428 protein-coding genes (2 of these 428 running past the window's edge) are annotated in these 457,386 nt (G+C 57.1%); 233 read left to right on the forward strand and 195 right to left on the reverse strand.

The window, feature by feature from the left end; all coding sequences use genetic code 11:
- A protein-coding gene (locus tag BMZ67_RS10385; RefSeq protein WP_245749949.1) for an EAL domain-containing protein crosses the window boundary here: on the reverse strand, positions 1-530 show its beginning. It extends 2,047 nt beyond the left edge of the window; the window shows 530 of its 2,577 coding nt (coding positions 1-530); it begins with the start codon at positions 528-530; its stop codon lies beyond the left edge, outside the window.
- Between the two features lie 454 nt (positions 531-984).
- On the opposite strand from BMZ67_RS10385, the gene BMZ67_RS10390 reads away from it, so the two are divergent.
- Together BMZ67_RS10390 and BMZ67_RS10395 are read left to right on the forward strand one after the other, a co-directional pair.
- On the forward strand, positions 985-2,247 hold the full coding sequence (locus BMZ67_RS10390; protein WP_092022320.1) for a GGDEF domain-containing protein: 1,263 nt from the start codon (positions 985-987) through the stop codon (positions 2,245-2,247).
- A gap of 13 nt (positions 2,248-2,260) precedes the next feature.
- Entirely contained in the window at positions 2,261-3,220 is a 960-nt protein-coding gene (locus tag BMZ67_RS10395; protein WP_092022323.1) for an MBL fold metallo-hydrolase, read from the forward strand.
- 9 nt (positions 3,221-3,229) lie between these two features.
- Here BMZ67_RS10395 and BMZ67_RS10400 read toward each other — a convergent pair whose 3' ends face one another.
- Positions 3,230-3,409, reverse strand: a complete 180-nt coding sequence (locus tag BMZ67_RS10400; protein ID WP_092022325.1) for a DUF2897 family protein — start codon at positions 3,407-3,409, stop codon at positions 3,230-3,232.
- Positions 3,410-3,515: 106 nt separating this feature from the next.
- Here BMZ67_RS10400 and BMZ67_RS10405 point away from each other — a divergent pair, with 106 nt between their 5' ends.
- Positions 3,516-4,184 (forward strand): DNA-3-methyladenine glycosylase I, encoded by a 669-nt coding sequence (locus tag BMZ67_RS10405; protein WP_092022327.1) that lies wholly within the window; start codon positions 3,516-3,518, stop codon positions 4,182-4,184.
- Positions 4,185-4,263: 79 nt separating this feature from the next.
- Here the strand turns inward: BMZ67_RS10405 and BMZ67_RS10410 are convergent, their stop codons facing one another.
- Positions 4,264-6,777: a CoA transferase gene (locus tag BMZ67_RS10410; protein ID WP_092022329.1), complete on the reverse strand. Its 2,514-nt coding sequence runs from the start codon at positions 6,775-6,777 to the stop codon at positions 4,264-4,266.
- Between the two features lie 341 nt (positions 6,778-7,118).
- On the opposite strand from BMZ67_RS10410, the gene BMZ67_RS10415 reads away from it, so the two are divergent.
- The 5 genes from BMZ67_RS10415 (at position 7,119) to BMZ67_RS10435 (ending at position 13,000) form a co-directional block, all read left to right on the forward strand.
- Entirely contained in the window at positions 7,119-7,571 is a 453-nt protein-coding gene (locus tag BMZ67_RS10415) for a universal stress protein (RefSeq protein WP_092022332.1), read from the forward strand.
- Between the two features lies 1 nt (position 7,572).
- Positions 7,573-9,189 (forward strand): BCCT family transporter, encoded by a 1,617-nt coding sequence (locus BMZ67_RS10420; protein ID WP_175481897.1) that lies wholly within the window; start codon positions 7,573-7,575, stop codon positions 9,187-9,189.
- Between the two features lie 28 nt (positions 9,190-9,217).
- A complete protein-coding gene (locus BMZ67_RS10425) occupies positions 9,218-10,375 on the forward strand; it encodes an iron-containing alcohol dehydrogenase (RefSeq protein WP_092022334.1) in 1,158 nt (385 codons plus the stop codon).
- Positions 10,376-10,451: 76 nt separating this feature from the next.
- Positions 10,452-11,948 carry a CoA-acylating methylmalonate-semialdehyde dehydrogenase gene (locus BMZ67_RS10430; protein WP_092022336.1) on the forward strand — a complete coding sequence of 499 codons (1,497 nt, stop codon included), beginning with the start codon at positions 10,452-10,454 and terminating at the stop codon, positions 11,946-11,948.
- A 158-nt stretch (positions 11,949-12,106) separates the two neighbouring features.
- Entirely contained in the window at positions 12,107-13,000 is an 894-nt protein-coding gene (locus BMZ67_RS10435) for a LysR substrate-binding domain-containing protein (RefSeq protein WP_092022338.1), read from the forward strand.
- Between the two features lie 42 nt (positions 13,001-13,042).
- Here BMZ67_RS10435 and BMZ67_RS10440 read toward each other — a convergent pair whose 3' ends face one another.
- A complete protein-coding gene (locus tag BMZ67_RS10440) occupies positions 13,043-13,843 on the reverse strand; it encodes an alpha/beta fold hydrolase (protein WP_092022340.1) in 801 nt (266 codons plus the stop codon).
- Positions 13,844-13,999: 156 nt separating this feature from the next.
- Between BMZ67_RS10440 and BMZ67_RS10445 the strand changes: the two genes are divergently transcribed.
- The 4 genes from BMZ67_RS10445 to BMZ67_RS10460 are packed head-to-tail and all read left to right on the forward strand — an operon-like array spanning position 14,000 to position 17,787.
- A complete protein-coding gene (locus BMZ67_RS10445) occupies positions 14,000-14,206 on the forward strand; it encodes a ParD-like family protein (protein ID WP_092023236.1) in 207 nt (68 codons plus the stop codon).
- On the forward strand, positions 14,199-14,993 hold the full coding sequence (map, locus tag BMZ67_RS10450; protein WP_092022341.1) for a type I methionyl aminopeptidase: 795 nt from the start codon (positions 14,199-14,201) through the stop codon (positions 14,991-14,993). The genes BMZ67_RS10445 and map overlap by 8 nt, the downstream gene beginning before the upstream one ends.
- A gap of 27 nt (positions 14,994-15,020) precedes the next feature.
- Positions 15,021-16,820, forward strand: coding sequence for an ABCB family ABC transporter ATP-binding protein/permease (locus tag BMZ67_RS10455; RefSeq protein ID WP_092022343.1), 1,800 nt, complete (start codon positions 15,021-15,023; stop codon positions 16,818-16,820).
- A gap of 58 nt (positions 16,821-16,878) precedes the next feature.
- Positions 16,879-17,787, forward strand: a complete 909-nt coding sequence (locus BMZ67_RS10460) for a cation diffusion facilitator family transporter (RefSeq protein ID WP_092022345.1) — start codon at positions 16,879-16,881, stop codon at positions 17,785-17,787.
- A 10-nt stretch (positions 17,788-17,797) separates the two neighbouring features.
- On the opposite strand, the gene BMZ67_RS10465 is transcribed toward BMZ67_RS10460, so the two are convergent.
- The gene (locus tag BMZ67_RS10465; RefSeq protein WP_092022347.1) at positions 17,798-19,765 is read right to left on the reverse strand and encodes an AarF/UbiB family protein; all 1,968 of its coding nucleotides are present in this window, start codon (positions 19,763-19,765) and stop codon (positions 17,798-17,800) included.
- A gap of 268 nt (positions 19,766-20,033) precedes the next feature.
- Here BMZ67_RS10465 and efpL point away from each other — a divergent pair, with 268 nt between their 5' ends.
- Entirely contained in the window at positions 20,034-20,600 is a 567-nt protein-coding gene (gene efpL, locus BMZ67_RS10470; protein WP_092022349.1) for an elongation factor P-like protein EfpL, read from the forward strand.
- A 50-nt stretch (positions 20,601-20,650) separates the two neighbouring features.
- Here efpL and BMZ67_RS10475 read toward each other — a convergent pair whose 3' ends face one another.
- Both BMZ67_RS10475 and BMZ67_RS10480 read right to left on the reverse strand, forming a co-directional pair.
- Positions 20,651-21,430 carry a crotonase/enoyl-CoA hydratase family protein gene (locus tag BMZ67_RS10475; protein ID WP_092022351.1) on the reverse strand — a complete coding sequence of 260 codons (780 nt, stop codon included), beginning with the start codon at positions 21,428-21,430 and terminating at the stop codon, positions 20,651-20,653.
- Positions 21,430-23,232, reverse strand: coding sequence for an acyl-CoA dehydrogenase (locus BMZ67_RS10480; RefSeq protein WP_092022353.1), 1,803 nt, complete (start codon positions 23,230-23,232; stop codon positions 21,430-21,432). The genes BMZ67_RS10475 and BMZ67_RS10480 overlap by 1 nt, the downstream gene beginning before the upstream one ends.
- 145 nt (positions 23,233-23,377) lie before the next feature.
- Between BMZ67_RS10480 and BMZ67_RS10485 the strand changes: the two genes are divergently transcribed.
- Positions 23,378-24,367, forward strand: coding sequence for a GlxA family transcriptional regulator (locus BMZ67_RS10485; RefSeq protein WP_092022355.1), 990 nt, complete (start codon positions 23,378-23,380; stop codon positions 24,365-24,367).
- Between the two features lie 22 nt (positions 24,368-24,389).
- On the opposite strand, the gene BMZ67_RS10490 is transcribed toward BMZ67_RS10485, so the two are convergent.
- Together BMZ67_RS10490 and BMZ67_RS10495 are read right to left on the reverse strand one after the other, a co-directional pair.
- Positions 24,390-24,722: a branched-chain amino acid transporter permease gene (locus tag BMZ67_RS10490; protein WP_092022357.1), complete on the reverse strand. Its 333-nt coding sequence runs from the start codon at positions 24,720-24,722 to the stop codon at positions 24,390-24,392.
- Positions 24,715-25,422: an AzlC family ABC transporter permease gene (locus tag BMZ67_RS10495; RefSeq protein ID WP_092022359.1), complete on the reverse strand. Its 708-nt coding sequence runs from the start codon at positions 25,420-25,422 to the stop codon at positions 24,715-24,717. Before BMZ67_RS10495 ends, BMZ67_RS10490 begins: the two co-directional genes overlap by 8 nt.
- Before the next feature lie 175 nt (positions 25,423-25,597).
- Between BMZ67_RS10495 and BMZ67_RS10500 the strand changes: the two genes are divergently transcribed.
- The gene (locus BMZ67_RS10500) at positions 25,598-26,488 is read left to right on the forward strand and encodes a DMT family transporter (protein ID WP_092022361.1); all 891 of its coding nucleotides are present in this window, start codon (positions 25,598-25,600) and stop codon (positions 26,486-26,488) included.
- A gap of 126 nt (positions 26,489-26,614) precedes the next feature.
- Positions 26,615-28,633, forward strand: coding sequence for a protein-L-isoaspartate(D-aspartate) O-methyltransferase (locus tag BMZ67_RS10505; RefSeq protein WP_092022363.1), 2,019 nt, complete (start codon positions 26,615-26,617; stop codon positions 28,631-28,633).
- 23 nt (positions 28,634-28,656) lie between these two features.
- Here BMZ67_RS10505 and BMZ67_RS10510 read toward each other — a convergent pair whose 3' ends face one another.
- The 4 genes from BMZ67_RS10510 to BMZ67_RS10525 form a co-directional block, all read right to left on the reverse strand.
- Entirely contained in the window at positions 28,657-30,294 is a 1,638-nt protein-coding gene (locus BMZ67_RS10510; protein WP_092022365.1) for a methyl-accepting chemotaxis protein, read from the reverse strand.
- 103 nt (positions 30,295-30,397) lie between these two features.
- Positions 30,398-31,204, reverse strand: a complete 807-nt coding sequence (locus tag BMZ67_RS10515) for an ABC transporter permease (RefSeq protein ID WP_092022367.1) — start codon at positions 31,202-31,204, stop codon at positions 30,398-30,400.
- Complete coding sequence (locus tag BMZ67_RS10520; protein WP_092022369.1) at positions 31,201-31,812, reverse strand: ABC transporter ATP-binding protein; 612 nt, start codon at positions 31,810-31,812, stop codon at positions 31,201-31,203. The genes BMZ67_RS10515 and BMZ67_RS10520 overlap by 4 nt, the downstream gene beginning before the upstream one ends.
- A 2-nt stretch (positions 31,813-31,814) precedes the next feature.
- On the reverse strand, positions 31,815-32,267 hold the full coding sequence (locus BMZ67_RS10525) for an Lrp/AsnC family transcriptional regulator (protein ID WP_092022371.1): 453 nt from the start codon (positions 32,265-32,267) through the stop codon (positions 31,815-31,817).
- A gap of 267 nt (positions 32,268-32,534) precedes the next feature.
- Between BMZ67_RS10525 and putA the strand changes: the two genes are divergently transcribed.
- The 6 genes from putA (at position 32,535) to BMZ67_RS10555 (ending at position 39,609) form a co-directional block, all read left to right on the forward strand.
- A complete protein-coding gene (gene putA, locus BMZ67_RS10530; protein WP_092022373.1) occupies positions 32,535-36,158 on the forward strand; it encodes a bifunctional proline dehydrogenase/L-glutamate gamma-semialdehyde dehydrogenase PutA in 3,624 nt (1,207 codons plus the stop codon).
- A 144-nt stretch (positions 36,159-36,302) separates the two neighbouring features.
- Positions 36,303-36,908, forward strand: a complete 606-nt coding sequence (gene pnuC, locus BMZ67_RS10535) for a nicotinamide riboside transporter PnuC (RefSeq protein ID WP_092022375.1) — start codon at positions 36,303-36,305, stop codon at positions 36,906-36,908.
- A complete protein-coding gene (locus tag BMZ67_RS10540; protein ID WP_092022376.1) occupies positions 36,908-37,921 on the forward strand; it encodes an AAA family ATPase in 1,014 nt (337 codons plus the stop codon). Before pnuC ends, BMZ67_RS10540 begins: the two co-directional genes overlap by 1 nt.
- A 63-nt stretch (positions 37,922-37,984) precedes the next feature.
- Complete coding sequence (locus tag BMZ67_RS10545) at positions 37,985-38,737, forward strand: hypothetical protein (protein ID WP_139214359.1); 753 nt, start codon at positions 37,985-37,987, stop codon at positions 38,735-38,737.
- 3 nt (positions 38,738-38,740) lie between these two features.
- Positions 38,741-39,211, forward strand: coding sequence for a hypothetical protein (locus tag BMZ67_RS10550; RefSeq protein ID WP_092022380.1), 471 nt, complete (start codon positions 38,741-38,743; stop codon positions 39,209-39,211).
- A gap of 92 nt (positions 39,212-39,303) precedes the next feature.
- The gene (locus tag BMZ67_RS10555; RefSeq protein ID WP_245749950.1) at positions 39,304-39,609 is read left to right on the forward strand and encodes a hypothetical protein; all 306 of its coding nucleotides are present in this window, start codon (positions 39,304-39,306) and stop codon (positions 39,607-39,609) included.
- Between the two features lie 6 nt (positions 39,610-39,615).
- Here BMZ67_RS10555 and BMZ67_RS18730 read toward each other — a convergent pair whose 3' ends face one another.
- On the reverse strand, positions 39,616-40,683 hold the full coding sequence (locus tag BMZ67_RS18730) for a DUF6231 family protein (RefSeq protein ID WP_245749951.1): 1,068 nt from the start codon (positions 40,681-40,683) through the stop codon (positions 39,616-39,618).
- A 126-nt stretch (positions 40,684-40,809) separates the two neighbouring features.
- On the opposite strand from BMZ67_RS18730, the gene dgt reads away from it, so the two are divergent.
- A complete protein-coding gene (gene dgt / locus BMZ67_RS10565; RefSeq protein ID WP_092022382.1) occupies positions 40,810-42,339 on the forward strand; it encodes a dGTPase in 1,530 nt (509 codons plus the stop codon).
- A gap of 41 nt (positions 42,340-42,380) precedes the next feature.
- Here dgt and BMZ67_RS10570 read toward each other — a convergent pair whose 3' ends face one another.
- Positions 42,381-42,947 (reverse strand): cytochrome P460 family protein, encoded by a 567-nt coding sequence (locus BMZ67_RS10570; protein WP_092022384.1) that lies wholly within the window; start codon positions 42,945-42,947, stop codon positions 42,381-42,383.
- A gap of 104 nt (positions 42,948-43,051) precedes the next feature.
- Here BMZ67_RS10570 and BMZ67_RS10575 point away from each other — a divergent pair, with 104 nt between their 5' ends.
- Positions 43,052-43,891 carry an AraC family transcriptional regulator gene (locus tag BMZ67_RS10575; protein ID WP_092022386.1) on the forward strand — a complete coding sequence of 280 codons (840 nt, stop codon included), beginning with the start codon at positions 43,052-43,054 and terminating at the stop codon, positions 43,889-43,891.
- 262 nt (positions 43,892-44,153) lie between these two features.
- Here BMZ67_RS10575 and BMZ67_RS10580 read toward each other — a convergent pair whose 3' ends face one another.
- Positions 44,154-44,846 (reverse strand): tRNA/rRNA methyltransferase, encoded by a 693-nt coding sequence (locus tag BMZ67_RS10580; RefSeq protein WP_092022388.1) that lies wholly within the window; start codon positions 44,844-44,846, stop codon positions 44,154-44,156.
- Positions 44,847-44,926: 80 nt separating this feature from the next.
- Positions 44,927-45,628: a lytic transglycosylase domain-containing protein gene (locus tag BMZ67_RS10585; protein WP_092022390.1), complete on the reverse strand. Its 702-nt coding sequence runs from the start codon at positions 45,626-45,628 to the stop codon at positions 44,927-44,929.
- A gap of 189 nt (positions 45,629-45,817) precedes the next feature.
- On the opposite strand from BMZ67_RS10585, the gene BMZ67_RS10590 reads away from it, so the two are divergent.
- The 5 genes from BMZ67_RS10590 (at position 45,818) to egtD (ending at position 50,914) form a co-directional block, all read left to right on the forward strand.
- Positions 45,818-46,063 carry a hypothetical protein gene (locus BMZ67_RS10590; protein WP_092022392.1) on the forward strand — a complete coding sequence of 82 codons (246 nt, stop codon included), beginning with the start codon at positions 45,818-45,820 and terminating at the stop codon, positions 46,061-46,063.
- Positions 46,064-46,382: 319 nt separating this feature from the next.
- Positions 46,383-47,597, forward strand: coding sequence for a hypothetical protein (locus BMZ67_RS10595; protein WP_139214360.1), 1,215 nt, complete (start codon positions 46,383-46,385; stop codon positions 47,595-47,597).
- Positions 47,598-47,699: 102 nt separating this feature from the next.
- Positions 47,700-48,530 (forward strand): substrate-binding periplasmic protein, encoded by an 831-nt coding sequence (locus tag BMZ67_RS10600; protein ID WP_175481898.1) that lies wholly within the window; start codon positions 47,700-47,702, stop codon positions 48,528-48,530.
- A gap of 95 nt (positions 48,531-48,625) precedes the next feature.
- Entirely contained in the window at positions 48,626-49,906 is a 1,281-nt protein-coding gene (egtB, locus tag BMZ67_RS10605; protein ID WP_092022398.1) for an ergothioneine biosynthesis protein EgtB, read from the forward strand.
- Between the two features lie 9 nt (positions 49,907-49,915).
- Entirely contained in the window at positions 49,916-50,914 is a 999-nt protein-coding gene (gene egtD / locus BMZ67_RS10610) for an L-histidine N(alpha)-methyltransferase (RefSeq protein WP_092022400.1), read from the forward strand.
- Here egtD and BMZ67_RS10615 read toward each other — a convergent pair.
- Entirely contained in the window at positions 50,886-51,821 is a 936-nt protein-coding gene (locus BMZ67_RS10615; RefSeq protein ID WP_092022402.1) for a LysR substrate-binding domain-containing protein, read from the reverse strand. The two genes, egtD and BMZ67_RS10615, sit on opposite strands and share 29 nt — an antisense overlap.
- 169 nt (positions 51,822-51,990) lie before the next feature.
- Between BMZ67_RS10615 and tmpA the strand changes: the two genes are divergently transcribed.
- The 3 genes from tmpA (at position 51,991) to mtgA (ending at position 54,536) form a co-directional block, all read left to right on the forward strand.
- Positions 51,991-53,160: a 2-trimethylaminoethylphosphonate dioxygenase gene (gene tmpA, locus BMZ67_RS10620; RefSeq protein ID WP_092022404.1), complete on the forward strand. Its 1,170-nt coding sequence runs from the start codon at positions 51,991-51,993 to the stop codon at positions 53,158-53,160.
- Positions 53,157-53,747 (forward strand): HD domain-containing protein, encoded by a 591-nt coding sequence (locus BMZ67_RS10625; RefSeq protein ID WP_092022406.1) that lies wholly within the window; start codon positions 53,157-53,159, stop codon positions 53,745-53,747. Before tmpA ends, BMZ67_RS10625 begins: the two co-directional genes overlap by 4 nt.
- 93 nt (positions 53,748-53,840) lie before the next feature.
- On the forward strand, positions 53,841-54,536 hold the full coding sequence (mtgA, locus tag BMZ67_RS10630) for a monofunctional biosynthetic peptidoglycan transglycosylase (RefSeq protein WP_092022408.1): 696 nt from the start codon (positions 53,841-53,843) through the stop codon (positions 54,534-54,536).
- A gap of 12 nt (positions 54,537-54,548) precedes the next feature.
- Here mtgA and BMZ67_RS10635 read toward each other — a convergent pair whose 3' ends face one another.
- Positions 54,549-55,607 (reverse strand): AraC family transcriptional regulator, encoded by a 1,059-nt coding sequence (locus tag BMZ67_RS10635; RefSeq protein ID WP_092022410.1) that lies wholly within the window; start codon positions 55,605-55,607, stop codon positions 54,549-54,551.
- Positions 55,608-55,921: 314 nt separating this feature from the next.
- Between BMZ67_RS10635 and BMZ67_RS10640 the strand changes: the two genes are divergently transcribed.
- The 4 genes from BMZ67_RS10640 to BMZ67_RS10655 all read left to right on the forward strand — a co-directional run bounded on the left by BMZ67_RS10640 (position 55,922) and on the right by BMZ67_RS10655 (position 60,505).
- On the forward strand, positions 55,922-58,834 hold the full coding sequence (locus BMZ67_RS10640; RefSeq protein ID WP_175481899.1) for a ricin-type beta-trefoil lectin domain protein: 2,913 nt from the start codon (positions 55,922-55,924) through the stop codon (positions 58,832-58,834).
- Positions 58,835-59,030: 196 nt separating this feature from the next.
- Positions 59,031-59,618 carry an NUDIX hydrolase gene (locus BMZ67_RS10645; protein WP_092022412.1) on the forward strand — a complete coding sequence of 196 codons (588 nt, stop codon included), beginning with the start codon at positions 59,031-59,033 and terminating at the stop codon, positions 59,616-59,618.
- A 62-nt stretch (positions 59,619-59,680) separates the two neighbouring features.
- The gene (locus BMZ67_RS10650) at positions 59,681-60,160 is read left to right on the forward strand and encodes a hypothetical protein (protein ID WP_139214361.1); all 480 of its coding nucleotides are present in this window, start codon (positions 59,681-59,683) and stop codon (positions 60,158-60,160) included.
- A gap of 117 nt (positions 60,161-60,277) precedes the next feature.
- Positions 60,278-60,505, forward strand: coding sequence for a hypothetical protein (locus tag BMZ67_RS10655; RefSeq protein WP_092022416.1), 228 nt, complete (start codon positions 60,278-60,280; stop codon positions 60,503-60,505).
- Here BMZ67_RS10655 and nfsA read toward each other — a convergent pair.
- The 7 genes from nfsA to BMZ67_RS10690 all read right to left on the reverse strand — a co-directional run bounded on the left by nfsA (position 60,492) and on the right by BMZ67_RS10690 (position 68,140).
- Positions 60,492-61,229 (reverse strand): oxygen-insensitive NADPH nitroreductase, encoded by a 738-nt coding sequence (nfsA, locus tag BMZ67_RS10660; RefSeq protein ID WP_092022418.1) that lies wholly within the window; start codon positions 61,227-61,229, stop codon positions 60,492-60,494. The genes BMZ67_RS10655 and nfsA overlap by 14 nt on opposite strands.
- A 97-nt stretch (positions 61,230-61,326) precedes the next feature.
- Positions 61,327-62,163 carry a class I SAM-dependent methyltransferase gene (locus tag BMZ67_RS10665; protein ID WP_092022420.1) on the reverse strand — a complete coding sequence of 279 codons (837 nt, stop codon included), beginning with the start codon at positions 62,161-62,163 and terminating at the stop codon, positions 61,327-61,329.
- Positions 62,164-62,297: 134 nt separating this feature from the next.
- The gene (cynS, locus tag BMZ67_RS10670; RefSeq protein WP_092022422.1) at positions 62,298-62,747 is read right to left on the reverse strand and encodes a cyanase; all 450 of its coding nucleotides are present in this window, start codon (positions 62,745-62,747) and stop codon (positions 62,298-62,300) included.
- A 19-nt stretch (positions 62,748-62,766) separates the two neighbouring features.
- Entirely contained in the window at positions 62,767-64,488 is a 1,722-nt protein-coding gene (locus BMZ67_RS10675; RefSeq protein WP_092022424.1) for a bifunctional protein-serine/threonine kinase/phosphatase, read from the reverse strand.
- A gap of 58 nt (positions 64,489-64,546) precedes the next feature.
- Positions 64,547-65,395 carry a formate/nitrite transporter family protein gene (locus BMZ67_RS10680; RefSeq protein ID WP_092022426.1) on the reverse strand — a complete coding sequence of 283 codons (849 nt, stop codon included), beginning with the start codon at positions 65,393-65,395 and terminating at the stop codon, positions 64,547-64,549.
- Positions 65,396-65,744: 349 nt separating this feature from the next.
- Positions 65,745-67,076: a dicarboxylate/amino acid:cation symporter gene (locus BMZ67_RS10685; protein ID WP_092022428.1), complete on the reverse strand. Its 1,332-nt coding sequence runs from the start codon at positions 67,074-67,076 to the stop codon at positions 65,745-65,747.
- Between the two features lie 149 nt (positions 67,077-67,225).
- A complete protein-coding gene (locus tag BMZ67_RS10690; protein ID WP_092022430.1) occupies positions 67,226-68,140 on the reverse strand; it encodes a sterol desaturase family protein in 915 nt (304 codons plus the stop codon).
- Between the two features lie 85 nt (positions 68,141-68,225).
- On the opposite strand from BMZ67_RS10690, the gene BMZ67_RS10695 reads away from it, so the two are divergent.
- A complete protein-coding gene (locus BMZ67_RS10695) occupies positions 68,226-69,134 on the forward strand; it encodes a LysR substrate-binding domain-containing protein (RefSeq protein ID WP_092022432.1) in 909 nt (302 codons plus the stop codon).
- A gap of 45 nt (positions 69,135-69,179) precedes the next feature.
- Here the strand turns inward: BMZ67_RS10695 and BMZ67_RS10700 are convergent, their stop codons facing one another.
- Entirely contained in the window at positions 69,180-71,198 is a 2,019-nt protein-coding gene (locus tag BMZ67_RS10700; protein ID WP_092022434.1) for an NADPH-dependent 2,4-dienoyl-CoA reductase, read from the reverse strand.
- A 148-nt stretch (positions 71,199-71,346) separates the two neighbouring features.
- Here BMZ67_RS10700 and BMZ67_RS10705 point away from each other — a divergent pair, with 148 nt between their 5' ends.
- Both BMZ67_RS10705 and BMZ67_RS10710 read left to right on the forward strand, forming a co-directional pair.
- A complete protein-coding gene (locus BMZ67_RS10705; protein WP_092022436.1) occupies positions 71,347-71,943 on the forward strand; it encodes a TetR/AcrR family transcriptional regulator in 597 nt (198 codons plus the stop codon).
- A gap of 35 nt (positions 71,944-71,978) precedes the next feature.
- Positions 71,979-72,542 carry a PadR family transcriptional regulator gene (locus tag BMZ67_RS10710; RefSeq protein WP_092022438.1) on the forward strand — a complete coding sequence of 188 codons (564 nt, stop codon included), beginning with the start codon at positions 71,979-71,981 and terminating at the stop codon, positions 72,540-72,542.
- Between the two features lie 34 nt (positions 72,543-72,576).
- On the opposite strand, the gene BMZ67_RS10715 is transcribed toward BMZ67_RS10710, so the two are convergent.
- The gene (locus tag BMZ67_RS10715; protein WP_092022440.1) at positions 72,577-73,539 is read right to left on the reverse strand and encodes an NAD(P)H-dependent flavin oxidoreductase; all 963 of its coding nucleotides are present in this window, start codon (positions 73,537-73,539) and stop codon (positions 72,577-72,579) included.
- Between the two features lie 32 nt (positions 73,540-73,571).
- The gene (locus BMZ67_RS10720; RefSeq protein WP_092022442.1) at positions 73,572-74,012 is read right to left on the reverse strand and encodes a nuclear transport factor 2 family protein; all 441 of its coding nucleotides are present in this window, start codon (positions 74,010-74,012) and stop codon (positions 73,572-73,574) included.
- A 270-nt stretch (positions 74,013-74,282) separates the two neighbouring features.
- Here BMZ67_RS10720 and rarD point away from each other — a divergent pair, with 270 nt between their 5' ends.
- A complete protein-coding gene (gene rarD, locus BMZ67_RS10725) occupies positions 74,283-75,212 on the forward strand; it encodes an EamA family transporter RarD (RefSeq protein ID WP_217642498.1) in 930 nt (309 codons plus the stop codon).
- Between the two features lie 34 nt (positions 75,213-75,246).
- Here the strand turns inward: rarD and BMZ67_RS10730 are convergent, their stop codons facing one another.
- The 4 genes from BMZ67_RS10730 to BMZ67_RS10745 all read right to left on the reverse strand — a co-directional run bounded on the left by BMZ67_RS10730 (position 75,247) and on the right by BMZ67_RS10745 (position 79,445).
- Complete coding sequence (locus BMZ67_RS10730) at positions 75,247-76,041, reverse strand: amino acid ABC transporter ATP-binding protein (protein ID WP_092022446.1); 795 nt, start codon at positions 76,039-76,041, stop codon at positions 75,247-75,249.
- 15 nt (positions 76,042-76,056) lie between these two features.
- On the reverse strand, positions 76,057-77,142 hold the full coding sequence (locus tag BMZ67_RS10735; RefSeq protein ID WP_092022448.1) for an amino acid ABC transporter permease: 1,086 nt from the start codon (positions 77,140-77,142) through the stop codon (positions 76,057-76,059).
- Positions 77,142-78,329 (reverse strand): amino acid ABC transporter permease, encoded by a 1,188-nt coding sequence (locus tag BMZ67_RS10740; protein ID WP_092022450.1) that lies wholly within the window; start codon positions 78,327-78,329, stop codon positions 77,142-77,144. Before BMZ67_RS10740 ends, BMZ67_RS10735 begins: the two co-directional genes overlap by 1 nt.
- Positions 78,330-78,419: 90 nt before the next feature.
- The gene (locus BMZ67_RS10745; RefSeq protein ID WP_092022452.1) at positions 78,420-79,445 is read right to left on the reverse strand and encodes an amino acid ABC transporter substrate-binding protein; all 1,026 of its coding nucleotides are present in this window, start codon (positions 79,443-79,445) and stop codon (positions 78,420-78,422) included.
- 329 nt (positions 79,446-79,774) lie between these two features.
- On the opposite strand from BMZ67_RS10745, the gene BMZ67_RS10750 reads away from it, so the two are divergent.
- Positions 79,775-80,014: a TIGR02647 family protein gene (locus BMZ67_RS10750; protein WP_092022454.1), complete on the forward strand. Its 240-nt coding sequence runs from the start codon at positions 79,775-79,777 to the stop codon at positions 80,012-80,014.
- A 4-nt stretch (positions 80,015-80,018) separates the two neighbouring features.
- Here the strand turns inward: BMZ67_RS10750 and BMZ67_RS10755 are convergent, their stop codons facing one another.
- Positions 80,019-80,972: a LysR family transcriptional regulator gene (locus tag BMZ67_RS10755; protein ID WP_092022456.1), complete on the reverse strand. Its 954-nt coding sequence runs from the start codon at positions 80,970-80,972 to the stop codon at positions 80,019-80,021.
- Between the two features lie 125 nt (positions 80,973-81,097).
- Between BMZ67_RS10755 and BMZ67_RS10760 the strand changes: the two genes are divergently transcribed.
- From BMZ67_RS10760 to BMZ67_RS10775, 4 genes are all read left to right on the forward strand, one after another.
- On the forward strand, positions 81,098-82,513 hold the full coding sequence (locus tag BMZ67_RS10760) for an acetyl-CoA carboxylase biotin carboxylase subunit (RefSeq protein WP_092022458.1): 1,416 nt from the start codon (positions 81,098-81,100) through the stop codon (positions 82,511-82,513).
- A 19-nt stretch (positions 82,514-82,532) separates the two neighbouring features.
- Positions 82,533-84,338 carry a sodium-extruding oxaloacetate decarboxylase subunit alpha gene (gene oadA, locus BMZ67_RS10765; RefSeq protein WP_092022460.1) on the forward strand — a complete coding sequence of 602 codons (1,806 nt, stop codon included), beginning with the start codon at positions 82,533-82,535 and terminating at the stop codon, positions 84,336-84,338.
- 91 nt (positions 84,339-84,429) lie between these two features.
- Positions 84,430-85,104, forward strand: coding sequence for a carbonic anhydrase (locus BMZ67_RS10770; RefSeq protein ID WP_092022462.1), 675 nt, complete (start codon positions 84,430-84,432; stop codon positions 85,102-85,104).
- A 64-nt stretch (positions 85,105-85,168) separates the two neighbouring features.
- Positions 85,169-86,137, forward strand: a complete 969-nt coding sequence (locus BMZ67_RS10775) for an alpha/beta fold hydrolase (RefSeq protein WP_175481900.1) — start codon at positions 85,169-85,171, stop codon at positions 86,135-86,137.
- Positions 86,138-86,167: 30 nt separating this feature from the next.
- Here BMZ67_RS10775 and BMZ67_RS10780 read toward each other — a convergent pair whose 3' ends face one another.
- Positions 86,168-86,929 carry an FCD domain-containing protein gene (locus BMZ67_RS10780; protein WP_092022466.1) on the reverse strand — a complete coding sequence of 254 codons (762 nt, stop codon included), beginning with the start codon at positions 86,927-86,929 and terminating at the stop codon, positions 86,168-86,170.
- Between the two features lie 318 nt (positions 86,930-87,247).
- Here BMZ67_RS10780 and BMZ67_RS10785 point away from each other — a divergent pair, with 318 nt between their 5' ends.
- From BMZ67_RS10785 to BMZ67_RS10810, 6 genes are all read left to right on the forward strand, one after another.
- Positions 87,248-88,030, forward strand: a complete 783-nt coding sequence (locus BMZ67_RS10785; protein ID WP_092022468.1) for a (Fe-S)-binding protein — start codon at positions 87,248-87,250, stop codon at positions 88,028-88,030.
- Positions 88,027-89,466, forward strand: coding sequence for a LutB/LldF family L-lactate oxidation iron-sulfur protein (locus BMZ67_RS10790; protein WP_092022470.1), 1,440 nt, complete (start codon positions 88,027-88,029; stop codon positions 89,464-89,466). Before BMZ67_RS10785 ends, BMZ67_RS10790 begins: the two co-directional genes overlap by 4 nt.
- Positions 89,463-90,125, forward strand: a complete 663-nt coding sequence (locus BMZ67_RS10795; protein ID WP_092022474.1) for a LutC/YkgG family protein — start codon at positions 89,463-89,465, stop codon at positions 90,123-90,125. Before BMZ67_RS10790 ends, BMZ67_RS10795 begins: the two co-directional genes overlap by 4 nt.
- Before the next feature lie 74 nt (positions 90,126-90,199).
- On the forward strand, positions 90,200-91,894 hold the full coding sequence (locus tag BMZ67_RS10800; RefSeq protein WP_092022476.1) for an L-lactate permease: 1,695 nt from the start codon (positions 90,200-90,202) through the stop codon (positions 91,892-91,894).
- 145 nt (positions 91,895-92,039) lie between these two features.
- On the forward strand, positions 92,040-92,774 hold the full coding sequence (locus BMZ67_RS10805; RefSeq protein ID WP_092022478.1) for a substrate-binding periplasmic protein: 735 nt from the start codon (positions 92,040-92,042) through the stop codon (positions 92,772-92,774).
- 8 nt (positions 92,775-92,782) lie between these two features.
- Complete coding sequence (locus BMZ67_RS10810) at positions 92,783-93,676, forward strand: DMT family transporter (RefSeq protein WP_245749952.1); 894 nt, start codon at positions 92,783-92,785, stop codon at positions 93,674-93,676.
- Between the two features lie 89 nt (positions 93,677-93,765).
- Here the strand turns inward: BMZ67_RS10810 and BMZ67_RS10815 are convergent, their stop codons facing one another.
- Together BMZ67_RS10815 and BMZ67_RS10820 are read right to left on the reverse strand one after the other, a co-directional pair.
- Entirely contained in the window at positions 93,766-94,275 is a 510-nt protein-coding gene (locus BMZ67_RS10815) for a DUF2244 domain-containing protein (protein ID WP_092022480.1), read from the reverse strand.
- Between the two features lie 23 nt (positions 94,276-94,298).
- Complete coding sequence (locus BMZ67_RS10820) at positions 94,299-95,339, reverse strand: NAD-dependent epimerase/dehydratase family protein (RefSeq protein ID WP_092022482.1); 1,041 nt, start codon at positions 95,337-95,339, stop codon at positions 94,299-94,301.
- 103 nt (positions 95,340-95,442) lie between these two features.
- Between BMZ67_RS10820 and BMZ67_RS10825 the strand changes: the two genes are divergently transcribed.
- On the forward strand, positions 95,443-95,826 hold the full coding sequence (locus BMZ67_RS10825; protein WP_092022484.1) for a MerR family transcriptional regulator: 384 nt from the start codon (positions 95,443-95,445) through the stop codon (positions 95,824-95,826).
- 20 nt (positions 95,827-95,846) lie between these two features.
- Here the strand turns inward: BMZ67_RS10825 and BMZ67_RS10830 are convergent, their stop codons facing one another.
- From BMZ67_RS10830 to BMZ67_RS10845, 4 genes are all read right to left on the reverse strand, one after another.
- A complete protein-coding gene (locus tag BMZ67_RS10830) occupies positions 95,847-96,908 on the reverse strand; it encodes a PA0069 family radical SAM protein (RefSeq protein ID WP_092022486.1) in 1,062 nt (353 codons plus the stop codon).
- A 67-nt stretch (positions 96,909-96,975) separates the two neighbouring features.
- A complete protein-coding gene (locus BMZ67_RS10835; protein WP_092022488.1) occupies positions 96,976-98,337 on the reverse strand; it encodes an MBL fold metallo-hydrolase RNA specificity domain-containing protein in 1,362 nt (453 codons plus the stop codon).
- 126 nt (positions 98,338-98,463) lie between these two features.
- Positions 98,464-99,198, reverse strand: coding sequence for an LrgB family protein (locus BMZ67_RS10840; protein ID WP_092022490.1), 735 nt, complete (start codon positions 99,196-99,198; stop codon positions 98,464-98,466).
- Positions 99,191-99,553 carry a CidA/LrgA family protein gene (locus BMZ67_RS10845; RefSeq protein ID WP_092022492.1) on the reverse strand — a complete coding sequence of 121 codons (363 nt, stop codon included), beginning with the start codon at positions 99,551-99,553 and terminating at the stop codon, positions 99,191-99,193. Before BMZ67_RS10845 ends, BMZ67_RS10840 begins: the two co-directional genes overlap by 8 nt.
- A 784-nt stretch (positions 99,554-100,337) precedes the next feature.
- Between BMZ67_RS10845 and BMZ67_RS10850 the strand changes: the two genes are divergently transcribed.
- The 4 genes from BMZ67_RS10850 to BMZ67_RS10865 are packed head-to-tail and all read left to right on the forward strand — an operon-like array spanning position 100,338 to position 102,725.
- Entirely contained in the window at positions 100,338-101,309 is a 972-nt protein-coding gene (locus tag BMZ67_RS10850) for a hypothetical protein (protein WP_139214363.1), read from the forward strand.
- Positions 101,310-101,323: 14 nt separating this feature from the next.
- Positions 101,324-101,851, forward strand: coding sequence for a GTP-binding protein (locus BMZ67_RS10855; RefSeq protein WP_092022496.1), 528 nt, complete (start codon positions 101,324-101,326; stop codon positions 101,849-101,851).
- 25 nt (positions 101,852-101,876) lie between these two features.
- Positions 101,877-102,266, forward strand: a complete 390-nt coding sequence (locus BMZ67_RS10860; RefSeq protein WP_092022497.1) for a roadblock/LC7 domain-containing protein — start codon at positions 101,877-101,879, stop codon at positions 102,264-102,266.
- Between the two features lie 51 nt (positions 102,267-102,317).
- Positions 102,318-102,725 (forward strand): hypothetical protein, encoded by a 408-nt coding sequence (locus tag BMZ67_RS10865; protein WP_092022499.1) that lies wholly within the window; start codon positions 102,318-102,320, stop codon positions 102,723-102,725.
- Between the two features lie 90 nt (positions 102,726-102,815).
- Here BMZ67_RS10865 and BMZ67_RS10870 read toward each other — a convergent pair whose 3' ends face one another.
- From BMZ67_RS10870 to BMZ67_RS10905, 8 genes are all read right to left on the reverse strand, one after another.
- Positions 102,816-104,420 (reverse strand): metallophosphoesterase family protein, encoded by a 1,605-nt coding sequence (locus BMZ67_RS10870; RefSeq protein WP_092022501.1) that lies wholly within the window; start codon positions 104,418-104,420, stop codon positions 102,816-102,818.
- Positions 104,421-104,492: 72 nt separating this feature from the next.
- On the reverse strand, positions 104,493-105,332 hold the full coding sequence (locus BMZ67_RS10875; RefSeq protein WP_092022503.1) for an iron-sulfur cluster-binding protein: 840 nt from the start codon (positions 105,330-105,332) through the stop codon (positions 104,493-104,495).
- Positions 105,325-106,317: a 4Fe-4S dicluster domain-containing protein gene (locus tag BMZ67_RS10880; protein ID WP_092022505.1), complete on the reverse strand. Its 993-nt coding sequence runs from the start codon at positions 106,315-106,317 to the stop codon at positions 105,325-105,327. Before BMZ67_RS10880 ends, BMZ67_RS10875 begins: the two co-directional genes overlap by 8 nt.
- The gene (gene fdhF, locus BMZ67_RS10885; protein WP_245749953.1) at positions 106,317-108,437 is read right to left on the reverse strand and encodes a formate dehydrogenase subunit alpha; all 2,121 of its coding nucleotides are present in this window, start codon (positions 108,435-108,437) and stop codon (positions 106,317-106,319) included. Before fdhF ends, BMZ67_RS10880 begins: the two co-directional genes overlap by 1 nt.
- 91 nt (positions 108,438-108,528) lie before the next feature.
- A complete protein-coding gene (locus tag BMZ67_RS10890) occupies positions 108,529-110,199 on the reverse strand; it encodes an alkaline phosphatase D family protein (protein WP_092022509.1) in 1,671 nt (556 codons plus the stop codon).
- Between the two features lie 143 nt (positions 110,200-110,342).
- On the reverse strand, positions 110,343-110,522 hold the full coding sequence (locus BMZ67_RS10895; protein ID WP_092022511.1) for a hypothetical protein: 180 nt from the start codon (positions 110,520-110,522) through the stop codon (positions 110,343-110,345).
- A gap of 29 nt (positions 110,523-110,551) precedes the next feature.
- On the reverse strand, positions 110,552-111,319 hold the full coding sequence (locus BMZ67_RS10900) for an ATP-grasp domain-containing protein (RefSeq protein ID WP_092022513.1): 768 nt from the start codon (positions 111,317-111,319) through the stop codon (positions 110,552-110,554).
- 37 nt (positions 111,320-111,356) lie between these two features.
- A complete protein-coding gene (locus BMZ67_RS10905; protein ID WP_092022515.1) occupies positions 111,357-112,496 on the reverse strand; it encodes a helix-turn-helix domain-containing protein in 1,140 nt (379 codons plus the stop codon).
- A gap of 163 nt (positions 112,497-112,659) precedes the next feature.
- Here BMZ67_RS10905 and BMZ67_RS10910 point away from each other — a divergent pair, with 163 nt between their 5' ends.
- Positions 112,660-115,152: a penicillin acylase family protein gene (locus BMZ67_RS10910; RefSeq protein ID WP_092022517.1), complete on the forward strand. Its 2,493-nt coding sequence runs from the start codon at positions 112,660-112,662 to the stop codon at positions 115,150-115,152.
- A 51-nt stretch (positions 115,153-115,203) separates the two neighbouring features.
- Here BMZ67_RS10910 and BMZ67_RS10915 read toward each other — a convergent pair whose 3' ends face one another.
- Positions 115,204-115,485, reverse strand: coding sequence for a YebG family protein (locus BMZ67_RS10915; RefSeq protein WP_092022519.1), 282 nt, complete (start codon positions 115,483-115,485; stop codon positions 115,204-115,206).
- Between the two features lie 196 nt (positions 115,486-115,681).
- On the opposite strand from BMZ67_RS10915, the gene BMZ67_RS10920 reads away from it, so the two are divergent.
- Positions 115,682-116,140, forward strand: coding sequence for a DUF1499 domain-containing protein (locus BMZ67_RS10920; protein WP_092022521.1), 459 nt, complete (start codon positions 115,682-115,684; stop codon positions 116,138-116,140).
- A gap of 2 nt (positions 116,141-116,142) precedes the next feature.
- On the opposite strand, the gene BMZ67_RS10925 is transcribed toward BMZ67_RS10920, so the two are convergent.
- Positions 116,143-117,150, reverse strand: coding sequence for an MBL fold metallo-hydrolase (locus BMZ67_RS10925; RefSeq protein ID WP_092022523.1), 1,008 nt, complete (start codon positions 117,148-117,150; stop codon positions 116,143-116,145).
- A 105-nt stretch (positions 117,151-117,255) separates the two neighbouring features.
- Between BMZ67_RS10925 and rrtA the strand changes: the two genes are divergently transcribed.
- Together rrtA and BMZ67_RS10935 are read left to right on the forward strand one after the other, a co-directional pair.
- On the forward strand, positions 117,256-117,828 hold the full coding sequence (rrtA, locus tag BMZ67_RS10930; protein WP_175481901.1) for a rhombosortase: 573 nt from the start codon (positions 117,256-117,258) through the stop codon (positions 117,826-117,828).
- A gap of 112 nt (positions 117,829-117,940) precedes the next feature.
- The gene (locus tag BMZ67_RS10935; RefSeq protein ID WP_092022527.1) at positions 117,941-118,636 is read left to right on the forward strand and encodes a hypothetical protein; all 696 of its coding nucleotides are present in this window, start codon (positions 117,941-117,943) and stop codon (positions 118,634-118,636) included.
- A gap of 580 nt (positions 118,637-119,216) precedes the next feature.
- Here the strand turns inward: BMZ67_RS10935 and BMZ67_RS18845 are convergent.
- Complete coding sequence (locus tag BMZ67_RS18845; protein WP_425434238.1) at positions 119,217-119,537, reverse strand: DUF6316 family protein; 321 nt, start codon at positions 119,535-119,537, stop codon at positions 119,217-119,219.
- A 262-nt stretch (positions 119,538-119,799) separates the two neighbouring features.
- Here BMZ67_RS18845 and BMZ67_RS10940 point away from each other — a divergent pair, with 262 nt between their 5' ends.
- Positions 119,800-121,356 (forward strand): hypothetical protein, encoded by a 1,557-nt coding sequence (locus BMZ67_RS10940; RefSeq protein WP_092022529.1) that lies wholly within the window; start codon positions 119,800-119,802, stop codon positions 121,354-121,356.
- Positions 121,357-121,374: 18 nt separating this feature from the next.
- Here the strand turns inward: BMZ67_RS10940 and BMZ67_RS10945 are convergent, their stop codons facing one another.
- The gene (locus tag BMZ67_RS10945; RefSeq protein WP_092022531.1) at positions 121,375-122,013 is read right to left on the reverse strand and encodes a TetR family transcriptional regulator; all 639 of its coding nucleotides are present in this window, start codon (positions 122,011-122,013) and stop codon (positions 121,375-121,377) included.
- A 72-nt stretch (positions 122,014-122,085) separates the two neighbouring features.
- Between BMZ67_RS10945 and BMZ67_RS10950 the strand changes: the two genes are divergently transcribed.
- The 4 genes from BMZ67_RS10950 to BMZ67_RS10965 all read left to right on the forward strand — a co-directional run bounded on the left by BMZ67_RS10950 (position 122,086) and on the right by BMZ67_RS10965 (position 129,739).
- On the forward strand, positions 122,086-123,342 hold the full coding sequence (locus BMZ67_RS10950) for an efflux RND transporter periplasmic adaptor subunit (protein WP_281246607.1): 1,257 nt from the start codon (positions 122,086-122,088) through the stop codon (positions 123,340-123,342).
- Positions 123,343-123,346: 4 nt separating this feature from the next.
- Complete coding sequence (locus BMZ67_RS10955) at positions 123,347-126,517, forward strand: efflux RND transporter permease subunit (protein ID WP_092022535.1); 3,171 nt, start codon at positions 123,347-123,349, stop codon at positions 126,515-126,517.
- A complete protein-coding gene (locus BMZ67_RS10960; protein ID WP_092022537.1) occupies positions 126,514-127,977 on the forward strand; it encodes an efflux transporter outer membrane subunit in 1,464 nt (487 codons plus the stop codon). The genes BMZ67_RS10955 and BMZ67_RS10960 overlap by 4 nt, the downstream gene beginning before the upstream one ends.
- Before the next feature lie 124 nt (positions 127,978-128,101).
- The gene (locus tag BMZ67_RS10965) at positions 128,102-129,739 is read left to right on the forward strand and encodes an FMN-binding glutamate synthase family protein (RefSeq protein WP_092022539.1); all 1,638 of its coding nucleotides are present in this window, start codon (positions 128,102-128,104) and stop codon (positions 129,737-129,739) included.
- Between the two features lie 50 nt (positions 129,740-129,789).
- Here BMZ67_RS10965 and BMZ67_RS10970 read toward each other — a convergent pair whose 3' ends face one another.
- Entirely contained in the window at positions 129,790-130,092 is a 303-nt protein-coding gene (locus tag BMZ67_RS10970; RefSeq protein WP_092022541.1) for a hypothetical protein, read from the reverse strand.
- 304 nt (positions 130,093-130,396) lie between these two features.
- Between BMZ67_RS10970 and BMZ67_RS10975 the strand changes: the two genes are divergently transcribed.
- From BMZ67_RS10975 to BMZ67_RS10995, 5 genes are all read left to right on the forward strand, one after another.
- Positions 130,397-130,987, forward strand: coding sequence for a CAP domain-containing protein (locus tag BMZ67_RS10975; protein ID WP_175481902.1), 591 nt, complete (start codon positions 130,397-130,399; stop codon positions 130,985-130,987).
- Between the two features lie 230 nt (positions 130,988-131,217).
- Positions 131,218-131,505, forward strand: a complete 288-nt coding sequence (locus tag BMZ67_RS10980) for a hypothetical protein (RefSeq protein WP_139214364.1) — start codon at positions 131,218-131,220, stop codon at positions 131,503-131,505.
- A 116-nt stretch (positions 131,506-131,621) separates the two neighbouring features.
- Entirely contained in the window at positions 131,622-132,206 is a 585-nt protein-coding gene (locus tag BMZ67_RS10985; RefSeq protein WP_092023242.1) for a DJ-1/PfpI family protein, read from the forward strand.
- An 81-nt stretch (positions 132,207-132,287) separates the two neighbouring features.
- On the forward strand, positions 132,288-132,602 hold the full coding sequence (locus BMZ67_RS10990) for a ribbon-helix-helix domain-containing protein (RefSeq protein ID WP_092023244.1): 315 nt from the start codon (positions 132,288-132,290) through the stop codon (positions 132,600-132,602).
- Positions 132,603-132,787: 185 nt separating this feature from the next.
- A complete protein-coding gene (locus BMZ67_RS10995) occupies positions 132,788-133,513 on the forward strand; it encodes a hypothetical protein (RefSeq protein ID WP_092022547.1) in 726 nt (241 codons plus the stop codon).
- Positions 133,514-133,534: 21 nt separating this feature from the next.
- Here the strand turns inward: BMZ67_RS10995 and BMZ67_RS11000 are convergent, their stop codons facing one another.
- On the reverse strand, positions 133,535-134,458 hold the full coding sequence (locus BMZ67_RS11000) for a hypothetical protein (protein ID WP_092022549.1): 924 nt from the start codon (positions 134,456-134,458) through the stop codon (positions 133,535-133,537).
- Between the two features lie 185 nt (positions 134,459-134,643).
- Here BMZ67_RS11000 and BMZ67_RS11005 point away from each other — a divergent pair, with 185 nt between their 5' ends.
- Complete coding sequence (locus BMZ67_RS11005) at positions 134,644-135,165, forward strand: shikimate kinase (protein ID WP_092022551.1); 522 nt, start codon at positions 134,644-134,646, stop codon at positions 135,163-135,165.
- Between the two features lie 75 nt (positions 135,166-135,240).
- Here BMZ67_RS11005 and BMZ67_RS11010 read toward each other — a convergent pair whose 3' ends face one another.
- The 3 genes from BMZ67_RS11010 to BMZ67_RS11020 form a co-directional block, all read right to left on the reverse strand.
- Complete coding sequence (locus tag BMZ67_RS11010) at positions 135,241-135,696, reverse strand: aminoacyl-tRNA deacylase (protein ID WP_092022553.1); 456 nt, start codon at positions 135,694-135,696, stop codon at positions 135,241-135,243.
- A gap of 157 nt (positions 135,697-135,853) precedes the next feature.
- A complete protein-coding gene (locus BMZ67_RS11015; RefSeq protein ID WP_092022555.1) occupies positions 135,854-137,236 on the reverse strand; it encodes an alkaline phosphatase family protein in 1,383 nt (460 codons plus the stop codon).
- A gap of 179 nt (positions 137,237-137,415) precedes the next feature.
- Positions 137,416-139,434 (reverse strand): alkaline phosphatase family protein, encoded by a 2,019-nt coding sequence (locus BMZ67_RS11020; protein WP_092022557.1) that lies wholly within the window; start codon positions 139,432-139,434, stop codon positions 137,416-137,418.
- Between the two features lie 287 nt (positions 139,435-139,721).
- On the opposite strand from BMZ67_RS11020, the gene BMZ67_RS11025 reads away from it, so the two are divergent.
- Positions 139,722-140,120 (forward strand): globin, encoded by a 399-nt coding sequence (locus BMZ67_RS11025; protein WP_092022559.1) that lies wholly within the window; start codon positions 139,722-139,724, stop codon positions 140,118-140,120.
- Between the two features lie 62 nt (positions 140,121-140,182).
- Positions 140,183-140,923, forward strand: coding sequence for a translation initiation factor eIF-2B alpha/beta/delta subunit family protein (locus tag BMZ67_RS11030; protein ID WP_092022560.1), 741 nt, complete (start codon positions 140,183-140,185; stop codon positions 140,921-140,923).
- On the opposite strand, the gene BMZ67_RS11035 is transcribed toward BMZ67_RS11030, so the two are convergent.
- The gene (locus BMZ67_RS11035) at positions 140,920-141,693 is read right to left on the reverse strand and encodes a helix-turn-helix domain-containing protein (protein WP_092022562.1); all 774 of its coding nucleotides are present in this window, start codon (positions 141,691-141,693) and stop codon (positions 140,920-140,922) included. The two genes, BMZ67_RS11030 and BMZ67_RS11035, sit on opposite strands and share 4 nt — an antisense overlap.
- Before the next feature lie 183 nt (positions 141,694-141,876).
- On the opposite strand from BMZ67_RS11035, the gene BMZ67_RS11040 reads away from it, so the two are divergent.
- Together BMZ67_RS11040 and BMZ67_RS11045 are read left to right on the forward strand one after the other, a co-directional pair.
- Complete coding sequence (locus BMZ67_RS11040) at positions 141,877-142,146, forward strand: YiaA/YiaB family inner membrane protein (protein ID WP_092022565.1); 270 nt, start codon at positions 141,877-141,879, stop codon at positions 142,144-142,146.
- Positions 142,147-142,151: 5 nt separating this feature from the next.
- Positions 142,152-142,853: a PspA/IM30 family protein gene (locus tag BMZ67_RS11045; protein ID WP_092022567.1), complete on the forward strand. Its 702-nt coding sequence runs from the start codon at positions 142,152-142,154 to the stop codon at positions 142,851-142,853.
- Positions 142,854-142,898: 45 nt separating this feature from the next.
- Here the strand turns inward: BMZ67_RS11045 and BMZ67_RS11050 are convergent, their stop codons facing one another.
- The 3 genes from BMZ67_RS11050 to BMZ67_RS11060 all read right to left on the reverse strand — a co-directional run bounded on the left by BMZ67_RS11050 (position 142,899) and on the right by BMZ67_RS11060 (position 144,482).
- Positions 142,899-143,309 carry a DUF4399 domain-containing protein gene (locus tag BMZ67_RS11050; RefSeq protein WP_245749968.1) on the reverse strand — a complete coding sequence of 137 codons (411 nt, stop codon included), beginning with the start codon at positions 143,307-143,309 and terminating at the stop codon, positions 142,899-142,901.
- A 114-nt stretch (positions 143,310-143,423) separates the two neighbouring features.
- Complete coding sequence (locus tag BMZ67_RS11055; protein ID WP_092022571.1) at positions 143,424-144,125, reverse strand: pseudouridine synthase; 702 nt, start codon at positions 144,123-144,125, stop codon at positions 143,424-143,426.
- Between the two features lie 78 nt (positions 144,126-144,203).
- A complete protein-coding gene (locus BMZ67_RS11060) occupies positions 144,204-144,482 on the reverse strand; it encodes a peptidylprolyl isomerase (protein WP_091811588.1) in 279 nt (92 codons plus the stop codon).
- A gap of 208 nt (positions 144,483-144,690) precedes the next feature.
- On the opposite strand from BMZ67_RS11060, the gene BMZ67_RS11065 reads away from it, so the two are divergent.
- From BMZ67_RS11065 to lpoB, 3 genes are read left to right on the forward strand one after another with little or no spacing between them, the layout of a single operon-like run.
- Complete coding sequence (locus BMZ67_RS11065; RefSeq protein ID WP_245749954.1) at positions 144,691-146,217, forward strand: COG3014 family protein; 1,527 nt, start codon at positions 144,691-144,693, stop codon at positions 146,215-146,217.
- A gap of 19 nt (positions 146,218-146,236) precedes the next feature.
- A complete protein-coding gene (locus tag BMZ67_RS11070) occupies positions 146,237-146,635 on the forward strand; it encodes a YcfL family putative periplasmic lipoprotein (protein WP_092022573.1) in 399 nt (132 codons plus the stop codon).
- A gap of 12 nt (positions 146,636-146,647) precedes the next feature.
- Positions 146,648-147,247 (forward strand): penicillin-binding protein activator LpoB, encoded by a 600-nt coding sequence (gene lpoB, locus BMZ67_RS11075; RefSeq protein ID WP_092022575.1) that lies wholly within the window; start codon positions 146,648-146,650, stop codon positions 147,245-147,247.
- Here lpoB and BMZ67_RS11080 read toward each other — a convergent pair whose 3' ends face one another.
- Positions 147,248-149,230, reverse strand: coding sequence for a Clp1/GlmU family protein (locus BMZ67_RS11080; protein ID WP_092022577.1), 1,983 nt, complete (start codon positions 149,228-149,230; stop codon positions 147,248-147,250).
- Between the two features lie 180 nt (positions 149,231-149,410).
- Here BMZ67_RS11080 and BMZ67_RS11085 point away from each other — a divergent pair, with 180 nt between their 5' ends.
- On the forward strand, positions 149,411-150,193 hold the full coding sequence (locus tag BMZ67_RS11085; RefSeq protein ID WP_092022579.1) for a crotonase/enoyl-CoA hydratase family protein: 783 nt from the start codon (positions 149,411-149,413) through the stop codon (positions 150,191-150,193).
- A 115-nt stretch (positions 150,194-150,308) separates the two neighbouring features.
- Positions 150,309-150,857: a DUF1415 domain-containing protein gene (locus BMZ67_RS11090; protein WP_092022581.1), complete on the forward strand. Its 549-nt coding sequence runs from the start codon at positions 150,309-150,311 to the stop codon at positions 150,855-150,857.
- Between the two features lie 10 nt (positions 150,858-150,867).
- Here the strand turns inward: BMZ67_RS11090 and BMZ67_RS18605 are convergent, their stop codons facing one another.
- Complete coding sequence (locus BMZ67_RS18605) at positions 150,868-152,955, reverse strand: tellurite resistance TerB family protein (protein ID WP_092022583.1); 2,088 nt, start codon at positions 152,953-152,955, stop codon at positions 150,868-150,870.
- 234 nt (positions 152,956-153,189) lie between these two features.
- Between BMZ67_RS18605 and BMZ67_RS11100 the strand changes: the two genes are divergently transcribed.
- Complete coding sequence (locus BMZ67_RS11100; protein ID WP_092022585.1) at positions 153,190-153,972, forward strand: SGNH/GDSL hydrolase family protein; 783 nt, start codon at positions 153,190-153,192, stop codon at positions 153,970-153,972.
- A 105-nt stretch (positions 153,973-154,077) separates the two neighbouring features.
- Positions 154,078-155,112: a hypothetical protein gene (locus BMZ67_RS11105; protein WP_092022587.1), complete on the forward strand. Its 1,035-nt coding sequence runs from the start codon at positions 154,078-154,080 to the stop codon at positions 155,110-155,112.
- A gap of 26 nt (positions 155,113-155,138) precedes the next feature.
- On the opposite strand, the gene BMZ67_RS11110 is transcribed toward BMZ67_RS11105, so the two are convergent.
- The gene (locus BMZ67_RS11110) at positions 155,139-156,170 is read right to left on the reverse strand and encodes a lipase secretion chaperone (RefSeq protein WP_092022589.1); all 1,032 of its coding nucleotides are present in this window, start codon (positions 156,168-156,170) and stop codon (positions 155,139-155,141) included.
- 56 nt (positions 156,171-156,226) lie between these two features.
- Positions 156,227-157,189 (reverse strand): esterase/lipase family protein, encoded by a 963-nt coding sequence (locus tag BMZ67_RS11115; RefSeq protein ID WP_092022591.1) that lies wholly within the window; start codon positions 157,187-157,189, stop codon positions 156,227-156,229.
- 275 nt (positions 157,190-157,464) lie between these two features.
- Here BMZ67_RS11115 and BMZ67_RS11120 point away from each other — a divergent pair, with 275 nt between their 5' ends.
- Positions 157,465-158,268: a helix-turn-helix domain-containing protein gene (locus BMZ67_RS11120; protein ID WP_139214365.1), complete on the forward strand. Its 804-nt coding sequence runs from the start codon at positions 157,465-157,467 to the stop codon at positions 158,266-158,268.
- A 275-nt stretch (positions 158,269-158,543) separates the two neighbouring features.
- Here BMZ67_RS11120 and BMZ67_RS11125 read toward each other — a convergent pair whose 3' ends face one another.
- Positions 158,544-160,169 (reverse strand): GGDEF domain-containing protein, encoded by a 1,626-nt coding sequence (locus BMZ67_RS11125; RefSeq protein WP_175481903.1) that lies wholly within the window; start codon positions 160,167-160,169, stop codon positions 158,544-158,546.
- Between the two features lie 293 nt (positions 160,170-160,462).
- Here BMZ67_RS11125 and BMZ67_RS11130 point away from each other — a divergent pair, with 293 nt between their 5' ends.
- Positions 160,463-161,263, forward strand: coding sequence for a substrate-binding periplasmic protein (locus BMZ67_RS11130; RefSeq protein WP_175481904.1), 801 nt, complete (start codon positions 160,463-160,465; stop codon positions 161,261-161,263).
- An 8-nt stretch (positions 161,264-161,271) separates the two neighbouring features.
- On the opposite strand, the gene BMZ67_RS18610 is transcribed toward BMZ67_RS11130, so the two are convergent.
- The 5 genes from BMZ67_RS18610 to BMZ67_RS11150 all read right to left on the reverse strand — a co-directional run bounded on the left by BMZ67_RS18610 (position 161,272) and on the right by BMZ67_RS11150 (position 166,812).
- Complete coding sequence (locus BMZ67_RS18610; protein ID WP_175481905.1) at positions 161,272-161,442, reverse strand: hypothetical protein; 171 nt, start codon at positions 161,440-161,442, stop codon at positions 161,272-161,274.
- A 167-nt stretch (positions 161,443-161,609) separates the two neighbouring features.
- The gene (locus BMZ67_RS11135) at positions 161,610-162,440 is read right to left on the reverse strand and encodes a metal-dependent hydrolase (RefSeq protein ID WP_092022600.1); all 831 of its coding nucleotides are present in this window, start codon (positions 162,438-162,440) and stop codon (positions 161,610-161,612) included.
- Positions 162,441-162,559: 119 nt separating this feature from the next.
- Positions 162,560-163,549, reverse strand: a complete 990-nt coding sequence (locus BMZ67_RS11140) for a VanZ family protein (RefSeq protein ID WP_245749955.1) — start codon at positions 163,547-163,549, stop codon at positions 162,560-162,562.
- Between the two features lie 39 nt (positions 163,550-163,588).
- Positions 163,589-165,148, reverse strand: a complete 1,560-nt coding sequence (locus BMZ67_RS11145; protein WP_092022602.1) for a phospholipase D family protein — start codon at positions 165,146-165,148, stop codon at positions 163,589-163,591.
- A gap of 119 nt (positions 165,149-165,267) precedes the next feature.
- Positions 165,268-166,812: a L,D-transpeptidase family protein gene (locus BMZ67_RS11150; RefSeq protein ID WP_175481906.1), complete on the reverse strand. Its 1,545-nt coding sequence runs from the start codon at positions 166,810-166,812 to the stop codon at positions 165,268-165,270.
- A gap of 206 nt (positions 166,813-167,018) precedes the next feature.
- On the opposite strand from BMZ67_RS11150, the gene BMZ67_RS11155 reads away from it, so the two are divergent.
- Positions 167,019-167,750, forward strand: a complete 732-nt coding sequence (locus BMZ67_RS11155) for a murein L,D-transpeptidase catalytic domain family protein (protein WP_217642489.1) — start codon at positions 167,019-167,021, stop codon at positions 167,748-167,750.
- A 20-nt stretch (positions 167,751-167,770) separates the two neighbouring features.
- Here the strand turns inward: BMZ67_RS11155 and rnk are convergent, their stop codons facing one another.
- The 20 genes from rnk to BMZ67_RS11250 form a co-directional block, all read right to left on the reverse strand.
- The gene (gene rnk, locus BMZ67_RS11160) at positions 167,771-168,184 is read right to left on the reverse strand and encodes a nucleoside diphosphate kinase regulator (protein ID WP_092022605.1); all 414 of its coding nucleotides are present in this window, start codon (positions 168,182-168,184) and stop codon (positions 167,771-167,773) included.
- Between the two features lie 423 nt (positions 168,185-168,607).
- Positions 168,608-169,009: a VOC family protein gene (locus BMZ67_RS11165; RefSeq protein WP_092022607.1), complete on the reverse strand. Its 402-nt coding sequence runs from the start codon at positions 169,007-169,009 to the stop codon at positions 168,608-168,610.
- A gap of 30 nt (positions 169,010-169,039) precedes the next feature.
- Positions 169,040-169,468, reverse strand: coding sequence for an MAPEG family protein (locus BMZ67_RS11170; protein ID WP_092022609.1), 429 nt, complete (start codon positions 169,466-169,468; stop codon positions 169,040-169,042).
- A gap of 84 nt (positions 169,469-169,552) precedes the next feature.
- On the reverse strand, positions 169,553-170,113 hold the full coding sequence (locus BMZ67_RS11175; RefSeq protein ID WP_217642490.1) for a riboflavin biosynthesis intermediates N-glycosidase: 561 nt from the start codon (positions 170,111-170,113) through the stop codon (positions 169,553-169,555).
- 3 nt (positions 170,114-170,116) lie between these two features.
- Positions 170,117-170,515 carry a GFA family protein gene (locus BMZ67_RS11180; RefSeq protein ID WP_217642491.1) on the reverse strand — a complete coding sequence of 133 codons (399 nt, stop codon included), beginning with the start codon at positions 170,513-170,515 and terminating at the stop codon, positions 170,117-170,119.
- A gap of 75 nt (positions 170,516-170,590) precedes the next feature.
- Positions 170,591-170,947, reverse strand: a complete 357-nt coding sequence (locus BMZ67_RS11185; protein WP_092022611.1) for a DUF7716 domain-containing protein — start codon at positions 170,945-170,947, stop codon at positions 170,591-170,593.
- 226 nt (positions 170,948-171,173) lie between these two features.
- Positions 171,174-171,446, reverse strand: coding sequence for a hypothetical protein (locus BMZ67_RS11190; RefSeq protein WP_092022613.1), 273 nt, complete (start codon positions 171,444-171,446; stop codon positions 171,174-171,176).
- 76 nt (positions 171,447-171,522) lie between these two features.
- Positions 171,523-171,792 (reverse strand): barstar family protein, encoded by a 270-nt coding sequence (locus BMZ67_RS11195; RefSeq protein WP_092022615.1) that lies wholly within the window; start codon positions 171,790-171,792, stop codon positions 171,523-171,525.
- A gap of 80 nt (positions 171,793-171,872) precedes the next feature.
- Positions 171,873-172,232, reverse strand: a complete 360-nt coding sequence (locus BMZ67_RS11200; protein WP_092022617.1) for a hypothetical protein — start codon at positions 172,230-172,232, stop codon at positions 171,873-171,875.
- Positions 172,233-172,482: 250 nt separating this feature from the next.
- Positions 172,483-172,887 (reverse strand): VOC family protein, encoded by a 405-nt coding sequence (locus BMZ67_RS11205; RefSeq protein ID WP_092022619.1) that lies wholly within the window; start codon positions 172,885-172,887, stop codon positions 172,483-172,485.
- Between the two features lie 40 nt (positions 172,888-172,927).
- Positions 172,928-173,317: a VOC family protein gene (locus BMZ67_RS11210; RefSeq protein WP_092022621.1), complete on the reverse strand. Its 390-nt coding sequence runs from the start codon at positions 173,315-173,317 to the stop codon at positions 172,928-172,930.
- 147 nt (positions 173,318-173,464) lie between these two features.
- A complete protein-coding gene (locus BMZ67_RS11215; RefSeq protein ID WP_092022623.1) occupies positions 173,465-173,767 on the reverse strand; it encodes a type II toxin-antitoxin system RelE/ParE family toxin in 303 nt (100 codons plus the stop codon).
- Positions 173,755-174,012 (reverse strand): type II toxin-antitoxin system Phd/YefM family antitoxin, encoded by a 258-nt coding sequence (locus BMZ67_RS11220; RefSeq protein ID WP_092022625.1) that lies wholly within the window; start codon positions 174,010-174,012, stop codon positions 173,755-173,757. Before BMZ67_RS11220 ends, BMZ67_RS11215 begins: the two co-directional genes overlap by 13 nt.
- A gap of 683 nt (positions 174,013-174,695) precedes the next feature.
- Positions 174,696-175,202, reverse strand: coding sequence for a hypothetical protein (locus tag BMZ67_RS18530; protein ID WP_139214367.1), 507 nt, complete (start codon positions 175,200-175,202; stop codon positions 174,696-174,698).
- A gap of 78 nt (positions 175,203-175,280) precedes the next feature.
- Positions 175,281-175,679 (reverse strand): hypothetical protein, encoded by a 399-nt coding sequence (locus BMZ67_RS11225; RefSeq protein ID WP_092022627.1) that lies wholly within the window; start codon positions 175,677-175,679, stop codon positions 175,281-175,283.
- A 77-nt stretch (positions 175,680-175,756) separates the two neighbouring features.
- Positions 175,757-177,769, reverse strand: a complete 2,013-nt coding sequence (locus tag BMZ67_RS11230; RefSeq protein ID WP_092022629.1) for an ATP-binding protein — start codon at positions 177,767-177,769, stop codon at positions 175,757-175,759.
- Positions 177,770-177,959: 190 nt separating this feature from the next.
- Positions 177,960-178,418: a hypothetical protein gene (locus tag BMZ67_RS11235; RefSeq protein WP_092022631.1), complete on the reverse strand. Its 459-nt coding sequence runs from the start codon at positions 178,416-178,418 to the stop codon at positions 177,960-177,962.
- 425 nt (positions 178,419-178,843) lie between these two features.
- Positions 178,844-180,250, reverse strand: a complete 1,407-nt coding sequence (locus BMZ67_RS11240) for a sodium-dependent transporter (RefSeq protein ID WP_092022633.1) — start codon at positions 180,248-180,250, stop codon at positions 178,844-178,846.
- A gap of 139 nt (positions 180,251-180,389) precedes the next feature.
- Positions 180,390-181,490, reverse strand: coding sequence for a Glu/Leu/Phe/Val family dehydrogenase (locus BMZ67_RS11245; protein ID WP_092022635.1), 1,101 nt, complete (start codon positions 181,488-181,490; stop codon positions 180,390-180,392).
- A gap of 134 nt (positions 181,491-181,624) precedes the next feature.
- Positions 181,625-185,104: an indolepyruvate ferredoxin oxidoreductase family protein gene (locus BMZ67_RS11250; protein WP_425434240.1), complete on the reverse strand. Its 3,480-nt coding sequence runs from the start codon at positions 185,102-185,104 to the stop codon at positions 181,625-181,627.
- Between the two features lie 751 nt (positions 185,105-185,855).
- On the opposite strand from BMZ67_RS11250, the gene BMZ67_RS11255 reads away from it, so the two are divergent.
- The 6 genes from BMZ67_RS11255 (at position 185,856) to BMZ67_RS11280 (ending at position 189,564) form a co-directional block, all read left to right on the forward strand.
- A complete protein-coding gene (locus BMZ67_RS11255; protein WP_092022639.1) occupies positions 185,856-186,668 on the forward strand; it encodes a TSUP family transporter in 813 nt (270 codons plus the stop codon).
- Positions 186,669-186,822: 154 nt separating this feature from the next.
- The gene (locus BMZ67_RS11260) at positions 186,823-187,362 is read left to right on the forward strand and encodes a hypothetical protein (protein WP_092022641.1); all 540 of its coding nucleotides are present in this window, start codon (positions 186,823-186,825) and stop codon (positions 187,360-187,362) included.
- 145 nt (positions 187,363-187,507) lie between these two features.
- A complete protein-coding gene (locus tag BMZ67_RS11265) occupies positions 187,508-188,188 on the forward strand; it encodes an NAD(P)H-binding protein (RefSeq protein ID WP_092022643.1) in 681 nt (226 codons plus the stop codon).
- A 48-nt stretch (positions 188,189-188,236) separates the two neighbouring features.
- Positions 188,237-188,950 carry an AzlC family ABC transporter permease gene (locus tag BMZ67_RS11270; RefSeq protein WP_092022645.1) on the forward strand — a complete coding sequence of 238 codons (714 nt, stop codon included), beginning with the start codon at positions 188,237-188,239 and terminating at the stop codon, positions 188,948-188,950.
- Positions 188,947-189,258, forward strand: a complete 312-nt coding sequence (locus BMZ67_RS11275; protein WP_092022647.1) for an AzlD family protein — start codon at positions 188,947-188,949, stop codon at positions 189,256-189,258. Before BMZ67_RS11270 ends, BMZ67_RS11275 begins: the two co-directional genes overlap by 4 nt.
- A gap of 90 nt (positions 189,259-189,348) precedes the next feature.
- Complete coding sequence (locus BMZ67_RS11280; RefSeq protein WP_092022648.1) at positions 189,349-189,564, forward strand: dodecin; 216 nt, start codon at positions 189,349-189,351, stop codon at positions 189,562-189,564.
- A gap of 2 nt (positions 189,565-189,566) precedes the next feature.
- On the opposite strand, the gene thpR is transcribed toward BMZ67_RS11280, so the two are convergent.
- Together thpR and BMZ67_RS11290 are read right to left on the reverse strand one after the other, a co-directional pair.
- Positions 189,567-190,109 (reverse strand): RNA 2',3'-cyclic phosphodiesterase, encoded by a 543-nt coding sequence (thpR, locus tag BMZ67_RS11285; protein ID WP_092022649.1) that lies wholly within the window; start codon positions 190,107-190,109, stop codon positions 189,567-189,569.
- A complete protein-coding gene (locus tag BMZ67_RS11290; RefSeq protein ID WP_092022650.1) occupies positions 190,109-190,789 on the reverse strand; it encodes a hypothetical protein in 681 nt (226 codons plus the stop codon). Before BMZ67_RS11290 ends, thpR begins: the two co-directional genes overlap by 1 nt.
- A gap of 167 nt (positions 190,790-190,956) precedes the next feature.
- Between BMZ67_RS11290 and BMZ67_RS11295 the strand changes: the two genes are divergently transcribed.
- Positions 190,957-191,820 (forward strand): CHAD domain-containing protein, encoded by an 864-nt coding sequence (locus BMZ67_RS11295; RefSeq protein WP_092022652.1) that lies wholly within the window; start codon positions 190,957-190,959, stop codon positions 191,818-191,820.
- On the opposite strand, the gene BMZ67_RS11300 is transcribed toward BMZ67_RS11295, so the two are convergent.
- On the reverse strand, positions 191,817-192,959 hold the full coding sequence (locus tag BMZ67_RS11300) for a GNAT family N-acetyltransferase (RefSeq protein ID WP_175481907.1): 1,143 nt from the start codon (positions 192,957-192,959) through the stop codon (positions 191,817-191,819). The genes BMZ67_RS11295 and BMZ67_RS11300 overlap by 4 nt on opposite strands.
- A gap of 230 nt (positions 192,960-193,189) precedes the next feature.
- On the opposite strand from BMZ67_RS11300, the gene BMZ67_RS11305 reads away from it, so the two are divergent.
- From BMZ67_RS11305 to BMZ67_RS11320, 4 genes are all read left to right on the forward strand, one after another.
- Entirely contained in the window at positions 193,190-194,056 is an 867-nt protein-coding gene (locus tag BMZ67_RS11305) for an MBL fold metallo-hydrolase (RefSeq protein ID WP_092023258.1), read from the forward strand.
- A 9-nt stretch (positions 194,057-194,065) separates the two neighbouring features.
- Complete coding sequence (locus tag BMZ67_RS11310; RefSeq protein WP_092022654.1) at positions 194,066-194,482, forward strand: protein tyrosine phosphatase family protein; 417 nt, start codon at positions 194,066-194,068, stop codon at positions 194,480-194,482.
- A 65-nt stretch (positions 194,483-194,547) separates the two neighbouring features.
- Positions 194,548-195,810, forward strand: coding sequence for an NAD(P)/FAD-dependent oxidoreductase (locus tag BMZ67_RS11315; RefSeq protein ID WP_092022656.1), 1,263 nt, complete (start codon positions 194,548-194,550; stop codon positions 195,808-195,810).
- Positions 195,811-195,829: 19 nt separating this feature from the next.
- Complete coding sequence (locus BMZ67_RS11320) at positions 195,830-197,587, forward strand: SulP family inorganic anion transporter (RefSeq protein ID WP_092022658.1); 1,758 nt, start codon at positions 195,830-195,832, stop codon at positions 197,585-197,587.
- Between the two features lie 16 nt (positions 197,588-197,603).
- Here BMZ67_RS11320 and BMZ67_RS11325 read toward each other — a convergent pair whose 3' ends face one another.
- The gene (locus tag BMZ67_RS11325) at positions 197,604-197,954 is read right to left on the reverse strand and encodes a Spy/CpxP family protein refolding chaperone (RefSeq protein ID WP_092022660.1); all 351 of its coding nucleotides are present in this window, start codon (positions 197,952-197,954) and stop codon (positions 197,604-197,606) included.
- Between the two features lie 162 nt (positions 197,955-198,116).
- Here BMZ67_RS11325 and BMZ67_RS11330 point away from each other — a divergent pair, with 162 nt between their 5' ends.
- Together BMZ67_RS11330 and BMZ67_RS11335 are read left to right on the forward strand one after the other, a co-directional pair.
- Positions 198,117-198,803, forward strand: coding sequence for a response regulator transcription factor (locus BMZ67_RS11330; RefSeq protein WP_092023260.1), 687 nt, complete (start codon positions 198,117-198,119; stop codon positions 198,801-198,803).
- On the forward strand, positions 198,800-200,164 hold the full coding sequence (locus BMZ67_RS11335; protein WP_092022662.1) for a sensor histidine kinase: 1,365 nt from the start codon (positions 198,800-198,802) through the stop codon (positions 200,162-200,164). The genes BMZ67_RS11330 and BMZ67_RS11335 overlap by 4 nt, the downstream gene beginning before the upstream one ends.
- On the opposite strand, the gene BMZ67_RS11340 is transcribed toward BMZ67_RS11335, so the two are convergent.
- Entirely contained in the window at positions 200,123-200,359 is a 237-nt protein-coding gene (locus tag BMZ67_RS11340) for a hypothetical protein (RefSeq protein WP_092022664.1), read from the reverse strand. The genes BMZ67_RS11335 and BMZ67_RS11340 overlap by 42 nt on opposite strands.
- A gap of 26 nt (positions 200,360-200,385) precedes the next feature.
- Here BMZ67_RS11340 and BMZ67_RS11345 point away from each other — a divergent pair, with 26 nt between their 5' ends.
- The 4 genes from BMZ67_RS11345 (at position 200,386) to BMZ67_RS11360 (ending at position 203,307) form a co-directional block, all read left to right on the forward strand.
- Positions 200,386-200,991, forward strand: a complete 606-nt coding sequence (locus tag BMZ67_RS11345; protein ID WP_092022667.1) for a YigZ family protein — start codon at positions 200,386-200,388, stop codon at positions 200,989-200,991.
- A gap of 34 nt (positions 200,992-201,025) precedes the next feature.
- A complete protein-coding gene (locus BMZ67_RS11350; RefSeq protein WP_092022669.1) occupies positions 201,026-201,553 on the forward strand; it encodes a DUF4136 domain-containing protein in 528 nt (175 codons plus the stop codon).
- A 25-nt stretch (positions 201,554-201,578) separates the two neighbouring features.
- Positions 201,579-201,950: a translation initiation factor Sui1 gene (locus BMZ67_RS11355; protein WP_425434241.1), complete on the forward strand. Its 372-nt coding sequence runs from the start codon at positions 201,579-201,581 to the stop codon at positions 201,948-201,950.
- 100 nt (positions 201,951-202,050) lie between these two features.
- The gene (locus BMZ67_RS11360) at positions 202,051-203,307 is read left to right on the forward strand and encodes a D-amino acid dehydrogenase (protein ID WP_092022673.1); all 1,257 of its coding nucleotides are present in this window, start codon (positions 202,051-202,053) and stop codon (positions 203,305-203,307) included.
- Between the two features lie 5 nt (positions 203,308-203,312).
- Here the strand turns inward: BMZ67_RS11360 and BMZ67_RS11365 are convergent, their stop codons facing one another.
- The 3 genes from BMZ67_RS11365 to ppnP all read right to left on the reverse strand — a co-directional run bounded on the left by BMZ67_RS11365 (position 203,313) and on the right by ppnP (position 206,124).
- Positions 203,313-203,801, reverse strand: coding sequence for a DUF4442 domain-containing protein (locus tag BMZ67_RS11365; protein ID WP_092022675.1), 489 nt, complete (start codon positions 203,799-203,801; stop codon positions 203,313-203,315).
- 205 nt (positions 203,802-204,006) lie between these two features.
- A complete protein-coding gene (locus BMZ67_RS11370; protein ID WP_092022677.1) occupies positions 204,007-205,653 on the reverse strand; it encodes a fatty acid--CoA ligase in 1,647 nt (548 codons plus the stop codon).
- A 189-nt stretch (positions 205,654-205,842) separates the two neighbouring features.
- Positions 205,843-206,124 (reverse strand): pyrimidine/purine nucleoside phosphorylase, encoded by a 282-nt coding sequence (ppnP, locus tag BMZ67_RS11375; RefSeq protein WP_092022679.1) that lies wholly within the window; start codon positions 206,122-206,124, stop codon positions 205,843-205,845.
- Between the two features lie 69 nt (positions 206,125-206,193).
- Here ppnP and BMZ67_RS11380 point away from each other — a divergent pair, with 69 nt between their 5' ends.
- Entirely contained in the window at positions 206,194-206,739 is a 546-nt protein-coding gene (locus BMZ67_RS11380; protein ID WP_092022681.1) for a DUF4112 domain-containing protein, read from the forward strand.
- A 40-nt stretch (positions 206,740-206,779) separates the two neighbouring features.
- Here the strand turns inward: BMZ67_RS11380 and BMZ67_RS11385 are convergent, their stop codons facing one another.
- The 6 genes from BMZ67_RS11385 to BMZ67_RS11410 all read right to left on the reverse strand — a co-directional run bounded on the left by BMZ67_RS11385 (position 206,780) and on the right by BMZ67_RS11410 (position 212,612).
- On the reverse strand, positions 206,780-207,112 hold the full coding sequence (locus BMZ67_RS11385) for a Na+/H+ antiporter subunit G (RefSeq protein ID WP_092022683.1): 333 nt from the start codon (positions 207,110-207,112) through the stop codon (positions 206,780-206,782).
- A 65-nt stretch (positions 207,113-207,177) separates the two neighbouring features.
- A complete protein-coding gene (locus BMZ67_RS11390) occupies positions 207,178-207,447 on the reverse strand; it encodes a K+/H+ antiporter subunit F (RefSeq protein ID WP_092022685.1) in 270 nt (89 codons plus the stop codon).
- Positions 207,444-207,932: a Na+/H+ antiporter subunit E gene (locus BMZ67_RS11395; protein ID WP_092022687.1), complete on the reverse strand. Its 489-nt coding sequence runs from the start codon at positions 207,930-207,932 to the stop codon at positions 207,444-207,446. Before BMZ67_RS11395 ends, BMZ67_RS11390 begins: the two co-directional genes overlap by 4 nt.
- Positions 207,932-209,449 carry a monovalent cation/H+ antiporter subunit D gene (locus BMZ67_RS11400; RefSeq protein WP_092022689.1) on the reverse strand — a complete coding sequence of 506 codons (1,518 nt, stop codon included), beginning with the start codon at positions 209,447-209,449 and terminating at the stop codon, positions 207,932-207,934. The genes BMZ67_RS11395 and BMZ67_RS11400 overlap by 1 nt, the downstream gene beginning before the upstream one ends.
- Entirely contained in the window at positions 209,446-209,811 is a 366-nt protein-coding gene (locus tag BMZ67_RS11405) for a Na+/H+ antiporter subunit C (protein WP_092022691.1), read from the reverse strand. Before BMZ67_RS11405 ends, BMZ67_RS11400 begins: the two co-directional genes overlap by 4 nt.
- The gene (locus tag BMZ67_RS11410; protein ID WP_092022693.1) at positions 209,811-212,612 is read right to left on the reverse strand and encodes a monovalent cation/H+ antiporter subunit A; all 2,802 of its coding nucleotides are present in this window, start codon (positions 212,610-212,612) and stop codon (positions 209,811-209,813) included. Before BMZ67_RS11410 ends, BMZ67_RS11405 begins: the two co-directional genes overlap by 1 nt.
- A gap of 552 nt (positions 212,613-213,164) precedes the next feature.
- Between BMZ67_RS11410 and BMZ67_RS11415 the strand changes: the two genes are divergently transcribed.
- The gene (locus tag BMZ67_RS11415) at positions 213,165-213,488 is read left to right on the forward strand and encodes an EF-hand domain-containing protein (protein ID WP_175481908.1); all 324 of its coding nucleotides are present in this window, start codon (positions 213,165-213,167) and stop codon (positions 213,486-213,488) included.
- Between the two features lie 89 nt (positions 213,489-213,577).
- Here BMZ67_RS11415 and BMZ67_RS11420 read toward each other — a convergent pair whose 3' ends face one another.
- Positions 213,578-214,387, reverse strand: a complete 810-nt coding sequence (locus tag BMZ67_RS11420; protein ID WP_092022697.1) for a crotonase/enoyl-CoA hydratase family protein — start codon at positions 214,385-214,387, stop codon at positions 213,578-213,580.
- A 68-nt stretch (positions 214,388-214,455) separates the two neighbouring features.
- Positions 214,456-214,623: a hypothetical protein gene (locus tag BMZ67_RS18615; RefSeq protein ID WP_175481909.1), complete on the reverse strand. Its 168-nt coding sequence runs from the start codon at positions 214,621-214,623 to the stop codon at positions 214,456-214,458.
- A 428-nt stretch (positions 214,624-215,051) separates the two neighbouring features.
- Between BMZ67_RS18615 and BMZ67_RS11425 the strand changes: the two genes are divergently transcribed.
- The 3 genes from BMZ67_RS11425 (at position 215,052) to BMZ67_RS11435 (ending at position 219,368) form a co-directional block, all read left to right on the forward strand.
- On the forward strand, positions 215,052-215,294 hold the full coding sequence (locus tag BMZ67_RS11425; protein WP_092022699.1) for a hypothetical protein: 243 nt from the start codon (positions 215,052-215,054) through the stop codon (positions 215,292-215,294).
- 157 nt (positions 215,295-215,451) lie between these two features.
- The gene (locus BMZ67_RS11430; protein ID WP_092022701.1) at positions 215,452-217,479 is read left to right on the forward strand and encodes a PhoX family protein; all 2,028 of its coding nucleotides are present in this window, start codon (positions 215,452-215,454) and stop codon (positions 217,477-217,479) included.
- 236 nt (positions 217,480-217,715) lie between these two features.
- Positions 217,716-219,368 (forward strand): methyl-accepting chemotaxis protein, encoded by a 1,653-nt coding sequence (locus BMZ67_RS11435; protein WP_245749956.1) that lies wholly within the window; start codon positions 217,716-217,718, stop codon positions 219,366-219,368.
- On the opposite strand, the gene BMZ67_RS11440 is transcribed toward BMZ67_RS11435, so the two are convergent.
- Positions 219,357-220,238 carry a LysR family transcriptional regulator ArgP gene (locus tag BMZ67_RS11440; protein WP_092022703.1) on the reverse strand — a complete coding sequence of 294 codons (882 nt, stop codon included), beginning with the start codon at positions 220,236-220,238 and terminating at the stop codon, positions 219,357-219,359. The two genes, BMZ67_RS11435 and BMZ67_RS11440, sit on opposite strands and share 12 nt — an antisense overlap.
- A 103-nt stretch (positions 220,239-220,341) precedes the next feature.
- On the opposite strand from BMZ67_RS11440, the gene BMZ67_RS11445 reads away from it, so the two are divergent.
- The 4 genes from BMZ67_RS11445 to BMZ67_RS11460 all read left to right on the forward strand — a co-directional run bounded on the left by BMZ67_RS11445 (position 220,342) and on the right by BMZ67_RS11460 (position 224,657).
- Complete coding sequence (locus BMZ67_RS11445; RefSeq protein WP_092022705.1) at positions 220,342-220,965, forward strand: LysE/ArgO family amino acid transporter; 624 nt, start codon at positions 220,342-220,344, stop codon at positions 220,963-220,965.
- A 343-nt stretch (positions 220,966-221,308) separates the two neighbouring features.
- Complete coding sequence (locus BMZ67_RS11450) at positions 221,309-221,671, forward strand: DUF4870 family protein (protein ID WP_092022707.1); 363 nt, start codon at positions 221,309-221,311, stop codon at positions 221,669-221,671.
- A gap of 476 nt (positions 221,672-222,147) precedes the next feature.
- Entirely contained in the window at positions 222,148-223,215 is a 1,068-nt protein-coding gene (locus BMZ67_RS11455) for an OmpA family protein (protein ID WP_092022709.1), read from the forward strand.
- A gap of 26 nt (positions 223,216-223,241) precedes the next feature.
- Positions 223,242-224,657 carry a thrombospondin type 3 repeat-containing protein gene (locus BMZ67_RS11460; protein WP_217642492.1) on the forward strand — a complete coding sequence of 472 codons (1,416 nt, stop codon included), beginning with the start codon at positions 223,242-223,244 and terminating at the stop codon, positions 224,655-224,657.
- Between the two features lie 96 nt (positions 224,658-224,753).
- Here BMZ67_RS11460 and BMZ67_RS11465 read toward each other — a convergent pair whose 3' ends face one another.
- The 5 genes from BMZ67_RS11465 to BMZ67_RS11485 form a co-directional block, all read right to left on the reverse strand.
- Positions 224,754-225,074 carry a DUF6316 family protein gene (locus tag BMZ67_RS11465; protein ID WP_092022713.1) on the reverse strand — a complete coding sequence of 107 codons (321 nt, stop codon included), beginning with the start codon at positions 225,072-225,074 and terminating at the stop codon, positions 224,754-224,756.
- A gap of 410 nt (positions 225,075-225,484) precedes the next feature.
- A complete protein-coding gene (locus BMZ67_RS11470) occupies positions 225,485-226,600 on the reverse strand; it encodes a DUF1513 domain-containing protein (protein ID WP_092022715.1) in 1,116 nt (371 codons plus the stop codon).
- Positions 226,601-226,602: 2 nt separating this feature from the next.
- Positions 226,603-227,640, reverse strand: coding sequence for an imelysin family protein (locus BMZ67_RS11475; protein WP_092022717.1), 1,038 nt, complete (start codon positions 227,638-227,640; stop codon positions 226,603-226,605).
- 15 nt (positions 227,641-227,655) lie between these two features.
- Positions 227,656-229,056, reverse strand: a complete 1,401-nt coding sequence (locus BMZ67_RS11480; protein ID WP_092022719.1) for a di-heme oxidoreductase family protein — start codon at positions 229,054-229,056, stop codon at positions 227,656-227,658.
- Positions 229,057-229,153: 97 nt separating this feature from the next.
- The gene (locus tag BMZ67_RS11485; RefSeq protein ID WP_092022721.1) at positions 229,154-230,482 is read right to left on the reverse strand and encodes an imelysin family protein; all 1,329 of its coding nucleotides are present in this window, start codon (positions 230,480-230,482) and stop codon (positions 229,154-229,156) included.
- Positions 230,483-230,655: 173 nt separating this feature from the next.
- Between BMZ67_RS11485 and BMZ67_RS11490 the strand changes: the two genes are divergently transcribed.
- From BMZ67_RS11490 to BMZ67_RS11510, 5 genes are read left to right on the forward strand one after another with little or no spacing between them, the layout of a single operon-like run.
- Positions 230,656-231,495 carry a 23S rRNA (adenine(2030)-N(6))-methyltransferase RlmJ gene (locus BMZ67_RS11490; RefSeq protein WP_092022723.1) on the forward strand — a complete coding sequence of 280 codons (840 nt, stop codon included), beginning with the start codon at positions 230,656-230,658 and terminating at the stop codon, positions 231,493-231,495.
- A gap of 54 nt (positions 231,496-231,549) precedes the next feature.
- Complete coding sequence (locus BMZ67_RS11495; protein ID WP_092022725.1) at positions 231,550-232,806, forward strand: hypothetical protein; 1,257 nt, start codon at positions 231,550-231,552, stop codon at positions 232,804-232,806.
- Between the two features lie 39 nt (positions 232,807-232,845).
- Complete coding sequence (locus tag BMZ67_RS11500; protein ID WP_092022727.1) at positions 232,846-233,652, forward strand: mechanosensitive ion channel family protein; 807 nt, start codon at positions 232,846-232,848, stop codon at positions 233,650-233,652.
- 34 nt (positions 233,653-233,686) lie between these two features.
- A complete protein-coding gene (locus BMZ67_RS11505; RefSeq protein ID WP_092022729.1) occupies positions 233,687-234,589 on the forward strand; it encodes a DMT family transporter in 903 nt (300 codons plus the stop codon).
- A complete protein-coding gene (locus BMZ67_RS11510) occupies positions 234,583-234,891 on the forward strand; it encodes a GIY-YIG nuclease family protein (protein ID WP_281246613.1) in 309 nt (102 codons plus the stop codon). Before BMZ67_RS11505 ends, BMZ67_RS11510 begins: the two co-directional genes overlap by 7 nt.
- A 24-nt stretch (positions 234,892-234,915) precedes the next feature.
- On the opposite strand, the gene BMZ67_RS11515 is transcribed toward BMZ67_RS11510, so the two are convergent.
- Positions 234,916-235,809: an alpha/beta hydrolase gene (locus BMZ67_RS11515; protein ID WP_092022733.1), complete on the reverse strand. Its 894-nt coding sequence runs from the start codon at positions 235,807-235,809 to the stop codon at positions 234,916-234,918.
- Positions 235,810-236,023: 214 nt separating this feature from the next.
- Between BMZ67_RS11515 and BMZ67_RS11520 the strand changes: the two genes are divergently transcribed.
- Both BMZ67_RS11520 and BMZ67_RS11525 read left to right on the forward strand, forming a co-directional pair.
- Positions 236,024-237,046 (forward strand): alpha/beta hydrolase, encoded by a 1,023-nt coding sequence (locus tag BMZ67_RS11520; protein ID WP_092022735.1) that lies wholly within the window; start codon positions 236,024-236,026, stop codon positions 237,044-237,046.
- Between the two features lie 160 nt (positions 237,047-237,206).
- Positions 237,207-237,863 carry a YiaD family glycine zipper/OmpA-like lipoprotein gene (locus BMZ67_RS11525; RefSeq protein ID WP_092023264.1) on the forward strand — a complete coding sequence of 219 codons (657 nt, stop codon included), beginning with the start codon at positions 237,207-237,209 and terminating at the stop codon, positions 237,861-237,863.
- Positions 237,864-237,975: 112 nt separating this feature from the next.
- On the opposite strand, the gene serA is transcribed toward BMZ67_RS11525, so the two are convergent.
- A complete protein-coding gene (gene serA, locus BMZ67_RS11530) occupies positions 237,976-239,205 on the reverse strand; it encodes a phosphoglycerate dehydrogenase (protein WP_092022737.1) in 1,230 nt (409 codons plus the stop codon).
- 192 nt (positions 239,206-239,397) lie between these two features.
- On the opposite strand from serA, the gene BMZ67_RS11535 reads away from it, so the two are divergent.
- Both BMZ67_RS11535 and BMZ67_RS11540 read left to right on the forward strand, forming a co-directional pair.
- The gene (locus BMZ67_RS11535; protein ID WP_092022739.1) at positions 239,398-240,789 is read left to right on the forward strand and encodes an FAD-binding oxidoreductase; all 1,392 of its coding nucleotides are present in this window, start codon (positions 239,398-239,400) and stop codon (positions 240,787-240,789) included.
- Positions 240,789-241,472, forward strand: coding sequence for an SIR2 family NAD-dependent protein deacylase (locus tag BMZ67_RS11540; RefSeq protein WP_092022741.1), 684 nt, complete (start codon positions 240,789-240,791; stop codon positions 241,470-241,472). Before BMZ67_RS11535 ends, BMZ67_RS11540 begins: the two co-directional genes overlap by 1 nt.
- A gap of 334 nt (positions 241,473-241,806) precedes the next feature.
- Here the strand turns inward: BMZ67_RS11540 and BMZ67_RS11545 are convergent, their stop codons facing one another.
- The 5 genes from BMZ67_RS11545 to BMZ67_RS11565 form a co-directional block, all read right to left on the reverse strand.
- Positions 241,807-243,117, reverse strand: coding sequence for an ABC1 kinase family protein (locus tag BMZ67_RS11545; protein WP_092022743.1), 1,311 nt, complete (start codon positions 243,115-243,117; stop codon positions 241,807-241,809).
- 59 nt (positions 243,118-243,176) lie between these two features.
- A complete protein-coding gene (locus tag BMZ67_RS11550; RefSeq protein WP_092022745.1) occupies positions 243,177-243,839 on the reverse strand; it encodes a fumarylacetoacetate hydrolase family protein in 663 nt (220 codons plus the stop codon).
- Between the two features lie 17 nt (positions 243,840-243,856).
- Positions 243,857-244,399, reverse strand: coding sequence for an adenine phosphoribosyltransferase (locus BMZ67_RS11555; RefSeq protein WP_092022746.1), 543 nt, complete (start codon positions 244,397-244,399; stop codon positions 243,857-243,859).
- Between the two features lie 22 nt (positions 244,400-244,421).
- Positions 244,422-245,720, reverse strand: coding sequence for an NCS2 family permease (locus BMZ67_RS11560; protein WP_092022748.1), 1,299 nt, complete (start codon positions 245,718-245,720; stop codon positions 244,422-244,424).
- A 167-nt stretch (positions 245,721-245,887) separates the two neighbouring features.
- Positions 245,888-246,502 (reverse strand): trimeric intracellular cation channel family protein, encoded by a 615-nt coding sequence (locus tag BMZ67_RS11565; protein WP_092022750.1) that lies wholly within the window; start codon positions 246,500-246,502, stop codon positions 245,888-245,890.
- Between the two features lie 277 nt (positions 246,503-246,779).
- Between BMZ67_RS11565 and BMZ67_RS11570 the strand changes: the two genes are divergently transcribed.
- The 4 genes from BMZ67_RS11570 (at position 246,780) to BMZ67_RS11590 (ending at position 250,216) form a co-directional block, all read left to right on the forward strand.
- Complete coding sequence (locus BMZ67_RS11570) at positions 246,780-247,760, forward strand: NADPH:quinone oxidoreductase family protein (RefSeq protein WP_092022752.1); 981 nt, start codon at positions 246,780-246,782, stop codon at positions 247,758-247,760.
- A 147-nt stretch (positions 247,761-247,907) separates the two neighbouring features.
- Complete coding sequence (locus BMZ67_RS11575; RefSeq protein ID WP_092022753.1) at positions 247,908-248,705, forward strand: alpha/beta fold hydrolase; 798 nt, start codon at positions 247,908-247,910, stop codon at positions 248,703-248,705.
- 227 nt (positions 248,706-248,932) lie between these two features.
- Positions 248,933-249,670: an HD domain-containing protein gene (locus tag BMZ67_RS11585; protein ID WP_217642493.1), complete on the forward strand. Its 738-nt coding sequence runs from the start codon at positions 248,933-248,935 to the stop codon at positions 249,668-249,670.
- 24 nt (positions 249,671-249,694) lie between these two features.
- Positions 249,695-250,216, forward strand: a complete 522-nt coding sequence (locus BMZ67_RS11590) for a GNAT family N-acetyltransferase (RefSeq protein WP_092022759.1) — start codon at positions 249,695-249,697, stop codon at positions 250,214-250,216.
- A 56-nt stretch (positions 250,217-250,272) separates the two neighbouring features.
- Here BMZ67_RS11590 and BMZ67_RS11595 read toward each other — a convergent pair whose 3' ends face one another.
- The 8 genes from BMZ67_RS11595 to BMZ67_RS11630 form a co-directional block, all read right to left on the reverse strand.
- Complete coding sequence (locus BMZ67_RS11595) at positions 250,273-252,102, reverse strand: long-chain-acyl-CoA synthetase (protein ID WP_092022761.1); 1,830 nt, start codon at positions 252,100-252,102, stop codon at positions 250,273-250,275.
- 72 nt (positions 252,103-252,174) lie between these two features.
- Positions 252,175-253,002 (reverse strand): SDR family oxidoreductase, encoded by an 828-nt coding sequence (locus BMZ67_RS11600; protein ID WP_092022763.1) that lies wholly within the window; start codon positions 253,000-253,002, stop codon positions 252,175-252,177.
- Positions 253,003-253,014: 12 nt separating this feature from the next.
- Positions 253,015-254,982, reverse strand: coding sequence for an acetyl/propionyl/methylcrotonyl-CoA carboxylase subunit alpha (locus BMZ67_RS11605; RefSeq protein ID WP_092022765.1), 1,968 nt, complete (start codon positions 254,980-254,982; stop codon positions 253,015-253,017).
- 9 nt (positions 254,983-254,991) lie between these two features.
- On the reverse strand, positions 254,992-255,825 hold the full coding sequence (locus BMZ67_RS11610; RefSeq protein WP_092022767.1) for an enoyl-CoA hydratase/isomerase family protein: 834 nt from the start codon (positions 255,823-255,825) through the stop codon (positions 254,992-254,994).
- Positions 255,826-255,849: 24 nt separating this feature from the next.
- The gene (gene atuD, locus BMZ67_RS11615) at positions 255,850-257,007 is read right to left on the reverse strand and encodes a citronellyl-CoA dehydrogenase (protein ID WP_092022769.1); all 1,158 of its coding nucleotides are present in this window, start codon (positions 257,005-257,007) and stop codon (positions 255,850-255,852) included.
- 49 nt (positions 257,008-257,056) lie between these two features.
- A complete protein-coding gene (locus BMZ67_RS11620) occupies positions 257,057-258,673 on the reverse strand; it encodes an acyl-CoA carboxylase subunit beta (protein WP_092022771.1) in 1,617 nt (538 codons plus the stop codon).
- An 11-nt stretch (positions 258,674-258,684) separates the two neighbouring features.
- The gene (locus BMZ67_RS11625; protein ID WP_092022773.1) at positions 258,685-259,551 is read right to left on the reverse strand and encodes an SDR family oxidoreductase; all 867 of its coding nucleotides are present in this window, start codon (positions 259,549-259,551) and stop codon (positions 258,685-258,687) included.
- Complete coding sequence (locus BMZ67_RS11630; protein WP_092022775.1) at positions 259,548-261,365, reverse strand: acyclic terpene utilization AtuA family protein; 1,818 nt, start codon at positions 261,363-261,365, stop codon at positions 259,548-259,550. The genes BMZ67_RS11625 and BMZ67_RS11630 overlap by 4 nt, the downstream gene beginning before the upstream one ends.
- 151 nt (positions 261,366-261,516) lie before the next feature.
- Here BMZ67_RS11630 and BMZ67_RS11635 point away from each other — a divergent pair, with 151 nt between their 5' ends.
- The 10 genes from BMZ67_RS11635 to BMZ67_RS11680 all read left to right on the forward strand — a co-directional run bounded on the left by BMZ67_RS11635 (position 261,517) and on the right by BMZ67_RS11680 (position 275,537).
- Positions 261,517-262,131 (forward strand): TetR/AcrR family transcriptional regulator, encoded by a 615-nt coding sequence (locus BMZ67_RS11635; RefSeq protein WP_092022777.1) that lies wholly within the window; start codon positions 261,517-261,519, stop codon positions 262,129-262,131.
- 279 nt (positions 262,132-262,410) lie between these two features.
- Positions 262,411-263,475 carry a hypothetical protein gene (locus BMZ67_RS11640; protein ID WP_092022779.1) on the forward strand — a complete coding sequence of 355 codons (1,065 nt, stop codon included), beginning with the start codon at positions 262,411-262,413 and terminating at the stop codon, positions 263,473-263,475.
- A gap of 61 nt (positions 263,476-263,536) precedes the next feature.
- Positions 263,537-264,547, forward strand: a complete 1,011-nt coding sequence (locus tag BMZ67_RS11645; RefSeq protein WP_092022781.1) for a putative solute-binding protein — start codon at positions 263,537-263,539, stop codon at positions 264,545-264,547.
- Between the two features lie 29 nt (positions 264,548-264,576).
- Positions 264,577-266,628 carry a TRAP transporter large permease subunit gene (locus tag BMZ67_RS11650; protein ID WP_092022783.1) on the forward strand — a complete coding sequence of 684 codons (2,052 nt, stop codon included), beginning with the start codon at positions 264,577-264,579 and terminating at the stop codon, positions 266,626-266,628.
- A gap of 205 nt (positions 266,629-266,833) precedes the next feature.
- The gene (locus tag BMZ67_RS11655) at positions 266,834-269,488 is read left to right on the forward strand and encodes a S8 family serine peptidase (RefSeq protein ID WP_092022785.1); all 2,655 of its coding nucleotides are present in this window, start codon (positions 266,834-266,836) and stop codon (positions 269,486-269,488) included.
- Positions 269,485-269,988: a protease complex subunit PrcB family protein gene (locus BMZ67_RS11660; protein WP_092022787.1), complete on the forward strand. Its 504-nt coding sequence runs from the start codon at positions 269,485-269,487 to the stop codon at positions 269,986-269,988. The genes BMZ67_RS11655 and BMZ67_RS11660 overlap by 4 nt, the downstream gene beginning before the upstream one ends.
- 117 nt (positions 269,989-270,105) lie before the next feature.
- Entirely contained in the window at positions 270,106-272,001 is a 1,896-nt protein-coding gene (gene parE / locus BMZ67_RS11665; RefSeq protein ID WP_092022789.1) for a DNA topoisomerase IV subunit B, read from the forward strand.
- A gap of 122 nt (positions 272,002-272,123) precedes the next feature.
- Complete coding sequence (locus BMZ67_RS11670) at positions 272,124-273,899, forward strand: SLC13 family permease (RefSeq protein WP_092022791.1); 1,776 nt, start codon at positions 272,124-272,126, stop codon at positions 273,897-273,899.
- Between the two features lie 418 nt (positions 273,900-274,317).
- Positions 274,318-274,872, forward strand: coding sequence for a cytochrome b (locus BMZ67_RS11675; protein WP_092022793.1), 555 nt, complete (start codon positions 274,318-274,320; stop codon positions 274,870-274,872).
- 80 nt (positions 274,873-274,952) lie between these two features.
- Complete coding sequence (locus tag BMZ67_RS11680; RefSeq protein ID WP_092022795.1) at positions 274,953-275,537, forward strand: YceI family protein; 585 nt, start codon at positions 274,953-274,955, stop codon at positions 275,535-275,537.
- A gap of 198 nt (positions 275,538-275,735) precedes the next feature.
- Here the strand turns inward: BMZ67_RS11680 and BMZ67_RS11685 are convergent, their stop codons facing one another.
- Positions 275,736-275,939, reverse strand: a complete 204-nt coding sequence (locus BMZ67_RS11685; protein ID WP_245749957.1) for a hypothetical protein — start codon at positions 275,937-275,939, stop codon at positions 275,736-275,738.
- A 337-nt stretch (positions 275,940-276,276) separates the two neighbouring features.
- On the opposite strand from BMZ67_RS11685, the gene parC reads away from it, so the two are divergent.
- A complete protein-coding gene (gene parC / locus BMZ67_RS11690; protein ID WP_092022800.1) occupies positions 276,277-278,589 on the forward strand; it encodes a DNA topoisomerase IV subunit A in 2,313 nt (770 codons plus the stop codon).
- Complete coding sequence (gene serB / locus BMZ67_RS11695) at positions 278,582-279,790, forward strand: phosphoserine phosphatase SerB (RefSeq protein ID WP_092022802.1); 1,209 nt, start codon at positions 278,582-278,584, stop codon at positions 279,788-279,790. Before parC ends, serB begins: the two co-directional genes overlap by 8 nt.
- Before the next feature lie 98 nt (positions 279,791-279,888).
- On the opposite strand, the gene BMZ67_RS11700 is transcribed toward serB, so the two are convergent.
- The 3 genes from BMZ67_RS11700 to epmB all read right to left on the reverse strand — a co-directional run bounded on the left by BMZ67_RS11700 (position 279,889) and on the right by epmB (position 285,224).
- Entirely contained in the window at positions 279,889-281,982 is a 2,094-nt protein-coding gene (locus BMZ67_RS11700) for an EAL domain-containing response regulator (RefSeq protein WP_092022804.1), read from the reverse strand.
- A 189-nt stretch (positions 281,983-282,171) separates the two neighbouring features.
- Entirely contained in the window at positions 282,172-283,977 is a 1,806-nt protein-coding gene (locus BMZ67_RS11705) for a GTPase (RefSeq protein ID WP_092022806.1), read from the reverse strand.
- Between the two features lie 203 nt (positions 283,978-284,180).
- Positions 284,181-285,224 (reverse strand): EF-P beta-lysylation protein EpmB, encoded by a 1,044-nt coding sequence (epmB, locus tag BMZ67_RS11710; RefSeq protein ID WP_092022808.1) that lies wholly within the window; start codon positions 285,222-285,224, stop codon positions 284,181-284,183.
- A gap of 45 nt (positions 285,225-285,269) precedes the next feature.
- Between epmB and efp the strand changes: the two genes are divergently transcribed.
- A complete protein-coding gene (efp, locus tag BMZ67_RS11715) occupies positions 285,270-285,845 on the forward strand; it encodes an elongation factor P (protein WP_092022810.1) in 576 nt (191 codons plus the stop codon).
- A gap of 13 nt (positions 285,846-285,858) precedes the next feature.
- Positions 285,859-286,836, forward strand: a complete 978-nt coding sequence (gene epmA / locus BMZ67_RS11720; protein ID WP_092022812.1) for an EF-P lysine aminoacylase EpmA — start codon at positions 285,859-285,861, stop codon at positions 286,834-286,836.
- Here the strand turns inward: epmA and asd are convergent, their stop codons facing one another.
- On the reverse strand, positions 286,837-287,694 hold the full coding sequence (gene asd / locus BMZ67_RS11725; RefSeq protein WP_092022814.1) for an archaetidylserine decarboxylase: 858 nt from the start codon (positions 287,692-287,694) through the stop codon (positions 286,837-286,839).
- A 149-nt stretch (positions 287,695-287,843) separates the two neighbouring features.
- Here asd and motA point away from each other — a divergent pair, with 149 nt between their 5' ends.
- Together motA and motB are read left to right on the forward strand one after the other, a co-directional pair.
- Positions 287,844-288,695: a flagellar motor stator protein MotA gene (motA, locus tag BMZ67_RS11730; protein ID WP_092022816.1), complete on the forward strand. Its 852-nt coding sequence runs from the start codon at positions 287,844-287,846 to the stop codon at positions 288,693-288,695.
- Between the two features lie 50 nt (positions 288,696-288,745).
- Entirely contained in the window at positions 288,746-289,711 is a 966-nt protein-coding gene (gene motB, locus BMZ67_RS11735) for a flagellar motor protein MotB (protein WP_092022818.1), read from the forward strand.
- 3 nt (positions 289,712-289,714) lie between these two features.
- Here the strand turns inward: motB and rsgA are convergent, their stop codons facing one another.
- Complete coding sequence (gene rsgA, locus BMZ67_RS11740; RefSeq protein ID WP_092022820.1) at positions 289,715-290,770, reverse strand: small ribosomal subunit biogenesis GTPase RsgA; 1,056 nt, start codon at positions 290,768-290,770, stop codon at positions 289,715-289,717.
- A 123-nt stretch (positions 290,771-290,893) separates the two neighbouring features.
- Between rsgA and orn the strand changes: the two genes are divergently transcribed.
- Positions 290,894-291,442: an oligoribonuclease gene (orn, locus tag BMZ67_RS11745; protein ID WP_092022822.1), complete on the forward strand. Its 549-nt coding sequence runs from the start codon at positions 290,894-290,896 to the stop codon at positions 291,440-291,442.
- Here orn and queG read toward each other — a convergent pair.
- On the reverse strand, positions 291,433-292,518 hold the full coding sequence (gene queG, locus BMZ67_RS11750; RefSeq protein WP_092022824.1) for a tRNA epoxyqueuosine(34) reductase QueG: 1,086 nt from the start codon (positions 292,516-292,518) through the stop codon (positions 291,433-291,435). The genes orn and queG overlap by 10 nt on opposite strands.
- 126 nt (positions 292,519-292,644) lie before the next feature.
- On the opposite strand from queG, the gene BMZ67_RS11755 reads away from it, so the two are divergent.
- The 11 genes from BMZ67_RS11755 (at position 292,645) to BMZ67_RS11805 (ending at position 305,783) form a co-directional block, all read left to right on the forward strand.
- On the forward strand, positions 292,645-294,237 hold the full coding sequence (locus tag BMZ67_RS11755) for an NAD(P)H-hydrate dehydratase (protein WP_175481910.1): 1,593 nt from the start codon (positions 292,645-292,647) through the stop codon (positions 294,235-294,237).
- Complete coding sequence (gene tsaE, locus BMZ67_RS11760; protein WP_092022826.1) at positions 294,218-294,721, forward strand: tRNA (adenosine(37)-N6)-threonylcarbamoyltransferase complex ATPase subunit type 1 TsaE; 504 nt, start codon at positions 294,218-294,220, stop codon at positions 294,719-294,721. The genes BMZ67_RS11755 and tsaE overlap by 20 nt, the downstream gene beginning before the upstream one ends.
- A 32-nt stretch (positions 294,722-294,753) precedes the next feature.
- On the forward strand, positions 294,754-296,121 hold the full coding sequence (locus tag BMZ67_RS11765) for an N-acetylmuramoyl-L-alanine amidase (RefSeq protein WP_092022828.1): 1,368 nt from the start codon (positions 294,754-294,756) through the stop codon (positions 296,119-296,121).
- 78 nt (positions 296,122-296,199) lie between these two features.
- Positions 296,200-298,095, forward strand: coding sequence for a DNA mismatch repair endonuclease MutL (gene mutL, locus BMZ67_RS11770; RefSeq protein WP_092022830.1), 1,896 nt, complete (start codon positions 296,200-296,202; stop codon positions 298,093-298,095).
- The gene (miaA, locus tag BMZ67_RS11775; RefSeq protein WP_092022832.1) at positions 298,095-299,132 is read left to right on the forward strand and encodes a tRNA (adenosine(37)-N6)-dimethylallyltransferase MiaA; all 1,038 of its coding nucleotides are present in this window, start codon (positions 298,095-298,097) and stop codon (positions 299,130-299,132) included. Before mutL ends, miaA begins: the two co-directional genes overlap by 1 nt.
- Positions 299,133-299,175: 43 nt before the next feature.
- Positions 299,176-299,427 carry an RNA chaperone Hfq gene (gene hfq, locus BMZ67_RS11780; RefSeq protein WP_092022834.1) on the forward strand — a complete coding sequence of 84 codons (252 nt, stop codon included), beginning with the start codon at positions 299,176-299,178 and terminating at the stop codon, positions 299,425-299,427.
- 125 nt (positions 299,428-299,552) lie between these two features.
- Positions 299,553-300,863 carry a ribosome rescue GTPase HflX gene (hflX, locus tag BMZ67_RS11785; protein WP_092022836.1) on the forward strand — a complete coding sequence of 437 codons (1,311 nt, stop codon included), beginning with the start codon at positions 299,553-299,555 and terminating at the stop codon, positions 300,861-300,863.
- A 76-nt stretch (positions 300,864-300,939) separates the two neighbouring features.
- Positions 300,940-302,139 (forward strand): FtsH protease activity modulator HflK, encoded by a 1,200-nt coding sequence (hflK, locus tag BMZ67_RS11790; RefSeq protein ID WP_092022838.1) that lies wholly within the window; start codon positions 300,940-300,942, stop codon positions 302,137-302,139.
- A 2-nt stretch (positions 302,140-302,141) separates the two neighbouring features.
- Positions 302,142-303,017 (forward strand): protease modulator HflC, encoded by an 876-nt coding sequence (hflC, locus tag BMZ67_RS11795; RefSeq protein ID WP_092022840.1) that lies wholly within the window; start codon positions 302,142-302,144, stop codon positions 303,015-303,017.
- 207 nt (positions 303,018-303,224) lie between these two features.
- Positions 303,225-304,406 carry an ATP phosphoribosyltransferase regulatory subunit gene (locus BMZ67_RS11800; RefSeq protein ID WP_092022842.1) on the forward strand — a complete coding sequence of 394 codons (1,182 nt, stop codon included), beginning with the start codon at positions 303,225-303,227 and terminating at the stop codon, positions 304,404-304,406.
- Between the two features lie 81 nt (positions 304,407-304,487).
- Positions 304,488-305,783 carry an adenylosuccinate synthase gene (locus BMZ67_RS11805; protein ID WP_092022844.1) on the forward strand — a complete coding sequence of 432 codons (1,296 nt, stop codon included), beginning with the start codon at positions 304,488-304,490 and terminating at the stop codon, positions 305,781-305,783.
- Between the two features lie 61 nt (positions 305,784-305,844).
- On the opposite strand, the gene cmoB is transcribed toward BMZ67_RS11805, so the two are convergent.
- The 5 genes from cmoB to BMZ67_RS11830 are packed head-to-tail and all read right to left on the reverse strand — an operon-like array spanning position 305,845 to position 309,434.
- Complete coding sequence (cmoB, locus tag BMZ67_RS11810) at positions 305,845-306,834, reverse strand: tRNA 5-methoxyuridine(34)/uridine 5-oxyacetic acid(34) synthase CmoB (protein WP_092022846.1); 990 nt, start codon at positions 306,832-306,834, stop codon at positions 305,845-305,847.
- Entirely contained in the window at positions 306,831-307,595 is a 765-nt protein-coding gene (cmoA, locus tag BMZ67_RS11815; RefSeq protein ID WP_092022848.1) for a carboxy-S-adenosyl-L-methionine synthase CmoA, read from the reverse strand. Before cmoA ends, cmoB begins: the two co-directional genes overlap by 4 nt.
- Positions 307,592-307,969 (reverse strand): PA3694 family proteiin, encoded by a 378-nt coding sequence (locus tag BMZ67_RS11820; RefSeq protein ID WP_092022850.1) that lies wholly within the window; start codon positions 307,967-307,969, stop codon positions 307,592-307,594. The genes cmoA and BMZ67_RS11820 overlap by 4 nt, the downstream gene beginning before the upstream one ends.
- A 33-nt stretch (positions 307,970-308,002) precedes the next feature.
- Complete coding sequence (locus tag BMZ67_RS11825) at positions 308,003-309,001, reverse strand: serine/threonine protein kinase (RefSeq protein ID WP_092022852.1); 999 nt, start codon at positions 308,999-309,001, stop codon at positions 308,003-308,005.
- 10 nt (positions 309,002-309,011) lie between these two features.
- A complete protein-coding gene (locus BMZ67_RS11830; RefSeq protein WP_092022854.1) occupies positions 309,012-309,434 on the reverse strand; it encodes a hypothetical protein in 423 nt (140 codons plus the stop codon).
- A gap of 150 nt (positions 309,435-309,584) precedes the next feature.
- Between BMZ67_RS11830 and BMZ67_RS11835 the strand changes: the two genes are divergently transcribed.
- Positions 309,585-310,727: an NAD(P)/FAD-dependent oxidoreductase gene (locus BMZ67_RS11835; protein WP_175481911.1), complete on the forward strand. Its 1,143-nt coding sequence runs from the start codon at positions 309,585-309,587 to the stop codon at positions 310,725-310,727.
- On the opposite strand, the gene BMZ67_RS18735 is transcribed toward BMZ67_RS11835, so the two are convergent.
- A complete protein-coding gene (locus BMZ67_RS18735) occupies positions 310,720-311,199 on the reverse strand; it encodes a ComF family protein (protein WP_245749958.1) in 480 nt (159 codons plus the stop codon). The genes BMZ67_RS11835 and BMZ67_RS18735 overlap by 8 nt on opposite strands.
- Before the next feature lie 135 nt (positions 311,200-311,334).
- Here BMZ67_RS18735 and BMZ67_RS18740 point away from each other — a divergent pair, with 135 nt between their 5' ends.
- The 10 genes from BMZ67_RS18740 (at position 311,335) to BMZ67_RS11885 (ending at position 321,069) form a co-directional block, all read left to right on the forward strand.
- Positions 311,335-311,475: a hypothetical protein gene (locus BMZ67_RS18740; RefSeq protein WP_245749959.1), complete on the forward strand. Its 141-nt coding sequence runs from the start codon at positions 311,335-311,337 to the stop codon at positions 311,473-311,475.
- A gap of 74 nt (positions 311,476-311,549) precedes the next feature.
- The gene (bioB, locus tag BMZ67_RS11845; protein ID WP_092022858.1) at positions 311,550-312,608 is read left to right on the forward strand and encodes a biotin synthase BioB; all 1,059 of its coding nucleotides are present in this window, start codon (positions 311,550-311,552) and stop codon (positions 312,606-312,608) included.
- Positions 312,609-312,620: 12 nt separating this feature from the next.
- The gene (bioF, locus tag BMZ67_RS11850; RefSeq protein ID WP_092022860.1) at positions 312,621-313,781 is read left to right on the forward strand and encodes an 8-amino-7-oxononanoate synthase; all 1,161 of its coding nucleotides are present in this window, start codon (positions 312,621-312,623) and stop codon (positions 313,779-313,781) included.
- Positions 313,782-313,785: 4 nt separating this feature from the next.
- On the forward strand, positions 313,786-314,529 hold the full coding sequence (locus tag BMZ67_RS11855; protein WP_092022862.1) for an alpha/beta fold hydrolase: 744 nt from the start codon (positions 313,786-313,788) through the stop codon (positions 314,527-314,529).
- On the forward strand, positions 314,529-315,317 hold the full coding sequence (gene bioC / locus BMZ67_RS11860) for a malonyl-ACP O-methyltransferase BioC (protein WP_092022864.1): 789 nt from the start codon (positions 314,529-314,531) through the stop codon (positions 315,315-315,317). The genes BMZ67_RS11855 and bioC overlap by 1 nt, the downstream gene beginning before the upstream one ends.
- Positions 315,318-315,363: 46 nt before the next feature.
- Positions 315,364-316,062, forward strand: a complete 699-nt coding sequence (gene bioD, locus BMZ67_RS11865; protein WP_092022866.1) for a dethiobiotin synthase — start codon at positions 315,364-315,366, stop codon at positions 316,060-316,062.
- Positions 316,063-316,134: 72 nt separating this feature from the next.
- Positions 316,135-316,380: a flagellar basal body rod C-terminal domain-containing protein gene (locus BMZ67_RS11870; RefSeq protein ID WP_092022868.1), complete on the forward strand. Its 246-nt coding sequence runs from the start codon at positions 316,135-316,137 to the stop codon at positions 316,378-316,380.
- Between the two features lie 78 nt (positions 316,381-316,458).
- On the forward strand, positions 316,459-317,013 hold the full coding sequence (locus BMZ67_RS11875; RefSeq protein WP_092022870.1) for a putative metalloprotease CJM1_0395 family protein: 555 nt from the start codon (positions 316,459-316,461) through the stop codon (positions 317,011-317,013).
- A gap of 228 nt (positions 317,014-317,241) precedes the next feature.
- Positions 317,242-319,041, forward strand: a complete 1,800-nt coding sequence (locus tag BMZ67_RS11880) for an acyl-CoA dehydrogenase C-terminal domain-containing protein (protein WP_092022872.1) — start codon at positions 317,242-317,244, stop codon at positions 319,039-319,041.
- Positions 319,042-319,278: 237 nt separating this feature from the next.
- Entirely contained in the window at positions 319,279-321,069 is a 1,791-nt protein-coding gene (locus BMZ67_RS11885; RefSeq protein WP_092022874.1) for an acyl-CoA dehydrogenase C-terminal domain-containing protein, read from the forward strand.
- Positions 321,070-321,184: 115 nt separating this feature from the next.
- Here BMZ67_RS11885 and BMZ67_RS11890 read toward each other — a convergent pair whose 3' ends face one another.
- The 5 genes from BMZ67_RS11890 to leuS all read right to left on the reverse strand — a co-directional run bounded on the left by BMZ67_RS11890 (position 321,185) and on the right by leuS (position 326,586).
- Complete coding sequence (locus tag BMZ67_RS11890) at positions 321,185-321,820, reverse strand: endonuclease (protein WP_092022876.1); 636 nt, start codon at positions 321,818-321,820, stop codon at positions 321,185-321,187.
- 231 nt (positions 321,821-322,051) lie between these two features.
- Entirely contained in the window at positions 322,052-322,315 is a 264-nt protein-coding gene (locus BMZ67_RS11895) for a hypothetical protein (RefSeq protein WP_092022878.1), read from the reverse strand.
- Between the two features lie 85 nt (positions 322,316-322,400).
- A complete protein-coding gene (gene holA / locus BMZ67_RS11900; protein WP_092022880.1) occupies positions 322,401-323,405 on the reverse strand; it encodes a DNA polymerase III subunit delta in 1,005 nt (334 codons plus the stop codon).
- Positions 323,402-323,971, reverse strand: a complete 570-nt coding sequence (locus BMZ67_RS11905; RefSeq protein ID WP_092022882.1) for an LPS-assembly lipoprotein LptE — start codon at positions 323,969-323,971, stop codon at positions 323,402-323,404. Before BMZ67_RS11905 ends, holA begins: the two co-directional genes overlap by 4 nt.
- 29 nt (positions 323,972-324,000) lie before the next feature.
- Positions 324,001-326,586 carry a leucine--tRNA ligase gene (gene leuS / locus BMZ67_RS11910; RefSeq protein ID WP_092023269.1) on the reverse strand — a complete coding sequence of 862 codons (2,586 nt, stop codon included), beginning with the start codon at positions 326,584-326,586 and terminating at the stop codon, positions 324,001-324,003.
- Between the two features lie 214 nt (positions 326,587-326,800).
- On the opposite strand from leuS, the gene BMZ67_RS11915 reads away from it, so the two are divergent.
- Positions 326,801-327,352 (forward strand): zinc ribbon-containing protein, encoded by a 552-nt coding sequence (locus BMZ67_RS11915; protein ID WP_092022884.1) that lies wholly within the window; start codon positions 326,801-326,803, stop codon positions 327,350-327,352.
- A gap of 33 nt (positions 327,353-327,385) precedes the next feature.
- On the opposite strand, the gene lnt is transcribed toward BMZ67_RS11915, so the two are convergent.
- From lnt to miaB, 5 genes are read right to left on the reverse strand one after another with little or no spacing between them, the layout of a single operon-like run.
- Positions 327,386-328,924 carry an apolipoprotein N-acyltransferase gene (gene lnt, locus BMZ67_RS11920; RefSeq protein WP_092022886.1) on the reverse strand — a complete coding sequence of 513 codons (1,539 nt, stop codon included), beginning with the start codon at positions 328,922-328,924 and terminating at the stop codon, positions 327,386-327,388.
- On the reverse strand, positions 328,914-329,759 hold the full coding sequence (locus BMZ67_RS11925) for a CorC family transporter (protein ID WP_092022888.1): 846 nt from the start codon (positions 329,757-329,759) through the stop codon (positions 328,914-328,916). Before BMZ67_RS11925 ends, lnt begins: the two co-directional genes overlap by 11 nt.
- Positions 329,756-330,244, reverse strand: a complete 489-nt coding sequence (gene ybeY / locus BMZ67_RS11930; protein ID WP_092022890.1) for an rRNA maturation RNase YbeY — start codon at positions 330,242-330,244, stop codon at positions 329,756-329,758. The genes BMZ67_RS11925 and ybeY overlap by 4 nt, the downstream gene beginning before the upstream one ends.
- Entirely contained in the window at positions 330,241-331,224 is a 984-nt protein-coding gene (locus BMZ67_RS11935) for a PhoH family protein (RefSeq protein WP_092022892.1), read from the reverse strand. The genes ybeY and BMZ67_RS11935 overlap by 4 nt, the downstream gene beginning before the upstream one ends.
- 31 nt (positions 331,225-331,255) lie before the next feature.
- Positions 331,256-332,602, reverse strand: a complete 1,347-nt coding sequence (miaB, locus tag BMZ67_RS11940) for a tRNA (N6-isopentenyl adenosine(37)-C2)-methylthiotransferase MiaB (protein ID WP_092022894.1) — start codon at positions 332,600-332,602, stop codon at positions 331,256-331,258.
- A gap of 208 nt (positions 332,603-332,810) precedes the next feature.
- On the opposite strand from miaB, the gene trmH reads away from it, so the two are divergent.
- On the forward strand, positions 332,811-333,521 hold the full coding sequence (trmH, locus tag BMZ67_RS11945; protein WP_092022896.1) for a tRNA (guanosine(18)-2'-O)-methyltransferase TrmH: 711 nt from the start codon (positions 332,811-332,813) through the stop codon (positions 333,519-333,521).
- Between the two features lie 8 nt (positions 333,522-333,529).
- Here trmH and BMZ67_RS11950 read toward each other — a convergent pair whose 3' ends face one another.
- From BMZ67_RS11950 to BMZ67_RS11965, 4 genes are all read right to left on the reverse strand, one after another.
- Complete coding sequence (locus BMZ67_RS11950) at positions 333,530-334,540, reverse strand: nucleoid-associated protein (protein ID WP_092022898.1); 1,011 nt, start codon at positions 334,538-334,540, stop codon at positions 333,530-333,532.
- 115 nt (positions 334,541-334,655) lie between these two features.
- Entirely contained in the window at positions 334,656-336,314 is a 1,659-nt protein-coding gene (cysN, locus tag BMZ67_RS11955; RefSeq protein WP_092022901.1) for a sulfate adenylyltransferase subunit CysN, read from the reverse strand.
- 12 nt (positions 336,315-336,326) lie between these two features.
- Positions 336,327-337,235, reverse strand: a complete 909-nt coding sequence (cysD, locus tag BMZ67_RS11960; protein ID WP_092022903.1) for a sulfate adenylyltransferase subunit CysD — start codon at positions 337,233-337,235, stop codon at positions 336,327-336,329.
- A 141-nt stretch (positions 337,236-337,376) separates the two neighbouring features.
- Positions 337,377-337,823: a PilZ domain-containing protein gene (locus BMZ67_RS11965; RefSeq protein ID WP_245749960.1), complete on the reverse strand. Its 447-nt coding sequence runs from the start codon at positions 337,821-337,823 to the stop codon at positions 337,377-337,379.
- Positions 337,824-338,102: 279 nt separating this feature from the next.
- Here BMZ67_RS11965 and rimO point away from each other — a divergent pair, with 279 nt between their 5' ends.
- Positions 338,103-339,512, forward strand: a complete 1,410-nt coding sequence (gene rimO / locus BMZ67_RS11970; RefSeq protein WP_092023272.1) for a 30S ribosomal protein S12 methylthiotransferase RimO — start codon at positions 338,103-338,105, stop codon at positions 339,510-339,512.
- Between the two features lie 318 nt (positions 339,513-339,830).
- Here the strand turns inward: rimO and gatB are convergent, their stop codons facing one another.
- The 3 genes from gatB to gatC are packed head-to-tail and all read right to left on the reverse strand — an operon-like array spanning position 339,831 to position 343,065.
- Positions 339,831-341,279: an Asp-tRNA(Asn)/Glu-tRNA(Gln) amidotransferase subunit GatB gene (gene gatB, locus BMZ67_RS11975; protein ID WP_092022905.1), complete on the reverse strand. Its 1,449-nt coding sequence runs from the start codon at positions 341,277-341,279 to the stop codon at positions 339,831-339,833.
- 25 nt (positions 341,280-341,304) lie between these two features.
- On the reverse strand, positions 341,305-342,750 hold the full coding sequence (gene gatA, locus BMZ67_RS11980) for an Asp-tRNA(Asn)/Glu-tRNA(Gln) amidotransferase subunit GatA (RefSeq protein WP_092022907.1): 1,446 nt from the start codon (positions 342,748-342,750) through the stop codon (positions 341,305-341,307).
- Positions 342,751-342,777: 27 nt separating this feature from the next.
- On the reverse strand, positions 342,778-343,065 hold the full coding sequence (gatC, locus tag BMZ67_RS11985) for an Asp-tRNA(Asn)/Glu-tRNA(Gln) amidotransferase subunit GatC (protein WP_092022909.1): 288 nt from the start codon (positions 343,063-343,065) through the stop codon (positions 342,778-342,780).
- A gap of 265 nt (positions 343,066-343,330) precedes the next feature.
- On the opposite strand from gatC, the gene BMZ67_RS11990 reads away from it, so the two are divergent.
- The 7 genes from BMZ67_RS11990 (at position 343,331) to BMZ67_RS12020 (ending at position 352,872) form a co-directional block, all read left to right on the forward strand.
- Entirely contained in the window at positions 343,331-344,371 is a 1,041-nt protein-coding gene (locus tag BMZ67_RS11990; protein WP_092023274.1) for a rod shape-determining protein, read from the forward strand.
- A gap of 186 nt (positions 344,372-344,557) precedes the next feature.
- Entirely contained in the window at positions 344,558-345,397 is an 840-nt protein-coding gene (gene mreC, locus BMZ67_RS11995; protein WP_245749969.1) for a rod shape-determining protein MreC, read from the forward strand.
- Positions 345,397-345,873, forward strand: coding sequence for a rod shape-determining protein MreD (mreD, locus tag BMZ67_RS12000; RefSeq protein WP_092022912.1), 477 nt, complete (start codon positions 345,397-345,399; stop codon positions 345,871-345,873). The genes mreC and mreD overlap by 1 nt, the downstream gene beginning before the upstream one ends.
- Before the next feature lie 9 nt (positions 345,874-345,882).
- Positions 345,883-346,488 carry a Maf family protein gene (locus BMZ67_RS12005; protein ID WP_092022913.1) on the forward strand — a complete coding sequence of 202 codons (606 nt, stop codon included), beginning with the start codon at positions 345,883-345,885 and terminating at the stop codon, positions 346,486-346,488.
- 54 nt (positions 346,489-346,542) lie between these two features.
- Positions 346,543-348,021, forward strand: coding sequence for a ribonuclease G (gene rng, locus BMZ67_RS12010; protein WP_092022915.1), 1,479 nt, complete (start codon positions 346,543-346,545; stop codon positions 348,019-348,021).
- Positions 348,022-348,050: 29 nt separating this feature from the next.
- Positions 348,051-351,992, forward strand: a complete 3,942-nt coding sequence (locus BMZ67_RS12015; protein WP_092022917.1) for a YhdP family protein — start codon at positions 348,051-348,053, stop codon at positions 351,990-351,992.
- A 34-nt stretch (positions 351,993-352,026) separates the two neighbouring features.
- Positions 352,027-352,872: a carbon-nitrogen hydrolase family protein gene (locus BMZ67_RS12020; protein WP_092022919.1), complete on the forward strand. Its 846-nt coding sequence runs from the start codon at positions 352,027-352,029 to the stop codon at positions 352,870-352,872.
- 32 nt (positions 352,873-352,904) lie between these two features.
- On the opposite strand, the gene yjgA is transcribed toward BMZ67_RS12020, so the two are convergent.
- From yjgA to BMZ67_RS12080, 12 genes are all read right to left on the reverse strand, one after another.
- Positions 352,905-353,459 (reverse strand): ribosome biogenesis factor YjgA, encoded by a 555-nt coding sequence (gene yjgA / locus BMZ67_RS12025; protein ID WP_092022921.1) that lies wholly within the window; start codon positions 353,457-353,459, stop codon positions 352,905-352,907.
- A 22-nt stretch (positions 353,460-353,481) separates the two neighbouring features.
- Positions 353,482-354,843: a magnesium transporter gene (gene mgtE / locus BMZ67_RS12030; protein ID WP_092022924.1), complete on the reverse strand. Its 1,362-nt coding sequence runs from the start codon at positions 354,841-354,843 to the stop codon at positions 353,482-353,484.
- 119 nt (positions 354,844-354,962) lie between these two features.
- Positions 354,963-355,232 (reverse strand): HPr family phosphocarrier protein, encoded by a 270-nt coding sequence (locus tag BMZ67_RS12035; RefSeq protein ID WP_092022926.1) that lies wholly within the window; start codon positions 355,230-355,232, stop codon positions 354,963-354,965.
- Between the two features lie 6 nt (positions 355,233-355,238).
- Positions 355,239-356,117 carry an RNase adapter RapZ gene (rapZ, locus tag BMZ67_RS12040; RefSeq protein ID WP_092022928.1) on the reverse strand — a complete coding sequence of 293 codons (879 nt, stop codon included), beginning with the start codon at positions 356,115-356,117 and terminating at the stop codon, positions 355,239-355,241.
- A 27-nt stretch (positions 356,118-356,144) separates the two neighbouring features.
- Positions 356,145-356,612 carry a PTS IIA-like nitrogen regulatory protein PtsN gene (ptsN, locus tag BMZ67_RS12045; RefSeq protein ID WP_092022930.1) on the reverse strand — a complete coding sequence of 156 codons (468 nt, stop codon included), beginning with the start codon at positions 356,610-356,612 and terminating at the stop codon, positions 356,145-356,147.
- 86 nt (positions 356,613-356,698) lie between these two features.
- A complete protein-coding gene (gene hpf, locus BMZ67_RS12050) occupies positions 356,699-357,007 on the reverse strand; it encodes a ribosome hibernation promoting factor (RefSeq protein ID WP_092022932.1) in 309 nt (102 codons plus the stop codon).
- 126 nt (positions 357,008-357,133) lie between these two features.
- The gene (locus tag BMZ67_RS12055; RefSeq protein ID WP_092023276.1) at positions 357,134-358,642 is read right to left on the reverse strand and encodes an RNA polymerase factor sigma-54; all 1,509 of its coding nucleotides are present in this window, start codon (positions 358,640-358,642) and stop codon (positions 357,134-357,136) included.
- Positions 358,643-358,847: 205 nt separating this feature from the next.
- Entirely contained in the window at positions 358,848-359,573 is a 726-nt protein-coding gene (lptB, locus tag BMZ67_RS12060) for an LPS export ABC transporter ATP-binding protein (protein WP_092022934.1), read from the reverse strand.
- A gap of 12 nt (positions 359,574-359,585) precedes the next feature.
- On the reverse strand, positions 359,586-360,149 hold the full coding sequence (gene lptA / locus BMZ67_RS12065; RefSeq protein WP_175481913.1) for a lipopolysaccharide transport periplasmic protein LptA: 564 nt from the start codon (positions 360,147-360,149) through the stop codon (positions 359,586-359,588).
- Positions 360,121-360,723, reverse strand: coding sequence for an LPS export ABC transporter periplasmic protein LptC (lptC, locus tag BMZ67_RS12070; protein ID WP_092022936.1), 603 nt, complete (start codon positions 360,721-360,723; stop codon positions 360,121-360,123). Before lptC ends, lptA begins: the two co-directional genes overlap by 29 nt.
- Positions 360,723-361,277 (reverse strand): KdsC family phosphatase, encoded by a 555-nt coding sequence (locus BMZ67_RS12075; RefSeq protein WP_092022938.1) that lies wholly within the window; start codon positions 361,275-361,277, stop codon positions 360,723-360,725. The genes lptC and BMZ67_RS12075 overlap by 1 nt, the downstream gene beginning before the upstream one ends.
- Entirely contained in the window at positions 361,277-362,245 is a 969-nt protein-coding gene (locus BMZ67_RS12080; protein WP_092022940.1) for a KpsF/GutQ family sugar-phosphate isomerase, read from the reverse strand. The genes BMZ67_RS12075 and BMZ67_RS12080 overlap by 1 nt, the downstream gene beginning before the upstream one ends.
- Positions 362,246-362,476: 231 nt before the next feature.
- Here BMZ67_RS12080 and BMZ67_RS12085 point away from each other — a divergent pair, with 231 nt between their 5' ends.
- The 11 genes from BMZ67_RS12085 (at position 362,477) to BMZ67_RS12135 (ending at position 371,004) form a co-directional block, all read left to right on the forward strand.
- Positions 362,477-363,292 carry an ABC transporter ATP-binding protein gene (locus BMZ67_RS12085; RefSeq protein ID WP_092023277.1) on the forward strand — a complete coding sequence of 272 codons (816 nt, stop codon included), beginning with the start codon at positions 362,477-362,479 and terminating at the stop codon, positions 363,290-363,292.
- The gene (gene mlaE / locus BMZ67_RS12090; RefSeq protein ID WP_092022942.1) at positions 363,285-364,067 is read left to right on the forward strand and encodes a lipid asymmetry maintenance ABC transporter permease subunit MlaE; all 783 of its coding nucleotides are present in this window, start codon (positions 363,285-363,287) and stop codon (positions 364,065-364,067) included. The genes BMZ67_RS12085 and mlaE overlap by 8 nt, the downstream gene beginning before the upstream one ends.
- Before the next feature lie 9 nt (positions 364,068-364,076).
- Positions 364,077-364,526: an outer membrane lipid asymmetry maintenance protein MlaD gene (mlaD, locus tag BMZ67_RS12095; RefSeq protein ID WP_092022944.1), complete on the forward strand. Its 450-nt coding sequence runs from the start codon at positions 364,077-364,079 to the stop codon at positions 364,524-364,526.
- Between the two features lie 63 nt (positions 364,527-364,589).
- Positions 364,590-365,243 carry an MlaC/ttg2D family ABC transporter substrate-binding protein gene (locus BMZ67_RS12100; protein WP_092022946.1) on the forward strand — a complete coding sequence of 218 codons (654 nt, stop codon included), beginning with the start codon at positions 364,590-364,592 and terminating at the stop codon, positions 365,241-365,243.
- Positions 365,243-365,563: an STAS domain-containing protein gene (locus tag BMZ67_RS18850; protein ID WP_092022948.1), complete on the forward strand. Its 321-nt coding sequence runs from the start codon at positions 365,243-365,245 to the stop codon at positions 365,561-365,563. The genes BMZ67_RS12100 and BMZ67_RS18850 overlap by 1 nt, the downstream gene beginning before the upstream one ends.
- Positions 365,564-365,647: 84 nt before the next feature.
- Positions 365,648-365,890, forward strand: a complete 243-nt coding sequence (locus BMZ67_RS12110; protein WP_092022950.1) for a BolA family protein — start codon at positions 365,648-365,650, stop codon at positions 365,888-365,890.
- Positions 365,891-365,920: 30 nt separating this feature from the next.
- Positions 365,921-367,183 carry a UDP-N-acetylglucosamine 1-carboxyvinyltransferase gene (gene murA / locus BMZ67_RS12115; RefSeq protein ID WP_092022952.1) on the forward strand — a complete coding sequence of 421 codons (1,263 nt, stop codon included), beginning with the start codon at positions 365,921-365,923 and terminating at the stop codon, positions 367,181-367,183.
- A gap of 20 nt (positions 367,184-367,203) precedes the next feature.
- A complete protein-coding gene (hisG, locus tag BMZ67_RS12120) occupies positions 367,204-367,857 on the forward strand; it encodes an ATP phosphoribosyltransferase (RefSeq protein ID WP_092022954.1) in 654 nt (217 codons plus the stop codon).
- Positions 367,858-367,885: 28 nt separating this feature from the next.
- Entirely contained in the window at positions 367,886-369,202 is a 1,317-nt protein-coding gene (gene hisD / locus BMZ67_RS12125; RefSeq protein ID WP_092022956.1) for a histidinol dehydrogenase, read from the forward strand.
- Complete coding sequence (hisC, locus tag BMZ67_RS12130) at positions 369,202-370,257, forward strand: histidinol-phosphate transaminase (protein ID WP_092022958.1); 1,056 nt, start codon at positions 369,202-369,204, stop codon at positions 370,255-370,257. The genes hisD and hisC overlap by 1 nt, the downstream gene beginning before the upstream one ends.
- A gap of 3 nt (positions 370,258-370,260) precedes the next feature.
- Complete coding sequence (locus BMZ67_RS12135) at positions 370,261-371,004, forward strand: Nif3-like dinuclear metal center hexameric protein (RefSeq protein ID WP_092022960.1); 744 nt, start codon at positions 370,261-370,263, stop codon at positions 371,002-371,004.
- A gap of 38 nt (positions 371,005-371,042) precedes the next feature.
- Here BMZ67_RS12135 and BMZ67_RS12140 read toward each other — a convergent pair whose 3' ends face one another.
- On the reverse strand, positions 371,043-371,480 hold the full coding sequence (locus BMZ67_RS12140) for a Z-ring associated ZapG family protein (protein ID WP_092022962.1): 438 nt from the start codon (positions 371,478-371,480) through the stop codon (positions 371,043-371,045).
- 265 nt (positions 371,481-371,745) lie between these two features.
- Here BMZ67_RS12140 and zapE point away from each other — a divergent pair, with 265 nt between their 5' ends.
- From zapE to BMZ67_RS12170, 5 genes are all read left to right on the forward strand, one after another.
- Entirely contained in the window at positions 371,746-372,843 is a 1,098-nt protein-coding gene (gene zapE / locus BMZ67_RS12145) for a cell division protein ZapE (protein ID WP_092023279.1), read from the forward strand.
- A gap of 89 nt (positions 372,844-372,932) precedes the next feature.
- Positions 372,933-374,117, forward strand: coding sequence for a thiolase family protein (locus BMZ67_RS12150; protein ID WP_092022964.1), 1,185 nt, complete (start codon positions 372,933-372,935; stop codon positions 374,115-374,117).
- Between the two features lie 296 nt (positions 374,118-374,413).
- A complete protein-coding gene (locus tag BMZ67_RS12155) occupies positions 374,414-376,321 on the forward strand; it encodes a DUF1302 domain-containing protein (protein WP_092022966.1) in 1,908 nt (635 codons plus the stop codon).
- A gap of 31 nt (positions 376,322-376,352) precedes the next feature.
- Positions 376,353-377,714 (forward strand): DUF1329 domain-containing protein, encoded by a 1,362-nt coding sequence (locus tag BMZ67_RS12160; RefSeq protein ID WP_092022968.1) that lies wholly within the window; start codon positions 376,353-376,355, stop codon positions 377,712-377,714.
- 598 nt (positions 377,715-378,312) lie between these two features.
- A complete protein-coding gene (locus BMZ67_RS12170; protein ID WP_139214369.1) occupies positions 378,313-380,778 on the forward strand; it encodes a LuxR C-terminal-related transcriptional regulator in 2,466 nt (821 codons plus the stop codon).
- 34 nt (positions 380,779-380,812) lie between these two features.
- Here BMZ67_RS12170 and BMZ67_RS12175 read toward each other — a convergent pair whose 3' ends face one another.
- The 12 genes from BMZ67_RS12175 to pilB all read right to left on the reverse strand — a co-directional run bounded on the left by BMZ67_RS12175 (position 380,813) and on the right by pilB (position 394,753).
- Positions 380,813-381,748 (reverse strand): acyltransferase, encoded by a 936-nt coding sequence (locus BMZ67_RS12175; RefSeq protein ID WP_092022974.1) that lies wholly within the window; start codon positions 381,746-381,748, stop codon positions 380,813-380,815.
- 37 nt (positions 381,749-381,785) lie between these two features.
- Positions 381,786-382,721 carry a glucosaminidase domain-containing protein gene (locus tag BMZ67_RS12180; RefSeq protein ID WP_092022976.1) on the reverse strand — a complete coding sequence of 312 codons (936 nt, stop codon included), beginning with the start codon at positions 382,719-382,721 and terminating at the stop codon, positions 381,786-381,788.
- 104 nt (positions 382,722-382,825) lie between these two features.
- Positions 382,826-385,021, reverse strand: a complete 2,196-nt coding sequence (locus BMZ67_RS12185) for a hypothetical protein (RefSeq protein WP_092022978.1) — start codon at positions 385,019-385,021, stop codon at positions 382,826-382,828.
- Between the two features lie 133 nt (positions 385,022-385,154).
- A complete protein-coding gene (locus BMZ67_RS12190) occupies positions 385,155-385,712 on the reverse strand; it encodes a YfaZ family outer membrane protein (RefSeq protein WP_092022980.1) in 558 nt (185 codons plus the stop codon).
- A gap of 150 nt (positions 385,713-385,862) precedes the next feature.
- On the reverse strand, positions 385,863-386,054 hold the full coding sequence (gene yacG / locus BMZ67_RS12195; protein ID WP_092022982.1) for a DNA gyrase inhibitor YacG: 192 nt from the start codon (positions 386,052-386,054) through the stop codon (positions 385,863-385,865).
- On the reverse strand, positions 386,055-388,373 hold the full coding sequence (locus tag BMZ67_RS12200; protein ID WP_092023281.1) for a response regulator: 2,319 nt from the start codon (positions 388,371-388,373) through the stop codon (positions 386,055-386,057).
- Between the two features lie 94 nt (positions 388,374-388,467).
- Positions 388,468-389,244, reverse strand: a complete 777-nt coding sequence (gene tsaA, locus BMZ67_RS12205; RefSeq protein WP_092022984.1) for a tRNA (N6-threonylcarbamoyladenosine(37)-N6)-methyltransferase TrmO — start codon at positions 389,242-389,244, stop codon at positions 388,468-388,470.
- Complete coding sequence (locus BMZ67_RS12210) at positions 389,241-390,314, reverse strand: hypothetical protein (protein ID WP_342713447.1); 1,074 nt, start codon at positions 390,312-390,314, stop codon at positions 389,241-389,243. Before BMZ67_RS12210 ends, tsaA begins: the two co-directional genes overlap by 4 nt.
- A complete protein-coding gene (gene coaE, locus BMZ67_RS12215) occupies positions 390,301-390,909 on the reverse strand; it encodes a dephospho-CoA kinase (RefSeq protein ID WP_092022986.1) in 609 nt (202 codons plus the stop codon). Before coaE ends, BMZ67_RS12210 begins: the two co-directional genes overlap by 14 nt.
- Positions 390,910-390,937: 28 nt before the next feature.
- The gene (locus tag BMZ67_RS12220; protein WP_092022988.1) at positions 390,938-391,813 is read right to left on the reverse strand and encodes a prepilin peptidase; all 876 of its coding nucleotides are present in this window, start codon (positions 391,811-391,813) and stop codon (positions 390,938-390,940) included.
- A gap of 4 nt (positions 391,814-391,817) precedes the next feature.
- Entirely contained in the window at positions 391,818-393,038 is a 1,221-nt protein-coding gene (locus tag BMZ67_RS12225; RefSeq protein ID WP_092022990.1) for a type II secretion system F family protein, read from the reverse strand.
- 2 nt (positions 393,039-393,040) lie between these two features.
- Positions 393,041-394,753, reverse strand: coding sequence for a type IV-A pilus assembly ATPase PilB (pilB, locus tag BMZ67_RS12230; RefSeq protein ID WP_092022992.1), 1,713 nt, complete (start codon positions 394,751-394,753; stop codon positions 393,041-393,043).
- Between the two features lie 335 nt (positions 394,754-395,088).
- On the opposite strand from pilB, the gene BMZ67_RS12235 reads away from it, so the two are divergent.
- The 29 genes from BMZ67_RS12235 to sbcB all read left to right on the forward strand — a co-directional run bounded on the left by BMZ67_RS12235 (position 395,089) and on the right by sbcB (position 427,716).
- A complete protein-coding gene (locus BMZ67_RS12235) occupies positions 395,089-395,562 on the forward strand; it encodes a pilin (protein ID WP_092022994.1) in 474 nt (157 codons plus the stop codon).
- Between the two features lie 43 nt (positions 395,563-395,605).
- Complete coding sequence (locus tag BMZ67_RS12240; RefSeq protein WP_092022996.1) at positions 395,606-397,045, forward strand: O-antigen ligase family protein; 1,440 nt, start codon at positions 395,606-395,608, stop codon at positions 397,043-397,045.
- Between the two features lie 33 nt (positions 397,046-397,078).
- Entirely contained in the window at positions 397,079-398,236 is a 1,158-nt protein-coding gene (locus tag BMZ67_RS12245) for a serine hydrolase domain-containing protein (RefSeq protein ID WP_139214370.1), read from the forward strand.
- Positions 398,237-398,831: 595 nt separating this feature from the next.
- Positions 398,832-400,016: a capsule assembly Wzi family protein gene (locus BMZ67_RS12250; protein ID WP_245749962.1), complete on the forward strand. Its 1,185-nt coding sequence runs from the start codon at positions 398,832-398,834 to the stop codon at positions 400,014-400,016.
- Positions 400,017-400,044: 28 nt separating this feature from the next.
- Positions 400,045-402,543, forward strand: a complete 2,499-nt coding sequence (locus BMZ67_RS12255) for an SLBB domain-containing protein (protein ID WP_425434242.1) — start codon at positions 400,045-400,047, stop codon at positions 402,541-402,543.
- A gap of 3 nt (positions 402,544-402,546) precedes the next feature.
- Positions 402,547-403,500 carry a Wzz/FepE/Etk N-terminal domain-containing protein gene (locus tag BMZ67_RS12260; RefSeq protein WP_092023003.1) on the forward strand — a complete coding sequence of 318 codons (954 nt, stop codon included), beginning with the start codon at positions 402,547-402,549 and terminating at the stop codon, positions 403,498-403,500.
- Positions 403,501-403,575: 75 nt separating this feature from the next.
- Positions 403,576-404,055 (forward strand): transcription/translation regulatory transformer protein RfaH, encoded by a 480-nt coding sequence (gene rfaH, locus BMZ67_RS12265; RefSeq protein ID WP_092023005.1) that lies wholly within the window; start codon positions 403,576-403,578, stop codon positions 404,053-404,055.
- Positions 404,056-404,279: 224 nt separating this feature from the next.
- Positions 404,280-405,047 (forward strand): Wzz/FepE/Etk N-terminal domain-containing protein, encoded by a 768-nt coding sequence (locus tag BMZ67_RS12270; RefSeq protein ID WP_092023007.1) that lies wholly within the window; start codon positions 404,280-404,282, stop codon positions 405,045-405,047.
- Between the two features lie 52 nt (positions 405,048-405,099).
- Positions 405,100-406,173 (forward strand): dTDP-glucose 4,6-dehydratase, encoded by a 1,074-nt coding sequence (gene rfbB / locus BMZ67_RS12275; RefSeq protein ID WP_092023009.1) that lies wholly within the window; start codon positions 405,100-405,102, stop codon positions 406,171-406,173.
- The gene (gene rfbA / locus BMZ67_RS12280; protein WP_092023011.1) at positions 406,170-407,045 is read left to right on the forward strand and encodes a glucose-1-phosphate thymidylyltransferase RfbA; all 876 of its coding nucleotides are present in this window, start codon (positions 406,170-406,172) and stop codon (positions 407,043-407,045) included. The genes rfbB and rfbA overlap by 4 nt, the downstream gene beginning before the upstream one ends.
- Positions 407,042-407,446, forward strand: coding sequence for a sugar 3,4-ketoisomerase (locus BMZ67_RS12285; RefSeq protein ID WP_092023013.1), 405 nt, complete (start codon positions 407,042-407,044; stop codon positions 407,444-407,446). The genes rfbA and BMZ67_RS12285 overlap by 4 nt, the downstream gene beginning before the upstream one ends.
- Positions 407,443-407,964: a GNAT family N-acetyltransferase gene (locus BMZ67_RS12290; protein WP_092023015.1), complete on the forward strand. Its 522-nt coding sequence runs from the start codon at positions 407,443-407,445 to the stop codon at positions 407,962-407,964. The genes BMZ67_RS12285 and BMZ67_RS12290 overlap by 4 nt, the downstream gene beginning before the upstream one ends.
- Positions 407,961-409,064, forward strand: coding sequence for a DegT/DnrJ/EryC1/StrS family aminotransferase (locus tag BMZ67_RS12295; RefSeq protein ID WP_092023017.1), 1,104 nt, complete (start codon positions 407,961-407,963; stop codon positions 409,062-409,064). The genes BMZ67_RS12290 and BMZ67_RS12295 overlap by 4 nt, the downstream gene beginning before the upstream one ends.
- Positions 409,065-409,178: 114 nt before the next feature.
- Positions 409,179-410,126 (forward strand): Gfo/Idh/MocA family protein, encoded by a 948-nt coding sequence (locus BMZ67_RS12300; RefSeq protein ID WP_281246610.1) that lies wholly within the window; start codon positions 409,179-409,181, stop codon positions 410,124-410,126.
- An 11-nt stretch (positions 410,127-410,137) separates the two neighbouring features.
- Positions 410,138-410,713: a UDP-2-acetamido-3-amino-2,3-dideoxy-D-glucuronate N-acetyltransferase gene (gene wbpD / locus BMZ67_RS12305; protein ID WP_092023021.1), complete on the forward strand. Its 576-nt coding sequence runs from the start codon at positions 410,138-410,140 to the stop codon at positions 410,711-410,713.
- A gap of 38 nt (positions 410,714-410,751) precedes the next feature.
- Entirely contained in the window at positions 410,752-411,834 is a 1,083-nt protein-coding gene (locus tag BMZ67_RS12310; RefSeq protein ID WP_217642505.1) for a DegT/DnrJ/EryC1/StrS family aminotransferase, read from the forward strand.
- Complete coding sequence (locus tag BMZ67_RS12315) at positions 411,831-413,684, forward strand: acyltransferase family protein (protein ID WP_092023025.1); 1,854 nt, start codon at positions 411,831-411,833, stop codon at positions 413,682-413,684. The genes BMZ67_RS12310 and BMZ67_RS12315 overlap by 4 nt, the downstream gene beginning before the upstream one ends.
- 51 nt (positions 413,685-413,735) lie before the next feature.
- Entirely contained in the window at positions 413,736-415,022 is a 1,287-nt protein-coding gene (locus BMZ67_RS12320) for a lipopolysaccharide biosynthesis protein (RefSeq protein ID WP_139214371.1), read from the forward strand.
- Positions 415,019-416,323, forward strand: coding sequence for a hypothetical protein (locus tag BMZ67_RS12325; RefSeq protein WP_139214372.1), 1,305 nt, complete (start codon positions 415,019-415,021; stop codon positions 416,321-416,323). Before BMZ67_RS12320 ends, BMZ67_RS12325 begins: the two co-directional genes overlap by 4 nt.
- Entirely contained in the window at positions 416,320-417,420 is a 1,101-nt protein-coding gene (gene wecB, locus BMZ67_RS12330; protein ID WP_281246611.1) for a non-hydrolyzing UDP-N-acetylglucosamine 2-epimerase, read from the forward strand. Before BMZ67_RS12325 ends, wecB begins: the two co-directional genes overlap by 4 nt.
- Before the next feature lie 9 nt (positions 417,421-417,429).
- Positions 417,430-418,551, forward strand: coding sequence for a glycosyltransferase family 4 protein (locus BMZ67_RS12335; RefSeq protein WP_092023031.1), 1,122 nt, complete (start codon positions 417,430-417,432; stop codon positions 418,549-418,551).
- Positions 418,548-419,345: a glycosyltransferase gene (locus BMZ67_RS12340; protein ID WP_092023033.1), complete on the forward strand. Its 798-nt coding sequence runs from the start codon at positions 418,548-418,550 to the stop codon at positions 419,343-419,345. Before BMZ67_RS12335 ends, BMZ67_RS12340 begins: the two co-directional genes overlap by 4 nt.
- 139 nt (positions 419,346-419,484) lie before the next feature.
- The gene (locus BMZ67_RS12345) at positions 419,485-420,435 is read left to right on the forward strand and encodes an NAD-dependent epimerase/dehydratase family protein (protein ID WP_092023035.1); all 951 of its coding nucleotides are present in this window, start codon (positions 419,485-419,487) and stop codon (positions 420,433-420,435) included.
- Position 420,436: 1 nt separating this feature from the next.
- On the forward strand, positions 420,437-420,994 hold the full coding sequence (locus BMZ67_RS12350; RefSeq protein ID WP_092023037.1) for a sugar transferase: 558 nt from the start codon (positions 420,437-420,439) through the stop codon (positions 420,992-420,994).
- A 14-nt stretch (positions 420,995-421,008) separates the two neighbouring features.
- Positions 421,009-422,946, forward strand: coding sequence for a nucleoside-diphosphate sugar epimerase/dehydratase (locus BMZ67_RS12355; protein WP_175481915.1), 1,938 nt, complete (start codon positions 421,009-421,011; stop codon positions 422,944-422,946).
- Between the two features lie 83 nt (positions 422,947-423,029).
- A complete protein-coding gene (gene tviB / locus BMZ67_RS12360) occupies positions 423,030-424,292 on the forward strand; it encodes a Vi polysaccharide biosynthesis UDP-N-acetylglucosamine C-6 dehydrogenase TviB (RefSeq protein WP_092023041.1) in 1,263 nt (420 codons plus the stop codon).
- 183 nt (positions 424,293-424,475) lie between these two features.
- Positions 424,476-424,844, forward strand: coding sequence for a histone-like nucleoid-structuring protein, MvaT/MvaU family (locus tag BMZ67_RS12365; RefSeq protein ID WP_092023042.1), 369 nt, complete (start codon positions 424,476-424,478; stop codon positions 424,842-424,844).
- Between the two features lie 472 nt (positions 424,845-425,316).
- Entirely contained in the window at positions 425,317-426,222 is a 906-nt protein-coding gene (locus tag BMZ67_RS12370) for a hypothetical protein (RefSeq protein WP_245749963.1), read from the forward strand.
- A 48-nt stretch (positions 426,223-426,270) separates the two neighbouring features.
- Positions 426,271-427,716, forward strand: a complete 1,446-nt coding sequence (gene sbcB / locus BMZ67_RS12375; protein WP_092023044.1) for an exodeoxyribonuclease I — start codon at positions 426,271-426,273, stop codon at positions 427,714-427,716.
- A 38-nt stretch (positions 427,717-427,754) separates the two neighbouring features.
- Here the strand turns inward: sbcB and BMZ67_RS12380 are convergent, their stop codons facing one another.
- Both BMZ67_RS12380 and BMZ67_RS12385 read right to left on the reverse strand, forming a co-directional pair.
- Positions 427,755-429,755 carry a tetratricopeptide repeat protein gene (locus tag BMZ67_RS12380; RefSeq protein WP_092023046.1) on the reverse strand — a complete coding sequence of 667 codons (2,001 nt, stop codon included), beginning with the start codon at positions 429,753-429,755 and terminating at the stop codon, positions 427,755-427,757.
- Between the two features lie 166 nt (positions 429,756-429,921).
- Positions 429,922-431,433, reverse strand: coding sequence for a flagellin N-terminal helical domain-containing protein (locus BMZ67_RS12385; protein WP_092023048.1), 1,512 nt, complete (start codon positions 431,431-431,433; stop codon positions 429,922-429,924).
- Between the two features lie 370 nt (positions 431,434-431,803).
- Here BMZ67_RS12385 and BMZ67_RS12390 point away from each other — a divergent pair, with 370 nt between their 5' ends.
- The 6 genes from BMZ67_RS12390 to BMZ67_RS12415 all read left to right on the forward strand — a co-directional run bounded on the left by BMZ67_RS12390 (position 431,804) and on the right by BMZ67_RS12415 (position 437,680).
- A complete protein-coding gene (locus tag BMZ67_RS12390) occupies positions 431,804-432,625 on the forward strand; it encodes a flagellin domain-containing protein (protein WP_092023050.1) in 822 nt (273 codons plus the stop codon).
- Between the two features lie 75 nt (positions 432,626-432,700).
- Positions 432,701-433,111, forward strand: coding sequence for a flagellar protein FlaG (locus BMZ67_RS12395; protein WP_092023052.1), 411 nt, complete (start codon positions 432,701-432,703; stop codon positions 433,109-433,111).
- Positions 433,112-433,311: 200 nt separating this feature from the next.
- Positions 433,312-434,715 carry a flagellar filament capping protein FliD gene (gene fliD, locus BMZ67_RS12400; RefSeq protein ID WP_092023054.1) on the forward strand — a complete coding sequence of 468 codons (1,404 nt, stop codon included), beginning with the start codon at positions 433,312-433,314 and terminating at the stop codon, positions 434,713-434,715.
- A 27-nt stretch (positions 434,716-434,742) separates the two neighbouring features.
- Entirely contained in the window at positions 434,743-435,144 is a 402-nt protein-coding gene (gene fliS, locus BMZ67_RS12405) for a flagellar export chaperone FliS (RefSeq protein WP_092023055.1), read from the forward strand.
- A 147-nt stretch (positions 435,145-435,291) separates the two neighbouring features.
- Complete coding sequence (locus BMZ67_RS12410; protein WP_092023057.1) at positions 435,292-436,503, forward strand: argininosuccinate synthase; 1,212 nt, start codon at positions 435,292-435,294, stop codon at positions 436,501-436,503.
- Between the two features lie 187 nt (positions 436,504-436,690).
- A complete protein-coding gene (locus BMZ67_RS12415; protein WP_092023059.1) occupies positions 436,691-437,680 on the forward strand; it encodes a CobW family GTP-binding protein in 990 nt (329 codons plus the stop codon).
- A gap of 530 nt (positions 437,681-438,210) precedes the next feature.
- On the opposite strand, the gene BMZ67_RS12420 is transcribed toward BMZ67_RS12415, so the two are convergent.
- On the reverse strand, positions 438,211-439,182 hold the full coding sequence (locus tag BMZ67_RS12420) for a response regulator (protein WP_092023061.1): 972 nt from the start codon (positions 439,180-439,182) through the stop codon (positions 438,211-438,213).
- 258 nt (positions 439,183-439,440) lie between these two features.
- Between BMZ67_RS12420 and BMZ67_RS12425 the strand changes: the two genes are divergently transcribed.
- Both BMZ67_RS12425 and BMZ67_RS12430 read left to right on the forward strand, forming a co-directional pair.
- Complete coding sequence (locus tag BMZ67_RS12425; RefSeq protein ID WP_092023289.1) at positions 439,441-439,923, forward strand: YajQ family cyclic di-GMP-binding protein; 483 nt, start codon at positions 439,441-439,443, stop codon at positions 439,921-439,923.
- The gene (locus BMZ67_RS12430; RefSeq protein WP_425434239.1) at positions 439,920-441,347 is read left to right on the forward strand and encodes an AmpG family muropeptide MFS transporter; all 1,428 of its coding nucleotides are present in this window, start codon (positions 439,920-439,922) and stop codon (positions 441,345-441,347) included. Before BMZ67_RS12425 ends, BMZ67_RS12430 begins: the two co-directional genes overlap by 4 nt.
- Positions 441,348-441,365: 18 nt before the next feature.
- On the opposite strand, the gene BMZ67_RS12435 is transcribed toward BMZ67_RS12430, so the two are convergent.
- On the reverse strand, positions 441,366-441,674 hold the full coding sequence (locus BMZ67_RS12435) for an MGMT family protein (protein ID WP_092023063.1): 309 nt from the start codon (positions 441,672-441,674) through the stop codon (positions 441,366-441,368).
- A 70-nt stretch (positions 441,675-441,744) separates the two neighbouring features.
- Positions 441,745-442,506, reverse strand: coding sequence for an SDR family oxidoreductase (locus BMZ67_RS12440; protein ID WP_092023066.1), 762 nt, complete (start codon positions 442,504-442,506; stop codon positions 441,745-441,747).
- A gap of 154 nt (positions 442,507-442,660) precedes the next feature.
- Between BMZ67_RS12440 and BMZ67_RS12445 the strand changes: the two genes are divergently transcribed.
- The 6 genes from BMZ67_RS12445 (at position 442,661) to gspD (ending at position 449,149) form a co-directional block, all read left to right on the forward strand.
- A complete protein-coding gene (locus BMZ67_RS12445) occupies positions 442,661-443,155 on the forward strand; it encodes an FxsA family protein (protein WP_092023068.1) in 495 nt (164 codons plus the stop codon).
- 164 nt (positions 443,156-443,319) lie between these two features.
- Positions 443,320-443,607, forward strand: a complete 288-nt coding sequence (groES, locus tag BMZ67_RS12450) for a co-chaperone GroES (RefSeq protein ID WP_092023070.1) — start codon at positions 443,320-443,322, stop codon at positions 443,605-443,607.
- A 69-nt stretch (positions 443,608-443,676) separates the two neighbouring features.
- Positions 443,677-445,329, forward strand: coding sequence for a chaperonin GroEL (gene groL / locus BMZ67_RS12455; RefSeq protein ID WP_092023072.1), 1,653 nt, complete (start codon positions 443,677-443,679; stop codon positions 445,327-445,329).
- Between the two features lie 153 nt (positions 445,330-445,482).
- Positions 445,483-446,271: a type II secretion system protein N gene (gene gspN, locus BMZ67_RS12460; protein WP_092023074.1), complete on the forward strand. Its 789-nt coding sequence runs from the start codon at positions 445,483-445,485 to the stop codon at positions 446,269-446,271.
- The gene (locus BMZ67_RS12465) at positions 446,271-447,122 is read left to right on the forward strand and encodes a type II secretion system protein N (RefSeq protein ID WP_092023076.1); all 852 of its coding nucleotides are present in this window, start codon (positions 446,271-446,273) and stop codon (positions 447,120-447,122) included. The genes gspN and BMZ67_RS12465 overlap by 1 nt, the downstream gene beginning before the upstream one ends.
- A gap of 80 nt (positions 447,123-447,202) precedes the next feature.
- Complete coding sequence (gene gspD / locus BMZ67_RS12470; RefSeq protein WP_092023078.1) at positions 447,203-449,149, forward strand: type II secretion system secretin GspD; 1,947 nt, start codon at positions 447,203-447,205, stop codon at positions 449,147-449,149.
- 84 nt (positions 449,150-449,233) lie between these two features.
- On the opposite strand, the gene BMZ67_RS12475 is transcribed toward gspD, so the two are convergent.
- The 6 genes from BMZ67_RS12475 to purE form a co-directional block, all read right to left on the reverse strand.
- Positions 449,234-451,225 carry a M48 family metallopeptidase gene (locus BMZ67_RS12475; protein WP_092023080.1) on the reverse strand — a complete coding sequence of 664 codons (1,992 nt, stop codon included), beginning with the start codon at positions 451,223-451,225 and terminating at the stop codon, positions 449,234-449,236.
- Positions 451,226-451,237: 12 nt separating this feature from the next.
- Positions 451,238-451,825 carry a LemA family protein gene (locus BMZ67_RS12480; RefSeq protein WP_092023082.1) on the reverse strand — a complete coding sequence of 196 codons (588 nt, stop codon included), beginning with the start codon at positions 451,823-451,825 and terminating at the stop codon, positions 451,238-451,240.
- A 22-nt stretch (positions 451,826-451,847) separates the two neighbouring features.
- The gene (locus BMZ67_RS12485; protein ID WP_092023084.1) at positions 451,848-453,908 is read right to left on the reverse strand and encodes a putative bifunctional diguanylate cyclase/phosphodiesterase; all 2,061 of its coding nucleotides are present in this window, start codon (positions 453,906-453,908) and stop codon (positions 451,848-451,850) included.
- 284 nt (positions 453,909-454,192) lie between these two features.
- Entirely contained in the window at positions 454,193-454,771 is a 579-nt protein-coding gene (gene sodB / locus BMZ67_RS12490) for a superoxide dismutase [Fe] (RefSeq protein WP_092023086.1), read from the reverse strand.
- Positions 454,772-454,951: 180 nt separating this feature from the next.
- On the reverse strand, positions 454,952-456,067 hold the full coding sequence (locus BMZ67_RS12495; RefSeq protein ID WP_092023088.1) for a 5-(carboxyamino)imidazole ribonucleotide synthase: 1,116 nt from the start codon (positions 456,065-456,067) through the stop codon (positions 454,952-454,954).
- A 64-nt stretch (positions 456,068-456,131) separates the two neighbouring features.
- Entirely contained in the window at positions 456,132-456,623 is a 492-nt protein-coding gene (purE, locus tag BMZ67_RS12500; RefSeq protein ID WP_092023090.1) for a 5-(carboxyamino)imidazole ribonucleotide mutase, read from the reverse strand.
- A 221-nt stretch (positions 456,624-456,844) separates the two neighbouring features.
- Between purE and BMZ67_RS12505 the strand changes: the two genes are divergently transcribed.
- Positions 456,845-457,386, forward strand: partial view of a coiled-coil domain-containing protein gene (locus BMZ67_RS12505; protein WP_092023092.1) — the 5' portion only. Its footprint extends 397 nt past the window's final position; only the first 542 of its 939 coding nucleotides appear in the window; it begins with the start codon at positions 456,845-456,847; its stop codon lies beyond the right edge, outside the window.

The raw sequence follows: 457,386 nt of genomic DNA on the forward strand, positions 1-457,386 counted from the left end.
TCGGTGGATGCGGCTGCGAAAAAGGCGTTTTCCCGCCAGATCTGTAACGGCAGAATCATTGAGCCTGCTGTCACGGCCCGGATGTAGAGGGTTTTCTCCTGCCCCGGTTGCAGATTGAAGCGCATCAGCATATTGGGATGATCAACTTCCCTTGGGTAGAAGGGGCGGGTGTCCCCGGTCTGGAACTCATGAACCTGCTCATTGCCCGAGAAAACAAAGAAGGAGACGTCATCCAATTGGGAGTAGCCAAGCTCCGTTACCAGGTTAACGAATCTGGCGGTGTCATTGCGGATGGAGAAGCGCAGCCAATAGGCCGAAGTCGTAATACCCATGGCAGCATTGCCGCTGGGCTCAAATTGCCACTGGTCTTCCGGTAACGCCTGAACCTGAGCGAGTGTGGCCGTTGCCCCGGTGTCTTCCCAATATTGGAACGGGCTGTTGATGGGGGATTCGTCGACAATCGTAATCACTTCCGCCTGGGCGGCAGCCCAGCCAAAGGCGATGATCAGCGCAAACAGCAGTCGAAGCATATGGGGCAGCATCCTGATCAGCCAATCGCCCTTACTGTCCTGAGCATTGAAATGTGCAGTGACAAAGCTGGACTGCCCGCAGGTACTTACGAGAGGGTTGTTGATGGCGCATGGGGCTCCTGTTTGTTGTTATGGGTTGTCGCCATGGTCACACTATCCTATCGCCAATGATCATCCGAGTTGAATACTTTTCCTGTAGAAAAATGTGTATGGTCACACTTCCGGTTTCACCCCGCGTTTCAGGGGGGCTTTGGTGTGGCCCCATATCATCAGCCGGTGATTCCGGCAGGGCCATCGGACCTTGGTGTAAGGCCATCCTGGTAGGTGCTCCACGGGTTTCGCCGCGACCGGCACTGGCTTCGTCAAGCGCCAAGGTAGTATGCTTCCCGGTTCATCAACAATAATAATGAGCTCTGGGCTTGTCGCATGAGGTTCTTGGCTTCGGTTCGTGACTATGGATGACATTAACCTGCGTTCTTTGCAGCATCCGGAACTGTCTCAGGCGGCGGTTGCCTCCATTCGCCGGACTCTGGACCGGCCCAACCTGTTCCTGAAAATACCGGCCAACCTGAAGGCAACGTACCAGGCGTTCCAGCACCGGGACCTCTCCCGTTATATCCGGCACGGGGCTCCGCCGCTGTTCGTGCTCGTTGTTGGTTTGATTGCCCTCAATACCTATTTTTACCGTGACTTGCTCCAGGGCGATAACCTGAGGTTGTGGTTATCGGGGTCGTTATTTGTCATTGCCTGCACCGTCGCGGGTATCGCTGCGGTGTGGAGTCGCTGGGGCCGTCGCCACTACTCAGCGGTGGTTACCGTGCTGTCGACGCTGGTGATAACCAAACTGGCGTTGTTCCCGAGTGCTTTCAGTGACGCTACGTTGCGTGTATTTGAAGCCTATTCCTGCGTGCTTGCGGTCATCGTTGTTGTGCTGGCACTGCGGCTCCCGTTCCGCCATATCATCATCGTCGCGCTGGCATCGACGAGCCTGGTCTTTCTGCTGGATCAAATGGTTCCCAGCTACCAGCTGAACCTGGTGAACTTCCTTTACTACTACGTGTTTATCTCGGTGGTGTGCCTGTTCATTGCGTGGCAAATGGATGAGCGCGAAAAAACGGAGTTTTTTCAATGGCTGCTGATTGGCTACAACATGCGGTTGAACGCGGAGCTTCAGGAAAAACTCAAGAACCAGGCCAACCGGGATTCGCTGACCCAGATTCCCAATCGCCGGGCGTTCGAGGAGACGCTGGAGAAAGAGTGGGAGCGCCTTCACCGCCAGCAGCAACCGTTGTCGTTGCTGTTCATGGATATCGATTACTTCAAACCGTTTAACGACACCTGTGGCCACGATGCCGGTGACAAGTGTCTGAAGCAGGTGGCCTTGAGTATCCAGGCCAGTTTGAATCGTCCGCCGGACATGGTCGCCCGTATTGGTGGCGAGGAGTTTGTGGTGCTGCTGCCCGACACGGATGCGGAAGGCGGCGGGGTGATTGCCTCACGGATTCAGAGTCAGCTTGAGCAACTGGCCATTCCACACCCGGCATCGGATGTGAGCCGGCTGGTCACACTGAGTATCGGTGTTGCGACGATCGTCCCGGACAGCGAGACCAAACCCAAATCCTTGCTGAAGGCCGCCGATGCCGCGTTGTATGACGCCAAGGCGGCAGGCAGGAATCGAGTCATGCACGCAGGCGGTTCTTCGCCGGCCGCGCAATAACAGGAGTTCTCACATGGTGTTTCAGATGTATCAGGACGTTGGCTTTGATATCACCCGGATTGATACCGGCATGATGCGGGAGGGCCTCGCCGCCTGTTATCTGCTCAAAGGTGGAGATAGCTACGCAGTAATTGAAACCGGGACCCATAATACCGTTCCGAGAATCCTGGCGTTGCTGGAAGCACAGGGCATAGCGCTGGCGCAGGTTAAATACGTGATCCCGACCCATGTCCATCTCGACCATGCCGGTGGTGTTGGCGGCCTGATGCAGGTGCTCCCTGAGGCGACGTTGCTGGTGCACCCGCGGGGCGCCCGTCATATGATCGACCCGTCAAAGCTGAAGGCTGGAGCGATGGCGGTGTATGGGGAACAAGCGTTCACCGACATCTACGGTGATGTTATCCCGGTGGATGAGCATCGGGTCCGGAGCATGGAAGATGGCGCAGAAGCCATGGTTGGGGATCGCAAGCTGGTGTTTATCGACACCCCTGGTCACGCCCGTCACCATTTCTGCATCTACGACCCCACCTCAAACGGGATCTTTACCGGGGATACCTTTGGTTTGAGCTACCCGTCGCTGGATAGCGAAAAAGGCCCGTTTATCTTTCCGACCACCACGCCCGTCCAGTTCGACCCGGACGCACTGAAGGACTCCATTCGCCGGTTGCTGGCTCTTAATCCAGCGCACATGTACCTCACCCACTATGGGCGTGTGGACAACCCGGAGCCGCTGGGACAGCAATTGCTGGATATGGTGGATGACTTTGTGGCGCTGGCTGAACAGTGCGCGGAAACTTCCACGGACGAGGAGCTGGAGGCCCGCTTGATGGATGCGGTCGGAACCTACCTGACCCAGCGCCTGGAGGCTCATGAGTGCCCGTTGTCGGCAGCGCAGGTGCAGGAGGCTTTGGGGCTGGATATCCGGCTCAACAGCCAGGGCTTGGCGGTGTGGCTTCGGTCGCGGGGTAAATAAGTCCGGACGTCAGGATTTCCAGTCGTCTTCTTCCTGCTCGCGGGTGTTCAGCTCATCCTGCCGCTGGCGGATCTTCTTCAGCTTATCGTCAGACAGACGCATGCTGTTAGCCGAGTCCCTGAGCAGGAACAGGCTGCCGAGGATCATGCCAAGGGCAGCAAGCAGGATAATCCAACCTATCATGGGCATGGGTGTCAGCTCCCTGGTTAACCGGTTTTGCTCTATAGTGAACCAGCTGGGCGCCGCTGAATAGCTCGCGTTGCTTCAGCGTCCATTGTCAGCTGGAACCTATCTCATGTCGTTTTCCCGAATTTACGATATTGCTGCGGCCCGAAAGGGTGGTCCATCCGTGTTGAGCGATCTGCTGCCAGAGGTGGCTGGTCCCGGTGAACTGGCGGCGCGCGGCGATGACCGTTACCTGTCGGAGGTGACCCGCTGTGTGTTCAAGGCCGGGTTTGTCTGGCGGGTCATTGATAACAAGTGGCCAGGTTTTGAAGCGGCCTTTGAAGGGTTCGTGCCGGTTTACTGGCAACAAGTCGGCCCGGAGGTGCTGGAAGCGCTGGCCAATGACGAGCGGATTGTCCGTAACCTGCAGAAAATTCGCACTGTTCCCGACAATGCGCGGATGATTGTGGACGCTGCGCGGGAGCATGGCAGTTTCGGCGCATTCCTGGAACAGTGGCCATCAGACGACCAGGCCGGGCTGCTGCTGTGGCTAAAGCGGAACGGCGCACGGCTGGGGGGCAATACGGCTCAGTATTTCCTGCGGATGGTGGGCTGGGATGGCTTCGTTCTGTCTCAGGATGTGGTGGCCGGCTTGCGCCGGGAAGAAAAGCTGGACGCCTCGCCGGGCAGTAAGAAAGCCCTGATCGAAGCACAGCAGGCCTTTAACGACTGGCACCGGGAAACCGGTTTGCCCTACAGCCACCTGTCGCGAATTCTGGCTTACTCGGTGGGTGATTAAAAAAAAGCCCGGCCTGGGAGAGGAAACAAGCCGGGGAAGGGGTAACAGGGGCCGAAGCCCCTGTGTCGGTGGAACAGGTTTAGCTGGGCAGGAACTCTTTGCCCCAGCCAAGACCGGCGATCTTCCGCTCGATCATGGAGTCGATCTCTGCCGGGGTGTAGCCCACGTCCGCCAGCACTTCCCGGGTGGAATGACCAAACCGTTCGGTGGGGCGGAACGCCCGGACCTGTGCTTCGCTCGGGCGGATCGAGTAGTGATCCACCTGGGTGATGCAGTGGCCGCTGGGGTGGTCGCGGTAGACCGAGAAGGCAAAGCTGCCCTGGTCTGTTCCCGGTGTGCCATCGGCGTCACGGCTGTAGGTTTCACGCAGGTTTTCGATCGCCATCGGCACCGCCGCGGCAATGTCGGCGTCCTGGAGTGTCTTGGCCCAGTATGCTGCCGGGGCTTTGCTCAGGGCCTGGGTCAGGAACTCGCGGATGTCACCGGCCGCGGAAATACCCGCCAGTCCTTCCACCTGTTCCAGCTTGGCCAGTTCGCCACGGTTGGAGTCGATGAAGATCCAGCCTTCTGCCGTCGGGTAGAAGTGAGACAGTTCGTGGTTGCCCAGTGCTTCGCGGCCTGACGGCTCGTTGAACGGAGCGCGTCCGGCGTAATCGAAGGCAAACGGGGCCTGGGCCAGGTTGGTCACTGCTGACAGTGACGTCCGGGCACGGGAGACCACACCGGTTTTCTGCTTGCGGTACAGCGCGACCGCCATGCCCAGACCTGCCGCGAATCCACAGTTGACGTCCAGGGTGCCGAGGTGAGCATGTTCCTCTGGGGTGGCCGGCCCACCGAAGCGGCTCATGATGCCACTGTTGGCCTGAATGATGTCGTCATAACCGATGTAATCGGTCTTGGGTCCACGGCGCGGCCCGCCGAGGCAGTCCAGGCGACAGAACAGTACACCCGGGTGAACCGCCTGCAGCGACTCATGGTCCAGCCCCAGAGGCTTCATCTGCCGTTCCGGTGCGTTAATGACCACCATATCCACTGAGCGAACCAGACGGTTGAACGCTTCCCGGCCTTCGTCGGTGGTGATGTCCACCAGGGCGCTTTGCTTGCTGACGCCGGTCTGGAAGGTGAACAGGGTTCCGATCAACGGGTCGTACAGCGGGGTCACCGGGTCCAGCTTGATGACTTCCGCGCCAAAGCGGCTGAGGAAGGCTGTGGAGTGCGGACCCGCAATAACGTTGGTGAGGTCCAGAATGCGTACGCCGTCCAGCCAGCCCTTGCCGCTGACCGGCTGAATGTTGGTGCCAGTCGGTCGGGTCACGGTTTCTTCAGCGGCCACTTCGGTGAGCTCCGCCAGCGCTTCTGCGAAGTTGACGTTTTTGCGGGGACGCGGGGTCAGCATGTCGTCGGCCAGGTCTTCCAGCCAGGCAATGGGGCCGCCCTGTTTCATCAGACCATACTCAGGGTCGTCCACTTCAACAATCAGACCCGCGGCGTTGGTGTGTTCGTCATTGACCCACTCCTGGGTGGTGCGGTGTGGCGCGCCTGGAATCTGGCCTTCGCCGAACAGCTTGCCCCACTCGTCGGAGGTGCGGGTGAGGAAGGCCTGTTTCATTTTCGCGGAGATGATGTCGGCCCATTTCTTTGGCAACGGGTAAACACCGATCGAGGTTTCACCTTCCCATTCGGCAATTGGCATGTGCAGGTCTTTAACGTCCGGCAGTCCTTCCGCCATCAGCTCGTCGTAGATACCCAGCAGCTTCAGCGCCCGTTTGGCGTGGTTGCGGTGGGATGGGCACACGCAGTAGAACATGCGGCCATCGGCACACTCATAGGTGCGATAGAACGGGTCCAGGTACTCCTGGAGGTCGTCGTAGCTCAGGTCCATGGTGATGTTGTTGGCCTTGCGGTGCTCGATTTCCTCTTCCCGCATGGTCTTGTAGCGCTCCGGCAACCCTTCGATGACATAGGAGTTGTAGGACAGCCCCTCCATCAGGGCGGCGGCAACCGGTACTTCGATGCTGTCGCCACGGCCGGTTTTCTCACGCTCAAACAGGCTCAGTACCACTGAGCTGGCGGCCAGTGATACCGCGTAGGAGGAACCCAGGGGCAGCGGTGAGAAGCTGGGGTTTACGCCCATCAGTACCCGGTTGAAGCCCATGTCGGTAAAGGCGCCACAGGTTGCGGCGACAACGGCTTCGGTGGCTTTCCATTCTTTGCGCAGGTCATCGTTGCTGGCAAACCCAGGCACCGACAGGGTAATCAGCTCAGGGCGGGCAGCCCGCAGGCTTTCAAAATCAACTCCCAGTGCTTTCATAACTCCGGGGCGGAAGCTCTCGATGACTACATCGGCTTTGTCGATCAGTGCCTGGGCCTGAGCCAGGCCGGACTCTTCCTTGAGATCCAGGCGGAGACAGCTTTTATTGCGATTGAGTACAGCGTTGGCCGGATGGTCCCACTGAGGGCCTTCCGGTGGGTCAATGTGTACGACGGTCGCACCGAAATCCGCCAGTACCATGGCGACGGCCGGGCCGGCAATCTGTTGTCCGAAATCGACGACGCGTACACCTGCTAACGGAAGTTGGGTCTTGTTGTTCATAGCTGTTTGTCCTTCCTGTTTCTGGTTCCAACGCTGGCTGTACCGAGCCTCTGTTGGGGGTGTGTCTTGGTGATGTCGAGTGCCAGGACTCGATTGCAGCCATGGTAGGACCAGGAAAGGCAGGCGAACCAGCAATAAAAAATGACCCTAAGACCTCATTTTTTTTATGGCTGGTGAGGGGGGATGGAGCCATAAAAAAACTTTGGTCTAAGGGGCGCTTTTTATTGATTCAAATTCCAACTTATTTCTGTTGTAAATAGTGTCACTTCGATTCTGGCAGCCAAGCAGGCTGGTCAGCTCTCTGGATAGAGCCCATAACAACAAAATGACGAGGACGAAGTATGAGCAACAACTACAACAATATCGTGGTGCCGGTAGACCTCGCCCACGAGAGTTCGTGGCGACAGGCTCTGCCGATAGCCATCGATTTAACCTTGCAACATCAAGCTACTCTTCATCTGGTAACGGTGGTTCCGGATGCCGATGTTCCAGCCATCGCGGTTCACCTGCCAAAGGGCATTGACCAGCGAATCCGGGACAAAGGCCGGGACGACCTGGAAACCCTTCTGGAACGAGAAGTGCCAAAGTCGGTGACGGCTGCGATTGCCGTCGGCCAGGGCCGGATCGACAAACAGATCCTGCGTCTTGCCCGTGAGGCGAAAGCCGACCTTATTGTCATGGCCTCACACCGTCCCAGAGCGACCGATTACCTGATCAGCGCCAATGCTGCCTATGTTACGCGCCATGCCAAGTGTTCCGTGATGGTTGTGCGTGAAAACCCGGGGGAAGAGTGAAATGGATAACAAGAAACTGATGCAACGAGAGTCCGGCCTGCTGGTCGGCACCAACCCTGTCATGTCGGTGGGCGCAGGCCTGCTGGTGCTGGCATTCGTACTGTTTACCGTGATTGATCCCGAATACGCCAACGGTGTCTATTCGGCCATCAAGAATTTCATTTCGGCCGACCTGGCCTGGTACTACATCGGGTTCATGAGCTTTGTGCTGTTCCTGGTGGTATGGCTGGTGTTCAGCCGTTACGGCGATATTCGCCTCGGCAAGGACACCGACCGCCCGGAATTCAGTAACTTTTCCTGGTTCTCCATGCTGTTTGGCGCCGGTATTGGAATCGGCATCCTGTTCTGGAGCATCGCGGAGCCGATCTACCATTTCCAGAGCAACCCGTTGATTGCTGAAAATCAGCAAATGACGGTGGAAGCGGCCCAGGTTGCCATGCGCATCTCCATATTCCACTGGGGGCTGCACGGCTGGGCGTTGTTCGGACTGGCCGGGCTGATCCTCGGTTATTTCTCTTACCGTAAGGGCTTGCCGCTGTCGATTCGCTCCAGCCTCTACCCGATTTTCGGCGAGCGCATCTATGGACCGATCGGTCATATCGCGGACTTGCTGGCGGTGTTTGGTACGGTCTTTGGTATCGCTACTTCACTGGGGCTCGGTGCCCAGCAAATGAATGCCGGCCTCAACTACCTGATGGGGGTGGAGGTGTCCACCAGCACTCAGATTATCTTGATCGCCATTATTTCCGTGATCTCCACCGTGTCGGTGATGACCGGTCTGCACAAAGGGATTCGTCTGCTCAGCGAGCTGAACATGCGTCTGACCATGTTGATTCTCGGCCTGTTCATTGTGGTGGGTCCTACCGCCTATGTCCTGGGCGCCCTGGTCACGAATCTGGGGGACTACCTGGTGCACGCGGTCGAGCTGGGCTTCTGGGTAGATCCTGACCCTGAAGGGCAGTGGCAGGGCTGGTGGACTATCTTCTATTGGGGGTGGTGGATTGCCTGGGCACCATTCTGCGGCATCTTCATTGCCCGCATTTCCAAAGGACGCACCATCCGTGAGTTTGTACTCGGTGTGCTGGTGGCCCCGACCCTGCTGGCGGCTATCTGGATCACGGTCTTCGGTAACGCAGCAATGTACCTGGAACTGTTCGGCAACGGCGGCGTCGTCGAGGCTGTTAATAAGGACACCACTATGGCCCTGTTCGCCACCATCGAACTGCTGACTGACAGCGAGCTGATGATCATCGCCATGGCCGGTATCTGCACCATCATGCTGGTGACCTACTTTGTGACCTCCGCAGACTCCGCCACCCTCGTGATCTGCACCCTGATTTCCATGGGTAATGAGCACCCGCTGCCCCGTTACCGGGTGTTCTGGGGCGCAGCGATTGGTGCTGTGGCGGCCGTGTTGCTGCTGGCTGGAGGCCTGAAAGCGCTGCAAACCGCCTCGGTGGTCGCGGCCCTGCCGTTCTCCTTCATCCTGATGATGGCGATCTATGGACTGTTCAAGTCACTGCGGGAGGAAGTGTTGCCCGAAAAGGCCCGCGGGTTTTCACGACTGACGTCCAGAACTGCTGGGGTGAAGGCCGAAGCGGTCACCGGAAATCTTTAAGATCAAACGACTACATTGAGGAGTGACCATGTCTACCCAAGTGATTCTTCCGCGTGTCATGCAGATTGGTGAGGGGGCTTCCAACCAGGTGCCCGCCATCCTTGCGAGTCTGGGCTGCAGCCGTCCGCTCATCATCACCGACAAGATGATGGTAGAGCTGGGCTACGCTGGCACGATCCAACGCACCCTGGCTGAGCAGGACCTGGTAGCCGACGTCTTCGACGACACCGTACCGGAGCCCACCGTCGCGTCAATCCAGGCGGGCGTGGATAAGGTTCGGACCGGCAATTACGACTGCATCATCGCCCTGGGCGGAGGCAGCCCAATCGACAGTGCCAAGGCCATCGGCATTCTTGGCAAGTTCGGGGGCGAGATGCGGGATTACAAATTCCCCCGTCTCGTCGACCAGGTTGGCCTGCCGATCATCGCCATACCCACCACGGCGGGTACCGGCTCGGAAGTCACCCGGTTCACCATCATCACGGACGAAACCAACGACGAAAAAATGTTGTGTGTAGGTATCGGCTTTATGCCGGTGGCAGCCCTGGTGGACTACAACCTGACGTTGAGTCTGCCCAAGCGGATCACCGCAGATACCGGCATTGATGCGCTGACCCATGCTATTGAAGCCTACGTCAGTCGTAAGGCCAGCCCCTACAGCGACAGTCAGGCGCTGTCGGCCATGCGGTTGATTGGCCCTAACCTGCGCCGGGCCTACCACGACGGTGCAGACAAGGAAGCCCGGGAAGCGATGATGCTGGGTTCAACCCTGGCCGGGATCGCGTTTTCCAACGCCTCGGTGGCCCTGGTGCACGGCATGAGCCGGCCCATCGGTGCGGCCTTCCATGTGCCTCACGGGTTGTCCAACGCCATGCTGTTGCCGGCCGTGACTGAGTTCTCCATACCGGCAGCGGCGGATCGCTATGCCGATTGTGCCCGGGCCATTGGCGTGGCTGCGCAGGGTGACAGCACCGAGGAGGCCAACCGCAAGTTGCTCGAAGAGCTGAGCGCGTTGAACGACGAGCTGGAGGTGCCAACCCCGGAGCAATTCGGGATCGACCGCAGCGAGTTCTTTGAACTGATGCAGACCATGGCGGAGCAGGCCTTGCAGTCCGGTTCGCCGGGCAACAACCCGCGAGTGCCCAGCACCGACGAAATTATCGAGATCTACCAGAAACTCTGGTAGGCCGGACCCAAACAGCGATTACCTAACAACAAACTGCCGTCCCTGACGTGCAATCCTGACATTGAGGAACTTGAACATGACTACAGTAGGGCACCTGATCAACGGTCAGATCATCACTGAAGGCGAACGCCGCCAACCTGTTTACAACCCGTCTACCGGCGACAGCTCGCGGGAAGTGATCCTGGCCTCCAAGGCAACGGTGGAAGAAGCCATCGCAGCCGCCCAGGCGGCCTACCCGGAATGGCGTGCAACACCGCCGATCAAGCGGGCTCGCATTATGTTCCGCTTCAAGGAACTGCTGGAGCAGAACGCCGACCGCATCTGCGACATGATCGGTGAGGAACACGGCAAGATCCGCCACGATGCCATGGGGGAACTCCAGCGTGGAATCGAGAACGTTGAATACGCCTGCGGTGCCCCCGAGTTGCTGAAAGGCGAGCACAGCCGCAACGTCGGCCCCAACATCGACGCCTGGAGCGAGTTCCAGCCGCTGGGCGTGGTGGCGGGTATTACGCCATTCAACTTCCCCGCCATGGTGCCGCTGTGGATGTACCCGATGGCGCTGGTCTGCGGGAACTGCTTCGTGCTGAAGCCGTCCGAGCGCGACCCGAGCTCTACCTTGTTCATCGCCCAGCTGTTGCAGGAAGCCGGGTTGCCGAATGGGGTGATGAACGTGGTCAACGGCGACAAGGAAGCCGTGGACACCCTGCTCGAAGACCCGCGAATCCAGGCGGTCAGCTTCGTTGGCTCCACGCCCATCGCGGAGTACATCTACAGCACCGCGAGCGCCCACGGCAAGCGTTGCCAGGCCCTTGGTGGTGCCAAGAACCACGCCATCGTGATGCCGGACGCGGATATGGACAATGCGGTCAACCAGCTGCTGGGTGCGGCCTTCGGCTCGTCTGGTGAGCGTTGTATGGCCCTGTCCGTTGCGGTTGCCGTCGGTAACGCTGCCGGTGACGCCCTGGTCGCCAAGATGAGCGAAGCCATGCAGACCCTGAAAGTGGGCGCTTACAGCGAAGCCAGCAACGACTTTGGTCCGGTGATCACCCGTCAGCACCAGGAAAAGGTGGTGGGCTACATCAACAGTGCGGAAGAGCAGGGCGCCACCATTGTGGTGGATGGCCGCGACCCGCAGGTGGCTGGCTATGAAAACGGTTTCTTCGTTGGTGGCACCCTGATCGATAACGTGACCCCGGATATGGTCAGCTATCGTGAGGAGATCTTCGGCCCAGTGCTTCAGGTCATCCGGGTCAACTCCATGGAAGAGGCAATGACGCTGATCAACGATCATGAGTACGGCAACGGGACCTGTATCTTCACCCGTGATGGCGAAGCGGCCCGTTATTTCACCGACCACATCCAGGTCGGCATGGTCGGGATCAACGTACCGCTGCCGGTGCCGGTGGCTTACCACAGTTTCGGTGGCTGGAAGCGTTCGCTGTTTGGTGACCTGCACGCCTATGGCCCGGATTCAGTGCGGTTCTACACCCGCCGCAAGGCCATTACCCAGCGCTGGCCGTCAGCCGGTGTCCGGGAAGGTGTCGAGTTCTCGATGCCCACCATGAAGTAACCCGGGCTATTCCCCTCAGACCAGACCAACAGTAAGGTCTTTTGGCGACACCCTTGTGGTGTCGCCCTTTTTTGTGCCATACCCCAAAAGCAGTCTGGCGTTGTGCTTTGAGTTCAATGAAAATTGGATATAGACGAATAACAACAGAGCACGTCAGCATGAAGAAAAAACTCCCCCCACTGAATTGGCTGAGGTCGTTTGAAGCTACGGCGCGACACCTGAACTTTACCCAGGCCGCCGGCGAGCTGAACCTGACCCAGGCTGCCATCAGCCAGCAGGTGAAGGGGCTGGAAACCCAGCTGGGAACGATGTTGTTCAAGCGCCTGCCGCGGGGGCTTGAGCTAACGGATGCCGGCAAGGCGTATCTGCCTGTCGTTCACGAATGCATCCGTCGACTGGCGACCGCAACCGACGAGATCTTCGGTCAGGGCAAGGCACGCTTACTGACTGTGTGCAGCAATCTGGTGTTCTTCACCAACTGGCTGGCGCCCCGCCTGCATCGCTTCCGTGAACGCTATCCGGAGATTGGAATCCGTTTTACCAGCAATATCTGGCAGGAAGAGGACGGTAAGGAAGCTGATATGGAAATCCGCTACGGCAAGGGCACTTGGCCCGGGCTGGAGGCGGATCGGCTGAGCTGGGATGAGCTGTTTCCGGTTTGCAGCCCGGTTTTGGCGGGTGGAGTGGCTCCGCCCGAGACGCCGGAAGCACTCTCCGACTATACCCTTCTTCATGTTATTGGCTATGAGGAAGGGTGGGGATACTGGCTGGATCAGGCCGGATTTTCCCATGTTAAGGCCTGCCAGGAAATGCAGTTTGATACCCTGATTTCAGCCCTGGAGGTCGCGCGCCAGGGTGGAGGCATCGCGCTGGGCCGAACGTCGCTGGTGCGGGAAATGATTGGAAAAGGCGAGTTGATCGCCCCGTTTGATTTTCCAGTGGCGACGTCGGAGGCCTTTCACCTGGTCAGGCCTGCGTTCAAGTACATTCACCCTCATGCCGAGACCTTTCGATCCTGGATCATTGAGGAGGCCGAGCGGGATCGGCCATAACATCTTGCCCGGCCAACCGGCCGGGCTTCCTTGCTTGAGCGGTCAGCTCAGTTCGGGGTGAAGGCGGTTCAGGAAGGCCGTGAGGGCCTGGTTGACCGGTTCGGGGTGTGACAGGTTGGCAGCATGGCCAGCGCCTGGGATAACCGCCAGTGTGGCATCGGGAATCCTGTCAGCCATCACCTGTGCCCGCTCCATTGGAATCGCAATGTCGGCGTCGCCGTGGATGATGAGGGTTGGCTGGGTAACGGCCGGCAGGCGTTCGGTCAGGTCGTCACGGCTCGCCAGGGTCTGGAAGTTGTTGCCGATATTAGCGGGCGACATGGTTTTCCATTTCGCCTTCCAGTACTCACTGTCCGCGTAGTCGTTACCGAGAATGATCTGGGCAATGGTCTCACCAACGACCGGGGTCAGGCCTTGCGTCATGAAGGTGCCGATCAGTTCCTGGTACATCGGGATTTTTTCTTCCAGCTCTGCACCTGCCTGGCTGTCCAGCATGACCAGTGCACGGACCCTGTCTGGGTGGGTAAGGGCGCAACGCAAAGACAGAAACCCGCCCTGAGACATCCCTACAAGCACGGCATTTGTGATCCCCAGATGGGTGAGCAGGGCTGCGAGGTCGTCTGCGGAGTCGTAGTAGCTGAAGGGTTCTGGGTTAGCGACAGCGGTCTGGCCGTGCCCGCGTTCGTCCCAGGTGATGCAGCGGAATCGATCACGCAGGGCTGCCACCTGAGGGGCAAACATGTCGTGGTCCATCAGCAGTCCGTGTGAAAACACCACAACCGGGCCGTTGCCACCGGTATCTTCGTAGTACAAGCGTTGACCATTCACATCGGCAAAAGCCATAACACATCCTTTTTATTGTTGGGTTTTGTAGCTCCCTATCTTTATTCAGGGCTTCAAACTATTCAAGCGGTTAGAGCAACTTTGTCGCTACCTCGGTTGCGAGGTGGGCAAACGGAATATATGATTCGTATATATTTCGATTATGGAGCATATATTTTGGGGATCGTGAAAATATCAGACACCCTGCACGAGGAAATCCGCAAGGCCAGCTCGGTGATGTCCCGGTCGATCAATGCCCAGGCAGAGTTCTGGATGAAGGTCGGTATGCTGGCGGAGCTCAATCCGACTCTGTCCTTCAATGAGATCATTCGCCAGCAGCTGAAGAAAGAATGCCTGTCCATGGAGGACATGCTGGATGACTAAGGTGGTGATCAAATCGTCGAAGGAGCAAGCCCTGATGAGGCAGGCGGGTTACCTGCTTACCCGGGTGTTTGACATGCTGGATGATCTGGTGCGTCCGGGCATCAGCACCATGGCCATTAACGATGCGGTTGAAACCTTTATTGTGAAGGAGCTGCGGTCCCGGCCAGCGAGTAAGGGGCAGTATGGTTATCGCTATGTGCTGAACGTATCCATCAACGAGGAGGTGTGCCATGGCATGCCCAACGTTCGGCGCAGGCTGACCAACAGTGATATCGTCAACCTGGACATCACCCTGGAAAAAGATGGCTTCATTTCCGATTCCAGCAAGATGTATGTACTCCCCGGGGCACCAGTGAAGGCCCGGCGTTTGGTGAAGGCTACCTACGACGCCATGTGGCAGGGCATTCAGATGGTCAGGCCCGGCGCCCGGCTGGGCGATGTTGGTCATGCCATTCAGTCGTTTGCAGAAGCCGCAGGGTACAGCGTGGTGCGGGAATACTGTGGTCATGGCATCGGCCGACAGATGCATGAAGCGCCCCAGGTGCTGCACTATGGTCGCCCTCAAACCGGGTTGGTCCTGAAACCCGGTATGGTGTTTACCATTGAGCCGATGATCAATCAGGGTGGCCCCCAGGTGAGGACCCTGAAGGATGGCTGGACTGTGGTGACCCGAGACCGGTCCTTGTCCGCCCAATGGGAGCATACCGTTCTGGTGACCGACGACGGTTACGAAGTGCTGACTCTGAGATCTGATGAAACACACCGGGTACCGCCCGCTAAGCTCTGACAGAGCTGTCCAACAAAGGTTTTTTCCATGCGCAGTATGACCAGCGATATAACCCCCGGTCCCATTAACTGGTCGGTGCTGAAGACCCTGTTCCCGTACCTGCTGGAATTCCGTCTTCGAATCGCGTTGGCGGTGGTGTGCCTGGTGTTGGCCAAGCTGGCGAGCGTCGGGTTACCGTTCATCCTCAAATACATTGTCGATGACCTGGATGCCGGCGGAGCGTCCCAGCTGCTGACCTTGCCGCTCGGGCTGCTGCTGGCCTATGGCGTGGTCCGGTTTTCCAATGTGTTGTTCGGGGAGTTACGCGACACCCTGTTCGGGCGGGTGACTGAGCGTGCCATGCGCAGGGTGGGGCTGGCGGTGTTTCGCCACCTGCATGCGCTGGATCTGGATTTCCACCTCAACCGCCGCACCGGGGGCTTGTCGCGGGATATCGAACGGGGCACCAATGGCATCAGCTTTCTGCTGCGTTTTATGGTGTTCAACATTCTCCCGACTCTGCTGGAAATCGGCCTGGTGATCGGGTTGTTGCTGTGGAACTACGACGTCTGGTTTGCGCTGATTGTGGCCGCGTCGGTGGTGGCCTACGTGGGGTTTTCCGTCGTTGCCACGGAATGGCGGTTGGCGTTTATCCGGGAAGCCAATCAGGCGGAGTCGTCCAGCAGCACCCGTGCCATCGATAGCCTGCTGAACTACGAGACGGTGAAGTATTTTACCAACGAACAGTTTGAGGCTGACAATTACGACACCAACCTTGCCGAGTGGGAGCAGGCCCGGCGTAAGAACCGGCTGTCGCTGTTTGCCCTCAACGGCGGCCAGTCCTTAATCATTGCGGCCGCCATGACCGCCGCGATGGTACTGGCCGCGGTCAGGGTCACTGATGGCTCCATGACCCTGGGTGATTTCGTACTGATCAACGCGTTCATGATGCAGGTGTTCATGCCGCTGAACTTTCTCGGCTTCGTATACCGGGAGATGAAAGGGGCGATGACCAACATCGAAAACATGTTTGCGTTGATGGCGGCAAAACCGAAGGTGGCCGACAGTGAGACCGCGGGCGAACTGCGGGTACCAGAAGGGGAGATCGTTTTCCGGGATGTGTGTTTTGGCTACAGCGCCAGCCGTGACATTGTCCGGGGTGTCAGCTTCAGAGTGCCGGCGAGGCAGAAGGTCGCCCTGGTTGGTAGCAGTGGCGCCGGAAAATCGACCCTGTTCAAACTGCTGTTCCGCTTCTACGACGTCAGCAGTGGCGACATTACCATTGATGGCCAGTCTGTCCGTTCGGTGACCCAGTCTTCGTTACGCCGTCACATCGGTGTGGTGCCCCAGGATACTGTGCTGTTCAACACCAGCATCTTCGAAAATGTCCGGTATGGTCGCATTGAAGCCAGCGATGACGAGGTTTGGGAAGCGATCCGCCTGGCCTATCTGACGGACTTTATTGCTGAACTGCCGGACAAGGAACACACCTTGGTCGGGGAGCGGGGGCTGAAGCTCTCCGGTGGGGAAAAACAGCGTGTCTCGATTGCCCGGGCGCTGCTCAAGCAGCCGCCCATTATGGTCTTTGACGAGGCGACGTCGTCCCTGGACAGCCACTCGGAAAAGGTCATCCTCCAGGCCATCCGCGATATTTCCCATCAGCAGACCACCCTGGTGATCGCCCATCGCCTGTCTACCATCATGGATGCGGACCGGATCATCGTCCTGGAAAACGGCCGCGTGGCCGAGCAAGGCAGTCATGGCGAACTCCTTGCCCGGCGTGGGCTTTATGCACACCTTTGGGATGTCCAGCAGCATGAGCAGGGTGACCATTCGCCGGCCCCTTGACCCTGTATCAGCTACAGGGTTTGTAATGGCGCTTTCCAACAGTCAAGGAGTCTGAGATATGCACAGCCATCACGGTCATGGCCACAGCCACGGAGATCATTTCACCAGCTACAACAGGACCTTTGCCCTGGCGGTGATACTGAATGTGATCTTTGTGGTGATTGAAGCAGTGTACGGCGTGATGGCTGGGTCGCTGGCGCTGCTGGCCGATGCCGGTCACAACCTCAGCGATGTGCTGGGTTTGCTACTGGCCTGGGCTGCGAGCTGGCTGGCCACCCGTAAGGCCACCGATCGCAATACCTACGGCCTGAAGAAAACCACCATCCTGGCGGCGCTGTTCAATGCATTGTTCCTGATTGCTGCGGTCGGCGGTATCGCCTGGGAAGCCATTCGGCGGTTCTCCGAGCCCTCAGACGTGGCCGGAATGACGGTGATTGTTGTGGCCGGTATTGGTGTGCTGATCAACGGGGCGACCATGCTGCTGTTCATGAAGGGACAAAAGGGCGATCTCAATATTCGCGGGGCGTTTCTGCATATGGCCGCAGATGCCGGAGTCTCGGTCGGGGTGGTAATTGCGGGGCTGGTGATTATGACCACCGGAATCAGCTGGATAGACCCGATGGTGAGCCTGGTGATCGCGGCCGTCATTTTTATCGGCACCTGGCAGCTGCTCAAGGATTCGGTCAACCTGGCGGTGGATGCGGTGCCCAGGGATATCGAGCCGGATCAGGTGTACGGCCATCTGATGGCCTTGCCCGGAGTGGAGTCGGCCCATCACCTTCATATCTGGGCGTTGAGCACCACAGAGAATGCGTTGACGGTGCACCTGGTCAAGCCTGACCCCCACGGCGACGACGAGTTATTGCAGCAGGTTTCCCATACCCTGGCCCACGACTTCAACATTCAGCATGTCACCATCCAGTGGGAGCGGGGCAATGGCCATTGCCCCAATGTGGCCCTCTGCTGAAGACCGGGCGCTATGCCAGGTATTCAAGCTGGTGTCCCCGAAGCCGTTCAATGCCGCGGCTGAGCCGGGTCATGCCAAGGTTGATGGGGAACAGCACGACGCTTTTGAGGGTATCCCGCAGCATGATGGTGCGGGGTACCCCGTCGTAAATATTCATATAGGCGCCTGCCATGGCGACGAAGGACCGCGACAGATGCAGGTAGTCGCTGCGGATGACAATGCCCAGCTGGTAGGTGTTGGACATCAGCTGCATACTGGTCTGCATTCGCCGGTGCAGGCCCGGAAGCCCTTCCCGCCACAGGGTCAGCAGGACATCGTCGGTCAGCGGGGAAACGTCCCTGCGACTCAGCGTGTCCTGCAACCGTTCCACAATCTGGTCCCGGCGTAGCCGGTTCGCATCCGGCTGGGTGCTCATGTCGATGAGGATGTCCGCCAGTTGTTCCGGGTCGGCCACCAGCACATTGATCAGGTAATCGCGGACCAGCCCCCATTTGCCTTGCATGTCGACAGCATTACCCCAGTCGATCAGGTACAACTCGGCTTCAGGAGACACCATGATGTTGCCGGGGTGAAGGTCGCCGTGGAGTTCGTTGTAGATGAAGATGTGTTCCAGCAGGGTGAACAGGAAGTTTTCTCCCAGGGTGCGCTGGAACTGGCGTCGCTCCCGGCCCTGGAACTGACGGATGGCCTCTTTGATGGAGACCGCATCATCCACATACTCCATCTCCAGGATACGGCTGGTAGCGAGGTACACGTCTGGCACATGCCATACCCTGGCCTGGCTGGCTCGCTTGGCGAAGCGGCGCTGGATGGCGGCTTCATCCTCGAAGTTCAGCTCCTGTTCGAAACCACGGGTGAACTCCTTGACCTGATCCGACAAGGCGTGAAGGAACGGCAGCAGTTTGGAATGGGGCGCCCAGAACTGACTGCTGACCAGCATCAGCTCGATGGCCAGGTTGCCCATCTGGAACTCTCGCTCCAGGTTGTGGCGGGCCACTTTGACGACGACCGGTTGCAGACGCTCCAGGCCATCTTCGTCAATGACGGGTTTCTTGGCCAGATAGACCGATCCGATGGAACCCGAGCGCAGGGGCTTATCGACCGCGAACTGGAAGTAGATATCGGTCGGAAGTTTGCCAAAGCAGTCCAGGAACGCCTCATTGACTTCATCCGGCGTCATGGGGTCGACATCCTGTTGGAAAACTTCCAGCTCCCGGGCAATCTCCTCCGGCAGGAAATCGGCATTGGCGGCAGCCACCTGGGCCATCTTGATGAACAACGGCCCAAACTCGCGGACCATTCGGGCGACAATCTGAGCCTGCGCTGAGAAGTCTTTCGGGTCGGTTTGCAGGAACGGCTTGATGTAACGGATCGCCTTGATCTGCCGGCGCAGAATAACCAGGTCGCGACGAAGCACGCTGACCTTGCGGCCCATATCGGTCAACCCTTCCTGGTTGGCCTGGCGGATGTCCTTGAGGCGGTTCACCAGCTCCACGATCAGCGGTTCGTAGGTTCTCAAGACCAAGCGGATGATATCGAGATTGAGCTCGATCAGGCCTTTAAGTTCTGGCGCCGCCAACAGTTCGTGGAAGAACCCCCAGAATTCGTTGACGATGCTTTCCGGAACTTCGATGGGGCTGCGGGTGACCACCTGACCCACCACAAAGCGGATCAGGTTTTCGGTGGTCTCTTCGTTGGGAATCAGTTTGTATTTTCGCAGCACCTGAGTCAGAGCGCGGGACTGCTCATTGAGCGGGTGTTCGTAGAGCGACGTGAACAGCTGGTCCAGAGAGTGCCCAAGCGCCTCCTGGGTGATGTGTTCATTGTTTGCCAGCAGTTTGGCGACCGGCCAGAATGCCTGGGGAATCCTGACGGTTTTGGTGGTGAAATTACCGACCCCGCGGATCATGCTGCCCGTTCGGTTTTTGAGGGCTGGGAGACTGATCTGAATGATTTTATCGTGGTCCTGGTCGGCCATGTCTGCGCTTATCGGGGTAGAAAACGGAAGCGGCTACTATGCCAGATGAAGGTCAACTATATGCCAGATAAAGTTCAAATAGCGACGTTTTTCGGGCCTAAATGCCCGGTGTCAGTTGGCAGAAACGAGTTTGTTGCTATCGCTTGTCGCCGGTCTTCGTGGTATATCAGCGGTCTTTCTTTTTTTGGAACCGGGGGCCATTCCCTTCAGGATGTCTTCAGGGGCTTTCTGGGGGAAGGGTGTGAGAACCAGTCTGGAGCGTTGAGAAATGCCAAAAGCAAGCGAAATCAAGAAGAATTCTGCGGTTGAATACGATGGTCGGGTGTACTTCGTGAAGGATATCGAACGTTCTGTGCCTCAGGGCCGGGCCGGCGGTAGCCTCTACCGTATGCGTATGTATGACGTGGTAACCAACAACAAGATCGACCAGACCTTCAAGGATTCGGACATGCTGAACCTGGCCGACCTGGTTCGTCGTCCGGCCACCTTCTCCTACTCCGACGGGGAAGAGTATGTATTCATGGACAGCGAGGACTACACACAGTATTCGCTGAACAAGGCAGCCATCGAGGATGAGCTGCTGTTCATCACCGAAGACATGCAGGACCTGAAGGTTGTTGTGGTGAGTGATGCTCCGGTGGCGTTGGATTTGCCTACCACCGTTGAACTCGAGATCACCGAAACCGATCCTTCCATCAAAGGTGGCTCTGCCACCGCCAGAACCAAGCCGGCAACCTTGTCGACCGGTCTGGTGGTCCAGGTTCCGGAACATATTTCCACTGGTGACCGTATCAAGGTCAACGTGGAAGATCGCAAGTTCCTCAGCCGCGCCTGATCGGAACCTGGGACGGCAGGGCCTGAACCTGCCGTCCTCCCTTCATCCTCTCAGCGTCCCTGGAAGACTGCGTCCCGCCGTTCCAGAAACGACTGTATTCCCTCTTTGACATCTTCACTGGCCATGACCGGTTGCAGATCCGGGAACAGGCGCTGCTTGGCGACCTCCTGGCCCTGGCTCACGGCTGTCTTGGATGACGTCAGACTGCCCCGGACGCCCAGCGGTGCCGCCTTGGCAATTTTCTCGGCGATGCCCAAGGCGACTTTGAACTGCTCACCAGGCTCGACCAGCTCCTGGATCAGTCCCCATTGGTAGGACTGCTCTGCGGTCCACTCGTCGCCGGTGAGCAGGTAACGCTGGGCGTTGCCCCAGCCAATTTCCCGGGGCAGGCGGATCGTGGCGCCACCACAGGCAAAGATGCCCCGTTTGACCTCCAGTTGCGCGAAGCGCGTGCCCTTGGCTGCCACCCGAATGTCGGTGTTGAGCATCATCTCAACACCGCAGGTGTAACAGATGCCCTGGGCGGCGAAGACCACCGGCTTGCTAAGCCCTTCGCCGACAATATGGAACGGGTCGAGTTCGCCTTCGCCGGGCTCAATGCCGGTGCCATTGGCGAACACCCCGGCCCAGTCGTCCAGCTGGAGGCCGCTGGTGAAGTGATCACCTTCAGCGTACAGCAGGCCTACCCGCAGTTCCGGGTCATGTTCGAGCTGGTAATAGGCTTTGGCAATATCGTGGTACATCGCCCGGTTCATGGCGTTCATCTTGTCCGGGCGGTTCAGGCCAATCAGCAGGATGTGCCCGCGTTTTTCCAACGTAATCAGAGACATTAGAACCACTCCGCTTTCATGTTGAGGCAGGTGTCGTCCTGGTTGCGCAGCAGGACCAGGTCCTGGGCCACCGTTGGCAGTTCCCAGTGGAAGAAGTATTGCGCTGCCTGCAGTTTGCCGGTGTAGAAGTTGCGCTCTTCGTCGGTGTTGGCAGACGCCAGCTTGAGGTTGGCGGCATTGGCCTGGCGCAGCCACATCCAGGCGACGATGATGTTGCCGAACAGGTGCAGGTAGCAGGAGGCATTGGCCAGAACCTTGTCCGGGTCGCCGTTCATCAGGGTCTTGCCGAGGTCCTGAGTGACCCTCACGGCCTGCTGGAGGGTTTCGCTCAGGGACAGGGCCCAGGCCTGGCAGCGATCGCTGATGGCATCTTTGAGGTCGACCTGCATTTCCTGCAACAGGATCTGCAAACCATGGCTTTGGTCTTGCCAGAGCTTGCGGCCAAGCAGGTCCATCGCCTGGATGCCGTTGGTGCCCTCATGGATCGGGTTCAGGCGGTTGTCGCGCCAGCACTGTTCCACCGGGTACTCACGGGTATAACCGGCGCCACCGTATACCTGGATGGCCAGGTCGTTGGCCTTGGGACCGTACTCTGATGGCCAGGCCTTGATCACCGGGGTCAGCAGGTCCAGCAGCTTGCCGGCTTCCTGACGTTTCTGTTCCTCGGGGTGAGTGTGCAGGTCATCCAACAGTCGTGCCCCATAAAGGCACAGGGTGAGGCCACCTTCACTGTAGGCTTTCTGTGCCAGCAACATGCGTCGTACATCGGCGTGCTCGATGATCGGCACCTGGGGGCTTTCCGGGTTTTTCTCAGAGGGCTTGCGGCCCTGCAGGCGATCCCGTGCGTATTCCAGGCTGTGCATGTAGCCGCGATAGCCAATCACCGCGGCGCCGGTGCCCACACCCAGTCGGGCCTCATTCATCATCTGGAACATGTACTTCAGCCCCTGATGGGGCTTGCCCACCAGATAACCGTAACAGGGTGCATCGTCGCCGAAACTGAGCGCTGTAGAGGTGGTGCCCCGATAGCCCAGTTTGTGAATCAGGCCGGCGAGGCTGACACCGTTGCGCTCACCAGGGTTGCCCTCGGCATCTACCCGGAACTTGGGCACGATGAACAGAGAGATTCCTTTAACGCCGGCGGGTGCCCCTTTGATCTTGGCCAGCACCATATGAACGATGTTCTCGGTGATGGACTGTTCGCCGCCAGAAATGAAAATCTTGGCGCCCTTGATCAGGTAATGGCCTTCGTCGGTCGGGGAGGCGGACGTGCGGATATCCGCCAGGCTGGAACCTGCGTGGGGTTCGGTCAGTGCCATGGTTCCGCTGAACCGGCCGGACAGCATGTGGGGCAGGTAGGTACTGCGTTGTTCATCGCTGCCGAAGACCCGGACCAGGTTGGCGGCGGCTGTGGTCAGGAAGGGGTAGCCCGCTGTGCTTGGGTTGGCTGCCGTGAAGAAACCGTTGCAGGCGGTCATGATCGAGTCCGGCAACTGCATACCGCCCAGCTCGTAGTCGTGGCGACCGGCGATAAAGCCTGCTTCGGCGTAAGCGTCGAACGCCTGTTTTACTTCCGGGATCATCTGGACCTCGCCGTCGACGAAGCGGGGTTCGTTCTTGTCGGCGATGCTGTTGTGATTGGCGAAGGTCTCCCGGGCCATCTTGTCGGCGGTTTCGATCACCGCATCGAAGGTGTCGCGATTATGTTCACTGAAACGCTCCCGTTGGAGCAGGGCCTCGGTATCCAGCACGTCATACAGTTGGAAGGCCAGGTCGCGGCGGTCGATCAGGGTGTCGGTCATGGGGCGATCTCTTCGTTGATCCGGGTTGGTTTAGCTTTATAGGCTCTCATAATTCTAGCCTCTCGTAACATTGGCATATATGACATAATCTTGGTCAATATCGCCATTTTGTGTGGTTGCACACAGTCAGGCTGCAGGAGTTGCTATGCAGGTGGTCACGGTTATCGGTTTTGACGGCGCCCTCGCCAGCGCCATTACTGGCGTGATCGACCTGTTCCGTCTGGCCGGCGTAACCTGGGCCAGGATTCATGGTGAGTCGCCTACACCATACTTTCAGACCCGTCTGCTGACCCGTGATGGCGAACCCTGCCGGTGCATCAATGGTCTCCGTTTGGTGGCGGATGGCGCCTGGCAGGACCTTGACCCCGGTACTCTTGATGACCTGGTGATCGTTCCGACCATTGGCGCCCCCATCGACCAGGTGCTGCGGAACAATCCGGACCTGATTACCTGGTTGTCGGCGTTTGTCCAGGCCGACTCGGGCCAGGTTCGGGTGGCCAGCAATTGCACGGGCGCCTTTTTGCTGGCTGAAGCCGGGCTGCTGGATGGGCGTCAGGCGACGACTCACTGGGGCTTCAGCAACCAGTTCCGCCAGCGCTTTCCTGAGGTCAGTCTGCACCCGGAACAAATGGTGACGGTGGACGGTTTTGTGGCCTGTTCCGGCGGTGGGGTGGCGTGGTGGGACCTGGGTGTTTACCTGGTGGAGCGCTTTGTCGGCGCCGAGGTGGCGCGGGAGCTGGCCAAGGCCTTCGTCATCGACGTCGGGCGTAACAGTCAGGCGCCCTACAGTGTGCTGCAAACCAAACGCTACCACACCGATGCCTCCATTCTCCGGCTTCAGGACTGGCTGGACCAACACTATCGGGACCCGGTCACGTTGGCGGCTCTGGCCGAGCAGGCCGGGCTGACGGAGCGCTCGTTGCTACGACGTTTCAAACTGGCAACGGGGGATTCGCCCACGGCCTACCTGCAGTTGCTGAGGGTCGAGGAAGCGCGGCGGCGGCTGGAATCTTCCGGCGCCAGTCTGGAAACCATTACCCGGGAAGTGGGCTACGAGGATGTGAGTTCCTTCAGCCGTCTGTTCCGTAAACACACGGGCCTTGCGCCCGGGGCTTACCGGGCACGGTTCAGTTAACTGAAGGCGCACTGAGAACGGGCTAGAGCCATCCGGTCTGCTGGATGACCATATAAGCCGCGGTGCCGGCCGCGATGGACAACAGGGCATTTCTCCGCCACAGGTGGATGACCACCACCAGCGCCCCCGGTACCAGCGCATCCAACCCCAGGGTGGGCGTGGACCAGTCGGCGGAGCGTTGCAGGAAGATGGTGGCCAGCAGGGCCATCACCGCCGCCGGCAAGTAGCGTCCCAAATGCTTGACCAGGGGGTGTTCGGTATGGCGTTCAAAAAACAGGAACGGAATCACCCGGGTGGCGAAGGTCGCCAGAGTGGTTACGGCAATGAATGCGGCGATGTAGTAGGTGTCAGCCATGGTTGCTCGGTGCCTCCGCCAGTTCATTTTGTCGTGCCCGGTAGTACTGAACCAGCAGCGCCAGGGTGACGATAACAATGGCACCGATCAGCTGATGGGCATGGGGCAAAAGCATCATGGCCGCGGCAGCGGCCAGGGCACCAATCCAGACCGGAACGCTGTCACCCAGTGCCTTGAGCTGCTCAATGGTCAATACAATAAACAGTGCGACCAGCGCGAACTCAATGCCGGTACTGTCAAACGCCACAGTCTCGCCCAGAAGTGCACCAATACCGCAGCCGATGACCCAGTAGAATTGATTGAGCGCGCTAATGCGGAAATCCAGCTGCTGTTCGTGCTGGCGGTCTCTGCCACGGGGGCGGCTGGTCAGCAGCGAGTAGGTTTCATCGGTCAGTCCGAAGATCAGGTAAGCCTTTCGCCACCCGGCACCGCGGAACTGTCCGAGCAACGACAGGCCATAGAACAGGTGTCGGGCATTCAGCACGAACATCGCCACAAACACTTCCAGCAACCCGGCGTTCGCCGCCAGCAGGCTGACGGCGAGAATCTGACCGGCACCGGCGTAGACAAAAACACCCATCAGTGGGGCAATCCACCAGGCGTAGTCCAGTTGGGTGCTAAACAGTACCCCGAATGCCATACCCAGGGGGATATAGCCGAACAGGATCGGCAGAGTGAGTCGAAAGGCGAGTTGTTGCATGGCTACCCCAAAAGACGAGTAAGCGCGCGAGAATAGCCAATCCTGACAGGCTTTTAAAGGCCGCTGCAAAGGCTCGGACCAAGGTCTAATCTGTACGGTATGAATAGCCCTTAACTGTACCTGTTTTCTGGTCTGGCAACCGTTTAGGGTCGGTGCTTTGTCTTCCGGGTGACCCATGCGCTCCATCCTCCACAGCTTTCTGATCCCCGCCCTGTTTGTCTGGCTCTGGAGCACTGGCTTCATTGGTGCCAAGTACGGTTTGCCCTATGCCGAACCGTTTACCCTGCTGCTGATTCGCATGCTGTTAACCCTCGCGTTGTTAGCCGGGCTGGCCTGGTGGTTGCGAGTCAGGTGGCCGGAGTGGCGAAGTGTCGGCCACCTGGCGGTGACCGGGGTGCTGGTGCATGGCTGCTATCTGGGTGGGGTCTACTACGCCATCCAGGGGGGTATGCCGTCCGGGGTGGTTTCCCTGATTGTTGGCCTGCAGCCTCTGCTCACCGGCGTGGCCGCCGTTGTGGTGTTGAGGGAAGGCATCGCCGCCCGGCAGTGGCTCGGGTTGCTGCTGGGGCTGGTCGGGGTCGCCCTGGTGATTGCCGAGAAACTGGGTGGCCCGACATCGGCAGCCGGGTCGTTTCCGCTCTGGACCCTGGCCTGGGCAGCCCTGGCGCTGGTGGGTATTTCGCTGGGAACGGTGTACCAGAAACGGTTCGGCACCCATGTGGAGTTGGTGCCGGGCACCATCATCCAGTATGGCGCCGCGGCGGCGCTGTTCGCGGTTGGCGCATTTGGCTGGGAGACCCGGGCGGTGGAGTGGCATCTGCAACTTCAGCTGTCGATGGCGTGGCTGGTTCTTGGGGTTTCGATCGGCGCTATCCTGCTTTTGATGTGGTTGATCCGTCGGGGCGCTGCCAACCAGGTGGCCAGCCTGTTCTACCTGGTGCCGCCGGTCACCGCACTGCAGGCTTACTGGGCGTTTGATGAGCGTCTGGGGTTGCTGGCCATGGCGGGTGGCGCACTTTCAATTACTGGTGTTGCGTTGGTGGTGGTGCCCAGAAAATCCGGCTAACCAACCCTCCTGGAACCCATCGGGCGTTGCGTGAAAGTCGGTGAATCGGGGTCTATGATTGTGTTCATGCTGTTGGCGTTTTCAGCATGAACTGTCCACTTTTCTGTCTGGAAAGGGGTATCGATCATGGGACAAGCCAGCAAAACCACTCCCTCCGACTTGGCCGCCTGCCGGCAAGCCATGGTCGCCAGTCAGGTAGAGCTTCGAGGCATCGTCACGCCATCGGTACTCCAGGCTATGCGGGAGGTGAGGCGCGAGGCCTTCCTGCCCCGGGAACTGGCGGAGTTTGCCTACCACGATACCGCTCTGCTGGTCGGTCCGAACCAGCTGATGCCCCAGCCCTACATTGTTGCCCTGATGGCCGATGCATTGGCCCTGACAGGCACCGAAAAGGTGCTCGATGTTGGCGCGGGGTCGGGGTACCTGGCAGCGGTTCTCGGTCATCTCGCCCAGCAGGTGTTCAGTATCGAGCGTATTCCGGAACTCTGTGACAAGGCTCGGGAAGAAATGGCTGCCGAAGGTATCAGTAACGTTCACGTCCTGCTCGGCGACGCCAGCCAGGGGTGCCCGGGCGAGGCGCCTTTTGATGCGATTGTGGTCACGGCTGGTGGTCTGAAACCTCCCGATGCATTGCTCCATCAGCTGAAGATCGGCGGGCGCATGGTCATTCCTCTGGGGTCAGATGCCCGGATTCAGGAGCTGGTGTGTATTACCCGGGAATCGGAGGGCGAGTACCGGTACGATGATCTGGCCGACATCAATTTCCTGCCGCTGAAGGCGTCGTTTGGTTGGCAGGCAGAGGAGCTGAGTGCCAGTACGCCTTTTGGTCAGTGGGTTATGCTGGACCGCGAGACCACGCTGTCCCAACGCATCGCCGCAGTGGCCCAGGGCTTTGATAACGAGGAAAATCTGCCACTGGCAGGTTTGCTTGAACGGATTGGCGACTCAAGAATCGTGCTGCTGGGGGAAGCCAGTCATGGCACCTCAGAGTTCTACCTGATTCGAGAGCGTATTACCCGGGCGCTGATTGAGCAGAAAGGGTTTTCGTTCATTGCTATTGAAGGCGACTGGCCCGATGCGGCCCGGGTTGACCATTATGTTCGCCACGCAGAATACCCCGCCTCTGAGTGGATCGCGTTTGCCCGTTTCCCGACCTGGATGTGGCGAAACGAAGAGGTTCGCGGGTTTGTGGATTGGTTGCGAGCCTACAACGCGCCGCTTCCAGCTGAACGCCGGGTGGCCTTTCATGGCCTGGACCTATACAGCCTGTATAACTCGATACAGGCGATTCTCCGGTACCTCGATGATGTCGACCCTAAAGTCGCGGCCATTGCCCGTGAGCGTTATGGTTGCCTGACGCCCTACCAGACTGATCCGGGCGCGTATGCCCGGGCGGCCCTGAATCCTGATTATGAATCCTGCGAGCAACCGGTGCTGGACATGCTGCGGGACCTTCAGGCCAAACACCGCCTCTACGCTGAACACAATGGGGAGCGGTTCCTCAATACGGTGCAGAATGCCCGGCTGGTTGCCAATGCCGAAGAGTATTACCGAACCATGTTCTATGGTTCACGGAGTGCCTGGAACATGCGGGATACTCATATGTTTGAGACCCTTGAGAACCTGCTCGATCATCACGGTGAGAACAGTCGAGCGGTGGTATGGGCACACAACTCCCACATCGGCGATTCCGAGGCGACGGATATGGCGCTGCGGGGTGAGTTCAACATAGGGCGGCTTTGCCGGGCACGCTATGGTCAACAGGTCTATAGCATTGGCTTTGGAACCCACAGTGGCACGGTCGCGGCAGCTTCAGACTGGGGGCGGCCAATGGAGATCAAACAGGTGCGGCCAGCCCTGGATGGCAGCATAGAATCACTGTGCCACCAGTCTGGAGTGTCGCGGTTCATGTTGCCACTGCGTCAGGGGGACGCGGTGTTGCTGAACGGATTGAATACCCGGCATCTGGAACGTGCGATCGGGGTGATCTATCGCCCGGAAACCGAGCGGCAGAGTCACTATTTCGAGACCCGGTTACCTGGTCAGTTTGATGAATACGTCTGGCTGGATCAGACTCGGGCGGTGACGCCCCTGGCAACCGGGTCGCTCAGGGGCATGCCGGACACTTACCCTTTCGGGGTATAGCCACAAGGAACGGGCGTCTGCGGTTACGCTGACACCTTGAACTCGGCCATCATTGATTGAAGCTCTGCCGCCAGTCGCGCGAGGTCATGGCTGCCTTGTGCGGTATGGTCTGCACCTGTCCGTGTCTGTTCGGCCATTTCCACAATCTGGGTCAGGTTGGCACTGACCTGATCGCTGGCAACGGATTGCTCCTCTGCAGCGCTGGCGATTTGCGTTCCCATGCTGGTGATGTGCTCAATGGCGGCGCCAATCCGCTCCAGAATGTCGGCCACTTCTATGACCTGGTCCCGGCTTTGTTCAACTTCCTGCTGACCGCCTTCCATGGCTACCACGGCTTTTTCACTCTGCGACTGCAGTGCTTTAACCATGGCTTCGATTTCTTCGGTGGAGTCCTGGGTACGACGGGCCAACGAGCGGACCTCATCGGCAACCACAGCAAAGCCCCGACCCTGCTCACCGGCCCTGGCAGCCTCAATGGCGGCGTTCAGCGCCAGCAGGTTGGTCTGTTCGGCAATTTCATTGATCACCTGGATTACCCGGCCAATGGATTGGCTCTGGTCGGCAAGGCTGCGAATGGCCTCGACAATGTTGGCAACCTCGGAAGACAGTGTTTCCAGGCGGCGGCGGTTGTCCTGCCCCTTCTGGCGGCCTTCTTCAGAGAGCTCGTCGGCGTTGTTGGCGGCAGACTGGGCTTCGTTGGCGCTACGGGCTACGTCCTGGCTGGCCGCACTCATCTGATTCATGGCGGTGGCGACCTGGTCGGTCTGCTCGGCCTGGCTGGCGATGGACTGCTGGGTCTGGTTGCTGACCGCAGACATTTCTTCGGCAGCCGAGGCTACTTCGGCTGTGGCTCCCGACAGCCGCTGAACCAGCCCTTCCATTTTCTGTAGCATGGTATTGAGCGAGGACGAGGTGGCGGAAATCTCATCGGTACCGGTTACTGTCAGACGGAGTGACAGGTCTGAGTTGTCGGCGATACGAAGAATCATTTGCTGGAGGTACTGAATGGGGCTGGAAATGGAGCGGCCTATCAACAAACCCAGGGCCAGCATCACCAGCAGCAGGACCATAGCGCCAACAAACAGAATCACGACGGTTCGATCATGGAGCGCCAAGCTGGCATCGCGAATGTTCGCGGCCTCGTCGAGCTGCAGTTGCATCAAGGCGTCGATCTTCCCGGTCACCGGGTCAATGGCTTGGTACAGCGGTCCGATCAGGCTGCTCAGGCGGCCCGAGGCACTGCCGTTGATTCCAGACAGGGTCTGTACAGCGGTTTCAATTGCTTGATTGGCTCGCGTCAGGGCGCGCTCGCTCTCAGACGCCAACTTCTCTTCGTCCTCCGTCAGCTGGGTGGCCAGGTAACGGGTCCATTCCCCCTGGATGGTGTCCTCGGCTGCGCGGATGGCTTGGGTGGCCTCGGTAGAGGAGATCAATCCGGCATTGGCCTTGTTGACGGCGTCGATGACGTTGACGGCGTAACTGTCGGAAATCGATTTCAGTTGCTGGAGCGGCACTACCCGGTCGTCGTACAGAGAGAGAACACTCTTCTCGATGGTGCTGAATGCACTCCAGCTATAGAGGGTAATGGCGATGACAGTGATGACAGGAATGGCATAGGACAACAGCAAACGGGTTCTAATCTTGGTTTTGTTCAGCACCATGGTTTTCCTGTTTCGTTATTGGTAGGGGGCGGGGGAGGGCGCCGGTACTTCAGCGGTACGTGACCGCTCCATACATGAAGTATCGGCGCAACAGGTTAAAACTTTACTGTTCCTTTTCCTCACGGAAGCGATCGAGGCGCAAGCGGTGCCGCTCGTCAAACAGCTGCTTGAGTGTCAGGCGTGAGGCGACCAGGATGCCGGTCGTGGTGCCGCCAGCAATCAGCAGGATGATCAGTATCTGATAACTGACCGCATTGACCGGGTCGGCGCCGGCCAGCAGTTGACCGGTCATCATGCCGGGCAGGCTGACAATACCGCTGGCGGCCATCATGTTGATGACCGGGATCAGCCCCTGGCGGATGCCATCCCGGCGAATAGTGCTCGCTGCGTCCTGCCAGCGTTCGCCAAGAGCCAGCCGCTCCTCAAGGATAGCCCTTTGTTGGTGTGCCCCTTCCAGAATGCGACTGATGGTCAGGGCGATGGCAGTCATGGTATTGCCCAGCATCATGCCCAGGAAGGGAATGGCAAAACGCGGGTGATACCACGGATCGTGGTCGATCATGACCAGCAACGCGAGCAGGGTCAGTGAGAACGAACCTGCCGCCATGGCAAACAGCCCGTTGCGCCATTCGGCCAGCGTGTGGCGGCGGTAGTGCTGCCTGGCCATGACCTCCCGGCCTGCGGCCAGCAGCATCACCAGTGACACCAGCAGAACCCAGTAGGGGGTGACGTTCTCAAACAGTGCCTTGAGCACAAGGCCAATCAGCGCAAGCTGCAGACTCATTCGTGCCATGCCAACCAGCAGGCCGTTGGCGCTTCGTTTACTCAGGGGGCGTACGAAGCCGGCGGTGGCGACGACGATCAGGGCCGCCAAGCCCAGGTCGAGCAGGCTGAGTTCGGGAGCATTCATGCATGCTCCCCCGTGTCGATGACCTGGCCACCGCGGATCTGCCAGAGCCGGTCAGCCATCCGCGTGCGTTGCGCCGGGTCGTGGCTGGTCATGACCAACAGGCCCGGCGTTTTTTTGCACCAGTCGTTCAGCAACGTTTCCATCTGGCCGGTTCGCTCCGGGTCCAGGTTGGCGCTGGGTTCATCCAGCAACAGGACAGCTGGCTTACGGTCAAGTGCCCTGAGCAGGGCGAGGCGCTGCCGCTCTCCGCTCGACAGGTATTGCGGGTCCTTTTTCAGAATACCTCGGTCCAGCCCGAGCGCTTCAAGCGGTGCATCGGAGGGGTGGGTAAAGTGGTCTTCAACCAAGGGTTGCCACCAGTGGCTTGCCGAAGGCACGAGCATCACCCGCTGACGCCACTCCGGCCCAGGGATGGCTGAGGCAGGCTTGCCATTCAGACTGATGGCGCCCTGCCAGGGCACCAGGTCAGCCAGAATACGCAGGAAATAGCTTTTGCCGGACCCGGAGGGGCCGCTGAGCAGCACCCGTTCACCGCTGGCGGCGGCCAGGTGTTTGGAGCTGATGATGTCCGTTTGAACTGTGTTCAGCTCAAGCATGGGTGATTGCATGGTCAGAGCCCCCGCTCCTTGACGTTCTCCATCACCACAAAGGTGCTGGTTTGAAGCACCTGGGGCAGGGCTGAGATTTGTTCGCCCAGCACCTGCCGGTACTCCTCCATGTTGCGGGTGCGCACTTTCAGCAGATAGTCAAAGTTACCGGCGATCATGTGGCATTGCTCCACTGCCGCAATCTGCTTAACTGCATTATTAAAGGCCTCCAGCGTTTTGCTGCTGGTGTCGTGGAGGGTGACCTGGGCAAAGGCAATGTGGTCCAGTCCAAACCGGGCCTGGTCCACCAGGGCGGTGTAGCCGGTAATGAAGCCCTGATCCTCAAGCCGGCGCATACGAACCTGGCACGGTGTCTTGGAGAGGCCTACCCGCGAGGCGAGTTCTGTCACGGTAACCCGGGCATTCTTTTGCAGCTCGCGGATGATCGCGCGGTCGATTCGGTCCAGTTCAGTCATTGTGGGTGTCTCCTGCCATGCCTGTTAACCGGTTTGACGGTGTGTGGTGTGGCCAGCGCCATGTGCTTGTATATGCAGCTTTTTTTGATCGCGCTCAGGGCGCTAAAAGTCTTTTTGTCTAAAAAACGAGTTCTAAAAGTATAATCGAATAAAGTGATCGGTTAAAAAGGTTAAAAGTTACATAGAATGGTTGTTTAATGGGTAAATAGGCTTTGGCTGTCTCGATAGAATGCTTGCCTGAGAAAAACTCCGCAAGAGGTTACGCCTATGAATCCGCAGCAATCAGCGACTCACGACCTGATCGACATTCGTCAATCCATTCGGAACCACTACCTGGCAGACGAACATTCGGTGATCCACAAGCTGATTGCTGATGCCGGGTTGTCACAGGAGGTTCGTGACGCCATCTCTGCCCGTGCTGCGGATCTGGTGCGTAATGTTCGCGGCAGTGCCAAGCCGACCATCATGGAAAAGTTCCTGGCTGAGTACGGCCTGACCACCAAAGAAGGTGTGGCTTTGATGTGTCTGGCAGAGGCCCTGCTAAGGGTTCCTGACAGCATGACTATTCAGGAACTGATTGAAGATAAGATTACTTCCGGGAACTGGGGGGCTCACGTTGGCAAGGCGTCCTCGTCCCTGATCAACTCCACCACGCTGGCGCTGCTGATGACCAGCAACCTGCTCAAGGACTCCGAGCGTCAAACGGTGGGAGATACCCTTCGTAAACTGCTCAAGCGTCTGGGAGAGCCGGTCGTTCGTACCGTAGCCGGTCAGGCCATGAAAGAAATGGGCCGCCAGTTCGTCTTGGGGCGCGACATTGACGAAGCCCAGTCCCGGGCCAAGAGCTATGTTGAGCGCGGTTACACCTACTCCTACGACATGCTGGGCGAAGCGGCCCGCACCGACACGGATGCCCGGCGTTATCACAAGGCCTATGCCGATGCGATTGAGCGCATCTGCCCCGCCTGTGTTGGCGACGTCCGGAAAAATCCCGGTATTTCGGTGAAACTTTCTGCTCTCCACTCCCGCTATGAGTATGGCCACAAGGACGAAGTGATGGCGGTACTGGTGCCGCGGACCCTGGAGTTGGCCAAGCTCGCCCGTGCGGCCAATATGGGCTTCAACATTGATGCCGAGGAAGCGGACCGGCTGGACCTGTCGCTTGATGTGATTGAAGCGGTGCTGGCCTCCCCCGAACTGGCAGGTTGGGATGGCTTTGGTATCGTGGTGCAGGCCTTTGGCAAGCGCGCGTCATACACCCTCGACTGGCTGTATGCGCTGGCCGAAAAACTGGACCGTCGTATCATGGTGCGTCTGGTAAAAGGTGCCTACTGGGATGCCGAGATCAAGCGCGCCCAGACCATGGGCCTGACAGACTTCCCGGTGTTTACCCGTAAAGCGTGCAGCGATGTTTCTTATCTGTCTTGCGCCACTAAGCTTCTGGCAATGACGGACCGGATTTACCCGCAGTTCGCCACCCACAATGCCCATTCCGTTTCGGCCATCCTGGAACTGGCCAAGGGCCGTGACTGCTATGAGTTCCAGCGCCTCCACGGCATGGGTGAGTCCCTCCATGACCAGGTTATCCGGGAAAGTGGCGTTCCCTGCCGGATCTACGCTCCGGTTGGTGCCCACCAGGACCTGCTGGCGTACCTGGTTCGGCGCTTGCTGGAAAACGGGGCCAACAGCTCCTTCGTGAACCAGATTGTCGATACCCGCATTACGCCGGAACAGATTGCGGCGGACCCGGTGTCCACCGTACTGGCCATGGGCAACGATATTTCGAGCAAGGCAATTGTGCGCCCGGCGGACCTGTTTGGTTCGGAGCGCCGCAATTCCAAAGGGTGGGATATCACCGATCCGGTCACGGTTGCGGAATTGGATGCCGGACGGGGTGCCTTCCTGAACCACCGTTGGAAAGGCGGCCCGGTCATTGCCGGGGATGTGACCGGCGCCGAGATTCAGGTTATCCGCAACCCGGCGGTACCGAACGATGTTGTTGGCGAGGTCACCCAGTCAGCCGAGGTTGATATCGAAGTGGCGATTACCGAGGCCCAGGAGGGTTTCCAAGTCTGGTCCGGTATGCACCCGGAAGACCGTGCGGCCTGTATCCGCAAGGTCGGCCTGTTGTTCGAAGAGCACGCCAGTGAGCTGTTCGCCCTGGCGACCCGGGAAGCGGGTAAGTCACTGCTGGATGCGATTGCCGAGATCCGCGAGGCGGTGGATTTTGCCGAGTTCTACGCCAACGAAGGGTTGCGTTACAAGGATAGCGGTGAGGCCCGTGGTGTGATCTGCTGTATCTCGCCGTGGAACTTCCCCCTGGCCATTTTTGCCGGTCAGGTGCTGGCCAGCCTGGCGGCCGGTAATGCCGTCATCGCCAAGCCGGCGGAGCAAACCGTACTGATTGCCGCCCGTGCGGTGGAACTGATGCACGAAGCCGGTATCCCGAAGGCGGCGGTTCAGCTGTTGCCGGGTTCCGGCGCGACGGTTGGTACCGCGCTGACCTCCGATGCCCGTATCGCGGGCGTATGTTTTACCGGTTCGACGGCGACCGCGCAGCGTATCAGCCGGGTCATGGCGAACACCATGGCGCCCGATGCCCCGCTGGTCGCGGAAACCGGTGGCCTCAACGCCATGATCGTGGACTCAACCGCACTGCCCGAGCAGGTGGTGCGGGATGTGCTGGCGTCCTCGTTCCAGAGCGCCGGTCAGCGCTGTTCGGCACTGCGCATGCTGTACGTCCAGAAGGACATTGCCGACCACCTGCTGGAAATGCTGTACGGCGCCATGGATGAGTTGGTGCTGGGTAACCCGTGGGCGCTGTCCACCGATGTGGGGCCGGTTATTGATCAGGTCGCCAAGGCGCGTATCGACGCCCACTGTGAGGCGTTTGAGCGCAAGGGCCGGTTGATGAAGAAGCTGCCGGTACCGGAGCAGGGGCTGTTTGTATCGCCGACAGTGATCAAGGTGAATGGGATTGAGGAGCTGGAAGAAGAAATCTTCGGGCCGGTGCTGCATGTAGCAACCTTCGAAGCCCGTGACATCGACAAGGTCGTGGATGCGGTCAACGCCAAAGGCTATGGCCTGACCTTCGGTATCCACAGCCGGGTTGACCGTCGGGTTGAGCGGATTACCAGCCGTATGAAGGTGGGCAACATCTACGTTAACCGCAACCAGATTGGCGCGATCGTTGGGTCGCAACCGTTTGGTGGCGAGGGCCTGTCCGGCACCGGACCGAAAGCCGGTGGGCCACACTATGTACGTCGTTTCCTGAAGGCTCCGGTGGCTGTCGGGTCTGCACAGGCAACCGGTAAGGCAGTTACCGCGGACAGCCTGCAACGGCTGATTGGCCAGGTAGCGGCGATGAATGCGCCCCAGTCCGGGGAACGGGAAGCACTGCTGAAGCCGATCTTTGGTGTAGTTCCAGCCCCGCTGGATGCGAATCCCGAAGACATGCCGGGACCCACGGGAGAGCTGAACCGGTTGACCTGCCATGCCCGTGGCGTGGTTCTTTGTCTCGGCCCTGACCGCGAATCGGCGTTGATTCAGGTGGCTACCGCTCTGTCTCAGGGTAACAAAGTGGTTGTGGTCGCGTCGGATGTTGAGAAAACCGTCGCCGAAGCGGCAGCGGCTGGCTTGCCGGTGGTTGCGGTGAATGGTCAGCTGGAGCCTGAAGCGTTGGCGACCGTGACCGGGTTTGAAGCGGTTGTCAGTGTCGCCTCCCAGGCGCTGCTGAGGGATTACCGGGTGGCGCTGGCCAAACGCGACGGCGCGCTGTTGCCGTTGATCACGGAGCAGACGTTGGCACAGCGGTTCGTGCTGGAGCGCCATCTGTGCGTCGATACGACTGCGGCCGGTGGTAACGCCAGCCTGATTGCTGCGTCCGAATAAACGACGCACCGTAACGCCCATAGGGAGCCAGGAACGCCCGGTCAGGAAACTGCCCGGGCGTTTTTTATTTCCCCGATAACCCTTGATCGCCATCGTAAGCTCTTGTTTACTATCGGGCTTTACAGGTCGGTAAACGGGGTCGAAATGGACTTTCTGGTGCAAATGGTGGGCTCGCGTCCCATCGAGATGGTCGCAGTGGCGTGTGGTTTACTCAACGTATTGCTGATTATCCGTCGTTCGATGTGGAACTACCCGTTCGGGTTCCTGATGGTGGTGCTCTACGCCAAGATCTTCTACGACTACCAGCTCTACAGTGACGCCCTGCTGCAAGTGTACTTCTTCTTTATCCAGATCTATGGGGTCTGGTGTTGGTTGCAGGGACAGGGGGATGATGGCCGGATTCGTGTGCGCTATTTACCCCGGCAACACTACGCGGCTTACCTGCTGCTGACCCTGGCTGGGTGGCTGGCGCTATCCAGCCTGATGAGCCATTTTACCGACGCTGCCTACCCCTACTGGGATGGCGCCATTGCCGCTCTGAGTGTGCTGGCCCAGTTCCTGATGTCCCGTCGTCATGTTGAGAGCTGGTATCTGTGGATCACCGTGGACGTCTTGGCCATTGGCCTGTTCGCTGCCCGTGACCTGACACCTACCGCAGCTCTGTACGGGGTGTTCCTGGTGTTGGCTGTGCTGGGCATGGTGCAGTGGCAACGGGCCAGCCGCCGGGCGGCGGTTGCTGAGGTCGCGTGATGACCGCTGTACCTCGGCGCCGTGGTTTCCTGTTAGGCAAGTTCATGCCGTTCCATGCCGGCCACCTGTACCTCTGTGACGTTGCTGCGGGACTGGTGGATGAGCTGACGGTGATGGTCTGCACCCGTGACTGCGAACCCATTCCCGGCCGGCTTCGGTTCCGTTGGGTCAGCGACAGCGTCAAGCCAAACGTTCGGGTAGTGCACCTGCACCGGGACATTCCCCAGGAACCCAAGGATCACCCCGAGTTCTGGCCGATCTGGCGCAGAACCGTTCGGGAGCTGCACCCCGAGCCAATCGACCTGGTGTTCGGCTCCGAGGAGTACGTGCACCGGTTGGCTTCCGAGCTGGAGGCGGCACCTTTGGTGCTGGATATCGACCGTATCACCGTGCCGATCTCGGCCACCCGCATTCGCCAGAATCCGGCCGCTAACTGGACCTACCTGCCGCCTGCGGTCAGACCCTACTACCAGCTCAGGGTTTGCCTGCTGGGGCCGGAAAGTGTTGGCAAGTCAACCTTGAGTGAGTTATTGGCCGGTGAATTCCAGTCGTTGCATATCCCCGAATATGGCCGGCTCTACGACGCCATGTTCAAACAGGGGGCCGGCTGGGCGGCGGAGGACTTTGTCCAATTGGCACAGGGGCATGTGACCCTGCGGGAAGAAATTGTCCGCAGGGCCGGCCCGGTCGTGTTTGAGGACACCGACCTGCTGCAGACTCTGGTATGGGCGGAGTACCTGCTGGGCGAGATACCGGAAGGGCTTCGCCAGCTGCTGGAGGGCTGGGAGCCGGCGGAGTATTACCTCCTGCTGCGGCCGGATGTGTCGTGGCACGATGATGGCACTCGCTACAGCGGCGACGACCGTGTGCGGCAATGGTTCTTCGAGCGCCTGCAACACTGGCTGGATTCACTGGCGCTGCCCTACCGGATCGTCGAGGGGGCTGTATGGGATGACCGGGCCGCCATGGCTCGGGAAGCGGTGGCCGCCTTGCTGGAAGATTCCCGGAAATAGCCGGATTGGACGGGCTATCGCTACCATGCCGTTGGCTATAAGTTATTGATGATAGGTCTAAATATGTCTATGCAGTCGCAATACTCAAAGCTGGGAAAGGGTGCCCGATGGCACCTGAAGCTGGACCCCCAGGGGCGGCCTTACTTTGCTGGCAGGCGTCAGATGACCCGGGTGATCTGGGGCTTGATCGGTCTGGTGACGTTGTCTTCTCCGCTTGTTATGGCGTTCGTGCTGGATGGTGGTGAACAGATATTTTACGCCATCGTGAGCGTGTGCCTGTCTTTGTTCTGTCTGGTTTTTTTGGGGGTACGCCAGCACCTGGTGTTTGATAAGGAGCAGGGCGTGTTGCGGGAGATGCGAAGCTGGTGGGGGCTGCGGGCCCGGGAGCACCAGCGGGTGCCGCTCGGTGAGACCCGTGTGGTGGTCGCCCCCATTGCTGCCCTTTCCGAAGGCTGCCAGCTGGAGCTGCTGGAGCACCGGTACACCATTGGCAGTGCCGCCGAAACCCGTCAGTTGGCCGCCCTGCTCAGGGACGGCTATGGCGTGCAGGCGATGGACCGGGTGGCCGCCTGGCCGGAAACGCGGCCCCTGGCTGATGACAGCCAGCAGGAGTCTGAGGTATCCAGTCAGCCGAGCCAGCCCAAGCAGCCTGAGCAAGAAAAGCAACAAAAGAGGCCGCAGGCGTCCGCTACTGCCAGTATCTCAGCGGATATGCGCTACCAGTCATTGTGGGATCAGGCGGTGCTGCTGAAACTGGCCATTCCATTGCCGGTGTTGGCATTGATCGGGTTTGTACTTGCCTGGGTGAGGAGCTAGAACATGGCGTTTGGGCATTGGAAATCGACTTCCCCGGTTCGAGCCACACTTTCGTTTGGTCGCTGGGCCTGGGTGATGGGCTTGCCGTTGCTGGTGGTCGTGGTGCCATTGGTGCTGTTTGGCGGGCTGGAACTGCAGTTTCCGCTCATCATGGGATGGGCGATGGCGGGAACCCTGGCATGGCACGCCTTTTTTTGTCGCCACCGACTGGTGGTTGACTGGGACAAGGGAACCCTGTGCCACAGCATTCGCAGCATCTACACGATTGCACGGATGGAGGTGCCACTGGCGCGCCTGGCAGGTTTCTGCGTCACCAACTCGGTGACGGAGGTTCGCGGCTATGACCTGATGGTCGTGCTGACGGATGGTCAGCGTATTTGCCTGTTCAAGCGCGGTGGTCTGCGCGAAATGGAGGAGCGGGGGCAGCAGTTGGCCGAGTTCTGCCGGGTAAGTTATGCGCGGGAGTGCAGATGATTCGGCAGTTATTCAGCTGCGTCCTTGCTATAATCGCCGGCCGTTTTGGTTGGCCGTGAGGCCATCTCCGATCACATGTGAGGTATCGACCCTTGAAAAAAGCCGTTTTCAGTGCCGCCCTGTCCGTTTTTGCCCTGACCGGTTGCCAGACCTCCGGTTACGTGTCGTCTGCCGCAACGGATGGCAATGGCGTTACCTGTGACAAGATTTACAATGCGTTCGATGCGTACCAGTCTGACAAGCAGTCGGCCAAGGCGCTGGCGGACCTGACCCAGCTGGTTAACCCCACGGCTGGTTCTATGGCCCAGCAGGGCATGAGTTCCGCTGATGGCTACTATGAGCAGATTAAAGCCAGCGCTAACATCGCCCTGGCTGTGCGAGGCTGTCAGCCGCTTTAATCGACATTACCACCATGCCTTGCCCCACATCTCGGGGTTGGCCCAGTGGTCCGGATTGTTCCAGCTGCGCTTGTGGTTGTAACTGTCCAGGTTGTAGGTATACAACGTGTAAGGACCACTGGCGGTTTGCAGCTGGGCATGGCGGCGGAACCCCAGGCTGGTGAAATCCGTCAGTGTCCAGCCGGCGCTGTCGCTGACCAGCACCGCAATCTGGTGGCTGCCATAGTTGCGTAGCTGCCCCATCAACAGAATTCCTTCCTCTCTCGACAGTTGCTCCAGGGTGTCCGACACCAGCGCCAGATCCGGAACGACGGACAACGGAAACGCGGCGTTGGGCGCTGTGCTATCCAGGGCGGTCAGGTGGACATCCGCAACGCTTTGCTGCCAACGCTGGCAGAGGCTTTCGGCGGTGTGACCGCAACTGAGCATAACCTTTGGCTGGCAAGCCCCAATGATCTGGGCCAGAACCTCATCCGTGGCGTCGGGATTGTAAAGAGGTACGTCAAGGAGCGAGTCGAAGGGGAGGTCACAGGGATCGGTTATGGGGCTGCCGTATTCGACCGGCTGTGGTGGTTGAAGCTCGGGGGGCGGCAAGTCATTGAGGATATCCGGTGCATGCTCGGGGACTGCCCGGGCCTGGGTCGCCACGAGCTGTCCCGCCTTAAATGTCAGCTCCAGAACGTCTTTGCCAGTGCCCGCCACCAGGGTACCGGTGTAGTCCAGCGCCAGGTTCACGTCGCTGTAGTGCCAGTAGCTGGCGTTGAGTTTCTCCGGCCTGACACCGTTCAGTAGCGGCAGCGGGGCTTTTTCGCCCAGCAGTTGATCCAGTGGGTCAGTGCTGTCAGCCCGGAGTCTTGCTGGCTTTGGGGGAATATAGCCAACGACCAGGCAGTCAACGAACAAGCGTTTGTCTTCCACTTTTAAGTACAGTTCGTAGCCTGATCCGTTCGACGTTTCCACATCTTCAGGCTCGATCCCGTAGTCCCAGGGGGAAAACACCCCGGGGTGGCTTTCCAGGAGCTCGTAGGCGGTGCCCTCGAAAGAGAGGTGCCGGTTACAGATTTGGTCGGTCATTGTTCAGCCTGATGATGGTCGAACGTTGATTATAGACGGTTGCAGGTCGTGGGGCTCCGGCTGTTTCTCCCCGGGGGGAGTGGTAAGCTGTCCGGCTGCTGCCCATTGCCGACAGGAACTTGCCCGATGTCCGGAACCGATACCCTGGATTTTGCGTCCCGATTCTCCCTTGAACGCCCCTATAATCGTGCCCGGAGTAACGGCTCGGCAGATTACAGTCTGAAGGCCGGTGGCGTTGCGGTGCTTGAGGATCAGCTTGAGAGTGACCGGGGGCGCATCATCAATTCTGCAGCGGTTCGCCGCCTGCAGCAGAAAACCCAGGTGTTTCCCCTGGAGCACAACGCGGCGGTTCGCAGCCGGCTGACCCACTCCCTTGAGGTGCAGCAAACCGGGCGTTTTATCGTTCGCACTATTTTCCGAAAACTGGGGGCGCGGGCCGAGGCGTATGGCCTCAAGGGACTGGAGCGGGCCATGGAGTCCCTGGTGGAGATGGCCTGCCTGATGCACGACATTGGCAATCCACCCTTCGGGCACTTTGGCGAGGCGGCGATCTCTCGCTGGTTCCAGCGCCATGCCCATGAACTGGGCCCGTTCTCCGACGTGGCGGGGCCTGCCGAACTGAGGGATGCACTGCTCCGTGAGCTGGGTAGCTTCGAAGGCAATGCCCAGGCCATTCGCCTGATCAGCCGCCTGCAAAAGTTGAACCTCACCTTTGTGCAGTCTGCGGCTGTGTTCAAGTACACGCGGGTTGCGACCGAGCCCCGGCCTGGGGACGGCTCGGCCTTCAACTATCTGCAGAAAAAGCCTGGCTATTACTATTCGGAGCGAACGTTTGTCGGGCAGATGCAGCAGGCCCTGGGTATGGCGCCCGGCTGCCGTCACCCGCTGGCGTACATCATGGAGGCCGCTGATGATATCTCCTATTGCCTGGCAGACCTGGAAGACGGCGTCGATAAGGGACTGATGTCATTCCCGGTACTGGCAGATGCGCTCAAGTCAGCCTATGCCCAGGCGAGGCCCAATGATGCGGACGCCCCGCACTTTCGGAACTTTGGCGAAGCCAGGTCTTTTGCCCAGCTGGTGGATGAGGTGCTTGAGCGCGCCAACCGGGAAACCATCAATAAAGATCACGAGTTTTTTGTCTGGCTGCGGGTCAAGCTTATCCACCCCCTGGTCAATCATGCCGCCGAGGCTTTCATTGAGCATATAAGCGAGGTGTTCCATGGTCGCCTGAACCGGGCCTTGCTGGAGGACGGTTCACCTTGCCACAGTGTGATCGAGACGTTCAAAACCGTGGCGGTGGAGAAGGTGTTCTCGGTTCCCGAGGTGGAAACTCTGGAGTTGCAGGGCTACCGCATCATCACCGGGTTGCTGGAGCACTACCGGCCCCTGCTGGACCTGGACCTGGATGCCTTCGACCGGCTTCGGGGTGGCAGCAGCAAAGGGCTGTTGATTGAAAGCCGGTTGTTCAAGCGCCTGCCTGCGAAACACGTCAAAGCCTATGAGTCCATGCGCTCCGAGCAGCCGGACAATGCCAGTGCCGAGTTGTGGGAGTGTTACTGTCGCTGCCGGCTGTTGCAGGACATGGTCAGCGGTATGACCGACCAGTTCGCCCTGGATGAATTCCGTACCTTGTCTGCCCTGGGACCGCTGTAAGGCTAAGCACGCCCCACCGCATAGTCGGTGGGGCCAGTGCACTACTTCAGGGTAGGGTAGCCTTCCACAAAGACCCAGTCAGTCTCCTGTGCAGGGATATGGCAGCCCTGGCAGGTCTGCTCAAAACTTTCCGATACGTTGAGCATGGGGTTGTCTGGCTTGATCAGCGCCCAGCCCCAGCCATTCGCCCAGTGAGGGCTGTCGAACCGGCTCTGGGTGTCCTTGACCATGACAAACCAGATCTGGGTGTCGCCTGCCCACAAGGCGGGGCCGGTGGTTTTGGTGCCGGATTCGATGTTGCGGATTTCCTTGATCAGAACCGTCCCGTCGGCAAATTCGCCGCTCTCACGGTAGGCCTGTGCGGCTTCGGGTTGCGTGTATACATCGTGAAAGCCTGCGCCCGGTGCTTCGGCATCATTGACCACCCATGAACCGAGGTGAACCCAGCTCTGGCGGGCATCCATGGGCAGGGTGATGTTCCCCTCAGTGTCTACGTAATCCCGGAAGGTTGTATCCGCCGGTTCAGCCGCGTGGGCCAGCGTGCTCCAGCAGGCCAATACCAGCGGCACGAGGGCCAGGGATGTTCCCAGCGATTTGGTAACGGTCATGGTTTGACTCCTTTCCTTTGGTGAGTGTCGATCATTGACATCTTAGGATGTTGAAAAGACTATTGGAGTCCTGAAGTATTTAAAATAAGTCCTGGAGTATTGTTTTGGATCGACTGGCTGCTTTGCTAACCAATTTCCACCTGTCCGCCAGTGTCTTTAATGCCGGGACCCTTGGGGCGGCATCACGTCACCCCAGGGAGGAAGGGGTGGGCTACCTCCATGTGTTAACGCAGGGGGCGATTTACCTTCGGGTTCAGGGCGCGAACGAGCAGCGTTTTGACAAGCCTGTGCTGATCCTGATGACTGAGCAGCAGGATCATGACCTGGGGCCTGGAATCGGGGGAGCGGAAACCCTGTGTGGCTCCTTCCGTTTTGGCACGGGCAACGGTGGGCCGATCTATCAGGCGCTGCCAGGATTGCTGGCCATCCCCCTGGACGAGTTAGGGACTCTGGCGGGGTTGCTGGAATTGATGTTGCAGGAAGCCCGCAACGACCAGTGTGGCCGCCAGGCTGCTCTGGACCGGTTGTGCGAGGTGCTGGTGATTCGGTTGCTGCGTCACCTGATGGACTCGGGAACCATGGACAGTGGGCTACTGGCTGGTTTGGCACATCCCAAGCTGGCCAAGGCTTTAACCGCAATGCATCGGGAACCTGCCGTGGACTGGACGCTGTCGGGGCTGGCCGAGATCGCCGGCATGTCCAGGGCCCGCTTTGCGGTGGTGTTTCGCGAAACTTTGGGGCTAACCCCGGCGGTATGCCTGGCCCAATGGCGGGTCAGCCTGGCCCAGGCGTTGCTGCGGGATGGGCTGCCGCTGGGCATGGTGGCCAACAAGGTTGGCTATGGCAGCGGCTCGGCGCTGGCAAAGGCGTTCAGGCGTCACCTCGGTTGTTCTCCGGTACGGGGAACGCGGATGGCGGTTCAGGGGGAACCGACACCTTCCTAGTGTCCCGTCTGGCTAATTCCTTAACCTACTGCTTGCCTCTGAGGACACTGACCAAGGCGCCAGTCTGCAGGTGTGGTGGTTCCACATCAAGGACTGGCAACACAGGCTCAGAGTCCTCAGAGGCAAGCCCTTCGGGAGTTTCTGAAAAGCCGAATGGCGTCGTTCTGCTGTCTCGATTTGGAACCACCAAATCTTCATCAGCACGCCTAGCTCTTCGGCTTTTCAGAAGCTCAGTAGGTTAAGGAATTAGCCAGACGGGACACTAGCGTTTCTTGCGTTCCAGCACCTGTTCGATATTGCCTGCCAGGGTATGCAGCAGCCCCAGTTCCCGGTTGGGCAGCCTGGGCAGTTTCTGTAGCAGCAGTTGGGCCAGTTTACCGTCCAGCGGGGTGTCGAGCTGAGGGAGCAGCGAGGTCAGCCGGGTTTGCAGGCTTCGCCAGTTACCGCTGTCTGCTTCGGGAGACGTAGCGGTTTCCCTGGGCATATCGGCCAGTTCCCAGGCATAGACCATGACCGCCTGGGCCAGGTTCAGCGACGGGTAAGTGGTTTTCAGGGGGAGACCGGTCAGCAGGTCACACTGTGCCAGTTCGTCATTGGATAACCCACGGTCTTCGCGGCCAAACACCAGGGCGACGGTGCCGGTGGATGAGGTTTTCCCCGCCAGGGTCTGTTTCAGGTCGCCTGGCAGCAGCCACTCATCTTGACGGTGACGGGGCTTGGCAGAGGTGCCGATCATCAGCTCGGTATGAGCACGGACACTGGCCAGGTCCGGGAAACAGCGGACCCCGTCAAGGATGTCTTCACTGCCATGGGCCAACCAGCGGGCCTGGGGCTCAAGATGGCGCTCATTGCCCACTAGCCACAAATCCGCAAACCCCATGGTTTTCAGTGCCCGGGCAGCTGCTCCAACGTTCTCGGGGACTTTGGGCTCAACCAGCACAAAGACAAGTCGCATAATCAGCCTCGTTTCCAGTGGGCGGCTATTTTTGCACAGATTGGCTGAAAAGGCAGGGCACTCGGCGAGGGTGGCCGTTGTTAGCGTTCGCCGTAGCGGCGGTGCAGAATGCCGACCCGTTCCACATAGGCCTGGGTCTCAGCGTAGGGGGGGATGCCGTCAAAGCGGTCGACTGCCCCCGGGCCGGCATTGTAGGCAGCGGTGGCCAGGGTGACGTCATTGTCGAAGCGGTCCAGCATACGGGCCAGGTAGAGTACCCCGCCGCGTATGTTCTCAGCGGCATCAAGGGCATTCGAGACATCCAGTTCCCGGGCGGTACCCGGCATCAGTTGCATCAGCCCCTGGGCGCCCTTGGGGGACACTGCCTGAGAATTGAAGGCCGACTCGGCATGGATGACAGCCCGTACCAGCGCCGGGTCGACGTCATACTCCCTGGCTGCGGTCTGGATCTCCGACTGGTAAGGCGAGCGGAACAGTGGAGTGGTCAGCCAGTTGACGGTTGAGGCTGGGTTGCAGGCAAAGCAATGGAAACGGATGACGTCATAGCTGGAGTCGGTGGGACGGTTGCTGCTGTAGGCGACAACGCCATGATTATCCTCATAGCGGTAGACGGTGTCATTGCCAGTGGATGCCCGAACCTGAGGGTCGCCGGTGACGTTGGTGAACTCAACGGAACCGTCCGGGTGCACAATGCGACGAATGCTGTCGGCCTGCGTCGAAGTCGCGACCGCCGTCATCAGAATGGTGAGCAAGGTGAAAAGGGGCGTCCGTCCGAGAGTCATGCCGTATCCGTGGATTCCGTGGGTCCGATAAACCAGTCGTTATTTCGATTGCGAACTCGATCCTAAGTATATCGGCTCAGTGCCCGGAGAGTAGGGGCAAATTGCGTCGAATTGTCACGAAACTTGATTTTTGCCAGCTACACTTAAGCTGTAGCTCCTTAGGGAGTCATCCCATACGGAGGGATCATTATGCGTTATCTGATAGCTATGGCTTTAGCGCTGTTCCTTACCTCGCCCCTGCTGGCCTCCAGGTGCCCATCCCTGGTTCATCAGATTGATGAACAGCTGGCTGCCAATGACTACGACAACACCGTCCGCGAACAGGTGAGCGCCCTGCGCGACCAGGGGCAGAGCCTGCACGACCAGGGCAAACACGGCGATTCGGTTAAGGTTCTGGAACAGGCGATGGAGATACTGAACAACGCCTCGAAGTAAGGACTTGCTGACTGGTGAGGGACCACCAGTTCTTACCCCGGAATCTGGAGCCATCACTGAAAAAGTGTTGGGGAATCGGGTGGTTAGGTATTTCTGCCTACTGGCTGTTTCGGTTTTCCGTTATATCTTTATTCCGCTCGCAGCGCCGGTCTACAGCGCTGCTCATTGGCACGCAGGGATGCTGTGACATCGTCTGAAGGATTCAGTCGCTTTCTACTGTCCTACCGGATAACCCATCCCTGCCTGCCGTCGTGTTCCTGAGGTTGGTTTTCTGCTGCCTGTGGCCAGAGTAGCGGGACTTTGGGGAGGCGTTGTCGTCATGGAAACAGAGAAGGACACAGTAATGCTGTATGTGACATTGAAGGAAAATGGATTTAAGCCGGTTGTTTTGGGGGGGCTTGGGGCTCCGGTGAAATGGCTCGGGGTCGTTCTGGTTGCTTCCTCCCTGGCTGCCTGTGGTGGTGGCGATGGTGGTGATCCGGCTCCGGGTGGCGATGCCGGCGCCAATGCCACAGGTCTGACGGTTCGCAGCCTTGACCCTGTAACACTGGATTCAGAGGAAACCGCGGTGTTGATGGCGCCGGGGTCACTTTTCTATCAGACGGTTGGCATGACCCAGGGGGTACTGGCGACGTTCGATCCTCTGGCGGGTTATGAGCAGGCTGGGGTGGACACCTCTTGCGATATCCGCGGTCAGATTCGCGTGGTGGGCAGCGACCTCGAGGATGTGAGCTCCCCGTATACCGGTGCCCTGTTCAACACTGTTACCACTGATGACCAGGACTGTCTGGCCGGGGATACCGAAGGCGGACCGATGAATCTACAGGTTCATACTGACGGTGTGCGGACTATTGGCCGCCCGCAAACCGGTGTTGGTGCTGTTGGTGATGAAAACACCTTTATCGCCTTTGAGCAGTCCGGTGCATCGCCTTCCGACCCTTACGGCGTCGTTATGTCCATGGATGGTGAGCGTCTGTTCGGTTGGGCGCGGCTGTGGACCGGGCATGTGACCCTGGAAAGGGGCGCCGGTGAGTACAGCAGCATGGGAGATGGTGGAGGCATGTCTCAACTGTATCAGCTCAGTCAGGTTGCTACAGGCGAGGGGGTTGAGGCAATGCGTTACAACCTGCAGATTGGTCGTCCTGATGTGCTCATGGACTACGGCTATCAGGTTGCCGAAGGTGATGAGCCCTACAACGCCCGCAGCGAAACCTATGTCGGAACCTATGGCTGGGAGTGGGATACTTTCGGCGGGCAGCCCGCGCCAGCTACGTGTCCGGGCGGGCGGGTCGACGTCAGTGCCGACCTATACGTACAGGCCTTGCCTGAGGGCCAGGATGGCATCCTGGTAACCAGCGATGAAGTGATGCTCGGCACAGTGGTGATGAAGGACGCTTCAGGCAATACGGCCGTTGTCAGCTATGATGGCACAGCCGACGTCGTTACCGTTGCCCTTAATGGCGAGCTAGGCAAGTCCTTTAGCTACGAAGACATCAACAACCTGTTTATTGAGCGGTGTGTTGTGGCCCAGTAGGCGGTTAGTTGAAACACCCCTGTCACAGCATTGCCAACCCCCGAGAGAACAGCAATACTTTCACACATTGTTTCCGGGGGTATTCAGGGCTGATTGATGGTGATGCCAACCAGATGGGCCGGGGCGGTGTTTTCCCTGGCCCTGACCGCGATCGTTATGACCTGCTCCCTCCCGGTTGTTGCAGACACCTGGATTGTTGCCATTCCGGCCGAGGGTTACCCCCCTTACATAATCACCCCGGGCACGCCTGGTGTCGGTGAGCTGGAACAGGCGCCCACCGGTATTGTTATTGAAGTCCTCAAAATTGCTGCCGCCCGCGAGAACATTGATCTCGTCTTCCGCGAATTGCCCGAGCTTCGTGCCCAGAAAATGCTGGATGAGGGCGAGGTGGATGTCCGAATGGAATCGCCACACTGGGTCGAGCATCCGGAAAACTATCTCTGGAGTGACATGGTTACGTCGGTCAACGATGTATTCGTTTTTGCCGCCGGTGCCGAGAATTATTTTGAAACCGATGAGGACATCCTGGGTGCCGAAATTGTGACGCACCTAGGGTACCGCTATCCAACCCTGGAGCCGCTGTTTGATCGTGGTGACCTGATTCGTAACGACCGCCAGACCGAGGGGTTCATGCTGACCGCCATCGTTCACGGTCGCTATGTCGGGTTTGAAACGGCAAAACGGGCTGCTGTCATGGACAGGCTGGTGGCGCAGTGGCTAATGCAGCGGGAGCCCCGATACCAGGGCCAGTTCCGTTTTTCGAACCGCTTGGTGGCCTCGGCTCCTGTCCAGTTCATGGTGGCTCGAAAGCCCGGACATGCGGAACTGGTTAGCCGGATCAACCGGCAGATTGAAAGGCTTCGGAGTCGCGGAGTGGTGGAAGACATCACCCATCAGATGATTAGCCTGCCAGCGACCGTTCCCACCCCCTGACGTGCAAATTCTGGCTGGTAATTTTCAGCCTGCTGCCGATTTTTGTTCTATCTTAAACGGACGACCCCGCAATCAGGACCACCAGGTGGCCCGTTATGGATGAACACGCTGCAGAGATTCGCAGCCATTACTACGATGTGCGCCAGCACAGCGAACGCCTGTGCGATGGCCTGGTAACCGAAGACCTTTGCCTGCAGGGCATGCCGGATACCAGTCCGCTCAAATGGCACCTGGCCCATACCACCTGGTTTTTTGAAACCTTTGTGCTCAAACCCTTTGATGAGGCTTATCTCCCCTTCAATGAGTGTTTTGAGGTCTTGTTCAATTCCTATTACAACGCGGTGGGGCAACAGTTCCCACGCCCATTGAGGCATATGCTGTCACGGCCTACGGTGGCGGAGGTGTTGGCATATCGCCATGGGGTAGACCACGCCATGGCGGCCCTGCTGGAACAGTGTCCTGGTGATGCCAGGGACGAGATCTACCGGCGTGTGATCCTGGGTCTCAACCACGAACAGCAGCACCAGGAGCTGATGCTCACGGACCTCAAGTACTGCCTGTCACTGAACCCGTTGTTTCCAGTCTATAACCCGCAACCCCTGCCTGAGTCCCACTCCACGCCACTGACGTTCAGTGAGTTTGAGGGCGGGGAGTTCCTGCAGGGCATCAGTGGAACCGAGGCTGATGCTGCGCGCCTGCCGGGATTCAGTTACGACAATGAGGGGCCTCGCCATCGGACCTGGTTAAGCCCCTTTGCCCTGGCTGACCGGCCAGTGAGCAACGGGGAGTTCATTGAATTCATTGAAGCGGGCGGCTACCAGGCTCCGGAGTGGTGGCATTCCGATGGCTGGGCGGTGGTGCAAACCGAGCAATGGCGAATGCCACTGTACTGGCGCCAGGACAATGGTCGCTATTTTTCTTTCACCCTGCACGGAAACCAGGAGGTCGACGCTGCGGCACCGGTCTGCCATGTCAGCCTGTATGAGGCCATGGCGTTTGCCGCCTGGAAAGGGATGCGCCTGTGCCGCGAAGGCGAGTGGGAATTGGTGGCTACGCAACGCCCCCCGACCGGCCAGTGTTGGCAGCAGGGGTGTCAGCATCCGGTCAGTCGTGACCCTGGTAAGGGGCATGGCCCGGACCAGCTTTACGGTGGCGTCTGGGAGTGGACCCAGAGTGCATACAGCGCTTATCCCGGCTACCGTCCCCAGGCAGGTGCGCTGGGGGAGTACAACGGCAAGTTCATGTTGAATCAGATGGTGCTGCGGGGTGGCTCGGTGGCGACGCCGCCCGGGCATGTTCGCGCCACTTATCGCAACTTTTTTTACCCCAAAGACCGTTGGCAGTTCAGTGGAATACGGTTGGCCAAAGACCTGTAAGGAGGCAGTGTGCAACCCCAACTCTGTGAACAAACCGACTCGCCTTTAGCGTCGGAGCAACGACTGCAGTTTCACAACGTCAAACCTGAGCTGGTGGATCAACGGCGGGAAATACTTCAGGGGCTGACCGCCGACTGCAAGTATGTGTCCCCCAAATACTTCTATGATGAGGCTGGCTGCCGGTTGTTCGACCGGATCACCGAGCTTGAGGAGTACTACGTAACCCGGGCGGAGCGCAGCATCCTTCAAGGTGCCGGTCAGGATATCTGTGGGTATCTGTCGGATAAGACCATGCTGATTGAGCCCGGCAGTGGCAGCTGTGAAAAAATCCGGATGTTGCTCGCTCACTACCTGCCAGCGAGCTACGCGCCGATCGAAATCTCAGAGTACTACCTGGAACGGGCAGCTCGTCAGCTCAGATCCGAGTTCCCGGATCTGACGGTACATGCGGTCTGTGCCGATTTCACCAGTCTGGACCGGATGCCGGATTCGGTTCCGCCAGCCCCGAAAGCGGCCTTTTTCCCGGGCTCCACCATTGGCAACTTTGAGCCCAAAGATGCCATCGGGCTACTGGCGAATCTTCGCCGGATGCTGGGTGTGGGGGGCAAGCTGCTCATCGGGGTGGACCTGCTCAAGGACCCTGACCAGCTGCACGCCGCTTACAACGACCAGCTTGGGGTGACGGCGCAATTCAACCTGAACCTGCTGACACATATTGGCCGAATCCTGAAGCGCCCCTTCAATACTGGGTATTTCCGCCATAAGGCCTTCTTTAACCGCGCCCTCAGCCGGATCGAAATGCACCTGGAATGCCAGCAAGCCCATTCCCTGGAGGTGGATGGTCACACCCTGCGCTTTGCCAAAGGGGAAACCATTCACACCGAGAATTCCTACAAATACTCAGTGGCCAGCTTCGAGGCGCTTGCCAGCAAGGCCGGGTTCCGGCGCCAGCAGACCTGGACTGACGAAGGGCGTAACTTCAGCTTTCACTGCCTGGTTGCATCGTAGCCGGCGCAGGCCGGAAAGGGCCCAGTTCGGCCCGCAGCCACTGGCAGAATGCGGTTACCCTGGGGCTGGCGGGTTCGCTGTCTGGCAGCACCAGGTAATGGCCGCCAGCGGCGGGCAGGGTGGCCGGGTGGATCTGAACCAGCCGACCTCGGCGGAGGTCGGGCGCGGCTACCAGTGAACGCACCAGCAGCACGCCCAGCCCCGAACAGGCGGCTTCAATAGCCAGGGAGGAGGTGTCGGTTTCCAGTATGGGAGCCGGTACTGCCTGCCGGATCCCGGCCGCCGTAAACCAGTTTTGCCAGTTTTCCTGGTATCCCTGTATCGCAATTCGCGGAAGCTCCAGCAGTTGTGATGCGTCGTCCAAAGGTGGTAGCTGGGCCAGAAAGTCACGGCTGGCCACCACCTGCCAGCATTCCTGAGTCAGTTGCTCCACGTGCCTGCCCGCCCAGTTGCCGTAGCCATTGGCAATCTCCAGGTCGGCTTCGTCTGGCTGTCCCTGCAGGGGCCAGGTGGCGGCCATCAACCGGACGCGAAAGCCCGGATACCGGCGGTAGAAGTCGGGCAACCGGGGAATCAGCCAGTGTTGGGCGAAGCTGTTGGCAACCTTAACCCGGATCAGGCTTTGTGTGTCGGTGCCAAATAGCTCGCTGGTGCCACCGCGCAGACGGTCAAATGCCGCCGTCAATACCGGCAGGTAGGCTTGTCCGGCCTGGCTCAGGGTCAGCTTGCGGCCCTGACGGTAGAACAACGGCGTATCAAAGTGCCCTTCCAGGGATTTGATCTGCTGGCTCACTGCTGCCTGGGTCACTCCAAGGGCTTGTGCGGCTTTGGTTAGGCTGCCAAGGCGGGCAGCCAGTTCAAAGGCCCGCAGGGCGTTCAGTGGCGGAAGCTGTTGGCTTTTATTCATAAGAAAATCTAACTTAATGAAAGTTAAAAACTTAATTTACCGTCGAAAATGACTGTTTATCAATAAAAAATAAAAGAAAAATTGTTGGTTTCTTGAAATGTTCATCCGGCTGTCACATGGCCTGGCTAGGGTTCGAGTCAGGTACTTTTTGAAAGCGGATGTGAGCCCCATGAGTGTTGAAAACCAGATTGAGACCTTTCGATTTACCCCCGAGGAACTCCAGATTGACTGGCAGGATGGCCAGACCAGCCGGTTGCACTGTGTCTGGCTGAGGGATCACTGTCAGATGCCGTCCAGCCGTAATGCCCAGAATGGTCAGCGTCTGATGAACGTCACCGACTTTCCGGATGATTTGCGAATTGAAGGTGTGACGCAGCAAGCCAACGGCGACCTTGTGGTGGCCTTCGCGCCGGAGGGGCATGAGTCGGTATTCTCCCAGGCCTGGCTTCTTAACAATTGCTATTGCCTGAACGCGACGTTCGACGACCGCAGTGAGGCGGCAAAGACTCTGTGGGATGCGGAGAGCTTTTCATCCCTCTCATTCACTGACTATCAGCACTATTGCCAGGATGAGCGGGCGAAGCGGGATTGCCTGCAGCAAGTCAGGGATCACGGGTTTGCCCTGCTGAGCGGTGTGCCCTGTGACGAAGGGCAGATCCTTGAGGTCATCAGGACCTTTGGTTTTTGCCGCGAGACCAACTACGGCCCGCTGTTTGATGTTCGCACGGTGGTGGACCCCAACAACCTGGCCTTCAGCAACCTGGGGCTTGGCTGCCATGCCGACAACCCCTACCGCGACCCGGTACCGACGGTGCAGTTGTTGCACTGCCTGGCCAGTTCCACAGAAGGAGGTGACTCAATTTTGGTGGATGGCTTCAAGGCGGCGTCCATACTCCGTCAGGAAGCACCGGAGCACTTTGAGCAATTATGCCGGCAGTACCTCAATTACCGGTTCTCGGATGCCACCACGGAACTGCGATCCCGGGTACCGATGATTGAGGTGGATGATCGCGGTTATGTCACCAAGGTGCGGTACAACAACCGTTCCATCGACACGGTACGGCTGGCACCGGAGTCCGTAGCGGCTTTCTACCAGGCCTATCGCCATTACGCCGGGATACTGGAGCGGCCGGAACTGAAGCTGACCTTCAAGTTGCGGCCAGGCGACCTGGTGGTGTTTGACAACACCCGGGTAATGCATGCCCGAACGGCCTTCTCGGCCGGTGGTCAGCGGCACCTGCAGGGCGCTTATGCCGACCTGGATGGCCTTTACAGCACGCTTGCGGTTCTGGAGCGGGCCCGGAATACCAATGAGCTGGTGCAAGGAGCCCTGGCATGACGGTACAACTCAAGGAGGCGCCCAGCCTCCCGACACACAACACCATCGTGGACTTTATTGAGGGTATCTTCCAGCGGCGGGGTTCCGACGCCTACCTGGGAGAATCGGTCACCATGGCCGAGCACATGCTTCAGGCGGCCTGGTGCGCAGAGCAGGACGGGGGGACGCCGGAAATGATCGCCGCGGCCCTGCTTCACGACCTGGGGCATTTCACCAGCGAAATCCCGGAAGACCGCTTGATGAAGGGTACCGACAATTTCCATCAGGAAGCGGGCGCCCGCTTCCTTGAACGCTTCTTTCCCGACGAAGTGGTGGAGCCCATTCGACAGCACGTAGCGGCCAAGCGGTACCTTTGTGCTGTGGACCCGGACTATTTTGGCAAGTTGTCCGATGCGTCGGTGTATACCCTCGAGCTTCAGGGAGGCCCCATGTCCGCCGACGAAGTGGCGGCCTTTGAGCGCAATCCCCACCTTGATAGTTGCATCCGGGTGCGGTTGTGGGACGATCAGGGCAAGGACCCCGACATGCCACATCCCGGATTCAAGCGCTATCGGCCGTTGTTGGAATCGCTCATTGTGGCCCGTTGAGGTGATAGCCAGCTGACGACTTTGTAATCCCTGTCCGGCCACCTTCCGTTACAATGATCAGCCCAATGGGTAAGCGGCGAAACGGTGTGGCCGATGGCCAGAAAGTCGAAACTGAGAAAACCCCTGCGCCTGCTGGCGTGGTTCACGACCGCCGTGGTGGTATTGGTGGCGGCGGTGCTGTTGTTGTTTCGCTACGTTAACCCCCCAACGTCGGCGTTTATGCTGGCTTATGCCCTGGATAACCCGAGGCATTCGCTGCAGCAACAGTGGGTGCCACTGGAGCAGATTTCCCCATGGATGCCTTTGGCGGTGATCGCCAGTGAAGATCAGCGTTTTCCCCACCACTGGGGAGTGGATTTTGTGGCCATTCGGCAGGCGCTGGCGGACTACCAGACCGGAGACGGGCTCCGGGGCGCCAGCACCATTACCCAGCAAACCGCCAAAAACCTGTTCCTGTGGAATGGCCGAAGCTTTGTCCGCAAGGGGCTGGAAGCCGTACTCGCCCTGAGCATGGATGCGATGTGGCCGAAGCGCAGGGTGGTGGAGGTATACCTGAACATCGCCGAGTTTGGTCCTGGCATTTATGGCGTTGAGGCGGCCAGCAACGTGTATTTCGGGATTTCCGCCAGGCAATTGTCGCCCCGGCAGGCGGCCCAGTTGGCGGCTGTTTTGCCAAACCCCAAGGTATTAAGTGCCGCTCGCCCGTCGAGTTACGTGCTGGAACGAGTGGACTGGATTCAACGCCAGATGCGTCAGCTCAGCGGGTTGGAATACCTGACCCGGCTGTGACACCACTTGCACTCAAAGGGGGCTTTCCTGCATGTGAGGGGCACCCGGCTTTGCCTGTATGGCGTAGTCATGGGGTGCCATGCCGCTCCAGCGTTTGAAGGACCGGCTGAATGAAGCCGGGCTTGAGAAACCGAGCTGGTGAGCGATCTCCCCAATGGCGAGCCGTTTTGCGGTCAGCATCCTCCGGGCCTGCTTGTAGCGCAGGTCATCGCAGATTTCCTGATAGGAAGTCTGTTCTTGTTTCAACTTCCTTTTCAGCGAACTCGGGCTGACTCCTAGTTCATGGGCCAGCGCTTCGAGGGTTGGCCAGGTGCTGGTGCTCTGTTGGTGGTTCAGGGTTTCGCAGACCCGGCTGCGGAACGGTTTTTGGCTCCTGCGGTGATCGCGAATGGCCTCCAGCAGCTTGAGCATATGACCGTACAGCCCGCTGTTCGGAGTGTGGCCCGGGATCTCCAGTAATTCGGTCGAAAACACCATCTGGTTTCGCGGTTTGCCAAATGCGACTTCGCAATCGAAGACCTTCTCGTACTGTTCTTTTGCTGCCGCCGGACCATGACAGAACTCAATTCGCCGTGGTCGCAGCCGGGCGCGTTCTTTCTGGCGCACAATCTGGCGCCCCAGTTGGACCACCGAAGCCAGGTGGAACTCGATGTGGTGGCGTGCTCCGGGGTGGTCCACCGGGTAGGTAAGAGAGTAGGTGCTCTCGTCAGGCCCGATATCCAGCCGGGTTTCCAGGGCTTCGTTAAGCAGGTGGAGGTAGTCGGCGCCCAGCTGAAGCGCGCGATGCAGGGTGGGGCAGCTCATCAGCAGGTGGGAAAAGAGGCCGTAGACCGACAAGTGGCACTGATTGCCAGCCTGTAACCCGAAAGTGGGTGCCGCGCACAGATCCGCCGTTTGCTGCCAGAAATCCAGTATGCCTGTCAGCGGCAGTGTCTGTTCTGCCAGGTCATTCCCATCGAGTTCCGGAGTCAGGGCGTCCAGTGCGTGAGTGCTGATCGGGTGTGACAGGGCATGCTGGCGGGCAATGCCGATGTACAGCGCTGAAGCTTCCCGGTCCTGTATCACAGCCATGTTCTCCCCTTGGACAGCGAACGATGCAGGGTGTGCGGTTGGTGTCTCGTACAGTCTGGATTAGTTGTAATGTGACAGGTTGTCAAGTTGGTGCGCGACGAATGTGAAGCCTTTCAAGGTTGGCGACGCCTGTCCCCGGGCTGGGCTGATAGGTGAAGCATTTGATCCCATTTGGTACGTCGGCTGGTTGGTGCTGGTGCTACCATCGCCGCGAATCTTCCTCTGATCCGGTGTCGCCGTCAGGCGGGACAAGGGAGCGGACGGATGCCCTGTACAGGCACCCGGAAAATAACAATAACGGGAGAGCACCATTCATGAAACCGTCAGTGATTGCGGCGTTTGCCACGGCTTTGGCCGCGTCGTTTGTCTGCCATGCCCAGGCCGCCGATGAGAACGAAGCTGTGTATTCGTTGGCCCAGGGTTGCTACGCGATCCAATCGCCCCACAACAACCAGTACATGCGCCGGTACCAGACCAGCGGCACCATCAATGATGGCTGGAGTTTTGATTTCAGGGCCTCCAGCCCGGAAAGTGCGGCGCGTTTCTATCTCAAACCCTCGGTCATGGGCAGCTACCTGTTGCGGGACACCGGTGGCCGCTACCTGGATACCCGTTTTCCGGCTGACATCACCGCCGGGACGGTGACCGGCAAGCACGCGGACTGGAAGGTGGATGCGCGTCAGGTCGGTAACGAATACCTGTATCGCTTTACCAGTCATTCCCTGGACCGCTGGCTACGCCACAACTGGAATAGCCAGGGCATCTACTTTATCGACCTGTTCAACCCATTCTTTTTGAACAGTGAGGAGTGGTTCCGGCTGGTGCCCCAGACTGGCTGTACCCCGGTACCTGAAGTTGACGTCAACGTTACGGGGGACTTCAATGCCCTCAAGGGTATTGCCGATTTGCCGGTGCGGGGCTCCATTGATCCACACACCCATATCACCTCCTATGAGTTCATGGGGGGCACCATGATGGCCGGGGAGCCTTTCAACCGCTATGGGGTGACCAAGGCGCTGGCGGACAGCTCTGACATCCATGGTTCCTGGGGCTCTTTGGATGTGATCGGGAACCTCATGGGGTTCAACGACCTGAACTTCCGTTACGACACCCGTGGCTGGCCTGACTTCCCGTTCTGGCCCAATCACCAGAGCCTGTCCCACATGGGTTATTACTACCGCTGGATGGAGCGTGCCTACAAAGGTGGCCAACGGATGATGGTGACCCATCTGGTGGAAAACGAAGTGCTCTGTAACATCCAGTCCACGCTGCTGCCCCAGAGTTGGCGACCGACCAACAGCTGTAACACGATGGACAGCGTCGACTTGCAGATTCTGCGCCTGCATGAACTGCAGGACTACATTGATGCCCAGGAAGGTGGCCCTGGCAAGGGCTTTTTCCGCCTGGTGAGGTCACCGGAAGAGGCCCGGAGCGTGATTGCCGATGGCAAGATGGCGGTGCTGATGGGCATTGAGGTATCGGAACTGTTCAACTGTGGTATCAAGGATGCGGCCTGCTCTCAGGCCTACGTCGAACAGCAGTTGCAGAAATATCACGACCTCGGCGTCCGGGCGATTTACCCCATCCACCGGTTCGACAATCAGTTTGGCGGAGCCCGCATAGAGAGTGGTTTGATCAACGTGGGTAACAACATGTCCACGGGCCGCTACTTCTCCACTGAGGCCTGCGACGACGATACCCAGGGCCAGATGATGAGCAATGACCTCGGGCTGTTCGGCCTGGAAGTATTGCTCGGGGTCAGTGGCAGCACCAACTACGATGAGACGGTAGATCAGTGCAATACCCGCAGCTTGACCGAGCTGGGTGTCTATCTGGTCAACCGGATGATGGACCTGGGAATGATTGTGGAACTGGACCATATGTCCCAGGCAACCCACAACGCGGTGCTGGATATTGCTGAAGCCCGCGGCTATTCCGGGCTGATCACCGGCCACAGCCATATGCATGCCGGCACCAACGACAACGTCCACCCCGACAAGGTGCGGCTGGCCCAGCTGGGGGGAATCCTGGCGCCGTATAACTGGGATGCCTATAGCATCTCGGGCAGTATCTCCCGTTACCTGGACGTGGTGGAACAGACGCCGTACCTCAACGGTGTACCGTTCTCGACCGACATGAGTGGGATTGGTCACCAGCCGGGGCCCCGCAGCGATGCGGCCATTAACCCGCTGGAGTATCCTTTCACAACCGAGTTCGGGTTGACGGTGGAGCGGCAGCAGTCGGGTAACCGGACCTTTGACCTCAACGTGGACGGGGTGGCCCACTACGGTATGGTGGCGGACCATATTCAGGATATCCGCGAGCGGGCACCTGGTCGCATCTACGAGGCGGTCATGAATTCGGCGGAAGCCTACCTGCAGATGTGGGAACGGGCCGACGCCAACAGCGATGACCACTATATGAACCCGTTGCCGCCGTTTGTCCGGGTTTATAACCGGGGAACCGGGACCTGCCTGGACGTCCCGGGTAACGACGACGGGGTAAACCAGGGGGCCTGGGTGGGTCACTACGACTGTCAGGTGATGTCCCAGGACCAGCGTTGGCTGTACGACCCCGCCTCCGGCACGTTGGCCAACCAGGTGCATGGTGCGAGTTACTGCTTGGACAACAACGGGACGCCCTGGAATAACGGGTATCCCAACCTGCAGGCCTGTGACAACAGCGCAGAGCAGACCTGGACCTATCAGAACCAGCGGGTGAAAAGTGTTGGCAGTGACGGTCATTCCCTGGATGCTTACAGCAGTGGCTGGGTCGGCTTCTGGGAATCCCACGGCGGCGGTAACCAGCAGTGGGAATTCCGCCTGGACGATGGTGGCAGTCGCTGGACCGAGTACCGCAGTGTTCGCTCAGGCAAGTGCCTGAGCGTTGCCAGCCAGGGCCAGCTTGAGGGCTCGGAGCTGACGCTGGCGGCCTGCGACGCCAGCGATGGCCAGCGCTGGATGTGGAACCCCAGCGCCGGCACCCTGGCAACGGCCCTCGACAGCAGCCGTTGTGTGGCGATTCCCGGAGGTAACTATGGCAACCTGACCCGGCTCCGGCTGGAGGCCTGTAATGGCACCGACCGGCAGCGGTTTGAACGTCACAGTGATCAGTCCTTCCGGGCGGTCGCCTCCAATGGCTATGCCATTGATGCGGCCGGTGATGACGTGATTCTCTACTGGAACCATGGCGGTACCAACCAGCGCTGGATTCCAACCTTGCAGTAAACCCGCACACCGGATGCCGCCGGCCGGTCTGGCCAGCAGCATCCGGCCCTTCGCTAGCCCTGCCTGACGGGCAGCCCGTCAACCCAACGCTTACACCTCCCGGCCGTGACAAAACGCTTGTTGTTGACAGCTAACTGTGGCGAACTTGTTTCAATACCTGCCTGCTGTGGGTTCTTGAACGGATTGGGAGACGCTTTTGAAACCTGTCTGGCTGACGACATTACGCCCCCGGAAGCTGCCATTCCGGCGGCGTTTGAGCCGAGCGTCGGTCGCGTTGATCTACCGGCACGTGGACGGCGGAGAAACTGAGCTGCTGTTTATCCAGCGCGCACGGCGCGAAGGTGATCCATGGTCTGGCGATATGGCCTTCCCCGGTGGACGGATGCAGGCCGACGATGCCTCTGCCAGTGCGGCTGCCCAGCGAGAAACCCGTGAAGAGATCGGGCTGGACCTGACTCGCCATGGCCATTTCCGCGGACGTCTGTCCGACCTTCTGACCCGCCGTCACAGTCAATGGCGACCGATGGTGGTAACGCCTTATGTCTTTGAATGGTGTGGCACGGATGACTCCATCACCAACCATGAAGTCCAGCGGGTGGTATGGATTCCGGTGTCTTTCCTGTCGGCGGTGGAGAACCAGTCGGTCCGCCTCTGGCGCAGCCCCTTGGGGGCGCTCCGCATGCCGTGTTGCCGCTACCGGGAGTATTGCATTTGGGGACTGAGCTACAGCATGTTGCAGGAGTTTTTGACGAGCGGGCTGATACCTATGGCTTCCCGGGCCTGATTTCTGGCAGGCAGCCATGAGCGGGCTATGCTGTGGTATGCGTTGGCCAATATGTCATGCTCATGGAACCGAGACCTGCCGCTTTGCTTGCGTTGATGCTTCTATCCCAGACCGTGGTGGCCAGGGAGGGGGACCTCTATTTGTTTCACAATGTCTACACCAAGCACCTGAGTGACTCGGGTTACTACCAAAGCGGTGAGGGCAATCGTGATTATGAGGAAGACAACAACGCCACCGGCCTGCGCTATAAATACAGCGACCACCTGTCGCTGGGGCTGGGCTATGCCCCGGACAACTCCTACAACGAATCGTCCCTGATTGTGGCGACCGAGTATGTCTGGCCGATTTCGCCTCACCTGGAGCTTGGTGGCATGGTGGCCGCTGCCTCGGGTTACGAACGGGTACGCCACAACGTGAACGGCTGGGCCCTGCAGGTCGGGCCCCTGGCACGGGTACAGAAGGACTGGTTCGCCCTGAGTGCGATACTCATCAATATGGACATTCTGGTGGCAAATGTGGAATTCCGGCTCTGGCAGTTCTGAGAGCACCTGCCCGAGCCCATTCCTCCAATCATAATTCATCATTTTTTATCCCGAGGCTGGCCATAAAACGAACCCACACTGAGGTCTGTTCATCAACAGAAGGGTGTGGGAGGCGATATGGAAACCGTTTACCGGGAGATAGATCCCAATTCGAAGGTCGTTGCGATCAACGAGCGCAATGGCTACCCGTCAGAGCAGGAACAGCAGCTCAGGAAACAGCTTCGACGGCTGATGCTGGAGCGGGATCTGGCCATTGTGGAAAAGGAGCGGGCAGTGTCTGAGCTGGTCGCCCTGAAGAGCCTGATCGGCAGCCTCAGGGCGCGGGTTTCGCTTACTTCATCTTGAAGCCTTTACCCTTGAGGAAGTCTTTCATGTGTGGCCGCAGCTTGGAGGTGAACAGCGGTTTCAGTTGTTGCGACCAGTTGGTGTCCTTGTTACCGGCGGTGCGTTCCAGATAGTACTGGCGCATGGTGTCATCAAACTCTGCCACCAGCGTCGCATCCTGCTCGTCCTGGTAGTAGTCCTCCTTGAGAACCGAGGCCAGGGGGAGGCGGGGCTTTACTTCGGGCTGCTGGTCGGGGTAGCCAAGGCACATGCCAAAGGCGGGGTAGACATGATCAGGCAGGCGCAACAGCGCACTGACTTCCGCCGGGTTGTTGCGGATGCCCCCGATGTAACACAGCCCCAGCCCTTCGGACTCCGCGGCAATGGCAACGTTCTGGGCCACCAGTGCGGTATCGATACTGGCCACCAGCAGCTGCTCGGTCATGCCCAGCACAACCTCAGCGCCGGCGCGTTCCGCCGCTTCCGTGGAGCGTTTCATATCGGCGCAGAACACCAGGAAGTCGGAACAGTCAGCCACGTAGCCCTGGCCGCCGGCCAGCTCGGCAAGCTTGCGCCGGTTTTCGGGGTTAACCACGTGGATGATGGTGTAGGCCTGCACATGGTTGGAGGTGGCGGCGCTTTGGCCTGCGCGAATCAGGGTTTCAAAAAGTTCGCGCGGAATTTTCTGGTCGGTGAACTTGCGGATGGAGCGGTGTGAGAGCAGGAGCTCAATGGTTGAGTTCATAAGGCCTCGCTGACGGTTTGCTATTGTGCCTGATTGTGCCTGTTTGCAAACGCCAACACGACTGCCCGTTAGTCTACCTGATGCAAGGCCAGGCCGCTCAGATCGCCAGTTTTCCCAGCCCCCGGCTGGCATCCCGCTTTGTACTGACGACCAGGTGGGCCGTTACCGGGAACGTCAGGGAACCATCGGCAGCCACGAATTCCGCCAGTGATTCTTCCGCCGAGGCGATGACGGCTTCCGTGGTGGCGTCACTCAGGTCAACGCCGGCAAAGGGAAACCAGCCTTTGATATCGGCCAGCACCAGGTCCCGCACGCTGGAAAATTGAGCGGGCTCCTGCCGGGTAACCAGTTCGGTGTCGGGAATGGCGGCAGCGGCAAAGGTGCGGTTCAGTTGCTCACGCCCACCCATGGCAAAGGGAACCCGCAGCAGCTCAGCGATGGCCGGGTCGGCGGTGTCTGCGTAGACCTGGACCAGTGCCTTGTAGACTGGAAGGGCTTCGAGGTCCGCAAACACGGTGATGACAAGATGCCGTCCGGGCTTGAGTACCCGCTGCATTTCCACCAGCGCACCGAGTGGGTCGGGAAACAGCATCAGGCCAAACTGGCAAACCACGGCATCAAAGTGGTTGTCGTCAAAAGGCAGTGTTTCGGCAGCGCCCTGCAGCCATTCGACCGATGAGTCCTTGCTGCGGGCAACCGCCAGCATGCCGGGGTTCAGATCAAGGCCGGTGACATTGCCGCCAGGCGACACCATGGGGACCGCCCCGAGGGCAGCGGCGCCGGTACCGCAGGCGACATCGAGAACGTCATCGCCCGGTCTTAAATGGGCGTAGTCAAGGGTATGCTTCACCCAGGGTGCAAACAGCGTGGGCCTGAGCCGACGGTCATACTCCCGGGCGGTACCTTCGAGCTCTTCGAGTGTATGTTGGGTCATTGCAGGGTCCTCCTGGCTGGCTATGGGCTCCAGAAGTTATTCAGAGGCTCCTTCTAAGTGTAGGCGTTATTCGGGTCTGGGACAGTCGGTTCCTGTGAAGGCCCGGGTGGCCGTTCAGCACCCGGGCCGCGGGCTCAATAGCTCTTGTAGGGAAGGAACTTGCCGGACAGCACTACATTGACCCGGTCCCCCTTCGGGTCTTCTTCACGCTGAATGTCCATGGAGAAGTCGATGGCGCTCATGATGCCGTCTCCGAACTCTTCATGGATCAGTTCTTTGATGGTGGTACCGAACACATTGACCACTTCATACCAGCGGTAAATCAATGGATCGGTGGGAATGGCCGTTGACAATGAGCCCTTGTAAGGGGAAATCTGAAGCCAGGCAACGGCTTCATCCGGCAGGTCGAACAGGTTGCCGATCACTTCCGCCTGCTGCTTGTTGAAGGTCATTTGCCCGAGGCAGGCGGCCGTTGTCCACTCCTTGGAGAGGCCGATTTCATTGGCGACGTCCTTCCACTGGATGCCCTTGGCAACCTTGGCGGCGACGATCATTTGAGTGACATCTTCACGGGTGTTGATCATGGCAGTTTCCTCTGTGGTTTCACTGGTTGAGTAGCAGGATGACAAGACCGGCCAGGATGGCGGAAATACCCTGCCAGACGGCGACGGGGTTGCGTTCAATCAACGGTGGTCGGGTCTTGTTGAGGTAGGCCTTGTTGGGGTGCCGGAGGTCATAGGTGAACTCCGACAACTCCTGATAGCGTTTCTCGGGGTTGGGGTGAACCGCCTTGCGCAGGGTTTCGTCTACCCAGGCGGGAATGGCCCGCTCGTCATTCAGCACGGAGCGGTAGTTGAGCCGGAGCAGCGAAGCGGCTGTTGTTGTTCGGGCAACATCGGCGTCGTACGGGAACTTGCCGGACAGCAGGTGATAGGCGAGGACACCGAGCGAGTAAAGGTCGGAACGGGTGGTGCCCAGCTCTCCCATAAAGTACTCCGGCGCCATGTAGAGGGCCGTGCCCAGAAGTTCTGCGGTATCCGCAGAGGTGGATGCCTCGACAATGCCAGCGACCCGCGCGGACCCGAAATCGATGATCTTCACGGTTCCATGGGCGTCGATCATCAGGTTGTTGGGGCGGATGTCCTGATGGAGTACTTCCATGCGGTGTAACGCATTCAGGCCGTGGGCTACCTGTTCGATAATCCCTCGAACGGTCTCCAGGTCCGGTTGCGGGTTATCTGCCAGCCACTGGGCAAGAGTCTGGCCCTCAATGTATTCCATCACGGTGTAGAGGTAATGCCGCTGGCGGGTGGGGGGTGAGGCCTTCTGGACGTGGCGGCTGTTTACCCGGCGTGCGACCCATTCCTCCATCAACAGGCGCTCCAGGTAATCTTCATCCCCCTGAAGGTCAATGGACGGTGTTTTGATCACCACCTGATTGCCAGAGAGTTCATCAACGGCAAGGTAAACGTGGCTTCGATGGCTGGCGTGGAGTTCTCGGACGATGGTGTAGCCGTCGAGACTGGCCTGGGCTTCCAGCAGCGGAGGGATGGGCAGTTGTTCGATCTGGTCGTGCAGAACCGGCGAACTCTCCGTGGGAACTTCATCCACCCGGACAATCTGTACGCTCAGGTTGTCATCACTGCCCCGTTGAAGGGCCAGTTCGGTTATGCGCTTTGCGGCGGTATCCAGGTTGTCCCGGTGATGCTGGATGGCCCTGATCAGGTCGTTGGCATCGCAGTACTCGTGGATGCCGTCCGTTGTCAGGACAAAGTAATCGCCGGCTTGCAGGGGCAGGGAACGGTAATCGAGTTCCACCTCGGGCGCGGCTCCCAGAGCCCGGCTCAGGTAACTCCGTTCGCTGGATACCCAGGTTCGGTGATCTGTGGTCAGCTGTTCAAGCCCCCGGTTGCGCAAGCGATAGATCCGGGTATCGCCGGCATGAAACAGGTGCGCATACGTCGATTTCAGGACCAGTGCGCTCAGGGTGCACACGTAGCCTTTGTCTCTCTCGTAGCAGTAGGGGCTGTTCCTGCCCTGGGCGTAGAGCCACGAATTGGTTGCCGAAACAACCCGCTCCACGGCGGTCCTTACCGACCAGGCGTCGGAGGTGCAGTAGTAATCGTTCAGGAACGATGACACCGTAGTGTCGCTGGCAATATGGCTGACGTCACTGGTACTGATGCCATCGGCCATCGCGAAGGCGATGCCTTTAAGACCGAGCTGGGGCTCACGTGGGGAGTACCAGCCCAGAAAGTCCTGATTGATGGGCTTGACGCCCTTGTCGGAACAGTGCCCGACAGAAACCTGTAGTCGGCTGCGCATGGAGAGTTTCCGGACCCCGGCCAGTAAAGACCGGGGCCATGCTGGTCAACAATGGTGGTCAGGCGGCGGCTGGTTTCACCGGAGCAGTCGCGGGGGTGGCAATCTTGCGTTTGGCACCGGTGCGAATGTGGGTGGTGTACAACGTCAGGCCGGTAAAGGCGAGGCCGCCGACGAGGTTACCCAGAGCCGTGGGGATTTCATTCCAGATGAAGTAATCCATGATCGAGAAGTTGCCGCCCATCATCATCGCTGAGGGGAACAGGAACATGTTCACTACTGAGTGCTCAAAGCCCATGAAGAAGAACAGCATGATGGGCATCCACATAGCGATGACCTTGCCACTCACGTTGGTGGAAATCATGGCGCCGACCACACCCATGGAGACCATCCAGTTACACAGCATGCCGCGGATGAAAATGGTTGCCCAGCCAGCGGCGCCGTATTCGGCATAGCCCAGGGTTCGGGCCTCACCAACGCCGGCCAGCTTTGAACCGACCGCACCTGGGTCAGTGTTAAAGCCGTAGGTGAATACGAAGGCCATCATGAAGGCGACGGTGAGGGCACCGGCGAAGTTGCCGAGGAACACCAGTCCCCAGTTGCGGAGTATCGCTTTGGGGGTTACTCCGGGACGTTTGTCGAGCAGCGCCAGCGGCGTCAGCATGAAGACCCCGGTGAGCAGGTCGAAGCCCATCAGGTACAGCATGCAGAAACCGACTGGAAACAGGATGGCTCCAATCAGGAAAACCCCGGTCTGGACGGCAACGGTGACGGCAAATGCCGCCGCCAGCGCGAGGATAGCCCCGGCCATGAAGGCGCGGATCAGGGTATCGCGGGTAGACATGTGAATCTTGGATTCACCGGCGTCTACCATTTTGGTGACGAATTCGGAGGGAACCAGGTAGGACATCCTTCTTTTCCTCTTTCAGGGATTAGGTCGTTCCGCAGACACAAAAACGGCGCCATTTCCTCACCCGTATAACCGGGTCAGGAAAAGGCGCCGTTGCCTTGTCTTCATTTGGTCATCTGCTTGTCCGGTGCCAGGAACGAGGCCTGTCAGCCGGTACATCAGACCCTATGCAGTTGCCGTGCCTAAAGTGGAGGTTTCATTTTTATTCTTTCTATTCAATGAGATGGTGCTTCATTGTCTGATTTCTTCAGACCGGGGCAGGTGCTGATGGCGATGGCGAAGGGCACGGCACGCCCGAAAAACGTGCGCGCTGTGCACTGTCCTTGCACGAATTACGCGGAGGGTGACGTCATTCCTGGTCAGGCAGGCGCTGGCCGGACCAATTCTCCATCAGCCGACAGGTCACCAGATCTCCGGTGACGTTGATGGCAGTTCGGCACATGTCCAGGATTCGGTCGACCCCCATGATCAGCGCAATGCCGCTAGGCGGAATACCTACGGTTTGCAGCACCATGGCCAGTATGACAATGCCCACGCCCGGTGTGGCGGGAGAACCGATAGACGCGCCGACCGCCATGGCGACCACCAGGGCCATGCTGCCGAGGCTCAGGTCAATGCCGTAGACCTGGGCCAGGAAGATGGTTGCCACCGCCTGATACAGCGCCGTGCCGGTCATGTTGATGGTGGCCCCCAGAGGGATTACGAACTGGGACACGGACGGGCGGATGCCCAGTTTATCCTCGGCCGTGCGGATGGAGAGTGGCATTACGGCGGCAGAACTGGAGGTGGAGAAGGCCAGCAGCAGGACATCGCGAGTCTTGCTCAGGAAGGTGAGGGGACCGTCGCCGCCGAGCGCCTTCAGGATCACCAGATAGACCCCCAGCATCATCAGCAGACCGAGCAAGACTGTCGCCACGTAGGACGCCATGCCGAGCATGGCCTGGAACCCGATCGTGGTGGTGAGTTGGGCCATCAGCCCAAACACGGCATAGGGGGCCAGGCGCATGGCCCAGCGCACCACAGTCATACAGATCTGCTGGAGTGAATCCAGCAGGTCCAGCATGGGGCGGGATTTGCCCGGGTCCATGCTCACCAGAGCGACGCCAACAATGCTGGAGAAAATAACCACCTGAAGCATCTGACCTTCGACCATGGCATCCAGCGGGTTACCCGGCAACAGGCCCAGCAGCGCTTCGGAAAGGCTGGCGGCCCCCAGCAAGCCAGTGGTGGCAGTTTCCGCATCTGTTGCTGCGGGGATGGCCAGCCCGCTCAGCATTTCGCCGGGCTTGATGACACTGCCAATCCACAGGCCAAGGCTGGCGGCAATGGCGGTGGTGATCATAAAGAAGGTGACCACCCGAACACCAAGGCGGCGCAGTTGGTTGAGGTCTTCACTGGCCGCCAGCCCCCGCACCACGGAGGCAATCACCAGGGGAATAACAATCATCTGGATGGTGGCCAGGAAAAGCTGACCGGGAAAGGCCAGCCAGTTGCCGATGAGGGTGCCGGTTTCCGGTTCAACCAGCCCCACCGAAGGCCCCAGCAGTGTCCCAACAATAAGTCCCAGGGCCATGCCCACAAGAACTTTGAGCCAGAGCCGTCCCTGGACCAACCCGGACAGATAGATGCTCAGGTGACGTAACGGGCGCGCATAGCGGGTGCTGTTTTCCGTGGTGGGCATGCCGACAGGCTTCCTTGCGATTGGTGAATGAAGGCTTCACAAAGTTTAGCGTATTGTGCCCTGTCTGAGCGCCGGATTCGCTGAGCTGGATCAGTTATGGCGGGAGGTGAGCCTGACATGGGCCCCTGGTGAACAGGGACCCATGCGGGTTAGTCGGTGACGGCTTGCGTCTGGGGCTTGGGCGAGCGATTCGCGGAAGGCGGCAGGTACTTGCTGATATCAAGGTTGAAGTAACGGTACAGCACACTGTTGTGTTCCTGTTCCGACTGACGCCACCCGTACGCTTTCGGACGTTCTGTTTCGATCGCCAGCGTCCCGAAAATCAGCCAGTCATAGAGCGCGAGGCTGCCACAGACATTCTTGGCGGAGTTGCGTCCACGGGAGTGGTGCTGGTGGTGCTGGGTCGGGAACGTGATGATGTGCGCCAACGCCCACATGGTCTTACGGACCCAGGCCCAGCGGTGGTTGTGGAAATACAGGTCGTAGTTCCAGTTGACGTGGGTATGGGCAGCCCACAGGCCCTTTATTGCGGTACCGACAACGAATACATCCACCAGCCCCAGGTACAGGCAAACCAACTGGAACCAGTAGTTGGGCATGATGAACCACCACAGCCAGCCATTGGTAAAGGTCTGGACGACGCTGAGCTGGGCCCGGTCATCGTCGCCGCTCATGTGATGGGGGCGGTGGGAGAGCTTGAATACCGCCTGTACCATCTGGGCCCAACGATGCTGGGGGCGTTTGCAGTGGGCAAAGTAGTGGCCGGCGCCGTGCAGCAGTTCCTCCAGGCAGAAGAAAACCACCAGCGTTGGCCAGAAGTAGTCGCTGTCCAGCCAGGCCAGGGAGTTCGCGCTACCGGGCGCCAGCTGAGTCAGCCCCAGGCCGATCACCAGTAATAGCAACGGACGTTGTACGGCGACCATAACGGCAATTGTCAGGCCCGCCATTTTCCAGTCGTTGGCGGTACGGGCACCGTTGCGGCTGCGGCCGCTGAGCCACTCTAGGGTTGCGGTAACCAGGACAAAGCCAAGGATAGATAAGCTGATGAGATCATTGACGGTCATTATTGTTCTCCTGAGATCCTGTCATGGACAGAGTCAATAATCGGGCATTATTCTGTCTAATAAATATTGAATAAGAACAATATCCATGAAGCTGAATTTAAGATCCGTTGACCTGAACCTCCTGCCAGTCTTCGCTGCCGTGGTAGAGCACCGGCAGCTGTCACGAGCTGCCGAACACCTGGGGATGAGTCAACCCGCAGTCAGCGCCGCACTGCAACGATTGCGGCTGACGGTTGGTGATGCCCTGTTTGTGCGCAGTCGTAGCGGTTTGCAGCCCACGCCCCGGGCGGATGCCTTGTACCAGCAGGTTCGGCAGGGACTGGAGGTGTTGACGGAAGCTCTGGACCCGGAGCCGGTTTTTGATCCGGCTACCGCCCAACGCAATTTCCGCATTGTTGCGGTGGATTACCTGGAGACACTGGTGCTGGGAAAACTGGTGTCCGCTATTCAGGTGGAAAGTCAGAGTCTCGGGGTGAAGGTGCTGCCGCAACAGGCGGGCTGGCAGAAATGGCTGCTGGATGCAGAGGCTGATTTTGCGTTCGATACCCAACCACCGGACGATGCCCGCCTGCTGGTGGAGGCGGTGGGAGAGGAAGCGCTGGTGGTGGTAGCGCGGCAGGGGCACCCGCTGATCAAGGGGAGCTTGTCGCTGGACCAGTTCCTGATGGCGGGGCACGTCGTGTTACCAGAACGAGAGCGCCGGACACTGCCTTTAGACCAGATCCTGGGCATGCCCGGGTGGCGAAGAAACATTGGTGCCCAGGTTGGCAATTTCACCAGTCTGGTTTCAGTGGCCAGTACCAGTGACCTGATTGCTACCATTCCCTTGCGGCTGGCCGATCGGTTGGCCCCGATGTTCCAGCTTCAGGTGCTACCATTTCCGGTCCCGGTTGACCCGGTGCCGGTGTACCTGATCTGGCCATCGGCGATGGACCAGGACCCGGCCCACCGCTGGCTCAAGCAGAAACTTCTGGATTGTTTGCCGTACGGCTAACAGGGGCCGTCAGGCCACAGGCTTGTGGCCTGACGGATTGCGGGGTTACAGGCTGGCTGCAAGCTCCGCGCCCTGGCGGATCGCTCGCTTGGCATCGAGTTCCGCTGCGAGGTCGGCGCCGCCGATCAGGTGGAAGTTTTCCGCTTCTTCCCGATAGAGCTCTTTCAGCGATTCCTGACCAGCACAGATGATGACGTTATCCACGTCCAGGACTCGGACTTTTTCGCCCTGCTTGATGTGCAGGCCGTCGTCGTCGATCTTCTCGTAGCTACAGCCCTTGAGCATTTCAACATTGCGCGCCTTGAGGGTGGCCCGGTGTACCCAGCCAGAGGTTTTGCCAAGGTCCTTGCCCAGGGAGGTTGGCTTGCGCTGGAGCAGGGTGATCTGCCGTGCCGGTGCCTCGACTTCGGGCTCCACCAGGCCGCCAGGGCTGTCACCAGCGATGTCCACACCCCATTCCTTCATCCACTCGGGCAGCGGTTGTTCGCCGTCGCGGGGATGTTCGGCAAGGTATTCGGACACGTCGAAGCCAATGCCGCCAGCACCGATAACGGCAACCTTCTGGCCAACGTCCGCTTTGCCGCGAAGCACGTCCACGTAGGACAGTACTTTCGGGTGGTCGATGCCGGGAATGCCCGGGGCGCGTGGCGTAACGCCGGTGGCGACGACAATCTCGTCAAAGCCGGCGGCTTCCAGGTCGGCCACTTCAACCCGGGTGTTCAGCTTCAGTTTGACGCCGGTGCTCTCGATCCGTTTGCTGAAGTAGCGGATGGTGTGGTGGAACTCTTCCTTGCCTGGAATCACCTTGGCCATGTTGAACTGGCCGCCAACCTCGCCGGCCTGGTCGAACAGGGTGACGTCGTGCCCGCGCTCTGCGGCCACGGTCGCGCAGGACAGCCCGGCGGGACCAGCACCAATGACCGCAACTCGTTTGGGTTTTGCGGTTTTCACATAGACCAGCTCGGTTTCGTGACAGGCGCGGGGGTTCACCAGACAGGATGCCCGCTTGAGCTGGAAGGTATGGTCAAGGCAGGCCTGGTTGCAGGCGATGCAGGTGTTGATCTCGTCGGCCTTGCCGATGATGGTCTTGTTGACGAAGTCCGGGTCGGCCAGCAGGGGCCGCGCCATGGACACCGCATCGGCCTGGCCGGAACGGAGGATGTCTTCGGCCACCTCCGGATCGTTGATCCGGTTGGAGGCGACAACTGGCACCGAGACCACCTCTTTGACCTGACGGGTGGCTTCAGCAAAGGCCGCGCGAGGAACGGACGTAACGATGGTTGGAACCCGGGCCTCGTGCCAGCCGATGCCTGAGTTGATCAGGCTGACGCCAGCAGCTTCCAGCTCCTTCGCCAGAGCCAGTACTTCCTCCCGGGTGGCACCGTCCGGAACCAGGTCGATGACCGACATCCGGAACATGATGATGAAGTCATCGCCACAACGCTTGCGGGTTTCCCGCACGATTTCTACCGGGAAGCGGCGGCGGTTTTCAGCGCTGCCGCCGTACTTGTCCTTGCGCTTGTTGGTGCACGGGGCGGTGAACTGGTTAATCAGGTAACCCTCGGAGCCCATGATCTCAACGCCGTCGTAGCCGGCTTTCTTGGCCAGTTCGGCGGTGCGGGCAAAATCCCGGACGGTCTGCTCAACCTCTTTGGTGCTCATCGCCTTGGGCTTGAACGGGTTGATCGGCGCCTTGATGGCGGAGGCGGAACGGGACAGCGGGTGGTAGCTGTAACGGCCGGCATGGAGGATTTGCAGGGCAATCTTGCCGCCTTCCTTGTGGACCGCCTTGGTGACCTTGCGGTGGTTGAGGATATCAAAGCGGCTGTTGAACAGGCCGGCGAACGGATAGAACCAGCCGGCCTTGTTGGGGTTGAATCCGCCGGTCACGATCAGGCCAACGCCGCCACGTGCGCGTTCGGCAAAATAGGCTGCCAGCTTCGGGAACTGCCAGAAGCGGTCTTCCAGGCCCGTGTGCATGGAGCCCATGATGACCCGGTTCTTCAGTTGGGTGTGCCCCAGATCCAGGGGTGACAGCAGATTTTGGTAGCGTTCGGTCGACATCGTTGCTCTCTCGATAGACGGTATTCTGAATAATCTGGACGCTGTCAAGATAGAGGTGTATTTTGACAGTGTCAAGATTATTTCGGAGACTGGCCTGAACCGCCCGGTCGTCTGTTTTACCTCTATTTTTCAGTCAGGAATATGCACCATGACCAATGCTTCCCGTTACCACCATGGTGATCTGCGCAGCGCTCTGCTTCAGGCCGCGAGCGAGCAGTTGAAGGAGCAGGGTATTGATGGGTTGTCCCTGCGCAAGCTGGCTGAAAAAGCGGGGGTGTCACGCACCGCTCCGTATCATCATTTCAAGGACAAGAATGCCCTCCTGTGTGCGTTGGCAGCCGAGGGGTTTGAAAGTCTGGACGAGCTGATCAGCCAGCGCTTCGAGGGCGAAACCCTGAGGGATCAGATGCTGTTCTTTGTCCGGGATTACCTGCGGTTTGCGGTGGATCATCCGGAGCGTTACGAGCTGATGTTTGGGCGAACTCTCTGGAAAGCGGGAACCCCAACGCCGGAGCTGAAATCCGTGGCCTACCGCAGCTTTCGTCACTATACCGACAAGCTGGCAGCACTGACGGCCGGGCAATTGCCCGCTGGAAACGACCCCCTGCGCCTAGCCCAGGCCAGCTGGGCGACGGTGCATGGTCTGTGCCGGCTGCTGATCGACGGCATCTACGTGAATCAGGAGGACATGGATGCGGTGAGTGAGCAATCGGTTGCGCTGATCCTGTCGGCATTGGGGCGTTAGTTGACAGCGCGCCCACCCCCGATAGAATTCCAGCCATGTCCATTCAACATGCCTTATTGACCTCCCTTCTGGAAAAACCTTCGACCGGTTATGACCTGGCCAGCCGCTTTGACCGTTCCATCGGCTACTTCTGGCAGGCAACGCACCAACAGATCTACCGGGAACTGCGCCGGATGGCTGCTTCTGGCTGGGTCGTGGCTGAAGAAGAAGGCGGCGAAGGCCGACGTAAGCGCAAGACCTACCAGGTTCTAGCCGCCGGGATCGATGAATTAAAACGTTGGGGTAGTGAACCTTGCCGTTCTACGGAAGGCCACCGGGAGCTATTGGTCAAGCTGCGGGCTGAAGCCGTTTTGGGGCCTTTGGGTGCCCTTGAAGAGCTGCAGCGCTTGATGGCTGAGCACGAAGAGAAGCTGGCGACGTTTCTTCAGATTGAGCAGCGTGACTTTTCCGGTTCGGCTCTGTCGGTTGCCCAACAGCTCCAGTACCAGGTGTTGCGTATGGGGATTGTGTCTGAAGAAAGCTGGCTAGGCTGGGCTAGAGGTACGCTTCCGGTATTGGAAGCCGCCCGGGAAGGCGGCGGCTCCCATTCCGGGAAATGACGGCAGATTGGCCGTCTTCCTGAGCCGGTAGGCCTTACACGGCTAGTCCCAGGCGCTTTCTGGCGTCGTCGTATTCCACTTTCAGTCTTTTCACCAGGTCTTCGGCACTTTCCACGCTTTTCACGGCGCCGATGCCCTGGCCGGCTCCCCAGATGTCGCGCCAGGCCTTGGCGCCCCTATCAGAACCAAAATTCATTTTTGACGGATCGGACTCGGGCAGGTCATCGGGGTCCAGGCCGCTATTGACGATGCTCTGTCTCAGGTAGTTTCCATGGACACCGGTGAACAGGTTCGAATACACAATATCCTCGGCGCCACTATCGACAATCATGTCTTTGTAGGCTGCGTCAGCGTTGGCTTCCCGAGTGGCGATAAACGCTGAACCGATGTAGGCCAGGTCTGCACCGGCGGCCTGGGCGGCCAGGATGGCATTGCCATTTCCGATCGCTCCGGACAGCAGCAGTGGGCCGTCGAACCATTCACGGATCTCGTGGATCAGCGGAAATGGGGACTGGGTGCCGGCATGTCCACCGGCCCCGGCTGCCACGGCGATCAGGCCGTCGGCGCCTTTTTCAATGGCCTTGCGTGCAAAGCGGTTATTGATGATGTCGTGCAATACGATGCCGCCGTAGCTGTGTACCGCCTCGTTGACATCTTCCCTGGCGCCGAGGGATGTGATGACGATGGGCACCTTGTACTTCACACACAGCTCCAGGTCATGTTCCAGCCGATCATTCGACTTGTGCACGATCTGGTTGACGGCAAAAGGCGCGGCCGGTTTGTCTGGATGCTGGGCATTGTACTCGGCCAGCTCTGAGGTGATCCTCTGTAGCCATTCCTCCAGCACGGGCGCCGGGCGGGCATTAAGGGCGGGGAAAGAGCCCACCACGCCGGCCTTGCACTGGGCAATGACCAGATCAGGGTTGGAAATGATAAACAGGGGCGATCCGACCACGGGCAGGGATAGGCGGTCTTTCAGGATATCGGGGAGGGACATGGTAGCTCCTTGGTTAACCGGATTGTTGTTGACTACTGGGCCGCTTCGCCCTTGAGCATGGCGAGGTATGGCGCCACACGCTTGCCCATTTCACCGGCGAGGGCCTGGAGACCACTCAGCGGGCGAATCATTACTTCGAAGTCAACGATCTTTCCGGCTTCGTCAAACCGGATCATGTCGATGCCTTTGACGCTTTTATCTCCCACCTTGGCGCTGAATTCCAGCACCACACTGTTGCCATCCTCGCTGGCAAAACGGCGGTGATAGGTGAACTCTTCAAACACCGTGTTCACGGTTTTAAGGACCAGCTTTATCGCATCGCGGCCAGGGTAGGGGGTATGCGCTGCAGGTGAGCGGAAGACCACGTCGTCTGACAGCAGTTGGTCGAGTTTTTCCATGGCATTCTGTTCCAGCAGTTCATGCCAGGTGGAAAGTGTCTGTTGGGCCTCTTGGGACAGAGTGGCGATTGTCATTGTTTTCTCCCTTGGTCGTGTGAGGGGCTACGCTTCGTTGTATGCAAATTTTTGCGATGCCTAAAGCTATCAGTGGATTTATCAATGTGCAACTAGTTTCATATTGTGGTGTCGGGCGCGATTGAGCGATGTCCTGCTACAGGGACGGCAGCCCCTGTACCTGTGCTGTAGATTCAGTCGGTTTCTGTACCTGTTGGGAAGCGCTGACAGCGCTTAGAGTGGGAGTTCGGAGACAGGCACCAGCGGAGGCGTGGCAATGCCATGACCACAATGACTGAAACCAGCAAAGGCGTTGCCTACGGGCTGGCCGCGTATACCATGTGGGGAAGTTTTCCCCTGTTTTTTGCTCTGTTTGATGGGGTGCCTGCTTACGAAGTACTGACTCACCGAATTCTCTGGAGCTGCGTCTTCCTGGCGGCTGTTATCTCGGTATTGCGACGCTGGGCGCCTGTGCGGGAAGCCCTCGCCCGCCGCAGTGGGCTTTGGCCTGTTCTGGGGTGTGCGGTTCTTATCGCCGCCAACTGGGGCATCTATATCTATGCCGTTGAGACCCGGCAGGTATTGCAAGCCAGTTTGGGGTATTTCCTGACACCGTTAGTGAATGTTGCCTTGGGGTTGGTGGTGCTGAGGGAGCGAATGGAGCGACTGCAGGGTGTCGCTGTGATGTTGGCTGGGGCCGGAATCCTGATTCAGTTGGTTGCACTGGGCAGCCTCCCGTGGATCACGCTGATGCTGGCGCTCACCTTTGGCACCTACGGCTTGCTTCGCAAACAGGTATCGCTGGATGGGTTGTCAGGGTTATTTGTGGAGACTCTGTTGTTATTCCCGGTGGGGCTGCTGACGTTCTCATGGCTCTCAATGGAGGGGCGTTCGCACTTTTGGGGGGCTGGATCGACCACGGCTCTGCTGCTGTCCAGCGGTGTTGTCACCGCGTTGCCGCTACTGGCTTTTGCTGGTGCAGCAAGGCGCCTTAAACTGTCCACGGTTGGCTTCCTGATGTACATCAACCCAACCCTGCAATTCCTGATCGCCTTGCTGATTTTTCAGGAGCCGCTAAATACCGCGCAGCTCATCAGCTTCACGGTGATCTGGTTTGCCCTTGGTCTTTACAGCTGGTCGTCCTGGCGGAATCGCCCCAGTGTTGTGGCGCGGCGGCGTGCTGGGGCGCCTGGCCTGGAAAAGCGCCGGTTGAGCGTGTGAGCCTCGGATAATGGACCGGGGGCTCAGTTCGCAGTCAGTGGTGCAGGATCTGCTTGAGGAAGGTCTGCGTGCGTTCCTCCTGCGGGTTGGTGAAGAACTGTTCCGGAGGCGCCGATTCGATGATTTCACCGCCATCCATGAAAATGACCCGGTCTGCCACGGTCTTGGCGAAGCCCATTTCATGGGTGACGCAAAGCATGGTCATGCCGCTTTCTGCCAGCTCCACCATGACATCCAGTACTTCCTTGATCATTTCCGGGTCAAGCGCGGAGGTCGGTTCATCGAACAGCATGATCTTGGGTTTCATGCACAGGGAGCGGGCAATCGCCACCCGCTGCTGCTGGCCGCCAGACAACTGGCCCGGGTACTTCTTGGCCTGGTCAGGAATCTTAACCCGCTCGAGGTATTCCATGGCTGTGGCTTCGGCTTCCTTGCGGGGAATCTTGCGAACCCAGATCGGTGCCAGGCAGCAGTTTTCCAGCACGGTCAGGTGGGGGAACAAATTGAAGTGCTGGAACACCATGCCCACTTCCCGGCGGACATTGTCGATCTGGCGGATGTCGTCGGTCAGCTCGGCGCCATCGACGACAATGCGACCCTGCTGATGTTCCTCCAGCCGGTTGATGCAGCGGATAAACGTCGATTTCCCGGAGCCGGAAGGCCCGCAGATAACGATGCGTTCGCCATGGGCGACGTCCAGGTTGATGTCTTTGAGGACGTGGAAGCCCCCGTACCATTTGTGCACGCCTTCAACGTGGATGATGGTGGTGTCGGCCTTGGCCGAACTGAGGGTGGAGCGAGCCGTATTTGTGGGTGTCTGGTCGGTCATGGTTGCTATCCGTTGTCAGGTTCGGTGGCCGGTGTCGAGTTTGCGTTCCAGGTTCTGGCTGTAGCGGGACATGCCGAAACAGAACACCCAGAAGCAGAAGGCGACAAACACGTAGCCTTCGATTGCGACGTTCTGCCAGGCGGGGTCAGTTACCGTGGACTGGACCGCGCCGAGCACATCAAACAGGCCGATGATCAGTACCAGCGTGGTGTCCTTGAACAGGGCAATAAAGGTGTTAACGATGCCGGGGATGACCAGCTTCAGGGCCTGGGGCAGGATAATCAGCCCCATTTTCTTCCAGTAACCCAGGCCGAGGGCGCTGGCGGCTTCGTACTGTCCCCGGGGGATGGCCTGCAAGCCTCCGCGAACGACCTCCGCCATATAGGCCGACTGCCAAAGTGTGATGCCGATCAGTGCCCGGAGCAGTTTCTCGAAGTTCATGCCCTCGGGCAGGAACAACGGCAGCATGACCGAAGCCATGAACAGCACGGTGATCAGCGGTACGGCCCGCCACACCTCGATGAAGACCACGCAGAAGCCGCGAATGACCGGCATGTGCGAACGTCGGCCAAGGGCGAGCAGGATGCCGATGGGAAGGGCCGCAAATATCCCGACATAAGCCAGGATCAGCGTCAGCATCAGGCCGCCCCAGCGGTGGCTGGGGACAGACTCCAGGCCAAAGCTGCCACCGGGAATCAGGATGTAACCCAGGATCGGCAGGCCGGTCATACCGAAGATGCCGAGCCATCGCCGGGCCGGAAAACCCTCGATGAACTGGGGTATGAACGACAGCGCCAGCAGCCCGAACATCAGGTTGATGCGCCATTGCTGATCTTCCGGGTAAAACCCGTAGATGAAAAAGTTCAGCCGTTGGTTGATGAACAGCCAACAGGCGCCTTCACCGACGCAGTCGCTTGGGGACTCGCCACTGAAGGTGGCGTCGAGGAACACCCAGTTCAGTAGCGGCGCGGCGCTGGTGACCAGCAGGTAGCCGACGGCAAGGGTCAGCAGTGAGTTGTACCAGGTATTGAACAGGTTATTGCGCATCCACTGTATGGGCGCAACAGGGGCTTTGGGCGGTGATACGGTGGGTTGGTTCATCATCGCTCCTTAAGCGCCACAGCGCGGTTGTACAGGTTCATGACGAAGGAAATCAGCAGGCTGATGGTGAGGTAGACGGCCATGGTCATGGCAACCACTTCGACCGCCTGCCCGGTTTGGTTGAGGGTTGTACCCATGAACACGGACACCAGGTCCGGGTAGCCAATGGCGGTAGCCAGGGATGAGTTCTTCACCAGGTTGAGATACTGGCTGGTCAGGGGTGGGATGATGACCCGCATGGCCTGTGGTATGACGACCAGGCGAAGGGTGAGCCCCTGACGAAGGCCGAGTGCCCGGGCGGCTTCGGTTTGTCCCTTGCTGACCGAGAGGATGCCAGATCGCACGATCTCAGCGATGAACGAGGCGGTGTACAGCGACAGTGCGACCCACAGTGCGGCAAGTTCGGGAATGATGGTGATACCGCCGCGGAAGTTGAAGCCCCGAAGTTCCGGCACGGTCCAGTCCAGAGGCGCGCCGGTGGCCAGGAAAGCCAGCACCGGCAGGGTTACCAGGATGGCCAGGCTGACCTTGCCGGTTGGGAAGATTTGCCCGGTTGCCTGCTGGCGTCGTTTGGCCCAGATCCGGAGCGCGATAACGCTGGCGATGGCGATTGCCAGGGCAAGTTCAACCCAGCCAAAGCCTGGGAGGGCGATCGGGTCCGGCAGGTAGAACCCGCGATTGTTGAGAAAGAACAGGCCGCCAAGCTCCACGCTCTGCCGTGGTGAGGGGAGGTTGCGCAGGACCGCGAAGTACCAGAAGAAAATCTGAAGCAGCAGCGGGATATTGCGGATGATTTCTATGTACGCCAGGGAGAGCTTGGCAATCAGCCAGTTGCTCGACAGGCGGGCAACGCCGATCATAAATCCCAGCAGGGTTGCCGCAACAATCCCCAGGCCGGACACCAGCAGCGTGTTGAGCAAACCGACCCAGAACGTGCGGCCATAGCTGTCGGTGGCTTCATAGGGAATCAGGCTCATGATGATGCCAAAACCGGCGGACTGCTCAAGGAAACCAAAGCCCGTACTGATACCGCGGGCCTCCATGTTGGCAAGGGTGTTGTCCACCAGGGTCCAGCCACCCCACATCACGCCAGCGATGGCGACCAGCTGGAAAACAAGGGATCGAACCCGTGGGTCGTTCCACGGCTTTGCTCGGGCAGGAGTAATCTGGGAAGTCGTTTCACTCATACGGGGCACCGGAACACATACTCGGACATGGGTTGGGTTCAGGGTGGACGCTGGCGGTCATACTGGCGCCAGCGTCCTGGGCTTCCGCAGTTAGCGAACGGGCGGCGCGTACATGATGCCGCCTTCCGTCCACAGCGCGTTCAGTCCTCGCTCCAGATCCAGAGGCGTGCCGGGGCCGACGTTACGGTTATACATCTCACCGTAATTGCCCACTTCCTTGATGATGTTGTAGCCAAAGTCTGCCGACAGGCCGAGCTTCTCGCCCATATCACCATCGGTGCCCAGCAGGCGTTGGATGGAGGGGTTGTCTGAAGACTTCATCTCATCGACGTTGGCAGAGGTGATGCCAAGTTCCTCAGCGTTCACCTGGGTAAACAGTGTCCACTTCACGATGTTGAACCATTGGTCGTCACCCTGGCGGACCACGGGGCCTAGTGGCTCTTTGGAAATGATGGTGGGGAGGATGACCGCGCTGTTCGGGTCGGTCAGTTTGGAGCGCAGGGCTGCCAGCTGGGAGCGGTCGGAGGTCAGAACGTCGCAGCGACCGGCGGCAAAGCCCTGAACGGTTTGTTCAGAGGTGTCGAACACCAGGGCGTTGAATTCCATGCCATGGGTGCGGAAATAGTCCGCCATATTGAGCTCGGTGGTGGTGCCTGCCTGGATGCAGGCTGTGGCGCCATCCAGCTCGGTGGCATCGCTCACCCCCAGCTCACGACTGACCAGGAAACCCTGCCCATCGTAGTAATTCACGCCGGCAAAGTTCAGGCCCAGGGAGGCATCTCGGGTCAGGGTCCAGGTAGTGTTGCGGGACAGCATGTCGATTTCGCCCGACTGCAGTGCGGTGAAGCGCTCCTTGGCAGTCAGCGGTGTGAACTGGGCTTTGCTGGCATCGCCGAAGATGGCGGCTGCAACGGCCCGGCAGGTGTCTACATCGATGCCGGTCCAGTTGCCTTTGTCATCGGGTTGGGAAAAGCCGGGAAGGCCGCTGGTCACGCCGCACTGCAGGTGACCTTTTTCCCTGATGTTCTCCAGGGTGGTGTTTGCCATGGCGTTGCCTGCCATCACGACGCCCAGAAGGGTTGCGGTTCCTGCGGCAAGTGAAAATATTTTTTTCATTATGAGACATCTCCGATTTTTCGAATGAGTGCAAAGCCAATGGTCATCAGCAAATGCTGAGCCAATGGTGCTGAGTTGCTGGTTTTATTGTTTTACTCTTTCGTTTAGGCGGCTCGTTGCCACCGCCGGGTCGTCACTGGAGCACTGGAGCGGTGCATCTAATGCCAGTCTGGCACCAGAGTGCTTCTTGTCGGACCTGCTATCAGGGTAGAAGAGAATTTCTGTTTTCTCCTTAAATTTGAATATTTATTAGTCAACTAGGGGGCTTGCAGCGGGGGCGGGTTCGTACAACACTGGGGGGTACGCCAATATCATTGCGAGGTAGTGCCATGCCGTTTACTTCCGATCAGATTGCCGAACTCAAACTGCTGTCCCAGTTCAACTCCTGTTCGTCCCAGGAAGGTATTAAAGTCCACCAACACACCGCGACCCCCGAAGTAGTGGCGGCTGCTGAACGACTGTTTCAAAAGGGGTTGATTACCCAGCACGATGGCGGCTACCTCACCAGCCGCGGCTGTGAGGCGGTCGAACAGACTGAGCAGCTGCTGGGTATGCTTGCGGACGGTTAAGCTGTCATTGCAGTTGCGAGCGGCGCAGGAACTGCTGCTCGAACTGGCGAATATTCTGCTGGATGTAGTCGATAAACGCTTTCATGGCTGGGGTGGGGTGCTTGGCCTGAGGGTAGACCACACACCAGCTACGGCGTAGCGGAAAGCCCGGAAGGTCTAAGGTGTGGAGGTTGCCAAGCGCCAGTTCCGGCAGGATGCTTAATTTGGGGAGCACCGCCACCCCCAGCCCAGCCATGATGGCGTGTTTGACCGCGTCATTTGAGCCCAGCTCCATGCTGGGCTTAACCTTCAGCCGGTGCTGCTGGCAGTGGAGTTCCAGTGCCAGTCGACTGCCGGAGCCGGGCTCACGCATCAGCAGGTGGCTGTCGAGAAATTCCTGCGGGCTCGGGTTTGGGTGATCCAGCAGCGGGTGCCCTTTGGGGACCACCGGGATCAGCTCGTTGTCCAGAAAGGGGATGGACGTCAGCGGCCGCTCGGTCGGCACCATACCCATGATCACCAGGTCGTCCCGGTTCTCATTCAGTCGCTGGATGGCGGTCGCCCGATTCACCACGGTGACGCTGACGTGGACCTGCGGGTTCAGGTTAAGAAAGGCCCTGAGCAGGTACGGAACCACGTATTGCGCGGTGTTTACCGCCACTAGCCGCAGCTCTCCCGCGACCTTGCCTTGCAGTGCTGCCAGGCTGGTCTGCAGGCGGCGCACTTCTCCAAAAATGGTTCGGGCGCTCCGGGCCAGTTCCTCCCCGGCCGCGGTGCAATACAAGCGGCGGCCAACGTATTCGAACAGGGGCAGAGCAAGAGCCTGTTCAAGCTGTCGTATCTGGCTGCTGACGGCAGGCTGGGTCAACCCCAGGCGTTCGCCGGCGCGGCTGTAACTTTTCAGTTCATGGACCGAGAGAAACACCTGTAATTGACGGAATGTCAGGCGGCTGGCGAGTTGTTGGGCGCTGAATGGCATGGTGGCGAACGCTTTTTCGGTATATGTATAAGCGATACCTTATACATAAAAAAAATAATATCAATTTTAGTTATGGTGGTGCTTTGTCTACTCTGGATGTGGGGCGAATTGACGAGGAATCACCCATGCTGAAAAAAATTCTGATTGCCAACCGCGGTGAAATCGCGGTGCGAATTGTACGGGCCTGTGCCGAGATGGGCATACGCTCGGTGGCGATCTATACCGAGCCGGATCGCTATGGCCTCCATGTTAAACGGGCTGATGAGGCCTATTCGCTTGGGGAAGACCCGCTGGCGGGCTATCTGGACCCGGCAAGGATCGTCAACCTGGCGGTGGAAACCGGCTGTGACGGGATTCACCCGGGATATGGTTTCCTGTCCGAGAATGCAGAATTTGCCCGCCTGTGTGAGCAGAAGGGCGTGACCTTCATCGGGCCGAAGGCGGACGTGATCTACAAGATGGGTGACAAGACCCAGGCCCGGGACAGTATGCGGGCCGCAGGTGTGCCGATTACTCCCGGTTCCGAAGGCAACCTGGCCAACCTGGATGAGGCCCTCAAGCTGGCTAATGAAATCGGTTACCCGGTGATGGTGAAGGCCACCTCGGGTGGCGGCGGCCGGGGTATCCGGCGCTGCGATACGCCTGAGGAATTGAAAGCTCAGTACCCTCGGGTGATTTCCGAAGCAACAAAGGCCTTTGGGTCGGCGGAAGTCTTCATGGAGAAGTGCATCGTTAACCCCCGTCACATCGAAGTGCAGGTGCTGGCAGACAGCGAGGGCAATGCGATTCATCTGTTTGAGCGTGACTGCTCCATACAGCGCCGTAACCAGAAGTTGATCGAAATTGCACCGAGCCCCCAGCTGACCCCGGAGCAGCGCCAGTACATCGGTAATCTGGCGGTAACCGCAGCCAAGGCTGTGGGCTACGAGAACGCCGGTACGGTCGAGTTCCTGCTGTCCGGAAATGAAGTGTATTTCATGGAGATGAATACCCGGGTTCAGGTGGAACACACCATTACTGAAGCCATTACGGGTGTGGATATTGTCAGGGAACAGCTGCGAATCGCCTCTGGATTGCCCCTCAGCTACCGCCAGGAAGATATTCAGTTTCGTGGCTATGCGATCCAGATGCGGATCAACGCGGAAGATCCCAAGAACGACTTCCTGCCCAGTTTCGGTCGGATTACCCATTATTACGCCCCAGGTGGCCCAGGCGTGCGGGTGGATACCGCCATCTATACCGGGTATGAAATTCCGCCCTATTTCGATTCCATGTGCCTGAAGCTGGTGGTGTGGGCGCTGACCTGGGAAGAAGCCATTGCCCGCAGCGAACGTGCCCTGGATGACATGCGCCTGCATGGTATTCGCACCACGGCGAGCTACTACCAGCAGATTTTTAAACACCCGGATTTCCGGCGTGGCGTGTTCGACACCAGTTTTGTGCCGTCCCACCCGGAGTTGCTGGACTATTCCATCAAGCGCCAGCCAAGTGAAGTTGCATTAGCGATTGCCGCAGCCATTGCCGCTCACGCGGGATGGTAATCCGCAGGAGGAAAACAGAATGAGCCAAGCCAAGAAAATTGAAGTTACCGACGTCATCCTGCGTGATGCGCACCAGTCCCTGATCGCTACCCGCATGCGCACTGAAGATATGTTGCCGATCTGCGATAAGCTGGATCAGGTGGGCTACTGGTCCCTGGAAGTCTGGGGCGGTGCCACCTTTGATGCCTGTGTCCGCTTCCTGAAGGAAGATCCGTGGGAGCGCCTGCGCCAGCTTCGCAAGGCCCTGCCCAACACACGGCTGCAAATGCTGCTGCGGGGGCAGAATCTGCTGGGCTACCGTCATTACGCGGATGATGTGGTGGAAGCCTTTGTCCAGAAGGCGGCCGATAACGGTATCGACGTATTCCGTGTATTTGATGCCCTGAATGACCTGCGCAATCTCGAAACCGCCATGAAGGCCGTGAAGAAAGCGGGCAAGCACGCGCAGGGAACCATCTGTTATACAACCAGCCCTGTTCATACCCCGGCGCTGTTCGTAAAGCAGGCCAAGGAGCTGAAGGCCATGGGGGCGGACTCCATTGCCATCAAGGATATGGCGGGCCTGCTGACGCCCTATGCCACCTACGAACTGGTCAAGGCGATCAAGGCCGAGGTAGACCTGCCGCTGGTGGTGCACAGCCACTCCACCTCCGGGCTGGCTTCTCTTTGTCAGATGAAAGCCATCGAGGCGGGTGCGGACCGCGTGGATACCGCAATTTCGTCCTTTGCGTCCGGAACCAGTCACCCGGCGACTGAGTCGTTGGTGGCGGCCCTGAGCGGAACCCCCTACGACACCGAGCTGGACCTTGAGTTGCTGAGTGAAATTGCGGACTACTTCCGAGAGGTTCGCAAAAAGTACCACCAGTTCGAGAGCGAGTTTACCCGTGAGGACGTATCGGTACAGATCAACCAGGTGCCTGGTGGCATGATGTCCAACCTGGCGAACCAGTTGAAGGAGCAGAACGCCCTGGACCGGATTCGCGAGGTATTCGCCGAGATTCCGCGGGTTCGGGAAGATCTTGGGTATCCGCCGCTGGTAACGCCGACCTCCCAGATCGTTGGAACCCAGGCGGTCTACAATGTGCTCGCGGGGCAGCGCTACAAAACCATCACCAATGAAGTGAAACGCTATCTGCAGGGCGGGTACGGTCAGCCGCCGGCAGCGGTGAACGCTGAGCTGCAGAAAAAGGCGATTGGTAATGAGTCGGTGCACGAAGGTCGCCCCGCCGACCAGCTCAGCCCGGAGCTGAACAAGTTGCGGGAGGACATTGGTAGCATAGCGAAGAGTGAGGAAGATGTGCTGACATACGCCATGTTCCCGGACCTTGGCCGCGAGTTCCTGCAACAACGGGCAGATGGTACTCTCAAGCCGGAAGAACTGTTGCCACCTGAGCAGGGCGGCAAAGGTCGTATGGGTGCCGGCGTTGCCACCGAATTCCGCATCGATGTGCACGGTGAGACCTACGAAGTGGCAGTGACCGGGGTCGGGGATTCCGGCGCGGGCAAGCGCAAGCTCTACCTGTCGCTGGACGGCATGCCGGAAGAAGTGGTTTTCGAATCGCTGAATGAGTACGTTGCTGAGGGCAGCAGCGGTCGCAAGCGCGCGACCGAGCCAGGGCATGTTACTACCGCAATGCCAGGCAATGTGGTGGATGTCCTGGTCAAGGAAGGGGATACCGTAACTGCTGGTCAGGCGGTGCTGGTCACCGAAGCCATGAAAATGGAAACCGAAGTACACGCGAACGTTGCGGGTACGGTTCAGGCGGTACATGTGGCAAAAGGTGACCGGGTGACCCCTGGTGAAGTTCTGATCGAGATCGCTTGACGAGATTCTGCTGCAAGCCCGCTTCCTGATGGGCGGGCTTTGTAGTGGCCTTATTGTGAGCGGCTGGATATGACTGGAATGAGGAAGAAGCGTGGATCATATCGTTCGTGGAGTACTGGATTTTCGGGAAAATGTTTATCCCGAGCGGAAGGACCTGTTTGGCACCCTGATCGAGGATGGCCAGCACCCTGAAGTCCTGTTTTTTACCTGTTCGGACTCAAGGATTGATCCCAATCTGTTGACCGGATCAAGCCCCGGTGACCTGTTTATCTGCCGCAATGCCGGCAACATTATCCCCCCCCACAGCAATGAAACCGGGGGTATGACTGCGTCTATCGAATACGCAGTGGCCGTGCTCAAGGTTCGCCATATCATTGTCTGTGGCCATACCGATTGTGGCGCTATCAAAGGGGCTATGGATATTCCGGCGCTAAAAGGGCTTCCACATGTTAAAGAATGGCTGGGACACTGTCGGTCGGCCATGGAAATTGTTCGTGAACGCCACGGTATTTCGGTGGATAGTTGTCTGGATGCCAAGTACCTGAACGAAGCCATCGAGGAAAACGTGCTGCAGCAGGTACAGCACCTGAGAACGCATCCGGCGGTTGCTGCGAAGCTGGCAACCCAGAAAATTGACATCCATGGCTGGGTATACGACATCAAGAACGGCAATGTTCGTTGCTGTGGCAGCAACAGTGTCGGATTTACCGATTTTAATGACTATTACGCAGACGTTATTGCCCGGGTCGCTGATAATCCTGCCTGATCGTATGGCAAGGTAGGGCTTTGGGCTCTGCCATGGAGATGGTGGTTCAGGGATGAAGCGGTTAGTGCTATTAAGTCTGTGGCTTGTCGCCATTCTGGCAGGCTGTGCCTCTGAGCGGGTCGATAGAAACGTATACAGTGACGCTATGACCGATACGGCTGTTCCACAACTGTTGGTGAGGAATGGCCGCACCCTGGCCTGGATGGAGCGGGGCGCGCCGGACGGTTTTCCTGTGTTCTATGCCCATGGCAATCCGGGCTCCCGGCTGGAGTTGCTGTTTCTGGACCGTAAGGCAGCTGACTATGGCCTTAGGCTGATTGCCCTGGACCGTCCCGGGTTTGGTCAGTCGGATTTCGCCAGTGAGTATGGGCTGCTGGACTATGCCGCGGATGTGGAATACCTGGCCGATCATCTGGGTATCTCGCGTTTCGGATTGCTGGGATGGTCCAGCGGTGGTCCTCCTGTGTTGGCTGCTGCCTACCAGATGCCTGAACGGGTCGCCTTTGCGGTGTCTGCGTCCGGCTACACCAACTTTGGCGAATACCCGCAAGCCGAATCCCTGATGAAGAATTACAACCTCCGGGGGCCCGAGTTGTCCGAGCACCGGCCGGTGCTGTTCAGTCATGCGGTTAAACTGGCTGGCTGGGTGGACAGAACGCTGCCCAATTTTTATATGAAAATGGCGGAGTCAGAAATGCCTGCGCCTGATCGAGACATACTGCAAGACCGTCAGATTGCTGAGCTGTTTATGCGGAATCAGCAGGAGAGTGTTACCCAAGGGGTGGACGGGGTTATCCAGGATCTGGAAGTGCAGTGGGCACCTTGGCCGTTCCTGCTGGCGGATATTGATGTTCCGGTGTACCTGTTCCAGGGGCAGAAAGACACCTTCGTGCCGTGGCTGTTTGCCACCCATCTGCAGCAGTCTATTGCCGGGGCTGAGCTTACGCTGATGGAGGATCAGGGGCACCTGTACGTTTTGTCACCGGTTTTTCAGGATCAGATATTCAGCAAAATCCTTCGTCACGTAGATTGATCCCTCCTTCTTCCTTCTCCCTCCAAAAAGTCAGTTGGACGACTGAACTCTCCGCATCGCCCTTTCTACCCGGGTTTCCTGCTTCGACAGTTCAAGCAGTCCTTCCTCAACGTAGGCCAGGTGGTGGTGTGAGCACTGGCGGGCCAGTTCGGCATCCCCGGACAGGATCGCGTCGAGCAGCGCCTGGTGCTGCTCCAGCAATTGGCTGCGGGAATTGTCCCGTTCAAACAGGTGAGTCAGGTTCTCGACGATGTTCTTTTCGAGCAGGGTAAACAGGCCCCGCATGGTGTGTAACAGGACGACGTTGTGAGCGGCCTCGGCAATGGCCAGGTGGAAGGCTGCATCGGCTTCGGCTTCCTGTGCCGGGTCGTTGTTGAGGTAGGTGGCTTTAAGCGTATCGAATTTCTGTTGCAGGCGAGCCTTGTCGGCAGGGGTCGAACGCAGGGCAGCGTAGTAGGCGGACAGTCCTTCCAGTGAATGCCGGAATTCAAGGAGGTCATGATGAAACTCCTCGTGGCTGCCCAGTAACGCCAGAAGGGGGTCGCTGAATGAGCTTCCGATGGTGTTGCTGACAAAGGTGCCACCACCCTGGCGACTGGTCAGCAATCCCTTGGCCGCCAGCTTCTGGATGGCCTCCCGGATCGACGGGCGGGATACGCCAAAGTTGCTGGCCAGCTCGCGCTCCGGGGGCAGTTTCTGACCCGGCTTGAAACTACCTTCCAAAATCATGCTCTCCATGCGCTGCATGATGACGTCGGAAAGTCGTGGGGTTTCAACGCGGTTGTATGTCATGCCGGTTCCTGTCTGCAGGCTGTCTGATCAATAGCGATAGCATACCAAAGCTTCTCGTGTTCTTGGGTTTTGCGGGAGGGTTGATCGTTTTAAATTAATTGGTCTTACCAATTAATTTTTTGCTCTTCTTACCCGCATAAAGCGCCTTTTGTTTCCTGAGTTTATCTAAATAACCTGATTAAAAGAGTTTAAGGCTGAGATTAGACCAATGGTTTAGAGCCTTGGTTGTAAATTGACAAGCCGGGGCAAGGGTCATTAGGATGCCTAACCAGTTAAGTGTAAATTGGTAAGACCAATTATAAAAAGCCAGGTGAGCCTATGACCGATCCCATCAAGCTTTACCCAGCCAAGCCTGAGAAGGTGTACTTCTTCGCGACCTGTCTGGTCGACCTGTTCTACCCCGATGCCGGAATGGCGGGCATCCAGTTGCTGGAGCGGGAGGGGATCGAAGTGCTGTTCCCACAGGGTCAGACCTGCTGTGGCCAGCCGGCGTTCAGCTCCGGGTTCAATGATCAGGCCAGGGATGTGGTGATTCCCCAGCTGGAACTGTTCCCCGGTGACTATCCCATTGTTGTGCCGGCCGGCTCCTGTGGCGGCATGATGCGAAAACACTATCCCGAGCTGTTTGCAGGCACGCCCTGGCAGGACAAAGCAGAAAATCTGGCAGCCAGAACATGGGAACTGACGGATTTCCTGCTGAACGTTTGCCACATTCGCCTGGAGGATCAGGGTGAACCGGTGAAAGTGGCCATGCATACATCGTGTTCGGCCCGTCGCGAAATGGGTGTTGCGGAGGTGGGCCCCCGGTTGTTGGGGCAGCTTGGCCAGGTCGAGCTGGTTGAACAGGCCCGCCCGGCAGAGTGTTGCGGGTTTGGTGGCACCTTCGCGGTGCGCCATCCGGAAATTTCCGAGGCCATGGTCGCTGACAAGACCGAGGCACTGGTTGCGGCCGGCGCGGAAACGGTCGTTGCGACGGATTGCGGATGCATGATGAACATCGCGGGGTATGCGGAGAAAAACCGTCGCCCGCTGAAGGGGCAGCATATTGTCAGTTTCCTGTGGGAGCGTACCTGCGGGCATGGCGGGGAGGGCAAGGCATGAGTTTGGCTCCCCACAGCCAGGAGGTGCGGCACTTTCACCCGAGGGTTCGTTCGGCCCTGGATAACCCCCAGATCCGCAGCAACTTCCGTAACGCAATGGACGGCTTGATGAGCAAGCGTCAGAACGCGTTCAACGGCTGGGATCTGGAAAGTTTGCGGGATCTGGGGGCAGCGGTGCGTCTGCGTGCGTTGTCACGGCTGCCGGAGTTGCTGGAGCAGCTGGAAGACAACTGCAGCCGCCAGGGAATCCGGGTGCACTGGGCCGAGACCGGCGAACAGGCCTGTGAAATCATCCGTGATATCTGTAAGGCTCGCGATGCCAGAACCGTCATCAAAGGCAAATCCATGGTGTCAGAGGAGATGGAACTGAACCATTTCCTGGAAGCTGAAGGCATTGAGGCGCTTGAATCGGATCTCGGCGAATACATTGTGCAGCTGGCCAAGGAAACGCCGTCGCACATCATCATGCCGGCGATTCACAAGAACACCGCCGAAATCTCGGAGTTGATGCACGACCGCACCGGGACCGAACGCTCCCATGACGTGGCCTACCTGACCGCGGCTGCCCGCCAGCAACTGCGGGAAAAATTCATGAAGGCCGACGTGGGCATCTCCGGGGTCAACTTTGCAGTAGCCCAGACCGGAACCTTGTGCCTGGTGGAGAACGAAGGCAATGGCCGCCTGACAACGACGGTTCCTCCCTGCCACATCGCCGTGACAGGCATAGAGAAAGTGGTCGAGCACCTGGAAGACGTGACACCACTGCTCGCATTGCTTACCCGCTCGGCGACCGGCCAGCATGTCACCACCTACGTCAACATGATTTCAGGTCCCCGTAAGGCCGACGAGTTTGATGGTCCTGAAGAGGTCCACCTGGTCTTGGTGGACTCGGGCCGCTCGTCGATCTATCAGGACCAGGAACTGATGGACACCTTGCGGTGTATTCGCTGTGGTGCCTGCATGAACCATTGCCCGGTGTATACCCGGGTGGGTGGCCACGCCTATGGCACAACCTACCCGGGGCCGATCGGGAAGATCCTGATGCCCCACCTGATGGGGCTGGAAAACACCCAAGACCTGCCTTCAGCCTCTACGCTGTGCGGCGCCTGTGGCGAAGTGTGTCCGGTTCGTATCCCGATTCCCAAACTGTTGCAACGACTGCGTAAGGAGTCTGTTGATGGCGATAGCCTGAGGCCCTCTGTGGTTCGCGGCCATGGTGTCAAGCGCAACTGGAAGGAGCGCCTGGCCTGGAACGGTTTCCGCTGGCTGTTTCGAAATCCTCGCCGGTACCGTCTGTTCGGGTCGCTGCTAACCCGTTTCCGCTGGTTTACACCATCCCAGGTTGGCCCCTGGACCCGCTACCGGACTTCGCCAAAGCCCGCTGCGAAAACGCTGCATCAGATGATGAATGAGAGAACCCGGGGAGGTGCCCGATGACTGCCGCCAGAACTGCCATCCTGCAGCGCCTTCGGGCTGGTCGGGGTAATCAGCCGCTAAGCCCTCCGGCCAGCGACTTCTCCGTGGTCAGGGATCGTGACTGGACCACGGCTGAAAAGCTTGAGCGTTTCGAAACCATGATTACGTCGGTGAACGGAGAAGTTCACCGGGTTGCCGAGGACCGGTGGGTTGATCACCTCTGGGCGCTGATGGCGGCAAAGGGGCTGACCAACCTGTTGGCGTCACCGGAAACCTCTGTCGGCCGCGAGGCCTGGACACGTCAGCGGGAGTCTGGCCCCAGGTTGCGTGCCTATGACTCACCCATTGACGACTGGAAACCGGAACTGTTTAACAACGTGGATGCGGCCCTGACCGGTTGCCGCGGAGCCATCGCTGAAACCGGGTCGCTGATTCTCTGGCCTACGGTGCAGGAGCCGCGGCTGATGAGTCTGGTGCCGCCGGTCCATTTTGTTGTGCTTGGGGCTGACCAGATCTACGCCACCTTCTACCAGGCGCTGGCCGAGCAGGGGTGGGCGGATCTGGGGATGCCCGCCAATGCGCTGCTGATTTCCGGTCCTTCAAAGACCGCCGATATCGAACAGACGCTGGCCTATGGCGTTCATGGCCCACGGGAGCTTGTTGTCCTGATTCTTGAATAACGCCGATCAATGCCGCCGTAAGCGCGGATAGCTACCAAAACTACAACGACAATAATCCAATACGGAGCTGTTCTATGTCCGAATCTCTGCTCTCTTTCCTGGCCTTTGCGCCTCTGTTGCTGGCGGGTGTCCTGCTGGTTGGTCTCAACTTGTCGGCTCGCGTCGCTATGCCGCTTGTATTCCTGACAACGGCCGCCATTGGTCTGTTCGCGTGGGATATGAGCATCACCCGAATTGCGGCTTCATCAATCCAAGGGCTGATCCTTACGGCGGCCATCCTCTGGATCATCTTTGGTGCGATTCTGCTGCTGAATACATTGAAGCATTCGGGAGCCATTGCCTCCATCCGCCATGGCTTTTCCAACATTACACCTGACCGAAGGATACAGGCGGTGATTGTTGCCTGGTTGTTCGGCTGCTTCATTGAAGGGGCGTCGGGTTTTGGAACGCCAGCGGCTGTGGCTGCACCGTTGTTGGTAGCGTTGGGCTTCCCGGCCATGGGCGCGGTGATGATCGGGATGATGATCCAATCCACCCCGGTGTCGTTTGGTGCTGTGGGAACACCGATTGTGGTCGGAGTCACCGGTGGTCTGGACAAGGCGCTGATTGGCAGTCAAATGGCCGCCCAGGGCTCCAGCTGGGAAGTCTTCCTGCAGCTAATTACCTCTGAAGTGGCGATCATTCATGCCACCATTGGTTTGCTGATGCCGTTGTTTATGTGTGTGATGCTGACCCGTTTCTTTGGTCGCAACCGCTCCTGGAGAGAGGGGCTGGAAGTTGCGCCTTTTGCGGTCTTTGCGGGGCTGTGCTTTGTGTTGCCCTATGCTGCTGCCGGTGTATTCCTGGGGCCGGAGTTCCCGTCAATGATCGGTGCCCTGGTGGGGCTGGCGATTGTCGTGCCCGCTGCCCGGGCGGGCTTCCTGATGCCCAAGAAAGTCTGGGATTTTGCGCCGGCCAGCGAATGGCCTTCTGAGTGGTTGGGTAAACTGGAGATTCGTATTGACGAGGCGAGCACCCGGCCATTGATGTCTGGCATTCGCGCTTGGCTTCCGTACGTATTGCTGGCCGCCTTGCTCGTGGTGTCGAGGGTGTTTCCCGAGGTAAAAGCAGTGTTTACCAGCTTCCTCAGCTTCGGCTGGAGCAATATCCTGGGAGAGCAGGGCATCTCGGGTACGATTCAGCCGCTTTATCTGCCCGGCGGCATTATGGTGCTGGTGGTGGCGGCAACCTTTTTCTTCCATCGTATGGCGGCAACGGAACTGAAGGCTGCGGTGAGCGAGTCTTCCAGGACCTTGCTGGGGGCCGGCTTTGTGCTGGTCTTCACTATCCCCATGGTGCGGATTCTCATCAACTCCGGTGTTAACGGAGCCGATTTGCCGTCGATGCCGGTTGCCATGGCGCAGTGGGTAGCGGATTCCATGGGGCGGATTTACCCGATGTTTGCGCCTATGGTCGGAGGCCTCGGTGCCTTCATTGCCGGGTCCAACACGGTGTCCAACCTGATGTTGTCCCAGTTCCAGTTCAGTGTTGGCGGGCTTCTCGGGGTTTCTGGTGCGCTGCTGGTCGCCTTGCAGGCGGTTGGGGCTGCGGCAGGGAACATGATTGCAGTGCACAATGTGGTGGCTGCATCGGCAACCGTTGGCCTGTTGGGGCGTGAGGGGCAGACACTGCGGATGACGGTGATACCCACCTTGTACTACCTGTTCTGCGCGGGTGTAATCGGTCTGGTTGCCATCTACTTGCTGGGCGTGACTGATCCTTTGCAGTAGGCTTTTCCGGCGGTTCGACTCGGGCCGAATTGGAAGTTGGGGATGGCTATGGTAGTTTCGACCTTTGCGGAGGTCGAAGGCCTACTGCAGCCTTCCCCGGTGCGGCTCTGAGGAGCGCGCCCGATTCCTGCCTGGAGATGTACGATTGCTGTCACAAGTCAGTGCCCGATTGCGGCCGGTTCTGGGCGTTGTTCTCTTTATGGCAGGGTTGAATGCCCAAGCTGACATTCGCCTTGCCGTTCCTGAAATTACCACCTTGCTGGACGCCAGTGGCGATGGCGTTTACCAGCAGATCTTCAATAAGGCGATGGAGTCGCTGGATTACCAGGTGAGCCAGGATTTCTATCCTTACAAACGCGCACTCTACCAGTTCAAAGCCGGTCGGGCGGACTGTATCTTTTCGTTTACCGAAGTCCTCCGTAAGACCCTTGGCGACGGGCAGATCATCGCCAGTTATCCCCTGGGTAGCTTCGGGTACTTTCTGTTCTCTCCGGCCGGGCAACCCCCGGTATCGTCTAATGAAGAGCTGGCGGGATTACGGGTTGGTGCGGTCATCGGCCATGAAGGCTACTATGCTGAAGCGCTGGAGTACTCAGGGGAAGTGTTGCAGGTGCATTCCGATGAGCAGGCGATTGAAATGCTGCGGCAGGGGCGGATTGATGTTGCGATTGCGGCGCTACCCGATATCCAGCCTTATATGGATGATTTGACCTATTCCGCTGAGTTTCCATTGTTCCTTGGGTACGACCGCATTACCTGCTACGACACCCCGGAGAACCGTGCGTTTCTGGATGGCCTGTCCGCCGAGCTGATGAAGCTCAAGGCTGATGGCACCTACCAAAGGCTGGCAGGCGATCATTACATGGACTTTGACTTCTGAGGGCTACCTTGGCACTACGGCTGGCCTATCTTGGCCTGATACTTACGCCTTTGTTCTGGGCCGGTAACGCGGTTGTTGCCCGGGCGGTGGCTGGGGAAATGCCTCCGTTGTCCATGTCTTTCTACCGCTGGCTGCTGGCGCTGATACTGGTGGCGCCCATCGGGTTGCCTGCTGTTTGGCGGCAGCGGGAAATCGTCAGGCAACACTGGTTGATCATCAGCGTCCTCGCTGCTTTCAGTGTCGGGGCGTTCAATTCCCTGCTGTACTTTGCGGCGTTGACGACGACAGCCACCAATATTGCCCTGATCAATACCACCATACCGGTCATGGTTGCCCTGTTAGCCTGGCTATTACTGGGTGAGCGAACTCGCCCACTCCAGGCCATGGGCATTACTCTGGCGATTGTGGGCATTGTTACGGTAGTGGCGCGGGGGCGTTGGCAGACCCTGATGCAGCTGGACTGGCATCCGGGGGATCTGATTATGGTCCTGGCGGTGTTTTGCTGGGGATTGTTCTCGGTGTTGTTGCGCCGCCATGCGGTGCCATTGACCGCGCTGGCGTTCCTTACCGTTCAGATTGCCTTTGGCCTGGTGGCGATACTGCCGTTCTATCTGGTTGACCTGGTGTTCTTCTCCGGGGGCTTTACGGTCACCTCCACTAACCTGTTGGCCCTGGGGTTCTTTGCGGTGTTTCCGGGAATTCTGGCCTATGGCTTCTGGAACCACGCGGTACATGAGGTCGGGCCGGCGAAATCCGCCCTGTTCATGTACCTGGTGCCAATCTTTGCGGCGGTGATGGCAACCCTGTTCCTCGATGAACGGCTGGCGTGGTTCCACGTCGTGGGTGGTGTTCTTATCCTGTTCGGATTGCTGTTAGCGACTCGGTCAGGGCAGAGGCGCTGACCTTGCCGCTTGGCACTCCCACCCTACTTGTTCACGAGTCAGGGCGGCCCTGGTTATCAACTTCTCCGTGCAGAGCTGCCGTGTATCTCCTATAGCCAGAGGGCGGGCGCAGTGGGGGCCGGGGTGTCGATAGCGAGGCCGCAGCTGCGTAAAATGCTGATGAGGGCTTGGGCATCCTCGGTGTTGAGGAAGTTCGCCAGGGCCACTTCTTGCTCCCGGAACACCAGAAACATCCTGGGTGCAGCCACTGGAGTGTGTGGCTGGCGAAGGCATACACGGGTGTAGGGGCGAGGCAGCTTCCATTCCGCCTGTTTGTGGTAGAGGCCTTTCTCCAGCTGGAGCTGATGGGGGGTGATGGTCAGAACCTCCTGACGCCGGCAGGCCCTGGCGGTGAGGTACAGCGCCGTTGCCAGGGCGGCCAGTTCAAGGCCAGCGAAGGGTAGCACCAGCCAGGCTCCTGCGAGGGACATCAGGCCGGCAATGGTCAGCGACAGACTACACAGGGCCAGCCAGATGCGAACATTGGCTCGCCAGCTCAGGGAATGGTTGGGGGTTAGCAATAACCGCGTTCCCCCGGAGTATTGCAGTCGCTGAACCATAACGGAGGTCCTCCGTGTTCAGGTTAGCACCTTTGGTGATACCAGCGCGCATTGCGCAGCACCACCTGTTCAATGGCGGGCATGGAAATACTGTGTTGGGCCATGAATGCCATGGAAACCCCGGTGTCGAATCGGGCCGGCTGGATGAAGTGGAGGGATTCCGGTGCCGTGTTCAGTTTGGTTGCGAGCCCCGGGATTTTCAGCAGCAGCGCCAGTAGTTTCTTCGGAATGTGTCTTGCGGGTGCCTGCCTGTCCAGCGGCTTGGCGAGCAGGGCAAGCAGCCCTTTGAGGTTCGGGGTGGCCGGGTCCAGAGCCAGCAAGCGTGGTGGTGGGTTTTGAGCCTCAATGGCTGCGGAGATCAACCGCACGAGGGTGTCGACCGACACCAGTGGCAGCCAATCTTTCGCCGTGCCGGGCACCATGGCCAGTCGGCCGTGATTGAGGTTGTCGATCAGTTGGAACAGCGGTTGCGCGGGATCCAGTTCTCCGCGCTCGACACTGCCGGTCAGCGTGGCGGGCTGGATCTCAACCCAATCCATGGCATGCTTGTCGGCGTAGACTCGGGTTTTAAGGGCACCTTCCAGTTTACTGGCTTCATAACTTCCTGCCCGCTGATACACCGTGTTCCAATCTGTCTGGTCCAAGGCGTTCAGGTTGATCCCGAGACGCGCCAGGTGGTCGGTATTTTCGAGCATGAAACCGGATACATACACCAGGCGGCACTGGAGTTGGCGAGCCAACTGGGCAACCGCAAGACTGCCGTTGACGTTGGTGCGCTGGGCGGTCTCTGGCGCCATTCCCCAGGCGAACCGGGCCCCAAGGTGAACGATGGCGCGAATACCCTGTGGCATTGGTTGCTTCAAACCAAGCCCTGGTTGGTCGAGGTCCCCCGATATGACGGAGATCAGGTCTCCTTGTCCGTCCAGGGCGGTAACCTGCTGACGCAGGGAGGTGAGTTTTTCCGGGTTACGCATGAGCGCGACCACCGGTACCTGGTTGGCGGTCAGGTGGGCACAGAGGTGGCGGCCGATAAAGCCGGTTGCGCCTGTTATCAGAATGGTCATGGGTAGGCATCCTTGAAAGTGGGTTGCCCATCAACGTTAAAGTGTAGAGTATGCTTTAAGGTCAACCCCCCTGATGTAAAGGGATGGAACACAGGAGCGATCCATGCGCATTGCCGAGCTGGAAAAACGTACTGGTGTCAGTCGCCATACCCTTCGTTATTACGAGAAAGAAGGGTTGTTACAGGAAGTGGGGCGGTGCAGCAATAACTACCGGGACTACCCGGAACTCGCAGTCAGCCGTGTCGGTATGGTCCGTCAGCTGAAGGACCTTGGATTTTCCCTGAGTGAAATTCGTGAGGTCATGAGTGCCTTGCGTGGCAACCGAATGGATTGTGCTCAAGGCGCTTTGTTGATGGCCGAGAAGCGGGCCGATGTTGAACGCCGGATCAACGAACTGCAGGCTGTCAGCCAGTTGTTGGCGGTGGAGCAGGAACGCCTGGAAGTCAGTGCCAGAGCCTCCTGCGGTGGCCCGTCCGGGGTAAACTAGCCAGCGCTTGCGTATGGCGGTTACAGCAGGCTGAGTTGATGTCCTCCCGGCCTCTGGAAGCGATCGATGCGCAGCGGCTCCATGCCGTCGTTTAAGAACCCCTCGGCCCTGGCCTTACGTTTGAATCGCTGACGAATCAGATCGGCGTAGGGGCCGGTGCCGGTCATCCGTTCGCCAAACCTTGATTGGTAACTTTGCCCTCCCCGCAAATCGCGGATTCGGTTCATGACATGGTCAGCCCTTTGGGGGTAATGCCGCTTCAGCCAGTCCTGGAACAACTCGTCCAACTCCAGCGGGAGTCTGAGCAGAATCCAGCTGGCCCTGGTGGCGCCAGCACTGCGCGCTGCCGTGAGAATGGACTCAATCTCCTGGTCGTTAATGAAGGGTATAACCGGGCCCATGATAATGCCGGTGGGGACACCGGCCTCAGAGAGTTCCCTGATCACTCTGAGCCGGGTGGCGGGTGCTGAAGTCCTGGGCTCCATGCTCCGCTTCAGGGCGTTATCCAGGGTCGTCAGGCTTACCCGGACAGAACAGAGGCCCTGTGCGGCCAGCTCCGACAGAAGGTCCAGGTCCCTCAGGATCAGCGCACTTTTGGTTATGATTGATACTGGGTGACGGTATTCCGTCAGAACCTCAAGAATCTCGCGGGTGATGCGCCTTTGCTTCTCGACGGGCTGGTAGGCGTCTGTGTTGACGCCAAGGGCAATGGGGGTAGGGTGATAGCCGGACTTGTCCAGTTCCCGCCGCAATTGTTCCGCGGCATTTGGCTTGGCAATCAGCCGGGTTTCAAAATCCAGCCCCGGCGACATGTCCCAGTACGCATGGCTTGGTCGCGCAAAGCAGTAGACGCAGCCGTGCTCACAGCCCCGGTAGGGGTTGATGGACTGCTCAAACGGAACGTCCGGCGAGCGGTTGCGGCTGATGATGGTTTTGACCTGTTCATCCACAACCTCTGTGGCGATGGAGTCCGGGCAGTGGTCGTCACTGGGGTCGTGGTGCCAGCCATCATCCGGCTGGCGATCAGTGACAATTGTTCGAAACCGGTTGTGGGGGTTGAGGTCGGTGCCGCGGGTTTTCATGAGTAACCTCAATACTGTTTATATATACAGTATTTAGGTTACTCGCGCTTATGATTCGTTGCAATCCCTAGATTGAAACCGTTTCGAAAAGGTCTGGAACACAGGCGTCCCAGCCGAACCGGTCACGTATGCGCTTGCGCATGATGTCGCTGGCCAGGGGTTCTCCGTGGGTGACGAAGACCCGGTCCGGACTCAGGCTACCTTGCCCCAGCCAATCAAGAATCTCCTCATAATCGCCATGGGCCGACAGCGAGTCGAGATTGAAGATTTCTGCTTTGACCGGCCAATGCTCACCGTGGATCTTGACGGATTCTGCGCCGTTTACGAGCGCATCGCCACGTGTTCCTGGCGCCTGAAACCCGGCAAATACAACGCTGTTGCGAGGGTTCGGTAGGAGTGCCTTGAGATGGTGCAGAACCCGGCCGCCGGAGGCCATGCCACTGGCGGAAATGATAACGCTGGGAAAGCGCTTGCCGTTGAGCTCAATGGACTCTTCGACGGATTTGATGAACTGGGTGTTGTGGTCGATCAGTGCACAGTCGCTGCTGGATAGCCGGTGTTCCTTATGGTGATTGCAGAAGATCTCCGTCGCTTTAATGGCCATCGGACTGTTCAGGTAGACCGGCAAGCGGGGAATGCGGTGCTCCTGCATCAGTTTATGAATCAGGTACAGCAGCATCTGGGCCCGCCCTACGGCAAAGGCGGGGATCAGCACAATACCACCCCGGGCGGACGTGGTGGTGATGATGTCTGTGAGGATCTGCTCAGGATCGCTGGTGTCGTGCAAACGATCACCGTAGGTTGATTCGCAGATCAGTACATCGGCTTTGGCCAGCGGTTCCGGTGCCCGCATGATGGGGTCGTTCTGGCGTCCGACATCACCACTGAACACGACGGTGCGGTTGCTGTCGGCGTGATGCACATGTACACAGGCAGAGCCGAGGATATGCCCTGCCGGCGTCAGGTTAACGGTAACCCCTTTCACTGGCTCAAAGGCCTCGTGGTAGTGTACCGACTCGAAATGCTTCAGGGCTGCCCAGGCATCTTTCTCGGTAAACAACGGTTCCGGGTTTTCATGTCGGGAAAAGCGCTTGCGGCGGGCGTACTTGGCGTCTTCTTCCTGCAGATAGCCGGCATCGGGAAGGAGCACCCGGCACAGGTCGTGGGTTGCCTTGGCGCAGTAGACCTTGCCGCGGAACCCCTGTTTCACCAGCGCCGGAAGATAGCCGGAGTGGTCAATGTGGGCGTGGGTCAGGATCACCGCGTCCAACGCCGCTGGGTCGACCGGGAAAGGGGCCCAGTTACGTCGGCGCAGGGTTTTTACACCTTGATAGAGGCCGCAATCCACCAGCAGCTTGTGCTTGCCTTCGGTGAGCAGGTATCGCGAGCCGGTGACTGTGCCAGTACCGCCAAGAAACTGAAGTTCCATCTGTTTGCTTCCTCGAGCCTGATGATGCCCTGTTACGCAGAATACCCTTACTATGGACCAGAAAAGCTATTTTGGCTTTGATCTATAGCACTTTGAGTGTGATCTGGCGGCAATCGGCATCGGCGACTACAGTACATTCAGGGTGTCGAGAGCAAACGGCAGCAGCAGGGCAGTAAACACGCCGGTCAACCCCATACCAAGGGATGAAAAGGCGCCCGCGGTAGCGCTGATTTCAAAGGCGCGCACGGTACCGATGGCGTGGCCATTAATGCCCAGCGTCAGTCCAATCAGTCGGTCGTCGGAGATGTTCAGCCAGCGGGACAGCCAGTCCACAAACAGGGACGCTACTACGCCGGTGACCAGCAGGCTCCCCATGAGTAGTGACACGGACCCACCAATCTGCTGGTTAATGCCAATGGCAATCGGGGCCGTGACCGATTTGGGGGCGAGAGAGGCAAGCACCTCGGTGGATGCGCCGAGCGCCCAGGCAATCACCAGTGCGTAGAGCACCGCAACGGTCGCGGCCAGAGGAACGGTGGCGAGAATCGGACGCCACATGGCTCGGATGTGATGGAACTGCTGGTAGAGCGGGACACCCAGTGCCACGGTCGCTGGCCCCAGAAGGAACGATAGCCAGTTGGCACCGGTACGGTACTCCTCAAAGCTGATGGATAGCAGCGACAGCATGATGGCAAGCAGCACCGCAGCGATCAGGACCGGCGGACACCAGACTGGCTGCTTCAGCTTGCGGAAGAGGCTAACACCGACAAAATAGGCAATCAGCGTCATCAATACCGAGAGCGCCGGCGTGCTCAGCAGCTGCGGGGCCAGTTGTTGGAAGCGTGCGATCAGGTCAGTCATGACTTGCCTCCTGATCGGGCCTTACCTGAACGCGAAGGATCAGCAGGGTGGTGAGTACGCTCAGGAAGGTGCCCGCCAGCAGCGCAAGGGTGATCGCCAACCACTGGCCGTCAAAATGGCCGCCCAGGAAAAAGACGCCGACCACGCCAGGCATGATCAACAGGATCAGGATGGCTATAAGTTTCTGGCTGGCCAGTGCGAGATCCTCGCTGATGCCTCCGGAAACCATCGCCCAGAAGGTCAGCAACAGCATGCCGATAATGCCGCCGCTGATGGGTAGGAGGAATAGCAGGCGCATCGCCTCGCCGAGGATCAGAAACAACAGAAGCGTTAAAAAGCCTCTCAGCAGGGGCATGGTGACAGCCTTATCTTTCTGGGTGAGGGAATTCTGTGAACGATTTCACGACATTATGAGGGTAACGGGGTCATGAAACCATGAGTAGTAGCATCATCTTGTTGGGGGTTGAGCAGGTGATGGAACTGTAACGGGATAAGGCAGGAGCGTAGCGACGATGCCATGCGTCAAGCATGCATCTACTTAAGTACTATAGATTTTTTGGCTATTTCTGTTTTTTGGGATCTGAATTCGGATTTTGCAATATTTGTCAAGTTGGTACGATGGTCTTAAAACTAAGGGCGTACTTTGGCAAATCAAAAGGTTATAGATAAAAGTAACAGTTCATAGTTTTCGTTCTAAAAATTAAAACAATCTCCATACAAATTAATACCACCGATTTCTTGTCAGGTTGACGCTTGCCACCTAGCCTTAAGCAATGAATTGTCGGACGTGTCTGTTTTGAAAAGGGCGTCCGGTATGACCGAGTTTCATAGGCGGCCTTCGTGCGAAGGGAAGTTTCCAGTATATCGAACGACGACCGACTGGTTGTGTAACTCACTATCTCAAACGGCTCTAGCGGCGTTTGGTAAGGGAGAAGTGGCATGAAATCAATTGCTGCCCAGCAGTCAGTGGCTAGTCGAAAATCGCCTCCAAAACACCTGACCCCCGACTCGGTACTCAGGTATCTCTCTGATGTAGCCCACGCTCTTATGTTGACGGCGTAACCCCGGAGTTGCTCTGGACACCCTGTCACCAATGTAGGGTGATAGGCCCTATTTTTCTGTTTGTTGGGAGTGAGGGTTTGAAATACCTTTCCAGTATTGGTCTTTCCGCCAAAGATGAGACCGTGCTCAAGTCATTGATCGACCTGCTTGGAGCGCGAACATCAGAAGAGTGGATATACAGGGACGATGTGATGGTCGACGCCCTGTTGCTGGACTTTGATAATTCGGAGGCCGTGGCTGCCTGGAATACCAAGCCAGAGTCAGTGCGACGGAATACGATTGCATACTCCAGTGAGATTCCCGGCATCTCCTTTGCCCGAAGGCTTGCCAAACCGTTGCGTGCGGCAGACCTGATTGCCGTTCTGAAAGATATCGAAGAGAACCCGGGTAAAGCCGACAAGGCTCCAGCTTCATCGACGCCGCCCCCTTCGACACAGGCACCTTCAGAAATCAGTACGCTTGCGGAATGCGTAGCCCGCCACTCTGAGGGGCTGCTGCGCCTGACGTTTGGCGACCGTGAAGTGGTGTTGGACCGGCAGCGCAGATGCTTCAGTACCTCCGAATCCGGAGAGTCACTTGCCGCGTTGCTGGCGCACCCGTTCCAGGAGTTTCAGGTTACCCGTGGGGCTGATGTGAACCTTCCCCCCGATGGCTCAATCAAGTGGTTAGACCAGAAAGCTCTGTTGTGGCTGGTTGGTCAAAGCGGCTCCCATGGCCGGTTGATTGATGGCCTGGAGCAAGGCGGCCTGTTCCGGATTACCCGCTGGCCTGGGTTTGGGCTGGTGAGACCTTCCCAGACAGTACTCACCCTGTGTTCCATGCTGACCCGAAAGAATGCCATGAGCATTGAAGAGATCCGGTCTGTCTCAGGTGTTCCGGAGTTCGACATTATCGCCTTTATCAACGCCGCTTCTCTGACCGGAATACTGGTTGCGCAGAGTGGGGATGCGGCCAAACCCGATAAACCAGCTGCTAAACCGGAACTCCCTACAGAACGAAAGGGGTTGTTTGCAAAAATTCGTTCCCGGTTGGCCAATACACGAGCATAAGGGTTTAGCTGTCGATGTCTGAAATCAAAGTAATCATTACTGGTACGCCCGGAGCAGGAAAAACGACTGCGATTGCCGCGATCAGTGAAGTGCCGCCGGTCCGTACCGATACGGCCACCACAGATGAGCTTGCGGACGTAAAAAGTGAAACCACGGTTGCTATGGACTTCGGCGAGCTCACCCTGGAAGACGGCCAGAAGGTATTCCTCTATGGAACACCGGGGCAACAGCGTTTCGAGTTCATGTGGAAGATTCTGGTCCAGGGCGGCCTGGGGCTGATTGTGCTGGTGGATTGCACCCGCGCCGACCCGATTGCCGACATGGGGATGTACTTGGATAACTTCGCCGATTTTGTTGCTGAAACCGGGGCGGTGATTGGTTTGGTCAAGAGAGATGTGAACGACACGCCAGCCGTAGACGATTTCTATCAGGCGCTGAGCCAGCGAGGGCTTATGTTCCCGGTACTTGAAGTGGATGTGCGTGAGCAGGGAGATGTTTCGCTGATGATTGAAGCTCTGGTTTCCCTGCTTGAATTTGCGTAACTGATTATCAGGATTAGCCAACACTATGAGTCAGGTAAGAATCAGCGAAAGTGGTGCCCAATTTTGCCAGAGCGTGTTCGACGACATGATGAGTCAGTGCGATGCGGTCTATGGCGTATTGATTTCAACCGTGGATGGCCATGACGTGGTCAGGAGCTTCAAGCAGGACATGCCAGCGCCCAAGCTTGCAGCCATGATGAGTTCCGTTCTGGCCCTTGGGGAAACCATCGCGGTGGAAGCAGACCAGCAACAGTGTCGTTATGTGATCGTTGAGAACAGCAACGGCTACATTCTAACGCTGCGTCTGAAAGAAAAGCTGGTGTTAAGTGTGATTGCCCGAGCAAATGCCAATCTCGGCATGCTGCATAGTATTAGTCGTAGTGCTGTGGAAAAGCTCGACGAAAAACTCCGGTAACGGCGAGCTAAACCCTGAAACCCCACCCAGAGATAGAGAGACCATAAAGCAATGGCATCATTAAACGAGATTTGTCAAGGTATTGTATCGGAAGTAAACGATGGCCTGGGCGCTGCTGTAGTAGACCTGGAGTCTGGTTTGCTGCTTTCCGTAGCACACAACGTTCCCTACTTCACCCAGAGTTACCTGGACGCGGTCGCGGCTGCGGCTGTTGACATGTTCCGTGGTAAAACCGTAGGTACGGTTGAGAAGCTGATTGCGTCTCAGCGCGGTGCCGAAGTGAAGCAGCTGGTTCAGGAAGTGCAGATGACCACTGAAAAAACCTTCCACTTCATGTCCATCGTTCCAGGCAAGCCCAACGCACTGATGGTGCTGATTACTGGCAAGAAGGCGAACCTTGGCATGGGATGGGCTGCCCTCCGTGGCGCGCTGCCTAAAGTGGCTCCGCTTTGCCCCTGATCTAGTCCGATTCAAGGGTGGAGGAATTGTTCCCACCCTTGTTTCTCTTGCTCCTTTCCGCAAGTCCTGCCGCAACACCTTCTTTACCTGTTATTTACCCTGCAATAACCTTGAAGCCAGCTGAGGCGGGAATTGATACCGGTTCAGGTCGTCGATCGTGGACTGAATATCGTAATCAATATTGTAGAAGCTGAAGGTTTGGTTCTCGGGGTCAAACAGCGCAAACTCTGCGCCGGTTTTTCCGCCCCTGGGCTGCCCGACTGAGCCCGGGCAAATGAGTGCATGAGAGATACCATCAAGGCTGAATTCGTGCCCGGTGCTGTGCCCATCTGATTTGCCCTTGCGGTAGTAAACCCCGGTAAGATGAGTATGTCCGTGCATGCAATAGCGGATACCGCGTTGGCTCAGGTTATCGAGGTTGTCCTCGTAGGTCATGCGATAGACATAACCGTTAAAGAACGACTTATCCTGAGGCGCGCCATGAATGGCCAGCCAGTCATCCCCTCGGGCTGATAGTGGCAATTCCGATAGCCAGGCCTTCTGCAGGTCCGAGAGCCTGGGAATGGTCCAGTCGATGGCCCATCGGGACATGGCAGAAAAGCCCTCGCGGGCACCGCCCGTGGCTGCAGCGTGGTCGTGATTGCCCTTGATCACCTGCAAGGGGGAGCTGCGCAAAAGGTCGATGCATTCCCCCGGGTGGGGACCATAGCCAACAATATCTCCAAGTACGATGCCATAGCTCACCGAATGATGCTTCAGTGCTTCCATAACCGCTTCCAGAGCAGGCAGGTTGGCATGTATGTCAGCCAGGATAGCTATCTTGCCATGGCCCGGGTTGAACAGTTGGCCGATGGGGAGGTCATTGAGGGCCCCGGGTCTGACACTGCCGAATTCGGTTGACCGGTCGCTTGAGCCCAGTCCAAGGCTGATCGCAGCGATGCGTTCTTTCTGGTTGTCATTGGCGATGTAGAGATCCCGCAGGTGTTCCTGAATCACTGTGGCCCAGTGGCGGTCTTTGAAACTGGCCAGGGCTGCGGCCCGTATGGCTTCTCCCATCGACTGGAATACCCCAATATCCAGGCTTTCATACTGCCGAACCCACACGCCCAGCGAGCTGGACAGCGCGGAAAAATCGTCCCAGTTGTAGGCGTCGTCATCCAGGTAATAGAGGCTGTTATCGGTGTCCAGCCCAAAATTGGAAAGGCCGGCATCCAGCATTTTCTCGAAACGTTCGGCGACTGCCATGTAAAGACGGAAGTAGTCATTGAAAATACTGGGTAACTGGGAGGGGTCACCATGAATCATGTGTTGGTGAAGGGGGGTGAGCAAGGGAGTGGCGTTGCCAATCCAGATATGCTCCTGATAGTGAACCAGTATCCAGGTCTTGCTGGGGTGATGGACCCCGTAGTTTCGCTCGCTTTCCAGCGCCCGGCGGGCCCACTCTTCGGAGTTCTTCTGGTTCAGGTGCAGGTTGGAATGGATCTTCAGCACCAGGTTATCGGACAGGAAAATGCTGGTGCCGGGGCGGCCGGTAAACGACTCTCCATGAACCAGGTCCTTCTTTTCACCGGTGAGGGCCTCATAGACCCGGCTGAGGGGAATGGATTGCTCCGGGTCCAGGGTGCCAATGCTTTGCAAGTTGTCGAGGCTGAGCTTGTGAGCGATGTGCTCAAGTTGCAAAGTACGGTCTGGCATAGGTGGACACCTTAAAGTGGGTTGCTCTGGGTTCCCATTGAACCAAAGTGTGGGCGAAGGTTTTAGCGTCTTTTAGCAGGATAGCAAAGGGGGCGTTTGTGTAGTAACGGGCTGTTGCATAAGCAGTTCGAGTTCTGGCCAGCCAAATGTGGGCCCACTTTGGCAGACATACCTGTGGCTGAGGTAGCAGTGACCACAGGTGCCTGTGGCGCAGTGCATTCTACGCTCCAGGGATAGCCAGATTGAGGATGGCGGGATGCCCCGTTCGATCAGGCGCTGGCTCAGGGCGGTCATCATGGCTTCTGGACCACACATGAATGTGGCTCCGGGCTCGTGTCCCCAGTGCGCCAGAACATCCGGCAGCGCGTCCAGTGGTGTCCGTCGTGCCGTCTGCCCCGGGCTTTGTTCGATCACCTCAAACAGCGCAAGTTTGTGCTGCCAACGGTCGCGTTCGCGCCCCAGCACCCGTGCTTCGGGGCTGCGGGCTCCGTAGATCAGGGCAACGGGACCAAGGTTCATTTCGAGCAAACGCTCGGCCTGGCTGACCAGAGGTGCCAGACCACAGCCGCCCGCGATAAGCAGAACCGGGGTTTGGTCTGATCCAGGTCTGGGCCAACCCCGTCCGAATGGCCCCCTGGCGCCTAAGATCGCTCCGGGCTCGAGCCGGAACAGGGCACTGGTGACTGAACCCATTCGCCGAACCAGCGCCCACCAGTGTTGGTTCTGGTCAGGAAGCTGGGTGAACGTGAGGGGGATTTCTCCAGCACCGGGGACAGACAACATGAAGAACTGGCCTGGCTCCGGGGGCGGCCACTGTTGCTGGTCCAGCAGACGGAACTGGAAGTGACGGGCCGCTTCGCCGTCATCGTAGTAGTCCACCAATTCGGCGACCATTGGGGTGAGGCTAGTCATGTTGGCTGATCCGTTTCATGACCGAGTGGATACCAATGACGCCGGGGCAGGTGGCTTCACAGCGTCCGCAGCCGACACAGCCGTAGCGGCCGAAGTCCTTGCGGAAATCGTCACTGAACTTGTGGTACCAGAACCGGTATACCCGTGCGCCAGCGTCGTCACTGGGGTTGTGTTGGCTGGCTTCGCGCTGGAAGCCATCGTACAGGCAGGAGTCCCAGAAGCGGCGGCGGGTAATCGTCTGATCGGCTGATTGGTCCTGAACCCCATAACAGGAGCAGGTCGGACACAGGCTGGTACAACCGGAACAACTCAGGCACTGAACGCCCATCTGCTGCCACGTTGATGCGTTGACGGTGCCAGCGTTCAGTGCTTGTACTCCGTCCCGGATATGCTGGTCGTCGGGAAACTGGCGTTCACAATCCGCCAGTTGCGCCTGGCGCTGTTGTTTCATGGCTTCAGGCGCTGTCGTGAGGTTCAGGCCCTGCAGGCTTTTACGCCCCTGCTCGCTGGTGACCGTCAGTAGCCAACCATTTCCAACCGGATGCAACACCAGGTCCGATGTACCCGGGCGGGCTGCGGGGCCTGCATCCACCGTAGGGCAGAAGCCATGTTCACAAGGCACCGTGCATTCCAGTCCCACCAACAGGGCCTGCTGGCGCCGGGCCTGGTAGTGCGGGTCGCTGGCAAAGAACTGATCCTGATAGGCAATGGCGACCAGGTCGCAGCTGCTGACGCCAATCAGGGCGAACGGTGCTGGCTTGGGTAGGGTTTCCCGAAAGTAACGGCCGTCGAACTCAAAGATGTGTTCCTGCTCGGCAAAGAAAAAGCCTTTGGCGGACTGGACTGAGCGACCGGCCTCAAGCGGCGGCGGGTTGCTGGCGTCGGCTTGGCACCACTCCTTGGCGCCGGAGCGTTGCCAGACTTGCCGGGTGCGCCCCAGGTGGCGGGTCAGCTCAGCCAGTTCTGCCAGTCGATAGTGGATCATCAGGAGTTCTCCCGGGCACTTGGGGGTGCTGCACTGGCCCGAATCGATTGAATGGTACGCGGTGCCTGCCCTTCCGGCAGGGGCGTAATCCGGACGGCACACACTTTAAGTTCGGGCATTTTTGATACCGGGTCCATGGCCCGGTTTGTGAGCTGGTTCGATGGCGCTTCACTAAAGTGATACGGCATGCTCACCAACCCCGGTGGCAGATCATCGGTAATGATGGCCCGGGTTTCGAGGTAGCCACGGCGAGAGCGTATGCCGATGGCACTGTGATTCTTGAGCCTCAGGTTGCGGGCATCCTCGGGGCTTATGAACAGAATTCCATCAGGAGTTTCCCGTTCGAGCAGCGGCGACTTCCGGCTCATTGAGCCGCAGCCATAATGGAAATGCAGCCGGTTGGTGGTGAGTTGCAGGGGGTAGTCAGCATCTGCCGGTTCGTCGATGTCGACATGATGTACGGGGATGAGCCGGGCCCGGCCAATCGGGAATTCTGTCTGGTGAAGTGTGGGGGTACCCTCGGGCGCTGCATCATCACAGGGCCATTGCAGGCCATGCTGGCGGGCAAGCTTTTCATAGCTCATGCCGCTGTAGCTGGGGGTCATCCCCGCCATTTCGTCAAAGACGGCCTGACTGTTGGTCCAGTCAAGGCTGCTGCTGCCCAGTTGCCGGGCAATTGCGCCGAGCCATTGCCAGTCACCCAGGGCTTCACCAACAGGTGGGATGGCTTGATGAATTCGTTGAACCCGGCGCTCGCAGTTGGTGAAGGTACCGTTCTTTTCCGCGAATGATGCCGCCGGTAGCACGACATGGGCGTGGCGGGCGGTTTCGGTCATGGTCAGCTCGGCGACAACCAGAAGGTCCAACGCTTTAAGTGAAGCCAAAACCTCGTTCTGGTCTGGGTCGGTCACCACCGGATCCTCGCCAAACAGGATCAGCCCCTTGAACTCGCCTCGCAGCGCGGCCTGAGTCATCCCCATGGACGTAAGCCCGGTGTGGTCGGGGAGTGGGCATTGCCAGTAATCACTGACGTGTTGCCGGACAGCCGGGTCTGCTACGTCCTGATAGCCGGGGTAGACGTTGGGCAGGCACCCCATATCGCAGGCTCCCTGGACATTGTTCTGTCCTCGCAGCGGATTGATGCCGGTGCCGGGCCGTCCAATCTGGCCGCAACTGAGGGCCAGGTTGGACAGTGCCATAACATTGAAGGTGCCACTGACAAACTGGGTAATGCCCATGCCATAGAGAATCATGGCGCTGTTTGCCTGGCCGTATGTCCGGGCCATCGCCTCGATCTGTTCGGCCGGTACGCCAATGGCATCTGCCAGTTGGGTTGGGCTGGTGTCCCTGACCGATTTGCGAAGCGCATCGGCCCCTTCGCAGCGGCTATCGAGAAAGTCCTGGTTTTGCCAGCCATGGCGGAAAATTTCATGGAGCAGGGCGTTGACCAGCAGGATGTTCGTTCCCGGTTTTACCTGCAAATGCAGATCGGCCAGCTTGGCGAGCCGGGTACGGCGTGGGTCAACCACGATGAGGGTGGCCCCCCGGAGCTTGGCTTCAATGATGTGTCCACCGAGAATCGCGTGGTTCTCGGTGGCATCGGCTCCCCATACAACAAGGACCTCCGCTGAGTCGATGTCCGCCGCGCTGTTGGTCATGGCACCTGAGCCCAGAGTCTGTTTCAGGCCGGCAACCGTGGGGCTGTGGCAAATCCGTGCGCAGTGGTCAATGTTGTTGGTTCCCAGCACCGCACGGGCAAACTTCTGGGCGGCGTAGTTGTCCTCGTTGCTGGCTCGGGCACTGCTGATGACGCCGACCGCGGTTGGGCCGAGTTGACTGAGAATGTCGAGCAACCCATAGCGGATGACTTCCAGGGCTTCGTCCCAGCTGGCCGGGCGGAAGCCGTCATCGGTTCGTATCAGCGGTTGCCGGATGCGATCCCCTGGCTCAATAGCAAAGGGGGTGCTCCAGCCTTTGGCGCAGAGCTTGCCCCGGCTAATCGGGTGATCGCCCTGGGGCGAGACGGCGGCGACTCTATTCTGGTCATCCACCAGAAGATGCATGCCGCACCCGACACCGCAGAATGGACAAATGGTCTGGACTGCCTGTTTGCCCGGCACCGTCGCCTCCCTCGTCTATTACCCTGACTCTTTCTTTATTGTGGGCGATGGTTGCCGGTTTTGCAGACGTATTCAGAATATTTGTTGATGCCTATCGCTGCTTGCCGGGTTTGTGAAGCCAGATCACTTTCTGGGTCATGCTGTCACGCCCCGGCTTAGCCCAGAACAGGTTCGCGGACAAACTTAATTCGCCATCCCGGACATCCGCATTGATCAGCGCGAAATTGTTTTCGCCAGCAAAACGGTACAACTGCTCAAAACGGCCCCCTTCGTAGCCGTCGATGTTTGCGGATTTCTGCATGGCCGCGACCGCCAGACCGGGTGCGGGAGCTCGGGAGATGGCGCTGGATGTCAGGTTGAACAGGCGGGCACCCGGAAAGCGGTTGTCTTGGCGGATGCGAAAGGCGCTGGCGCAGTGCACGTCACCGCTCAGGATGGTAATGGGCATGCCACTCTCGTGGGACCGCTTCAGGAGCAAGTCGAGCACTATTCGGCGCTCGGCGTGGTTACTGCTGTGTCCCCACTCGTCCATGAAGTCGTCCTTCTGACTGCCAAAATCGGCGGTATCCACGAACTTTTCGTTCCAGTGCACCATGGGTACAGGAGATACAACGAACAGGGCCTTCTTTTTCTTGGTTGCCGCAGCGTTGATCCAGCGCCGGAAGCGCGCCATTTGATCCCTGCCCAGCAGCTTATGGTCGCTGTCAGCGGGCTCACAGTCGTGGTGGCCCCGTACATCAAGCACAAAGAAGGCAAACTCACCATGGTTCATGGTGTAGTCCCACTGGCACTGGGGCAGGTCGCTCAGGTTATTCCCGGGGCCAGGGTTGTGGCAGTGCTGATACTCTTCATAAACCGCAGCAGCGGCTTCAAACATCAGCATCACCAGTTCATAGTTGACCTCATCATCATCGTCCTGCAGCCAATGGCGCAGCTTGAGCTTGCGCTCCTTCTCCGTCAGGGAGCCCCAACCGTCCATGATTTCATGGTCGTCCCAAATCATGTACTGGGGGTAGCGGCGATACACCGACAGCACGTTCTCGAAGTTCCAGTAGATCCGGTAATAGGTGCGGTAGAGCTGGGTGAAGTAGGCCACCAGGGCGGGCTTGTCGAGACTGCCGTCAGCGTGGCGGTGGTTCTGGATCAGCGCATTCTTGTTCAACGCCAGCCACTGCCAGACGTCCTGAATCCGGGACTTGTCGTTGGTATCGCAATACACCTGGTCGCCCCCGCCGATGACGAAATCGGCTTTGCGATCGTCCAGCGCATCCAGGAAGTGGCTCCAGGCGCCATCATGGCTGGGGCTGACGCTGAACGGGTCGTGGCAGGAGTAAAAACCAAAGCACAGGCTGGCGGGGGTCTTGGCCAGAGTCCTGAACCAGTAGTCATGATTACCGCCCAACTCCACCCGACGGCTGATTTCTGGGCGGTCGTTATCGGCGACCAGGTAATAGTAGTAACGGGTGTTTGCCAGGAGTCCATCAATTTCAAAGGTGTGAGTCAGGTCAGAGGATGGACTGAAGGTATGGCTGGCATGAAGGATGTCGGGATGCTGCGTGGTCAGCTGCGCGATGGACTTGTTGGACAGGGTATAGCTGTCATGGTCCAGGGGCCGGTGGCTGACCAGCAAGTGCCAGAGGCCGTCGCGATAAACCCGGGTCCAGAGGCGGGCGGTAGTTGCGGTGGTGTGGCCGACGATTGCGGCCGATGACAGTTTTGATTTCAGCGATTCGTAGTTGCTGGGATCCTGCAGTCCATGCATTAGGGGACTCCTATCGTTCCATGATTTGAATGACGACCAAGAGACTAGTTGGCCGTTCAGTATTTCTCAATGCTAACTTTTTCGGTTTGTCAGTCATTGATCCAGTCTGCCTGTCCTTGGCGACTGCTTATTTTTCAGACAGGTTAGTGGGCCTTTACTTTCTGTTTTCCACAGCGGGCACAGCGGTAGACGGTGACCAGCTTGCCCTGTTTTACGTCAAACTGCTTCTCCTTGCACACCTCCCATTTGTGGAAGTCGTGCTGGCACAAGCCCTTGCGGGGAGCCTTCTTGGCGGGCTTCTTGAACGGCAGGATGGTGGCCATGGTTGGACTCCTGAAAAGGGGCGTGAAGCTCAGGGCTGGCTCTGTTGGTGCAGGTAATCGAGGATAGCGTCCCGCAGCACATCGCTTTTATCCAGCCCCTGATTGCCAAACAGACGGTTGAATTCGAGCACATAGGGATGGTTTCCCACCATGGCAATGTCAAATCCGGCATGGTTGACGTCCAGGTCTCTGGCCAAGCGTAACGCCAGTTCAAGGGCTGCCTCTGGTACCGGGCTGGTGTCGATCCGGCCGCCCCGGGCAACGTTGTTGTAGAAACCCTGGTCGGACTGATGCCGCCAGTAGGCGGTTACGACCTGGTCGCCCACGATGACCACGCGGATATCCCGGTCGATCGGCAGGTATTCCTGCGCATACAGCACGTCGGCTTCGTCACAGTAGCGTTGCCAGTCCTGGCGGTCATTGATCAGCCAGACTCCTTCTCCCATGCTGGCTTTTGGGCGCTTGGCCACAAACGGCAACACCATGGTGTCCCAGATCATTTCCCGTTCCTGATGGCCATTGGCCTCAATGAGGGTCCAGGGCGTGTGCTCAGGGGCAACGGTCTGGAAGGCTCGGGTCATCTCAATCTTGTCGTGGCCAATGCGATAGCTGGCCACGCTCGGGAAAACCCGGCACTTAAGGCCATGCACCAGCGCGTTCAGCTGCCAGTACTCAGGGTACAGCACCCAATCTGCCTGTTTTAGCTCCTCCTTGTGGTTCAGGAACTGTTCTGGCTTCAGGGTTTTGGTGTCGGGAAACCCCAGGGTACGAAAGATATCGAAGGAGATCAGGTTCATGGATTAACAACGGGCGGGCAGTTTGGAAGTCCTTATTTTAGGCGGTGGAGGGTGGCTGGCAAGCAGTTTGTCGCTTGCGGAACTCGGTGGGGGTGCAGCCGGTAATGCGTCGGAATGCGGTATTGAATGTGGATTTGGAGTTAAAACCGACGTCGTAGCAGATCTGTGTGACTGAGATTGTTGACTGGGTCAGGGCCTCGCAGGCCGCATCGATACGGAAGCCATTAAGCCAATCGTAAAAATTGCCGCCTGAACACTGGTTGATAGCGGCCGAAGCCTGGTGCGTGGTGATGCCGCACTGTTGGGCGAGTTTGCCCAGGGTCAGGTCGTTGAGCCGGAACAGGCCGTCTTTCATAGCGTCGGTCAGCAGACCGAAATGGGCGGCCGCTTCGGGCTCAACAGCTGCCTGGCTGGGCGTGTCATTGCTGGCGGCGGCTGGTTTGATTTCCGGCGTCGTGGCTCGTGGAATATGCGCCGGCAAATGGGCAAATGTCAGCAGCAGGTAGGCAAGGTAGGCGGTTGTCGGGGCGAGAAAGTAGATCTCCGAAATCTGCCAATCGATCAGGTAGTAAATAATGGTGCGAATAATAAGTGATGTGGCGATGATGAGCTGAATCAGCTGCAGCCGGTTTACCCAGTCTTGCACCGCCGGTTTGCGGCTACTGATGCCGAGCCGTTGCTGGCGCCACCAATAGAACAGACTGAGCACAATCAGCACTGAAAGATAGGGGGTGCCATACAGCGCGGCCGGCTGCCAGAGGGATTCCGATATCCGCCCCTGCATGAGCCAGTAGACCTGCTCCTCTGAGGGCAATAGCCAGAAAGGGACCGCCAGGGCGGCGACAAGGATCATTGGCAGGGCATGCAGCCAGCGGGCGCGCCAGTTGGCCAGCACATTGTCGCCTTGAAGGGCGCGGATGTAGCCGAAAAGACAGAACGGAAGCATAACCACGGGCGCATCGGCGATTTTGAGGAAGAATGGCCACCGGTGCATCAGTTCGGTCTGGAGGTACAGGTACTCCATAGACTGAAGCACAATCAGGCTCAGCATGGCGATCAGGTAGGCCATTGGCAGACGGTCCTGTTGCCGGTTAACCAGCCAGCTCAGGCTGGCAAACAACAGGATCACCCCGATGGACAGACACACCAATGCAGCTGCTGCCGATACGTAATTCATCTCTACCTCACGTATGGATGGATCGAACTGTACGTTCAATCAATTGTTTTTATTAGATAAATATTTTGTCTTTCGAATCCATCGAAGCAGACGAATCTTAGGTTCAAATTGCTTTTAATAGGCCCTCGCCACCCATACAACGATAACTAGGTGAGGAACATCTATGCGATTGAGTGCAATTGGCGCAGTGCTTGGCAGTGCGCTTTTACTAGGCTGTAATGGCGGCTCTGAAAATGCAAGCGGTCCGCAACCGCTCGGGCCCTATGATGCCACAATCCGGTACACCGGTTTCGGCGTTCCCCATATTACCGCCAGTGATTACGGTAGCCTCGGTTATGGGATGGGCTATGCGCACGCCCGTAACAACCTTTGCACTTTATCGGAGCAACTGGTCAAGCTGAACTCCGAAAAGTCCCGTTATTTTGGTCCTGGAGCCAATCACGCCAACATCCTGACGGACGTTGGCTATAAAGCGCTGGACTACCCGGCTCAGGCTGCGGAGTTGTATGCCGGTCTAACGGACACTTCGAAGCAATTGCTCACGGGCTTCGCGGCAGGATTCAACCGGTCGCTTGATGAACGGTCGGGGCCAGCCGACTATCCCTCACCGTGCCGTAATGCCGAATGGGTTGAGCCTATTACGGCCCTTGACCTGTTAGCCTACCAGCTCGATCTTGCTGGGCTGGCCAGCAGCCGTAACTTCCTGCCGGCAATTGCCGCTGCCCAGCCCCCAAGTGCTGCCATTGCCGCCCTGGGCGCAGAGCTGGATTCCGCCCAGGTATTTACCTCTGAGGGTATCGGCAGTAACGGATGGGCATTGGGCCGCGACCGGGTTGAAGGTGCCAACAGCATGCTCCTGGCGAACCCTCACTTCCCTTGGGACGGTGAGCTGCGCTTCTTCCAGAATCACCTGACCATACCGGGTGAGCTAGATATCACTGGAGTGAGCATGATTGGCCTGCCAGCGGTGGTGATTGGTTTTAACGATCATCTCGGGTGGACTCACACAGTATCCCAGTCCAAGCGTTTCACGCTCTATCAGCTGAAGCTGGACCCCAATGACCCGATGCGTTACGAGTTCGATGGCGCCTTCCGGGACATCACCAGTAAAACGGTGACCATCGACGTCAAGCAACCGGATGGCAGTCTGGCGCAGCACAGCCAGCCGGTTTACTTCAGCCACTTTGGCCCGATGGTCAATTTGTCTTCGCTGTCGCCGGCCTTGGGGTGGAGCGGCTCAAGCGCGATTACCTACCGGGATGCAAATGCTGGAAACACCCGTATGCTGGAGCAGTGGGTCGCTATGGGCAGAGCGCGCTCAAGAAGCGAGTTCTTCCAGGCCTTTGAAGACCACCAGGGCATTCCATGGGTTAACACCCTGATGATCGACCGGGAAGGGACCGCCAGCTACATTGATGGCACCCAGGTTCCACAGCTCACCCCTTATGCCGAGGGGTACTGGAAGATAGCCTCTGCAGCACCGCAGTTGGCACCGATCTGGCAGGATGGGGCTGGCAGCGTGTTGTTGCCCGGCGATTCGTTCCTGTACGAGTGGCGTGACAGTGGCGATACCCTGGCCCCCGGCCTGGTGCCATTCAGCAAGGCGCCCAAGCAGACCCGTACCGATTACGTCTTCAATGCCAACAGCAGTCACTGGTTAAGCAACCTTGACGCTCCGCTGGAGGGGTACAGTCTCCTTTACGGCCCGGAAGGCACGGTTCGTAGCACCCGTACCCGCTACAATGCCCAGCTGATCAGCGACGTCAGTGGCAATGGCCTGGCGGGCTTGGATGGCCGTTATTCCATGGCGGAACTGATGACGGTGCTTACTCATAACGGCTCGCTGTTCTCCGGTGACTGGCAGACCCAGCTGACCCAGCGTTGCGTCAATTACCCGAGCGTTCAGCTGGATGGGGCATCCTATGACTTGACGGCAGCCTGCCAGGCGCTGATCAACTGGGACGGCCGCTACGACACAGATAGCCAGGGCGCGCACCTGATGCGGGAGTTCCTGGGGGCGTTCCGCGTAGCAAGCCACCGCTCGCTCAGTGATGACCTGTTTGCAACCGCCTTCGATCCGGCGCAACCGGCAACAACCCCGGCGGGACTGGCGCCGATCAATACTGCCGATCCCCAGAATGACCCGGTACTTGTCGCCCTGGCCCGGGCCGCGAAGCAGTTCTCTGATGCGGGTATCGCTCTCGATGCGCCCCTGGGCAGCCTTCAGTACGTGCTCAAGGCGGAGGGGCTGACAGGCATTCCGGTCAGTGGTGGCTATTCGTTCGAAGGGGTCTTCAATATGGCGGAAACCAAGGTGCCGTCGCGCAGTACCTCCGATCTGGCCAATGCGTTGACGGGTTCCCCTCAGGCCGGCAGCCTGCTGACCGCGTTGGATGAAGATGGCAACGGCAGTGATGAACTGGCGTACCGGATAAACTACGGCACCAGTATTGTGATGGCGCTGAAGTACACCGACCAGGGACCTTCAGCCCAGATGTTCCTCACTTACGGTCAGGACCATGATCCGGAAGGAGAGCACTTTACCGACCAAGCAGAAAAATACAGTAACCTCGAATGGCGACCGGTTTTGTTTGATAGCGAGAGTGTCAAAGCCGAAACCGTTGAAACCGTTACGCTAAGCGCAGAGCGGCTCTGACGAGGTAACAGTTGGCGATAGTTGGCCCCGCTGTGCGGGGCCCTTTTTGTATCAGGGGGCCTGTTCGTCCGGCTGATTGAGCACTGACGGTTTTTTCAGGGCTCTGGCGAACAGGTCCTTTTCTTCGGCAATCACCAGGGCCGCCTTTTCGGCCATCTCCTCACTCATGCCATCCACCCGGGTTTGCAGGAACTGGGTGATTTCCTCTGCCAGTTCAAGGATCTTGTCCCGGGCATCGGCGTCCGCCTTGGATGAAAACAGTAGGGTATCAGGGTGTTTCAGTGCCATCTCCAGCCCATCCCTTTCAGAGTAGTACAGCGCTTGTACGGCCATGATTGCGTCTCCATAGGGTTCCCGGCAGCCTGGGCTGAGGGAACAACGTTTAACTTCTGGCCGCAGTGTATATTAATATTGCTGTATATAAAAACAGTATTTTGGTGTTGCGGCTTACCTTGGCCTATAGTGGCCTGAAGCCACAATGGTGCCGGGACAAAACCGGTGCTGATATCGAACGATGGGACTCCACGCTATGGCCGACTACTCAATACCAAACGCCTGGGCATTCACTGCGGGGCTGAGTGTCACTCTGCTGCTGTCAGCCTGCAGCAGCCAACCACCGGCACACCTCGGCGTTGGTGCCAACGGCATGCTGGCCCCGTGTCCGCCAAGTCCCAATTGTGTCTCCAGTCAGGCCGATGAAGATGATGCTGAGCACCTGATAGCACCGTTGAACGCAGGCCCTGATGCCTGGGAATCGCTGCCTTTGGTTTTGTCGTCCGACGCTCAGTTGCGGGTTGTGGTGCAGAGCGAGACCTACATTCATGCCGAAGCCACCTCATTCCTGTTTCGGTTTGTCGATGACCTGGAGTTTCTCTACCAGCCTGACCAGGGGCTGGTGCAGGTCCGCTCTGGGTCAAGAACCGGTTACTCGGATTTCGGGGTTAACCGGACGCGTCTGGAAGCCATCCGGCAACAGCTGGCGGAGTAGTCTCAGTTGCCATAATTGGCAGGAAAAACCAGGGTTTCCCCGTGCTGCATGACCCGGAACAGCCCTTCCTCCACGGACTGGTCGGCGAGGGCGCGGCGCAGGCGGTGTGGGGGCTCATCCATGGGTTCGTCGGTCAGTACAAAGGTGCCCCAATGCATTGCCACAGACTGGCGGGCGCCAATGTCCCGGTGGATATGGACGGCTTCTTCCGGCGCAATATGAACCGGTGACATGAACCAGCGGGGGTCGTAGGCGCCGATGGGCAGAAGGGCGAGGTGGATAGGGCTGAACACCTCGCCGATCTGACGAAAAATGTTGCCATACCCGGTATCTCCGGCGAAATAGAACCGGTACCCAGCGATCTCCAGCAGCCACCCGCACCATAAGCTGGTGTTCCCATCGGTGGCGGTACGTCCGCTGAAATGTTGGGCGGGCAGGCAGAACGCCTCGGTGTGCTCATCAAGGTGCTCCGACTGCCACCAGTCGAGTTCCACCAGATTGCGGATGCCGCGTCGCTCGAACCATCGCCTCAATCCCTTGGGAATAAGAAACTGGACCTTGTCGCCAAAACGCCGGTGGAGTTGGCGCACGGTCTTTTCGTCGAGGTGGTCATAGTGATTATGGGAGATCAGCACCCGGTCAATGGTCGGCATCTCGTGTACTTCCAGTGCCGGAGGGGTATAGCGCTTTGGGCCCAGAAATGGGAAGGGGCTGGCTCGCTCTGACAGCACGGGGTCGGTGAGAATGTTCTGGCCCCGGTACTGGAACAGGAAAGACGAGTGCCCCAGCCAGGTCAGCTGAACATCTTCTGGCGGATGGCCCAGGGCGTGGGCGTCCGGGCGGAGCAGATGGTACTGCTTGCCTTTTGGGAATCGGCGCCCTGGGGACATTTGCCAGCGAAGAAAGTCCCCGAGCCCATGGGTGGGAACTCGTTCCAGATTGTGGAAGCGTTTGCCGGTGGTGTGTGACTGGTTGGCGAGTTCGGCAAGACGCACTCGATCGACTGTCATAGCGGGGTCCTGTGTGGGTCCTTCGAGACGGCTTTATGGAAAAGTCTGACCATATACCCGGATCAGTCTATGATGACATCCTGTCAAAGAACACAGGAAATCCCAGTGTCTCCATTGCTTTACCGTTCGTCTGCACCGCTTTTGCTATCCGCGTTAATGCTGGCTTGCTGGCTTTATCCGGTGGGTTCGCTGTTCCAGTACCAGCCGGGGTTGATCGGGCAGGGGGAGTACTGGCGGCTGTTGACTGGGCATTGGGTGCACATTGATCGATGGCATCTGATGGTCAACCTGGTGGGAGTCTGGTTGGTCTGGTGGTGGACCGGGAAGGCATTCGGACCTTGGCAGTGGTGGCTGACAACACTGGTTTGTTCGTTAGCTGTCAGTGTTGGCTTATATTTTTTTGACCCCACGGTGGCTTGGTACCGGGGATTCTCGGGTGTCCTATTTGGCTTGTTCGCTGCCGGAACCGTGGTTTTGTTCCCTGATCACCCCGTGCTGGCTCTGGCCGGCTTGGTTGGCGGAGCTGCGAAGCTGACCCTGGATGCGCTGGGGTGGGAAGCCTTGGGGGTTGGTCTGGTGTCAGATTTCCGGGTGATTCACCAGGCTCACCTGTATGGCTTTGTGTCGGGCCTTCTGCTCGGCGCCGGCTTCCTGCTAACCCACAGGGGCGGTAGCTGACCTCCGTGAACGGTCATGGCAAAGGTGCCCGCGAAGTTGTTACGGTTCGGCCAATTCCTGCCGGAACTACTGTTGACATAGTTGCTCTATCCAACAATTAAGGAGAGCAACAATGACTACAGCCAACGCACTCTGGGGGTTCCCGATTGACGACGGGCTGCACGTAGATGCCAGGGAAACGGCAGAGCGGATCCGCTCAGATGATGGCGGGGCTACCCGTAAGCTTAGTGAGGAAGCGGCTCACCTGGTGATTCGCCTCACCCATCATGGCCTGCAAAGCTACTACCACCGTCCGACCGAGATCGTGCCGTTGACCTCTGGCCTGAAAAAAACTGCGGACACCGGCATCAAGGCCATCATGGGGGCGATTCAGCTGGTCATCAAACAGTTCTTCAGCAAGCGCAGTGAAGAGGAGCTGAAGGAGTTGAGCCAGTATCTGGAGCAGATGTTGTGGGTGCATCCTGAGCGGTCCGAACCTCACCTGGTGTTTCACGTCCATGCGGAACTACACGAGAGAGCCCTGGACCTGATTGCACAGGTGCGAAGCGATACCAACACCAGCCTGTATATTGACGGCGTGATTGATGCGCTTTGTGAAATCGTTGACCTGAGCATCGTCAACTACTACCACGAACCAACCAACCGTGTAGCCATGGGGCGGGTCAGCAAGAAGACGGCCGACCTCGGCATCAGTACTGCGGAAAAGGGCATTCGCAAGCTGATTGATAAGCTGCTGCGGGACCTGCGCCATGCCCAGCTGGTGGAGCTTTCCTATCACCTGGAAAGCCTGATCCACACCAAAGACTGAATGCTGAAAAAGCACCTTCGGCAGGCTTGGTTAACCACTCTGCCGAAGGTTGGCCTGCTAGTGTCCCGTCTGGCTAATTCCTTAACCTACTGAGCTTCTGAAAAGCCGAAGAGCTAGGCGTGCTGGTGAAGATTTGGTGGTTCCAAATCGAGACAGCAGAACGACGCCATTCGGCTTTTCAGAAACTCCCGAAGGGCTTGCCTCTGAGGACTCTGAGCCTGTGTTGCCAGTCCTTGATGTGGAACCACCACACCTTCAGACTGGCGCCTTGGTCAGTGTCCTCAGAGGCAAGCAGTAGGTTAAGGAATTAGCCAGACGGGACACTAGAGAGAACCCGGTAGTTCAAGTTCACCCATAGCCGCTGCTGTACTTTGATACCGCTCCAGAGGCGGTGGTGAGAAGTACCTTTTTCCCATGCCGGCTCCGGCTTGTACCGGATGGCGGGGGTCCTGGATTTCAACGACGGCCAGGTAGGCCCACAAGCCGCCTACAAAAAGCACGGTAGACAGGATCACCCGACAGCGTTGATGGCGGCAGGGCGATTTGCTGGTGGGACGCCTGGCTTTTGGGAGCCCAGGCTTCATCGTGCAACTGGCCTTGGGGTGGAACAGTCCCGAAGTAAGGTTAATTCGGCACACAACCCGCAATCGGGCGTGTTGCAGTTATCCAACCGGTGGACGGTGGACGCCGGCATGAAAGGAATGATGGCTGGCAGTTCAGTACGGTTCCACAATTCCACATGTTGATAAAGTCCTGATATGGCTTCGTCCCGGCTGCCAAAAGGACCAAGTTGGGGCACTTCCCTTGTGCGCACAAACCACTGGCTTTCCTCCACCAGCAACCGCTCATCGATGTCAAATAACTCGGCTGTTCGACTCGCGAGGCTTGTCATTACGCTCATACTACGTTCCCCTGAAACGTCTTTCTTAATCGTTGTTATAAACAAAAGGCCTTATTCCTTTTGCTTATTACGACACGATAGGGGAGAAGGCTTCGTTCCATCCGGTTTTTGTCATTATGGGCCTGTGTGACGCCCGCCTGTGCAGGTGACTGAACGCTTTAGTGACGCAGGTAGCGGTTATCGCGGCCATAGCGTTTCTGTCTGGCAACCCTCATCGTTGGGTACAGTCTCGTCGTCGAATAACTACAACTAACGGTGTCCAATGACTCATCTTGCCCGTCTTGGCTGGCTCGTCCTCAGCTTTACCTTTACGACTTCCCTGCTGGCGGCTCCTACTGAAACCGTTCAGTGGGGGTGGCGCCCCCCGGTGGAGTTGGCCGGTGAGGGTGAGCCGGAGGCTGCAGTTCGACAGCTTCGGCATTACATCCAGTTGCAGCGTTTGGTCATGGAACGCACGGACTACCATGATCAAACCCGCGCGTTTGTCGACGACCTCTGGGAGTCACTGGAAAGCTTTGATCTTGAGGGCTTCTATCAGTTGCTACCTGAGCAGCAGGCCCCGTGGCGGGCGTTGACGGTTTACGGGGAAGTCGGCCCGGATCAGTATCACATTGGACCTGAGCCCAGGCTCAGACCCGGATCGGATCAGCCCGGGTTAGGCGATTTTCGTGCCGAGGTTCGGGCACGGGAAATCGACGCCGAGGACGCCACTCATTACCTGCTGGATGCCAATGTGGGGATCGGGCTAGGTAATGTGGGTTGGCCATCGGTGGTGCGCGCTGCCGAGGAGGCCTTACGGATGGTTGGCGGGCAGGAGACCGGGCAGGTTACGCCCCGGCTGACCGACCTTGAAGGAACTTTGGCGAGGGATTCGGGGGGAGAGCTGGAGGTCTACCGGCGGCAGGCAAGGGGCTTGAACCCGGCGCTGTCGGAGGCCGAACTCGATTTGCTGGCGCCGGTGTGGGCATCCTATCCACAGATGTGGCAACTGGTGTCGGGCTTGGGAACCCTGGATGATTTGCTGATTGTCGATGAGGGTGAGCCTGGCTATCGTCAGGTTCATGGGGTGTTTACCCTGCACCCGCAACGCCTGGCGAACGCCTATCCCGATCTTGCCCGTTACCTGGAGCGGCTGGACTCTTTGGTGAAGGCTGAACTCAATCTCTATGACGAGTATGGCCGGCTTATAAGAGTGGGCGTTGACAGCGAGCGCTTGCAAGGAACGCTGAGCATGGTGGTCCGGGATGGTCAGGTTGTGCCGGTGCGTTATGAGAAGCCGGTAGCCGAGGCCCCCCGGTTTGATCCCCGCGAGCCACGCCAACTGCGTGCCCATGTTGATGCCCGGCTGGACGTTCTCGGTATCATTGCTGAGGTCGAAGGCATGTCCTTTGAGATTGCCTACGAGCCAACGGCACAGGGCGCCCGCTTTGTGGCTCAAGGGCGTTCCGTTCCGCGGGTGGGGGTTGGCGGCAGAGCCCTGGGGGTGCTGCCTGCATCAATCATTGATGTGGTTTTGCCCAAGCGCATTGACCAGCTGATGAGGGACTTCCTCACGGTAGCCTGTGAGGGCAACAGCCAGCAGGGGATTACCGGCATTGTGGAAGTTGGGGGAGGCGCTGGCGAGCCAGGTCAGCTGCAGCTGGCGGCTGCCTTTGAGGGATTGGATAACTTTTTTGTTCGTATCGGCATGGGCATCATCAACAACCGCGTGATACCGGGTGAGCGGGTGTCAGAAGACCTGAAAAACCTCGTGAATGACGCCCACCAGGCATTTTCCAGCGACCTGGACCAGTTCGAGCGGCTGCTGGTCCAGCGCTAGGCTGAATCAGGTTCTGGGTTACGAGGGAAGGGTGTTGCCAAAACACTGCTTCAGGCAGCTGAAATAGGCATCGATCACCCGTTCGGCCTCGCCCTCGAAATCAAATTCTTCGGGCAATAGCAGCCAGAGGTAAATCAGCCCCGTCAGCTGTACATGCAGGTGCAGTATGGAGCGGTCGATGTCCAGGGATTCCGGTAGCTGGCCGCGCCGCACGGCATTGTCCAGAACTCTGCGCATCCGCCCGGAGGAATCCAGGAAGCCTTTCCGGTGTCGCTCTATGAGGGGTTCATTTTCCTCAGTCATTTCGCATTTGAGAAAAACGATCTCAAACACGCGCTGGCGCTTGGGGTCGTTGGCAATTTCTCGGACCAGGTACAGAAGAAACTCCCTCATCTTACCCAGGGGATCTTCCTCATCCGGAGATTCAAGAGCCTTATGGAGTGACTCCAGGGGCAGGTCAAGGCGCTCCAGCATGGCTACAAACACGTCGTGCTTGTTCTTGAAGTGCCAATAGACCGCACCCCGGGTCAGGCCGGCCTCCGCCGCGATGTCGTTCAGTGACGTTTCGGACACCCCTTTATGGTGGAACACCACTTCTGCAGCATCCAATAACTGCTCACGGGTTTTCTGGGCATCCTCTTTGGTGCGCCGGGCCATGCCTTGCTCCTGAAATCAATTCAATTAACGTGCGAAACTCTACTTACTATACATACATCCATGAATGTATGTATGATCGTGATTACACTCATACGACATTGCTGGGCCCCCACAGCCCGTCAGTGGGACATCACTCATACCGAGGAACAACTGATGCGTCATCTCGCTCTATCCCTGTCGCTGGTCGCGGTGCTTTTCGTGGCCGGTTGCGGTCAGGCGGACTCGCCTGCCAATACTGCCCCGGTTGCACCCGAAGTGGGTTATATCACGGTTAAGGCACAACCGTTTACCCTGGTAAACGAGCTGCCCGGACGGACCACCCCGTTTCAGGTGGCGGAAGTACGGCCCCAAGTGACCGGTATTCTGGTCGAACGCCTGTTCCAGGAAGGGGAGGCGGTTGAAGTTGGTCAGCCGCTGTACCAGATTGACGACCGTCTTTATAAGGCCGCCCTGGCCAGCGCCCGCGCTGAGCTGGCATCGGCACGGGCAGCCCTGGAAACCGCTCGCCTGAAGGCTGAGCGCTATGAGCGCCTGATCAACACCGGTGCCATCAGCCAGCAGGACCTGGATCAGGCCCGGGCCCAGCTGAATGAGTCGCTGGCCATGGTCGACGCCGGCCAGGCCGCGGTGCAAACCGCAAACATCAACCTCGACTACACCACCATCAAGGCCCCCATTGCTGGTCGCATCGGCCGTTCTTCGGTTACGGCAGGTGCCCTGGTCACGGCTAACCAGGCGTCCGCCCTGGTGACCATTCGCCAGCTGGATCCCATCTACGTAGACGTTACCCAGTCCTATAACGCCCTTCAGGAACTCCGCAGTGCGATGTCGTCCGGTCAGCTTCAGACCGTGGGTGAAGACCAGGCTGCAGTGACTCTGGTGTATCAGGGTGGAACCACTTATGAGCAGTCCGGAACACTTCAGTTCTCCGAGTTCGCGGTGGACGAAACCACCGGGTCGGTGACCCTCCGGGCCTTGTTCCCGAATCCGGATGATGCGTTGTTGCCGGGCATGTTTGTTCGCGCCCGTCTGCCCCAGGCCGAGCGTGAAGAAGCGATCCTGGTTCCCCAGAAAGGCATTTCCCGGGAGCCGGATGGCCAGGCGACAGCCTTGGTGATCAGCGAAGAAGGCACCGTTGAGAAACGTGACGTTTTTGCTGAGCGGGTTGTGGAGAATCAGTGGCTGATTCGCGAAGGACTGGCGGATGGTGACCGTCTCATCGTTGAAGGTCTCCAGAAAATCCGGGTAGGCATTCCGGTCCGCGCCGTTGATGTCAGCGAACCCGATGTAAACACGTCACCTGCGCTGGTCGCGGAAGGACAAGGTTAATTTCATGGCACGTTTCTTTATTGATCGCCCCATCTTCGCCTGGGTTATCGCCATCGTCCTGATGATGGCGGGCGCCCTGTCGATCTACAGTCTGCCGGTTGAGCAGTACCCTACGGTTGCGCCCCCTGAAGTCACGATTTCCGCGACTTACCCGGGCGCATCGTCTGAAGCAGTTGAGGACTCCGTCACCCAGGTGATCGAGCAGGAAATGAACGGCATCGATAACCTGCTGTACATGTCCTCCAACAGTGACTCCCAGGGCAATGCGAGTATTTCCCTGACGTTTGCCGCCGGCACAGACCCGGATATTGCCCAGGTTCAGGTGCAGAACAAGCTGCAGCTGGCGACCCCCAGCTTGCCTGCTGTTGTACAGCAGCAAGGTGTTCAGGTGACCAAATCATCAGACTCGTTCCTGATGGTACTGGCGTTTACCTCCAGCGACGGCAGCCTGAGCCGTGAAGATATTGCGGACTATGTTGCGGCTAACCTTCAGGACCCGATCAGCCGTACCCAGGGGGTAGGCCAGGTTCAATTGTTTGGTGCCCAATACGCCATGCGGGTATGGCTCGATCCCAACCGGCTGAATGAATACAACCTGACGCCGGCGGATGTGACCCACGCGATTACCGTACAGAACAACCAGGTGACCGGAGGCCAGCTCGGCGGTTCGCCCTCGGTGGATCTGCAGCAGATGAATGCCTCGATTGTGGTGCAGACCCTGCTGGAAACCCCGGAAGAGTTTGGCAACATCCTGATTCGGGTAACGTCCGACGGTGCCGAGGTGCGCCTGCGCGATGTGGCACGAATAGAGCTTGGTGCCGAAAACTACGCCATTCAAGGCCACTTTAACCGTAAGGTCGCCGCCGGACTCGGTATCAACCTGGCAACCGGTGCCAACGCGTTGGACACTGCTGAGCGGGTACGTGCCCGAGTTGCGGAACTGAGCCCTTACTTCCCGGAAAGTCTGGAAGTGGACTACCCCTACGACACCACCCCATTTGTGGAGATCTCCATCTGGGAAGTGGTCAAGACCCTGATCGAAGGTATCGTCCTGGTCTTCCTGGTGATGTACCTGTTCCTGCAGAACTTCCGTGCCACGCTGATTCCGACCATTGCGGTGCCGGTGGTTCTGCTGGGAACGTTTGCGGTGTTGTTTGCCTTTGGTTTCTCGGTGAATACCCTGACCATGTTCGGCATGGTGCTGGCGATCGGCCTGCTGGTCGATGACGCCATCGTGGTGGTGGAAAACGTCGAACGGGTTATGGCGGAAGAGGGGCTATCCCCGCTGGAAGCCACCCGTAAATCCATGGGCCAGATCACTGGCGCCCTGGTGGGGATCGCCCTGGTGTTGTCCGCGGTGTTCATTCCCATGGCCTTCTTCCCGGGCTCGACAGGCGCGATCTATCGCCAGTTCTCCATCACCATAGTGTCGTCCATGGTGCTGTCGGTGCTGGTAGCGCTGATTCTGACCCCGGCGTTGTGTGCCACCATGCTCAAGCCCATCTCTGGCGATCATCACGCCAAGGGCGGCTTCTTTGGCTGGTTCAACCGGTCGTTTGATGCGGCCTCGGGCCGTTACCAGAGCCGGGTGGAGAAAATCCTTGGTCGTCGTGGCCGTTACCTGCTGATCTATGTGGCCATCGTTGGTGCCCTGGCGTTCAGTTTCATGCGCATGCCGTCGGCGTTCCTGCCGGATGAAGACCAGGGCATCCTGCTGGCTCAGGTTCAGCTGCCGGTTGGTTCTACCCAACATCAGACTCTGGAAGTGCTGGAAAAACTGGAGACCCATTTCCTGGAGAACGAAGCCGAAGCGGTGGAGTCTGTGTTCACTGTGGCTGGTTTCAGTTTTGCCGGCCAGGGCCAGAACTCCGGCCTGGCCTTTGTACGCCTGAAAGACTGGGAAGACCGTGACCTCGAGAACAACGGTGTGGACGCCATCATTGGTCGTGCCATGGGTGCTTTCTCTCAGGTTCGGGAAGCGGTGATCTTTGCGCTTAACCCGCCGTCGATTCCGGCCCTGGGTGTGGCCAGTGGTTTCAACTTCCAGCTGCAGGATCGTGGTGCCCAGGGGCATGAAGCCCTGATGGAAGCCACCAATACCCTGCTGGCGAAGGCCAACCAGCACCCGGCACTGATGCAGGTGCGTTACAACGGCTTGCCGGATGCGCCCCAGTACCGCCTGGACGTGGACCGTCAGAAGGCCCGGGCCATGGGCGTGTCGCTGGATGACATCAACACCACCCTGGCGGTGGCGTGGGGATCCAGCTACGTGAACGATTTCGTCGATCGTGGTCGCATCAAGCGGGTCTTTGTTCAGGCGGATGCCCCTTACCGGATGCTGCCGACAGACATCGACAACTGGTATGTCCGCAATGGCGCGGGTGAGATGGTGCCGTTCTCCAGCTTCTCCAGTGGCGAATGGACCTACGGTCCCCAGCAGTTGCAGCGTTATAACGGTGTATCTTCCGTGAATATTCAGGGCAACGCCGCACCGGGCATGAGTACCGGCGACGCGATGGCGGCCCTGGAAGAGCTGGCGGCGGAGCTGCCGGGCGGCTATGGCTATGAGTGGACCGGGCTTTCCTATCAGGAGCGTCAGTCTGGCAACCAGGCCCCTGCGTTGTATGCCTTGTCGTTGATCGTGGTGTTCCTGTGTCTGGCTGCCCTGTATGAAAGCTGGTCCATCCCGTTCGCCGTCATGCTGGTGGTGCCGTTGGGTGTAATCGGTGCGGTGTTGGGCGCAAGCCTGAGAGGGTTGGAGAACGATGTGTTCTTCCAGGTGGGTCTGCTGACCACCATTGGTCTGTCGGCCAAGAACGCCATCCTGATTGCGGAATTTGCCCTTGAACTAGAAATGAAAGGGCGAGGCTTGCTTCAGGCAACGCTGGAAGCGGTACGTATGCGACTGCGTCCGATCCTGATGACGTCGCTGGCGTTCATGTTGGGGGTAACTCCTCTGATGCTCAGCACCGGGGCCGGTTCTGGTGCGCGGAACGCCATCGGTACCGGGGTGTTCGGCGGTATGCTGACGGCGACAGTCCTGGCGATCTTCCTTATTCCACTGTTCTACGTGGTGGTGCGTCGGCTGTCAGGCGTGCCCCTGATGGCCAAGGGCGAGGACCAGTCCCAGCAGGAATCTGAACTGGCGTTGGAAAAGCAGGGGGCAAACTCATGAGAAGGTTAACCTCCCTGGCGGCTGCAGTGCTGCTGGCCAGTGGCTGCTCCATGATCCCGGAATACCAGGCACCGGAGGCGCCGGTTGCCGGCGCTGTCGGGGCGTCGCAGGTAGCGGGTGACAAGGTGAATTTGCCGGGCTGGCGCGCACTGTTTCCGGACCCACAGTTGCAGTCACTGGTTGAGACGGCTCTGGCTAATAACCGGGACCTGCGGGTTGCACTGTTGAATGTTGCCGAAGCCCGGGCCTTGTACCGGATCGAGGGCTCGGGGTTATACCCGGACCTGTCGGTTGGGGCCTCCGGCACCCGCCAACGGGTGCCCGGTGACCTCTCTGGCACCGGCCAGGCTGAGACTGGCGGGCGGTATGACGTTCAGTTTGGGCTCGCATCCTATGAGCTGGATTTGTTCGGACGAGTTCGCAGCCTGGAGGCGGCAGCCCTGGAAAGCTACCTGGCGAGCGAGGAAATCAGTCGCGCGGCGCACATCACGCTGGTGGCCGAAGTGGCGAACGCTTACCTGACCCTGATGGCGGATCACGAGAAGCTGCGGATCAGTGAACAGGCCGAAGCCGATCAGCAGCGGGCGGTGGTACTGGTGCGCAACCGCTACCGCAACGGGTTGAGCACCGAACTGTCGGTCAGGCAGGCGGAGATCGCTCTGGAGACTGCCCGCGCTTACCGTGCCCAGAATGCCCGGCTGGTTGCGTTAGACCGCAATGCGTTGTCTGTGCTGGTGGGCGCTCCGCTGCCATTGCTGATCGCACGTCAGTTGGATGACCCGAGCATTACCTCTCTCGCAGCGGTGCCGGATGGCCTGCCGTCTACGGTGCTGACCCAGCGGCCGGATGTTCGTGCTGCGGAGCACCGCCTGCGGGCGGCCGATGCCAACATCGGCGCGGCGCGGGCGGCATTCTTCCCGCGCATTGCCCTGACGGCTGGGGCCGGTACGGCAAGTTCAGACCTGTCAGGGTTGTTTGAGGGAGGCTCCGGCGCCTGGTCATTCTCGCCCAGTATTTCCCTGCCAATTTTTACCGGTGGGCGGAATCAGGCGAACCTCGAAGTGGCTGAAGTCCGTCGTGATCGCAATGTTGCCCAGTATGAGCAAGTGGTCCAGACCGCTTTTCAGGAAGTGGCGGATGCCCTCGCGGCCAGGCAGTACCTGGTAGACCAGGAGCGAGCTCAGGATGCGTTGGTTACGGCGACGGAGCGTTCACTGGAGCTGGCAGAGGCCCGCTTCAGCGAAGGCGTTGATGATTATCTGGCGGTCCTGGATGCCCGCCGGGCACTGCTTGATGCCAGGCAGGAGCGGGTCTCAGTCACTCGTCAGAAGCTGGCCAACCGGGTGCAGTTGTACCGCGCTCTGGGCGGCGGTGCCTCGGCGGATGAAGAAACCCTGCTGAGCCAGGAGTCGGAGCGTCGCTCCGAGGCGGAGGCTGAGACCACTGCCCCGCTAGGCTAATGCACTAAAATCGCCCGGGCTGGCTGACGCCCGGGCAATCCTCCGCTAACCTATTGCCTTCCTTGAGGAACTCTTATGGTGTTCCTCACCCACCGGTTTCCAGACTCACAATCCCGAGGTTGTCATGGAGAAATTTCTGCCGTCACGTTACCTGGCTTATGCGCTTTGTGTTGCCGGGCTCTTGGTGTCCCTGCCGTTGGCCCTCGCCTACGATGTGGCTTACTGGGTGCCGGGGGGCTTTGCAGCATTGAGCTTGCTGGGTACCTACGACGTCCTCCAGCGCAAGCGTACGGTGAGCCGAAACTATCCGATTCTGGCCAACATCCGCTACTTCCTGGAATCCTTCGGTCCGGAGATCCGTCAGTATTTCATCCAGTCTGACACGGAAGAGCGTCCGTTTTCCCGGGAGCAAAGGTCGATTGTGTATCAACGGGCCAAGAACACCCTGGATAAGCGCCCGTTTGGTTCCCAGCTGCCGATGTATGAGGAGGGGTTTGAGTGGATGAACCATTCCCTGCAACCGGTCGATATCGAGGACAAGGACTTCCGCATCGAGATTGGTAAGGGGTGCGAGAAACCTTACCGGGCAAGTGTGTTCAACATTTCTGCCATGAGTTTCGGGTCGTTGTCCGCCAACGCCATTCTTTCCCTGAACACCGGAGCCCGACTGGGAGGCTTCTACCACGACACCGGGGAAGGGTCTATTTCCCGTTACCACCGCCAGCCCGGAGGGGACCTGGTCTGGGAGATTGGGTCCGGTTACTTTGGTTGCCGTAATCCGGATGGCAGCTTCAGTGAAGAGCGTTTTGTCGAAAACGCGACCCTTGATCAGGTCAAGATGATTGAAATCAAGCTTTCCCAGGGAGCCAAACCGGGGCACGGGGGTATCCTGCCAGGTGCAAAGGTCACCGAGGAAATTGCTGAGGCACGTGGTGTGCCCGTGGGCGAAGATGTGGTATCCCCGGCGGCCCATTCGGCGTTCACTACGCCCGTACAGCTGCTTGAATTCATCGACCGTTTGAGAGTGCTCTCCGGCGGTAAGCCGGTGGGTTTCAAACTGGCGATTGGGCACCCATGGGAGTGGTTCGCCATCGTCAAAGCCATGCTGGAAACCGGGCGTCGACCGGATTTCATTGTGGTGGATGGGGGTGAGGGCGGAACCGGCGCAGCTCCTCTGGAGTTCATCAACCGCCTGGGAATGCCATTAACGGAGGCGCTATTGCTGGTGCATAACACGCTGGTCGGCACCAACCTGCGGGAGCACATTGCCCTGGGCGCTGCCGGAAAGATCACCTCGGCCTTCAATATTGCGCGCACACTGGCCCTGGGGGCAGACTGGTGTAACGCGGCTCGGGGGTACATGTTTGCGTTGGGGTGTATCCAGTCGCTGAGCTGTCACACGGGTAAATGTCCCACCGGTGTTGCCACCCAGGACCCAAGGCGAAGCAGCAAGCTGGATGTGACCGATAAAAGTCAGCGTGTTTACCATTTTCACCAGAACACCGTGGATGCGCTGGCCAACCTGATTGGCGCGGCTGGCCTGAAGCACCCTTCAGAGTTGGGGCCTGAGCACATTATCCGGCGAGTGTCGAAGAACGAAGTCCAGTCGTACCTTGATATGTACCATTTCCTGGAGCCCGGCGAACTGCTCCACGGGCAAACTGGTCATACCGTGTTTGACAAATACTGGCCCCAAGCCACCAGCGCCAGCTTTGATCCACCACTACTGATTGCCCGCTTAAGGGAAACCAAGCTGCAATAGCCTTGCGTGTCACCGGGACTCTCCCCGTTTTTGGGGGAGAGCCCGGTTGGTCAGAATTCCTCTGAGTCGAACATGTAACGTTTCCGTTCGTGGGCGGTATCGACTCCCGGAGGAAAGTCAACGTTGCTGTGGCTATCCGCTTTCTTCATTCCCCCTTCCATAGCCATATCCTGTTCCATGCCGCCAGGCCCTGCAGCTGTTGGACCATACATAGAATGAATCTGCTCTATGGGATCCATGGACTGCTGTATGCCGGCTTCGTTGTGACGGTCGGCAACGCCCTCTGCGAGTGCGCTGGCGGGAAGTGCGATAAGGCAAGCTGAGAGAAGGATGGGTCTGCTCGATCTAAGCATGGGTTGCCTCCATTTCCTCTTGATCGGTTCTGACACCCTGAACGTTGGCGCCTGTTCACAGAACCATGTGAAGTGAGACAGTCCTGAGCTGATGAGTTCGAGAACAATTCGCCCCATGGAAGGGGGCTTTGATTACCTTTGGGTCTTTACGTCAAATTCAGTGTTTCCAAAAGGTTCCAAAAATCTTTGGGTACTTTAGTGGCGATATGTAGTCAGATGTAACATGAGATTCGCGTCACTTTTTTTTGACGCTTTAGAGGTAAAAATGGCGACAACTTTTAGTCACTTCGACAGGTGGTCGCCGATGAACTCACAACGTTTCCTGCTGGTAGCAATAACCTCAATCCTTACGGCTTGCGGTGGTGGCGGCGGTTCTTCTGACAGCACTTCTGTTGTTGCCACCAGCCAGGAAGAGGCATCGACTGTTACGGAAACCTCGCCGGCTCAACCCCAGGAAACACCACGGTGTGCCCAGACGGAATACCAGAAAGAGATGCTGGCTCGGGTCAACGAGGCGCGGTCGGTGGCTCGCAGTTGTGGCAACACCCACTTTGAGCCCGCGCCTGCATTGACCTTCAGTTGCGAGATTCACCCTGCGGCCCTGAACCACAGTCTGGACATGGCGACAAACAACTTCTTCTCTCACACCGGTTCGGATGGTCTGCGTGTTTCCCACCGGATTACCGAAACCGGGTACGAATGGTCGGTTGTTGGCGAGAACATCGCGGCGGGCTTTCCCAATGTAGATCGTGTTATGGATGGGTGGCTAAAAAGTGAAGGGCATTGCCGGAACATTATGGATCCCCGCTTTCAGCACTTTGCCGTTGCGCGGGTGGATACCAACCAGGCGGATTATCCAAATTACTGGACCCAGGTTTTCGCGACCCCACGCTAGTGCTTTCCCAGAGGGTGGGTGGCTCTGGCAGGGCTTGGCCTCCACACGCAAGAATCCGCATTTGAGATGGGAGGATTCTGGCATGGAAATCAGGGCGGGTAATCGGTAAGCTTGTTGGCCGAATTTTAACCAGTCCTGTTGCCCTCTGTGTGAATGTAATGAGCCCTGCATCCCTGAAGTTGTTAATCTCCTCCTTCTCTCTCCTGGTCATGGTACTGGGAGCAATCCTGATGGCCTCGTCCTTCCGGGGCGGTGCCGATTCATTGGGTATGACCCTGGGTGCGTTGCTGATCCTCGTGCCTGCATCGGTAATGATGACCCGTCTGCCCAGGCTCTGGAAGTTTCAGGTCCAGACTCGTCACTGGTACCAGAACACCTACCCAGCGGCGGTGTCCGGAGATCGGCTGGCCTGTTTCTCCTGCGGTAGCGACGACATCGAAACCCGTACCATCAGCCGCCAAACCGGTCATAACGGTCATATCTGCGGCCAGTGCGATACCACGCTTTACTACTCCTGAGTGACGGCCTGGGCTGTCGGGCCTTCTCAGGGTGAATGTAGTAGCCCGCTGTTACCCGCTGGTGCGGGGAAAAGCGCATCATGGTTCCGTTCGCCAATAACATGGAGGAAGGAACGATGACTACCAGTACCAAGCTTCTGTTGCTTGCGGGTGACTTTGTCGAAGACTACGAAACCATGGTGCCGTTTCAGGCACTCAGTATGCTGGGCTATGAGGTACACGCGGTCTGTCCGGATAAGAAGGCCGGAGACAGCGTACGCACCGCCATCCATGATTTCGAAGGTGACCAGACCTATACCGAGAAGCCCGGGCACAACTTCGCGCTGACCTATGACTTCAGCGAGGTGTCTGAAGACGATTACGCAGGCCTGGTTATTCCTGGCGGCCGGGCACCGGAATACCTGCGGCTCAACCCTCGGGTGATTGAAATCGTCCAGGCCTTCAATGCCGCCAACAAGCCGATTGCGGCAGTTTGCCATGGCGCCCAGCTGCTGGCTGCTGCCGGTGTACTTGATGGTCGCGAGTGCAGCGCCTATCCTGCCTGTGGCCCCGATGTGAAAGCGGCTGGCGGTACTTACATGGACATTCCTGTGGATCAGGCCCACGTGCAGGGCAACCTGGTCACAGCACCAGCCTGGCCTGCACACCCTGCGTGGCTGGCGGCCTTTATCAAGCTGCTGGGGGCCAGCGTCTCACTGTAACGGTGTTTGATGCCAGCGACCGGAGCCACTCTCGCTGCGGTCGCTGAACCGGAACCCTCAGCCATCGGCAAGGAAAACACCATGTGTGAACTTTACGTTAAAGCCGACCCCATCCTGTATGAGTCACGATCCCGTTCCCTGAGGATTCGTGGTGTTGTCACCACCCTGAGGCTGGAAAACCAGTTCTGGGACATTCTCCGGGAAATTGCCGAGGTTGACGGCATGACCACAAACCAGCTGATTACCAAGCTCTATGACGAAGTACTCGAGTTGCGGGGAGAAGTGGTCAATTTCGCTTCCTTCCTGCGGGTAAGCTGCTGCCGCTACCTGGCTCAGCGCGAAGCCAGGACGGTACCTTTGATGGTGGTGGGCCGGGACGCCAGCGCCCAGGCCTGAACGCTGGCAATTGTCACTTATCATGGTAACGTCAGCTGAACGTGTAACCAGCAGGCGGGAAGCGGGTGAGTCAAAAAAACACGCAATGGTCATTTCAACGCACTTTTCAGGGAACGCTGGCCGCTATTGTGGCTATGGTCTGCGTGCCCTCCCTCGCTCAGGCCTCCGCGACTGGGGCATCTTTTTTGGAAGTTGGCGCCACTTGGTTCTATTTCGATTACCAGGAAGAGAGTGACAGCGGCCAGGTTCTCAATAAGGAAACCGGCGATATTCCCGGTGTTTTTATTGCCTGGACGCCGACCTTGGGGAGCCATGCCTGGGGCCGTCTGGAAGCGGGTTATGCCAGCCACTCCGTGGAGTACGATGGCCAAACCCAGGCCGGTGTGCCATTAACCACTCAAACCCATCAACGCCTGATTCACTACGAAGCCCGCTTTGGCGGGGAGTGGCGAGGGGGTGAACTGGGGCTTCGGCCCTACCTGGCGGCCCGTTATCAACGCTGGGACCGGGAAATCCAACCAACCGGCTTTTCCCTGGGACTGAATGAGGACTATCGCTGGTGGGAACTGGGCGGTGGAATTGCCGCTTGCACTTCATCGCTGTCCTGGGCGTCGGACCTGTGCCTGGATCTTGGGGTATTCAGGACTACCCGTGGGGAGGTGGAGGTTGCCCTGGGCAATGATCCGGACAACTACCCGGTGCTGGAACAGGGCGATGGCACCGGTTACCGGGTACAGCTGCAGTGGTCACCACAAGCGCTGCCCAGGCTGTTGGTCAGCCTTTACCATGCCGCCTGGGATTTCGAACGCAGCAATACCGAGCTGGTGCGGGTCGGTTTTGCCCAGTTGCGGATTCGTGAGCCGGCCAGTGAGTCCAGCCGTCAGGGGGTGAGGGTAGCGCTGCGGTTTTAGGGCCGCAGCGCTGGTTCGGGGTTAAGCCTGTGGTACCGGATAGCCTACGCCACTGTATGTGACCGTGTAATCGGCGCCACAGCCACTGAACTCTGCGGTTGCGACTGGTCCGGAATTATCGGATACGGTAATGGTTCCGCTCATAAACCCACTGCCATCGGTGCAAATAATCATGCCCGTTGCAGTGAAGTCTACATACCCCAGTTCCTGGTGATAGACCCTGGCATTGACGGTGAAGCCGGTATTGTTATCGCCGCTGACCGTGACATTGGTGACCCGGTAACGCTCTCCATCGCTGCCGGTAAAGTCGGTGGTGTAGGTGCAGTTATCCAGCATCTCACCGGTACAGCTGATGGAGCCGGCGCTGTTCTGGCTTTCCCCCAGGTAGCTGTAGGTAATGTCGAACTCTGCATCGTAACTGTTGTCGCCCAGGGTGATGTCCACCCAGCCGTTAAGGATCAGGTTGCCCCCTTCGGCAGGCTCGCAGTAATCGTTGTAGTCCACTCGGTAGTGGTTCTGATTGTACGCCGTAACGTCAGCGCTACCGCCGCAACTGCCTGGCATACTTTGAGTATCAGCTGCCGAGGGCAGGGTGCCGGCCTGAACCAGGGTTACGGACAGTTCCACAATCTCCTCGACGGTACCGACCTGGTCCGCCTCTACTGCAATCGGGAAGTTGAACGCATCCTGGGCATAGATGGCCTGGCCGGATGCCTGGCGGCTGGCCTCGGAAACGGCAATAGCTTCTCCTTCTGAGCTGACGCTGGCCTGGGACGAGTTGAAGGTGACGCCACCAGAGGTGCCCCCGTCGTCATCACCGCCACCGCCACCCCCGCAGGCTGCCAGCCCCAAGGCGCTGGCCAGGATCAGGGCTTTGCTGAGGTGAGAGAATGGGTTTTTGTCATTGGTTTCCATATCAGTACGCTCCATATTGGTATGGTCCATATCGGTGTTTGCCTTTGGTGACTTCGTCGGTTGACCTTGTTGGTTTGCTCAACGTTGTGGCTGCAGTCGCCTTTGTGATGATTGCAAGCCTGAAGTTATTGTTATGGAAGCAGTATAGTTGGTGATGGGGGTAACATCACAAAAGAAACGATATCCTAATATTTGCAAAGCAGCGTAGGCGGGCCATGAGCGAAAACAGTCGGAATCTTGTCTTGATCGGGATGCCTGGCAGCGGCAAAAGCACCGTTGGGGTTCTGTTGGCGAAGGCACTGGCGATGGGTTTCATCGATACTGACCTTCTGATTCAGGCGGATCAGGGCCGGACGCTGCAGGCGATTGCCGATGAGGAGGGCTATGAGCGCTTTCGTCACATCGAAGAGGCAGTGCTGAGCCGGCTGGAGGTATCCGGGCAGGTGATCTCGACAGGTGGTAGCGCGGTCTACAGTGACCGGGCGATGAATCACCTCAAACAGAATGGGGTGGTGGTTTTTCTGGATGTTCCCCTGGCGACGGTGCAGGCGCGGATTGGTGATTACAGCCTGCGAGGGATTTCAAAACGACCAGACCAATCCCTGGAGGATCTGTTCAGGGAGCGCCATCAACTCTATGCCCGATACGCGGACATCACCATCAAGGGTGACGCTGGCTCCCAGGGGGACATCTGCAAGGCCGTTCGCTCGGCATTTGCAGACTATAACGTTCGTTAGCGAGCAAGAAAAAACGGCAGCCGCCGGGGTATTCCGGCTCTTACTTCGGCTGCCGCAGGGTCAACGGCTCGGCGTTTAGAAGTGAACGACGTGAGGCCGCACCAAGCGTTCATAATCCTGGTAGCTCATTTTCATCACCTCGTCGTGGCTACCTGCATTGAACGCAATGCTTTCATCCTCCCTCAAATGTTCACTGACAAACGTTTCCATGTTGTACAGGTTGCCAAACGGTGGCATGGCGCCCACATCGCAATCCGGAAATGCATCCCGCAGTTCGTTTTCATCCGCCAGGGTGATGTCGCTGGCGCCGATGGCTTTGCCCAGCTGGGCCAGGTGGACCTGATCGGTGGCGGGTAATACCGCCATGCCAATGCGGCCCCGGGCCTTGAAGATGACGGATTTCGCGAAGGCTTTGCCGGGAATATGGGCGGCTTGTGCCGTGCGCATGGCGTCTGGGGTGGGCGAGTGAATGGCGGTCTGGTAACGGACCGGGTGCTCGTCCAGGTAGTGTTGGAGTCTTTCGCTGATCATGGCGAACCCCTCCCTTCAGGTGTTGTGAAAAGTGCACTCCTTGCCCTGTCCAAAAGCGCCCACTGTGAAAGTGGGCTGCTCGTGGACTTCCTTCGTTACCAGTATAGCGCTTTGATCAACGTGCAGCGCGAGGCACTGCACGTTGATATGCACGACCTTATAACGGGAAACAGAACAAGCCACACTCGGCCAGTTTGACTTCAGCGAGGCTGGTGACCGGGGCGCCCACATCGCTGACCACCGTGTAGTTGATCTGGTGCGTGCCTTCGCCGAGCTCAGCCAGAGTCACCGAGTCCTGATATTGACTGTCCATTGCGCCGAGTTCGGCAATCAGGGTGTCTCCCCGGTAGATGTATTGTTGTGTTGCATTGCCGGAGATCTGCCAGTTAAGGGTGACAGTGGCCTGATCCCGGCGGCTTTGATCAATGGTGTTGTACAGCTTGTAAGCGCCCAGGTCACCAATGAGTGATGGGCTGTCAAAGGCACTGCCCAGCTGCGGAGGATAGCCCAGGTAGGTCATTACCGTCGGCACGACGGTTGTGATGCCGGGGTAACCCATGAGTGCATTTTGTTCGGGATCGTTGGACAGCATCAACGGACTGGCCGGAGTCGACAGGAACTCGTTAAACAGCGCGGGCTTGTTCACGCCGATCACCGAAGTCCGTTCGATTACCGTGTTTCGGTCATGTCCGCCGGCTTCGCGGTGGCCATGGTCGGACACCATGATCACCAGCCACTCCTCGTTCAGGGTACGCTCGCGATGGGCCACCGCGTCGAGGATGCGGCCTACCCGGGCATCAGTGTCGGCAACGGCCTGTTCGGTGGCTGCACACCAACCACAGTCGTGGCCCGTAGCATCGGGTCTGTCCAGATGGGCGAAGATGAAGCGCAGCGGGCTGGCGTCATCCTCCAATTCACTTATGACCTGGTCAGTGATGAAGTCGTCGACCAGTTGCCCCTCAGCTCTTGAGGAACCATCGACTCGACGGTCCACGTACGCCATATCCTTACGCATGTGACCGCTGTTGATGTCGGTCCATGCAGCAAAGCTGCCCGTTTTCATTGTCGGGTCGAGCTGGTCGAGAAGGTAAAAGATACCGTAAACCTGTGAAGCGGCGCCGTCATTGCCGGTGACGCCATGGCGGTCGGTCCAGGTACCGGTCAGTATGCTCGTCCAGGCCGGTCCGGAGATGGAAACCTGATAGGTGGTGGTATTCAGGTACCCGCCAACATGGGCTTTGGTGAGGGTGAGCCGGTCAAAATTTGGTGTCACCGGCTCATTCAGGTCCGGGGTATCGATGTCGTCAATGTATTCGTACATCAGGCCATCAATGCCGATCACCAGAGCCTTGGTTATCGGCTCGGGAGTTGGGTCAGGCGTGACTTCCGGAGTTACATTATCGCCACCGGGGTCGGTTGGCTTGGTGGTGTCCTGAGAGGCGCCGCTACCACCGCCGCACCCGCTGAGGGTGATAAGGGCGGCTGCCAATGTGGCAAGCCAGGCATTCCGCCGCGGTCGTTGCTCGAGCGTAAAAGTCATTTCCAGTGTCCTGAACAGCAAGGTTGTTAGGAAGGGTGTATTTTGGTGTATACCAGAAACGGAAGACTAAGCGTTTGGCATGACAGGTGAGTGTCAGTCTTTTGTCATTTGGTGCCACGGTGTGGGGAAGGAGAAACCCGCAGCAAGAACTGCTGCGGGTTGAATGGGCGTTACTGCAGTTACAGGCTACCCAATGGTGCGGTTGTGTTGGCCAGGGCGCGCACTTCCGCCTCGGTCAATGCGCGGTTGAAGGTCACAAGGTCGGCCATGTCGAAGTTCAGGGTCTTGTTGGTGTTATAGCTGCCGTCGCCACCTTCGCCGATGTTCAGCGGTAAGGGGGATGCCATGCTGTTGACGTTGCCACTGCTGACCACGCTGGACTGCAGGCCGTTGACGGAATCCTGAATGTAGAGGGCGACCCGCTTCGCGTTCAGGTCGATGGACGCGACCACGAACACCCACTCATCCTTGGCAAAGGTTGTCCAGCTGGTGTCGGCGCGGGAGCTGCCGTCACCTACGTTCAGTTTCATCTTGCTGCCCGATACGGTCACAAGGAAGCCTTTGTTATAGCCGCTTGCCCAGTTCTTGTTGGAGATGACGTTGGGGTCGCCGCTGATGTTGCCGTTGACCCGCAACCGGAAACCAATGGAATACTGGCTTACCCCGGTAAAGTCCTTGGCCTGGCTGAGGTAGCCATTGGAGCGCTGGAGGTTGACGGCATTGGCGCCGTTGAATGGGCCAGCTACAAAGCTGGGGCTGGACGCTGCGGCCTGAACCCAGCTGAAGGCACCGGTGGTGTTATCAAAACTGATCAGGCTTTCCCGCTCAGCGAGCAGATCAGTAATAGACACAGGCTCCGCGAGGGAAACCCGAGCGTGGCTGGACACCGGTGAACCCACATCACTGACGACGGTGTAGTCGAGGTTGTGGGTACCTTCACCCAGCATATCCTTGGTCAATACGTCCTGATAAGTAGTGTCCATCGGGCTGAGTTCTGCGATCAGGGTATCGTCACGATAGATTGTCCGCAGGCTGGCATTCCCGGAGTTCTGCCAGGTCAGGTTGATATTGGCCTGGTCCGGCTGGCTCTGCTCGACCGTTGAGTAGAGCTTATAGGCGCCCAGGTCACCAACCAGCGAGGGGCTGTCGAAGTTGTCCCCGAGTTGTGGCGGGTAGCCGAGATAGGTCATTACTGTTGGTACAACGGCCGTGATGCCAGGGTAGCCCATCAGCGTGTTCTGCTCTGGATCTTCAGAAAGCGGCAGCGGCTCGGCTGGAGTCGAGAAGAATTCGTTGAACAGGGCCGGCTTGTTCACGCCGATCACCGAAGTGCGTTCGACCACGGTGTCGCCGCCATGACCGCCAGCCGGGCGGTGACCATGGTCAGAGACGACCATCACCAGCCATTCTTCATTCAGGGTGCGTTCGCGATGATCAATGGCATCGAGGATCCGTCCCAGGTGAGCATCGGTCTCAACCAGCTTGTTTTCGTAAGTGGCACACCAGCCGCAGCCGTGACCAGCGCCATCGACTTCATCCAGTTGAGTGAAAATAAAACGCAGTGGGCTGGCTTCGTACTCCAGTTCATTGACCAGCTGGTTGGCAATGAACTCGTCCAAGGACTCGTCTGCAGGCCGAGAGGCGCCGTCTACACGGCGGCTGACATATGCCATTTCCTTCAGCATGTGACCACTGTTGATCGGGGTCCAGGCGGCAAAACTGCCGGTTTGAATGGTCGGGTCCTGCTGGTCCAGGCGACTGAAGATACCGTCTACAGCAACAGCAGCACTGTTGTTGCTCGTTACGCCATGACGGTCGGTCCAGGTACCGGTCAGTATGCTCGACCAGCTGGGACCGGAATAGGAAGCCTGGTGAGTTGCTGTATTCAGCAGACCACCAGCAAAGGCTTTGGAGAGTGTCAGTCGGCCAAAGTTAGGGGTTGCCGGCTCGTTGAGTTCCGGGTTGTCCACTTGGTCGATGTAGTCATACATCAGGCCATCAATGCCGATGACCAGGGCCTTGGTAACAGGTTCCGGGGTGGGATCAGGAGTGGTGAGATCGCCGTCCGGGATTGCGGGTTTGCTGGTGTCGCTGGAGGAATCGCTGTCACCACCACATCCGCCCAGGGAGATAAGGGCGGTTGTCAGTGCGGCCAGGTATACATTTCGCCGATTGGGTTTTCCTGCCTTCAAGGTCATTTCTCGTTTCCTTAAAAAAACAACTTGGTTAAGGGTGGTGCGCGCGCAAATTGGTATATACCAACGAGGAGAAGGTTAGCCTTGGGCTGTGACAGTGAAGTGTCAGAGTTATGTCAGTGTTGGAATTGGGTGCGGATAGGAAATCGCTGAAGGCAATAAAACTAGGTAACGAATTATACCTTAGTGGAATCATGGCAAATACGGATTGAACCAGACCGTCCTGACCCGGAGAATTCGGCCTCTTTTTTTGGTTTTGCTTCCTACATATTTAATTCATGGAGTGGTAAATGGGCGGAACGGCTGCTGATATTGTCTTTCAGAGTTATGGACGTTGCTGTAAGAGCGACGAGTTTTTTGTCGACTTCTACGATTACTTCATGTCCAGCTCCCAGGCCATCAAAGATCGCTTTGTAAAGACCGATATGGGGCAGCAGCGCCATTTGCTTCGTAACGGCATCATGCAGCTGGTTTTGCATGCCCGGGGTATGTCGGATCGCAAGCTCAGGGCGTTGGGCGAGTCCCATAACCGTGGGGGCTATAACATTCCACCGGAGTGGTACAGCCTTTGGTTGGACTCATTGATGAAAACGGTGAGGAAGCACGACCCGGATTACGACGCTGAACTGGATATGTGCTGGCGTGACGTTCTTGGACCCGGTATCGAACTGATCCGGGGCGCCTACTAACTTTTTTTGCCATGCTCTTTGTAGGCTGCCTTCGATAAAACGCAGTGGCGGCGGGAGGGAGCATGGCCTTTGAACAGCGTATAGAACAGATCGTCGCTGACCGACAGCACGGTTCTTCCTGGCTGGCGGCAGAAATTTGTGCCGCCTTCCTGTCCCTGAAAGGCACTGGCGATTATCGGCAACGGGTGCATTGGGCGCTGTCCAGGCTTCGCAATGTCGATACTTCGATGGCTGTGGTCCATCATCTTATCGGTAGTCTGAACCCCATTGTTGACGGCGATTTCTTTGCCGGGCTGGATCGCTACCAGCAGCGCTGGGCGAACGTTCACCTCCCGATTACCCACGTCCTTCTGCAGTCCTGGAATTTCAGTTCGGCCCCGATTTTACTCCATAGCCACAGCGGTCTGGTGCAGCAGGTCATAGGGGAGTTGCTGCGGTTGCTTGAGAACCTGAACGTTGTACAAACTCGGTCGATGCCGGGGGCGGAGGGGGAGATTCAGGCGCGCCAGCTCCGGGAAGGGGGCGTTCCAGTGCAGTTGATAGACGACGATCAAGTCGCCGCGTTTGCCGCCAACTGCCAGGCGGCAATCCTGGGGGTGGACCAGTTCACCGCCGACCGGTTTGTAAACAAAGTCGGTAGCGGGCTCATTACCGACACCCTGTCGAGTCTCGGAAAGCCGGTTTTTGTGGTTGGTGACTCACGCAAACGGGTGAGCACGCTGCATTTCTCTTCGTCATTGTTTGAGGCTGTCGCCTTCGGGGCCTGTGCCCGCCTGGTGACAGAGCAGGGCATCCAGCGCTAGCGGAGGGGTTTGGTATGGCCCGGGTAGACCTTGGTGTCTTCGGGCTTACGGTACTGCTGGAAAACCGACACTTCCCAGGGTCGGATGGCCATCATCAGACTCATGCCAAATCGCTGGTCCAGCGGTAGAGAGAGGTCTTCCTGGTGACAGTGGCGGAAGTCCAGGGCCAGGCGCTTGAGTTTCTGTTGCATTACGTCATTGGACCGTGGTGACAGCATGCCATTCAGGAACAGCCGCAACTCCCCGGGGCGGTTGAACCTGCACTTGAAGAAGTCGCTTTGAACCTGCGACTCAAAAAATTCCTGGATGGGCCCATTTTTCTGCCAATGAAAATCATGGCTGATCAGCGGCTTGATCCGGTTTCCCGGCAACAAATCGATCAGACCCATTCGATCCAGCAGCGCAAGGCGTTGGATCACCTCCACGTCAGTCAATGTGTAGTGGTTGAGCATCTGCTGGAACGTCCAACGATTCAACGCGCAGATCGCGACCAGAAGCAAAGACGCATCGGAAACCAACTCTCGCTCCTGTTCGGTGGCGAGTTCATTGATACGGGGCTCCGGCTCCAGGCCTCGCAACAGGTCGCTGATCTCAAGCCCCATCATCGCGCAAATCTGATCCAGCCGTTTCAGCGAAAACTGCCGTTCGGCAAATAGCCTTTTTACGCTGGCCTCTGACAACTCCAGTGCTTCGGCGACTTGCAGATAGGTCAAGCCGTGCTCTTTCAGTGCCTTTTTCAGGGCGTCCACAATTGCAGTTGTCTGGGCCATTGTCTGAGGGTTCCTTGTTCTAGGTATTGGTATTCAATACCAGGCGTTGATGCTTGTGCAACTTTTTGGGTTTCGGTGGCCGTAGAACCCTCGCAAATACATAGTTGGTCGCAAGCGAGCACGGGGTGCTCCGGGCTCCAGTGGGAGCGCCAACAAAACGATGGGAATCAGTGGGAGACGGTTATGGAAAATGAATTCAACAGTAACTCTGCGGGATGGTTGTTCTTTGTGAAGGCTTCGTTCGCCCTTGCCCTGCTGGCAACCGGAACCGGCATCGTATTTGCCCCGATCGACATTCTGGTCAAGGGCTATATGGGGATCTGCGCCCTGTTCCTGGTCAGCACGGCCATTACGCTGTCCAAGACCATGCGTGATGAACACGAAAGCCGGCGTATCCATAACCGTCTGTCTGAGGCTCGCGCCAATCAACTGCTGAAAGAATACACGGAGTAAAGGCTATGATGATCTGGAGAAAGGTAGGTACGTTGTTTCGGGCTTCTGCCCACGAACCGGTGGAAAGGCTGGTTGATGCCAACGCTTTGCGAATCCTTGCCCAGGAGCTGCGGGAAACGGAGCATGCGATGGTTCTGGCTAAAAGGGAACTGGCCAACCTGATGGCAGAGTCCAAACAGCTGGAGCGCAGCAGTAACCATCTGGAAAACACGATTGCCCTGCGTGAATCCCAGGCCCGGCAAGCCCTGGAGAAAGGCCAGGACGCCCTGGCGCTGGAGTTGGCCGAGCGTATTGCAGAAGATCAGAACCTGTTGCAGGAGCAGCGTCAGCACGGAGAGCGGCTAGCCACACAGGAAAAGTCACTGCGAACCCAGTTGCAGGACGCAGCAAGGATGCTTCAGCACTACAAGCGGGAAATGAGCCTGGCCAAGGCCAATGAAAACGCCAACCAGGTGATGCGTCAGCTGGGCAGCCAGACGGTGGGGTTAAAGGCCCACATGGGAGAGCTGGAAACCTCCCTGACCCGAATAAAGGAACGTCAGACCCGGGTTGCCGACGTCAGCGACGCTTTGCAGGAGCTGGACCGGGAAGCCAGTGGTGGCGATCTGGACGACAAGCTTCAACAGGCGGGTATTGCGACGGACAAGCAGGATGCCCGCTCGGTCCTTGAGCGGCTGAAGCAGGAGCCAGGTGCTGCCCAGTCCTGAAGTTCATCAAGGGCCCAGGCCGGGGAAGTCCCCGGCTTGGGCCTGTTATTCGACGGTAATGGTGATTTTCTCCGACATGACCGGAGGTGTGTGCGGAGTATGGTTCTTGTCACCAAAGATCAGCTGGAGGGTGTGTTCTCCCGGGGCAAGGTCCAGTGATGCTTCAGTCTGGCCACCGCCGAAATGACGGTGATGGTCGTCCGACGGGATGGGTTCGCCCGCAGGTGGAAGTTCTTCCACATCAACCAACAGGTGATGGTGCCCGGTGTTTTCTTTGTCGGTGCCTGCCGGTGCAACGCCCAGTCCCGTCAGCCCAAACACGACAGTGACTGGGGAGGATACGGTGTCTCCGTCGGCGGGGGAAATGATGCGGGTGCTGGCGCCTTCAGGTGGCGGTGCCGCCGAGATCGTCAGCGGCAGGGTTAACAGGGTAGTGATACCAAGGATCTTGATCATTCGTATCATCGTTCGCTCCTTTACCATTCCGGCAACGTGTTTTTGGAAGGGCAAATTCAAGCATAGGAAAGATAGGCGCGAAGTGTTAATGCCACTCCCGGGCTTGGGGGGGAATCAACCCTGGATGGCGACTGAGGCAATTTCGCTTTGGGTCAGGGGACGACTTTCGCCGGGCGCCAGGGCGTGATCCAGGGCAATCTGCCCCATCTGTTCCCGATGCAGGCCGACCACACGGTTGCCGACGGCGGCGAACATACGCTTGATCTGGTGGTAGCGACCTTCATAAATGGTCAGGCGCACCTGGTCGGGCGCGAGCAGTTCCAGCTGGGCTGGCGACGTGATGAGGTTTTCCGGCCGCAGCTCGATGCCCCGGGCAAATTGGTCCGGGGTATCCGGGCAAACCGGATAGGCGGTGGTTACCCTGTACACTTTGGGTGACTTGCGTTGCGGGTCGGTGAGTTTGCGGGACCACAAACCATCGTTGGTCAGAATCAGCAGGCCGGAGCTGGCGCGGTCCAGTCGTCCTCCGATGTGTAGATGGGCGCGGAGTTCCGGGGCCATCAATTCCATCACCGTTGGGTGCGTCGGATCACTGGTTGCACTGAGAAAGCCAGGTGGCTTATTCAGCATCAGGTAGTAGGCCTGGCGTTCCTGCAGTGGTTGGGTATCCAGATAGACCGTCTGAAACTGGGAGATGTCCCGTTTCAGGTCCCGGCAGACCTGGCCGTCAACGGTGACCCGGCCGCTGGCCACAAGCAGGCGGGCATCCTTATGACTGTACTCTGTATGTTTACTGACGAAGCGTTCCAGTTTCATGGGGAGATCAGGCCTTTGCGTACTGCAACCAATAATCGGGTGATTGCCACAAAGGCCTGATGCGCCAGCGGGTAGCGATTAGCTACGGCTGGTCACTTCCAGCAGGTGGTAGCCGAACTGGGTTTTGACCGGACCCAGAACTTTACCCACTTCGCCAGTGAATACGGCCTTATCAAACTCCGGCACCATCTGACCCGGCCCGAAGGAGCCCAGGTCGCCACCGTTACGTCCGGAAGGGCAGCTGGAGTGCTGGCGGGCGACTTCAGCAAAGTCCTGGCCGCCTTCGATGGCCTTTTTCAGTTCTTCACATTTTGCTTCGCTGTCGACCAGAATATGGCGTGCAGTTGCCTGTGTCATGGCTGTAGTCCTGTAGTTGAACGGTTGTTGGCTAAGGGCTGTGCCCCGGTTAAGCCCAAATGCTGCCTGCCGGAACGGTTGAAGGCAAGCAGTTTGGCGTTTAGGCGAATTGATTTGGGGAATGCCGGTGGCGGATCAATTACGTTACGATGCTCTAATCTGATCAGATCAACGGCCCGGATAGGGCACCATGGACTCAATGGACTTGATGGATAGACGCGCAAACAAGGGCAATCAGAACCGCAATGGGGTGCTGATGGTATTGGCTCTGGGGTTGTTGGCGAGTGGCTGTGCCTCCTTTAACCAGCGAGACCAGATGGCTCGCTTCAACGCGGCTTATAGCGATGGAGACTACCTGGCCGCGGCGGAAGCGATGGAGTTCGACGCCGGACAGTGGCAGGAAACGGACAAGGATCGTGCTGATGGCGCGGGAGAGTATGTTCTCGAACTGCTGCATCAGGGCGAAGCGTTGCGGCTTGCGGGTGATTACGAGGGGGCGGTAGAAGCCTTTGACTGGGCCGAGGCCGGCATGAAGTATCTCGATACCGAAGGCGCGATGGCGTCGGCATTAGGCAGTGTCTCGTCCATTCTGGTCAACGATTCTTCTCGGGATTATCGGGCACTGATGTCCGAGGCCATCCTGCTCAACACCTACAAGGGTCTGGGTTTTCTGGCGATGGCGGATAGCGCGGATGCCCGGGTTGAATTCAACCGGGCGGATGACCGAACCCGGCGGGCTGTCGATTATTTCTCTGAGGAAATTCAAGCCAGGCAACAACAGCTGCTGGGCGACCCGGCGAGTGCCGGTCTGGTCAACCGGACGCTTGGTAGCCATGACCTGAAAGCGGCGCTTGAAGATAATTATGGCAGCCCTTCCCGGTGGCAGGTGTTTCCTGACTACATCGTGCCGACGAGTACCTACCTGCATGGCCTGTTTTTCCTTGCCGCCAGTACCGGCGGGGCGGATACGTCCAAGGCACTGACATCGCTGCAGCGGGTGGCCGGGATGGTACCGGGCAACGAGGTACTGTCGGAGGATGTCGCGCTGGCTGAGGCACTGGCATCAGGCCAGACATCACGGCAGCATTTGCCGCCACAGGTGTGGGTGGTTTATGAGAATGGGCTGGGGCCGGTGTTGGAAGAAATTCGCTTTGAGGTTCCCTTGCTGATCTCACGTCATGGCGAGTCCCAGATCATTGTTGCGGTGGTTGCCTTGCCCCGGTACCGTGACCGTAGTGCGGTTCCCGGCCACCTGCGGGTGACCGGAGAAAACCAGGACCAAGTGGCGACTGAGCCCCTGGTGTCCATGGGACAGGTCATCCAGACCGAGATGCAGGCCCGTTTTCCCGGGGTCCTGATACGGGCCGTGTCGGCTGCCGTGGTGAAAGGGATGATCCAGAGCCAGGTAGCCGAGTCCATGGGAGCGCTCGGGCAGTTTGGGGCGATCCTCTATACTGTTTCAACCACCCAGGCGGACCTGCGTGGGTGGCAGGCTTTGCCCGATCACTGGCAGATCGCAAGGGTGGAGCGGCCAGCTGATGGCAACCTGATTCTGACAGACAGCCACCAGGGCGAACTGGGTACACTGGCGTTGCCGCCGTCGCCCTTTACTCTGGTCTACGTCAAACGACCCACGGCCGCTGCGCCAGCGACGGTGATGGTGATGGACCTGCAAGGGCGGCATCCGGGACAAACCCTGACGTTACCCGCCAGTGCCGGCTCAGCGAAACAATGAAGTAAACAGGGAGAAGCGGATGCTCAGATCAATCACAATTGTAGCGGTGATGGCGTTGCTCGGGGGGCTTAGTGCTTGTGCGCCCATGCAGCCGGAACGGGAATATGTCCAGCGGGATGACCTCAAGGTAGATCCGGAAGTACGTCAGTTCCTGGCCGTCAATGAGCTATTGCAGGCCCGGATTGATCAACCGGGCGGCGGCACCTTGCTGCAGGTCCAGTTCTCGGTAGAGGCCTATGAGGACGCCGACCTGGAGTGGGCCGTCACCTGGTTTGACCCGTCTGGCATGGTGGTTCCATCTGTCGGACAGGGCTACCATTCAGCCCATTTGCTGCGGGGCCAAACCCGCTTCTTCACAGCGATCGCGCCCCATGAGCGGGTCACCAGTTACCAGCTGCATCTCCGGGAAGACCGGTAAGGATCCATGGCTATGAAAAAACTTCTCACCCTGACCCTGTGTTCCACTCTGCTGGCCGCCTGCGCCACACCGACCCGCTACGTTGACCCGGCGGCGGATGATGGCCCAGTCACTATGACCATGGACTACCGGGATTTTGAGCGGGCTGCGGACGCAGCCATTCAGGACCTGCTGGCCAGCGGTGCGGTGGATAATCCCAGTGGTGAACGCTACGTCATGGTGGTTAGCCGGATTACCAACGACACCATGCAGCGGATCGATACCGACCAGCTGGTGAAGAAAATCCGGGTGGCCCTGCTTCGGTCTGGAAAGGTGGTGACCACCACCGCCGTAGGTCTGGATGGGGCGGAGGACGAAATGAACATGGCCGCACGGGAATTGCGTGAATCCGAGGAGTTCGATCAGTCCTCAGTCCAGCAGACGGGTACCTTGCAAGCTCCGGATCTCAGCCTGTCCGGCAAGATCATTCAGCGCAACCATCGGGTAGAGGACGAGCAGCAGGTTGAGTATTACTTCCAGCTCTCCCTGACGGACCTGCAGCAAGGATTTGCGATCTGGGAAAACGAAACGCCGATCATCAAGCGTGGGTCAGACGACACCGTTTCCTGGTGATCAGGGCAAACCATTGCCTGCCATCGCCTTGGGAATAAGCACCCGGGGCGTGTACTGCTGCAATTCCTGATACACCTCTTCACGGCGTTTTTCATAGCGGTGGGAAAAGTGAAAGGCCACCAATTGCTGAACCTGAGCCCGGTTGGCGATCCGGGCACAGGCTTCTGTTGTCAGGTGGTGGGTTCGCTGGGCCTGTGGCTGGTCTGCGCAAAGGAAAGACGCTTCACAGAACAGGGTGTGAGCGTTGCGGGCCAGTTCGCTCAATCGCCGGACATTTTCTTCGCTGTCGCCGAAATCGGTCGCGTAGGCCAGCTTTTCGCCGGGCTCAACAAGCAGCAAAGCCCGGGTCAGTTCGTCCACGGTTGGTGTGCGGCCGTCTCCCAGCTCGATTCTTTCCGACCAGTGTGAGCGGAAATACGCCTGTTTCAGCTTCTGTAGCCAGGGGCCGGGCGCCAGTCCAAGTTCATCGAGTTTGTCCTTGCGCACCCGCAACTGGCTTTGCGGCTCGTAGGCGTATGCCAGCACCGGCGTGCCATGATCCAGTTCGGCTGCCCTGACCACGAATCCCGGCTCCCGCACAATGATGCCATCGTCCACCGGCTGGTCCGGCAGCGGTTCAGTGCTTGGGTTGCCTGCGGTGACCCGCCATCGTTTCAGGCGGGCCCCGTGCCATTCATGAACCTCAAAGCAGGGCCCCCGATCCTCAACCCGATCCCAAAGAATTCCGTTCACCATGCCTTTTATCAGGCCAAGAACCCCTGGAGGGCCAAAGATTCGGCAAGGGGGGAAGTGGCCAATCCGGCTGCGAACCAGCCAGATGAAACCTCCGATATGGTCGGCATGACCATGGCTCAGGAACAGGTCCGAGACCTGATGGGCTGCCCGCAAGGGCATACGACCGGTATCGCCGACGTCAAACAGCAGGCTGCGAGGGTGGTGCAGCATGCGAACCTGCAGCAGAGGGTCTCCCATGACGCCGTTGACCAGAGAGGCCACCACCGAGCCGACGCGAACTGCTACCTGTGGTTCCTGCGTGATGCTGGTCAGGGCCCCGAGTTCCGCTCGAACTTCGATAGCCCGGGCATCGTCCGGAAACTCCGGTAGCTCATTGCCCGTTGGCTTGGGGACCGTGCGTAAGTGTCCATTGCGGTTGACAGCGTCCCGGACCAGCAAGCGATTGGCGCAAGCGGGCACACTGGCCACGCGCAGGTGGAATTGCTGTGGCGAGGCGGACACCACCTCGCCCATGGTTTGTGGTTGCTCGTCATGAAACAGCGCGATCTGACGCCCCTGCCACGTTTCGGGTTCCGTGAGCGCAGGCGGTGTGCCAGCCAACACAAACTGGTCTCGGGGTACCTGGTAGTCGTGGGCGTTGGCCATGTGGCTCTGCCACAACCGGTTCCGGCTCTGCCAGCGTTCCGCTTTGGTCAACGGGTGGGCTTCCGGTGCACGGGGTATTTGTTCGAGCGGGATCTGTAACGGTGGAAGCCCTGTCGGCAGGCGTGGGGTGTTGCTGTCGGGAGTCAGAACCAATCCCAGATCAATACCGATGCTATCGACCAGCGCAGGCAGCAGTTCCATGGCCGCGACCCCCTGGTATAGCCCTGGGGTATCCACCAGCAAGGTAAATTCGCAGCTAGGGAGTAATGTGTCCAGTGTTTGCAGCAGGTAGCGGGTTGCCATTAGCAGCGGCAGACGGAACCGGCCCGCATCCAGCGAACACAGGGGCGCCGTTGCCAGGACCGTCCAGCCCTGTGCGTCAAACCGGGCGACTGACAGGGCACCCGGTGGCCCGAACGCCGGCAGTCCGGGATCACAGTTAAGACAAACCGCGGTTCGTCCACGGGCCTGGAGTTCTGCCATCAAGGCGGTGGCCAGGGTGGTTTTACCGGAGCCACTCTGCCCAAGCAGTATCGCCCGTCGATCCTGCGCGAACAGGTCGTCGACCAGTTGTGCCGGTGAGCGTCCGGAAGCGGTGGTCATGGAGCCCCCATAGGTTACCTTGCCGTGGTACGGTATCGGTGCTATCCGGTCTGGTGGCCAACTTCCCAGTTGCAGAGGTGATTGTTGGGATTGGGATGCACCATATACCACTATGCGCCACTATGGTCGGGAAGCAAGTGGTCCGATAAACCTACAACAACAAGAACACAGGAGAGTGCCATGACAAACCCCGTTGTAACCGTCGAAAGCGACGGCCCTGTCTGTATCGTTACCATCAACCGCCCGACAAAGCGGAACGCCGTAGACAGACCCACGGCTGATGCACTGAGAGCGGCCTTCGAGGCGTTTGATGCCGATAGCAACGCAAAGGTGGCGGTATTGGCAGGGGCTGGCGGGCACTTCTGTGCCGGGGCTGACCTGGAAGCGATTGCGGACCCTGATCGCCGAAACGAGGTGGAGTCAGAAGGCACCGGCCCAGGGCCAATGGGACCGACTCGCCTGCTGTTGTCAAAACCGGTGATAGCAGCGGTCTCTGGCTATGCGGTTGCTGGCGGTCTGGAGCTGGCGTTGTGGTGCGACCTGAGGGTGGCGGAACAGTCCGCAGTATTCGGGGTATTCTGCCGCCGTTGGGGGGTGCCGTTGATTGATGGCGGCACGGTGCGCCTGCCCCGCATCATTGGTCAGAGCCGGGCGATGGACATGATCCTCACCGGGCGGGCCGTCCACGCCGAAGAAGCTCTGAACATCGGGTTGGCTAACCGGCTGGTGGCCGATGGCCAAGCCCGCACCGAGGCTATTCGCCTTGCCCGGGACCTGGCGGCGTTTCCCCAGCAATGTCTGCGGGCAGATCGCCTGTCTGCCTATCAGCAGTGGGGCCTTGATCTCCCCGGTGCCTTACACAACGAGGGAGCGGGCGGTTTCCCAGTGGTTTTGGCCGAGGCTATCGCAGGGGCCGATCGCTTTGCCGGAGGCGCAGGCCGACACGGTTCTTTCAAAGATTGACCATGAATGAGCCTGCCCGCGGAGGGCGCATAAGGCGCGATATTAAGTGTGGCCGGGGGAACTGGTGTAGACTGTGGGTCTGAGCCGTTTCCCCTCGACCAGCAGGACATTGCCCTTGAATCCCCAGCCCTACATTGAAGCCACCAGACAATGGTTGGAATCCGTTGTGATTGACCTGAACCTGTGCCCCTTTGCCAAGCGGGAGTTGGTCAAGGAACGGATTCGCTTTGTGGTGACCGAAGCACGCACCGAAGACGCCCTGCTGATGGCGCTGCACGATGAGCTTCGGGGTCTGGATACGGACGACAGCGTGGCAACCACGTTGCTGATTCACCCAGCCGTACTGCAGGATTTCTACCAGTACAATGAGTTCCTGGGGGACGCCGATGGCTTGCTGGCCCACCTGGGCTACGAAGGTACCTACCAGATTGCCAGTTTCCACCCGGATTACCAGTTTGGCGGTACCGAGCCGGAAGATGTGGAGAACTACACCAACCGGTCGCCCTACCCGATGCTGCACCTGCTCCGGGAGGATCAGCTGGCAGAGGTCATCGACAGCTACCCCGACACTGAGAGCATTCCCGAGGTAAACGTGAACAAGGTGAGGGCGTTGGGGCTTGAACACATGCGCGCCCTGTTAAGCCGGTGCCTGCCGGAGGAATAACAGGCCGCCGCTAGACGTTTTTCAGCAGGAAGTCGTCGCATTGAACCGCGCCACAGGCTTCCATTTCCGTTTCCATGTCCAGATTCAGCGTGCCGATAATACGCCGTAGCACCTGTTGTTCCGCTTCCCTGAATACGCCGTCGGCATGGGCGATGGCGGAGGCGGTCTGGATCATCAGTTCAGCGATGATGGTCCGGTTCCTCAAGGGCTGAAGTTCCGGTAGCGGAACCTGTTCCGACGACTCGAAGTTCTCATTGCGCCAGCGCTGGATCGTCGCGGCCATACCGTTAATGCCATCATCAACGCCAAAGTCCAGCACGCCTTTCTCTGACAGCTTGATCAGACAGTTACGGAAAATTTCCCGCTCCGGCTCATCCAGAACACCGTCTGCCAGGGCGACGGCGGCCGCGCTGGTTGTTAACGCCTGGCGCAGCACCCCCCGATCCAGCTTGCCCGCTTCAACCTTGAGCTGGTGGCCATTGCGCTCGATGAACCGAAGAACCCGTTGAAGCGGCGATCGGTAGCGGTTCTGGCGGTACCACTGGGGAATCAGCGCGCCGATGATGGCGCCGGACAGTGCGCCCTGCAGCAGGGACAGCGCCAGGCTGGCCATACTTTTGTCCTGAAGGGCGGGTAGCTTGGTGCCGGTAAACGGGTACAGCCCATGCATGGCGGCATGGGAGATGTAAGCCGCCACCAGAAGGATTGTTCCCATCATAAAGGCGTCCTGTAGGCGCCGCCGCCGACGTAACGGGTTACCCAGGTCGCACAGCCACGCGACGCCAAACGCGATGGCAAAGGAACTGAACAGGTAAGGGTATGACCAGGACAGCGCGATCAGCAGTTTGTCAAAGCTCTGGTCGTGACCAATACCCTCGAAGGTATAGCGGGTCAGCCGCAGTGCGGAAATGATGAACAGGCTTGCCAATACCGCAACCGCGCCAGAACAGGCATAACCCAGCCATGGGCGGTGCCGGGTGGCTTCAATGTCGGCAAACTGCCAGCGGCTCTTGGGGTAGATGCCGGCAAATGCAGACAATCCGTAGTTGGCCGACATCAGCAGTGCAAAGAAAACGATTTCGCCAATCAGTGCTGGGGAGAGGTCGCCTGAGGGCAGGTAACGAATGGTAGAGATGCTGGCAAACAGCAGCAGGATCAGGGACGACAGCTGGAAAAGCTGCACCGCACTCAAGGCATCGGAGTCGTAGCGGGCAGGTTCAAAACCGAGGCTTTCAATGGCCCGGTAACGGGCATTGCGACTGCCCTCTACACCCAGAACGGCATGGGCCGTCAAACGGCAGATCTTCATGAACAGGTCACGCCCATCAATCATCAGGGTTTCCGCCATCTCTTTCTGGAGATCTGACACTTTGGCTGAGGTGGTGTCGAGCCGGCGATAGTACGCCGAGATGCGAGAGCTGTAGGTGGCGTAGCCCATCAATAGCTCTTCGATTTCAGTCTCGCAGCTTTTGAAAAAGCGCTGGTAGCGGGTGTCTTGGGCGTCGTGCCACTGGCGTACATCCATCAGCAGGGAGCACAGTCTAGCCCATGCGTAGGCGGGGGCCCCCCGGTCCTTGAGAAAGCGCTCCGGCAATTCGATGTCGTAAGTCTTGGCCTCCCACTCAATGCTGTCAGTCTTGGCGGGGTGGATGTAGTAGGGTGCACGGTACATCCGGTGTGCGAGCTTCACTGCATGCCCCGGTATCTCGGCCAGATCCCAGAACAGCCTGAGCAGGTGGCGGTCTGCACTTTTGAGCACAGGGAAGTTGGGTAGGAGAGCGGTAAAGATCAGCGCGGTTGTGATGGGGCTCTGAATCAACTCGCTGACGGTAACGTCACTGGTGCCATCCGCGGGCTGTGACTGCTGGAGGGAAAACACCTTGATAACAATTTCCGGGGAAATCCAGGCCATCACGGTAACCAGCCAGTAGCTGACGACCAGGGTCGCTGCATACAGGCAGAAGCAGGCCAGGAACCTTGGGCGAGTGGTCGTGCTTCGGTTGGAAGCCGGTGTGTTGTAGCGACCGTAGGCATGGAACGCAATGAACATTGCCCCGATTGCCATCTCAAGAGCTTCGGAAGACGAAAAGAGGTCCATTAAGAGGCCCTCCCCGCTGCTTTCCTCAAAGCATAGTTCCCTAAGCTATCAGCCGCCACTTGCTCTGCGGGCGCAGGGCTGAAGGATCACGCTGGTTTTCCTCTCCTATATAAACGTGATGATTTATTTCGATTGATTAAATGCTAACCAGTTATCATTTCCCGGCAGACCCCTTTGGTTAAATGGATCGTGTAGTTCTTGCATAAAAATCAAACAATAAAGAAAGGAACGACGATGAAAAAAATGACCTCAATCCCTAAGCAGGCTTTGCCTGTTCGTAGTGTTTCCTCTGTGTTCAAACTCCTGTTTGCGCTGGTGCTGGCGGCTGGTCTGACCGGTTGTGGTGGTGCCGGAGGGCTGCTTAGCAACCCCAGGGTCTCGGATGCCGATAACGACCAGGTGGTCACCATTGGTGATTCGATTTTTGCTCTTTCCGGTGAACTGCAGGACTTCCTGGAGCAGGATGCCGGCCAGACCTTCCGCAGATATACCTTGTCCGGTGCTGAGCTGGCAGGTGGCGCGGTTGCTACCTCAATCGTGGACCAGTACCAGATTGCCCGTTCAGACAACCCTGCAATTGACACCATTGTGATGGATGGGGGCGGCAACGATATCCTGATTCCTGCCATCATGTTTGATCCTTACGACTGTAAAACCCAGTGGTATGAGTTTGGCCAACTCAGCAGCAGCTGTAAGAACCTGATCAACGACATCTATGTTGATGGGGTTAACTTGCTGAATGATATGCACGCTGACGGCGTCGATAATGTGATCTACCTGGGGTACTACTACACCAAGAATGGCTTGTTCCTGCTGGATAGCATGGAGGAGGCTGTGGATTACGGTGACTACAGACTGGCCCAGGCTTGCCGTTATTCTGCGGTTAACTGTCAGTTCGTCGACCCCCGTTCCGCCATCAATGACAGCGATATCATCGCTGATGGCATTCACCCCACCACCACCGGTTCACGCAAACTGGCCAGTCTGATCTGGCCGAAACTTCAGCCGCTGCTGTAGTTGTCTGAGGGTCGGGCGTCTGACGCCCGGCCCGTTCCGATCACCCCTGACCACTCAACACTACTCAATACTCTACTTAACACTCTACCCAACTAAGTGATCGATATGACATTGGCAAAAAAGCTCTCTGTGGCGGCACTGGTGGCGGCGGTTTCCACAGCAGGCTGGTTGTTGAAGGATAGCGCAGGTCACTTGCAGGCTGCGCCAGAGACGGCTTCCAGCACCACGGACCAACCCAGGACGGCCGGCTCTGAGCCGTCACCCCAGCTTATTCCTGACGGCGAGGCGCCGGTGATTAACGCCCTGGCGATCGACTGGCTGGAGCGGTTTGGCGAAACCATCCATGATCCCGTTGTTCAGGCGCAATTTGCCGAACTGAAACGGGACCTTATCAACACTTACCCGGATCAGGGCGAAACCATCTTCCTGCGTGCGTTGTGGCTGGCGTTTCCAACCTATGCACAGGAGATTCTCACCCTGCTGGCCAAATTACAGGTGTACGAACAATGGCTGGTGAATAACGACCTGCTGTTGCGGGACATGGCGCCGCTTGAGCGGGAAGGTGTGACATGGCGCAAACGTCTGGAGTTGTTTGGCCCCGTAGCCGACCTGATCTGGGCGGAAGAAAAAGCCGAATGGGCCCGGCGGCAACAGGCCGTGCAGCAGGTCATGGCCACCCTTGATCAGGCAAGACAGTACTCCCTCGACGAAACACTCTTCCAGCTACAGTCGGCCATTGAAGAGAGTTATGGCGGTAACTGGCGAAGTGTGGCGATGGATAGCGGTGTCGTGGCGAATGTCTTCTTTGGGTTCGAATCGGTACAAGCGAAGCTGCGGGACCTGCCTGCCGAGCGACGGCAACAGGAAATCAATCGGGTTCGTACAAATCTGGGCTATTCCGCTGAACAAGTGGCCCGCCTAGCAGAGCGGGATCAGCGCCGGAATCAGCGTTGGGATAATGGCTTGGCGTATATGGCGGATCGCTCGGCGCTGAGCAGTACACTGGCTGGTGATGAGTTGGTGACCGCTCTGGTCGATCTGCGTGAGCACTACTTCGCCCACGAGGCCGTCACCATTGCCCAGGAAGAGGCTGATGGCTTCTTCCGCTACCAGCGGCCAAGGTATTTTGGCCGTAACTGAGGGCGGACGCCGGGCAATGGCGGCCCTTACAGTTCAGCAGACAGCGCCCTGGCCCTGACCACTTCGGCACCGGTAAAGCGGCTGGCAATCAGGTCGTCGATGGCTGCTTGCTGGTCGCTGACACTCATGCCGGACTGCCTGATCCGGTTTCTGGCCTGAAGAAAGTCATCCAACCGCTGTTGCCACTGGGCCCTCTGCTGGTCCAGTTCTGCCAGGCGCGTGGCGGCCTCAGCACCAAGTACATGGGTTCGTGCCTGGAACACCTCGGCGTCGGAGGCACCCGCTGCACGCATCTGGTTGACCTGCCGATAAACTTCACCGTTACGGGTCACCCGTTGACGGACTTCCCTGAGCGCCTGCGGCAATTGCTGCTCCAGACTGGCTAAGGCCCGGTTGCGCTCGTTGTCACTGAGGCTACTGTCCTGACTGATGCGCAGGTACTCCAGCATATGGCGATCCTGTGTTTCCTCCAGGCCGAAGAAAGCCTCAGCTTCCGTGCCGGAAAAGCGCCCCTGACGCAGCCCTTCCAGGGTTTCCTGGCGTTGCTGAAGGGCAACCACGTCAAAGCCAGAGGAGGTCATCACCGGCTGGGCCTGTTTGGCCAGCGCATCAAGCTCGATTCGGTAACTGAGGTAACGCTCAAGCAGGTCCCTGGCCTGGGTCAGGGCTGGCTCCTCAAGGTGGCTGGATAGCGTCCTTTCAAGCCTGGCCAGCACCTGCTCCAGCGGCTCGTCTTCGAGCGCGGACAGGAAGAAGTCAAAGATATTTCGGGTTGCCAGAGTTGGAATCAGGTCGCCATTGGCATCGGTCTGAAAGGTGATGTCCGGCATAGCGTCCGTCAGGTGGTCCGGTAAGGGCGGTAAAGCGTCGCTGATGGCCCGGGCCGCGGTAAGAATTTGCCCGGCGTCCAAGACACCAGCTGGGGCGCTTGTTGCCTCACGCGGAACCCCCGTAGCCGTTTTCGGGTCCGGTGCAGGCGAGAGTGTAAACAAGGCGATCGCGGTCGCAACGGTGACGGTCAGGAGCGCGGTCACCGAGAGCAGTGTGGAGCGTTTCATGGCTGTGATACCCGCAGAGAGAACGCAGGGCCATCTGTGGATGGCCCTGCCTATGGTCAGAGACCTGCCCGCTTGAGACGGTTGGCGTGGTTACGGAAAAGGGTTTCCGGAGAGGTTTCAAACAACGACACCAGCCCCAGAACGTGGTTGTTCACGTCAATGTGGTTCATGGTGTAGTTGTCTTTGATCACGTCACCGAAGTGGCTGGAACACCGGCCAGTGACACCATCGTTGGCCTCAGTAAATGCCAGCCCGGTGATCGCAAACATCGCGTCAGAGGGGTCTACGACCGATGTGATGGTGGCGGTTCCGCTCCAGGAGTACAGGCGAATATCCTGTCCATTGAGACGTACCTGGCTGGCCCCCTCACCGCAGGCGGTGGCCGGGAGACCGGCAGGAAACTGCTGGTTGAAGGCGGCGGCGCCCGGCTGGTTGAACTCACCCAGCATGGCGTAGATGTTGGACTGATCACCGTTGTAGCCAGAGAGCAGGTTGACGAGGTCGCCTACGGCATTGGCCAACAGCTCAAAGGTGACGCCCTGAAGGGTATCTTCCGGGGCTACCTGGGTAACAATGTCCGCCAGCGGAGAGCCTTGGTGGGGGGTGTGAGCAGTGGTCACAGAGGCGACCAGGTCAGGGCGTGCATTCATGACATAGCGAGATGTCATGCCACCCTGACTGTGACCGATCAGGTTGAACCTGGTGATCTTGCCCCCGGACGCAGCACGAATTTCCTCCAGCTGTGCGATCAGGCTTTCCCCTCGCATCACTGAACTTTCGAATGCATTGATCTCAGGTACAAAGACGGTGGCACCTTCCGCCTCAAGGGCGGCGGGAATGCGGTACCAGTAATCCACACCGGCAATGCTGTCAAAAGCAAAAATACCGGGAACGAGGACAATGGGGTGTTTGGTGCGGGCTTCGTTCCAGTCAAACAGCGAACTGAGCCAACCGGCCTGGGCCGGTATCGACGCGCACAAGCCCATCGAGCAGAGTACTGCCATATACAGTTTTTTCATGATTGTTCCTTGCCTGTTGTTGTTATTTGTAAGGGGTACTGCGTTTGTTTTTGTGGTTTGGTCAATCCGGCCGGTACTGCGGGCCCGGCTTTCATGGTGCTTACTAAATCAGGCTGTTCAGGGGTCAGCTTGTAAGATTTGATGAACTGCGATTACCAACGACCAAAACGCGGGGCCGGTCACGAATTGGTCTGTTTGGACAAGTAATGGCCGTGGGATCACCCTAGAATCGTCCAGGCGACAGAGCAGCAAATAACGACAATAGGTACCCTGCCTTGGACGCTCAACCACTGAGACCACAACATCTTCTTTACCTTTGGGAACGGCGTACGCTCCATATTGCCCTGATTGACCAGCCCGTGGAGCTTGAGCCAGCGGCGGCGCTGCTGGCGGTCAGCCTGGGGGGAGCGTTGCAGTACCAGACTGTTGGCATGCCCGCTCCGAAAGCCTCTGTCAGTTTGTTGCTGGCGCCTGGCAGCCGGGTTGCCCTGGCGCCAGGGGCTGATGGCGCTGGCATCGCCACCTGTTACCTTGATGCGCTGGGGCAGGATTATTCGCTACTGGCCGGGCAAATGGTGGCGCAGGCGAACGGGACGTATTGTGAGTTGCCCAGGGAAGAGGCGTTCCAGGCGCTTTTCCTTGAGCTTCAGCAGCGACCGTTGTCGTCCTCGGAGGCCTACCAGCGTCTGGAAGCGATGATCAATCCTTACCGTACTCACTACGCCGAGCGCGATTCCAGGGTTGATGCAGCCGTTACCCTGATCCGCAACTCGGTACAGGAAAACCTGTCGGTGGACGTTCTGGCGGGAGCGGTCAACCTGTCGGTGCCGCGCCTGGTTCAGCTGTTCCGTGAGCAGGTGGGTGTACCCATTCGCCGCTATCGCCAATGGCACCGCCTCTATGTAACAGCTGAGAATATTGCCGGAGGGCAGTCGCTGACCGATGCCGCGATTGGCGCGGGATTTACCGATTCGGCCCATTTCTCCCACACCTTTCGGACGATTCTCGGGGTTCGGCCGTCTGATATTTTTGCTGCACCCGACCAGGTCCGCATCATCATCGCCAAACGACAGGGCTAGTGTCCCGTCTGGCTAATTCCTTAACCTACTGAGCTTCTGAAAAGCCGAAGAGCTAGGCGTGCTGGTGAAGATTTGGTGGTTCCAAATCGAGACAGCAGAACGACGCCATTCGGCTTTTCAGAAACTCCCAAAGGGCTTGCCTCTGAGGACTCTGAGCCTGTGTTGCCAGTCCTTGATGTGGAACCACCACACCTGCAAGACTGGCGCCTTGGTCAGTGTCCTCAGAGGCAAGCAGTAGGTTAAGGAATTAGCCAGACGGGACACTAGTGTGAGGGCTATTCGAGCGAGTTGGGATTCAGGTCACGAGTCGAGGAGACCGGTCCCAGATACACCCGGTTACGACCCTGACGCTTTGCGCTGTAGCAGGCCTGGTCTGCGGCGCGCATCAGGGTACTGATGTCAGGGGCTCCAGCTTCTATTGGCACAACGCCAATGCAGCAGCCAATAGTGTGCTGGCGGTCGTTCCAGGAAAAAACCAACTGCTCGATAGCACCTCGTAATTTTTCAAAGATCTTCGCTGCGGTGTCGAGGTCGCAGTTTTCCAGGATCAGCCCGAATTCGTCACCGCCGAGCCTTGCCAGAACGTCGCCATCGCGGATGCAGCTGCGAATGACCTCGGATACCTGGCGTAACAACTGGTCGCCGGCAGCGTGGCCGGAGGTGTCATTGACGGCCTTGAAGCGGTCAAGGTCGACAAACCCCAGCGCATGGCTGGTTCGGTCCGTTCGGGCGCGCCCCAACACGCTGGCGAGACGGTGCTCAAAGGCCCGTCGGTTGAGGAGATCCGTCAACACGTCGTGCGTGGCCTGGTGGTTGAGCTCCCGTGACAACCGGTAGGCTTCGGAAATGTCCTCCAGCATCAGGATATAGTAGGAATGGTGATGCTGACCGCCGCTGACGAGGGAGGCGGTGATTCGCGCCCAGATGGTTTCGCCATTGCCCTTGATGATCCGTTTTTCCAGGTTTTGCTGACTCGGCAGGTTGGCCTCTGAGCCATCGGGGTTAAGGTACAGCCCCGGACGATCCTCCGGGTGGATAATATCCTGAAAACTCAGAGTCTTTATGGTCCGCTGGGGGTACTCCAGGATTTTGCAGCTGGCCGGGTTGGCATCAAGGAATTCCCCGGTGGCGTTCAGTTGCAGAATGCCGATGGAGGACTGTTCAAAAATTGCACGAAACCGGTGCTCGGATCGTCTCAGTAAGCGAAGCAGTCTCAGGCCCATCAGCCAGGTGCCGAGCGAGACCAGTGTGATGAAAGCGATGCCAGCCCAGGTTAGCAGCTTTTTGGTGAAGCGCCCGGCGTCGCCGATGGTTTGCCGGACAAGCTCGGTTTCCGCATCCAGCTCGTAATTCAACTGCTCTGTCCGCCGCTGGAGCTTCTCAATGGTTATGGCGTCGATAGGCGACTTTGCCCACTCTTCTTCCAACTGACGGGCAACCTGCAGAAGCTCTGTCAGCCCTGCATCGGAGGCACGCCAGGCGTCTGCCGCGAGCTTGAAGTGGCTGTAATCGGCAAAGTTCCGGAACAGCCAGATCATGCTGGGAATGTCGTCAGGGTGATTCAGACCCTCGATAAGTCGCTCTCGGACGCGAACCATGTCGAGAGTTTCCCGCTCCATTCCCTTTCGGGCCTCAAGGTCTGCCAGTGGTACGGCAATCGATTGGTGAAAGGCTTCCAGATAGTCTTGCGAACCGGTACGGGCATAGCGGTCCAGGTTATAGACAGCGGTCAGCTGTCCGCGGCTCCAGGCGGATTGCCCGCTGATATACGCGCCAACGGCCGACTGGGTTTGGATAATGAAAATGGTAAATGCGGTGGCCGTCAGGGCGAGGGTCACCAGTCCGACGACCAGTCCGAAGATCTTCAACTGATAATGGGGCGTGGGGGAACGTTCTACCATTGCGCCTACTGATTCTGGACTGTGCCCCTGGGCCTTCATTGGCTGGGGGAGCTCTTTCAGGATAGCAGGTCGCAGCTCGCTGGCTGTGACAATTGCGGCAAGGCCCAGAAAATTGCCTGACGGTTTGCCAGGTTTGTGAGCGCGCCCGGCTTCAATTTTTACAAGAGTTTTCTTGGCAGTCGCAAACAATGGGGATAAAAATGAACGTAACCTCGCGGTGACTCATGAATGTGTCTGGGTCAAGCGGCAAGCAAGGGCTCGCGAGTCTGTCTATTGATCAGCAGGAGAAGTTTGTGCGTTATTGGTTGCTCAGGGTCGTACTTCGGGTCCTTCTGCTGGTGGTTTTGGTACAAGGAACAGCGCCGCTTTATGCCGGTGAGCCTGTGGCTGGCCAGACGTTGACTGCAGGCCTGGCGGAGGCTGATTATCCGCCGTTCTACTTTCGTGAAAACGACAGGCTGGTCGGGTTCTCGATCGAGGTGCTGGATGAAGTCGCGCAATCGATAGGTGTGGACATCCGTTATCAGCGCTTGTCCTGGCCAAGGGTGCTGCAGGCACTGAGCGACGGCTCGGTGGATATGGTCACTACGTTTTCCAATACCGCGGAACGGGCGCCCCTGGTGGTCTATACTGGTATTCCCCATGCGTTTGAACGCAACCATCTCTTTGCCCTGACGGACGCTGACATCCGTTTTGACGGGGACCTGGAAACGCTGTCCGCCTATCGGATTGGGGCCATCACCGGGTATTCCTACGGTGATGCGTTTGATAATGCCAGTTACCTGATGGTTGAGCGGGTACTCGATGAGCCCACCCTGGTCCGGATGGTGCTGGGAGGGCGCTTTGATGTGGCCGTTGGAAATCCTTTTGCTGTCAATCTGGAAGCCGGAAATCAGGACGCGGCCGGCCGGCTGCGTTTTCTGGAACCAGCTGTGAACAGCAGCCCAATCTACATGGCCTTTAGTCGAAGGCACCCTCAGGCCCTTGAACTGGCTGCGGCGTTCACCGCAGCGATCTACAAGTTCAAGGAGACTGAAAGGTATCAGTCACTATTGGATAAGTACCGTCTTCGGGGCACGGGTTTTGGCGGGTAGCCGGGTGGTCAGTTGTTTTTGGCGGCCAGCGCCAACTCCAGCTGCTTGTGTACGATAGCCTGGCGTTTGATCAGTTGCAGGCGTGTTCGCTCGTGAGGGCGATAGGTGTAGAGATCCACATAGGTTTTGGCGATCTCGCTGAGTACCGGGTGTGCCAACTTGAACTGCTCGTCGAACATGACCTACCTCCTGGCCCCGAATCCGGGGAACACCAACACATAAGGCCAACCGTTGGCCTTGATAATCAGCCTACGCTGGCGGATTTTGGTTGGGAAATAACGTTTGGTAGGTAAAAACGTAAACCGGGTTAGCAAAAGGCATAACCCGGTCCTTGAACGTACAGTGATCAGGCGCTGAAACCGACCTGCTTGCGCCACTTTTTCAGCAGGAAGTTGGTGTCATGATCCCACGGGTGGAAGCCGGGTCTGAAGTAATCCAGATACTCCGGAATGATTCGGGTGAATATGCCACGAGAGCCCCAGAAACGGTTGAGTCCCTTCGCCCACGATTTCAGGTTGCCAAGCTCTTTGTCTTCGCGCATCAATTCCACAACAAAGGCATGGATGGCGATCATGATCAGGACGGTGGCGAGGGCCATGATCCCCATACGAAGCGCGTAGTTAGCAATGCCTTTGCCATAGATCTGCTCAAACGTGTCGAAGGCGACGGCCTTGTGCTCGTTTTCCTCGATGCAGTGCCATGCCCAGAGGTCGCGCATTGAAGGGTCGATCATTTCCACCACGTCCTCACGCTTCAGCAGCTGGGCCGACAGAATGCCGGTGAAGTGTTCCAGTGCAACGGTAGCGGCGAGGTGAGTCCGCTGGTTGTTGAAGATGCGCAGGTTGGCAACCGACAGGAACTTGCGGGTCCAGCCCTCCAGTTTCGGAATGTCGAACCCTTCATTGATAGCGCCGGCGTTAAAGTTACCGTGTTCTTTGGCGTGCATGGCCTCCTGGCCAATGAAAGCGCCGATGTCCTTTTGCAGCTGCGGGTCTTCAACCTTCTCCCGCACCGCCCTGACACTGGCGACAAAGAACCGCTCCCCGTCAGGAAACAGCGCCGAAAGGGCGTTAAAAATATGTGTCATGAACGGGTCATTGGCCACCCAGTGGCGTGGGACTTCCGTGAAATCAAAATCCTGTCGACGAACCGGAAATGACGGGGCTACTGCAGACATAACGACCTCGGCTAGTATTGTTGTCTTACCGTTGACTTTACGGTGCCGGGCGAGGGAATGATCGTGCCGTTGGGGACAGAAGCTTTGCATTTGGCCCATTAAGGACGACCGTGAGGGCGCTACGGCAACTCAAGGGCGATGTTCAGCAGATAGATCTCCCGTGGGGCAGGTAGGCGAACGGCAAACAATCCCAGCCTGCGGATGTCATCCATATCCATATCGCGATTAACCGGAGCCGTCCGTATCCGGTCCAGCTCGATTCGAACCTGGTTGTACCCGGGTTGCAGTGACAAGCGTTGGTTGAAGCGGTCGCGAAAGGCGTTGTCACCACGGTCGTGGCGGGCATCGTTGATTCTGATCACCAGTTCAAGGGGCGAATCCGACGGGTTGAAGAACGCCAGCATCAGAGCGTGGTAATCCCGCCAGTCACTGGGCAGATTGTGTAGGGACACACCGGAATACTGCTCCGTGCCCAGGGCGATCTTCAAGGCAGGCGCCGAATCGGCATCTGTGGCTGGCCCCTGTTGCAGGTGGTCAACCCGGGAGATGGCTCCAGACCAGTAGGCGTGTGGGTCGTTAGCTGAGAAGTCATACAGTCCTGGCAGGTGTTGCTGAATGCGGTAGTGCTGGAGAGCGGCCTGGGCAACCAGTGACAGCTCGACAATCAGTAGTATCAGGGTGAGGCCCCGTGCCAGCCACCGGAGTGTCGGGGTGATCGGATGCAAGGCTGGTTGCGGGGGCGTTTGCCAGGCCAGTACCAGCCAGGCCCCGATCAGGTTGCGCAGCATGTCATGCCAGTCGCGCTGTCGTTGCAGGCCTTCCTGAGCCAGTTCCACCAGCCCACCAGCCACCAGCACCGCCACGGTAACGGCCAACCAACGTGTACGTTCCCGCAAGGGCAGACGGGGGGATAGCCAGTGGGTGAGCAGGCCAAAGAACAGGGGGTGGCCCAGGTTCCACACCGACTTGTGCAAGGCACTGGATGCCCAGTCGGGACCACCGACAAAAAACAGGGGCAGTAAACCCAGCAGGATAAAGGGCGATAGCCAGGACCAGGACGACGTCACCCGGTGCCTGGCGTCAGTGCGGAGTTGCCGGTTCTCTGTCATAGCGTGAACAGGGGCCGTCAGGAATGGGGCTGTTTGGGGTCAGAGTAGGGATTCAACCGGCAACAGGCCAATGAACCAGGCCTGGAAGCGACGCCAGACCCCGGCTTCAGGCTCTTGTCCCTCGCTGACAATGACAGGAGGTGATTGTTGTTCATCCAGCCAGATCAGTTCATTGGAGGTGCCAAACACCCCCGGCTGTTCTTCCAGTTGCAGGCGCCAGGCGAAAGCGGGTAGCACTTCAAGGAAACCCTCAGCGGCATTGGCGGCCATGGTGTCACTGTCAATGACGGCACCGATTTCGGTGTTGAGGTCGACCGAGCGGGGGTCCAGGTTCATGGACCCGACAAACACATAACGGCGGTCAAACACCATGGTTTTCGCGTGGAGGCTGGCGCGTGATGAGCCGAACGGCGACTTGTTGCCTGTACTGGCAATGGGGCGGGGCTTGAGCTCCCAAAGTTCTGTTCCGGACGCCAGTAAGTCTTCACGGTAGTTGGCGTAACCGGCATGAACCGCTGCTACATCGTTGGCGGCGAGGGAGTTGGTCAGCACCAGAACGCGGGCGCCGGTCGCGTTCCAGTCAGCAAATTTCCGGACCAGGCCGTCTCCTGGGATGAAGTAAGGGGAAATGATCAGCGCTTCGCTGTGTGAGTCCTGTAGCAGTCGGGCCAGCTCCGGCGCCATGTGATCGGCATCGTCATCCGGGTCGGTCAGCAACTTGTCCGGATGATCGTAGACCACCTCTGAGGTAGCCCAGTTCAGTTGGAGTTGCTGCTGGCGGAGCTCGTTAAGGATGTCCAGGCTGCGTAGCCGGTCGAGATAGGTCTGGGCCTGCTCGGACTGACTGATTGTCAGGAGGGACTGGCGGGTGTCCTCCAGCGTTGGTTCATCGCCGTCCCACAGGCTGCCGATGGGCGAGGCCAGCGAGTGGTTCCAGTAGGTATCGAAACTGGTTGAGATCTTGCGGGCAAAGGGACCAATCCCTAGCACATCCAGGTCGGCAAAGCCGGTTATCGGGTCAGCTGCAAAGTAGGTGTCGCCGATATTGCGCCCGCCAATGATGGCCGCCTGGTTGTCGACCGTGAAGGTCTTGTTGTGCATTCGCCGTGACTTCAGGGAGAAGTCGGTCAGCATGTCCAGGTAGGGCAGTGTGCGTGAGGAAAAGGGGTTGAACAGCCGGACCGAAATGTTGGGGTGGCTGGCCAGCGCCGCCAGCATGGGCTCCTGGCCACCGTGGCCAAAGTCGTCAAGCAGCAGGCGGACCCGGACCCCCCGGTCGGCGGCTCGCAGCAAAAAATGGCTGAACAGCTGGGAGGTGACGTCGTCATGGTACAGATAGGTTTGTACATCGATGGACGCTTCAGCGGCTTCCATGAGCAGAAGGCGGACGGCATAGGCATCCAACCCGTTGACCAGCAGCCTAAAGCCAGATTGATTGCCGTGCAGGGCTGACGCCTGTTCTATGGCTTCCCCCAGCAGTGTGTCGCTGGTGTCTGCTATAGCGTAGGTGGACGGGGTCGGCGGCACCAGCGGCTGGCTACTGCAACCGCTTGCAAGTATCAGGGCCGTGAGGACAAAGAGGGGAAAGTTCGGCGTCATGTTCAGCGTCCGTCCTGTGCCAAAGCAATGCGGCTGATTTTAAATGGTGGTTTTGACCAGTAAGTGTAAGTGTTATTCGGCGCGGTGATAACTCCCCTCCGTCACAAAGGCGGGCTCGACTAATCCTGAGTGGCACCGGCAAACAGCGGCTGGTCACCTTGATAGGGGTCGGGGCGGTACAGCAGGGTGCCGTCAGGCTCTGCTTCGGCGGTCCAGTAGGCCAGCAGTACGGGGACGCTCCGGGGCAGGTGGACGTTCTGCGATTCGCCACGGGCACGAAGCAACTCGACTTCTCGCCAGGCCTGAGGGGAAGATGCCTCAAACAGGGCGTGAGCCAGGGTCAGCGCGTCTTCGACACGAACGCAGCCGGAACTGTAGAAGCGGTTGGTGGTATTGAACAGCCCTGCGCTAGGGGTGTCATGCAGGTAAACCGCAAAGGGGTTGGAAAACCGGATGACCACCTCGCCAAGGGCATTGTTGGGGCCTGGGGCCTGGCGCAGCAAGATCCCGCTGGGATTGTTCCAGTTGACCTCAGACGCCGAAAGTTCCTCGCCCTGGTAGTTGTAGATGTGGATGTTCCGTTGTTCCAGGTAGTGGGGGTTACGGCGAATTCTCGGGAGCTGGTCACGGACAAAAATCGAGGTTGGAATGGTCCAACTCGGGTTGACCGTGATGTGGGTAATCAATGACTTCAGCTTCGGGGTTTGCCGGAGTGGTTGGCCGACTTGCGCCCGCCCCGACCAGGCCAGTTCTCCCTTGCGGTAAAACTCGAGCTTCGCTGCGGCGATGTCCACGAGTAGCAGGGTATCTTCCATATCGGCCGCCAGGCGTCTGAGCCGCTCCAGGTTGGTACGGATCTGCTCCAGGCGCTCCGCTGGCTGGACGTTGAGTTGTTCGAGGGTCTGCGCACCCACCCGACCATCAACATCAAGATAGTGACGGCGCTGGAAGTCCCGAATGGCGGCGGTCACATGATGATCAAACAAGTTTGGGTCAGCAGGTTCAGCCTGTGCGGCAGCAAGATAACCTTCTGCGCTCAGGCGGGCTTTCAGCATGGCAACCCGGGGGGACTGCTGACCTTCCTCCAGCGTGTCCCCTCCAGCAACCCGGGGCCAGTGCTCAGGCAGGCGCTCTCTGGCGACCAGATAAGCGTGGCGAAGGTTGGTGTAGCGGTCGGTGTGAGGGCGTGCCTGGTTGAAGGCCACGGAGAGGTTAGCCTGGCCGGAAGTGGCCAGGGCAACAAGCTCCGGCGCCCTGCGGCGTTCGCCAAGCAGAGGCGAGTACCAGATGGATTCCTCTTCACTATCGTTCTGGCGGCCGAAGCGAAGGTCGGCCAGGGCGCTCAGGTAGGCATAGCTGGCCAGATCTGCATCACAGGGCAGCACGGCTCCCCAGGTGCCGTGGAAACGGAGAATGTCTGCCAGTACCGGCAGGTAGTAATCTGCCGGGTCGAGCCCGTCGTCTTCCAGTGTGCTCAGTTGCTGGATCAGGCTCGCAAGTCGTACCTCTGAGCTCCAGAACTCCTCGGGCATGGCTTGGCGGAACTCGCTGAGGGCGTTACCCAGGGCATTGTCTTCCAGGGGAAGTGTTTCACAGTCATCAGGCGCCATACGGAAGCTTGCAGCTCCGAGGGCTGGTATCAGACAAACCAGAGTCAGAGCCATGGCTAATAGGCTCTGGTGGTTTCGGTTTGTATAAAATTTGTACATATTGATGGCTGTCTCAGACTTCTTTGCTAAAATCCGGCAAATTTTAGCCAACGAGAAGCAGGTCCCGCTGGTTCTATCTATCCATGGTAATAGGCTTCGCCGCAGTTACCAGTGACTCCCGGCTGCTCTGTACGCAATTGATATTCCTTGAGGCTCCACCGATGACCGAAACACGCCGCCCCTTTGCCCGACAATGCCTGATGGGATTATGGCTGACGTTTGTTTCAGGTGTCTGTATCGCCAGCGCGTTCGATTCCAGTCTCTACGGCAAACTTTCTAGCGCAGCCCCCAATCTGAACCCTGCGGTATTGCAAAAAGCCCTGGTTGCTTCCAACTGTGCAATGGCCAATGGTGTCGCTGAACCGGCACGTCTGGCCGTGATCGATTTTTCCCTGCCGTCGAGTGAGCAGCGCCTATGGTTGTTTGACCTGCAAAGGGGCAATTTGATCCTGCGTGACCTGGTTGCCCACGGCAAGAATTCCGGTATGGGAACCGCAACGGCGTTTTCTAATGACAATGGCAGTTACCAATCCAGCATCGGCCTGTTTCGCGCCGCAGAAAGCTATGAGGGCCGACATGGCTACTCCCTCCGTCTCGATGGCCTCGAACCCGGGGTCAATGACCTGGCGCGGGAACGTGCCATTGTCATCCACGGCGCCGACTACGTGGACGCTGCCTGGGTAGCGGAATATGGCCGTATCGGCCGCAGCCACGGCTGCCCGGCGGTGAGCCAGGGAGCGATCCGGGATGTGGTGGATAGCCTCAAAGGTGGCCAACTGGTGTTTACCTACTACCCGGATCAGGACTGGCTGTCATCGTCGGCCTTCCTCAACTGCGGTGCTGACAACCGGGTTGCGGGGTTGGCCCGGCCGGAAGCTGCTGTCGGCGGCTGAGCCCCCGGCGCACCTGTACCTTAGCGGTGGAGTTCACCGGCACGTTCCGGCTGGTAGATGACCTCCTCAACGCGAACCTGAATCACGCCGCCGCCAGGCTTTGGCCATTCAATGGTGTTGCCTACCGACAGGCCAATCAATGCACTGCCCACAGGCGCGAGGATTGAGATCTTGTCGCTACTGCCATCCATATCCTTGGGGTAGACAAGCGTCAGGGTGAAGTCCTCGCCGGAGGACTCGACCCGAAACTTCACGGTTGAGTTCATGGTGATGACCGTGGGCGGAATCTCTGAGGGCTCCACAATGTCGGCTCTGGCCAGCTCTGATTCCAGTTCTGCCTTGCCCGGAAACGCGCCGTTGGGCAGCGATTCCAGCAGGGCATCGAGCCTGTCTGCATCAAGTGATGAAATAATAATCTGTGGTTTGGTGTTCATAATCTGGTCTCTCAAAAGGTTTGTTTGGACATATAGATTCTGCCCAGCGCCACCCGAAGTGGCTGAGCCGTCAGGGGGCGTGAACGCGATTCAGTTAAGTTGGGGTCGGGTGGCGACGAGAACGCGGCCAGCAGCCAGTGCGGCGCTGGCAAGAACAATAGAGGAGAACTCGGTCACCAGTCTGACGGGTTGGGCCAGCAGGTGACGAGATGGGGTGAATGTGGCGCACACGGAAAACGCCCCGGCTTGCCCGCAGGGGAGCGCGCGATGCTGGCCCCCTAAAACCGGGCTCGCTTCACTGTATGAAACAACCGTGTTCACGTTAACGTGATCTCCTGAGCGACAACGCTGCGTAATGCGTGAAATAACATCCACCACTTAATGCTTTCTACCATTTGCGTATAAAAAAACAAGTGTGCTTCGTCAATCCACCTGATCCAGGTCAGGAGCCTGATCGAATCCTGGGTTGCCTGACGTCACCAGGTGAATAATGTTGGAGGGGCTTGCAATCCAAAAGGCCCTGAACCCATCGGGCAAAGGTTCAATCTCATCGCGGCGATGGCAGCCTTGCACTTTAAAGACGTCGGCTGCCTGGTCAATATCATTGGTCACGATTTCCAGCCAGATTTCAGCCTGGCTCAGCCCCGGCACGCAATCGAGCCAGAGTACCTTGTCACCAAATTCAAAACGCGGGGTTTCGCCATCGCCATGGCCGGCAATCAGCTTGAAACGAAGCACGTCCCTGTAGAACCGCACGGTATCCTGATACTCGTGGGTGGGGATTTTCATGGCGATGTTTTTGCCCGGATGAAACTCAGCCTTCATGGTGTGTCCCCTCAGTGCTTTATCCAAACCTCAACTATAGGCCTTGCTTGCCGCATTAAATACGAGAATGGCCAAGGGAATGTTGGATAAGAAGAAAAGGGCAAAGCGAAGCTCAATTTTGTTCACCAGCGCCTGGACGAGACTGTGCGTGACACGCAGTCCAACATAGGCCCATGCCGCATAGATATTGGTTTCTGTCGACGCCCCTAAAAATGCCAGGCACAGCACAGCGGCATAAAAAACGGTGGGCTGTTCCATGAGGTGGTTATAGTTATCGGCCTTCCAGCGCACTTTTGCGGGAAGTTGCGACATTTGAGCACCAACCGGGGCTTCCGGGTCCAGTTTCATCTTCATAGCCGCGATCGCGGGCAAGCGGGTTGCGTACATCCACAACCACATAACCAATGACCAGATAACCAGAGCCACGACCGGGCGGATCAGTTCAACCTGTGTTTCCATGGTGCTCCCACAACTGTTTGATGTTCGATTAGGAAGGTAGCGTTTACCTCACAGCCTGGCGTTCGCCGGGGCAGGGGGCGTTCTCTAGGCGTCATCCTGACCTGAAAGCCGGTCTCTGACCTCCATGAGCGCGAAGCCCAGAAGGTTTAGGCCTTTCCAGGTGTTGGGGTTCTGGGCGGCAGGGTTATCTTGGGCCAGGCCAATACCCCATATCCTGTCTACCGGGCTTGCTTCAACTAACACCCTGCTACCTGTGCCCAGCAAAAACGCCTTCAGGTCCGTATTCTGAGCAAATTTGGCCAGGTTGGCATTGACCACAATGTCGAACCGGTTGTCATCCCAAATTGTTTGGCTGAAACCACGAACCTCTCGTCCAATAGCCTTAGCCTCTCCTGGATTGCTGGCGAGGAGCACGTTATTGCAGGCTTCGTTATCACCAAACAACCTGGCCTTGTGGTACATCATGTAGTGCTCAGCCGTGAGGAACCGGTTTCCATCCTCCAGAAAACTGGCGTCATACCATTGGCTGAAACAGCTTTTTGACACCTGCTGCCCGCTTTCTTGATGGCCCCAGAAAAAGACGTACTTGGCCTCATTGCCGTGGTTTACGAAGTCGATAAGCTGATCTTTTGTTCTGATCTTCAAGGGTTACGCTCCAGGTTCAGGCCACTGGTCATATCGTTCCGCGCCTTCCGGGCTCAGCCATGGCGCGTCATGGGAAACCCAGATGTGGGCCTTGGCCGTCTGTCCGGGGTCTTCATCCAGCGTGGCCACTCGAACAATGACATGTGGCTGCCCAGCTCTTTCCGCCATTAAATGGGAACCGCATAGCTTGCAAAAGTGGCGCAGCTTGCCTGGCGACGATTCGTACGACGCAAGGAACTCTTGTCCTTTCAACCAGCGAAAGTGTTCCCGCTTAACCCCGGCCGTGGGGGCGTATGCTGCGGAATGTGCCTTGCGGCAGGTGTTGCAGTGACAGTGCATGATGGGCATGTCGAGACTGTCTATCTCGTACACGATTTCTTTACACAAGCAGCTTCCCTTCACTGGCGGACACCTCCTTATAGTTAATGCCCGGCATACCGGGTGCCAGTAGGCCCTGCTCAGCCCCTTCTGAAAGCGTCACAGGCAAATAAAAGCATCGTTTTCGTAATAGAACGCAATGGCTTCAACTATCTCGCGGTCAGTTGGATGCGGTTTCTGGAACGTGTAGTTGTCTATGACATCTTCGATCTGATCCAGATTTAACAAGTAACAATACCCGTTGTTGATCAGGCTGTCTTCGAACTCATCAAACTCTTCATCGGAGAGTTGTCCTGTATCTCCCACGATAGGGAACATCTTCGTAGAAAGCGCTAAGTCGGCATTTTGAGGCGTATCCTCATAAACCAGCCAAGACCCAAGCCCTCGGCTTGAAATACATTTCTTGATCCAGCTTTCCAAAGGTTCTGGCGCGCCCAGGAACGGTTTGATATCCATTAAGGTCTCCATTGTAAAGCTTACCCTGGTGGTGATGGGGCTGATCCGCCTGAATACAGAACGTTGCTTCCATACATCCCCGGATAAGGTGCAGCGTTACGCTTACGTGGTTGGGGCTGTGCCAATTTCCTCTGGGATGAGCGCCAGGAGGTCTGTAACCCCAATTTGGTCAGTCATGACGGTGAATACTCGTTACGACTCAAAACGCTCACTGTTACAGACAAGGCTACCAACCCCACCAACGCTCGACCTTTATAATGCCGCGCCAGATCGCCCCAAGAATGGATGGAAACAGGTGCGGAAGCAGCAACGCCAAAACGGCAAAGACGATGATACAGGCGAAAAGGTAGGTACTGCTGAGAAACCCACCCCAATAAGCGAGCTCTTTGTTGACCCCGAGCCAGATGAAAGCTGCGGTCGGGACAGAGAAGAAGAGGGATGCAAAGAGGCTGATCAGCCTTGATTCAATGGGTCCACCTTGGCCGCGATTCCTTGTCATTGTTTGTCGCTGTTCCTTGTGTGTAACGTGACGGGGTGGAAGTCCAGAGCGCAGTGGTACCGATTGATATAGCCTCTTAGTTCCATTCCACATGACATCTTAAATCTGGGTATTGCTGATTAAGTTCTTCCAGGCAATGTCTGAGCTGTTGGTATGCCTCGGGGAGCACTGCGCGAAGATGTGCCGTGCCAACAAATTCAAGCTCTCTCGGCATGTCCACTAGCGCAGTAATCGAGTCCCAGAATGCAGCCCAGTTTTTCCCGTAGAAATCGGGAAAGCCTAAGCTGTTCGCTAGAGCTTCGTGGAGCACTTTCTCTGTTCTAATTGACTCGATATTTATTTGCATGATCTTTAGTCATAACGCTCGAGTATGAAGCGAGCAACTTGTTGTGAGCCCTGGGACGAAGCGCGTACATAATACACCTGTTAATTGGTGGTTTTGTTCTTGAAACCACTTTTCCCCTCAAATATTTTTTTGAACGCCTTATCTAGCTCATTAATATCTGTTTCTGAGGGATTAAATACAATAGAATATGATGCATGACCATCCAAATTTTTAGAGACTTCATTGCTCAAAGCTACATCTATCGAATTGAAGTTTAGATCAACTCGCAAGTCATTCACTCGATGATTTAATTGATCGTGAACCATGATTTCTATTTCTTCAGAATCGGGAAACCTAGTCAGCGAAAAACAATAGTTTTTGGCCTGGTCAAAGCAATAGACCAAAGCCATTTCATAATGTTCGTCAAACTCTGATGCCGAAACGGTGACGTGTAAATCCATATGGCATTCCGTTTAACACGACGCGCACCGAACAATTTTTTATGCAGAGCCTGAAAAAAACCGGTTCGGTGGGGGCCATTGATTCAGTAGATCATGGAAGATCCCATTTAATGACTCCGAGATCCAGGTTCTTGTCGAACATGGATCTCAAAAGACTGGCAAAGCCATGTTGCTTTTGCCCAATAAGCGCTTTGGTGACACTGACTGGCCATCAGCAGGAGTTCAGCATCAGCTTGAATGATTTTTTAGCTTAACCTGATTTTCTTGCTCCAGGTTGGTGGAACTCGATTACATTTCTATCAGGGTCTCTTATGAAGAAGAACTTCGCCCCTTCGAACTCAACCTCCCCAGTTATTGCGATACCTAGCTTTTTAACCTCATTTAAAGCTGACTCATAGTTGGTTACTTCTAATGCAACGTGAGTGAAACCAGTATTTTTGGCAGAAGTATCCATAAGGATATTTTTTGCGCAGTCCGAATCAGCATTAAGAATAAAGTTTATATTAACGCCTGAAGGATGCTCCATAATAGCAACTGGCTCTGGTCCGACTGGACCAGTTATAAATTCAAATCCTAACTTCTCGTAAAAAGCTCTCGAGATATCCAGTTGTTTAACTCGTAAACCAAGGTGGTTTATTCTCGTGATTTCCTTCACTAATTCTGTCCTCCAAACATTCTATAGCTCACGCTACTGGTTATACGGTTTCATAGTTGGAAATTTCCAACAGATTCCCGTCGGGGTCTCGAAAGTAGATGGAGGTAATTGGCCCTTTGGCCCCTGTTCGTGACACGGGCCCCTCCAATACTTTTACGTCTAATTGCTTGAGGTGTTGGAGCACTTCCCGAATAGGAATTGATGCCACAAAACACAAATCACTTGAGCCAGGTACAGGACTCTTCGCGTGAGGCTCAAACTCCTGACCATATTGGTGCAAGTTTATCTTTTGAGCACCGAACTCCAGTGCTTTTCGGCCACCACCAAATGTGATGACTTTCATACCCAATACCTTGGAGTAAAAGGCACAACTCTCTTCTACGTTAGCAACCGTTAGAACTACGTGGTCAATCGAATCAATAATGCTCAAATTGTCTGCTTCCTTGCATTTCCTGGCACTCGATTCTAACGGCAGTCACCGTACTCTCGATTAATCTTCTTTCCGTATAGCGCCGAAGCGCACCGGTGACTTTGGCGTAGCGAAGCGGAGAAAAAGGCATCCGAGTGACGCGCCTGGTTAGCTGCTTCCAAGCATGTACGCACGAAGCTGACGCTCCTCTCGCATGACATAGAGGATGAGAACCCGCTTCTCAGCCTCACGATAAAAAATACGACACGGTGGAACCACTACCTCTCTGTATACCGAATTGGGGAGTTCGGGAGGAATCCGCCCGGATTGAGGAAAGTTTTCCAAACGCTCGGTCTTATCGAAAACTTGTTGGACCAGATCGCTTGCGGCAGCAGGATTGTCTAGAGCAATGTACTCAGCGATGGCATCCAGTTCTTGGAGGGCGGGCTCTGTCCAGATTACTTCAGCCATTTACTCATTTTCTCCCTGGCCTCCCTTTGGCTGTACGTTCTTCCCTCAAGTACAGCTCGCTCTCCCCGTGAGAGCCCCTCAAGAAGCTCAAGCCGACGCTGCATGAACTCGTAATCCTGCACATCAACAAGATAAGCCGATGGCTGGCCATGTTCCGTGATCAGTACCGGCTCTTTAGACAGGTGCAGCTCTGCCAAGATTTTTGTAGCTTGGCGCTTAAGGTTCGTAACAAGCTCAACTTTCATGGGCTCACCCTGATCCAAATTGATAGTGACACTATAGTATCACTTTGCGGGTGAGGCAATCACAGCTAACGCCCCCACAGAGCCAATGGCAGTAGGCTGCCACTGATGGTCGCTTTTTAGCTGCGGTTAAAAATGGGGGGATTACCGGTTTTTCTACAGCCTCAACGCCGCGAGCAGCGGCAGCTTGCTTTGGGCGCTTTATGCGCGAAAATGGGAGCGAAGCGCCCTGCGCATAAAGTGTACAAAGTAAGCTGTCCGGTGGAGGCCCGCAGGGCCGGAACAAAATACCTCGCCTTGTTAAGGTTTAACCGTTGCACTGCAATGGCGACCACTTTACGTAGCATAAGAAAACCGCGCCCAACAACGGCACTAGAGCCCATAAAATAAAATTTGCTTTCAGGATGTAAGCAGCTACTACTACCACCCAGAAAGGCAAAACCATAAATAGCAAAGCCAAGAATCCGTACTTCACCTGTATATAGCAATTGCAACCGCAAATCCGACACGACTTTGGGAACAGCCTGGTTGCATTCAGCTTCTCCCAGAAACTAAACCCACTACTCTTACATTTTGGGCACTGATACATCAGAAACCTTAACGTCTTTGTCAGTTGCGTTTTGGTTGGAGCGTAATTTTGGGGTAGAGTGGCGTAGCCACCCCAAAAGGAAGTGTAGAGCAAAACGTCAACTGGATAAACTTGTTAAACCTCGTTGTGCTACCATTTGACGATAGAATTCTACTTCTTCAAGCTCTTCTTTAAAAACCCCTAACAAATGTTCCGATTGTCTTTTTGCTAATATTTCACTTTTACCACTCGCTACAAATGCCTCTAAGAATCTATTAAAGTCATTTGCACTACACTGGCATGGACCATGCTCGGCTATAAGTATTGCGGAACGAAGAAACTCTTCCCAACTAATGTGATTGGATTGATACTTAAGGTATTCCGAGCACGCCTCGAAGAAACCCGCCTCTGGAACAGGGTAGTTCTCTTCAAAATTGTCGTAGGTTTCATTTAGCAACCTCCTTGCTGCTTCATCCTTATCTTTCAGAAGTGAAATATCCATGACAAGCTGAGAAGGTTCATCTTCGTTTAGTATAATTTCATCACAGCACGAAATATATTCTTCAGGAGTTATTAAGCCTGCTGAAATTATCGATGAAAATACTACCAGCTCTTTGTTGCTCATACTTCCTCAGAGGTTTAACGCTCGCAGCACGGGAAAATTTGAAGCGAAGCGAAAAGTTTGTCCGTGTGCCTGCGTTTGTTACACATTTATACCGTATACCTCAAGGTGAGACTTCATGATGTGTAAAATCCTCTCATTGGCACCCCATTTTTCAGCGATATTAATAGATTGAGAAGCAGAGTATTTAGAAATTTTACCACCTAGCTCTAGAAGCAATAGCAGCATATCGGAGTTACCGTGCTGGATTGCCTCACTAAGCGCTTGTTCTTGGATTGGGCAACCTAACGATCTTAACAGCTCAACTTCTTTATACTTTAACTCAAGTGCACACCATGTAAGCGCGTTCTCTCCAATCGAGTTCTTCTCCTTAAGAATTGTTCGATCCGCGTTGACAATTTGAGCTACCTTTTCGGGTGGCTCTTTTAGTAAAGAATCAAGCAATCGATCAAATCTGAGATTTCTTACAGGTAAACTCATCACTTCCACTTAATGTGTAACGCTAGCGGCAGGGGCGCGACGTAAGGAGCGTCCCTTGGTCGCACTTGTTAAATTTCTCAAGCCGGGCTCTTGAGATCATCAACAAGTTGGTCTGATGACTTTGTTTCCAAGGACTTTCTTTTGGTTTTGAGCTGTTCAAGCAAATAGTGATTCGACAAATCGAATTCAGCGAAAATCGTACCCCATGTCTTAACATAGCCTTTGATGCGATCATTTTTTGTACTGAAAACTAATCCAGGCTCATTCTTCGCTTCTGCGGTTTCTAGAGCTGAATTAATGTCAAAATCTCTCTCGGATATCTTTCTGCCAACCAAAATGATTTCAAAGCGCATCTTCTCCATAGAGAAGCCCACATGCTCAGATATAATCCTTGCGTAATCCTTTATTTGCTTGAGATGCTTTTCATTTAAGGCAATTGCAGGCTTCTTGATTTCGATGATAGTACATTGGTAATAGGACTCGCCTCTAGAGTTGAAACTCAACTTTTTTCTAGCCAAGAAGAGATCAACTTGTCGTCTTACACCCTCTATGCTTAGGCCCGCGTCTAAGTCTTCAGGTTCCAAATCATTTTCATCTACTATTTTTATTCCCTTAACAGACTCTCTCAAATTCAATGCAACTCTTTGAAAATCATCTTCCTCAGCACCAAGAATTGCATATTGATTACCGAACAGCCACGTATTGCTTTCAATAATTCCTTGGAGGTCAGGTGTTTCCAGGACCTGCTTGTAATGATTTACCATTATTTCGCGCAATTTATGAACCGCAAATTCTCGTTTCTGCAATATTTCAATTGTGCTTATTATATTTTCAAGCGAAGAATTATTAATTTGATCTGACAGCAATTCGATTTGGCTTTCGCTTAGGTCGAGGATTTCCCCAATGACATCAAAAATGGTATCGTTTTCATTTGACACAAGAATTTTATCAATTAATGCGATAAGAATTTTTAACGGCTTCTCTTTAGTGTTATTGAATATAGAAGGATCTGCTATATACAATTTTTTTACAAATGATTTAGTGTTACTTCTCCGCCACAAAGACTCTTCTTGGCTAATGAATTTATGGCTGGGGAAATACCCTTTAGCCTCATACTCTTCAATCTTTTCGTCCACAAACTCACGAAGAAACTCTTCATAGATCTCGCCGCTAAGTCTATTTATTCTCTTCTTAAGCTCTCTAAATTCAGGAGAGCTCTCATTTACTTGTGCATTACCTGAAAAGTTTAACGATGTATTATGCTTGTCGAAATTATCAAACCAGTCGGATCGAGCGTAGGTGCTCAGATAAAAAAGAGGTTTATTATTAAAACTACTCAAAGCCCTATGGAGAATTCGCCCTTCATTACTCACTACATAGTTATACGATTTTTCATCTCCTGGCTTATTTATCCAGCGGATGAAATCGACCTGAAAAGTTACATCATCAATAGATACTTCCTTTTCTATAACCCTGCATTCGGGAATTTCAACTTTCACTCCATTAACCGTTAGTTCTCGATCAGGATTTAGGGCTAATCGCCACCCAAAATAGGTCTCAAGACGTTTTCTGATCTCCTCAGCACCTGGAAGGTTCTCTTTGAAATGCTTGAGAACTACACATGTTCCTGATCCCGTAGAACTTAATAGTGCATGTTGATTACTGCTGTCTATCTCTTCCGCAATGAAATTTCGAAGGCTTTGACTTTCTATTTTTATTATCGCGTTCGCTTTTTTACACTTTGTGAACCATGAGGCGCTGGAGCATAGCAAATGAAAAGCAAGCCTTCCTTTACCATGTGCACCTTGTGCGTCATCATCTCCATGCTTGGATGATTCATTGAACTTAGAGAAATGCAAGTCACATTGATTAATATCAATCCCTGATCCATTGTCTAGAATAGTTACAGATTCAAGACCGTGTAATTCGTTGTGGTCAACAATAACATCAACACGTTTTGCTCCAGCATCAAAACCGTTGGCTATAAGTTCGTTAATCGCTTGAAATGAATATTTTTTCCACTTAGTAAAATGCTTTTTTATGCCTTCATGAGTAATATCTGCCGTACCGCTTATTTTCATGTTACCCATATTAGAACTCGCTTTTTATGCATTGCTTTTTTTGCTTAAGCAGATCAATCAAATCATGATAGAAGTGGTCTGCAGCTTCAAGGTATGTAGGACGAGTTGTCTGCACACCACTCCCAAAAATTTAACGCCGTTGTTCAGCGGCCGCTAAAAGCGGTCCGGTGGAGGGCCAAAGGCCCGGAACAAACTGCAACTACTTGTTATGAGTGTATTCATACTCGGTACAAGCGAAATCTTTACAGCTGATAACGATCCTAGAGCCCGAAACATACTCAATCTCGTGAACAACGCTACCATCATCGGTAGCGGTAACCTCATGGCCAGAAATATCACCATGGAAGGTGTCCGCCCAGTTGTATGGGTTCTGCTTTCCTTCAAATCGGTAGGACTGCACACCGACGTATTTGAGTGAGATTTCTCTGTCGTGCATTGGTCCCAGTAAAACTAGCTCAATGGTTGTATCAAGTTCGAAAGGTCTCTCAGAATTCCGGTTTTCTTTAACCGTGAGAGAGGACAACCACGCATCATGTAGCGAGTGCGGGCTATTCAGATCGTAGCGCGTGATGCTTGAAGCAAACTCGTAAACCGCCGCAGAGAATCTAGACCTGTTTGCCTCAATGTATTCGAGATAAGAATCAAAATCCTTTTGCATAGGTCCTACTTACTCATAACATTGATTCAGCGTCACCTAACGAGGCTGTAGAAAAACCCTCGCCCCTTTTTACGATGGTGCTCCTACGTAAAATCTGGGTGTATTTCCGATGTTGAGTGCTCCAGATTTTAAAAATAGGCGCTATTTTTAGTTCATTTATCAACCAATCTAGGGTCGAGGAAATCTCCTGACCTTTTTCTACAGCCTCAACGTGTTTAAAAACGGCACCTGACACAATATCCCGCCGCTTTTCTCCATCCAAGCTATACAGAAAATTTCACCATGGCAATGACATAGCGCCCATTTTATGGGGTTGTGCTGCATGAATAATGGCAGGTGCAACAATATCCCGGGTACTGGATGAGTAGACAATAAAAAAGGCGCAGCGGTTGCCCGGCTGCGCCTTTTGGGGATAGCTCTTTAGATCAAGCCAGGTTGTAGATAAACACCACCATCACGGCAACCGGCGTTACAAAACGCAGGGTGTTGTACCACAGCTTGAAGCCGGACTCAGACAGCGACAGTTCGTTCTCAAGCGCCTGCTTGGACATGAACCAGCCGGCAAACACCGCTACCAGCAGGCCGCCCAGTGGCAACAGAATGTTGGCGGTGAGGTAGTCGAGCAGGTCGAAGATGGTCTTGCCTTCGAACATGCTGAACATGCCCAGCGGGGTAACGTCAGACCACAGGTTCAGTGACAGGATCGACGCGATGCCCAGCAACCAGCAGGCAACGCCCGCGGCCAGGGTGCTGATGGTGCGGTTCATGCCTTTTTGCTCTTCCAGCCATTCGACCAGCGGCTCCAGCAGTGAAATACCGGAGGTCCAGGCGGCGAAGATCAGCAGCACGAAGAACAGGGTGCCGAACAGGGAGCCCATTGGCATCTGGCCGAACGCCAGTGGCAGGGTCTGGAAGATCAGGCCGGGGCCAGCGCCGGGCTCCAGGCCATTGGCGAATACGATCGGGAAGATGGCAAGACCGGCCAGCAAGGCGACCACGGTATCCATAACGGAAACGGTGATGGAGGTCTTGGCGATAGAGATGCCTTTCGGCAGGTAAGAACCGTAAGCCATCATGATGGCCATACCCAGGCTCAGGGTAAAGAACGCATGACCAAGGGCCACCAGTACACCGGAGGTGGTCAGTTTGGAGAAGTCAGGCTGGAACAGGAAGCTGACGGCCTGACCAAAGTGCCCGGTTGTCATGGCGTAGCCGACCACAATCAACAGCAGCACGAACAGGCCCGGCATGAGAATGCTGACGGCGCGTTCCAGGCCGGAGCGAACGCCACGGGCGACCACTACCATGACCAGGGCCATGAACACGGTGTGCCACATCAGCAGGGTACCGGGGTCACTCAGCAAGCCGGAGAAGATAGCGCCAATGGACTCGGCGGTTTGTCCCACCAGCTGACCACTGGCTGCTGTGCCCACATAAGACACCGCCCAGCCGCCGATGACGGAGTAGAAAGACAGGATCAGGAACGCGGCCAGCACGCCAATAATGCCAACGATACGCCAGGCCGGGTTGAGTTTGTCGCGCTCGGCAATCAACCGCAGGCTGTTGACGGGGCTGCGACCACCGCGGCGACCGATCATCACTTCCGCCATCATGATGGGAATGCCGACGGCTGCGATGCATAACAGGTATACCAGAACAAAGGCACCACCGCCGTTTTCGCCAGTGATGTAGGGGAATTTCCAGATATTACCAAGGCCTACGGCAGAACCGGTGGCGGCCAGGATGAACGCCAAACGGGAGGACCAGAGGCCACGTTTGGCCGTGGCGCCTTCCAGGGTGCCTGTTGCGGTGGCGGACGAAGAGTAGGACATGACTGTCTCCTGCTTACATGTTGTTGTTTTCGGGGGACAAAACTCCTCCTGGGCGGCTATGCGGTGGATTGCCGTATAGCCGCCAGGGAGGATCGACCCTAGGGGGTTACCGCTCAGTGCATGGAGTTAGCTCACGTCATCAGCCGGCCTTGGCGAACTGATGGGTGGCTTGCTCCTTTTGCGCGGAGATGTGCTCGAAGCGTTCTTCAGCCAGCTCGTTGGCGATCACGCCGGTCGGGCGCTGGTCACGGTCGGAACGGGTGAAGATTTCTTCCAGGGTTTCGCCAATGCTTTCGACATGGGCGCGAACTTTGTCGGCGTCGTGATCGGTGCGCTCGTGGAACACGTCGATGATGCCGCCGGCATTGATGACGAAATCAGGGGTATAGAGAATGCCCTGATTCATCAGGACTTCGTCGTGATACGGGTGTTCCAGCTGGTTGTTTGCCGCACCGGCAATTACTTTGGCCTGGATCTTGGGAATGCTCTGGTCGTTCAGTACGGCGCCGAGGGCACAAGGTGCAATCACGTCTACCGGCAGGGAGAGGATGTCGTCTGCGCTGACCGGAATGGCGCCGAACTCTTCAACGGCGCGATCCATTTGATCCTGGTGAATGTCGTATACCCACAGTTGGGCGCCAGCTTCGTGCAGGTGGCGAGCCAGGCGGTAGCCGACATTACCGATACCCTGAATGGCCACTTTCAGGCCCGTCAGGTCGGTGATTCCCAGCTTGTGTTTAACCGCCGCTTTCAGCCCAACGAAGGTGCCATAGGCGGTTGCCGGTGAGGGGTCGCCGTTGCTGGGCTTGCCGTCGAAACCCGGGTGGGAAGCAATACCGGCAACGTGCTTGGTGTTACGGCCCATGATCTGCAGATCGGCAACACTGGTGCCGGAGTCTTCTGCCGCAATGTACAGCCCGTTCAGCTGTTCAATGAAGCGGCCCATGGCTTCCATCAGTTCTTCTGTCTTGAATTTGCGCGGGTCGCCGATGATCACGGATTTGCCGCCGCCGAGGTCCAGGTTGGCCAGGGCAGACTTGTAGGTCATGCCGCGGGACAGGCGCAGTACGTCGCGCAGGGCTTCTTCATCGGTGGCGTAGGGGAACATCCGGCAGCCGCCCAGAGCCGGGCCGCGGGAGGTGTTGTGGACCGCGATGATGGCTTTGAGGCCAGTCTTGGGATCACAGAAAAACGAGACGTGTTCGTGGTTGTCGAACTCAGGATGGCTGAATACGTTCATGGCGTTTCACCTTCTACTGTATGGGCTACCGATACCCTTATGGGGCCAATCAGTGCCGGGCTTTTATAGAGCCCGCCCGGGATCACCGGTTGGGCTCGCTCTTGTTAGTTTAGTTCGTAATACGGGGCTTCAGTTCACACTGCCGCGCTGGCAATCCGGTTGTGCTCGGTGGATGCCGGGTTGATCTCGGTGCGCAGCTGCTGGCGTTCCTTTTGGGCTGCCTCGTACGCGGCTTCCTTTACCGGACCGAAACCGCGAATCTTGGCGGGCAGGGAAGCCAGGCCACGGGCCGCGTCCAGGTGGTCACGGCTGAGGTGCTTGAGCAGCCACTGAAGGTCGGCTTCGTACTCACGGATCAGCGCCCGTTCCAGGCGGCGGTCAGCGGTGTAGCCGAAGACGTCCAGCGGTGTGCCACGCAGGGACTTGAAGCGGGCCAGGATGTGGAACACTTTTTCCATCCAGGGGCCAAACTTCAGTTTGTGCGGGCGGTCGCCGTTCTTGCCGCGGCTCAACAGCGGCGGGGCCAGGTTGAACTCCAGTTCAACGTCGCCCTCGAACTGTTCGGCCAGTTGCTTGCGCAGGCTGCCGTTGCTGAACAGGCGGGCCACTTCGTACTCGTCCTTATAGGCCAGTACCTTGGCGTAGTTCTCTGCAACGGCGCGAATCAGCATCGGGTCCTTGCCAACCTTGGCTTCAACGGCTTTCTCTACCTTGCGGACCAGGGCTTCGTAGCGCTTGGCGTAGGCCTCGTTCTGGTACTCGGTCAGGTGGCGCTTGTTGCGCTCAATGAGCTGGTCGGTGGTTTCCATGATTTGCACCGGGGTGCCTTTCGGCTGCGGGAAGGCCAGTGCCTTTACTGCTGCCAGGTCGTGGGCTGCACGGCGGCCCCAGAGGAACGCCTGCTTGTTCTTGTCCACGGCCACTGCGTTCAGCTCAATCGCCCGTTCAATGGACTCGGCTTTCAGCGGCAACAGGCCTTGCTGGTAGGCGAAGCCCACGGTGAACAGGTTCACGGCCATGCCGTCACCCATCAGCGCCTTGGCCAGGCCACCGGCATCCAGGAACCAGCTGCCTTCAGCACGGGAGGCCTCACGGATGGTGTTTTCCATGGATTCACCGGGGAACTCCAGGTCGGCGTTGCGGGTAAACGCGGCCGGCATGGAGGCTTCGGTGTTCACCACGCTGCGGGAGAAGCGGTTGTCCAGCTTCGCCAGGGCATCGTCGCTGGCGGCGACCATCAGGTCGAAGGCCATCATCAGGTCCGCCTCACCGGCGGGAATCCGTACCGCGTGGATGTCTTCCTGCTTGTTGGCAATACGGATGTGGCTCACCACGGCGCCAAACTTCTGGGCCAGACCGGCCTGGTCGAGGACGGACACGCCTTTGCCTTCGAGGTGGGCGGCCATGCCGAGCAGGGCGCTGACGGTGACCACGCCGGTGCCGCCAACGCCGGTCAGCAGGATGCCGTACGGGTCGTGCTCGCCAACGAAGGTCGGCTCCGGCAGTTCGGCAAAGGACACGTCCTGGCCAATGCCCGGTGCTTTCTTCAGTTTGCCGCCCTTGACGGTGACAAAGCTTGGGCAGAAACCACGGACGCAGCTGAAGTCCTTGTTACAGGCCGACTGGTCGATGGTGCGCTTGCGGCCCTGCTCAGTCTCCTTCGGCAGGATGGAGAGGCAGTTGGATTGGATACCACAGTCACCACAGCCTTCGCAGACGTCCGAGTGGATCATCACCCGCTGGTCTGGGTCCACCATGGTGCCGCGCTTGCGGCGACGGCGTTTCTCGGCGGCGCAGGTCTGGTCGTAGATCAGTACGGAGCAGCCTTCAATTTCACGCATTTCCCGTTGCAGGGCGTCAAGGTCGTCACGATGGTGGAAGGTGGTACGGTCGGCAAAGTCAGCCCGTGATGGGTACTTGTCGATGTCATCGCTGACCACGGCAATGCGGCGGACACCTTCACCGTAAAGCTGGTGGGTGATCTGCTGCACGGTCAGGGTGCCGTCCACCGGCTGGCCACCGGTCATTGCCACGGCATCGTTATAGAGAACCTTGTAGGTGATGTTGGCGCCGGAGGCGATGGCCGCGCGGATGGCCAACAGGCCGGAATGGAAGTAGGTGCCGTCACCGAGGTTCTGGAACACATGCTTCTGGTTGGTGAACGGGGCCTGGCCCAACCAGGTGACGCCTTCACCGCCCATCTGGGTAAAGGTATCGGTGCCGCGGTCCATCCAGGTGGCCATGTAGTGACAGCCAATACCACCAAGCGCGCGACTGCCTTCCGGCACTCGGGTGGAGGTGTTGTGCGGGCAACCGGAACAGAAGTGGGGGGTGCGCTCCAGGCGTTCTTTCGGCTGGGCAAGGCTGGTTTCTTTCTCGGTCAGGAAGTCCAGACGCTGGCGCAGGGTGTCGTTGCAGTAGCGGTCTTTCAGACGGCTGGCGATGGCTCGGGCGACCATGGCCGGGGTCAGTTCGGATATGGACGGCAGTAGCTCGTTGCCCTGGTCGTCACGTTTTCCGATGATGTTGGGGCGCTGCTGATCCTGCCAGCTGTAGAGCTGGGTGCGAATCTGGTCTTCGATCAGGCCGCGTTTCTCTTCCACCACCAGGATTTCTTCCAGGCCCTGGGCAAACTCGAAGATGCCGTCCGGCTCCAGCGGCCAGGTCATCGCCACTTTATACACGGTCAGGCCCAGGGCTTCGCACTCGGCTTCACCGAGGCCAAGGTCGGCCAGTGCCTGGATCACGTCGAGGTAGGACTTGCCGGTGGTGACGATGCCAAATCGCGGCTGGCTTGCGCTCAGGACGGTCTTGTCCAGACGGTTAGCGCGGCAGAAGGCCTTGGCAGCTTCCAGCTTGTAGCGGTGCAGGCGTTCTTCCTGCTCCAGCGGTTTGTCCGGCCAGCGGGAGTTGAGGCCGCCTTCCGGCAGTTTGAAGTGTTCCGGAAGCTGAATGTTGATGCGGCTCAGGTCCAGGTTGGCGGAGATGGACGAGTCCATCACTTCGGCCAGCGCCTTGAAACCGACCCAGCAGCCGCTGTAACGGGACATGGCCCAGCCATACAGGCCGAGGTCCAGCATTTCCTGCACGCCGCTTGGATTGAGTACCGGCATGGAGGCGTCCATGAAAGCGTAGTCGCTCTGGTGGGGCAGGGTGGAAGACTTACAGGCGTGGTCGTCACCGGCCACCGCGAGAACGCCACCGTACTGGGAACTGCCGGCTGCGTTGGCGTGCTTGAACACATCACCGGTACGGTCGACCCCGGGGCCTTTACCGTACCAGAGGGCGAAAACGCCGTCGTACTTGGCGCCTTCAAAAATATTCACTTGCTGGGAACCCCACACGGCGGTGGCGCCCAGATCTTCGTTTACCCCAGGCAGGAAGTGGACATGGCGCTGCTTGAGGTAGTCCTTGGCTTTCCACAGTACCTGGTCAAAACCACCCAGGGGGGAGCCGCGGTAGCCGGAGATAAAACCAGCGGTATTGAGGCCGTTGAGTTGGTCCAGCTGAGCCTGGAGCAGGGGGAGCCGTGCCAGGGCCTGGCTGCCAGTCATGTAAACCGGGCCGGAATCACGTTCCCAAACGTCTTTGAGACTGACATCACGCATAACTATTCACCTTATCCCAGTCCAGGACTGGTCATCTTTTCCAGTTAAAACCGTGCACGGGCGGTGACGAAACCGTCTGTGCCAGAAAGCTTGGGGTTGTTGAGTTCAGGAGTGCAGATCAGGACCCGGCGTGTGCGCGGCGGACAAGGGGCCGGCTAGCATTGCCTGGGTTGGTTGAACTCGGAGGAAAAGATGAGGTGATGGTGATGGGACCGCACAGGGGGTGCAGTCGAGCTGTATGAGCAGCTGCGTATGGCATGTTGAAATCCTCTCCCACCAACCGGATCACGGTGGCAGTCGTTGTATTGTTGTTGTAGTTCGGCTTATGGCCGAGCTTTTGATTTCAGCGTTCGCTGACCCTCATGAGGGGCGAACAAGGGCTCAAACTAGATGCTTTTTCTAAACACGTCAACGATTATTTCGTGACCAAAAGGTCGATGTACGAGGTTCGCCTGGCGCGGTGCTGCTGTCTCTGATTGGAGGCTCTCAGTCGCTTGTTTGTTTCGTTATCTTCTGTTTTTTCCGGGGTTTGTCAGCTGGGTTTTGGCTGGTGTCCACCCATTTGAACGGTCGCATTTCGCGGGTTGGGAGAGGGCATATAACGGACGTCTCGGTTTTTACTTATCCTGGGCGTTGGTGAGCCCCGGGAATGGCTCTGTGTCAGGTCGGACAAAAACTTGGGGCGACGATTTTCCCCGGCTCCGGTAGACTGCAGCGCTTTCCTGACTCTCTGACCGAACCACTGCCCTGGGGTGTTATGTTTGACCTGTCGATGGTGCAGTACACGCTGATCGGACTGATTTTTATCTGGAGCGGTTTCGTGCGCTCTGGACTGGGGTTCGGTGGCGCGGTACTCTCCCTGCCTTTCCTGCTGCTGGTGCACAATGATCCGTTGGTGTACCTGCCCCTTATCTCCGTACACCTGCTAGTGTTCTCATCGCTGACCATCTGGCTGAACAACCGGAAACGGGCGTCAGGGACAACCCTGACCTCAGGCCCAGCCGCGACGGTGGAGACTCCGGTAAGTTCGGTGGACTGGCCGTACCTGTGGCGTATCCTGGCCATCATGATCGTCCCCAAGCTCATCGGTGTGTTCGGATTGATCACCCTGCCAGCGAACGTCATGAGCGTGATCATCTTTGGGATTGTGTCTGTCTATTCACTGTCCTACATCCTCAACCGACCGTTCCGCAGCAACAGCAAGGTGGTGGATACCCTGTTCCTGATGCTTGGCGGGTACATCAGTGGCACCTCTCTGATTGGGGCGCCGTTGATCATTGCCGTGGTCGCTCAGCACGTTGCCCGTGAACGTCTGAGGGATACCCTGTTCGCTCTCTGGTTCATCCTGGTCACCATCAAGATGGCGGCGTTTGTCTGGGCGGGCGTTGATCTCCAGCTGATTCACCATCTCTGGTTGTTGCCGTGTGCCGCCATTGGCCATGTCATTGGTCTGCGCTTCCACGAGCGTATGCTGCAGGCAGAAACACCGGTGTTTTTCCGGGTGCTTGGCCTGGTCTTGCTGGTGATCAGCTTCATCGGCCTGGGGCAGGTGTTGCTGGGGAGTGCCTGATAAACCAGGCTAATGGGTTGTCCTTGCTCCGTTTGGCGCTAACCCCCGGAGGGTTATCTCCAATTGGTCTTGGCAGCCAGGCTGCAGGTCGGTTTGGTCGTTTTATAATCAACACTGGTGCAGTGTAAGCTGCTGCAACCTCGGAGGTGTGATTATGAAACGGCTCTTTTATCTGGTCGATCACATTGATCACGTGCAGGACATATCCGACGACCTGCACACCCGCGGCATCACCGACTGGCGTTTCCATGTGGTCAGTAAGGACGAAGCTGGGCTGTATACCCACCGTCTGCACCGGGCCAGCGTTCTGGATCGGACGGATCTGGCTCGTTACGTCGAACGGGGCATGCTGATCGGCCTGGTCCTGGGACTTTCCTTTACCCTGCCTCTGGCGCTCTTCGCCAACCTGGGATGGCCAACCATCGCCTGGGCGGGGTTAGCGGTGTTTTCGGTCATGGCCGGCGGCTGGTTGGGTGGTTTTGGCGGCATATCGGCAGAAAACTACCGGATACGACGCTTCCACGATGCGATTGAGGCCGGCAAGTATCTGGTGATGGTGGATGTTCCCAAAAAATTCGCCGAAGAAATTGAACAGGAAATGTTGGAGCATCACCCGGAAGCCCTGCTGAAGGCGGAGGGCAGCAGCTTCAACAATCCCTTTGCAAGCCCCGATGGGCGCGTCCATATCGTGTGAAGTTTTCCTCGCTGCCTTAAATGGCGAGAGGGGGACTGGCCGCCTTGCCAGATCTGGAGGCTGTTGTATTCTGTCAGGTCAACGGGTTGCCTGGTAACGTCGGGCAGCCCTAACAACGTGCCTTATCTTAAGGGAATCGCTTCCCATGAAAGTATTGTTACTCGGGGCGACCGGGTTGACCGGGAACCACTGTTTGCAGGGGTTGCTGGCAACACCGGAGGTTGAGCGGGTGTATACCCTCACGCGCCGCCCATTGGCGCAAACGCACCCAAAGCTGACCGCTGCGGAGGCAGACTTCGAGCACCTTGAGGCCTCGGCCCATTTCTTTGAAGTGGATGTCATTGTCTGCTGCCTGGGCTCTACCATTCGTCAGGCGGGTTCCCGGGAGCGTTTTTACCGGATTGATCACGACTATTGTCTGGAAGCGGCTCGCATCGGCAAGGCCCGTGGTGCCAAGGCATTTTTACTGATGTCGGCCGTTGGCGCCTCGCCGTCATCGACGGTGTTCTACAACCGGGTGAAAGGCGAACTCGAGCGGGACATCATCGCACTGCATTACCCGTTGTTGTCGATCTACCACCCCGGCCTTCTACTGGGGCATCGCCAGGAGCACCGGTTGGGCGAGGCGGCGCTGTCCAGGGTCATGCCGTTGCTTAATCGGGGGCTGATTGGCCCGTTGAGCCGCTATCGCGGGGTGGAGGCGGACATGGTGGCCCACGCCATGGTCAACGAGGTGCGGGAGCTGTCTCTGCCGGAACTGACCGGGCCGCGGGTAGAAGAGCGTCACTACGAGGACATTGTGGCGCTGGCGGTCGCATCCACGTAGTGGAAAGTGCCTATTCGCAGTGCCGCGCAATTTCCTTAGCGTTCATGAATGAATCCCTTCACACCCGTTTATCATTTGCAGCCCGGCAAAGTCCGGGCTGAATTTTTTCGCCTTCTGCCCATCTCGCTTTTTGTGGTGGCGTTTGGTGCCGCGTTTGGCCTGGCTGCCAGCCAGGCCGGCCTGAGCCCGCTGCAGTCCATTCTGATGAGTACCACGGTATTTGCCGGCGCCTCGCAATTTGCGGCTCTGGACATGTGGGGAACCCAGGTATCGGTTCTGCCGCTGGTTGCCGTGGTGTTTGCCATCAACTCCCGACACTTGCTGATGGGGGCGTCGCTGTACCCCATGTTGCGGGAGCTGCCGGTCGGTCAGCGCTACGGCATTTTGCTGGTGCTGACCGATGCCAACTGGGCGGTGGCGGCCCAGGACTACCAGAATGGTCGCCGTAACCTGGAGGTTATTCTGGGTGGAGGGCTGGTACTGTGGCTGGCCTGGCTGCTGGGCTCCCTGCTGGGGGTGTATTTTGGTGGGTTGTTGCAGGATCCCCAGGCTCTTGGGCTGGACATGGTCCTGGGCTGCTTCCTGCTGGCCATGGCGCTGGGCGGTAAGAAATCACCACGGGTGCTGGTGGCCTGGAGTGTCGCCGCGCTGGCCTCAATGGCCGCCTACTGGTGGCTGCCACCCAACACCCATGTGGTGATCGGGGCACTGGCTGGCGGCGTTGTGGGCTACTTCTGGCTAGAGGGGAGCAAGCAGCCATGACCATCGAAACTACGGCATTAGGCACCCTCGCATTGATCGCCATCATGGCGGTCGTTACGCTCGCCACACGTTTTGGCGGCGTGTTCCTGATGTCCTTTGTGCGCATCAGCCCCCGCATTGAAAGCTTCATCAATGCCATGGCCAGTTCGGTCCTGATCGCCATCATCGTACCCATGGCCTGGGAAGGGGACGCCGGTGCAAGGCTGGCCCTGCTGACAACCGCGGTGCTTGTGCTGCTGATTCGTAAACCTCTGCCTGCCATCGCACTGGGTATTGCCACAGCGGCGCTGGTTCGCTACCTGGGGTGAGTTCCGGGGTGCTGTGCAGAATGTCGGGGCTGGACTAGGCTCAAAGGGTAACCCTTGAGTCCCGGCGCCCTGCGCTCTACGGAGGTTCCCATGTCCAATCATCACACCTACAAGAAAGTGGAAGTGGTCGGCTCGTCCAAGAACAGCATCGAAGACGCCATTAGCAGTGCCTTGGAGGAATGCAGCAAGAGCATTCGCAACATGGAGTGGTTTGAGGTGCAGGAGACCCGTGGCCATGTGGTTGACGGCAAGGTTGCCCATTACCAGGTGGTGATGAAGGTTGGTTTCCGCATTGAAGGCAGTTAGCGCTAACCGCCGGAGCGGGCAATGACCTCATAGCGTGAACCGTTAGCGCTGGGCGTGCTGGCAAACAGGCTCAGGTGGTTCACCTCGAATGGTGGGGCGCTGAATGCCTGCAGTTCCTCCACGCAGCGGCCAATGCTGTCCCGGTTTACACTTTTGGCCATTCGGGGGATCCGGGCAATGGTCACATGGGGGCGATACCGGCGTTCCTCCATATCCAGCCCCAAGGCGGCCAGCTGGTCTCTGTCTTGCTGATGAAGGGCGCTGAGCGGCGCTTCCGGCTTTACTCCCAGCCAGATTGCCCGGTGCTTGAAATGGCCGGCGCCGGTGATGGTCAGGTTAAACGGAGTAAATGCGGTGGCGCGCACGGCCGCCTGGACAGACTCGGCGGCAGATTTTTCGACAGACCCAATGAAGTTCACGGTCAGGTGCAGTTGGTGGAACGACTGCCAGCGGATTCCCGGAACATGTCCCAGGCAGTTTTGAATGGAGTGGCGGATGGCGACCGGTAACTCGATACCGGTAAACAACCGTAACTGATCGCTCATTAGCGGTGTAAATGCTCCGTGCCCCTGATCATCCGCCGGCGGATGGCTTCAATCAGCTGGTTCATCAATTCCCGGCAATCGCCATCATACAGCAGACGAAACTTCTGATGCAGGCGCTCCCGCTCTCCCTCCGCCTGATTCCCGGTTTCATCGCGCAGGTCCTGATACTGGCAGCCCGCCAGGTGGGCCTTAATCTCGTGGTCAATCAACCGACTGGCAAGATCATCGACGTGGGCGGAACAAAACGGCCGGACGTTGTTCAGCACTGTGCGCGCTTCCAGTGCCGCGTTGCGGGCCTGAACCCGGCTATCGGAGGCGGCTTCCCCAGTTTCCGCAGCCCGCAGGAACGTGCCCAGTTTATCGTGCAGGTCGCAGACCAGTGGCCAGAGCCGGTCGTAGGCGGTTTTCTCTACACCGAGACGGTCGGAGTCCAGCGGAGAGCTCTCAGGGGTTGGCCTGCCTGAGCCGTTAAACTGTTCCACCCGAAGGTCATCCATCTCATGCCAGAGCGTATCGAGCCGCTGCTTGGTCTGCTCCAGATCTTCCTGGCAGCGGCTACTGATTCTTCGGCTGGAAATGAGGGCAATCAGGGCAAGGACCAACCCTGTTGCCGCCAGGATCAATGGCAGAGAGCCCTCTGACAGCGCAAACAGATTGGCGAGCAGGCTTCCGGCGTCCATAACTCCTGGCCTCTGGCGGGTGGGGCATCGTGGTGAGCTGTTCTTAGTGTAGACCAGCCCCGGTACCTTTGGCGGGTGAGAAGCCCGGTTTGGTGGTCTATTCTGAGTAGTGGCTGGGGGTGAGGCCGGGAGGCTTTCGATGGCCTGGATTTGAGGGGGAGGTCGCCATGCGTTATCGGCTGAAGCCCAAGCGGGCATTGGGTTCCGAGCTGCGGAGTTTGTATCGTTCACTCAATGAAAACCTGGCGTTGGCTTTGTTGATGGCTTGTCGGGAGCCGGAACGGGGCGTACATCTGGCGCGGCGCGGCTGCAAGGAGCTGCGGGCTCTGATACGACTATTGGGTGGGGGGGCTGCGAACCAGCGCTTCTACCGGTCGTTGGCAGCGGGATTGTCCGCAGAAAGGGATACAGCGGTTATGCCGGCGACCTGGCAGATGCTGCAGGCGAATATGCCTCTGTTGCAGTCGAAAGCGTTCCACCCGGTCGGGCATTGGCTGGCGGAGCTGGCCGAGACTCCGGCGGCGCTGGATGGGCGTGATGCCATGTTTCTCGGGCTGGCTCAGGAAGCTGAGGCGCGGTGCCACAGGGAGCCGGAGTTTGAGATACCTGAGGGTATCGCGGCACTCGAGCTGCGAGTGGCATGGGTGTATCGGCGAGCCAGGCGGGCTCAGCTGATGGCGCGAAAAACGGGTGTGGCGGATGATTTTCACCGTTTCCGCCGGCGCAGTAAGGATCTTTACTACAGCCTGCGTTTTCTCAAGCCGCTGATGTCGGCGCCGGGGCGTCGGCTGGTGGGGCAGCTGAAGGCATTGACGGAGCTTCAGGGCCTCGCCAACGACGTGGCCGTTCTTGACGAGTACCTGGCGGCCAACGCCGACCGGTTGAAGCTGACTCAGGTTAGCTGGAACCGGTTACGCCGTGCCTTGATCATGGGGGAACAGCAGCTGCAGGCCGAGGTCTACGAGCGCGCCGGTCCCATTCTGGCGGCCGGGCCAGCTCAGTTCGTCCGCACCCTCAAATTGTCCGGTTAACCTTGCCGGAAGGGCAATGCAGACAGCGCTTCTTCCCGGTAGGCCTGCACCTGAAGGCGCTCGTCCCGGCAGAAGTTGCCGATTGCCGCCCGGAAGTCCGGGTGACTGATGCCATGCCAGGAATGAGTAAGGATGGGTTCGAAACCGCGGATCAGCTTGTGCTCTCCCTGGGCGCCGGCATCGAAGCGGCTCAGCCCGTGGCGAATGGCCAGCTCGATTCCCTGGTAGTAACAGGTTTCGAAATGCAGATGGTTGTACTCTTCCAGGCACCCCCAGTATCGGCCATAGAGCGTGTCTTCGCCGATCAGGAAGAGGGCGCCTGCGATCAGTGCTCCGTCTTTTTCTGCCATGATCAGGTGGAGCTGTTCGGGTTGCCGCTGCTGCAAGGCCTGAAAGAAGTCCAGGTTCAGGTAGGGGTGCTGGCCCCGTTTGAAGTAGGTGGCTCGGTAAAACTCATAAAACGCCGCAAGCACCCGCAGGGGCACGTCTTGACCGGGGTAATGTCGGAACTGGATGCCTTGCTCGGCGACCTGCTGTCGCTCCCGCCGGATCGATTTACGTTTGCGTGAGGTGAGTGTTGCCAGGAAGTCGTCGAACTGGTGATAGCCCCGGTTATGCCAGTGGAACTGGCAGCCCAGACGATGGAGGGACCCTGGCAGGTTGAGCAGTGCCTGGTCTTCAGCGTCTGGAAAGAGCAGGTGCCAGGAATGGGCACCAAGTTCCGTTATCAGCCGGTCAAGGGCGTTGTGGATCATGTCTGGGGTCAACCGTTCCCGGTGCTGCGGGTTAAGCAGCAACCTTGGCCCTTCCGCTGGGGTAAAAGGTACCGCAACCAGCAGCTTGGGATAGTAGGGCAGGCCGTGGCGTTGATAGGCATCGGCCCAGCCCCAGTCGAACACGTATTCCCCCATGGAGTGGGTTTTCAGGTAGGCGGGGGCAACCCCGGCAAGGGCGTCGTCCAGCCGGAATTCGATGTGGGCCGGTTGCCATCCGGTACCGCGAGTGGTGCACCCGGAAGTTTCCAGAGCCGCTAGGAAGCGATGTCGAAGGAAGGGGTTGCCGGTACCGCTGAAGCGGTCCCAGGTGGCTTCGGGAATGTCAGCGATGGAGGCAACCGTGTGCAGGGTCAGGTCGGGCATGGAGTCTATCCGGATGGTGGCTATCGCACACGATACCGGCAAACGCCTTGGCATACACCCGTCGCGGGTGTTTTCTGGCTCCGGGCGAGCGGAGGCAGTGCTGATCATTGGGTGAGGCAATGACGGTAATTATATTTTATATAAAAAAATGATCTATGCTTATAACTATAAATGTGTTTTATTAGAGGGCAACGATACAGTCAACCCAAACGGACGATGGAGGAACGATGATGCAGCAGCCAGTCGTTACATGCTTCTTCGATGAGCCAACCAACACCTTCAGTTACGTGGTGAAGGACCCCGAAAGCAGTTCCTGTGCGATTGTTGATTCGGTTCTCGACTTTGATTATGCCTCGGGAAGGACCGATGTCCGCTCCGCAGACGAGATCGTCGGTTACGTCCAGGACAATGGCCTGACCGTCGAGTGGATTCTGGAAACCCACGTTCACGCCGATCACCTGTCCGCTGCCCCGTACCTCAAAGACAAACTGAATGGTAAGACCGGCATTGGTGCCAGGATTGTTGAGGTGCAGGAAATCTTTGGTAAGGCCTTTAACGCCGGTACCGAGTTTGCCCGCGATGGCAGTCAGTTTGATCGCCTGTTCGAGGAAGGAGATACCTTCAAGGTGGGTGGCCTGGATGCCCTTATCCTGCATACCCCGGGACACACTCCGGCGTGCCTGACCTATGTGATCGGCGATGCCGCTTTTGTCGGCGACACCTTGTTTGCACCCGATGCCGGCACCGCACGTTGCGATTTTCCCGGTGGCAGTGCCCACATCCTGTACCAGTCGATCCAGAAGGTGCTGGCCTTGCCGCCTGAGACCCGTATTTTCCTGTGCCACGACTACAAGGCACCAGGTCGGGACGAGTACCAGCATAAGACCACCGTCGCTGAGCAGCTGGCCAGCAACATTCATGTCCATACCGGCATGAGTGAAGAAGATTTCGTCAGGCTCCGTACTGAGCGTGATGCCACATTGGATATGCCTCGCCTGATCCTGCCCTCGGTCCAGGTCAATATGCGGGCCGGTGAGATGCCGCCGGCGGAAGATAACGGCCAGGTCTACCTGAAAGTCCCAATCAACCGTTTTTAGGGGGTGGGTATGAAGATTCATCACCTCGAATCGGAGTTCGCCATAGCCGATTCGCTGTCGCCTGAAGAGCTGGCGGATGTGAAAGCGCAGGGATTCCAGTCGGTGATCTGCAATCGGCAAGCGGGCGAAGAGGGCTACGAGGGTGAAGATGCCTTCGCTCGCGCGGCCGCTGATCTCGGACTTGCCTGGGTCTGTATTCCCGTGGCTTCCGGCAGCTATAGCGATGCCGATGTGACGGCCTTCGGGCAGGCCCTCGACAGCGTGCCATCGCCGATTCTGGCCTTTTGCCGAACCGGGCGCCGGGCGGTGCATATGTGGGCGCAGGCGAGGGCGCGAGCGCCGCACTGCAATATCCCCCAATTGCTCAAAGCAGCCCACGATGCGGGCCATGATCCCCAGCCCATCAAGGAATTGCTGGATAAGTGAAACGACAGTGACTGCGAGCCTGACAGGCAAGGTGGTCAGGTTCGGTTTCGGAGGCAAGATCCCAAATGAATAATGACAAGAATTGTTCTGATTACCCGATACGGCACCATGATGTGGTCATCATTGGTGCAGGTTCCGGGGGTGTGGCAATGGCGGCGAGCCTGCTGAAACGGCAGCCGGATCTGGATATTGCGCTCCTTGACCCAAGTACCACCCACGACTACCAGCCCGGCTGGACCATGGTGGGGGGCGGAGTGTTCTCCGCAAAAAGTACACGCCGGCGAACGGAGTCAGTTATTCCAGATCGCTGCCAATGGTACCGGCAAGCGGCGGAACGGGTCGACGCCGGAGAGCATACGGTTACTCTGGCTGATGGCTGCCGTCTGGGTTATCAGCGTCTGGTGGTTGCGCCGGGCCTGGTGCTGAACTGGGATGCTATTGAGGGTCTGACCGATACGCTGGGTGAGAACGGGGTAACCTCCAACTACCGTTACGACCTGGCACCCTATACCTGGTCGCTGGTGGAGCAGCTTAAGCAGGGCAAGGCGTTGTTCTGTCAGCCCCAGATGCCCATCAAATGTGCCGGTGCTCCCCAGAAGGCGATGTACCTGTCAGCGGATCACTGGCGTCGGAACGGCTGCCTGAAGACGATTGATGTGTCCTTTCATAACGCCGGTGCTGTGCTGTTTGGTGTTGATGCCTATGTACCCGAACTGATGAAGTATGTGGAGATGTATGGCGTTGAACTCAACTTCCAGGAACGGCTGATTGCCGTCGATGGGAAGGCGAAAGTGGCCCGCTTCGCCAAAACCGTGGGTGAGGAAACGGAAACGGTGGAGCGCTCGTTTGACATGATCCACGTTGTGCCTCCGCAAATCGCGCCGGAGTTTATTGCCCGTTCTGGACTGGCCAACCCTGACGGCTGGCTTAACCTGAACCCGGAAACGCTGCAGCACGCGCAATACCCGACGATTTTTGGCCTGGGGGATGCCAGTGGTACCGCTAACGCCAAGACCATGGCGGCGGTCCGCAAGCAAGTGCCGGTGGTGGCAGAGAACCTGTTGGCGTCTTTGCGTGACCAGCCCCTGAAAGCGGCCTATCTTGGGTATGGCTCTTGCCCGCTGACTGTTGAGCGCGGGCGTATCGTACTGGCGGAATTTGGTTATGAGGGGGCTCTGCAGCCAACCTTCCCGACGTGGTTGAACGACGGCACCAAGGCGACCCGGATGGCGTGGTGGCTGAAAGCCAAGCAGCTGCCCTGGATTTATTGGAATGGCATGCTCAAAGGGCATGAATGGCTGGCGAAACCAGCCAACCGACAAGTGTAAGTTGCGCGGAGCGAGGTTGATGTTGAATCGGTTTGCCAGGGTTCTACCCATCGTCCATTGGTTGAAGGACTATAACGGTGGGACCTTTGTCAGTGATAGCCTGGCGGCGGTCATTGTGACCCTGATGCTGGTGCCCCAGGCATTGGCGTACGCATTGCTGGCGGGCCTTCCTGCGGAAGTGGGGCTTTATGCCAGTATGATTCCGCTTGTGGTTTACGCCCTCTTTGGAACCAGTGCCACGCTGGCGGTGGGGCCGGTTGCGGTTGCCTCGTTGATGACGGCTTCGGCGTTGGGGGGCATTGCCCAGGCCGGGTCTCCTGAATACGTTGGAGCGGCCTTGGTGCTGGCGGCCCTGTCAGGGCTGATCCTGTTTGCCATGGGGGTTCTCAGGCTGGGTTTCCTGGCCAACTTTCTCAGCCATCCAGTGATATCCGGATTCGTGACGGCGTCGGGCATCCTGATTGCCGGTAGCCAGATTGGCCATATCCTGGGAATCCAGGGCGGCGGCCACAACCTGCTGGAAATGGGCCGGGGGCTCTGGCAACAGATTGCGGCCATCAACCCGGTCACCCTGGTGATTGGCGGCGGCGTGTTGGTGTATCTCTACCTGTGCCGGCGCTTCCTCAAACCGGCATTGGTGGCCATTGGCCTGTCTGAGCGGCTGGCGGATCTGTCCAGCAAGGCGGCGCCGGTGTCTGCGGTGATTGTCACGACAGCCGCAGCCTGGTTCTGGGATCTCGGCGAAGCCGGCGTCAAGCTGGTGGGCGAAGTGCCCAGCGGCCTGCCCAGCATCAGCCTGCCGCCCCTGGACCCTGCGATCTGGAGCACGTTGTTGCCGGCAGCGGTACTGATCAGTCTGGTGGGGTTTGTCGAGTCGGTGTCGGTAGCGCAGACCCTCGCAGCCAAACGGCGGCAACGGATTGATCCCAATGCCGAGTTGATTGCCCTTGGGCTGGCCAATGTGGGGGCTGGCGTGGGCGGTGGATCACCGGTATCCGGTGGTTTTTCGCGCTCCGTGGTGAACTTTGAAGCGGGCGCACAAACGCCAGTCGCCGGAGCCCTAACGGCTCTGGGCATCGCGATTGCCACTCTGACCATGACCGGCTTGCTGGCGTATCTACCCAAGGCAACCCTGGCGGCCACCATTATCATCGCGATCAGCACCCTGATTGATTTTTCGGCGATTCGTCGCACCTTGTCGTACTCCAAGGCGGATGGTGCCGCGATGTTGGCCACCATTGTGTTGACCTTGGTTCACGGCGTTGAGTTGGGGATTCTCGTTGGGGTGGGTATATCCCTGGGGTTGTATCTGTATCGGACCAGTCGTCCTCACAGTGCGGTGGTTGGCCTGATTCCGGGTACCGAGCATTTCCGTAATGTGAGCCGTCACGATGTCCGTACCGATGACGCCACGATTATTCTGCGGGTGGATGAAAGCCTGTACTTTGCCAACGCCCGTTACCTCGAGGATACGGTTCTGGAATTGGTATCTGCGCGGCCCCGGTTGAAGAATCTGGTACTGGCCTGCCAGGCGGTGAATGATATTGACGCCTCAGCCCTGGAAAGTCTGGAAGCCATCGATAAACGGCTGGCGGAAGCAGACATTACGTTGCACCTGGCGGAAGTCAAAGGTCCGGTTATGGATCGCCTGAGGCGAACGGAGTTCTGTCGGGAACTGCGAGGGAGCATCTTCCTGAGTACCTATGAAGCCTGGCGTACCCTGGTGAACGCAACACCGGCCAAGGCGAAAGAGAAGCCCGTTACCCAGGGAGGGTAACGGGCGTGAGCGCTAGTTACTTGTCGTCGAGTTCCTCACAACGTTCCATCAGGCGGGCACGGTGCTCATCCCGCCGTTCCTGCCACTCTTGCTTCTGTTCTTCGTGGATCTCGGTCCAGGTCTGACGCTGTTCTTCGGTCAGCTGAAGGCGATCTGCCATTTCCGCCCACCGGGCTTCCATACGTTCGCGGCGGTCTTCCCGGTTGGCTGGCGCCTCCCCGGATTGCAGGCGTTCACACATGGCTTCATCCGGCATGTGGTGGCGCGGACCATGGCCATCACGATCGGCAAAGGCGACTGGCGCTGCCAGGATGGTTGAGCACAGCAGGGCAGGGGCAAGAAAGCGGGTCAGTTTGGTCTGTTTCATCATTCAACTCCTGTGGTTGTGTATCTGTTGCCTCACAGTGTAGTCATCGCTTTGTCAACGGTTGTCAGCGCTGTGTAAAGGTTTTGCAAAGCCCGTTGGGTGCTCGCCGGAGGGTTTTGGGGGGCGTGCTAGAATCTTGGCAGGTTGAGTGTGGGGGATGATGTGCAGAACCGCGTGTTGTTGATTGAAGACGATGAGGAGTTACGAACCCTGCTGGCGCGATACCTGAGCGGGCAGGGCTTCACGATGCGTGAGGCGGCCTGTGGTCAGGACGGTCTGGCGCTGGCGGAAGAGTACCTCTGCGATGTGGTGGTTCTGGACATCATGCTGCCAGACATTAGCGGACTGGAAGTGCTGCGCCAGTTGCGCGCCCGGACCCACCTTCCCGTGGTGCTGCTGACTGCCAGGGGAGATGAAACGGATCGTATCGTCGGGTTTGAGGTCGGGGCGGATGACTATATCCCCAAACCCTGCAATCCCAGGGAGCTGGTGGCGCGCCTGCAGGCTTTGCTGCGACGTGTGAGCTGGGATCAGAAAGTGGAGCCTGCCCAGGTGAGCGCGGTGGGAGACCTTACCGTTGAGCCGGAGCGCCGCCGGGTGTTGCTGCGGGGCCAGCCTCTGGACCTGACAGCCACCGAGTTTGAAGTGCTTCAGGTATTGCTGGCCCATGCTGGCAGCGTGGTTCGCAAGACCGACCTGATGCAGTGGGCGTTGGGCCGGCGCCTGGCGACCCATGATCGTACCCTCGACATGCATATCAGTAACCTGCGCCGCAAGCTGGGTGAGGATGGCCAGGCCCGTATCGAGACGGTGCGGGGTCTTGGCTACAGCTACCGGGTGGCGTCATGAGTGGGCGTCGGCGTTGGTTTCCCCTGTTCTGGCGAATTTTCCTGATGATCTGGCTGGCGATGGCCGGGACGGTTGTGATCAGCAACCTGGTCACCCGCGAGCTGGTGGAGCGCGAGCGGTCCGGGATTGAACGACAGCATGAGCTGCGGCAGGTGGGTGAAGAGGCGATCCGCATCCGTGAGCAAGAGGGGCGAGGTGCCATGCGGCGTTACCTGTTTCAGCAGAGCCATGAGCTGGATCTGAGAATTGTGCTGCTGGACGACGAACTGGAGGAGCGACTGCCGGACGAGGTTCGCCAGCGGATGGAGCGGGGCTGGCACCACCAGCGCCCGGCCGTTGTTGAGTTCGATAACGACTACCGGTTGGTGGCCTGGCCCCGGGCCGGGGAGGCTGGGTGGTTGGACCCCCGCGTTTTCCGGTGGGTTGAGTGGGGACTGGCGGTGGTGCTGGTTTCGTTGGCTTGTTGGTGGGTGGCGCGCCTGATTGCCCGCCCACTACGCCACATGGAAGGTACGGCCCGGGCCATCGCCGATGGCGACCGGTCGTTGCGGGTGGGCCACCGGATCGCCAACCGGATGGACGAGATTGGTGCTCTGGCGACGGCCTTCAATGGTATGACGGATCAGCTCTGTCACTTGCTGGAGCGCCAGAAACACCTGTTACGGGACATTTCCCATGACCTGAGAACACCCTTGATGCGCCAGCGAATTGCCATTGAACTTGCGGCGGACAGTGGCGCTGACCCGGAGCTGATGGCGAGCATTCTTCGTCAGAACGAGCGGCTGGAGAGCATGACGGCTCAGATTCTGTCGTTGTATCAGGTGCTGGAGCAGACGTCCGAGTTTGAGCGGGCGGCGGTAAAGCCGGTGGCGTTACTTCAGGAAGTACTGGCTGATGCGGCGGACTACGCTGAACACCAGGGGGTGGACTGTCACCTCGAGGCGTCTGCGGACAGTGCCGGGATTTCAGTGCTCGGGGATCGGCACTTTTTGCAGCGGGCATTGGACAACGTGCTACAGAATGCCTTGGATCATACCCCGCCGGGAAAGGTGGTGCACTGCTCGGTTGCGCTGTCAGGGGGGGAGGTAGTGATCTCGATCACCGATGAGGGGCCGGGCGTTGCCGACGAGCTGCTGCCCCATCTGTTTGAGCCCTTTTACCGGGCTGATAAAGCCCGCACGGGGCAAGGCTGGGGGCTTGGGTTGGCGATTGCGCAAGGCATCATCCGTTCCCATGATGGTACTATTGCCGCCCACAATGCCGGTAAGGCCGAAAGCCATAACGGCGAACTCCCGATGTCGGGAGGCGACAACCAGGGGTTAGCCGTGGTTATCCGGTTGCCGGTCTTTGTCGCAGGCTAACGACGCATCTTTGGCGCTGGAGGCTTCTTCCAGATCTTCGGAGGCTTCGTCCGGATCCACGGGAAGGAGTTGATTTGCATTAGAGAAATCAATACCTTCCTGCAGCTCGTCGTCGCAGAACCGGAAGCCACAACCGGCTTTTTTCAGTTTTGCGGCGGGCGCGGTTCCTGGTGAGGGGGCGGTGTCTGTTGGCATATTCGGTACGCTCAGGACCTTTCAACATGGCTAAAGATTATCCCATACCTGCTGGTTTCCTGGAATGCGAGACTGAGGTCAAGAAAAGCCGTTTCATTGCCCGGGTTGCTCCGGTGGCTAACCGGGACGAGGTTCGAGGCTATGTGGATCAGGCCCATGCCGACCACCCGGATGCCCGCCACGTCTGCTGGGCCTACCAGGTAGGCCGACCTGGCGCCGCCGCGGAAGCGGCCATGAATGATGACGGTGAGCCGTCCGGCACCGCCGGGAAACCGATCCTGAATGTGATACAGCACAAAGACATGGGAGACGTGCTGGTTATCGTTATCCGCTATTTCGGCGGCATCAAGCTGGGCGCAGGTGGATTGGTGCGCGCCTACGCGGGGGCTGCGGAGTCGGTGCTGTCCCAGGTCGGGCGTGTGGTGCAGCCGGTGCTGGAAGGCCTGGAAATAGAAATGGGATTTGCCGAAGAGCAGCCGGTCCGGCATTGGTGTCAGCAGCACGGCTGCCAGATTGATGAGGTGAATTACGGGGCTGCGGTGACAGCACGGGTTGGGGTGCCTGAAGAGGCGCTGTCGTTATTCAAGGCATTCTGCGATGCCCATAAAATACGGTACAGTGATCCTGATTGAAGGTGAAAAATTCTGGCTCTGGAGGGTATAGATCATGCGCATAACCCACCTCATACTTGCCTTGTGTGTCGTGTTGAGCGGCTGTGCAGCAAATGTTGTGACTGATTACGATGCAGCCGCGTCATTTGATCAGTACCAGTCCTGGGCCTTTTCTGGTGACCAGCAGGAATCCGGGTTCCTGTCGCTGGACAGTGCCCGGGTGGAAGCGGCCTTGGTGCGTGAGCTGAACGCCAAGAACCTGGTGCGGCGAGATGCCGACGAGGCAGATTTGCTGGTGTCCTATCAGCTGGTTCAGGAAGACCGGCTCGAAACCTATGGGTTTTCCTATGGGGTGGGGTTTGGTCATCGCAATTTCGGCTGGGGTCTGGCAACGGCGCCGCAGGTGCGTGAAGTCACCGAGGGCAAGCTGGTGGTCCGGCTCGCTGATCGGAACACGCAGCAGGTTGTCTGGCAGGCTATCAGCAAGCGCTACCTCAACGAGAACCAGAGCCCGGAAACCCGCAGTGAGCTGATTGATGAATCGGTCACTGATATGTTTGCCCTGTATCCGCCAGCGTTGTAATCGATCCATTCATATCTAGCTTGGACTGACCATGAAGAAGCAATCGCTCAAAGACCTCGGTGGCCTGGTGTACTCAACCGATCAGGGCCGGATGTGCCCCGGATGCCGCCAACCCACCGATCAATGTCAGTGCAAGAATGACGAACGTCCCGCCGGTGACGGTGTGGTCAGGGTTAGCCGTGAAACCAAGGGCCGGAAGGGCAAGGGCGTTACACTGGTAACCGGAATCCCGCTCGGGGACGCGGAACTCAAAGCCTTTGCGAAGGTAATGAAGGCCCGGTGTGGCACCGGTGGCACGGTTAAAGACGGTGTCGTGGAGATTCAGGGTGACCAGCGTGACGTGTTGGTGCCTTTGTTGCAGGCGGAAGGTTGGGTGGTCAAGCGTGCCGGTGGCTGAGGGTCTGCCTGGGGGGTGGCCAAAGGTCGTCGATCATTCCCGGGCATGGCCCGTTATCATGGCAGTTTCTATAGGTGGATGTTCCAGCGGAGGATAAGGAATGCACATTCTGGTAATGGGAGCCGGAGTGGTCGGGGTTACGTCGGCCTGGTATCTGCGCAAAGCCGGATATGACGTGACCGTAGTGGATCGCCAGAGCAAGGCTGGTCTTGAGACCAGTTATGCCAATGGTGGACAGGTTTCGGTATCTCACGCGGAACCCTGGGCCAACCCGTCCGCACCACTGAAAGTGCTCAAGTGGCTCAGCCAGCCAGATGCACCACTCCTGTTCAAACCCCGCCTTGATCCCGCGCAGTGGCGCTGGGCGATCAGTTTTCTTGGTCAATGCACGTCGGCCAAGGCGGCCTACAACATCCGCCAGATGGTGAACCTGGGCACCTATAGCCGGTCCTGCTTGCAGGCACTCCGGGACGAATTGGGCCTCCAGTATGACCAGCTCAGCAAAGGCATCCTGCACTTCTACACCAATCCAGCCGAGTTCGAGGCGGCATTGGAGCCCTCCCGCCAGATGCGTGAGCTGGGATGTGACCGTCAGGTGGTGGATGCGAACCGGGCCGTGGAACTGGAGCCAGCGATGGCGCCGTTCCGTCACCGCATTGCCGGTGCCACTTACACCAGCGAGGACGAGTCGGGTGATGCCCGCAAGTTTACCCAGGCGCTGGCGCAGCAGGCCGAAGCGGCCGGGGTGCAGTTCCGTTACAGCACGGATGTATTGGGCTTTGACCACACCCGGGAGCGGATTCTGGGGGTGCACACACTGAAAGACGGTGTCCACGAAACCCTCAGGGCGGATAGCTACGTACTCAGCCTGGGCAGCTTCAGTGCCATTCTGGCGCGCCAACTGGGACTGACGCTGAACATTTACCCGGCAAAAGGCTATTCCATTACTGTACCGGTCAAGAGCGAGGAGGCTGCCTATCAGGTGAGCCTCACGGACGATGAGTACAAGCTGGTCTATTCCCGGTTAGGGGATCGGCTACGGGTGGCAGGCACCGCTGAGCTCAACGGGTATAGCCGGGAACTGGATCCCACCCGCTGTCGTGCCATTGTTCGCCGCAGCGCCGAACTGATGCCGGATGCGGGGCATTGGGATCAGGCCGAGTTCTGGACCGGGCTGCGCCCGGCTACGCCCTCCAACGTCCCCTACATCGGCCGGAGCCATTATGGCAACCTGTTCCTGAATACTGGCCACGGAACCCTGGGGTGGACTCACTCCTGTGGTTCCGCAGCGGCGCTGGCAGATATTGTTCAGGGTAAACGTCCAGAGGTGAACTTCGCCTTTACCGGGCTGGCCTGAGTTGGTTAGCCGGGTTCGCCCGGCTGCTGTTTTTTGCGCACGTACAGCACCTTGCGTACCGTTGCCACCGTTTCCCCCTGCTCATCAACGATATTCACATCCCATTCCGGCAGGTATTTCTTGCCATCAGCGGTGGCCTGGATGATTTCCTGGAGCTTTTCTTCGGTGACCTCAAAATGCGCCGATACGGTACCGCGACCGGGGCGGACGAACTCGATGCAGGCCGACTTGTCCCAGACAATGTAGTCCTTGCCCAGACGGTTCATCAGCAACAGCATGTACATCGGGTCGACCATGCTGTAGAGCGAACCGCCAAAGTGGGTGCCTACGTAGTTAGTGTTGTACCAGCTGAGCTTCATCTCAACCGTGGCTGAGCTGTAATCGTCGGCAATCTGGGTAACCCGCACGCCCGCTCCGACATAGGGACCGTAGACGTTGATGATTTTTCGGATGCCGTTCGGGCTACTGATCCAGTGTCGAAGTTTCGACATCATGGCGGAATATCCTCGCTTCTTGAGCGAACTTCATCAAAATGGATGAATATTCGGGGAAATGGATGGCTCAGGGGAAAGGCCATTTGAACCGGGCAGGATTATAACCGTGTGGGACAGCGTTACGACAGGTTTACATCAGGGTTGGTACAAGGTGGCGGGGGATTGAATCGGACCCGCAGGGATTCCCCTGCGGGCCTGGCGGGGCTTAGTGCCCCAGTTGGTCGCGGATCAGCTTCTTGTTGAGTTTGCCGACACTGGTTTTGGGGATGTCATCGACGAAATCGATGTTCTCCGGAATCGCCCACTTGTTGATGTCGCCGGCTTCCACAAACGCCATCAGGTGGGACTGCAGGTCGGCTTTGGAGGCCTCGGCTCCCGGACGCAGGGTCACCAGGGCGTGTGGGCGCTCTCCCCACTTGTCGTCGGGAACCCCGACCACAGCTGCCGCGGCCACCGCCGGGTGCTGGCTGATCATGTTTTCCAGGTCCAGGGAAGAAAGCCATTCGCCTCCGGTTTTGATCACGTCCTTGATGCGGTCGCGGATCACCAGGGTATTGTCTGGGTCAATCGTGGCAACGTCGCCGGTATGCAACCAGCCGCCTTCCCAGAGCTCCTCCCCTTTGGCCGGTTCTTTGAAGTAGCCCTGAGTCAGCCAGGGTGCACGGGCAACCACTTCCCCTTTGGTTTCACCGTCGTGAGGGAGTGAGTTCCCCTCCGGGTCGACGATGCGAATGTCCACCATGGGCACGGCGATGCCGGTCTTGACCCGCTTTTCAGTCTGCTGCTCCAGCGGCAATTCCAGGTCGTCCGGCGACAGGTGAGTGACGCTCAGCAACGGGCAGGTCTCAGACATACCGTAGCCGGTGTACATCTTGATTCCGAGTTTGGCTGCCGCGTCACACAGCCCTTTGGTCAGCGCGCTGCCACCGATGAGCACATGCCAGTTGCTGAGATCAGCGGTTTTGATGGACTCTGTGGCCATCATCATTTGCATGATGGTTGGTACACAATGGGACAAGGTGACTTTGTGCTCCTTGGCCAGGTCGACCAACAGCTCGGGCTCGTAGCGGCCGGGATAGACCTGCTTGATTCCCAGCAGGGTGGCGGCGTACGGAACTCCCCAGGCGTGAACGTGGAACATCGGGGTAACCGGCATGTACACCGACGAGGAACGCAGCATTGGCGCTTCATCGTAAGCTGCGAGACTGCCGGTCATACCCAGGGTATGGAGAACCAGCTGGCGATGGCTGAAGAACACGCCTTTTGGATTGCCGGTGGTGCCGGTGGTATAGAACGTGGTGGCGACACTGTTTTCGTCGAAGTCGGGGAAATCAAAGGTAGTGTCGGCCTGGGCCAGCAACTGTTCGTATTCACCCTGCGAATTCAGACTGGTGGTGTTGGCGCTGTCGTTGTCGGTGAGCTGGATGTAACCTGTGACGGTTTCCAGCTCGTCACTCACGCTTTCAAGAACCGGCAGGAAGTCGTCGTGTACCAGCACGAGTTTGTCTTCGGCGTGATTCATGGTGTACACGATCTGCTCGGGAGACAGACGGATGTTCACGGTATGCAGAATCGCGCCGATCATTGGGATGGCAAAGAAGCATTCGAGATAGCGGGGGGTGTCCCAATCCAGTACGGCGACCGTGTCACCGGCTTTGACACCCGCAGCGGTCAGTGCATTGGCAAGCCGGTGGATGCGCTCGACCAGCTCGGTGTAGGTGTAGCTGCCCCGGTTGGCGTAGACGATTTCCTGGTCAGGGGAGTAGCGTGGGCCTGACAGCAACAACTGCTTGATCAGCAGAGGGTATTGGTAGGCATTGCTCGCTGAGGGGAGGATTTTTGTCTGCACCATGGAATGTAAGCTCCTTTTTATAGGTTGTCGACATTTTATAGTTTATAAGTTATCGACATTCTTGGTTTTTTATCCATTCAGGTTGGCACAAGTTCACCCCAAAAGAATGTAAAGCGGGCGACATTTGGAGGCGAAAAAAAAGCCCGCATAAGCGGGCTTCGTGCAATACCTGATAAACCGACGAAGGGCTTACTCGTAGGTGCACAGATAGGCAGTGTCGATGTCGGCTTTGGCCTTGAAGCTGGCCTGGGCCGCGACTTCAAAAGCGTCGCCAGCACCGTAGGTCATCCACTCGTCCATACCGGGCAGCAGAACAGTCAGGGCGCCGCTGATAACTGTCATGGTTTCCTTCTGGCTGGTACCGAACTCGTATTCGCCTGGGCTAATGACGCCAACGGTGGCCGGGAGGGTGGCAGTCTGGAACGCAATAGATTTGACCTGGCCGTCAAAATATTCGTTAACCTTCAGCATTATTAAGCTCCTCAAGATAATTGGGCGCTTACTATACGGCAAAAACTCTAACTGGGAATGACAATTTTCATGCAATCGAAGGAAACCTCAGCCTCCCCGATAGCTCAACAAGAGCGGGAGCGATACGAGCGGTCGCTGAACCGGCTGGATGCCTATGCCGGGCGTATGGACAGCCAGTTTCGGGTACCCGGCACTAACATACGGTTTGGGCTGGACCCGATCCTGGGCTTGCTGCCGGGGCTCGGCGATCTGATCGCTTTAGTGTTGTCTCTTTACCTGGTGGTTGAAGCGGTTCGACTGGGCGCCGGGGGTGGTGTGGTGCTGCGAATGCTGGCAAACCTGCTGGCGGAGTTTGTGATTGGCCTGGTGCCGGTGCTGGGCGATATCTTCGACGTGGTCTGGAAAGCGAACGACCGTAACGCCCGCCTCCTGCGTCGTCACATTACTGAAAAACTCGATCCTGACAAGCGCCAACGCCGTTGGTTTTCGTACCTGCTGATTGCCGGGTTTGGGGCGCTGATGATCTGGCTGCTGGCTGCTCTAGCACACGAATTGCTGTTGATGAGGTTGATGGAGGCTCTGACCCAGGGATGGGTACCAGCGGCCACCGTGTGATGCCCGCTATTTCCTGTGGCCAATGGCCCCAGGGTTGAGATTACTGATCCCAGGGCTTACCGCGGGTTTCAGGCATGTGCTTTACACCAAGGTGCATGGCGGATTTGGCCAGGATGTTGGCACTGACCGGCGCGGTCATGAACAGGAACACGGTGATCAGCAGCTCGGCAGTGTCGATACCGGCTCCCTGGTAGGACGAGTAGCTGATGGACGCGAGCATAATCGCCCCGACACCAACCGTGGTGGCTTTGGTGGGCGCGTGAAGCCGGGTGTAGAAATCCGGCATGCGTGCCAGGCCAATGGCGCCGATCAGGGTGAAGGCGCCGCCAATCAGCAGCAGACCGGCGATCAGGTATTCAGCGATGGGGGACATACTTAACTCTCCAGCTTAACTCTTCAGTTTAACCCGCCAGGCATGGGGGTTACCCAAGCATCAGCTTATTCAATGACGCTGCCGCGTTTCAGGTACTTGGCCATGGCGACGGTGCCGACAAACCCCATGACGGCGATCAACAGCGCGGCCTCCATGTACAACCGGGTGCCCAGGGCAATTCCCAGCAGAATGATCAGGGCAATGGCATTCACATACAGGGTGTCGAGGGCCAGTATCCGGTCCGGGGCGTCGGGGCCCTTGATCAGGCGGTATACATTCAGCAGGACCGCGAGGGTCACCATGGCGATGGTGATGTGCAAGGCTGTAGTGATCATTGGAAGATCTCCTGCAGAGGTTTCTCGTAACGCTGGCGAATGGCGTCAATCACTTCCTGTTCATCATCAACGTCCAGGGCGTGGATCAGCAGAAGCCGTTGATCATCGCTGACATCGGCGCTGACGGTTCCCGGGGTCAACGAGATGGTGCTGGCCAGCATGGTGATCGCCAACGGATGTTCGAGGCTGATTGGGTAGGAAATAAACGCAGGCCGTGGCTTTCGCGTACCCAGCACCAGCCGGGCCACCGCCAGGCTGGCGACCACAATATCCAGCAGAACCCGCAGTACATAGAGGGGCAGTAGCCAGCCTTTGACAATGGCCGGACGCTCCGGCCAGAATCCGCGGGTCAGTAGTGGCAACGCCCACGCGAGTATCGCTCCCATCACGACACTGCCCCCACTAATGCCATCGCTGAGAAGCTGCCAGACCAGGAACAGCACCAGACTCAGGAACGGTTGAGGTAAGCCAATTCGAGCCAGCATCACAGGCCCTCCGCAACGACTGGAATGTTAAGCACGTTCAGGTATTCACTAGTGTTGAACAGCTGGGCGGCCGTCGCGTCAACGTAGGCGCTGATCGGGCCAGCGAGCAACACGATGGCGATGGCCATACCGATCAGACCACTCGCAGCAACGGTAACCGGCTTGGTTAGTGGTGCCGGTTTGCTGATATGCCCTTCGACCGTACGCCAGAACACGATAGAGCCTGCCCGGCTGTAGGCGATCAAGGTAAAGAAGCTGCCGCCGATCAGCACGCTCCAGAGCCAGCCCATTTGAGGGCCGGGGGTTGCTGACTGAAGAATCAGCAGCTTGGCGAAGAACCCGCTTAACGGGGGCAGCCCTACCGCAGCTACAGCACCCAACAGGAACAACACACTCAGGAACGTACGGTTGTGCATTTTCGGTGCGGTGACGATGCGGTCCGCCGCAGATCCTCGCTGACCGGCCACCAGATCGACCACCAGGAACAGCCCACCAACGATCCAGGTGGTGTTCAGCATATAGAACAGCGCAGCGGAGGTGCCTTCTTCCGTACCCAGTCCAATCGCCGCCAGCAGGGTGCCGACGGAGATGATGACCTGCCAGGTGATCAGGGTGCGCAGGTTTCTTGCGCCGAGCGCGCCGATCACGCCCATGGCGAGGGTCGCCAGGGCCAGCACAAACAGCCAGTCAAGCCCCAGGTTGGCCAGCGGGCCGGCGTTGGGGCCGAAGATCAGCGTAAATACCCGGACAATGGCGTAGAAGCCGACCTTGGTCATGACTGCGAACAGCGCTGCAACCGGTGCGGTGGCGTTGCCATAGGCCCGGGGCAGCCAGAAACACAGGGGCAGGATGGCAGCCTTCAGGCCAAAGACTACCAGCAGGATGAGCCCGCCGGCCTGCAGCAGCGGCTGGTCCTCGGGGCTGACCAAGGGAACCTTGGCCGCCAGGTCAGCCATGTTCAGGGTGCCGGTGACACTGTAGATCATGCCAACACTGATCAGGAACAAGGATGAGCCCACAAGGTTGAGAACGACGTAGTGCAGGCTGGGCACTGTACGCTCAGTTCCGCTTCCCTGCATGAGTAGCCCGTAGGATGCAATCAGCAGCACTTCAAAGGCGACAAACAGGTTGAACAGGTCGCCGGTCAGGAACGCGATGTTCAGGCCCATCAGCTGGAACAGGAACAGGGCATGGAACTGACGGCTGCTTTCATCCGCCCGGTGGATGGCGTAAAGGTGGGCGAAGAACGCCAGCACAGCGGTCATCAGCAGCATCAAGGCGGCCAGTCGGTCGAGCACCAGCACAATGCCAAACGGCGGCACCCAGTTACCAAAGGCGTAGACCCGGTAATTGCCATCATTGGCCAGCGCCAGCAAGGCAATGGTCGATGCCAGCAGCAAGACCGTTGTGGCGAGCGCGAGGGTGCGACGCAGAGAAATCGGGGCATAGCCGATAAATATCTGAATGATTCCCCCCAGCAGGGGAATCAGGATCGGAGCGGTCAGCCAGTGATTCATCGACCGGATTCCTCCTTTTCCTCAATGTCGGTATGGATTTCGCGTTTGCGTCCATCCACATGGTCATCTTCATTGTCGGCCTGGTTCCGGAGCGCCAGCACCACAACAAATGCCGTCATCGCAAAGCCAATCACGATCGCAGTCAGAACCAGGGCCTGGGGCAGCGGGTCGGCGTACTGTTCTGTGCTGCCGATTATCGGCTGGCCGCCAGTAGCAAGCCGGCCGGTCGCAAACAGGAACAGGTTGACGCCGTAGGACAGCAGGGTCAGGCCGACCACTACCGGGAAGGTCCGGGCTCTCAGGACCAGATAAATGCCGGAGGCTGTCAGGGTACCGATGATCAGGGCATAGGCCAGTTCCATCACATACCTCCCTTGGTGCTTTTGATGGCCGAGTGTGGCGACAGCTTGCCGATGCTGACCAGTGCCAGCAGGGTTGCGCCAACAACGGTGAGATACACACCGAGGTCGAACACCATGGCAGAGGCAACCTCAAATTTGCCCACCACAGGCCAGGTGATGTACCCGAAGGCTGATGTCAGGAACGGATAGCCGAAGGCCAGGCTTCCGGCGCCGGCGATCGTGGCGAACAGCAGCCCAAGACCAATCACGTTGTGGTAACGCATGGGAATCCGGTCTTCCGTCCAACCGATACCGCTGGCGATGTATTGCAGAACCAGGGCGACGGCGGTGATCAGGCCGGCGATAAAGCCACCACCGGGCAGGTTGTGGCCCCTCAGGAAGATGTACAGCGAAACCATCAGTGCCAGCGGCAGCATCGGCCGCGCAATCTGTTTCAGCATCAGCGGGTGGGCATCGCGGGTCCAGGGGTGGCCCAGACCGTCACCCGGAGGGGGCGTGAGCGCAGTATTCTTGAGCATGGCGTAAATACCAAGCGCAGCGATCGCCAGCACGGTGATTTCGCCCAGGGTATCGAAGCCCCGGAAGTCCACCAGGATGACGTTGACCACATTGGTGCCACCACCGCCGGGCTTACTGTTGGCGATGAAATAGCTGGAAATGGAGTCAAACGGCTGTGTCAGCATGGCCAGGGTAATTATCGTCATACCCGCACCTGCCGTAAGCGCAATGGTCAGGTCCCGCAGGCGTCGTGGCCAGGAAGTTTCAATGGGGGTCCAGGATGGCATGTAGTACAGCGCCAGCATCAGCAACACAATGGTGACCACTTCCACCGACAGTTGGGTCATGGCCAGGTCCGGTGCCGAGAAACGGGCAAAGGTCAGAGCCACCAGCAGACCGACGACGCTGAGCATTACCAAGGCGTAGAACCGGTCCCGATGAAGTGCCGCTGTGCCCAGGGCAGTGAGCACCAGAACCGCCGCGCCAATCAGCGTGGGCCAGTCGATGGGCGACAGGCCATTGCTGCCGATGAAGATACCCAGGCGCTCAATGGGCGACAACGCCACCACAACGGCACTGGCCACCAGCAGCATGGCGTATCGCTGCAAGGAACCATTCTCAAGCCGTGCAGTGATTGCCGCTGCCCGGTCTTCCAGCCACATGGCCACCTTTTCAAACACCGCCTTTTCATCGATTTCCTTAAAGCGGGCGTGGAAATCGAAGAACCGTTGCCGCTGGCTGTACATGAGCAGGCCACCAAAGAAGGCGAGGAAGCTCATAAGCAGTGGCAAGTTGAATCCGTGCAGAATCGCCAGGTGATACTCCGGAACATCACCGTTCAAAGTAGCAAAGGCGGCGGCGTGGAGCAGGGGGCCAATGGAGATGGCGGGGAACATGCCAACCATCACACAGGCGAACACCAGGATCTCCACCGGTATCTTCATATAACGGGGGGGTTCCTGCGGCGGGTAGATGGGTAGATCCACCGGTTTGCCGTTAAAGAAGACGTCATGGATGAAACGTGCCGAATAGGCGACCGCAAAGATACCAGCCACGGTGGCGACCAGAGGTGGCAGGTAGGCCCAGATGCCAGGCAGGTTCAGCGACAGTGATTCGGCAAAGAACATTTCCTTACTGAGGAAGCCGTTCAGCAGCGGTACACCCGCCATGGATGATGCCGCCACCATCGCCAGCGTGGCCGTGTGAGGCATGAAACGCCAGAGGCCGTTGATCCGCCGCATGTCACGGGTGCCGGTTTCGTGGTCGATGATGCCGGCGGCCATGAACAGGGAGGCCTTGAAGGTGGCGTGGTTGATCACGTGGAACAGCGCGGCGACAGCCGCCAGCTGGGTGTTCATGCCAAACAGCAGGGTGATCAGACCCAGGTGACTGACCGTCGAGTGGGCCAGCAATCCTTTCAGGTCATGCTTGAACAGGGCGACGTAGGCGCCGATCAGTAGCGTCACCATGCCGGTGAAGCTGACCATGAAGAACCATTGGTCGGTACCCGCCAATACCGGATACAGGCGCGCCATCAGGAAAATCCCTGCCTTCACCATGGTGGCAGAGTGCAGGTAGGCCGACACTGGTGTGGGGGCCTGCATGGCGTGGGGCAGCCAGAAATGGAACGGGAACTGGGCCGATTTGGTAAAGGCACCCAGGAGTACGAGGGTCAGGGCGAAAGGGTACAGCTCATGTGCCTTGATCAGGTCCGCAGCCGCCAGGACATCGTCCAGCTCATAGCTGCCAACAATCCGGCCAATGATCAGGATGCCCGCAAGCAATGCAAGTCCGCCGCCTCCGGTGACGGCAAGTGCCATCCTTGCGCCCCGGCGAGCGTCCTGCTTCTGATTCCAGAAACTGATCAGCAGGAACGAGACCAGGCTGGTCAGCTCCCAGAACACCAACATGAGCAGCAGGTTGCTCGACAGCACGATGCCCAGCATGGCGCCCTTGAAACACAGCAGCAACGCGTAAAACTTGCCGACGTTCTCGTAGGGTTTCAGGTAGTAGCGGGCGTACAGGATGATCAGCAGGCCAATGACCAGGATCAGCAGGGCAAACAGGAGGGATAGCCCATCCAGCCGGAAACTGAGTGAAATCCCGATAGCGGGAAGCCAGCTGTGGCTCTCCTGGAACACGCCCCCTTCGGCCAGGGTTGTCCAGTGGGGGAAGAGCATCGCCAGGGCGATCAGCGCCGGAACAGACGACGCGATAGCGATGGCGGTTCGGCCCGCCTGGGCAAACAGGGGCGCGGCAATTGCCCCCAGAAAAGGCAGTAAAACGACCAGCGACAGGGTCATCGCAACCTCATTATTGGTTCGGTGTCACGCGTTGGACAGAGTGGTTTTTGCTGTCTGAGTTTAGTTGCCGTTGGTTACAGCCGCATCTTTGCGGTACAAAACGGCAAGGGCAAGGTCAATGCAGGGAAGGTGGATCCGGAAAGTACGGAAGTCGGCCCCAGAGTACAGCAGTGTACACCGGGAAACGCAGGAAAACCGGGCCTGGGGTCAGACTGGGCCTGTCAGCCATGTGTACTCCGCAATCTTTATACGCGAACGCAGATGATACGTGGCGAGGCTCTGAGGTCAAGTGAATCTGGGGCGGGCGGGGGAAACCCGAGCGTGGGTCTGTTGTTCGTATTGTTTAAAAATTAATCAATGTTCATTGGATAAAGTGAGGTTCAGGGTCCTTAATAGTTGAACCGGGCGAATGCCCGGAGTCTTCTCCTTCGCTGTGGCCAAACTGAAGCTGGGTGTACGGAGGAGCTGTTAGTGACCGGTGATTCTGGAGAGGTTCCGGACACCATGGTGTGGTCAATGATGAAAGCACAATGCGATTATCAGGAGACTGCTATGAAAATCAGATTCATTACCTGTGCGACAGCCCTTTCTCTATTATTGATGTCGCCCTTTTCCTTTGCCGCTTCCGACAGTGAGGCGTCAGGAGATCCAATGGCCGGGGATATGGACAGTTCCAGTCATCAGGCTCCCGACTTTGACGTTCTCGATACCAATGCAGATGGTGTGATCAGCGCCGAAGAGCTGAACGTCTACGGCGCGACAGCGGCAGGCCAGCCCGATATGGGAGATCCGGCGGATCTCGAAATGCGGGACAGTAACGGCGATGGCAACATCACTCGTGAAGAGTTCGATGAAGGTGCCATGTCCTGGGAGTAAGGCATAGCCGTTGTGCAACGGTGGTATAAAAAAAGCCCCGGGTATGGTTTGCCCGGGGCTTTTTATTTTGCCGCGTGAGGGTCAGCGGGTCAGAGGTCCCGGCGTTCCTGGTACTCCAGCTCCGGCTTGCCGGTGTTGCGGGCAATGGCGGTTCGTTGGTTGGCGCGGCCGATGATTTTTTTCTGGAGACGGGTTTCCCAGTCCAGGGCTGTCTTGTCGGTTGCCGTCCAGGTGCGGTTGAACAGCAGTTTACTGGCGGCAACGGCATCGGGTGAGCGTTGGGCAAGCTCTTCCGCAAACGCCTGGGCCTGGGCCAGCGGGTCGTCGCAGATGCGACTGACCAGGCCCATTGCTTTGGCCTCGTTGCCATCGAACCGGCGAGCGGTCATGGTGAGTTCCTTGGCCAGATCAATGCTGATCAGCTCACGCAGGGTGACCGTCAGGCTCATGTCCGGAATCAGCCCCCACTTGCTTTCCATGATGGAGAATTCACAGTCTGGCGTGGAAAAACGGAAGTCAGCGCCCAAGGCAATCTGGAAGCCGCCGCCAAAACAGTAGCCATGGGTCACGGCGATGACCGGCGCGGGCACCTGGCGCCAAAGGTAACCAACGTCCTGCGCGAGGTTGCTGATTTTACGTCCGGGCTTAATAAGTAGCTTTAGTGCGTTAACCGGGTTCTTCATGACCTTGCCCACATCCAGTCCGGAACAGAAGGCTTCCCCGGCGCCATTCAGGATAATGGCGCGCACGCTGCGGTCTTTCTTCAGCTTTTTGGCCACCTTGGTGATGGCGTCAAACATCTCCATATCCAGCCCGTTGTACTTGTCCGGGCGGTTCAGGGTAACCGTGGCGATGCCCTGCTGGATGTCCAGCAGGACCCGCTGATTGTCAGTGCTCATTTAAGGCCTCATGTCGTACCTGTCGAAGGCAGGTATGCTAACACGCAGGCCGTTGAAGGGAAGCGGGGCTATTTCCCGTTCTTGGTCATGGCTTCACTGATCGCCAGTGCTTCTGCGGCGAGAACCTGGCAGAGCAAGCTGTCCCCTCGTTGGGTGGCATCCAGCAGTTGCTTCTGTTTCAGGTCGTACAGGCGATTCAACAAAGCCGTCTGGTTGGTCTGCTCTGGCGCGTTCATGGTGACTACCTCCCACGTCTGACACCCTGATATGACATCCGTTTTCATGTCCTTTCCGACACCCTGTCGGAGTCCTTTACAGTCTTATCGGTATTGCCCGATATATCTTTAATTGAGCATATGGTGTGCCACCCAGGCAAAGGTGCCGGAAATTCCTTGCCCTGTGTAAAAGCAGGGTTAACGCGGGTGGGGTATACCGTCAGATTTCTGTCAGTATGTGACCTTTTCTGTTCGGCGTCGTTTTTGGGGCTTCCTGGGGTTCGCCGCAACGCTTTCCTGAGAGATGGTAAGTGGAGCTGTAACAGGTGATTTACAGTGTGCTGTCGGCCCCAGTCATGGCGGGGCTGGCAGCCAAGAGCCCAAGTGGCGAAACCCGGTGATGTGAACCACACTGGAGAGCAACAACAAAAAACACATGTGGTGGTGTTATGACCAATCACTACCAGCCTGTGGGTTGTGCGGTACAGCGCATACTCAGTGGCTATCAGCAGTCGGGTCAGCTGATTGAGCTGGTCTACAGAGACGAAGCCGGGCAGGTCCAAACCATTCACGAAGTGGTGCGTGACCTTTTTTCTCGTGCCGGTGAGGATTTCATGCTGACTGGTCGCGGTAAGCTGGTCCGGCTGGACCACCTGCTTCTGGTTAACGGCGTCCCCCTGGAAGCCACCTGAGCCTCTTCGTTTATAGCGTCGAAAGACGGATATAGCGCCGGTTGATGGGTGTCACCGAGGGTTCACCGGGGCGACGTCCAAGTGTCATGTCGCGGTCAATTTTGAGGGTGAAACTGAACACTCCGAGTGTTCATCCCTTAAAAAGAGAGACCAGACAATGGCCAAGAAAGACCTCGATCCCAATTACATCGACCCGAACTATGAGCCGGTCACTAACGATTCCGGCAACCTGCCGTTTGAATCCGTACTCGCCAACCGTATGGAACGCCGTACGATGATGAAAGGCAGTGTGGGTGCGGCCTTGCTTGGCCTGATGGGTTCTGCCAGCCTGAGTGTTGCTGCTGAAAGCCATCCTGGCAAAGGCCGCAGTGCCAGCCATTCCCGCGCTCACATGAGCTCACGGCTGGGGTTCGATGCAGTTGGCGTTTCCACCCAGAACCAGGTGGTTGTTCCCGAAGGCTATAGCGCGAAAGCGTTTGTGCCATGGGGGACTCCGCTGACCGGTAACCTGCCAGTGTTTTTTGATGATGCCAGCAACAGCGGCGCCGATCAGGAACAGCAGGTTGGCATGCACCACGATGGCGTTCATTTCTTCCCGATTGACGTCAAGAGTGGCGGTAGCAACTCCAGCGAGGGCCTGCTGGTGATGAATCACGAATACATTAACCAGAATGCCCTGCACCCGGCTGGCGCGACCACCTTCGCCGATGGCACCCGTCCGGATGACGAAGTGCGCAAGGAGGTGGCGGCGCACGGTGTATCCGTTATCCATATCAAACAGGACGCTCACGGTGAGTGGTCTGTGGTTCATGGCAGCAGTTATAACCGCCGCGTGACCGGTGGCACCGAGATGGATATTCGCGGTCCGGTTCGCGGTTTCTCGAAGCTGGTTACCAAGTTTAGCCCGGATGCAACGGCCACCCGGGGCACCCTCAACAACTGCGCTATGGGGCCGACGCCTTGGGGTACCTACCTGGCGGCTGAAGAAAACTGGCATGGCTACTTTGCCAACGGTGATGCTGTACGCCCGAAAGAGCAGATCCGTCATGGCGTGGGCAGTGCCTCCCGTTACGACTGGGAAAAGGCCGTCGGTGGTGCAGATGAGTACGTCCGCTTCAACGCGTCAGCGGTGGCTGGCAGTGCGGCCGAGGACTATCGTAACGAGCCGAACACCTTTGGCTATATGGTGGAAATCGACCCGTTTGACCCGAATGGCAAGCCACAGAAACGCACGGGCCTGGGCCGCTTCGGCCATGAGGGCGTGATCTTCGCACCGGCAGAAGAAGGCAAGCCGGTTGTGTGCTACTCCGGTGATGACTCCCGCTTCGAGTACATCTACAAGTTTGTGTCTGCCAAGCCGTACCACGCAGCGACCGCCGATGGCAGCCTGCTGGACGAGGGGACCCTGTACGTTGCGCGATACAACGATGACGGTACCGGCGAATGGCTGCCGCTGTCGCTCGACGACGCTGGCTTTGTTGCGAAGATGAATGCGGCGGTTGCCGCGGGCAGCGTCGGCAGCATTGAATTCACCGCTCCGTTCAGCAGTCAGGCGGATATTCTGGTCAATACCCGTCTGGCCGCCGATATTGCCGGTGCTACCCCAATGGATCGTCCCGAGTGGGGGGCGGTAGATCCGGCCAACGGTAAAGTGTATTTCACCCTGACCAACAACTCCCGCCGCACGCCGGACAACACCAACGCGGCGAACCCCCAGGGCCCGAACCCCAACGGTCACATCATCTACTGGCGTGAGCAGGGCAACAAACACACCTCAACCCGTTTCGCTTGGGACATCTTTGTCTTTGCTGGTGAAGCCGGTACCGAGACGGTTGTGGATGGCAAGTCCGTGGTCACCCTGGACGACACCAACCTGTTCAACAGCCCGGACGGCCTGTGGTTTGATTACAACGGCAGGCTCTGGATCCAGACCGATGGTTCTGACGCGCCTCCTTACCAGAACAACATGATGCTGGCAGCAGACCCGCGCACCCGCGATATTCGTCGTTTCTTCGTTGGACCTGTGGGTTGCGAGGTTACCGGTGTGGTCACCACTCCGGATTGCCGGACCATGTTCGTCAACATCCAGCACCCCCGTGGAAACTGGCCCGACGCTGGGGTTGATCGCCCACGCGACGCGACGGTGATCGTCACCCGCGATGACGGTGGCGTGATCGGTAGCTGATCCAACCAAACGCTACAAACTGAACCCCCTCAGCCGGCGTGATCCGGTTGAGGGGGGTCTTTATGTGACGTTTCGTAAACTTGATCGTTATTGGAGCCAAAAGCGGACTAAAGTATCAGTTATTACTCGGCGGCAATTTCATAGTCTTTGTCGATGTAGGTCGCTTTCAGCGACACCTTGTTGTGACGGTGCAGGGGTGTTGCCGTGGTGTAGGGCCCCTGACGAAAGGTGTTGAAATGAAATTGGTGGCAGCAAAAGTAACGCTGATGGGTGCTCTGGGCGCCCTGATTCTGGTCATCCTGGGGTTTGTATTGGCACCAATGATGGGGTTGGAACCGGTTTCCATTGTCCTGGGCCTGCTGGTTGGCATGGCCGTGGCGACCCTGTTTCTCGTTGTACGTGTGCTGGAGCCGCTGGAGCGTGGGCTTGATCAGCTCGCTGAAGGCGATAGCCAGGCTGACAACCCGGTTCGCCAGCGCTGCCAGCAGCTGATCAGCGATGCTGAAACCGGTCGGGCCCTGGTCTCGTCGCTGTCATCCAACGCTAATGCCAACGCCATTTCGGCGGCGGAAGTCTCTTACGCATCAGACCAGCTCAAACAGCGGCTGGATGGTCAGGTTATCGAAATTGCCCAGGTGGCGGATCATGCCGGGCAGATGACCGAAACCGTGAAACAGTCGGCTCAGCAAGCGGAAGAAGCGGCGGATATTGCCCGTCAGGCCAGTGAGCGGAGCGCTAATGGCAAGCTGGCCCTGGAATCAGCCATCGAGGCTGTGCGGCTGGTTCACCAGCAGTCCGGTGAAAACCTCCGGCTGATTCAGGAACTGAACGAAAAATCCAACCGTATCCAGGGTGTGACCAGCGTTATCCAGGGGATTGCGGAGCAGACCAACCTGCTGGCGCTCAATGCAGCCATCGAAGCGGCCCGTGCCGGAGAACAGGGCCGTGGCTTCGCGGTGGTTGCGGACGAGGTGCGGCAACTGGCAGGGCGTACCGCCCAGGCGACGGGTGAGGTCGCAGAGACGCTGGACGAGATTCGCGGAGATACGGGGCAGATCGTGTCGCGGATCGAAGAGCTGGCGGACAAGGTGGAAAGCGGATTGTCGTCGGTGGAGCAGGTGGGCGAGCAGCTTGCCGAGATTCGTGATCAATCGGATCTCCTGGAACAACGGGTCTCGCTGATTGCGGAGAACGACCAGCGCAACGACGAAAGCCTTCAACACATTTTCCAGGCGATTGGTTCACTCAAGGATCAGATTTCCGAGAGTGACATGAGCGTCGAATCCCTGGCGACCCAGGCGGGCCGGCTGATGGAGTTAGCGGAAACTGCCAATGCAGCCTTTGCCCGTAGCAGCGAGAGCAGTTATCACCGGTTCTTTTACCACCAGGCCCGGGAAGGTGCCGAACGGATTGGGGCGTTGTTTGAGCAGGCGCTGCGGGATGGCCGGTTAAGTGAACGGGACCTGTTTGATGCCAGCCGAACTCCGATTCCCGGTACCGAACCCGCCAAATACGCCTCGGGCTTTGACCGCTTCACCGATGACAGCCTTCCGTCCATTCAGGAATCGGTCAAAGATGCCCACCCGGCACTGGTGTTTGCCATTGCCTGTGCTCCGGACGGCTATGTGCCTACCCACAACCGGGAGTTTGCCCATCGCCACACCGGCAACCCTGATGTGGACTTGATGCGCAGCCGCAGCAAGCGGCTGTTCAATGATCGCACAGGCATTCGTTGCGGCAGTCATACCGAGGATATGTTGCTGCAAACCTATCGCCGTGACACCGGCGAAATCATGCACGACCTGTCGGTGCCCATCTATGTCAATGGCCGCCACTGGGGTGGCTTCCGCCTTGGCTACCGTCCGGATGAGGCTCCCTCAGACAGTTAGGCATCCCTGAGCCTTGCGGGTCAGTGTGGTGGTCAGACGCTCCATGAAGTCGCCGCCATGTCGCCAGTAATGCCAGTAGAGATCAACCGCAATGCCTTCGCCGGGCGCCAAGTCCGCGAGACGACCGGCCTTAACTTCCCCCAGGCTCTGATGATCCGGGATCATGCCGTAGCCCATTCCAGCCAGGGCTAATCTCACAAAGCCTTCTGATGACGGGCATAGGTGGAAAGGAAAGCGGCCGTGGTAGCCCTGTTGGGCCAGGAATCGGTGCTGAAGCTGGTCGTGGGGGCCGAAGACAATGGCCGGAGCATCGCGGAAGGCAGCAGGCGTGAGCCCCTCGGGGAAGTGCTGTCGAAGATAGTCGGGGCGGGCCAGGGCCCGATAGGTCATCTGGCCAAGCCGGACGCAGCGGGCACCGGCCACTGGGGTGTCACTGCTGCACAGGCAGGCTGCGACATCGCCATCACGCATTCGTCGCAGACCGATATCCTGGTCTTCGATCACCAGGTCCAGCAGCAGTCCTTCTTCCCGACAGAACTCGCCGATGGCGTCGGCCCACCAGGTAGCCAGACTATCGGCATTAAGGGCGATGCGAAGTCGGGTCCGGTCGGCATTCAGCGCCGGGATCGTGCGGCTCAGGCTCCTTTCCAGTAACTGCACCTGTTGGGCGTGGTTCAGCAGCCGCTGGCCGGCGGGGGTGGCTTGCAGAACCGGACTTCTCACCAGAACTGGCTGCCCCAGCCGCGCCTCCAGCAATTTGATTCGTTGCGACACCGCAGATTGAGACAGGCCCAGTTCGCTGCCGGCGCGCTCGAACCCACCGGTTTCAATAACCGCCACCAGGGCGTCAAGAAGTTTGTAATCAAGCATAAGTAAATTTGATACAGCATTAGCATTATGAGTTTTTAGTATAGCTGGGCTGGGCGTATTCTTGTGTCCTGGATTTTGGGTGAGTGGATTGGAGGCAAGTGCAGTGCTCGAAAGTTATGTCACAGGGCTGGTGGTATGCGGGGGCATTATTGTGGCCATCGGCGCCCAGAATGCCTACCTGTTGGGTCAGGCTGTCCGTCGGGAGCACCACTGGTGGGTTGCTGGCATTTGCATGAGTTCCGATGCCATTTTGTTTACCGCCGGTACTTTCGGTCTGAGCGCGGCATTGTTGGCCTACCCTCAGGCGCTGGACGTGTTTCGCTGGCTGGGTGTGGCGTTTCTGGTGTGGCTGGCGCTTCAGGCCAGTTGGCGTGCGGTCAAAGGGCGTGCATCGCTGCAGGCCTCTGAAGATTATGCGGCGGCGAGCCTGCGGACGGTATTGCTAACCACCCTGGCGGTCACCTTGCTGAACCCCCAGGTTTACCTCGATACCCTGTTGTTGATTCCTTCTATTGGTGCTCAGCAGTCTGACCGGATTACCTTTGTCATGGGGGCCAGCAGTGCGTCCGTGCTGTGGTTCGGCCTGCTTGCCTGGGGAGGAGCAGCGCTTGCACCGATGCTGGCTCGTCCAATGGCCTGGCGAGTGATCGACGGCGCGATAGCGGCGATGATGGCGGTGATTGCCTTCCACCTTGCCAGCAATGGTATCGAGCTGCCGGCAACCTAGTGTCCCGTCTGGCTAATTCCTTAACCTACTGAGCTTCTGAAAAGCCGAAGAGCTAGGCGTGCTGGTGAAGATTTGGTGGTTCCAAATCGAGACAGCAGAACGACGCCATTCGGCTTTTCAGAAACTCCCAAAGGGCTTGCCTCTGAGGACTCTGAGCCTGTGTTGCCAGTCCTTGATGTGGAACCACCACACCTGCAAGACTGGCGCCTTGGTCAGTGTCCTCAGAGGCAAGCAGTAGGTTAAGGAATTAGCCAGACGGGACACTAGGCCACTTGTGCGGAGCTGGCGAAGCAGGTGGATTGTGGTAACTTAAGGTAAATTTTGTTATCGAGGAGATCCCCCTTTGGCCGACCAGGAATTCATTCCCGCTGACTCTGCCCCGGACATCCGCCGCGATGAACCTGCACGCAATCTCGCTGTGGTGGTTTATATCCTTCAGGCGCTGTCCTTCTTCACCGGCGGTATTGCTGCACTGGCGGGGGTGATCGTCAATTATGTCAAACTCGGCGATGTGACCGGCACTTGGGTTGAGCCACACTTCCGTTGGCAAATCCGGACTTTCTGGATCGGGCTGTTCTGGATGGTGCTGGGAACCATCACCACCTTTCTGCTGATCGGCTGGATCATTCTATTGGCCGTCTCTATCTGGTTGATTTATCGGGTGGTCAGAGGTGCGCTGGCGCTGAATGACCGACGTGCTCCCTGAAATAGCGCCCTGAAATAGTCCCACGACTCCCCTCATTTTCCTCTCCGGTATTTTTTCCTCTGAGTACCTCTTTGGCCTCAGAGGACAACTTTTTACAAAGTTTTTCCTTTTTTTGATTGCTCACTTTTGATGCTTTTAAACGCAAATTCCCTTGGTTTGCGGGTTCTTTAAGGATTTTTGGCCCCAAGTAACAAATTTGACGCAGATCAATGTAATGATCGGCCAATTGGGATAGGTAACGGTTTGTTATATTCTTAGTACAAATGTCCCACTTCTCTGGAAATATAAAAAAATCACTGGCTAACGTTCGGTTACAAAGGTGATGAGGGAACTTTCAGAGTGTTGCCATTTGAAGTTCTCGGGGGCAGAAAATAAGTGGTACATATGTGCGGGTATGTACTGCTTGTGTTTTAACGCCGGCCTTCCGATAAGGCGCGGTTAAAGGAATAGCGAATAAAATCCATGAGAGGGTCTTCATGACTAGATTCAGACAGCAAGCGCTGGTTGCAGCGCTGGCATTGGCCTCGTCGGCTCCGGCGCTTGCCACGGACAGCGTGCAACACACCAGCGAGCTTTCCGTAATGGGGGTGTACATCGAGCCAGACAGTGACCGTACCGATGAGTACGGCTCCGCAGTCCGGGTTATCTATGGTCTCCGCCTTGATCAGAACTGGTGGGTAGAGCCGCAGTTCCTGACCGGCGTGATGGAAACCGGTCAGTCGCTTGCTACTGACTACTACCATCAAGAGCTGGGTGCAGATATCAGCTATCGCCTGTTTGGCGATTCCCAGTTCACGCCGTTTGTGCTGGCGGGTGGTGGTCTTTCCCGAAACGATGTTGCCAATGACCGATCCAAGGAATTTGCCGGTTACGCCAACGTAGGCCTCGGTCTGCTCAGCTCGCCTTTCACAGAATCCGGTATGCGTCTGAGGGGAGACGCCCGGTATCTGTTCGATACCTTCTCTGATGATTACTCCGACATCCATTTCAGCTTGGGCATCACTGTGCCCCTCGGCGTCACCCGTCGCCAGATTGTTGAGAAGGTCACCGTTATTGAGCGTCCCGTAATTGTTGAATCCGAGCGTGTTGTTGAACTTGCTGACTCGGATAACGACGGCGTGGTTGATGGTGTCGATCAATGTCCGAACACCCTTGAAGGTCTGGAAGTGGACGCAGTTGGCTGCGTTAAGACCGACCAGGAGCAGAGTGTGGTTCTGCGCGGTGTCACCTTTGAGTTCAACTCTAACCGTCTGACCGCAAACGCACGGGACATCCTGAACCGGGCCGCAGATGCCCTGAAAGGCCAGGACGACCTGAACGTTGAGCTGGCGGGCCACACCGACAATGTGGGTGCTGAAGCCTACAACCAGCAACTGTCCCAGAAGCGTGCCGACGCGGTGCGTGAATACCTGTTGGAAATGGGGGTCAACGCCAGTCAGATGACTGCAGTTGGCTATGGGGAGTCACAACCGATCCGTAGCAACGACACAGAGGAAGGTCGTGAGCGGAATCGCCGTGTGGAGTTCAACGTCATCTCGCAATGACGTTGATAACAAAAAAGGTGTACACGATGAAGATGAAACTGAATTTCTCATTGATCCTGTTTGTCGCGGCATTCCTGTCGCTGGCTGGTTGTAATTCTGACGGCGGTTCTGTTGATGGTTCTGGAATTGTCGCTGGTGACGTGATCGACAACGATCTCGACAACATCGATGATGATGTTGATAACTGCGACACGGTGTATAACCCGGCGCAGACTGACTCCGACGGCGATGGCATCGGTGATGCGTGTGATGCGGATGCCGATGGTGATGGCGTTGATGGCAACCTCGACAACTGCCCGCTCGTCGCTAACCCGAACCAGTTGGATACTGACGGCGACGGTGTGGGCGATGCCTGTGACACCAATGACGACGGTGACGGTGACGGCTTCGATGACTCCGTGGATAACTGCCCGGCGGTTGCCAACCCGACCCAGACCGATACCGACAACGACGGTGCAGGCGATGCCTGTGACCCTGATGACGACGGCGATACGGTAAAAGACGCTGACGACAACTGCCCGCTGGTTGCTAACCCGGGACAGGGCGACCGCGATGGCGACGGCGTTGGTGATGCCTGTAGCACTGATGATGACGGTGATGGTGTAGACGACTCTGCAGATAACTGCCCGCTGGAGCCAAACCCTCTTCAGGAGGACAGTGACGGTGATGGCGTGGGTGACGCGTGCGAATTTATCAACGATATGGATGGCGATGGTGTGGCGAACGGCAGTGACAACTGCCCTGCTATCTCCAACCCTGACCAGACCGACACCGACAATGATGGCCGAGGCGACGCCTGCGATGGTGATATCGATGGTGACGGCGCCCTGAATGGCCTTGATAACTGCCCGTTGACTCCGAACGCTGATCAGGCGGATACCGATGGCGATGGTATCGGTGATGTCTGTGACCTGGCTGATGACACAACCTATGCCTGCGGTACTGCTGGCCAACAGTTTGTGCCACTGCTCGCACCGGCTTCGAGTGCCAGCGATACCAGCAGCGGCTGCCTGTTGTGTGACGTTGTTGACGCGGGGAACCTGGTGAATGACAACCTGGCCGATGCGGCGACCATGCAGTTGAACCTGAACCTGTTTGGCTATGCTGCTGTTCGGGCGACCAACGGATCGTTCACCTACCCGGCGAATAACGTTGTGGGTATTGCGATCTCTGATCCGGGTAATGCACTGAGCGTTGAGCTTCTGAATGGCTTTACGGTTGCGACCTACCTGGATAACGAAGTTCAAGAGTCGAACATCGACTTCCAGGGCCTGGGTCTCGATTTGGCCGGTTTGCTTGGCGACAGCGAGGTTACCTTCATGACCCTGCAGACAACCAAGCCCTTTAACGGTATCGAGCTCCGCTATGGCGCGTTGGCCAATATTCTGGCGGACGTGAGCGTACACGCAATGTGTGCGAGCCCGGTGGATATCGTGAAGTAAGTGATGAGTTGGGCGCCGGTACATAAGTTACTGGCGCCAACCCAACAAAAAACCCCGGACTTCCGGGGTTTTTTCGTTTTGGCTGACAGGGAAATCTTATCGGGAAACGGTGATGCGCTTTACCAGCCAGCCAGCCAGCCACTTCTGTTCAACAGACTGCGCTTCGGCACACAGGCCGCAGTTGGTTTTCCGGCAGGTCTGGGGATCGTGAATATGGAACCCGTTGAACGAGTCGTAGGCCGGTCGGCTTGGGCTGTTCAGGTATTGTTCCAGATGGTGGGACAGTGCTCGTTTGGCTTCAGACAGTGAGGGGTAGGGACCCAGGTCGGTCTCTTCCCTGGTCAGTACATACCAACCGATGTCCGTTTCAATAAAGCGTGCGGGCAGGTCTGTTTCGATGGTTTGCTCTTTTTGCATGGTGCGTCCTACAAGTGTCAGTCGCCAATAGGGCGGTCCGTGCAAAAAGGGGGAGACAGCGTTGGATTTACCGTTTCAGCAGGTGATGTCTGAAAACGGTCCCCTGATGACGGGGCAACCATCGACTGAAGGCCGGTTGCCCGCACAGATCGCCTGGCTGGTTTAGCAATTGAGAGCGCGTCACCGCGTGCTCTGGATCAATTACGCGTTCCTTCGATTCGCGGTGTCTAAGGTAGCCAGTGTACCACTTAGAACTGTGATTTGGGTCACATTGCGCGGCGGTAGTATGGTGATCTCGGGACCAGTTCGCAAGCCTATTTATGTCGTATTCACAAGGGTGTTGAAATGACAGGAGTTTTGCGTTGAAGCCTTGCTGCCAAAGGAATATGAAAGTTTCGTAGCTTCCTGCTTCAGGCCACCGTGACGGCTGTCAGGTGATTGTCCCAGCGTAGGGTGGGGGCCTGTAGCGGGATCAGTGCGCCCAGGTTGGCCGGAAGCTGAAAAACCGCACCAGTACCCGAGGTCAGCAGGAATCCCCGCTGACCGGCGGCCATAATCCCTGCGCAGTCGTCCACATCGTAGGTCACGGCCAGTTCCCCCGACCGGTGATTGATGACCAGCAGCTTGCCGCCGCGGGGGGCGGTAATTGCCGACAGGGGTAGGTACGGATGGACGGCGATGCTGGCGGTGTAGTTACGGAGCTGAGACTGTAGCCCATCGCCCAGGCTTAGCTCCCGGAAATCCCCGCGTTGGCTGTCAAGTCGGGCAATCAATGGAGGTGCTTGCCATTCCGGTCCCTGGAACTGGTAGCCGGCGATGACGGTGCCATCAGGGCTGACGTCCAGGTGCCGGCAACTGAGTTGTTGGTGTGACGGTTCGTGCCGTTGCAGAACGGTGCCGTCGTGGCGGTCGATCAGCAACAGGGCGGGCGACATGGTCTCAAGGTTGAGCTTGATCCTTTGATAGTCCGGATGGGTCTGGATGCCTCCGAGCGCAACCACCAGAGTGTTCCCGTCCGGGTGCATTCTTACTTCATGGGGGCCGATCCCCCCTGCCGCGAGCTGTCGGACCCTGGTGTAGCCGGTGCTGGCATCGTACACACCGATGACGCCCTGGCCTGATGGGTAATGGTTCTCGGTGGTATAGAGGTAACGCCCATCCGGGCTAAAAGCACCGTGGCCATAAAAGTGGTGGTCGGGTTCTGCGTCTATGGAGGCAAGCAGCTGACCGCTGAGGGTGTCGATCACATAGAAATGGCGCCCAGGCCGGCGGGCGAACAGCAACACCTGGCGACTGCCGGGGCGTTGGCAACCACCGTGGCAGCGGTCGCCAACGGTGACCTGGCTTCGGACTTGCCCGGCGCTGTCCAGGCCAACCAGGGTGTAGTTCCCCTCCGGGGTGTTGGCGGCACTGAACAGCAGGTGTTCTGTACCCGTGGGCTGTTGAAAGAGTGCACAACCCATCGGGGCGGAGGCAAGCGCCAGGCTAGCCATCCCTAGCCTCAGGACCTGTCGGCGAGTGGTCATGGTCAGTCTCCGTCGCTGGAATTAAAGCCTCGGATGACGCCGAGGGTGGGAGCGACGTCATCCGTCAGCACCTGTTCCAGCAGTTCCAGGTCGATATACAAGGCTTGCAGGCTGTTGTAGCCGTCACCATTGAGCAACGGAGCCATACCGTCTGGTAAATCGTCAAAATTGGACAGGGCTTCGGTCAATCGGGCTGCGAGGCGCTGTTTAATCTCACTGGCTCCAGCGGCATCGAGTTCCATGCCGAGACCAGGGCTGAACAGCGTGTCGAGGCCTTCCAGGCTGGCGCGGATGGTTTCCAGCGACAGTCCGCTCCGCCAGGCGTCGGCCTGGTAGGCGTTCCGTCGGCCATTACCACGCAGGCCCATGGGAGCCCCAAGACGCCGGTCCCGAATAACCTCGACCGCTGACATCGCTGCTTTGATGGTGGTGGCGGAGTAGTCGTCCGTTGATTCGTAGTAGCTCGCCATGTCGTACCAGCCCGCCGTCACGGTTTGTGCATTGCGCGCAATATGCTGGCTGATGGCGGTCAGCAAATCGCAGCTACGTGCCGCAGGCAGCGCCTGGTCAGACTGCAGGAAGGTAGGTTCCCAGAGCAGATACTCAAGGGCGGGGAAGCCCTGAACGGCGACACCGGCGGTGTCGATGGTGTTGACGGTCAGCTCACCGTCCTGGTGAAGCCAAAAGCTGACCTTGCTGGCGACCAGGTTCTTCGGGTCGGGCCAGAACTGGAATTGCCAAGCCAGGCTGTTTTGCTCGATCGGGCCGAAGTCAACGAAACGGACTCGTTGCCAAGACAGGAAGGCTTCTCGCCAGTTTTCCCGCAGTTTGGCCTGATTTTCGCCGGTGGGTGCCCGGCAATAGGCCGATGCCGAGTCTGCCAGGGCGTTACTGGTCTCTGAAAGCTGGGTATAACCGTGACCTATATCCTGGTGCAAGCGTGTGAGGGCTTCGTTGGCTTGACTGCTCGTGGCCGTAACAAACAGGGCCATCGCCAGCAGGTAGTGACGTAGCGGGCGGAGGCTAACTAAGCTTGGCATTGCGCGGGTCTCCGGTTACAGGGATTCAAGAAAGCGTAGCAGCGCCACACGGTCAGGCGCAGGCATTGCGCGGTAACGGTCGTTGGCGGGTTGCGCTTCTCCGCCATGCCAGATAATTGCCTCTTCCAGCGTGCGTGCCCGACCATCATGGAGAAACCCGGTTCGTGGCAGCACCGTTTGAGCCAACCCCAGGCCCCACAGGGGCGGTGTGCGCCATTCCCTGCCATCGGCCAGAAACTCTCCGCGTCCGTCAGCCAATCCTTCACCCATGTCGTGCAGTAACAGGTCGGTGTAGGGCCAGATGGTCTGATTGCTCAGTTCAGGGCGGTCTGCAACCGTGCCTGTCTGGTACCTCGGTGTGTGACACGCGGCGCATCCGCTGTCGTTGAACAGCCGGGCGCCACGACTAACTTCGGGGGTGTTGAGGTTGCGGCGCGCCGGAACGGCCAGGCTGCTGGCGTAGAAGGTGACAAAGCCCGCGACCTTGTCACTGACTTCCGGGGTGCCACCGTCGGGCAGCTGGTGACAGTTTTGGGCTTCCGTGCAGTCGGTTGCAGGGTTGAGGCTGGACGTCAGCCCCATGTCGCCAGCGAAAGCCCCCAGGCTCTGTTGATGGATATTGGGCTCTGCGGCTTTCCAGCCAAAACGGCCCAGCGCGGTGCGTTGTTCGGCCTTGTCCCAGACCTGGTTGGCCTTGCCGGAAATGCCGTCGCCGTCCTCGTCGTGGGGATCCGCGTTGGCCATCAGCGCCGCTTCTGGAATCGCCTGGAGCAGGCCCAGCCCGGTCATGGGTGGTGCCATACGTGGCGACGTGAGCAGGTTTTCAGGCAGGGGGCCATAGTTGGGGTTGTTGATATGGTAGGACGGCACGCGCAGGCTGACTTCAGTACCATCGTTCAGCGCCACCGTTCGTTCTTGCCAGGTTACCTCCAGCTCAGCCTCCGGAAGCACACCGGGAATCGCGGCGGTCTGCAGCTGGCTGCCATAGACGGGGGCCGGGAGGAAACCATGCCTCTTCAAGACTTCGGCATCCTGTTCCGGATCTGCCGGAACCGCCAGCCGTAGGAACAGTGAGACCGATGGGCCATGGTGGTCCTGAGGGTGGCCCCGACCATCCTTGATGTGGCAGCCCTGGCAGGAATTGGTGTTGAACAGCGGGCCAAGGCCATCGCGGGCGTCGGTGCTGGCCGGTGCAACTACCCAGGGGTTACGGAAGAAGCTGTTACCCACACTGAAGTCCAGCCGGCGGGTCATGGACTGGTTGGCCAGCGGCAGGGAATAGGCATTGTGATCAAACTGATGGACCGTCCCCTGGCCACCGCTGAGGTCATTGTCCTGAATGGGGTAGTCACTGGCGGCAGAGGGGCCGCTCAGCGTCAGAACGGCAGAGGCAATGAGGAGGTAACGGGAGTTCATACGGCTGGGAATCCTGGATGCGTCATGGCCTGATCAAGCGCCCCGGCCGATACCGCTGGCCAGGGGCTGTGGTTGGCAACGAGTTGCCATTGTCGGGTCAGAAGGTGTGACCAGCGTCATCTGGCTGCAGGGACTCAACGCCCACAATGCGGGCAGCCTTTTCGATGTTTGCGGTCTGGGCAACCAGCGCGGCGATGGCGTTGTTGATCAGCTCGGCGCCTGAGGTGTTGGCTGGGGCGATCATCATGTCGAACTTGGTTGGGTTGTCGCTGGCTTCCGCGGCCGCTTTGATCTGGCCCAATGCTGCCATGGACGCCTGCAGTTGCTGGGTAAGCTCCGCGTCGAGTACGGGGTTGGTCTCCGCCACCAGGGCAGACAGCGAGGGTCCGCTCAGCACGGTTCCGTCCACACGGGTGTAGGTGCCGGTGTAGACGTTCTCAATGCCTTTGCCGTTGTAATAGTGGGAGTTGTGGGTGTTATCACTGAAGCAGTCATGCTCGTCTTCGTAGGAATTGGCTTCCAGCGCGACCTTCATGCGCTCGCCGGCCAGTTCCCCAAGGGATAGGGAACCCATTCCAAACAGCATTTTCTGGAACACCTCCGTTGTGGCCATGGACGTCAGCTCATGACGGTAGTTGGTGGTCGTGCTGGGACTCCACTGAGCCACCATCCATTCCAGGTCCTGAACCAGCAGTTCGCTGGCCGCTTCCAGATAGGCGGCCCGCCGTTCGCAGTTGCCGTTGGTACAAGCATCACCTGCGGCAAAGTCGGTTGCTGAACGGTTGCCGGCGCCCGCTTCGAACCCGTTCAGATCCTGCCCCCAGAGCAGGAACTCAACGGCATGGTAGCCGGTGGCAACGTTTGCTTCGGAGCCGCCGATTTCATTAAGGTCGGCAAGGAGTTCCGGGCTCAGCGTGCTGACATCAACGGTTTGGCCGCCCACGTTGATTTCGGTGTTGGCGACAATATTTACGGTGGCGCCGTCATTGCCCAGCTCGTACTGGTAGGCGTCATTCGCGACGTAGTCAATCAACCCCTCGTCGAGCGGCCAAGCGTTCAATTGCCCTTCCCAGTCGTCAACCACGGCATTGCCAAAGCGAAATACCTCGCTTTGCTGATACGGCACGCGGGCCGCCAGCCAGGCGTTCCTGGCAGCATCGAGAGTTTCGTCACTGGGGTTTGCGATCAGGGCCTCAACGGCATTGCGGAGGTGTTGCGCGGTTGTCAGGGCATCCTGATAGGTCGCCTGAGCCAGGTCGGCGTAATGGGTGATCACGGCGGCCTGGTCGACCGGCCGGGCGGTGGTCGTTGGTTCGCTGACCGGAGCGGCCTCATTGGCGGTATTGGTTTCTTCACTGCAGGCGACAAGCAGTGTCAGGGCAGAGGTGGCGAGAAACAGGGGTTTCAGGTGTTGGCGGACGGCCATGGGGTTGCTCCGTGAAATTTATAATAAAGGCAATGCGAGTCATTGTTATTCGCAATTATAAGGTTGGCATCGTCAAATGCAACAGGGCTTGCAGTGGCAGAACTTGCCGGCGGCACTTGTCGGCACTGCGGTGATCGGGCCTAATGCGGGTCTGTCAGTTTCGGGAATAGTTCATGCTTAGCTACTTACATGCGTTTCATGCCGGCAATTACGCCGACGTTCAGAAGCACGCAGCGTTGACGCTTGCGCTGGATATGATGAAGGCCAAATCCAGTGCGATTGCCTGTTTTGATACCCATGCCGGGAGCGGTCGGTATGATTTGGCCAGCGAGCGGGCTCGCAAAACCGGGGAGGCCGATGGCGGAATCCAGCGGGTGTGGATGCAGCGCAACCGTCTGGAGTCGGCGGATTGGCAACCGATGCTCAGGGTGCTGGATGGACTCAACCAGGGAAGCGGTGCGCTTGCGTGTTACGCCGGTTCGCCAGAGTGGTTTATGCGCTCACTGCGTTCACAGGATTCGCTGACCCTGTTCGAGCTGCACTCGTCGGAAGGGGAGCAGCTGGCTTCCACTGTTAGTGGTCGCAGTGCGCGGGTTTGCCGGGAAGATGGGCTGAAGGGGCTGCTCAAGGCCCTTCCGCCCAAGGCTCCTCGGTTGCTGGTATTGATGGACCCGTCCTACGAGATCAAACAGGACTACGGGGCGGTTGCCCAGACGCTGGAAAAAGCCTGGCGGCTTTGCCGTCATGGTGTGTTTCTGGTGTGGTACCCGATACTGACCGATGGCCATGAACGCACACTGCTGGAGGCCATGCGTGGTGGTGCCGTGCGCAAGGTGTTACGCAATGAAGTGCGTCTGACCCATCCACCGGCAAGGGGGATGGTGGGCACCGGAATGTTGGTGGTAAACCCGCCCTGGCAGTTTGCCGAGCGCCTTGAGACGATGCTGGCTGAGGTCTGTACGCCAGAGTGTCTGGACGCCACAATGTCACAGGACTGGCTGGTGCCTGAGTAACCAGAGGCGGGCCGCACAGCACACATTCAGGCAGGGATGGAAAGGAGAGAACGATTGGCGGATACGCAGCAAGGGGAAGCTCAGGCGTCTCTGATACAGGAGAGCCTGACACCGGAAAGCCTGATACCGCTTGGCCAGTGGCAGGCCCCGGCCGCAACGGTTCAACGTACTCTGAGGGAGGCGCTCAGTGCTCTGTTCGGGTATGTCCGGGAGGCATTCAGGGGCAGCACTTCAACCTTTGAAGTGGAGCCGGATATCGAGTCCCTGTCTCCCTACCAGTTGCGCCGCTTTGCCCCGGAGCCAGATCGCCAGTGGCGGGCAGAGCGCCTGGGGGCTTCGCTTGATCAGCACTGGGAGCAAAACGGTGGAGGGGCACCAGGCTCGGTGACGTGCCTTGTGTCGCCGCCTCACTCCGGCATTGCCCAAAGCCTGGCTATCATCGCTGAAGCGCGCCAGTGGCGGGTGATTCAGCCGCCGGAAGACCTGCTGCTGACGATCCCCGAAGCCGAGGCGTGGTGGGATGAACAGGCGTTGGAAGAGGGGCCTTGGGTGATACCGGAGCTGGCTCGCTTCTGGCTGAGACACCGCTCGGGGTTGGCGCTGTTGACGGTTCTGTTTGGCCGCTTGTCGGTAACACCTCGGAACCCGGGGCTAATTGGCTGCAGTAGCTGGTGCTGGAACTTCTGGGTTCGTTATCTTCCGGGGCTCTCGCTGGTGCCCCAAACGCTCCCTGCAATGACATCTGACAAACTGGATGTCTGGCTGGCGGCTCTGCCGGGCAACCGTCCGACCTCGGCGCTTCGGGTTCGCAAGACCAACAACGGCCATTGGGTCATGACCGGTGGCGCTGACATTAATGGCGGTAAGCGCAGTGACCTGTTAAAGGACCTGTCTGCGATGGCCCGGGGCAACCCTGGGGTGGCGTTGGCCATCTGGCGGAAGTCCCTTCGTGCAAAGCCTGATGAATCCCTGCCGGAAGATAAAGAGGATGAGGCGTCGGCGAGTCAGCCCGGGGATAGACAGTGTTGGGTGTTCCCGCTAGAACAGCTGACATTGCCACTGGTGCCCTCAGGCGCCACCCGTGATACTACCGGGGTACTCCATGCGCTACTGTTGCATGAGGGTCTGGATGAAACGGCCTTGGCGTTGGTGTTGCCGGCGACGCAAGTAGGGCTGAGGGTGGTTTTACAGGGCCTGGAACGCAGCGAGCTGATTCAACGGCAGGACGATCGTTGGCAGGTGTCGCCCCTGGCTTACCCCTCGGTACGGCGCACGCTGTTGGGATCGGGCTATCCGGTCGATGGTTTCTAGGATGACGGCTTTCCAGCGGGTAGACCCTAAGGTGGAGTAATGGATGATTTTGGCCTGAAAGTTAAGGATGCGCTGTCGTCGCTGACATCGGAATCGGTGTTTTCGGCTTTGGCGCTGGTGCTGGTCGCGTCCCTGCTGATCATGGCGATTCAGGCGGTGATGCCACGGCTGGCCCAGAAAGTCGGCGGCAAACCCCGCTACTACATCCTGGCATCGGTGCCATTGCTGCGGTTGCTGATCATTGTGGTCACTATTGTCCTGGTGGTGCCCACATTGGTGGAACCTACGGTGAGCAACATGGTGGCGATCTTCGGCACCCTGGGGCTGGCACTGGGTTTTGCCTTCAAGGACTACGTGAACAGCCTGATTGCCGGTATTGTCACCCTCTATGAGATGCCCTACCGGCCGGGGGACTGGATCGAAATTGGCGGGCATTACGGTGAAGTCAAACGGATTGGTGCCCGCGCTGCTGAAATCCTCACGCCAGACGATACCACTGTGATCATTCCCCATGGTCAGCTGTGGAACGCGCTGATTGCAAACAGCAATGACGGTACCGACAACCTGATGTGTGTGGCCCGCTTCTGCCTGGAGCCCAACCATAACGTTAACCGGGTGCGCGAGCTGTTGCGAGATGTTGCCTATACCAGTCCCTTGATCAAGAGCTGGTTGCCGGTCAAAGTTGTCGTCAGCAATTCCCCTTATGGCATGACCTACCGGGTGAAAGCGTATCCTCTGGCGCCCCGGGATCAGTTTGAGTTCACCAGTGACCTGACGGCCCGGGGGGCGGAAGCCCTGGCTGAGGCCGGGGTGAAATTCGTAACGGCACCGGCGCTGGCAGAATAGCCGCTCAGCGCCAGTTCCCACACAGGTTGATTCCATGAAAAACCAGAGTCATGCCATGCTCTATGGGCTTGGCGCAGTTTTCCTTTGGTCCACAGTGGCGACGGCCTTCAAGCTTGCACTGGCCGACCTTTCCCCCTTGCAGATGCTGGTGATTGCCTGCGCCGCCTCGCTGGCGGTTCTGGCTGTGGTGTTGACCCTGCAGGGGCGTTGGCACCTGGTTGGAGCAGTGTCGAAACGGCAGTGGTTGCAGTCGCTTGGTATGGGCCTGATTAATCCCGGGGTGTACTACGTACTGCTGTTTGAGGCCTATGACCGTTTGCCGGCCCAGGAAGCGCAGCCACTGAACTACACCTGGGCGTTGGTGTTGGCGTATTTGTCGGTGCCTTTCCTTGGTCAGAAGTTACGGGTAGCGGACATTGTTGCTGGCCTGATCTGTTACTCCGGCGTTGTTGTTATCGCGACCCGGGGTGAGGTGTTGTCCCTGCGATTTTCTGATCCGGTGGGGGTAGGGCTGGCCTTGGCCAGTACCGTGGTTTGGGCCAGCTATTGGATTGTCGCTACCCGCGACCGCCGTGACCCGGTGGTGGGGCTGTTCCTGAACTTCCTGTTTGGCCTGCCGGCAGTGGCGCTGGTGTGTGGACTGACGGACGGGTTTGGTTTTGCCTTGGGAAGCAGTGTTGCCAGTGCGGTTTATGTGGGCGTGTTTGAGATGGGGCTGGCCTTTGTGCTTTGGTCTCTGGCGATGAAAAAGGCGGAGCAGACCGCCCGGGTCAGTAACCTGATCTTTATTTCCCCGTTCCTGTCGCTAGTGTTCATCTACTTTATTCTGGGCGAGCGCATTATGCCGTCCACCTACATCGGCCTGGTGCTGATCATGTCGGGGCTTTGGGTGCAGCAACTCAAAACCCGTTCCCGGATGGCGGGTGCTGCATCGTGAAGGCCTGGTCCCTGTACCTGGTGCGTACCGCCAAAGGTGCCTTGTACACCGGGATTACCACGGATGTTGAACGGCGGTTTGGCGAGCATCAGGCGGGGCGGGGCGCCCGGGCATTACGGGGCAAAGGTCCTCTGGATCTGGCCTTTGCGGTGGAAGTGGGCGAACGGCGTCTGGCTGCACAGCTGGAGTGGAAGGTTAAGCAGTGGCCCAAGGCGCAGAAGGAAGCGCTGGTCCGTGGCGAGTTTCCCCTGCCAGATGTAGATCCGGCCGGGGAAACGACGCCTGATGACGTCAGTTGCTGAGAGAGGGCATCGAGGCAGGCGTCGTCATAGCGCCATGCATCTCCGGATGTGTTCCCCTGCCGTTTGAACCGCGTCGGTGGCCCGGGCTAACTGTCCGGCGTGCACCTGAAAGACATGCCAGAGGCTGTTGTAGACTTCCAGTTGCACCTGGGCGCCCTGTCGCCGTGCCTTGGCGGCGAGCCGTTCGGAGTCGTTGAGGAGGATTTCTTCACTGCCCACCTGGATCAGCATTGGAGGCAGCCCTGACAGATCGCCGTAGATGGGCGAAATGTAGGGGCTCGTCAGCGGTTCGTTGCCACGGTAGAGGCTCGCGGCTTTATCAATCCAGGCTTGAGGAATGACTGGTTCTGAGGCCGGGGCGGCAAGTTCACTGTGGGTGAGGTCGGTCCAGGGTGAGAACAGAGTCAGCGAGGTTGGCTGGGGCAGCTGCTCATCCCGCAGCCGCATGGCCAGGGCGAGTGTCAGGCCGCCACCCGCCGAATCACCGGCTATGGCGATGTGTTCTGGTTGGTAACCTTGATCGAGAAGTGCGCGGTAGGTGGCAACCGCATCGTCCAGGGCCGCGGGGTATGGGTTTTCCGGAGCCAGCCGGTAATCTGGTGTGTAGACCACTGCGCCGCTGGCTTTTGCCAGGTGTCCTGTCAGGCCTTGGTGAGTCTGTGGCGATCCTATGATGTAAGCGCCACCGTGAAAATAGAGAACCGCGCGCTTGCCTGGCTTGCCGTAGCTGGCTTTCACCGTGGGAACACCGCCCAAGCGGGTATTTTCAAATCGACAACCCCGGGGTGGAATGGAGCTGCGGTAGGCCTGCCGCGTCAGTGTACGTTGGACGGGGATCGGCACCAGGGGGCTCAGGACCGGCTTGACCAGGCGTTGCATGGTTTGCCGCAGGCCCGTTGCCAGGGCTGACTGGAGCATCCGAAGTCTCCTTTTCTATTATTGGATGGTTGGTCGGAACTGACGCCAGCATAGTGAACTTTGTATGCAGGGCCAATGGTTACAGTGACGCTGTGGTTGAGGCTGTGCAGTGTGCGACACGTTTCTTTTCAATTTCAGAGGCCATTCGGTGGCCGGGGTGTGCTAACCTTTCGGTACCTCGTATGAACCCCAGTAAGCAGGCAGCTAGACCCACGTGTATTGGAAGACCGACAATATCGAAATCCCGCATTGGAATCGTGATTCCCTGCTGGGTAAGTTAAGGCCTTTCGCGGCGGATATGGCCGCTGATCTGTCTGAAGAGGCAATTGCCTACTGCCGTTACTACGGCCTCGACCTGTGGCTGGAACACCCCGACGTAAGCTATCGCCAAGGCTATCTCACCGCTGGGGAACACCAGGTCGTGCTGCATTACTACCGCTTGCCCGAGTCACCCGAGAGCAAGGGAACCGTGTTCATTATGCACGGCTATTTTGACCATGTTGGCCTCTACAGCCAGCTGATTGACCGCTGCCTGGGCGCTGGCTTTGATGTGCTGGCCTATGATCAGCCGGGGCATGGTCTATCCAGTGGTACGCCCGCCGCCATTGGCAGCTTTATGGAGTATCAGGCGGTACTGTGTGATGTGATGGCAAGGGTGCGGGGGCAGGTACGTGGCCCCTGGTTTGCGGTGGGGCAAAGTACCGGTGGTGCCATCCTGATTGACTACCTGCTGTCCAATCACCACAGTCAGGACTCGTCGGCGTTCGAGAAGGTGGTGCTGCTGGCTCCCCTGGTCAGGCCGATGGGTTGGCTGGGTGCGAAAGTGCTGCACAGTATGCTTCGGCCTTTTATTAAACGCTGGCGTCGCCTGTTTTCAGAAAACAGCGGAAACAGCCGTTTTTTGCGATTTCTTCGTGAACATGATCCCTTACAGGCCCGTGCTGTGCATGTAGACTGGGTGAGCGCCCTGCGTTTGTGGGTGCCCCATATCGAATCCTGCCGTCCGGTGGATTTTCCGGTCACGGTGGTGCAGGGGGAAAAAGACCTGACGGTGGATTGGCAGCACAACCTCCGAATCCTGAGAAACAAGTTTGCCTCAGTCAATGAAATCCGGATTCCCGATGGCCGTCATCATCTGGTCAACGAAGCCCAGGACCTGCAGGCAACCGTTTTTAACAGCATTATCGACACCTTTTCTGGCAACCTGGGGCCAAAAACATACTCCAAGGCATCCTGAACCCCCGGTGGTCGACGATCAGCTTTCCTTTTGAGGCAGCTTTTCGGTATGAATGACCAACATGTTGTGTATTACCAAGATGTAAGGGAACGGCCATATACCGGCAAGCTGGTAAACGGCATAAATGAACGATAAGCAATCTATTGTGCAGAGGTATCTTGTGAAGAAAACGATTCTGGCAGTCACAGTGGCAGCAACCCTGAGCGGTTGTATGACGTACGATCCATACACCGGTGAGGAGCAGGTCTCCAGTGCCACCACTGGCTCTATTATTGGCGCGATCGGTGGTGCGGCCATTGGTGCGGCTACTTCCAGCAGCAGCGACCGTGGTAAGGGTGCCTTGATTGGTGCGGCTGCTGGTGGCGCCCTCGGTGGCGGTATCGGTTACTACATGGATCGCCAAGAAGCTGAGCTGCGTCAGAAGCTGGAAGGCACCGGAGTGCGGGTGGTTCGTAACGGCGACCAGATCAACCTGGTTATGCCTGGCAACATCACGTTCGATGTGAGCCAGTCCACCATCAAGCCGTCATTCAGCGGTGTGCTGGAGTCTGTTGGCCTGGTACTGAAAGAGTTCGACAAAACTGCAATCAACATTGCGGGCTACACCGACAGCACTGGTTCCCTGAACTACAACCAGCTGCTGAGCGAGCGTCGTGCTGGCTCCGTGCGTGACTTCCTGTTGGCACAGGGTATTGAGCCGGCCCGTACCCGTGCTGTCGGTTACGGTCCTCGTAACCCGATTGCCACCAACGACACCGCTGCTGGTCGTGAGCAGAACCGTCGTGTTGAGCTGAGCCTGATTCCTTACCAGCAGTAATTCTTGCTGGTTGGACTGAAACCCCCCGGTAGCAATGCCGGGGGTTTTCTTTTGCCCATAAAAAAAGGTCGCCCCTCGAGAGGGGCGGCCTTTTCTGTTCGGGGCTGTTCGCTTAGAACAGGACCCGACAGCGGATGGTGCCTTTGACGGACTTCAGTTTCTCAAGGGCCAGCTCGCTGTATTCCTTGTCTACGTCAATCACCACATAACCAATGTCTTCCTTGGTTTGCAGGTATTGGCCGCAGATGTTGATGCCGTTCTCAGAGAACACCTGGTTGATCTCAGACATGACGCCCGGCACGTTCTCGTGGATGTGCAGCAGGCGGTGCTGATTCGGGTGAGAAGGCAGGGCAACTTCCGGGAAGTTAACAGACGATACGGAAGTACCGTTGTCACTGTACATGGACAGCTTCTCGCCGACTTCGCGGCCAATGTTTTCCTGGGCTTCGATGGTGGAGCCACCGATGTGCGGGGTCAGGATGACATTGTCGAACTCGCGCAGCGGAGATACGAATTCTTCGTCGTTACCCTTCGGCTCGACCGGGAACACGTCTACAGCCGCGCCCAGCAGCTTGCCACTCTGGATGGCTTCGGCGAGGGCGTCGATGTCTACCACAGTGCCGCGGGAAGCGTTCATCAGAATGCTACCAGGCTTCATCTGTGCAAACTGCTCGGCACCAAACATGTACTTGGTGGCCGGGGTTTCCGGTACGTGGAGGCTGACCACGTCTGCCAGGTTCAGCAGTTCGTGTAGGGTGCCGACCTGGGTGGCGTTGCCCAGTGGCAGCTTGGAAACCACGTCGTAGAAGTACACGTCCATGCCCAGGGCTTCAGCCAGGACGCTGAACTGGGTGCCGATGCTGCCGTAGCCGATAATACCGAGCTTCTTGCCGCGGATTTCGTAGCTGTTCTTGGCAGACTTAATCCATTCGCCACGGTGCGCTTTGGCACTCTTCTCGGGAACGCCGCGCAGCAACAGGATGGCCTGGGCCAGCACCAGCTCGGCCACGCTACGGGTGTTGGAATAGGGGGCGTTGAATACCGCAACACCACGACGGGTAGCTGCTTTCAGGTCCACCTGGTTTGTACCGATACAGAAGCAACCCACGGCCACCAGCTTCTTGGCGGCTTCAAATACCCGCTCAGTGAGCTGGGTTCTCGAACGAATACCAACGAAATGGGCATCGGCGATCTTTTCGATCAGATCGTCCTCTGCCAGCGAGTGCGTCAGGTACTCGATGTTGGTGTAGCCTGCGGCATTGAGGGTATCAATAGCGGATTGATGCACGCCTTCCAGCAGCAGGATCCGGATTTTGCTCTTTTCGAGAGACGTATTTGACATGGGCTTGCTTCCAGACCTTTCGTCGCGTCGTATGACCGTAATGTCACCTGTAAAACCCGCCAGATAGTGACAGGCTCACAGAACAGGGGCGGTATGATACCATAAACGCAAATTTTCACAGCGCGTCAGATGACCTGAAACAACTCAGGGATTCAATGGCCCGCCAAACCTTTTACAGAGAACGAATCCCGCATGAACGCCGAACAGATCATTGCCACTTTGAAGACCCTTGTGGACGATGGCAAAGTCCTGACTGACCCTTCCGATCTCGATACTTACGGAAAAGACTGGACCAAGATCTACCCGCCCAAGCCTCTGGCCATCGTGTTCCCGAAAACCACGGAGCAGGTCCAGGCCTTGGTGCGGTTCGCCAATGAAAACCAGGTTGCCCTGGTGCCTTCCGGCGGTCGTACCGGGCTCAGCGCCGGTGCCGTGGCGGCCAATGGTGAAGTGGTTGTGGCGTTCGACTACATGAATCAGGTCGTTGAGTTCAATGCCAGTGATCGCACGGTTCGCTGCCAGGCGGGGGTGATTACTGAGCAATTGCAGAACTTCGCCGAAGAAAACGGCCTCTATTACCCTGTGGACTTTGCTTCCGCCGGCTCCAGTCAGCTGGGTGGCAACCTTTCCACCAATGCCGGTGGTATCAAGGTGATCCGGTATGGCATGAGCCGGGACTGGGTGGCAGGCCTTAAGGTTGTCACGGGTAAAGGCGATATCCTGGACCTCAACAAGGATCTGGAAAAGAACAACACCGGGTACGACCTGCGTCACCTGTTCATTGGCGCTGAAGGCACGCTGGGCTTTATTACTGAAGCGACCATGAAACTGTGCCGCAAGCCAGACAATCTGACGGTTCTGGTTCTGGGGCTGAACGATCTCACCAATACCATGGATGTGCTGCAGTCGTTCCAGAAGCAGATCGATCTGACTGCGTATGAGTTTTTCTCCCACCAGGCAATGCAGCATGTTCTGGCCCACGGCCAGGTGCAGGCACCGTTTGAAACTGAGGCGCCTTACTATGCGTTGCTGGAGTTCGAGGCGACCTCCGACCAGGTCATGGACGATGCCATGGCGCTGTTTGAACAGTGTGTAGAGAATGGCTGGGTACTGGATGGCGTGATCAGCCAGAGCGAGACGCAGGCCCAGAACCTGTGGCAGTTGCGGGAACGGATCTCTGAATCCATTGCACCACGAACTCCCTACAAGAATGACATCTCCGTGGTGGTGTCCAAGGTCCCCGGGTTCCTGACCGAGATTGATGCGGTAGTGACCGAGCATTACCCGGACTTTGAAATCATCTGGTTCGGCCACATCGGCGATGGCAACCTGCACCTGAACATTCTCAAGCCAGAAGATATGGCCAATGAGGACTTCTTCGAGAAATGCCAGCAGGTGAACAAGTGGGTCTTCGAGATTGTCGAGCGCTACGAAGGCAGTGTGTCTGCTGAGCACGGCGTGGGCATGACCAAGAAGCCTTACCTGCAATACACCCGTAGCGAGGCGGAAATGGCCTACCTGCGTGGTATCAAACAGGTGTTTGACCCCAACGGCATTATGAACCCGGGTAAAATTTTCGACTGATGAAAGATCACATCGTAGTTCTGACTGGCGCGGGTATCAGCGCCGAGAGTGGCCTCTCTACGTTCCGCGACAATGGCGGGCTGTGGGAGGAACACAGTGTCTACGATGTGGCGACCCCGGAAGCGTTCGAACGTAACCCGGAGCTGGTGCTCCGGTTCTACAACGACCGCCGCCGTCAGCTGGCTGAGGTGGCGCCCAACCGGGCTCACGAGTTGCTGGCGGAACTTGAGAAGACCTACCGGGTGACAATCATCACCCAGAACGTCGATAACCTGCACGAGCGCGGCGGTTCCAGCCGCGTGATCCACCTCCATGGTGAACTCACCAAAGCCCGCAGTACCCGCAACCCCGCTACCATCTACGACATTGACTATCGTCCGATCGAGCTGGGTGATACCTGCGAACATGGCAGTCAGCTCCGCCCCCATATTGTCTGGTTCGGGGAGGATGTGCCGATGATTGAGGTGGCCGCTGAGGTGGCACGCACCGCGGACCACCTGCTGATTGTCGGCACCTCGCTGCAGGTCTACCCCGCTGCCGGTCTGGTCCATGAGGTGGACTTCGATGTGCCGGTGACGGTGATTGATCCCGGTGAGCCGGCTACGGTTTCCCGGGCCAGGGTGATCCGCAAGGGCGCCTGCGAAGGTGTTGCCGAGTGGGTCTCTGATTTGGGTAAGTTTTAGACCGTGGTGAAGGTCCTTGAGCGGGGCTGTCATACTCCACCGCATTGAAGGTACTTCCTGTACCTGCAATGCTACCGGGACGTCCATGTCCCTGCTCCGTATGACAGCCCCGCCCAAGGACCCAGAGTCTGTTCGGGCCTGAATCTCCCCTGTTTAGACATACAGAGTGTTCGTTTGAAGAGATAGTGCCGATGCTTGTAAGTGGTCGGTGGTGGGCCTTCCGTAGCAGCGGCATGGATGCCGCGGTCTCCGACAGGTACAGGACGTACCTTAGAGGAGAGCGAAGGAAGGCCTACCACCGGCCACCTGCACCCAGTCCTCAGGCCAAGAAGCTTTAAGCTGCCTCTTTCAGGTAACTTTCCAACTCCGCCCGAAACGCCGCCTGCACCCCCAGCCGCTTCAGCATCCAGTAATGTCCTGCAATCATCCGGTCAATAAAGATGCTCTCAACCGGTGGCTTGAAATAGTCCAGGTACTTGAACACCGTACTGGTTTTTGCGGCGACGGCTTTGTGGATTTCAGACTCGGCAAAATCATAAGGATGCGGGCTGTCGAAGGGTCGGATCAGGATGTCCCGCCACATGGCGTAATAGGCCTCATCCAGGGCGGGTTTTGACTCCACTCGTGCGCCCAGATCAATCAGGTGCTGGTCGAGGGCTTCATAGTCCTCGTGCAGGGCTGCAATCAGCGCCTTGCGATAGGCTTCGACAATCTCTGGTTTGAGCTTTTTCACGCAGCCGAAATCGTAAAGCACGATCGAACCATCCGGACGGTAGGCGAAGTTCCCGGCATGGGGGTCGCCGTGAATGCACTGAAACCGGAACAGCTGGTCTGCCATGGTGGAAAAGATCCGGTGACCAATGGTGTTGATGGTCTCCTGGCTGTACCGATCCGGGGTCACTTCACTGACGTGGTCGCCTTCTTCCAGCTCCAGCGTCAGCACCCGCCGTGAGGAGTGGCTGGGAACGTAATCCGGGATAATGACCCATGGGTCGTTGTGGTGAAATTCCCGGAACTGGCGGATATTGCGGGCCTCGTTCTCATAGTCCAGCTCTTCCTTGAGGCGTTCGCGGATTTCGCCAAACAGCTGATCCACACTTTCCTTGGGCATCTTGAGTAAGCCGCCCAGTTTAAGGGCCAATCGTAGCTGCTTCAGGTCGGAGTCGCAGGAGTCGTCCACGCCGGGATACTGCACCTTCACAATCACGTCGCGGCCGTCATGTAATCGGGCGCGGTGGACTTGCCCGATGGAGGCGGCTGCATATGGTTGTTCCTGCAGGTACTCGAACAATTCACCCACGGGCCTGTCGAGCTCGGACTCGACCTGAGCCAGGATCACCTCAAACGGCATGGGTGGAGCTTCTTTCTGCAGTTTCTGCAAGGCGTCAGAGAACTCCCTGGGTAGGAAGTCCTGGGTCTGAGAGGCGATCTGGCCGACCTTCATCACCGCGCCCTTGAGCTCGCCTAGGGTGTCGGTGATCTGCTCCGCCATCCGGCTATAGCCTTCGCTCCGGGTCTGCTCGTCGTCTTTTCCGGTGAGCAGCCGACGGGCCTTCTGACCAGCGTACTGGCTGGCAACGGTTGCGGTCATTCCCGCCAGTTTGAAAAAGCGGCCACTACGAGAGGTAACGGGTTTTTTCGCCATAATGAGTGTGTCTTAGGGCTCGTTAGAACCGGTAAGCCGGTCGGTTAAGGGCGCGCGGATCAGGCAACCGTGGTTTCGACAAACAGGGCGTTTTCCAGTTCCAGCGAAAGTCTTTGGCCGGAGGTCAGCGGGCCGACCCCAGCGGGCGTTCCGGTCAGAACGACATCCCCCGGAAGCAGGGTAAAGTGGTGGCTGATGTGCGTGATCAGCGGCAGGATTGGCACCAGCATATCGCGGGTATCTCCGGTTTGCTGGCGTTCGCCGTTGATATCGAGGGAAAAGGTCAGGTGGCCCTGAGGGAGGTCATTGGCATCGACAAAGGGCGACAGAGGGCAGGCGCCATCAAAGGCCTTGGCACGCTCCCAGGGGTGGCCCTTGTCCTTGAGCTTGCTTTGTACGTCTCTCAGGGTCAGGTCCAGCGCCAGCCCGTACCCGAGGATTGCACCTGCGGCCTCGGTCTCACTGGCGTGGCTCAGGGGTTGGCCGATCAGTACCGCCAGTTCGGTCTCAAAGTGCACCGCCCCGAAGCCCTGGGGTGGGGTAATGGGGCGGGTGATATGTACCGCGGACGTAGCTGGCTTGATGAACAGAAGCGGCTCGTCCGGAATGGGGTTGTTCAGCTCCCGGGCGTGTTCGGCGTAGTTGCGGCCAATGCAGACGATTTTCCCCAACGGCAGATGAATTGGGTTCCCATCCTTCCAGTGGTGCTGGTAATCAGCCATGGCCGCGCCTCCTTGGTTTACTCGCCCTCGAATGAGCAAACAGTATAAACCGCCAGGCCTTCGTCGCGCAGCTTTTGCGATCCGCCCAGGTCGGGCAGGTCAATCATTGCTGCAACTTCGACAATCTCCGCCCGGATGCGGCGAATCAGCCGGCTGGCGGCCATCATGGTGCCACCGGTGGCGATCAGGTCATCCACCAGGATTACCCGATCCCCCTGACGGAAGGCGTCTTTGTGCAGCTCAACGGACGCGGTGCCGTATTCCAGTTGGTAGTCTTCCACCAGTGTGTCGAACGGCAGTTTGCCTTTCTTGCGCACCAGTACCAGCCCAGCGTTCAGTTCGTACGCCAGCGCGGAGCCAATGATGAATCCGCGGGCATCGACTGCAGCTACGGCATCGATTTGCTGGCCGTGATAGCGGTGGACAAATGCGTCAATCAGTTTCCGGAACGCCGTGCGGTCCTGCAGTACGGTGGTGATGTCACGGAACTGAACGCCGGGATTTGGCCAGTCAGGCACAGTACGAATGGCCTGTTTGATGCTCTCTGAGAAGTAGTCCATAGCAGGTATCCGGGGGCCGGAATCAGGCCCCATCGAGGAAAATGAATTTCAGTACAAAGACCACGGCGATCACGGCAACGCTGGCGCTGAGCTGAGACCAGCGTCCGCTGAGGGCTTTGAGGGCTGCGTAGGTGATAAAACCCAGGGCAATGCCGTTGGCAATGGAGAAAGTCAGCGGCATCATCAGGGCGGTAACCACGGCCGGGGCGGCTTCAGTGACGTCTTCCCAGTCGATGAGCTTCAGGCCGGACGTCATCAGGACGGCCACGTAGAGCAGGGCTGGTGCAGTGGCGTAAGCCGGAATAATGCTGGCAATAGGCGACAGCAGCAGACACGCCAGGAAAAGCATGGCAACGACAACCGCCGTCAAACCTGTGCGGCCACCGGCAGCAATACCGGCAGTAGACTCGATGTAACTGGTGGTGGTCGAGGTGCCCATAGCTGCGCCGGACATGGTGGCCACGGAATCGCTCATCAGTGCGCGTCCCAGGCGCGGCAGCTTGCCGTCTTCATCCAGCAGGTTACCGCGTTGGGCCGCACCGATCAGGGTACCCGAGGTGTCAAACAGGTCTACGAACAGGAATGCAAAGATAACACTGATCATCGCGACGTCGAGGGCGCCAGCGATATCAAGTTGCATGAAGGTCGGGGCAAGGCTTGGCGGGGCGGATGCAAAGCCCTTGTACTCGACCATGCCCAACAGCATACCAACGACGGTAATCGCGATGATGCCGATCATCACCGAACCGGTGACATTGCGGAACGACAGCGCGCAGATCAGCAGGAAACCACCAAAGAACAGCAGTACCTCAGGGGCGTGAATGTTGCCGATTCCGACCAGCGTGGCCGGGTGGTCCACCACCACGCCGGCATTTTTCAGGGCGATCAGTGCGAGGAAGAAACCAATCCCGGCGGAGATGCCAAAGCGCAGGGACATGGGGATCGAGTTAATGATCCATTCCCGAACCCGGAAGATACTCAGCAGGAAAAAGATAAGCCCGGACATAAACACCGCGCCCAGGGCAACCTGCCAGCTGTAGCCCATGCTGCCGACGACAGTAAACGCGAAAAAGGCGTTCAGGCCCATACCGGGTGCCAGGGCAATAGGATAGTTGGCCCACAGGCCCATGATTAGCGTGCCAATGGCAGCGGCGAGGCAGGTGGCGACGAACACGGCGCCGAAATCCATACCGGCACCTTCGAGGATGCTGGGGTTGACGACGATGATGTAGGCCATGGTCAGGAAGGTAGTGATACCGGCGATCACTTCCTTGCGGACGTCCGTGCCGTGAGCCTTGAGTTGGAACAGTCTTTCAAGCATTGGGTATATCTGCCTTACATGGGCTGTTGATTTGAATGAACTGGAACGAAAGTGGTGAATATAGCTCACATCGTCGGGGATCCTGTTGAGGTCCGCTCTGTGGGCTGTATGAAAAAAAAGCAATGTTACCGGTTGGCGAAGGCCAGGCCAAGTAAGGGGAGTTACCTCTAGTAGGTTTTGTCCCGTTGCAAGCGAATGTCATAGCGGACGGCCAATAGCCGTGCGATAACGATGAACAGCAGTCCGATGGTCAGGGAAACGGTCTCGCTGGCCAGTTGCCACTGGCACAGGAAATAGATCCAGCAGCCTGCGAAGGAGATGGATGCGTAGATCTGGTCTTTGCGGAAAATGAATGGCACCTCATTGCAGAGGGTGTCGCGCAGGGCGCCGCCGAAGGTGCCCGTCATCACTCCAAGCAGTGAGGCAATGAACCAGGAGTGGCCCAGATCCAGCGCCAACTGGGCACCGAGAATCGAAAATATACCCAGGCCGATTGCATCGGGTACGACGATCCGGGACTCACGGATACGACCCAGCCGGTTCCAGTAACTGAAGATAATGGCCAGGCACAGAATGAAAATGGGCTGTTCCTGGTGCTTGATCCAGTACAGCGGGTGATTGTCCATAATCAGGTCACGGAGCGTGCCACCACCAAGAGCGGTGATAAAACCAATGGTGAATACCCCGACTGGATCCATGTTTTTCGAACGAGCCGCAATCATGCCGGAAATGGCGAAGGCAACAATGCCAATCATTTCAAGGCCATAAACGATGTCAAACATGGCGGGACAATCCTGGGGTTTACGCGGACAAACGGCTGTTCCTTCTGGGAGCGCGAAGGATAGCGGAAAACACCTATTACTTCACTATTGACTGCGTAAACGACGGTTTCTGTATTAGTGTTCTTTATGGCTGTGGATCAGTTTTGTTTATTTGATTCATGACTGGTGGGGCGATAGCGTGTCCAACGTCCAAAATAATCAATATAACGATGATAAATGGCCGGATGGCGTCCGGATCGGAGGCCATTCGGCACCTACCACAGCGGGGAACCCAAGAATGCGAGCAATTCTGTGTAAGGAATATGGTCCGGCGGAGAGCCTGGTTATTGAGGAGATCGATAGCCCGGTTGTTGGGGGCCGAGGGGTAAAGGTGAAGGTAAACGTTGCGGCGCTTAACTTTCCCGACACCCTGATTATTCAGGGGAAATACCAGCTAAAGCCCACCATGCCTTTTGCTCCCGGCGGCGAAATGTCCGGCGAGGTTATTGATATCGGTGACAAGGTGACCCGTTTCAAGGTCGGCGACAGGGTTGCCGGGCTCACCGGGTTTGGGGCATTTGCCGAAGAACTTGTGGTGCCAGAGCAGAATTTGCTGCCAGTGCCCGAGTCCATGAGCGATGAAAAAGCGGCGGCATTTAGCATGGTCTATGGCACGTCCTACTATGCCCTTAAACAGCGAGCCAACCTGCAGGCCGGGGAAACTCTTCTGGTTCTTGGGGCCAGCGGTGGTGTAGGTCTGGCTGCCGTGGAGCTGGGGAAGGCCATGGGCGCGAAGGTTATTGCAGCAGCAAGCACGGCAGACAAACTGGAAGTGGCCAGGCTGGCAGGCGCTGATGAGCTGATTAACTACACTGAAGAACCCCTCAAAGACGCCGTTAAGAAGCTAACCAAGGGCAAAGGCGTCGATGTGATCTACGACCCTGTAGGGGGCGACTTTACCGAACAGGCCCTGCGTGCCATGGCCTGGAATGGTCGTCATCTGATCATTGGATTTGCTGCTGGTGATATCCCGAAGATCCCCGCTAACCTGACCCTTCTGAAGGGCTGTTCGGTGGTCGGTGTATTCTGGGGCGCATTCACCCAGCAAGAGCCTCAGGAAAGTGCCCGAAACATGATGGAACTGATGGGGCTTTTCGAACAGGGCAAGATCGACCCAAAAATCAGCGAAAGCTACGAGTTCGGGGACTATGCCAAGGCACTCAACGCTCTGAGCGAACGTCGGGCGAAAGGGAAAATTGTCCTGAAGGTCTCCGCATAGCGCGTGTTGAACGCACGGGACCCCGAGAATTTGTTCCGGGGTCACGTTCCTGGCATTTTTGCGTGCAGCGATGTTCCGCCAGAGGTGGTAATGGTGTAGAACTTTAAATCCAAGGATCTTCGCGCGACGCCAGCAAAGGAACTGCTTATGCCAATACTGAACCTTTCTACAGGCCCGGTTCATTACACTGAGCATGGGCATGGGGTTCCGGTGGTTTTGCTGCATGCAAACCCAGGAGATAGCCTCGACTTTGAGGCCATTATTCCCGCCTTGTCCCAGAACTATCGGGTATTGGCAATCGACTGGCCTGGTTATGGACAGTCCGCCATCCCACCGTCTCCCGACTCCGCCACGGTTTTTCTTCTCTACAACATACTGAACGAATTCCTCGATGCGCTGAAACTGCCGCCGGCAATCTTTGTTGGCAACTCGGTTGGAGGGAATGTCGCAGCCCGCCTGGCCAGTGAACAGCCGGATAGGGTGAGGGGGCTGGTACTGGTCGCGCCTGGGGGATTTACGCCCCATAACTGGATCACGCGCAGTTTCTGCCGCTTGCAGGGTAGCCGTTTTTCTCTGTCTCCGCAGCGTTTCGCCCGTTGGTACCTTAAGCGCCGCAACGCTACGACGGAGGCGATGCTGGAGAGGGCTTCAGGCCTCCAGTCGGGCACGGATGCAGTCACGCTCAACCGGGCGCTCTGGCGGAGCTTTGGCAGGCCGGAAAATGATCTCCGGCAGTCCGCTCGAAGCATCAACTCGCCTACGTTGCTGATGTTTGGCAAATACGATCCTGCGATTGCGGCTGGGAAAGACGGAAAAGCCGCCGCTCAATCGGTTCCTTCGGCGAAGCTTGTCGTTCTGCCTTGTGGCCATGCCTCGTTTGCAGAAGTGCCCGAATTATTTCTGGCGGAGGCACTGCCGTTTTTGGAAAGAACGCTGCAGTCGTAGCGGCTCGGGTGTTGGGGTTGGTGTATTGGGGAAGATAATCAGGGATGGTGGATAAACGATGATTTCGTGGTTGTTGACGGTACTGAGTATTGCCGGGTTTGCCTTTTATTCTGACCTGGGTTCCGGTGACTTTCTTTACGGTGTTTTTTGTCCATTTGGTTTCGTGGTGAGTGTGGCTATTGCCCTTGCCAAGTTGTTTGGCTCGATCGGGGGAACGGGCGGCTCCGGTGGCACTGGCGGAGGCAATTCCTCCGACGGGTTCTGGGGCGGTGGCACTGGCGGCTGGGGTGGTGGTGGTGATTGCGGCGGCGGTGGATTTGGCGGAGGCGGTGATGGCGGTAGCTGTTAACCCGGAATTAGAAACATCGTGGCAGCGTTGCTGGCCGGCCTTGGGCGCAAGTGGGGATGGGCAGCAGGTCATGGCACGGTTGCTGGACGCCTATCAGGAGCCCCAGCGCAAGTATCATACGGCTCAGCACCTGGCGGAGTGTCTGCAGTGGTGGGAGGCTTGCCGTGAGCAGGCGGAGAAGCCTGCGGAAGTTGAGATGTCGCTCTGGTTTCACGATGCAGTCTATGACGTTAAGGGCCGCGATAATGAGGCACGGAGTGCAGCTTGGGCGGTACAGGCGTTGCGGGAGGCCGGGGTCTCTGAAGAGAGCCTGGGCCGGATCTCGGCATTGATCCTTGCGACTCGCCACTCCGTGACACCGGAAACGTCGGATCAGCAGTTGCTGGTGGACATTGACCTGGCAATTCTTGGGGCTCCGCGACCACGGTTTGATGCCTACGAGGCCCAGATTCGTGAGGAGTACCGCTGGGTTCCCGACGCGTTGTACAGCGACAAACGCCGTGAGGTGCTTGCCGGTTTCGAGGCGCGGGATGCGATCTATCGGACCCCCCGGCTATACGCCTTACTGGAAGCGCAGGCCCGTAGCAATCTTGCCCACGCGCTGAGTCAGCTATAGCTAGCGGGAGTATTTGGGGACACTATGCGAATCACGGAGACCGGACGACTGATCGTTCGCTGCCTCGAGTATCAGGATGCACCGGAGCTAACGGAGATTCTCTCTGACCCTGAGGTGATGAAGTATTCAGTGCGCGGCGTGTGCGATCGGGCAGCGACCGTCCGCTTTATCGACTGGTGCCGCAGCTGCTACGACACCCATGGGCTAGGACCCTGGGCGCTGATCGACAAATCCGGTGGCGACCTGGTGGGCTTTTGTGGTCTGGGACCAGAGCCGGTGGGTGAGGTGGAGGAAATGAACCTTGGTTACCGTCTGGCCCGGCACTACTGGGGCCAGGGTTTGGCTACGGAAGCGGTTCGTGCGGTATTGGCGTATGGTTTCGGGTCGAAGTCGGTTGATTCGGTGACGGCGATCATCGAACCGGAGAACCGGGCGTCTATACGAGTGGCCGAGAAAGCCGGTTTCAGTGATTACCTGGACGCAGAGTTCCATGGCCGGTCGGTTCGCCTTTACAGGCTTTCTGCAGGGGAGTGGCCCGCGGCCTGAGGAACGTATGTTGAAGGAAAGAAAGGGGGCTGGTGCCCCCTTTCTGGTTCACTACATCAGAAGCGAATCTTGCCGTCGTTGATGTCTTTTTCCAGCTCCGGGGTGACCAGGGTGTACTCCTGGGTTTTCGGTAGCCAGACGTAGACATCGTCTTCCGCTTTCTGGGTGGCATAGGCCATCTTCTGGATATCCACTTTGCGGTACTTGAAGGTACCTGTTTTCTCGATGCCGTCGGTGACCCGGATAAATACCGGGATGGCGTAAGGTGGCAGGTTGTCGTTCAGGTAGCGGAACAGAGCCTGGATGTCGAAGGCGGCCTTGCCTTGTTGAGGCACCAGGGTCACCATGCCAGCTTTGCCGTTGGTGTTGGGGATTTCCACGCCGTAGCCGATGGCTTCTTCAACGAGGCCGGAGCCATCAATGATGTTTTCGACCTCGGTCGTCGAGACATTCTCGCCTTTCCAGCGGAAGGTGTCGCCCATTCGGTCTACAAACTGCAGGTGGCGGAAGCCGATTTCACGTAGAACGTCGCCGGTGTTAAACCATTGATCGCCCCTCTTGAAGGCGTCCCGAAGGATGGACTTTTCGGTTGCTTCCTTCTGGGTGTAGCCCTCAAAGGACCATTTCTTGGTGATCTCACCTATCAACAGTCCGGGCTCACCCTGTTTGACTTCCTCCATGAAGCCTTTGCTGTTTCGAATCGGGTCGCGGGTACCTTCATGGAATCGCACCAGTTTGTAGGGGGCGGTTGAAAAGCCCACGGTGTTGTCCATGTTGAAGAAGTTGCTGAAGCCGATATTGCCTTCACTGGAGGCGTACAACTCGGCCACCGTATTGATGCCGAAGCGATCCTTGAACGGCTTCCAGATGGATGGCCGCAGACCGTTACCAATCATCTTGACCAGCCCATGGCTACGATCCTGGGGGGTGGCCGGTTGATTCAGCAGGTACCGGCACAGCTCGCCGACATAGCCAAACGTAGTGGCCTTGTATCGACGCACGTCATCCCAGAACGCGCTGGCGGAAAATTTGCGCCGCAGAGCGATGGCGGAGCCGCCGGCAATAACGGAACCCCAGCACACCAGGAGCGCGGTGCCGTGGTACAGCGGCAGGGTGCAGTACAATACATCCTCTGGCTGCATGCTCAACGACATCAGGCCAAAGCCGCCGTAGGCTTTGACGAATTTCCGGTGGCTGCCCGGCGCAGCCTTGGGTAACCCTGTGGTACCGGAAGTGAACAGGTAGACAGCGGTATCGCCCATGGTGGGTGGGTTGGGTACTTGTGGGTTCATGCCCTGGTAGGCGCTTACATTGGCCGCCAGGTTGATGTAGCCATCGGGGGCGTCGCCAAACCCGCTCAGGGTGTTGCAGTCCGCCAGGAACAGGAAGGGCTCGTCACCGCTGATTTCAAGCTGGTCGCGTACCTGGTCGAAGGTGTCAGACAGTTCTTCGCCGACCACCACCAGTTTGGGCTTGATCAAGTTGATACTGTGCTCCAGTACCCGCCCTTTCTGGGAGGTGTTGAGCATGGCGCAAGCCACACCCAGTTTGGCAGCACCTGCGACCACCGCAAGTAACTCCGGACGGTTTTCCAGGAAGACAGCGATAGCGTCGCCTTTTACCAATCCACGGGAACGAAAGTAGTGGGCAAACCGGTTAGCCCAGGCATTGAAGTCTTGCCAGTTGATGCGCACATCGTCGTAGAGCACGGCTGGACGACGAGGGTACTTGTCGGCGTTGCGCTCAATCAGGGTGCCCAAGGTCAGGTCTTTGTTGTCATCCTTGACAGAGTAGTAGTAATAGCCCTTGGCGATGGAGGGAAAGCGCCGCAGTATGCCAGGCAGACTGCGGACCAGGTCACGTGCGGAAACGGTGTTGTCGGTCATGCGTGTATCCGTTGGGGTTGTGCGAGTTTATACGTTGTAATGTTTTCCCGGGGATTGGCACGACCCCCGTGATCAGTCGAGGAACAGATCCGGCAACAGCGGTTTGTTCCCCTCGGCATAACGGTAGTGGTCAAACTCCGTCACGCCGTCACTCCTTAACAAGTCTTCATCGATCAGGGCCTGGCCACTCAAGGACTGATCGGTCCGTGCCAGGATGCTGACCGCGGCATCCGCCATGATGTCGGGCTTGCGGCCCTGGGCCATCAGCGCCGGACCTCCGGCCTCGAATTCAATGGCAGCGGTGGAAATCAGCGTTTTCGGCCACAGCGAGTTGACGCTGATGCCGTAGCGCCGGAATTCCTCCGCCATGCCAATGGTCATCATGGTCATGGCGTATTTGGTCGTGGTGTAGGGACCATACTGGGCGAACCACTTTGGGTTCAGGTTCAGTGGAGGCGACAGGCTGAGTATGTGGGCCTGTGAAGACTCCTTGAGCCAGGGCAAAGCCGCTTGGCTACAGCTGAACACCGCTCGGGCGTTGACCTGGTGCATCAGGTCGTAGCGACTGGCCTTGAGCTTTTCCACACCTTGCAGGCGAATGGCACCGGCGTTGTTCACCAGCATGTCGAGCCCGCCGAAATGGTTGGCGGCCTGGTCGATGCAGGCTTTCACCATCGCGTCATCACGCACATCCAGTACCAGCGGCAGTACCTCACCACCGAGTTCGCGTATTTCGTCGGCCACGGTATGGATGGTGCCCGGCAGCTTGGGGTGAGGCGTGTCGGATTTGGCGGCGATGACCACCTTCGCACCCTCCTTTGCACAGGCCAGGGCAATGGCGCGGCCAATACCCCGACTGCCACCGGTTATAAATACAGTTTTGTCGGTCAGTCTAGTCATGATCAGGTCTCTTTAGGTTAGTGGGGATTCGTCGGCGCTGTCGGCGTGTACCTCCACCAGCAATTGCTGGCGGCGAACCTGGTTCCCGGCTGCGGTATGCAGTTGGGTCACCTTGCCGTCCCGGTCGGCTTTGACCGGGTGTTCCATTTTCATCGCTTCCAGAACCACCAGAACATCACCCTGGCGAACCTGCTGACCTTCCTCCACCATCACTGCCACGATGGCCCCATCCATAGTGGCCCGGACCTGGCCAGAGCCGCTGAGGGCACTGGATTCCGGAGGCTGGTGGGTGACATCGCACAGGTGTACGGTGTGGCCGGACAGCTGCAAATATAGGTGATCGCCGGAGCGGTGATATTGGCAACGGTGACGAACCCCGTTGTCGATGAAGCATAGCTGCCCGTTTTCCTGACTCACCCATTCCAGCTCGCAGCTTTGCTGCTCGTAGCTGACCTGCAGGCGCTGGCCCTGATGACGAACCAGCAATTCGAAGCGGTTGTCGCCATGGGTCAGGGTCAACGGAATGCGGGTGGCAAGGGCGTTGCTCCAAGCTGTTTGCTGATTATCCTGAGTGCTCAGGATGGTGGCAGCCACCGCCAGTTCACGCAGGGTCGGGGCGTGTGGGGCCATGGATGGGTCGTCGGAAAAATGTTGCTCCAAGAAGGCCGTGGTGGCTTCGCCAGCAGCAAACACCGGATGGTCGATGACCCGGCCCAGGAAGTGCTGGTTGGTAACCACCCCGAAGACCTGGCTGTCTTCCAGGGTCCGTAGCAGGCGCCGCCGGGCTTCGTCCCGGTCCTGCCCCCAGGCAATGACCTTGGCGAGCATCGGGTCGTAGTGCGGGCTAACGGTGTCGCCGGTACAGACTCCGCTGTCAAAGCGGATGCCTTCGCCGGTGGCGGGTTCAAAACGTTCGAGTTGCCCGGTCTGGGGAGTGAAGCCGTTGCGGGGGTCTTCGGCGTATAGCCGTACCTCAATCGCATGACCATTCAGCACGATGTCGTCCTGGGTCAGTGGTAACGGCCGTCCTTCGGCGACCGCCAGCTGCCAGGCCACGAGATCCTGGCCGGTGATCAGTTCGGTGACCGGGTGCTCAACCTGCAGCCGGGTGTTCATCTCCAGGAAGTAGAAATTGCGGTCGCTGTCCACCAGGAACTCAACGGTTCCCGCACCCCGGTAATCGCAGGCCAGGGCCGCTTTCACGGCGGCTTCGCCCATGGCCTGGCGCAATTCCGGTGTTACGAAGGGCGATGGCGCTTCTTCCACGACTTTCTGGTGGCGACGCTGGATGGAACAGTCCCGTTCACCCAGGTACACCGCATGGCCATGGCTGTCGGCGAAGACCTGGATCTCGACATGACGAGGCTGCAGGACGGCCTTTTCCAGAATCAGTTCATCATCACCGAAGGCCTGTTTCGCTTCTGAGCGGGCGCGGGCGATGTTGTCGGCGAGCTGCGACTCATCCTCGACCAGTCGCATGCCGCGTCCACCGCCACCGGCAGAGGCCTTGATCATCAGGGGATAACCAATGTCCCGGGCGGCAGCGATGAGCTCTTCGTCACTGGCGTTGTTGCCCTCAAACCCGGGTACCACTGGCACACCGGCCTCCTGCATGGCGATTTTGGACCGGCGTTTGCTGCCCATCAGCTCGATGGCAGCGGCTGGCGGTCCCACAAACACCAGTTCGGCTTCTGCGCAGGCGTTGGCAAAACCGGCGTTTTCCGACAGGAAGCCGTAGCCGGGATGAATACAATCGGCACCGGTTTTCCGGGCCGCTTCCAGAATGACGTCAGCGTTAAGGTAAGAGGCCGACACCTGGGCCGGGCCGATCAAAACGGCTTCATCGGCTTCCCGGACATGGCAGGCGTTGGCGTCGGCTTCGGAGTACACGGCCACCGTGCGGTAGCCGAGGTCGCGGGCGGTACGGATGACCCGAACAGCGATTTCTCCGCGGTTGGCAATTAACAGTTTTTTCAGCATGCCGAATCCTCAGTGGTTGTCGGCGGTGTCGATATCCGCCCAGGCCGGTGGCCGTTTCTGTACGAATGCCATGGTGCCTTCGGCACCTTCGGGGCCTCGCACGGCGGCGGCGAATTGCGCGGCCGCATCGTCCAAGAGCGCGCCCATGGGCTCTTTGCCAACCCGGTGGAGCAGGCGCTTGGTGTTGGCGGTGGCCTGAGGGGCGCAGTGACGAACCCGGTCCAGGGCGGTGGCAATGGCGGTGTCGAGTTCATCACCGTCACCGCAGAGCTGGTGAAGCAGTCCCAGTTGCAGCGCCTCATTGCCCTTCACCTTGCTGCCAAGCAGGGCCAGCCGCCGGGTTTGGGTCAATCCGATGCGCTCAACCACAAACGGGGCAATCTGGGCGGGAATGACGCCAAGGCTGGTTTCCGGCAGCGCGAAGGTCACGGTCGGTCCGCCAATGGCAACATCTGAGATGCAGGCCAGTCCAAATCCGCCGCCCATTACTGCACCTTCCAGTACGGCAATAACAACCTTGCTGGATTCATTGGCCTGCTGAATCATGTGGCCAAAGGCCCGGTTCAGGCGATAGAACGGGTCCTGATCGCCTTCGCCGGCAGGTAGACTGCGGGCGCCTGCCATATCCTTGATGTCGCCACCGGCGCAGAAATGGCCGTCGGCGCCGCGCAGAACCACCGCACGGAGGGTGTCATCTGCTTCGATGCGGCTGAACACCGCGGACAGCTCTGCCACCATCGCCAGGCTCATGGCGTTGCGGGCCTGTGGCCGGTTCAGGGTGATGTGAAGGGCATGACCCTGGCGAACCAGGGCCAGGGTGTCGCAATGGGGTAGGTCGGTCATGGATAGGCTCCCTGGGCAACGGCCTTACTTGCGCTTTCCGGGCAGAATGCCCATGGTCTTGCAGATGATGCCGAGCATGATTTCATCCGCCCCGCCACCGATGGACACCAGGCGAACGTCCCGGTGTGCGCGGGAAATCGGGTTGTCCCACATGTAGCCCATGCCACCCCAGTACTGCAGGCAGCTATCGGTCACTTCACGGCCCAGACGTCCGGCCTTGAGCTTGGCCATGGACGCAAGCTGGGTAACATCCCTACCTTTGATGTGCAGTTCGCAGGCTTTGTAAGTAAGAGCGCGCAATGCTTCGATTTCAGTTTGCAGCTCGGCCATGCGGAAATGGATGACCTGGTTATTGATCAGCGGCTGGCCGAAGGTTTCACGTTCGCGGCAGTATTCGATGGTTTTGGCGACGCAGTTCTCCAGCGCCTTGATGACGTTGGCAGAGCCCCACATGCGTTCTTCCTGGAACTGAAGCATCTGCATCATGAAGCCCATGCCTTCGGCCCCGATGCGATTGCGCTGGGGAACGCGCACGTCGTCAAAGAACACCTGGGCGGTTTCAGACGAGCGCATGCCCAGTTTGTCGAGGTGACTGCTGAAGCTGATGCCGGGGGTATTCATGGGCACCACAATCAGGGATTTGTTCTTGTGGACCTGATCGTCAGAGGTGTTGGCCAGCAGGCAGATAAAGTCCGCTTTTGGAGAGTTGGTGATCCACATCTTGGAGCCGTTAATGACGTAGTCGTCACCGTCCTTGCGGGCGGTGGTCTTGAGCCCCGCTACGTCGGAGCCGGCACCGACTTCACTGACACCAATACAGCCCACCATGTCACCGGCAATAGCCGGGGCCAGGAAGTCGCGCTTGAGCTCATCGGAGCCAAAGCGGGCCAGGGCAGGGGTGCACATGTCGGTTTGTACGCCGATGGAGAGGGGCACGCCGCCGCAATGGGCCATCCCGAACTCTTCTGCCGCCACCAGGTTGTAGCTGTAATCCAGCCCCATACCGCCATACTCTTCCGGCTTTTGGATGCCGAGCAGGCCGAGGTTGCCGAGCTTCTTGAAAATGTCGTGAATCGGGTACTCGCCGGCTTTTTCCCATTCGTCACAGTGCGGATTGATTTCCTTCTCGACGAAATCGCGGACGGTCTTCCTGAGGGCGTTGTGTTCAGCGGTAAATTCCATGGTGTTCTCCGTGTATTCGTTACGTAATCGTTATTGTCGTTTTGAAATGTCAGAGCCGGGCGACGCCGAAGGTGTTCGGCCGTAGCGGTCTGGCGTCGGCCTCACGGCAGACGGACAGCGCGAGGGCCAGTACCCGGCGGGTGTCGCGGGGATCAATCAGACCGTCGTCCCAGAGCCGGGCTGTGCCAAACAGGGCCGTGGAGCCGTCTTCCAGTTTTTTGGCGGTGGCCTGTTCAAGGAAGGCCAGGGTCTTTTCGTCCGGCTCCACGCCAGCGCGGCGCTGTTTGTCTTCGGCTACGATGCGCATCACCTTGCCGGCCTGGGCCGGGCCCATGACCGCGGTACGGCTGTTCGGCCAGGCGAAGATGAAGCGGGGATCCAGCCCGCGGCCACACATGGCGTAGTTGCCCGCGCCGTAGGAACCGCCGATCAGTACCGCAAGCTTTGGCACGCGGCAGTTGGCCACGGCCTGGATCATCTTGGAGCCATGTTTGATGATGCCGCTCTGTTCGGCATGGGTGCCCACCATGAAGCCGGTGGTGTTGTGCAGGAACAGCAGCGGAGTGCCGACCTGGTCGCACAATTGGATGAACTGGGCGGCCTTAACGGCACCATTGGCGGTAATCGGGCCATTGTTGCCAATGATCCCGACGGCATGACCTTCGATGCGGATGGTGCCGCATACCGTCTGGTTATCGAGTTCGTTCTTGAAGTCCATGAACCGGGAACCGTCGGCGATACGGGCGACTACCTCACGGACGTCATAGGGTTGCTTGGCGTCTGCTGGAACAACACCGAGCAATTCATCCGGCGAATGCAGCGGCTCTTCCCAAGACAGCTCGCGGGTGGGCGGCAAGTGGTCGTTCCAGGGCAGTGCGGACAGCACATTGCGGGCATAGCGGATGCCGTCGGCATCGTCTTCGGCCAGGTACTCTGCGGTGCCGGCCACCTGGGCGTGCATTTCGGCCCCACCCAGTTCCTCGTCGGTGGCAACCTCGCCGGTAGCGGCCTTCAGTAGTGGCGGCCCCGCCAGGAACATCTTGGCTTTGTTGCGCACGGTAATCACGTAGTCCGACAAGCCGGGCTGGTACGCACCGCCGGCGGTAGCGTTGCCATGGACGACCGTGACCTGGGGGATACCGGCGGCAGACATTCTGGCCTGGTTGGCAAAGCCACGGGCACCGAGAACAAAAATGTCGGTGGCGTAGTTGAGGTTGGCGCCTCCGCTTTCTGACAGTGACACCACCGGGAGTTTGTTCTCCATGGCGATCTGTTGCAGGCGAAGGGTCTTGTCCAGGCCGGCGGGGGTGATCGTGCCCCCTTTGATGGCGCTGTTACTGGCAACAACGAGGCAACGAATGCCACTGACCATACCAATGCCGGCGATGATGCCGCCGCCGGCCATGGAGCCGTCCTTGTCATCGTGCATCTTGTAGCCCGCCAGGGAACACAGCTCCAGAAACGGCGTGCCCTGATCCAGCAGACGGTTGATGCGGTCACGGGGGAGCAGTTTGCCTCGCTGGGTAAACTTCTCCCGGGCCGACTCAGCCAGGTCGAGTACCTTCTGTTCCACGGTCCGCCAGGTCTGGATATGGCTCTCCATAACGTCTGCATTGGCGCGGAACTCGTCGGATTGGGGGTTCAGTGTGCTTTCAAGAGTGTCCATCGTTCCGATCCTCAGTTGTCCTGGAGCACCTTGGGGGTGCTGCTGCGATGGAAACCGTCGTAGGGTTCGTTGTTCTTGGCGTTTGGCAGCGGCCAGATCGGTGAGTCCTGGGATGCCGCGCCATCAATACGCAGGGTGTCTCCGCTGATAAAGGCGGCACCGGGGCTGAGCAGGAAGCAAATGGCGGAGCTGACTTCAGCCTCAGTTCCCATAGCCTTACGGGGAATGTGGTTACCTAGGTTGCGAATCCATTCCTTCATGGTCGCCGGGTAGTTGTCCATACCGCTGGAGGCAATCCAGCCGGGAGCGACGGCATTGACCCGCACGCCGGAGCAGCCCCATTCGTAGGCAGCGGTCTGGGTAAAATTGACCATGCCGGCGCGGGCAGCACCGGAATGGCCCATGCCGGGCATGCCGCCCCACATGTCAGCAACAATGTTGACGATGGCGCCACCGGTCTTCGACAGGGCCTGGGTGTACGCTTCCCGAGCCATCAGGAAACCGCCGGTCAGGTTGGTCCGCACTACGGTCTCCCAGCCCTTCTGGTTGATGCCGGTCAGGGGCGAGGCGAACTGGCCGCCGGCGTTGTTGACCAGGCCGTGCAGCCCGCCGTGTTCCGCAATGATGGCCTTGATGGTGGCCTTAACCGCGTCTTCTTCCCGGATGTCACAGACATGGGCGCTGGCGACGCCGCCATCTTCGAGAATTTCTGCTTTGACCGCCTCGACTTTCTCTTGCTTACGGCCAACCAGGGCGACCTTGGCGCCAAGAGACGCGAGCTCGTGGGCTGTACAGCGGCCAATACCGGAGCCGCCGCCGGTGACGATAAAGACCTGGCCGTCGAACAGGCCGGGACGCAAAACAGACTGGTAGCTCATGAATCTTGTCCTTTATTGAGTACAGAGGAAGCCACGGGAATGGGCATTTCCAGGAGTTGTTGGGCGAAGGCCTTGCCTTGGGGGTCGATACGAAGGCTGGCAACGCCGCCGCCGCCAAGGCTGTGCTCCAGCAGGAAGTTGAAGCCGTGAATGCCCGGCAGCGACCAGCGGGTCACCCGGCCAGTGTCAGGGTTTAGAGTGTGGGTCATCCACTGGGCAACCGCCGATTCACTCAGGGCGGCGGCCAGGTAGGGTTCGAATTCGGGCTGGCGGGCGATTACGCCAATGTTGCTATGGTCACCTTTGTCGCCACTGCGGGCCCAGGCCAGAGCGACCAGAGGAACCGTGGTGTCGGTTGCCGGTGTTTCGTCTCTGGCAGGTTCAGCAGCCAACAGGCCGGGGTTGAAGGCGCCGTTCGTCGCAACAGCGACCGGCTGGGCCTCGGCGCCGGTATCTACGGTAACCGTTACCTCGGTCTTGGGAACCAGGCAGGAGTACAGGCGAATCTTCGGCCAGACAGTTGGTCGACCGCCAACAATGCCGGTCAATCCCGGAGCCATCCCGGTGGCTGCCTGGGCGATCTCGCGGGAGAACAGTACCAGTGCCTCTTTCTTGGGATGGGCGACACTGATCTTGACCACCACTTCCCGGCACTCCCCGCCACGGCCATGAGGGCCATAGGTGGCTTCGGTTCCCAGCAGCTCAACGCTGGTTTCCGAGTAGGGCGGAATGTCCCGCTGCTCGAACATGCGGCCGGTTTTGTTAAGGATGGCATTGGCGACCCGCTCGGCCTTTGCCTTGGCGTCTATGCCTGCGAGCAGGAACGTTACGGTGCACTTGAAGCCATCCGGCCAGGTGCCAGACACCTTGTAGCTATCGGTTGGCTGCTGGCCTCGTGCGCCTTTGACCAGCACCTGGTCGGGGCCCACCTGTTCCAATGTGACCTGGGTGAAATCGCAGGTCACATCTGGCAGCAGGTAAGCGCGTGGGTCGCCAATCTCATACACCAGCTGTTCTGCAACGGTGCCTCGGGTGACCTGGCCACCGGTGTGTTCCGGTTTGGTCATCACGAAATCGCCTGACGCGCTGACCTCCGCAATCGGGAAGCCCATGTCCTCATACCCCTCAGACACGTCCTGCCAGTCCGTAAAGTTGCCCCCGGTACTTTGAGCGCCGCACTCCAGCAAGTGCCCGGCCAGGCTGCCCTGGGCCAGTCGGTCGTAATCGTCCCAGGCCCAACCGAATTCGTGCACCAAAGGGGCCAGTACCAGCGCGCTGTCCGCCACCCGGCCAGTGATGACAATGTCGGCACCCTGTTCCAGCGCCGCCACCAGACCGGGGGCGCCGAGATAGGCGTTCATGCTGACCATCATCGGCGGCATGGCGGCGCCGGTGCCCAGTTCAGTGACGCCGGACTCGGCCAGGGCTTTTTTCTTGGGAAGCAAATCATCCCCCAGAACGAGGGCAACCTTGAGATCCACGCCGGTTTTCTCACAGAGGGCCTGCAGTGCATCGCGGCAGGCGGCCGGGTTTACCCCGCCGGCGTTGCTCAGGACGCGAATGCCGTTGGCTTTGATGTCAGCCAGTAATGGGCCCATCACGGTTTTGACAAAGTCGGTGGCGTAGCCCGCGTCAGGGTCTTTCATCTTCTGACCGGCCATGATCGACATGGTGATTTCAGCCAGGTAGTCGGCAACCAGGTAATCGAGGTTGCCTTTCTCAACCAGTTGGCGCGCAGCAGTTTCGGTGTCGCCCCAGAAAGCGGCGGAACAGCCAATGCGGATGGTGCGATTGTTCTGATCTTGGTTGGCCATGATTCGTCCTTTTAGTCCGGCCCGGTTGGGAGGCCTGGAAGCAGTCAGCTGTCGATAGGATGAAACGACAATACCAAGCAAGCGCTTGGTTTGTAAATAGGGCCAAACAGGATAGAATGAGCCATTCGTTGCCAACCAACCGGAAAATCCCGTGAATCAAGAAGCCATTTTGAAGTCTCTTGTTGCCGATCAACTTGTTTCCGACCCTGCCAGTGCCCGTGGCCGCCTGTTAAAAGAAGCGGCTCGTCTGTTCCGCGACAAGGGCTACGAGCGAACCACTGTGCGTGACTTGGCGGCGGCAGTGGGTATCCAGTCAGGCAGTCTGTTTCATCATTTCCGTTCCAAGGAGAAAATCCTGGAGGCGGTGATGGTTGAGACAATTTTGCTGAACACCGCTTTGCTGAAGTCTGCCGTGGACGAGGCTGATAACAACGGAGACAAGCTTCGGGCATTGATTCGCAGCGAACTGGAGTCGGTTATCGGCCAAACCGGAGAGGCGATGGCCGTGCTGGTGTATGAGTGGCGGAGCCTGTCGGAGGAATCCCAGGAAAAGGTGCTGGCGCTTAGGGACATCTATGAGCAAGTCTGGCTGGATGTATTGGAGGCACTGAAAGCGGAGGGGGCGTTGTCTGCCAATCCGTTTATTGTCCGGCGGCTGCTTACCGGCGCCTTGAGCTGGACGGTGACTTGGTACAAGCCCGAAGGCGGCATGAATCTGTCGGCATTGACCGAGGAAGTCATGGCAACCCTGAGTTTGCAGGGGTAAGGCGGTTTCATTTTTTTGATACAAATGTGCCACCTGCAATGTTTTGTTAAGGCATTGAAAGGTAAGAGTTAAGTTGGTTTTTCCTGTGTGTCGTTACTGGGCCATTGGCCTAGTCGGCATGATTTTTTGGCACCAGAGCCATGTTTGTATTGCGACGTTCGTCGCATTCTTCACCCTGTAGAAAGTGAAACCGGAAGGCTGCCGGAAGCGTGTCATAACAGACGCGGTTCTGGAGTCAAATTCCGGAGTCAATAAAAACAAAATGTTACAGGGCGAATTATGACTTCCTCTTCGTTCAATCCGAGAGAAATCCTGCACACTCTGAAAAGCAAGTTGCTCACCGTTCCTGCGCTGGCGCTGCTCGCTGGTTGTTCTGCCAACCCAATCTACACGACGACAGGTGTTGTTCTTTCCAACTATTCGGAAGGCGAGGCAACCCCTTACGTTCTGCAAATGTCTGATACCAGCATGGCTTGCAGCCTTGGTGAAGGCATTGATCCGTTGCTGTATTCGTTTTCCCGTGTCACTTCCGCTCCGGACTCCACCGGTGCGTTGCTCATGCTTTTGGCGGCCAACTGCAGTGAGCAGCGGGCTTGGGAGGCGGAGCTGAGCTACCTGCGTGCCGACTATCAGGGCAACGTACCTGCTGCCAAAGATGCCCGTGAGCGCATGAAGCGAATGAATGCGGAAATCGCCACGCGTCGCTATGAGGCCTTTCAGCGTGCCATGCGGGCGTATGACTACGATCCCAATGAGGCCAATCCGGAATGCCCGTTCCTGTATGAGGAGCAGGATGAATTTACCTTCCTGATCGGTTTGGTGACCGGCATGCAGGCTATCGTCAATGACGCCAACTCGGGCTCGATGGCGGGGGTGCCCCGTAATATTGCCCCGCAGGCGGAACGCGCGGCCCAGTGCCTGGATAATGAAAAATGGGCTGGTCTGCCTAACGCCATCCGTGCCTTGGTCTGGCTGTTGATCCCCGATACCCAGCCTGCTTTGGCGCCAGATCCCTGGCGGGTGTTTGACGACAGCGCTCGTCTTGGAATTGAGAGCGGATTGCGCATCTCCATGGCTCTGCAGGCAGTAGCGGCAGAAACTTTTGGACGCCCTGATGTTTTGGAAGAGGTGCTCAAGCAATACACCGAATCTGAAGACTCTTTCACGGTGAATGACGATTATCGCCTGGTGGACACCGTTGCCGGTGAGGTTCTGTTGTTCTCATCGGACAAGTATTGGACCGAACACTATGGCTACCGTACGCCACAGCGCTATTTTGGCCTGCTCAGCGAACAGCGGGCCGGTGAAGATACGCCGGTCATGAGCCTGGACGACCTGCTCTGAAGCGTCGGCCCATTAAAAGATCCAGTGTAAACAAACATAAGAAATGACCCGGAGGTCTAGCATGTTTCGTAAATCCCTTGCAGCGTTGACACTTTCCCTGGCCGCTCCCATGGTGGCTGCTGAGCCGGTAAAGATGTGTGTGTTTGATGTAATCGGTGCCAATGGCGATGTCTTCAATATGGTCAAAGACTACGCCTTGGAAATGAAGAACCATGGGGTGGACTTTGAGTTGCGCCCATACACCGATGAAGGTGTTGCGGTGGGTGACTTCAACTCGGGCCAGTGTGACGTGGTTGCTGCCACTGACCTTCGGACCCGTCCATTCAACCGCTTCACCGGCAGCATCAGTGCCGTTGGCGCAATCCCCACCTACGATGACCTGCGCACCCTGCTGGCGACCCTTGCCCAGGATCGCGCCGCGCCGCTCATGCGGGAAAACGGTTACGAGGTGCTGGGTATTGTCCCGGCCGGTGCCGGTTACCTGTTCGTCAACGACCGCTCCATCGACACCGCCGGTGAGCTGGCGGGCAAGCGAATGGCAACCCTGGACTACCAGAAAGACGCCATCCACATGGTGAACTATGTGAAGGCGACCGTTGTTCCGTCTGACATCACCAACTTTGCCGGCAAGTTTAATAACGGCTCGGTTGATACAGCCTATGCTCCGGCGTTCGCTTATGAGGCACTGGAGCTGTACAAGGGTATTGGTGAGTCCGGTGGCATTGTCGACTACCCGCTGGCCCAGCTGACTATCCAGATCATTGCCAAGGATGATGTGTTTGACGATGCCACTGCGCAGGCGTCACGTCAGGTAGCCTGGGGCATGTTCGGTCAGGCGATGGACCTGATTGGGCGTCTGGAACAGGCTATCCCTGAGGAAAAGTGGATTCGTATCCCTGCCGCTGATGTTGAGGGTTACCAGGAGATGTTCCGCGAAAACCGTCTGCAGCTGCGTGATGGCACCGACGGTGCGGATCAGGTGTACAGCCCGAAGATGATGGGGCTGCTGGCAAACATTCGTTGCGCCAGCAATCCAGGCGCTTCCGAGTGTACCGCGACCAACCGCGAATAACGCCCTAACCATCGCAAGGACTGACGATCATGATTACCCGTGTGTTGTCGTCAGCCAGGACTGTCACTCTCTATCCCGTGCATCGTTTGCACGGGGTTGTCCTGCTGCTGCTTTTGATCTTTACACTGCTTCTCGGTATGGGGAACTCCCTGCACTCCAGGTTACTGTGGGTTGGGGAGCAAACCTGGCCAAACTACTATCTGCTGGACCCGGCCGCTGTCGCCCCCGACTGCGAACTGTCCATGGATGTAGAGGCTGAAGTCCAGCGTCGTCTGGCGGCTTACCAGCCCGACCCGGATGACCTGTTCAGTACTCCACCCAATCCGGAAGCCCTGCGTCAGTCCTTGCAGCGCAACCTCGCGATGTGCGAGCAAAAATTCCAGGTCTTTGAAGAAAACCAGAAACATGCGACGCCCGCTCTGGCGGCCTTCAAGGCTGTCGAGCAAGGTTTCGCACGCTTCCTGCTCGATAACATTGACCTGATGAAGTTCCTGTTCATGGGCATGTTTGCCATGGCCGCGGTGATCTCGGCCCTGGATGCGGACCATATCGCTTTGCGGTTGCCGCAGAATCGTTCGGAGTGGCGGTTGAGCCAGGGTGTGCAATTTACCGTCAATGGGCTAATGGTGCTGTCTTTGCAGTCCTATGTCGGAAAACTTGCCGTTGCACCGGATTCGGAAGACCTCATCTTTATGCAATCGGCCTGGACCTTTGTGTTCGCGCTGTTCATGGTCGTTAACGCCATTCGTTTCCTGTGGATTCCAGAGCGGGTCAAGGCGGGTGGCCTGAGAGCTTCGTCGCTGCTGGTCGTGCCGCTGTACTGCGTCATGGGCCTGATTGCGATGAGCTACTTCTATTTTGTGGATGGCTACAATTCAGGACTGGCCATCTATTTCGGCATGATGAGCAATCTGTCGTCCATGTTTATCAATATCGGTCTCTATGTACTGGTGGGGATGGCGCTGAAGCAGACACGGGTTCCCGAGCTGCTGATCAACGTTATCAAACCGTACCAGTTACCGGCACCGATGTTGGCGTCCGTGATGATCTTCGCGACGGCTTTCCCGACAGCGTTCACCGGCGCGTCCGGTATTTTCATCCTGGCGGTTGGTGGGGTTGTGTACGATGAGCTGCGCCGGGCTGGCGCTGGGCGTCAGCTTTCCCTCGCTACCACGGCTATGTCCGGAAGCTTGGGTGTGGTGCTCAATCCCTGCCTGCTGATCGTAGTGGTTGCGGCCCTGAACAAGGAAGTGACCACGTCTGAAATGTATAGCTGGGGCTTCTGGGTCTTCCTGATGTCGGCTGGGCTGTTCTCGTTCATCGTCTGCAAGACCGAAGGCAACTGGAAGCCTCGCCCGGTTCCAGGAGCATTCCGTGAATCGGTCGCGCAGTTGAAGCCGCTGATTCCCTACGCACTGACTGCTGGTGGCGTGATCCTTGCCGTGTGGTTGATCCTGGGGCTGGGGTTCAACGAATACAGCGCTCCGATGATTCTGCCGCTGGTTATGCTGGCGCTGGTTTTCCTGGATGCGGGCAAGGATAATCGGGACGAGGGTGTTTCACGCACCAAGGCGTTCTGGACCCGGAGTACCTCAGCAGCCAGTGACTCCGCTGTTCATATTGGCGCGCTGTTGGCCCTGATTGGTTTCTCCATCTGTCTGGGCGGGATTCTGGAACGGTCGGATATCGTCCACGCCATCTTCCCGGAAAGCCTGGATAGCCCGTGGCTGGCCATGCTGGTGGTGGTATTCATGCTGACCTTCATCGGTATGATCATGGATCCGTTCGGCGCCGTTATTCTGGTGTCGGCGACCATCGCCCAAGCGGCCATCGGAATGGGCATTGACCCGCTCCACTTCTGGATTGTGTGTCTGGTTGCCTTTGAGTTGGGCTACCTGTCACCGCCGGTGGCGCTGAACCATCTCCTGACCCGGCAGGTTGTGGGTGAGACGGAAGTGATGGCGGCGGAGCGTACGGGTTCGTTCTGGCACCGTTATGAGCGACTACTGCTGCCGCTGGTTGTTATGTCGACAACCCTGCTGCTGGTCGCCTTTGTACCGATGCTGTTCTACGCTCTGTAACCGAGTCATTACTAACCAGAACCGCCGCTAAGTGAGAACTTCCCGGCGGTTTTTTTATCAGTAAACCCTGCTCCGGCGTGGTATAAACGCTATTCTTTTAACGAGCAGCGCCCCCATGATTCCATGGCGGGGCTGAGTGGGGCAGGCCGGCATGCCATGCCCGGCAGGCGTGTCCTGGATGTGAGCGTACAGGAAAGGCGAAGACATGGGAGTCAGAAGTCGAGGGTGTGTTTATCTGTTGGCGGCGGCCACAATAACGGGGCTGGTGGGCTGCGGTGGCGGCTCGTCGAGCGCAAGCCGGGATATGCTGAGTGGTTCGATCACGATAGAGAGTCGTACCCGCGTTGACTCGGATACAGCGGACGACAGCCGCCTTGGCGTCGCGGTGGCCAACAACACATCCTCAACCGCCCAGGGCCTGCCTGAATCGGCTGTGGTTGGCGGTTTCCTGAGTGCTGAGGCTGGCAGTTACCCCCGCGAAGGCGGAACCGCCCCGGTGTTCCAGTACGTGACGGATGAACAAGATGTGTTCATGGTGCCGCTCAGCGATGGCGACCGGATAACCTTGCAGGCGTTTGCCTCGGGCAATGGTGAGCCTGACGTGGGAATGGTCATTGCCGAGCCGGGTGGTTCGAACGTCTGCTTCCTGGATTGCCTGGGCAACCCTCCTTTCACCCATGTGATGTCGATCGCGGATGCCGATCCTGTCCCCCACCTTATTACCGTAACCGCTGATGGCGGTGGGCCATTTCGCTACGTCCTGACTATTACCTCCCAGAATGCCGCGAGTGCCAGTCACGTCGGGTTTGATGAACCCGAGCTGGTTCCTGACCAGGCGGTGATCGTCATGGCAACGGCCGATCATGCTGATGAACAGAAAATTCGTGGGCTTTCAGCATCGCTGTCAGGTGCCGAGTTGCGAAACCTTGGCAACGGCGTTTGGCGAGCATCCCGCGTTCCGGCAGCGGTAGCCAGAACGTTTAGTGGCGAAGACCAATCAGCGGCGAAATGGGAGACCGTACGTTGGGTACAGTCACTGAGGCGGTTGCCTGGGGTGGTTTCTGCGGAGCCTGATTGGGTTTATCACAGCGAGGCCGTTAACCCGGACAATGACGGATTGTACAGCCTGCAATGGAACCTGCCGCTGATCAGTGTGCCGGTGGCGTGGCTGGCAACCCCGGAAGCGGGGCGTGGCGTCGGTATCGCGATTCTGGACACCGGAATACTCAGTACCCGGCCTTTGACTTATGGCGACTGGCACCCGGATCTGCAGGCCAACATATCTCCCTATAGTGGCCAGATCGTTGATTTCGTATCCGGTGCCCTGGACAACGACAAGGAGGACGAGGGGCAGCGGGATGACAACCCGGCAGATCCCGGAGGGGACTCGTTGCAGGGAACAAGCTTCCATGGCAGCCACGTGGCAGCCATTGCTGCCGGTGTAGACAACACCATTGGCATAGTCGGAGTCGCTCCTGAAGCCGTGGTCTACCCGGTCCGGGTGTTGGGGCGAAACGGGGAGGGCTCATTGTCAGATCTGGTGGCTGCCATTAACTGGGCCGCTGGCAACCCGGATATTGACGTTATTAACCTCAGTCTTGGTGGCTTGCCCATGAACAGCACGCTTGAGACTGCGATTAACCGGGCCTACGACCGGGGTAAATTGATTGTCGCTGCGGCAGGTAACGAGGGGACCGATAACCTGACCTTTCCTGCGGCGTATGGGCGCGTCGTTGGCGTTGGTGCCGTGGATGCCGGACGAACACGGGCTTCGTATTCCAACGTGGGCGGCTCGGTAGACCTGGTGGCGCCCGGGGGGGATGCCAGCCGGGACGCGAATGGCGATGGCAGCTCTGACCTGGTGGTCAGTGCCTGGGGAAGCCGCAATGCCTCAGGGGGCTATGTTCCGGGTTATGCGGGGCTGCATGGAACGTCCATGGCGGCACCGCACGTCTCTGGGGTGTACGCCTTAATGAAAGGCGCTGCGCTACAGCGCGGTCGAAGCTTTGGCCCGGGGGACTTCTTTGCTTTGATGACGGCTGGTGATATTACCGACGAGGTTGGCAATCGCACGGAGTATGGCGCCGGGCTCATCAATGCCATCAAAGCGGTGAACAGGGCGGTCGATGGAACCATCCCCACGGTCATGGCAGCGTCGCCATCGGCGTTGCAATTCGGGGACTCCCAGCCCCAGCAGGTGTTAAAGCTGACCACGTATCCCGATGGCAGTTCGGTCACGATCGACGGTATTGGGCCTCTGCCGCCATGGTTGAGCCTGGATCCGATGCCTCAGGTCGGGGCGGCACCGCCTTCGCAGATTCTGGTAGCGGTTGATGTGGCTCAGTTGGCTATTGAGTCCAGCTATTCCGCGGAAATCGTACTGACCTATACCGGAACGGCGTCTGGCCAGGAATTATCAATTCCTGTCACGGTCTTGCGCCAGGACGAGCAGGAACAGCGTAATGCTGGCCGCCATTACGTTTTGTTGATGGATCCCAGGCGCCCGGATGGGGACCCTGTGGCCCAGGTTGTTGTAGACGCCAGCAACGGACGCTATGACTTTGCCTTCAGTGATGTGGAACCGGGGAACTACCTGCTGGTGGCGGGATCCGATCTCGACAACAACGGCAGTATCTGTGAAACCGGCGAAGCGTGTGCTGAATACCCGGTGATCGGCTTGCCGGAACCAATTTCCATTGACGATACACCGGTAGCCGGCATTTCCATGACCACCAGCTTCCGGCGACCGACCCTGTCCGAGATGGGACAGCCGCGATATGGCTTCCGTGGCTATCGGGTCAACCAGGGTGAGTCTGTGGGGAATCATGCTATGCGTACTTATGTTGGAGATTCTCAATGAGTGTACTCAAGACGGGGCTTCGCGCCGGAGCCGTGGCGTTGTCATTGACTGCCCTGAGCCTGGCGGGTTGTGCAAGCCACCTGGAATCCACCGGCGGTGGCTCCCCGCTGGCTCGGCAGGTGACGGCCTCTGAACATTGCGGCCTGACCGCGCCCGGGTTGCTTTACCTGACCGGGGTGGACCAGGTGCAGGCCCTGGCCGGACTGCCGGAGCAGACGGTCAGCCTGGCGAGTGCGGCGGAGCTGGACTTTAGCCGGGAGCACCTGGCGATTGTTGCACTTGGCCAGCAAAACACCGGTGGCCATGGCGTGACGTTGGTGGGATCGGAGCAGGTAGGGGATGAATTGCGTCTGGAAGTGGCGGTTAGCCGTCCCCAGCCTGGAGGCATGGTGATCCAGGTAATGACCACGCCGTGCACCGTACTGGCGGTAACCGCGAATGGCTGGCGTGAGCTGATGGTTCATGGTGAAAACATGAATCCGATGCGCCGTTCCCGGTAAATCAATGGCCCGTTGCCGTGGCGGGCCTCACAAAACAACCGTTGATCTTTCCCCGTGAATCCCTAAGCTATGGGCCTCAGAACACGTTCTTAACCTCCCCGGAGTTGTGCCTCTTCCATGAGCCAGAAACAATACAACGCTGAATCCATCGAAGTCCTGAGTGGTTTGGACCCAGTCCGAAAGCGGCCTGGCATGTATACCGAGACCAGTCGCCCCAACCACCTTGCCCAGGAAGTTATTGATAACAGTGTCGATGAAGCATTGGCGGGGTTTGCCCGACGCATCGACGTGGTGTTGTACAGTGATGGGTCGCTGAGCGTTGAGGATGATGGGCGGGGGATGCCGGTGGACATCCACCCGGAAGAGGGCGTGCCGGGGGTCGAGCTGATTCTGACGCGCTTGCATGCCGGGGGTAAGTTCTCCCAGGGTAACTACAATTTTTCAGGTGGTCTTCACGGGGTTGGGGTGTCGGTAGTCAATGCCCTGTCCAGCACCCTGGAAGTGAGGATCAAGCGGGACGGTGAACTGCACCGGATCACCTTTGCCGATGGTGAAAAGGCCAGCGAGCTGGAAGTCATCGATACCGTGGGTAAGCGTAATACCGGTACCCGGGTCCACTTCCTGCCGGACCCTTCCTATTTTGATAGCCCGAAGTTTTCGGTCAGCCGCCTGCGCCACAACTTGCGGGCAAAGGCGGTGCTGTGTCCGGGACTGACCGTGACGTTCCTGCAGGAAGCCACCGGGGATAAAGATGAGTGGTGCTATGAGGATGGTCTCAGGGATTATCTGCGCAGTGCGTTGGCGGATATCGAGGCAGTTCCGCTGGAGCCGTTCACCGGCACCTTCTCCGGTAATACCGAAGAAGTGGACTGGGCGCTGCAGTGGCTACCCGAAGGTGGCGAAGCGGTGGTGGAAAGCTACGTCAACCTGATTCCTACCGCCCAGGGCGGCACCCATGTGAACGGATTGCGAACCGGTCTACTGGAAGCCATGCGGGAGTTCTGTGAATTTCGCAGCTTGCTGCCGCGAGGTGTCAAACTGTCCCCGGAAGACATTTGGGATCGTTGCAGCTATGTGCTGTCCTTCAAAATGCAGGACCCGCAATTCTCCGGCCAGACCAAGGAGCGTCTGTCCTCCAGGGAAGCGGCAGCCTTTGTGTCTGGCGTGGTTAAAGATGCGTTCAGCCTGTGGCTGAACCAGCATGTGGATGTGGCGGAAGCGCTTGCTGAGATGTTTATCAGCAATGCCCAGCGCCGATTGAGGGCCAGCAAGAAGGTTGCCCGTAAAAAAGTCACCTCCGGCCCGGCCCTTCCAGGCAAGCTGGCCGACTGCTCCGGAGCGGACACGAACCGTTCCGAGCTATTCCTGGTGGAAGGGGACTCGGCGGGCGGCTCCGCCAAGCAGGCCCGTGACCGGGAATTCCAGGCGGTGATGCCTCTGCGGGGTAAGATTTTGAATACCTGGGAGGTGGATTCCGGTGAAATCCTGGCTTCCCAGGAAGTTCACGACATTGCGGTGGCGATCGGTGTAGATCCGAGTTCTGATGACCTCTCCGGCCTGCGCTATAACAAGATCTGCATCCTGGCGGATGCCGACTCTGACGGCTTGCACATCGCGACCTTGTTGTGCGCACTGTTCGTCAAGCACTTCCGGCCGCTAGTATCCGCCGGACATGTGTTCGTAGCGATGCCGCCGTTGTACCGGGTGGACCTGGGTAAGGAAACCTTCTACGCTCTGGATGAGCATGAAAAGCAGGGTATCCTGGACCGGCTCGAAGCGGAAAAGCGTCGCGGTAAAATCCAGGTCACCCGATTCAAGGGACTGGGTGAGATGAACCCGCTGCAGCTCCGTGAGACCACGATGGCACCGGATACCCGCCGCCTGGTTATGCTGACCCTGGAAGAAGGCGATGAAACCGACGAGCGCATGGATATGCTGCTTGGCAAGAAACGCGCGGCTGACCGAAAGGTCTGGTTGGAAAGTAAGGGTAACCTGGCGGATCTGGCGATTTAATCGCCGGTCTGCCTGGGCCAGTCATCCCCTTATTCTTCTTGGTGATTTAAAAAGCATTCTTTATTCTTTCTCTCGTGGCCCTGGCTTCGATATTCTTCCGGTTTTTATAATAGGACCACCGGATGGATTGGCAGGGCTGGTTTGCACTGAGCCTGGCAGGGCTCGCACTGTTACTGATGAGTATTGGTCGTCTTGGCCCGCATCTGGTGATGCTGGCGGTGATGGTCATTCTCAGTGCGACCGGTATCATCGATTCGCAGCAGGCTTTGTCGGGCTTCAGTAACAGCGGCCTGATTACGGTGGTCGCCATGTTTGTGGTTGCGGCCGGGATTCACCATTCCGGTGGTGTTGACCTGGTGGTGCAGTATCTGTTGCGCAACCCACGCACCGTGCGTTCTGCCCAGGCCCGGATTGCGGTGCCGGTGTCACTGCTGAGTGGCTTTCTGAACAACACTCCGGTTGTCGCCACCATGATTCCGGCGGTCCATGCCTGGTCCCGGAAGATTGGCATATCCCCCTCCAAACTGATGATCCCCCTTAGCTACTCCGCGATTCTCGGAGGCACCCTGACGTTAATTGGCACCAGCACCAACCTGGTGGTGAACGGCCAGTACCAGACGCTGACCGGGGGAGACGGGTTCTCCATTTTTTCCATTACCGCCGTGGGCCTGCCCGTTGCGATCATTGGTCTGACCCTGATGCTGTTGTTTCTTCCGAAGGTACTCCCGGAACGAAAGGATCAGCAGAAGTTCGGCTCCATGCGGGAATTCACCCTGGAAGTTGCGGTGGCCTTTGATGGTCCTCTGGTGGGCAAGTCGGTTGGCGAGGCCGGACTGCGGGAACTGGAGCGGTTGTATCTGGTTGAAATTGAACGTGATGGCAGTGTGGTCACCGCGGTGCCCTCGGAAGAGCGATTGCGAGGTGGCGATCGCCTGGTGTTTGCCGGTGATACCCAGGCCATTTCCGACCTGTTACGAATCAATGGCATCGTGCCTTCAGTGCACGACGATGAACCGAGTCTGAGCCAGGATCGTGCCGAACGCTGCCTGGTCGAGGCCGCACTGTCTCCGCAGTCGGATGTATTGGGGTCGACAATCCGCGATGCCCGTTTCCGCGACCGTTATGGCGCTGTGGTGCTTGCGGTTGCCCGCGGTGGTGAGCGTGTCTCCGGCAACCTCGGTAATATCCGGCTTAAGCCAGGGGATGTCCTGCTGCTGGAAGCCAGGCCGGCATTTATCAGTCGTCAGCGCTACAACAAGGACTTCCTGCTGATCAACGATCTTGATACCCAGACACCTCGTCATGATCGAGCCTATGTGTCCTGGGCGATACTGCTGGTGTTGGTCGGGGCTGCGGCTGCGGGCGTTCTGAGTATGCTGAATGCCGCCTTGTTGGGGGCAGGCCTGATGATTATTACCGGCTGCTGCTCGGTTGGTCAGGCCCAGAAGGCCGTGGATGTGCCGGTGGTTCTCACCATTGCCTCGTCTTTTGCACTGGGTGCCGCCTTGGAGGTAACCGGGGCGGCGAGCTTCCTCGCCTGGGAAATTCTTGATATCAGCGCAGGCCACCCGTTACTGACCATCTTGCTGGTCTATCTTGTGGTGTCGATCCTCACCGAGGTTATCACCAATAATGCGGCTGCGGTGCTGGTGGTGCCGATTGTCCTGTCTATGACGAGTACCATGGGCGTACCGGCTGAGCCATTTATTATTGCCGTCATGATGGCCGCCTCGGCCAGTTTTGCCACTCCGCTGGGGTACCAGACAAACATGATGGTGTTTGGACCTGGTGGTTACCGGTTTATGGACTTTGTGCGCGTTGGCGTGCCCTTCAATGTGGTGATTGGGCTGGTCACTGTGGCTGTCATCGGCCTGCTGTACGACATTCCGTTCGGCTGATCTGGGTGCAGGTGTAACTGGTGCTGAGAAGTAAGAGGGTAAGGCCGGAGAGAGGGCTACTCCAGGCAGCCTTGCCGATGACAAAGCTGCCTGCGAGTTAATCACCGCCAGGAAACGCGGTGATTATGAAAAGTTAGTTGTTGCTGGGAACGACGACGCGCTCGTCAAATTCGATTTCCATGATAACTCCTTGTTTCCAGTGGATCGCTGATAGTTCGTAATTCTATTGGTTTCACTGTTTCCTACAATCCGTAGAACCCGCATACGACCAAAGCCTAGCAGCTGTCATCTTGGTCAAAAAATCTGATCATTCCTTCCAAATATTTCCGATAGGATTTCCATCGAGCTAGCTCTAGACTCGATGGCAATATTCAATTTATTTATTCCCCGGATTGAAAGGTTCAGGAACGGACTGGTCATGGAACTACGAAATACCGATACCCACTATGGGATCGTACAAGTGCTTATGCACTGGCTGGTGGCAATTGCGGTTTTTGGTTTGTTTGCCCTTGGTTATTACATGGTGGACCTGGGCTATTACGATGCCTGGTACCGGACCGCGCCTCATATCCACAAAAGTGTCGGCCTGCTCCTGCTTGCGCTTATGGTGGCTCGCCTGGCCTGGCGCTGGGTAAGCTCAGCCCCGACGCCACAGGCCAGTCACAAGCGATGGGAAATCGTGTTGGCACACCTGGCCCATATCATTCTGTATCTTCTTATTTTTACCGTGCTGGTCAGTGGTTATCTGATCTCCACGGCTGACGGCTCCTCAATCATGGTGTTCAACTGGTTCGAAGTGCCTTCGGTGACCGGGCAGGTCAAGCAGCTGGAAGATGTGGCCGGCAAGGTCCATTACTGGTGTGCGTGGGCGCTGGTGGGCTTGGCTGGGGTGCACGGTCTGGCCGCCATCAAACACCATGTGATTGATCGTGATGAAACTTTACGGCGGATGCTTGGTCTATCTGCCCGGTAAATGGAAGCAGGGGCAGATAAGCCCCTTGATACTGACCTTTTTAACTCGTGCCTACCCGGCAAGAAACCAAGGAGATGATCATGAAGAAGCAACTGTTGGCCTCTGCCATCGCCCTGTCCCTGGCATCTGCCAGCGCGTTTGCTGAAAACGGCAGCGGTACATACAAATTTGATGATGCCGGCGAACACCAGTTCATCATGTTCAAGATTTCTCATCTGGGCTACAGCTGGCTCTACGGTCGTTTCAACGACTTTACCGGTGAGTTCAACTACGATGCTGAGAATCCTGCATCCAGCACGGTCAATGTTGCGATTGATACCGCGAGTGTGGACTCGAATCACGCTGAGCGCGACAAGCACCTGCGTAGTGAAGACTTCCTTTTTGTAGAAGATTTCCCCGAAGCCACCTTTACCAGCAAGCAGATCATCATCGAAGAGGATGGCGAGGCTGAAATCGTTGGTGACCTGACCCTGCGCGGTGTTACCCGTGAGGTGACTCTTGAGGCAGAAATGCTGGGCCACGGCGCAGACCCCTGGGGCGGCTACCGTATGGGCTTTGAGGCCGAAACCGAGTTCCGTCTGGCTGACTTCGGTATTCCGACCAATCTGGGGCCGGCTTCTGAAAAAGTAGAAATGATTATCTCGGTTGAAGGTGTGCGTCAGTAACCTTCAAGTCTTTCGCGCCGGTACTCTGTGATAACAGGGTACTGGTGGCGGACGATGCTTTTCCGGGAGGCGCTCGCTCTCCTGGTTCTATTCTCTCCTGAGTCTTCTCCCTGCTGGGTCTACTCCGCTGGAGCCCTTCGGAAATTGTCTGGAATCTGTCGAATGCCTTATAGGCTTAGGGAAGAAGGCTGATTCAGGTCAGTTGTCGCAGGATCGGCACAAGTGGCGTTGGCGCAGGAACTGGGCAACGAACACCACCAGGCAGACCAGCAGTCCAGCCCAGAGATAGGGTTCGGTCACGTGCAGAGTCCCGCTCACCGCAAACTCCACCAGGACCATCAGCACGAAGGCCAGACCGCCGTTGATCAGTGCTGTCAGCAATGCCTTGGAGCAGGCTTTCATGGTTGGGCTCATAGTGTTTTCTCGAAATGCCACGGGGTGCCTTCGGGGGGTTGCAGGTTGTTGGCGTCAGATCCGCTCACAACCTGAAACGAGAATACGGGCAGGGCAGTGGAGGCTCCATGCGTGAATTCCGCTATTGGAACTATGACGGGGACCCCTTCCAGGCTTTTGTGGCAAGGCCGCGAAGCTGGGCACCCACTGTGGTAATCGTTGATCGCTTTCGTCGAGACAGTCGCATTATAAGATTGGTGTAACTGTCACTGCGTCCATATAATGGTCGGCCAAGTGTCCCGCTGCAGGCGGTGAAGGGAAATCATTTCAGCCACAAGAGGCATTCATGCCAGAGTTTCAGACGACGGATGAAGGTTTTGAGCGTGTATCGCTAAAGGAATACACCGAGAAGGCCTACCTCGATTACTCCATGTACGTCATCCTCGACCGGGCACTGCCCAATGTCGGTGACGGATTGAAACCGGTCCAGCGGCGTATTGTCTATGCCATGTCAGAGCTTGGACTGAAATCCACGGCGAAGTACAAGAAGTCCGCAAGAACCGTGGGTGACGTGCTGGGTAAGTTCCACCCCCACGGTGACAGTGCCTGCTATGAAGCTATGGTGCTGATGGCCCAGCCGTTCTCCTACCGCTACCCATTGGTGGATGGACAGGGTAACTGGGGGTCTCCGGATGATCCCAAGTCCTTCGCTGCGATGCGGTATACCGAATCCCGTCTAACCCCCTTTGCAGATGTCCTGCTCAGTGAGCTTGGGCAGGGAACGGTCGATTGGGTTCCCAACTTTGACGGGACCATGGAAGAACCGTCGATTTTGCCGGCCCGCCTTCCTCACGTTCTGCTTAATGGTACGACGGGCATCGCGGTTGGGATGGCCACCGATATTCCACCTCACAACGTCCGTGAGGTAACGGCAGCCTGTATCCGTCTGCTGGATGCGCCTGAGTCCACGGTCAGTGAATTGTGTGAGCACGTCAAGGGGCCGGACTTCCCGACTGGTGCGGAAGTGATTACCCCCCGCAATGACCTGCTCAAAATGTATGAAACCGGTCGCGGTTCCCTGCGCATGCGCGCACGCTGGATTAACGAGTCCGGCGAGATCGTGGTTACTGATCTGCCGCACCAGGTGTCCGGCAACAAGGTTCTTGAACAGATCGCCCAGCAGATGCAGGCGAAGAAACTGCCGATGGTGGCGGACTTGAGAGATGAGTCAGACCACGAGAACCCAACCCGCCTGGTGATTGTGCCCCGATCCAATCGTGTTGATCTGGAAGGCTTGATGGCGCACCTGTTCGCCAGTACCGATCTTGAGAAGACGTACCGGGTCAACATCAATGTGATTGGCAACGATGGCCGCCCGGGAGTCAAAGACCTGCGAACCCTGTTGGGTGAATGGCTGAGCTATCGCCGTGTGACCGTCCGTCGGCGTTTGCAGTATCGGCTCGACAAGGTGCTGTCACGGCTGCACATCCTTGAGGGTTTGTTGATCGCGTTCCTCAACATCGATGAGGTTATCGAGATCATCCGTAATGAAGACAAGCCCAAGGCCGAGCTGATGGCTCGTTTTGGCCTGTCAGCCGATCAGGCCGAAGCCGTCCTCGAACTGAAGTTGAGGCATTTGGCGAAGCTTGAGGAAATGAAAATCCGTGGCGAGCAGGATGAACTTGCTGCCGAGCGGGACGAGCTCCAATCCATCCTGGCGTCTGAGGAACGGTTGCGGGAGCTGATCAAGTCTGAACTTCAGGCGGATGCTGAAACCTACGGTGATGATCGTCGCTCGCCGATTGTCCAGCGCAGCGAGGCGCGAGCGTTCAGCGAAGCGGATCTGGTGTCCAACGATCCGGTGACCGTAGTGCTGTCTGAAAAAGGCTGGGTTCGTGCCGCCAAGGGGCATGACATCGACCCTGAAGGCCTGAGCTACAAGTCCGGCGACAAGTTTGCCCTGGCCGCCAAGGGGCGCAATAGCCAGCAGGCCATATTCCTTGACTCCACAGGCCGGGCTTACGCCTTGATGGCCCACTCCTTACCTTCGGCACGGGGGCAGGGGGAGCCGTTAACGGGGCGGATCAACCCGATTGCGGGGGCTACGTTTGCCGGTTTGATGATGGGCGAGCCTGAGCAGAAGGTCCTGCTGGTTACCGACGGCGGCTATGGCTTTGTGACGTCTCTGGCGGACATGGTCAGCAAGAACCGGAACGGCAAGGCGGTGGTCTCGGTACCGAAAGGGGCGAAGATCATGCCGCCGGTGATGGTGCCTGCGAGCACGGCATCACTGCACCTTGTCGCTATCTCCAATGAAGGGCGGATGCTGGTGTTTCCGCTGAGTGAGTTGCCGGAGCTGGCGAAAGGCAAGGGCAACAAGATCATCAGTATTCCATCGGCCCGGGTCCTTAACCGGGAAGAGTTTGTGGTCGCGACCGCGGTATTCAGCGATCAGGATCATCTTGAGATCCGTGCTGGAAAACGCAAAATGGGTCTCAAGTTCAGCGACCTGGAGCACTACCTCGGTGAGCGTGGTCGACGTGGGCACAAGCTGCCACGAGGCCTTCAGCGGGTAGATGGTATTGATGTCATTGCCGCCAACGGCCAGGAGCCGGGTATCGACAGCATCCAGACAGAGGAGCAAGGCAGCGGTGAGTGAGCTGGTTCTGATCAACGTATCCGGGCGTGACAAGCCCGGACTGACCTCTGAAATTACCGGCATCATGGGGCGTTACGATGTCCGGATTCTGGACATCGGCCAGGCGGTGATCCACGACCACCTGACTTGGGGGATCCTTGCTGAGATTCCCGATGAAGCCAATGCGCCCCCGGTGATCCGTGACCTGATGTTCCGGCTTCACGCCTTGGACCTGCAGGTACGTTTCGCGCCGATTACGGTTGAGGAGTACCAGCAGTGGGCGGAGGGGCGTAATCGCGGCCGTTACATCGTCACGTTGCTGTCCCGTGATATCAAGGCAGAGCAGATTGCGCGGGTATCCGCCATCACCGCACGCCACGGCCTCAATATCGACAACATCACCCGACTGTCTGGCAGGCCATCACTGGACCCGAGTACCAATCGCCTTGCCTGCCTGGAATTCTCGGTTCGTGGTACGCCTTCAGATCTGGCTCAGCTACGCTCTGATTTCCTGCATATCGCCGCCGAGATGAACGTCGACATCGCGTTCCAGGAAGACTCCATCTATCGTCGCAATCGCCGTCTGGTGGTGTTCGATATGGATTCCACTCTGATCGAGGCGGAAGTCATTGACGAACTGGCCATGGAAGCGGGTGTGGGTGAGCAGGTGGCAGAGATCACCGAGCGTGCAATGCAGGGCGAGCTGGACTTCAGTCAAAGCTTTGCCGAGCGTCTGGCGCTGCTGAAAGGGTTGGACGAGTCAGTGCTGGAAGGCATTGCTGCCCGCCTTCGGCTGACGGAAGGGGCTGAGCATCTGATCAGCAGCCTGAAGTCCCTGGGGTATCGAACAGCCATTCTTTCGGGCGGTTTCACCTATTTTGCCCGTCATCTCCAAGAAAAGCTGGGCATTGATTATGTCCACGCCAATGAGTTGGAAATTGTCGACGGTAAGGTGACGGGGGAGGTCTCTGGGCCCATTGTTGATGGCCAGCGCAAAGCCAAGCTGCTGCTGGAAATCGCCGAAAAGGAACACATCTCCCGTGAGCAGGTGATTGCTGTGGGCGATGGTGCCAATGACCTTCCGATGTTGAGTCAGGCGGGGCTCGGAGTCGCCTTCCGTGCCAAGCCGCTGGTGAAAGAATCAGCGCGGCACTCCATCTCTACGCTGGGGCTGGATGCGATCCTGTACCTGATTGGATTCCGGGAAGGCGATAACCGCTGACCTGACTGCCGAGAATCAAAAAAGCCCGGCGTTATCCGCCGGGCTTTTTTGTTTCTCATACCTTGAAACCGGTAAAAGTGGCGTTGCGCCGGCGCTGTTTACTGCTGGTCGCCGAAGTCGTAGTTCATTTCCGCAACCGGAGCCTGTACATAGTAGCCCTGGATGTAGTTTACCCCGGCCTGCCACAGGGTAGAGAGCACCACGGCGTTCTCGACCATTGGAATAATGGTGAGTTTGCCGGCTTCCTGCAGGGTCTTCACCATTTCCTTGACCTGCTCTTTGGTTTCTTCGTTTTTCTGGAGTTCTTCGGTGAAGGAGCCGTCGATCTTCACGTAGTCAACATCCACGTGCTTGAGGGTGTTGAACGGGTTGATTGCCCCGCCAAACTGGCTGAGAGAGATCTTGCAGTGGAGTTCATGGACGCCCTTGACGAACTCTTTGGCCTGCTTGAGGTAGTTGGTGGTGTCACCTTCCCGGATCTGGAAAATCAGGGCGTCTCCCGGCAGACGGGCGGCCTTGAGCGCGACACTGAGCCAGCTGGTAAAGGTCTTGTCCTGAATGGTCTCAGCGCTGACATTCAGGAACAGCTTGGTGTCATGACCCCGTGAGCGGTGGACTGCCAACTGCTTGATCGTTTGCAGGATGACCCAGCGATCAATCTTGACCGCCATTTCTGAGGGGCCATTAGGGGGAAGGATGTCGTAGGGAGAGACTTCCTCGCCGCCTTTATCCACCATTCGCACGGTGGCTTCGTAATGTTCTTCGCCTTCGCCGCGCAGGTTAATGATGGGCTGGAACAGCATCCGGAAGCGGTCGTCATCAAGTGCGTTCTGGATGGCTTCGGTTGCATTGCCTTCGCCCAATCCTTCCGCTTCCACAGGATTGTAGGCAACAACACCATTGCCTCCTTCATGGCCTTCCTGCTTGCGGACTTCCGCTGCAGCGGTATGACCACGGCCAAGAACATCGGCGGCATTGGGGGCGTTTTCGGTGATCACGGCAACCCCGATACTGACAGTGAGCTGAACGGTGCGCCCATCAATTTCGAACAAATGGTCTTCAATGGTCTTGCACAGCTTGCCGCAAAGCTCGACGAGGGCCTTTTCTTCCATCGCTGGGGCCAGAATGCCAAACGCCTCATCGCTGAGGCGAGCCAGTACCATCTCTTCACCGGTCTGGTTCTTGAGAATGGTGGACAGGTCACCCAGCAGCAGGTCGGCGCCGGCAATGCCAAGCTGCCCTTTGATGGCCATGAAGTTATCGAGCTCAATGTAGGCCAGTGCGGCAGACTCGGTGTGGTCTTTGGCTTTGGTCACGGCACCTTCAAGCTGGTCCATGAAGTGCTGACGGTTGTACAGGCCTGTTAACAGGTCCTGGCTGCTGATCTGGCGGAGCTTCTCTTCCAGCTCGGCGTCGCTGTGTTCAGGCTGAATGACCAGCTGGGTGCATGGCTCGCTGTCGTAAGTGGCGGAGGAAACCGACATGGTGATGTTCAGTTCCTGGTCGTCACTGCGTCTTGCAACACAGTTCAGGCTCATGCCGTCCTTGCCGGTCTCGGCAAAGCTCTTCATGAACTCCTTGTACTTGCCCTGACTTTCGGTCGACAGCGTGTCGAGGATCGGGATACAGATCAGATCGTCAATGTCGTCGTAGCCGAGGAATTCCATATAAGACTGGTTAGCATAGATGTGCATGCCGTCGTTGATGTACGCGATGGCATCCTTTGAGCTTTCCAGCAGCAATCGGCAACGTTGCTCGGACTCCCTGAGGTGAGATTCCAGTGCGCGCCGTTTGCGCCGTTCTTCCAGGGCGGCCAGTTCCCGCTTGACCACCAGAACCAGCAAGCGGGTATGTGCAGACTGCACGGTGTCCTGAGCGCCGGCTTTGAGGAATTGCTCCGTGCGCTCATGGTTGAAGTCTTCGGTCAGCAGGACAAACGGAATGTCTTTGTCCATTCGGCGGATCATCGCCAATGCCTGTTCGGGGCCGAAGCCTTCTTCCCCTGCCACATTCCGGGCCAGTAGCAGATCCCAGTTACCTGACTTCAGCGTTTCTTCCAGGTCTTCCTCGGACGTGATCCGGTGAGCCCGGGTCGCCCTGCCGGAATTGCGTAACAGGCTAACGAGTGCCTCTGCTTCGTTCTGGGAAGGGTCCAGGATCAGCAGGTGAACCGTCGAATTCTTTTTCTGCATGCTTGGCGAGTCTCATGAATGCGGCTGGTGCGGACGAAAGCGGTCGTTTGTCTTTCCATATTCGACCGTTACGTTAGCCGCATGATGCAGGGGTTGCCTTGTAATGACAACCCTCTTGCCCGACTGACGCTACCGGGTTGGCAATTAATGGGGACGCAGGGGCTGAGGCCAGCCCCTTTTTTCAGGTTTTCAGAGTGACGGCCACAGCGAATCGAATTCGTCTTCGCTGGTTCCGGGTGTTGGAGACGGGGTGCTGGCAGTCACGGTATCGCTTTTGTTCAGCTTGAGCTCGAACTGGCTGATGCTGCCGGTCGCTGATACACGGTTGGTGAGTTGTCCCTGATCTTCACGGTTGTCGTGGAGTAACACAACCCGGCTGCCAGACTGGAAAGGCAGCCGTGGCGTAATCAGGGTGGCAGCCTGGCCGATGGCACTGATTTCCGGCAGCAGCAGTCCTCGCAGGTATTCACTACTGTGTCCGACCTTCTGGATCAGCTTGACGCCACAAGGCGCCGCACTGGGTGCCAGCAGTTCAATGCCAACCTGGGTGCCCTGGTTTCGAACTTGGCGAATCCAACGCACGATGGCAATGCTCCAGGGATGGCTGGACTGTTCCCGGACGCCGAGGATTTCGCCGGCTTGCATCGACGATGGCACGCTGCTGTCCCAGGATACGCAATAGCCACCAGGGCTGGTATTTACCAGGGTGGCCTTGTAGGCCGCAGGGCGGTGCTTTTCCGCCTGGGCATCCTCAACGGTGGAGCGTTTGCCGGCGCTGGACCGGAAGTCGATCGGGATGTCACTGTGGTGATGATGTTCATCACTCGGGCCCGCGTCGTAGGCACCCGCCCAGGCATCTTCTTTTTTCTTGCTCTGGCGGATAAAGGTATTGCTTTCGTCTTCAGCGGGCCTATGGCCGTCCACAAATTCAACAAAGCTCTTTTGCCCGGCGATGTAAAAGTGCGCAGCCGTCAGCCCCACACAGACTTCCAGCGATCCGTGGCTGGACATCCGGTTGAAGTTGCGTTTGGTCAGAACCCCCAAAGCCTGGCTTAAATGAGCCAGCAAGGTGTCGTTAACGCCGGGAGGCAGCGGGAAGTCTGCCTTGTAACTCCGGTTATGCTGGTCCACATGCTGGTGGAGATACTCGGCAATGCGGTCGGACAGCTCCTGGGTATCAAAGCCAAAGCCGTCCCCCTTGGTCTCTTCTTTGACCAGGCTGCTATAAATGGGAGGGGCGTCATGCTCCATGTGAATCAGGAACAGTTGGTCGGAGTCCGGCGCCGCAGTGCAGGAGGTCAGATCGGTCCAGTTTTCAAACAGGTCATAGACCTGGCTGACTTCATTCTGTCTGAGCTGGTTGGGCCGTGAACAGCCGAGCAGCAAGAGCCGCTTGTAACAGTCGCCGACACTGCTTTCGGTGCGATGATTGAGCGTGTCATCGCCCACGGGCAGGTCCGCGATCTTGTTTCTTTGGGCAAACCGGAACAGCCGGTGGCACTCCAGCCAAGCTTTTGACGGGCTAGGGCAGTAGAGCTGGTATGCCCTGACGATGGTTGCGGCCAGCTCGGAAATTGCGCGATGGCTGCTTGCCGCAATGGCTTTCCGGTTCTTTTCGAAACCATCGTTGCTGAGTTCGATCACGCACTGCTTGTAACCATTGGCCAAATGCAGTTGCAGCGCCTGGGAGAGGTTGGCGATCTTGCGCTGCTTCTCTGGCAATGCAACGGAGTGGCCAAGGTAATGGCGCGACAGTTCGTTGCAGACAAAACGGATTTTGGGCCGGATCAGCTCTAGCAATTGGAACCGGGGCTGAGGGGCAATAAAAAGCTGATTCAGCTCGATAATGGCGTGATACAACTGGCGTGAGGTTTCGCCGATGTTGGCCATTGGCAAGTTTTCAGTCCAATCTCGGATGGCTTTTGGCGAGGCATCGGCAAACGACAGGCTCGTCAGTTTCTGTTCCGGGATGGTCAGGTCGGGTGTAAGAGTCATTCGTCTTTGTACTCACAAAATTGTTATTACGTGATATTCCCGACAATTGAGCGAGTTCTAAGCGCAGGCCATGAAAATAAAATGTCGGAAATACATATCGTTATTTGTTTATTGTACGAAATCTAAAGTAGCAGTCTGTGCTCAAAAAGCTACTGTGTCACGAGTTTACAATGTTTGACAGGTGGGCATCAGGTACCGATTGACTACTCTGCATAAAGGTTGAGTGGCGTTTTACCGTCGCGGCCAGGCACTTCCCTGACCAGGCGTGGCACCAGGAAGCCCGGAAGCCTGGCGATGATGTCCCGCATCAGCTGCCTGGCGTGGTCATCCGGCACATCAAAGTGATGGGCTCCCTGAACCGGGTCGAACGCGTGGAGGTAGTAGGGCAGTATACCTGCGTCGAATAAGGTTTCGCTGAGGTCGCAGAGGGTGTCCGGGTCGTCGTTGACGTTCTTGAGAAGCACGCTTTGGTTGAGCAGGGTTACCCCTGCAGCCTTAAGCTTTGCCAGTGCCTCCCGGGTTGCCGGGTCCAGCTCGTTGGGATGGTTGATGTGGACAACCATGATCACTTGAAGTCGGGTGCTGCTCATCCAGGACAGCAGCTCGTCATTGACACGCTGTGGGATCACGATGGGCAGGCGGGTGTGAATGCGCAGTCGTCGCAGTTGGGGCAGGGCGCTCAGAGCCTGGGCCCAGCGCGCCAGAAGCCGATCATTTACGGCCAGCGGATCGCCGCCGCTGAATATGACTTCGTTGATTTCTGGCGCCGCCTGCAACGTGGCAATCACATGATCGCGGTCCTGGGGGGACAGTCGGTGGTCGCCGTAAGGGAAGTGTCGCCGAAAACAGTAGCGACAGTTAATGGCACATTGACCGGTGACCATCAGCAGGGCACGGCTTTGGTATTTCCGGATCAGTCCCGTCGTTGCCGTGGCGGTCGCTTCCTGCAGCGGGTCCTGTACGAATCCAGGCAGGCTGCGGGTTTCCTCTGCTAGAGGTAGTACCTGACGCAGGAGCGGGTCGTCTGGGTTGCCTCGCTCTATGCGCTCAAGATACGGCTGGGGGACCCGGACCGGGAAAAGCGCATGGCCGTTGACGGCACCTTCCAGCCAGGAGGGGGCTGGGAGGTCAAGCGCCTTGAGCAACGTCGCCGGGCAGGAGATGGAGTCGGCCAGAAGCTGTTGCCAGGTCTGGGGTTCGTTATCTTGTTGGCGGGCTTCTATACGGACTGCGGTTCGCTGTATCATAGCGACCTTTCGACTCTCAATAGCTTTCTTGCAGGTGGTATTAACATGGCTTCCTATTCTACCAACGAATTTCGCAGTGGTCTCAAGGTTTTGTTGGACGGCGACCCCTGTGCCATCCTGGAAAACGAATTCGTCAAACCGGGTAAAGGTCAGGCATTCAACCGGGTCAAACTGCGTAACCTGACGAACAACCGGGTATGGGAACGCACCTTCAAGTCAGGTGAATCTCTTGAGGCGGCTGATGTTATCGATCAGGACATGGAATACCTCTACACCGACGGCGAGTTCTGGCACTTCATGATGACGGACGGCTCTTTTGAACAGCACGCGGCAGACGCCAAGGCCGTCGCTGACGTCACCAAGTGGCTGAAAGAGCAGGATGTCTACACCGTAACTCTGTACAACGGTGCGCCATTGTCCGTGACTCCCCCGAACTTTGTTGAGCTCGAAGTGGTGGAAACCGATCCGGGTATGAAGGGCGACACGGCACAGGGCGGCTCCAAGCCTGCAACCCTGTCCACCGGTGCCGTGGTCAGTGTTCCGCTGTTTATCAACATCGGCGATGTGCTGAAGGTTGATACCCGTTCCGCTGAATACGTCAACCGCGTCAAAAACGTTTGATCGCGTCGATCTGATGACCCCAACCGGGTGCTGGGAACCGACCGCGTCGATTGAAGCTTTGCAGGCACGAGCTCTTCAGCTTAAGTACCTGCGCTCCTTCTTCGATCGTCGTGGTGTTCTTGAAACTGAGACCCCGGTGCTGGGGCGTCACGGTGTGACGGACCTCAACCTGGACAGCGTTGAGGCGAATTTCGCACCGATTATTGGCTGCCCGGCCCGCTCCGGGTGGCTGCAGACATCCCCCGAATACCATATGAAACGCCTGCTGGCAGCGGGCTCTGGTCCTATCTATCAGGTGTTTCGTGCGTTTCGCAGTGGCGAGCGTGGAACCCGCCATAATCCTGAGTTTTCCCTGCTTGAATGGTATCGGCCCGGGTTCACCGACCGTGAGCTGATGGCTGAAGTCGCTGACCTTGTCTGTGGCTGGTTGGAATGTCCGGCGCCGCACACCTTGAGCTACCGGGATGCGCTGGTTCGTTTTGCCGGGCTTGACCCTTTTGAGGTCAGTGATGAGGAGCTTGAGAATCGCTGCGAGCGCTGGCTCGGCGAAGGCAATGCGTCAGGCCTGGGGCGCGACGGCTGGCTCGATGTACTGATGAGTCATGAGGTGGAAGTGGCATTGCGTGAGCAACCGCCGACCTTCGTTACCGCCTACCCGGCCAGTCAGGCGGCTCTCGCAAGGGTTTCCGTCGAAGGCGGTGTCCCCGTCGCCCACCGTTTTGAGTTGTACGTCAACGGCATTGAGCTGTGTAACGGCTATTGGGAACTGACGGACGCCGAGGAGCAGCGGCAACGGTTTCTGGCTGACAATGAGGCCAGGAAGGGTGCGGGAAAGCCTGAAATGCCGGTGGATGAGGCGCTGCTATTTGCGCTGGAAGCCGGTCTCCCGGACTGTGCCGGCGTTGCGCTGGGGCTGGACCGGCTGCTGATGCTCAAGATGGGGAAGACCTCAATCGCTGAGGTTGTGGCCTTCCCCTTTGAGATCGCCTGATCAGGCGTTGAGGCCGAACGCCTCACCCATGCGGATGGTCTTGCCGGCAATCATGTCTTTCTTCCACTGGGTTGCCCCTTTGGGCGCCACCATGATTACGGTGGAACCCAGGCGGAAACGACCCATTTCCTGCCCTTTTTCGAAGGTGATGGGCGTCTTCAGGTGGTCGTATTTCGAAACTGAAACACCGTTACCGCTCGGCACCACAACCCCTGCCCAGGTGGTTTCGACGCTACCAACAATCATGGCGCCAACCAAGACCATCGCAAAGGGACCGATGTCGGTATCAAAAATGGCAACCACTCGCTCATTGCGGGCAAATAGGTTGGGAACATTTTCAGCGGTCACGGGATTTACCGAGAACAACTTACCCGGTACGTGGATCATCTCCCGCAGGGTTCCGGACATCGGCATGTGAATACGGTGATAGTCTTTCGGAGCCAGGTAGATGGTCGCAAACTCACCATTCTCGAACGGCTCGGTCCGCTCGGCGTCGCCACCCAGAAGCTCCTGAAGGCTGAAGGATTGCCCCTTGGCCTGGAAAACGCGGTCGTCGCTGACTTGACCGAGCTGGCTGATGGCACCGTCAACCGGGCTGGTGAGTACCTTGGGGGCCGGGTCGACCGGGCGGAGCCCTGGTTTCAGTTCCCGTGTGAAGAAGGCATTAAAGCTGGGGTAGGCTTCCGGGTTGGGCTCGGCTGCTTCACTCATGTTTACGCCATAACGGCCGATAAACCACTTGATCACCCTGTTCTTCAGGGCCGGGGTCCGGTCGCTGTCTGCGAGCTTGCCCGCCAGGCGGGAAACTGCAAGCTGGGGCGTAACGTATTGACTGATAACAAATAGCTTGTCCAACATGGGTGCTTTCTCTTGTAAACAGAGCGCGTGATTCTATCAAAGTCTGAAGGGATAGCGAGTAATTGGTTGAATTTGCTATCTTCGCGGATGGCGAGAGCCGTTGCTATGATTGTGGCGGCAATTCCTTTTCAACGGGTGTATGAGGTTTTATGGCATTAATCATTGGTGGGATTATTGTGGTTGCCTGCGTATTGGGCGGCTATACGCTCCATGGCGGAAACCTGATGGTATTGTGGCAACCGACGGAGCTCCTGATCATTTTTGGGGCGGCATTGGGGTCATTCATCATTGCCAACCCTCCCAGCCTCATCAAGCAAGTCTTCCAGGGGATCCTGCGCTTGCTGACGGGGTCGCCATTCAATAAAGCCTTTTACTTGGACCTGCTCAGTCTGCTGTACGATGTCTTCGACAAATCGCGAAAGCAGGGGGTGATGTCAATTGAAGAGGACATCGACAACCCTGAGTCCAGCGCGATTTTTACCCGTTATCCTGCGGTGATGAAGTCTCGGGAATTGATGGCGTTCATTACCGACTATCTGCGCATCATCAGTTCCGGCAACATGGCGCCCCATGAGCTGGAAGGCATGATGGACAATGAAATCGATAGCCGTCATCGCGAACTCGAAGAGCCGGCTCATGCCGTTAATAAAATCGCGGATGCATTGCCGGGTCTGGGTATCGTGGCTGCGGTGCTGGGTATTGTCATCACCATGAATTTCCTGGCCGAAGGGCCTGAGCGGATTGGTCTCAGTGTGGCGGCAGCACTGGTTGGTACTTTCCTTGGAATCTGGATGGGGTACGGGTTTGTCGGCCCCACTTCCATAGCTCTTGAGCACGCAGCCCAGTATGAGCTGAAAGCCTACGAATGCGTCAAATCATCCCTGATTGCTACGGTGTCCGGGCAGGCTCCGCAGATGGCGGTTGAATTTGGGCGAAAGGCGCTGCCAACCCATAAGCGACCTGATTTCCAGGAGCTGAATGATCACGTGCGTTCGAAGTAACGGTGTTACACGTAACGATAACGCTTTGAGTAGCCAGACCGGGTGATGACGTGGAAGAAAGACCGATCATTGTAAAGCGCAAAAAGGTGGTAGCCGGTGGTCACCATGGTGGCTCCTGGAAAGTGGCATTTGCCGATTTTGCGACCGCCATGATGGCCTTTTTCCTGGTGCTTTGGCTGACGGCCACGGCGACACCGGAGCAGATTGAGGCGGTCGAGGGCTATTTTCGGGACCCGGTTGGGTATGTCGATGGTGGCTCTCGTAATCCTGTTGATCTGGGGGGCAGTGCGTCGGTGGTTGAGGCGTCCAGTGCCGACGTCGCGGACAGTCAGATCCAAATTGAGGATGAGCGGATCGAAGAGTTGGCGGACTCCCTGGAACGTCGCCAGATGGAAGAGCTGTTTCAGGACCTGCAGGAGCAGATTGAGCAAAGCCAGACGCTTCAGGAGTTCAAGGACCAGCTGCTCATTGATATCACTGATGAAGGGTTGCGGATTCAGATCGTGGACCGTTCCCAGCGACCGATGTTCGACAGTGGGCGTGCCCAGCTCAAGTACTACTCCCAGGATATCTTGTTCGAACTAGCCAAGCCGTTGAGCATGGTGCCCAACAAACTCAGCATTACCGGTCATACCGATGCTACGCCGTTCAGTGGTCGTCCCGGTTACACCAACTGGGAATTGTCGGCGGACCGCGCCAATACCGCCCGCCGCGCCCTGGTTGCCGGAGGTGTGGGCAATCAGCAGATTGCCCGGGTGGTTGGGCTCAGTGACTCGGTACTGTTCGACCAAGATGACCCAACGGCCCCGGTCAACCGCCGCATTGCCATCATCGTGCTGAACAAGAAAACCGTGCAGGATATACAGGACAACGCCGGTCGTCAGGACCCTAACCAGCCGCTGATCGACCTGACTGCACCGACTGAGGCACAGCGGCGGGAAGCGCAAGAGGCTCTTGAAAGTGGTGACTGGCTGCAGGAGCGGGAAGAGCCCAACCCGAACGAGTTGAGCTGGTAAACCTTACTCTACAGTGAGTCCCCGGGATTGCTGTTCCGCCATGTCCTGAAGGATGCGGTGGAAGCTGTGCATCCGCTCCGGCGTGATTTCACCTTTGTCGGCGGCGTCGTTGATGGCGCAGCCGGGGTCGTTCTGGTGGCGGCAGTTGCGGAAGCGGCAGTGGCCCATCAAGTTGCGGATTTCCCGGAAGCCAAATTCGATCTCGTCCGCAGACATATGCCACAAACCAAACTCCCGGATCCCCGGAGAATCAATCAGGTCCCCCCCGCAGTCCAGATGGAACAATCGTGCCGTGGTTGTGGTGTGGGTGCCTTTGCCAGTGCTCTCGGATACCGCACCGACGCGAATGGACTCGTCCGGTAGCAGTGTCTGAATGATCGATGACTTACCGACACCTGACTGGCCGACGAACACGCTGGTCTGGCCCTGGACCAGTTCGGTCACCTGGGAGGCGGGTTCGCCATCGGTCGTGCGCGCGGAGGTCCTTACCACTGGATACCCCAAAGACTCGTAGCGTGCCAGTAGACGGTCGATCGCTTCCCGGTTGTCATCGGTCACCAGGTCCTGCTTGTTGAGCAGGATGACGGCGGGTATGCCGGTCGTTTCCGACGCCACCAGGTAGCGGTCGATCAGGTTGTCGTGTGGCTCCGGTTCCGGCGCAATGACCAGAATGATGTGGTCAATGTTGGCCGCAACCGGCTTGATCTGGCCAAACTTATCCGGGCGCTGCAGTAAATTCTGGCGCTCCGAGCGGGCGACGATGACGCCGGTTTCGCCTGACCCGGGACGCCAGATGACCCGGTCCCCGGTCACCAGGCTGTCAATGTTGGCGCGGACAAAGCAGCGACAGACGCTGCCTTTACGCTCGCCCTCAAGCGCCTCGATGTCCAGTTGCTGGCCATAGTGGGCGATAACCAGCCCGGCCTGCTCTGCGCCGAGTTCGCCAGCTTCCAGTTGTTCGTCAATGGCGCGTTCCTTGCGGTGAGCACGCTCCGCCCGTTCCTGCTGAATCTTGCGGATACGCCACTGCTGTTGTTTGTTTAATCGACGTTTGGCCATAGGCAATAGTGTGATGTCAGTATCGAGGGCTAATCTGGTGTACCATCATACTCGAATTGCCCCGTTGCTGCCTGCACGGTGGCAGTCTCCTCGCGCGAAACCTTTACCCTCAGGAGAGAAGTAATGTCGGCATCCGACCGCCTTGTCTGGATTGACCTGGAAATGACCGGGTTGGACCCGGAACGGGAACGCATCATCGAAATTGCCACCATTGTCACCGACTCGAACCTCAATGTCATTGCAGAGGGGCCGGTCATCGCAGTGCATCAGCCAGACAGTTTGCTGGATGCCATGGATGAGTGGTGCACCAGGACTCATGGCGAAAACGGCCTGACCCAGCGGGTCAAAGACAGCAAGGTGTCGGAAGCGGAGGCGGAACAGCAGACGCTGGCCTTCCTGAAGGAGCACCTGGATGCAGGTGCCTCACCACTCTGCGGTAACAGCATTGGGCAGGATCGTCGCTTTCTGGTGAAGTACATGCCGCAACTGGAGGCGTTCTTCCATTACCGCAACCTTGATGTCAGCACGGTAAAGGAGCTGGCGCGGCGTTGGCGGCCTGACGTATTGGCAGGCGTGGCCAAAAAGGGCTCACACCTTGCTCTGGATGATATCCGGGACTCCATTGCCGAGCTCCAGCATTACCGGGAGGCGTTTTTCCGCCTTCAGGACTGAGTCGCGGGTGGTGTGGCGTCGGTATCGACGCCATGCTGCTGCAAAGCCCACAGCACATGTTCCCTCACCAGCGGGGAAGGGTGGTTGGTCCGGTATTTAAGGGCCTCAATGACTGGAATGGTGGATGGTGCGTTTCCCAGTCCCACTGCCAGGTTGCGGAGCCAGCCTTCATACCCGGTCCGGCGAATGGCCGACCCTTCCGTGCGCGTTAGAAACTCCTCTTCGGTCCAGCGAAACAGCTGAGCCAGCTCGGTATTGTCCAGATGGTGCCGCGGCTTGAAGTCCTCTTCAGCGGACGGTTTGCTGAAACGGTTCCAGGGGCAGACCAGCTGACAGTCATCGCAGCCAAATACCCGGTTGCCCATCAGTGGTCGTAACTCTTCCGGAATGGCGCCCTTCAGCTCAATGGTCAGGTAACTGATGCAGCGCCGGGCGTCCAGCACGTGTGGGGCGGGGAAGGCCTGGGTCGGGCAAAGGTCCAGGCAGGACGTGCAGCGGCCACAATGGTCTTTGTCATACGGTGTGTCGAGTGGCAGTGGCGCACTGGTGAAAATTTCACCCAGGAAGAAGAATGAGCCGGCCTTGCGAGTCAGCAGCATGGTGTTCTTGCCCTGCCAGCCCAGTCCGGCTTGACGGGCCAGGGCGCGTTCCAGCACCGGGGCGCTGTCGACAAACGCCCGGTAATCGAACCCGGACACCGCATCATCAATCCGCTTGGCGAGGGTTGCCAGGCGTTTGCGCATCAGTTTGTGGTAATCACGTCCCAGGGTATAGCGAGATATATAGGCTTTTTCGGGATTAGACAAGACATCGCCGGGGCTGTCCGGTGTTGTCAGGTAATCCATGCGCACGGAGATGACCCGTTGGGTTCCCGGTACCAGTTCGGTGGGCGTAAACCGCTTGTTGCCATGGTCTGCCATATAGCTCATTTCGCCATGTAGGCCATTCGCCAGCCACCGTTTCAGGTGGCTGCCATGGTCGCCAGTATCGGGCGTGCTGATGCCAACATCGGCAAAGCCAAGTTCTTGTGCCCAGCGGCGGATAATATCTGGAAGTGTGTCCAGGGATTGGTGCATATTGGACTTTAGAATGTTTAACAAAACGGCAATTGTTTAAGTTATGACCTTTAGGGCTGTTTTGCTATTCTTTACAGAGATCTGGCCCTATAACTTCAACCGGTTTCTTTGCCAGGACCCGACGTCATGATCCCAGCGGTTAGCCGTAGTCTACCAGAATCCCTGTATTCCGCCGATGCGGTGCGGGCGATTGACCGTTATGTGATCGGTCAGTGTCAGGTGCCTGGCTTTGAATTGATGCAGCGGGCAGCCAGCAGCGTTTTCCGGAATATGATCAAAGTCTGGCCAGAACCGGGGCGGTTGTTGGTGCTTTGCGGTGCTGGCAATAACGGTGGCGATGGTTACCTGGTGGCGGCCAGTGCGGTTCGTCATGGGCTCGACGTTGACTGTGTTGCCGTGACTGATCCTGAGCGCCTGAAAGGGGATGCCCTGAAGGCTTATCAGGCCGCCGTGGGCGACGGAGTTGGAGTTCGACTCTGGCGCGAACTCGATGAGGGCGCCCGTGCGGTGTTGTTTGCTACCGCCGGACTGATTGTCGATGGCATGTTGGGAACCGGCGTGACGGGGGCTCCGAGAGCTCCGTTCGATGACCTGATCCGCCGCTGCAATGCCAGCCTGGCACCGGTGCTGGCAATTGACCTTCCGTCAGGGTTGGATGCGACAACGGGGCATGCGGCGGGCGATGTGGTCCGGGCGGTAGTAACGGTCACCTTTATTGGCCTGAAAACCGGCCTGCTAACCGGGCAGGGGAGTGGGTGTTCGGGGCAGGTGGTGTTCGAATCACTGGAGACCGAACCTTTTCTCGATAGTTGTGGTGAGCAGCCGACGGCCCGGAGAGTGGATTGGTGGGGGCTTCGGTCTCGCTTACCCGTTCGCTCGGCGGCGGCCCACAAGGGGCATTTTGGGCATCTGCTGATAGTTTCGGGTGACCGTGGTTTTGGTGGGGCCGCGTTGCTGGCGGCTGAGGCTGCAATACGTAGTGGCGCTGGCCTGGTGACGTTGGCGACACGACCGGAACACGTCATGCCGGCGCTGGCCCGGTGTCCGTCCGTTATGGCGCAGGGCGTGATTCATGGGTCGGAGCTGGTGCCGATGCTGTCCAGGGCATCCATTGTGGTTTGTGGGCCAGGATTGGGGCAGTCGTCCTGGGGACAGCAGATGCTGCAACAGGTGGTGACCAGCGGTAAGCCCCAGGTTTTGGATGCGGATGCCCTGAACCTGTTGTCGCAACGGGTTCCGGTGACCGCCAATAACCATATTCTGACGCCTCACCCGGGGGAGGCTGCACGATTGCTGGGAATGACCTCTGCCGCAGACGTAGAGGAGGACCGGGTGGCGGCCGCTATCCGCATTCAGCAGGAATATGGCGGAACAGTGCTGCTCAAAGGTGCTGGCACCGTGATTACGGACGGACGTGAAACCATCATCATTAGTGGTGGTAACCCGGGCATGGCGACCGGTGGTATGGGTGATGTGCTGTCGGGTATGATTGGCAGCCTCCTTGCACAGGTCGCGACTCCGCTGGAGGCAGCGACACTCGCGGCGACGCTGCATTTGGCGTGTGCCGACCGGGCTTCGGAGTCGAAAGGGTATATGGGACTCATCCCAACCGATGTCATTGATACGCTGCCGTTGATGCTCGCTGAGGCCGAGAGGTTGTCAGAGCGCCGGTTGCGAGAGGGTTTACAGGGAATTGATGATGCCGTTGACGGCGAGTGAAACGGTTCGTTGCACGGTTGTGCTGGCGGACGAAAGCGAAACAGAGCGGCTGGGCGCTGAGATCGCCCGGCAGGTGCTTGCCAGCGGCGATGGTCTGACGATTTTCCTTGAGGGCAACCTGGGGATGGGCAAGACCACGTTGAGCCGGGGGGTGTTACGGGCACTGGGGCACACAGGTTCGGTCAAGAGCCCTACCTACACGTTGGTAGAACCGTACGAGCATTTACGCCCGGCCGCGTACCATTTTGATCTTTATCGGCTGGGTGACCCGGAAGAACTGGAATACATGGGCATTCGGGATTATTTCCTCGGTGATGACATCTGTCTCATCGAGTGGGCGGAAAGGGGGCAAGGGGTGTTGCCCGAGCCGGACCTGATCATTCGCCTGGAAGCCCGGGGGCACGGACGGGTGGCGTACCTGAACGCGGGAACCCGTCGAGGGAGTGGCGTTGTGCTGGCGATCGATGCCGCGACTCCTGACTGAACGAAATACTGAAAAGCGATTGGGTGCACAGGATGGGTAAATATATCAGCAGATCACGCGGCCGTTGGGCAATCAGAGCCCTACAGGTCTTTGCGTTGCTTGCGGTTTGCTGGCAAGCCAACGCCGGAGCTGACATTGAGGGCGCCCGGGTCTGGCCTGCCCCTGATCATACCCGCCTGGTATTCGATACGTCGGCCCCGGTTGAGCACAATATTTTTGCCCTCAACAATCCCTCCCGTCTTGTGATCGACATCAGCAATACCGGCATGGATGCGGACTTCTCGTCACTGGACCTGTCAGGCACGCCGATCCAACGAATTCGCACGGCACCAAGAAATGGGACGGACCTTAGGGTGGTCTTGGACCTGAATGGCGATGTCCAGCCGCGGAGTTTCCAGCTTGAGCCCAATCAACAGTATGGCCACCGTCTGGTGCTCGACCTGCTGGGGTCTGGGGGGGCGAGTCGCAGCGAGGAGCCTGCGCGGCCAACCTTGTCGGATAATGGCTCAGGACAGCGCGATATCATTGTGGTGGTGGATGCCGGGCATGGCGGCGAGGATCCCGGGGCAACCGGTCCTGCCGGAACCCGAGAGAAGGATGTCGTTCTGCGTCTGGCCAGAACTCTGGCTGAAGTTATTGAGAGTCAGCCTGGATATACCGCCCGGCTGACAAGAGACGGCGACTACTATATCGACCTGCGTAGCCGTACCCTGTTGGCCCGTCGCCATAATGCGGATCTTTTCGTATCCGTGCATGCGGATGCATTCAACACCGCCCAGCCGCGGGGTGCCTCTGTATTCGCCTTGTCCCAACGCGGGGCAACCAGTGAAACGGCGCGCTGGCTGGCACGCAGTGAAAATCGCTCTGACCTGATCGGTGGTTCGGGCGGGGTGTCCCTGGACGGTAAGGACGATACCCTTGCCGGCGTGCTGCTTGACCTGTCGATGACGGCCAGCATCAATGCGAGCATCGGTGTTGGTGACTATGTCCTGCGTAATCTGGAGCAGGTCACCCGCCTGCATAAGTCGGGTGTTGAACAGGCGTCCTTTGTGGTGCTCAAGTCGCCCGATATCCCCTCCATTCTTGTAGAAGCCGGGTTTATCTCCAACCCTCAGGAAGAGCGCAACCTGGGCAGTGCCAATTACCGTCAGCAGTTGGCCAGAGCGGTGTTCAAAGGTATTGAAGACTACTTCCACCAGACACCGCCGCCGGGCACCCTGGTTGCTTGGCAGAAGCGACAAGAGGGCGGCGGCGCAAGCCACTATCGGATCCAGCGTGGTGATACCCTGTCGGCTGTTGCCCGGGATAACCGGACCACCGTACGTGAGCTGATGCAGTATAATGGGCTCTCGGATGATCGAGTGGTTGTCGGGCAAACCATCCGTATACCTGCGTCCTGAGCTTTCCTGGCGTTCTTGCTATCATTCCCGCCTGTAATTGCCATACACCCGCCGTAATAAGAGAGGCCGCTCCGGACCATGTCTGTGATTAAATTGTTGTCCCCCCGACTCGCCAACCAGATTGCCGCCGGAGAGGTGGTTGAGCGACCGGCCTCGGTCCTGAAAGAGTTGGTGGAGAACGCACTGGACGCGGGCGCGGGCCACATTGACGTGGATGTCGAGCAGGGTGGCGTCAAGCTGATTCGAGTGCGTGACAACGGCTCGGGGATCAGCAAGGAAGACCTGCCCCTGGCATTGAGCCGCCATGCCACCAGCAAGATTGCCAGCCTTGAAGACCTGGAAGCCGTTGGGTCATTGGGGTTTCGTGGCGAGGCCCTGGCCAGTATCAGTTCTGTTTCCCGGTTGGCGCTGACGTCGAGAACGGAGGAGCAGGAAGCAGCCAATAAGGTTGAGGTGGAAGGCCGGGATATGGATGCCAGGCTCTCGCCGGCGGCTCACCCTGTTGGTACTACGGTTGAAGTGCGTGACCTGTTCTTTAATACCCCTGCACGCCGAAAATTTTTGCGCACCGAAAAGACCGAGTTTGGACACCTGGAAGAGTGCCTGCGCCGTCAGGCCCTGGGGCGGTTTGATACCGGTTTTACCCTGCGTCATAACCAGAAAGTGGTTCAGAGCCTGCGTCCTGCGCCTACCCAGCTTGATAAGGAGCGTCGTATTGGCGCACTTTGTGGGCAAAAATTTATCGACAATGCGGTCGTCATTGATGCTGAGGCGACCGGTTTGCGGTTGTGGGGCTGGGTCGCCTTGCCCACCTTTTCCCGCAGCCAGGCTGACCTTCAGTATTTTTTCGTCAACCATCGGGTTATTCGTGACCGCCTGGTCGCCCATGCCGTTCGCCAGGCCTACCGGGATGTGCTGTACAACAACCGCCACCCGGCCTTTGTACTCTATCTGGAAGTGGATCCGGCGACGGTGGATGTGAACGTGCACCCCACCAAGCATGAGGTGAGGTTCCGGGACGGCCGCCTGGTGCATGACTTCATTTTCCGGACACTGCACAAGGCTCTGGCAGATGTGCGTCCGGACGACCACCTGCGTGGGGTAATGGCTCAGTCCCTGGGGCCGGAGCCTGGTGATAGCGCTGATGGAGCAGCCGGTGCAGCGATGCCGCAGGCCGGTGCGGCGGCAAATTCCATGCCTTGGGGGGCGACTTCCCAACCGCCTCAGAAGACGTGGGCGGCCCAGGATCAGATGGCCTTTTACCAGTCGCTCAACCAGGGTGGCGGTGTGACAACCCCGGTTGAGCCGGTAGAGCCTGTTCAGCCGATAACCGGTGATGCCATGGCGCGACCAGCCGTCGCCCCAACGCCGCCGGCTAACGAAGGTGCGGAGCCGCCATTGGGCTACGCTATTGCCCAGCTGCACGGTATTTACATCCTGGCCCAGACCCGGCAGGGCATGGTGGTGGTTGATATGCATGCCGCGCATGAGCGCATCACCTATGAACGCATGAAACTGGCCCTGGACGCTGAGGACCTGAAAAGTCAGCCGTTGTTGGTGCCATTGTCGATGGCTGTCAGCCAGAAGGAAGCCGGGCTGGCCGAAAGTCATGGCGACGACCTCCAGAAGCTCGGCTTGTTGATTGAGCGAATTGGCCCCGAAACCATTGCGGTTCGTCAGGTGCCCACGTTGCTTCGTCATGCCGACACGGAGCAACTGGTGCGCGACGTGCTTGCTGACCTGATCGAAAATGGCCAGAGTGATCGTGTCGAGGCAGTTATCCATGAGCTTCTGGGAACGATGGCCTGTCACGGCTCGGTGCGGGCTAACCGGCAACTGACGATTCCCGAAATGAACGCGTTGCTGCGGGATATGGAGGCAACCGAGCGTAGTGGTCAATGTAACCACGGACGGCCGACCTGGACACTGGTCACGTTGTCGGAACTCGATAAGCTGTTCCTGAGGGGGCGGTGATGGCCAGCAACGCTGATCACCCAGAATCGTCAGCCCTGCCGCCAGCCATCTTTTTGATGGGGCCGACGGCATCCGGTAAAACGGATCTTGCCATGGCGCTTTGCCAGAAGCTGCCCTGCGACATCATCAGCGTGGATTCCGCGCTGATCTATCGAGATATGGATATCGGCACCGCCAAACCGACCGCCGAGGAGCTGGCACAGGCACCGCATCGGTTGATTGATATCTGTGATCCCGCTGAAAGCTATTCAGCGGCGGATTTTCGCCGGGATGCACTGCGGGAAATGGCTGATATTACAGCTAAAGGTCGTATTCCTCTTTTGGTCGGCGGCACTATGATGTACTTCAAGGCGCTCCTTCATGGAATGTCTGACCTGCCGTCAGCGGACCCTGAGCTGCGGAGGAAGCTGGAGCAGGAGGCAGAACAGCATGGCTGGCCGGCCCTGCACGACGAATTGGCCCGGCTTGACCCCATTGCTGCGGAGTTGATTCACCCAAACAATCGCCAGCGTTTGCTGAGGGCGCTGGAAGTGATTCGGTTGAGTGGTCAGCCAATTTCAACCCTTTGGCGGGCTGAAGTGGAAAAAACGGGCCAAAATCACGGGCAGGGTGCGAATTACCCCTATTTCACGCAGTGGCAGGCAGACGAATCGACATCACTGCCGTATACTGTGACCCAACTTGCGATTGCTCCTTCCGAACGACGCGTGCTCCATGAACGGATCCAGAGCCGCTTTCTCAAAATGCTGGAAGAAGGGTTTCTTGATGAGGTCCGGGCTCTGATGGCTCGGGGTGACTTGTCCACAGACATGCCTTCCATGCGGTGTGTCGGTTATCGGCAGGCTTGGTCTTATCTGGCCGATGACGGTGATAAGCAGGAAATGATTGCAAAGGCGGTAGCAGCGACGCGGCAGCTGGCCAAACGGCAGATGACCTGGTTAAGGAGATGGCCGGATGTGCACTGGCTCGACTCAGAATCCGCACAAAACGTTGATGCTGCCTTGAAAATTATCGGGTTACGCACCACATTTAACTGAATTAATGACGATCTGAATTACCTCAATAACAGGAGAAAATAACATGTCAAAAGGGCACTCTCTACAAGACCCTTACTTGAACGCACTGCGCAAGGAACGTATTCCGGTATCCATCTTTCTGGTCAATGGAATCAAGCTGCAGGGCCAGATCGAATCGTTTGACCAGTTTGTTATTTTGCTGAAGAACACCGTAAGCCAGATGGTGTACAAGCACGCTATTTCTACGGTTGTACCGGCTCGTAATGTGCGGATCCCGCAACAGAACCCGGCAGGTGAAGGCGAAGCGGAAGGCTGATCACATAGCTCCGCTTGCCTGGCCCCTGTGCCAATTTTCACCCGCTCTTCCTGATGCCGTAAGTCACGGTTTCGGGGGAGCGGGTGTTTGCATTTATATGACTTGAAAACGGGAGTTGATAGCCATTGTTTGAGCGTCCTGATGTCGGTGAACGGGCGGTCCTGGTTCATATCGATTTTTCTTCCCACAACGAAGGTGAGGACCTGGGGGAGTTTGCTGACCTTGTGAGTTCTGCCGGGGTGGAAGCGGTTGCCACCGTGACCGGGTCACGCAACCAGCCCAGTTCCCGGTTGTTCGTAGGTGAAGGCAAGCTGGAAGAGATCCGGCAGGCCATCCAGCTCTATGAGTCGGATGTTGTGCTGTTTAACCATGCGCTGAGTCCCAGTCAGGAGCGTAACCTGGAGCGGGAGCTGAAATGCCGGGTGCTGGATCGTACCGGGGTGATACTCGATATTTTTGCTCAGCGTGCGCGGACTCATGAAGGAAAGCTGCAGGTGGAACTGGCCCAGCTTGAGCACATGTCGACCCGGCTTGTGCGGGGGTGGACACACCTTGAGCGGCAAAAAGGCGGTATCGGCTTACGAGGGCCCGGTGAGACCCAGCTTGAAACCGATCGCCGGCTGTTGCGGGAGCGCATCAAATCGATTCACCGCCGCCTGGCCAAAGTCCGAAAACAGCGGGATCAGGGGCGTCGAGCCCGGCAACGGGCGGATATCCCGACGGTTTCTCTGGTTGGGTACACCAACGCTGGCAAATCCACCCTGTTCAACCGGCTCACGACTTCGACGGTGTATGCCGCCAACCAGCTTTTCGCCACCCTCGACCCGACTTTGCGGAGGCTGGAAATGCCGGATATCGGCACAGTGGTGTTTGCCGATACCGTTGGTTTTATCCGTCACCTGCCTCACAAGCTGGTGGAGGCCTTCAGGGCAACCCTGGAGGAAACAACCGACGCCACCTTGCTTCTGCATGTGATTGACTGCAGTGATGAGCGTCGTGACGACAATATTGATCAGGTTGAGCAGGTGTTGGTGGAAATCGGTGCGGATGAGGTACCGGTTTTGCAGGTGTTCAACAAAATAGACCTGCTTGAGGACTTTCAGCCCAGGATCGACCGTAACGAAGACGGTGTTCCGGTGCGGGTTTGGGTCTCGGCAGTCACCGGCGCGGGTATCGAAGATCTTCAGGACGCGGTGGTCGAGCGTTTGGCTGAAGATGTGATCCACCAGTTTGTGGTGCTGGAGCCTGCGGATGGTAAGTTTCGTTCATCGCTGCACCAGGCCGGTGCGGTGATATCCGAGCGGCATCTCGATAGCGGTGAAACCCTGGTGGAAGTTCGCCTTCAGGAGCGGGACTGGCTACAGTTGCTTAGGCGGGCGGGAAAACAGCCGGCGGCTATTCGCTATGCCGAACAAGGGGATATGGGGGCGGTGTAATCTGTTGGCTATTGCCGTCGCGTGTATAACCCCCTAGTATTTGCAGCCATTAGAGCAGAATGGAACGGAGAGGAATATGGCCTGGAACGAACCGGGTGGAAATCGGAACGACAACGACCCTTGGGGATCTGGAGGTCGTCGTGGTGGTGATGATCAGGGACCGCCAGATCTTGATGAGGCGCTGAAAAAAGGGCTTGATCGTTTGAACAAGCTGCTTGGCGGTAAAGGCGGAAAGTCCGGAGGCGGTTCAAGCGAATCCTCTGGTGGCGGTAGCGGTTTCGGTGCTGTGTTCGCGCTGGTGGGTATCCTGCTGGTGGGTTACATCGTGTTCCAGTCGTTCTACACCGTTGACGAACAGGAGCGAGCGGTTGTCCTGCGCTTCGGGGAATACCACAAGACCGAAGAGCCAGGGTTGCGCTTTAAGGTACCGTTGATTGACGACGTCACCAAGGTGCGTTTTACCAACGTTCGTAATGCCGAATCTCGTGGCCAGATGCTGACTCAGGATGAAAACCTGGTAACCGTCGAGCTGCAGGTACAGTACCGCGTAATCAGCGCCCGAGACTATGTCCTCAACGTGCGTAATTCAAACCAGGCACTGGCATTTGCCACTGACAGCGCGCTGCGCCATGAAGTGGGCAGCTCTATGCTGGATGACGTGCTGACTGAAGGTCGTGCGGAACTGGCCGTTCGGGTTGAACAGCGTCTGCAGCGGTTCCTGGAAGAGTACGGCACTGGTCTGCAAATTGTCCGGGTGAACGTTGAAAGCACCCAGCCGCCAGCGCCGGTGCAGGATTCGTTCCGTGAGGTCCAGCGGGCTCGTGAAGATGAACAGCGTTTGAAGGAAGAAGCCGAGACCTACCGCAACAAGGTGGTTCCAGAGGCTCGTGGTCAGGCTCAGCGTATGGTGGAGGAGGCCTCGGCCTACCGTGCTGAGGTTATCGAACGGGCTCGCGGTGAAACATCGCGCTTCCTGGCTATGCTGAACGTCTACCAGCAGGCTCCGGGCGTGACCCGCGAGCGTATGTATCTGCAAGCGCTTGAGACCGTCATGTCCAGCACCAGCAAGATTCTGGTGGACACCGAGGGTGGTAATAACATGATGTACCTGCCGTTGGATCAGCTGGTGAACCGCTCAGCAGGCGCGACCCGCAGCGACAGCGGCCTGGGCAGTACCCCGTCGTCGATGACTGAAAGTGATATCCGCTCCCTGACCGATCGTGTCATGCAGGAACTTCAGGATCGTCAGTCCAGTAACGTCCGGAGAGGGAGATAATCATGGGACCTAAAGGTATTGTGGGTCTTGCAGGCACCCTCATCGTTGTCCTGCTGGTGTTGTCGAGCGTCTATATCATTCCGGAAACCCATCGGGGCGTTTTGCTGCGCTTTGGCGAGTTGATCGAGACCGATATCAAGGCAGGTATCCACTTCAAGGTACCGGTGGTAGACCAGGTGCGGCGTTTCGATGTGCGGGTTCTGACTAATGACCTGCCATCCAAGCAGTATCTGACCATCGAGAAAAAGCCGTTGGATGTGGATTCCTACATCGCCTGGCGTATCAGTGATGTGGATGAGTTCTACCGGGCCACCGGCGGAGATGAACTGCGGGCACAGTCCCTGCTGTCATCACGGGTCGATAACGGGCTGCGGGATGAATTCGGTGTCCGCACCATGCACGAGGTGGTGTCGGGTCAGCGGGATGAGCTGATGCACATCCTCCGTGACCGGGTGAACGAAACGTCCATTGCCGAATTTGGTATCGAGGTGTTGGATATCCGGGTCAAGGCCATTGAATTCCCGGGGCAGGTCAGTGATAACGTGTATCGCCGGATGGCGACTGAACGTGAAAAACTGGCTCAGGAGTTCCGTTCGCGAGGCCGTGAGGCCGCCGAAGGTATCCGTGCCGATGCAGACCGCCAGCGTACGGTAATTCTCGCAGAAGCTTTCGCAAAGGCTGAAGAACTGCGTGGTGAGGGTGATGGTGAAGCGGCATCCATTTATGCTGATGCCTACAGCTCCAACGAAGACTTTTACAGCTTCTACCGGAGTCTGGAGGCCTACCAGAAGACCTTCTCCAACCAGCAAGACCTGATGGTTATTGATGCGGATAGCGAGTTCCTTCGTTTCCTGAAGGACCCGCTGGGCGCAAATTAATCTGGACGGAAGCTTCGGAAACCGGAATGTCCTCGGCATTCCGGTTTTTTTGTGTCGGCTAACGGTGTAAAATTCGGCCGGTTTGGAAGCGTGTAATGGCTTCTGGGTCGCCGCTGGTTTTTGTTCCGCTTCGGGCCTGGCCCTCAATTCTTTGAAATCCTGGTTGCTATCGATGTTGGCCGGGATAAAGACGGACACTAGAAACACATGACAGTATCTGATCGCTGGTTGCTTCCAGATGGCGTGGAAGACATTCTTCCGCCGCTGGCTGGTCGCATTGAATCACTCCGCCGTGATGTGATGGACACCTGCCAACGCTGGGGCTATCAGCTGGTAATCCCCCCCCTGATTGAATACTTGGAGTCTCTGTTCACCGGAACGGGACATGACCTTGAGTTGCAGACCTTCAAGCTGACCGACCAGCTCACCGGTCGAATGATGGGCGTTCGTGCAGACATGACCCCTCAGGCCGCACGTATTGACGCTCACACCCTGCGTCAAGACGGTGTGACCCGGCTGTGTTACGCCGGCCATGTGCTTAACACCCGTCCCCAACATATGTTGACCGGTCGTACTCCGATCCAGGCGGGATGTGAGCTGTTTGGCAGTCAGTCCGAATCTGCCGACCTTGAAGTGATCAGCCTGATGCTGGAAACCCTGCGGGTGGCTGGCTTGCCTCGGGTTCATCTGGATCTTGCCCATGTTGCCATCTATCAGTCGCTGATTGCCGAAGCGGGTTTTGACGCCGAGACCGAAGCGACCATTTTTGATGCGATGCAACGTAAGTCGGTGCCGGAGCTGAATGAGCTGCTGGGAGACTGTCCGACCGACAGCGCTGGTGGTCAGTTGCGTGGTCTGGTGGCGGTCAGTGGTGGTGTTGATGCCCTGGCGCAGGCGAGGGAGATCCTCAAGGATGCGTCGGAGACGGTCACCAGGGCACTGGATCAGCTGGCCCGGGTTGCCGATATGCTGAGCCGGGACTTCCCGGAAGTCGGCTTGGGCTTCGATTTTTGCGAGTTACGCGGTTACAACTATCACACTGGCCTGGTCTTTGCCGCATACGCGCCGGGGCACGGTGACGCGGTGGCCAAGGGCGGTCGCTATGACGCCATCGGTGGTGATTTCGGCCGTGCTCGCCCCGCTACCGGTTTTAGTCTGGATGTGCGGGCGCTGGTTGCCCTGGGCGAGCGAGCCACACACCGGGTCGGAGCGATATGGGCACCGGTCAGTGATGATCCAGCCCTGGCAGGTGTTGTTGCCGGGCTGAGGCTGACCGAGACGGTCGTTCAGGCACTTCCTGAAGAGGCTGAGGTTGATCCCGCTATCAGGGGGTGTGACCGGGCGTTGGTCAAGCGCGATGGCCAGTGGGTTGTGGAGCCGCTGTCGTAGGCGTTCAGGCTGTTTTGTTGCCGAATACACATATTTTATCGTTGTCACACCGGCTGGTTGCCGGAACGTCGAGAGAGAGTCATGGGCAAAAACGTTGTAGTGCTGGGCACCCAATGGGGTGATGAAGGAAAAGGCAAAATTGTTGATTTGCTCACCGAAGAAGTTGCAGCGGTGGTGCGTTTCCAGGGTGGGCATAACGCCGGACACACACTGGTCATCGAAGGTAAGAAAACGGCGCTTCACCTGATTCCGTCAGGAATTTTGCGTGAAAACGTCAACTGCCTGATCGGCAATGGCGTTGTCCTGTCCGCGGAGGCGTTGCTCAAGGAAGTGCGCGAACTCGAAGAGCGTGGCGTGGCCGTGCGTGACCGTCTCAAGATCAGCCTTGCTTGCCCGCTGATCCTGCCGACTCATATTCGCATCGACCAGGCCCGCGAGCGAGCCCGTGGGAATGACAAGATCGGCACCACGGGTCGTGGCATCGGTCCGGCCTACGAAGATAAAGTGTCGCGTCGTGGTCTGCGAGTGGGCGACCTGCTGGATTCAGTCGCGTTTGAGGCGAAGCTGCGTGACATCATGGCTTACCACAACTTCGTACTGACCGAGTATTTCAAAGAAGAAGCTGTGGATGTCGATCAGGCGCTGGCGGACCTGCTGGCCATGGGTAAGGAAATTATCCCAATGGCGGCGGATGTGACTGACCTGCTGCACGACTACCGCAAAAAAGGCGAGCATATCCTGTTCGAAGGTGCCCAGGGTTCCCTGCTGGACATCGACCTTGGAACCTACCCGTTCGTAACCTCTTCCAACACCACGGCTGGTGGTACCGCGACTGGTTCCGGTTTCGGCCCGATGTACCTGGATTATGTGCTGGGAATTACCAAAGCCTACACCACCCGTGTTGGCTCTGGTCCGTTCCCGACCGAGCTGTTCGATGAGGTAGGTGAGCACCTCGCGGTGAAAGGCAATGAAGTGGGCACCACGACCGGCCGTGGTCGTCGTTGTGGCTGGTTTGATGCCGTCGCGCTGCGTCACGCGATCCAGATCAACAGTGTGTCCGGCATCTGCCTGACCAAGCTGGATGTGCTGGACGGTCTGGAAACTGTAAAGGTCTGCGTGGGTTACCGCACGCCAAACGGAGAAATCCAGCGTCCGCCCATTGGCTGTGATAGCTACGGTGACATTGAGCCAATCTTTGAAGAACTGCCGGGCTGGACCGAAAGCACGTTTGGTCTGACCACCATGGAGCAGTTGCCGGAGAACGCCAAGGCGTATATCCGCTTCCTGGAAGAGCAGATTGAGGCGCCGATTGATATCATTTCCACCGGCCCTGATCGGGTGGAAACCATTATCATGCGTCATCCGTTCGGGCAGTAGTAATACCGAGCGTCAAAGCACAAAAAAAAGCCAGCGTATGCTGGCTTTTTTTGTGCTCGATTCAGGGCTTTTCCGCGATGACCGTGGCTCGCTTGGGGCCGGGGTAGCCTTCGATAGTCTTACTGGGGTCGTCCGGATCGAGGAAATCAGCCAGCGACTGGAACCGCATCCAGTCTGTACTTCGTTGCTCATCGGTTGTGGTGTCTGTCACATCGACCACTCGGGCATTGCGGTAACCGGCTCGATCAAGCCAGCGCAGCAGGGTGTCGCAACTGGGCAGGAACCAGACATTGCGCATTTGTCCGTATCGGTCCTCTGGCATCAGGCTGTAACCTTCCGGGCCATCCACCACCAGGGTCTCCAGAACCAGTTCGCCGCCCCGGCGAAGGGTGTCCTTGAGTTCAAGCAGGTGATCCAGGGGCGAGCGCCGATGGTACAGGACCCCCATTGAAAAGGTGGTGTCGAAGCATTCGAGCCGCTCTGGTAGGTCTTCCATGCGCACAGGTAGCAGGTCCACGGGCACCTGGCCTAGATAGCGCTTTACGCTGAGGAATTGGAACAAGAAGAGTAGCCCGGGATCTATGCCGACCACTCGCCGGGCGCCCTCGCCAAGCATGCGCCAGCAGTGGTAGCCCGAGCCACAGCCAACATCAAGGATCTGGCGACCGTTAAGATCTGATACGTAGGGCGCAACCCGGTCCCATTTCCAGTCTGAACGCCACTCGGTGTCGATCGCCACGCCGAAGAAGTCAAAGGGGCCTTTACGCCAGGGCATAAGCCCTCGAAGGGCTGCTTCTGCCTGTTCACGGGAGCCATCGTCCATGCCGGGCGAGGTCAGTGTAATAGCGGAACGATCCAGTTCTGCGGTGACGTCGGCAAGCTCCGGTAGTTGCTGCCAGGCGGCTTGCCAGCGTTGAATGTCGCCGTGAGGGTTGGTGTCGAAGCGTGCGGCCAGTTGCTGGTTCAGCACGTCGACCCAGCCCTCCAGGCCTTGTGCTTCCAGGTTTTGGAGCAGCGGGCGATAGCAATCTTGCCAATCAAAGGTGCTCATGCCTGGCTCCCTGCGGATTTGATCGCCAGCAACGAGACGAAGTTGAAGCACTGGTACCACAGTATGACCTGGTCGAAACCGGAATGTATCAGCCTTTCCCGGTGTTGCTGGAGGGTTTCCGGTATCAATACCCGCTCAATGGCGGCGCGCTTCTGGCTGATCTCTAGATCGCTATAGCCGTTAGCGCGTTTGAATTCATGGTGAAGACGGGTTTGGGTGTCCTGCTCGAGAGCTGACTCAAAGCGGATCTTTTCCGATAGGATTAATACGCCTCCGGGGCGGGTCGCGCTGGCAATCCGGGTTAGCAGCTCCTCGCGTCGTTCGGGCGCTACAAACTGCAGGGTGAAGTTGAGTGTGGTGACCGAGGCATTGCTGAACCGTGAGTCGAGAATGTCTTCGCAACGGAGGGTGACTGGCAATGGATGGTCATCAAGGGCGACGTAATGCTCACAGCGCTCCAGCATATCCGCAGAGTTATCGATGCCGGTTAGGGTGACGTCGTCGTAGCGAATACCGTGGCGCATGGCCAGTGTTGACGCGCCCAGTGAACAGCCCAGGTCGTAGCAGTTGCTCCCGGGCTGGACGTACTGATCGGTAATGACCTCAATCATCGGAATGATGGTGGTGTACCCGGGCACGGACCTGCGGATCATGTCTGGAAATACACGGGCGACCGATGCATCAAAGCGAAAATCCGTGTGGGGTTGCTCGTGAGCAAACAGGCGATCGGTAAGTTGTTCGCGCTGCTTTTTCTCGGTCATTGCGGGCTCTCCGGCGCTGCTGGCTGGGCATTGCTCGTAGCTGGGGAAACATACGTGTGGATGTCTCCGCAGCGAACACCCCGGCTCTTGTAGTCCAGAAGGATGGCGCGGAAGGCTGCGTCCACGTCGGAGGCAATGGCCAGGTAGCCCTGTTCGCAGACTGCATGAAGTTCAGAGGATTTGGGGGACATCCGTACGTCCTCGCCATCCGGCGACAGGTGGATGGCGGTAAAGGTGCCCAGTTCCGCGTCCTCCTTGTTCTCGTTATGGAGAAGGCGGCCATTCACCTCCAGCGTAATGACCGTGACCACAATGGTGGCCACCACAGCGATGATCAGTGTACGGATGCTATAACGGGCCTCGGGTTGGCTCATGGTGGGGACTCCTGGTGATAAAGGGGAAAGGGTTCAATATTGACCGGGGATGCTGAGCGGTGGCGCCTGCAGGGCGGCCAGTTGCTCCCGCAGGGCAAGAATCTGGTCTGACCAGTATCTGGGCTGTTCGAACCAGGGGAAATAGCGGGGGAACGCGGGGTCATCCCAGCGTCTTGCCAGCCAGGCGCTGTGGGCAATTTGCCGGTAGCAGCGCAAAGGTTCAATCAGGAAGCGTTCGCGGCGATCAAAGTCGCGGAACATTTCGTAGCCTTCCAGCAGTTCAGCGAACTGTGCGCCCTGGTCATTGTCCTCGCCATTCAGCAGGAGCCAGAGGTCCTGGACTGCCGGTCCAGTGCGGCAGTCATCAAGGTCAACGAACAGCATCTGTTCATCCCTCACCAGAATATTACCGGCGTGGCAGTCGCCATGAAGGCGGAGGGTAGAAACCGGGCCAGCCTCGTCAATACGGCGGGCGCAGTGATCAATCAGGTCGGGAATCAGGCTGTCCCAGGCTGGGCGCAGATCCTGCGGAATCCAGCCATTGTCGGTCAGGTAGCGGCTGAACTCGGTGATGCCGGGTAAGATGGCCAGCGTCGGGCGATCATCAAAGGGCTTTTGGGCGCCAACATTGTGAAGCTGCCCCAACCACTGGCCCAATCGGTAGAGGGTGTCTGTGGTGCTGGTATCCGGGGCTTGTCCACCTCGTTGCGGGAACAGGGCGTAGAAAAAGTCGCCATGACGGGCCAGGGTGTCTCCTGACGGCATGGCCAGTGGTGCCACCACTGGAATATCGGCTTTCACCAGTTCCTGTGAGAAAGCGTGCTCCTCACGGATCTGAGCTTCGCTCCAGCGGCCTGGACGGTAAAACTTGGCGATGATGGACGGACCATCTTCGATGCCAATCTGGTAGACGCGGTTCTCGTAGCTGTTGAGGGCAAACAGTCGTCCGTTGACGACATAGCCTTCGGCTTCGACAGCATCCAGAATACTGTCCGGGGTCAGGTGGTCATACGGGTGGGTGTTGTCGGTCATGGCCCCTCGATCAGTGGCGTCGATTTCCGTTGGTTTGCATGGCGGTCAGGTGATACCAGTTGCTGTCCAGTTCCCAGCGAACTCTGGTGATGTCGGGAGACTGTAGAACAACGTCACCAGCCTTGGCCTGGACCCTTGCAAGCTCGCGCTCGGCACGTTGCCAGTCACGATGGTTGTCGCTCAGATTGCGCATGCTGGGGAAAATGGTGATCAAGGCTTCCCGGGTACCCACATTCTGTGAGCGCAGCGAACTCATGACGGCTGTCTGACCTTCCACCCGAAGTACCCGGTGCTGGTAGGGGTAACTGCCGACCGTTTCGTCCTCTTTCAGGGTCTGGTTCAGGGTAATGACTTCAACACCCCGCCAGCCCAGCCAGCCGACGAATATGGCGGCGACAATCATTACAATGATGAACTGCTTCCTGTCAGACATGGCTTCCTGGCTCCCTGCGCCTGCGCGGTTTTATCCGGCGCTAAGTATATCCTGTTCACCCGGCGAACACGAAGGCAAAAGCCAGGAGTGGATTTCACTAACCGGTCGCGTTTGCCATACTTGCCGGCGAACCCTTTGGGAGTGAGTTGGGTGAAGACACTGGGAAACCCGGATTTGGGAAAACAGACGCTGGAAAGACTGTCCGTTGACACGGTGGTGATCGGTGCCGGAGTTGTCGGGCTGGCGGTAGCCCGGGCGTTGGCGCTTCTCGGGCACGAGGTCTTCGTGCTTGAGGCTGGCGACCGCTTTGGTGAAGGGTTGTCCTCCCGAAACAGCGAAGTGATCCATGCAGGCATCTATTACCCGAAAGACTCCTTGAAGGCGCACCTGTGCGTCCAGGGGCGGCAGCGGCTCTATGAGTACTGCGACCAGCGGAAGGTGCCTTATCGCAAGTGTGGAAAGTGGATTGTTGGGGTGGGGAGCGATCAGTCAGGCGAGCTGGAAGCGATCCGTAAGCGGGCAGAAGCCAATGGGGTGGAGCTTGGCTTTGTCGAGGCCGAGGCTCTCCATCGTCGGTTGCCCGGCCTGCGTGTATCCGCGGCGCTGTATTCGGCCGAAACCGGAATCATCGACAGTCACCAGCTGATGCTTTGCCTACTGGCGGACCTTGAGGCTATGGCCGGCCAGCTTATCTGCCAAGCCCCGGTTGTTGCGGCGCAGAGCGACAACGGTACCCATCTGTTAACGGTTGGGGGGGCGGCGCCCTGCCAGGTTGAGGCCCGACATGTCGTCAATGCTGCTGGGCTAGGCGCGGTGCCGCTTGCTGGGCGCTGGGAGGGCTACCCTCAGATCTTGTGCCCCACGCAGTACTTCGCCCGGGGTGTTTACTTCAGCTATAACGGTGCTCACCCGTTCAATGAGCTGATTTACCCACTGCCGGAGCCGGGCGGGTTAGGTATCCACCTCACGCTCGACCTGGCCGGTCAGGCACGCTTTGGGCCAGATGTGGAGTGGATCGAGCGCCCGGATTTCACCGTTGACCCCCGGCGGGCGGCGATGTTTGCTCAGTCCGTTAAGGCATGGTGGCCGGGCCTGAGGCCGGACCGGCTGCAGCCGGCTTACGCGGGGGTCCGGCCAAAGCTGTCCGGCCCAGGCGAGGCTGCAGCGGATTTTGATATCCAGAGCCCGTTTCATCATGGCGTACCGGGGTTGGTTCACCTGTTTGGTATTGAGTCGCCCGGGCTGACCTCCTGCCTTTCGTTGGCCGACTATGTTGCAGCCTGCATCAGTTAGGGGTGCGGGCGAGCACCCAGATCTGAATATCGCTGGCACCCGCCGAACGTAGCTCCCTGGCAAGAATGCGGGCCGTTGCCCCAGTGGTCATGACGTCGTCGATGATGGCGACCTTGGCCGGCAGTCGCCGGTTAACCCGCACAACCCCCTTGAGGTTATCCATTCGTTGACGTCGGTTGAGGCCGGATTGCCGTGGTGCCACACGGACTCGTTCCAAGGTGGTTGACGACCAGGGAATACCCAGGCGCTTGCTGAGTTGTTCCGCAATGTCATCGGCCTGGTTGAAGCCGCGCTGGCGCCGTCGTTTTTTATGCATCGGGCTGGGGATCAACAGGTCGGGGCGATGTTCGGGCGAGGATTCCAGATGGCTGGCCAGATGATCTCCGAATAGGTTGATCAAAGGGTGGCCGAACGCCAGTTGCCGACGGTATTTGTAGTGGCCAATCATGCGGTTCAGCGGGAACTGGTACACCCAGGGGGCAACGACCCCGGTGAATGAGGGAGGGTCTGACTGGCAAGTACCGCACAGAAGCGACTCTGGATGGCGCCCGTGTGCTTTGGGTGGTGCTGCTATTGGTGCGATTGGTGGAGTGAGGGGAAGGGCGCATTGGCGGCAGCGATGTATGTTTTCTGCGAGTTGTTGCTGGCACTGGGGGCAGAGGCCAGCGTGGTTGCCTGCGGCCAGGCAGGCTACGCAGGTCTGGTGAACCTGGAGTTTGCTGTTAACCTTTCGTTTAATTTGGGTTGACAGCGATAAAAGTCCCTTTATCATTTGCTCAATCCGTAAACCCTGGAAAGACGCAAAGTTAACAGGACCTGCACATGACCGCCACTGCGATTCGCCACGACTGGACCGTTCAGGAAGTTCGAGCACTGCTGGAACTGCCGTTCAATGACTTGATCTTCAAGGCGCAGACCGTGCACCGGGAGCACTTCGATCCCAATGAAGTGCAGGTCAGCACCTTGCTGTCGATCAAGACCGGTGCCTGCCCGGAGGACTGCAAGTATTGTCCCCAGAGTGGCCATTACAACACCGGACTCGAGAAAGAAAAGCTGCTTGAGATCGAGCGGGTGGTGGCAGAAGCGAAGGCGGCCCGTGAAAAAGGCGCATCCCGGTTCTGTATGGGAGCCGCCTGGCGCAGCCCCGCTAAGAAAGATATGCCGTACGTTCTCGATATGGTTCGTCAGGTCAAGTCCCTGGGGCTGGAAACCTGCATGACCCTCGGTATGTTGAAGGAAGAGCAGGCGCAAGAGCTGGCCGATGCCGGCCTTGACTACTACAACCATAACCTCGATACCTCCGAAAAATACTACAACCACATCATTACCACCCGTACCTACCAGGATCGTCTGGACACTCTGGATAACGTCCGCAAGGCCGGTATGAAAGTGTGTTGTGGCGGCATCATGGGTATGGGCGAAGATCTGGATGACCGCGCAGGGTTGCTGGTCCAGCTGGCGAACCTGCCTCAGCACCCGGAAAGCGTGCCAGTGAACATGCTGGTCAAGGTTGAGGGTACTCCGTTGGATCAGGTCGATGATCTGGACCCATTCGATTTCATTCGGACCATCGCGGTTGCCCGTATCATCATGCCGGAATCTCATGTGCGCCTGTCTGCGGGCCGAGAAAACATGAATGAGCAGATGCAGGCGATGTGTTTCCTGGCTGGCGCCAACTCGATCTTCTATGGGGAAAAACTGCTCACCACCGCGAACCCTGAAGCAGACCGTGACCGTGAACTGTTCCGCCGCTTGGGTATTCGCCCGGAACAGCGTGAGCAGAGCCATACCGAGGAAGAGCAGGTGGAGGCACTGACGGATGCCGTTGAGTACGAACGCACTCGCCATATGTTCTATGACGCGACCCGCGAGTCCGCTTGAGGCCTGTACGTTTTGCGCGACTTTGCTGCGGAACTTGAGGCAAGAAAGGACGCGGGGCTCTACCGGCGCCGGAGACTGGTCAGTGGGCCGCAACAGCCGAATCTGACGACAGACGGTAACGCGGTCCTGGCATTTTGCAGCAACGACTACCTGGGGCTGGCAAACGACCCCGTGGTCGCTGAGGCGCTGCACCAGGCCCTGCCGGAAACCGGTGTTGGTGGCGGGGCATCCCATCTGGTCTGCGGTCACCACGACGAGCATCACCTTCTGGAACAGGCACTGGCGGACCTGACAAAGCGGTCCGCCGCCCTGTTCTTTTCAACCGGCTACATGGCCAACCTGGGCGTGATCACAGCGTTGGCGGGCCGCGGTGACACCATCTTTTCAGACCGCCTGAACCATGCTTCCATTATCGACGGTTGCCAGCTGAGCCGGGCCAAGGTGCGACGTTACCCCCATGCCGATGTGGCCGCGCTTGCGGAACTGCTCGCAACGACCTCCGGGCATAAGCTGGTGGTTACCGATGGGGTGTTCAGCATGGATGGCGACATAGCCCCCCTGGCTGAGATGGCTCGTCTGTGTCGGGAACACGACGCCCTCCTGGTGGTCGATGATGCCCACGGACTTGGCGTGCTGGGGGAACAGGGTGCTGGAACCCTGGAACAGCTGGGCCTGTCGGAGGATGACGTGCCGATCCTGATTGGTACGCTGGGCAAGGCCGTCGGAACCAGTGGCGCCTTCGTTGCCGGTCCGGCGCTGCTGATGGACTACCTGGTACAGAAAGCCCGAACCTACATTTATACCACCGCCATGCCTCCTGCGATGGCGCGGGCTACCCGCGCTGCCCTGGCACTGGTTCGCTCCGAGCCACAGCGTCGGGCCCATTTGCAGCACCTCATTGGTCGTTTTCGTGCCGAAGCCCAGGCTTTGGGTTACCGCTTAATGCCGTCAGAAACCCCGATCCAGCCGATCGAGGTGGGAGATAACTGGGCAGCGCTGGAACTGAGCCGGGAGCTGGAGGCACGAGGTTTGCTGGTTACCGCGATCCGTCCACCAACGGTCCCTGAAGGTGAAGCGCGGTTGCGGGTGACTTTCAGTGCCGCCCACACCGACGCCGACCTGGATCGTTTGTTGGCCGGGCTGGCGGATTGCCGATGTTTTTACCCGGGGTAATACGATGACTTCACCTGCATCATACCCGGCCCTGGTCCTGGTCGGTGGCTGGGGTGTGTCTGCGGCGATGGTGGAGCCCGTGGTTGCCGGTTGGCCTGGAGATGTTCAGGTGGTCAGCCTGGATTCCAATCTGGTTGCCGGGGTGGAAAGTATCGAGGACCTCGCCTCTGCACTGCAGTCTGCGTTTCCTCGGCCGGCGGTATGGCTGGGGTGGTCTCAGGGTGGGCAGGTTGCTATGTCAGTGGCTCAACAGGCCCCCGATCAGGTCTTGGCGGTCGTTACCCTGTGCAGCTTCCCCCGGTTTGTTGCGGCGGACGATTGGCCGTACGGGATGTTGCCTGACACGTTCAGGCAGTTCCGCGAGGGCGTCGAGCGGGAGCCGGAACGTTACTGGAAGCGGTTTCTGGCGTTACAGGTACTGGGAAGTGCCGATGAAAAGTCGGGGCGGCGTGATCTCGCTCCGTGGCTGGCCACCGGGCCATCCCTGAGCCCTGAAGACCTGAGACGAACACTGGATTGGCTCGGTACCACCGATCAACGGCGGCTGTGGCAGCATCCCACGGTCAGTACCCTGCACCTGTGGGGTGATCAGGACTACCTGGTGGACAGTCACCTGGTGGACGTTATCGCAAACTGGGGCGGTGAAACACGCCAGGTATCGGGTATGGGGCATTGGCCCCGGGGCTCTGCCGTCGCCCGCTGTCAGGATGAAATTCGCCGTTTTGTCGCATCGCTGGGGGTGAGGTAATGGCCGAGTTGATCGCAGAAAAGACCAGCGTGGCCCGAGATTTCGGTGGAGCGTCGGCTTCCTACGACGAAGCGGCCAGGTTGCAGCGCCACATGGGGCAGCGCCTCCTTGACTTGTTCGCGGGGTGTGGACCGGTTGATCAGATACTTGATCTTGGGTGTGGCACCGGTCAATTTGCCGAAGGGTTGCAGCAAGAGTGGCCGGGGGCGTCGCTAGCCGCAGTGGACTTGTCCGAGGCGATGATCCGCCATGCCCGTGAACACCGGAGCGGGTCTGTGCGTTGGGCGGTGGCGGATGCCGAATCTTTGCCGTTTACCGATCAGAGCATGGATGTGATCTTCAGTAATCTCATGATTCAGTGGTGTGCAGACCCTCGCCCGGTACTGAAGGAATGCCTCCGTGTTTTGCGCCCTGGCGGTCGCCTGATGTGCTCGACGCTCCTGGAGGGAACCCTGGCTGAACTGGCTGCGGCCTGGCAGGTTGTGGACCCCGGAGTGTCACATATCAATCGATTTGAGTCTTGCCACCGACTTGAACAGCAGTTGTTGGAAGTGTTTGCCGGGGCGCGTGTGGAGCAAGAGACCATCCGTCTGCCTTACCGGTCCCCGTTGTTGTTACTGAATGAGCTGAAGTCACTCGGTGCCCAGTACAAGGGTGAGGGGCGGCGGCGAACACTGACTGCTCCGGGCCGTATTCGCCGATTGTGTCAGGCGTACGAGCGAGAGTCCGGCCAGGTGTTTGCAACCTATCAGGCAGGCTACCTTGTTTGCCAGAAAAGTGTTGGGTAAAGCGGTGGGCATGGTGCCCTTGATGAAATAGGAGAGGTTGACTGCAATGGCAAAGCGTACGTTCTTTGTAACCGGGACCGATACCGGTGTTGGCAAAACCCTGGTATCCGCCGCTATCTTGCGTGCAGCAGGGCAGGCGGGGTTACGGACACTGGGAATGAAGCCCATTGCATCCGGCTGCGACGACACCGCGGAGGGTTTGAGGAATGAAGATGCGTTGCTGCTGCAAGAGGCAATGACCGAAACCCTCAGTTACGACCAGATCAATCCGATTGCGCTGAAGCCGGCGATTGCTCCCCACGTGGCGGCCGCACAGGAACAGCGTGTGATCAGTGCTCAACGGCTGGTTGGTTTCTGTCGGGGTATGCAAATGCAGCCTGCTGACCTGTTGCTGATTGAAGGCGCGGGTGGCTGGCGGGTGCCCCTCAATGACCGGGAAACCTATGCCCGGGTGCCGCAGGCATTGGAAATTCCGGTAATTATGGTGGTGCCGCTTCAGCTGGGCTGTATCAACCATGCACTATTGACGGCTGAGGCCATTCGCTCCGACGGTCTGAAGGTCGCCGGTTGGGTGGCAAACCGGCCTTCCCCTGAAACCATGAGCTGTGAGAGCGACACCCTTGACTACCTCCGTTCCCACCTGCCGGCCCCGTGCCTTGGGGTGCTGCCCTGGCAGGCGGATGTTGACCTGGCGGTGTTGGCGGAAGCGCTTGAGTTGGGGCCATTACTCGGCGAGCGCCCATGACAGGATTGGTTGAAAATTGGCCGGGTCTGTGACCTAATGGAACGGTTTATTGGCTGTTAAGTGGTCGCCAACATGATTCAGAATACGCTTGCAATTGGGATTCAGGGCATCCAGGACGGCATGCTCGGTATGGAAAATGCTGCGCGTAAAATTGCCCGCGGTGGTGTTGACGGTCCCCAAGGCTCAGCCTCTGGGAACGGCGACCTGATTGAGCCGATCGTTGAACTGAAACTTTATCAGCGAAGCGTTGAAGCCTCAGCACAAGTGGTTAAAACCGCTGACGAAACCCTTGGAACCTTGCTGGATATCATGGCCTGATCGGGCCTCTGGAAATAACCCCTTCTCTGTTATTTGTTGTCTGTTATTCGGTGACCTGCGGACCAGGGAGGCAGGCTGATGATAACGTCTGTTTCCTCCAGCTCTCCGTATACCGCATTTCAGGCTCATGACCGTTCCAGTGTCGGCGCTGCGCCCTCAATAACCGAAGCTGATTTGCAATCGCTCGGCAAGCTGAAAGCGCGGGACCGCGAGGTTCGGGCTCACGAAGCGGCTCACCAGAGTGTTGGCGGGGTCCATGCTGGCGCTGCCAGCTTTACCTATCAGCGTGGCCCCGATGGCGTTCAGTATGCCATTGGCGGTGAAGTGCCCATCGACCTGGCGACGGTTGAGGGGAATCCTCAGGCAACCATCGAAAAAATGCGAACGGTACAGGCGGCGGCCCTGGCGCCGGCGCAGCCATCAAGCCAGGATCGGGCGGTCGCAGCAGAAGCCGCCAGAATCCTGCTTCAGGCGCAGGCTGAACTGGTTCAGAACACCCATTCCTCTCGTATCCAGGCAGTGCAACCTCCAGAAAAGGATGGGCGCGCTGCTGTCGACACCTATCGCTCCATCTCCGGTATGTCGCAGACGAACACAGAAGAGCGACTTTCAGGGACTCAGCTACAGGCTTGATTTTCTGGCCCTTTCAGGAGCGGTCAGGGCCTCCTTGGGCGGTTGTGGTGTGGATCAGCTACATAAATTTGCTTTCCTGCCCTTGACATCCCAAGGCTAACAAACGTATGTTTCAAACACTTGTTTAACTGATCCCGATGACAGTCTTGTTACGGGGTCTGAACAAAACCAATGGCAACGTACTGCAGAGCTGATTGCAGTCCTAACCGACAGATGAGGTGAAAGCCCATGCCCGAATACAAAGCGCCCCTGCGTGACATCAAATTCGTAATGAATGAGCTGCTGGATAGCGAGCAGCACTACGCCAGTCTGGAAGGCGCCGAAGATGCAACCCCGGATATGGTTGATGCCATCATCCAGGAAGGTGCCAAGTTCGCTGAGCAGGTGTTGTCCCCTCTGAACGCTGTAGGCGATCAGGAAGGCTGTACCTGGAGTGAAGAGGGTGTGACCACTCCGAAAGGCTTCAAAGAAGCCTATCAGCAGTACGTTGAAGGCGGCTGGCCGTCCATGACTGCAGATCCCACTTACGGTGGTCAGGGCCTGCCAGCTTCTATCGGCATCGTTATTAGCGAAATGGTAGGAACCGCGAACTGGTCTTGGGGTATGTACCCGGGCCTGAGCCATGGCGCGACCAACACTGTTGAAGCCCACGGCACCGAAGAGCAGAAGCAGACCTACCTGACCAAGCTGATCAGCGGTGAGTGGACCGGTACCATGTGTCTGACTGAGCCGCACTGTGGCTCTGACCTGGGTATCCTGCGCTCCAAAGCTGAGCCGAACGCTGATGGTTCGTACAGCATCACCGGTACCAAGATCTTTATCTCTGCCGGTGACCACGACATGGCCGAGAACATTGTTCACATCGTTCTGGCTCGCCTGCCGGGTGCTCCGGAAGGTACCAAGGGTATCTCCCTGTTCATCGTTCCCAAGCGCCTGCCGAATGACGATGGCTCCGCTGGTGAAATGAACGCAGTTTCCTGTGGTTCCCTGGAGCACAAGATGGGTATCCACGGTAACGCCACTTGCGTCATGAACTTCGATGGTGCCAAAGGTTGGCTGATCGGACCTGAGAACAAAGGTCTGAACTGCATGTTCACCTTCATGAACACCGCTCGTATCGGTACTGCGATCCAGGGTCTGGGCGCGTCCGAGCTGGGCTTCCAGGGCTCACTGGCCTATGCCAAAGACCGTCTGGCCATGCGCTCTCTGACCGGTCCGAAAAATCCGGAAGGCCCTGCTGATCCGATCATCGTTCACCCGGACGTACGTCGCATGCTGCTGACCCAGAAGAGTGTTGCTGAAGCAGCCCGTGCTCTGGTTTACCTGGCAGCCCAACAGGCTGACGTTGTCCATCAGGGCAAGACCGAAGAAGAGAAGAAAGCTGCAGACGCCATGCTGGGCTTCCTGACTCCGATCGCCAAGGCATTCCTGACCGAAATCGGCTTTGAGTCTGCCAACCTGGGTATGCAAGTCTTCGGTGGTCACGGCTTCATTACCGAGTGGGGCATGGAGCAGAACGTACGTGACGCTCGTATCGGCATGATCTACGAGGGTACCACTGGTATCCAGGCGCTCGACCTGCTGGGCCGTAAGGTTCTGATGACCCAGGGTGAAGCTCTGAAACAGTTCACCAAGCTGGTTCACGTTTTCTGCAAGGAAAACGCGGACAACGAACAGCTGAAGGAATTCCTTGAGCCGCTGCAGGCAATGAACAAGGAGTGGGGCGATCTGACCATGAAGATCGGCATGAACGCCATGAAGAACCGTGACGAAGTCGGTGCCGCTTCTGTGGATTACCTGATGTACTCCGGTTATGCCGTATTCGCTTACCTGTGGGCCCGTATGGCCAAGGTAGCTCTGGATGCCATGGCTGAAGGTACAACTGAAGAGGCCTTCTACAACTCCAAGGTTCAGACAGCTCGCTTCTACTTCAAGCGTTTGCTGCCGCGCTCCAAAGGTCACGCTGAAATGATGCTGGCCGGTGCCGACACACTGATGGATCTGTCGGAAGATGCGTTCGCATTCTAAGGTAGCCATTCGGTAAGCCTGAAAACCCGCTTCTCGCTTGTGTGAGATGCGGGTTTTTTAGTATTTGGCGCCATTCCCCGGCGACCTTGTGTTCGATGACGTGAGAGATCGTTAAAAATTGGGTAGAATACCCGCCGCACACTGAGCAAGCGCAAAGGGCGACGGCGTTTAAATGGGGAAAACAAGAAGACCCTGACTTGTCGTGAGTGCTAAGAATTAACTATTGGAGAGTGATAGATGGCTGATTATCAAGCGCCCCTTCGTGACATGCGCTTTGTTCTGAACGAAGTATTCGAAGCCCCAGCTCTTTGGAGCAGCATGCCAAAACTGGCAGAGAACGTCGATGCGGATACTGCCGACGCCATCCTGGAAGAAGCCGGCAAGATTGCTGGTGGCGTACTGGCGCCGCTGAACCGCGAAGCCGACGAGCAGGGTAGCAAGTGGAACGACGGCGAAGTGACCGCACCGGAGGGCTTCAAAGAAGCGTACCAGACCATTGTGGAAGGTGGCTGGAACGGCCTGGGTGGTAACCCGGAGTTCGGTGGTATGGGCATGCCGAAAATGCTGGTGGCCCAGTTTGAAGAAATGATGCAGGGCGCCAACATGTCTTTCGGACTGGCGCCGATGCTGACTGCAGGCGCTTGTTTGTCGCTGAATGCGCACGGTAGCCAGGAACTGAAGGAAAAATACCTGCCCAACATGTATTCCGGCGTTTGGGCTGGCGCCATGGATCTGACCGAGCCCCATGCCGGTACCGATCTGGGTATTATCCGCACCAAGGCCGAGCCGAACGGCGACGACTCCTACAGTGTCACCGGTACCAAGATTTTCATCACTTGGGGTGAGCACGACATGGCGGAGAACATCATCCACCTGGTGCTGGCCAAGTTGCCGGATGCTCCGGCTGGTCCCAAGGGTATTTCCCTGTTCCTGGTACCGAAGTTCTTGGTCAACGATGACGGTTCCCTGGGTGAGCGCAACAGCTTTAGCTGTGGTTCCATTGAAAAGAAAATGGGCATCAAAGCGTCTGCTACCTGCGTGATGAACTTTGACGGCGCCAAAGGCTGGCTGGTTGGTGAAGCCAACAAGGGTCTGGCCGCGATGTTCACCATGATGAACTACGAGCGCCTGGGTGTAGGTATCCAGGGTATTGGTGCGGCCGAAGCTTCTCTGCAGAATGCCCGTGTGTACGCCCTGGACCGCATTCAGAGCCGTGCTCCCACCGGTGCCCAGCAGAAGGACAAGGCGGCTGACCCAATTATCGTCCACCCGGACGTGCGTCGCATGCTGCTGACCATGAAGAGCTACGTTGAGGGCGGTCGTGCATTCTCAACTTACGTTGCCCAGTGGCTGGATATTTCCAAGTTCTCGGACAATGACGAGCAGCGTCAGCATGCGGAAGGCATGGTTGCCCTGCTGACTCCGGTTGCCAAGGCATTCCTGACCGACCGTGGCTTGGACGCCTGTATTCTTGGCCAGCAGGTCTTTGGCGGTCATGGTTTCATTCGTGAGTGGGGCCAGGAGCAGCTGGTTCGGGACTGCCGGATTACCCAGATCTACGAAGGCACCAATGGTATCCAGGCTCTGGATCTGATGGGACGTAAGGTCGTCGCTAGCAAGGGTAAACTGTTCGAACTGTTTGCTGCTGACGTGGCTACGTTCATTCAGGACAACAGCAATGACGATGTTTTGCGTCCTTACCTCGAGTCGCTGTCTGCGGCGCTGGAGCGCCTGGATGATGTGACGGATGCTGTGATTAAGCAGGCTGAAGTCACGCCGAACGCGATTGGTGCGGCCTCTGTTGACTACCTGGACATGTTCGGTCTGACCGCGCTGGCCTACATGTGGGCCAAGATGGTCAAGGTTGCCGCGCAAAAGGCGGAAGGTGACACATCCGGTTTCTACACTGGCAAGCTGAAGACCGCTCGTTTCTACTTTGAGCGTCTATTGCCAAAAACGGTTTCTCTGGCTGAAGGCATCCGCAGTGGCAGCGATGCCATGATGGACCTGTCTGACGACGAGTTCTAAACCGCCGTTACCGGACCAATAAGCGGCGAGCCGGTGTGGGTCGTCGTTTATAGCAAATAAAAAAGTCGGGCTCAGGCCCGACTTTTTTATTTGCTAATATTCCAGCCTGAAAGGATCAGAGCTGTGCCATTCGGGCGGGCTCCTGAACAAACGGGTTGCTGTTTCCCTGAATGTCCATGACTCGGTTGTGACGGGTCAGCTCGTTATCATCGGGGGGATCCAGTTCATTCCAGCCCTGGAGGATCGTCAGCGTCCCCACCCAAGGCAGGTCGTACGTGGTGACCATATAGGCCACGGTCCTGGCTACATCGCCTTTGACCCTCTCCGGCGGCTCGATGAACTGGGCCTGTTCCCGGATGTCGCATTCGCCCATTGGCGCGGTTGAGGCAAGCTGTTCGTATTTTGCATTCCGGCGTCGCATTTCTATTCGGCTCTGTACCGGCACGATGTTGTGAAGGTCTGAGGCAATCTGGCGATAGCGGTCATCTTTCTCGCACTGTCTGGGTGTGCCACAGCGAAGCGCATCCCGTACGTGCGAGAGTGGGTAGATGTAGCCGTCGCTGACCAGGAAGCCTTTGCTGGAAAAGGGGGTGTTGCAGAAGAAGGTTGTACCTCCATCCGCATAGAGGTTGCCCCAGAACTGTTCGTTGACCGTTGTATCAGGGTCATTGAAGCGAGTGTTCTGCCCAGTGACCAAGTTGGGGAGGAATATAAGGACGGCAATCAGGGTGAGTAGGCGTGTAGGTTTCATATTGTGTTTATATACCCCGCTACTTAACGTCGGCACTGGCTAATCAGGCCATGAGCAGAATTGCTTGCGATTTGGCCTGAGTGGACACTTTTTGTCCAGCTTCGTGTGCCTGCTTGTCCTCCCTGACGTAATAAATGACACATGGTTCACTGATCAGTATGGCACAGCAACACCACTCGGGCAGAGCCGAGTGGTGTTGATTTGTAATGATATGTGTAGTCGGTGAACAGGTTACTTGAGGCGGTCCCGGAGTTTCTGGTAGCGATCGCGGAGCTGTTCCGCAAATTCGTGAGCGGACTCCTGGGCCTCTTTCGATGCATCGCTGGCATCATGCAGAAGTTCGTCGAGACGATGTTTGAAACGGTCCCACTCAACCTCAAGGTCGTCCCATTCGTCTTTGATGTCCTCATGGGCGAGGTGCAGCTGAACCTTGGCTTCATCCCGATATTGCTTGATCTTTTCTCTAGCCTTTTTCAGTTCCTCTGGAAGCTTCATTGTCATCTCCATTAACCGGATGGTTATTCGGGTGGAGTTTCAACATGCACCCTGGCGGGAAAAGTTGTCAAGAGGTGAAACGGGCTCAGCGGGTGGCCATCAGGGTGGCCAGATCCTGCAAGTGGTGCCAGGGGGAGAGATCGCCAAATCCCTTGGCGGCACGATCGGTTTCGCTGCACAGGCGCAGGGCTTCATACAGGGTTGGGCGGGAAAGGCGTCGGGCGGCTTGCTCAAGGGCGCGGGCGCGCTGGGGTTGACGAATGCCCCGCTGTTTCAGGAAGGCTCCAGCCGGCTCTCGCTTGGCGAGGTTCTTCTGCAGTTCCAGGGTCAGGTTCAGGTCGCGGCTGAGTATGCTCAGAAGGCCAAGAGGGCTGTCTCCCTCCTGCTGAACAAAGTTGATGATCCGGCGGGCCGTGGTGGCATTGCCGGTGAGCAGTTCCGACACCAGTTCGAAGATATTGAAGCGGGCGCTGTCCTGTACGGCTTGCTCCACCGCTTCCGCGTCAACGGTACCGCCATGGCATAGCAGGGCGAGGCGTTCGAGTTCCTGGGCCGCTGCAAGCAGGTTGCCTTCAAGGCGTTCTGACAGCATATCCAGCGCTTCGCGGGTGACCTGCAGTCCCTGGTTCCTTGCACGTTGTTGCAGCCAGGCCGGAAACTTGTCGGTATCCACGGGCCACACGGTGACGTGAACCCCTTTGTCCTGAAGGAGCTTGTACCACTTGCGGCGGGTTTCCGCGGCATCGAGGCGGGCGCTGATCAGGATCAGCAGGATGTCTTCCGGTGGGTTAGGTAAGACCTGTTCAAGGATCTTGCGGCCGTCACCCAGTTTGCCATTGGGAAGGTGGATTTCTATCCGGCGCTGCTCGGCAAACAGAGATAAGGCGCCAAACTCTTCTCCTACGCTGTTCCAGTCAAGCTGTTGGTCGGCGTGGTAGGTGGTGCGGTCTTTGAATCCGGCTTCGCGAGCGGCCTTGCGAATCTGGTCGCAGCACTCCTGTACCAGCAGGGGCTCATCGCCTGACACCAAGTACACCGGGTGCAGGCCTTTTTTGAGCAACTGGGGGAGTTGTGCCGGTTGAGTCTTCATTGAGGCTCGTCGGTCTCCAGCGGAGGTTGCGCCTGGGCCCGGGCTTCGATCGCCTTGATGCGGGCGTCCGTCATCGGGGTCAGGCGAAAAATGACCTGCTGAGCCAATCGCTGGTAAAGCGCCGTTTCAATGTCCTGCTGCTCTCGCCGCTTGGCAAGCACCTGGTCCTCATCGTAACGATAAGACTCACTGGCATTGAGTTCGGTTTCGGCAATCAGGGGAAGCCCGCTGCTGCTTTGCAGGTCGACCCAAACACGCTGCCGCAGGTCATACTCTGCGGCGGCGCCTTGCAGGGTGATTGCGCTCGCGCGGCGGCTTTGCTCAAACCGGGTCAGTCTCAGGCGATAGCTCGCCTGAGCGGGGTCGGCGAGGGTGACTCCGCCGAGTGCGAGCTGGTCTGTGACTGCGTTACAGAGCTGCGCAGGCACATTGCTTACGCATTGCACCGATAAGGGCTGGAGGGCTGCGGAAACCGGTGCCGCCCCTCGCAGCTGAAAGCCACAACCGCTGGTCACCGTAACGGTGGCCAGCAGGGCGGCTTTAATCAACAGTGAGGTGGAGGCCATTGTCCGGTTCCTGTTGCCCTCAGTGGTCATCAGTTGGCCACGATGTTAACGAGTTTGCCGGGCACGACGATCACTTTACGAATGGTCTTGCCTTCGGTGAACCGAATCACGTTCTCGTTTTCCAGGGCCAGTTTCTCAAGGGTGGCCTTGTCAATGTCCGCAGCCACATCGGCTTTCGCCCGGACCTTGCCGTTGACCTGGAGAACAACCTGGATTTCGGTCTCCACCATGGCGCTTTCGTCCGCCTTGGGCCAGTCAGCATCCACCACCGGGTTGCTATGACCCAGGGCTTGCCAGAGACTGTGGCAAACGTGTGGCGTAATCGGTGACAGCAGGAGAACGGCAGCTTCCAGCGCTTCCTGGATCACCGCGCGGGTCTGCGCCTCATTGTCGCCAAGTTTGCCGATCTCATTCATCAGCTCCATGACCTTGGCAATCGCGGTGTTGAAGGTCAGGCGATGGCTGACGTCATGGCTCACGTTCTTGATGGTCTTGTGAGTCTTGCGACGCAGGGCCTGTTGGCCATCGTTGAGACTGCTGACGTCCAGTGTGGGAACCTCACCAGCCGCCCGGTGATCGCTGACGGCACGCCACAGGCGCTTGAGGAAGCGGTGAGCGCCTTCAACCCCACTGTCGGACCACTCCAGGGACTGCTCGGGAGGAGCGGCAAACATCATGAACAGGCGGACGGTATCGGCGCCGTACTGATCAATGATCGCTTGGGGGTCGATGCCGTTGTTCTTCGATTTGGACATCTTGGTCATGCCGTCCGGAGTGACGGGTTGGCCATCTTCCTTAGAGGTAGCGCTGACCACCTGGCCTTTTTCGTCCTTCTGAACCTGAACGTCGGCGGGGGAGATCCAGATCTTGCCGCCGTTGTCGTCTTCGCGGTAGTAGGTTTCGGCGAGGACCATGCCCTGGCACAGCAGGCGGTTGAATGGCTCGGAGCTGGTGACCAGGCCGACGTCCCGCAACAGTTTGTGGAAGAAGCGGGCGTACAGCAGGTGCAGGATCGCGTGTTCGATACCGCCGATGTACTGGTCCACCGGCAGCCAGTAGTTGGCTGCGGCCGGGTCGAGCATGCCCTTGTCGTAGTTGGGGCTGCAGAACCGGGCGTAGTACCAGGATGACTCCATGAAGGTGTCAAACGTGTCGGTTTCGAGGGTTGCCGGCTGGCCTTCGAAAGTGGTCTTGGCCCACTCCGGGTCGGCCTTGATCGGGGATTTGACGCCGTCCATTTCGACATCTTCCGGCAGGGTTACTGGGAGCTGATCGTCTGGTACCGGGCGTTCGGTGCCGTCGGCCAGGGTCATCATCGGAATAGGCGCGCCCCAATAACGCTGACGGGATACACCCCAGTCCCGCAGGCGGTAGTTAACCGTGCGTTTGCCGATACCTTGTTGTTCAAGGTCATCGGCGATGGCGTCAAAGCCTTCTTCGCTGGTCAGGCCGGTGTATTTGCCAGACGACACCAGCGTGCCTTTCTCGGTAAAGGCCTGTTCCTGGACGTCGATTTCACGGTTGTCGGTGGCGGCAATGACCTGCTTGATGGGCAGACGGTACTTGAGTGCGAACTCGTGGTCGCGCTCATCGTGGCCGGGAACGGCCATCAGCGCCCCGGTGCCGTAGTCGGTCAACACAAAGTTGGCAATCCACACCGGAACCGGTTCCTGGGTCAGCGGGTGGATTACGCGGAAACCGGTATCGATGCCGAGCTTCTCCATGGTCGCCATTTCGGCTTCGGCGACCTTGTGGTTGCGGCACTCCTCAACAAACTCGGCGACTTCCGGGCTGCGTTCGGCTGCGGCCTTGGCCAGCGGGTGTTCGGCGGCCACCGCCATATAGCTGACGCCCATCAGGGTGTCCGGGCGGGTGGTATAGACGGTCAGGCCGTCTTCGTGGTTTTCCAGTTCGAAGGTCAGCTCAACACCGACAGACTTGCCAATCCAGTTGCGCTGCATGGTTTTGACCTGTTCCGGCCAGTCTTCGAGCTGGTCGAGGTCGTTCAGCAGTTCTTCGGCGTAGTCGGTAATGCGAATAAACCACTGGGGAATCTTTTTCTGTTCTACCAGGGCGCCTGAGCGCCAGCCGCGACCGTCAACAACCTGCTCGTTGGCGAGTACCGTCTGGTCGACAGGGTCCCAGTTAACGGTGGCCATCTTCTTGTAAACCAGGCCTTTCTCATACAGCCGGGCAAAGAACCACTGCTCCCAACGGTAGTAATCCGGCTTACAGGTCGCCAGTTCGCGGTTCCAGTCGTAGCCGAACCCCAGCTGCTTAAGCTGGTTTTTCATGTATTCGACGTTGGCGTAGGTCCACTTGGCTGGCGCGGAGTTGTTCTTGATTGCGGCGTTTTCCGCAGGCAGGCCAAACGCATCCCAGCCCATGGGCTGCATGACGTTTTTGCCCTGCATACGCTGATAGCGGGAGATCACGTCGCCGATGGTGTAGTTGCGAACGTGCCCCATGTGTAGTTTTCCGCTGGGGTAAGGGAACATGGACAGGCAGTAGTACTTGGGCTTACCCGGCTCTTCCTTCACGGTGAACGTGTTGTTGTCTTCCCAGAATTTACGGGCGTTCTGTTCAACGTTGCTGGGGCTGTATTGCTCGTCCATTCCTGCCATTACCTAGATTACCCTTATGAAAAATAGATTTGCTGAGCGGCCGGACATTCTAACGTACCAGCGGCCTGACAGGTAGTCTGCCAAATTGTGAAACCTGTGCCAGAATCAAAGGAGAGCCCGGCTACATTCAGGGCTGCCGCTGAGGACTGCGTCTGTAGCGCGTGATTGGCGGTTGGGGCAAGGATCAGTTGCACGAGGAGTCGCTATGACAGAGCCAGAACGTCGCCACCTTTCCGGGCAGGCGCTAAAGGTATACAACCGCATGCTGGAACGGGTGCAGCGCGGTCTTGCAGAGGCGGGCGATATCACCGTTGAAGGTGTTCGGGAAGAGATTCGTCAGGCCGTGGAAGTGGAATATGCGCTGGAGGAAATGACGAGGGAAGAAGCCGACCTTTTGGGGGCTTATCTGGCACGGGACCTGGAGCACCTGCTTCACTTTGTGGGAGATACCGGAGAGGGGCTGACGGAATGGCTGCAGCTGGATATCTCGCTGATAGAACACCAGTTGGCGGATATGTTGTTTTCGATTGCCGACAAGACCCGGATCGATACCCTGGAACTGAATCAGAAACTGGCCAACGATGACGTCAGCCATTACATCAGCGGTGAGGTAGCGACCGCGGGTATGTTCCGGTGCCTCAACTGCGGACATATGAAATGCCTCACCGCCACCAGTCACATTGAGCCTTGTGAAGCCTGTAACTCCCACTACTTTGAGCGGGTAACCAGTCGCTGGCCGAAGGAGGCCGGAGGGTAGGATACGAAGCCCCGGAGCTAAAGGGTCCCGGAATTACGCGGGACCCTGGTTAGTCTTGGGAATCTCCCGTTCACGCACAAACACGATGAGAATCGCCGCGAACGTCAGGACTGGCCAGGAGCCGGTTTCCATGTACGGGGTGTTCCCTCGGGCCGTGTAGGCCTCGCCGCGCAGGGTTGCCTCGGTGAATTGGGGGATGCTGGTCGCGATCTGGCCTTTCTGGTCAATGATGGCCGTCAGCCCGTTATTGGTGCCGCGAACCATGTAGCGTCCGGTTTCCAGAGCCCTCATGCGGGCGATCTGAAGGTGTTGGAGCGGGCCGATGGAGTCACCAAACCAGCCGTCGTTGCTGATGGTAACGAGCAAGTCTGTGGTTCTGGCATTGATCGCCACAAAGTCCGGGTAGGCAACCTCATAACAGATGTAGGGCATGATCCTGAGGTTGTTGGCGATCAGCGGAGACTGATGTGCCGGCCCCCGGGAGAACTCCGACATGGGCAGGTCAAAAAAGCCGATGAGACCTCGAAGCCATTGCTGGAGTGGAACATATTCGCCAAAGGGCACCAGCTTCTGCTTGTGGTACATGCCCTCACCATTGCCCAGCGCCATGATGCTGTTGTGGAAGGTGAAGTCCTCAATGCGATCGCTGAACCCATACCATGGAATACCGGTGATCAGGGTGCTGTTTGGTCCCAGGTTGGTTTCGATGTGCTCAAAAATCGCGCCCGCCTGGTCCTGGGTCAGTGGAATCGCGGTTTCCGGCCACAGGATGAGGTCTTGCTGCCAGTCCTGGTTGGTCAGCCCCAGGTACGTCACGATCTGTTGCTTCAGATGGTTAGGGTCCCATTTGATCAGCTGCGGTACGTTTCCCTGCATGGTAGCGACGGAAATCGGGGCGGCTGATAGCTGGGTCCAGGCGACAGAGTTGAGCGCAGGCCCGAGCAGCCAGGGCAAAAGGCCAGCGGTAAGGGCGGCGGCTGCGGGCCCAGGGCGCTTCAGGCGCAGCAGCCCGGCACTGGCGTACAGGGCCATGCCGAGGGCAATGACCCACAGGGTTACCCCGTGAACGCCCAGGAGTGGTGCCCAACCGGCCAGCGGGCCGTCAACCTGGGCGGTGCCCAGATAAAGCCACGGGAAACCAGTGAGAAGCCAGCCCCGTAACCAGTCCCCAAGGATCCAGATGGCCGGGAACAGTAAGAGTCGCCGCAGCTTGCTGTCCTTGGCCAGTTTTCCCCAGCCCCAGAACGCGAGGCCATGGAACAGGGAGAGCCCCGCAACAAAGACAGCCGTCAGTAAAATCGAGAGCGGGACCGAGGTGTTGCCGTAATGGCTGATGCTGATATAAACCCACGAGGCCCCGCTGCCAAACAGCCCCAGCCCGGCCAGCCAGCCAGCTCGGAACAGCTTTTCTGACGGCAGGGACACGGTGCAGGCCAGAATCAGGGCGATGGAGATCGGCCCCAGCCACCACCATTCGTAAGGTGAAAAGGTGAGGGTTTGCAACGCGCCAGCGGCCAACAGGGTTATGTTGGCCAGCCAGCGGTTTTTGAGCAGGGGTGAATCAGGTGCCACTGCGTGTCACCTGGAGGAGTCGGATCACACGGTTGTCCGCATTGGCGATGGTGAACGTAAGGTTGCCCAGAGTAATGGACTCGCCGCGGCGTGGAAGGTGCCCGAACTCCTTGAGGATAACGCCCCCAATGGTGTCGAATTCCTGTTCATCAAGGTCGGTTTTGAAGAACTCATTGAAATCTTCAATGGGGGTGACGGCCTTCACCGCGAAGACCCCATTACCACGAGTCTTGATGTGAGTTTCTTCGTCAAAGTCGTGTTCGTCTTCAATTTCGCCGACGATCTGTTCCAGCACATCCTCAATGGTGATCAGTCCAGCGGTTCCGCCGTATTCATCGACCACAATGGCCATGTGGTTACGGGTTTCCTTGAACTCTTTAAGCAACTGATTCAGGCGCTTGCTTTCCGGAATGAACGTGGGCGGGCGCAGGAGCTCCCGTATCCGTGGCCAGGACAGTTCGTTGGCAAGGGCGAGGGGCAGGAGGTCTTTGGCGAGAAGAATGCCGACAACGTCATCAGGGCTGTCGCCGAGCACTGGAAAGCGGCTGTGAGCAGATTCGATGATTTCGTTGATGGCGACCTTGGGATCCAGGGATGCTTTGACGGTCACCATCTGGGAGCGGGGAATCATGATTTCCTCCACCCGCATGTCGGTAACCTGCATCGCACCTTCAATGATGCTCATGGCATCAGCGTCGATGATCTCCTCGGCTTCTGCGTCCCGTAAGATTTCCAGTATGTCCTCGGCGGACTCGGGCTCACTGGAGAAAGCCTGTGATATTCGTTCCAGCCAGGACTTGTGGCCCTGACTGCGACTCGACTGATCGTCGCTCATGAGTCTTGTTCCGTTTCCTTTGTTTCTGAGGGGTAAGCCTCGTAAGGGTTAGCATATCCAAGCTGATCGAGCAGCTGGATTTCAAGGCCTTCCATGACCTCGGCGTCTTTATCATTTATATGGTCGTAGCCCTGAAGGTGCAAGAGCCCGTGGATGACCATGTGCGCCCAGTGGGAATCCAGGGACTTATTCTGTTCCTGAGCCTCCCGGGCGACCACCTCGGCGGAGATGATCAAGTCTCCCGCCAAGGGCACCGTTATACCCGGTGGCGCTTCAAATGGAAAGGACAGCACATTGGTTGGGCCGGACTTTCCTCGATACTGGTGGTTGAGGGTTGCACTCTCCTCGCTGTCGACGATCCGGACTGTGACTTCGGAGTCGTGGTCCTGCAGCCAGGCTGCACGGGCCCAGGCGCTCAGGTCGTCGTCACCAGGTATTCCTTCCGCCTCAAAGGCCCTTTGGATATCAACCGTCAGTTCACTCATTCGCGAGCTCCACTGCCATCGTCAAAGGCGTCGTAGGCTTCAACAATGCGCTGTACCAGGGGGTGCCTGACCACGTCCTTGGACTCGAAGCGGGTAAACCCGATGCCGGGGACCTTGCTCAGTACGCCGGCGGCATGGATCAGTCCCGAATTCTGCCCACGGGGCAAGTCAACCTGCGTGGTGTCACCGGTAATGACTGCGGTCGATCCGAACCCGATCCGGGTCAGAAACATTTTCATTTGTTCCCGGGTCGTGTTCTGACTTTCGTCGAGAATGATGAACGCATTATTAAGGGTGCGTCCGCGCATAAAGGCCAGGGGGGCAATCTCAATGACATTTTTCTCGATCAGCTTGGTGACCTGGTCAAATCCCAGCATTTCGTAAAGTGCGTCGTACAGCGGGCGCAGGTAGGGGTCTACTTTCTGGGCCAGGTCGCCAGGCAGGAAGCCGAGTTTCTCTCCCGCTTCCACCGCTGGCCGAACCAGCAGGATGCGTTTGACCTGTTCGTCTTTGAGCGCTTCCACCGCACAGGCCACAGCCAGCCAGGTCTTTCCCGTGCCAGCCGGCCCAATGCCGAAGTTGATGTCGTGATTGCGGATGCTGTGGACGTATTTCAGCTGGTTGCCGCCGCGGGGCTTGGCCTGAATTTTCGGCGTCTTGATGACGACCACGCCACCCTCGTAGGGAACGTCGTCAGGGAGCCGCTCAAGGCCGGATTCGCGGATAAACAGGTGTACGGTGTCCGGGCGGATGTCGTTGCTGGCCTCAGTTTCTCGGTACATGTGGCGAATGACCTCCGCCGCTGCAGCGACATGGCTGCTGCTGCCTTCGATGCGGAAATGGTGGCCACGGCGACCGATGCGGACCTCCAGTCGTTTTTCGATCTGCTTGAGATGTTCGTCAAACTGGCCACAAAGGGTGGCCAGCCTGCGCTGGTCGACGGGGAGAAGGTCGAATTGTTTAACGTCGTTGGTTTTCAATCAGTCCTCGGTGTGTCGTTCGGCTAGCCTGTCAGTGTAACCGGTCATCAATTGGAACGCCCCGCAGAGAATTGGGGAGTGCCTCGTGAATTTCAACGTCTACGAACTTGCCGATGATGTTCGGATTATCGTGGCGGAAGTTTACCACCCGGTTGTTCTCGGTCCGGCCGGCGTATTCGCCAGGGTCTTTCTTTGAAAGTCCGGTGACCAGGATGCGCTGGGTAGTGCCTACCATCTTGCGGCTGATGTCCATCGCGTGCTGGTTGATGCGCTGTTGCAGGATGCTCAGGCGTTGCTTCTTGACGTCCATCGGCGTGTCGTCAGGCAGGTCCGACGCGGGTGTGCCTGGGCGGGCACTGTAAACGAAGCTGAAGGAGACGTCGAAGCCGATGTCGTTGATCAGCTTCATGGTGTCCTCAAAGTCCTTGTCGGTTTCGCCAGGGAAGCCCACGATGAAATCTGAGGAAAAGCTGATGTCGGGGCGAATTTTACGCAGCCGGCGCAGCTTGGATTTGTATTCGAGGGCGGTATGCCCCCGCTTCATGGCCGCGAGGATGCGGTCGGAGCCGCTCTGAACCGGCAGGTGCAGGTGGCTGACGAGTTCCGGAACCTGCTCATACACATCAATCAGGGCATCGGAAAACTCCACCGGATGAGAGGTGGTGTAACGGATGCGGTCGATTCCATCGATGGTGGCGATGAGGGTGATCAGTTCCGCCAGGTCCATGGTGTCGCCGTCGTGGGTCTCACCCCGGTAGGCGTTGACGTTCTGGCCCAACAGGTTAATTTCACGAACGTCCTGATCGGCGAGATGGGCGATCTCGGCAATGACGTCGTCCACTGGCCGGCTGACCTCTTCGCCACGGGTGTAAGGCACCACGCAGAATGTGCAGTACTTGCTACACCCTTCCATGATCGAAACGAAGGCAGATGGGCCTTCGGCGCCGGGTGAGGGCAGGTTGTCGAACTTTTCGATCTCCGGAAAACTCACATCCACGACGCCCACGCCATTACCCTGGGTGCGGACCTCGGTAATCATGTCCGGGAGCCGGTGCAGGGTCTGCGGGCCGAACACCATGTCGACAAACGGTGCCCTGTCGATAATGGCCTGACCTTCCTGGCTTGCAACGCAGCCACCTACGCCGATGATCAGGTCCGGCTTGCTGGTCTTCAGGGATTTCCAGCGACCCAGCTGGTGAAACACTTTTTCCTGGGCTTTTTCCCGTATGGAACAGGTGTTCAGCAGCAGGATGTCTGCATCCTCCGGGTTGTCGGTCATTTCGACGGCTTCGCCGGTTTTGAGCAGATCTGCCATGCGGGATGAATCGTATTCGTTCATCTGGCAGCCGTGGGTTTTGATGTAGAGCTTCTTGGCCATGGGTCTCAATGTGCGTAGGTGAATGGTCGCGGTACCGGTTTTAGCCGGGGGCGAACGGCCTGCGGCGGTGTTGGCACGCTGGCTAAAACGAACTGGCTATTATAGCGAGCTGCTCAAAGGGCAACCAGCATTTCGGGCGGGTGATTGCGGCAATTGCCCATCTACGTTGTGGTATGATCGCCGGCCTCTGTTGTTAATGAGAGCACTCATGACCCCGGAACGTCTTGCCCGTATCAAAGAGATCCTTGACCGCCGCCAGCCCGATCTGACCGTGCTGACGGATCAGGTTCACAAGCCGCGAAACCTGTCGGCCATCATCCGTTGTTGCGATGCGTTTGGTCTGGCCAGTATGCACGCGGTCTGGCCGAAGGAAGGGTATCGGGCGTTTCGCAAGACGGCCGGTGGCAGCTTCAACTGGGTGACCACCCATACTCATCCGACCATGACCGGCGCGGTTGAAGCGCTCAAGGGGCAGGGGCATAAGCTCTATGCCGCGCAGCTGTCGGACCGGGCGGTGGACTATCGCGACGTGGACTTTACCGTCCCTTGTGCAGTCATCATGGGGAACGAAGTGGATGGGGTAAGCCCGGCCGCTGCGGATGTGGCTGATGAGCACATTGTGATCCCGATGATGGGCATGGTGGAGTCGCTCAATGTCTCCGCCGCGTGTTCCATCATCCTCGCGGAAGCCCAGCGTCAGCGCAAAGTGGCGGGTCTGTTCGACCAGCGCCGTCTGCCGGACGACGACTACCTGCACCTGTTGTTCAGCTGGTGCCAGCCGACCGTGAAACGATACTGTGACGACCGGAACCTGCCATACCCGCCGTTTGACCCGGAAACGGGTGACCTGATTGATGGGGTAGGCTGGATGGAGGCGGTGCGTAAGCAGCGCCACCCCCATCTGGTTGAGGCGGAGTAAGGGCCTCCTTACTCCCGCGCTTCCAGGTATTTCTGCAGTTGTTCCCGCAGTGCTTTTGGTAGGCGGGTAATCGTGAGCGCATCCTTGTCGCGGTCGTAATAGACGGCCTGGTTGACCAGGTCGGACGAAAACGACAGGCTCATGCCGCCGCCGGAGCCTGCGATTCTCACCAGTTTTTTCACCTTGCGGTGGTCTGGATGCAGGACGCCGCTTTCCGGCAACTCTGCAGATTGGCTGGCGAATTCCTTGAACCGTTCTGGCTGGCTTTCATCCAGAAACTCAGACAGCGCATCGATGGCAACCGGTTCACCCAAGGCGTGTTGTTCCTTGCAGAACTCGTAGGCGCGGGTGCGGACCTTGCCGGCGTCTTCCGGTTCGCTGGTTTTGGCGAATGCTTCAACCGCATCGAGGAAGGTCATGGTTTCCTTCTCAACGTCGATCTGGTTGGTGAACCCGCTGAGTTTGATGAACAGTTCACCGGCATCGCCGGTACCGCGACTATGAACCAGGGTAAGGAAGTTTTCGCCCTTGTCCTGTAGCCAGTCGTCGATCTCAATTCTCAGCGCCAGATTCAGTCGCGACAGGCTGAGGACGTCGGTTGCGTCCAGGGCCTGTTTGCCGTCAAACCGCATGGCGCTGTCGCTTTCGATAATCAGCAGGTAGATCACTTCGGCATCGGCCAGGGCTTCATGCACGAGCATCAAATGCCCGTGGAATTCTTCCGGACTTCCGGTCAGCAGCTCCTGCCATTGGCCAAACAGGCGATCAGTCAGCGACGAGAAGGTCTGTTTGTCTTCCAGAAAATCCTTTAGCCAGCTGCTGAATGGATGTTCACCTACATCTTCAGAGAAGCGGCCGTATTTCTTGCCGGGTTTGCTGTTGAACAGTCGCTTCATCTGCTTGTGCAGTACCTCGTAGTCACCGCCGGGGTCGGTCAGTGACTCGCCGCTCGATAACCCTGCGGGTTGTCCGGGCTGGTACTGGCTGGCGAAGGCGGTTCGGAGGTGTTTGATGGCCATGCTGGGGGTCCCTGGTCAAGAAAACAACAAAGCCCCGGGCCGGGTGGCGCGGGGCTTTGTATTCTAACGCCTGAAATCAATCAGCGCAGCGCTAACTTTTGCTGACGATGTGCATTCAGATGCGTTTATCGCGGACCAGTGACTGAACCAGCTCGTTAGCCGCGCTGGCAATGTCCTGCTCCTGGTCTGCACTGGCGTGGGCGGAGGCCACGTCGGTGCCCAGATTGACTGCGACGGCAATCAGGCCGTGGGCGGACAGCAGTTGGGCTGTACGGCGGCGTTCATCGATATCACCGGCGTTGTCTTCGCTGACCACCACAGACGTCTTGCCCTGGTCGAACAGGGCGCGCTCTACGGCCAGTGCCAGCGCAGCGGCTTGCTTGCCGTTGCAGGCGATGATGGTCGGCTTCTGGGCCAGGCGGCGAGCGCGCTCTTCCGCGCTGACCGGGTCAAGCGCTTCTGTTTCATTGGCGCTGCCAGCGATCATGCCTGCGCCGATGGTGACGTTGGTCAGACGATCGATCACGACAAAGCTGCCGGTGGCGTGATTGCGCGGGTAGCTCTCGAACGCAACGGGCTGACTCAGGGTCAGTTCGCACAGGCCAATTTCATTGAGTTGCAGGACCGATGGGTTGGGCTGCTGCTCAAGGGTGTTTACGTCGGTCTGGTGATGGATTTTCTTCACCGTACCGGAGGTAAACGTCGGTCCCAGTTTTATGTCGTACAGGCGGCCGGTTTCCAGTGGCGCATCGGTCATCCAGACGATGTTGGCATTGAAGCGGTTGCCCACCTCAGGCTCGTCGTTGGCTTTGACCAGCATATCGCCCCGGCTGATGTCGATTTCGTCATTCAGGGTCAAGGTGACCGCCTGGTCGATATAGGCTTCTTCCAGATTTCCGTCGAACGTCACAATCTCTTTGACGGTGCTGGTGCGACGGGATGGCAGCACCATCACTTCGTCGCCCGGACGAACGACGCCGGAAGCGACCGTTCCGCAGAAACCGCGGAAGTTGAGGTTGGGGCGGTTGACGTACTGAACCGGGAAGCGGAAGTGCTCCAGGTTCTTGTCCCGGGACACTTCAACGGTTTCCAGGATTTCCATCAGCGACTGGCCGGTAAACCAGGGGGTGTTTTCGCTGCGGTTGACCACGTTGTCGCCTTCCAGGGCTGACATCGGAACAAAACGGATGTCCTGCAGTCCGAGCTGGCTGGCGAAGGTCAGGTATTCCTGTTTGATCTCTTCAAAGCGGGCTTCGCTGAAGTCCACGAGGTCCATCTTGTTGATGGCCACGACAATGTGGCGGATGCCCAGCAACGACGCAATGAACGAATGGCGACGGGTCTGGGTCATGACGCCGTGACGGGCGTCGATCATCAGGATGGCCAGTTGCGCGGTGGACGCACCGGTCGCCATGTTGCGGGTGTACTGCTCGTGGCCCGGGGTGTCGGCGATGATGAACTTGCGCTTGTCGGTGGAGAAGTAGCGGTAGGCAACGTCAATGGTGATGCCTTGCTCCCGCTCTGCCTGCAGGCCGTCCACGAGAAGGGCCAGGTCCAGCTTTTCGCCGGTGGTGCCCATCTTGGCGCTGTCGGTCTTGAGGCTGGCCATGTGATCTTCGTAGATCATCTTGGTGTCGTGCAGCAGACGCCCGATCAGGGTGCTCTTGCCATCATCGACGCTGCCGCAGGTCAGCAGACGCAGCAGCTCCTTGTTTTCGTGTTGCTTCAGGTACGCCTGAATGTCTTCAGCGATGAGGTCTGATTGATGTGACATGTATAAAAATCCTTAGAAATAACCTTCACGCTTTTTCTGTTCCATGGAGCCGGCGGAATCGTGGTCGATCACACGGCCCTGGCGCTCGGAACTGGTGGCCAGCAGCATTTCCTGGATGATGTCCGGCAGGGTCTTGGCCTCAGACTCAATGGCGCCGGTCAGGGGGTAGCAGCCGAGGGTGCGGAAGCGGACCGATTTCATTTCAGGTACTTCGCCTTCCTTCAGCGGCATGCGGTCGTCATCCACCATGATCAGGGTGCCGTCGCGTTCAACCACCGGGCGTTCAGCGGCAAAGTACAGCGGAACGATGTCGATGTTCTCAAGGAAGATGTACTGCCAGATGTCCAGCTCGGTCCAGTTCGACAGCGGAAATACGCGGATGCTTTCGCCCTTGTTGATCTTGCCGTTGTAGACGTTCCACAGCTCGGGACGCTGGTTCTTCGGGTCCCAACGGTGGTATTCGTCGCGGAATGAGTACACTCGCTCCTTGGCGCGGGATTTTTCCTCATCGCGGCGGGCGCCACCGAAAGCGGCATCAAACTTGTACTTGTCCAATGCCTGCTTCAGGGCCTGGGTCTTCATCACGTCGGTGTGCTTGGCACTGCCGTGGGTGAAGGGGCCGATTCCCTGCTTGACGCCGTCTTCGTTGGTATGAACGATCAGATCAAGGCCGTACTTGCTCACCTGCTTGTCCCGGAACTCGATCATGTCGCGGAACTTCCAGGTTGTATCGACATGCATCAGCGGGAAGGGCGGCTTGCCGGGGTAGAAGGCTTTGAGTGCCAGGTGCAGCATGACTGCTGAGTCTTTGCCGATCGAATAGAGCATGACAGGGTTGTCAAACTCCGCGGCGACTTCCCGGATGATGTGGATGCTTTCAGCTTCCAGCTGTTTGAGGTGAGTCAGATTGTAACTGGTCATCTTGAAATGGTACCGATTGCCGTAGCGTATGAATGCGGCAACTATACCAGACTGGAGCAGGGTATAAGAAGGCGGGCTGCTAGAGTTTGACGGTATAACAATATAGCCGTCTGTTGTGTTCGAAGTTGCTGGTTGGGTGTGTTATGTCGCTGAAAGTAAACGACTTACATACTGATCGAGGTAGTCGAAGCCATTGTCTTCGAAGTCGGTAAAGTGGACGCCCACATGGAATTCATTGCGGGATACCCGACGCAGGTGAACGATGTGGCCTTCGGCCCTCACCGAGACGGTCTGGGTGGCGACGACGGGTACCGCAAAGCGAGCGGATACCTGGATGCACTGACCGGGGGCCGGGGATGTCCGTGTGGGAACCAGCTTCTGTACGGTATCGCTGTCACAGGAAATCATCACGCCTGCGCGGGACAGGTTTGCGGTCGTGCAGCTGAGCTCTTCTCCGGCAGGGTTCTTGATGCAGACGTTCAATGTGACATCCGCACGCTGTTGCTCACGAAGGTTGTGCTTGGCTGGTGTTGGCTTCATGTTGACCCTTCCGGCCATTTCTGGCTGACCCTGAACGAAATCGTTCATACAACTGTCTTCCGGCTGCAATAATTCCTATAACTTCCTGAAAGTCTAGTAGTTTAAAAACTGATCAGCAAGAGGTGTGTGGCTTTAGTGGTCACGTTTGTGACCTGTATCTTGAACGGGCTGTCACTTTTTGTGGGTGAAGCATGCCTTGAAGCGAGCATGAACCCCCTGTTTTTATTGTTTGTCTGGTCAAATTTTGATCTGCGTTTTGTTTGGGGTTTCGGTATAATCCGCCGCTTTCTATTCTTTACTCTTTCCACGAGCCACTGCAGAGATAGCATGACCGTCAGCCAATTTGATCCGAAGCAATCCCCAAACTCCGAAACCGTGTCCGGGCCCATTGAGGGCGAGGCAGTGAAAATCCGGGAGGGTGGGCCATCAGGCCGAGTCGGTTTCGTCAGCCTGGGTTGCCCCAAGGCGTTGGTGGACTCGGAGCGGATTCTTACCCAGTTGCGCCTTGATGGGTATGACGTTGTGCCTACTTATGAAGATGCCGACGTGGTTGTGGTTAACACCTGCGGGTTTATCGATGCGGCCAAGCAGGAGTCGCTCGACGCCATTGGTGAGGCGATCAGTGCCAATGGCAAGGTTATTGTGACCGGCTGCCTGGGTGTCGAAGAAGAGCGGATTCGCGAGACTCACCCGGGCGTGTTGGCGGTTTCCGGGCCTCATGCCTATGAGGCGGTGGTGGGGGCTGTGCACGAGCATGTGCCGCCGGTGAAGGATCATGATCCGTTTGTGGATCTGGTTCCGCCCCAGGGTATCAAGCTGACGCCCCGACACTATGCGTATCTGAAGATCTCCGAGGGCTGTAATCACCGTTGCACCTTCTGCATTATCCCTTCCATGCGGGGAGATCTTGTTAGCCGCCCGATTGGCGACGTGATGGATGAAGCCAAGCGTTTGGTGGACGCAGGGGTGAAGGAGTTGCTGGTCGTGTCCCAGGACACCAGTGCCTATGGTGTGGACGTCAAATATCGCACCGGTTTCTGGCAGGGACGGCCGGTCAAGACAAAAATGCAGGCGCTGTGTGAGGCACTGGGCGAACTGGGTGTCTGGGTTCGTCTGCATTACGTGTATCCCTACCCTCACGTGGATGACGTGATCCCGCTGATGGAGGAAGGTAAGATCCTTCCTTATCTGGATATTCCATTCCAGCACGCCAGCCCGAAGGTGCTGAAGGCGATGAAGCGCCCGGCTCACGACTCCAAGACCTTGGAGCGGATTCGGAAGTGGCGTGAGATTTGCCCGGAGTTGGTGATTCGCTCCACCTTTATTGTGGGCTTCCCGGGCGAAACGGAAGAGGATTTCCAGTATCTGCTGGACTGGTTGGACGAGGCGCAACTGGATCGGGTGGGGGCGTTTACCTACAGTGCGGTTGAGGGGGCCAAGGCCAACGAGCTGGAAGGCGCTGTGCCTGAAGAGGTCAAGGAAGAGCGGCTGGCTCGCTTCATGGCCAAACAGGCGGAAATTTCAGCAGCCCGTCTCCAGGCGCGAATCGGTCAGACCATTGAAGTGCTGATTGATGAAGTAGACGAAGAAGGTGCCATTGGTCGCTCGAAGGCGGACGCACCGGAGATTGATGGCATGGTCTATCTGAATGGCGAAACCGATTTGCAGCCGGGGCAGGTGGTCAGCGCGGTGGTTGAGCATGCGGATGAGCATGATCTCTGGGCGGTTTTGGTTTAAGTGGGAGTCCCGGATAGGCAGGGTTCCCAAAAAACGCCCGTAAATACTTCCCTGTAGGGCTCGGTCGCGCCATCCCTGGCGCTCCACGTTTTTGGTAACCCTGCCTATCCGGGCCTTGCAGACATCAGAGATATCTCGGCGTCGATAGGGCTTGGTGGGTCCTTACTCCCCAAAATGTCGGAGGCCATGGATGGCCGGAGTCAAGCGCACATGGACGTGCTTGTAGCGGTTTTGGGGAGTAAGGACCCACCAAGACCCTGCCACAAGCCAGTAGGCTAGGGAGGGCAAGAGCCTCTCCCTAAAACCTTGGGCGACCGATCAGTCGTCCAGCTTCTTCTTCAGGATATCGGTAAACAGCTTCGGGTTACCCTGTCCCTTGGAGGCCTTCATCAGTGGCCCCATAAAGCCGCCCATCATCTTCTTGCGTTTCTTCTCGTCGGCTTCCTTGTACTGGGCAATCTGCTCGGGCATGCCGGCCAGCACTTCGTCAACCATCGCTTCGAGGGCGCCGGTGTCGGAGACCTGCTTCAACCCTTTGGCCTCAATGATGGCATCGACATTGTCCCCTTCGCCTGACCAGAGTGCGTCAAAGACCTTCTTAGCGCCAGCGGAGGAAATGGAATCATCCGCAATGCGTACAATCAGGTCGCCCAGCTGAACACCGCTGATGGGGGAGTCGGTGATTAGCCTGTCTTCGGCATTCAGACGGGCCGAAAGCTCGCCCTGAACCCAGTTTGCGGTCAGCTTGGCGTCTTTGCTATGGCTTACGGCGTCCTCAAAGAATGCCGCCAGTTTGGCGTCACCGCTGAGCAGGCCTGCGTCGTAGTCATTGAGACCATACTGATCCTTAAAGCGGGTCTTGCGGGCATCCGGGAGCTCCGGCAGGCGGCTGCGGCAGTGATCAATGAAGGCGTCATCAATCTCGACGGGCAGCAGATCCGGGCAGGGGAAGTAGCGGTAGTCGTTGGCTTCTTCCTTGCTCCGCATGGAGCGTGATTCATCGCGGTCGCCATTGTAGAGGCGGGTTTCCTGATCGATGACGCCGCCATCCTCCAGGATATCCATCTGTCGCTCGACTTCATGGGCAATGGCCTGCTCCATAAAACGGAACGAGTTCAGGTTCTTGGTTTCTGTGCGGGTTCCGAACGCTTCCTGCCCCTTCGGCTTCAGCGAGATGTTGACGTCGAAACGCATGGAGCCCTGGGACATGTTGCCGTCACAGATGCCGAGAGACGTAACAATGCTGTGCAGTTTTTTGGCAAAGGCTACCGCTTCTTCAGCGCTGCGCATGTCGGGCTCGGTAACCACTTCAATCAGTGGGGTGCCCGCGCGGTTAAGGTCGATGCCAGACATTCCATGGAAGTCTTCGTGAAGCGACTTTCCTGCATCTTCTTCCAGGTGGGCATGGTGGATGCGGATGGTCTTGGTGCTGCCGTCAGCCAGGTCAATCTCAACGTGGCCAGGGCCGACGATGGGTTGTTCAAGCTGAGTGGTCTGGTAGCCCTTGGGCAGATCCGGGTAGAAGTAGTTCTTGCGCTCAAATACGGAGCGACGCCCGATCTCGGCATCAATTGCCAGGCCAAACATCACGGCGTAGCGGAAGGCCTCTTCGTTGGGTACCGGCAGTGTGCCCGGCATCGCCAGGTCAACCGCGCTGGCCTGGGTGTTTGGTTCGGCACCAAAGGCGGTGCTGGAACCAGAAAAAATCTTGGTTTTGGTGGCGAGCTGAACGTGGATTTCCAGCCCGATTACGACATCCCATTGCATGGTTACTGTTCTCCTGTTCGCCCAATTACGCAGGTGTGCGCTGATGCCAGTCGGTCGCCAGCTGGAACTGGTGAGCTGCATTCAGCAACCGTGCTTCGGAAAAATAATCGCCGATGATCTGGAGGCCCACTGGCAGACCGTTCACTATGCCGGCTGGAATGGACATTGCGGGCAGGCCGGCGAGGTTGATGGCGATGGTGAAAATGTCTTCCAGGTACATGGTGACCGGATCGCTGGTCTTTTCGCCCTGAACAAAGGCCGGGGATGGGCAGGTTGGGCTCATCAGCACGTCCACTTCCTTCAGTGCGTTGACGAAGTCCTGCTGCACCAGGCGGCGAACCTTCTGCGCTTTGAGGAAGTAGGCGTCGAAGTACCCGGCGGAGAGCGCGTAGGTGCCGATCATGATGCGTCGTTTGACTTCTGCACCGAACCCTTCTTCGCGGGTGCGGGTGTACAGATCCATCAGGTCCTTGGGGTCTTCGCAACGGTGGCCGTATCGGACACCATCGAAGCGGGACAGGTTGGCGGAGGCTTCGGCCGGGGCGATGACGTAGTAGGCGGCGATGGCCAGGTGTGCGTTGGGCAGTGACACCTCTTTCACCGTGGCGCCCAGCTTCTCGTACTCAGCGACCGCGTCACGGATGGTCTGGGCCATAGCCGGATCGAGCTGTGCGGTGAAGTATTCCTTCGGCAGGCCGATTTTCAGACCCTTGAGCGGCTCATTCAGCGTCGCCGTGTAGTCGGGCACTTCGCGGTCGATGGAGGTGGAGTCCTTGGGGTCAAAGCCCGCCATCACGTTCAGCATCATGGCGTTATCTTCTGCGCTTCGTGCCAGGGTTCCGCCCTGGTCGAGGCTGGACGCATAGGCAATCATGCCATAGCGGGACACTCGCCCGTAGGTGGGTTTGAGGCCGGTAATGCCACAGAAGGAGGCTGGCTGGCGGATGGAGCCGCCGGTATCGGTGGCAGTCGCAGCAGGGGTCAGGCGAGCAGCAACCGCAGCGGCAGAACCGCCTGAAGAGCCGCCAGGAACCCGGTTTTCACCCCAGGGGTTGGTGGTGGCGCCGAAGTAACTGGATTCGTTGGACGAACCCATGGCGAACTCATCGAGGTTGGTTTTGCCCAGGCACACGGCGCCGGCATCGCGGAAGCGGGCAGTGACGGTGGCGTCATACGGCGGTACAAAGTTTTCCAGCATTCTGGAGCCGCAGGTGGTGCGGACGCCGTTGGTGCAGAAGATGTCTTTCTGGGCAAACGGAATGCCGGTCCAGGGGGTGGCGTTGCCTTGGCTGCGGCGTTCGTCGGCCTGGCGGGCTTCATCCAGTGCAGCGTCTTCGCAGACAGTGATGAAGCTATTGTATTTGCCATCTTCCTGCTTGATACGGTCCAGGAAGTGTTGGGTCAGCTCGACGCTGGAGACTTCGCCAGACGCCAGGGCGTTGGAAAGTTCGGCTACGGATTTGTTGTGCATTGCAGATTCCTGAGCAGGCTGAGCTGTTTAGTCAATCACTTTGGGGACCAGGTACAGTCCCGCTTCGGTGGCCGGAGCAATGGCCTGGAATGCTTCGCGCTGGTTGGTCTCGGTGACTTCGTCCACGCGCAGGCGCTGGATGGCATCCAGGGGGTGTGCCATCGGCTTGACGTTCTCGGTATCAGCGGACTGGAGTTGATCTACCAGATTGAGAATGTTGCCAAGATCGTTTTCCAGTTCAGTAACTTGCTGGTCGTTCACCCGGATACGAGCCAGCAGGGCAACTTTCTCTATGTCTTCGCGGGAAATGGTCACGCATTGCCTCCCAGATAAATGAAATGTCTGTAACGTCCGGTACTTGGGCGTGAATGGCCGTGGTTTGGTTGTTAGCCCTGACTGTCAGGGGCACCAGGCCGGACAAGCTGGCTATGGTAACAGATTCGTGCGCTGGCGTTAGGGGCAGTTGGCCCGCAAAATGCCTAGTTGTGCGCCCTTCACGCCTTGCCTGCATGGGTGCTCACTGCTAAAGTTGCCGCATCATTTCTGCGACTGCACATCTCAGGTTGAAAAAACACGAATGTTGATCAAAAAAATCCGAGGTCTTTTTTCCAGCGATCTGTCCATCGACCTGGGAACCGCCAACACCCTAATTTACGTCCGTGACCGTGGCATCGTTCTTGATGAGCCGTCCGTAGTGGCTATCCGAACGAACAATGCCCAGAAAATGGTGGCGGCCGTGGGTACCGAGGCCAAACGGATGCTGGGACGTACCCCTGGTAACATCACGGCGATCCGTCCAATGAAAGACGGTGTGATCGCCGACTTTGTTGTCACCGAGAAGATGTTGCAGCACTTTATTCATAAAGTTCACGAAAACAGCTTTGTTACCCCGAGCCCGAGGGTTCTGGTCTGCGTTCCGAGCAAGTCCACCCAGGTCGAACGGAAGGCCATTCGTGAATCCGCATTGGGCGCGGGTGCCCGCGAAGTATTCCTGATTGAAGAGCCCATGGCTGCAGCCATCGGTGCCGGACTTCCGGTCGAGGAAGCAAGCGGTTCCATGATCGTGGACATCGGTGGCGGCACTACCGAAATCGCGATTATCTCGCTTAATGGCATTGTCTATGCCGAGTCGGTACGGGTTGGCGGTGACAAATTTGACGAAGCCATTGTCACTTACGTCCGTCGCAACTACGGCAGCCTGATCGGTGACACCACCGCTGAGCGCATCAAGCATGAGATTGGCTGCGCCTACGAAGGTCTGGAAATTCGCGAAATCGACGTTCGTGGTCGCAACCTGGCGGAAGGTGTGCCCCGGGCCTTTACCCTCAGCAGTGAGGAAATTCTCGACGCCCTGCAGGAGTCCCTGGCTCAGATCGTTCAGACGGTCAAGAGCGCGCTGGAGCAGTCACCCCCTGAGCTGGCATCGGATATCGCTGAGCGAGGTATTGTTCTGACTGGTGGTGGCGCGCTGTTGCGTGGTCTCGATAAGCTGATCAGCGAAGAAACCGGCCTGCCGGTGATCATCGCCGAAGATCCTCTTACCTGCGTAGCTCGAGGTGGTGGAAAGGCACTGGAAGTCATCGACCGCGGTGGAATTGGAATGTTTTCCCAGGAGGCTTGATTGTGATCTGGGCACTACGCCGGATGCCAGCCTGCTCCCGACCGCCGCTCGTGCATAAGCACAGCGGCGGTCGTCGTATTTGCTGTGGCCGCTCCACTGGGGGGCTGAGCCATTAAAACCATTTTTGTCGAGGGTCCGATTCCCGGATTCCGCCTGCTTCTCGCGATTGTTGCCTCCGCTGCACTGATTGTTGCTGATGTCCGGTTTGACGCCTTGCATACGGTACGGAGCACTATTGCCAATGGTTTGGCCCCGGCCTATTGGCTTGGTAATGCTCCGTCGCAATTCAGTGGTTGGGTGGCTGGCCTTTTCACCACCCGGGACGACTTGCTGGAAGAGAATGAAACGCTCAATGCCCGTATGTTGATTCTGGAACGGCGGGCCTTGAAGTACGCTGCGCTGGCGTCTGAGAACAATGAACTGCGTCGCTTGCTGAACTCCTCCGAAGTGTTGGATGACCGGGTGATTGTAGCGGACGTGGTCAGTGTTTCTCCGGATCCGTTTTCACACGAAGTGGTCATCAATAAAGGCAGCCGCGATGGGGTCCGGGTCGGGCAGGCGATTCTCGATGCCACCGGCTTGATGGGGCAGGTGCTGAGCACCAGCAACTTCACGTCGCGGGTGCTGTTAATCTCCGATAGCAGCCATGCGGTGCCTGTCGAGGTCATCCGTAACGGCTTGCGGGCCATCCTGCTGGGTAGTGGGAATATCTCGGTACTGGAACTGGTTCATGTGCCAGATACCGCGGATATCCGCGAAGGTGATCTGTTGGTCAGTTCCGGGTTGGGTGGCCGCTTCCCGAAAGGGTACCCGGTTGCGGAAGTGACCGGTATCCACAAGGACCCTGGTGAACCGTTCGTGCAAATCGAGGCTGCGCCAAAGGCCCAGCTGAATCGCAGCGATATGGTGCTGGTGGTGTTCAGTGAGAACCAGGAGCTGGCCCACCCTTCGAGGGCGCAGGATGACGTTCCCGAAGCAACTGGGGATGAGGTGAGTCCCGGGCCTGAAGAAGGAGGGACGAACTGATGTTATCGGTCATCAGTTACCCGGTTTTTGCCATCAGCATTCTGATCGGTCTGGTGCTCAGTATTTCCCTGTTTCCGGTTGGTTGGTTCGAATTCCGTCCGGAGTGGCTGGGACTGCTGGTCTTCTATTGGACATTCCGGGCACCCGCACAATTTGGGATTCTGTGGGCCTGGGGACTGGGATTGCTGCTGGATGTGCTGGAGTCCGCGCCACTAGGTGTGAACGGGTTGGCCATGGCCTTGATCGCCTTTCTGGTCTTGACCGTGCATCAGCGCTTAAGGATGTTCCCGATAATCCAGCAATGCCTTATGGTGTTCCTGTTGCTGGGCATCAACCAGATGCTGGTTCATTTCATCAAGCAGGTCCTGGGATCCGGGGATTCCGGTTTCAGTTACCTGTGGCCAGCCCTGAGCAGTGCGCTCCTGTGGCCCATTATCTGCGTCGTGCTGGACGGACTTAATCGAAAACTGGGATAGGATGTTCCCGTGCCTGCCATTGTACTTGCGTCAGCCTCGCCCCGACGGGCAGAACTTCTGGGCCAGTTAGGGGTCACTTTCTCTGTTGCCCCAGCGGATATTGATGAGACTCCCCTCAACGGGGAATCGCCCCGCGATTATGTGATCCGAATGGCTGAAGAGAAAGCCCGGGTCTGTTTCCAGCGTCTTGGTGGTGGGAAAACCGTGATTGGCTCTGATACCTCGGTGGTTCTCGGGGACCGAATTCTGGGCAAACCGGCGGATCCAGACGATGCCCGGGAGATGCTGCGGGCCTTGTCAGGTCGTTCTCACCAGGTCATGACGGCTGTTGCGGTCGTGAAAGATGGATGGGCCGATTCCACGTTGGTTATTACCGATGTCCATTTCCGGGTTTTGGCCGCTGACGAGGTCGATGCCTATGTCGAGACTGGGGAATCGTTGGATAAAGCCGGTAGTTATGGTATCCAGGGTAGGGGTGGGGTATTTGTTGACCGGATTGAGGGCAGTTACAGTGCTGTGGTGGGGTTACCGCTGACTGAAACTGCCAAGCTGCTGCAGTCGGCAGGATTTCCTGTGTGGCAGATGTGGCAGGGCGCTGGACAGGGGAGTCGGTGATTGGCGTTGGCCGACACCGGCATTCGAGACATGAACACTAACGGAGAACGCTCAATGAGTGAGGAAATCCTGATTAACGTCACACCGGTTGAGACGCGCGTTGCACTGGTGGAAAACGGCATGCTTCAGGAAGTCTACATTGAGCGTACCAGCCGCAAGGGGATCGTTGGCAATATTTACCGGGGCAAGGTGGTCCGGGTGCTGCCAGGCATGGAGGCGGCATTTGTTGATATCGGGCTTGAGCGAGCCGCCTTTATTCACGCCTCCGATGTGGTCAGTGGCCAGAACGGCGAAGACGCGGCAGATACGCCGAAGTCTGTACCCGATATCCGTTCACTGCTGCGGGAAGGACAGTCGCTGGTGGTTCAGGTCACCAAGGACCCCATTGGCACCAAGGGTGCCCGTCTCACGACCCAGTTGTCGATCCCGTCCCGTTACCTGGTCTTTATGCCCGGGGTCAGTCATATTGGCATCTCCCAACGCATTGAGGATGACGGCGAGCGAGCCCGGCTCAGGGCGATCGTTGAGGAAGGTGCGGCGGAGTTGCCAGAGCTACCCGGCGGTTACATCATCAGAACCGCGGCGGAATCTGCGGCAGCCGAAGACCTGCTGGCGGACATGACCTACCTGCACCGTCTCAGTCAGTCGATTCACGAACGAATCAGCCGGGTAGCCGCCCCGGCGGTGGTATATCAGGACCTCCCGCTGTTCATTCGTACCATTCGCGACCTGATTCGCCCGCAAACGGAAAAGGTGCGGATCGACAGCCGTGAAAGCCATCAGCGAGTAGTCGAGTTCGTCGACGAGTTTGTGTCGGAGTTCGCCAACAAGGTGGAGTATTATCCCGGTGAGCGCCCGATTTTTGACCTGTACAGCGTCGAAGACGAAATCCAGAAGGCCTTGAGCCGGAAGGTCCAGCTGAAATCCGGCGGCTATGTGATCATTGATCAGACCGAGGCGATGACCACCATTGACATCAACACCGGTGCCTTTGTTGGTCACCGGAATCTCGAAGAGACCATCTTCAAGACCAACCTCGAAGCGGCCAGGGCGATTAGCCGTCAGTTACGGCTAAGAAACCTGGGCGGGATCATCATCATCGATTTTATCGACATGGAAGATCCTGAGCACCAGCGTCAGGTTCACCGTATGCTGGAAAAGATGCTTGAACGGGACCACGCCAAGACCAAGATCACGGGTGTCTCTGAACTGGGGTTAGTGGAAATGACCCGGAAGCGCACCACCGAAAGTCTTGGTCAGGTGCTGTGTGAGCCATGCCCGGTTTGTGACGGCCGGGGATTCTTGAAAACCAGTGAAACCGTTTGCTACGAAATTTTCCGGGAAATTCTTAGGGTAAACCGCGCCTACGAGGCAGAAAGCTACCTGGTGATGGCTGCCCAGAGTGTCGTTGACCGGTTGCTGGACGAGGAATCCGACAACGTTGCAGACCTTGAGACCTTCATCACCAAGAGCATCCGCTTCCAGGTTGAGCCTTTCTACAGCCAGGAACAGTACGATGTGGTGCTGCTGTAGTCAGTTCCTGGGCGGTTCGAGCTACGTAAATGTCCTTCCCTGACTCCGACACCATGACCGACACAGCGCAGGGGCAGATTGCGGTCCGCTTGGCGAACGTCGTTTGGTCACTGGTCGCTGTGGTCCTGGTGCTGTTCGCCATTTTTGTGGGGGTTGGGCGTCAGTTGTCGGAGAATGTCGACCACTACCGTCCTGACCTCGAGGCGTTGTTAACGGAAACCCTGGGTTATCAGGTTCACATTGGCCGGCTCGATACTCAGTGGCACTGGCTGGACCCGGTGCTGCATGCCTCCGACGTGAGCGTTATGAGTGCTGGCGAACAGCCACGCACACTGGGCTCCCTTGGATCACTCCGCATTCAGCTGGATACCCTGATGTCGTTACTGCGCTTCAGGGTAGTGTTTGAAAGTTTTGAGGCTGACGGGCTCGGGCTTACCCTGGTTCAGTCCAGTGATGGTCATATCCGGCTGGATGGTCTTTCGGTGCCGGAAACCAGCGAACAGTCGCCGACGACAGCATCCTCCCAGCAGACAGACCTGATTGGCGCAGTGGGGCGCTGGCTGTCAGACCCTTCGGTGAGAATGACCCGGGTCAGCCTCAAAATACAAACCCGGCATAACGAAGTCCGTCATATTGATATCCCCCAGCTCGACCTCGACTACGGCGGTGGCCTGTTTTCAGCGTCTGGCCGTGCCATGCAGGCTGGAACGACGAACCAGTTAGCTGCTTTCAGGCTGCTGGGACGGCACTTCTTTCGAGGCGACTTTACTGGCCAGATTTACCTCAACCTGAGTTCCGGTCGCCTGTTTGATGGCTTGGTCAGCAGCTATCATTGGCGGGGTCTTGGTGTTGATGGCTTCGATGTCGGTGGCGAGGCCTGGCTGACATTTGAGAGTGGGGTGCTGGAACAGGTTAACGGCGAGATGGTGGTGCCCTACCTGCAGCTCAGGGCTGAGGGTGAGTCACTCGCGCCAATGGAAGACCTGGCATTAAAGTTCGGCTGGCGCGGAGCGGTGCTGCCAGGGGGGGGCAACCCGCTCTCTGGAGAATTGCACTTAAAGGACATCCAATGGCACTGGCTTGGCGAGTCTGTGTCGGAGTTCGCTTTGTATCTACGCCAGCGGGATGGCTACGTTGATGTGAAAGCCAACGGGGTTCCCGTTGGTCCGCTATCCCGCCTTGCCCTGGGGGTACGGCTGCTGCCAGAGCTTGCGGTTTCAGAGCTCGAGGGATACCAACCTGAAGGGCGGCTGGACAATCTGAAGTTAGTTATTCCTTACTCCGAGCGTGGGCCTGAGTTTTCCCTGACGACTGATTTCCATCAGCTGAACGTAGCGGCTTTCCACGGCGCCCCTGAACTTATGGGGGCGAATGGAACCCTGGAGATGGGGCTGCGCCAAGGGCACGTTCGGGTGCTGGGGGAAAACGTTACCCTCGGTTTTCCCAAACTGTTCCGCTCGAACTGGAGCCTGTCGTATGCCGATGTGGAAGTGGGCTGGACGTTGGACGGACCGCTTACCCGGGTTTATTCCAGTGATATCCACCTCCTGTATCAAGACGACACCGAGCTGAGCGGGGCCTTCGATCTGCGGATGGATCGGGAAGGTGAAGACAATCTTGGCCTGCAAGTGGCCGTGCGCAATGGCAATGCCGGAATGTTGGCTGACTTTGTGCCGGAAAAAGTTGTGGCTCCGGCTCTATACCAATGGCTGACGACAGCGATCCCCGCGGCAAGTATTGACGAAGGTGTCTACTACGGGTTTGGTCAGGTTGACGCCGGGGCACCGAGACACTCGTTCACCTCCTCCATGTGGTATCGATTCAGTGACGGCCGGATTAAATATGACCCGGCCTGGCCGGAAGTCACCGGTGCCCGCGGTAAAGTTTCTGTTCATGATGGCTGGACGTCGGTGATTCTTGACTCTGGACAAACCGGCGGGCTTAGCGTGGCCGGTGCTGAAGTCAAAGCAGAGCCTGGCGATGACGGGATGATACTGAGGGTTGATGCCAGCACAGAGGTTCCCGGAGCGGCCCTGCCATACTGGGTTGAGAACAGTCCGGTGGGAGATGTGGCAGGACCGGCGACCGGCGTTGTGGAGGTTGAAGGCACATACCAACTGGACCTGGGGTTGGAAATTCCACTGGGCGGCGACAGGGAGACTGTCGTTGATCTCACTGTAGGCAGTCGCAATGGTCTGGTCAGATATCCTGCAGCGGACCTCAGCTGGACGGATATCGTTGGTGATGTTCATTTCAATAGCCGGACCGGTTTCGCGGGGGATGCCGTTACCGCACAGTTTATGGGTAAACCAGTCACTCTTGGGATTGAGCACCGCCCGGAGCAAGGCGCGCTGAGCCTGTCTCAAACCGGGCGCCTGTCCATTCCCGAGGTGATGACAGCTACAGGTCTTCCAGAAGACAGCAACCTCGGTGTTAACGGTACACTAGTATACAGCGCCCGCCTGGATGTGACGTCAGAATCTACCTCGGGCTTGTCGGTATACAGCAGCTTAAGGGGGGTGGAAGTCGATTGGCCGGCGCCATTGGCCAAACCGGCCGATGCGATGCAACCGGTCAATGCTACCCTGAACTGGACCCCGGAGGGGGTGCTGACCCTGGTCGGTCGCTGGGAGGATACGCTGGCTTTCCGCCTTCGGTGGAACCAGGAGGGCTTCGAGCGTGCAGGTATTGCGTTAGGAGCGACGACGGCCTCCCTTCCCAGAAATGCTGGCGTTGCCCTGACTGGACGGGTGCCGAGAGTGGATGTCGAAGAGTGGGCTGAGCGGGTTGGTCGAGCGATGCCTGCTGCTCGGGGCGGTCAGGCGGGATCGGTTAGTAGTGATGCTCTCATTGAGCGCTGGCTGAGCGGGGTTAACCTGGCGGTTGGGCAGCTTGAGGTGGCCGGCCAGACCTTCTCAGAAGTTAACGTGAACGCCGGCTTCGACGACGGGCGATGGCGAATCAGCACTCAGTCAGAGCAGGTGTCTGGCGATCTCTCGGTTCCTGTGGACACCCGTCAGACGGTGGTTGTTAATCTGGAGCGGCTTCATCTGGCCGGAGCAGGCGAGGAAGAGGAAGCTCCTGGTGACGAGTTGACGGCCGACGAACAGGTTGCTGCCTTCAACGCGATGCAGTTGCAAGACTGGCCACCAATACAGGTTACCCTGGGTGAACTGATGTTTGACGAGCGCCCGATGGGGAGCTGGTCGTTCAGGGTAGAGCCCAGTGCATCTGTGTTGCATGTCAGGGAGCTTGTGGGAACCGTTGGATCAATGACATTTAGTGGCGACTTTGAGTGGGGTGTCACTGGCGGCAAGCAGGACTCCCGGCTGGTAGGAACCTTGGCGGGGGAAGATCTTGCGGACCTGGCCCCGTTAATTGGAGAACAGCCCGCGTTGAAGAGCAAGAACAGCCAGATCGAGCTGGATGTCGCCTGGCCCGGGCAGCCACAGGACTTTGCCTTGACCCGGCTGGAAGGGCAGGTGGGGCTGCGCCTGGATGACGGTGTGATTCTGGAGAACAACTACACCGCGCAGCTATTCCGGCTGTTCAACGTGCTGAATGCGGATACCCTGTGGCGCAGGCTGCGGCTCGACTTCTCTGACCTGTACGAGGCGGGGGTGGCGTTTGACGCGATTTCCGGAACGGCGGTGTTGAGCGATGGTGTGCTGACCTGGAGCCCGGAGCTGCAGATCGTGGGGCCATCCGGCGCGTTCAAGTTGTCCGGCAGCACGGATATGATCGAAGAATCCCTGGATATGCGATTGGTGGTCGTACTTCCTGTTACTCAGAACTTGCCGTTGGCGGCTCTCTTATTAGGTGCTTCCGCGCCGATTGGGGGCGCGCTCTTTGTGCTCGACAAGGTGTTGGGAGACCCGCTCAGTAGATTGACGAGCGCAACTTACAGCGTGCAGGGCAGTTGGAGCGAACCGGAAGTCAATCTCCGGAATGTGTTCGACACCGGGAATTGATCGGTGTGAGTGGTCTGTCACCAGGAGAGGTCTGATGGCGCAAAACGAGACTGAAAATGCAGTGAAGGTTGCGGCCATCCAGATGGTCAGTGGCGAGTCTCTGGAGGGAAACCTGCGGGATGCGACCCGGTTGCTTGAAGAAGCCGCTGACGCTGGCGTCCGGGTGGCGGTCTTGCCGGAAAACTTTGCCGTTCTCAAAACGTCCGAGATGCGTTCGCAGGGCCTTCGTGAAGCTCACGGCGGTGGTGAAATCCGGGCCTATCTCGCTGAGCAGGCACGTCGTCTGGGGTTATGGCTTGTAGGCGGCTCCTTGCCTTACGCGGTGGCAACCAACGAAACTGCACCTCGGGTCAGGGCCAGTTGCTTCGTTGTTGATGAGCGAGGACAAGAAGTCGCTCGCTATGACAAGGTGCACCTGTTCGACGCACAGGTGAACGACGCTCATGGCCAATACCGGGAATCCGACACGTTTGAACCGGGCAGTGAGTTGGTCACGGTTGAGACGCCTGCTGGGGTCTTGGGGCTGGCCATCTGTTATGACCTGCGCTTCCCCGAACTGTTCCGGGGGCTACGTGATCGCGGGGCCGAATGGGTTGCTCTGCCGAGCGCCTTCACCTATATGACGGGAGAGGCTCACTGGGAGCCGTTGATCCGGGCGAGGGCCATCGAGAACCAGGTGTGGGTGGTTGCCGCAGGGCAGGGGGGCAACAATAGCCCCAGACGCCGTACCTATGGTCATTCGATGATTGTTGATCCCTGGGGTGCTGTTGTTGCGGAACGAGCGGACGAAGGCAGTGGCTGGGTTTCGGCGAGTCTGGACCCGTTGCGCTTGCGGGAAGTCAGGCAGCGAATGCCGGTGTGGGACCACCGGCGTCTGTAGGAGTTGCTTGACATGCTCTCGACAGGACGAGGTTACTCGGCAGCGTCCTCGGGGCTTGGTGTCTGTTCCCCTTCGTCGATGCATTCCCGAAGGTAGCGGAACAGTTTCTTGCTTTGGCCGGTGTTCTTTTCCTTCTGAACATCACGCCGCGCGTTACGGGCCAGATTCCGCAGATGCTGAACGTCGGCACTTGGGCAGTAGTCAATAAATTCGCCCAGCGCGGAGTCACCGTCATTGATCAGCCTGTCTCGCCACCGCTCAGCCAGGTGCAGACGGCGGGTATGTTCCTCACTGCCCGCGTGGAAGGCCCCAATGGCGCGTCTGACGGTCTCAATCTCTTCTTCCTGGCGAATCACTTTGCCGATGTACTGCAAATGGCGCCGCCGTGCCTCATGCTGATGAATGCGACGTGATTCCTCAATGGCCCGGCGCAGGGTGTCACCAATGGGGAGGGTGTTGAGCTGCTCGGTGCTCAGGTCGAGCATTTGCTTGCCCAATTCCTGTAACTCCAGCATCTCCCGTTTCAGCTGGGATTTACTTTTTCCCCATTCCAGTTCGGAGTCGTCTTGATGGTCATGCTCGGACATATGCTAGGCCTTGGTAAACGGGTCAGGCGTAAAAGATGGTCGCAAGGCCAAGGAAAGACATAAAGCCAACCACGTCGGTAACCGTGGTCAGGATAACGCCTCCGGCCAGTGCGGGATCTATATCACGTGACTTTAGAAACAATGGCAGAACAGTCCCTACCAGGGCTGCTGCCAACAGATTAATGATCAGTGCGGACCCAATGACCGCGCCAATCAGTGGGTCCTTGAACCAGATAACCGCTGCAGTCGCCACCACGACGGCCCATAACAGGCCATTCAGAACGCTGACGAGGAATTCCCGGTTAAGCAGCCATCGGACGTTGGCCTGACTGATTTGGCCAACGGCCATACCGCGTATGACCAGGGTCAGGGTCTGGCTGCCAGCAATCCCTCCCATACTGGCGACGATTGGCATCAGGACCGCCAGGGCCACCACTTTCTCAATGGTGCCTTCAAACAGACCAATCACCGCGGAGGCGATAAAGGCGGTGATGAGGTTGATACCGAGCCAAACAGCGCGCCGGCGAGAGGTCTTCAGTACCGGGGCAAAGGTGTCTTCGTCTTCGTCCAGACCCGCCATACTCATCAACGAGTGATCGGCATCCTCACGGATAACGTCGACCACGTCATCGATGGTAATCCGGCCGAGCAGGTTGCCCTCGTCGTCCACGACCGGTGCAGAAATCAGGTCGTAGCGTTCAAACAGGGTAGCCACCTGGGTGTCTGACAAGGACACAGGGATGGGCTCGATTTCGGTATCCATGACCTCCCGCACGGTCGTCGCGGGGTTAGAGACCAGCATTTTGGTGATCGGGAGCATGCCAACAAACTGATCACGGCGGCTGACCACAATCAGGCTGTCGGTCATCGGCGGCAGGGTGCGGTGACGCCGCAGATAACGCAGCACAACGTCAATGCTGATGTCTGGACGGACAGTGATGGTGTCCGTGTTCATCAGACCACCGGCGGTGTCTTCGGGGTAAGCGAGGACTTCCTCAACCCGTTGCCGGTCCTGCTCGTCCATGGTATCCAGAACTTCCTGGATGACCGTGTCTGGCAACTGCTGCAGCAAGTCGGCAAGGTCGTCCGACTCGAAGTCCTCGATAACCTCCGCCAGTTCCTGTGCGTTCAGCTTGCTTAGGAAGTAGCCCCGGATGTCATCGCCAAGGTACTGGAGAACTTCACCTTCCAGACTTTTGTCGACAAGGTTCCACAGCAGGGTCCGCTGACGGGGCGGGGATGATTCCAGCAGGTGGGCGATATCACTGGGGCTGAGCCCACCATTGAGGATACGTGCCACCTGTTTCAGGGCACCACTGTCCAACGCTTCCCCGAGAGAACGGAGGCGTTGGCGGGCCTGGCTTTGTTCCAGAATATCCGACATGGGTCACCCTAGTGTCCGGCCCGAGATGCTAGCGGGCGTTAGGTGGCAGAAACTGACGTATTATAGCGGACTTACGTTGCTGTAGTGAGAAGGGAATGTAGGTGATAGCCGTATGGCGCTCACTCTCCCTCGCCAAAGTAGTCGTCGATCAGGGCAACCAACTTGTCACAAGCGGCTTCTTCATCCGGACCGCTGATGTGCAATTCGACTTCGGTACCTTTGCTGGCGGCAAGCATCATGACAGGCATGATGCTTTTCCCATTCACCTTCTGTGAGCCTTTCACAATTTCCACCGAGCTTTCGAACTCCGAGGCAGTGGCGACCAGTTTTGCGGCAGCACGGGCATGAAGCCCGAGCTTGTTGATGATGGTGATGGGGCGTTGGATCATGATGGCTCAGGTGGCTGCTGGTTTCAGGTGGGGTAATTCGCTATGACGTACCTGCACGTTGGCGAAGTTCTTTGAGAAGTACTCGCCGACTCGCTCGCAGACATAGACCGAGCGGTGCTGTCCGCCGGTGCAGCCGATGGAGATCGTCATGTAGCTGCGATTGCTCTGCCCAAATGACGGCAGCCAGCTTTCGATGAACTGAATGAGGTCATTGACCATTTTTTCGGTTTGCGGATCGTTTTCCAGGAACTCGATGACCGGTTGATCGATTCCGGTGTATTTCCGCAGGCTGGTATCCCAGTAAGGGTTGGGGAGGCAGCGCACATCGAACACGTAGTCCGAGTCCACGGGAACGCCATGCTTGAAGCCAAACGACTGGATCAGCAAGGCCATTTCCTGCTCCCGCCGTCCAATAACCCGTTGCTTCACCATATCCCGGAGTTCGTAAATGGACAGTTCGGTGGTGTCGACAAACAGGTCGGCGAGACTGGCAATGGGCTCCAGCAGGTGCTTCTCGCTATCAATGGCTTCTTTGAGCGACGTGTGGTCGTTGCTCAGTGGGTGCTTGCGGCGGGTGGCGTGGAAGCGCTGGAGCAACGCCTGATCCGTTGCGTCCAGAAATATGATTTCCATCGTTGCGCCGGTTTGACGGAGTTGGCGATGGATGTCCTCGAAGTTGGCAATTTCATCGGACAGATTGCGGGCGTCGATGCTGACCGCAATGCGCTTCAGGCGCCCGGAGCCCTGATTGGTTGCTTCCCGGGTCAGAGGGGACAGCAAGCCAATTGGCAGGTTATCGATGCAATAGAAGCCAAGGTCTTCCAGGACGTGCAACGCGGTACTTTTTCCTGAGCCTGAACGACCACTGACGATGATCAGTTTCATAACCCGCAACTCCAAAACGAGGTTGAGCTAGGACGTCTCTGTCATTTGATTGTACAACGATGTGTTGTCTGTGCACTGCCGCAGTTCGTTGCAGAACCGGTGGTCGTTGAACTTCTCTGCAAGTTGGCTCAGTAGCTCCAGGTGCTCACTGGTGGCTTCCTTCGGAACGATCAGTGCGAACAGCAGATCGACCGGCTGGTTATCAATGGCGTCGAAGGCAACGCCCTCCTCCAGGGTGACCAGTACGCCGACCACCTTGTCGCAGTCTTCAAGCCGACAGTGGGGGATGGCGATGCCCTGGCCGATGCCGGTACTGCCCAGTCGCTCCCTGGCGACCAGGTTATTGAAAATCTGGGTTTCGTTCAGTTCCGGTGCGGACTGGTGAACCTGTTCGGCAATGTATTCCAGGGCGCGTTTCTTGCTGGATAGCGCGACCCGGCAGAGAGCCAGCTCAGGAACCAGGATGTTTTGAATAGTGAGAGATGAGTCCGTCATGGATAGACAGTGTTTCCGTTAAAAAAAAGGCTGCGGTACCTAAGCACCGCAGCACAACCTTATCATTTGGCTGGTAAGGCTACCCCTTAGCGGGCGCCGTTTCCATGCATACGATCAACATTTTTTTCCTTGTGCTTGAGGATCTGTCGATCCAGCTTGTCCACAAGGGCGTCAATGGCGGCGTACATGTCCTCGTCTTCCGCTTTCGCGTGAATTTCACCACCAATGACATGCAGCGTGGCTTCGGCCAACTGCCGTACTTTCTCGATTCCCAGGGTCACCTGACAGTTACTGATATGGTCGAAATGGCGCTCAAGCTTTTCAAATTTGCCAGATACATACTCTTTGAGTGGCGGAGTCAATTCGACGTGATGACCTGAAATGTTGAGTTGCATAGGCGTCTCCTATAGTTAGCTTGCCAGCGAACATCCTTCACTGACGGGGCTGTTGCGATACTTCATCGCAACGTGATTCCCTTGTTGCCAGAGTCCGGGGCCCACACACCTCCCAACGACTCAGGCTTACACTAATCGTTTCCGTTCATTCGACGGAGGAATATGCATAGCCTCACGGTACTTGGCAACCGTGCGGCGGGCAACCTGTATTCCCTGTTCTCCTAGCATGGCCGCAATTTTGCTATCGCTCAATGGCTTTTTGGGGGTTTCTGCTGCAATCAGCTTTTTGATCATCGCCCGGATGGCCGTAGAAGAGCATTCCCCGCCTTCATCGGTGCTGACATGACTTGAGAAAAAGTACTTAAGCTCAAAGATTCCCCGTGGTGTATGCATGTACTTCTGGGTGGTGACCCGGGATATGGTTGACTCATGCATCTCGACCGCCTGGGCGATGTCAGACAGGATCAGGGGCTTCATGGCCTCTTCGCCGTGGTCCAGAAAGCCCTGTTGGTGTTCAACGATACGGGTCGCCACTTTCAGCAGGGTTTCGTTGCGACTCTGCAGGCTCTTGATAAACCACTTGGCTTCCTGCAGCTGATCCCTCAGGTAGGTGTTGTCGGCGCTGCTGTCCGCTCGCCGTATCAGGGAGGCATAGCTGGCATTGACCCGTATGCGAGGCGCGATTTCCGGGTTCAGCTCAACGCGCCAGCGGTCATTCTGCTTGCGTACAATGACGTCTGGAACCACGTAATCTGGTTCGGCCTGGTCGATAGAATCGCCAGGGCGCGGGTTCAGCTGGGTAATGAGCGCCAGCACTTCTTTGAGTTGATCTTCCTTCAGTCGGCTCCGGCGCAGCAGTTGCGCGTAATCCCGATTCCCCAACAGGTTGATGTAGTGGGTGATGACAAGCCGTGCCTGGGGCAGCCACGGGGTATCCGTGGGGAGCTGGTTGAGCTGGATCAACAGGCATTCCTGCAGGTTCCTGGCAAAAACACCGGGAGGGTCGAAATGCTGGAGGCGACGTAAAACCGCCTCTACTTCGTCCATCTCCACCGGATCTTCGTCACCCTCTTCGACCAGCCCCGAGAGGATTTCGTCAAGATCCGACGACAGGTAACCGCGATCGTCGACCGCATCAAGCAGCGCCGTCGCAACGGCGTGGTCGCGCTCGCTCATTGGCGTCAGGTTGAGCTGCCACTCCAAGTGATCTTGCAGGGTTTCAGTCGGTGAATTGCGGGTTTCGAAATCGTTGTCGTTTTCGTCATCACCGCGGGATGCAGGCGCTGGAGAGGACTGGTAGATGTCATCCCAGGCGGTGTCCACCGGCAGGTCGTCAGGAATGCTATCGTTGGCGTTGTTGTCCGCCTCCCATTCCTGGGACGGCTCCTCATCCCAGGAGTTGTCGTCGGCGTCAGAAGCCGAGGCGGCCTCTTCCCGGGGCTCATTATTTGCGCCGTCTTCAGACTCCAGTCGGTCATCGTCCTCCTGGGTCTCCAGCATCGGGTTCGAATCGAGGGCCTGCTGGATTTCCTGTTGGAGATCCAGGGTCGATAGCTGTAACAGCCGGATCGCCTGTTGTAACTGGGGCGTCATTGTCAGACTTTGACCCAGTTTTAACTGCAAAGAGGCTTTCATGACCATGGTTTTGGTTCCGTCACCCGTGTTTCTCCGGTGCCTGTACGGCGTCGATGTGACTCACGGCGTTCAGAAAAAAGTCTTTTATGCTCGTGACTTGTCGTTACAAGCAAGTTTTCTGCCGAGTGTACTTGCTTGTGCCTGCCAAAACAATCTGACAGACGTATGACGATAGTCGGCAAACGGCCGAAAATAATCAACGGTATTACAGTCTGAATTCGTTACCGAGGTAGACGTCTTTCACTTGCTGGTTGGCAAGGATGTCTTCCGAGTGCCCCGATGCGATGATGTGCCCGCCGCTGACGATGTAGGCATTCTCGCAGATATCCAGAGTTTCCCGAACGTTGTGGTCGGTAATCAGGACGCCAATGCCTTTGTCCCGCAGGTGGCGAATGATCTGTTTGATATCGCTGACTGAGATTGGGTCCACCCCGGCAAAAGGTTCGTCCAGCAGAATGAACGCAGGCTCCATGGCAAGGGCCCGGGCAATTTCAACCCGCCGACGCTCTCCGCCGGACAGAGCCATCCCAAGGCTGTCGCGAATATGGGTGATGTGGAACTCTTCCAGCAGCTCTTCGAGCTTTTGTTCCCGATCGCTTCGCTTGAGATCCTTGCGGGTTTCAAGAATGGCCATGATGTTGTCGCGAACGGTCAGCTTCCGGAACACGGAGGCTTCCTGGGGCAGGTACCCGATACCTTTGCGGGCCCGCCCATGCATCGGCAATGGGGTGATGTCGTGGCCATCAATGGTAATGCGTCCATGGTCTGCGGGAACCAGCCCTACAATCATGTAGAAACAGGTGGTTTTGCCCGCGCCGTTAGGGCCCAGCAGGCCGACGATCTCGCCACTGCGGATTTCCAGGGAGACATCAAGGACGACTTTTTTTTGCTTGTAGCTCTTTGCCAGGTTACTGGCTCTCAGGACTGCCATTCGAACCCTTGATCAGTTGCCTTGTTGAGTTGTATTGCGGGGCTGGATCACCATCTCAACCCGGCCGGTACCTTCACCGCTGCTACCGGAGCCCTCAGCGGTGACAACCCGATTCTCGGTATCATAGTGAATCAGCTCGCCGCGAAACAGGTTGTTGCCTTGGGTGATCACTGCGTTGTTCTCAAAAATCAGCTGATTGTCCGGTGCGGAATAGGTGATCTTTTGAGCTTCGGCGTCAGTGGCTTCGCCCTGATTGCTGGTTGGTTGGCTGTAACGGGCGGGCGAGCCTGTGGCTTCGATGCGGTTCAGTCCGTTCTCATCGCGAAACAGGATGACCTTGTCGGCCTGCAGGCGAGTGTTCACCTGGGTGATTACGACGTCGCCGGTATAGGTGACGATGCCCTGGCTGTCATCCAGCCGGGCATTGTCTGCGCTGACCTTGATGGGCTCGTTCGAGTTCAGGTCAAACGCAAGGGCCGGAGTGGAGGCCAGTGTTAACAGCAGGCAAGCGGCCGCTATCGCGCGCGCGCCAAACAGGGTTCGGGCATTACCGGGAGTTGGACGTGGCAGGCTCATACAATCCTATTACCTGTGACTTGAGTTCCAGAATACGATCATCGATCCAGGCTGTCATACCCGTGGCCTGGGTGATGGTGCGACCATCAGTCAGTGTGACTGGGGCCTCGGTAAAAACAGTTCTGCTTTCATTGTCCAGGGTCAGCTGTTCAGTCTCGAGGGTGCCCTGGCGGTCATCACTTATCTGACGGGTAACAATAACATTCCCCTCAAGTTCAACCAGATTTTTCTGCTGGTGGAACGTACCGCTCGCCGCGGTGAGCTTCCAGGGGGATCCGGTGTTCTTGTCGATCAGCGTGGCGTCCGGGCTGGTCATGATGGCGACTTCGGATGCTTCAAATTGTTCGATCCTGGGGCTGCTGATCAGGGTGGTGAGTTGTCCTGCTTCGTCAAATGACCGATACAGTCCGTTGACAACAAAACCATCGGGCTCCGACGGCCCCCGCAATGATTCCGCCTCCAGTGGCGGCAGGCGTTCGTCGGACTGCCAAAGCAGCGCTACCAGTACGGCGAAGCTGATGATCAGCGCCAGGGCTCGCACCCAGGGGCGGGACAGGAAGTCGCCGGCGATCATCAGCGAGACTCCTGGAATCCTGAAAGGGCACTCTCAATATGGCCCTGTGCCGCGAGAATCAGGTCGCAGGCTTCCCGCACGGCACCCTGTCCGCCGGCGGTCGTAGTGCAATAGTCAGCATGTTGGCGAACAAACCAGTGGCCATTGGGGACGGTGATGCCAAAGCCGGCATACTGGATGGCGGACAGGTCCGGCAGGTCGTCTCCCATATAAGCGATGGCGCTGGCCTCAATGTTCAGTTGCGTGGTGAGCTCGAGCAGTGCCGTGCGCTTGTCTTCGCGCCCCTGCATCACATACGGAATGCCCAGGTCGTTCATGCGACGTTCCGTCAGCGGGGATGTCCGGCCGGTAATCACAGCGACGTCGACGCCAGCTTTCATCAGCAGCTTGATGCCGAGGCCATCAAGGATGTTGAAGGCTTTCAGTTCATCGCCACTGGCGCTGAAGAGCAGGGTGCCGTTGGTCATAACCCCGTCAACATCCAGGGCAAGCAGTTTGACCTGGCGGGCCTTGGTAAGGGCTGATTCTGGCCAGGAAGGCATGAGCTCTGTCATCAGATCACTCCGGCTTTAAGTAAATCGTGCATGTTGATGGCGCCAGTCAGCTCGCCAGACCGATTGATGACGGGGAGGGCGTTGATCTTGAGTTCATCCATCAGTTTAAGGGCTTCGGCGGCCAGCTGGTCTTCAAAGATGGTCTTGCCGTTGCGAGTCATCACTTCTTGGATAGGGGTGGTGTGAATGTCGAGCGGGTGGTCAAGGGTTCGCCGCAGGTCGCCATCCGTGAAAATGCCGGTCATTTGTCCGGAGTCATCAATCACGGTGGTCATGCCCAGTCCTTTGAGGGAAATCTCCAGCAGGGCGGCGTTCAGCGGGGTGTTTTCGCGAACCATGGGGATGCGGTCGCCGCTGTGCATAATGTCGGAGACCCGTAGCAGAAGGCGTCGGCCCAGGCTACCGCCAGGGTGCGAAAACGCAAAATCCTCTGCGCTGAATCCGCGCTCATCAAGCAACGCTACCGCAAGCGCATCTCCCATTACCAGGGTGGCCGTGGTACTTGATGTCGGGGCCAGGCCGAGGGGGCAGGCTTCCTGCGCAACGCTGACATCCAGGTTGGCGACCGCTTCTTTGGCCAGCACTGAGTCCTTGTTGCCCGTCATGCTGATCAGCGGAGCCCCCATGCGCTTTAGAAGCGGCAGGATAGTGAGGACTTCGCTGGTGCTTCCCGAATTTGATATCGCCAGCACCACGTCCTGGCCGGTGATCATACCGAGATCCCCGTGACTCGCTTCTCCCGGGTGTACATAAAAGGAAGGGGTGCCGGTACTGGCCAGTGTTGCGGCAATCTTCTTGCCTATGTGTCCGGACTTCCCCATGCCGGTCACGACCACTCGACCCTGGCAGGCCATAATAACTTCACAGGCCTTGATGAACTGGTCGTTGATTCGCTGGTTCAGGGCGTCGATCGCTTCCCGCTCAATGGCGATGGCGCGCAGGGCGGCGTCCTTGAAGTGTGTGGTCATAGTTTTGCTGGTCCGCGGTCATTCGGGTGGTAATTTTGCCGGAGTATATCACTTTCGGCGCAGACAGGGTCGGGTGAGGTGGTGTGGAATAATGGCTCCTTACCGCTGCATTTCCAATATTTTAGGTGCTATACATTGAGCTTGCGATGGAGTTCGAATACTGTAGCCCACATTCTGTTGGCGTTTGCCCGCGAACGCCAGAGCGCACCGTCAGTCTATCTTGGGATAACCATGGCTTCAGAAGCCTACATTACGCTTGAGGATGTTGCTTTTTCCCGCAACGGGCGGCCTATTTTTGATGACGTAACCCTCTCTATTCCCAAGGGTAAGGTCACCGCCATTATGGGCCCCAGCGGTACCGGAAAAACCACGCTGTTGAAGCTCATCGGCGGCCAGCTCAAGCCCGACAGCGGGCGCGTGGTGGTGGCGGGTGAGTCGGTGCCTGATCTCAGCCGCTCGGCCCTATACCGGCTGCGGGAGCGGATGGGGATGTTGTTTCAGAGCGGCGCCCTGTTTACCGACATCAGCGTGTTCGAGAACGTTGCCTTCCCCTTGCGAATTCACACCAAACTACCCGACGACATGATCCGGGACATCGTTTTGATGAAGCTCGAAGCCGTTGGCCTTCGCGGTGCCCGTGACCTGATGCCGGCCCAGCTGTCGGGCGGCATGACCCGTCGTGTGGCGCTGGCGCGCAGCATTGCTCTCGACCCGGAACTGATCATGTATGACGAGCCTTTCGCTGGTCAGGATCCGATTGCCATGGGCGTGCTGGTGAAGTTGATTCGCGACCTGAATCGATCCATGGGGCTAACCAGCGTTCTGGTTTCCCACGATGTGCCCGAGTCTCTCAGCATCTGCGATTTTGCCTGCATCATTGCTGATGGCCACGTTATCGGGCAGGGAGCTCCGGATGAGTTACGGAGTCACCCCTCGGAGCAGGTGCAACAGTTCCTGCGAGGCCATCCCGATGGTCCTGTTCCCTTTCATTATACGGCGCCGAAGGCGGAGGCCGACTGGGGTATTGAGGGGGTGGGTCGTGATTGACCGCATTGCCCGCCTGGGCCGTTCCGGGCTTGAGTTGGCACGCTCATTCGGGCGGTCAGGCATCTTCCTGGCTGGCGTGCTGGTTGGTGTGCCAAGAACCGGAGCTGACTTTGCGCTGCTGGTGCGGCAGCTTTACGCCATTGGTGTTCTTTCGTTGGCGATTATTCTGGTGTCAGGGCTGTTCATCGGCATGGTGCTGGGACTGCAGGGGTACACCATCCTCAGTGATTATGGCAGCGAGGACGCCATCGGGCAGATGATTGCGCTGACTCTGGTGCGTGAGCTGGGGCCGGTCGTGACGGCGCTGCTGTTTGCTGGCCGTGCGGGGTCGGCGCTGACAGCGGAAATCGGCTTGATGAAAGCGACTGAGCAGCTGTCCAGTATGGAAATGATGGGGGTTGACCCTCTACGTCAGGTGATTGCCCCGCGGCTTTGGGGTGGGTTCCTGGCCATGCCGTTGTTGGCGGTCATTTTCTCGTCGGTTGGAATCTGGGGTGGCAAGCTGGTTGGTGTCGACTGGTTGGGCGTATTCGAGGGTTCCTTTTGGGGGAATATGCAGGCGTCCGTGGAATTCTTTGATGATGTTATGAACGGTATCATCAAAAGTATCGTGTTTGGCTTTGTCTGCAGTTGGATAGCCGTTTTTCAGGGCTATGATTGCGTTCCGACATCGGCAGGCATCAGTTCGGCAACCACCAAAACGGTGGTCTATTCATCACTGGCGGTACTGGGGTTGGACTTTGTGCTAACCGCGGTCATGTTCGGAAGTTTCTGAGGGGGCACGATGGCACGAAGGACGATGGAAGTCACTGTTGGGGTGTTTATGCTCCTGGGCGTGTTCGCCCTGATCTTTCTGGCATTGCAGGTCAGCGGGCTGACCCCCGGGGGGAATGGCTCAACCTATACGGTCTATGCGCGTTTCAATGATGCCGGTGGCCTGACGGCGCGAGGCCGGGTGTCGATGGCGGGTGTTACGGTGGGGCGTATTCGCTCCATTGAACTCGATCGGGACAGTTTTCAGGCCCGTGTCACCATGGATATTGATGGGGTGATTGATAACATTCCGACCGACAGCTCGGCAGTAATACGTACATCGGGACTGCTTGGTGAGCAGTACATTGACATCTCTGTGGGTGCGGACGACACCTCAATGGCGGACGGGGACAGTTTTTATTCCACGCAATCTGCCTTGAATCTTGAACGTTTGATCGGCAATTTCGCCAGCGGGCGCTGATTTATGTCGGTTTTTGAAGTGATTGCGTGCTAACCAAGGTAGCGCGCGGACTAGGGAGTGATTATGACGTTGGTCAAAAAATACCTCGTAATGATGTTTGTGCTGATCCAGGCACTGGCAGCCTCGGCTGCGGCCTCAGCCAGCGAGGATCTGCGGCAGTACGTGGATGACAGTACCCAGAAGCTTGTCAGCAAGCTCAACGAGGAGCGGGGTCTTTATGTCACTGACCCCGAGGCGTTTTACCGCAGCATGGATGAAACGCTGCAGGATTTTGTGGATTTTCGTCGGATTGCGGCGCGTGTGATGGGGCGTTACGCCCGTCAGACCACGCCTGAGCAGCGTGATGCGTTTGTCGAGAAGTTCAAGCGAAGCCTGTTTGACAGTTATGCCCAGGCGCTGGTTGAAACCCAGGAGTTTTCCATTGAGGTGAAAGAGGCCCTGGTGAATCCGGAAAATGACACCCGTGCTTCCGTGCAAATGGAGGTGATTTCGGCGTCAGGCAACCGTTATCCGGTAACCTACTCCATGTATCTCAAGGACGGCGAGCACTGGAAAATGGAAAACGTGATCGTCGAGGGGGTGAATATTGGCCTGGCGTTCCGTGACCGTTTTGCCCAGGAAATGGAGTCCAATGGGGGTGATGTTCAAGCCGTTATTGATGGTTGGACCGGTGCAGTGGACGGTCTGGCGTCTGAAGATGAAGGCGACACCCAGTAATGCCTGAGGCGCAGGCTGGAGTTTGTCTGGACGGGGGTGTTCTCAAGGTTTGGGGAGCCCTCGATGCCCAGGGGGTGCTCATGGTCCGGGGGCAGGGAGAAAGCTTTATTCGATCTGGTAGCGGCCCCCTGACGGTTGATCTTGCCGATTCCCCTGACGCCCATAGCGCGGCGCTTTCCCTGTTTCTGTGCTGGCAGCGTTGCGCTCAGTCCCAGCATCGGCCGCTGCATTTTATTAATGTCGCGGAATCGATTTGCTCCTTGGCGTCACTCAGTGGCGTTCATCATTTTCTTAGCGGGTTTGCTGGCGAGGGCCACTAACGGCTTGCTTTCAGAAGCTGACCCGCCCTTCAGAATTGGTTACAATTCCGCTCCTGAATTAACTTCTCCCCGAGGACTGTTGTTATGGAAGCCCGTGAAGTTGCTGAGCTGGTAAAGAATGCTCTGCCGGACTGTGAAATCGAAGTGCAAAGTGAAGGCAATCACTATCTGGTGATCGCGGTAGGGGAGCGCTTTGACGGTCTTTCTCCGGTCAAGAAGCAGCAGCTGATCTATGGTGCCTTGAACCAACAGCTAACCGATGGCTCCATCCATGCCCTGACCATCAAGGCATTTACTCCGGCCCAATGGGCTGCGCGCCAGGGCTAAGCCCTGCCCACGACCAACAGGATAATTATTGTGGACAAACTACTGATTGGTGGCCGTAAGCCGCTTGATGGCGAAATCCGGATTTCCGGTGCCAAGAACGCGGCTCTGCCCATCCTGGCCGCGACCCTGCTGGCGGATGAGCCGGTCACCGTGGGCAACCTGCCGCATCTGAACGACATTACCACCATGATCGAGTTGCTTGGCCGTATGGGCGTGGAGCTGCTGATCGACGAAAAGATGAGTGTTGAGGTTCACGCCACCACCATCAAACAGTTCCACGCGCCCTATGAGCTGGTCAAGACCATGCGGGCGTCGATCCTGGTGCTGGGACCCTTGGTGGCACACTTTGGCGAGGCAGAAGTGTCATTGCCCGGCGGGTGTGCAATCGGTAGCCGTCCGGTCAACCTGCACATCCATGGCCTGGAGCTGATGGGTGCGGACATCAAAGTGGAGAATGGCTACATCAAGGCTCGCTCCAATGGTCGCCTGAAAGGGGCGCACATTTTCATGGATACCGTGACCGTAACCGGTACTGAAAACCTGTTGATGGCAGCAACCCTGGCGGAAGGCAAGACCATCCTGGAGAACGCCGCCAGAGAGCCGGAAGTGGTCGACCTGGCTGAGTGCCTGATCGCCATGGGTGCAGATATCAAAGGGCACGGCACAGCAACCATCGAGATCAATGGCGTCGAGCGCCTGCATGGCTGTCACTATGATGTTTTGCCGGACCGGATCGAAACCGGAACTTACCTGGTGGCTGCGGCCGCCACCGGTGGTCGGGTCAAGCTCAAGGATACCCGTGCCGACCTGCTGGAAGCAGTATTGCTCAAGCTGGAAGAGGCGGGCGCGACCATCACGACCGGCGATAACTGGATCGAACTCGATATGAAAGGCAATCGCCCCAAGGCCGTGAGCCTGAGGACAGCGCCTTACCCGGCCTTCCCAACGGATATGCAGGCCCAGTTTGCTGCGATGAATACGGTGGCGGAAGGGACTGGAACTATCGTTGAGACAGTTTTTGAAAACCGTTTCATGCACCTGCAAGAGCTGATTCGCATGGGGGCAGACATTACCCTCGAAGGCAATGCCGCAATCATCAAGGGTGTGGATCATCTGCACGGTGCGCCGGTTATGGCGACCGATCTGCGGGCGTCGGCCAGTCTGGTCATCGCCGGGCTGGTTGCTGACGGCGATACGATCGTAGACCGTATCTACCACATTGACCGTGGTTACGAATGTATTGAAGAAAAACTTCAGCTGCTGGGTGGCAGCATTCGCCGCTTGCCGGCGTAAACAACTGACCGGAAGGAATGATGACTGACACCATAACGATCGCGTTGTCGAAGGGGCGGATTCTCAAGGAAACCCTGCCGCTGCTGAAAGAAGCTGGTATCGAGTTGCTCGATGATATCGACAAATCCCGTAAGCTGGTCTTTCCGACGACAGATCCGAATGTGAGGGTGCTGATCATTCGTGCCACCGACGTGCCGACCTATGTGCAATACGGTGGCGCGGATTTGGGCGTGGCTGGCAAAGACGTCTTGATGGAGCATGGCGGGGAAGGGCTCTATGAACCGCTGGATCTCAATATTTCCTGTTGCCGGCTGATGACGGCTGGTCCCAAGGGGGTCACACCGCCCCAAGGGCGGCTGCGGGTAGCGACCAAATTCGTTAACCTGGCTCGTCGCTATTACGCGAGCAAAGGGCTTCAGGCCGATATCATCAAGTTGTATGGCGCCATGGAGCTGGCGCCTATCCTGGGACTGGCCGATGAGATCGTCGACATCGTGGACACCGGGAACACCCTGAAGGCCAATGGCCTGGAGCCTCGCGAGCTGATTGCGAACATCAGTACACGGCTGGTGGCCAACCGGGCGTCCATGAAAATCAAGCACCAGAAACTGCAACCGATCATCGAGAAGATGGGCGCTGCCGTCGAGCGCTGCAAAGTGGCGGAAACCGCCTGAACCAACCTCCCAAGATGCAGGGGATATTATGACTGACGTTTCCATTACCCGATTGTCCGCCTCCACGGCTGACTTTGATGTCGCGCTGTCCAAGCTGTTGGCTTGGGACGATAGCGTGGACCATCAGGTCAATGAATCGGTGCGTCATATCCTGCATCAGGTACGTACTCGCGGTGATGAGGCGGTGCTGGAATTCACCGCGAAGTTTGATCAGGTAAACGCTGGGTCGGTCAGCGGCCTGGAAGTCTCCCGTGAACGTTTGCAGCAAGCTCTGGAAACCATCCCCGCTGAACAGAAAGCGGCACTGGAAACGGCGGCAAAGCGGGTGCGGGACTACCACCAGCGCCAGTTGCAGTCGTCTTGGCAGTATGAAGAGGCTGATGGCACGGTGCTTGGTCAGAAAGTCACGCCGCTCGACCGGGCCGGCCTTTATGTGCCAGGCGGGAAAGCGGCCTACCCGTCGTCGGTCCTGATGAACGCCATTCCTGCGAAGGTTGCCGGCGTGGCAGAAGTCATCATGGTGGTGCCTACGCCAGGTGGTGTGGTGAATGACATGGTGCTGGCCGCAGCGGCGATTGCCGGGGTTGATCGCGTCTTTACGATCGGCGGTGCCCAGGCGGTAGCTGCTTTGGCCTATGGTACTGACACCATTCCCTCGGTAGACAAGATTGTCGGCCCGGGCAACATTTATGTGGCCACCGCCAAGCGGGAAGTTTTCGGTGTGGTGGGCATCGATATGATCGCCGGCCCATCCGAGATTCTTGTGATCTGCGATGGCGAGACCGATCCTGACTGGATTGCCATGGACCTGTTTTCCCAGGCGGAGCACGATGAGCAGGCCCAGTCCATACTCGTTAGCCCGAGTGCAGACTATCTCGATCAGGTTGAAGCCAGCATTCGCCGGCTTTTGCCGACCATGGAGCGTGCGGACATCATTGCGGCATCGCTGAACAGCCGTGCGGCGCTGATTGAAGTCGCGGATCTGTCTGAGGCGGCGAAAGTCAGCAACCGGATTGCTCCGGAGCACCTGGAGCTTTCTGTGGCAGACCCGGAATCCCTGGTCGCCGAAATACGTCATGCCGGTGCGATCTTCTTGGGGCGTTATACGGCAGAAGCGCTGGGCGACTACTGTGCTGGCCCTAACCACGTGCTGCCGACCTCCGGTACGGCACGTTTTTCATCGCCCCTTGGGGTCTATGACTTCCAGAAGCGCTCCTCCATTATTGGCTTTTCCGCCAAGGGCGCCAGCGACATGGGGAAAGTTGCTTCGGTACTGGCGAGGGGTGAGGGCCTGACGGCGCACGCCCGTTCAGCGGAATACCGAATTGAGGATGGGGCTGAGTGATGAGCAAGTACTGGAGTCCGGTGGTTAACGACCTGGTCCCCTATGTGCCCGGTGAACAGCCGAAGCTGGATAACCTGGTGAAGCTCAACACCAACGAAAATCCCTATGGCCCTTCGCCCAAGGCGCTGGCGGCCATGGCGGAAGTGATCGGGGACAGCCTCAGGCTGTACCCCGACCCCGAATCGGTTGAGCTTAAGCAGACCATTGCCGATTATTACCGTGTGACGCCGGAGCAGGTCTTTGTTGGCAACGGGTCGGACGAGGTTCTGGCGCACATTTTCTTTGGGTTGTTCCAGCACGAGCAGCCCATCCTGTTTCCTGATATTTCGTACAGTTTCTACCCGGTTTACTGTGGTCTTTATCGCGTTGAAAGCCGTGCTGTGCCACTGAATGAGCAGTTTGAAATCGATCCGTCAGATTACGCTCAGCCCAACGGTGGTGTGATCTTTCCCAACCCTAATGCTCCCACCGGGCGTTACCTTCCGCTGGCTCAGGTCGAACAGATTGTTGCGGCTAACCCGGATCGTGTTGTGGTGGTTGATGAGGCCTATGTTGACTTTGGGGGTGACACGGCCATTGCGCTGGTGGATCGTTATCCTAATTTGCTGGTGACACAGACGCTGTCTAAATCTCGCTCGCTGGCAGGTATGCGTGTTGGCTTTGCGATTGGTGATTGCGCACTGATTGAAGCTCTCCAGCGCGTCAAGAACAGCTTTAACTCCTACCCACTGGATCGGGTAGCGCAGGCGGGAGCGAAGGCGGCGTTTGAAGACGAGGCCTATTTCCGTGAGGCTTGTGATGGTGTTATCGCCCAGCGAGACCGGGTGAGCGAGGCACTGGAAGGCTTTGGTTTTGAGGTGTTGCCCTCAAAGGCAAACTTTGTGTTTGCGCGCCACCCGGAGCGCCGCGGAGAGGATCTCATGACGGCCTTAAGGGCGAAAGGCATTATCGTTCGCCACTTCAATAAGCCAAGAATCTCCGATTATCTGCGAATCACCATCGGCACGCAGGAGCAAAACGATGCCTTGCTGGCAGGGTTGCAGGAGATTCTTTGAATCATGGCGCTGCGCGAAGACATATTGGCGACGGTGTCACAGTGGCTGACGCCGGACAACTTCCAGGATTATTGCCCAAACGGATTGCAGGTTGAGGGCCAAACAGAGGTGACCCGGATTGTTTCCGGGGTCACGGCGTCTCAGGACCTGGTGGATGCAGCGGTCGAGCAGGGTGCCCAGATGCTTCTGGTCCACCACGGCTACTTCTGGAAGGGTGAGGATGCGGTAATCCGGGGGATGAAGCGTGCGCGACTCAAAGCGTTGCTGGAGCATGACATTAACCTGGTCGCGTACCATTTGCCGCTGGATGATCACGCCCGGCTTGGCAATAACGTCCAGTTGGCCAGGGTCTTGGGTATTCAGAACCCTCGGGTCCTTGATGGGCTGGTTTGGTGTGGCGAGCTTCCTGAGCCGATGAGCCCAGAAGCTCTGTCGCGCCATCTTGCTTCCTGCTTGGGGCGTTCGCCCCTTCATGTTGGTCAGGGGTGTGAAGAAATTTCGTCCGTGGGGTGGTGCACTGGCGCGGCCCAAGGCTATATCACGAAGGCCATCGAAGCAGGCCTGGACGGGTTCATCAGTGGTGAAATTTCAGAACCTACAACCCACACTGCGCGTGAATGTGGCATTCACTATTTCTCGGCAGGGCATCATGCGACCGAGAGGTACGGGGTGCGCGCTCTGGGTGAGGCGATTGCTGAACACTTCGGGATTGAGCACTGTTTTGTCGACTGCGATAACCCGGTGTAGCTGCAAGCCCTAGGCTGGGAAAGCAGTGGAGCAGGCGGTTATGCCTGCTCCCGGGATTTTGATGCCAGACCGTAGTCTTCGGAGAGGGTCCCTTTTTCGCTGGGATCCACTTTCGGTGCGTAATCTCTTGGCGGCTCGACGCCGCTCTCGCGGTCGTCTTCGAGTCTGGCTCTGGAGGTTTCCTGATCCAGCTCCTCAAGCCAGTCCTCATCATTGCACAAGCGGTTAGCGCCGCGAGCCATGTGCTGGTTCACATCCCGGTAGGCATCGTTGAACCGGCGAAGCAGGTGAGCAGACTCCATGAAATGCTCATTGACCTGGGCCTGGTAGCGGGTGTACTCGCTGCGCAGCTCGTCAATCTGCTGCTCGGCACGCCGCTGGCGTAATGAGGAGCCCTGCCCGGAGCGGCCAATAAAAAAGCCAATAACAATGCCCGCAACAAGGGCGACGATGGCTGCCAGAATCAGGTTGGTCATAAGCTACGGTGTCCTTTCATGTGATAAACGACGCCAGAAATTCCATTGTATTGGCCTGGATTTTTAGTTGTTGGGGAGGCCGTGTCAAACTCCTGTCCCCGAGTATAACTCCGTATGAAGTGATCGCCCATGGGCAATAGCTGCGCCAATCGTCGTATTGCCTGCTGCCATTGCGGCGCGGATACCAACCCCCATGGCGAAAATCGCCAAAATCAGCGACAATAGCGCGCCGTTCAGAACCATCCAATTTCGGGAAATGCCGTCGATGACACCCTGGGAACGTTACCAGCAAGACCTTACTCGCCCTGATTTTCACAAAGATGCCGCTCAGGAAGACGCTGTTCGTCGCCTTCAGGCACTGTACGACAAACTGGTTGTTGCTGAAAGTCAGCGCCAAAAAACCATGGTGCGGTTGCGCCGGAAGTTGGCAAAGGGTCGTCAGGAACCGGTCAAGGGATTGTACTTTTGGGGCGGTGTGGGTCGCGGTAAGACTTATCTGATGGATACGTTCTATGAGGCGCTGCCATTTGAGCGAAAGATGCGGGTGCATTTCCATCGCTTCATGCAGCGGGTCCATAACGAGCTAAAGACCCTGAAAGGGGAGAAGAACCCCCTTGAGCTGGTGGCTAAGCGCTTCGCTGACGAGACCTGTGTTATCTGCTTCGACGAATTTTTTGTCTCCGACATCGGTGACGCCATGATTCTGGCAACCTTGATGGATGGTTTGTTCAGCCGGGGGGTATCACTGGTTTGTACCTCTAACATTGTTCCTGACGGCTTGTACAAAGACGGCCTGCAAAGGGCGCGCTTCCTGCCGGCCATTGAGTTAGTTAAAGAACATACGGATGTGGTCAACGTTGATGGTGGTGTGGACTACCGTCTGCGGACCCTGGAACAGGCCGAGCTATACCATTGCCCGCTTGATGAGTCTGCGGATACCAGCCTTGGACGCAGCTATGACGGGCTGGCCTTGGAATCAGGCAGTCACACCCTTGAGCTGGATGTGAATGGACGCAAGTTGAAGGCGCTACGTCACGCGGATGATGTGGTCTGGTTTGATTTTTCCGTGCTGTGCGATGGCCCCCGAAGTCAGAATGACTATATCGAGCTGGCGCGGGAGTTTCATGCGGTGATCATCAGCAATGTGCCGGTGCTAGGTGGTGATAAGGATGACCAGGCTCGGCGGTTCATCAACATGATTGATGAATTCTACGACCGCAACGTCAAGGTCATCATGTCGGCGGCCGCGCCTATCCATGAGCTTTACTCCGGCGGGCGACTTAACTTTGAATTTGAGCGAACAGAGTCCCGTTTGCTGGAAATGCAGTCCAGGGAGTATTTGGAGGCTCCCCACCGTCCGTAACCGGGTAGCGGTTGTATTGGTGATTCCTATAAATAGGGCCAGTGTGGGCCATGTCCGCCTGAGCCATAACCATAAGAGGACTTTTGGTCATGAGTAGTGACAGCGTAGTGATTGTCAGCGGTGTTCGCACCCCCATGGGCGGCTTTCAAGGCAGCCTGAGCTCCGTGTCGGCGGTTGATCTTGGCGCCCTCAGCATTGCTGAGGCTGTTCGCCGGGCAGGTATTGAAGCTGGCGATGTTCAGGAAATCATCATGGGCAACGTACTTCCTGCTGGCCTCAAACAGGGCCCGGCCCGTCAGGCTATGCGTAAGGCCGGGCTGCCTGACAGCACCGGTGCCACTACCATCAACAAACTTTGCGGTTCCGGGATGAAGGCCACCATGCTTGCCCACGACCTGATCAAGGCTGGCAGCAACGATGTGATGGTTGCTGGTGGGATGGAGAGCATGTCCAATGCGCCGTATATCCTGCTGAATGCCCGTAAAGGTTACCGTATGGGGGCTGGAGACACTGCTCAGGATCACATGTTCCTGGATGGTCTGGAAGACGCGGAAACCGGTCGTCTGATGGGGGCATTTGCCCAGGAGATGGCGGATAAGAAAGGTTATACCCGGGAAGAGATGGATAACTATGCCATCGCTTCTCTCAAGCGTGCGCAGAACGCCATCAAGGAAGGCTTGCTGAAGGACGAGATCGTTCACGTCACGGTGACTTCCCGCAAAGGGGATACGGTGGTTGAGGATGATGAGCAGCCGCTGACTGCCAACCTCGAGAAGATCCCGGCGCTGCGCCCGGCCTTTAGTAAAGATGGAACTGTTACGGCGGCGAATGCTTCTTCCATTTCCGACGGCGCCTCGGCCCTCGTATTGATGAGCGAGTCGGAAGCCGAGCGTCGCGGCCTCAAACCCATGGCACGTATCGTCGCTCACTCCACGCATTCTCAGCATCCGTCTGAATTTACCTGTGCACCGGTTGGCGCGATCAACAAGCTGCTCGACAAAGCCGGGTGGACCAAGGATGAGGTTGATCTGTACGAAATCAACGAAGCGTTTGCCATGGTCGCCATGATGCCGATTCGTGAGCTTGGACTGGACCCGGAGAAAGTGAACGTGCACGGCGGCGCCTGTGCCCAGGGGCACCCGGTTGGCTCCACCGGTTCCCGCTTGCTGGTTACCCTGATGTACGCGTTGCAGCGTTATGGCAAGCGTAAGGGCGTGGCTTCCCTGTGTATCGGTGGTGGTGAAGCGACAGCCATGGCGATTGAATTGATCTGATCAGTTCGGTTCCCGGAAAAAAGGCGTTCCACTCGGAACGCCTTTTTTTATGCCTTGTGCTAACCCTGTGGCAAGGGTGCGGTGAACTGGTTCGCATCTGGAATGTTGTCTATATTGATGCTGTGCGAGCGCCGGGGAGTGAATCCCTGGTTGAAAAATCATACTTTTGACTGATCAAAGCGTCAGGCAGCCTAGTTATAGTGCGAACATCACGAGCACCGCGCGTGAAGCCTCCAAATTCGTGAGCACCAATAATCAGAGCAGCGACTCAGAACAACAAATGGAGTAGCCTTCCAATGACAAGAAAAACTCATCAACGGCAAACCTGGGCCAAATTGCCTTTGGCCGTAGCTGTTGCAGCAGGTATGTCTGGCCAGGCGTCAGCCTTCTCGTTCTACGTGGGCGATGTGGAAGCCTCGTTTGATACCACCCTCTCCGCAGGCGCGACATGGCGTGTGTCCGACCGGGATCGCCGGTTGATTGCACAGGGTAACCTCGGGCCTGAATATGCCCCTGGTGGCAGCCTGCAAAACATTGGGGCATCTTCGAACAACTACGATGATGGCAACCTGAACTTCGACAAGAACGATACGGTGTCCAAAATCGTCAAGGGCACCAGTGAGCTGTTCCTGAGCTACGACGTTGATAGCGATGTTCTGACTCGTGTGGGCGGTTTTGTCCGTGGCCGTTATTGGTATGATTTTGAACTGAAAGACGAAGCTCGTGCAGTTGACTACGTAGGTCAGCAGCGCGAACTGAACGATGAAGCCAAGGCGAACGCCTCTGGCGGTGAGTTCATGGACGCTTACGTCTTCACCGACTGGTACGTTGGTGATGTGCCCCTGAGTATCCGTTACGGCAACCAAGTCGTGAGCTGGGGTGAAAGCACCTTCATCCAGGGTGGTATCAACAGTATCAACCCTGTTGACGTACAGGCGTTTCGTGCTCCGGGTTCCCAGCTGAAAGAGGCGCTGCTGCCGGTTGAAATGCTGTACCTGTCTGCGGGTATCACCGAAAACATCACCTTGGAAGGCTTTGTGCAGACTGACTGGGAACCCGTGCGTCCCGATGATTGTGGAACCTTCTTCTCCACCAACGATTTTGCTGCGGATGGTTGTGGTCCTGTCTTGCTGGCTGGTCAGTTGCCAGATTCCCAGGCCTATGCCCAGGGCTTTATTACTCCGCGTCTCGGTGATCAGGAGCCGGATGAGAAAGATCAGTTTGGTGTGGCCATGCGCTGGTACATCCCTGAGCTGAACGACTCGGAGCTGGGTTTTTACTACATCAAGTACAACAGCCGCCTGCCTTACGTCAGCGGCCTGGTCAGCAACCCGGATACCCCCGTTGGCACCCAGACCAATGACCCCAATCTGCCATCGGCACGATTCCCGAGCTACTTCATCGAGTACCCGGAAAATATCAACCTGTACGGCATCAGTATCAACACCACCACCCCGGGTGGCTGGTCCCTGGGTGCCGAGTACAGCTTCCGCGACAATATGCCGCTGCAATGGAACGCCTTTGAGCTGATCCTGGGTGGTCTGCAGGCGCGGACTGCCGCTGATGGCAACCAGACTCCGCTGAGTCTGCTTGAGCGCCAGCGACTCGAAGAGTCTGGCGGGGCGAACCTGGCTGGTAAAGCCGTTGATGGTTATGACACATTCAAGGTTTCTCAGGCTCAGTTCACTTTGATCAAGTTCTTCGATCAGGTGATGGGAGCGAGTCGCCTGTCCTTCATCACCGAGTTTGGTGCGACCTACATCCACGATTTGCCAGATCATGATGAAGCGCGCTACGGCCGTTCAGGAACCTTTGGGGTTGGCGAGATTCCTCTGGAAAGCCTGGGTGGGTTTGATGTGTGTGCTGCTGGCGCCAACATCAACACCAACTACTGTAACAACGAAGGGTTTACCACCGATTTCTCTTGGGGTTATCGCGCCCGCCTGGTTTGGGATTACTCCAACGCATTTGCCGGTATCAACCTGTCGCCACAGCTGGCTTGGTCACACGACGTGAAGGGCTACGCGCCTGAGCCCGGCGGCAACTTCCAGGAAGGTAATAAGGCTATTGGGCTGTCTCTGACCGGTACCTATCAGAACCAGTACTCGGCCACTGTGAGCTACACCAACTTCTTTGGTGGCGAACCGTACAACGAAAAAACCGACCGTGACTTTGCAAGTGCGAGCGTGTCGTACGCATTTTGATCGGCCTGATATCGTTTTTGAGGAAACTTAGATGAAATTTGACAAGACGCTTCTGGCGACAGGCATGTTGGCGGTGTCCATGTTTACCGCGAATGCTTATGGTGCTGTTTCCGCAGGTGAAGCCGCCAAACTGGGTGATACTCTGACGGCAATGGGTGCAGAAGTCGCCGGTAATGGCGATGAAATTCCGGCCTGGGACGGCGGTATGCAGAGCATCCCGGCTGGGTACAAGAACGACGGTATTTACCTTGATCCGTTTGCGGGTGAGCAGCCCCAGTTCACCATCAACCAGGGCAATGTGGATCAGTATGCTGATCGCCTCTCCCCGGGACAGGTGGCGATGATCAGGAAGTACAGTGATTATGTTATTCCTGTATATCCTACCCATCGGACCTCGGCCTATCCGGAAAGCATTGAGCAGGAAACCATTGCCAATGCGACGGCGGTTGAGCTAGTACAGGGCGGAAACGGACTGGCGAACTACCAGAACGCTACGCCGTTCCCGATTCCACAAAATGGCCTGGAGGCCATCTGGAACCACATCACTCGCTATCGGGGTGGCTCGGTGCAGCGGAATGTTGCCCAGGTAACTCCGCAGGAGAACGGTAACTTCAGTCCGGTTAAGTTCCAGGACGAGCTGACCTGGCGTGCGTTCCTGAGCGACTACAACCCGAATGAAGATGCGAACGTCCTGTTCTATTTCAAACAGGCCATCACTGCGCCAGCGCGTTTGGCCGGTAACGTTCTGCTGGTACACGAAACCATCGACCAGGTGGCAGAGCCTCGTCGTGCCTGGGTATACAACGCCGGTCAGCGACGGGTACGTCGAGCGCCGCAGGTAGCCTACGATGGTCCGGGTACAGCGTCTGACGGTATGCGTACATCCGATAACTTCGATATGTACAATGGTGCCCCGGACCGATACGACTGGGAGCTGGTTGGCAAGAAGGAAATGTACATCCCGTACAACTCCTATCGCCTGGTCGACCGCGGCCTGAGCTACAACGAACTGGTTAAGCCTGGCCACATCAACCAGGATTACACCCGCTACGAATTGCACCGTGTATGGCACGTGCGCGCGACGTTGAAGAGTGGTGAGCGTCATATCTACGCCCAGCGTGATATCTATATCGACGAGGATACCTGGCAGGCGGCTGTGATCGATCACTATGATGGCCGTGGCGAGCTGTGGCGGGTAGCGGAGGCTCATAGCATGTACTTCTATGACCAGGAAGTGCCTTGGTACGCCATTGAAGTGCTCTATGACCTGCTGTCTGGTCGTTACCTGGCCAATGGCCTGACCAACGAAGAGACCAACCCGTACCAGTTCGGCGTTGAGCGTTCTGCCAGGGATTACACCCCGGCCGCCTTGAGACGTGCAGGAACACGGTAACCCTTCAGTTGTGCGAAAACGGCAGGATTAACATCCTGCCGTTTTTTTTGGTCTGTACCTCAGGCAGTTACACAGGACACCCGGATGTAACAATATGTTCGGAATTTGTCATAAATAAAGTGTCAGGCTGTCAAATATTTTGCAGGTTCCAGTATTTCTGGTTTAATCATCGAAGCACTCATACTAAAGGCGTACCCAACGTAGGTCGCCATTACCAAGTCATACCTGAAGCACCGACATACTAATACTAAAGGGCGCTTTTTCAGGATGGCTTCAGTTCAGAAGCTTTTTCAATTGTTGGGCGTGCGAATTCGGTGCAGCGATGCACTTGAGCCGGATGGTTGCACGCCAAGCGCAGGGGTAGCGAGTGAAAGCATTCGACAACAATGCTGCGGCCAATGATGATGATTTGGTCGCGCGTGAAGAACGTGGATCCAGTGAACTTATATGGGACCTGGTTCGACATAGAATCCAGCCAGCCCAGCTTCCCGCTAATCATTATCGGCGTCCCGGCCTTACACAAAAGCTGGTTGGGGCCCTCAGACCTGGTGCTATTCTCCATTTGGAAGCGCCTTCGGGCTATGGGAAGTCCGGCGAATTGAGAGCCGCATTAAGCGCGCTGGAACCTGCCCCGGCGGGAGTGAGCTGGATATCCCTGGGGGAGCAGGATAACGACCCGCTGCGGCTGTATGCCTTGTTGACAGTTGCGTTGACGGATGAAGGGGATTCCAGGGTCTCGCTTCAGGAGCGGCGGGGCGAAGTATTTGCGGATGCGTTGGAGTTACTGCTCACCACCATTTCCCTTGAGGAAACGACCGTTCTGGTACTGGATGGCGTCGACCTCGTCTGTAGCCAGCCGGCCCAGATTGTGATGAAGCGCTTGCTCCGGAACCAGCCAGACAATTTGACGCTGGTACTGATTTCGCAAAGGTCTTTGCCCTTCGAGACTCACAGCTTTGAGCTGGAAGGCCGCTTTACCCGGATGACCGCTGAAACGCTGGAGCTGAGCCGGGAAGAGACCACCGAGTTTTTCCGTCCCGCCTTGCAAAAGAACCTGTTAACCCAGGTGGCTGTTGAGCACTTGTATAGCTTGACCGAAGGCTGGATCACGCCGCTGGCGCTTTATCAGCTGGAGCTGGAAGAGCAGGGGGCTGGGCGGGTACCGCTGCCGGAGGCGCGAAGTGTCGTATCGTTTTTGAGGGGCCTGGTTCAGGAGCGGCTAACGCCTGCACAGGTTCGTTCGCTCGCCATTATGGCAGAGCTTGAGGTCATGACGGATGAGTTGTTCATGGCCATCGCAGACCATCAGTGTGATCGGAATTTCCTGCCTTCCGTGGCGGTGGCACAGGGGCTGCCGGTTCGCTGTATCCCTAACCGGGGGCGTTGGTACCGGATGGTGTCGCTGGTTCGTGAGTGGTTGCTTATGTCAGCGCCTCCGGGGCGCGAAGCACGAGCCACTCTCGCCAGTGAGTGGTTTTATCAGCGGGGGCAGTATGGGGAAGCGCTGCGTTATGCGTTGATTTGCCATGACCCAGAGCGCTCAACCCGAATTGCGGCGGTTGGCTCGGAGGCCCTTTTGGTGGGGCAAGACACCGCGTCCTTGTTGAGCCTGAGGCAAACCCTGCCGATCGAACTCATACACAACAGCCCCCGGTTAAGGGTCGTGTTCAGTTGGGTTCATGCTTTTGGTGGCCAGTTCGCTGAGGCCCGTACTCTGTTGGAGGGTATTCCGGATGCTTCAAGGCAGACCCTCAAGGGGCGGCTGGCCGCATCGGAGGTTTTCCTGCTTAGTGGCGAAGGCTACGTTGAACGGGCGCTTGCAGAGGCGGAAGCTGCCTTGGGTGAGCCTGACCTGACGCCCCATGGGCGTTTGATTACGTTACTTGTTAAATCCGATGCCTTGTGTGCTCTGGGTCGATCTGCTGAGGCGAGGGAAGTTCACCGGGAGGCAGCCAAGCTGGCACGGCAGTCTGGTGATGCCGGGGCGGAGTTACTGGCGGTCTACACCCACTCGAAAATCGAGTTGAGCAAGGGTGCGCTCAAGCACGCAGAACATCTGCTGCGAACCGGCTTGGACGCGGCGACGAGCGAACCAGTTCGCCCGCCAAGGGTTGGCGAATCCCGGTTGATGCTTAACCTTGCACTGGTGCTGTGGCACCAGGGTAGGCTGGCGGAAGCAAACCACCTGTTGGTTCGTTTCGTTCGCCAGGCCGAGAAGGGTCGGGACCTGGTTCTGCTGGTGGCGCTGGCATTAAGAACCTTAAGCGCCAAGGTTAAGGGGCGGATGGAAGAGGCGTTTTCCTGGATCGGACAGGCAGAGCGGGTGATGCAAGCCTGGCACGTTGACGAAGTGGTGTATGAGCCAGTTCTGGAGGCCTTGAAAATAAGCTGTTGGTTGGCCCAGGGGCAGATAGAGAGTGCGACCCAGGCGATGGCCCGGCTCAAACCATACCGTAAACAAAACCGGGTCCTGGAACTGTTTCCAATGATGCCAGGGCTTTTGGACACGCTGGAAGTGCGTCTGGCGTTGGCCAATGGTCGCATCGAAGAAGCTCGTACCCTGCTTGATGGCAAGGCCTTTTCGGACTCCCAGGATCTGCCCTTCGGACACCGCTTGCATAGCGGGTTGCTGAAAGCCTTGGTGCAGTTTGATCAGGGTGGGGGTAGTAAAGCCTTTGAGTTGGTGGCGTCTGTTATTGAGCAGGCAGCGTCGGAGGATTACATCAGTCCGTTCCTGGAGCTTAAGGGTGAGATCAAGGACATGATGGTGCAGGTTCTGGCGGGTATGCCGGCATCGTCCTTCACCGACAGCCTGCGGCAACTGTACGGCGTCGAAGCCAGTGCGGGGGGAGCCCGGGGCGCAGAACTCCCGGAACCGATCAGTGATCGGGAGTTCGGCGTTCTGGAACTGATTGCGATGGGGCTGTCCAATCAGGGGATTGCGGACAAACTCCATATCTCACTGCATACCGTCAAGACTCATGCGCGTCGTATTAACGCAAAGCTTGGCGTCAAGTCCCGTACCCAGGCCATTGTCCGGGCACGGGAGCTTGGTTTGCTGTAGTGAGAGATAGAAAGTGATCAACAGGAAGTGCTGATCAGGAAGACTCTGGAACCTGGTCACCTTCGGTAAGGGAGGAGGGGGATCGTTTCAGCTGTTCGATCAGCAGATCCTTCTCCGCCCACAACTCCCCAACCCACTGCTGAAAATCTGCCCGTAGGATCTCATCATTCTGGTAGTCCATGCCCAGGAAGCGTTGTGGGATCTCCAGGGTACGAATATCGATCACAATGCGCTGAATGCGCCCGCACAGGAAATCCCAAAAACCGGGGTTCTGGTCCGGATAGACAATCGTCACATCCAGCATGGTGTGAAGGGTGTCTCCCATTGCGCCAAGGACGAAGGCCGTGCCGCCGGCTTTGGGGTTGAGCAGGTTGCGATAGGGGGGGGTCTGTGCGGCATGTTTCGCCGGTGTGAATCGAGTGCCTTCCATAAAGTTGAACACGGTAACCGGGGTATAGCGAAACTTTTCGCACGCCTGACGGGTTGTTTCCAGGTCTTTTCCCTTAAGTTCTGGCCGCTTCTCAAGTTGCTCACGGGTGTAACGACGCATGAAAGGGAAGTCGAGTGCCCACCACGCCACGCCAAGTAGCGGAACCCAGATCAATTGTTGCTTCAGGAAGAACTTCAACAGCGGTATGTGGCGGTTAAGCGCATACTGGATGGCTGGTATATCGGCCCAGGTCTGGTGATTGCAGGTGACGAAATACCATTGGTCTGGACTGAGCCCCTCGGCGCCACGTATATCCCACTCCACCTTATGCAGTACGTCGTTGACGGTGTTGTTAAACCCAATCCAGACATAGGCAATGAAGTTGAGCACCACGGTGCACACGCGCCTGAAGCCGGTCACCGGAATGACAAGCTTGGCCAGCGCGAACACCAGCAGAACCGGGAACAACAGGACCGTGTTCGTGAGTATGAGTGTAGCTGCTAGAACCCCTCTCAGTGGGGCGGGCAGGAAGTTCAACATGTTGGGGAAAACTCCAGTGTTATCAGATTCGGGCTCCCTAGCCCTCGGTGTCACCGCTCGAATTGTGGGAGGGGTTACTCCCTGATATCAGGTCTTCGTTACTGCTGGACGCAATCATTCGGAGCGTCTGGTTGCTGTGATCCTCAAGGATGGCCTGGAACTGGTCGTCAAAGTAGCCAAGGTTATTGAAACGGATCATGCTCCTGATTTCTGCTACGTAGGCGGTTCCCCGCTCTGAGTAACGGGATAGCGCCGGTGCCAGGGCGATGCCATCAGGATGTTCGCCTTTGCTCCGCGCCTCGGCCCGGATCTGGCGCAATTCCTGATAGGTTGAGTGGCGGTTAAGGTTGCGAATATAAGCGGTTATCGAATCGTAAGGCGACTCGAAGGTGGCAACCTCGTGAAAGGCGCCGTCAGCCCGGCTCAGGGGCACCAGTCCGCAGCCTTTGCTGAAGCACCATTGGCCAAACAGGTTGTTACCATCGCGAGCGAACCGTGAGGTGCCCCAGGCGGACTCGTTGGCCGCTTGCGCAAGAATCAGGGAGGGAGGAATGACATCAAGCTTGTGAATCAGTTCTGCCAGGGCCTCGGGGCTGCTGGCGTCGCCGCTGACCCGAAAGCGTTCATTGAGCTGGGACAGCCAGTGCAGTTCCTGGGGGGATCGGTTCGCCTTTTGGCTCAGGGTAAGCAGGTAATGGCGGGTTAGCAGTACCCGGCTGTTGGCGAGGACAATACGGGGGTACAGGTAGGAAAAGAACGCGGCCTTCTTTTCCGTTGTGTCTGAGTATTGACTGAAGTCGGGAAGAGGCGCTTTGGCCCAGGCTGGTAGCGGAGGTAACTGCATCGCCTCCGACAGGCTTGCGCCACCAAACTCGGAGCCCTGATCGGCCAGATAGCGAGCATGGAAAACGCCAAAGGCCGCGATCATGATCAGCGGGGCCAGTAATGCACTCGCCCGAAATACTGCAGACATAAACACTCTCTCTGATTACCGCTTGCCAGCAGTATAACAGGTCGGGAGTGGTCTTGATCTGGCCGCTTTTACAAGGCTACAGCTACAAATTTGTCAGACCTGGGTCAAGGCAGCCTGGTGGCCATGACCAGGCCAAGAACCTTTTCAGCGGCGCTATTGTCCACCAAACGCAGGAACATCGTCTGCTGGTCGGCAGTCACGAAGCCGGTGAGTTCCAGGTTGCCATTGGTCAGGGCAATGCGGCCGCTGCCATTGTCGGTGTAGGCAAGAGACAGTTGGTCGGCCATGCTGGCAGGTTTGCCAACCGACTGTGACGAGACCGTGTGCTGAATCTCCAGGCCGTTGAGTTGCAGGGTCGCGCTGATCGGTGAATCCAGGGTGAGGGTGGCATCCTGGAAGTGCATCAGGCGATTGCTATCCGTCTCAAGGCCAAAAGCGAAGCCCTGGAGCCGGTAGCTGCCGGTATCGGGCGCAGGCGAGGTGCTTTGTTCGGCGGCAACGATCAGGCCGTCTCCGAGGTCATCCGGACCGTTACCATCAAGGACGTCATTAAGGTTGAAGGCCAGCAAGGTGCCGTCTGGCGAGCTGGCGCCGATGATCGTGCCGGTATTCCCGTTTCCCACGGACAGGTCAAGCCGGCCGGTGTTCTGCGCTCCTGTGCTTAGTTGAGACGGCCGGAGCGACAAGGCTCGCCCGCTGGCCAGCCTGGCACCTGTGGTTGTTGCAATGGTTCCGTCTGAGCCGACACGTTCCAGACCCTGGAAGGTCAGGCTTTCGGTGACCGCCAGCGCTGTCTCGGGGCTGCCTGCATCGGCGAGGCTCCAGCTGCCAACGTCGGATGCGATGCTCATGGGGATGGCTGCGTTGTTTCCCGTCAGCAGCATGCTAAAGCTGATCACGTTGTAGGTTTTTCCATCCAGGGTGCTCAGGGCAAAGTCCTGGGAGCGAGCCAGGTTGACCTCGAACACCGAGAGGTAGTGGTCTTCCAGGGTATCCTGGCGTTTGAGTTCGCCACCGGTCTCTATGAGCTCGATGGCTTTACCGGCACTGAAATATCCGGCCAACACCTCCGTTGGGGTATCGCCACCGCCAACATAGGCGTCGAGATAAAAGGGATTGCGGGTCCAGCCGATCACCTCGGAACTGTCGCGGCCCGTAATGCTCTGGTACAACGCGCGCCCGGTAACGAGCCTCAGATCATCCTGCAGGGTTGCTGCGCCGGGGGCTGTGGTATGGCCATTGAGTGCCCAGGTATCGCTGCCCCGTTTGTAGAAGCCGTTGCCGTTGGTTTGCATCAGGGTTTCCCTGATATAGGGCACATCACTGGCAAGGGAGGTGACCCGAACGTTGAACACGTCGAAATTGGTCAGGGTCAGGCCCGGGTAGACATAAGCGACGCCGTTCACGTCCTGTAGAACTTCTTCCTGGGCAATGCGTACGCCCCACTGGCCGGGGTTATTCAAGCTGGGTTCGCGAAAGCTCTGCCCAAGTTCAATGCCGAGTAGCACGCTGTTGAAATCGATCGCCGAGGCCGTGATCGCGCCTGCTGAGGATGAGTCAATCAGTGCGTAATCGGTCATTCTGGCAACGTAGTTGGCAAAGTCAGGCCGGTTCGCCAGCATGGAAACCGCCATCGGGACGGAGTAGTTGTCAGGAATGGAAATCTCGAAATCGTGGACCTGATCGTTGACCGTGGCCCAGACGTACTTATTGAGGCACAGGGATTCGCTCTCGCTGTCCACACACTCCATGACCTGATCGAACTCGGAGCTGGTGTAGCTACCAAGCCCGTTGTTGACCAGGTACTCGGAAAACGGGTTTATCTTGACGTCACGATCTTCGTCGGCTGCCAGTGAGCGGAGGATAGTGTTGCCGACAGAGGCTTCAATCACGATATTGGGGCCGACAGGGAGGCCATCGTTAAAGCTGATGATGTGCCGACCGCTGTCCTCTTTGCGAATGGTGATGTCCACGGATGCCAACTGGCGCAAGCTGCTGTCCGTTTGGTAAACCTCCAGCCGGTCGGGCTCAACAATGCGCAGGTTGCGGCGGGTAAGTTCTCCGTCAGGGGCCACTGAACGGGGTACTTCCACCGTTACCCTGAGTTCGTTGGAGGCAAGGCCGGAGGCGTTGTTGGAATCCCCGGTGCTGCCGGTGTCGAAGTCTTCCAGGGCATTGGTCCCCTCTGGAAAGGAATTGGGGCGGCTACCGGCTTCAGACACAGCATCACTGCCGCCACAGGCGGCCAGCATTACAGCGCAGAACAGGGGAGGGAGAACCGGGAGACGGACCTTGGGCATGTCTGAAATTCCATTCGACAAAATTGGAATTCAGTTTAGCAACAGCGGGCGGGTAAAAAAGTGAGTCAGGGCACGAATCGGCAGGGCTGAAAGTGGTGAAGACGGGAATGGCCCGTCTTCACCGGGAGAAGGCTCAGAAGTAGAGCTTCATGCCCGCGAGCACGCCTTCATCAAGGTTGACGTCGCGTGGGAAGTCTTCGAGATCGGTGTTGAGGTAACGGTAACCTGCAAAGACCTCAGCATTGCGGATGACACGATAGCTGCCCCGCAGCTCCAGGCTGGTCATGTCCTCGGAGTCGCCGAACGAGAGAATGTCGGGTGCATAGTGGAGCATGCCGGTGAAGGAAAGGCCCGGTACGTCAGGGATGTTGATGGTGGCAAAACCACCGAGTCCAAGGGCTCCACCGTCCAGACGGTCGACATCCCAGTACATGCCCCTCATGCCAATGCCCGCTGTGGTGGGCAGGTTGCCGAGGGCTGTTCGGCCCTGTGCGTGAACGTCCACGTTGGTGATGTGACGGCTACCTTCGTGGTAGGTGTATCCGGCGCCTACCTGGGTGCTGGCGTTGGCATCGAAGACGTTGACCTGACCTTTGACGGAATCGTCGGTCAGGCTGAGGTCCACATCCGCCGCGAACACCGGGGCGGAGGCCAGGGACAGGGCGACCAGGGAAATGCGGGAAATCTTCATGGATATACCTTCTGATTGGTTAATCACTTGGACGTATCGCTGCAGCCGGGTAGCCCCTTGCTGAGGCTGATCGGGCTGGGATCGTAGAATCTGTTGGCGCCCATGGTAGCCGTGCGGCAGGGGGAGCTCAACTTACAATCGGGTAAGTCATCAGTGGTGGGTTTCGTTGTGCCCGCCCTGGTCGAGATCCGATGGGTCAACGTTCTCTGCTGGAACCCGGTATTCTTCATTCGCCCAGGCGCCAAGGTCGATCAGCTTGCACCGCTCGGAGCAGAAGGGGCGATAGGGGTTGGCTTCGTCCCATTCCAGGGATTTTTTACAGGTGGGGCATTCTACTTGCATTCAGGAAACCGCCTTACAAAATTGTTCAAGTACAGCTCTTAGCATTTCAATGTTGACGGGTTTGGCAACAAAGACGTTCATCCCTGCACGCCGACAACGCTCTTCGTCCTGCTCCATGGCGCTAGCGGTGAGTGCCACCACCGGAATGGGCGTCCGGCCTTCCGCCACTTCCCATTGCCGGAGCCGCCGGGTTGCTTCAAACCCGTCCACTTTCGGCATGACGCAGTCCATAAAAATGATATCAAATGGGTGCCACATCCAAAGACTGGCCGCGGCCTCGCCATCATTGGCGGTCATGACGTCGCAGCCGAGCTTTTCCAGCAGCCGCCGGGTCAGTGTGCGGTTGACCGGGTTGTCCTCAACCAGCAGCACCCGCATCCGACCACAGGGAAGACTTTGCTGTCTTGACGTGGTGTGCACGGTTTGCAGGGAGAAGCGAGTCAGGAACCGTCGTTTGTCCTGGTCCGCGTCGACGAACAGTTGGTGCAAGATGGGGCTCAGGCAGGATTCCCTCAGGGATTTACTCAAGAAAGCATCGGCGCCGGCCTGGCGGAAATGTTCGGCATCCCCGCGCTGCGGGTTGGACGACAGGATCAGCAGGCGGGTTCGGGTCCAGTCAGGGTTGCTGCGAATCTGGCGGCACAGGAGGTCGCTGTCCATATCCGGCACAAAGCCATCCAGAATGACGGCGTCGAATGGCTGATGGCTGTCTGCCGCCAATCGCAGGCTGGTCAGGGCTTCCCCAGCGGATTTGACGGCTTCGATGTCTATCTCGTGACGGGATAGCATTTCAAGAGTGATCTTTCGGGAAAGCTCATAGGAATCCACCACCAGAATCCGGCGCCCGTTCACCATACGGGTGTCCGGCCTGATCCGGGTTGCTCCGTCTGGTGCCATCGGCAGGGTCAACTCTACCCAGAAGGTGGTTCCTTCACCCGGCTGACTCTCCACGTCCAGCGAGCCATTCATCAGGTTGACCAGTTGCCGACAGATGGCCAGGCCAAGACCTGCACCGGGAGACTGGCGCTGGAAGCGCTGGCCCAGCTGCACATAGGGCTCGTAGACCAGCGGCAGGTCTTCAGGATTAATGCCAACGCCGGTGTCTTCGACCGCCAGTCTGAGGCGTACGCGGTCGTCCTGCCGGCCAAGGACCTCAATGCTGATGAGCACGTGGCCGGAATCGGTAAACTTAATGGCGTTTGAGGTCAGGTTAAGCAGGATCTGCCGGATGCGAACCGGGTCTCCTTCCAGGGCGAAAGGCAGTTCCTCGTCGACGCGAAGTTCCAGCGCCAGACCTTTTTCTCGGGCGCGGGTGCCGAGCATGTGGACCAGATCGTTCAGGGTTTCCCTAAGGTCAAAGGGGATCGGTTCGAGAACCAGCTTACCGGCTTCGATGCTCGAGATGTCGAGCAGGTCATTCAGAATGGCTGAGAGGTTTTCTGAGGCACTCTGGAGTGTCTGGACGTATTCCAGCTGTTCCTGGTCAAGCCGGGTATCAGCGAGCAGGCTGGCGTACCCCAGGACCGATTGCAGAGGCGTGCGGAGCTCGTGACTGACGTTGGCAAGGAACTGATTCTTGGCGTGGTTGGCTTTGATTGCTTCATCTCGCTCATCCTGAGATTGGATGCTGCTCTGGCGCAGGTTCCGGGTCTCTTCCAGAAGCTGCTCACGCATCGTGTTCAGGGCCTGCTCCATTTCGCTGAGCTCATCCGGCTGTCTTGGCGGCTTGCGTTTGAGCTGGAGAGGTTCAATCAGAGCGTCCAGGTTGAGCCGGGCAGCGTATCGGGACATGGCTTCGAGGTGCCTGGACAGCGTTAGCCGAACGATCAGCAGCAGGCCGAGGGTGCCCAGCATGACTACAAAGGACTGGAAGAGCAGGGTAAGCAACGCCCGTTCAATCATTTGCTGATAAACGAGTTCAACTGATGAAGTCAGTGACAGGGTGCCCAGATTCTGGGGTTGACCCAGATGAGTACGGTTGTAAACCAGGGGGAAGGACTGGGTAATGACCCGGCCCGCCGGGCGCTTTCCCGCACTGAATAGCTCTCCGTCGGCCACGGCCACTTCAACATGAGCGATATCTGGCAGGGTCATGATGTCGTCAGTGGCGTTGGCCACTTCGCTGTAATTGAGCAGCCAGATGTTGGTGGAGAGGGTGCCGGAAATAAGGTCAGCGGCCTTTTTCTGGGCCAGTTGCAGTTCTTTGGTCCGACTTTCAAGCTCCCCGACCATCTGCAGGCTGGTAGCAATCAGGGACAGGGCCACGCTGAATAGCAGCACATAGACGAGCAATCGAGCCGCGAGTGGGCGAACCCCCATCTTTTTCAGCAAGCTGGTCAGTGGCAAAGCACAAGTTCCCTGTGGGATGTTTAATTCGGCCCTGAATAAGGGCTTTTTAGGTACGTTCGGGAGTTTAACAGACCGTCAGAACCTCGACACCATTCGCGGTGGTGTTTTGTTGGCTGGCAGTGTCCTGATCCTGGTGGTCTGTGACGAACCTGAAGCGAACGTTAAAGTCATACAGATGTGCTCCGTAGACTCGTTCTTCGTTACGGCCCCGGCGAAATGAGGGGCGGGGATCATAGCTGACGACGTCTTCGATGAGCGCCCTGAAGTCGGGGTAGCGGTGGGCATCCATGGCCGCGAGTTGCCGCTCGGCAACGTCACTGAACACAACCGGAAGCCGTTCAGTGGGCGGCTCGTCTGCCCATCCAATATGGGCGTCCGGTACCGAGTCCGCGAAGGGGAGGTAAGGTTTGATATCCAGTATGGGAGTACCGTCGATCAGGTCGTGGTCGCGTACCCTCAGTAGCAAGCGGCCATCCTCCCGCCGCAACCCCTGATTACTCACAACCGACAACCCGAGACTGTTGGGCCGAAACGGCGAACGGCTCGCAAAGACGCCCATTTTCCGGTTTCCCCCCAGCCTCGGAGGCCGAACAACAGGCCGCCACTCGGCGCGAATCGCCTCGTGAAACTGGAAGGTCAGCCAGAGGTGACTGCAGGATTCGAGGCCGCGAAACGCATCCTCCCGGTCAAAAGGAGGTTGAATCACCAAATCTGCCCAGGCATGGCGAGTCAAGCCAGGCTGCCTTGGAACACCGAACTTGTCGCGAAAGCAGGAGCGGGTGATGGCAACTGGCGTGAGCGTAAGCGCCTCTGCGGCTGGCTTGGAGGGGTGTCGGCTCATTGGCTGAGGTTACCTGATAAATACATTTCGATACGCAGAACCAGGGAGGCCTGATCTTTGAAGCTCTTGTCCCTGGGGAAATCAAAGGCGGGGATGACCTCACCGAACAGCCAGTCATCATACAGGCGGTAGCGGTAGGTGACATCCGCAAAGTAACTGGTGGTGCGCCAACTTGGCTGGCTTTCGCCAACGACCCCAACCCTGGGATTGAGTGACGAGCGGTTGTTCAGATCCTTATAGAAGTTGAAAACCTGGGATGCTTCGAACTCGCGGTCACTGTGTACCCACTCCAGTTCCGATGACGCCAGGAATAGCCAGCCACGACCGATGTCTCGACCAATCCCCAGCCAGGTGCTTTCGCCCCAGCCGGTCTGGTGATAGTAGAACACGCGTTGTTGGGCTTCGAGCTTCCAGTCGGCGTCCAGTTGCCATTGTTTGCGGGCGGTCGCACGCCAGAAGGCGTCCAGCGGCAGGCGCAGGCGAATACCAATGTCGTTGTTGAGATTAATGGCGTCACCAATCTCGGAGATGAATCGGAGTGCGCCGGTGGGTTCGTTGTCGGTGCGGGCGTCTGAAGGAAGCTGGCGGCTACGTCGTCGTTCTGCGAGGGGAATCAGTTCATCACTCTCGCTTTCGATAATCAGGCGGAGCTTCTCCTTGACGGTGGGGATGTCCAGGCGAAAGCGACCTTCAGGCTCGAACTTGAACGGATCTCCATATTCAGAGGCTGTCGCAAAGCCCACTCGCAGGTAGCTTGCATTGCTTGGCAGCGCCTGGGGGCTGCCTGACAGGGTGCGGTCGGCCCATTCGCCAAACTTTTCGACGAATTCGGAGTTGGCCCTCTGGCTGGCAATGACCCAGTTGGAGAACTGCAGCCAGTAGGAATCGTCTGGCTCCTGCCAGTGTTCATCCGGCGTAAACGTGTAGATGTTTGGCGGCAGTGCGCCGCCGGGGAACAGAGGTCTTGTTGTTTCTACACTTTCGGTTGCTGTCGTGTCGGCCAGACTGGGTGCCGGAGTTGTGAGCAGGAAAGCGCAAAGGGCGATATGAGAACGCTTAACCCTTTCCAAATGCCACCAGGAATTTCTTGTGTATGGCTTCAACCTGCTGCTTCACATCGTCGAGTGGAGCCCTATTATCGATAACTTCATCGGCTTTGGTAAGACGTTCTTCGCGTGGAATCTGGGCGGCGATGATCCGTTCAACCTGCGATCGGTCGTTGTTATCCCGTTGCATGGTTCTCTCAACCTGGGTTTCTACCGGCACATCGACGACAACGACCTTTTTCACCAGCGCCTGTTGGTCTGTTTCTAGAAGCAGCGGGGACACCAGCATGGTGTAGGGAAGGTCATTGTCAGAAGGAGTCAGTTGGCGCTGAAGTTCCTGGCGGATAAGCGGGTGCAGGAGGCGCTCAAGCCATCCCCTTTGATCCGGATCCCGAAACACAATGGTCCTGAGGGCTGCCCGGTCGAGCTCGCCCTCGCTGGTGATGACCTCGTCCCCGAAGTGCTGGTGGATCTGCGCTAAAGCCGGTGTGCCAGGTTCAACGACCTGACGGGCAACATCATCCGCATCAACCCAGTGAACCCCGAGTTCTCCAAACAGGCGTGCGACAGTGGATTTGCCGCTGCCAATACCACCGGTCAACCCAATAATGGCGGTCATCAACCAAACTCCCTGTTGGTGTGCATGCTCAAACGCCCAGATATCCCAGCCACCAGGCCTGGAGCTGCTCGCCAAACCACAGCGCTAGCAGGCCGGCTCCGGCCAGGTAAGGGCCAAAGGGAATGGGAGTTTCACGGCCATGCTGACGGAATACCATCAGGCAGATACCTACCACCGCGCCCACCACTGACGACAGCAGGATAATGACGGGAAGCATTTGCCAGCCAAGCCATGCTCCGAGGGCGGCCAGCAATTTGAAGTCGCCATGGCCCATACCCTCTTTGCCAGTCACCAGTTTGAACAGCCAATAGACCGACCAGAGTGACAGGTAGCCGGCAATGGCACCCCAGAAGGCGCTGTTGAAATCACCCATCACGCCAAAATAGCTTAGGATCAGCCCAAGCCACATTAATGGCAGCGTCATGCTGTCGGGTAACAGCTGGGTATCCAGGTCAATCATGGTGAGTGCAACCAGCGTCCACACCAGCACCAGGGACCACAAGGCGGCTTCCGTCGGGCCAAGGAGCCAAACGGTAAAGACAGAAAACAGCGCGGTGAGCGCCTCAATGATGGGGTAACGAGGTGATATCCGCGTTTTGCAGGATGAGCACTTGCCGCCAAGCATGAGGTAGCTGATCACCGGGATGTTCTCCCAAGGCTTTATTTCGTGTCCGCAGGACGGGCAGGTGCTATTGGGTGTAGAGAGGGTGATCTTCTGCGCCGATGCGCGCTGCTTCTCTGGGACTTCCAAAAACTCCTCGCACTGACAAAGCCAATCCTGCTCCATCATCTTCGGGAGGCGAAAGATGACGACGTTCAGAAAGCTGCCGATGCAGAGAGATACGAAGACTACAATGAAATAGAGCAGCCAGGGGCTGCTCGTGAAGATGGATAGATCTGGCATGGATTTAACCGACGACTTGGCCCATTTGGAAGATTGGGAGGTACATACCAACGATCAGGCCACCGACGAGAACGCCGAGTACCGCCATGATCATGGGTTCCATGAGCGCGGTCAGGTTGTCGACCATGTCGTCTACGACGTTTTCGTAGTGGTCAGCAACTTTTTCCAGCATTTCGTCCAGGTTTCCAGACTCTTCGCCGATGGCTGTGAGCTGAATGGCCATGGCAGGAAAAATTCCGGACTCTCTCATTGAGGCCTGCAGCTGGGTTCCGCCAGAGACATCCTGTTTGATCTTCTGAATGCCATCCCTGTAGACCGCGTTCCCGGTAGCGCCGGCCACTGAGTCTAGTGCGTCGACCAAGGGTACGCCTGATGCAAAGGTCGTAGAAAGAACGCGGCCAAACTTGGCAACGGCTGATTTGTCAAGTATCTCCCCAATGATCGGGAGCTTCAACATATACTTGTCAACGGCGTCCGAGAACTTTGACGAGCGAACTTTGGCCTCTTTAAATGCAAAGATTGTTGCCGCGATACCGAGTAGAACGATGAACCACCATGCTTGCAACCACTCAGATATTCTTATGATGAACTGAGTAAATACAGGAAGCTCTGCGCCAAACCCCTGGAACAGGCTTTCAAACTGGGGCACAACTTTAACCAGAAGAATGGCGGTTACCACTATCGCTACCACAACCACTGCGATTGGGTAAGTCATGGCCTTTTTGACTTTTTTCTTCAGTCGCTCTGTTTTTTCAAGGTAGGAGGCAATACGGTCGAGCAGTTGTTCCAAGGCGCCGGCCTTTTCACCGGAATCCACCAAGTTGCAGTAGAGGTCGTCGAAATGCTTTGGGTGCTTGCGTAAGGCGCTGGCAAAGCTTGTTCCCGCTGCTACATCGTTGCGAATCGCCCCAACCAGCTCTTTCAGGCCTTTGTTTTCCAAACCGTCAGTAACAATATCGAAGCTTTGAACAAGAGGGACGCCAGCCTTCATCATGGTCGCCATTTGCCGGGTAAACATGGCAATGTCGAAAGGCGTGATTTTTTTACTACCACCAAACAATGGCTTGGACTTCTTTTTTACTTTATCTGGGGTAATCCCCTGCTTGCGCAGCTGGGCCTTGACTAAAGCCAGGTTTGTGCCTGTAATTTCGCCCTTGGACTTATTTCCCTTACGGTCTTTGCCTTCCCAGACAAATGCCTGAAGCTGTTGCGCTTTTTCTACCATGTTTAATCCTTCGTCACCCGGTTGGCTTCTTCAAGGCTGGTCACACCCTCAATGACTTTCAAAAGAGCTGACTGCCGAAGATTACGGAAACCTTCCTTCTGGGCCTGCTTTGCAATTTGGATCGAACTGGCCTCTTCCATAATCATGTTGGCCAGCTCATCGGTAATCTTAACCACCTCGTAAATCCCGACGCGGCCTTTGTATCCACCATTGCATTTATCACAGCCCTTGGGGCGGTACAACGTGAAGCCTGTATCAATTTGTTCCTGTGTGAACCCTTCGGTCAAAAGCACGTCGCTGGGGATGTCGGCAGCCTCTTTGCACGCACCGCATAGCCTGCGGCCGAGCCGTTGGGCAATGATCAGGCTCACTGACGTTGCAATGTTGAACGCGGGAACCCCCATGTTCATCATCCGGGTCAGCGTTTCAGCTGCGCTATTGGTGTGCAGCGTAGAGAGCACCAGGTGGCCGGTTTGCGCGGCCTTGATAGCAATGTTTGCCGTTTCAAGGTCCCGGATTTCACCCACCATGATGATGTCTGGGTCTTGGCGCAGGAACGCCCGAAGCGCTTCAGCAAAACCTAGCCCCACCCTGGTGTTGACGTTGACCTGGTTAATGCCTTCCAGGTTGATTTCCGCCGGGTCTTCCGCTGTCGAGATATTGCGCTCTTGGGTGTTGAGAATGTTCAAGCCGGTGTAGAGGGATACGGTTTTGCCGGAGCCGGTGGGGCCGGTAACCAATATCATGCCCTGGGGTTGCTCCAGCGCGTCCAGATACATCTGTTTCTGGTCTTGCTCATAGCCAAGCACGTCGATGCCGAGCTTGGCTTGGCTGGGATCCAGTATCCGGAGAACGATCTTTTCGCCCCACAGGGTGGGAAGGGTATTGACCCGGAAGTCGATGGCCTTGGTTTTGGACAACTTCATTTTGATCCGGCCATCCTGGGGAACCCGGCGCTCGGAAATGTCCAATTGAGACATGATCTTCACGCGAGCGGCAATCTTGGGTGCCAGCTTGATCGAGGGTTTGGAAACTTCCTTCAAAATACCGTCAGTACGGTACCGGACCCGGTAGACCTTTTCATAAGGCTCGAAGTGAATATCTGAAGCGCCGGTACGAATGGCGTCCAACAGCATCTTGTTAACGTACTTGACGATAGGTGCGTCATCAAGATCCGCGGCGCCCACGGATTCGTCTTCCTGTTCCCCGCCTTCGGTCTCAACGCCTTCCAGGTCTGCATCGTCAAGGTCGCCCATGGTGGTGTCCTGGGCTTCTAGGTAGCGGTCGATCGCGGCATGAAGCTGGGTTTCGTCAGCCAGTATGGCATCTGTGCTCAAGCCGGTGTTGAACTTGATCTCATCAAGCGCCTGAATGTTTGTTGGGTCCGAGACAGCAATAAACAGCCGATTACCGCGCTTATAAAGCGGAAGCGCGTTGTGTTTTCGGATCAGCTTTTCGTCAACCAGCTTTTCCGGAAGCATCTCGGGCAAAAAGGCCGATAAGTCGATAACCGAAACCCCGAACTCCATGGCCGCTGCGAAGGCCAATCCCTTACTGTCTGCCAGGCTGTTCTGAACCAGATAGGAAATGAGCGGGATCTTGTTGTTTGACGCCTGGATAAATGCGTCTTTAGCGGTTTCTTCGTCCAGTAATTTGTCTTCGACAAAGCGCCGGGCCAAGCCTGTGAGGGCAATGCTCTTTTTGTTGGTAGACATAAGTGTTGAAGAAAGTGTCCTAAGTGACTGAATGCCGGATTCAAATTATAGGGGTCAGTTTAGTAGGCCCCAAGGCGTTTGGAAAGGCGTACTTGGATTGGTGCCAGGAAATGGGATTTTTAACGTTTTAGGGGTGACGAAAAGTGTCACTGGGTGACCTTGGGGGGCAGCTGTATGGATGGGTGCTGGCAGGCTTGGTTTTGGTCTGATTGGTTTAACATAATGAAATTAAAGCGATATTTTATAATTTTTTGCAATTGGCATGGTCGGTGCTATAGTCCTGCCAGGCCGCTCTTTACTGGGGCGTGACTGAAAAAAATATGCGGAGATGAAGCATGAAAAAAGTTCAACAAGGTTTTACTCTGATTGAATTGATGATCGTTGTAGCGATCATTGGTATCCTGGCTGCCGTTGCTATTCCTCAGTACCAGAACTACGTATCTAAGTCCCAGGTTACCCGCGTTATGCAGGAAACCGGTGCACTGAAAACTGTTATCGAAACCTGTCTGCTGGATGGTCTGACTGCCGCTGGTGAGTGTGAGCTGGGCTGGACAAATAGCAATTTGATCGGTGCTACTACTGTTGCTGGTCTTCAGACTGGTCTGACGGTAATTTTGGCGGAAGACAATACAGAAGAAAGCTCCATTGAAGCTCAATTCGGTGGAAATGCTTCTGCGGCTGTTGCAGGTGAAACTCTGACTTGGACCCGTGACACTGATGGTTCTTGGGCCTGCTCCACTACTGTTGAGACAGCTTTCCGTCCGACTGGTTGTGCGACTGAGGCTGGTGCTGGAGCTTCAGGCGGCTAAGCAATATTTGTCCGCTTTTTAATCGACCCTGGAATGCGTGAGAATGATTCTTCGGGCGGTTGACAAAAAAGTCTCTTCAGTAATGGAGAGGCTTTTTTGTTTTGTCCCTCATCTTTGGTGTTTGGTAGTTGGTGTTTCGTTGTTCCAGTTGGCGCAGTTGCTTAATATCGATGCACATAACGCACAGCGTATCGTCCAGCTTGGTTTGTTTGGTTTTTCCCTGTTCATTGCTCTTCTTGCAGTCCTTTGTTCTGACTCGGCTATAAGTAACTCACCTCGCTTTTCAAATTCGAATGCAGGCCTGTTGGTTGTCGCAAGCATGATGACCATTGTGGGGATTGTAGGAAGTTTGATTGGAGCCCGTTTTCCGGTTTGGGCCTTGTTGGATCTTGAGTATTTGCTGATGCTTCTGGGGGGGGGGTGGATAATATTTCTGTCTCTCCAGAAGGCGGCCTTGGTTCATTGGAGGCTTTTAGGAGGAGCAGTTGTTATTGCTATGCTGCTTTTTTCTTTTCGAAGTTTTGTTGAAGTTCTAATTGCATCACCTTTTTCAAATAAACTTACAGCGACCCCCGCGTTCACAAATATACGAACGTACGCGAATCTTGCAGTTATTTTTATCCCACTATCTTGTCTTGCGTTGACTGGTAGCCCAGGTGTTGGAAGAGTGTTCCTAGTGTGGCTGGTCAACGTGTTCTGGGTGTGGGTTTTGGTGTTAACAGAGGCCAGGGCGGCGCTGTTGGCCTTGGGAGTTGGTGTTGGTTGGGTTGCGCTGAGGTATGGGCGCTCGGGTCTTGTTGCGCTAGCGGGAGCTCTATCAGTTCTGTTTGTGAGTTCATTGATCTACCTTTTGGTTCCAGTGTTGGAGGCGGATGGGTGGGTTCGAGATATAACCTCTTCCAGTGGGCGGTGGGAGCTTTGGTCCTTGTCTTGGCGTTACTTTGTTGACTCTTTCCCTTTTGGTATTGGGGGAATGATGTTTGCTGCAGATGGACGCCTAGCCCATGCCTCCCCTCATAACGTTTTTTTTACATTAATGGCTGAGTGGGGGGCGTTGGTCGTCGCAGGGGGAGTATTGTTTTTCAGTTTTCTTATTCAACAGTCACGACGCAATCCAAAGGGGGAGTCGCCCTCTGCTAAGGTAATGATTCCGGTGGTGTGGGCAGTAATAGCCGGCTTTGTAAATGCCCAGTTTTCTGGAGCACATATTGGCTCTTTTAGTTCCATGGCTTTAATTCTCGCCTTTGGGGCTTATTCGGCATTGAGATTTCCTGCGCATTTATCTCAGAAAGAGAGGCCTATTCGTGGGCTGCCGACTCGGCTTATATTGATAATCTTGTTTTGTATTTGGGGGCATGCAAGTTTTCTCAGCTATAAGCTGCATATTATATCTGAGGATAGGCGGGGTACTTGCTTGGAATTGGCCTCAGGGAAACTCTACCCTAGGATTTGGGTTCAGGGGCGTTTGGATTGTGGGCTTTAGGGTATTTCAGTGGCAGGGCATTGGGTTAAGGGTGTGATTAAAAAAAATTTATCACTGATAGTTCTTACCGTTTTTATTCTTCTTCCATTAGCTTTAGCTGCCCACTTTTGGATCACCGATCCGCGTGGCGTAATGAGGGCGATTTATCCTCTTCAGGCTTCGGTGTCCAGTATTGGTTTGCGGTGTAGCGCGGGCTCCCCGGCTTGGCTTGAAAGTGTGGCCAAGCTCGGAGTGTGGGAGCTAAAAGCCCTATCTACCCAAGTTGCTTTCATTAACGATGCTGGTGAGATGTTTCACTGTGAAAGTGGGTGGCAAAATGACTTTCTTTCAGAACGGGTGGAGCAGGATTCGCGGTTTCGCTACGGAAGTTTGACGAAGCCCATCACATCGGCAGCTGTGCACTACCTGCTGAAGAACACTGGTCTTTCTCCAGACATGGATGTTGTGAGCTATTTTTCCGGTTTGGAGTCTCGTGATGAAGGAGGCGGGGCAGGAGAGGCTACTCTGGATGAATTCATGAGGCATATTTCAGGCATTCGGGGAGAGGTTTTTGTCGGTAAAGGCAAACCTTGGTGCCCGTATTCAATGTCGCAGGCTGAAAACTTTGTGATCAACGATGAGTTAAAGGGCGAGTTCAGATATTCAAACTTGGGGTATTGCATACTTGGTGAGGTTATCGCCAAAGAAATGGGTGGTGATTACCGAACGTCTATAGACCAGATATTTGGGCTGAGTGCTCGGGGAATATCGTTTGTTGATTCTGGTGATGGGGCCGGGTTGGTAGACAGGGATTATCGTTTTAACGACTTTCATGGCGAATCGATCCCGGAGAACTTTGATCATTATGCGATATCGTCAACGGCAGGAATGGTTGGGAACGCATCGTCATATGCGACTTTAATGCGCGATATCTTATCGGAAAGCTATGAGGGCTTTGTGGATGAGAGGGTCACAGAGTGTGATCCCGGGTTGATCAGGAGTTGTTACGGCAGGGCATTCTATGCGTATCAGTCTGCAGTAGGCTCGGTTGTATATGTCAAGGAGGGCTATATGCCAGGGTCTGCTGGCGTAGTAATGATAAACAGTAAAAACGAAGTGCTTGTTTGGTTGGGCAACTCGGATACGGATAACGCTGCGAGTGGTCAGGCTATGCAGGCGTTTTTAGATAGAGTAATGGAAATAGGTTTTTGACAGGCCTGTATCGGAAGGCAGCGCTTGTTAGTGCCTGGCTTCTCGAGCGCTCCTAGACCTTTTGGCGTTATTCTGTGTCTATGCTGTTGTCCTGATGCCAGTCCCAGCGTTTGTCACTTGCCTGCAACCTCTGCTCGCGTAGAATTACGTCACAAATTTGAAATGAACCCTCACGTTTTTGGGCCAGGCTTCCTGTTTGGTCTCGTTCACGGTGGTTACTAGGCGCTGCTTGCTGGGCATATGTGTCCATGGCTTGGTTTTGCCTTTTACATATAAGGATTTTATGACCTCAGATCACCGAGTTTCGGTCAGCGGGGCATTGGTTTGCCTGATATGCTTAGCGTACACCGCATCACTTGAGGCCGCGCCCTGGTTAGAGCCTGGGGATGTTCGTGCGCGTTCTGCCATACAAAAGATTGCGGATCGGGGGCATATACACCGGTCTTCGACTACCTGGCCGATGATGTGGGGAAATGCTCTGCAGGGCCCTGGTGTTTCGTTTGGCGACGACATTGCTTCAGTAGGGGCTGCAGTAAGCTACTTGTCGTTTGAGCGGGAACAGCAGGCCAAAGCAGGCTTCAGGTCCGAATTCCAAATGTCTGCTTATCGCGAAGAGACTGCAGTTTACGGCTTTGATCAGCGAGATAGATCCAATACTGGTGCTTCTTTGCGGGTTCAATGGCAAGGAGACTCTGTCGCAGCAGGCCTAAGCGCTTCTTACGCAAATGATCCAGACGATAACCAGGAATGGCGCCTGGACGGCTCCTATGTAGCAGCAACGGCTTCAAACTGGGTGTTTGGCGTCGGTGCAATTGATCGCTGGTGGGGCCCTGGATGGCAATCCAGCCTGATATTGTCTAGCAACGCCAGGGCAATGCCCTCGGTTTGGCTCAACCGAAATATTTCCTTTGCTCCGGAAACCTCGTGGCTACAATGGGTTGGCCCTTGGCAATTGACCCTTCTTGCTGGCCAGTACGAAAATGATCGGGCCGTTCCAGATGCCAAGCTTCTTGGTGCCCGGTTTACCATGAGGCCAATTCAAGGCCTGGATATTGGTCTTTCGCGGATCATTATGATCGGTGGCGAGGGGCGCCCCGAGGATCTGGGGACGCTTTGGGATGCGATTATTGGCCGTGATAACGGGCAAGAAGGGCAGGCGAACGACCCCGGTAACCAGCTTGGTAGTATTGATGCTCGATATGGCTTTGGTCTGGGGCAGCAGTCGCTGGGCGTTTATGGGCAAATGATGGGAGAGGATGAAGCCGGGGCATTTCCTGCCAGGAAGTCCTGGTTATGGGGTGTCGATTGGACAACTCAGCTAATTGGCGCCGATCAGCAATGGTTCCTTGAGTACGTGAACACGCTGGCGGACGACTTTCTTGGCGACCCGCTTCCGAATGTGACCTACGAGCACTCTCAATATCGCACAGGCTACCGCTACCTTGGCCGAAATATGGGGAGCACCTTTGGGGGGGATGCCGAGGCCGTAACGCTGGGCGTGTTTAATTTCTTTGATAACGGCAGCGTAGCTCGGATTAAAGCTTCGTATATGGATCTGAATCAGGATGGTGGCAACCGAGTTGAGGTTGTAGATCCTGACGTGTTTTATTACACAGCCAGTGGTCGACAAAGGGCGGCTTTGTTGGACCTGGGGTTTGGCTCTCGTTTTCTTCAGGGGTGGCTAAATCTGAGCATGCAAATATCTGACAAGAAGCTGGTTTATCTCAGTGGTCAAAAGGATCAGTGGTCGATGGGGGCTGACTGGACCTACCGTTTTTAGTCTGGTTACATTTTTACATGGAAGCGTGATAGTGGTACGTCGCAGTATTTTTTTATATTTGACTCTTTTGTTTCCCTTGGTTAGTTCAGCGCAAGCGATTAGCCCTGCTCAGCTTGAACAGTTCCAGCAGCTGCCGAGGGCGCAACAGCAGGCGTTGGCTGCTCGGTATGGGGTGGATTTAAATCAGCTTCAGGATGACCGCCGAGTCGTTGAACGACCTCATCAGGTGGAGGTGGTGTCGCCAGTCTCTACTTTGACGGAAGGCGAACAGAGCCGCAGGGCCACCCAAGATGAGCATGGTGTCAGGGAGGCTGTGGGTGAGCTAAGGCCGTTCGGGTACGACTTATTTGCGGGCTCTCCGACGACATTTGCACCAGTGACGGAGATACCAGTCCCGGCCGAATACACCGTGGGCCCCGGTGACGTGTTACGTGTGCAGATGTGGGGGCAGGAAAACCGCCAGTTAGAGCTGCCAGTAAGTCGTGATGGCACCATTAGTTTTCCTCAGTCTGGCCCGATGGCTGTTGCTGGAATGAGATTTGAAAGGGTTAGGCAGCAAATCCGGGAGCGAGTGTCTGAGCAGTACATTGGTGTAGAGGCCAGCGTCAGCCTCGGTGAACTGCGTAGCATGCGGGTATTTGTCTTGGGTGAGGCGCGTAATCCTGGGTCCTACACCGTTAGTTCATTGTCGACCATCACGAATGTTCTCTATGTATCTGGAGGCGTCACTACCACTGGCTCCTTGCGCCAGGTTCAGCATAAACGAGATGGTAAGTTGCTGGGCACACTTGACCTCTATGATCTGTTGTTGAAAGGAGACACCTCTGGAGACAGCCGGCTTCAGCCCGGCGATGTTGTTTTCATCCCCCCGGTAGGTAAACGAGTAGGCATCGACGGGCAGGTCAATCGCCCAGCGCTGTATGAACTCAGGCGCGAGAACGCGTTGGGCGAACTTCTGAGTCTGGCTGGTGGTCTGACGCCACAAGCTTACCCGCAGCGTGTAAGTATTCAGCGTACGAACGAGGACTTTCATCGCGTTATCACCGAAGCCGATGCGTCTACGCCCGAAGGGCTGCGTGCCCGAGTTCAGCTAGGTGATTTGGTAACCATTCCCTCAGTTTCAGAGATTACTGGTCAATATGTCGAGATGCAGGGAGCGGTTACCAGGGCGGGGCGGTACGCCTGGGTACCTGGTATGCGGGTCAGTTCGGTCATTAGTAACCTTGGCGTAGACTTGTTGCCGGCGGCGGATAGGGTGGCTGCCGTGGTGGTAAGGACGGATAAGCCCACAGACACAATTTCAGTACTAACGCTGAACTTGAGGGACGCGGTCGCAAACCCCGGTAGCGATGAAGACTTGCTACTCATGGAGGCTGATCGAGTACTGGTTTTTTCCGATACCGCTAAATTGGATGCGACATCTGAACTCGCGCAGCATCAGAGCTACTCCCGCGAAGCTATGCTTGCCCCTGTCATTACACGCCTGAAAAGCCAAGGTATACCTGGTGACCCTCAGCAGGTTATCCGTATCACCGGGCCAGTGCGTTATCCTGGCGAATACCCGATGCCAGAAAGTCAGAGCATGATGGATGCTATTACGATCGCTGGAGGGTTGAAGGATTCCGCTTCACTTTTCAGGGCAGAGATCGCTCGTTCGGCTGTAGACCGGGACGGTATGGGGGAGACGAACATACTGAATGTGAATCTCGCCGAAATTATGGCGGGCACCACGGAGTTCACTCTCCAAAGCCGCGACACCATTCTGATTCAGGCAATCCCTGCTTTTGCAGAGCGCCGAACGGTCACTTTGGCCGGAGAGATTCGCTATCCCGGCGAATATACCTTCCGGGATGGCGAAACGTTGCAAGATATTTTGCAGCGGGCCGGAGGGCTGACTCCCAATGCGTTCCCAGAAGGCGCTGTATTTACGCGGGCCAAGCTTCGTGAGCTTGAGGCTCGGCGTTTACGGGAAGCTGAAGAGCGCTTGCAGGGGGATCTTTTGGGCTTGGAGTTGGAAGGAAGCGGTATCGGCGGGCACAACGCTGAGCGGTTGGAGGAAGTTCAAGGGCTATTGGAGGACGTCCAGAACAGCCGGGCTGTAGGGCGCATGGTGATTGATCTTAGTGCTGTCGTTAGTGAGGCGGATTACCAGGCTATAAGATTGCAGGACGGAGACGCTCTAATCGTACCGGATATTCCTCAGTCAGTGTCTGTCTTCGGAGAAGTTCAGTTTCCTACCAGTCATTTGCATCAGCCAGGGTTAAGTGTTGATGATTATCTGGAGCGTTCCGGTGGACCTACTAGGCAAGCCGATACCAGCAGGGTTTATGTGATCAGAGCTGACGGCTCAGTTATGATGCCAGAAACGAGCCGATGGTTTGGTGGTAGGGGGCGGCATCTCCAGCCCGGGGATACCATTATTATGCCTATTGATGTGGATCGCCTGAACCAGTTGGAGCTGTGGACCAACGTTAGCCAGATTATGTACCAGATGGCGCTGGGCGCAGCGGCTGTGGGGAGTTTGTAAGTCATGAATCAAAAAGCGCAGTATCTCCCGGTTGAAGCTCGATACGATGATGAAATCGACCTACGGGAATTGGTGAGTACGTTGTGGGCTGGCAAATGGGTCATCGTGGTGATGACTGCGGTATGTGCTCTGGCTGGTATTGCCTATGCTTTGTCAAAACCAAATTTGTATACCGCCGAGGCGATACTTGCGCCGGTGGATTCGGATGGAAATAACGGCTTGGCTGCGATGGCTGGGCAGCTTGGGGGATTGGCAAGTCTTGCGGGCGTGAACCTTGGTTCAACGGGAGGAACTAAAAGCGGGATTGCCCTCGAAGTGCTGAAATCTAGAGCCTTTCTTTCGGATTTTATTGAACGTCATGATTTGGCACCTGCACTGATCGGAACGCTGGGTTGGGATCATGCTACTAGTCAATGGATTTACGACCCTGATTTATACGACGTTCGCACAGGTGAATGGCAATTGGATGGGGCAGGCGTCAGTACCGAACCGACGCAGTGGGATCTCGTAAAGCGCCTCAGAGAGCAGCTCAGGGTTCGGGATAGCAAAGACACTGGAATTGTGACGGTGTCGATTCGCAGTAGTTCGCCGTTAAACGCCCGTCAGTGGGTTACCTGGTTAGTGGCGGATCTTAACATGCACGTTCGGGATCAGGATATTGCCGAATCCGAGGCAAGGGTTGCGTATCTGGAGAGCCAGCTTGCAAAAACCGGTAACACCGGGTTGCAGGAAGTGTTCTATGAGTTGATTGAGTCTGAGATGCGTACAGCGATGCTGGCAAACGCGCAATCAGAGTATGTGTTCAGAATAATAGATCCGGCAGTCGTACCTCAAGAGAAGAGTGATCCCAAACGGGCGTTAATCGCTGTGATAGGAGTATTATTGGGTGGAATGCTGGGGGTGGTGATGGTCTTCGTAAGAGCTTTTACGCGCTCGGTAAAGCAGGCCGGTGAGTAGTTTGATTCGCCCAGGCTCACAAAATTGAGGCCCTGATAGAATTTAGAACTCTTCAAATTTAATGGCACTAGCAACATGACTTGGTATGCCCTACAGCACAAGCCCGCGCAAGGAAACAGGGCAGTGGAGAACCTGCAAAATCAGGGCGTCACTTGCTTTTACCCAAACATCATGGTCGAGCGAGTCAGCTCAGGCCGGCGCGTAAAGAAGCTGGAGCCTTTGTTCCCAGGCTACGTGTTTGTCAATATTGAGAAGGCAGACCCTGCATGGGCCAAGCTTCGTTCAACTCGTGGTGTATTGCGTGTTGTGAGTTTCGCCAACAAGCCTGCCGCTATTCAGGATGGTGTGATTACCTACCTGAAAGAAACGCTTCATGCAGTTTCTGAGCGGGGAGGTATCAAGCCAGGGCAGGTGGTAGAGTTGGGCAACGGTGCTTTCAAAGGTATTGATGCGATCTTTCAGGCCTATGACGGCGAAGAGCGTGCCATCGTATTGATCACGTTTATGCAGAAACAGCAGAATCTGACAGTCCCTCTCTCAGCGATAAAGCCCTGATGAGGTATTGCGTCCCCATCAGCCTATATACCGTAAATTCCCGTAACTGAAATCCAATCAAAGTTCGCGTAGAATGCGCGCCTCGTCCGTGAATACAAACCTTGCGGACGCCAGCGTTATCGATGTGCTGGACGTTGAACTGCTAATGCCTGAGTACGCCACAATGGGACGGCGGGGCGGTAGCGTGCCTGAATATAGGTGTCCAAGTTTTAAGGATTTAATGAATGAGTAATTCTATCCAGAGACAACCTGAATACGGTGATGAAATCAGTTTGGTGGATTTGGCCACGACGTTTGTGCGTCGCCGCCATACGTTTTATGTAACGTTCATCCTTGTAGTCATCCTGGGTGTAATTTTTGCGTTCATTAAACCAGAGAAGTATGAATTTAACAGTTTGGTCCAGCTGGGTAAGGATGGTGCAGACAACTTTATTGAAACGCCAGTTGCTGTTGTCGCCACACTGGAAAATCGCTGGATACCGGATTTGTCTACAAGGTATGCGGAGATAAACCAAGCCAAATTGCCGTTCAAAATCGCGGTTGCCAACCCTGGTGAAACAGGACTAATTCGCTTGTCTACAGAGACCACGTTAGACAACGCGGAGTTGGTCGAAGAGTTCCATAAGGAATTAATTGATAACATTGTGAAGCGACAGACACAGCGAATAGAGACTGTGACCAGTGCTCTGAATGGTCAGACTCTGGCGTTGAATGAGGTGATTGAGGCCCTGAGTTTACGTGATGGAGAGGGCGCCGCAAGTGCGCTGGCTTCTGTTTTCGAAAAGCGTGCTGAACTTGAAGGCCAAATTGCTGCGATACAATCAGCGCAGGTGCTAGCCGTTGCCCGGCAAGGCATCGATGCTAAAGGGGTATCTAAGGTATTGATTGTGGTACTGGCAATCGTGCTCGGAGCGATGATGGGAATCTTTTTAGCCTTCATTTCAGAGTTCTTATCGCTAGTTCGGGACAACCTGTCAGAGATCGACGAATAATTCTCTACGTTAGCTCCGAATATTTACTGAATCATCGTGTGAAGTGCCAATAATGAAACTACTCGTTACCGGTGGCGCGGGTTTTATCGGCTCCGCCGTTATTCGCCACATCGTTCAAAATACCAGCGATCATGTAGTTAACCTTGATAAGCTCACCTACGCAGGGAATCTGGAAAACCTTCGCGAGGTAAGCCGTAGTGAGCGTTATCACTTCGAGCGGGTTGACATCTGTAACCGCGCCGAAGTGGACCGTGTACTGGCCCAGCATCAGCCGGATGCCATCATGCACCTCGCGGCCGAGAGCCACGTCGACCGCTCTATTGATGGCCCGGCTGACTTTATCGAAACCAATATTGTCGGTACTTACACCCTGCTGGATGCCACCCGCCAATATTGGCAAGCCCTGGCAGGGGAGCGCAAAACGAACTTCCGTTTCCACCACATCAGCACCGACGAAGTTTACGGCGACCTTCCGCACCCGAATGAAATAGCCAATGCAGAAGAACACCTGTTCACCGAGCACACTGCCTATGCCCCAAGCAGCCCGTACTCTGCCAGTAAAGCCAGTTCAGATCACTTGGTAAGAGCCTGGCAACGCACCTACGGCTTGCCGGTACTGGTAACGAACTGTTCCAATAACTATGGCCCTTATCACTTTCCGGAAAAGCTCATCCCGTTGATGATCCTGAATGCTTTGGATGGGAAGCCACTGCCTGTTTACGGCAAAGGCGACCAGATTCGTGACTGGCTCTATGTTGAAGATCATGCAAGAGCGCTATACAAAGTCGTTACCGAAGGCCAGCCCGGCGAAACCTACAACATCGGCGGCCACAACGAAAAGCAGAACATTAAGGTTGTTCACACTATCTGCGACATCCTCCAGGAGCTTCGTCCGCAGGAGCCTAGCTATCGAGACTTAATCACAAACGTAGAAGACCGGCCTGGCCACGACATGCGTTATGCCATCGATGCCAGGAAAATTCAGAAAGAACTCGGATGGGTGCCCGAAGAAACCTTCGAGTCTGGTATCCGAAAGACTGTGCAGTGGTATTTGGATAACCTCGATTGGTGCCGACGGGTACAGGATGGCAGTTATCAACGTGAACGCTTGGGAGTCAAAGTATGAAAGGAATTATCCTCGCCGGCGGTTCGGGTACCCGTCTGTATCCCATAACTCTCGGCACCTCAAAGCAGCTACTGCCGGTATATGATAAGCCCATGATCTACTACCCGCTTTCTGTACTCATGCTGGCGGGCATCCGGGATATCCTCATTATTACCACTCCCGAAGATCAGGCCGGCTTCAAGCGAGCTCTTGGCAGTGGTGAACAGTTCGGCATCAACCTCAGCTATGCCGTACAGCCCAGCCCGGACGGTTTGGCGCAGGCCTTCATCATAGGTGAAGAGTTCATCGGCGAAAGCAGTGTTTGTCTTGTTCTTGGCGATAACATTTTCTATGGCCAGGGCTTCACGCCGAAGCTTCGACAGGCAGCTAACCGCATAGAAGGCGCCACAGTATTCGGGTACCAGGTAAAAGATCCGGAACGATTCGGCGTCGTTGAGTTTGATGAACACAACCGCGCGGTGTCGATAGAGGAAAAGCCTTCCCGGCCAAAGTCTCACTTTGCCGTAACGGGGCTGTACTTTTATGACAACCGGGTAATTGAAATTGCCAAGAAGGTAAAGCCCAGCCACCGAGGTGAGCTAGAAATCACCGACGTAAACCGAGCCTACCTAGAACAGGGCAACCTGAATGTCGAACTGCTGGGCCGCGGATTTGCGTGGCTGGATACTGGCACCCACGAAAGCTTGTTGGAAGCTGCTCATTTTGTTGAAACCATCGAGAAACGTCAGGGCTACAAAATCGCCTGCCTAGAAGAAATTGCTTTCAATCAAAGTTGGTTAAGTAGGGAGCAATTGCTGGCCCAGGCCAATGAACTGAAGAAAAATGGTTACGGCTCCTACCTGCAGGACTTGGCCGAGGAGCACCTGGGGTGAGTTTGGTCAAACTATTGAGCCTTCCTGAGCTGGGGGATAGTCGTGGAGGGTTGATCGCGGTAGAAGAAAACCAGACGGTCCCATTCCCGATCAAGCGTGTTTACTACATTTATGGCACGCAGCCTGGCATAGCCAGAGGATTCCACGCTCACAAAGCGCTTAAACAGATCGCCATCTGTGTTTCAGGAAAGTGCCGCTTTGTTCTGGATGATGGAGCCCGACGTGAAGAAGTTTGGCTCGATTCCCCAACCAAAGGCTTAGTTATCGAAGATATGACGTGGCGAGAGATGCATGATTTCACTGAAGACTGCATCCTTCTGGTTCTCGCATCAGAACACTACGATGAAAGGGACTACATCCGGAACTATGATGAGTTCCTTAAAATAGGACGGCTAAAATGAAACTTGAGTCAAAGAACATTCGTTTACGCCTTGTAAATGAAGATGATGCCGATTTCATTCTGAAATTGAGGTTGGACGAACGTTATAATCGATTTCTCTCGGCCGTAAATCCTGATATTGCCGCACAGAAACAGTGGATCAGACAATATCAGGCAGATGAGTCAGCTGGACTTCAGTATTATTTTATTATTGAAAGAATCGATGGGGTTCGTTGTGGAACAATAAGGGTCTATGATTTGAGAGAGGACTCTTTCTGTTGGGGTAGCTGGATACTTAACGAAGATAAAACAAAGTATTCTGCAGTTGAAAGCGCATTTTTAGTTTATAAGTTTGGATTTGAAGAGCTTGGATTTAAAAAGTCGCACTTCGATGTTATGAAGGGCAACGACAAGGTTATAAGCTTTCATAAGCGTATGGGAGCTACTGAAATCGGTGAAGACGAAGACAATTATTACTTTGAGATAACTCAGAGCAGTGTCGAAGTCGCAAAGGAACGGCTGAAAGGAAAGCTGCGATGATACCGTTCCTCGACCTGAAATCGATCAATGCTCAATACCGTGACGAACTGATAGCTGCAACCACTCGCGTAATAGACTCAGGTTGGTACATCCAGGGCCAGGAAGTTAGCAACTTTGAGCAAGAGTTTGCTGACTATTGTGGGGCAAAGCATTGTATCGGTGTCGCCAATGGCCTGGATGCTCTTACGTTAACTCTGCGGGCGTGGAAAGAGCTTGGTAAACTGAAAGACGGTGACGAAGTTATCGTCCCGGCGAATACCTACATCGCCAGCATTTTGGCCATCACGGAAAATCGCCTTAAACCTGTGCTGGTCGAACCGGATGAACGAACCTTTAACCTTTGCCCGAATATCGCTGCGAAGGCTATAACCCCGAATACCAAGGCAATACTGGCGATTCACCTGTACGGACAAATGGCGCCAATGCCTGAGATTATGGCGCTCGCAGAAGAGCACGATTTACTGGTGCTTGAGGACGCTGCACAAGCCCATGGTGCATCTATCAACAGCCGAAAATCAGGGAGCTGGGGCCATGCTGCAGGGTTTAGCTTTTATCCAGGAAAAAATCTAGGTGCTTTAGGGGATGCTGGTGCAGTAACGACCAATGATGAAGTTTTGGCGCATACCATTAGAGCTCTGGGGAATTACGGCAGCCACAAGAAGTATGAAAACCTTTATCAGGGTGTAAATAGCCGATTGGATGAAATTCAGGCGGCTATGCTCCGCGTCAAGCTGAAATACCTGACGGAAGAAATTCAGCACCGTCGGACTGTCGCTAAATACTATCTTAAAGGTATTACAAATCCAGCTATCCAGCTTCCTTATTGTACGGATGATGATTATCACGTTTGGCACCTTTTTGTGGTAAAAACCCTGCACCGAGAAAGTTTACAAGCCCTGCTGCATGAAAGCGGCATCCAGACTCTTGTCCACTACCCGATACCTCCCCATAAGCAGCAGGCTTACCATTATTGGGTGGAACAGGCACTACCTGTCACTGAAGGTATTCACAATCAAGTGCTTAGTTTGCCTATCGGACCTACAATCCCAAAAGATGACGTTAGCTCAATTATCGAAGTTTGTAATTCTTGGACTGCTTGATAGCGAGCTTTGGATAGTTGGACAAATGAAAGTTTATAATTAAATTGATGATTTTTGGATTTAGAATTTTCCTGTTTTAAGTTTTGTTGTTTTGTATATAAAGCGAGGTGTTAAGTGGATAAGAAATTTGCGTTGATTGGAGCTGCTGGATACATTGCTCCTAGGCATATGAAGGCAATTAAAGATACAAATAACAATCTTATAGCAGCCTTGGATAATAATGATTCCGTTGGGATTATAGACAGCTATTTCCCAGATGCAGATTTCTTTACAGAGTTTGAACGTTTTGATCGTCATATCGACAAGTTGCGCCGAGCAGATCAAGGGAATGCTATAGACTTTATCTCAATCTGTTCGCCAAACTATTTGCATGACAGTCATATGAGGTTTGCTTTGCGATCAGGGGCAGATGCTATCTGTGAAAAGCCTTTGGTACTAAATCCCTGGAATATTGATGGGCTGTTGGAGATTGAGAAGGATACCGGGAATAAGGTAAATACCATCCTTCAGTTACGGGTTCACCCTTCGATTATTGCTCTGCGCGAGAAAGTTCAAGCAGAAAGTAGGGACACCAAGCATGAAGTAGACCTGACCTATATCACATCTCGTGGCCACTGGTATCTTCAATCCTGGAAGGGGGATGCGAAGAAGTCTGGCGGAATTGCTACCAATATCGGTGTGCATTTCTATGACATGCTTCACTTCATTTTCGGCGCTTTGCAGGAAAACGTGGTTCACTACAGCGATGACACAATGGCGGCGGGCTACTTGGAGTATGAGAAAGCTCGCGTGCGTTGGTTCCTTTCAGTTGATTATAAGTACGTGCCGGAAAGTGCAAAGGCACAAGGCCAACGCACTTATCGTTCAATTACTGTTGATGGTGAGGAAATAGAGTTTTCCGGCGGTTTCACAGATCTTCATACACGCAGCTATCAAGAGATTCTTGCTGGCCGCGGTTTCGGGCTCGAGGAAAATCGGGTTGCAATTGAAACTGTTTCTCATATCCGGAACTCTACACCAATTGGACTGGCTGGTGACTACCACCCATTCTTGAAGGTCTAAAGGCAAGCATTATGGCAGTTTCTATACATCCAAGTGCCATTGTTGATGAAGGGGCCAAGATTGGTGATGGTTCCCGAGTTTGGCATTTTGTGCACGTTTGCGGTGGGGCCAGAATCGGGTGCAACGTGTCTCTGGGCCAGAATGTGTTTGTCGGTAATAAGGTAACCATTGGTGATAACTGCAAGATCCAGAATAATGTGTCGGTATACGATGACGTTCATTTGGAAGAGGGTGTTTTTTGCGGGCCGAGCATGGTGTTCACTAATGTCTACAACCCGCGTTCACTGATCGAACGGAAAAGCGAGTATCGCGAAACACTAGTTAAGCGCGGAGCGACGCTTGGGGCCAATTGCACAATTGTATGCGGTGTGACTATTGGCCAGTTCGCCTTTGTCGGTGCGGGTGCGGTAGTCAACAAAGATGTGCCTCCGTACGCGCTGATGGTAGGCGTTCCAGCAAAACAGATTGGTTGGATGAGTGAGTTTGGCGAACAGCTGGATCTTCCCGTACAAGGGGAGGGGGAAATCACCTGCCCAAATACTGGCAGCAGGTATGTGCTCAAAGGCAACCTGCTGAGCATACGCTAACGAATATTAGTCCCACCGGTAAGATTAAAGGTGTTCGCATAATGCACTTCGTAGACCTGGCTGCACAACAAGCCCTTATCAAAGATCAGATTGACCGGAACATCCAGAAAGTCCTCGCCCACGGCAAATATATTCTCGGGCCTGAAGTAGCGGAATTAGAAGAACGTCTTGCGCTCTTTGCGGGTGTCAAACATTGTATTTCCGTAGCCAACGGTACGGATGCGCTGCAGATTGCTCAGATGGCACTTGGTGTCGGGATGGGCGATGAGGTGATAGTGCCCGGTTTCAGTTACATTGCTACGGCTGAAACCCCGGCGTTATTAGGTGCAAAGCCCGTGTATGTGGATATCGATCCGCATACCTATAACATGGCGCCAGAGAACCTGGAGGCAGCTATAACCCCGCGCACGAAAGCAATTATTCCTGTGTCGCTTTATGGCCAATGCGCCGATTTTGATGTAATTAATGACATTGCCATGCGGCACAACCTGCCAGTTATTGAAGATGGTGCACAGAGCTTCGGTGCCACTTACAAGGGGCGTCGGTCTTGTAGCCTTACCACGATTGGATGTACCAGCTTTTTCCCGTCCAAGCCGTTAGGTTGTTACGGGGATGGTGGAGCAATTTTCACCAATGACGACGAGCTGGCCGTCGTACTGCGCCAGATTGCACGTCATGGTCAGGACCGGCGATATCACCATGTTCGTGTGGGGGTTAACAGCCGCTTGGATACGCTGCAGGCTGCCATCCTTCTTCCAAAACTGGACATCTTAGATGAAGAGATTGCGGAGAGGAATATTGTTGCCCAGACATACACGCGACTTTTCAATGAGGCGGGAGTAAAAACAACTCCGGTTGTTGAAACTTATAACTGCTCTGCCTGGGCACAATACACTATCCGGGTAGAGAACCGTGACCAGATACAGCTCAAGCTTAAAGACGCTGGAATTCCTACTGCAGTGCATTACCCTATCCCCCTGAACAAGCAGCCAGCTGTTGCTGATGATGTTGTCAACCTGCCAGAGGGAAATAAGGCAGCGGACTTAGTAATGAGTTTGCCGATGCATCCTTACCTGAGCGAGGATGATCAGTTGGTAGTAGTTAAGGCTTTAACTGAGTGATTGCCGTGGATTATCGTCCGGATATCCAGGGATTGAGAGCCATCGCCGTACTGTCGGTGATGGTTTTTCATTTTGATCCCCTTTGGCTTCCGGGTGGATTTGTCGGCGTTGATGTCTTCTTGGTGATTTCCGGCTTTCTAATCACTTCTATCCTGCTCAAGAAAAGATCCCAGCCTGAATACAGGCTGGTTTCTACACTAAAATATTTCTACTTTAGTCGGGCCAAGCGGCTCGCCCCCGCCTATTATTTCTTGCTATTGGTAGTATCTGTCGGCGCCGCTATATTTTTCTTGCCTGCTGATTACAAGGTAATTTCCGAAAGCGCAAAGGCGGCCGCACTATTTGATAGTAATCGGTTTTTTGCAAATTTCGGAGACTATTTTGCGCCTGCTAACCACGAGCAGCCACTTCTACATACTTGGTCTTTGGCCGTGGAGGTGAAGTTCTATATTATGGCGCCTTTCTTGATTTTGTTGGTGCCACGAAAATTATTAAAGTGGCTTTTCAGTTTTTTATTTCTTGTGTTCATAGCAATCGCCGAATATCAGCTAACCTATCAGGGTGGGGAACAAGAAGTATATTACAGTTTGTATGCGCGGTTACCGGAGTTTTTGGCTGGCTCACTTGTAGCCATTTATTTAAGTGCCGGGGGGAAACCGGCTAGATCGCAAATCATATTCGGGCCATTAGGCATCGTGTTAATCGGCCTGTCCGTGATAGTTCAGCCGGGGATAGGGCATTTTCCTGGCTTGAATGCGCTGTTGCCCGTAGCGGGCAGTGTTATGATTTTAATCGGAAGCAGTGACTCAGCAATTGGTAAACTACTTGCCAACTCAAGCCTGGTATGGGTTGGGGCGCTGTCCTATTCCTTATACCTTTGGCATTGGCCTGTACTGGCATTTCTCCGATATTATACGGGACTAGAAAGTCTCGGTGTGACTTATGGTTTAATATTTCTCGCTATCACATTGCTATTGTCGGTTATTTCCTTTTATCTGGTAGAGAAGCCTATGCGTCGGAACTCTGTCCAGAAAAGGAGATATTTTGGATTTTCCATAGTGGCATTGTCAGGAATTATTGTTGCTTCCTATAGTTTTTCCGATATTAGTGAAAGTTTTAACGCGTTGGATTTGCCTGAAGAGTATGTTCGCTATGCTGACCCTGCAACTATTTGCCACGGAAAGGTGGTCGGAGAGTGCCTACAAGGGGAAATGGCCAGCAATCATGAAGTGCTTGTGTTAGGCGATTCCCATGCCGCAATGTTGAATTCCTACTTTGGTTATCTTGGGACGCAGCTTGGCTTTCGGGCCAGAATCATTACCGCAAGCAGTTGTGTCACCATACCTGGGTTCGATTACGAAAGGCTTCCTGATTGGGCTCAGAGTTCCTGCGTTGCCCAGATGAAAGAGGCCGAAAAGTATATCGAAGATGCTTCGGTGATATTTCTGGCAGGAATGTGGAGTTATCAGACGCAAAGTGATGATTTTTTGTCTGCTTTCAGTACATTTCTTGAGAGATTTAACGGTCGTGCCCAAGTTTATGTAATGCCTCAAGTTCCAATGCTGAATCAAAGCCCGTTACGAAATTTTCATTTCAAAAACCTTGGGCTTGAAGGTCATGTTGGAATAGATGAAGAATCGATCAGGGCAAATCGCCTGATAGGAGAAATTGTAAGCCAATATTCCAGCGTCAGAATTTTGGGTTCCGAGATCGAGAGCATTTTTTCGAACGCGCCATTTTTTGGCAACGATTTGGTTTACTTTGATCGAAGTCACCTTAACGAAGTGGGTGCTAGGATTTATGGGGCTGAGTCGAAAGAAACGTTACAAAGAGTTCTCGGTTTTTATTGATGCACGTGATTCAGGCAGTGCTCCTAAGGCTAGATTTTGTAGAGAAACCGGGTGATTAAAATACCTAATATTTTGGTAAAAGATCGGGTTTTTGCTTCCGTTATCACTCTATTAACCGGAACGGCATTGGCTCAAATAATTACTGCCGTGTCTATGGTTGTGGTTACTTGGCTATATAGCCCCGAAGCTCTCGGTATAATTTCTATCTATCTTGCATTTTTTAGTTTCTGGGTTTCATTGGCGTCGTGGCGCTTTGAAGGTGCGATGCTTGTTTGTAAAGATGACGATGAATCAGATCACCTTTTCCGATTAGGTTCAGTTGTTGTGGTTGCTATGGCGCTGATCTCAGTGCCGGCGCTCTATGTGTTGATGAGCTCGGGCTTTCTGAGCTTTTCTGAGTTGCCGGTTTGGTCCCCCTATGCCGCAGGACTGTCTGTACTTGGATTTGGGCTATTTATGATGTATCGCTCTTGGAGCTTGAGGTTACGGGAGCTTGTTGCCATTAAGCGTGCCACAATTTCGCGATCGGCTGCCAATGCGGGTATAAGGATCGCCGGCGGCGTTCTCGGCGGTGGGGTCATCGGGCTTTTTATCGCTGAAGTGCTGGGGTCGTGGGCTGCTTTAGCCGCAGTTAGAAAGCGTGTTGTTCAAACACGAAAGAGAATCGGGCCCTCATGCTCTTGGAATGTTAAGAGTATGCTCGCTGTAGGGGCGCGGTATGTGACGTTCCCAAAATATGAGATGCCATCCGTTGCTTTGAACCAACTGGCGTCCGTTATGCCTGTTCCTATGGTTGGTGCACTCTATGGTGCCCAGGCTGCTGGGCTCTTTGGTGTTGCTCGCTTACTTGTAGCTATCCCCAATACCCAGTTGGGCGCCGCTATTTCAGATGTATTTCAGATGGAACTAGCAGAAAATTATCGGAGTAAGCAGTACGCAGAGGGGAAGCGTTTATTCTATTCAATGTTCAAGAAGTTAGCTCTCATAGGTTTGGTTCCGTTGGTGGCCAGCCTAGTATTTGCTCCTTTGCTTGTACCAGTCTTGCTCGGTGACCAGTGGGCTCAAATGGGGGGGATCATCGCCATAATGGCACCGTGGATGTATTTTGCTTTTGTTGTCAGCAGTCTCAGTCGGCTACTGTCTGTCTTGGAAGCCCAGAGATTCAAACTTTATTATGACTTTCTTTCACTTGCGATGGTTGTAGTTGTTTACTTTGTCTCTTTGAATGGTGATTTTGATTTATATTATTATATTTTTCTAATTTCGGCAGGGTTTGTGATTTGCTATTCGGTTTACTTTTCCCTTCTATGCCACGTTATTAAGGTGAGACTAGCTTGAGTTTTTCGCATCTTACGCGTAACCACGAACAGCCTGTGTTTATGTCTATACATAGTTTTTCTTTCTTTCTGGCGTTGCTTTTATTTAAAGCATCGTTAGATGCTGCCTATTATTTAGTTTTGGCTCCTCATTTTTCTGCTTTCGGATATACTCTTTCTCTTGATCCTATTAGGTATTCCCTCTCATGGGTCTTATACATTCCGTCATTTTTAGTTTTGAATAGCCGTTTCAAGCTGGTTCGTGACTATGTTTTTGTCACTATCATTCTAGGCCTATGGGCTCCTTTAATGACTGTATGGGGTATGGATGAGGCGCGACCGCTATTTCCGATATTAGTTTCTGGAATTGCCTATTTAGTGGTTTACCTTTCCATGATCTTCTTCGATAAGGCGTTACCGTTAAAAATCCCTATTTTGAAAGGAGGGCGAAGGATTGCATTCCTTTTATCAGTGATGTTAACGATCTTTCTAGTTTTTTGGTATCTGTACAGAGGAGTTGGGTTGAACTTGGACCTTTCCAAAGTTTATGAATTTCGTCGTGTTAATGAGGAGCTCGCGGCGTTTGGTTTTTTTGCATACTTGAATAACTGGATATACAAAGTTTTTGCTGTTTATGCTCTTTCCTATCTATTATTGAAGCGAAATGTCTTGGCAGCCGGGGTGGTAGTGCTTGTTTTTGTCTTTTATTTCGCTGCTAATGCGCATAAATCGGTGTTGTTTTCTCCGGTTTTAGTTGTTTTGATTTGGTTATATTTTCGCCGTTATAGTAGTATGTTATTTATTCCTTTGGGTTTCTCAACAATTGTATTATTTTCAATAGCTACATTTTTTATTTTAGGCGATGTTTGGGTGAGTGCGCTTTTTCCAAGTCGTGTTTTTATTTTACCAGCACATTTAACGTTTTTATATTTCGACTTTTTTGAAAATAATGAGTTTATTTTTTATTCGAACTCATTTTTAAGCTATTTTGTTGACTATCCTTATAATGTTGGTTTGGCGTCATTGATGGGAGAGCACTGGGGGCGTCCGGATTCCGCTGCAAATAACGGATATGTTTCGTCTGCCTATGCGCAAGCGGGCGTTTCCGCCGTGGTTATTTATTCAGTCTTTATCGGGGCCTTTATATCGCTGCTGGATAGGCTAGTAAAAAAAGGTGAAATAATGCCTTGGTTCGCGTTGGCTATAATGATTATTCCTATACGTGATTTTCTGATTTCAATGGATCTGCTAACCGCTTTTTTAACTGGCGGAATGCTTTGGGCGACTGTGCTCTTGGTAATGGCAAGAAGAAAGGCTGTTTGATCTTTGGGGCTCATTTTTACCAATTGGGGTTTGTTTTGAAAATATTTACGATAGTTGGGGCAAGGCCACAGTTTATAAAGGCGAGTGTTGTTTCTCGCGCCATTAAAAAATCTGAATGTATTGATGAAGTTGTTTTGCATACTGGGCAACACTTTGATCAGAATATGTCAGATGTGTTTTTTGAACAGTTGAATATTCCACGGCCGGACGTGAGACTGGATGTCAATGGAGGTTCTCATGGTGAGATGACCGGGAGAATGCTGATTGAGATTGAACGGGCAATCAAAGACTACGCGCCCGACCGTGTCTTGGTCTATGGCGATACGAATTCAACATTGGCAGGTGCGTTGGCCGCAGCCAAATTGCACGTTCCTGTTGCGCACGTTGAAGCCGGGCTACGTAGCTTTAATATGAATATGCCTGAGGAAATCAATCGCATCCTTACCGACCAGTTGAGTGATCTGTTGTGCTGTCCAACAGATGCGGCGGTTCAGAACCTGAACAATGAAGGTTTTGATAGTAAGCCTGCCAAAGTATTGAAGGTTGGTGACGTAATGCAGGATTCGGCCTTACTTTTCTCCAAGTTCGCGTTGCCCCCTCAAGGGCTTGGTGGACAAAGTAATTATGTGCTCGCTACCTTGCATCGCGCTGAGAATACGGATGATATTGGACGCCTTTCCAGCATCGTTCAGGCTTTGAATGCCATACACAAAAATGTAGCTGAAGTCATTCTTCCCCTGCATCCACGCACCCGTGCAGCGATTTCCGATCAGGGTCTGGATCTCGATGTGAAAATTATTGATCCGGTGGGTTACTTCGAGATGCTTTGGCTACTTCGGAACTGTGGTTTGGTTCTTACAGATAGCGGGGGAGTGCAAAAAGAAGCCTTCTTCTTTGGAAAGCCATGCGTGACCATGCGTGACGAAACTGAGTGGGTTGAGTTGATAGAGGTTGGTGCCAACGTTCTGGTGGGCGCGGATAGGGATGCGATCATCGAGCACGTACAGTTGAATATCGGCCGCATAGTGAAAGATGAGTTGTCGCTTTATGGTGGTGGTAAGGCTTCAGGTGAAATTGTCCGCCACTTGCAAGGTTAGGAGCTAGTTTTGAAGAATATCGTACATATTACATCGGTCCATAAAAGAAACGACATTCGGATTTTTCTGAAGGAGTGCGTGACTCTCGCTCAGGGCGGGTACAATGTCACGCTTGTTGTGGCTGACGGCTTGGGGGATGAAAATAAATCAGGCGTGCGAATTCTAGACGCTGGAATGCCTGCCAAAGGGCGCCTCGGACGTATGCTTGGAACCACCAGGGCTGTATATCGATGCGCAAAGAAAATTGATGCCGATTTGTATCATTTTCATGACCCTGAACTGATCCCCGTGGGTGTCAAACTCAAACGTGTGAGGCCGTCTGCACGTGTGGTGTTTGATTCTCATGAAAATTATGCAGATGATATTGAAGATAAGCCATATATACGACCAGTTCTCCGGCCAATCATAGCAGGCATGTATCGAATGTATGAGCGGATGGCCGTAAAAAGGCTAGACGCTGTAGTAGCCGCTACGCCGTCGATACGAGCGCACTTTGAACGTTTGGGAGTCACGGCTCTTGACGTTAACAATTTTCCATTTCAACAGGAGTTCACAACTCCAGCCGTTGGTTCTGACAAAAAATATGATGTTGCATATATAGGCGCGATCTCTGAGGTTCGTGGCGTTTCTCAGCTTGTTGAAGCTCTGCCAACAGGGAATTCAAAGACCTTGATTATGGCTGGTTCCATTGCTGATCCGAATTTCGAATCCAGATTAAAGTCCAGCGAAGGCTGGGCGCAAGTTAAGTTCGTAGGGCAGGTCGATCGAGCTGCGATTAAAGACCTCTTATCTTCCGCCAGAGTCGCAGCGGTCACTTTTCTTCCAGCGGCCAATCACATTGAATCCCAGCCAAATAAAATGTTTGAGTATATGAGTGCTGGCTTGCCTGTAATAGCATCAAACTTCCCTCTTTGGAAAGAAATCATCGAGGGAAACAACTGCGGTATCTGCGTGGATCCTTTGTCTCCTCAAGAAATCTCCCGAGCTGTTGATTCGTTGGTTTCGGACCCAACGTTAGCTAGTTCTATGGGGGAAAATGGCAGGCAAGCCGTTCTGACTAAATATAACTGGGATTCAGAGGGACGGAAACTTATTACCTTCTATGCTCATATTCTGGAAGGTCAGAAATGAGTATTGAACCATTAGTAAGCGTTGTAATTCCTTCCTATAACCATAAAGAATTTATTCTTAAGGCTATAGAAAGCGTTCTCAATCAAACATACAAAAATGTCGAAATAGTAGTTGTAGACGATGGCTCTACTGACGGCTCAGTAGAAATGTTGGAGGAAGAATCAGGACGGTTGGGATTCAAGTTCATTGCGCAGAGCAATAGGGGCGTTTCTAGAACCTTGAATAGAGCTATTAGGGAATTGTCAACGGGCGAATATATTTGCTTTTTGGCATCGGATGATTACTTTGCACCGACCAAAGTAGAGAAGCAGTTGGAGGCCTTAAGAAAGTCCGATCTGACAGGATTTTGTTATACACAGTCTGTTGAGTTCGATAGTAATACCGGGGCGGAAATTAGAACCTTTCCTAAGAAAACATATTCTGGGAACGTGCTGGATAGTCTGATTATTCGCCAGCCATATGCCGGTGGAACTATTATGGTGAAGCGTGCTGTATACGATTCAGTGGGTGGATTTGACGAGTCCTTATCAATCGAAGACTGGGATTTCTCAATACGATGCGCGGCAGTCACTGAATTCGTGTGTGTCCATGAGCCTCTATTTTACTACAGGTCTCACTCAACGAACTCTATGAAGATTATGGGGCGCCGGAAAATTTTCTTGGCCAAAGCAATGATTCTGTCAAAGAATTACATGCTGGTTTCGCCGTCAAGATGGATTTTTGCCTTACTCGTGAACTTTGTCCACGACCACGCTTACGTTTTTACACGCCATCTTAGGCTTAAAAAGATTTGAAATTTTCAAAATGTCCAAAGTACGGCTAATCGAAATTGCAGTTGCTTTGGTTTATGTTCGGATATCCTTCTGCCAATTCGTGTTCGGTCGATATTAACTGCGCCCTAACGTTGAATGGTGGTGGAGTAGGGCTTCTTTGATGGAAAATAGAGCAAGTGTTTTGGTCACTGGCGCTACCGGTTTTGTTGGCCGAAATTTGTACAAGCACCTCATGAATTGTTGCGCGTTCAAGGTAAGAGGAACTGCCCGTTCCTCAGGTTCGAACGACCCATCGATTTTCTGTGGTATGGCTATAAAATCTGATTCGGACTGGACCGAAGCACTCAAAGGGGTGGATGTCGTTGTTCACGTTGCGGCCAAAGCACACATTGAGCTTTCTGATTCGTCCGATCAACTCGAAGAGTTTCAGGAAGTCAACGTTACGGGTACCGTTAACCTGGCTGAGCAGGCAGCTCAGGCTGGAGTCAAGCGCTTTATTTTTATCAGCTCTATAGGAGTTAATGGGCAGAAAAGCCATCAGCCAATAAAAGCAAGTGATAGCGTCGCACCCTCTGGGTATTACGCGAAATCAAAATGGGAAGCGGAGCAAGGTCTGGTCCAAATTAGTAAAACGACGGGGCTAGAGATTGTGATCATACGCCCACCTCTTGTATATGGTCCCGGGGCGCCAGGTAACTTTGGTCGGTTGGTCAGGTTAGTAGAGAGTGGTCTTCCCATCCCCTTAGGGGCGGTTCGAAACAAGCGGACGATAATAGGTATCGATAATTTGGTGAGTTTAATTGAGGCGTGTATTGATCATCCGTCCGCTGGAAACAAGGTTTTCCTGGCTGGAGATGGCGATGATGTGTCAACTCCGGAACTGCTTCGTTTGGTTGCTCGCGCGATGGGGAAACCCAGCCGAGTGATACCGGTACCGCTATGGCTACTAAGGCTTGCATTGATGCTAATAGGTAAGAGAAATGTGGCGGATAAGCTAACGGATTCGCTTCAAATTGATATTTCGAGTACAAGAGAAGTTTTGGGCTGGTCTCCTGTTGTAACAGTTAATGATGGATTGAGGCGTTGTTTCATTGATGGCGAGGTGACGTGACGTGATTCGAATCTTGGACATAGTTATAGCCTCATTTGGTCTGCTGGCAGGACTTCCCATTTTATTTGTCATTTTTATTGCCGGCTTGTTCGATACTGGCTCACCTTTGTTTTTGCAGGAACGCGTAGGGCGGAATAGGGCACCTTTCACTCTCGTTAAATTTCGAACGATGAAAGTGGATACAGCCTCTGTTGCCAGTCACCTTGCCAGTGCATCCTCAATCACCCGTTTCGGACATTTTCTTCGCCGTACAAAGCTGGACGAACTTCCGCAGCTTTGGAATGTGTTGAAAGGGGAGATGAGTCTGGTTGGTCCACGGCCTTGCCTTTTTAACCAGGAAACGCTGATTCTGGAACGGGAGAAACGAGGCGTGCTACTAGCGCGACCAGGAATTACCGGGTTGGCGCAGATAAATGAGATTGATATGTCGACCCCTGTGCTGTTAGCGGAGACTGATGCAAAGATGCTTCATTCCTTGGGGATTAAAGACTATTTCCGTTATATCCTGCAGACTGTTGTAGGAAAAGGCTCTGGTGATCGGGTAAGTAAGGAACGGTGATTTTGAGGTCGACTGTGATCAACAGAATTCTTGGGTTATCACGACCCACAAAGCGGTTAGTTTCGGTGATTGCCGATTTGCTGCTGCTTTCGGTCGCAATTTGGGCGGCCTTCGCGTTGCGTTTTGAGGATATTGCGTGGATGCCTGCTGAAAAGCAGTTGTTGGTCTCAGGTGCGACGGTGTTGGTTACCATTGGCGCGTTTATCAAACTTGGGCTTTATCGTGCAGTTATCCGTTATCTCAGTGAATACGCGTTTTTGGCCATCATCATAGGTGTGGCCTTTTCGAGTATCGCGCTGATTGTTTTCGGTTTTCTGTTTCAGGCGTTGGTGCCACGATCGGTGCCCGTTATTTATGCCGCCTTTGCATTTCTGCTAGTGGCGGGTACGCGATTTTCAGTAAGAAGCCTTGTGCAGCGTCCGGGGGCTAAGTCTAAAGATAGTGTAATAATCGTAGGTGCTGGCCCCAAAGGTATGCAGTTGGCTTCGGCGCTAGCTCAGGGGGTGGAGTTCCGGCCCGTTGGTTTTATTTCGATGGAAAATAGCAATCATCGTTCACTGATTGGCAATCTACCCGTCTATTCTGTTGAACATATCGATAAGGCGGTTAAAGATTTGGACGCAGGCCGGGTTCTGTTAGCGATGGAGGATACTGGTTCCGTTAATCGGAAAGAGCTTATTCGTACCTTGGAAGGGCTTTCCATTCCCGTCCAAACGGTCCCCTCCATGTCTGAGCTGGTGGCTGGCCAGGCTCGTATCAACGACATCCGTGATCTGGAAATCGAAGATTTGTTGGGAAGGGATCCGGTTCGTCCGGATACAGCCATCGTTGCAGATAGCCTGTATCAGAAGTCGGTTATGGTAACCGGCGCCGGCGGTTCTATCGGTTCGGAGTTATGTCGCCAGATTCTGCGCAACAAACCTCGCACCCTTGTTCTCTTTGAGCAGTCTGAATTTTCCTTGTATTCCATTGAACGCGAACTGCGCTCAATCAATGAAGTGGAAGGGCTGGAAGTTTCCCTGCACCCGGTGCTTGGGAGTGTGGCCCATCGCCGACGATGTGAGGCGGTGATGAAGGCCTTTGGTATTCAGACGGTATATCACGCGGCTGCCTACAAGCACGTCCCGCTGGTGGAGCATAATGTCATAGAGGGTGCGCAAAACAACGTATTCGGCACCTGGCACACCGCTGAGGCAGCTATTTTGGCGGGTGTCGAGCGGTTTGTTCTGGTTTCTACCGACAAGGCTGTGCGCCCCACTAATGTGATGGGAGCCAGCAAGCGCCTTGCCGAGCTGGTTCTTCAGGGGCTGGCCCAGCGCCAGAGTGAGACGGTATTTTCCATGGTGAGGTTTGGCAACGTGTTGGGGTCGTCCGGCTCTGTGGTTCCGTTATTCCGTGACCAAATCCGCGATGGTGGCCCGGTCACGGTGACTCACCCGGACATCATTCGCTACTTCATGACTATTCCAGAGGCCAGTCAACTGGTTCTGCAGGCCGGCAGTTTGGGACGTGGCGGTGAAGTGTTTGTTCTGGATATGGGGGAGCCGGTGAAGATTGCCGACCTGGCGAGGAAGATGATTCACCTGATGGGCCTGGACGAGAAGACATGTGACAATCCCGCCGGAGACATTGAGGTGGTGTACACCGGTCTGCGCCCGGGTGAAAAACTGTATGAGGAGTTGCTGATTGGTGATGACCCTCAGGGTACAGCCCATCCGAGGATAATGATGGCCCGGGAAGTGTCGATGCCCTGGGGCGAGGTTGCTCAATTGTTGGAACGCCTGTCGTTGGCTAGTCACACTTTTGATTGCGAGAAAGTGGTCGATATTTTGCGCAGCGCTCCGACGGGGTATTCGCCAAACGGTGATGTCGTTGACCTGGTCTGGCAGCACGGGGCAGGGTTGGGTGAAAGTAATAATGCTAAGCCGCCTTTGGATGGCAACGTTCACTGAGTTTTACCTAAACGATTGCTATGCAAGGGTAGCTTAATTCAGGGCGTTACCTGTTGGCTGATTGATTGTTTAATGGATGCTATATGAAGAAGATTTCGGTTATTGGTCTGGGGTATGTGGGGCTGCCATTGGCTGCGGCATTTGGCGAAAAAAGGGAAGTGATTGGTTTTGATATAAATAGCAAACGAATTGCGGAACTGAATGAGGGCGAGGATGTTACTCGTGAAGTGTCCCGTGAAGAGTTGCTAGTCGCATCTGGCCTGTCCTTTACAGGTAACATTGAAGAAATCCGTGATTGTCAGGTGTATATCGTCACAGTACCGACTCCAATTGACGAGTTTAAATCACCAGATCTGACACCATTGGAAAAAGCCAGTGAGACTGTCGGTAAAGTCCTCAAAAAGGGCGATATCGTTATTTATGAATCAACAGTCTATCCAGGTGCAACCGAAGAGGTCTGCGTACCGGTTTTGGAAAAGGTTTCCGGCCTGACGTTCAATAAAGACTTCTATGCCGGCTACAGCCCCGAGCGTATCAATCCCGGTGATAAAGAGCACCGGGTGACAACTATTAAGAAGGTAACGTCTGGCTCAACCCCAGAAATTGCGGATGAAGTTGACGCGCTGTATGCGGAAATCATTACCGCAGGCACTCATAAAGCCAGTTCTATAAAAGTTGCTGAAGCTGCAAAGGTTATCGAAAACACCCAGCGAGATCTGAACATTGCGCTGATGAACGAGCTTTCAATGATTTTTGCCCGCTTGGGTATTGATACTCATGAAGTGCTAGCTGCTGCTGGTACCAAGTGGAACTTCTTGCCATTTAAGCCGGGGCTCGTTGGTGGGCACTGCATTGGTGTGGATCCCTATTATCTGACCCATAAAGCCCAAGCAGTGGGATACCACCCTGAAATCATCCTGTCAGGCCGCCGTGTAAATGACAATATGGGGCCTTATGCGGCGTCTGAGCTGGTCAAGCGTATGATCAAGGTAGGGCAGACGATTGCAGGAGCTCAGGTATTAATACTGGGCCTGACGTTTAAAGAAAACTGCCCTGACTTGCGAAATACCCGTGTTATTGATGTGGTTAAAGAGCTGCAGGACTTTGGTTGTCAGGTCGATGTGGCCGACTGCTGGGCTGATAATCAAGAAGCGCAGCATGAATACGGAATAGGTTTGGTGAAGGACCTGAAGAGGGACCACTACGACGCAGTGGTACTTGCTGTCCCACACAATGAATATGCCAGCATGAGTGAGCAGGATCTGCGGTCGCTGCTCAAGGCGAATGGGGTGTTGTTTGATTTGAAAGGCGTGCTGCCCCTCGGCGCTGCCGATTTACGACTTTGATTTGAAGCACAGAAAGCCGGCCAGATAGCCGGTTTTTTGTTCGCCTCCGGTTTTTAAACCCGGAAATATATATTTCAAAATTTTTCTTTATTTATAAGATTATCAATATATAATTTGAGTCGAGAGTATTTTGTATTCTGGTTATTTAGACAATTAATACGGTTAAGATAAGGCTAATTTTAAATGGCAAAGATCAACGACTACTACCAGAAAAAGCAGCTTATGGAAAAGCTCTCCGAAGAACTGCGTCAGCTGGAGCAAGACCAGGCGCTTAAGCGTGAGCTCGAGTTTGAAGACAAAGTTCGGGAATTGATGACGGAATACAGCAAGACCCCGAAGGATGTGCTGCAGGTGTTGGCTGCGATTGATCCGTCCATCGCTGGTGGCAAAGCTGAGGCTGCATCTTCGGGCCGTGCCAAGCGCCCCCTGAAAACCTATAAGAACCCGCATACCGGTGAAGTGGTTCAGACTCGCGGTGGCAACCACAAAACGCTGAATGAGTGGCGCGAGCAGTACGGAAAGGATGCGGTGCAGGGCTGGCAAGAAGCCTGAAGCCTTGGCCATGCAAGAGAAAGCCAGCCTTTAGGGCTGGCTTTTTTTGATCCGTAAATCGTGACAAAATGGCACTATGGTTTCAACTTTATGAAAAATAAAGAAATGAGATGTGGGTCATAATCTTCCTGAATATAACCTTTCGTTAATGGCCTGATGTGACAGGGCTCACTTCTTTGACCCGGCTGCCATGAGTATAGTGGCGCTGCGGCAACATAAACTTACAAATAAAAATGACCAGGGCGGGATGCCCAGTTGTTGGTGTCAGGCACTCTGCTTTGATAGAGGCGAATGGCGCCAATGTGAAGGCCGCAGGATTCGACAGTTAAACGCAAGATAAGCAAGAAACGATGTTCAGAGCTTAAGGCAAAGCCCGGAGAAGGCTTTCCAAAGTGAAGCGTGCCCGTTATCGGGTGTTGAAACCTCGTGGACAGGGGCGGTTGCCGGAAACGGCAGGGCGTTCGGGCTGCGAGTGAACAATAATTTCGATCAGAGACACATCAACGACATGAAACAGGGTGCGATTGGACTCGCCGCCCTTGCTATCTGCTGCCTGGCTAAGAGTGAGGGTGTACTCGCCGAGCTGACGCCGATTTCTGACAGGGAACTGGAGCAGGTACAGGGACAGGCCATGATAGCGATTGACCAGCTGGCGGGGATGAATCAGCAGTTTACCCGCATTACGATGGGGATGGATATTGGTGTCCAAACCAATGTCGATGCGGTCGTGCTGGGTGATGATGGTGTGGCATCGGACCTTGCAGTTTCTCAGCTGTCGCTCGGTCATATTTCCCAGGACGACACGAAAATCCAGCTCGATGGCCAAGCCTATGCCATTGGCGACATAGTCCCATTTGAAGCCGAGAATCCTTATTTCGAGCTGGCGGAAGTGGACGGGGAGGTCGTTGGGCTTCGTGTAGGGTTTGGGCAGGCGAGAGGCACGTTGTCAGGGGATATTTCCAGTCTCTCCGGCAACCTGGGGTTGCAACTGAATGATGGTGCCGGGAATCTTAGCCAGGCCGTGCTATACGATGACAGCACAACGGCCACCAATTATCGGGCTACACATATCGGACTTGCGGATGCGGCGACGGATTGCGCTACCGGTGTTCAGTGCAGCGCGCTGTCGAACCTGCAGACTCTGGATGTTGGGGTCGACAACGGCGATGGCACCGTCGGGTTCACTGACGACCTGTTCCTGTCGTTTCAGAAGCAGGCAGTTGATTGGCAAAACCTGGCAGGGGATCAGATTATCAACGCGAACCCTGGTGTTTTTGTCAACATACCGACGAGCATGACCCTGGATCTACAAACCTTGCAAAACGGTATTCCTAGGGCTCGCACTGAATACATCGACCGGGGTATGGGGCTTTTCTGATAGACTGCCCAGCCAGAAAACATTTAGCTGGCGCAGGAGCTGTTTGCGGTGATCCGCTCATTCTATTGGCACGACTACGAAACCTTTGGCGTAGACCCGGTCCACGACCATCCTTCCCAATTCGCCGGGGTTCGAACCGACGAAAACCTCAACATCATTGAGGACCCTCTAGTCATCTACTGTAAACCTTCGGATGACTACCTGCCGTCTCCCGAGGCCTGTCTGATTACAGGGATTACCCCGCAAAAAGCGCTCGAAGACGGCTATCCCGAATCGGAGTTTATCGCGCAGATCAACGAAGCTTTTAGCCAGCCCGGAACCTGTGTTGTCGGCTACAACAGTTTGCGCTTCGATGATGAAGTCACCCGCCATACGCTCTATCGCAATCTCCAGGACCCTTATGCACGGGAGTGGCAGAACGGGAACTCGCGCTGGGACATCATTGATATGGTGCGGTTGACCTATGCGCTGAGGCCAGAGGGTATCAACTGGCCGACCAAAGAGGATGGCAGCCCCAGCTTCCGTCTTGAGGAACTGACCGTTGCCAACGGGATAACCCATGAGGCGGCTCACGATGCGATGTCTGATGTAGAGGCAACGATCGCGGTTGCGCGCCTGATCAAAGAGAAGCATCCGCGTCTGTTTGATTTTGTGTTGTCCAATAAGGATAAGGTTTCGGCCAGGGCAATGCTGGACACTCAGGCGCTCAAGCCGGTTTTCCATATATCGTCGAAATACCCGGCCAGTCGTGGCTGCTGCGCAATGGTCGCGCCGGTTGCTGAGCATCGCTCAAACAAGAATCTGGTGATTGTCTACGATCTTCGCGAGGATCCTTCGGAGCTGATCGGTGCTTCCGTTGATGAAATTCGGGCGCGGGTGTTTACGGCGCAGGCTGATTTGGCTGAAGGAGTAAGCCGATTTCCTCTCAAGGGCATTCAGCTTAATAAATGCCCCGTACTGGCGCCTGCAACCATGCTGAAATCGCTGAGTCCGGAGCGATTGCAGCAATTGGAGCTGGATGGTGCCGTGCTTCGGGAAAACCTGGCAAAGTTACGTCAGGCTCAAGGGTTGGCTGAACGAATCGCCGAGGCTTTTGATCAGCCCCACGAGAGTGAGCTGACCGATCCGGACGAGCAGTTGTATGCGGGTGGGTTTATTAGTCGAACGGACCGCGAAAAGCTGAATTGGGTTCTGCAGCAGCCTGTTGAGAACCTCGGAGAGTTGGACGTTAAGTTCGACGATGGACGGCTGTCGGAAATGCTGTTCCGGTACCGTGCCCGCAACTACCCTCAGTCATTGCTTTCCGAAGAGCAGGAGCAATGGGAGCAATTCCGACAACAGCGGCTGATGCAGCCCAAGAAAGGCTGGCGCTCCCTGGAAGAGTATTTCAAGTTGCTGCAGCAATTGGCGGCTGACCCTGATCTGCCGCCTGCAAAGCAGCATATTCTCGAAGAGCTTCACCTGTACGGTGAGTCGTTGATCCCATATTACTGAGAAACCAGAGCAAGGGGGCATTAAGCCCCCCCGGCCCGTTAGGCCCGTTTCACGAAGTACAGGCTTAGGGGCAGTCCCATCAGTGTTTGGACTTGGTCGCCTTGGGCTTCGGCCTGCAGTTGCCGTTGAACCGGGCTTGTGGCCAGACTGTGACCGTCGCTGTCCCTGACTTTGACGAGTTTCCAATTAAGCTCGTTGCTCATCAATCCCATGAGTTCTTTAAGCTGGCCGATATCTTGAGGCCGGAACCAACGATCCTGGCACCCGCCAAGGGCATAAAAACCGGTCTCGGCCAAAACACTTTGCCATTTGCTGTCGTCGCGATTGTTCAATGCCATTCGGCGCAGCCGGTGCAGGGTTTCACGGGTGGGTTTGAGGCTGTGCTCGCGGATGAGCTTGCGGACGTGGTCGTCGCCAATGGTCTGCTCTGTGACCTCGGTGTGCATGTGAACGACACAGCCATGACCGGACGCGCTATTGACCATCGCGGCCAGTGAAACGTCCGTCATTGACGGGGAAGGCAGGCGGCCGATCTCAATCCAGTGAACCTGGTGGCCATCAGCGACGAATCGCTGGGCGATGGACCATGGCCAGAACACAATGTTGGCGATGTTCAGCTCCTGGGCGTGGCGTGTCGCTTTGGCGATGTTGGCCAATGATTCGTCGACGGCAATTACCTCGACATCACTCAGGTAACGGGCCAGTTCCAGGGCCCTTTGTCCGGATTCAGCACCACAGACCAGGATGCGTAGCGTATCAGGCAGCAGCTCCGTCGCCAGCCCCAAGTCGGCGTTCAGAATGCTTTTAAGGCTACTCTCGGTGCGGTGGGCCAGAGTTGACCAACAGGGCCAAGCCTGGGGAAGGTCTTTCTTATCAAGGCAGAGCTCAGCCAGCTTTTCGTCATAATGCTGTTTGATGGCCTCTTCGCTGGCCTTGTCATAGAAGCTCGCCGCCATCATGGTCTGCGAGGCAAGCGGCCAGTCAACCAGGTTCCATTGTCCCAGGTGAACCGCAAAGCCTTGCTGGAAAAGGGCGCCGTACATAGCGCTGAGCATAACCGAGCCCATAATGGCGGGGATGGCATCGCCCATGGCGAGCTGGGCTCTCAGGCTCTCGTTGATGGCTGAGATCAGCCGCTCTTCGTCATCGCTGGCCAACAAGGCATAGCCGGTGCGATCCGCATAACGAGCGATTGCGAGGGTGAGGGGGTGAAGGTCATCCCGCAGTTCTGCCGAGTGTGCCACCTCCGCGACGATGGCCCGTCGCAGCAGGGTGACGAACTCTTCTACGGCAGGGTCCGCCATCAGCGTCTTCTCAAGGGCAAGAATCAGCAGCTCATCGCCGCTTGCAGCGTCAAGGAAGACCTGCGCCTGGGGATTGTCGAGGTCGTACTGGTGTCTGATGATGGCCGCGACGAAACGACCGACCTGCTGAAGTGGGAGGTCATCCCTTCGCAGCAGGGCGATGGCATCCAGCGCCAGCTCCTGGTCCACTGAATGGATGGCCAGGTTTTCCGCGCAAGCCAGCATGCCGCTGTAGATTGATGGCCAATCCCGCCCGCTGTTCAGGAGTTTGCGGTAATGCAGGTAGGCAATATCGAACTTTCCTTGAATGCGTTTGGCGTGGGCGATGCCGCAGAAAGCGGCGGCTGATTGCCGGTCCAGCTCCAGTGCCTCCAGGAAATACTGTTCGGCCAGCACCGGTCTCTCGGTAGTCAGCGCCCAATAGCCAAGGTTGGTGTATTGCTGGGGCTGTTGATCGTTTTCATCAAGGCTTCTGTTAAACAGCGTTTGTGCCAGTTCCATATCGCCGTTATCCATGGCCACTCGCCCCATAAGGCCTAAGGCAGCTGGATGGCGAGGGTCTTCCGTCAGTACCGATTCCACCAGGCGTGTGCACTCGGCACGGGCGCTCATCCGCTGCGGGTGAGAGGCGCTGGGGCTGTTTGAAGCCTGGTAGGCGTCATTGGCGTCCAGCAGGCGTCGGGCCAGTTCGGCCTGGCTCGAAGGGGCTTCCGGAGACTGATGCTGTGGGTACATGGATACACCTCGTTGAATCTGGCCCCGGCAAACAGGGCGGCAAGCTTCTGCAGCGAATGCGGCAGGAAGTCTGGTTTACAGGGTAATTAGCGAAAGCTGTGCCAGTTCCGCGGGGCGGCCAGGCATAAAAAAAGCCGGCGATTGCCGGCTTGTCAATCAGCGACTATTACCCTTGCAGCAGCTGCAACACTTGCTGAGGTCGTGCGTTGGCCTGGGCGAGAACAGAGAGGCCGGCCTGTTGCAGCACCTGTGTGCGTGCAAGTTCCGCAGACTCCGCCGCGAAATCGGCATCGCGGATACGGGAGCGGGCTGCGGACAGGTTTTCGGAGGTGGTGCTCAGGTTAGCAATGGTGGACTCCAGACGGTTCTGTGCCGCGCCCAGGTCGGCGCGGATACCGCTGATGGTTTCCAGTGCGGCGTCTACAATGGCCAGGGCGTTGGTGGCGCCTTCAAAAGAGCTAATGTCGATACTGCTGACGTCTTCAGGAACGGAACCAACCGCAGTATCCGCCGCAACATTGAGGATGCTACCTGCTGCATCATCGACGTCGGAGCTGACGGCAAAGCTAACCGCGGAGTCGAAGATGATTTCACCCGAGGCACGGCTGCTATCGGTTGTAGAGCCTGCAGCGCCATCCAGGGTAATCGCGTCGCCATCAGCTTCCGCGCCACCTTTGAAACTCACGGTCGCGGTGGCGCCATTGGTGGAGAAGTCCTCAAGCAGGATGTCTTTGCCTTGTTCCTGTATCAGGGTCAGGCGTCCATCAACCACTTCTGCTGTGATTCCGGTTTTACCTGAGGCAGCGTTAATCTCCTTGGCTAGTGGACGCAGGTCGTCCACATCGGAAATCTGGGCAGAGATGGTCGCGGTTTCGCCGCCGCTCGACAGGGTCATCGAAACCGTGCCAGGGGAGGCAAGATTGAACAGGTCCGCCGTGGTTCGGGCCTTGGCCTCTACGCCGGTTTTGTCGATCTGGGCGTTAATGGCCGCAGCGATGTCTTCGGCGGTATCCCCAGCGGTCAGGTCAATGGTTGCTGAGCCCAGCGAACTGGCCAGGGTAATGGTTTGGGTGCCAATGGTATTGATGGCGGTTGCGTCGGCTGCCGGAAGAGTTACAGAGCCAGTACCCTGCTGGGCTACGGCATTACCACCGTTAACGGTGTTATTGGCCAGGTCATTGGTACGGGCACCGGCAATCGATACGGAAATGGTTTGGTTTTCGTTAGCACCCGCCTGGAACTTCTGAGCCTGGAAAGAGCCGTCCAGCAGTTTCAGCCCGTTAAACTCGGTGGTGGTGGCAATGCGCTCAAGTTCTTCCTTGAGCTGGTTGACCTCGGCTTGAAGAGCCTGGCGGTCTGACGCGGAGTTGGTAGCGTTTGCCGACTGAACCGCCAGTTCACGAATGCGCTGAAGAATGTTGCCAGACTCCCCGAGGGCTCCCTCGGCAACCTGAGCCAGGGAAATGCCGTCGTTGGCATTGCGGATGGCCTGGTTGAGCCCCTGAATCTGAGACGTGAACCGCTCCGAGATGGCGAGGCCTGCCGCGTCGTCTTTGGCGGAGTTGATGCGCAGGCCCGAAGACAGGCGCTGTAACGCGGTGTCGGCATCGCGCTGGGAGGTATTCAGGTTTCTCTGCGCATTCAGCGAAGGGAGGTTAGTGTTGATGATCTGCGGCATAACGAGTCTCCAGATTAAGAGATGCCGGTAGACCAGTGCCCAATGGCAGGGGCGCCTTGCCGGCTTTGTGTAACGAAGTTTGTCGTTTTTCGGGGTTAAGCGAAGGGTGTGCCAGGTGCTTTTAACTATATGAATAATAAGGAAATAAATCAATTCTGTTGGGTTTTTTGGGGTGCTTGACGCCATGTTTATGGCAATCAGGGAGGAGGGAAATTGCCGCTTTTACATTCCTTAACAATATTCTCCGGTTTTTTTCTAAAGGAAGTTTCATGGGCGCCGTTAAGCACTACAGCAGGGGGGCGTACCCAAATAAACGAAAACGGGCGCCAGACCTCTTTCAACAGAAAAAACACTGTTTAGGAGAAGCATTATGGCTCTCGGTATCAACACCAACATCGCCTCACTCAACGCACAAAACCAGCTGGGCAAATCTCAAAGCCTGGCCAACCAGGCTCTGGAGCGCCTGTCCTCCGGTCTGCGTATTAACTCTGCGAAGGACGATGCGGCTGGTCTCTCGATCTCTACCCGCTTTGAAGCCCAGATTCGCGGTCTGACTGTTGCTCAGCGTAACGCCAACGACGGCATCTCCATGATGCAGACTGCTGAAGGTGGTCTGAACGAAACCATCAACAACCTGCAGCGCATGCGTGAACTGGCGGTTCAGTCTGCTAACGGTTCCAACAACGCAACTGATCGTACTGCCTTGAATGATGAATTTACTGCGCGTATTGCTGAAATCGACCGGATCGCGAACCAGACTACTTTTAACGGCACTAACGTTCTGAACGCAGCGTCAACAGTTTCTATCCAGGTTGGCGCAAACGCTGGTGAAACCATTGATGTGGCTTTCGCTGACATGCAGGCAACGGCTCTGGGCGTCAATGCATCAACAATCGACGGTGCCGATGCGACCAACGCGAATGCTGCGATCGCGGCCATTGATGCGGCTCTGGATTCGGTAAACTCCCAGCGAAGCCTCTTCGGTGCCTCCCAGAACCGCTTCGAAAGCACCATTGCGAACTTGGGGACCTCCATTGAGAACCTGAGCGCTTCAAACAGTCGAATCGTTGACGCTGATTTCGCAGCAGAATCCGCCAAGTTGTCCAAGGCTTCTGTTCTCCAGCAAGCGGGCATCTCGGTGCTGGCTCAGGCCAACGCCCGTCCGCAACAGGTTCTGTCTCTCCTGCAGTAATTGGGGTAACGCGGTAGAAGGCCAGCTTTTTCGGAGGCTGGTCTTCCGCTGTTGTAGAGGTTAGCGAGGATAGCTATGAACGACGTAAACTTGACCGCTCCGAATCTGAAGTTGATTCGCTCCGGTGAGGATCTGCCGGGTCGGGTCTCTGCGTCACCTCAAGGCGGGGAGCGTCCGCTCTCAGGCCAAACTGTATCTACCGTAATGCCACCCCAGACCGTCATTGACGAGCAGAAGAATGCCCGTGTCAGTGGGGCTGAAAAGGCGGAACTAAACAATGCGGTTTCCCAGCTGAATGAGTTTGTTCAGACCGTTCAACGGGATCTGCAGTTTGAAGTGGACCACGAGCGAGGGCAGACCATTGTCAGGGTCGTGGATCAGGAAACTCAGAAAGTGATTCGTCAGATGCCGGATGAGGTTGCCCTGAGATTGGCAGAGAACTTGCAGCAGGACGAACCGCTAACGTTGTTTAACCTGAAGGTTTAGGGCGACTAACCTCCCTGGCATCAGGCTTTAAGCAACTTTCAGCACCGCTGCTCCCGCAAGGGCCGGCGGCATTTCTCGTTATGTGTGATCGGGTTTCTTACATAACGTTACAATGTGATGGTCAAAAAGAGGCAAAGTTTTTCCGCTTTTGGCCGATAACACGATTAGACTTGAGATAGACGCCTTTCTGGAGGCATGGCATGGCATCGATATCATCATTGGGCGTAGGTTCCGGCATTTTTAGTGCTGACTTGGTTGACCAGTTGGTTGCGGCTGAGCGCGAACCTACGGTACAGCGCCTGAACCTGAAGCAGCAGCGCACCGAGGCGATGATTTCGGCCTATGGCGCTCTGCGCAGCGCTATAGAAGCGCTCAAGGCGCCGATGGAAGCGCTGAGTTCTCCCGATGGCCTCAAGGCCTTCAGCGCTGTTTCAAGCAACGAATCCCTCGGCGTGACGATTGATGAAGCGGCTGTAAGCAGAGGCAGCTACAGCATTAACGTCACTCAGCTGGCGCAGGCGCAGTCGCTGGCATCCTCCTCATTTGCGGATAAAGATACCACCACGGTTGGCACCGGTACGCTTACTCTGGATGTCGGTGGTGTAGCGACAGAAATTGTTATCGATGGCAGCAACAACACACTGCAGGGCGTCGCCGATGCCATTAATGATGCTGGTGCAGGCGTGTCAGCGGGCGTAGTTGATACTGGCTCTGGATTCAGACTGGTGATTTCGTCCGACGAGACGGGGCTGGAAAACGCGATTCAAGTATCTGTTGCCGACGATGATGGCAATAACACGGATGTCTCTGGGTTGTCGCAGTTTGTTTTTGACGGTGTCACTTCAAATCTGGAAGAAACCGTAAAGGCCAAAGACGCGCTGATGGAAATCAACGGTATTGCCATCAGTCGGCCCACGAATGTGGTTGAGGATGTTGTTGCCGGTGTCACCTTCACGGTATCGGAAACTGGAGCTTCAACCGTTCGTGTCGAGCAGGATGCCGGAGCGGTGTCTGAGCGTGTCCAGGAGTTTGTTGACAAGTTCAATGCGCTGCAGGATGTCATCTCCAGTGTTGCCGGGTTCAACTCTGCCTCGGGTCAGGGTGGAATCCTCAGTGGGGACTCAACAATTCGCAGTATTCAGAGCAGCTTGCGGGGTCTTTTGACGACGATTGTCCCAGGCATGGAAAATAGTGACGTGCGTACGCTGGGAGACGTGGGGATCACCACGGATCCGTCGACGGGCAAGCTGGAGTTTGATCAATCTGTCTTCAAAGAGAAGCTCAAAGATCATCCGGACCAGGTGACAGCGCTGTTTGCGGAACAGGATGGTGTTGAGGGCATTGCCGAGCAGGCCGTGAATCTTGTTACGGATATCCTGGCCAGTGACAGTGCGCTGTCAAACCGAACCGATGGCCTCAGCAATGCACTTGATCGTATTCAGGATCAGCGTGACCAACTGGATTTACGCATGGAATCCTTGCGGGAGCGGTTGGTGCGCCAGTTTACGGCAGCTGACTCCCTGATTGCGCAACTGAACAGCACCGGCAGTTTTGTGCTCCAGCAATTGGCCGCCCTGGCGCCGCAAAACAACCAGAATTCATAACGCCGATCGGCGACGGAGAAATTGAGTATGAACGGTTTGCAAGCGTATCAACGCATCAATACCCAAACCAGTATCACCGATGCGGATCCACACAAGCTGATTCAGCTGCTTTATAACGGAGCCCTTGAGCGGATCAACATGGCCAAGGCGCGAATGCAGGCTAACGATTACGAGGGCAAGGGCCGGTTGATAAGCAAGGCCATTGAAATCATCGGTGGACTGCGTGGGTTTCTGGATTTTGATAAAGGCGGTGATCTTGCTGCCCGACTTGAGGCGCTGTACGACTACATGGAGCGCACTCTGTTTGAGGCCAATGCCAAAAACGACCCCGCCAAGCTCGATGAAGTCGCCAACCTGTTGCGCCAGGTCAAGGAAGGCTGGGATGGTATTCGTGAAGAGGTTGTGCAACAGCATCAGCAGGCAGGTTGAGGCTTTCGGCACCTCTCTTTAGTCCATCCGGCATTAGGCCATCTAGCCCCAAGCCTTGGACTGCCGTACAATACGGCCCACGATTTTTATTTAAATCGGGGACAGACCACAAGTCTGTCCCCGTTTTTTTGAGCACGGAGCAAGGGTATGTCTGACATCAAAAAGGTAGTGCTGGCCTATTCCGGTGGCCTGGACACCTCCGTTATCGTTCGCTGGTTGCAGGACACCTACAACTGCGAAGTGGTTACGTTCACCGCGGATCTGGGGCAGGGCGAAGAAGTTGAGCCAGCCCGGGCCAAGGCCGAAGCGCTGGGTGTGAAGGAAATTTACATCGAAGACCTGCGCGAGGAATTCGTGCGTGATTACGTCTTCCCCATGTTCCGCGCCAACACCATCTATGAAGGCGAGTACCTGCTGGGTACGTCCATCGCCCGCCCGCTGATCGCCAAGCGTCTGGTGGAAATTGCCAACGAAACGGGTGCCGACGCCATCTCCCATGGTGCCACCGGCAAGGGTAACGACCAGGTTCGTTTTGAGCTGGGCGCCTATGCGCTCAAGCCTGGCGTGCACGTGATTGCCCCTTGGCGTGAGTGGGACCTGAACTCCCGTGAGAAACTGCTGGCCTATTGCGAAGAGCGCAATATTCCGGTGGAAATGAAGAAGGGCAAGTCGCCATACTCCATGGATGCCAACCTGCTGCACATCTCCTATGAAGGTATGGTGCTGGAAGACCCATGGGCAGAAGCGGAAGAGGACATGTGGCGCTGGAGTGTTGCTCCAGAAAATGCCCCGGATCAGCCTACCTACATTGAGCTGACCTATGAGAAGGGCGACATCGTGGCCATCGATGGTCAGGCCATGAAGGCGCACGAAGTGTTGGCACACCTGAACAAAGTGGGTGGCGACAACGGTATCGGTCGTATCGACATCGTTGAGAACCGTTATGTGGGCATGAAGTCCCGTGGCTGTTACGAAACACCGGGCGGCACCATCATGCTGCGGGCTCACCGTGCCATCGAGTCCATCACTCTGGACCGCGAAGTTGCGCACCTGAAAGATAGCATCATGCCGCGTTACGCCGAGGTCATCTATAACGGCTACTGGTGGTCTCCAGAGCGTGAGGCGCTTCAGGCGCTGATCGACCAGACCCAGGGCTATGTGAATGGCACCGTGCGTCTGAAGCTCTATAAGGGCAATGTGGATGTGGTGGGTCGTAAGTCTGATGACTCCCTGTTTGATGAGAAGATTGCTACCTTCGAAGAAGACCAGGGCGCTTACGACCAGAAGGATGCGGCTGGCTTTATCAAGCTGAACGCACTCCGTCTGCGCATCGCAGCAGGAAAAGGGCGTAAGCTCTAAGCTGACTGGGTGTCAAAAAGGGTGTGAGCTTGGCTCACGCCCTTTTTTTGTGCCTGGTGAGCGGCTGGTTGTCATGTTCTTGGTGTTATAATATAACAATTGTGGGCCTGCAAACTCCCGATGGTCAGGCTGGCCGTCAACGAGACGCGGCATTGCGAGTTGCCAACAACATGAACATGGGTGGTTTGTGAAAACGCCAATTCCAACAAATTTGATTCTTGGTTTCCTCGGGGTGGGTAAAACCACGGCTATCCTCGACTTACTGAAGCGCAAGCCTGAAACCGAGACCTGGGCCGTACTGGTTAACGAGTTTGGCGCGGTCGGTGTTGATGGCGCTGTCCTCGCGGAACGTGGCGCTGTGGTGAGGGAGGTCCCGGGAGGCTGTATGTGTTGCGTTGCCGGTCTGCCCATGCAAATTGGTCTGAACCGTCTGATTCACCAGGCAAAGCCCGACCGTCTGCTGATTGAACCGACCGGCCTGGGGCACCCGGCGCAGATCATTAGCACCTTAACAGACCAGCACTATGCCGACGTCCTTCGGTTGGAGTCGGTGATCACCCTGGTGGATCCCCGGCGCCTGGAGGATTCACGGGTGCTCGAGCATCCCCAGTTCCTGGATCAGGTGTCTGTGGCCGATGTGCTTGTAGCCAACAAGCTGGACTTGTGCAGCGCGAAGGAGCTGGAACGGTTTCTCGGCTGGGCGGAAGGCGTGTCTCCAGACAAACGGATGATCGCGGCAACCAGCCAGGGGCAGCTTCAGCCGGAGTGGCTTGAAGGGGCTCACCGTGGAGAGAATACTGGCGTGTCGAGCTCGCATCATCTCGGGCATAACCATGGCTGGGCCGAGGATGCTGATGGCAGCGTGGGCGACGTTGGTGCCGATGGCTGGCGGGCGCTGTGTCACGAAGGGCTGGGGCATTTCAGTATGGGCTGGTTGATCGGCCGGAATTTTGTATTTGAGGAAGTGGATCTGTTGGCTTATGCCCGCGATTCCCAATTCCGGCGCTTCAAGGCTGTGGTCAGGACCGTGGGTGGGTGGCGCGTGATTAATGCGGTGGACGGCATTTGCTCGTCAGAGGAAACTGCTCCCAGGCAAGAATCCCGGCTCGAAGTGATTAGTGAGGCGCCATTGAGAGAGGACGTGCTGGACAGCCAGTTGCGACAGATACTGCGATAACGAGCACTTTTGTACGGCCGGAAATAAAAAAGACCAGCAAAGGGCTGGTCTCCAAGAAGGAAAGAACAATTAAAGTGCCTGAAAATCCAAATTCTTTTGTGGAAAGCTCGCCCATTTAGCGGCGGAGGGACTACTGACTCCTCCGCCATGGGGGATACTGCTTGAATCCACATGATCAGAATAGGGTGATCCGGCCTGCATGTCTGTTTGTGATCTGTGTGCCAGTGTTACCGATTGTTTGCTCACTGCGGTAAAGCGTTTGGCGGGGCAAAAAAAAGCCAGCATGTCAGCTGGCTTTTGAAGAAGGAGAGAACAAACACTTGCCTGAAACTCTAAATCCTGGTGTGGAAAGCTCGCCCATTTAGCGGCGGAGGGACTACCCGGCTCCTCCGCCATGGGGGATACTGCTTGAATCCACACTGTCAGGATAGGGCTGTCCGGCTTGCATGTCTGTTTGTGATCGGTGTCCGGGTGTTACTGTCTGTTTATTATCCAGTGAACAAATGTTGCTCAGTCGCTCTCAACCTCTCTCAGGCACTTTCACTGATCTGTGGCTGAACCTCGGTGAATCGCCGGGTTTCGTAGGCGTCGACAAGGCCTTGAACGGCGGTCCGCTCAATGTCCTGCACGGCAGGCGTGCCAAGCTCGGCATCCGCCTTGCAGAGCACCATGCCGGCTTCGACCGAAATGTATCCGGCGGTTGTCTTCAGCGCTTTATGGTTGATGCCATCAAAGATGCGCCGGAAGGTTGAGGCGCTGCAGTGTTCGCTGTTGCTGAAGTGGGCAATGATTGCGTACTGGTTGTCGCCAACCCGGCACAGCGAATCCATGGGGCGGATGAGGTGACTCAGTCTGCGGGAGATGCCAACCGCTAACTCGCTCATGATCGCAGGGGTGTGCTTGCGCTTGAGGTCCTGCCAGTTTCGAATGCCGCAGAGTACGTAAGCTGAGGCTCCTCCGCGGGCTTCCGCCTGGCGCAGGCTTTTGCCGAGCTGTTCACGGGCGTAGCGGTTGTTGCAGAGCCCGGTTTCCAGGTCAATGATGTTGCTGGCTTCGAGTTCGCGGTTATTTTCCATGAGCAGTGAATTGGCACGAAGCAGGGTGTTTTGACGATCGGCAATCCGGTCGGCAGCAAAGACCCTTGGGATCAGCTGCTTGCTCATGTCCGACTTGTAGATGAAGTCATCAACACCGCGATCGAATGCTTCAGCGAGTGCCTCTACGCTTTCCTTGGCCGTGAGCAGGATGATGTAGGTGTAATGATTGCCCTGCTCATCCTGTTGGCGTACCAGGTCGGTCAAATCCAGTCCGTCCATGTCCGGCATCAGCCAATCAGCAATAAGTACACTGACAGCCCGCTGTTCCATCATTTGAAGTGCGGCGGGGGCATCGTTGGCCACCCGTACATCCCTGTATCCGGCAGTGCGGAGCGCTTTGCTCACAATCATGCTGCTGAATTTGGCGTCGTCCACGACGAGAATCGGAAGGTCTAGATTTGGCATTTTTATAGTACTGCTCACCAGTTTGTAGAAGGTAAACCCGCCAATGTCAGATGCGGCGTCGGCCCCGTCTTGGTATGCTTGGCCCCCTCAACAAAGGGGCGCTTCCGGGAGCCCCTGAAAAGATCTGACAGGGGGTTGCAAAAAGAGCCATTATAGCTAATGGTTGCGACTGGTCTGTGGATTATTGTTAAACATGCGGATTGGGCGCCGGCGGAACGAGCGGTACGTGACGGCCTCCGCATTTTGGGAGTTTCCACCATGCCTTCTTTTGACATTGTTTCTGAAATCGACATGCATGAAGTGACCAATGCCGTTGACCAGGCCAAACGGGAACTGGGCAACCGCTGGGACTTCAAGAATGTCGAAGCGGATATTGAACAGGATGATAAGGGTATTACCCTGAGTGCTGAGCAGGATTTCCAGCTGGAACAGCTCCAGGACATCCTGCGTATGACCTTCGCCAAGCGCAACATCGACAGCCGCTCGCTGGCCGAAGACGGTGACAGCAAGGCGGGGAAACTGGTTAAGCAGCACTTCACCCTTCGCCAGGGCATCGAAACCGACATGGCCAAGAAGATCGTCAAGATGATCAAAGACGCCAAGCTCAAGGTGCAGGCCAGCATTCAGGGCGATAAGGTTCGGGTCACAGGCAAGAAGCGGGATGATCTGCAAACGGCCATCGCTTTGCTTAAGGAAGCGGATTTGGAGCTTCCGCTGCAGTACAACAATTTCCGCGATTGATCGGGAGATCGACCATTCCAGGTAAAACTCGCCTGTCAGCTCTGCTGACTCTGTTTGAAGTCTATTCCCGCTGGCAGGTGAGGGCTCTGCTTTTTCTCGGGTTTTCGGCGGGCCTGCCGTTCTTGCTGGTGTTTTCCACCCTCAATGCCCGGTTGGCGGATGTGGGTGTCGAAACCGCCACCATCGGATTCTTCAGTTGGCTCGGGATTACCTATTCCATCAAGGTGTTTTGGGCGCCGGTTGTAGACCGGTTGAAGCTACCGCTGCTAGACCGCCTGCTAGGGAAGCGGCGGAGCTGGATGCTGCTTGCTCAGGCTGGCATTGCGACAGGGCTGTACCTGATGGCCCATGTGGATGCTGTGTCAGCACCTGAAACGATGGCGCTGTGTGGGTTGCTGGTGGCGTTCTCGTCTGCAACCCAGGATGTTGCGATCGATGCCTACCGGATTGAAATCGCAGACGAACGCCTACAAGCCGCGATGGCAGCCACCTACATCTTTGGCTACCGCTTGGCATTACTCGTTGCTGGGGCCGGAGCCTTGTACCTGGCTGAATTCTGGTCATGGCAGGTGGCGTACGAAATGATGGCGCTACTGGTTGCGGTGGGTGTTATTACGGTGCTCTGTGTCAGGGAGCCGAACGTAAACCACTTTTCAGCCGCCAGCGATATTGCCGAGCGGGTCGAGCGCGAGGCGATGAAACGGAGCCATCTGCACCCTCGGCTGGCGCATTTCGCTGGGTGGTTTTCTGCGGCCGTGGCGGGGCCGTTTATGGATTTCTTCCGCCGTTATCACCGCTATGCCCTGATTATCCTGATAACAGTGGCGGTGTATCGCGTGTCTGATATTGCTATGGGGGTCATGGCAAACCCCTTCTATCTGGATTTTATGGGCTTTTCTAAAACCGACGTAGCTAACGTGACCAAAGTATTTGGTTTCTTTATGACGATCGCGGGCTCGATGCTTGGTGGTGTGCTGGTCGTGAAGTACGGTATCCGGAAAATTCTGCTGCTCGGGGCGTTTCTGACCGCCGCGACCAACCTGTTGTTTGTTCTTCTGGCCCAGTATCCACCCAGTACGACGACACTTGCCGTTGTCGTTAGCGCAGACAATCTGAGTGGCGGTGTTGCCAATGTGGCGCTGATTGCGTGGTTGTCCAGCATGACCAGTGCTTCGTTTACCGCGACTCAATACGCATTGTTCAGCTCATTGATGACGCTGCCAGGAAAGTTTCTGGGAGGCTTCTCTGGAATGGTGGTTGCCGGGTTTGGCTATGCGGAATTCTTCCTGGTAGCCGGTTTGATGGGTGTTCCGGCAATCCTGCTGTCGATTTTCATGATTCGGCACGGGCGTGAGCTTGACGCTTTGGCACCTGAGAGCCGCAGTGAGCACAATGAAGAGGGGAAAGTGGCCGGGACTGTCTGAAGTTGGTTGTGCTGCACTCTATGGCTGCCAACCAAAGCGAGCCATAGAGACCCTTCCATTAACGACCTCAACGCCTTCTTCTGAAAGCAGATCTACCTGACGCTTAAACGTGCTTGAGTCCTTGGGGAAGGCGATTTGCCCGTTGCTCCGAATGACTCGGAACCATGGCAGAGTATGGTCTTCCGGCAGCATTCCCAGTACTCGTCCAACAAATCGGGCCTGCCGGCCAAGCCCCGCCATGTCAGAAACCTGGCCATAACTTACAACCTTGCCGTGCGGGATAGCGGAGATGACTTGCCAGATTTTTTGTTCACGGGTGGGTTCCATCAAGCGTTGCTCCGTTGGGGGGTGAACCCGGCGCCAGTATGGCCGGGCTCAAATGAAGCGGAATCCCGAATCAGAGACGCAGGGCGCCATCGACCTCAATCATGCGTCCGGACACATAATCGTTCTCAAAAATGAAGGCGGCTGCAGAAGCAATGTTCTCTGGCTGACCCATGCGCTTCAGGGGGATGCCAGCCGTCATCTTCTCCAGCGCTTCCGGCTTCATGGACGCCGTCATCTCAGTAGCGATAAAGCCTGGGGCGATACCCATGACCCGGATGCCGTAACGTGCCAGCTCCTTTGCCCAGACCGGAACCATTGCCGCAACGCCCGCCTTGGCGGAGGAGTAGTTGCTCTGGCCCATATTACCGGCGCGGGAGATGGATGAAATGTTGATGATCACGCCCTCGTTGCCGTTTTGGATCATCTGGGTGGCGGCTTCCCGACCGCACAGGAACACGCCGGTCAGATTGACATCGATCACCGCCTGCCACTCGGCAAGACTCATGCGTTTGATGATTTCCCCATCTTTGGCTTTGATCATCAGTCCGTCCCGGAGGATGCCGGCGTTATTGATCAGTCCGTTGAGCTGACCGAAATCCGCGCTGATGGCGGCAAAGGTCTTCTCAACGTCTTCTTCCCTGGCCACATTGCACACATAGGCTTTCGCTTCACCACCGGCTTTTTCGCAAGCGGCAACGGCCTCGTCCAGTTTTTCTGGCACCAGGTCGATCAGCGCCAGTCGGGCGCCTTTGGCGGCGAGGTACTCGGCCATAGAGCGGCCCAGGCCCTGGCCACCGCCGGTAATTGCAATTACGGAATCTTGAAGTTTCATATTTTGCCCTAACTGTTGGGGTAAGGGAGCCAGGGAGCGTTCATCACCAACCGGTTTGAAAGGTGCGCGAATCCAATTTGGCTCCCGGTGGAATGAGGTGTCGGGCGAGTATATCAGACCCGGCATTGACAACGACTAGACCAAAGGTCACCGAATGGGCATCTTCCTGCTGTTGTTTATCGTCATGCCGATTGTTGAAATGGCGATCCTGATCAAAGTAGGCACCATCATTGGAGCTCTCAATACCATTGGCCTGGTGCTACTGACGGCGGTCATTGGAGCTGCGCTGCTCAAGCAGCAGGGCCTGGCGACCTTGCTCAGGGCAAACCAGCGGCTTAACAGTGGCGAGTTGCCGGCGCGGGAGGTAGCGGAAGGACTGATCCTGGCGGTTGGCGGGGCGCTGCTGTTGACGCCAGGGTTTGTGACCGACACCGTGGGTTTCCTGTGCCTGCTGCCGGGAACTCGACACTGGTTGGCCGGCCAGGCCTTGAAGAAGATGGTGGTCAGCGGCCAGGCGCAGAGCTTTCAGTTCACCATGCGGAGCGGGCACTTCCAGCAAGGCCCGGGTTCTCGTCGTGGTGACGACATCATCGAAGGTGAGTTCGAGGATGAGACGGACCGCAGCCGCGGCCGTATCGAAAAAGACTAAATTTTTTTGGGGGCAGGCATTGAAAACGAAACGCCGACCCCCAGATACAACCCACTACTTTGCCGTGGCTGGAAGAACCGCCCTTAAAACAGCGATTTAATCCGCCCGGTTTTTAACGCAAGTGTCATTGCCAAAGACAACCTGACTATTGGAGATACCGAGCAATGAAAATTCGTCCGCTACACGATCGTGTTGTCGTGCGCCGTAAGGAAGAAGAAGAGAAGTCTGCTGGTGGCATCGTTCTGCCGGGTAATGCCAAAGAGAAGCCTTCCCAGGGCGAGGTAATCGCAGTGGGTAACGGCCGCGTTCTCGACAATGGCGAAACCCGTCCGCTGGCCGTTCAGGTCGGTGACACCGTTGTTTTCGGTCAGTATGCCGGTAACACCGTAAAGGTTGACGGCGAAGACCTGCTCATTATGAGCGAAAGCGACATCTTCGGCGTTCTTGAGTGATCGGACCGAATCGAATCCAAGACTCGATTGAACCAACATCTAGAGTTTAGCGAACAGGAATAGAGAACTATGGCAGCTAAAGACGTTAAATTCGGTGACAGCGCCCGTAAGCGCATGGTAGCTGGTGTTAACATCCTGGCCGACGCGGTCAAGGTTACCCTGGGTCCCAAGGGCCGTAATGTTGTTCTGGACAAGTCCTTCGGCGCTCCGACCGTTACTAAAGACGGTGTTTCCGTTGCCAAGGAAATCGAACTGAGAGACAAGTTCGAAAACATGGGCGCCCAGATGGTCAAGGAAGTTGCTTCCCAGACCAACGATAACGCTGGCGACGGTACTACGACTGCGACCGTTCTGGCTCAGGCAATCGTTAACGAGGGTATCAAGGCGGTAACCGCCGGCATGAACCCTATGGACCTGAAGCGCGGCATCGACAAGGCGACCCAGGTTGCCGTTCAAACCATCCGTGACATGTCCCAGCCTTGCGACGACAGCCGTAACATTACCCAGGTTGGTACCATCTCCGCCAACGGCGACGACACCATCGGCAAGATCATTGCCGACGCCATGGAGCGTGTGGGCAAAGAAGGCGTGATCACCGTTGAGGAAGGCCGCGGCCTGGAAGACGAGCTGGACGTGGTTGAAGGTATGCAGTTCGACCGTGGTTACCTGTCTCCGTACTTCATCAACAACCAGGACAACATGTCTGCCGATCTGGAAGACCCGTTCATTCTGCTGGTTGACAAGAAAATCTCCAACATCCGCGAACTGCTGCCGGCCCTGGAAGCCGTTGCCAAAGCTGGCAAGCCGCTGATGATCATCGCTGAAGACATTGAAGGCGAAGCGCTGGCCACTCTGGTCGTGAACAACATGCGCGGTATCGTTAAAGTTGCAGCGGTTAAGGCGCCAGGCTTTGGTGACCGTCGCAAGGAAATGCTGCAGGACATCGCTATCCTGACCGGTGGTACCGTGATTTCCGAAGAGGTTGGCCTGTCTCTTGAAAGTGCCACCCTGGACGACCTGGGCACCGCCAAGCGCGTGACCATCACCAAGGAAAACACCACTGTCATCGACGGTGCTGGTGCTGAAAGTGACATCGCTGCCCGTGTTGAGCAAATCCGTCGTCAGATCGAGGAAAGTTCTTCCGACTACGACAAGGAAAAGCTGCAGGAGCGTGTTGCCAAGCTGGCCGGCGGTGTTGCCGTGATCAAGGTGGGTGCCGGTTCCGAAGTGGAAATGAAAGAGAAGAAGGCCCGCGTTGAAGATGCGCTGCATGCGACTCGCGCTGCAGTTGAAGAAGGCATCGTTGCTGGCGGTGGCGTAACGCTGGTTCGCGCACTGGCGGCACTGGAAAACCTGGAAGTTGAAAATGAAGACCAGAAAGCCGGTGTGAACATCCTGCGTCGCGCTATGGAAGCACCTCTGCGTCAGATCGTTTCCAACGCCGGTGGTGAAGCCTCCGTGGTTGTTGCCAAGATCCGCGAAGGTGAAGGTTCCTTCGGTTTCAACGCCGCCAAGGAAATCTACGGCGACATGCTGGAAATGGGTATTCTTGACCCAGCTAAAGTAACCCGCTCCGCGCTGCAGGCTGCTGCCTCCGTCGCTGGCCTGATGATCACCACCGAAGCGATGGTGACCGACGAGCCGGAAGACGAGAAAGCCGGTGGCGGCATGCCGGATATGGGCGGCATGGGTGGAATGGGCGGCATGGGCGGCATGATGTAAGCCAGTCCGTGGCATAAAGCCCACTATTGAGTGGGCTACCCGCTACACCAAAAACCCCGCAGTTTCTGCGGGGTTTTTTTATGTGTTTCGCCATGGACTTACCGCCTGTGTTTGTTAGACTCGGGTGCCACTTGATCTGTCTAAATGAACCCTATGACTCAAACCAGCCAGCGATCGTTCCTGCGTCCGGGAAAACTAGTCCTGATCTTTGTTCTTGGCGCCATCGCGTACTTGGCGGCGCTGGTGGTATGGGTGCCGGCGGGCTGGCTTTGGCAGCAGGCAGCAGGTCATGTCCGTTTACCGCCTCAGGTTCGGGTCCAGGCCGTTTCCGGTACTCTCTGGGAGGGCGCTGCCTTGCTAAAGTTGCAAGGGCGGGACGTTCGTGCGCAATGGCACATGGACTGGCCGGCAGGCACCAGGCTTCCACTGGACCTTTCACTCGAAACCCGAGCTTCAAGACTTCAGGGGCGTGTACTGGCCGGGCTGGATGGCGCCGTGTCGGTGGATGCCTCTGGCCAGGTTCATGTTGCCGAGTTTGAGGACATGATCCGGCAAAGTGGTGGGGCCATGCTTGAGGGCGACATCATTATTGATCGCCTGGCTGCCACCTGGGCCGATAATCAACTGTCACAAGCTCGTGGTGCTGGGCACTGGCCGGGCGGACTGGTTACATGGCCCATGGGCGACGATTACCAGAGCACGGTTTTTCCAGCGATGGACGCAAATCTGACGGAGAGCGCCGAGGGCGTTAGCCTCGCCATCTCGGCGCAAGGCCAGCAGGAACCTGCGGCTGAAGCGGACGTTCTTCGTAATGGCATGCTCAGGATTCGCGTTTATAAGCGCTTGGTTGACCTGGCCGGCCAATCCTGGTCGGCTGCTGCCAATCCTGGCGATGTGGTGTTCCGTGTTGAGCAGCCGTTGCTGCCGGGAGTGCGATTCTGATGGGTGGAGGCGCTCAGTCCGTATTGCAACGCCTGGGGCGAATAGCGGCAAACCTGCTATTGGTGGCCTTGGTAATCTACCTTGCTGGCTGGAGTGCCAGGGCAACCTGGTTGGTGTTCTGGCAGGACAACGCCGTCCCACATCTGTTCTCGACATCCGCAGCGGGATCTGTAAATGGTATGGGCACAGGCGGCATGTCCCTGGCCGCGTATGAGCTTTTCGGCCGTCCCCAAGGGTCGGTGCCCGTTGCGGATACCGTCCGTCAGTCAGCGCCTGAAACACGACTGCGCCTTCGCCTCGAAGGTGTTTTGGTGTCACAGCAGACCGAGCACTCCGGTGCTATAGTTGCTGGAACGGACGGTGTTACAGAGCACTACAGGGTTGGCGATACGCTCCCGGGGAATGCGGAGCTGGTCGAGGTCGAACCCAACCGAATCCTGATCAAACGTAATGGTATGTTTGAAACACTGACGTTTGAAGATAACCCTGACGTGGGAATGGCGGAAGAACAACCCGCATCACAGGTGGGTTCCGCCGAAGGGTTTGTTAATGACATTCAGGCTCGACTGGATACCCAGGGTGCAGCGGCACTGGTTGCATTTGGGTTGAGGCCGGTACAGGATGGGAGCGCCTCGGGTTATACCTATGACGGGTCTAATGCCATGCTAAACGCGGTCAACCTGAAAGCCGGGGATATCATAACGGCGATTAATGGTCAGGTGTTGGGGGATTTCGAGCAGGATCGTTCGTTGCTTGAATCCTGGCGCGACATGCCGCAGATGGACATTGAGGTCGAGCGCAATGGGGCACGGTTTACCGTGAGCTACGCGTTGCCTGAACAATGGCGCTGACCAGTCGCCACTCATAAAAGCAAGAAAGCCAAATTAAAGCCTGGAACAAGGGCTACATCGATACAGGATGCGATCGTTGCATGAATAAGATTACGTCACCTTTTATGCGGACCCTGGTGTTGGTCCTGCTGTTGCCGCTTATGTCCCTGGCTCAGGCCCAGGAAGGGACCTGGCGCCTGAACCTGAAGGATGCCGATATTCGGGCGTTCGTGACCCAGGTGGCAGATATAACCGGCTATAGCTTTGTGGTTGACCCTCGCGTGAAGGGGAAGGTGACCGTGCTGTCCAGCACGCCAATGAACAAGGACGAAATTTACGACCTGTTCCTCGCCGTGCTGCATGTTCATGGCTTTACGGCCATCCCCGGTGAAGACGTCATTAAAGTTATTCAACAGGTGGATGCCAAGCAATTGGCGGAGAATCTTGAGGGTTTCGAGACGGTGCCCTCGGAGCAGCTCGTAACCCAGGTGATTCAGGTGAACAACGCCAATGCCCTGGAGCTGGTTCCGATACTCCGCCCACTGGTTGCCAAGTATGGCCACCTGGCGGCTGTGGCTGCCGCGAACGCCCTGATCATCAGTGACCACCAGGCAAATATCGAGCGTATTCAGGAAATTGTTAACGAACTCGATAGCCCGTCCCAATACGAGGTTGAGGTTATTCAGCTTCGGGAAGCCTGGGTGGGTGACATGGTCACCCTGCTGCAGGAATTGGCGCCGTCAGAGTTGGGCGCGAGTACCGCCCAGGATGCCGCCCGCAAATACAGTGTCACGGCGGACGAGCGTAGCAACCGATTGATCCTCAGGGGAGACCAGTCGTTCCGGGACAAGATTCGAGGCCTGATTACTCAACTCGATCAGCCTTCAGCGACCGGGGGCGCAACCAAGGTAATCCGCCTCAATCACGCTGATGCGAGTACGCTGGTTGAGATTCTCACGGGCGTTATGGGTGATGTGGTTTCGGAATCGACCGGGGGTGCTGGCGGAGCGAACACTGGACCGCGCACCAACTTCTCGGTCTTCGCCGATGAAGGGCTTAACGCACTGGTTCTCCGTGGTGAGCCATCGCTTATGCAGGAAGCGGAGCTTGTAATTTCTCAGCTGGACGTGCGTCGTGCCCAGGTGCTGATTGAAGCCGCCATTGTTGAGATCAGTGACGAGCTCGGGGAAGACCTTGGGGTTCAGTTTGCTGTTGGCGACCAGTCCGGGGGATCGACACCGGTCGCTGGCACTAACTTCAATAACCTCGGGGTGAGCGTGACCGATATTCTCTCGGCCATCGCCACCGATTCCCTGATCGCCCCTGCGACCGGCGGTATTACGATCGGTGCCGGCGAGCGTGATGAGAATGGCCTGAGTTGGGGGGTGCTGTTGCAGGCCCTGTCCACCTCGTCAGCGGCTAACCTGTTGTCTACGCCAAGCATTATCACCCTGGACAACCAGGAGTCGGAGATCATCGTAGGTCAGAACGTGCCGTTCAAGACGGGCGAGTCCACCGTGTCTGGCGATGGCACAACGAATCCCTTTACCACCATTGAGCGCCGTGACATTGGCCTCACGCTGAAGGTAACGCCAACCATCAGTGCCGACCGCCTGGTTCGGCTGGTGGTTGAGCAGACTACTGAGAACATTGCCGCCAGTGTTGATGATGCGTCGGACATCGTGACTAACAAGCGGGAAATCAAGACAACCGTATTGGCGGATGATGGCGAGACCATCGTGTTGGGCGGCTTGATCACTGACGACTTTACCGTCAGCGAAAGCAAGGTGCCGCTGCTGGGGGACATTCCCTACCTGGGCCGACTGTTTTCTTCGACTTCTGAGCGCCGTGTGAAGCGTAACCTGCTGGTGTTCCTGCGTCCGACCATCATGTTCGGCCGGGAGGAGGCGGTTTCGGCTACGTCTGACAAGTTCAACTCCCTCTGGGAGATCGACTTGGGAATCCGTGACAAGCTTGGGATGCCTGGTGCGCAGCGTCCGGAGTCGCCCGACGTCAACTCCTTGTTCGACCCGGCGCTGCGCCCGTAACGGGATTCCGGGTATTGGCAGTAACCACGAAAAAGGCCGCATCTTGATGCGGCCTTTTCACGTTCTGGTGCTGTCTGATCCAGCTTAGACAGTCGTGGTTGTCAGTGGTGGCATTGGGCAGTCCAGCTGGTCTGCAACCAGTCGCATGATGTCGTACTCGGTAGCATCCACTTTGCCATCGTGAGTTACGCAGTGCCCACAGGCGTCAATAATGGCTGGTTTGAGAAGAGGGGATAGGCCGTTGAGGTGCCTCAGTGCCTCTCCCAGCGCCTTCAAACTTACTTTATCGGGCATGGTGTTGGCGGCGTCACCAGGCTCACAAAAGCCTGCGATCGCTTCCTGGTACAACTGACTGGCTTCCTCACTGGATGCCGTTCCGGCCCTGGCCATCAGGCTGAACAGGGTGGTCAGGTGAGCGGCGACCGGTCGGTAGCTCCGATAGCGAACCCCCGGAGCTCTGCCAGCGTCGACCGACAAGTGCCGTTTGAGGAAGCTGGTGAGCGCAAACTCAAACAGGGTCATGCGGTTGTCCGCCATCACCAGCGTCTGCACGCAGTTGGCCAGCAGTTCCCGCTCGTCAGGTGCGAGCTGGCGCAGCGCCGGCATGGCCAGCTCAAGAGCTGGAAAGCGAATGCCAGGGCCAAGCTTGGTCAGCGTGGGAATGAAGCGTTCCAGCAGGTGTGCTTCGGGCCGGAACGCTGGGTGTGGTTCCAGTAGCTCAAGGTGGTTCTGGCGAGTGTCCGGCTCCAACTCATAGGTCACCAGCGCGTAACAGAGCTGTATGGCGCCAGAGCGGGTGTAGAGCAGTTCCCGGAAAGTGGCTGGAAGCTGTGCCAACAGGGATTCTGCATATTGTTCGCTGTCCCGGGTGACCTGTCCTACTTTGCCTGAAAACTGCCCCGGCGTCGGAGCCCGGCTGATCGGAGACAGGTTTCGGCTGATACCTCCGCTGGCGAATCCTGCGACCTGGCTTGCCAGTGGCGATGAGCTTTGCGCTGATGGGCTGGCTGTGTCGGCCCCTCGACGAATCTCTGCTGCCGGAACCGTGTCGCGCATTCGGCTTTTCAGTCGTGTCAGCATCCCTGGCTGGATCGCCTCGATGCGCTTCTCGATCGGCGGGTGTGAGGCCAGCAGGCTTGAAAAAGCCATCTTTGCGCTTTCGCCGAAACACATATGGTTCATGTCGGTGGCATGGCTGGTGGATCGCAGGAGGCCCCCTTTTTGGCCGATCTTGTAAAGGGCCGATGCGATGCCTTCCGGGTTACGGGTGAACTGAACGGATGAGGCGTCCGCGAGCAATTCCCGTTGGCGGGACACGGCGGCCTGAATCAGTCGTCCGAAGAACACCCCAACATAGCCGATAACCAGCAGCGCGAGACCGAAGACGGCCATCGCAATAGCGGCCTGTTGATTATCCCGGCGAGATGAGAAGGAGCTGCGGTGGGCGCTGCTCTGGAAAATAAAGCTGCCAATCTGGCCGATGACCAGGATTCCGGCGAGGATGGCGATCAGGCGGATATTAATGCGCATGTCGCCATTGAGGATGTGGCTGAACTCGTGGCCAACAACCCCTTGCAACTCATCTCTGGAGAGATTGTTCAGCGCTCCCTGAGTAATCACCATCACCGCTTCACTGGGGGTGTAGCCAGCCACAAACGCGTTGATGCTGCTTTCCCTGTCCATCACATAGAGCTGAGGCACCGGGACGCCGCTGGCGATGGCCATTTCCTCCACCACATTGCGAAAGCGTCGTTCGTCCTGATTCTGGGTGGACGGATCAATTAACCGGGCGCCAACCATGTTGGCGACCCGTTCACCGCCACCGGCGAGATCTAGCCAGCGAACAAGGGACACCAGAAGGATCAGGCCCGCTACCGAGCCGGCGGTGATCAGGCCATGTTTTGAAAGCAGCCAGTCAAGATACGACAGCGACGTCGATTCGCTTCGGGTCACCATATAGCCAACGAGGCAAACAGCCAGACTGATCAGGACGACGGCGGCCAGAAACAAGACGACCAGCAGAGAGGTATTGCGCCGGGCATTGGCCTGGCGCTCAAAAAAGGCAGGATTGGACATACCGTTCGTTGCTTAGAAGGACACTTTCGGAGCCTGGCGGGCTTCCGGAGATTCGAGTTCCAGCTGAGCGGTTTCCTTGAAGGCAAACATACCGGCAATGATGTTGTTCGGGAATTTCTCGCGAAAGATGTTGTAAGTCATCACGCCATCGTTATAGGCCTGGCGGGCGAAAGATACCCGGTTCTCGGTGCTGGACAGCTCTTCCATCAGTTGTTGAATAGTTTCGTTGGCCTTCAGCTCGGGGTAATTCTCGGCGACTGCATAGAAATTGGCCAGCGCTTTACTCAGCATGTTCTCGGCACTGCCCAAACGCTGAATGTTTTTGCTGTCTACGGGGTCACGGGCGGCCGCTTGCTGGGCGCTGATGGCACCATTCCGGGCTTCCATGACCTGGGTCAGGGTGTCCTTCTCATGGCTCAGATAAGCCTTGGCGGATTCCACCAGGTTTGGGATCAGGTCGTGACGGCGCTGGAGCTGGACATCAATCTGGGCGAAACCGTTCTTGAACTGGTTACGATAGGTGACCAGGCGGTTGTATATGGAAATCAGGTAGATGACTACAACGGCAATGACGCCAAGGCCGATCAGTGTGGTTGTCATGTAGGCTCCTTGCTACGGGTTGTCAGGCATTATTCTCGATCATTTTATCGTGAAAGTTTATGACAAACGACTCAAAGTCCTGACTTTGCAACGGCTTACTGAAGAAGTAACCCTGTGCCAGGTGGCACCCGCGTTGGCGGAGGTAATACTCCTGTTCGGCGGTTTCCACGCCTTCCGCAACAACGGACAGGTTCAGGCTCTTGCCAAGGTCAATGATGGTAGTGGCAATCCGGGTGTCATCCTCATTGACCAACAGGTCCCTGACGAACTGTTTGTCGATCTTAAGGTGTTGAACCGGCATGCGTTTCAGATAGGTGAGTGAGGAGTAACCCGTGCCAAAATCATCCACAGCAATCAGGATGCCCTTTTGTTTAAATCGGTGAAGTTTGGCGATGGCGTCTTCAAGGTTGGTCATCACGGTTGTTTCCGTCACTTCGAGTTCCAGCCGGTTCGCAGGCAGCTGGTGGCGTTCCAGGGTTTCCAGGACGGTTTCAACAATATCGTGCTGACGCAGCTGAACGGCTGAAATGTTGACCGCAATGCGCATGGGCATGCCTTCTGCAGCCCACTGTGCAGCTTGATAGCACGCCTGGTCGAGTACCCAGCGGCCGATATCAACGATGCTGCCATTCAGCTCCGCCAATGGGATAAAGGTATCCGGCGGAACCAGGCCTCTTTCAGGGTGCTCCCAGCGCAGCAGGGCTTCCGCGCCGATGATCTTCCCGGTTTCCAGGCTGACCTGAGGCTGGTAGAGCAATACAAACTGGCCTTTCTGTTGCGCGCAGGCAAGGTCCTTTTCCAGTCTTTTGCGTTCGCGCATTTCCTGGTCAACGCTGGCGACGTAAAACTGGAAACAGTTTCGGCCAGTGGTCTTGGCCAGGGTCATGGTCTGTTCGGCAAAGTGCAGCAGGCGGTCAAGTTGTTCGGCGTTATCCGGAAACAGCGCAACACCAATAGTTGCGGTGATCACAATATGGTGGTCGCCAGCCTGAATGGGTGCATTGAACAGGCCTAACAACTTTTCAGCGGTCACTGTGGCCTGGTAATCGTTGTCCAGGTCCTTCTCGATCACAACGAACTGGTCACTGCCTAAACGGGCCTTCAGGAACTGACTGCCAGACAGGCTCGCCTCAAGCCGGTCACCAATGCTCTGGAGGATCAGGTCACCGGATTCGTAGCCGAACTGGTCGTTGATGCTCTGGAAGTCGTCAATGCCGCAGCAGTACACCGAGAGGATTTTGTTTCTTTGCTTGGTTTCTTCGATCGCCGCTGCAAGCAGCCCGAGCAGGTAATCGCGGCTGGGCAGGCCGGTCAGCTGGTCGTAGCGGGACAGGCGGCTGGCTCGTTCTTCAGCTTCCCGGTGCTTTTTTTGACTGTCGGAGATAGCGACCAGAAGATTGTTGGTGGCATTAACCCACAGGCCCAACTCGTCTCGCCGGTGTCCTTTCAGCGGTGTGATGAGTCGGTTGTCAGGAAAGGCCGGGTCTACCTTTGTCAACGATTCGATAATGCTGAGTAGTGGTTTGGTCAGGAGCAGGTGGTAAACCATGAAAAGTACGAGGGCCAGGATGATGGCGCGAGCAATGCCTGATCCGAACGTCAGGGTCGCCCGTTCCAGCCAGCTGGCCGCGGTAGGGCCGGTGTCATAGCGGACTTCGAGATAGCCGTAAACAGTGCCGGGCTCTTCCTGGCGGGTAAGTTCGATGCGGTAGGTGCGTTCTGCCTGAAAGATCGAGTCGGTCAGGGGGCGGTAGCGGGCATTCCTGTGCGGTCGGGAGAGCAAACCAAGTGCTTCGCCGTCGGGATGGCTGATTTTTGCAAAGCGCACAGATCCTTGCTCGAACAGTCCTTCGACTACTTGCTGTGCGAGTTCGTCGTCGATACTGAACACCGCCTGGGTTGCTGCATCGCGGACCAGGGCCATGGTCTGAGCGGCCTGTCTGTCCAGCTCAGCGGACACCCGGCGGGCATCGATGACTATCTGGGCGGCACTGATCAGGATGCCTGATACCAGCGCAATCGACAGGACCCAACGAAGTATGCGATAGCCCAGCCGGTGTTCAATTTTGAATGTGTTTTTCATCCACGTTTAAACTTTGTTGTTATTTCCGATCCATGGATGCTCTGTGCCGGGGTGTAGCCGGTACAGCGTAATCCTGAAGTGTATTCCGGAGCACAGCTCGGGGCGTTGGCTGAGCGTGCGTCGCATCTGGCGTTACCCCAAGCTAGAGGAGTATGCGTCAGTGGCCCGGTTCAGGCAATTCTGATGGTGACTCGTGTTGAAAAATTCGTCTTCACTCCCTGTTCCTGACCAACAAAAAACGCCCGCGGATGCGGGCGTTTTGGGGTGTCAATCTGACCGGGTGATTAAGCCAGGTTTTCGTTGACGAAGTCCCAGTTCACCAGGTTCCAGAACGCTTCCAGGTAGTTAGGACGGGCGTTGCGGTAGTCGATGTAGTAGGCGTGTTCCCAAACGTCGACGGTCAGAACCGGCTTGTCAGCGGTAGTGAGCGGAGTTTCGGCGTTGCTGGTGTTGACGATGGCAACGCTACCGTCAGCTTTCTTAACCAGCCAGGTCCAGCCAGAACCGAAGTTGTTGGCGGCCTTGTCGCTGAATTCCTTCTTGAAGTTTTCGAAGGAGCCAAACGCTTGGTTGATTGCGTCGGCAGCCGCACCAGTCGGCTCACCGCCACCGTTCGGGCTCAGGCAGTGCCAGTAGAACGTGTGGTTCCAAACCTGGGCGGCGTTGTTGAACAGTGGGCCGCTGGAGCTTTTGATGATGTCTTCCAGGGACTTGTTGGCATCGTCAGTACCTTCTACCAGGCCGTTCAGCTTGGTGACGTAGGTGTTGTGGTGCTTGCCGTAGTGGTACTCGATGGTCTCAGCGGAGATGTGCGGTTCCAGTGCGGTCTTGTCGTAAGGCAGTGCGGGAAGTTCAAATGCCATGAGGTTGTTCTCCCTGGTTTCTCTCGATTGTTGCTTTCTATGGAACGGCAGGTGGTAAAACCTGCCGAATTGGTATTTCAACACACGCAGGTGACAGCTTAAGGAGCGCTGAGATCTGCTGCCAGCCGTAACTGACTATTCTCTTGATAGAAAAATAGTATCGGGGCGTAAATGCTAAATTCAACCCCGGGTCAATGAGCAGCTGAACTCAGGTGAGCCCGGCAGAAATTCCGCGCAGTTTCGTACCCTCCAGACCAATTCCTCGTAGCTGTCGGCCAGGATGTTGACGTGGCCAAGCTTTCGGCCCGGACGTTCGCCTTTGTTATAGAGATGAACGTGAGCGTAGGGTAACCGGAGAATGCGTTCAATATCCCCATGTTCGGCAATGATGTTGATCATGCAGCTAACGCCTTTTGGGGTGGTGTCCCCCAGCGCGTGGCCGCTGACCGCCCGAATATGGTTCTCAAACTGGCTGGTTGTTGCGCCCTCAATGGTCCAGTGGCCTGAGTTGTGAACTCGCGGGGCCATCTCATTGGCGACCAGTCCATGCTCCGTCTCGAACAGTTCTAGGGTGAGTACGCCAACATAGTCCAGCTCACTCAGAAGGGCGCGGATGTAGCGTTCCGCTTCGATACGGGTGTCTTCGGATAACCCGGGGGCCGGGGCAATCGAGTAGCGCAGGATTCCCTCGTGGTGTGTGTTCTCGGCCATGGGGTAGAAAGCAATATCACCGTCTTCGGCGCGAGCCGCGATGATGGACACTTCGCGGGAGAACTCAACAAACTTCTCGACGATCAGCCGGGGGTGGCCAATGGCCTCCCATGCTGCAGCCGCCTCTTCAGGTGAGCGCAGAACGGCCTGACCTTTGCCGTCGTAACCTTCGGTGTTGGACTTTGCCACGACCGGGCAGCCAAGTTCCTCGGCTGCCTGTTTCAGGCTCTGGGCGCTGTCGGCGATTTTCCACTGGGGTGTGGGAATGCCCAGTTCGCCGAACAGGGTCTTTTCGGCTTCGCGGTTCTGGCAGACCTGCAGTGCCCTGGGGGACGGATGCATCGGTTTGGCCGCCGCAATCTTTTCGGCAACGGCCACAGGCAGGTGCTCGAACTCATAGGTGACCCGATCCACGCGGCTCAGGAAGTCTTCCAGATACTGACCTTCCCGGTCGATGATGACTTCTCCCAGGCCCACACTTGGGCTTCCGGACAGGTCATAGAAAACGAAGGTTTTGGCCAGGGGGTAACCGGCAAGGGCAAGCATTCTGCCCAGCTGCCCGGCACCAAGAACACCAATTCGCATGGGGGTCTCCCGAAAAATCTCTCTTAAAGGGCGCAGACGTTAAAAGTCACCGCGAAAGTTGCGCTTACGGTACCTTGGGATCAGGCTGGTCCAGCACCGTCTGGGTCTGCTGGGCTCTGAACTCGTCCACAGCCTGACGCACGTTGTCGTCAGAGGTACCGATGATCTGGGCGGCCAGCAGACCCGCGTTGGTTGCTCCCGCCTTGCCAATGGCCAGCGTTCCGACGGCAATACCGCCTGGCATCTGAACAATGGACAACAGCGAATCAAGTCCGTTCAATGCTTTTGACTGAACTGGAACACCGAGAACCGGAAGGGAGGTTTGGGATGCAACCATGCCAGGAAGGTGTGCAGCGCCGCCGGCTCCGGCAATGATTACTTTCAGGCCTCGTTCGGATGCCGACTTGGCGTAGTCAAACAGCAAATCCGGTGTTCGGTGAGCCGATACCACACGGGTTTCGTATGGCACTCCCAGTTTGTCCAGCATGTCTGCCGCGTGCTCCATGGTCGGCCAGTCCGATTTGGAGCCCATGATGAGTCCTACCTGCGCTTGCATAAGTAGTGGTCCCGAAGGTTATCAAGAAAGCCGGCCATTGTATGTACTGCCAGGAGCGCATGCAAATAACACTTGGCTCCCTTGGTCGGGCGGTGTTAGCGGGGGTATGATCTGATCCTTTGGAATCGTTTCGGCAGTGATTGCCGGGCAAACAAATTAACCAGTGCTGGCGGCCTGTTAGGTGCGCGTGGCGTGATGCAGTTAGGTCAGATGAGGTCAATATGGAACCGATTCGTCCCGATGAGGATGAGCTGAGAAGTCGAAGCGTGCCTGAAACCGCACCAAAGTCCTCTCGTGAAAGGCCGGTCGAGAAGGCCGATAAGGCCAATAAGACCCCGAAAAAGAGTACGCCAGCCAAGACGCCTGAGTCAGTAAGCCGTGATAACGACGGTGCAGGCAAGCGCTCCAGGGGTGTCGGTCTGCTGTTTGCTTTGCTGGTTGTTGCGATAGCGCTCGGAGCTGGGCTGGGGTTTCAGCAGGAAAGACGCATCCAGGCGCTCGAAGGACAGTTGGAAGAAGCCGATTACTGGGCGCGTCAAAGTAAATTGGCTTTGGCCCGCTTTGAGGGTGCGTTGAGTGAAACCGGCGAAAGCCTGGAGGAGACCGGGGCCTCGATGGGAGAGCGCCTTGATGCGGTTGATGGGGAAATTCGCAAACTCTGGGTCCTGGCGAACGAACGCAACCGGCAGCAGCTGGAAAACCTGCAGGCAGAGCTTGAAGGGCTCCAGAGTGGCCTGGCGGGTCAGGTTGAACGTGTTGGTGG

The organism is Marinobacter zhejiangensis (genome assembly GCF_900114775.1).
In the GTDB taxonomy this organism is placed as follows: Bacteria; Pseudomonadota; Gammaproteobacteria; order Pseudomonadales; family Oleiphilaceae; genus Marinobacter; species Marinobacter zhejiangensis.

Excerpts from the sequence above, each read along its gene's own strand:
- BMZ67_RS10540 (WP_092022376.1), top strand. The coding sequence starts at position 36,908 with ATGACCGCTGTACCTCGGCGCCGTGGTTTCCTGTTAGGCAAGTTCATG.
- BMZ67_RS11405 (WP_092022691.1), bottom strand. The coding sequence starts at position 209,811 with ATGGAACTGGCCTATGCCCTGATCATCGGTACCCTGACAGCCTCCGGC.
- BMZ67_RS12055 (WP_092023276.1), bottom strand. The coding sequence starts at position 358,642 with ATGAAAGCCTCTTTGCAGTTAAAACTGGGTCAAAGTCTGACAATGACG.
- BMZ67_RS11800 (WP_092022842.1), top strand. The coding sequence starts at position 303,225 with ATGACAGTATCTGATCGCTGGTTGCTTCCAGATGGCGTGGAAGACATT.
- BMZ67_RS11040 (WP_092022565.1), top strand. The coding sequence starts at position 141,877 with ATGGAAAATGAATTCAACAGTAACTCTGCGGGATGGTTGTTCTTTGTG.
- BMZ67_RS10825 (WP_092022484.1), top strand. The coding sequence starts at position 95,443 with ATGCGCATTGCCGAGCTGGAAAAACGTACTGGTGTCAGTCGCCATACC.
- BMZ67_RS12465 (WP_092023076.1), top strand. The coding sequence starts at position 446,271 with ATGGGTGGAGGCGCTCAGTCCGTATTGCAACGCCTGGGGCGAATAGCG.
- BMZ67_RS10600 (WP_175481898.1), top strand. The coding sequence starts at position 47,700 with ATGCCAACCAGATGGGCCGGGGCGGTGTTTTCCCTGGCCCTGACCGCG.
- BMZ67_RS11535 (WP_092022739.1), top strand. The coding sequence starts at position 239,398 with ATGAACGCCGAACAGATCATTGCCACTTTGAAGACCCTTGTGGACGAT.
- BMZ67_RS11465 (WP_092022713.1), bottom strand. The coding sequence starts at position 225,074 with ATGCAAAAAGAGCAAACCATCGAAACAGACCTGCCCGCACGCTTTATT.
- lpoB (WP_092022575.1), top strand. The coding sequence starts at position 146,648 with ATGAAAAAACTTCTCACCCTGACCCTGTGTTCCACTCTGCTGGCCGCC.
- rnk (WP_092022605.1), bottom strand. The coding sequence starts at position 168,184 with ATGAACACCAAACCACAGATTATTATTTCATCACTTGATGCAGACAGG.
- tviB (WP_092023041.1), top strand. The coding sequence starts at position 423,030 with ATGAAGAAGATTTCGGTTATTGGTCTGGGGTATGTGGGGCTGCCATTG.
- BMZ67_RS11565 (WP_092022750.1), bottom strand. The coding sequence starts at position 246,502 with ATGTTTGACATCGTTTATGGCCTTGAAATGATTGGCATTGTTGCCTTC.
- BMZ67_RS12480 (WP_092023082.1), bottom strand. The coding sequence starts at position 451,825 with ATGACAACCACACTGATCGGCCTTGGCGTCATTGCCGTTGTAGTCATC.
- BMZ67_RS11365 (WP_092022675.1), bottom strand. The coding sequence starts at position 203,801 with ATGATGTCGAAACTTCGACACTGGATCAGTAGCCCGAACGGCATCCGA.
- BMZ67_RS12035 (WP_092022926.1), bottom strand. The coding sequence starts at position 355,232 with ATGATCCAACGCCCCATCACCATCATCAACAAGCTCGGGCTTCATGCC.
- putA (WP_092022373.1), top strand. The coding sequence starts at position 32,535 with ATGAATCCGCAGCAATCAGCGACTCACGACCTGATCGACATTCGTCAA.
- BMZ67_RS12135 (WP_092022960.1), top strand. The coding sequence starts at position 370,261 with ATGGCGCTGCGCGAAGACATATTGGCGACGGTGTCACAGTGGCTGACG.
- BMZ67_RS10785 (WP_092022468.1), top strand. The coding sequence starts at position 87,248 with ATGACCGATCCCATCAAGCTTTACCCAGCCAAGCCTGAGAAGGTGTAC.
- BMZ67_RS10840 (WP_092022490.1), bottom strand. The coding sequence starts at position 99,198 with ATGACTGACCTGATCGCACGCTTCCAACAACTGGCCCCGCAGCTGCTG.
- rng (WP_092022915.1), top strand. The coding sequence starts at position 346,543 with ATGAGTGAGGAAATCCTGATTAACGTCACACCGGTTGAGACGCGCGTT.
- BMZ67_RS12185 (WP_092022978.1), bottom strand. The coding sequence starts at position 385,021 with ATGCCCAAGGTCCGTCTCCCGGTTCTCCCTCCCCTGTTCTGCGCTGTA.
- BMZ67_RS11345 (WP_092022667.1), top strand. The coding sequence starts at position 200,386 with ATGGCTAAAGATTATCCCATACCTGCTGGTTTCCTGGAATGCGAGACT.
- BMZ67_RS10865 (WP_092022499.1), top strand. The coding sequence starts at position 102,318 with ATGGCATCATTAAACGAGATTTGTCAAGGTATTGTATCGGAAGTAAAC.
- BMZ67_RS11645 (WP_092022781.1), top strand. The coding sequence starts at position 263,537 with ATGTTTCGTAAATCCCTTGCAGCGTTGACACTTTCCCTGGCCGCTCCC.
- asd (WP_092022814.1), bottom strand. The coding sequence starts at position 287,694 with ATGTTGGACAAGCTATTTGTTATCAGTCAATACGTTACGCCCCAGCTT.
- hflC (WP_092022840.1), top strand. The coding sequence starts at position 302,142 with ATGGGACCTAAAGGTATTGTGGGTCTTGCAGGCACCCTCATCGTTGTC.
- BMZ67_RS11430 (WP_092022701.1), top strand. The coding sequence starts at position 215,452 with ATGGCCAAGAAAGACCTCGATCCCAATTACATCGACCCGAACTATGAG.
- BMZ67_RS10830 (WP_092022486.1), bottom strand. The coding sequence starts at position 96,908 with ATGAAAACCCGCGGCACCGACCTCAACCCCCACAACCGGTTTCGAACA.
- BMZ67_RS11020 (WP_092022557.1), bottom strand. The coding sequence starts at position 139,434 with ATGACCTTGAAGGCAGGAAAACCCAATCGGCGAAATGTATACCTGGCC.
- BMZ67_RS11595 (WP_092022761.1), bottom strand. The coding sequence starts at position 252,102 with ATGACCGACAACACCGTTTCCGCACGTGACCTGGTCCGCAGTCTGCCT.
- BMZ67_RS11015 (WP_092022555.1), bottom strand. The coding sequence starts at position 137,236 with ATGACTTTTACGCTCGAGCAACGACCGCGGCGGAATGCCTGGCTTGCC.
- BMZ67_RS11670 (WP_092022791.1), top strand. The coding sequence starts at position 272,124 with ATGGATTGGCAGGGCTGGTTTGCACTGAGCCTGGCAGGGCTCGCACTG.
- BMZ67_RS10790 (WP_092022470.1), top strand. The coding sequence starts at position 88,027 with ATGAGTTTGGCTCCCCACAGCCAGGAGGTGCGGCACTTTCACCCGAGG.
- BMZ67_RS11085 (WP_092022579.1), top strand. The coding sequence starts at position 149,411 with ATGACAAACCCCGTTGTAACCGTCGAAAGCGACGGCCCTGTCTGTATC.
- efp (WP_092022810.1), top strand. The coding sequence starts at position 285,270 with ATGGCTTCCTATTCTACCAACGAATTTCGCAGTGGTCTCAAGGTTTTG.
- BMZ67_RS11360 (WP_092022673.1), top strand. The coding sequence starts at position 202,051 with ATGCACATTCTGGTAATGGGAGCCGGAGTGGTCGGGGTTACGTCGGCC.
- gatA (WP_092022907.1), bottom strand. The coding sequence starts at position 342,750 with ATGCACAACAAATCCGTAGCCGAACTTTCCAACGCCCTGGCGTCTGGC.
- BMZ67_RS12345 (WP_092023035.1), top strand. The coding sequence starts at position 419,485 with ATGGAAAATAGAGCAAGTGTTTTGGTCACTGGCGCTACCGGTTTTGTT.
- BMZ67_RS10750 (WP_092022454.1), top strand. The coding sequence starts at position 79,775 with ATGCCGTTTACTTCCGATCAGATTGCCGAACTCAAACTGCTGTCCCAG.
- BMZ67_RS10550 (WP_092022380.1), top strand. The coding sequence starts at position 38,741 with ATGGCGTTTGGGCATTGGAAATCGACTTCCCCGGTTCGAGCCACACTT.
- BMZ67_RS11950 (WP_092022898.1), bottom strand. The coding sequence starts at position 334,540 with ATGGCCATCAAACACCTCCGAACCGCCTTCGCCAGCCAGTACCAGCCC.
- BMZ67_RS11125 (WP_175481903.1), bottom strand. The coding sequence starts at position 160,169 with ATGGTAGAACGTTCCCCCACGCCCCATTATCAGTTGAAGATCTTCGGA.
- BMZ67_RS11065 (WP_245749954.1), top strand. The coding sequence starts at position 144,691 with ATGGATAGACGCGCAAACAAGGGCAATCAGAACCGCAATGGGGTGCTG.
- BMZ67_RS11425 (WP_092022699.1), top strand. The coding sequence starts at position 215,052 with ATGACCAATCACTACCAGCCTGTGGGTTGTGCGGTACAGCGCATACTC.
- BMZ67_RS18845 (WP_425434238.1), bottom strand. The coding sequence starts at position 119,537 with ATGAGCGTAATGACAAGCCTCGCGAGTCGAACAGCCGAGTTATTTGAC.
- nfsA (WP_092022418.1), bottom strand. The coding sequence starts at position 61,229 with ATGAACTCAACCATTGAGCTCCTGCTCTCACACCGCTCCATCCGCAAG.
- cysD (WP_092022903.1), bottom strand. The coding sequence starts at position 337,235 with ATGACCAGTTACAATCTGACTCACCTCAAACAGCTGGAAGCTGAAAGC.
- BMZ67_RS11185 (WP_092022611.1), bottom strand. The coding sequence starts at position 170,947 with ATGGATATCAAACCGTTCCTGGGCGCGCCAGAACCTTTGGAAAGCTGG.
- BMZ67_RS11275 (WP_092022647.1), top strand. The coding sequence starts at position 188,947 with ATGACCATCGAAACTACGGCATTAGGCACCCTCGCATTGATCGCCATC.
- BMZ67_RS10970 (WP_092022541.1), bottom strand. The coding sequence starts at position 130,092 with ATGCTTAGATCGAGCAGACCCATCCTTCTCTCAGCTTGCCTTATCGCA.
- yjgA (WP_092022921.1), bottom strand. The coding sequence starts at position 353,459 with ATGTCCGAGCATGACCATCAAGACGACTCCGAACTGGAATGGGGAAAA.
- dgt (WP_092022382.1), top strand. The coding sequence starts at position 40,810 with ATGTCCGGAACCGATACCCTGGATTTTGCGTCCCGATTCTCCCTTGAA.
- BMZ67_RS11515 (WP_092022733.1), bottom strand. The coding sequence starts at position 235,809 with ATGCTCCAGTCAGCCCTGGCAACGGGCCTGCGGCAAACCATGCAACGC.
- BMZ67_RS11050 (WP_245749968.1), bottom strand. The coding sequence starts at position 143,309 with ATGATCAAGATCCTTGGTATCACTACCCTGTTAACCCTGCCGCTGACG.
- BMZ67_RS11380 (WP_092022681.1), top strand. The coding sequence starts at position 206,194 with ATGCAATCGAAGGAAACCTCAGCCTCCCCGATAGCTCAACAAGAGCGG.
- ppnP (WP_092022679.1), bottom strand. The coding sequence starts at position 206,124 with ATGCTGAAGGTTAACGAATATTTTGACGGCCAGGTCAAATCTATTGCG.
- BMZ67_RS12390 (WP_092023050.1), top strand. The coding sequence starts at position 431,804 with ATGGCTCTCGGTATCAACACCAACATCGCCTCACTCAACGCACAAAAC.
- BMZ67_RS11320 (WP_092022658.1), top strand. The coding sequence starts at position 195,830 with ATGTTGAATCGGTTTGCCAGGGTTCTACCCATCGTCCATTGGTTGAAG.
- BMZ67_RS11880 (WP_092022872.1), top strand. The coding sequence starts at position 317,242 with ATGCCCGAATACAAAGCGCCCCTGCGTGACATCAAATTCGTAATGAAT.
- cmoB (WP_092022846.1), bottom strand. The coding sequence starts at position 306,834 with ATGAGCACCTTTGATTGGCAAGATTGCTATCGCCCGCTGCTCCAAAAC.
- BMZ67_RS11755 (WP_175481910.1), top strand. The coding sequence starts at position 292,645 with ATGATCCCAGCGGTTAGCCGTAGTCTACCAGAATCCCTGTATTCCGCC.
- BMZ67_RS11195 (WP_092022615.1), bottom strand. The coding sequence starts at position 171,792 with ATGCAAATAAATATCGAGTCAATTAGAACAGAGAAAGTGCTCCACGAA.
- BMZ67_RS11700 (WP_092022804.1), bottom strand. The coding sequence starts at position 281,982 with ATGCAGAAAAAGAATTCGACGGTTCACCTGCTGATCCTGGACCCTTCC.
- BMZ67_RS12250 (WP_245749962.1), top strand. The coding sequence starts at position 398,832 with ATGTCTGCTTATCGCGAAGAGACTGCAGTTTACGGCTTTGATCAGCGA.
- BMZ67_RS12495 (WP_092023088.1), bottom strand. The coding sequence starts at position 456,067 with ATGCGAATTGGTGTTCTTGGTGCCGGGCAGCTGGGCAGAATGCTTGCC.
- BMZ67_RS10675 (WP_092022424.1), bottom strand. The coding sequence starts at position 64,488 with ATGCGCAGCCGACTACAGGTTTCTGTCGGGCACTGTTCCGACAAGGGC.
- BMZ67_RS12110 (WP_092022950.1), top strand. The coding sequence starts at position 365,648 with ATGGAAGCCCGTGAAGTTGCTGAGCTGGTAAAGAATGCTCTGCCGGAC.
- BMZ67_RS12085 (WP_092023277.1), top strand. The coding sequence starts at position 362,477 with ATGGCTTCAGAAGCCTACATTACGCTTGAGGATGTTGCTTTTTCCCGC.
- parC (WP_092022800.1), top strand. The coding sequence starts at position 276,277 with ATGCCAGAGTTTCAGACGACGGATGAAGGTTTTGAGCGTGTATCGCTA.
- BMZ67_RS11010 (WP_092022553.1), bottom strand. The coding sequence starts at position 135,696 with ATGATCAGCGAAAGACTCCAACACTACCTGGACGAGCACCCGGTCCGT.
- coaE (WP_092022986.1), bottom strand. The coding sequence starts at position 390,909 with ATGACCGCCATTATTGGGTTGACCGGTGGTATTGGCAGCGGCAAATCC.
- BMZ67_RS11590 (WP_092022759.1), top strand. The coding sequence starts at position 249,695 with ATGCGAATCACGGAGACCGGACGACTGATCGTTCGCTGCCTCGAGTAT.
- BMZ67_RS10490 (WP_092022357.1), bottom strand. The coding sequence starts at position 24,722 with ATGGCTGACACCTACTACATCGCCGCATTCATTGCCGTAACCACTCTG.
- pnuC (WP_092022375.1), top strand. The coding sequence starts at position 36,303 with ATGGACTTTCTGGTGCAAATGGTGGGCTCGCGTCCCATCGAGATGGTC.
- BMZ67_RS10945 (WP_092022531.1), bottom strand. The coding sequence starts at position 122,013 with ATGGCCCGGCGCACCAAAGAGGATGCCCAGAAAACCCGTGAGCAGTTA.
- BMZ67_RS10715 (WP_092022440.1), bottom strand. The coding sequence starts at position 73,539 with ATGTCCCTCCCCGATATCCTGAAAGACCGCCTATCCCTGCCCGTGGTC.
- BMZ67_RS10440 (WP_092022340.1), bottom strand. The coding sequence starts at position 13,843 with ATGGCTTTTGCCGATGTGAATGGTCAACGCTTGTACTACGAAGATACC.
- BMZ67_RS10495 (WP_092022359.1), bottom strand. The coding sequence starts at position 25,422 with ATGCAACAACTCGCCTTTCGACTCACTCTGCCGATCCTGTTCGGCTAT.
- BMZ67_RS11025 (WP_092022559.1), top strand. The coding sequence starts at position 139,722 with ATGGGCGGAACGGCTGCTGATATTGTCTTTCAGAGTTATGGACGTTGC.
- BMZ67_RS11875 (WP_092022870.1), top strand. The coding sequence starts at position 316,459 with ATGATAACGTCTGTTTCCTCCAGCTCTCCGTATACCGCATTTCAGGCT.
- BMZ67_RS12235 (WP_092022994.1), top strand. The coding sequence starts at position 395,089 with ATGAAAAAAGTTCAACAAGGTTTTACTCTGATTGAATTGATGATCGTT.
- BMZ67_RS11885 (WP_092022874.1), top strand. The coding sequence starts at position 319,279 with ATGGCTGATTATCAAGCGCCCCTTCGTGACATGCGCTTTGTTCTGAAC.
- BMZ67_RS10400 (WP_092022325.1), bottom strand. The coding sequence starts at position 3,409 with ATGCCCATGATAGGTTGGATTATCCTGCTTGCTGCCCTTGGCATGATC.
- BMZ67_RS11135 (WP_092022600.1), bottom strand. The coding sequence starts at position 162,440 with ATGTCTGCAGTAGCCCCGTCATTTCCGGTTCGTCGACAGGATTTTGAT.
- BMZ67_RS10720 (WP_092022442.1), bottom strand. The coding sequence starts at position 74,012 with ATGACAATCGCCACTCTGTCCCAAGAGGCCCAACAGACACTTTCCACC.
- BMZ67_RS10510 (WP_092022365.1), bottom strand. The coding sequence starts at position 30,294 with ATGGTGCTGAACAAAACCAAGATTAGAACCCGTTTGCTGTTGTCCTAT.
- yacG (WP_092022982.1), bottom strand. The coding sequence starts at position 386,054 with ATGCAAGTAGAATGCCCCACCTGTAAAAAATCCCTGGAATGGGACGAA.
- BMZ67_RS10935 (WP_092022527.1), top strand. The coding sequence starts at position 117,941 with ATGACTACAGCCAACGCACTCTGGGGGTTCCCGATTGACGACGGGCTG.
- BMZ67_RS11660 (WP_092022787.1), top strand. The coding sequence starts at position 269,485 with ATGAGTGTACTCAAGACGGGGCTTCGCGCCGGAGCCGTGGCGTTGTCA.
- BMZ67_RS11370 (WP_092022677.1), bottom strand. The coding sequence starts at position 205,653 with ATGGTGCAGACAAAAATCCTCCCCTCAGCGAGCAATGCCTACCAATAC.
- BMZ67_RS11115 (WP_092022591.1), bottom strand. The coding sequence starts at position 157,189 with ATGAAAAAACTGTATATGGCAGTACTCTGCTCGATGGGCTTGTGCGCG.
- BMZ67_RS10745 (WP_092022452.1), bottom strand. The coding sequence starts at position 79,445 with ATGAAAAAAATATTTTCACTTGCCGCAGGAACCGCAACCCTTCTGGGC.
- gspD (WP_092023078.1), top strand. The coding sequence starts at position 447,203 with ATGAATAAGATTACGTCACCTTTTATGCGGACCCTGGTGTTGGTCCTG.
- BMZ67_RS11925 (WP_092022888.1), bottom strand. The coding sequence starts at position 329,759 with ATGAGCGACGATCAGTCGAGTCGCAGTCAGGGCCACAAGTCCTGGCTG.
- BMZ67_RS11220 (WP_092022625.1), bottom strand. The coding sequence starts at position 174,012 with ATGAAAGTTGAGCTTGTTACGAACCTTAAGCGCCAAGCTACAAAAATC.
- queG (WP_092022824.1), bottom strand. The coding sequence starts at position 292,518 with ATGCACCAATCCCTGGACACACTTCCAGATATTATCCGCCGCTGGGCA.
- BMZ67_RS11610 (WP_092022767.1), bottom strand. The coding sequence starts at position 255,825 with ATGACCGACCTACCCCATTGCGACACCCTGGCCCTGGTTCGCCAGGGT.
- BMZ67_RS11420 (WP_092022697.1), bottom strand. The coding sequence starts at position 214,387 with ATGAGCACTGACAATCAGCGGGTCCTGCTGGACATCCAGCAGGGCATC.
- BMZ67_RS11035 (WP_092022562.1), bottom strand. The coding sequence starts at position 141,693 with ATGGCCCAGACAACTGCAATTGTGGACGCCCTGAAAAAGGCACTGAAA.
- BMZ67_RS10955 (WP_092022535.1), top strand. The coding sequence starts at position 123,347 with ATGGCACGTTTCTTTATTGATCGCCCCATCTTCGCCTGGGTTATCGCC.
- BMZ67_RS10950 (WP_281246607.1), top strand. The coding sequence starts at position 122,086 with ATGATCGTGATTACACTCATACGACATTGCTGGGCCCCCACAGCCCGT.
- BMZ67_RS10735 (WP_092022448.1), bottom strand. The coding sequence starts at position 77,142 with ATGAACCAACCCACCGTATCACCGCCCAAAGCCCCTGTTGCGCCCATA.
- BMZ67_RS12425 (WP_092023289.1), top strand. The coding sequence starts at position 439,441 with ATGCCTTCTTTTGACATTGTTTCTGAAATCGACATGCATGAAGTGACC.
- BMZ67_RS11165 (WP_092022607.1), bottom strand. The coding sequence starts at position 169,009 with ATGAAGGCTGAGTTTCATCCGGGCAAAAACATCGCCATGAAAATCCCC.
- BMZ67_RS12080 (WP_092022940.1), bottom strand. The coding sequence starts at position 362,245 with ATGACCACACACTTCAAGGACGCCGCCCTGCGCGCCATCGCCATTGAG.
- BMZ67_RS12365 (WP_092023042.1), top strand. The coding sequence starts at position 424,476 with ATGGCAAAGATCAACGACTACTACCAGAAAAAGCAGCTTATGGAAAAG.
- BMZ67_RS11315 (WP_092022656.1), top strand. The coding sequence starts at position 194,548 with ATGAATAATGACAAGAATTGTTCTGATTACCCGATACGGCACCATGAT.
- BMZ67_RS12395 (WP_092023052.1), top strand. The coding sequence starts at position 432,701 with ATGAACGACGTAAACTTGACCGCTCCGAATCTGAAGTTGATTCGCTCC.
- BMZ67_RS12385 (WP_092023048.1), bottom strand. The coding sequence starts at position 431,433 with ATGCCGCAGATCATCAACACTAACCTCCCTTCGCTGAATGCGCAGAGA.
- BMZ67_RS12175 (WP_092022974.1), bottom strand. The coding sequence starts at position 381,748 with ATGTTGAACTTCCTGCCCGCCCCACTGAGAGGGGTTCTAGCAGCTACA.
- BMZ67_RS12420 (WP_092023061.1), bottom strand. The coding sequence starts at position 439,182 with ATGCCAAATCTAGACCTTCCGATTCTCGTCGTGGACGACGCCAAATTC.
- motA (WP_092022816.1), top strand. The coding sequence starts at position 287,844 with ATGGCATTAATCATTGGTGGGATTATTGTGGTTGCCTGCGTATTGGGC.
- BMZ67_RS10895 (WP_092022511.1), bottom strand. The coding sequence starts at position 110,522 with ATGGCCACCATCCTGCCGTTCAAGAAGCCCGCCAAGAAGGCTCCCCGC.
- groL (WP_092023072.1), top strand. The coding sequence starts at position 443,677 with ATGGCAGCTAAAGACGTTAAATTCGGTGACAGCGCCCGTAAGCGCATG.
- BMZ67_RS10990 (WP_092023244.1), top strand. The coding sequence starts at position 132,288 with ATGTGTGAACTTTACGTTAAAGCCGACCCCATCCTGTATGAGTCACGA.
- BMZ67_RS11625 (WP_092022773.1), bottom strand. The coding sequence starts at position 259,551 with ATGAGCTACCAGTCTGTTTTGCGTCCCGGCCTGTTCGACGGCCAGGTC.
- tmpA (WP_092022404.1), top strand. The coding sequence starts at position 51,991 with ATGAGTGTTGAAAACCAGATTGAGACCTTTCGATTTACCCCCGAGGAA.
- BMZ67_RS10900 (WP_092022513.1), bottom strand. The coding sequence starts at position 111,319 with ATGAACCTGATCTCCTTCGATATCTTTCGTACCCTGGGGTTTCCCGAC.
- hpf (WP_092022932.1), bottom strand. The coding sequence starts at position 357,007 with ATGCAACTCAACATTTCAGGTCATCACGTCGAATTGACTCCGCCACTC.
- BMZ67_RS11045 (WP_092022567.1), top strand. The coding sequence starts at position 142,152 with ATGATGATCTGGAGAAAGGTAGGTACGTTGTTTCGGGCTTCTGCCCAC.
- rimO (WP_092023272.1), top strand. The coding sequence starts at position 338,103 with ATGACCGTCAGCCAATTTGATCCGAAGCAATCCCCAAACTCCGAAACC.
- trmH (WP_092022896.1), top strand. The coding sequence starts at position 332,811 with ATGACCCCGGAACGTCTTGCCCGTATCAAAGAGATCCTTGACCGCCGC.
- BMZ67_RS11480 (WP_092022719.1), bottom strand. The coding sequence starts at position 229,056 with ATGAACTCCCGTTACCTCCTCATTGCCTCTGCCGTTCTGACGCTGAGC.
- holA (WP_092022880.1), bottom strand. The coding sequence starts at position 323,405 with ATGAAGACTCAACCGGCACAACTCCCCCAGTTGCTCAAAAAAGGCCTG.
- BMZ67_RS18530 (WP_139214367.1), bottom strand. The coding sequence starts at position 175,202 with ATGAGCAACAAAGAGCTGGTAGTATTTTCATCGATAATTTCAGCAGGC.
- BMZ67_RS12140 (WP_092022962.1), bottom strand. The coding sequence starts at position 371,480 with ATGACCAACCTGATTCTGGCAGCCATCGTCGCCCTTGTTGCGGGCATT.
- BMZ67_RS11150 (WP_175481906.1), bottom strand. The coding sequence starts at position 166,812 with ATGGCTCTGACTCTGGTTTGTCTGATACCAGCCCTCGGAGCTGCAAGC.
- BMZ67_RS10625 (WP_092022406.1), top strand. The coding sequence starts at position 53,157 with ATGACGGTACAACTCAAGGAGGCGCCCAGCCTCCCGACACACAACACC.
- BMZ67_RS12015 (WP_092022917.1), top strand. The coding sequence starts at position 348,051 with ATGTCCTTCCCTGACTCCGACACCATGACCGACACAGCGCAGGGGCAG.
- BMZ67_RS10425 (WP_092022334.1), top strand. The coding sequence starts at position 9,218 with ATGTCTACCCAAGTGATTCTTCCGCGTGTCATGCAGATTGGTGAGGGG.
- BMZ67_RS11600 (WP_092022763.1), bottom strand. The coding sequence starts at position 253,002 with ATGACTAGACTGACCGACAAAACTGTATTTATAACCGGTGGCAGTCGG.
- gatB (WP_092022905.1), bottom strand. The coding sequence starts at position 341,279 with ATGCAATGGGATGTCGTAATCGGGCTGGAAATCCACGTTCAGCTCGCC.
- BMZ67_RS10890 (WP_092022509.1), bottom strand. The coding sequence starts at position 110,199 with ATGCATGGACTGCAGGATCCCAGCAACTACGAATCGCTGAAATCAAAA.
- cysN (WP_092022901.1), bottom strand. The coding sequence starts at position 336,314 with ATGTCACATCAATCAGACCTCATCGCTGAAGACATTCAGGCGTACCTG.
- BMZ67_RS11290 (WP_092022650.1), bottom strand. The coding sequence starts at position 190,789 with ATGGACGCCGGAAGCCTGCTCGCCAATCTGTTTGCGCTGTCAGAGGGC.
- BMZ67_RS10485 (WP_092022355.1), top strand. The coding sequence starts at position 23,378 with ATGCAGGTGGTCACGGTTATCGGTTTTGACGGCGCCCTCGCCAGCGCC.
- BMZ67_RS11080 (WP_092022577.1), bottom strand. The coding sequence starts at position 149,230 with ATGACCACCGCTTCCGGACGCTCACCGGCACAACTGGTCGACGACCTG.
- sodB (WP_092023086.1), bottom strand. The coding sequence starts at position 454,771 with ATGGCATTTGAACTTCCCGCACTGCCTTACGACAAGACCGCACTGGAA.
- BMZ67_RS10475 (WP_092022351.1), bottom strand. The coding sequence starts at position 21,430 with ATGTCTCTGATTACGTTGGAAAAACGCGGGCACATCCTGCTGATTGGC.
- BMZ67_RS11555 (WP_092022746.1), bottom strand. The coding sequence starts at position 244,399 with ATGGACTACTTCTCAGAGAGCATCAAACAGGCCATTCGTACTGTGCCT.
- BMZ67_RS11055 (WP_092022571.1), bottom strand. The coding sequence starts at position 144,125 with ATGAAACTGGAACGCTTCGTCAGTAAACATACAGAGTACAGTCATAAG.
- hisG (WP_092022954.1), top strand. The coding sequence starts at position 367,204 with ATGACTGACACCATAACGATCGCGTTGTCGAAGGGGCGGATTCTCAAG.
- BMZ67_RS11605 (WP_092022765.1), bottom strand. The coding sequence starts at position 254,982 with ATGCTGAAAAAACTGTTAATTGCCAACCGCGGAGAAATCGCTGTTCGG.
- wbpD (WP_092023021.1), top strand. The coding sequence starts at position 410,138 with ATGGCAGTTTCTATACATCCAAGTGCCATTGTTGATGAAGGGGCCAAG.
- BMZ67_RS10520 (WP_092022369.1), bottom strand. The coding sequence starts at position 31,812 with ATGCAATCACCCATGCTTGAGCTGAACACAGTTCAAACGGACATCATC.
- efpL (WP_092022349.1), top strand. The coding sequence starts at position 20,034 with ATGCCAAAAGCAAGCGAAATCAAGAAGAATTCTGCGGTTGAATACGAT.
- fliS (WP_092023055.1), top strand. The coding sequence starts at position 434,743 with ATGAACGGTTTGCAAGCGTATCAACGCATCAATACCCAAACCAGTATC.
- BMZ67_RS11440 (WP_092022703.1), bottom strand. The coding sequence starts at position 220,238 with ATGCTTGATTACAAACTTCTTGACGCCCTGGTGGCGGTTATTGAAACC.
- BMZ67_RS11070 (WP_092022573.1), top strand. The coding sequence starts at position 146,237 with ATGCTCAGATCAATCACAATTGTAGCGGTGATGGCGTTGCTCGGGGGG.
- BMZ67_RS10985 (WP_092023242.1), top strand. The coding sequence starts at position 131,622 with ATGACTACCAGTACCAAGCTTCTGTTGCTTGCGGGTGACTTTGTCGAA.
- BMZ67_RS12290 (WP_092023015.1), top strand. The coding sequence starts at position 407,443 with ATGAAACTTGAGTCAAAGAACATTCGTTTACGCCTTGTAAATGAAGAT.
- BMZ67_RS10455 (WP_092022343.1), top strand. The coding sequence starts at position 15,021 with ATGCGCAGTATGACCAGCGATATAACCCCCGGTCCCATTAACTGGTCG.
- BMZ67_RS11325 (WP_092022660.1), bottom strand. The coding sequence starts at position 197,954 with ATGAAACAGACCAAACTGACCCGCTTTCTTGCCCCTGCCCTGCTGTGC.
- BMZ67_RS11560 (WP_092022748.1), bottom strand. The coding sequence starts at position 245,720 with ATGCTTGAAAGACTGTTCCAACTCAAGGCTCACGGCACGGACGTCCGC.
- BMZ67_RS12260 (WP_092023003.1), top strand. The coding sequence starts at position 402,547 with ATGAATCAAAAAGCGCAGTATCTCCCGGTTGAAGCTCGATACGATGAT.
- BMZ67_RS11155 (WP_217642489.1), top strand. The coding sequence starts at position 167,019 with ATGACCGAAACACGCCGCCCCTTTGCCCGACAATGCCTGATGGGATTA.
- zapE (WP_092023279.1), top strand. The coding sequence starts at position 371,746 with ATGACACCCTGGGAACGTTACCAGCAAGACCTTACTCGCCCTGATTTT.
- BMZ67_RS11270 (WP_092022645.1), top strand. The coding sequence starts at position 188,237 with ATGAATCCCTTCACACCCGTTTATCATTTGCAGCCCGGCAAAGTCCGG.
- BMZ67_RS10860 (WP_092022497.1), top strand. The coding sequence starts at position 101,877 with ATGAGTCAGGTAAGAATCAGCGAAAGTGGTGCCCAATTTTGCCAGAGC.
- BMZ67_RS10695 (WP_092022432.1), top strand. The coding sequence starts at position 68,226 with ATGAAGCTGAATTTAAGATCCGTTGACCTGAACCTCCTGCCAGTCTTC.
- atuD (WP_092022769.1), bottom strand. The coding sequence starts at position 257,007 with ATGGAATTTACCGCTGAACACAACGCCCTCAGGAAGACCGTCCGCGAT.
- BMZ67_RS10980 (WP_139214364.1), top strand. The coding sequence starts at position 131,218 with ATGGCCTCGTCCTTCCGGGGCGGTGCCGATTCATTGGGTATGACCCTG.
- BMZ67_RS10710 (WP_092022438.1), top strand. The coding sequence starts at position 71,979 with ATGTCCATTCAACATGCCTTATTGACCTCCCTTCTGGAAAAACCTTCG.
- BMZ67_RS10740 (WP_092022450.1), bottom strand. The coding sequence starts at position 78,329 with ATGAGTGAAACGACTTCCCAGATTACTCCTGCCCGAGCAAAGCCGTGG.
- rapZ (WP_092022928.1), bottom strand. The coding sequence starts at position 356,117 with ATGAAACTGATCATCGTCAGTGGTCGTTCAGGCTCAGGAAAAAGTACC.
- BMZ67_RS11260 (WP_092022641.1), top strand. The coding sequence starts at position 186,823 with ATGAAACGGCTCTTTTATCTGGTCGATCACATTGATCACGTGCAGGAC.
- BMZ67_RS11460 (WP_217642492.1), top strand. The coding sequence starts at position 223,242 with ATGAAGATGAAACTGAATTTCTCATTGATCCTGTTTGTCGCGGCATTC.
- groES (WP_092023070.1), top strand. The coding sequence starts at position 443,320 with ATGAAAATTCGTCCGCTACACGATCGTGTTGTCGTGCGCCGTAAGGAA.
- BMZ67_RS10405 (WP_092022327.1), top strand. The coding sequence starts at position 3,516 with ATGTCGTTTTCCCGAATTTACGATATTGCTGCGGCCCGAAAGGGTGGT.
- map (WP_092022341.1), top strand. The coding sequence starts at position 14,199 with ATGACTAAGGTGGTGATCAAATCGTCGAAGGAGCAAGCCCTGATGAGG.
- BMZ67_RS10975 (WP_175481902.1), top strand. The coding sequence starts at position 130,397 with ATGAACTCACAACGTTTCCTGCTGGTAGCAATAACCTCAATCCTTACG.
- BMZ67_RS10965 (WP_092022539.1), top strand. The coding sequence starts at position 128,102 with ATGGAGAAATTTCTGCCGTCACGTTACCTGGCTTATGCGCTTTGTGTT.
- BMZ67_RS11620 (WP_092022771.1), bottom strand. The coding sequence starts at position 258,673 with ATGGACACTCTTGAAAGCACACTGAACCCCCAATCCGACGAGTTCCGC.
- BMZ67_RS10525 (WP_092022371.1), bottom strand. The coding sequence starts at position 32,267 with ATGACTGAACTGGACCGAATCGACCGCGCGATCATCCGCGAGCTGCAA.
- BMZ67_RS11505 (WP_092022729.1), top strand. The coding sequence starts at position 233,687 with ATGAAAAACCAGAGTCATGCCATGCTCTATGGGCTTGGCGCAGTTTTC.
- tsaA (WP_092022984.1), bottom strand. The coding sequence starts at position 389,244 with ATGAGCCGACACCCCTCCAAGCCAGCCGCAGAGGCGCTTACGCTCACG.
- BMZ67_RS12340 (WP_092023033.1), top strand. The coding sequence starts at position 418,548 with ATGAGTATTGAACCATTAGTAAGCGTTGTAATTCCTTCCTATAACCAT.
- BMZ67_RS11005 (WP_092022551.1), top strand. The coding sequence starts at position 134,644 with ATGAGCGAAAACAGTCGGAATCTTGTCTTGATCGGGATGCCTGGCAGC.
- oadA (WP_092022460.1), top strand. The coding sequence starts at position 82,533 with ATGAGCCAAGCCAAGAAAATTGAAGTTACCGACGTCATCCTGCGTGAT.
- BMZ67_RS18850 (WP_092022948.1), top strand. The coding sequence starts at position 365,243 with ATGCCTGAGGCGCAGGCTGGAGTTTGTCTGGACGGGGGTGTTCTCAAG.
- BMZ67_RS12220 (WP_092022988.1), bottom strand. The coding sequence starts at position 391,813 with ATGCCAGATCTATCCATCTTCACGAGCAGCCCCTGGCTGCTCTATTTC.
- mreD (WP_092022912.1), top strand. The coding sequence starts at position 345,397 with ATGTTATCGGTCATCAGTTACCCGGTTTTTGCCATCAGCATTCTGATC.
- BMZ67_RS18730 (WP_245749951.1), bottom strand. The coding sequence starts at position 40,683 with ATGACCGACCAAATCTGTAACCGGCACCTCTCTTTCGAGGGCACCGCC.
- BMZ67_RS10870 (WP_092022501.1), bottom strand. The coding sequence starts at position 104,420 with ATGCCAGACCGTACTTTGCAACTTGAGCACATCGCTCACAAGCTCAGC.
- BMZ67_RS10460 (WP_092022345.1), top strand. The coding sequence starts at position 16,879 with ATGCACAGCCATCACGGTCATGGCCACAGCCACGGAGATCATTTCACC.
- serA (WP_092022737.1), bottom strand. The coding sequence starts at position 239,205 with ATGTCAAATACGTCTCTCGAAAAGAGCAAAATCCGGATCCTGCTGCTG.
- BMZ67_RS10595 (WP_139214360.1), top strand. The coding sequence starts at position 46,383 with ATGGAAACAGAGAAGGACACAGTAATGCTGTATGTGACATTGAAGGAA.
- BMZ67_RS12020 (WP_092022919.1), top strand. The coding sequence starts at position 352,027 with ATGGCGCAAAACGAGACTGAAAATGCAGTGAAGGTTGCGGCCATCCAG.
- BMZ67_RS10690 (WP_092022430.1), bottom strand. The coding sequence starts at position 68,140 with ATGACCGTCAATGATCTCATCAGCTTATCTATCCTTGGCTTTGTCCTG.
- BMZ67_RS11235 (WP_092022631.1), bottom strand. The coding sequence starts at position 178,418 with ATGCAAAAGGATTTTGATTCTTATCTCGAATACATTGAGGCAAACAGG.
- gspN (WP_092023074.1), top strand. The coding sequence starts at position 445,483 with ATGACTCAAACCAGCCAGCGATCGTTCCTGCGTCCGGGAAAACTAGTC.
- BMZ67_RS10500 (WP_092022361.1), top strand. The coding sequence starts at position 25,598 with ATGCGCTCCATCCTCCACAGCTTTCTGATCCCCGCCCTGTTTGTCTGG.
- rfaH (WP_092023005.1), top strand. The coding sequence starts at position 403,576 with ATGACTTGGTATGCCCTACAGCACAAGCCCGCGCAAGGAAACAGGGCA.
- BMZ67_RS11705 (WP_092022806.1), bottom strand. The coding sequence starts at position 283,977 with ATGACTCTTACACCCGACCTGACCATCCCGGAACAGAAACTGACGAGC.
- BMZ67_RS11640 (WP_092022779.1), top strand. The coding sequence starts at position 262,411 with ATGACTTCCTCTTCGTTCAATCCGAGAGAAATCCTGCACACTCTGAAA.
- BMZ67_RS11435 (WP_245749956.1), top strand. The coding sequence starts at position 217,716 with ATGAAATTGGTGGCAGCAAAAGTAACGCTGATGGGTGCTCTGGGCGCC.
- BMZ67_RS10940 (WP_092022529.1), top strand. The coding sequence starts at position 119,800 with ATGACTCATCTTGCCCGTCTTGGCTGGCTCGTCCTCAGCTTTACCTTT.
- BMZ67_RS12240 (WP_092022996.1), top strand. The coding sequence starts at position 395,606 with ATGATTCTTCGGGCGGTTGACAAAAAAGTCTCTTCAGTAATGGAGAGG.
- BMZ67_RS10845 (WP_092022492.1), bottom strand. The coding sequence starts at position 99,553 with ATGCCCCTGCTGAGAGGCTTTTTAACGCTTCTGTTGTTTCTGATCCTC.
- BMZ67_RS11570 (WP_092022752.1), top strand. The coding sequence starts at position 246,780 with ATGCGAGCAATTCTGTGTAAGGAATATGGTCCGGCGGAGAGCCTGGTT.
- BMZ67_RS11265 (WP_092022643.1), top strand. The coding sequence starts at position 187,508 with ATGAAAGTATTGTTACTCGGGGCGACCGGGTTGACCGGGAACCACTGT.
- BMZ67_RS12190 (WP_092022980.1), bottom strand. The coding sequence starts at position 385,712 with ATGAAGATTTCCCGCATTTCCCTGGTCGCCCTGTCCCTGGCCTCCGCC.
- BMZ67_RS11280 (WP_092022648.1), top strand. The coding sequence starts at position 189,349 with ATGTCCAATCATCACACCTACAAGAAAGTGGAAGTGGTCGGCTCGTCC.
- BMZ67_RS11140 (WP_245749955.1), bottom strand. The coding sequence starts at position 163,549 with ATGACAGAGAACCGGCAACTCCGCACTGACGCCAGGCACCGGGTGACG.
- BMZ67_RS11335 (WP_092022662.1), top strand. The coding sequence starts at position 198,800 with ATGAGTGGGCGTCGGCGTTGGTTTCCCCTGTTCTGGCGAATTTTCCTG.
- hisC (WP_092022958.1), top strand. The coding sequence starts at position 369,202 with ATGAGCAAGTACTGGAGTCCGGTGGTTAACGACCTGGTCCCCTATGTG.
- BMZ67_RS11295 (WP_092022652.1), top strand. The coding sequence starts at position 190,957 with ATGCGTTATCGGCTGAAGCCCAAGCGGGCATTGGGTTCCGAGCTGCGG.
- BMZ67_RS12475 (WP_092023080.1), bottom strand. The coding sequence starts at position 451,225 with ATGTCCAATCCTGCCTTTTTTGAGCGCCAGGCCAATGCCCGGCGCAAT.
- BMZ67_RS11675 (WP_092022793.1), top strand. The coding sequence starts at position 274,318 with ATGGAACTACGAAATACCGATACCCACTATGGGATCGTACAAGTGCTT.
- BMZ67_RS11390 (WP_092022685.1), bottom strand. The coding sequence starts at position 207,447 with ATGATCACTACAGCCTTGCACATCACCATCGCCATGGTGACCCTCGCG.
- hfq (WP_092022834.1), top strand. The coding sequence starts at position 299,176 with ATGTCAAAAGGGCACTCTCTACAAGACCCTTACTTGAACGCACTGCGC.
- BMZ67_RS10835 (WP_092022488.1), bottom strand. The coding sequence starts at position 98,337 with ATGGAACTTCAGTTTCTTGGCGGTACTGGCACAGTCACCGGCTCGCGA.
- BMZ67_RS11255 (WP_092022639.1), top strand. The coding sequence starts at position 185,856 with ATGTTTGACCTGTCGATGGTGCAGTACACGCTGATCGGACTGATTTTT.
- lptA (WP_175481913.1), bottom strand. The coding sequence starts at position 360,149 with ATGAGCCTGCCACGTCCAACTCCCGGTAATGCCCGAACCCTGTTTGGC.
- BMZ67_RS10515 (WP_092022367.1), bottom strand. The coding sequence starts at position 31,204 with ATGAATGCTCCCGAACTCAGCCTGCTCGACCTGGGCTTGGCGGCCCTG.
- BMZ67_RS10815 (WP_092022480.1), bottom strand. The coding sequence starts at position 94,275 with ATGGTTCAGCGACTGCAATACTCCGGGGGAACGCGGTTATTGCTAACC.
- BMZ67_RS10880 (WP_092022505.1), bottom strand. The coding sequence starts at position 106,317 with ATGATCCACTATCGACTGGCAGAACTGGCTGAGCTGACCCGCCACCTG.
- BMZ67_RS10875 (WP_092022503.1), bottom strand. The coding sequence starts at position 105,332 with ATGACTAGCCTCACCCCAATGGTCGCCGAATTGGTGGACTACTACGAT.
- BMZ67_RS11630 (WP_092022775.1), bottom strand. The coding sequence starts at position 261,365 with ATGGCCAACCAAGATCAGAACAATCGCACCATCCGCATTGGCTGTTCC.
- pilB (WP_092022992.1), bottom strand. The coding sequence starts at position 394,753 with ATGTCTACCAACAAAAAGAGCATTGCCCTCACAGGCTTGGCCCGGCGC.
- ptsN (WP_092022930.1), bottom strand. The coding sequence starts at position 356,612 with ATGACGGACTCATCTCTCACTATTCAAAACATCCTGGTTCCTGAGCTG.
- BMZ67_RS10465 (WP_092022347.1), bottom strand. The coding sequence starts at position 19,765 with ATGGCCGACCAGGACCACGATAAAATCATTCAGATCAGTCTCCCAGCC.
- BMZ67_RS10685 (WP_092022428.1), bottom strand. The coding sequence starts at position 67,076 with ATGCCCACCACGGAAAACAGCACCCGCTATGCGCGCCCGTTACGTCAC.
- BMZ67_RS11870 (WP_092022868.1), top strand. The coding sequence starts at position 316,135 with ATGATTCAGAATACGCTTGCAATTGGGATTCAGGGCATCCAGGACGGC.
- BMZ67_RS12435 (WP_092023063.1), bottom strand. The coding sequence starts at position 441,674 with ATGGAACCCACCCGTGAACAAAAAATCTGGCAAGTCATCTCCGCTATC.
- BMZ67_RS10905 (WP_092022515.1), bottom strand. The coding sequence starts at position 112,496 with ATGAATTACGTATCGGCAGCAGCTGCATTGGTGTGTCTGTCCATCGGG.
- BMZ67_RS10430 (WP_092022336.1), top strand. The coding sequence starts at position 10,452 with ATGACTACAGTAGGGCACCTGATCAACGGTCAGATCATCACTGAAGGC.
- BMZ67_RS12225 (WP_092022990.1), bottom strand. The coding sequence starts at position 393,038 with ATGGTAGAAAAAGCGCAACAGCTTCAGGCATTTGTCTGGGAAGGCAAA.
- BMZ67_RS10920 (WP_092022521.1), top strand. The coding sequence starts at position 115,682 with ATGGCCGACTACTCAATACCAAACGCCTGGGCATTCACTGCGGGGCTG.
- BMZ67_RS11820 (WP_092022850.1), bottom strand. The coding sequence starts at position 307,969 with ATGAGCCAACCCGAGGCCCGTTATAGCATCCGTACACTGATCATCGCT.
- lptC (WP_092022936.1), bottom strand. The coding sequence starts at position 360,723 with ATGATCGCCGGCGACTTCCTGTCCCGCCCCTGGGTGCGAGCCCTGGCG.
- BMZ67_RS10795 (WP_092022474.1), top strand. The coding sequence starts at position 89,463 with ATGACTGCCGCCAGAACTGCCATCCTGCAGCGCCTTCGGGCTGGTCGG.
- BMZ67_RS11545 (WP_092022743.1), bottom strand. The coding sequence starts at position 243,117 with ATGGCGAAAAAACCCGTTACCTCTCGTAGTGGCCGCTTTTTCAAACTG.
- BMZ67_RS10960 (WP_092022537.1), top strand. The coding sequence starts at position 126,514 with ATGAGAAGGTTAACCTCCCTGGCGGCTGCAGTGCTGCTGGCCAGTGGC.
- BMZ67_RS11110 (WP_092022589.1), bottom strand. The coding sequence starts at position 156,170 with ATGAAACGCTCCACACTGCTCTCGGTGACCGCGCTCCTGACCGTCACC.
- BMZ67_RS11060 (WP_091811588.1), bottom strand. The coding sequence starts at position 144,482 with ATGACACAGGCAACTGCACGCCATATTCTGGTCGACAGCGAAGCAAAA.
- BMZ67_RS10580 (WP_092022388.1), bottom strand. The coding sequence starts at position 44,846 with ATGCGACTTGTCTTTGTGCTGGTTGAGCCCAAAGTCCCCGAGAACGTT.
- BMZ67_RS11685 (WP_245749957.1), bottom strand. The coding sequence starts at position 275,939 with ATGAAAGCCTGCTCCAAGGCATTGCTGACAGCACTGATCAACGGCGGT.
- BMZ67_RS12100 (WP_092022946.1), top strand. The coding sequence starts at position 364,590 with ATGACGTTGGTCAAAAAATACCTCGTAATGATGTTTGTGCTGATCCAG.
- rsgA (WP_092022820.1), bottom strand. The coding sequence starts at position 290,770 with ATGGCCAAACGTCGATTAAACAAACAACAGCAGTGGCGTATCCGCAAG.
- BMZ67_RS12485 (WP_092023084.1), bottom strand. The coding sequence starts at position 453,908 with ATGAAAAACACATTCAAAATTGAACACCGGCTGGGCTATCGCATACTT.
- BMZ67_RS10910 (WP_092022517.1), top strand. The coding sequence starts at position 112,660 with ATGCGATTGAGTGCAATTGGCGCAGTGCTTGGCAGTGCGCTTTTACTA.
- BMZ67_RS10755 (WP_092022456.1), bottom strand. The coding sequence starts at position 80,972 with ATGCCATTCAGCGCCCAACAACTCGCCAGCCGCCTGACATTCCGTCAA.
- BMZ67_RS10590 (WP_092022392.1), top strand. The coding sequence starts at position 45,818 with ATGCGTTATCTGATAGCTATGGCTTTAGCGCTGTTCCTTACCTCGCCC.
- epmA (WP_092022812.1), top strand. The coding sequence starts at position 285,859 with ATGACCCCAACCGGGTGCTGGGAACCGACCGCGTCGATTGAAGCTTTG.
- BMZ67_RS12155 (WP_092022966.1), top strand. The coding sequence starts at position 374,414 with ATGACAAGAAAAACTCATCAACGGCAAACCTGGGCCAAATTGCCTTTG.
- ybeY (WP_092022890.1), bottom strand. The coding sequence starts at position 330,244 with ATGAGTGAACTGACGGTTGATATCCAAAGGGCCTTTGAGGCGGAAGGA.
- BMZ67_RS10665 (WP_092022420.1), bottom strand. The coding sequence starts at position 62,163 with ATGACCCAACATACACTCGAAGAGCTCGAAGGTACCGCCCGGGAGTAT.
- BMZ67_RS10730 (WP_092022446.1), bottom strand. The coding sequence starts at position 76,041 with ATGACCGACCAGACACCCACAAATACGGCTCGCTCCACCCTCAGTTCG.
- tsaE (WP_092022826.1), top strand. The coding sequence starts at position 294,218 with ATGCCGTTGACGGCGAGTGAAACGGTTCGTTGCACGGTTGTGCTGGCG.
- BMZ67_RS10395 (WP_092022323.1), top strand. The coding sequence starts at position 2,261 with ATGGTGTTTCAGATGTATCAGGACGTTGGCTTTGATATCACCCGGATT.
- BMZ67_RS11500 (WP_092022727.1), top strand. The coding sequence starts at position 232,846 with ATGGATGATTTTGGCCTGAAAGTTAAGGATGCGCTGTCGTCGCTGACA.
- BMZ67_RS11170 (WP_092022609.1), bottom strand. The coding sequence starts at position 169,468 with ATGGAAACACAGGTTGAACTGATCCGCCCGGTCGTGGCTCTGGTTATC.
- BMZ67_RS11100 (WP_092022585.1), top strand. The coding sequence starts at position 153,190 with ATGAAAAAAATGACCTCAATCCCTAAGCAGGCTTTGCCTGTTCGTAGT.
- BMZ67_RS10655 (WP_092022416.1), top strand. The coding sequence starts at position 60,278 with ATGGAAACCGTTTACCGGGAGATAGATCCCAATTCGAAGGTCGTTGCG.
- BMZ67_RS11655 (WP_092022785.1), top strand. The coding sequence starts at position 266,834 with ATGGGAGTCAGAAGTCGAGGGTGTGTTTATCTGTTGGCGGCGGCCACA.
- BMZ67_RS11305 (WP_092023258.1), top strand. The coding sequence starts at position 193,190 with ATGCAGCAGCCAGTCGTTACATGCTTCTTCGATGAGCCAACCAACACC.
- BMZ67_RS11470 (WP_092022715.1), bottom strand. The coding sequence starts at position 226,600 with ATGACCACTCGCCGACAGGTCCTGAGGCTAGGGATGGCTAGCCTGGCG.
- BMZ67_RS11215 (WP_092022623.1), bottom strand. The coding sequence starts at position 173,767 with ATGGCTGAAGTAATCTGGACAGAGCCCGCCCTCCAAGAACTGGATGCC.
- BMZ67_RS12075 (WP_092022938.1), bottom strand. The coding sequence starts at position 361,277 with ATGACAGAGCTCATGCCTTCCTGGCCAGAATCAGCCCTTACCAAGGCC.
- BMZ67_RS11340 (WP_092022664.1), bottom strand. The coding sequence starts at position 200,359 with ATGCCAACAGACACCGCCCCCTCACCAGGAACCGCGCCCGCCGCAAAA.
- rarD (WP_217642498.1), top strand. The coding sequence starts at position 74,283 with ATGACTGAAACCAGCAAAGGCGTTGCCTACGGGCTGGCCGCGTATACC.
- BMZ67_RS10640 (WP_175481899.1), top strand. The coding sequence starts at position 55,922 with ATGAAACCGTCAGTGATTGCGGCGTTTGCCACGGCTTTGGCCGCGTCG.
- BMZ67_RS11300 (WP_175481907.1), bottom strand. The coding sequence starts at position 192,959 with ATGCCCGACCTGACCCTGCACACGGTTGCCTCCATCGCTGACATTCCC.
- BMZ67_RS10420 (WP_175481897.1), top strand. The coding sequence starts at position 7,573 with ATGGATAACAAGAAACTGATGCAACGAGAGTCCGGCCTGCTGGTCGGC.
- BMZ67_RS11805 (WP_092022844.1), top strand. The coding sequence starts at position 304,488 with ATGGGCAAAAACGTTGTAGTGCTGGGCACCCAATGGGGTGATGAAGGA.
- BMZ67_RS18615 (WP_175481909.1), bottom strand. The coding sequence starts at position 214,623 with ATGAACGCGCCAGAGCAGACCAACCAGACGGCTTTGTTGAATCGCCTG.
- BMZ67_RS11825 (WP_092022852.1), bottom strand. The coding sequence starts at position 309,001 with ATGACCGACAACACCCACCCGTATGACCACCTGACCCCGGACAGTATT.
- BMZ67_RS12445 (WP_092023068.1), top strand. The coding sequence starts at position 442,661 with ATGGGCATCTTCCTGCTGTTGTTTATCGTCATGCCGATTGTTGAAATG.
- BMZ67_RS18605 (WP_092022583.1), bottom strand. The coding sequence starts at position 152,955 with ATGGACCTCTTTTCGTCTTCCGAAGCTCTTGAGATGGCAATCGGGGCA.
- BMZ67_RS10545 (WP_139214359.1), top strand. The coding sequence starts at position 37,985 with ATGTCTATGCAGTCGCAATACTCAAAGCTGGGAAAGGGTGCCCGATGG.
- BMZ67_RS11485 (WP_092022721.1), bottom strand. The coding sequence starts at position 230,482 with ATGGCCGTCCGCCAACACCTGAAACCCCTGTTTCTCGCCACCTCTGCC.
- BMZ67_RS10700 (WP_092022434.1), bottom strand. The coding sequence starts at position 71,198 with ATGTCGACCGAACGCTACCAAAATCTGCTGTCACCCCTGGATCTGGGG.
- BMZ67_RS10410 (WP_092022329.1), bottom strand. The coding sequence starts at position 6,777 with ATGAACAACAAGACCCAACTTCCGTTAGCAGGTGTACGCGTCGTCGAT.
- rfbB (WP_092023009.1), top strand. The coding sequence starts at position 405,100 with ATGAAACTACTCGTTACCGGTGGCGCGGGTTTTATCGGCTCCGCCGTT.
- BMZ67_RS10415 (WP_092022332.1), top strand. The coding sequence starts at position 7,119 with ATGAGCAACAACTACAACAATATCGTGGTGCCGGTAGACCTCGCCCAC.
- bioB (WP_092022858.1), top strand. The coding sequence starts at position 311,550 with ATGACCGCCACTGCGATTCGCCACGACTGGACCGTTCAGGAAGTTCGA.
- cmoA (WP_092022848.1), bottom strand. The coding sequence starts at position 307,595 with ATGACCGAGAAAAAGCAGCGCGAACAACTTACCGATCGCCTGTTTGCT.
- BMZ67_RS11830 (WP_092022854.1), bottom strand. The coding sequence starts at position 309,434 with ATGTCTGACAGGAAGCAGTTCATCATTGTAATGATTGTCGCCGCCATA.
- BMZ67_RS11540 (WP_092022741.1), top strand. The coding sequence starts at position 240,789 with ATGAAAGATCACATCGTAGTTCTGACTGGCGCGGGTATCAGCGCCGAG.
- parE (WP_092022789.1), top strand. The coding sequence starts at position 270,106 with ATGAGCCAGAAACAATACAACGCTGAATCCATCGAAGTCCTGAGTGGT.
- BMZ67_RS12180 (WP_092022976.1), bottom strand. The coding sequence starts at position 382,721 with ATGTCTGCAGTATTTCGGGCGAGTGCATTACTGGCCCCGCTGATCATG.
- BMZ67_RS11855 (WP_092022862.1), top strand. The coding sequence starts at position 313,786 with ATGACTTCACCTGCATCATACCCGGCCCTGGTCCTGGTCGGTGGCTGG.
- BMZ67_RS11550 (WP_092022745.1), bottom strand. The coding sequence starts at position 243,839 with ATGGCTGATTACCAGCACCACTGGAAGGATGGGAACCCAATTCATCTG.
- BMZ67_RS10615 (WP_092022402.1), bottom strand. The coding sequence starts at position 51,821 with ATGAATAAAAGCCAACAGCTTCCGCCACTGAACGCCCTGCGGGCCTTT.
- fliD (WP_092023054.1), top strand. The coding sequence starts at position 433,312 with ATGGCATCGATATCATCATTGGGCGTAGGTTCCGGCATTTTTAGTGCT.
- BMZ67_RS11230 (WP_092022629.1), bottom strand. The coding sequence starts at position 177,769 with ATGGGTAACATGAAAATAAGCGGTACGGCAGATATTACTCATGAAGGC.
- bioC (WP_092022864.1), top strand. The coding sequence starts at position 314,529 with ATGGCCGAGTTGATCGCAGAAAAGACCAGCGTGGCCCGAGATTTCGGT.
- rfbA (WP_092023011.1), top strand. The coding sequence starts at position 406,170 with ATGAAAGGAATTATCCTCGCCGGCGGTTCGGGTACCCGTCTGTATCCC.
- mgtE (WP_092022924.1), bottom strand. The coding sequence starts at position 354,843 with ATGTCGGATATTCTGGAACAAAGCCAGGCCCGCCAACGCCTCCGTTCT.
- BMZ67_RS10820 (WP_092022482.1), bottom strand. The coding sequence starts at position 95,339 with ATGACCATTCTGATAACAGGCGCAACCGGCTTTATCGGCCGCCACCTC.
- BMZ67_RS11105 (WP_092022587.1), top strand. The coding sequence starts at position 154,078 with ATGACATTGGCAAAAAAGCTCTCTGTGGCGGCACTGGTGGCGGCGGTT.
- BMZ67_RS10570 (WP_092022384.1), bottom strand. The coding sequence starts at position 42,947 with ATGACCGTTACCAAATCGCTGGGAACATCCCTGGCCCTCGTGCCGCTG.
- BMZ67_RS10705 (WP_092022436.1), top strand. The coding sequence starts at position 71,347 with ATGACCAATGCTTCCCGTTACCACCATGGTGATCTGCGCAGCGCTCTG.
- BMZ67_RS11575 (WP_092022753.1), top strand. The coding sequence starts at position 247,908 with ATGCCAATACTGAACCTTTCTACAGGCCCGGTTCATTACACTGAGCAT.
- BMZ67_RS11455 (WP_092022709.1), top strand. The coding sequence starts at position 222,148 with ATGACTAGATTCAGACAGCAAGCGCTGGTTGCAGCGCTGGCATTGGCC.
- BMZ67_RS11765 (WP_092022828.1), top strand. The coding sequence starts at position 294,754 with ATGGGTAAATATATCAGCAGATCACGCGGCCGTTGGGCAATCAGAGCC.
- leuS (WP_092023269.1), bottom strand. The coding sequence starts at position 326,586 with ATGGACGAGCAATACAGCCCCAGCAACGTTGAACAGAACGCCCGTAAA.
- BMZ67_RS12295 (WP_092023017.1), top strand. The coding sequence starts at position 407,961 with ATGATACCGTTCCTCGACCTGAAATCGATCAATGCTCAATACCGTGAC.
- BMZ67_RS11415 (WP_175481908.1), top strand. The coding sequence starts at position 213,165 with ATGAAAATCAGATTCATTACCTGTGCGACAGCCCTTTCTCTATTATTG.
- BMZ67_RS12270 (WP_092023007.1), top strand. The coding sequence starts at position 404,280 with ATGAGTAATTCTATCCAGAGACAACCTGAATACGGTGATGAAATCAGT.
- BMZ67_RS10435 (WP_092022338.1), top strand. The coding sequence starts at position 12,107 with ATGAAGAAAAAACTCCCCCCACTGAATTGGCTGAGGTCGTTTGAAGCT.
- mtgA (WP_092022408.1), top strand. The coding sequence starts at position 53,841 with ATGGCCAGAAAGTCGAAACTGAGAAAACCCCTGCGCCTGCTGGCGTGG.
- BMZ67_RS11895 (WP_092022878.1), bottom strand. The coding sequence starts at position 322,315 with ATGAAGCTTCCAGAGGAACTGAAAAAGGCTAGAGAAAAGATCAAGCAA.
- BMZ67_RS12160 (WP_092022968.1), top strand. The coding sequence starts at position 376,353 with ATGAAATTTGACAAGACGCTTCTGGCGACAGGCATGTTGGCGGTGTCC.
- BMZ67_RS12380 (WP_092023046.1), bottom strand. The coding sequence starts at position 429,755 with ATGTACCCACAGCATCAGTCTCCGGAAGCCCCTTCGAGCCAGGCCGAA.
- BMZ67_RS10925 (WP_092022523.1), bottom strand. The coding sequence starts at position 117,150 with ATGACAGTCGATCGAGTGCGTCTTGCCGAACTCGCCAACCAGTCACAC.
- bioD (WP_092022866.1), top strand. The coding sequence starts at position 315,364 with ATGGCAAAGCGTACGTTCTTTGTAACCGGGACCGATACCGGTGTTGGC.
- purE (WP_092023090.1), bottom strand. The coding sequence starts at position 456,623 with ATGCAAGCGCAGGTAGGACTCATCATGGGCTCCAAATCGGACTGGCCG.
- BMZ67_RS11490 (WP_092022723.1), top strand. The coding sequence starts at position 230,656 with ATGCTTAGCTACTTACATGCGTTTCATGCCGGCAATTACGCCGACGTT.
- BMZ67_RS12440 (WP_092023066.1), bottom strand. The coding sequence starts at position 442,506 with ATGAAACTTCAAGATTCCGTAATTGCAATTACCGGCGGTGGCCAGGGC.
- BMZ67_RS10635 (WP_092022410.1), bottom strand. The coding sequence starts at position 55,607 with ATGGCTGTGATACAGGACCGGGAAGCTTCAGCGCTGTACATCGGCATT.
- BMZ67_RS10780 (WP_092022466.1), bottom strand. The coding sequence starts at position 86,929 with ATGACATACAACCGCGTTGAAACCCCACGACTTTCCGACGTCATCATG.
- thpR (WP_092022649.1), bottom strand. The coding sequence starts at position 190,109 with ATGAGCGATCAGTTACGGTTGTTTACCGGTATCGAGTTACCGGTCGCC.
- hisD (WP_092022956.1), top strand. The coding sequence starts at position 367,886 with ATGACTGACGTTTCCATTACCCGATTGTCCGCCTCCACGGCTGACTTT.
- BMZ67_RS11225 (WP_092022627.1), bottom strand. The coding sequence starts at position 175,679 with ATGAGTTTACCTGTAAGAAATCTCAGATTTGATCGATTGCTTGATTCT.
- BMZ67_RS11350 (WP_092022669.1), top strand. The coding sequence starts at position 201,026 with ATGCGCATAACCCACCTCATACTTGCCTTGTGTGTCGTGTTGAGCGGC.
- cynS (WP_092022422.1), bottom strand. The coding sequence starts at position 62,747 with ATGATCAACACCCGTGAAGATGTCACTCAAATGATCGTCGCCGCCAAG.
- BMZ67_RS11030 (WP_092022560.1), top strand. The coding sequence starts at position 140,183 with ATGGCCTTTGAACAGCGTATAGAACAGATCGTCGCTGACCGACAGCAC.
- BMZ67_RS11190 (WP_092022613.1), bottom strand. The coding sequence starts at position 171,446 with ATGACAAGGAATCGCGGCCAAGGTGGACCCATTGAATCAAGGCTGATC.
- BMZ67_RS12200 (WP_092023281.1), bottom strand. The coding sequence starts at position 388,373 with ATGGGGGTTCGCCCACTCGCGGCTCGATTGCTCGTCTATGTGCTGCTA.
- mutL (WP_092022830.1), top strand. The coding sequence starts at position 296,200 with ATGTCTGTGATTAAATTGTTGTCCCCCCGACTCGCCAACCAGATTGCC.
- BMZ67_RS11410 (WP_092022693.1), bottom strand. The coding sequence starts at position 212,612 with ATGACCCTGTCGCTGGTCGTTTTACTGCCTTTTCTGGGGGCAATTGCC.
- BMZ67_RS10480 (WP_092022353.1), bottom strand. The coding sequence starts at position 23,232 with ATGACCGACACCCTGATCGACCGCCGCGACCTGGCCTTCCAACTGTAT.
- BMZ67_RS11400 (WP_092022689.1), bottom strand. The coding sequence starts at position 209,449 with ATGAATCACTGGCTGACCGCTCCGATCCTGATTCCCCTGCTGGGGGGA.
- BMZ67_RS11915 (WP_092022884.1), top strand. The coding sequence starts at position 326,801 with ATGACAGAGCCAGAACGTCGCCACCTTTCCGGGCAGGCGCTAAAGGTA.
- lptB (WP_092022934.1), bottom strand. The coding sequence starts at position 359,573 with ATGGCAGTCCTGAGAGCCAGTAACCTGGCAAAGAGCTACAAGCAAAAA.
- BMZ67_RS11245 (WP_092022635.1), bottom strand. The coding sequence starts at position 181,490 with ATGAACGTATTCAGCCATCCTGAGTTCGACAACCACGAACACGTCTCG.
- BMZ67_RS10505 (WP_092022363.1), top strand. The coding sequence starts at position 26,615 with ATGGGACAAGCCAGCAAAACCACTCCCTCCGACTTGGCCGCCTGCCGG.
- BMZ67_RS11310 (WP_092022654.1), top strand. The coding sequence starts at position 194,066 with ATGAAGATTCATCACCTCGAATCGGAGTTCGCCATAGCCGATTCGCTG.
- BMZ67_RS10585 (WP_092022390.1), bottom strand. The coding sequence starts at position 45,628 with ATGACTCTCGGACGGACGCCCCTTTTCACCTTGCTCACCATTCTGATG.
- BMZ67_RS11905 (WP_092022882.1), bottom strand. The coding sequence starts at position 323,971 with ATGGCCTCCACCTCACTGTTGATTAAAGCCGCCCTGCTGGCCACCGTT.
- BMZ67_RS11145 (WP_092022602.1), bottom strand. The coding sequence starts at position 165,148 with ATGACGCCGAACTTTCCCCTCTTTGTCCTCACGGCCCTGATACTTGCA.
- miaA (WP_092022832.1), top strand. The coding sequence starts at position 298,095 with ATGGCCAGCAACGCTGATCACCCAGAATCGTCAGCCCTGCCGCCAGCC.
- BMZ67_RS11650 (WP_092022783.1), top strand. The coding sequence starts at position 264,577 with ATGATTACCCGTGTGTTGTCGTCAGCCAGGACTGTCACTCTCTATCCC.
- hflK (WP_092022838.1), top strand. The coding sequence starts at position 300,940 with ATGGCCTGGAACGAACCGGGTGGAAATCGGAACGACAACGACCCTTGG.
- BMZ67_RS11890 (WP_092022876.1), bottom strand. The coding sequence starts at position 321,820 with ATGAAACCTACACGCCTACTCACCCTGATTGCCGTCCTTATATTCCTC.
- BMZ67_RS10390 (WP_092022320.1), top strand. The coding sequence starts at position 985 with ATGGATGACATTAACCTGCGTTCTTTGCAGCATCCGGAACTGTCTCAG.
- BMZ67_RS11475 (WP_092022717.1), bottom strand. The coding sequence starts at position 227,640 with ATGCCAAGCTTAGTTAGCCTCCGCCCGCTACGTCACTACCTGCTGGCG.
- BMZ67_RS18610 (WP_175481905.1), bottom strand. The coding sequence starts at position 161,442 with ATGTTCGACGAGCAGTTCAAGTTGGCACACCCGGTACTCAGCGAGATC.
- mlaD (WP_092022944.1), top strand. The coding sequence starts at position 364,077 with ATGGCACGAAGGACGATGGAAGTCACTGTTGGGGTGTTTATGCTCCTG.
- BMZ67_RS12410 (WP_092023057.1), top strand. The coding sequence starts at position 435,292 with ATGTCTGACATCAAAAAGGTAGTGCTGGCCTATTCCGGTGGCCTGGAC.
- epmB (WP_092022808.1), bottom strand. The coding sequence starts at position 285,224 with ATGATACAGCGAACCGCAGTCCGTATAGAAGCCCGCCAACAAGATAAC.
- BMZ67_RS12150 (WP_092022964.1), top strand. The coding sequence starts at position 372,933 with ATGAGTAGTGACAGCGTAGTGATTGTCAGCGGTGTTCGCACCCCCATG.
- BMZ67_RS10855 (WP_092022496.1), top strand. The coding sequence starts at position 101,324 with ATGTCTGAAATCAAAGTAATCATTACTGGTACGCCCGGAGCAGGAAAA.
- BMZ67_RS10760 (WP_092022458.1), top strand. The coding sequence starts at position 81,098 with ATGCTGAAAAAAATTCTGATTGCCAACCGCGGTGAAATCGCGGTGCGA.
- BMZ67_RS10800 (WP_092022476.1), top strand. The coding sequence starts at position 90,200 with ATGTCCGAATCTCTGCTCTCTTTCCTGGCCTTTGCGCCTCTGTTGCTG.
- BMZ67_RS11200 (WP_092022617.1), bottom strand. The coding sequence starts at position 172,232 with ATGGATTTACACGTCACCGTTTCGGCATCAGAGTTTGACGAACATTAT.
- BMZ67_RS11965 (WP_245749960.1), bottom strand. The coding sequence starts at position 337,823 with ATGAACGATTTCGTTCAGGGTCAGCCAGAAATGGCCGGAAGGGTCAAC.
- egtB (WP_092022398.1), top strand. The coding sequence starts at position 48,626 with ATGGATGAACACGCTGCAGAGATTCGCAGCCATTACTACGATGTGCGC.
- BMZ67_RS11385 (WP_092022683.1), bottom strand. The coding sequence starts at position 207,112 with ATGTCCCCCATCGCTGAATACCTGATCGCCGGTCTGCTGCTGATTGGC.
- miaB (WP_092022894.1), bottom strand. The coding sequence starts at position 332,602 with ATGGCCAAGAAGCTCTACATCAAAACCCACGGCTGCCAGATGAACGAA.
- BMZ67_RS11680 (WP_092022795.1), top strand. The coding sequence starts at position 274,953 with ATGAAGAAGCAACTGTTGGCCTCTGCCATCGCCCTGTCCCTGGCATCT.
- BMZ67_RS10680 (WP_092022426.1), bottom strand. The coding sequence starts at position 65,395 with ATGTCCTACCTGGTTCCCTCCGAATTCGTCACCAAAATGGTAGACGCC.
- BMZ67_RS10915 (WP_092022519.1), bottom strand. The coding sequence starts at position 115,485 with ATGGCCGTACAAGCGCTGTACTACTCTGAAAGGGATGGGCTGGAGATG.
- BMZ67_RS11395 (WP_092022687.1), bottom strand. The coding sequence starts at position 207,932 with ATGCTGGCTCGAATTGGCTTACCTCAACCGTTCCTGAGTCTGGTGCTG.
- orn (WP_092022822.1), top strand. The coding sequence starts at position 290,894 with ATGTCGGCATCCGACCGCCTTGTCTGGATTGACCTGGAAATGACCGGG.
- BMZ67_RS10650 (WP_139214361.1), top strand. The coding sequence starts at position 59,681 with ATGGAACCGAGACCTGCCGCTTTGCTTGCGTTGATGCTTCTATCCCAG.
- BMZ67_RS11240 (WP_092022633.1), bottom strand. The coding sequence starts at position 180,250 with ATGTCCTACTCTTCGTCCGCCACCGCAACAGGCACCCTGGAAGGCGCC.
- BMZ67_RS11000 (WP_092022549.1), bottom strand. The coding sequence starts at position 134,458 with ATGGACCATACCAATATGGAGCGTACTGATATGGAAACCAATGACAAA.